Annotated in this window: 370 protein-coding genes, 7 tRNA genes, 1 pseudogene and 4 riboswitches (2 of these 382 cut by a window edge); of the genes and pseudogenes, 155 read left to right on the top strand and 223 right to left on the bottom strand. The window is 36.5% G+C overall.

Annotation, left to right across the window (positions count from 1 at the left end):
- From M4I44_RS08970 to mraZ, 4 genes are all read right to left on the bottom strand, one after another.
- Positions 1-1,687 carry the 5' portion of a penicillin-binding protein gene (locus tag M4I44_RS08970; protein WP_202703051.1) on the bottom strand. 323 nt of this gene lie to the left of the window's left edge, so only the first 1,687 of its 2,010 coding nucleotides appear in the window; its start codon is at positions 1,685-1,687; its stop codon lies beyond the left edge, outside the window.
- Complete coding sequence (locus tag M4I44_RS08965; RefSeq protein ID WP_017497023.1) at positions 1,678-2,025, bottom strand: FtsL-like putative cell division protein; 348 nt, start codon at positions 2,023-2,025, stop codon at positions 1,678-1,680. Before M4I44_RS08965 ends, M4I44_RS08970 begins: the two co-directional genes overlap by 10 nt.
- Positions 2,026-2,127: 102 nt before the next feature.
- Positions 2,128-3,036, bottom strand: coding sequence for a 16S rRNA (cytosine(1402)-N(4))-methyltransferase RsmH (gene rsmH, locus M4I44_RS08960; RefSeq protein ID WP_017497024.1), 909 nt, complete (start codon positions 3,034-3,036; stop codon positions 2,128-2,130).
- The gene (gene mraZ / locus M4I44_RS08955) at positions 3,011-3,484 is read right to left on the bottom strand and encodes a division/cell wall cluster transcriptional repressor MraZ (protein ID WP_017497025.1); all 474 of its coding nucleotides are present in this window, start codon (positions 3,482-3,484) and stop codon (positions 3,011-3,013) included. The genes rsmH and mraZ overlap by 26 nt, the downstream gene beginning before the upstream one ends.
- Before the next feature lie 377 nt (positions 3,485-3,861).
- Here mraZ and M4I44_RS08950 point away from each other — a divergent pair, with 377 nt between their 5' ends.
- Positions 3,862-4,626 carry an alpha/beta fold hydrolase gene (locus tag M4I44_RS08950; protein WP_017497026.1) on the top strand — a complete coding sequence of 255 codons (765 nt, stop codon included), beginning with the start codon at positions 3,862-3,864 and terminating at the stop codon, positions 4,624-4,626.
- 42 nt (positions 4,627-4,668) lie between these two features.
- On the top strand, positions 4,669-5,289 hold the full coding sequence (gene yihA, locus M4I44_RS08945; RefSeq protein ID WP_017497027.1) for a ribosome biogenesis GTP-binding protein YihA/YsxC: 621 nt from the start codon (positions 4,669-4,671) through the stop codon (positions 5,287-5,289).
- Between the two features lie 92 nt (positions 5,290-5,381).
- On the opposite strand, the gene gldC is transcribed toward yihA, so the two are convergent.
- Positions 5,382-5,717, bottom strand: a complete 336-nt coding sequence (gene gldC, locus M4I44_RS08940; protein WP_017497028.1) for a gliding motility protein GldC — start codon at positions 5,715-5,717, stop codon at positions 5,382-5,384.
- The gene (gene gldB / locus M4I44_RS08935; RefSeq protein ID WP_249967082.1) at positions 5,717-6,673 is read right to left on the bottom strand and encodes a gliding motility lipoprotein GldB; all 957 of its coding nucleotides are present in this window, start codon (positions 6,671-6,673) and stop codon (positions 5,717-5,719) included. The genes gldC and gldB overlap by 1 nt, the downstream gene beginning before the upstream one ends.
- 99 nt (positions 6,674-6,772) lie before the next feature.
- Between gldB and nadE the strand changes: the two genes are divergently transcribed.
- The gene (gene nadE / locus M4I44_RS08930; protein WP_249967081.1) at positions 6,773-7,579 is read left to right on the top strand and encodes an NAD(+) synthase; all 807 of its coding nucleotides are present in this window, start codon (positions 6,773-6,775) and stop codon (positions 7,577-7,579) included.
- Positions 7,580-7,672: 93 nt separating this feature from the next.
- Positions 7,673-8,302 carry a response regulator transcription factor gene (locus M4I44_RS08925; protein ID WP_017497031.1) on the top strand — a complete coding sequence of 210 codons (630 nt, stop codon included), beginning with the start codon at positions 7,673-7,675 and terminating at the stop codon, positions 8,300-8,302.
- Here M4I44_RS08925 and dnaG read toward each other — a convergent pair.
- From dnaG to rlmN, 6 genes are all read right to left on the bottom strand, one after another.
- Positions 8,299-10,362 (bottom strand): DNA primase, encoded by a 2,064-nt coding sequence (dnaG, locus tag M4I44_RS08920; RefSeq protein WP_070908710.1) that lies wholly within the window; start codon positions 10,360-10,362, stop codon positions 8,299-8,301. The two genes, M4I44_RS08925 and dnaG, sit on opposite strands and share 4 nt — an antisense overlap.
- A gap of 127 nt (positions 10,363-10,489) precedes the next feature.
- On the bottom strand, positions 10,490-11,545 hold the full coding sequence (locus tag M4I44_RS08915) for a hypothetical protein (protein WP_017497033.1): 1,056 nt from the start codon (positions 11,543-11,545) through the stop codon (positions 10,490-10,492).
- A gap of 213 nt (positions 11,546-11,758) precedes the next feature.
- Positions 11,759-12,493, bottom strand: coding sequence for a hypothetical protein (locus M4I44_RS08910; protein ID WP_249967080.1), 735 nt, complete (start codon positions 12,491-12,493; stop codon positions 11,759-11,761).
- Positions 12,480-13,040: an RNA polymerase sigma factor gene (locus M4I44_RS08905; RefSeq protein WP_017497035.1), complete on the bottom strand. Its 561-nt coding sequence runs from the start codon at positions 13,038-13,040 to the stop codon at positions 12,480-12,482. The genes M4I44_RS08910 and M4I44_RS08905 overlap by 14 nt, the downstream gene beginning before the upstream one ends.
- Before the next feature lie 200 nt (positions 13,041-13,240).
- Entirely contained in the window at positions 13,241-14,218 is a 978-nt protein-coding gene (locus M4I44_RS08900) for a polyprenyl synthetase family protein (protein WP_249967079.1), read from the bottom strand.
- 241 nt (positions 14,219-14,459) lie between these two features.
- The gene (gene rlmN, locus M4I44_RS08895; protein WP_017497037.1) at positions 14,460-15,503 is read right to left on the bottom strand and encodes a 23S rRNA (adenine(2503)-C(2))-methyltransferase RlmN; all 1,044 of its coding nucleotides are present in this window, start codon (positions 15,501-15,503) and stop codon (positions 14,460-14,462) included.
- A 209-nt stretch (positions 15,504-15,712) separates the two neighbouring features.
- On the opposite strand from rlmN, the gene M4I44_RS08890 reads away from it, so the two are divergent.
- From M4I44_RS08890 to M4I44_RS08880, 3 genes are all read left to right on the top strand, one after another.
- Positions 15,713-16,306 carry a YceI family protein gene (locus M4I44_RS08890; protein ID WP_017497038.1) on the top strand — a complete coding sequence of 198 codons (594 nt, stop codon included), beginning with the start codon at positions 15,713-15,715 and terminating at the stop codon, positions 16,304-16,306.
- A gap of 229 nt (positions 16,307-16,535) precedes the next feature.
- Entirely contained in the window at positions 16,536-16,868 is a 333-nt protein-coding gene (locus M4I44_RS08885) for a hypothetical protein (RefSeq protein ID WP_017497039.1), read from the top strand.
- A gap of 113 nt (positions 16,869-16,981) precedes the next feature.
- Positions 16,982-17,623, top strand: coding sequence for an O-methyltransferase (locus M4I44_RS08880; protein ID WP_017497040.1), 642 nt, complete (start codon positions 16,982-16,984; stop codon positions 17,621-17,623).
- Between the two features lie 269 nt (positions 17,624-17,892).
- On the opposite strand, the gene M4I44_RS08875 is transcribed toward M4I44_RS08880, so the two are convergent.
- From M4I44_RS08875 to M4I44_RS08845, 7 genes are all read right to left on the bottom strand, one after another.
- Complete coding sequence (locus tag M4I44_RS08875; RefSeq protein ID WP_070908705.1) at positions 17,893-18,456, bottom strand: phosphatase PAP2 family protein; 564 nt, start codon at positions 18,454-18,456, stop codon at positions 17,893-17,895.
- Between the two features lies 1 nt (position 18,457).
- Complete coding sequence (locus tag M4I44_RS08870) at positions 18,458-18,805, bottom strand: twin-arginine translocase TatA/TatE family subunit (protein ID WP_017497041.1); 348 nt, start codon at positions 18,803-18,805, stop codon at positions 18,458-18,460.
- A gap of 258 nt (positions 18,806-19,063) precedes the next feature.
- Positions 19,064-21,304 carry a M1 family metallopeptidase gene (locus M4I44_RS08865; protein WP_249967078.1) on the bottom strand — a complete coding sequence of 747 codons (2,241 nt, stop codon included), beginning with the start codon at positions 21,302-21,304 and terminating at the stop codon, positions 19,064-19,066.
- Between the two features lie 66 nt (positions 21,305-21,370).
- Positions 21,371-21,877 carry a DUF6702 family protein gene (locus tag M4I44_RS08860; protein ID WP_017497044.1) on the bottom strand — a complete coding sequence of 169 codons (507 nt, stop codon included), beginning with the start codon at positions 21,875-21,877 and terminating at the stop codon, positions 21,371-21,373.
- On the bottom strand, positions 21,877-22,626 hold the full coding sequence (locus M4I44_RS08855; protein WP_017497045.1) for a hypothetical protein: 750 nt from the start codon (positions 22,624-22,626) through the stop codon (positions 21,877-21,879). The genes M4I44_RS08860 and M4I44_RS08855 overlap by 1 nt, the downstream gene beginning before the upstream one ends.
- Positions 22,616-23,344 carry a carboxypeptidase-like regulatory domain-containing protein gene (locus M4I44_RS08850; protein WP_051041443.1) on the bottom strand — a complete coding sequence of 243 codons (729 nt, stop codon included), beginning with the start codon at positions 23,342-23,344 and terminating at the stop codon, positions 22,616-22,618. The genes M4I44_RS08855 and M4I44_RS08850 overlap by 11 nt, the downstream gene beginning before the upstream one ends.
- Complete coding sequence (locus M4I44_RS08845; protein ID WP_249967077.1) at positions 23,331-24,095, bottom strand: hypothetical protein; 765 nt, start codon at positions 24,093-24,095, stop codon at positions 23,331-23,333. The genes M4I44_RS08850 and M4I44_RS08845 overlap by 14 nt, the downstream gene beginning before the upstream one ends.
- A gap of 165 nt (positions 24,096-24,260) precedes the next feature.
- Between M4I44_RS08845 and pepE the strand changes: the two genes are divergently transcribed.
- Positions 24,261-24,968 carry a dipeptidase PepE gene (gene pepE / locus M4I44_RS08840; protein ID WP_249967076.1) on the top strand — a complete coding sequence of 236 codons (708 nt, stop codon included), beginning with the start codon at positions 24,261-24,263 and terminating at the stop codon, positions 24,966-24,968.
- Between the two features lie 133 nt (positions 24,969-25,101).
- On the opposite strand, the gene M4I44_RS08835 is transcribed toward pepE, so the two are convergent.
- From M4I44_RS08835 to M4I44_RS08825, 3 genes are all read right to left on the bottom strand, one after another.
- A tRNA-Gly gene (locus tag M4I44_RS08835) sits at positions 25,102-25,174 on the bottom strand.
- 107 nt (positions 25,175-25,281) lie between these two features.
- Positions 25,282-25,354: transfer RNA gene (locus M4I44_RS08830), tRNA-Gly, on the bottom strand.
- A gap of 106 nt (positions 25,355-25,460) precedes the next feature.
- Positions 25,461-25,533, bottom strand: a tRNA-Gly gene (locus tag M4I44_RS08825).
- Positions 25,534-26,143: 610 nt separating this feature from the next.
- On the opposite strand from M4I44_RS08825, the gene M4I44_RS08820 reads away from it, so the two are divergent.
- Positions 26,144-27,682: a murein L,D-transpeptidase gene (locus tag M4I44_RS08820; RefSeq protein WP_249967075.1), complete on the top strand. Its 1,539-nt coding sequence runs from the start codon at positions 26,144-26,146 to the stop codon at positions 27,680-27,682.
- Here M4I44_RS08820 and M4I44_RS08815 read toward each other — a convergent pair.
- Entirely contained in the window at positions 27,671-28,393 is a 723-nt protein-coding gene (locus M4I44_RS08815) for a murein L,D-transpeptidase catalytic domain family protein (RefSeq protein WP_249967074.1), read from the bottom strand. The genes M4I44_RS08820 and M4I44_RS08815 overlap by 12 nt on opposite strands.
- A 317-nt stretch (positions 28,394-28,710) precedes the next feature.
- On the opposite strand from M4I44_RS08815, the gene M4I44_RS08810 reads away from it, so the two are divergent.
- From M4I44_RS08810 to M4I44_RS08785, 6 genes are all read left to right on the top strand, one after another.
- The gene (locus M4I44_RS08810) at positions 28,711-31,137 is read left to right on the top strand and encodes a DUF5916 domain-containing protein (RefSeq protein WP_249967073.1); all 2,427 of its coding nucleotides are present in this window, start codon (positions 28,711-28,713) and stop codon (positions 31,135-31,137) included.
- A 139-nt stretch (positions 31,138-31,276) separates the two neighbouring features.
- Complete coding sequence (gene gpmI, locus M4I44_RS08805) at positions 31,277-32,794, top strand: 2,3-bisphosphoglycerate-independent phosphoglycerate mutase (RefSeq protein ID WP_249967072.1); 1,518 nt, start codon at positions 31,277-31,279, stop codon at positions 32,792-32,794.
- A gap of 203 nt (positions 32,795-32,997) precedes the next feature.
- Positions 32,998-33,669, top strand: coding sequence for a TetR/AcrR family transcriptional regulator (locus M4I44_RS08800; RefSeq protein WP_202701283.1), 672 nt, complete (start codon positions 32,998-33,000; stop codon positions 33,667-33,669).
- A 16-nt stretch (positions 33,670-33,685) separates the two neighbouring features.
- The gene (locus M4I44_RS08795) at positions 33,686-35,353 is read left to right on the top strand and encodes a peptidase domain-containing ABC transporter (protein WP_017497805.1); all 1,668 of its coding nucleotides are present in this window, start codon (positions 33,686-33,688) and stop codon (positions 35,351-35,353) included.
- A 3-nt stretch (positions 35,354-35,356) separates the two neighbouring features.
- Positions 35,357-36,703, top strand: coding sequence for an HlyD family secretion protein (locus tag M4I44_RS08790; protein ID WP_202701281.1), 1,347 nt, complete (start codon positions 35,357-35,359; stop codon positions 36,701-36,703).
- Positions 36,703-38,091 carry a TolC family protein gene (locus M4I44_RS08785; protein WP_229999955.1) on the top strand — a complete coding sequence of 463 codons (1,389 nt, stop codon included), beginning with the start codon at positions 36,703-36,705 and terminating at the stop codon, positions 38,089-38,091. Before M4I44_RS08790 ends, M4I44_RS08785 begins: the two co-directional genes overlap by 1 nt.
- Before the next feature lie 104 nt (positions 38,092-38,195).
- Here the strand turns inward: M4I44_RS08785 and M4I44_RS08780 are convergent, their stop codons facing one another.
- A complete protein-coding gene (locus tag M4I44_RS08780; protein ID WP_249967071.1) occupies positions 38,196-39,449 on the bottom strand; it encodes a DUF445 domain-containing protein in 1,254 nt (417 codons plus the stop codon).
- A 250-nt stretch (positions 39,450-39,699) separates the two neighbouring features.
- Between M4I44_RS08780 and map the strand changes: the two genes are divergently transcribed.
- The 7 genes from map (at position 39,700) to pruA (ending at position 48,427) form a co-directional block, all read left to right on the top strand.
- Entirely contained in the window at positions 39,700-40,518 is an 819-nt protein-coding gene (map, locus tag M4I44_RS08775) for a type I methionyl aminopeptidase (RefSeq protein WP_017497801.1), read from the top strand.
- Between the two features lie 72 nt (positions 40,519-40,590).
- Positions 40,591-40,995 carry a GxxExxY protein gene (locus M4I44_RS08770; protein ID WP_249967070.1) on the top strand — a complete coding sequence of 135 codons (405 nt, stop codon included), beginning with the start codon at positions 40,591-40,593 and terminating at the stop codon, positions 40,993-40,995.
- Between the two features lie 39 nt (positions 40,996-41,034).
- Entirely contained in the window at positions 41,035-41,808 is a 774-nt protein-coding gene (locus M4I44_RS08765; RefSeq protein WP_249967069.1) for a class I SAM-dependent methyltransferase, read from the top strand.
- Between the two features lie 121 nt (positions 41,809-41,929).
- Positions 41,930-44,836 carry a DEAD/DEAH box helicase gene (locus tag M4I44_RS08760; protein ID WP_249967068.1) on the top strand — a complete coding sequence of 969 codons (2,907 nt, stop codon included), beginning with the start codon at positions 41,930-41,932 and terminating at the stop codon, positions 44,834-44,836.
- Positions 44,837-44,918: 82 nt separating this feature from the next.
- The gene (locus tag M4I44_RS08755; protein ID WP_249967067.1) at positions 44,919-46,181 is read left to right on the top strand and encodes a DUF5103 domain-containing protein; all 1,263 of its coding nucleotides are present in this window, start codon (positions 44,919-44,921) and stop codon (positions 46,179-46,181) included.
- 79 nt (positions 46,182-46,260) lie between these two features.
- Positions 46,261-46,647 (top strand): Co2+/Mg2+ efflux protein ApaG, encoded by a 387-nt coding sequence (gene apaG / locus M4I44_RS08750; protein ID WP_041517556.1) that lies wholly within the window; start codon positions 46,261-46,263, stop codon positions 46,645-46,647.
- 154 nt (positions 46,648-46,801) lie between these two features.
- Entirely contained in the window at positions 46,802-48,427 is a 1,626-nt protein-coding gene (gene pruA / locus M4I44_RS08745; RefSeq protein ID WP_017497795.1) for an L-glutamate gamma-semialdehyde dehydrogenase, read from the top strand.
- Between the two features lie 129 nt (positions 48,428-48,556).
- Here pruA and M4I44_RS08740 read toward each other — a convergent pair whose 3' ends face one another.
- Both M4I44_RS08740 and M4I44_RS08735 read right to left on the bottom strand, forming a co-directional pair.
- Entirely contained in the window at positions 48,557-49,381 is an 825-nt protein-coding gene (locus M4I44_RS08740; protein ID WP_249967066.1) for a hypothetical protein, read from the bottom strand.
- Complete coding sequence (locus tag M4I44_RS08735) at positions 49,293-49,652, bottom strand: hypothetical protein (RefSeq protein WP_249967065.1); 360 nt, start codon at positions 49,650-49,652, stop codon at positions 49,293-49,295. Before M4I44_RS08735 ends, M4I44_RS08740 begins: the two co-directional genes overlap by 89 nt.
- Positions 49,653-49,960: 308 nt before the next feature.
- On the opposite strand from M4I44_RS08735, the gene M4I44_RS08730 reads away from it, so the two are divergent.
- On the top strand, positions 49,961-51,013 hold the full coding sequence (locus M4I44_RS08730; RefSeq protein ID WP_249967064.1) for a sensor histidine kinase: 1,053 nt from the start codon (positions 49,961-49,963) through the stop codon (positions 51,011-51,013).
- A 103-nt stretch (positions 51,014-51,116) separates the two neighbouring features.
- A complete protein-coding gene (locus M4I44_RS08725; RefSeq protein WP_017497792.1) occupies positions 51,117-51,821 on the top strand; it encodes a LytTR family DNA-binding domain-containing protein in 705 nt (234 codons plus the stop codon).
- Positions 51,822-51,860: 39 nt separating this feature from the next.
- Here the strand turns inward: M4I44_RS08725 and M4I44_RS08720 are convergent, their stop codons facing one another.
- From M4I44_RS08720 to M4I44_RS08710, 3 genes are all read right to left on the bottom strand, one after another.
- Positions 51,861-53,609: a CocE/NonD family hydrolase gene (locus tag M4I44_RS08720; RefSeq protein WP_249967063.1), complete on the bottom strand. Its 1,749-nt coding sequence runs from the start codon at positions 53,607-53,609 to the stop codon at positions 51,861-51,863.
- 200 nt (positions 53,610-53,809) lie between these two features.
- The gene (locus M4I44_RS08715) at positions 53,810-54,529 is read right to left on the bottom strand and encodes a LytTR family DNA-binding domain-containing protein (protein ID WP_249967062.1); all 720 of its coding nucleotides are present in this window, start codon (positions 54,527-54,529) and stop codon (positions 53,810-53,812) included.
- Positions 54,526-55,581, bottom strand: a complete 1,056-nt coding sequence (locus tag M4I44_RS08710; RefSeq protein ID WP_249967061.1) for a sensor histidine kinase — start codon at positions 55,579-55,581, stop codon at positions 54,526-54,528. Before M4I44_RS08710 ends, M4I44_RS08715 begins: the two co-directional genes overlap by 4 nt.
- 482 nt (positions 55,582-56,063) lie before the next feature.
- On the opposite strand from M4I44_RS08710, the gene M4I44_RS08705 reads away from it, so the two are divergent.
- Positions 56,064-56,795: a hypothetical protein gene (locus M4I44_RS08705; protein WP_249967060.1), complete on the top strand. Its 732-nt coding sequence runs from the start codon at positions 56,064-56,066 to the stop codon at positions 56,793-56,795.
- 84 nt (positions 56,796-56,879) lie between these two features.
- Here M4I44_RS08705 and rsmG read toward each other — a convergent pair whose 3' ends face one another.
- Positions 56,880-57,509, bottom strand: coding sequence for a 16S rRNA (guanine(527)-N(7))-methyltransferase RsmG (gene rsmG / locus M4I44_RS08700; RefSeq protein ID WP_017497786.1), 630 nt, complete (start codon positions 57,507-57,509; stop codon positions 56,880-56,882).
- A gap of 108 nt (positions 57,510-57,617) precedes the next feature.
- On the opposite strand from rsmG, the gene M4I44_RS08695 reads away from it, so the two are divergent.
- Positions 57,618-58,712, top strand: a complete 1,095-nt coding sequence (locus M4I44_RS08695; protein ID WP_017497785.1) for an acyl-CoA desaturase — start codon at positions 57,618-57,620, stop codon at positions 58,710-58,712.
- Between the two features lie 69 nt (positions 58,713-58,781).
- The gene (locus M4I44_RS08690) at positions 58,782-59,972 is read left to right on the top strand and encodes a pyridoxal phosphate-dependent aminotransferase (protein WP_017497784.1); all 1,191 of its coding nucleotides are present in this window, start codon (positions 58,782-58,784) and stop codon (positions 59,970-59,972) included.
- Between the two features lie 59 nt (positions 59,973-60,031).
- On the opposite strand, the gene M4I44_RS08685 is transcribed toward M4I44_RS08690, so the two are convergent.
- A complete protein-coding gene (locus M4I44_RS08685; RefSeq protein WP_249967059.1) occupies positions 60,032-61,090 on the bottom strand; it encodes a serine hydrolase in 1,059 nt (352 codons plus the stop codon).
- A 165-nt stretch (positions 61,091-61,255) separates the two neighbouring features.
- Here M4I44_RS08685 and M4I44_RS08680 point away from each other — a divergent pair, with 165 nt between their 5' ends.
- From M4I44_RS08680 to M4I44_RS08660, 5 genes are all read left to right on the top strand, one after another.
- Positions 61,256-61,801, top strand: coding sequence for a dihydrofolate reductase family protein (locus tag M4I44_RS08680; RefSeq protein WP_249967058.1), 546 nt, complete (start codon positions 61,256-61,258; stop codon positions 61,799-61,801).
- Positions 61,802-61,936: 135 nt separating this feature from the next.
- Positions 61,937-63,811 (top strand): U32 family peptidase, encoded by a 1,875-nt coding sequence (locus tag M4I44_RS08675; protein WP_249967057.1) that lies wholly within the window; start codon positions 61,937-61,939, stop codon positions 63,809-63,811.
- A gap of 384 nt (positions 63,812-64,195) precedes the next feature.
- Positions 64,196-65,356: a formate-dependent phosphoribosylglycinamide formyltransferase gene (gene purT / locus M4I44_RS08670; RefSeq protein WP_249967056.1), complete on the top strand. Its 1,161-nt coding sequence runs from the start codon at positions 64,196-64,198 to the stop codon at positions 65,354-65,356.
- Positions 65,357-65,359: 3 nt separating this feature from the next.
- Complete coding sequence (locus tag M4I44_RS08665; RefSeq protein ID WP_070908676.1) at positions 65,360-65,677, top strand: DUF6370 family protein; 318 nt, start codon at positions 65,360-65,362, stop codon at positions 65,675-65,677.
- On the top strand, positions 65,677-66,252 hold the full coding sequence (locus M4I44_RS08660) for a Crp/Fnr family transcriptional regulator (RefSeq protein ID WP_249967055.1): 576 nt from the start codon (positions 65,677-65,679) through the stop codon (positions 66,250-66,252). The genes M4I44_RS08665 and M4I44_RS08660 overlap by 1 nt, the downstream gene beginning before the upstream one ends.
- A 175-nt stretch (positions 66,253-66,427) precedes the next feature.
- On the opposite strand, the gene aceA is transcribed toward M4I44_RS08660, so the two are convergent.
- Together aceA and aceB are read right to left on the bottom strand one after the other, a co-directional pair.
- Positions 66,428-67,708 carry an isocitrate lyase gene (aceA, locus tag M4I44_RS08655; RefSeq protein ID WP_017497777.1) on the bottom strand — a complete coding sequence of 427 codons (1,281 nt, stop codon included), beginning with the start codon at positions 67,706-67,708 and terminating at the stop codon, positions 66,428-66,430.
- 120 nt (positions 67,709-67,828) lie between these two features.
- Complete coding sequence (gene aceB, locus M4I44_RS08650; RefSeq protein ID WP_249967054.1) at positions 67,829-69,430, bottom strand: malate synthase A; 1,602 nt, start codon at positions 69,428-69,430, stop codon at positions 67,829-67,831.
- Positions 69,431-69,627: 197 nt separating this feature from the next.
- Between aceB and M4I44_RS08645 the strand changes: the two genes are divergently transcribed.
- The 4 genes and pseudogenes from M4I44_RS08645 to M4I44_RS08630 all read left to right on the top strand — a co-directional run bounded on the left by M4I44_RS08645 (position 69,628) and on the right by M4I44_RS08630 (position 73,303).
- Positions 69,628-71,109 carry a helix-turn-helix domain-containing protein gene (locus M4I44_RS08645; RefSeq protein WP_249967053.1) on the top strand — a complete coding sequence of 494 codons (1,482 nt, stop codon included), beginning with the start codon at positions 69,628-69,630 and terminating at the stop codon, positions 71,107-71,109.
- Positions 71,110-71,392: 283 nt separating this feature from the next.
- Positions 71,393-72,108 (top strand): annotated as a pseudogene (locus M4I44_RS08640) (pirin family protein).
- Positions 72,109-72,281: 173 nt separating this feature from the next.
- Positions 72,282-72,512: a (4Fe-4S)-binding protein gene (locus M4I44_RS08635; protein ID WP_070908673.1), complete on the top strand. Its 231-nt coding sequence runs from the start codon at positions 72,282-72,284 to the stop codon at positions 72,510-72,512.
- 257 nt (positions 72,513-72,769) lie between these two features.
- Entirely contained in the window at positions 72,770-73,303 is a 534-nt protein-coding gene (locus tag M4I44_RS08630; protein WP_249967052.1) for a YceI family protein, read from the top strand.
- Between the two features lie 151 nt (positions 73,304-73,454).
- On the opposite strand, the gene M4I44_RS08625 is transcribed toward M4I44_RS08630, so the two are convergent.
- The gene (locus M4I44_RS08625; protein ID WP_017497771.1) at positions 73,455-74,315 is read right to left on the bottom strand and encodes a helix-turn-helix domain-containing protein; all 861 of its coding nucleotides are present in this window, start codon (positions 74,313-74,315) and stop codon (positions 73,455-73,457) included.
- Positions 74,316-74,500: 185 nt separating this feature from the next.
- On the opposite strand from M4I44_RS08625, the gene M4I44_RS08620 reads away from it, so the two are divergent.
- Together M4I44_RS08620 and fabD are read left to right on the top strand one after the other, a co-directional pair.
- The gene (locus M4I44_RS08620; protein WP_017497770.1) at positions 74,501-74,863 is read left to right on the top strand and encodes a hypothetical protein; all 363 of its coding nucleotides are present in this window, start codon (positions 74,501-74,503) and stop codon (positions 74,861-74,863) included.
- Between the two features lie 72 nt (positions 74,864-74,935).
- Positions 74,936-75,811 (top strand): ACP S-malonyltransferase, encoded by an 876-nt coding sequence (fabD, locus tag M4I44_RS08615; protein WP_249967051.1) that lies wholly within the window; start codon positions 74,936-74,938, stop codon positions 75,809-75,811.
- A 391-nt stretch (positions 75,812-76,202) separates the two neighbouring features.
- Here the strand turns inward: fabD and M4I44_RS08610 are convergent, their stop codons facing one another.
- The 3 genes from M4I44_RS08610 to M4I44_RS08600 all read right to left on the bottom strand — a co-directional run bounded on the left by M4I44_RS08610 (position 76,203) and on the right by M4I44_RS08600 (position 78,709).
- On the bottom strand, positions 76,203-76,400 hold the full coding sequence (locus tag M4I44_RS08610; protein ID WP_249967050.1) for a hypothetical protein: 198 nt from the start codon (positions 76,398-76,400) through the stop codon (positions 76,203-76,205).
- Positions 76,401-76,518: 118 nt separating this feature from the next.
- Complete coding sequence (gene galE, locus M4I44_RS08605; RefSeq protein ID WP_017497766.1) at positions 76,519-77,532, bottom strand: UDP-glucose 4-epimerase GalE; 1,014 nt, start codon at positions 77,530-77,532, stop codon at positions 76,519-76,521.
- A gap of 43 nt (positions 77,533-77,575) precedes the next feature.
- Entirely contained in the window at positions 77,576-78,709 is a 1,134-nt protein-coding gene (locus M4I44_RS08600) for a DegT/DnrJ/EryC1/StrS aminotransferase family protein (RefSeq protein ID WP_249967049.1), read from the bottom strand.
- Between the two features lie 135 nt (positions 78,710-78,844).
- On the opposite strand from M4I44_RS08600, the gene M4I44_RS08595 reads away from it, so the two are divergent.
- The gene (locus M4I44_RS08595; protein ID WP_249967048.1) at positions 78,845-80,074 is read left to right on the top strand and encodes a 3-deoxy-D-manno-octulosonic acid transferase; all 1,230 of its coding nucleotides are present in this window, start codon (positions 78,845-78,847) and stop codon (positions 80,072-80,074) included.
- Between the two features lie 349 nt (positions 80,075-80,423).
- A complete protein-coding gene (locus tag M4I44_RS08590; RefSeq protein WP_017497763.1) occupies positions 80,424-80,648 on the top strand; it encodes a hypothetical protein in 225 nt (74 codons plus the stop codon).
- Positions 80,649-80,824: 176 nt separating this feature from the next.
- On the opposite strand, the gene M4I44_RS08585 is transcribed toward M4I44_RS08590, so the two are convergent.
- The 4 genes from M4I44_RS08585 to mutS all read right to left on the bottom strand — a co-directional run bounded on the left by M4I44_RS08585 (position 80,825) and on the right by mutS (position 84,427).
- Positions 80,825-81,205, bottom strand: coding sequence for a hypothetical protein (locus M4I44_RS08585; protein WP_017497762.1), 381 nt, complete (start codon positions 81,203-81,205; stop codon positions 80,825-80,827).
- Positions 81,206-81,496: 291 nt separating this feature from the next.
- A tRNA-Leu gene (locus M4I44_RS08580) sits at positions 81,497-81,582 on the bottom strand.
- Between the two features lie 14 nt (positions 81,583-81,596).
- Positions 81,597-81,669: transfer RNA gene (locus M4I44_RS08575), tRNA-Gly, on the bottom strand.
- Positions 81,670-81,820: 151 nt separating this feature from the next.
- Positions 81,821-84,427 carry a DNA mismatch repair protein MutS gene (mutS, locus tag M4I44_RS08570; protein WP_017497761.1) on the bottom strand — a complete coding sequence of 869 codons (2,607 nt, stop codon included), beginning with the start codon at positions 84,425-84,427 and terminating at the stop codon, positions 81,821-81,823.
- 157 nt (positions 84,428-84,584) lie between these two features.
- Between mutS and M4I44_RS08565 the strand changes: the two genes are divergently transcribed.
- A complete protein-coding gene (locus M4I44_RS08565) occupies positions 84,585-85,007 on the top strand; it encodes a DUF1573 domain-containing protein (protein WP_017497760.1) in 423 nt (140 codons plus the stop codon).
- A 74-nt stretch (positions 85,008-85,081) separates the two neighbouring features.
- Entirely contained in the window at positions 85,082-85,618 is a 537-nt protein-coding gene (locus M4I44_RS08560; protein WP_249967047.1) for an RNA methyltransferase, read from the top strand.
- Between the two features lie 57 nt (positions 85,619-85,675).
- Here M4I44_RS08560 and folK read toward each other — a convergent pair whose 3' ends face one another.
- Positions 85,676-86,812 carry a 2-amino-4-hydroxy-6-hydroxymethyldihydropteridine diphosphokinase gene (folK, locus tag M4I44_RS08555; protein WP_249967046.1) on the bottom strand — a complete coding sequence of 379 codons (1,137 nt, stop codon included), beginning with the start codon at positions 86,810-86,812 and terminating at the stop codon, positions 85,676-85,678.
- Positions 86,813-86,870: 58 nt separating this feature from the next.
- Positions 86,871-88,058, bottom strand: coding sequence for a carboxypeptidase-like regulatory domain-containing protein (locus M4I44_RS08550; protein ID WP_249967045.1), 1,188 nt, complete (start codon positions 88,056-88,058; stop codon positions 86,871-86,873).
- 204 nt (positions 88,059-88,262) lie between these two features.
- Here M4I44_RS08550 and sppA point away from each other — a divergent pair, with 204 nt between their 5' ends.
- The 3 genes from sppA to M4I44_RS08535 all read left to right on the top strand — a co-directional run bounded on the left by sppA (position 88,263) and on the right by M4I44_RS08535 (position 93,750).
- On the top strand, positions 88,263-90,020 hold the full coding sequence (gene sppA, locus M4I44_RS08545; RefSeq protein WP_017497756.1) for a signal peptide peptidase SppA: 1,758 nt from the start codon (positions 88,263-88,265) through the stop codon (positions 90,018-90,020).
- A 13-nt stretch (positions 90,021-90,033) separates the two neighbouring features.
- Entirely contained in the window at positions 90,034-90,981 is a 948-nt protein-coding gene (locus M4I44_RS08540) for a S9 family peptidase (RefSeq protein ID WP_249967044.1), read from the top strand.
- Positions 90,982-91,155: 174 nt separating this feature from the next.
- The gene (locus tag M4I44_RS08535) at positions 91,156-93,750 is read left to right on the top strand and encodes an AsmA family protein (protein WP_249967043.1); all 2,595 of its coding nucleotides are present in this window, start codon (positions 91,156-91,158) and stop codon (positions 93,748-93,750) included.
- A gap of 50 nt (positions 93,751-93,800) precedes the next feature.
- Here M4I44_RS08535 and M4I44_RS08530 read toward each other — a convergent pair whose 3' ends face one another.
- Together M4I44_RS08530 and M4I44_RS08525 are read right to left on the bottom strand one after the other, a co-directional pair.
- Positions 93,801-94,880 carry a glycosyltransferase family 9 protein gene (locus M4I44_RS08530; protein ID WP_249967042.1) on the bottom strand — a complete coding sequence of 360 codons (1,080 nt, stop codon included), beginning with the start codon at positions 94,878-94,880 and terminating at the stop codon, positions 93,801-93,803.
- 242 nt (positions 94,881-95,122) lie between these two features.
- Positions 95,123-95,917 (bottom strand): DUF2797 domain-containing protein, encoded by a 795-nt coding sequence (locus tag M4I44_RS08525; RefSeq protein WP_249967041.1) that lies wholly within the window; start codon positions 95,915-95,917, stop codon positions 95,123-95,125.
- Positions 95,918-96,166: 249 nt separating this feature from the next.
- On the opposite strand from M4I44_RS08525, the gene M4I44_RS08520 reads away from it, so the two are divergent.
- Genes M4I44_RS08520 through M4I44_RS08505 form a run of 4 tightly spaced genes read left to right on the top strand, consistent with a single transcriptional unit; the run spans position 96,167 to position 99,195 of the window.
- Positions 96,167-97,675, top strand: coding sequence for a GH3 auxin-responsive promoter family protein (locus M4I44_RS08520; protein ID WP_249967040.1), 1,509 nt, complete (start codon positions 96,167-96,169; stop codon positions 97,673-97,675).
- Between the two features lie 39 nt (positions 97,676-97,714).
- Positions 97,715-98,320 carry a hypothetical protein gene (locus tag M4I44_RS08515; protein WP_249967039.1) on the top strand — a complete coding sequence of 202 codons (606 nt, stop codon included), beginning with the start codon at positions 97,715-97,717 and terminating at the stop codon, positions 98,318-98,320.
- Positions 98,317-98,907 carry a Zn-dependent protease gene (locus M4I44_RS08510; RefSeq protein WP_249967038.1) on the top strand — a complete coding sequence of 197 codons (591 nt, stop codon included), beginning with the start codon at positions 98,317-98,319 and terminating at the stop codon, positions 98,905-98,907. Before M4I44_RS08515 ends, M4I44_RS08510 begins: the two co-directional genes overlap by 4 nt.
- A 42-nt stretch (positions 98,908-98,949) precedes the next feature.
- Positions 98,950-99,195 (top strand): redox-active disulfide protein 2, encoded by a 246-nt coding sequence (locus M4I44_RS08505; protein ID WP_249967037.1) that lies wholly within the window; start codon positions 98,950-98,952, stop codon positions 99,193-99,195.
- 215 nt (positions 99,196-99,410) lie between these two features.
- Here M4I44_RS08505 and serB read toward each other — a convergent pair whose 3' ends face one another.
- The 6 genes from serB to M4I44_RS08475 form a co-directional block, all read right to left on the bottom strand.
- Positions 99,411-100,640 carry a phosphoserine phosphatase SerB gene (gene serB, locus M4I44_RS08500; protein WP_017497747.1) on the bottom strand — a complete coding sequence of 410 codons (1,230 nt, stop codon included), beginning with the start codon at positions 100,638-100,640 and terminating at the stop codon, positions 99,411-99,413.
- Positions 100,641-100,891: 251 nt separating this feature from the next.
- Entirely contained in the window at positions 100,892-101,332 is a 441-nt protein-coding gene (locus M4I44_RS08495) for a VOC family protein (protein ID WP_017497746.1), read from the bottom strand.
- Between the two features lie 31 nt (positions 101,333-101,363).
- Positions 101,364-101,801 carry an ATPase gene (locus tag M4I44_RS08490; protein ID WP_017497745.1) on the bottom strand — a complete coding sequence of 146 codons (438 nt, stop codon included), beginning with the start codon at positions 101,799-101,801 and terminating at the stop codon, positions 101,364-101,366.
- A gap of 1 nt (position 101,802) precedes the next feature.
- Positions 101,803-102,210 carry a VOC family protein gene (locus tag M4I44_RS08485; protein WP_017497744.1) on the bottom strand — a complete coding sequence of 136 codons (408 nt, stop codon included), beginning with the start codon at positions 102,208-102,210 and terminating at the stop codon, positions 101,803-101,805.
- A gap of 88 nt (positions 102,211-102,298) precedes the next feature.
- Positions 102,299-102,703: an SRPBCC family protein gene (locus M4I44_RS08480; RefSeq protein WP_017497743.1), complete on the bottom strand. Its 405-nt coding sequence runs from the start codon at positions 102,701-102,703 to the stop codon at positions 102,299-102,301.
- A 54-nt stretch (positions 102,704-102,757) separates the two neighbouring features.
- Complete coding sequence (locus M4I44_RS08475) at positions 102,758-103,162, bottom strand: SRPBCC domain-containing protein (RefSeq protein WP_249967036.1); 405 nt, start codon at positions 103,160-103,162, stop codon at positions 102,758-102,760.
- 169 nt (positions 103,163-103,331) lie between these two features.
- Between M4I44_RS08475 and M4I44_RS08470 the strand changes: the two genes are divergently transcribed.
- On the top strand, positions 103,332-104,297 hold the full coding sequence (locus M4I44_RS08470; protein WP_070905644.1) for a GlxA family transcriptional regulator: 966 nt from the start codon (positions 103,332-103,334) through the stop codon (positions 104,295-104,297).
- On the opposite strand, the gene M4I44_RS08465 is transcribed toward M4I44_RS08470, so the two are convergent.
- From M4I44_RS08465 to M4I44_RS08420, 10 genes are all read right to left on the bottom strand, one after another.
- Entirely contained in the window at positions 104,298-104,543 is a 246-nt protein-coding gene (locus tag M4I44_RS08465) for a hypothetical protein (protein WP_249967035.1), read from the bottom strand. It abuts the gene before it with no gap.
- Positions 104,544-104,667: 124 nt separating this feature from the next.
- Complete coding sequence (locus M4I44_RS08460; protein WP_249967034.1) at positions 104,668-105,129, bottom strand: hypothetical protein; 462 nt, start codon at positions 105,127-105,129, stop codon at positions 104,668-104,670.
- 53 nt (positions 105,130-105,182) lie between these two features.
- Complete coding sequence (locus M4I44_RS08455; RefSeq protein ID WP_017497738.1) at positions 105,183-105,659, bottom strand: hypothetical protein; 477 nt, start codon at positions 105,657-105,659, stop codon at positions 105,183-105,185.
- Positions 105,660-105,677: 18 nt separating this feature from the next.
- Positions 105,678-107,009, bottom strand: coding sequence for a hypothetical protein (locus M4I44_RS08450; RefSeq protein ID WP_249967033.1), 1,332 nt, complete (start codon positions 107,007-107,009; stop codon positions 105,678-105,680).
- Between the two features lie 137 nt (positions 107,010-107,146).
- Positions 107,147-108,379: an ATP-dependent Clp protease ATP-binding subunit ClpX gene (clpX, locus tag M4I44_RS08445; RefSeq protein WP_017497935.1), complete on the bottom strand. Its 1,233-nt coding sequence runs from the start codon at positions 108,377-108,379 to the stop codon at positions 107,147-107,149.
- A 202-nt stretch (positions 108,380-108,581) separates the two neighbouring features.
- Complete coding sequence (gene clpP / locus M4I44_RS08440) at positions 108,582-109,256, bottom strand: ATP-dependent Clp endopeptidase proteolytic subunit ClpP (RefSeq protein WP_017497934.1); 675 nt, start codon at positions 109,254-109,256, stop codon at positions 108,582-108,584.
- Between the two features lie 233 nt (positions 109,257-109,489).
- A complete protein-coding gene (locus M4I44_RS08435; protein WP_017497933.1) occupies positions 109,490-110,812 on the bottom strand; it encodes a trigger factor in 1,323 nt (440 codons plus the stop codon).
- A 118-nt stretch (positions 110,813-110,930) separates the two neighbouring features.
- Entirely contained in the window at positions 110,931-111,275 is a 345-nt protein-coding gene (locus M4I44_RS08430) for a phage holin family protein (RefSeq protein ID WP_017497932.1), read from the bottom strand.
- 39 nt (positions 111,276-111,314) lie between these two features.
- The gene (locus tag M4I44_RS08425; RefSeq protein WP_249967032.1) at positions 111,315-111,803 is read right to left on the bottom strand and encodes a YdcF family protein; all 489 of its coding nucleotides are present in this window, start codon (positions 111,801-111,803) and stop codon (positions 111,315-111,317) included.
- 39 nt (positions 111,804-111,842) lie between these two features.
- On the bottom strand, positions 111,843-112,607 hold the full coding sequence (locus M4I44_RS08420) for an alpha/beta fold hydrolase (RefSeq protein WP_249967031.1): 765 nt from the start codon (positions 112,605-112,607) through the stop codon (positions 111,843-111,845).
- Positions 112,608-112,805: 198 nt separating this feature from the next.
- On the opposite strand from M4I44_RS08420, the gene M4I44_RS08415 reads away from it, so the two are divergent.
- Positions 112,806-114,182 carry a hypothetical protein gene (locus M4I44_RS08415; RefSeq protein WP_249967030.1) on the top strand — a complete coding sequence of 459 codons (1,377 nt, stop codon included), beginning with the start codon at positions 112,806-112,808 and terminating at the stop codon, positions 114,180-114,182.
- A 60-nt stretch (positions 114,183-114,242) separates the two neighbouring features.
- Here the strand turns inward: M4I44_RS08415 and M4I44_RS08410 are convergent, their stop codons facing one another.
- From M4I44_RS08410 to M4I44_RS08395, 4 genes are all read right to left on the bottom strand, one after another.
- Positions 114,243-115,085 (bottom strand): DUF4249 domain-containing protein, encoded by an 843-nt coding sequence (locus M4I44_RS08410; protein WP_249967029.1) that lies wholly within the window; start codon positions 115,083-115,085, stop codon positions 114,243-114,245.
- A gap of 5 nt (positions 115,086-115,090) precedes the next feature.
- Positions 115,091-117,370 (bottom strand): TonB-dependent siderophore receptor, encoded by a 2,280-nt coding sequence (locus tag M4I44_RS08405; RefSeq protein WP_249967028.1) that lies wholly within the window; start codon positions 117,368-117,370, stop codon positions 115,091-115,093.
- Between the two features lie 80 nt (positions 117,371-117,450).
- Positions 117,451-118,314 carry a YhcG family protein gene (locus tag M4I44_RS08400; RefSeq protein ID WP_249967414.1) on the bottom strand — a complete coding sequence of 288 codons (864 nt, stop codon included), beginning with the start codon at positions 118,312-118,314 and terminating at the stop codon, positions 117,451-117,453.
- A gap of 158 nt (positions 118,315-118,472) precedes the next feature.
- The gene (locus M4I44_RS08395) at positions 118,473-119,186 is read right to left on the bottom strand and encodes a pyridoxine 5'-phosphate synthase (RefSeq protein ID WP_017497925.1); all 714 of its coding nucleotides are present in this window, start codon (positions 119,184-119,186) and stop codon (positions 118,473-118,475) included.
- Between the two features lie 116 nt (positions 119,187-119,302).
- On the opposite strand from M4I44_RS08395, the gene M4I44_RS08390 reads away from it, so the two are divergent.
- The 8 genes from M4I44_RS08390 to murI all read left to right on the top strand — a co-directional run bounded on the left by M4I44_RS08390 (position 119,303) and on the right by murI (position 128,042).
- The gene (locus M4I44_RS08390; RefSeq protein WP_249967027.1) at positions 119,303-119,962 is read left to right on the top strand and encodes a CBS domain-containing protein; all 660 of its coding nucleotides are present in this window, start codon (positions 119,303-119,305) and stop codon (positions 119,960-119,962) included.
- A gap of 95 nt (positions 119,963-120,057) precedes the next feature.
- Positions 120,058-120,945: an NAD kinase gene (locus M4I44_RS08385; protein WP_017497923.1), complete on the top strand. Its 888-nt coding sequence runs from the start codon at positions 120,058-120,060 to the stop codon at positions 120,943-120,945.
- Positions 120,946-121,118: 173 nt separating this feature from the next.
- Positions 121,119-121,808, top strand: coding sequence for a DUF6089 family protein (locus tag M4I44_RS08380; protein WP_017497922.1), 690 nt, complete (start codon positions 121,119-121,121; stop codon positions 121,806-121,808).
- A gap of 5 nt (positions 121,809-121,813) precedes the next feature.
- Positions 121,814-122,554 (top strand): isoprenyl transferase, encoded by a 741-nt coding sequence (locus tag M4I44_RS08375; RefSeq protein ID WP_249967026.1) that lies wholly within the window; start codon positions 121,814-121,816, stop codon positions 122,552-122,554.
- Complete coding sequence (locus M4I44_RS08370; protein ID WP_017497920.1) at positions 122,487-125,234, top strand: outer membrane protein assembly factor; 2,748 nt, start codon at positions 122,487-122,489, stop codon at positions 125,232-125,234. The genes M4I44_RS08375 and M4I44_RS08370 overlap by 68 nt, the downstream gene beginning before the upstream one ends.
- Before the next feature lie 44 nt (positions 125,235-125,278).
- Complete coding sequence (locus M4I44_RS08365; RefSeq protein ID WP_249967025.1) at positions 125,279-126,292, top strand: OmpH family outer membrane protein; 1,014 nt, start codon at positions 125,279-125,281, stop codon at positions 126,290-126,292.
- A gap of 15 nt (positions 126,293-126,307) precedes the next feature.
- Positions 126,308-126,811, top strand: coding sequence for an OmpH family outer membrane protein (locus M4I44_RS08360; RefSeq protein ID WP_017497918.1), 504 nt, complete (start codon positions 126,308-126,310; stop codon positions 126,809-126,811).
- A gap of 454 nt (positions 126,812-127,265) precedes the next feature.
- Positions 127,266-128,042 (top strand): glutamate racemase, encoded by a 777-nt coding sequence (murI, locus tag M4I44_RS08355; RefSeq protein ID WP_017497917.1) that lies wholly within the window; start codon positions 127,266-127,268, stop codon positions 128,040-128,042.
- A 4-nt stretch (positions 128,043-128,046) separates the two neighbouring features.
- Here the strand turns inward: murI and M4I44_RS08350 are convergent, their stop codons facing one another.
- A complete protein-coding gene (locus tag M4I44_RS08350; protein WP_249967024.1) occupies positions 128,047-129,282 on the bottom strand; it encodes an aromatic hydrocarbon degradation protein in 1,236 nt (411 codons plus the stop codon).
- On the bottom strand, positions 129,283-130,611 hold the full coding sequence (locus M4I44_RS08345) for a DUF4270 family protein (protein WP_157495900.1): 1,329 nt from the start codon (positions 130,609-130,611) through the stop codon (positions 129,283-129,285).
- A 440-nt stretch (positions 130,612-131,051) separates the two neighbouring features.
- Here M4I44_RS08345 and M4I44_RS08340 point away from each other — a divergent pair, with 440 nt between their 5' ends.
- The 5 genes from M4I44_RS08340 (at position 131,052) to M4I44_RS08320 (ending at position 134,339) form a co-directional block, all read left to right on the top strand.
- Complete coding sequence (locus M4I44_RS08340; RefSeq protein ID WP_017497913.1) at positions 131,052-132,056, top strand: kelch repeat-containing protein; 1,005 nt, start codon at positions 131,052-131,054, stop codon at positions 132,054-132,056.
- Positions 132,046-132,378, top strand: a complete 333-nt coding sequence (locus tag M4I44_RS08335) for a DUF4907 domain-containing protein (RefSeq protein ID WP_017497912.1) — start codon at positions 132,046-132,048, stop codon at positions 132,376-132,378. The genes M4I44_RS08340 and M4I44_RS08335 overlap by 11 nt, the downstream gene beginning before the upstream one ends.
- Positions 132,379-132,720 carry a hypothetical protein gene (locus M4I44_RS08330; protein ID WP_249967023.1) on the top strand — a complete coding sequence of 114 codons (342 nt, stop codon included), beginning with the start codon at positions 132,379-132,381 and terminating at the stop codon, positions 132,718-132,720.
- On the top strand, positions 132,720-133,484 hold the full coding sequence (locus M4I44_RS08325) for a sensor histidine kinase (RefSeq protein WP_249967022.1): 765 nt from the start codon (positions 132,720-132,722) through the stop codon (positions 133,482-133,484). The genes M4I44_RS08330 and M4I44_RS08325 overlap by 1 nt, the downstream gene beginning before the upstream one ends.
- A 138-nt stretch (positions 133,485-133,622) precedes the next feature.
- Positions 133,623-134,339 carry a LytTR family DNA-binding domain-containing protein gene (locus M4I44_RS08320; protein WP_026110134.1) on the top strand — a complete coding sequence of 239 codons (717 nt, stop codon included), beginning with the start codon at positions 133,623-133,625 and terminating at the stop codon, positions 134,337-134,339.
- 81 nt (positions 134,340-134,420) lie between these two features.
- Here M4I44_RS08320 and M4I44_RS08315 read toward each other — a convergent pair whose 3' ends face one another.
- Both M4I44_RS08315 and M4I44_RS08310 read right to left on the bottom strand, forming a co-directional pair.
- Positions 134,421-134,945: a gamma carbonic anhydrase family protein gene (locus M4I44_RS08315; protein ID WP_249967021.1), complete on the bottom strand. Its 525-nt coding sequence runs from the start codon at positions 134,943-134,945 to the stop codon at positions 134,421-134,423.
- A gap of 10 nt (positions 134,946-134,955) precedes the next feature.
- Positions 134,956-135,945, bottom strand: coding sequence for a type IX secretion system membrane protein PorP/SprF (locus M4I44_RS08310; protein WP_249967020.1), 990 nt, complete (start codon positions 135,943-135,945; stop codon positions 134,956-134,958).
- A 144-nt stretch (positions 135,946-136,089) separates the two neighbouring features.
- Between M4I44_RS08310 and M4I44_RS08305 the strand changes: the two genes are divergently transcribed.
- From M4I44_RS08305 to M4I44_RS08295, 3 genes are all read left to right on the top strand, one after another.
- Positions 136,090-136,989: a NifU N-terminal domain-containing protein gene (locus M4I44_RS08305; RefSeq protein ID WP_017497907.1), complete on the top strand. Its 900-nt coding sequence runs from the start codon at positions 136,090-136,092 to the stop codon at positions 136,987-136,989.
- A gap of 132 nt (positions 136,990-137,121) precedes the next feature.
- Complete coding sequence (locus M4I44_RS08300) at positions 137,122-137,559, top strand: YtxH domain-containing protein (RefSeq protein WP_249967019.1); 438 nt, start codon at positions 137,122-137,124, stop codon at positions 137,557-137,559.
- Between the two features lie 87 nt (positions 137,560-137,646).
- Entirely contained in the window at positions 137,647-138,459 is an 813-nt protein-coding gene (locus tag M4I44_RS08295) for a mechanosensitive ion channel family protein (RefSeq protein WP_035746896.1), read from the top strand.
- Positions 138,460-138,465: 6 nt separating this feature from the next.
- Here the strand turns inward: M4I44_RS08295 and tsaB are convergent, their stop codons facing one another.
- The 7 genes from tsaB to M4I44_RS08260 all read right to left on the bottom strand — a co-directional run bounded on the left by tsaB (position 138,466) and on the right by M4I44_RS08260 (position 146,296).
- Positions 138,466-139,140, bottom strand: a complete 675-nt coding sequence (tsaB, locus tag M4I44_RS08290; RefSeq protein ID WP_017497904.1) for a tRNA (adenosine(37)-N6)-threonylcarbamoyltransferase complex dimerization subunit type 1 TsaB — start codon at positions 139,138-139,140, stop codon at positions 138,466-138,468.
- 34 nt (positions 139,141-139,174) lie between these two features.
- Entirely contained in the window at positions 139,175-140,467 is a 1,293-nt protein-coding gene (locus tag M4I44_RS08285; RefSeq protein WP_249967018.1) for an efflux RND transporter periplasmic adaptor subunit, read from the bottom strand.
- A gap of 6 nt (positions 140,468-140,473) precedes the next feature.
- Positions 140,474-141,856, bottom strand: a complete 1,383-nt coding sequence (locus tag M4I44_RS08280; protein WP_249967017.1) for a TolC family protein — start codon at positions 141,854-141,856, stop codon at positions 140,474-140,476.
- A gap of 80 nt (positions 141,857-141,936) precedes the next feature.
- On the bottom strand, positions 141,937-143,049 hold the full coding sequence (locus tag M4I44_RS08275) for an efflux RND transporter periplasmic adaptor subunit (RefSeq protein ID WP_249967016.1): 1,113 nt from the start codon (positions 143,047-143,049) through the stop codon (positions 141,937-141,939).
- 40 nt (positions 143,050-143,089) lie between these two features.
- Positions 143,090-144,355, bottom strand: coding sequence for an ABC transporter permease (locus tag M4I44_RS08270; protein WP_070905613.1), 1,266 nt, complete (start codon positions 144,353-144,355; stop codon positions 143,090-143,092).
- A gap of 2 nt (positions 144,356-144,357) precedes the next feature.
- Entirely contained in the window at positions 144,358-145,602 is a 1,245-nt protein-coding gene (locus tag M4I44_RS08265) for an ABC transporter permease (protein WP_017497899.1), read from the bottom strand.
- The gene (locus M4I44_RS08260) at positions 145,595-146,296 is read right to left on the bottom strand and encodes an ABC transporter ATP-binding protein (protein ID WP_017497898.1); all 702 of its coding nucleotides are present in this window, start codon (positions 146,294-146,296) and stop codon (positions 145,595-145,597) included. Before M4I44_RS08260 ends, M4I44_RS08265 begins: the two co-directional genes overlap by 8 nt.
- Positions 146,297-146,475: 179 nt before the next feature.
- Between M4I44_RS08260 and M4I44_RS08255 the strand changes: the two genes are divergently transcribed.
- Positions 146,476-147,882: a DUF4403 family protein gene (locus M4I44_RS08255; protein WP_249967015.1), complete on the top strand. Its 1,407-nt coding sequence runs from the start codon at positions 146,476-146,478 to the stop codon at positions 147,880-147,882.
- Between the two features lie 71 nt (positions 147,883-147,953).
- On the opposite strand, the gene M4I44_RS08250 is transcribed toward M4I44_RS08255, so the two are convergent.
- From M4I44_RS08250 to M4I44_RS08065, 38 genes are all read right to left on the bottom strand, one after another.
- Positions 147,954-148,256, bottom strand: coding sequence for a hypothetical protein (locus M4I44_RS08250; RefSeq protein ID WP_017497896.1), 303 nt, complete (start codon positions 148,254-148,256; stop codon positions 147,954-147,956).
- A complete protein-coding gene (locus M4I44_RS08245) occupies positions 148,249-148,788 on the bottom strand; it encodes a DUF420 domain-containing protein (protein WP_017497895.1) in 540 nt (179 codons plus the stop codon). The genes M4I44_RS08250 and M4I44_RS08245 overlap by 8 nt, the downstream gene beginning before the upstream one ends.
- Positions 148,789-148,790: 2 nt before the next feature.
- Positions 148,791-149,480: an SCO family protein gene (locus M4I44_RS08240; RefSeq protein WP_249967014.1), complete on the bottom strand. Its 690-nt coding sequence runs from the start codon at positions 149,478-149,480 to the stop codon at positions 148,791-148,793.
- A gap of 10 nt (positions 149,481-149,490) precedes the next feature.
- Positions 149,491-150,132: a hypothetical protein gene (locus M4I44_RS08235; protein WP_017497893.1), complete on the bottom strand. Its 642-nt coding sequence runs from the start codon at positions 150,130-150,132 to the stop codon at positions 149,491-149,493.
- 78 nt (positions 150,133-150,210) lie between these two features.
- Entirely contained in the window at positions 150,211-150,561 is a 351-nt protein-coding gene (locus tag M4I44_RS08230; protein WP_017497892.1) for a cytochrome C oxidase subunit IV family protein, read from the bottom strand.
- An 18-nt stretch (positions 150,562-150,579) separates the two neighbouring features.
- Positions 150,580-151,566 carry a cytochrome c oxidase subunit 3 gene (locus tag M4I44_RS08225; protein ID WP_017497891.1) on the bottom strand — a complete coding sequence of 329 codons (987 nt, stop codon included), beginning with the start codon at positions 151,564-151,566 and terminating at the stop codon, positions 150,580-150,582.
- 42 nt (positions 151,567-151,608) lie between these two features.
- Entirely contained in the window at positions 151,609-152,208 is a 600-nt protein-coding gene (locus M4I44_RS08220; RefSeq protein WP_017497890.1) for a cytochrome c oxidase subunit 3, read from the bottom strand.
- Between the two features lie 2 nt (positions 152,209-152,210).
- On the bottom strand, positions 152,211-153,113 hold the full coding sequence (cyoE, locus tag M4I44_RS08215; protein WP_017497889.1) for a heme o synthase: 903 nt from the start codon (positions 153,111-153,113) through the stop codon (positions 152,211-152,213).
- Positions 153,114-153,272: 159 nt separating this feature from the next.
- Positions 153,273-155,396 (bottom strand): energy transducer TonB, encoded by a 2,124-nt coding sequence (locus tag M4I44_RS08210; protein WP_249967013.1) that lies wholly within the window; start codon positions 155,394-155,396, stop codon positions 153,273-153,275.
- Between the two features lie 18 nt (positions 155,397-155,414).
- Complete coding sequence (gene deoC, locus M4I44_RS08205; RefSeq protein ID WP_249967012.1) at positions 155,415-156,158, bottom strand: deoxyribose-phosphate aldolase; 744 nt, start codon at positions 156,156-156,158, stop codon at positions 155,415-155,417.
- Between the two features lie 371 nt (positions 156,159-156,529).
- Entirely contained in the window at positions 156,530-156,901 is a 372-nt protein-coding gene (locus tag M4I44_RS08200; protein ID WP_232424379.1) for a VanZ family protein, read from the bottom strand.
- A gap of 4 nt (positions 156,902-156,905) precedes the next feature.
- The gene (gcvH, locus tag M4I44_RS08195; protein WP_026110132.1) at positions 156,906-157,286 is read right to left on the bottom strand and encodes a glycine cleavage system protein GcvH; all 381 of its coding nucleotides are present in this window, start codon (positions 157,284-157,286) and stop codon (positions 156,906-156,908) included.
- A gap of 88 nt (positions 157,287-157,374) precedes the next feature.
- Positions 157,375-164,598, bottom strand: a complete 7,224-nt coding sequence (gene sprA / locus M4I44_RS08190; RefSeq protein WP_070905606.1) for a cell surface protein SprA — start codon at positions 164,596-164,598, stop codon at positions 157,375-157,377.
- A 24-nt stretch (positions 164,599-164,622) separates the two neighbouring features.
- Positions 164,623-165,204, bottom strand: coding sequence for a Holliday junction branch migration protein RuvA (gene ruvA / locus M4I44_RS08185; RefSeq protein WP_017497883.1), 582 nt, complete (start codon positions 165,202-165,204; stop codon positions 164,623-164,625).
- A gap of 77 nt (positions 165,205-165,281) precedes the next feature.
- The gene (locus M4I44_RS08180) at positions 165,282-167,573 is read right to left on the bottom strand and encodes an NADP-dependent malic enzyme (protein WP_089077338.1); all 2,292 of its coding nucleotides are present in this window, start codon (positions 167,571-167,573) and stop codon (positions 165,282-165,284) included.
- A gap of 159 nt (positions 167,574-167,732) precedes the next feature.
- Positions 167,733-168,158 (bottom strand): CBS domain-containing protein, encoded by a 426-nt coding sequence (locus M4I44_RS08175; protein ID WP_070905604.1) that lies wholly within the window; start codon positions 168,156-168,158, stop codon positions 167,733-167,735.
- 683 nt (positions 168,159-168,841) lie between these two features.
- Positions 168,842-170,782 (bottom strand): OmpA family protein, encoded by a 1,941-nt coding sequence (locus M4I44_RS08170; protein WP_249967011.1) that lies wholly within the window; start codon positions 170,780-170,782, stop codon positions 168,842-168,844.
- Between the two features lie 11 nt (positions 170,783-170,793).
- Positions 170,794-171,699, bottom strand: a complete 906-nt coding sequence (locus M4I44_RS08165) for a type IX secretion system membrane protein PorP/SprF (RefSeq protein WP_249967010.1) — start codon at positions 171,697-171,699, stop codon at positions 170,794-170,796.
- A 49-nt stretch (positions 171,700-171,748) separates the two neighbouring features.
- Positions 171,749-186,079, bottom strand: a complete 14,331-nt coding sequence (locus tag M4I44_RS08160) for an HYR domain-containing protein (protein WP_249967009.1) — start codon at positions 186,077-186,079, stop codon at positions 171,749-171,751.
- A 479-nt stretch (positions 186,080-186,558) separates the two neighbouring features.
- On the bottom strand, positions 186,559-199,530 hold the full coding sequence (locus M4I44_RS08155; protein ID WP_249967008.1) for a gliding motility-associated C-terminal domain-containing protein: 12,972 nt from the start codon (positions 199,528-199,530) through the stop codon (positions 186,559-186,561).
- A 271-nt stretch (positions 199,531-199,801) separates the two neighbouring features.
- Positions 199,802-200,728, bottom strand: coding sequence for a tRNA epoxyqueuosine(34) reductase QueG (gene queG / locus M4I44_RS08150; protein ID WP_017498169.1), 927 nt, complete (start codon positions 200,726-200,728; stop codon positions 199,802-199,804).
- Positions 200,725-202,071, bottom strand: a complete 1,347-nt coding sequence (locus M4I44_RS08145; RefSeq protein WP_249967007.1) for a cytochrome P450 — start codon at positions 202,069-202,071, stop codon at positions 200,725-200,727. Before M4I44_RS08145 ends, queG begins: the two co-directional genes overlap by 4 nt.
- 11 nt (positions 202,072-202,082) lie before the next feature.
- Entirely contained in the window at positions 202,083-203,105 is a 1,023-nt protein-coding gene (gene ruvB / locus M4I44_RS08140; RefSeq protein ID WP_017498167.1) for a Holliday junction branch migration DNA helicase RuvB, read from the bottom strand.
- A 193-nt stretch (positions 203,106-203,298) separates the two neighbouring features.
- Positions 203,299-203,868, bottom strand: coding sequence for a hypothetical protein (locus M4I44_RS08135; protein WP_017498166.1), 570 nt, complete (start codon positions 203,866-203,868; stop codon positions 203,299-203,301).
- Positions 203,855-204,349: an RNA polymerase sigma factor gene (locus tag M4I44_RS08130; protein WP_249967006.1), complete on the bottom strand. Its 495-nt coding sequence runs from the start codon at positions 204,347-204,349 to the stop codon at positions 203,855-203,857. The genes M4I44_RS08135 and M4I44_RS08130 overlap by 14 nt, the downstream gene beginning before the upstream one ends.
- Before the next feature lies 1 nt (position 204,350).
- Positions 204,351-205,187 carry an alpha/beta fold hydrolase gene (locus M4I44_RS08125; protein WP_249967005.1) on the bottom strand — a complete coding sequence of 279 codons (837 nt, stop codon included), beginning with the start codon at positions 205,185-205,187 and terminating at the stop codon, positions 204,351-204,353.
- A 155-nt stretch (positions 205,188-205,342) separates the two neighbouring features.
- Positions 205,343-206,773, bottom strand: coding sequence for an AcvB/VirJ family lysyl-phosphatidylglycerol hydrolase (locus tag M4I44_RS08120; protein ID WP_249967004.1), 1,431 nt, complete (start codon positions 206,771-206,773; stop codon positions 205,343-205,345).
- Positions 206,774-206,801: 28 nt separating this feature from the next.
- Positions 206,802-207,464 (bottom strand): DUF998 domain-containing protein, encoded by a 663-nt coding sequence (locus tag M4I44_RS08115; protein ID WP_249967003.1) that lies wholly within the window; start codon positions 207,462-207,464, stop codon positions 206,802-206,804.
- 8 nt (positions 207,465-207,472) lie between these two features.
- The gene (gene mprF / locus M4I44_RS08110; RefSeq protein WP_249967002.1) at positions 207,473-210,100 is read right to left on the bottom strand and encodes a bifunctional lysylphosphatidylglycerol flippase/synthetase MprF; all 2,628 of its coding nucleotides are present in this window, start codon (positions 210,098-210,100) and stop codon (positions 207,473-207,475) included.
- Positions 210,101-210,373: 273 nt separating this feature from the next.
- Positions 210,374-210,532: a hypothetical protein gene (locus M4I44_RS08105; RefSeq protein ID WP_157495913.1), complete on the bottom strand. Its 159-nt coding sequence runs from the start codon at positions 210,530-210,532 to the stop codon at positions 210,374-210,376.
- Between the two features lie 162 nt (positions 210,533-210,694).
- A complete protein-coding gene (locus tag M4I44_RS08100) occupies positions 210,695-212,497 on the bottom strand; it encodes a cbb3-type cytochrome c oxidase subunit I (RefSeq protein ID WP_017498159.1) in 1,803 nt (600 codons plus the stop codon).
- A gap of 31 nt (positions 212,498-212,528) precedes the next feature.
- Positions 212,529-213,725, bottom strand: a complete 1,197-nt coding sequence (locus M4I44_RS08095) for a cytochrome c oxidase subunit II (RefSeq protein WP_249967001.1) — start codon at positions 213,723-213,725, stop codon at positions 212,529-212,531.
- A gap of 19 nt (positions 213,726-213,744) precedes the next feature.
- Complete coding sequence (locus M4I44_RS08090; RefSeq protein WP_026110156.1) at positions 213,745-215,265, bottom strand: hypothetical protein; 1,521 nt, start codon at positions 215,263-215,265, stop codon at positions 213,745-213,747.
- Between the two features lie 27 nt (positions 215,266-215,292).
- A complete protein-coding gene (locus M4I44_RS08085; protein WP_026110155.1) occupies positions 215,293-215,838 on the bottom strand; it encodes a cytochrome c in 546 nt (181 codons plus the stop codon).
- An 8-nt stretch (positions 215,839-215,846) separates the two neighbouring features.
- Positions 215,847-216,371, bottom strand: a complete 525-nt coding sequence (locus M4I44_RS08080) for a DUF3341 domain-containing protein (protein ID WP_017498155.1) — start codon at positions 216,369-216,371, stop codon at positions 215,847-215,849.
- The gene (nrfD, locus tag M4I44_RS08075) at positions 216,364-217,767 is read right to left on the bottom strand and encodes an NrfD/PsrC family molybdoenzyme membrane anchor subunit (protein ID WP_017498154.1); all 1,404 of its coding nucleotides are present in this window, start codon (positions 217,765-217,767) and stop codon (positions 216,364-216,366) included. Before nrfD ends, M4I44_RS08080 begins: the two co-directional genes overlap by 8 nt.
- 33 nt (positions 217,768-217,800) lie before the next feature.
- Positions 217,801-220,860, bottom strand: coding sequence for a TAT-variant-translocated molybdopterin oxidoreductase (locus M4I44_RS08070; RefSeq protein WP_249967000.1), 3,060 nt, complete (start codon positions 220,858-220,860; stop codon positions 217,801-217,803).
- A 32-nt stretch (positions 220,861-220,892) separates the two neighbouring features.
- The gene (locus M4I44_RS08065) at positions 220,893-222,227 is read right to left on the bottom strand and encodes a c-type cytochrome (RefSeq protein ID WP_017498152.1); all 1,335 of its coding nucleotides are present in this window, start codon (positions 222,225-222,227) and stop codon (positions 220,893-220,895) included.
- A gap of 219 nt (positions 222,228-222,446) precedes the next feature.
- Between M4I44_RS08065 and M4I44_RS08060 the strand changes: the two genes are divergently transcribed.
- On the top strand, positions 222,447-222,836 hold the full coding sequence (locus M4I44_RS08060; protein WP_026110154.1) for an SPOR domain-containing protein: 390 nt from the start codon (positions 222,447-222,449) through the stop codon (positions 222,834-222,836).
- A 714-nt stretch (positions 222,837-223,550) separates the two neighbouring features.
- Here the strand turns inward: M4I44_RS08060 and M4I44_RS08055 are convergent.
- The 4 genes from M4I44_RS08055 to rimP all read right to left on the bottom strand — a co-directional run bounded on the left by M4I44_RS08055 (position 223,551) and on the right by rimP (position 228,875).
- On the bottom strand, positions 223,551-224,060 hold the full coding sequence (locus tag M4I44_RS08055; protein WP_249966999.1) for a DUF4920 domain-containing protein: 510 nt from the start codon (positions 224,058-224,060) through the stop codon (positions 223,551-223,553).
- 155 nt (positions 224,061-224,215) lie between these two features.
- Positions 224,216-227,095 carry a translation initiation factor IF-2 gene (gene infB, locus M4I44_RS08050; protein ID WP_017498148.1) on the bottom strand — a complete coding sequence of 960 codons (2,880 nt, stop codon included), beginning with the start codon at positions 227,093-227,095 and terminating at the stop codon, positions 224,216-224,218.
- 48 nt (positions 227,096-227,143) lie between these two features.
- Positions 227,144-228,397, bottom strand: a complete 1,254-nt coding sequence (gene nusA / locus M4I44_RS08045) for a transcription termination factor NusA (RefSeq protein ID WP_017498147.1) — start codon at positions 228,395-228,397, stop codon at positions 227,144-227,146.
- 13 nt (positions 228,398-228,410) lie between these two features.
- A complete protein-coding gene (gene rimP, locus M4I44_RS08040) occupies positions 228,411-228,875 on the bottom strand; it encodes a ribosome assembly cofactor RimP (protein WP_017498146.1) in 465 nt (154 codons plus the stop codon).
- Between the two features lie 177 nt (positions 228,876-229,052).
- On the opposite strand from rimP, the gene M4I44_RS08035 reads away from it, so the two are divergent.
- On the top strand, positions 229,053-229,877 hold the full coding sequence (locus M4I44_RS08035; RefSeq protein ID WP_249966998.1) for a universal stress protein: 825 nt from the start codon (positions 229,053-229,055) through the stop codon (positions 229,875-229,877).
- A gap of 48 nt (positions 229,878-229,925) precedes the next feature.
- Here the strand turns inward: M4I44_RS08035 and M4I44_RS08030 are convergent.
- The 3 genes from M4I44_RS08030 to M4I44_RS08020 form a co-directional block, all read right to left on the bottom strand.
- Positions 229,926-229,996 (bottom strand) — tRNA-Gln (locus M4I44_RS08030).
- A gap of 519 nt (positions 229,997-230,515) precedes the next feature.
- Positions 230,516-230,692: a hypothetical protein gene (locus tag M4I44_RS08025; RefSeq protein ID WP_017498143.1), complete on the bottom strand. Its 177-nt coding sequence runs from the start codon at positions 230,690-230,692 to the stop codon at positions 230,516-230,518.
- Positions 230,693-230,942: 250 nt separating this feature from the next.
- A tRNA-Gln gene (locus M4I44_RS08020) sits at positions 230,943-231,013 on the bottom strand.
- Positions 231,014-231,258: 245 nt separating this feature from the next.
- Between M4I44_RS08020 and M4I44_RS08015 the strand changes: the two genes are divergently transcribed.
- Positions 231,259-234,537: a DUF2723 domain-containing protein gene (locus tag M4I44_RS08015; RefSeq protein WP_249966997.1), complete on the top strand. Its 3,279-nt coding sequence runs from the start codon at positions 231,259-231,261 to the stop codon at positions 234,535-234,537.
- A 95-nt stretch (positions 234,538-234,632) separates the two neighbouring features.
- Positions 234,633-235,268 (top strand): polysaccharide deacetylase family protein, encoded by a 636-nt coding sequence (locus M4I44_RS08010; protein ID WP_017498140.1) that lies wholly within the window; start codon positions 234,633-234,635, stop codon positions 235,266-235,268.
- A 24-nt stretch (positions 235,269-235,292) separates the two neighbouring features.
- Here M4I44_RS08010 and M4I44_RS08005 read toward each other — a convergent pair whose 3' ends face one another.
- The 8 genes from M4I44_RS08005 to M4I44_RS07970 form a co-directional block, all read right to left on the bottom strand.
- Positions 235,293-235,595 (bottom strand): co-chaperone YbbN, encoded by a 303-nt coding sequence (locus M4I44_RS08005; RefSeq protein WP_017498139.1) that lies wholly within the window; start codon positions 235,593-235,595, stop codon positions 235,293-235,295.
- Between the two features lie 74 nt (positions 235,596-235,669).
- Positions 235,670-236,905 (bottom strand): metallophosphoesterase, encoded by a 1,236-nt coding sequence (locus M4I44_RS08000; protein WP_249966996.1) that lies wholly within the window; start codon positions 236,903-236,905, stop codon positions 235,670-235,672.
- A 178-nt stretch (positions 236,906-237,083) separates the two neighbouring features.
- Positions 237,084-237,269 (bottom strand): hypothetical protein, encoded by a 186-nt coding sequence (locus M4I44_RS07995; protein WP_026110152.1) that lies wholly within the window; start codon positions 237,267-237,269, stop codon positions 237,084-237,086.
- Between the two features lie 105 nt (positions 237,270-237,374).
- Positions 237,375-238,712 (bottom strand): cell wall metabolism sensor histidine kinase WalK, encoded by a 1,338-nt coding sequence (locus M4I44_RS07990; RefSeq protein ID WP_249966995.1) that lies wholly within the window; start codon positions 238,710-238,712, stop codon positions 237,375-237,377.
- 12 nt (positions 238,713-238,724) lie between these two features.
- Positions 238,725-239,399 (bottom strand): response regulator transcription factor, encoded by a 675-nt coding sequence (locus M4I44_RS07985; protein WP_249966994.1) that lies wholly within the window; start codon positions 239,397-239,399, stop codon positions 238,725-238,727.
- Positions 239,400-239,589: 190 nt separating this feature from the next.
- Positions 239,590-239,781: a hypothetical protein gene (locus M4I44_RS07980; protein WP_026110151.1), complete on the bottom strand. Its 192-nt coding sequence runs from the start codon at positions 239,779-239,781 to the stop codon at positions 239,590-239,592.
- 47 nt (positions 239,782-239,828) lie between these two features.
- A complete protein-coding gene (locus M4I44_RS07975) occupies positions 239,829-240,011 on the bottom strand; it encodes a hypothetical protein (RefSeq protein ID WP_249966993.1) in 183 nt (60 codons plus the stop codon).
- A 170-nt stretch (positions 240,012-240,181) separates the two neighbouring features.
- Positions 240,182-241,717 (bottom strand): DUF4394 domain-containing protein, encoded by a 1,536-nt coding sequence (locus tag M4I44_RS07970; protein ID WP_249966992.1) that lies wholly within the window; start codon positions 241,715-241,717, stop codon positions 240,182-240,184.
- Positions 241,718-241,898: 181 nt separating this feature from the next.
- Here M4I44_RS07970 and polA point away from each other — a divergent pair, with 181 nt between their 5' ends.
- Positions 241,899-244,742, top strand: coding sequence for a DNA polymerase I (polA, locus tag M4I44_RS07965; protein WP_249966991.1), 2,844 nt, complete (start codon positions 241,899-241,901; stop codon positions 244,740-244,742).
- Positions 244,743-244,765: 23 nt separating this feature from the next.
- On the top strand, positions 244,766-245,878 hold the full coding sequence (locus M4I44_RS07960; protein WP_249966990.1) for a hypothetical protein: 1,113 nt from the start codon (positions 244,766-244,768) through the stop codon (positions 245,876-245,878).
- A gap of 35 nt (positions 245,879-245,913) precedes the next feature.
- On the opposite strand, the gene M4I44_RS07955 is transcribed toward M4I44_RS07960, so the two are convergent.
- Positions 245,914-246,942, bottom strand: a complete 1,029-nt coding sequence (locus tag M4I44_RS07955) for a LacI family DNA-binding transcriptional regulator (protein ID WP_017497943.1) — start codon at positions 246,940-246,942, stop codon at positions 245,914-245,916.
- Positions 246,943-247,126: 184 nt separating this feature from the next.
- Here M4I44_RS07955 and M4I44_RS07950 point away from each other — a divergent pair, with 184 nt between their 5' ends.
- The 6 genes from M4I44_RS07950 (at position 247,127) to tsf (ending at position 251,859) form a co-directional block, all read left to right on the top strand.
- Positions 247,127-247,873, top strand: a complete 747-nt coding sequence (locus M4I44_RS07950; protein ID WP_017497944.1) for a ferritin-like domain-containing protein — start codon at positions 247,127-247,129, stop codon at positions 247,871-247,873.
- 26 nt (positions 247,874-247,899) lie between these two features.
- On the top strand, positions 247,900-248,712 hold the full coding sequence (locus M4I44_RS07945; RefSeq protein WP_017497945.1) for a ferritin-like domain-containing protein: 813 nt from the start codon (positions 247,900-247,902) through the stop codon (positions 248,710-248,712).
- A 195-nt stretch (positions 248,713-248,907) separates the two neighbouring features.
- Positions 248,908-249,363: a 50S ribosomal protein L13 gene (gene rplM, locus M4I44_RS07940; protein ID WP_017497946.1), complete on the top strand. Its 456-nt coding sequence runs from the start codon at positions 248,908-248,910 to the stop codon at positions 249,361-249,363.
- The gene (gene rpsI / locus M4I44_RS07935; protein WP_017497947.1) at positions 249,363-249,749 is read left to right on the top strand and encodes a 30S ribosomal protein S9; all 387 of its coding nucleotides are present in this window, start codon (positions 249,363-249,365) and stop codon (positions 249,747-249,749) included. The genes rplM and rpsI overlap by 1 nt, the downstream gene beginning before the upstream one ends.
- A gap of 241 nt (positions 249,750-249,990) precedes the next feature.
- Positions 249,991-250,758, top strand: a complete 768-nt coding sequence (gene rpsB / locus M4I44_RS07930) for a 30S ribosomal protein S2 (RefSeq protein WP_017497948.1) — start codon at positions 249,991-249,993, stop codon at positions 250,756-250,758.
- A 138-nt stretch (positions 250,759-250,896) separates the two neighbouring features.
- Entirely contained in the window at positions 250,897-251,859 is a 963-nt protein-coding gene (tsf, locus tag M4I44_RS07925) for a translation elongation factor Ts (protein WP_017497950.1), read from the top strand.
- A 224-nt stretch (positions 251,860-252,083) separates the two neighbouring features.
- Here the strand turns inward: tsf and M4I44_RS07920 are convergent, their stop codons facing one another.
- A complete protein-coding gene (locus M4I44_RS07920; protein ID WP_249966989.1) occupies positions 252,084-254,195 on the bottom strand; it encodes a M3 family metallopeptidase in 2,112 nt (703 codons plus the stop codon).
- Positions 254,196-254,365: 170 nt separating this feature from the next.
- Between M4I44_RS07920 and M4I44_RS07915 the strand changes: the two genes are divergently transcribed.
- From M4I44_RS07915 to M4I44_RS07865, 11 genes are all read left to right on the top strand, one after another.
- Positions 254,366-255,052, top strand: a complete 687-nt coding sequence (locus tag M4I44_RS07915) for a queuosine precursor transporter (RefSeq protein WP_017497952.1) — start codon at positions 254,366-254,368, stop codon at positions 255,050-255,052.
- Positions 255,042-255,611, top strand: coding sequence for a DNA-3-methyladenine glycosylase I (locus M4I44_RS07910; protein ID WP_017497953.1), 570 nt, complete (start codon positions 255,042-255,044; stop codon positions 255,609-255,611). The genes M4I44_RS07915 and M4I44_RS07910 overlap by 11 nt, the downstream gene beginning before the upstream one ends.
- Before the next feature lie 97 nt (positions 255,612-255,708).
- Positions 255,709-255,805: riboswitch (TPP riboswitch) on the top strand.
- A 64-nt stretch (positions 255,806-255,869) separates the two neighbouring features.
- Positions 255,870-256,076, top strand: a complete 207-nt coding sequence (gene thiS / locus M4I44_RS07905; protein WP_089076927.1) for a sulfur carrier protein ThiS — start codon at positions 255,870-255,872, stop codon at positions 256,074-256,076.
- 114 nt (positions 256,077-256,190) lie between these two features.
- Positions 256,191-258,014 carry a phosphomethylpyrimidine synthase ThiC gene (thiC, locus tag M4I44_RS07900; RefSeq protein ID WP_202702210.1) on the top strand — a complete coding sequence of 608 codons (1,824 nt, stop codon included), beginning with the start codon at positions 256,191-256,193 and terminating at the stop codon, positions 258,012-258,014.
- 21 nt (positions 258,015-258,035) lie between these two features.
- Positions 258,036-258,626: a thiamine phosphate synthase gene (locus M4I44_RS07895; protein ID WP_249966988.1), complete on the top strand. Its 591-nt coding sequence runs from the start codon at positions 258,036-258,038 to the stop codon at positions 258,624-258,626.
- Positions 258,593-259,348 (top strand): hydroxymethylpyrimidine/phosphomethylpyrimidine kinase, encoded by a 756-nt coding sequence (locus M4I44_RS07890; protein WP_249966987.1) that lies wholly within the window; start codon positions 258,593-258,595, stop codon positions 259,346-259,348. Before M4I44_RS07895 ends, M4I44_RS07890 begins: the two co-directional genes overlap by 34 nt.
- On the top strand, positions 259,338-259,976 hold the full coding sequence (locus M4I44_RS07885; protein WP_017497958.1) for a thiamine phosphate synthase: 639 nt from the start codon (positions 259,338-259,340) through the stop codon (positions 259,974-259,976). The genes M4I44_RS07890 and M4I44_RS07885 overlap by 11 nt, the downstream gene beginning before the upstream one ends.
- Complete coding sequence (locus tag M4I44_RS07880) at positions 259,957-260,733, top strand: thiazole synthase (protein WP_017497959.1); 777 nt, start codon at positions 259,957-259,959, stop codon at positions 260,731-260,733. Before M4I44_RS07885 ends, M4I44_RS07880 begins: the two co-directional genes overlap by 20 nt.
- A 147-nt stretch (positions 260,734-260,880) precedes the next feature.
- Positions 260,881-261,258 (top strand): GxxExxY protein, encoded by a 378-nt coding sequence (locus tag M4I44_RS07875; RefSeq protein WP_017497960.1) that lies wholly within the window; start codon positions 260,881-260,883, stop codon positions 261,256-261,258.
- Positions 261,259-261,297: 39 nt separating this feature from the next.
- The gene (gene thiH, locus M4I44_RS07870) at positions 261,298-262,419 is read left to right on the top strand and encodes a 2-iminoacetate synthase ThiH (RefSeq protein WP_249966986.1); all 1,122 of its coding nucleotides are present in this window, start codon (positions 261,298-261,300) and stop codon (positions 262,417-262,419) included.
- Between the two features lie 62 nt (positions 262,420-262,481).
- Positions 262,482-263,192 (top strand): HesA/MoeB/ThiF family protein, encoded by a 711-nt coding sequence (locus M4I44_RS07865; RefSeq protein WP_249966985.1) that lies wholly within the window; start codon positions 262,482-262,484, stop codon positions 263,190-263,192.
- On the opposite strand, the gene M4I44_RS07860 is transcribed toward M4I44_RS07865, so the two are convergent.
- The 4 genes from M4I44_RS07860 to M4I44_RS07845 form a co-directional block, all read right to left on the bottom strand.
- On the bottom strand, positions 263,189-263,983 hold the full coding sequence (locus tag M4I44_RS07860) for an MOSC domain-containing protein (protein ID WP_070905804.1): 795 nt from the start codon (positions 263,981-263,983) through the stop codon (positions 263,189-263,191). The genes M4I44_RS07865 and M4I44_RS07860 overlap by 4 nt on opposite strands.
- Before the next feature lies 1 nt (position 263,984).
- Entirely contained in the window at positions 263,985-264,623 is a 639-nt protein-coding gene (gene aat, locus M4I44_RS07855) for a leucyl/phenylalanyl-tRNA--protein transferase (RefSeq protein WP_017497964.1), read from the bottom strand.
- Between the two features lie 171 nt (positions 264,624-264,794).
- Complete coding sequence (locus tag M4I44_RS07850; protein ID WP_017497965.1) at positions 264,795-265,166, bottom strand: DUF3127 domain-containing protein; 372 nt, start codon at positions 265,164-265,166, stop codon at positions 264,795-264,797.
- Positions 265,167-265,197: 31 nt separating this feature from the next.
- Positions 265,198-266,073 carry a flavin reductase family protein gene (locus tag M4I44_RS07845; protein WP_017497966.1) on the bottom strand — a complete coding sequence of 292 codons (876 nt, stop codon included), beginning with the start codon at positions 266,071-266,073 and terminating at the stop codon, positions 265,198-265,200.
- A gap of 160 nt (positions 266,074-266,233) precedes the next feature.
- On the opposite strand from M4I44_RS07845, the gene M4I44_RS07840 reads away from it, so the two are divergent.
- Positions 266,234-267,385, top strand: coding sequence for a PAS domain-containing sensor histidine kinase (locus M4I44_RS07840; protein WP_249966984.1), 1,152 nt, complete (start codon positions 266,234-266,236; stop codon positions 267,383-267,385).
- A gap of 244 nt (positions 267,386-267,629) precedes the next feature.
- Here M4I44_RS07840 and M4I44_RS07835 read toward each other — a convergent pair whose 3' ends face one another.
- Together M4I44_RS07835 and greA are read right to left on the bottom strand one after the other, a co-directional pair.
- A complete protein-coding gene (locus M4I44_RS07835) occupies positions 267,630-268,019 on the bottom strand; it encodes an HIT family protein (RefSeq protein ID WP_017497968.1) in 390 nt (129 codons plus the stop codon).
- A 57-nt stretch (positions 268,020-268,076) separates the two neighbouring features.
- Entirely contained in the window at positions 268,077-268,553 is a 477-nt protein-coding gene (gene greA, locus M4I44_RS07830; RefSeq protein ID WP_017497969.1) for a transcription elongation factor GreA, read from the bottom strand.
- A gap of 156 nt (positions 268,554-268,709) precedes the next feature.
- Here greA and M4I44_RS07825 point away from each other — a divergent pair, with 156 nt between their 5' ends.
- Positions 268,710-269,123: a hypothetical protein gene (locus M4I44_RS07825; RefSeq protein ID WP_017497970.1), complete on the top strand. Its 414-nt coding sequence runs from the start codon at positions 268,710-268,712 to the stop codon at positions 269,121-269,123.
- A gap of 62 nt (positions 269,124-269,185) precedes the next feature.
- Here the strand turns inward: M4I44_RS07825 and M4I44_RS07820 are convergent, their stop codons facing one another.
- From M4I44_RS07820 to M4I44_RS07800, 5 genes are all read right to left on the bottom strand, one after another.
- Positions 269,186-271,375 (bottom strand): TonB-dependent receptor, encoded by a 2,190-nt coding sequence (locus M4I44_RS07820; RefSeq protein WP_249966983.1) that lies wholly within the window; start codon positions 271,373-271,375, stop codon positions 269,186-269,188.
- Between the two features lie 82 nt (positions 271,376-271,457).
- Positions 271,458-271,551: riboswitch (TPP riboswitch) on the bottom strand.
- A gap of 104 nt (positions 271,552-271,655) precedes the next feature.
- On the bottom strand, positions 271,656-272,060 hold the full coding sequence (arfB, locus tag M4I44_RS07815) for an alternative ribosome rescue aminoacyl-tRNA hydrolase ArfB (RefSeq protein ID WP_249966982.1): 405 nt from the start codon (positions 272,058-272,060) through the stop codon (positions 271,656-271,658).
- The gene (locus M4I44_RS07810; RefSeq protein ID WP_249966981.1) at positions 272,060-274,174 is read right to left on the bottom strand and encodes a DUF4301 family protein; all 2,115 of its coding nucleotides are present in this window, start codon (positions 274,172-274,174) and stop codon (positions 272,060-272,062) included. Before M4I44_RS07810 ends, arfB begins: the two co-directional genes overlap by 1 nt.
- Positions 274,135-274,758 (bottom strand): nicotinamide riboside transporter PnuC, encoded by a 624-nt coding sequence (gene pnuC, locus M4I44_RS07805; protein WP_017497974.1) that lies wholly within the window; start codon positions 274,756-274,758, stop codon positions 274,135-274,137. Before pnuC ends, M4I44_RS07810 begins: the two co-directional genes overlap by 40 nt.
- 33 nt (positions 274,759-274,791) lie before the next feature.
- Positions 274,792-275,520 (bottom strand): geranylgeranylglyceryl/heptaprenylglyceryl phosphate synthase, encoded by a 729-nt coding sequence (locus M4I44_RS07800; RefSeq protein ID WP_017497975.1) that lies wholly within the window; start codon positions 275,518-275,520, stop codon positions 274,792-274,794.
- Positions 275,521-275,601: 81 nt separating this feature from the next.
- Between M4I44_RS07800 and M4I44_RS07795 the strand changes: the two genes are divergently transcribed.
- From M4I44_RS07795 to M4I44_RS07785, 3 genes are all read left to right on the top strand, one after another.
- On the top strand, positions 275,602-276,198 hold the full coding sequence (locus M4I44_RS07795; RefSeq protein WP_249966980.1) for a Crp/Fnr family transcriptional regulator: 597 nt from the start codon (positions 275,602-275,604) through the stop codon (positions 276,196-276,198).
- An 81-nt stretch (positions 276,199-276,279) separates the two neighbouring features.
- A complete protein-coding gene (locus M4I44_RS07790) occupies positions 276,280-276,567 on the top strand; it encodes a hypothetical protein (protein ID WP_249966979.1) in 288 nt (95 codons plus the stop codon).
- Entirely contained in the window at positions 276,564-276,971 is a 408-nt protein-coding gene (locus tag M4I44_RS07785; RefSeq protein WP_249966978.1) for a group III truncated hemoglobin, read from the top strand. Before M4I44_RS07790 ends, M4I44_RS07785 begins: the two co-directional genes overlap by 4 nt.
- 90 nt (positions 276,972-277,061) lie before the next feature.
- Here the strand turns inward: M4I44_RS07785 and M4I44_RS07780 are convergent, their stop codons facing one another.
- The gene (locus M4I44_RS07780) at positions 277,062-277,712 is read right to left on the bottom strand and encodes a 4'-phosphopantetheinyl transferase superfamily protein (protein ID WP_017497979.1); all 651 of its coding nucleotides are present in this window, start codon (positions 277,710-277,712) and stop codon (positions 277,062-277,064) included.
- A gap of 317 nt (positions 277,713-278,029) precedes the next feature.
- Between M4I44_RS07780 and ahcY the strand changes: the two genes are divergently transcribed.
- Entirely contained in the window at positions 278,030-279,346 is a 1,317-nt protein-coding gene (ahcY, locus tag M4I44_RS07775; RefSeq protein WP_017497980.1) for an adenosylhomocysteinase, read from the top strand.
- Positions 279,347-279,591: 245 nt separating this feature from the next.
- The gene (locus M4I44_RS07770; protein ID WP_249966977.1) at positions 279,592-281,910 is read left to right on the top strand and encodes a patatin-like phospholipase family protein; all 2,319 of its coding nucleotides are present in this window, start codon (positions 279,592-279,594) and stop codon (positions 281,908-281,910) included.
- Between the two features lie 72 nt (positions 281,911-281,982).
- Here M4I44_RS07770 and M4I44_RS07765 read toward each other — a convergent pair whose 3' ends face one another.
- Entirely contained in the window at positions 281,983-283,824 is a 1,842-nt protein-coding gene (locus M4I44_RS07765; RefSeq protein WP_249966976.1) for a hypothetical protein, read from the bottom strand.
- 94 nt (positions 283,825-283,918) lie between these two features.
- Here M4I44_RS07765 and M4I44_RS07760 point away from each other — a divergent pair, with 94 nt between their 5' ends.
- The 7 genes from M4I44_RS07760 (at position 283,919) to M4I44_RS07730 (ending at position 288,705) form a co-directional block, all read left to right on the top strand.
- Complete coding sequence (locus M4I44_RS07760; protein WP_249966975.1) at positions 283,919-284,998, top strand: hypothetical protein; 1,080 nt, start codon at positions 283,919-283,921, stop codon at positions 284,996-284,998.
- Between the two features lie 41 nt (positions 284,999-285,039).
- Positions 285,040-285,372: a multidrug efflux SMR transporter gene (locus tag M4I44_RS07755; protein WP_017497984.1), complete on the top strand. Its 333-nt coding sequence runs from the start codon at positions 285,040-285,042 to the stop codon at positions 285,370-285,372.
- Positions 285,373-285,447: 75 nt separating this feature from the next.
- Positions 285,448-285,915 (top strand): GNAT family N-acetyltransferase, encoded by a 468-nt coding sequence (locus tag M4I44_RS07750; RefSeq protein WP_249966974.1) that lies wholly within the window; start codon positions 285,448-285,450, stop codon positions 285,913-285,915.
- Positions 285,916-286,042: 127 nt separating this feature from the next.
- Positions 286,043-286,888, top strand: a complete 846-nt coding sequence (locus tag M4I44_RS07745) for a methylated-DNA--[protein]-cysteine S-methyltransferase (RefSeq protein WP_017497986.1) — start codon at positions 286,043-286,045, stop codon at positions 286,886-286,888.
- 127 nt (positions 286,889-287,015) lie between these two features.
- A complete protein-coding gene (locus M4I44_RS07740) occupies positions 287,016-287,729 on the top strand; it encodes a 2OG-Fe(II) oxygenase (protein ID WP_249966973.1) in 714 nt (237 codons plus the stop codon).
- Between the two features lie 135 nt (positions 287,730-287,864).
- Entirely contained in the window at positions 287,865-288,110 is a 246-nt protein-coding gene (locus M4I44_RS07735) for an Ada metal-binding domain-containing protein (protein WP_249966972.1), read from the top strand.
- A complete protein-coding gene (locus tag M4I44_RS07730) occupies positions 288,097-288,705 on the top strand; it encodes an alpha-ketoglutarate-dependent dioxygenase AlkB (RefSeq protein ID WP_249966971.1) in 609 nt (202 codons plus the stop codon). Before M4I44_RS07735 ends, M4I44_RS07730 begins: the two co-directional genes overlap by 14 nt.
- A gap of 45 nt (positions 288,706-288,750) precedes the next feature.
- Here the strand turns inward: M4I44_RS07730 and M4I44_RS07725 are convergent, their stop codons facing one another.
- Both M4I44_RS07725 and M4I44_RS07720 read right to left on the bottom strand, forming a co-directional pair.
- Positions 288,751-289,071 (bottom strand): MmcQ/YjbR family DNA-binding protein, encoded by a 321-nt coding sequence (locus tag M4I44_RS07725; protein WP_017497990.1) that lies wholly within the window; start codon positions 289,069-289,071, stop codon positions 288,751-288,753.
- A 43-nt stretch (positions 289,072-289,114) separates the two neighbouring features.
- Positions 289,115-289,870, bottom strand: a complete 756-nt coding sequence (locus M4I44_RS07720) for an NUDIX domain-containing protein (protein WP_017497991.1) — start codon at positions 289,868-289,870, stop codon at positions 289,115-289,117.
- Between the two features lie 305 nt (positions 289,871-290,175).
- On the opposite strand from M4I44_RS07720, the gene M4I44_RS07715 reads away from it, so the two are divergent.
- Together M4I44_RS07715 and M4I44_RS07710 are read left to right on the top strand one after the other, a co-directional pair.
- Positions 290,176-290,433, top strand: a complete 258-nt coding sequence (locus M4I44_RS07715; protein ID WP_017497992.1) for a hypothetical protein — start codon at positions 290,176-290,178, stop codon at positions 290,431-290,433.
- A 315-nt stretch (positions 290,434-290,748) separates the two neighbouring features.
- The gene (locus M4I44_RS07710) at positions 290,749-292,770 is read left to right on the top strand and encodes a DUF3857 domain-containing protein (RefSeq protein ID WP_249966970.1); all 2,022 of its coding nucleotides are present in this window, start codon (positions 290,749-290,751) and stop codon (positions 292,768-292,770) included.
- 178 nt (positions 292,771-292,948) lie between these two features.
- Here M4I44_RS07710 and M4I44_RS07705 read toward each other — a convergent pair whose 3' ends face one another.
- The 8 genes from M4I44_RS07705 to M4I44_RS07670 form a co-directional block, all read right to left on the bottom strand.
- Positions 292,949-295,174 carry a glycoside hydrolase family 3 N-terminal domain-containing protein gene (locus tag M4I44_RS07705; RefSeq protein ID WP_249966969.1) on the bottom strand — a complete coding sequence of 742 codons (2,226 nt, stop codon included), beginning with the start codon at positions 295,172-295,174 and terminating at the stop codon, positions 292,949-292,951.
- Positions 295,175-295,176: 2 nt separating this feature from the next.
- Complete coding sequence (locus M4I44_RS07700) at positions 295,177-296,016, bottom strand: endonuclease/exonuclease/phosphatase family protein (protein ID WP_249966968.1); 840 nt, start codon at positions 296,014-296,016, stop codon at positions 295,177-295,179.
- 418 nt (positions 296,017-296,434) lie between these two features.
- Complete coding sequence (locus M4I44_RS07695; RefSeq protein ID WP_249966967.1) at positions 296,435-298,177, bottom strand: cellulase family glycosylhydrolase; 1,743 nt, start codon at positions 298,175-298,177, stop codon at positions 296,435-296,437.
- 410 nt (positions 298,178-298,587) lie between these two features.
- On the bottom strand, positions 298,588-300,852 hold the full coding sequence (locus tag M4I44_RS07690; protein ID WP_249966966.1) for a glycoside hydrolase family 3 N-terminal domain-containing protein: 2,265 nt from the start codon (positions 300,850-300,852) through the stop codon (positions 298,588-298,590).
- A 35-nt stretch (positions 300,853-300,887) separates the two neighbouring features.
- A complete protein-coding gene (locus M4I44_RS07685; protein WP_249966965.1) occupies positions 300,888-302,354 on the bottom strand; it encodes a glycoside hydrolase family 30 beta sandwich domain-containing protein in 1,467 nt (488 codons plus the stop codon).
- Between the two features lie 86 nt (positions 302,355-302,440).
- On the bottom strand, positions 302,441-303,901 hold the full coding sequence (locus tag M4I44_RS07680; RefSeq protein ID WP_249966964.1) for a glycoside hydrolase family 30 beta sandwich domain-containing protein: 1,461 nt from the start codon (positions 303,899-303,901) through the stop codon (positions 302,441-302,443).
- A gap of 137 nt (positions 303,902-304,038) precedes the next feature.
- Positions 304,039-305,586 (bottom strand): RagB/SusD family nutrient uptake outer membrane protein, encoded by a 1,548-nt coding sequence (locus M4I44_RS07675; protein WP_249966963.1) that lies wholly within the window; start codon positions 305,584-305,586, stop codon positions 304,039-304,041.
- Between the two features lie 18 nt (positions 305,587-305,604).
- Positions 305,605-308,736, bottom strand: coding sequence for a TonB-dependent receptor (locus tag M4I44_RS07670; RefSeq protein WP_017498001.1), 3,132 nt, complete (start codon positions 308,734-308,736; stop codon positions 305,605-305,607).
- 343 nt (positions 308,737-309,079) lie between these two features.
- On the opposite strand from M4I44_RS07670, the gene M4I44_RS07665 reads away from it, so the two are divergent.
- Positions 309,080-311,962, top strand: a complete 2,883-nt coding sequence (locus tag M4I44_RS07665; RefSeq protein ID WP_249966962.1) for a triple tyrosine motif-containing protein — start codon at positions 309,080-309,082, stop codon at positions 311,960-311,962.
- A gap of 36 nt (positions 311,963-311,998) precedes the next feature.
- Here the strand turns inward: M4I44_RS07665 and murF are convergent, their stop codons facing one another.
- Together murF and gldJ are read right to left on the bottom strand one after the other, a co-directional pair.
- Complete coding sequence (murF, locus tag M4I44_RS07660; RefSeq protein ID WP_249966961.1) at positions 311,999-313,285, bottom strand: UDP-N-acetylmuramoyl-tripeptide--D-alanyl-D-alanine ligase; 1,287 nt, start codon at positions 313,283-313,285, stop codon at positions 311,999-312,001.
- Between the two features lie 107 nt (positions 313,286-313,392).
- Entirely contained in the window at positions 313,393-315,081 is a 1,689-nt protein-coding gene (gene gldJ, locus M4I44_RS07655) for a gliding motility lipoprotein GldJ (RefSeq protein ID WP_249967413.1), read from the bottom strand.
- 213 nt (positions 315,082-315,294) lie between these two features.
- Between gldJ and porU the strand changes: the two genes are divergently transcribed.
- The 6 genes from porU to M4I44_RS07625 all read left to right on the top strand — a co-directional run bounded on the left by porU (position 315,295) and on the right by M4I44_RS07625 (position 325,840).
- Positions 315,295-319,134, top strand: coding sequence for a type IX secretion system sortase PorU (porU, locus tag M4I44_RS07650; protein ID WP_249966960.1), 3,840 nt, complete (start codon positions 315,295-315,297; stop codon positions 319,132-319,134).
- A gap of 41 nt (positions 319,135-319,175) precedes the next feature.
- Positions 319,176-320,384, top strand: a complete 1,209-nt coding sequence (porV, locus tag M4I44_RS07645; RefSeq protein ID WP_249966959.1) for a type IX secretion system outer membrane channel protein PorV — start codon at positions 319,176-319,178, stop codon at positions 320,382-320,384.
- 78 nt (positions 320,385-320,462) lie between these two features.
- Positions 320,463-320,945, top strand: a complete 483-nt coding sequence (gene cdd, locus M4I44_RS07640; protein WP_017497232.1) for a cytidine deaminase — start codon at positions 320,463-320,465, stop codon at positions 320,943-320,945.
- Between the two features lie 158 nt (positions 320,946-321,103).
- Positions 321,104-322,102 carry a pyruvate dehydrogenase (acetyl-transferring) E1 component subunit alpha gene (pdhA, locus tag M4I44_RS07635; protein ID WP_017497233.1) on the top strand — a complete coding sequence of 333 codons (999 nt, stop codon included), beginning with the start codon at positions 321,104-321,106 and terminating at the stop codon, positions 322,100-322,102.
- A 4-nt stretch (positions 322,103-322,106) separates the two neighbouring features.
- A complete protein-coding gene (locus M4I44_RS07630) occupies positions 322,107-323,759 on the top strand; it encodes a pyruvate dehydrogenase complex dihydrolipoamide acetyltransferase (protein WP_249966958.1) in 1,653 nt (550 codons plus the stop codon).
- Between the two features lie 233 nt (positions 323,760-323,992).
- Complete coding sequence (locus tag M4I44_RS07625) at positions 323,993-325,840, top strand: hydrolase/aminopeptidase (RefSeq protein WP_017497235.1); 1,848 nt, start codon at positions 323,993-323,995, stop codon at positions 325,838-325,840.
- Positions 325,841-325,924: 84 nt separating this feature from the next.
- On the opposite strand, the gene M4I44_RS07620 is transcribed toward M4I44_RS07625, so the two are convergent.
- Complete coding sequence (locus M4I44_RS07620) at positions 325,925-327,166, bottom strand: glycosyltransferase (RefSeq protein ID WP_249966957.1); 1,242 nt, start codon at positions 327,164-327,166, stop codon at positions 325,925-325,927.
- A gap of 115 nt (positions 327,167-327,281) precedes the next feature.
- Between M4I44_RS07620 and M4I44_RS07615 the strand changes: the two genes are divergently transcribed.
- From M4I44_RS07615 to M4I44_RS07600, 4 genes are all read left to right on the top strand, one after another.
- A complete protein-coding gene (locus M4I44_RS07615) occupies positions 327,282-327,863 on the top strand; it encodes a tRNA-(ms[2]io[6]A)-hydroxylase (RefSeq protein ID WP_017497237.1) in 582 nt (193 codons plus the stop codon).
- Between the two features lie 52 nt (positions 327,864-327,915).
- Positions 327,916-330,672 (top strand): AsmA-like C-terminal region-containing protein, encoded by a 2,757-nt coding sequence (locus M4I44_RS07610; protein WP_249966956.1) that lies wholly within the window; start codon positions 327,916-327,918, stop codon positions 330,670-330,672.
- Positions 330,673-330,757: 85 nt separating this feature from the next.
- Positions 330,758-331,570, top strand: a complete 813-nt coding sequence (locus M4I44_RS07605) for an AraC family transcriptional regulator (RefSeq protein ID WP_249966955.1) — start codon at positions 330,758-330,760, stop codon at positions 331,568-331,570.
- 75 nt (positions 331,571-331,645) lie between these two features.
- On the top strand, positions 331,646-333,322 hold the full coding sequence (locus tag M4I44_RS07600) for a serine hydrolase (RefSeq protein ID WP_249966954.1): 1,677 nt from the start codon (positions 331,646-331,648) through the stop codon (positions 333,320-333,322).
- A 276-nt stretch (positions 333,323-333,598) separates the two neighbouring features.
- Here M4I44_RS07600 and rpmA read toward each other — a convergent pair whose 3' ends face one another.
- Positions 333,599-333,859, bottom strand: a complete 261-nt coding sequence (rpmA, locus tag M4I44_RS07595) for a 50S ribosomal protein L27 (RefSeq protein ID WP_017497241.1) — start codon at positions 333,857-333,859, stop codon at positions 333,599-333,601.
- A 24-nt stretch (positions 333,860-333,883) separates the two neighbouring features.
- On the bottom strand, positions 333,884-334,318 hold the full coding sequence (gene rplU / locus M4I44_RS07590) for a 50S ribosomal protein L21 (RefSeq protein ID WP_070905843.1): 435 nt from the start codon (positions 334,316-334,318) through the stop codon (positions 333,884-333,886).
- Positions 334,319-334,591: 273 nt separating this feature from the next.
- On the opposite strand from rplU, the gene M4I44_RS07585 reads away from it, so the two are divergent.
- Entirely contained in the window at positions 334,592-335,914 is a 1,323-nt protein-coding gene (locus M4I44_RS07585) for a pitrilysin family protein (protein WP_017497243.1), read from the top strand.
- 11 nt (positions 335,915-335,925) lie between these two features.
- Entirely contained in the window at positions 335,926-337,974 is a 2,049-nt protein-coding gene (locus tag M4I44_RS07580; protein WP_249966953.1) for a pitrilysin family protein, read from the top strand.
- 295 nt (positions 337,975-338,269) lie between these two features.
- Here M4I44_RS07580 and M4I44_RS07575 read toward each other — a convergent pair whose 3' ends face one another.
- Both M4I44_RS07575 and M4I44_RS07570 read right to left on the bottom strand, forming a co-directional pair.
- Positions 338,270-338,503, bottom strand: a complete 234-nt coding sequence (locus M4I44_RS07575; RefSeq protein ID WP_202702531.1) for a hypothetical protein — start codon at positions 338,501-338,503, stop codon at positions 338,270-338,272.
- A 479-nt stretch (positions 338,504-338,982) separates the two neighbouring features.
- A complete protein-coding gene (locus M4I44_RS07570) occupies positions 338,983-339,849 on the bottom strand; it encodes a DMT family transporter (protein WP_249966952.1) in 867 nt (288 codons plus the stop codon).
- Between the two features lie 103 nt (positions 339,850-339,952).
- On the opposite strand from M4I44_RS07570, the gene M4I44_RS07565 reads away from it, so the two are divergent.
- Both M4I44_RS07565 and M4I44_RS07560 read left to right on the top strand, forming a co-directional pair.
- Entirely contained in the window at positions 339,953-340,330 is a 378-nt protein-coding gene (locus tag M4I44_RS07565; RefSeq protein ID WP_017497247.1) for a heavy-metal-associated domain-containing protein, read from the top strand.
- 119 nt (positions 340,331-340,449) lie between these two features.
- Complete coding sequence (locus tag M4I44_RS07560; RefSeq protein ID WP_249966951.1) at positions 340,450-340,911, top strand: VOC family protein; 462 nt, start codon at positions 340,450-340,452, stop codon at positions 340,909-340,911.
- 273 nt (positions 340,912-341,184) lie between these two features.
- On the opposite strand, the gene gldD is transcribed toward M4I44_RS07560, so the two are convergent.
- From gldD to mutY, 4 genes are read right to left on the bottom strand one after another with little or no spacing between them, the layout of a single operon-like run.
- Entirely contained in the window at positions 341,185-341,745 is a 561-nt protein-coding gene (gldD, locus tag M4I44_RS07555) for a gliding motility lipoprotein GldD (RefSeq protein WP_017497249.1), read from the bottom strand.
- 2 nt (positions 341,746-341,747) lie between these two features.
- The gene (locus tag M4I44_RS07550; protein WP_249966950.1) at positions 341,748-343,043 is read right to left on the bottom strand and encodes a gliding motility-associated protein GldE; all 1,296 of its coding nucleotides are present in this window, start codon (positions 343,041-343,043) and stop codon (positions 341,748-341,750) included.
- A 23-nt stretch (positions 343,044-343,066) separates the two neighbouring features.
- Positions 343,067-343,507, bottom strand: coding sequence for a single-stranded DNA-binding protein (locus M4I44_RS07545; protein WP_017497251.1), 441 nt, complete (start codon positions 343,505-343,507; stop codon positions 343,067-343,069).
- 37 nt (positions 343,508-343,544) lie between these two features.
- Positions 343,545-344,591 carry an A/G-specific adenine glycosylase gene (mutY, locus tag M4I44_RS07540; RefSeq protein WP_249966949.1) on the bottom strand — a complete coding sequence of 349 codons (1,047 nt, stop codon included), beginning with the start codon at positions 344,589-344,591 and terminating at the stop codon, positions 343,545-343,547.
- 140 nt (positions 344,592-344,731) lie between these two features.
- Here mutY and M4I44_RS07535 point away from each other — a divergent pair, with 140 nt between their 5' ends.
- Together M4I44_RS07535 and M4I44_RS07530 are read left to right on the top strand one after the other, a co-directional pair.
- Entirely contained in the window at positions 344,732-345,022 is a 291-nt protein-coding gene (locus tag M4I44_RS07535) for an HU family DNA-binding protein (protein ID WP_007805026.1), read from the top strand.
- 396 nt (positions 345,023-345,418) lie between these two features.
- Positions 345,419-346,963 carry a ribonuclease E/G gene (locus tag M4I44_RS07530; protein ID WP_017497253.1) on the top strand — a complete coding sequence of 515 codons (1,545 nt, stop codon included), beginning with the start codon at positions 345,419-345,421 and terminating at the stop codon, positions 346,961-346,963.
- Between the two features lie 179 nt (positions 346,964-347,142).
- Here M4I44_RS07530 and M4I44_RS07525 read toward each other — a convergent pair whose 3' ends face one another.
- The 6 genes from M4I44_RS07525 to M4I44_RS07500 form a co-directional block, all read right to left on the bottom strand.
- Entirely contained in the window at positions 347,143-347,715 is a 573-nt protein-coding gene (locus tag M4I44_RS07525; RefSeq protein WP_249966948.1) for a Crp/Fnr family transcriptional regulator, read from the bottom strand.
- A 43-nt stretch (positions 347,716-347,758) separates the two neighbouring features.
- The gene (locus M4I44_RS07520; protein WP_017497256.1) at positions 347,759-347,983 is read right to left on the bottom strand and encodes a DUF2798 domain-containing protein; all 225 of its coding nucleotides are present in this window, start codon (positions 347,981-347,983) and stop codon (positions 347,759-347,761) included.
- 114 nt (positions 347,984-348,097) lie between these two features.
- Positions 348,098-350,473 carry a penicillin-binding protein 1C gene (gene pbpC, locus M4I44_RS07515; RefSeq protein ID WP_249966947.1) on the bottom strand — a complete coding sequence of 792 codons (2,376 nt, stop codon included), beginning with the start codon at positions 350,471-350,473 and terminating at the stop codon, positions 348,098-348,100.
- A 285-nt stretch (positions 350,474-350,758) separates the two neighbouring features.
- Complete coding sequence (locus M4I44_RS07510) at positions 350,759-356,428, bottom strand: alpha-2-macroglobulin (protein ID WP_249966946.1); 5,670 nt, start codon at positions 356,426-356,428, stop codon at positions 350,759-350,761.
- Positions 356,429-356,695: 267 nt separating this feature from the next.
- A complete protein-coding gene (locus tag M4I44_RS07505) occupies positions 356,696-357,328 on the bottom strand; it encodes a hypothetical protein (RefSeq protein ID WP_249966945.1) in 633 nt (210 codons plus the stop codon).
- A gap of 12 nt (positions 357,329-357,340) precedes the next feature.
- The gene (locus M4I44_RS07500) at positions 357,341-357,784 is read right to left on the bottom strand and encodes a nucleoside deaminase (protein ID WP_017497260.1); all 444 of its coding nucleotides are present in this window, start codon (positions 357,782-357,784) and stop codon (positions 357,341-357,343) included.
- Between the two features lie 247 nt (positions 357,785-358,031).
- Between M4I44_RS07500 and M4I44_RS07495 the strand changes: the two genes are divergently transcribed.
- Both M4I44_RS07495 and M4I44_RS07490 read left to right on the top strand, forming a co-directional pair.
- Positions 358,032-359,819 carry a 1-deoxy-D-xylulose-5-phosphate synthase gene (locus tag M4I44_RS07495; RefSeq protein WP_249966944.1) on the top strand — a complete coding sequence of 596 codons (1,788 nt, stop codon included), beginning with the start codon at positions 358,032-358,034 and terminating at the stop codon, positions 359,817-359,819.
- A gap of 31 nt (positions 359,820-359,850) precedes the next feature.
- Positions 359,851-360,852: a DUF3078 domain-containing protein gene (locus M4I44_RS07490; protein WP_249966943.1), complete on the top strand. Its 1,002-nt coding sequence runs from the start codon at positions 359,851-359,853 to the stop codon at positions 360,850-360,852.
- Positions 360,853-360,947: 95 nt separating this feature from the next.
- On the opposite strand, the gene M4I44_RS07485 is transcribed toward M4I44_RS07490, so the two are convergent.
- Positions 360,948-362,294 (bottom strand): deoxyguanosinetriphosphate triphosphohydrolase, encoded by a 1,347-nt coding sequence (locus M4I44_RS07485; RefSeq protein ID WP_017497263.1) that lies wholly within the window; start codon positions 362,292-362,294, stop codon positions 360,948-360,950.
- A 261-nt stretch (positions 362,295-362,555) separates the two neighbouring features.
- Positions 362,556-363,017, bottom strand: coding sequence for an Lrp/AsnC family transcriptional regulator (locus tag M4I44_RS07480; protein WP_017497264.1), 462 nt, complete (start codon positions 363,015-363,017; stop codon positions 362,556-362,558).
- Between the two features lie 157 nt (positions 363,018-363,174).
- Here M4I44_RS07480 and metE point away from each other — a divergent pair, with 157 nt between their 5' ends.
- Positions 363,175-365,499 (top strand): 5-methyltetrahydropteroyltriglutamate--homocysteine S-methyltransferase, encoded by a 2,325-nt coding sequence (gene metE / locus M4I44_RS07475; protein WP_249966942.1) that lies wholly within the window; start codon positions 363,175-363,177, stop codon positions 365,497-365,499.
- Positions 365,500-365,793: 294 nt separating this feature from the next.
- On the opposite strand, the gene M4I44_RS07470 is transcribed toward metE, so the two are convergent.
- Positions 365,794-366,372, bottom strand: a complete 579-nt coding sequence (locus M4I44_RS07470) for an outer membrane beta-barrel protein (RefSeq protein ID WP_017497267.1) — start codon at positions 366,370-366,372, stop codon at positions 365,794-365,796.
- A 144-nt stretch (positions 366,373-366,516) separates the two neighbouring features.
- On the opposite strand from M4I44_RS07470, the gene gldA reads away from it, so the two are divergent.
- Complete coding sequence (gene gldA, locus M4I44_RS07465) at positions 366,517-367,413, top strand: gliding motility-associated ABC transporter ATP-binding subunit GldA (RefSeq protein WP_017497268.1); 897 nt, start codon at positions 366,517-366,519, stop codon at positions 367,411-367,413.
- 467 nt (positions 367,414-367,880) lie between these two features.
- The gene (locus M4I44_RS07460; protein ID WP_249966941.1) at positions 367,881-370,004 is read left to right on the top strand and encodes an outer membrane beta-barrel family protein; all 2,124 of its coding nucleotides are present in this window, start codon (positions 367,881-367,883) and stop codon (positions 370,002-370,004) included.
- 569 nt (positions 370,005-370,573) lie between these two features.
- Here M4I44_RS07460 and M4I44_RS07455 read toward each other — a convergent pair.
- From M4I44_RS07455 to M4I44_RS07370, 18 genes are all read right to left on the bottom strand, one after another.
- Entirely contained in the window at positions 370,574-371,731 is a 1,158-nt protein-coding gene (locus M4I44_RS07455) for a PepSY domain-containing protein (protein ID WP_249966940.1), read from the bottom strand.
- A gap of 91 nt (positions 371,732-371,822) precedes the next feature.
- Complete coding sequence (locus tag M4I44_RS07450) at positions 371,823-373,067, bottom strand: DUF4374 domain-containing protein (protein ID WP_017497271.1); 1,245 nt, start codon at positions 373,065-373,067, stop codon at positions 371,823-371,825.
- Positions 373,068-373,097: 30 nt separating this feature from the next.
- Positions 373,098-375,443: a TonB-dependent receptor plug domain-containing protein gene (locus M4I44_RS07445; RefSeq protein ID WP_249966939.1), complete on the bottom strand. Its 2,346-nt coding sequence runs from the start codon at positions 375,441-375,443 to the stop codon at positions 373,098-373,100.
- Positions 375,444-375,736: 293 nt separating this feature from the next.
- Entirely contained in the window at positions 375,737-377,146 is a 1,410-nt protein-coding gene (locus M4I44_RS07440; protein WP_249966938.1) for a pyridoxal-dependent decarboxylase, read from the bottom strand.
- A 127-nt stretch (positions 377,147-377,273) separates the two neighbouring features.
- Positions 377,274-378,497 (bottom strand): dicarboxylate/amino acid:cation symporter, encoded by a 1,224-nt coding sequence (locus M4I44_RS07435; protein ID WP_249966937.1) that lies wholly within the window; start codon positions 378,495-378,497, stop codon positions 377,274-377,276.
- Positions 378,498-378,664: 167 nt separating this feature from the next.
- The gene (locus M4I44_RS07430; protein ID WP_249966936.1) at positions 378,665-379,324 is read right to left on the bottom strand and encodes a class I SAM-dependent methyltransferase; all 660 of its coding nucleotides are present in this window, start codon (positions 379,322-379,324) and stop codon (positions 378,665-378,667) included.
- Between the two features lie 103 nt (positions 379,325-379,427).
- Positions 379,428-380,384 (bottom strand): methylenetetrahydrofolate reductase [NAD(P)H], encoded by a 957-nt coding sequence (gene metF, locus M4I44_RS07425; protein ID WP_017497276.1) that lies wholly within the window; start codon positions 380,382-380,384, stop codon positions 379,428-379,430.
- A 147-nt stretch (positions 380,385-380,531) separates the two neighbouring features.
- On the bottom strand, positions 380,532-383,207 hold the full coding sequence (metH, locus tag M4I44_RS07420; RefSeq protein WP_017497277.1) for a methionine synthase: 2,676 nt from the start codon (positions 383,205-383,207) through the stop codon (positions 380,532-380,534).
- Between the two features lie 130 nt (positions 383,208-383,337).
- Positions 383,338-383,769, bottom strand: a complete 432-nt coding sequence (locus M4I44_RS07415; protein WP_249966935.1) for a hypothetical protein — start codon at positions 383,767-383,769, stop codon at positions 383,338-383,340.
- A gap of 5 nt (positions 383,770-383,774) precedes the next feature.
- Positions 383,775-384,722, bottom strand: a complete 948-nt coding sequence (locus M4I44_RS07410) for a homocysteine S-methyltransferase family protein (RefSeq protein ID WP_249966934.1) — start codon at positions 384,720-384,722, stop codon at positions 383,775-383,777.
- Positions 384,723-385,019: 297 nt separating this feature from the next.
- A riboswitch (SAM riboswitch) is annotated at positions 385,020-385,134 on the bottom strand.
- A gap of 666 nt (positions 385,135-385,800) precedes the next feature.
- On the bottom strand, positions 385,801-386,853 hold the full coding sequence (locus M4I44_RS07405; RefSeq protein WP_017497280.1) for an NAD(P)/FAD-dependent oxidoreductase: 1,053 nt from the start codon (positions 386,851-386,853) through the stop codon (positions 385,801-385,803).
- Positions 386,854-387,041: 188 nt separating this feature from the next.
- The gene (locus M4I44_RS07400; protein WP_070905877.1) at positions 387,042-387,623 is read right to left on the bottom strand and encodes a bifunctional precorrin-2 dehydrogenase/sirohydrochlorin ferrochelatase; all 582 of its coding nucleotides are present in this window, start codon (positions 387,621-387,623) and stop codon (positions 387,042-387,044) included.
- Between the two features lie 129 nt (positions 387,624-387,752).
- Positions 387,753-388,526 carry a uroporphyrinogen-III C-methyltransferase gene (cobA, locus tag M4I44_RS07395; protein ID WP_017497282.1) on the bottom strand — a complete coding sequence of 258 codons (774 nt, stop codon included), beginning with the start codon at positions 388,524-388,526 and terminating at the stop codon, positions 387,753-387,755.
- Complete coding sequence (locus M4I44_RS07390; RefSeq protein ID WP_249966933.1) at positions 388,519-390,609, bottom strand: HEPN domain-containing protein; 2,091 nt, start codon at positions 390,607-390,609, stop codon at positions 388,519-388,521. The genes cobA and M4I44_RS07390 overlap by 8 nt, the downstream gene beginning before the upstream one ends.
- A gap of 131 nt (positions 390,610-390,740) precedes the next feature.
- Positions 390,741-391,985: a sulfate adenylyltransferase subunit 1 gene (locus tag M4I44_RS07385; protein WP_249966932.1), complete on the bottom strand. Its 1,245-nt coding sequence runs from the start codon at positions 391,983-391,985 to the stop codon at positions 390,741-390,743.
- Between the two features lie 134 nt (positions 391,986-392,119).
- Positions 392,120-393,019: a sulfate adenylyltransferase subunit CysD gene (gene cysD / locus M4I44_RS07380; RefSeq protein ID WP_249966931.1), complete on the bottom strand. Its 900-nt coding sequence runs from the start codon at positions 393,017-393,019 to the stop codon at positions 392,120-392,122.
- 298 nt (positions 393,020-393,317) lie between these two features.
- Positions 393,318-394,028, bottom strand: coding sequence for a phosphoadenylyl-sulfate reductase (locus tag M4I44_RS07375; protein ID WP_017497286.1), 711 nt, complete (start codon positions 394,026-394,028; stop codon positions 393,318-393,320).
- 27 nt (positions 394,029-394,055) lie between these two features.
- Entirely contained in the window at positions 394,056-394,958 is a 903-nt protein-coding gene (locus M4I44_RS07370; protein ID WP_249966930.1) for a sulfite exporter TauE/SafE family protein, read from the bottom strand.
- A 310-nt stretch (positions 394,959-395,268) separates the two neighbouring features.
- On the opposite strand from M4I44_RS07370, the gene M4I44_RS07365 reads away from it, so the two are divergent.
- Positions 395,269-396,051, top strand: a complete 783-nt coding sequence (locus M4I44_RS07365) for a sulfite exporter TauE/SafE family protein (RefSeq protein ID WP_017497287.1) — start codon at positions 395,269-395,271, stop codon at positions 396,049-396,051.
- Positions 396,052-396,159: 108 nt separating this feature from the next.
- On the opposite strand, the gene M4I44_RS07360 is transcribed toward M4I44_RS07365, so the two are convergent.
- The 11 genes from M4I44_RS07360 to M4I44_RS07310 all read right to left on the bottom strand — a co-directional run bounded on the left by M4I44_RS07360 (position 396,160) and on the right by M4I44_RS07310 (position 410,159).
- Positions 396,160-396,570, bottom strand: a complete 411-nt coding sequence (locus M4I44_RS07360) for an Rrf2 family transcriptional regulator (RefSeq protein WP_008466594.1) — start codon at positions 396,568-396,570, stop codon at positions 396,160-396,162.
- 198 nt (positions 396,571-396,768) lie between these two features.
- On the bottom strand, positions 396,769-397,302 hold the full coding sequence (locus tag M4I44_RS07355) for an alpha/beta hydrolase (RefSeq protein WP_249966929.1): 534 nt from the start codon (positions 397,300-397,302) through the stop codon (positions 396,769-396,771).
- Positions 397,303-397,370: 68 nt separating this feature from the next.
- Positions 397,371-398,543, bottom strand: a complete 1,173-nt coding sequence (locus M4I44_RS07350; RefSeq protein ID WP_070906559.1) for a PLP-dependent aspartate aminotransferase family protein — start codon at positions 398,541-398,543, stop codon at positions 397,371-397,373.
- A gap of 289 nt (positions 398,544-398,832) precedes the next feature.
- On the bottom strand, positions 398,833-399,261 hold the full coding sequence (locus tag M4I44_RS07345) for an OsmC family protein (RefSeq protein WP_017497290.1): 429 nt from the start codon (positions 399,259-399,261) through the stop codon (positions 398,833-398,835).
- A 225-nt stretch (positions 399,262-399,486) separates the two neighbouring features.
- Complete coding sequence (gene thrA / locus M4I44_RS07340; RefSeq protein WP_249966928.1) at positions 399,487-401,901, bottom strand: bifunctional aspartate kinase/homoserine dehydrogenase I; 2,415 nt, start codon at positions 401,899-401,901, stop codon at positions 399,487-399,489.
- A gap of 1 nt (position 401,902) precedes the next feature.
- A complete protein-coding gene (locus M4I44_RS07335; protein WP_249966927.1) occupies positions 401,903-402,886 on the bottom strand; it encodes an alpha/beta fold hydrolase in 984 nt (327 codons plus the stop codon).
- A gap of 77 nt (positions 402,887-402,963) precedes the next feature.
- Positions 402,964-403,072, bottom strand: a riboswitch (SAM riboswitch).
- A gap of 188 nt (positions 403,073-403,260) precedes the next feature.
- Positions 403,261-403,461, bottom strand: a complete 201-nt coding sequence (locus M4I44_RS07330) for a hypothetical protein (RefSeq protein WP_026110069.1) — start codon at positions 403,459-403,461, stop codon at positions 403,261-403,263.
- A gap of 602 nt (positions 403,462-404,063) precedes the next feature.
- Positions 404,064-405,152: an aspartokinase gene (locus tag M4I44_RS07325; RefSeq protein WP_017497295.1), complete on the bottom strand. Its 1,089-nt coding sequence runs from the start codon at positions 405,150-405,152 to the stop codon at positions 404,064-404,066.
- Positions 405,153-405,331: 179 nt separating this feature from the next.
- The gene (locus M4I44_RS07320; RefSeq protein WP_249966926.1) at positions 405,332-406,636 is read right to left on the bottom strand and encodes an O-acetylhomoserine aminocarboxypropyltransferase/cysteine synthase family protein; all 1,305 of its coding nucleotides are present in this window, start codon (positions 406,634-406,636) and stop codon (positions 405,332-405,334) included.
- Positions 406,637-406,706: 70 nt separating this feature from the next.
- Complete coding sequence (locus M4I44_RS07315) at positions 406,707-406,895, bottom strand: hypothetical protein (protein WP_017497297.1); 189 nt, start codon at positions 406,893-406,895, stop codon at positions 406,707-406,709.
- Positions 406,896-407,312: 417 nt separating this feature from the next.
- Complete coding sequence (locus M4I44_RS07310; protein WP_249966925.1) at positions 407,313-410,159, bottom strand: TonB-dependent siderophore receptor; 2,847 nt, start codon at positions 410,157-410,159, stop codon at positions 407,313-407,315.
- A 535-nt stretch (positions 410,160-410,694) separates the two neighbouring features.
- Here M4I44_RS07310 and metK point away from each other — a divergent pair.
- Positions 410,695-411,945 carry a methionine adenosyltransferase gene (gene metK / locus M4I44_RS07305; protein WP_017497299.1) on the top strand — a complete coding sequence of 417 codons (1,251 nt, stop codon included), beginning with the start codon at positions 410,695-410,697 and terminating at the stop codon, positions 411,943-411,945.
- A 374-nt stretch (positions 411,946-412,319) separates the two neighbouring features.
- Here metK and M4I44_RS22610 read toward each other — a convergent pair whose 3' ends face one another.
- Entirely contained in the window at positions 412,320-412,523 is a 204-nt protein-coding gene (locus M4I44_RS22610; protein WP_371922997.1) for a hypothetical protein, read from the bottom strand.
- 56 nt (positions 412,524-412,579) lie between these two features.
- Positions 412,580-413,785, bottom strand: coding sequence for a M28 family metallopeptidase (locus M4I44_RS22530; protein ID WP_371922996.1), 1,206 nt, complete (start codon positions 413,783-413,785; stop codon positions 412,580-412,582).
- 179 nt (positions 413,786-413,964) lie between these two features.
- Here M4I44_RS22530 and M4I44_RS07295 point away from each other — a divergent pair, with 179 nt between their 5' ends.
- The gene (locus M4I44_RS07295) at positions 413,965-415,731 is read left to right on the top strand and encodes a DUF4153 domain-containing protein (protein WP_249966924.1); all 1,767 of its coding nucleotides are present in this window, start codon (positions 413,965-413,967) and stop codon (positions 415,729-415,731) included.
- A 61-nt stretch (positions 415,732-415,792) separates the two neighbouring features.
- Here M4I44_RS07295 and M4I44_RS07290 read toward each other — a convergent pair whose 3' ends face one another.
- The 3 genes from M4I44_RS07290 to M4I44_RS07280 all read right to left on the bottom strand — a co-directional run bounded on the left by M4I44_RS07290 (position 415,793) and on the right by M4I44_RS07280 (position 421,743).
- Positions 415,793-418,033 carry a CDC27 family protein gene (locus M4I44_RS07290; protein ID WP_249966923.1) on the bottom strand — a complete coding sequence of 747 codons (2,241 nt, stop codon included), beginning with the start codon at positions 418,031-418,033 and terminating at the stop codon, positions 415,793-415,795.
- A gap of 91 nt (positions 418,034-418,124) precedes the next feature.
- The gene (locus M4I44_RS07285; RefSeq protein ID WP_249966922.1) at positions 418,125-420,812 is read right to left on the bottom strand and encodes a carboxypeptidase-like regulatory domain-containing protein; all 2,688 of its coding nucleotides are present in this window, start codon (positions 420,810-420,812) and stop codon (positions 418,125-418,127) included.
- Positions 420,813-420,843: 31 nt separating this feature from the next.
- Entirely contained in the window at positions 420,844-421,743 is a 900-nt protein-coding gene (locus M4I44_RS07280; protein ID WP_089076844.1) for a GLPGLI family protein, read from the bottom strand.
- Positions 421,744-421,966: 223 nt separating this feature from the next.
- On the opposite strand from M4I44_RS07280, the gene M4I44_RS07275 reads away from it, so the two are divergent.
- The 4 genes from M4I44_RS07275 to M4I44_RS07260 all read left to right on the top strand — a co-directional run bounded on the left by M4I44_RS07275 (position 421,967) and on the right by M4I44_RS07260 (position 424,246).
- Positions 421,967-422,785, top strand: coding sequence for a hypothetical protein (locus M4I44_RS07275; RefSeq protein ID WP_249966921.1), 819 nt, complete (start codon positions 421,967-421,969; stop codon positions 422,783-422,785).
- Positions 422,785-423,399, top strand: a complete 615-nt coding sequence (locus M4I44_RS07270) for a deoxynucleoside kinase (protein WP_017498354.1) — start codon at positions 422,785-422,787, stop codon at positions 423,397-423,399. Before M4I44_RS07275 ends, M4I44_RS07270 begins: the two co-directional genes overlap by 1 nt.
- Before the next feature lie 176 nt (positions 423,400-423,575).
- Entirely contained in the window at positions 423,576-423,872 is a 297-nt protein-coding gene (locus M4I44_RS07265) for a type II toxin-antitoxin system HigB family toxin (protein WP_249966920.1), read from the top strand.
- A gap of 5 nt (positions 423,873-423,877) precedes the next feature.
- Positions 423,878-424,246, top strand: a complete 369-nt coding sequence (locus M4I44_RS07260; RefSeq protein WP_070905897.1) for a type II toxin-antitoxin system HigA family antitoxin — start codon at positions 423,878-423,880, stop codon at positions 424,244-424,246.
- A gap of 79 nt (positions 424,247-424,325) precedes the next feature.
- On the opposite strand, the gene M4I44_RS07255 is transcribed toward M4I44_RS07260, so the two are convergent.
- The 6 genes from M4I44_RS07255 to M4I44_RS07230 all read right to left on the bottom strand — a co-directional run bounded on the left by M4I44_RS07255 (position 424,326) and on the right by M4I44_RS07230 (position 432,922).
- Positions 424,326-426,878, bottom strand: coding sequence for a sodium-translocating pyrophosphatase (locus M4I44_RS07255; RefSeq protein WP_017498355.1), 2,553 nt, complete (start codon positions 426,876-426,878; stop codon positions 424,326-424,328).
- Between the two features lie 122 nt (positions 426,879-427,000).
- Positions 427,001-427,531 carry an inorganic diphosphatase gene (locus M4I44_RS07250; RefSeq protein WP_017498356.1) on the bottom strand — a complete coding sequence of 177 codons (531 nt, stop codon included), beginning with the start codon at positions 427,529-427,531 and terminating at the stop codon, positions 427,001-427,003.
- Between the two features lie 110 nt (positions 427,532-427,641).
- Positions 427,642-428,241 carry a DNA-3-methyladenine glycosylase gene (locus tag M4I44_RS07245; protein WP_249966919.1) on the bottom strand — a complete coding sequence of 200 codons (600 nt, stop codon included), beginning with the start codon at positions 428,239-428,241 and terminating at the stop codon, positions 427,642-427,644.
- A gap of 47 nt (positions 428,242-428,288) precedes the next feature.
- The gene (locus tag M4I44_RS07240; protein ID WP_249966918.1) at positions 428,289-429,341 is read right to left on the bottom strand and encodes an acyltransferase; all 1,053 of its coding nucleotides are present in this window, start codon (positions 429,339-429,341) and stop codon (positions 428,289-428,291) included.
- Between the two features lie 34 nt (positions 429,342-429,375).
- Positions 429,376-431,877: a DUF5686 and carboxypeptidase-like regulatory domain-containing protein gene (locus tag M4I44_RS07235; protein ID WP_249966917.1), complete on the bottom strand. Its 2,502-nt coding sequence runs from the start codon at positions 431,875-431,877 to the stop codon at positions 429,376-429,378.
- 67 nt (positions 431,878-431,944) lie between these two features.
- Positions 431,945-432,922, bottom strand: coding sequence for a pyruvate dehydrogenase complex E1 component subunit beta (locus M4I44_RS07230; RefSeq protein ID WP_017498360.1), 978 nt, complete (start codon positions 432,920-432,922; stop codon positions 431,945-431,947).
- A 493-nt stretch (positions 432,923-433,415) separates the two neighbouring features.
- Between M4I44_RS07230 and M4I44_RS07225 the strand changes: the two genes are divergently transcribed.
- From M4I44_RS07225 to M4I44_RS07210, 4 genes are all read left to right on the top strand, one after another.
- On the top strand, positions 433,416-434,162 hold the full coding sequence (locus M4I44_RS07225) for an electron transfer flavoprotein subunit beta/FixA family protein (RefSeq protein ID WP_017498361.1): 747 nt from the start codon (positions 433,416-433,418) through the stop codon (positions 434,160-434,162).
- Positions 434,163-434,237: 75 nt separating this feature from the next.
- On the top strand, positions 434,238-435,206 hold the full coding sequence (locus tag M4I44_RS07220; protein WP_249966916.1) for an electron transfer flavoprotein subunit alpha/FixB family protein: 969 nt from the start codon (positions 434,238-434,240) through the stop codon (positions 435,204-435,206).
- Positions 435,207-435,371: 165 nt separating this feature from the next.
- Positions 435,372-435,995: a bifunctional nuclease family protein gene (locus M4I44_RS07215; protein ID WP_070905903.1), complete on the top strand. Its 624-nt coding sequence runs from the start codon at positions 435,372-435,374 to the stop codon at positions 435,993-435,995.
- Between the two features lie 114 nt (positions 435,996-436,109).
- Positions 436,110-436,961 (top strand): thymidylate synthase, encoded by an 852-nt coding sequence (locus M4I44_RS07210; protein ID WP_017498364.1) that lies wholly within the window; start codon positions 436,110-436,112, stop codon positions 436,959-436,961.
- A 39-nt stretch (positions 436,962-437,000) separates the two neighbouring features.
- Here the strand turns inward: M4I44_RS07210 and M4I44_RS07205 are convergent, their stop codons facing one another.
- A complete protein-coding gene (locus M4I44_RS07205; protein ID WP_249966915.1) occupies positions 437,001-437,297 on the bottom strand; it encodes an isoamylase early set domain-containing protein in 297 nt (98 codons plus the stop codon).
- A 236-nt stretch (positions 437,298-437,533) separates the two neighbouring features.
- On the opposite strand from M4I44_RS07205, the gene M4I44_RS07200 reads away from it, so the two are divergent.
- The 4 genes from M4I44_RS07200 (at position 437,534) to M4I44_RS07185 (ending at position 440,385) form a co-directional block, all read left to right on the top strand.
- Entirely contained in the window at positions 437,534-437,878 is a 345-nt protein-coding gene (locus M4I44_RS07200) for a 2TM domain-containing protein (protein WP_249966914.1), read from the top strand.
- A gap of 11 nt (positions 437,879-437,889) precedes the next feature.
- Positions 437,890-438,372, top strand: coding sequence for a dihydrofolate reductase (locus tag M4I44_RS07195; RefSeq protein WP_249966913.1), 483 nt, complete (start codon positions 437,890-437,892; stop codon positions 438,370-438,372).
- A gap of 569 nt (positions 438,373-438,941) precedes the next feature.
- Entirely contained in the window at positions 438,942-439,673 is a 732-nt protein-coding gene (gene ubiE / locus M4I44_RS07190; RefSeq protein WP_017498368.1) for a bifunctional demethylmenaquinone methyltransferase/2-methoxy-6-polyprenyl-1,4-benzoquinol methylase UbiE, read from the top strand.
- Between the two features lies 1 nt (position 439,674).
- On the top strand, positions 439,675-440,385 hold the full coding sequence (locus M4I44_RS07185) for a porin family protein (protein WP_026110181.1): 711 nt from the start codon (positions 439,675-439,677) through the stop codon (positions 440,383-440,385).
- Between the two features lie 9 nt (positions 440,386-440,394).
- Here M4I44_RS07185 and M4I44_RS07180 read toward each other — a convergent pair whose 3' ends face one another.
- Positions 440,395-441,123 (bottom strand): RNA methyltransferase, encoded by a 729-nt coding sequence (locus tag M4I44_RS07180; protein WP_017498370.1) that lies wholly within the window; start codon positions 441,121-441,123, stop codon positions 440,395-440,397.
- 37 nt (positions 441,124-441,160) lie between these two features.
- Here M4I44_RS07180 and M4I44_RS07175 point away from each other — a divergent pair, with 37 nt between their 5' ends.
- The 5 genes from M4I44_RS07175 (at position 441,161) to M4I44_RS07155 (ending at position 447,098) form a co-directional block, all read left to right on the top strand.
- Complete coding sequence (locus M4I44_RS07175; protein ID WP_249966912.1) at positions 441,161-443,722, top strand: BamA/TamA family outer membrane protein; 2,562 nt, start codon at positions 441,161-441,163, stop codon at positions 443,720-443,722.
- 58 nt (positions 443,723-443,780) lie between these two features.
- Positions 443,781-444,848 (top strand): class II fructose-bisphosphate aldolase, encoded by a 1,068-nt coding sequence (gene fbaA / locus M4I44_RS07170; protein WP_017498372.1) that lies wholly within the window; start codon positions 443,781-443,783, stop codon positions 444,846-444,848.
- A gap of 82 nt (positions 444,849-444,930) precedes the next feature.
- The gene (gene accD, locus M4I44_RS07165; RefSeq protein ID WP_017498373.1) at positions 444,931-445,785 is read left to right on the top strand and encodes an acetyl-CoA carboxylase, carboxyltransferase subunit beta; all 855 of its coding nucleotides are present in this window, start codon (positions 444,931-444,933) and stop codon (positions 445,783-445,785) included.
- Between the two features lie 488 nt (positions 445,786-446,273).
- On the top strand, positions 446,274-446,675 hold the full coding sequence (locus tag M4I44_RS07160; RefSeq protein WP_017498374.1) for a helix-turn-helix domain-containing protein: 402 nt from the start codon (positions 446,274-446,276) through the stop codon (positions 446,673-446,675).
- 54 nt (positions 446,676-446,729) lie between these two features.
- The gene (locus tag M4I44_RS07155) at positions 446,730-447,098 is read left to right on the top strand and encodes a DUF5004 domain-containing protein (protein ID WP_017498375.1); all 369 of its coding nucleotides are present in this window, start codon (positions 446,730-446,732) and stop codon (positions 447,096-447,098) included.
- 170 nt (positions 447,099-447,268) lie between these two features.
- Here the strand turns inward: M4I44_RS07155 and M4I44_RS07150 are convergent, their stop codons facing one another.
- Both M4I44_RS07150 and M4I44_RS07145 read right to left on the bottom strand, forming a co-directional pair.
- Positions 447,269-448,315, bottom strand: a complete 1,047-nt coding sequence (locus M4I44_RS07150; RefSeq protein ID WP_249966911.1) for an NAD(P)-dependent alcohol dehydrogenase — start codon at positions 448,313-448,315, stop codon at positions 447,269-447,271.
- Between the two features lie 96 nt (positions 448,316-448,411).
- On the bottom strand, positions 448,412-449,659 hold the full coding sequence (locus M4I44_RS07145; RefSeq protein ID WP_249966910.1) for an ABC transporter permease: 1,248 nt from the start codon (positions 449,657-449,659) through the stop codon (positions 448,412-448,414).
- A 166-nt stretch (positions 449,660-449,825) separates the two neighbouring features.
- Here M4I44_RS07145 and purH point away from each other — a divergent pair, with 166 nt between their 5' ends.
- The 6 genes from purH (at position 449,826) to rodA (ending at position 457,079) form a co-directional block, all read left to right on the top strand.
- Complete coding sequence (gene purH / locus M4I44_RS07140; protein ID WP_249966909.1) at positions 449,826-451,352, top strand: bifunctional phosphoribosylaminoimidazolecarboxamide formyltransferase/IMP cyclohydrolase; 1,527 nt, start codon at positions 449,826-449,828, stop codon at positions 451,350-451,352.
- A 54-nt stretch (positions 451,353-451,406) separates the two neighbouring features.
- Entirely contained in the window at positions 451,407-452,435 is a 1,029-nt protein-coding gene (locus M4I44_RS07135) for a rod shape-determining protein (protein WP_017498379.1), read from the top strand.
- Between the two features lie 108 nt (positions 452,436-452,543).
- Entirely contained in the window at positions 452,544-453,368 is an 825-nt protein-coding gene (gene mreC / locus M4I44_RS07130) for a rod shape-determining protein MreC (RefSeq protein ID WP_017498380.1), read from the top strand.
- Positions 453,361-453,867, top strand: coding sequence for a hypothetical protein (locus M4I44_RS07125; protein ID WP_026110182.1), 507 nt, complete (start codon positions 453,361-453,363; stop codon positions 453,865-453,867). The genes mreC and M4I44_RS07125 overlap by 8 nt, the downstream gene beginning before the upstream one ends.
- Complete coding sequence (gene mrdA / locus M4I44_RS07120; protein ID WP_017498382.1) at positions 453,864-455,828, top strand: penicillin-binding protein 2; 1,965 nt, start codon at positions 453,864-453,866, stop codon at positions 455,826-455,828. Before M4I44_RS07125 ends, mrdA begins: the two co-directional genes overlap by 4 nt.
- 15 nt (positions 455,829-455,843) lie before the next feature.
- Positions 455,844-457,079 carry a rod shape-determining protein RodA gene (gene rodA / locus M4I44_RS07115; RefSeq protein ID WP_070905914.1) on the top strand — a complete coding sequence of 412 codons (1,236 nt, stop codon included), beginning with the start codon at positions 455,844-455,846 and terminating at the stop codon, positions 457,077-457,079.
- Between the two features lie 210 nt (positions 457,080-457,289).
- Here rodA and M4I44_RS07110 read toward each other — a convergent pair whose 3' ends face one another.
- From M4I44_RS07110 to M4I44_RS07090, 5 genes are all read right to left on the bottom strand, one after another.
- Positions 457,290-457,970 carry a DedA family protein gene (locus tag M4I44_RS07110; RefSeq protein WP_017494825.1) on the bottom strand — a complete coding sequence of 227 codons (681 nt, stop codon included), beginning with the start codon at positions 457,968-457,970 and terminating at the stop codon, positions 457,290-457,292.
- A gap of 129 nt (positions 457,971-458,099) precedes the next feature.
- Positions 458,100-458,441 carry a heavy-metal-associated domain-containing protein gene (locus tag M4I44_RS07105; protein WP_017494824.1) on the bottom strand — a complete coding sequence of 114 codons (342 nt, stop codon included), beginning with the start codon at positions 458,439-458,441 and terminating at the stop codon, positions 458,100-458,102.
- A 159-nt stretch (positions 458,442-458,600) separates the two neighbouring features.
- On the bottom strand, positions 458,601-460,607 hold the full coding sequence (locus M4I44_RS07100) for a TonB-dependent siderophore receptor (RefSeq protein WP_249966908.1): 2,007 nt from the start codon (positions 460,605-460,607) through the stop codon (positions 458,601-458,603).
- Positions 460,608-460,719: 112 nt separating this feature from the next.
- Positions 460,720-461,115, bottom strand: a complete 396-nt coding sequence (locus tag M4I44_RS07095; RefSeq protein WP_229999629.1) for a hypothetical protein — start codon at positions 461,113-461,115, stop codon at positions 460,720-460,722.
- Between the two features lie 45 nt (positions 461,116-461,160).
- Positions 461,161-461,373 carry the final stretch of an exosortase F system-associated protein gene (locus M4I44_RS07090; protein WP_017494821.1) on the bottom strand. 234 nt of this gene lie beyond the right edge of the window, so 213 of the gene's 447 nt are visible here — the last part of the coding sequence; the start codon falls outside the window, past its right edge; the stop codon is at positions 461,161-461,163.

Below are 461,373 nucleotides of genomic sequence, written 5' to 3'. Positions count from 1 at the left end.
AATAATTGTTTTTTGATGTATTAGGCTTATGCACTACTACTATACAAGAATATTTAGGATGTTCAGCCGGAAAATACCCCACAAAAGAAGAGGCATAATACAAACCAGATTTTCCTTCTTTACCACCATAATTCACCTGCGCTGTTCCGGTTTTTCCTGCCATCGAAAAATCTTTCGAATACAGCTTGGAACCTGTTCCTTTTTTAACCACATTGAGCAATACTGCTCTCACTTTGTCGATGGTTTCCTGCGAACATATTTTCGGGTTGATCACTTCTACCTCAAACTTATTAATCGTTTTGTTCCATTCTTTAATTTCCGAAACAAACTGTGGCTTAACCATCACTCCATTGTTTGCAACGGCATTATAAAGCGCCAGTGTTTGCATTGGCGTAACCGAAACTCCGTAACCAAAAGCCATCCACGGAAGTGAAACTCCTGACCAATGTTTGTCTCCGGGTTGTGGAATATATGGCCTTCCTTCTCCTTTAAAATGCAATCCTAATGTTTTATTTAATCCGTACGAATTAATATGATTTACAAACTTTGACGGATTGCTTTTGTAATTGTCATACACAGCCTGAACCATTACGGTATTGGACGAAAGTTCGAAACCACGAGCCAGCGAAATTTTCCCGTAACCGCCTCTGTGCGAATCACGAACAGCACGTCCGTAATACCTCATTTCTCCTCCGTGACTGTCAAAAACGGTACTTGTATCAGCTACTTTATCTTCTAAAATTGCCATTAAATCGACCAATTTAAATGTCGATCCCGGCTCATGAGACTCGGCTATAGCGTAATTTGTAGTTTCATAGTACGATCCGTCTTCTGATCTTCCCAGATTTGAAATCGCTTTTACGTGCCCCGTTTCAGTCTCCATCACCACCACACAACCATGATCGGCTTCGTAATCTTCCAATTGCTTTAATAAAGCATGATGTGCAATATCCTGAATAAAAACATCAATGGTCGAAATCACATCATAACCGTCTACAGGATCTACTTCATTTAAATCCCGAATAGGCTTCCATTGTCCTTTTGCAATTTTTTGCTTTAAAATTTTTCCGTCTTTCCCGTTCAGATAACTTTTATAAGCCCATTCGATTCCTTTACCAACTTCGATTCCGGTTGCAGGGTCAATTCGATCGTAACCAATGGTTCGCTCTGCAATTTTTCCTATCGGATGCTTTCTAACGGTTTCCTGCTCAACAATTATCCCTCCTTTAAAAGCCCCCAGATTGAACAAAGGAAAACCTTTAATTTTTACATATTCGGTATAACTCAAATTGCGGGCAATCAGATAATAACGATTTTTATTGGCTCTGGCCTTTCTTAATTCCTGCTGATAATAACCTGCAGGTCTGTCTAAAACGGTAGCCAATGAATCGGATAATGCCTTTACGTATTTTTCAAAAGTCTCCGTTTTTGGCGCTTTAGCATCAAAACGAATTTCATAATTCGGAATCGATGTAGCCAATAAACTTCCGTCAGCCGAATAGATATTTCCTTTGTTTGCCGGAATTACAAAATTTCTAACGGTACGTTGTTTCGCCAGTTTTCTGTAATAATCTCCTTCTACCCATTGAATATTGGTTAACTTCACAACAATAGCAATTGCCATCACAAAGATGAAAACTGCTACGAGGTAAATTCTGTAGGATATATGTTTATCTTCTACTGCCATATTCTTTTAAAGAAACTTTTTTCTTCTTCTTTTTTTACTTCTATTTTAATCGGAGGAACTGTGGATGGAAAAATTTTCTTCTCCAGCATTTTATCCGATATCGTCGATTCCATTTTTAACTTCATTAACTCTGAACGGCGGTCTACAAATTCAGATCGCAATTCTTTTACTTCATTGTTCAATTTTGCGATTTCAAAAACCTTCTGTTCGTAACGCTGTGTATTGGCGATCATCAAAATGGCAAGCAGAATAATAAAAACAATGAAACGCCAGTTTTTTACTGCATCATCGTTGATCAGAAACCTTGCTTTTAATATATCAAATACACCACTTTTCATTTTTTCTACCTATATATTATAGTAATTTGTTTAATTGTTTAACCGTTGAGTCGTTTATTGTTTTATTTTCAAAGCCACAACTCACATTTCACATCTCACAAACTATATCTTCTCAGCAATTCTTAATTTAGCACTTCTTGCTCTGTTGTTGATTTTAATCTCAGCCTCATCCGGCACAATCAGTTTTCCTATCGTTTTAAACGGAACTGAAAAGTTTCCGTAAAAATCTCTTTCAGGCTCTCCTTCAAACATTCCGTTTTTGATGAATCTTTTTACCAGTCTGTCTTCTAAAGAATGGTAAGAGATTACAGAAAATCTTCCACCCGGATTTAAAATTTCTAACGACTGTTCGATAAACTCTTTCAAAACATCCATTTCCTGATTCACTTCAATTCTAATCGCCTGATAAATCTGAGCCAATATCTTGTTACGAACTCTTTCCGGTAAATATTTTGCCAGAACTTCTTTCAGTTCGTCTGTCGTTTTGATTGGATAACCTTGTCTAGCTTCTACAATTGTTCTTGCTAAAACCGGTGCGTTCTTCAACTCCCCATAATCAAAAAAAACACGACGTAAATCCTGTTCTTCATATTCGTTAACCACCCGATAAGCATTTAAATCATTTTTCTGACTCATCCGCATATCCAGTCCGGCATCAAATCTGGTTGAGAAACCTCTCTCCGGAACGTCAAACTGATGTGATGAAACACCCAGGTCAGCCAAAATTCCATCTACACTTTTAACACCATGAAAACGCAAAAACCTTTTTATGAATCTGAAATTCTCATTAATTAAGGTAAACCGTTCGTCCGGCAATGCATTTGCAAGCGCATCTTCGTCCTGATCAAAAGCAAATAATTTTCCGTTTGGCCCTAATCGTCTCAAAATTTCTTTTGAATGCCCCCCACCGCCAAACGTAACATCTACATAAATGCCGTCAGGTTTAATATTTAAACCATCAACTGTAGGATGAAGCAAAACCGGATTATGATATTCCATTGTCGTCGTCATTAATATTTCCCATTACTTCTTCGGCTAAATCTGCAAAATCCATATCTTCGCCGCTTATTGATTTTTCATATAAATCCTTATCCCAAATCTCCACAATATTAACCGCAGATGAAAAAACCACATCTTTAGAAATACCCGAAAAGGTCACCAAATCTTTCGGAACCAGTAATCGTCCCAATGCATCAATCTCTACCACTTTCACACCTGCAGTAAATCTTCGAATGAAATCATTGTTCTTTTTCACAAAGCGATTCAGCTTGTTGATTTTTTGCATCATCAGATCCCATTCACTCATTGGATACAATTCTAAACACTGTTGAAAAACCGAACGCTTCAAAACAAATCCGTTCTGAAGAGAGGAAGTCAATTGCTTTTTCAAAGGCGCAGGCAACATCAGCCTCCCTTTAGCATCGACTTTACACTCATATGTTCCAACAATTGTGTTCAAGAAAATTCATTAATATGTTATAGGACAAAAATATAAAAAATATTACCACATTTTACCACAATGTACCACTTTGTTAATAAGTTTAACCACTTACACCCCACTTTGCATAACCGATAGAATATCAATACATTAACTTATTATTAACGAATTATCAATAACACTAATCATTCAAAAAAATTAAGCGCTATTTTTCTTAAAAATTTAGCTATTCTGCCGATTTCTTAACATTAAAAAAATCGGCAAACAACACCACTTACACCTGATTTTTAACCACTTATAAATTATACTAAAATTATCTAGTTAAAAAACGACAGCAAAAATCCTTTTTTATTTATTAAACCCTATATTTGTCCAAATTGAAATTGGCATTAAATTAAATGGACAAACACTACAAAAAAGAAGGCAAATACAGCTATTATGAAGCTGGAGAAGGAACTCCTATCGTTATTTTACATGGCTTAATGGGAGGCCTTAGTAACTTTGATGCTGTAGCCGAATATTTTCCAACAAAAGGATACAAAGTTGTGATCCCGGATTTGCCAATCTATACTCAAAGCATTTTAAAAACAAACGTAAAAAGCTTTGCCAAGTATGTAAAAGACTTTATCACATTTAAAGGATTTGATCAGGTTATACTATTAGGCAACTCTTTAGGCGGCCACATTGCACTGTACCACACAAAGCTATATCCTGAAAAAGTTGCCGGACTGGTAATCACAGGAAGCTCAGGACTTTACGAAAGCGCAATGGGTGATAGCTATCCAAAAAGAGGCGATTACGAATACATCAAAAAGAAAGCTGAAGATGTTTTTTACGATCCTGCAATTGCTACACCAGAGCTTATTGACGAAGTCTACGCAACCGTTAATGACCGTATCAAACTAATCAAAACTTTGACGATTGCCAAAAGTGCTATTCGTCATAATATGGCCAAAGATTTACCAAAGATGACCACAGAAACCTGTATCATTTGGGGTAAAAATGATGCCGTTACTCCCCCAAATGTTGCCGAAGAATTTGATAAATTATTGCCTAATTCAACTTTGTACTGGATAGACAAATGTGGACACGCTGCTATGATGGAACATCCTCAGGAATTCAACAAAATCCTGGAAGAATGGCTCGTTAAAAAGAATTTATAGCATCTAACTTTCGACTTTTAGGAGGTTTTAAAAACAAAAAACATGAAAATTAATACCGCCGAATTCATTGTAAGTAATTCTGAAGTATCAAAATGCCCGAAGGATTTTTTACCGGAATATGCTTTTATCGGAAGATCAAACGTAGGTAAATCCTCTTTGATCAACATGCTTACTAATCATAAGAATTTAGCCAAAACATCAGGACGACCTGGAAAAACACAGTTAATCAATCATTTTAAGATTAATAACAATTGGTTTTTGGTCGATTTACCGGGTTATGGTTATGCAAAAGTATCTAAGAAAACCAAATCAGTTTTTCAGCAATTCATCACGGATTATTTTGAAACCCGAGAGCAATTAGTTTGCGCTTTTGTTTTAATTGACATTCGCCATGAAGCACAAAAAATTGACATTGAATTTATGTCATACATGGGAGAAAGCGAAATACCGTTTTGCATCATTTTCACCAAAGCGGATAAAATCAGTAAAGTAAAAATCGATTCTCACGTCGCAGCATACAAAAAACAAATGTTTGCCAATAACTGGTCTGAAATGCCTCAATACTTTGTAACTTCCTCTACTGAAGCTACAGGAAAAGAAGACCTTTTAGCCTATATTGATGAAGTAAATCAGGAGGTTTTTAAAAACAACTCAGAATTTTAAATTCCAATAAAAGGATACAAAAAAAATAAAAAATCCCAAATTCCAAGTTTTGCTATTGGAATTTGGGATTTTTTATATTGGAATCTTAACTACTATTTCGTCAACTCCAGTTTCTCTGCAAAATAATCACAAAAATCTTTCATGGTATCTGACATTTTTTCGTCGTCAGTGGCACGTTTAAAAGTATCCGCCATAGCCACCAAAGTCTGGTGAAAGAAAATTTTCATTTCGTCTACCGGCATATCTTTGGTCCACAAATCAATACGCATACTTTCTTTCGCTTTACTGTCCCAAATTGACAGCATAATTGCTTTTGCTTCTTCTGCTTCTACTCCACCGTCCTTTGCCGTCCATGATAATCTTTCCGGAACACGGTTTTCGTCTAATTCTATATTGAATTTAATTTCTGATTTTATTGTATTTGACATTATTTCTTAGGTTTATATTTTGACTTTTTAAAGATTACCTTTGCTTCTGTTTTTAATAATTCCGGCAAAGTTACGTTATTATTCTTCATATACGACCGTACAATTTGCCATCCTAACCAGGCGCCTATTCTTCCCGGAGAATCGTTGTCAATTTCTAAGTAGAATTTAGAAAACGGAGCAGGCACTATAAATCGGGTAGTTAATTTCGGATCATCACTGTACAGCATTTCGCTTTCAATAAAATAGCGCCACATATAGGCTTCATTTTCCTGACTCCATTTTATTTGTTCAGGTGTATAACCTATTTTTTCAGCATCGGTATAATTGGGCAACAACAAATCTTTCGCATACAATTGTTTCCCTTCAAAAATCATTTGAGAAACCAAGTTTTTATCCCGAAATGCCGGGATATTTCGATAAGCGAAACTCGAAACCACGTCGGGCATAATTTGTTTCTCTTCAAAATTTTGCTTTAGATAATTTGGGAATTCATAAAATTTATGATCTTTCCCCAAATACAATTCCAACGCTACAATTACCAGAGTGTCTGCATATATAGCCTTGGCATTATAATCCATTTCTCCAATTACAGTGATAACTTTTGGCGTTTTCGTTTTAGGGAAGTAATATTTTACATGCTGAAAAAGCGCATTGAATTCTTCACGTACAGGCTCAAAATTGCTGTATTTTTTCTGAACCTCAGTATAGACTTCTTTCCAGATCGGATCCTGCATTTTCTTAAGCCAGACATTATCATCATTTCCTGCCGGAAAAAAGAAAGGATACTGTTTTTTTACTTTAGCCAAATCCTCCGGTTTGGTCTCAAAAAACACCTTATCAAAACGCTCTACTTTAATGTCTACCGGAATTTCTTCTACTGCTTTTTCGACTTTGGTTTTCTGGTCACAAGACAAAAAAAACAAGCACAGAACCACTGCTAAGCGATATATTTTCATTTTATTTTAATTAGATTTGTGTTGCTCATATTTTAAACAAACTATGCTTAAAAATATTTGTGCAAATATACATCCCTGCATCTTAAATCTTGAACTATTATGGCTAAAAAAAGCACTATTCAGACAGAAAAAGTAAACGCCCACATTGTAGAGTGGTTAAAAAATTATGCAACCCGAGCAAAAGTTAATGGTTTTGTAATTGGTATTTCAGGCGGAGTTGACTCTGCAGTAACTTCTACCTTGTGTGCACAAACCGGCTTAACCGTTTTATGTGTTGAAATGCCCATTCATCAGGCTGCTAATCAGGTTTCAAGAGGAAGAGAGCATATTGAGCAGTTAAAGAAACGTTTTCCAAATGTTTCAAGCGTAGAAACGGATTTAACCGCCACTTTTGAAGCTTTCAAAAGCGCTGTACCACAAACGAATGATGAAGCAAAAGTAAATTTATCACTAGCCAATACACGTGCCCGTTTAAGAATGACTTCTTTATATTATTTAGCAGGAATTCATGGCTTGCTTGTAGCCGGAACAGGAAACAAGGTAGAAGATTTTGGAGTAGGTTTTTACACTAAATATGGAGACGGAGGCGTCGATTTAAGTCCAATTGCCGACTTAATGAAATCAGATGTATATGCTTTAGGGGCATTTTTAACAATTCCGGAGTCAATTTTAAGCGCAGCACCTACAGATGGATTATTTGGCGATAATCGCACTGATGAGGATCAATTAGGCGCCAGTTATGACGAACTTGAATGGGCAATGCTAGCTTCGGAGTCAGGAAATACGGGGGCTGACTTTAGTGAGAGAGAGAAAATTGTCTTCGAAATTTATAAACGTTTAAACACCAGCAACAAGCACAAAATGAATCCAATTCCGGTCTGCATTATACCAAAAACGTTAAAATAATACTTTTTAACATTTGTCTGCAATTAATTACAGAATTTATTTATTAATTTTACAGTTCCAAAAACATGAACAATTCTAAAAAAGGTAAAAATTATGATTAAAGTATGTCTTGCAGACAATCATCCTGTGACTCACTTTGGCGTTAAGTCTTATTTTAAAGACCACGATCAAATTTCAATTGTTGCCAACGTAGGCAATTTTTCAATGGTTAGAGATATCCTTCAGACGAAAGAAATCGATATCCTGATTCTAGACCTAGAACTGGAAGGACTTTCAAGTATCTTCGAAGTAAAATCCATCCTGAAGAATTTCCCAAAAACAAAAATTGTAATTTTTAGTGACCTCGCTGAACAAATGTATGCTCCAAATGCTATTAAAGCAGGAGTTTCCGGTTATGTACACAAAACAGAAAAACTTGAGACTTTAGGTATTTCTATTATTAAGGTACACGAAGGAAAAATTATCATCAACGAAACCGTACGTAAAAACATGGCCCTTATTGCTAAACAAAGCAAAAGCGAGCGTTTGTACAGAAAACTTTCAAATCGTGAGATCGAAGTTTTACGTTATTTAAGCGATGGTAAAAAGAACAATGAAATCTCTAAAATCTTAAACCTGAACGAAAAAACAATCAGTACTTACAAATTAAGATTATTGACTAAATTAAATGTTACTAATTTAGTTGACTTAGTAAACAAAGCTAAGACTTTAGAAATTATTTAATGGTATCGTGACATTACTCTTCCTAGTTTTTTCGCGAATGAATTAACTAATTTTGAGTAATCGACAACCATAGACAAAAGCTCTGTATTATCTGAATTATCAGGTTTTATAGAGCTTTTTAATTCATCAATGATTTTGCCTACCAAAAACCAACGCATTGACATAATCGTTTCAGTAACGTATTGTGCAATCGTTTCATGCTTCATTTTTGAAAAAATATTCTGTCCTTCCCAATCGTGAAGAGCCAATCTTTCATCTTCCATTAAAATATCCGTAACTTCCTGAGCAAAATCAGGCTGCAGGCGCATTAAATATTGTTCGAGACTGAATTTTTCATTCTGATTGTAAAACCCGATTAAGTCTGTAAAGATATCACGGAACAAATTATTAGAAAGTTCCACCTCATCTTCCTGCAAACTCAAATAAATACGCTGATAGACTTTATAATTTTTCATTTCAGAGACCATTATCACTTCGCCCTCTTCATTCGTTTTTAAAAGTACATCTTCGAACTCCTCCGTTTTATCACCATAAAGCAATAAAATCTCAATTACTTTTCGTTCTAAACGGTATAAAATATCAACTTTCTCTGCCGGCTCTTGTGCATACGATGGCTCTCCCGGATAATAATCCTCAGGCGGTCCTGTCCTTGGGTCTTCGGGATCACCTCCTGAATAACCGGTCTGTTTTGCAGGCTGATTCCTGTGCACTTCAAAGGGTCTTTGCTCCTGCTTTTGCTTTTTGCCTGCTTCTGCAAGATCTTTTTGAATTAATTGCGCCAGAGTACTCACCAATACCTGCTCTGAAATATCCATGATTCGGGCACATTCCTGAGTATAAATTTCGCGTTGGATACGATCCGGAATCTTCGAGATACTATTGACCATATCCCGAATTAAATCAGCCTTTTTTATAGGGTCGTTTTTCGCTTCTTTCATTAGGAGAGAGGCTTTAAACTGTATAAAATCTTTGCTGTTTTCTTCTAAATAAGCAACCAGATCATCGTGCGAATTTTTTCGTGCAAAACTGTCCGGATCTTCTCCATCGGGAAAAGCACAAACTCTTACATTCATTCCTTCTTCCAGAATCAAATCGATCCCGCGAACAGAAGCACGTAATCCTGCAGCATCTCCGTCAAATAAAACGGTTATATTTCTCGTTAATCGGTTGATCAGACGAATCTGGTCCGGTGTTAAAGCGGTTCCTGATGAAGCTACCACATTCTCGATTCCGGCCTGATGAAACTGAATTACATCCGTATAACCTTCAACCAGATAACAGTTGTTTTGTTTCGCAATAGCCTGTTTCGCCTGAAAAATTCCATAAAGCACTTTACTTTTATGGTAGATATCACTCTCAGGGGAGTTTAAGTATTTAGCAGCTTTTTTATCATTGGTTAGAATACGCCCTCCAAAACCCAAAACACGCCCGGACATGCTTTCTATGGGAAACATCACACGCCCCTTGAAACGGTCAAACGGACGGTCTTCTCTTGGAATGGTCAAACCGGTACTTTCCAGAAACTCCAATTTGTATCCTTTACCCAGAGCTTCTTTGGTAAGAGCATCCCAGGTTTCAGGTGAATATCCTAAACTAAATTTTTTAATGGTTTCATTGGTAAAACCTCTTTCTTTAAAATAAGAAAGTCCTATTGCTTTTCCTTCTTCTGAATTTAAAAGCGTTTTATTAAAATAGTCTTTCGCAAATTCCGAAACCAGATACATACTTTCGCGAACATCTGTCATTGCTTTTTCAGCATCAGTCTGTTCCGTTTCTTCAATCTCTATATTGTACTTTCTGGCCAGATATCGAATGGCTTCCGGATAGGTAAACTGTGAATGTTCGATCAGAAATTTAACTGAATTACCTCCTTTTCCCGTACTAAAATCTTTCCAGATTCCCTTTGCAGGCGAAACCATGAACGATGGAGAGCGTTCATCTGAGAACGGACTTAGTCCTTTAAAGTTACTTCCGGCTCGTTTTAAATTAACAAAATCACCAATAACCTCCTCTACTCGAGCAGCATCAAAAACAGCATCAATCGTACTTTGTGAAATCAAAACGTAAAATATTTATAAAATTTGAAGGATGTAAAATTACACAAATCCCCCATGAAATTGGGCAATTTTAAATAAAAAAAAGCACCTCTTTCGAAGCGCTCTTTCTACTAACTAATCAATTGTATTCTTAATTAAAATCAAATCTTAATCCCAATGAAATATTATTTTCTTTCACAGTATTATTCCTAAACAATGGGTTTAAATCGTATTTCAAATACAAACTCATTTCTTTATAACCAATGTAAGAACTCAATCCGTAAATAAAATTATCCACATTATAATCTCCTTTTATAGTTGTCTTATAATCTAAATCGTCCTGATCGTATTTTAGAATTTGTTTGGATTTTACATTGACCCCCGCATAACCTCCAATTCCAAAGCGAAAACTATCATGTGTTCTAAAGTACGTTTTTCCATTACTCACTTTTGGTCTTGAAAAATCAAACTCTAAATGAACTGGCACCGCGATGTACACATTTCTAAAACGGGATTCCTCTAAATGGATTGCATTGGTTTGCAATTCTGTCTGGTTTCCATTGACTACAAAATATTTATTATCTCTCGGGCGAATATTATTATACATTAAAGACAATCCGTATTTAGCGTGTAACAAATTATCGTTTTTCATTAACCTGGTGTTATAGGTAAATCCCCATTCGTAAAAATGCGATCCTGTAAACCTATATTTAGCATCCTGCAATTTACCATCAACCATCATATTATTCAAACCTGCTGCAAATACAAACTGTGATGTCGTTCTTCTTTCGCCGCGTATAGAATCTTTTCTTTTTTTATTATTGTCATTCCATTCTATGTCATTCCAATGAACAATCAAAGCACGCCCACTTTTATAATTTCCTTCCTTGATTTTTCCGTCTACTTTTTGCTGTACTAAATCATTTAACTCATTTTGCGCCAGTGTTACTTTTTCTTCAATAATAATCGCTCTGGCTTCTGCTAATTCTTTTTTACGCTTGTCTGCTTGTTCCTGAGTAATTTTCCCTTCAGACAACTGAACATTAATTGCTTCAATTTCTTCTTTCAAAGCTTCTTTTTCCTCTTTCGTAACTTTCTCTATTTTGTTGGCAATTTTTCTCGCTTTTGATTCAAAAGTTTCCTGTCCCATAACTTTACTTACAAATAAAAAGACAAGGATAACGAGGTGAATGGTAAAATTTTTCATGACTGTTTTTTTTTTTTTAAAATTTGATTGTTGATTGATGTTTTTTTCTAATTGTGAAATGTAAAATGTGAGATGTGAATGGCAAACAATTATTATTTATAATTGGGTTGAAAATTGGCACTAAAAGCCTGCCCGACTACTCTCGGAATTATTTTTTTGATCTTTAATTTTTGATTTTCTCCAACAGCACGTTCCTGATTGGAGTTGGAAACTTTATTCCTGCTGATTTCGATTAGCCAAAGCCACTTTTACCGTTTGGTAATTTTTATTAACTTTTGTAATTACCTTTTCACGAAACGACAACTCTAATTCGCCATCGACCTGTTGAAGTAAATCATTGGCATTAATTTTTACTTTTGATTTTGGCTTGACAGCATTCTCAGCGACGATTACTTTTTCAGCTGTTCCCAGCAACTGATCTATCGTTTCTTTTTCAGGATTTTTAGCCATTAAAGGCTGTGGATTGATTGATTGTTTTTCAGGATTGTTTTTGATGATGATTGAAGACTCCGCTATTGCATTGGATTTATTTGTAATGATTTTATTCGATTTTGATTCCTGATGCTCTTCTTGTTGAACTGACTTTTTAATTGCTTTTTCTTCTGAAACTGCTACAGCTTCTTCAACAGCTATATTGGTATCTAAAGCTGGCTGTACAACCGAATCTTTCTTTGCATCTTCCTTAACCACTATGATGTCTTTTAGTGTTACATCTGTATTTTTCTTTTGGTTAAAAAAGAACATTCCAACCAATAAAAAACCAACAACACTTGCAGCAACATATATCCATTTCTTTTTCCCGGCTTGTCGTGAACTAAGAGCAATAGTTTTCTTTTCTTCAGCAACGCTCAACATGGCATCCAATCGATCCCAGGCTTTATCACTTGGTTCAATTTTACGTTGATTTAGTTTTTCACGGAAATCCTTTTCAAAATTATTCGGTTCCATTATCTTGTTTTTTTAGACTATTAATTTGTGTTTGCAGCATTTTTCTGGCATGTGATAATTGCGATTTTGATGTTCCTTCGTTAATCCCTAACATCTTGGCAATTTCATTGTGTTTGTATCCTTCTATGGCGTATAAGTTAAAAACCATTCTGTAACCTTCCGGTAAAGCATCAATTAAGAACTGAATCTGATCGATCGAAAACTGACTGTCAATGGCATTGAAACTCTCTTCGATATAAATTTCTTCTTCACTAAACTTTACTTTTTTATGAACTCTTAAATACGAAATACATTCGTTCACCATAATCCGCCTGACCCAACCTTCAAAACTTCCTTTGTGCTCAAACCTGCTTAAATTGGTAAATACTTTCATAAAGGCAGTTATCATCACATCTTCGGCCAATTGAATGTCTTTTATATACTGTCGACAAACACTTAACATTTTTGAAGAAAACCGACTGTAAATTTGTTGTTGCGCCTGCCGATTATTCTCGACAGCCAACTTTATAATTTCGGTTTCTTCCTGATGTAAATGAATAATTTTCATTAATAAGCGGTTGGTTTTGGTTTAGTAACAGACTTCTATTAGCATAGACGCATAACGTTTTGAAATGGTTGCATGAGAATGGAAAAAAAATCAATAAAAAAATTACAAATTCCGAAAAAACACAATTAAAACATTCATTTACAACAAAGTAAATCAATTATCTAATTAACAAATTTTCTAATTATCTAATTTAAAAAAAACTATTTTTTTCTTTCAATAACGTAGTTTACCATTAAAACAAGGGCATCTTTAAACTCAGAATCTGAAAAATTATCCAGTAGCAAAAGTGCTTCCTGCTGAAATTGCACCATTTTTTGTTCGGCGTAAGCCAACCCATTATTGTTTTTTACAAATGCGATAACTTCTTTGACACGTTTTTTGTCTTTATTGTGGTTTTTGATGGAGTTTATCAACCACTTTTTTTCTTGCGGGGTACAAGTATTTAAAACATGAATTAAAGGCAAAGTCATTTTTTGCTCTTTAATATCGATTCCGGTTGGTTTACCGATAGCTTCTTCGCTGTAATCAAATAAATCATCTTTGATTTGAAAAGCCATTCCGATCAGCTCGCCAAATTTTCTCATGTTTTCGACCTGAGCATCATCTTCAATTACCGATTTTGCACCAAGTGCACAACAGGCTGCAATAAGCGTTGCTGTTTTCTTTCGGATGATTTCGTAATATACTTCTTCGGTGATGTCCAGTCTTCTTGCTTTCTCAATTTGAAGCAATTCGCCTTCGCTCATTTCGCGAACGGCTACAGAAATGATACGGAGTAAATCAAAATCACCATTATCGATAGAGAGTAACAGTCCTTTTGACAACAAATAGTCTCCTACCAAAACGGCAATCTTATTTTTCCAAAGCGCATTGATGGAGAAAAATCCGCGACGGCGATTGCTATCGTCTACCACGTCATCGTGTACTAAAGTAGCGGTATGAATAAGTTCGATTACAGAAGCTCCGCGATAGGTTCTTTCGTTTACAATACCTTCAGAAACCATTTTAGCGGTTAGAAAAACAAACATCGGACGCATTTGTTTTCCTTTTCGGTTTACGATATAATAGGTAATACGATTCAATAAAGCCACCTTTGAGGTCATCGATTCATGGAACTTTTTTTCAAAAAGTTCCATCTCGTTAAAGATGGGCTGTTTTATTTGAGAAGTAATATTCATTTCGATCCCAAATATACTATTTTAAATAAAAAAATACGATGTATTTTACATTAGTATATCAATAATTTAAATGCTAATGTAAAAAAACGGACCGAAAACTTTCTTCTGTCTCAATTTGAATTCGTTATCAACAAAAGTGTCCGCTCTCAGGCAATGCTCTATAAAAAATGCCTTGAAGAACAAGGCATCTTTAAAAATTTATTAAACTGTTTGTTTGCAGTACAAATCCGCAAAACATTATTTATCCTTCTTTATTAGCCAATTGTCCGCAGGCAGCATCAATATCCTTTCCTCTGCTTCGACGTACTTTTACCACTACTCCGATATTTTCCAATGCTTTTATATAAGCCAGAATTGATTCTTCTGAAGCTTGTTGAAACTCGCCATCATCGATTGGATTGTATTCAATTAAATTAACTTTACACGGAACATATTTACAAAACTTCACCAAAGCATCAATCGAAGCTTTGTCGTCATTGATTCCTTTCCAGACTACATATTCGTAAGAGATTTTACTTTTGGTTTTTCTGTACCAGTATTCCAAAGCTTCACGCAAGTCTTTTAACGGAAAATTTTTACTGAAAGGCATGATTCGTGCTCGTACATCATCAATAGCCGAGTGCAGAGAAACTGCCAGTTTGAATTTTACATCATCATCGGCCATTTTTTTTATCATCTTCGGAATTCCTGAAGTCGAAACCATAATACGTTTGGGCGACATCCCTAATCCTTCCGGCGAGGTAACCATATCAATAGCTTTGATGACGTTGTTGTAATTCATCAAAGGCTCACCCATTCCCATAAAAACAATATTCGAAAGCGGATGATTGTGATACAATCGACTCTCTTTGTCTATCGCAATAATCTGATCGTAGATTTCTCCCGGTTCCAGGTTTCGCATTCTTTTTAATCGTGAAGTGGCACAGAAATTACAATCCAGACTACACCCAACCTGACTTGAAACGCAGGCTGTTGTTCTGGTTTCTGTAGGAATCAATACGGACTCTACCACTAAACCATCATGCAGACGAACGGCATTTTTTACGGTTCCGTCACTGCTGCGCTGCATGGTATCTACCTTAATATGATTGATTACAAAATTTTCCTCCAGCATCGTACGAGTTGTTTTGGCAACATTGGTCATGTCTTCAAAACTGTGTGCTCCTTTACTCCATAACCATTCGTAGACTTGATTTCCGCGAAAGGCTTTGTCATTATTAGCGACAAAAAAATCGCGAAGCTGATCTTTTGTTAAGGCTCTTATATCTTTTTTCTCCATTTGCATGTTGCAAAGTTAATCACTTTTTAAAACATTTCTCAGAAAATGTATTTTCTCTCAATATATACGCTTTAAATAAAAACCTAACCATGATTTTTATCAGGTCTTTTGCTATTCGTTCGTAATAAATTTGACATAAGAAAAAGACAGTAACTCATTATCAAAAATCAACTGAACCGCAAACTGATCTTAAAATTTAACAAATACCTATACAAATGAAAACGATCCAATCTATTTTATTAGCAGCAGTACTGATGTTATCTTTACAAGTAAACTCACAAAAAAGATATAGTTTATCAAAATCAGCCTTTGAAGTTGCAGGAACTTCCAACATACACGATTGGACGATGAAATCTTCAGACGGAGTGGGAAGTGCTTTCTTAACTGTTACAGATTCGAAAATTACAGATATAAAAAACCTGACCGTTTCCTTATCAGCTGAGAGCTTAAAAAGCGGCAAAGGCAGCATGGACGATGTTGCTTATAAAGCTTTGGAAACCGATGACCATAAAAACATTAAATACGCTCTAAAATCTGCCGAAAAAGTAAACGAAAACACCTGGAATCTTATTGGAACTTACACTATAGCGGGTGTTAGTAAAGATTTTAAAACTCAGATAAGAGTAACAGCCTATAAAGACGGTACTTTTGCGCTGCAAGGCTCTAACCGAATGACTTTTAGTGATTTTGAAATGACCACCCCTTCAGCAGCACTTGGAGTTGTTAGGGCAGGGAAAGAATTAACAGTGATCTTCAACATCACTTTGACTGATTTTGCGAAAAATGATACTATATTAGTGATTAAATAACGATTTAAAAGCAGTGAAATAAAAGTATGAAACAATAAATACTTTTCTATTCTAAAAATGAATAAAAAAAATAGCTCAGCATTTCAAAACTCAAAACTTTGGCACGAGAATTGTCTTCCACTCAAAAGGAAAGTAATCTTACAAAGAGCTCAATCATTTTAAAATGTGTATCTTTATTTTTCAGCTTTATAACTTTTAAATTTAATCAATCTAAAAAAATCAATTTCTTATGAAAAAACAAATCTTAAGTCTGGCTGTTATCGCTTTATTAGCATTCGCTGTTCAATCTTGCGAAAAGAAGGAACCAAAACCTGCAGAGGAAGAACTAACTCTTGGAAACAAAGTTGACTCTTTAACTACCGATATTAAAGAAGTAAAAGATAGCGCAGTAAGCAAAACTGAAAGCGCTGCTGAAGATGTAAAAGAAGCTACCAAAAAAGCAGCAGAAGATGTAAAAGACGCTACTAAAAAAGGCGCTGAAAAAGTAGAAAATGCTGCTAAAGCTGCTAAAGACGGTACGGTAAAAACAGCTAAAGAAGTTAATGAGGCTTTGAAAAAATAGCCTCTTCACTTTATGAAACTAAAACCATTCGCTACAACGAATGGTTTTTTTATACCCAAAAAGGAGCCAGTATTTTTCGTATTTTTACATTCAAAATTAGAAGATACTACAAGATGCATTTTATTTCTCAAGAACTGGAAGATTATATCGAGCAACATTCTGAAAACGAACCGGAATTGTTGGCTAAACTAAATAAAGAAACGTACCAGAAAATATTATTGCCAAGAATGCTTAGCGGGCATTTTCAGGGTCGTGTTTTAAGCATGCTCTCCAAATTGATTCGCCCTGTGAACATTCTCGAAATTGGAACTTATACTGGTTATGCCGCTTTGTGTCTGTGTGAGGGAATGCAGGAAAACGGGCAGCTGCACACCATTGACATCAAAGAAGAATTAGTCGATTTTCAACGTAAATATTTTGATGCATCTCCTTGGGGAAAACAAATTTTCCAACATTTAGGAGAAGCTGTTGAAATCATTCCAACTTTGGACGTTAAATTTGACTTGGTTTTTATCGATGCCGATAAAGAAAATTATATCAATTATTGGGAAATGATCGTTCCGAAAATGAACAAAGGCGGTATTATCTTATCGGATAATGTTTTATGGAGTGGAAAAATACTGGAACCGGTTCATCCAAATGATGTTAGCACCAAAGTTCTTTTAGAATACAATTTACTCTTGAAAAACGACCCTAGAGTCGAAACGGTTTTATTACCTATTCGTGATGGATTAACGGTTAGCAGGATACTTTAAAGAGAGACTAAGATACTAAGATACTGAGGCGCTAAGGCTCTAAGTTTTCTCAAATAAAAACTTAGTATCTTAGAAACTCAGAACCTTTAAGCATGTTATTTGCCATTGTTTCATTGGGCTAAAGCCTTTTTCCTATTCAATTTCACCTCCAGCTGAAGCTGGAGACAATTGAACAAAGTAATTAAAAACTAAACAAATAAGGTTCTAAGTTTTCTCAAATAAAAACTTAGAACCTTAGTATCTTATCCCCTCAGGACCTTCAAAAAAACCTATCCTGGGAAGTATTGTGGTTTTAACCTGCGGTATACCAAATAAAGTAAGGATCCGAAAAGGGCTCCAAAGAAATAACCGGTTAAGATATCTCCCGGGTAGTGTAATCCTAAGTAAATTCGGCTATAAGCAAAGATTAAAGGCCATAGGAATATAAATCCCAAAAACTTAATACGACGTCTTAAAACGAAATATAAAAAGGTCGCTACCGCCATAGTGTTGGCTGCATGTCCGGAGAAAAAACTAAATGATTTTCGGGTTTGTACCACTCGAATAATAGTGTTGATATCAGGATTATTACATGGTCGTAGTCGCTGAACTGTGTATTTAACCAAATTGGTAACCTGATCTGTAAAAGTGATTAGCACGGCTATAAAAAGGATCACATACAAAGTTTGTTTTCCCCCTATTTTTTTGTACATCAAATAAAAAAACAACAGAAAAAGAGGTGTCCAATTTAACTGACTGGTAATAATCAACCAAAGTTTATCGTATGTTTCAGAACCTAAACCGTTAAGGTACACCAATAACTCGGTGTCTAATTTTTGTATTTTTTCAAGCATATTATCTTTGGCGTTTTACAGGTCCTGAGATTGAATCGATATCTTCTTTTACTTTGTCTATTTCTGTAGTAGTGTCTCCCAATAAATTAGCGGAGTCCCCCATCAGATTGCTTTTGGCGTCATTAATTTGTGCATTGATGTTACCCGTTATATCCGTAAGTGATCTGGAATCAAGACCATTGGCCTCAGCTCCTTTTTGAATTTCACTTTTAATATCATTAGTAGCATTTTTTAATTGCGCCATGGCCTTTCCCATTGTACGGGCAATTTCAGGCACTTTATCTGAACCAAAAAGCATTAGCACTATAAAAAGTATAAAAACTAATTCTCCTCCTCCTATACCAAACATATCTTTTATTTTTGTGTTCACAAAGATATTAAATTTTATAACGGACGGTTTTAAAATTTACTTAAAAAAAGGGAACTGCCTCAAAAGAATTACGCTCCGCTGGAGCTTCCTAAAACTGGGAAATTGTATTTGCTATAAACATTTTGCTCCGATGGAGCAATTTCAGAAAAAGAAAATAGTTCTTTTATGAAAGATTTCAATTTATAAAAAAAATAGGGCTGTCTCAAAAATGAGACAACCCTATTTTCAGGTTTATTTTTAATCAAATTTTGATTTTTCTTCTACTTTTGGCCAGCTATTGTTGGTAACATCAATATCGGCGGTCATTAATTTCGGATCTATCTGAATGCTCTTGATTGCTTTTTCGGTTGCATACACTTTTTTAGCCGTGTCGTTATTCTTTCTCCAGATCTGTGCCGGATACTGATAATTCTCTTTTGTTCCGTCTTCGTAAGTAATCTCAACCAAAATTGGCATGATCATTCCTCCCGGTTTACTAAACTCAACTTCATAGAAATATTTAGGTGATTTCAGACTTGCTTTTTCTTCTGCTGTAAAGGTTTGACTCACATAATCTGACAATAGTTTTACCTCTTCTACTTTTAGTGGTTTCTTAGTCGAAGCGTTTACCTCGGCATTATCACCGGCAACTAAATACACAAAAGGTCCTTTTTCAAATCCAAAACGTCCTTTTTTCACTTTAATGTCTTTGATATCTGCAGTTGGGGTTTCAGAAACATAGTATTGTTTTACCTCTTTGATTCCGATATCTACAAAATCTGTAGAATAAAACCATCCTCTGAAAAACCAATCTAAATCAACCGCCGAAGCGTCTTCCATCGTTCTAAAGAAATCTTCAGGAGTTGGGTGTTTAAATTTCCATCTGTTGGCATAGGTTTTAAAAGCATAGTCAAACAATTCTCTTCCCATTACGACTTCTCTCAGAATATTAAGACCTGTGGCCGGTTTTCCGTAAGCGTTATTCCCAAATTGATGAATGGTTTCAGAATTCGACATAATAGGCTCTAAAAACTTCTGATCTCCACTCATATACGGAACAATATTTTTCGCAGGTCCGCGTCTTGAAGGAAAGTTCGAATCCAGTTCCTGCTCTGCCATGTATTGTAAAAAGGAGTTTAAACCTTCATCCATCCAGCTCCATTGGCGTTCATCTGAGTTTACAATCATTGGAAAAAAGGTATGCCCCACTTCGTGAATTACCACACCGATCATTCCGTTTTTAACCTCTTTGCTGGTCACCCCATTTTCATCCGGACGACCATAATTCCAACAAATCATTGGATATTCCATCCCCTGATCTTCTGCCGAAACTGATACTGCTTTTGGATAAGGGTAATCAAAAGTATGTGCTGAATAGCTTTTTAAAGTATGCGCTACCACCATTGTGGAAGTTTCTCCCCATAGCGGATTTGATTCTTTCGGATAAACAGATTCGGCCATTACTACTCTGTTTCCAATTTTTACAGCCATTGCATCGTAAATGAATTTTCTTGAAGAAACAATTCCGAAGTCACGTACATTTTTAGCACTGAATCTCCAGGTTTTTTTCTTTTCCGAAAACCCTTTTTCCGCTGCTTCTGCCTCAGCTTGTGTTACAATTACAACTGGTTTATCAAATGATTTCTGAGCCTGTTCGTAACGTTTTACTTGTTCCGGCGTAAAAACTTCCGCTCTGTTGGTCAGTTCTCCGGTAGCATCAATGATGTGATCTGCAGGAACTGTAATGTTTACATCAAAATTACCGAAAGGCAATGCAAACTCTCCACTTCCCCAAAACTGCATGTTCTGCCAGCCTTCAACATCATTGTATACAGCCATTCTTGGGTAAAACTGAGCAATTACATATAATTTATTTCCGTCTTTATCAAATGATTCATAACCGGAACGTCCGCCACCTTCTTTTCTGTAGTTGTTAACATTGTACCACCATTTTATGGCCAATGAGATTTTTTCACCCGGTTTTAATGGTGTTGCCAAATTAATACGCATCATGGTTTCATTGATGGTATACGACATTGGGTTTCCTTTTATGTCTTTTACCTGTTCAATATTAAAACCGCGCTCTAAATCTTTTTTCAAATATTTACTTGAAAAACCATCTAAAGGCAAAACAGGGCTTATTTTTTCACTTTCCGCCAAAGAGGTTTGCGTTTTGGCTCTGGCCTGATTCTGATCTAACTGTATCCATAAATACTCCAGAACATCAGGAGAATTATTAGAATAGGTTATCACTTCAGACCCGTCTATTCTTGATTTTTTATCGTCTAATTCAATATCGATTTTATAATCGGCCTGTTGTTGGTAATACGCAGGCCCCGGTGCTCCCGAAGCAGTACGAAACATATTAGGAGTAGCCAGCAGATCATACATCTGGCTGAATTTGTTTGTATCGTACTTCCCTTGTTGCTTTGGAGCAACTGTTTTTTCCTGAGCGATAAGCATTGCAGGAAAAATCAACAATAATGAAAGTTTTTTCATAAAATAGTAATGGTAATTTTGTCAGGGTGTGAAAATAACAATTAAATCAATAATTTTATCGATTCTTTAGTACTTTAACAATTCTTTCCTGGAAGATTCGGTAAAGAGAACACTTTTCTTACTACCAAATGCCGTAATGTGCGTAATATTCTGTTGCTCAGCATTCCAATCTACTAAAATAGTATTAGAGATTTCAATCGTTTTAAATTTATCGATGTCTTTTATTCGCGAATAACAAACCAAAACATCACCGGCTTCTATCTCTTTAGACAAAAAGGTAATGGGTTTGGACTGACCGTTTATTTTAATGATAAAGTTTTCTGCAAGGTATTTCTTTAACAGCTCTACATCTGCTTCGGTTTCTTTATCGGTTCCTACGAATGTTTTCTTATGGTATTTTTTCTCCATACCATTATTAAGGTCATCAATAAAAATTCGGGAAGTAATCTGAATCATCTTTTTTTCGGCGGCATAATTGACCTGAAAAACACCCACATAAAACTTATGGAATGCGAAAGCAGAAAGTGATAAAAACAATATTCCTATTAAAGGATAGATTACCTTATTTTTCATTACTGAGAAACTTTCACTTTTTTAAATTCCTTATTTTTATTAACCAGGAAATCAATCAATTCAAATTTCTGGTCTGGACCAAGATGTTTTCTGGATTCCGGATCATTAGAACAATACAACAGAAACAATTCTATATCATCTTCTTTTAACCCCAAAGTACCGGTAAAAAAGTTCGGCTTGAAATTGGCTCTGGAATATTCAATAAAAGCAAGATCCGTAATAACTTCTTCCTTATCATCATCATCTTTAGAAAGCAGCTTTTTAACATCTTTAAAAATTCTGACAAAGTTCATACCGTATTTAATCGTCTGATCAGAGTACATTGTAATATTTTTGGCTGTAGACTGCTTATCATCTTCAAACTGCATGTCGACATATTGTTGTGAACCTCCGCCAAGTGATTTTACTTTTAGATCTTTATGTACCAAAACTTCTTTCAGCTCATTACTTATTAAATCTAATGGCACCGAAAGCAGAACTCCGGCACAGTCTTTTTCTGTCAGCACAATTTTTTTGGACTGAAACGCCAATCCCGTAAACAACAAGGTATCCTTAGGTTTTGCCATGATATCAAACAATCCGCCTGAACCAATAAAGGTTCTCACATTGGCATTTACATTCATCACAAAACCACTTTCAACGGCGAGCGATTTATTGGTAACTTGTCCGTGGATGGGTTTTCTTGAATTTTGTCCTAGTGTAATTTGACAAATCAGGCTTATAAGCAATAAGGTTAGGCTATTTTTCATTTTCGAGAATTATTAGATATTTTCTAGCTAGATCGGTTAACAAAAACATACTCATTGTTTTGTTTTTAGTATTCAAAGATACGGCAAAATCAGCATCATCCACACAATATAACTGAAATCCTTTAATGTCTGCTACTGGTATCCGTAATCTTTCTGTGTAATAATTTTCCTCAAAAAGATACTCCATTTTTCTAAAGAGCGCCTCTTTCTTCTCTACATTAACCTCTTTTTTAAGCATGGCTGTTCTTCCGGAAATCTTGTTAAGCAACTTGTCTACCGAGGTTGAAGTCGCAGTATACACTTTTCGTTCTGCAGGGGTATATTTTTTCTGTCCGTACGGAATTATCCCTAAATTCTCAGCTGTTATATTGGCATTTTCATTCACTACTACCTCTTTCAGCTCCACTTCTTTGGCTGTCATTTTAATCTGAAGCCTACCTGCATTCATATCGTCAGCCGTGATTCGTCTCTTATACCCTTCGAGATTTACTGCCGAAAACACTAAAACATCTCCTTCTTTTACTACAATTGAAAATCCTCCGTTTGCATCTGAAACAGCCGTTACCTGAGTTGTATTATTAATAATATTCACGGACTCAACTGACGTAGACTGCTCAAAAATCTGTCCCGAAATTTCTTTTGAAACCTTATTTTGTGCAAATCCTAACTGAACTAACAACAACAGCAGACTACTACTTATAAATCTATTTATTTTCACTTGCAATTATTTCTTTATACTTCACCGCTAATTCCGCCAACAAAAATTCTGTCGAAGTCTTATTTTTAGAATTTAAAACCACCGTAAAGCTATCATTATCTACGACGTAATATTCGAATCCTTTTACATATTCTAAAGGAATCTTCAATTGCTCTACAAAATGCTCCAGCGTAAACATTTTTTCTAACAGCTTCATAAAAGCCTCTTTTTTCTCTACCACTGCCTCTTTTTTAAGCATAGCTGTACGTCCAGAAAAATAATTCAACAGCGGATCGGCAGAAACAGAACCACCAACCATACCTCCGGCATTTGCCTTTGCATTTAGATCTGTCGCGGTACGCAATTTGCGCTCAGCTGCTGTATATGCCTTTTGTCCGCTTGGAATAATTCCCAAAGAAACAGCATTTACATTATTGTAATTTTTAACAACAACTTCCTGCAATTGATGCATTACTACATTAAGTTTTACAACAAAGTTGATATCTGAGAAATTTTCTGCCGTTAATACTACTCTGCTTTCTTTGAATTGTATCGAAGAAAAAACAAGCTCATCACCTGCTTTAGCACCAATAGAAAATGCACCTGAGGAATTGGTTGTTGTCATCCCCTCTGTCCGCGCATTGATCACATAAACCCCTTCGAGATCATTGACATTCGCACTAATTCGCCCGTTTAAAATGGTCTGGTCCTGAGCCTGAGACCAAGCGGTCTGCCCTAAAGCGAGAATCAGAAAACATACGAACCTGTGCATGACGACAAAATTTTAAAGATTTTCTTAAAGCTGTAAAAATATCTTAATGTTCTCCAAATTTAATACTAAGGAGTTGGTAAAAATATGTTAATTAAACCCCACAAAGAAGCATTCTAAAGAGAGTTTTTTAATACCTTTAACCGGTTCAACCTGAGTTTAAATTATATGAAAAGCATCATCATTGCCAGCACTTCTACTCTTCACGAAGGCAGCTATTTAGAGTATTTACTCCCTACTTTACAATCTCATTTTAAAGACTGCAAAAGCATTTTATTTATTCCGTTTGCCAGACCTGGAGGCATTTCGCATGACGATTACACTACAAAGGTTTCAGAAGCTTTTGCTTCGATCAATATCTCTGTTAAAGGAATTCACGAATTTGAAAATGCAACAGACGCCATAAAAAATGCGGAAGGAATATTTACCGGAGGCGGAAATACCTTTTTACTGGTTACACAGCTTTACAAGCACAATATTATGCAGCTTCTTTCTGAGACTGTAAAAAACGGAACTCCCTATTTAGGAACAAGTGCCGGAAGTAACATTTGTGGCCTTTCTATGCAAACCACTAACGATATGCCCATCATCTACCCTCCAAGTTTTCAAACCTTAGGACTGATTCCTTTTAACCTGAACCCACATTATCTGGATCCTGACTTACAATCTAAACATATGGGCGAAACAAGGGAAACCAGAATTAAGGAATTCCATGCTTTCAACGCAATCCCGGTTTTAGGCTTAAGAGAAGGCAGCTGGCTGGAAGTAAAAGGCGATACAATTACTTTAAAAGGAAACCTGCAGGCGCGTTTGTTCCTGCAAAACGAAACTCCGACAGAACTGGAGACAGGCAGCGATCTGAGCAATCTGAAATAAAAATTCAATCTTTTTAAATTCCAAATTCCAGTTTATCAATCAAATTTGGAATTTGGTTTTTTTTTACATGAATACGCTTGAATACAGGCAAAAACGAAAAAAGCCTCAAACATTTGTTTGAGGCTTTTTTAAGAGCGAAAGACGAGGCTCGAACTCGCGACAACCAGCTTGGAAGGCTGGAGCTCTACCAACTGAGCTACTTTCGCATTAACAGGGTGCAAATATAAAAAATTAAATCATTAAAAAAACAAATCTCAATAATTTTTTATTTTTACTAAAAAGACCGAAACAATTAAATCTCAGTTTTCTTTAGAGCGAAAGACGAGGCTCGAACTCGCGACAACCAGCTTGGAAGGCTGGAGCTCTACCAACTGAGCTACTTTCGCATTAACAGGGTGCAAATATAAAAAATTAAATCATTAAAAAAACAAAATTCAATAATTTTTTATTTTTGTTAAAAAAACCGAAACAATTAAATTTCGGTTTTTTTAGAGCGAAAGACGAGGCTCGAACTCGCGACAACCAGCTTGGAAGGCTGGAGCTCTACCAACTGAGCTACTTTCGCATTACTGTGGTGCAAATATAAGGCATAAGTTCAGTAAAATCTAAGCTTTTCGGCAAAAAAAATCAATAAAAAATCACATTTAACGATAACTTATTTAAAATTAAAAAGTTATAAAATCAATTATTTCTCATAAAATGGGGTTCGTATGAAAGAAACTACAGCAAAAGAAATCTATTCCAATTATCAATCCACCTTCGAAAGGAAAAATCAGCCGAAAGTTGTATCTTTGAAGGAGAAGCTTTAAAAACGACCTATTAAACGGGCTTATTTAAATAATGAAAAATTAATAAGAAATATTACATTATTTGAAAAAATCAGACCTATATTTGCCGAGAAAATCAAATTTAAATCCGGAAAATCTTTACAGAAAAGCTTCAAAAGAGTAAAGAATCTGAAAAGGCCGCAATCTAACGCAGCAAAACCTACTGCAGCACAGATAAAGCCAATTTGATTTAACATCAAAACGCTATCGTACATTTAGAAAAAGAACAATCTTCCATCCCCGGGTAATTTAGTTCGAATTAAAAACTGTAGCGCGTATTACTTTATATTTAAAAGAATATTGAATGAAGAATTTTTACTTTTTATTTATAATATGTTTATTCATTAGTTGCAAAAAAGAAGCACCAAAAGTTATTCCGGTGGTAAAAAAGCCGCCCCGGCTATTATACTTACTGATGAAAGAAAGGTTTCTATTGATACCGCTCTGATTGGTACCTTTAAAAGCGAAACACTTAAACTGTTCTACAACTCATCAGAGAACATGACCGTTTGGGGAAACCTGAAAAAAAGAACTTATGTTTTGTCGCAATTGTCCGATGCCGGGCAATTGGGTCTGGATCCTGAGGATTACAAAGCTTCGAAACTACAAAAATTCGAAAGTAAAATTAGTTCGTTAAGTGATTCTGATCTGGCAACCTACGATGTTTTACTGACTTATAATTTTGAAAAATACCTCAACCATCTTTACAAAGGAAAACTAGACCCCAAAAAACTATACACCGATTGGGATCTGGAAGAAAAAACATTTGACGTAAACAATGTCCTGATAAAAGCATTCAACAAAAACAAACTGGATAGCATTGTAGACGGCATTCAATCGAAGGCATCTCCTTACAAACAACTTTTAAAAGCACTGGAAATCATCAATACTTTTCCCGATGACGATATCCAACCTATTGAATCGGTTACCAAAATCACCTTAAATGATACTAACACCGCTTTGATCAACATCAAAAAAAGACTCTTGTTCTGGAAAGACATGACCGGAAAGGACAGTCTTACTTCTATTTATGACCACAAAACTTTCGAATCGGTTAAAAAATTTCAGGAAAGACATGGCTTAGCTGCTGATGGTGTTATCGGAGTTGGAACGATAAGTGCCCTGAATTTTTCTAAAGAGAAAAGAAAACATCAAATTATCGCCAACTTAGAACGCTGGAGATGGTATACTACTGATTTGGCCGAAGACTACTTTATTATCAACATTCCTGATTACAAATTAAATGTTGTTGAAAGTCAGGATACAACTCTGGTGCGTAATGTTGTCGTAGGAACAAGTAAGAGAAAAACCCCAATCATTACTTCAAAATTAAGAACGGTGGTTTTTAACCCAACCTGGACGGTACCGCCAACTATTTTAAAGGAAGATGTAGTTCCGGCAATGAAACGCAATCGAAATTATCTGGCGAATAAAAATATTACTATTTATGATACTGCCGGAAAGGAAGTCTCCCCTGCTGCCTGGAACGAAAATAAACCGGGAAATTACCGTTATGTACAGAGTCCGGGTTACAATAACGCTTTGGGATTAATGAAAATTTTATTTCCAAACAATCATAGTGTTTACCTGCACGATACGAACCATCGAAATAATTTCGGAAGAAACAACCGCTCTTTAAGTTCGGGTTGTGTGCGTGTAGAAAATCCGCTGGAACTGGCGGAACATATTTTGGGAGATTCAACAAATTGGTCTAAAGATAAAATTGACACCATCATCGCTTCCAAAAAAACAACCAGCATTCGAATCACAAAAAAATATGCCTTATACCAATGGTACTGGACGGCATGGAGCAAAAAAAATCAGCTCATTTTCAGAGCTGACATTTATAATCTGGATTCGGATTTGTACGCTAAATTAAGAAATTAGCCTCTCTTCCATCGTGAAACTTCTGGATGGATGATAGATATACAAAAGCGATTTGTCTTTTATGATCTCGATAATTTCATTAGTCAATCCCATTGGAATTGCCGGACATCCTTGGCTTCTTCCTAATCGTTTGTTGTTTCTGATAAACGATTCTGAAACATAATCAGCTCCATGCATGACAACTCCACGTTCGCGTGCATTGTCATTCACTCCATTCTCCAATCCGTCTAAGCGTAAGGAAATACCATGTTTACCTTTATATACTTCGCCCGTGGCATAAAATCCCAGGCTGCTTTTGAAAGAGGAATTGGCATTTGAAAAATTAGATGCAAATTCTTCTCCGGTATTTCTACCGTGAGCTACTAAAGAATTGAATAAAACAGTATTGGTAGCCAAGTCAATTACCCACAAACGTTTGGTGTTTGACGACAGGCTAAAATCGATAAGTGTCAGGATGTCTTTTTGGATTACGCCTCTTTCTTTCAACAAGTAAAACCCTTTTAAGGCTTCAGAGAAAGTTCTAAGCTCAGGTAGTGAAAAATGATTGGGATTTAAGGTATTGTAAATACTCTCAATTTTCGAATCAACTGTAAGCGTTTCTATTTTAGCAATAGTTTTTACAGCTGCTTTTTTAACTTCGGAGGTGTTGTTTGAATCTTTACCAAAAGATAACAGCAAAAACACCAGTAATGGATAAATCTTGTAAATCATTGAATTTCTTTAGGTTAAACAGAGGTTTGGGTTTGGCAAAAGTATAAAAAAAATATACCTGGCAAAATATAAGGCTGTAAATCAGCCCTTTTTTGGTGAAACTTTAACAGAATCAGCTTAACAAATTAGTATTTGGTTCAAAAAACAAATATTTTTGTAGGAGGTTTACTCAAGGATGAATAAAAAATTGATTTTTCGTACTTTTCTTGCAAAAAATACAGAAAAATCATTTATTTCAATTAAAACTGTAACATTTGAAAAAAAACAGGGTCTGTTAACCAAAGCGCAATATCCATTCTTCTATTTTTTAAAATACTATGAAAAAATTAGTTTTTATCAGCTTTCTCTTTTTTACTTTTTGGTGTCATGCCCAAAAGAAGACACTGCAGGCTGAACTGACTAAGGAAAACATTTTAATTGACGGAAAACTGGATGAACCTGCCTGGAAAAATGTTTCTCCTGCCACAGATTTTGTAATGTATCAGCCCGATAACGGTAAACCTATTCCCGACAGTCAAAAAACCGAAGTCAGGGTTTTGTACAATAATGATGCAATCTATATTGCCGCAACACTTCACGATGATCCTTCTAAAATTTTAAAAGAAATTTCGCAGCGTGATAATTTCGGAACTTCCGATATGTTTGGTGTTTTTATCAATGGCTTTAACGATGGCCAGCAAAATTTTCAGTTTTTTGTATCGGCAGCAGATGTACAGGGTGACTGCATCATGACAGATGCCAATGGCGAGGACTATTCCTGGGATGCGGTATGGCTCAGCAAAGCGGTGCTGAATGACAAAGGATGGGCCGTTGAAATCAAAATCCCCTATGCCGCCTTACGCTTTTCAGCCGCAGACAAACAAACCTGGGGCATTAATTTCTACAGGGAGATCAGACGGGAACGTAAAAAGTATACCTGGAATTTAATTGATACCAAAATTGGAACATTCACGCAGCAAAATGGTAATCTGGAAGGAATTGTCAATATAAAACCTCCTACCCGATTGTTTTTTATGCCTTACGCCTCTTATTATTTAAATGCTTCAGACAGTCAAAAAACATATGGAACACTGAAAGGCGGTATGGATATTAAGTACGGTATTAATGACGCTTTTACTCTTGACGCGATTCTGATTCCTGATTTTGGGCAAACGAAATACGACGATCAGATTTTGAATTTAGGTCCATTTGAACAGCAATTCAACGAAAACAGGGCCTTTTTTACAGAAGGAACTGATTTATTCAACAAGGGAGGTTTGTTTTATTCGAGAAGAATTGGAGGTAAGCCTTCTATAGACATCGCTTTAAATGACAATGAAAAAATAATTGAAGAAGTTCAAAATGTGAACCTCATCAACGCTTTAAAAATTTCAGGAAGAACCCAAAAAGGATTAGGAATCGGGATTTTAAATGCGGTTACCGAAAAAACGTTTGCCACGATAAAAGACACTCTTTCAGGCGATACAAGACGTGTGGTTGCTGAACCTCTAACCAATTATAATGTATTGATTTTAGATCAGCGCTTTCGCAAAAATTCTTCCGTGACTCTTATCAATACAAACGTTACCCGAAATGGACATTACAGGGATGCCAACGTAACGGCACTGGCCTGGGATTTAAGAACTAAAGCCAACACGTACAGCTTATCCGGTAATGTAAAATACAGTTTGATTAACGATACTGAAGACAAAAATGGTGTTTTCAGCACCATTCGTTTTGCCGAAACCAGCGGAAATTATCGCTATAGTATTGGCTCTGATTTTGTTTCTAAAAATTTCGATCCCAACGACATGGGGATTAATTTTTACACCAATTATTACAATCTTTACGGAAATGGTAACTACCGCATTCTAAACCCTACAAAGCTCTTTAATACTTTCAGAATTGATTATGATATGTATACCGAATTCAATAAAGAATCCGGAAAAGTACAGGATAATAAAGTGAGTGCAGAAGTCAATCTTTCTACTCTGAAAAACAATTTTTACGGTGCCGGAATTGATCTTTTTCCTCTAAATTCACATGATTATTACGAACCAAGAGCAGAAAACCGCTATGTCATCATTCCAAGAAAAATAGAAATCTGGGGAAGTGTTTCGACTAATTACAACAAGAAATTTGCTTTGGACTTAAATCCATTTATAATCTTTGCCGACGAAGCAGGAAGAATGGCCTATGGTGTTGATGTTGGACCTCGATACCGTTTTAGCGATAAGCTTTTACTAACCTATGCTTTTAGCTTTCTTCGAAGAAACAACAACAAAGGTTATATTGACGATTTTGACGATGATGATAATGACAACACTCCTGAAACGATCGTTTTTGCGAATCGAAATGTTATTACTTATTCGAACACTTTAAACGGAAAATATGCCATAAACAGTGCGATGACACTTAATCTGGCTGTAAGACAATATTGGTCTTATGCCGAAAATAAAGACATCCTTGAACTTCAGCAAAACGGAACTTTAACGTCTTATCCACAATACACCAAGAATAAAAACTCAAGCTTTTATTCCTGGAACACTGATTTATCGTATTCCTGGTGGTTTGCTCCGGGCAGTCAGCTTTCGGTTTTATATCGTAATAATGGTGTTAATTTTGAACGTATTATCAACAAAGACTTTAAACACAACATCACCGATTTACTGAACAATCAGGCCTTAAAACATATCTTTTCAGTAAGTGTGAAATATTTTATAGACTATAATGGGGTCAAAAATAAGATCAGAAGGAGAGCCTAGCGTGAATTAATTTTAAAATTTTTAGGGTTCTGCAACCAAATTAGTATTTTTTACTACGCTTCATTTTATTAAACATAATTGTCACCGCGCTTTTTTGTCGACTTTAGAAATGAATTATCTTTGTAAAAAACGAAAACTAATGAACAAGAAAGTAATCCTTATGATTTTAGACGGTTGGGGAAAATCTCCTGACCCTAAAGTATCTGCAATAGACAATGCAAATGTTCCTTTTATAAACAGCCTTTACAAAAATTACCCAAGCGCTCAGCTTCGTACTGACGGATTAAACGTTGGTTTGCCTGAAGGTCAGATGGGAAACAGTGAAGTGGGTCATATGAATCTTGGTGCCGGAAGAATTGTATATCAGGATTTAGCCAAAATAAACTTAGCCGTAGCACATCAAACACTTGCCAAAGAACAAGTCCTTATTGATGCTTTTACTTATGCTAAAGAAAACAATAAAAAAGTTCACTTTTTAGGGTTAGTTTCCGACGGAGGTGTTCACTCTCATACTTCACACTTACGAGGATTAATTGATGCTTCTCAGGAATACGGACTTGATAATGTTTTTGTTCATGCGTTTACAGACGGTCGTGATGTTGACCCTAAATCGGGAGCAAAATACATTCAGGATTTAGAAGAGCACATCAAAAATACTCCTGTAAAAATTGCTTCAATCATTGGGCGTTATTATGCAATGGATCGTGACAAACGATGGGAGCGTGTAAAACTTGCTTATGATTTAGTAGTAAACGGTATCGGAACTCCGTCTAAAAATGCGGTTTCAAGCATTCTTGACAGTTATGCACACGATGTAACCGATGAGTTTATCGCACCAATCGTAATGGTTGACGAGCAGGAAAAACCATTGGCAACCATCAGCCAGGATGATGTAGTTATCTTTTTCAACTTCAGAACCGACAGAGGCCGTGAACTTACAGAAGCGCTTTCGCAGCAAGACTTCCACGAGCAGAACATGCACAAATTAAACTTGTATTATGTAACGCTTACCAATTACGACGAAACGTATCAAAACGTAAAAGTCGTTTACAACAAAGATAATATTACTGAAACTCTGGGTGAGGTTTTAGAAAAAGCAGGTAAAAAACAAATTCGTATTGCCGAAACAGAGAAATATCCACACGTGACCTTTTTCTTTTCGGGAGGAAGAGAAACTCCATTTGAAGGAGAATCACGTATTTTAAGAAACTCTCCAAAAGTTGCCACTTACGATTTACAACCGGAAATGAGTGCCTATGAATTAAAAGACGCTTTGGTTCCTGAATTAAACAAAGGCGAAGTAGATTTTGTCTGTCTAAATTTTGCCAATGGTGACATGGTGGGGCATACCGGAATCATGAGTGCTGCAATTAAAGCCTGTGAAGCAGTAGATGCCTGCGTAAAAGAAGTAATCGAAGCGGCTCTTGCCAACGATTACACCACGATTGTTATTGCCGATCACGGAAATTGCGAAACGATGATTAACCCTGACGGAAGTCCAAATACAGCACATACCACCAATCCGGTACCGATTATTTTAGTCGATAAAGAATTGAAAAATATTCAGGATGGTGTTCTGGGTGACATAGCTCCTACTATTCTGGAATTAATGGGCGTGCCTCAGCCAAATGCGATGACTTGCCATTCGTTATTGTAGTATTTAGTTTTTAGTCACAGTTTTCAGTCCGAATCGCGATAGTACTAAATCCTAAAAATAAATAAACCCGACAGTTTTTTTTAAAATCTGTCGGGTTTCCTATTTTAAAACAGGACCGGGACTAAAAAAAACAAACATAAATAATAGTTAAAATTTCTTAATTAATAGCTTTACTATTATCTTTGCAAAAAAAATGTTTTTTCATGCAAATTATACTATCAAATATAAAAATGCAGATCAACGAAAAGATCTATGTAAAAGATCCGGAAACATCTGCGTTGGGAAAAAAAATAATTGAGCAGAGTATTCTTCTAATTGACGATATTGGTTTTGATAATTTTACATTTAAAAAGTTAGGTGAAAAAATAGGTTCAAACGAAAGTTCGATTTATCGTTATTTTGAGAACAAGCACAAACTACTGGTGTACCTGTCATCCTGGTACTGGAGCTGGATCGAGTATAAATTAGTTTTTAATACCACTAACATCACCGATAAAAAAGAAAAGCTTAAAAAAGCCATTACGATTGTAACCGAAAAAATATCTGACGATATTTATACAGATCATATTAATGAGTCTATTTTAAATAAGATTATAATTGCCGAGTTCACCAAAACACTTCACACAAAAGAAGTGGATCAGGAAAACAAAGAGGGCTTTTTCTTAATTTACAAAAGAATGATTAATCGAATTGTTGAGATTGTAAAAGAAGTAAATCCCGATTATCCATTTGCCAAATCACTGGTTTCAACCATTGTTGAAGGAAGTTTACATCAGCATTTTCTAACGGATCATTTGAAAACAATTACAGATTGTAATGAGACGGTTACGACAACTCAATTTTACCTAAACCTTGCAGAAAACGTTTTGCGCTAATTATAACAAAAACAGTATGACTCCTTTAAAAAGATTTTACCATTTACTTGAACTGGACAAAAAAGACATTTACCAAATTTTTTTCTATGCCATTTTTGCCGGATTAGTCAGTTTATCGCTTCCACTGGGAATTCAGGCCATCATTACTTTTATACAATCCGGAAGAGTTAGTGTTTCCTGGATTGTACTTATTATACTTGTAGTGGGTGGTGTGGCTCTTGTTGGAGTGCTTTCGTTTATGCAGCTGCGCATCACAGAGAATTTACAGCAAAAAATATTTGTTCGTGCTTCTTTTGAGTTTGCAGCCCGTCTGCCTAAAATAAAATCAGAAGAATTGTATGGCACTTACCCACCGGAACTAACGAACCGATTTTTTGATACCCTAACAATTCAAAAAGGAACTTCAAAATTATTAACCGATTTTTCTGCCGCTTTACTGCAGATTACTTTCGGAATTATTCTGTTGTCCTTATATCATCCCTATTTTATTGTGTTCGGACTTTTACTGTTCCTTCTTTTGTACTTTATTTTTAAATTTTCGTATAAATCAGGTTTAGAAACGAGTTTAAAAGAATCCAAATTCAAATACAAAGTGGCGGGATGGTTACAGGAAATGGCCCGTAATAACTTTAGTTTCCGTAATGAACTGAATTATGATTTTGCACTTCAAAAAAACAATTCGATCGTAGCGGGTTATCTGAATTACAGAGAGAAACACTTTAGCGTAATCAAAAAACAGTTTACCCAATTGATTATTTTCAAAGTTATTATTACCGCCAGTTTATTGTCTATCGGAGGGTATCTGGTACTAAGCCAGGAAATGAACATCGGACAGTTTGTTGCTGCTGAGATTATCATTTTACTTGTGATTACATCGGTAGAAAAAATCATTCTGGGACTTGAAAGCTTCTATGATGTTTTAACTTCTGTTGAAAAAATCGGACAGGTAACGGACTTAGCTTTAGAGGAAAACTCCGAGTCTGATTCTCTAAACGATCACTGTTACAACAGCATCTCTTTAGAAACAGAGAATTTAAAATTCAAATTCCCGGATTCTCCAACCAATGCCTTAGATTCTATTACGTTAAAAATCGATCAGGGTGAAAAAATTGTTATTGAAGGTGAAAACGGATCAGGAAAAACAACGCTTATTCGATTGCTATCAGGCTTATTAAGACAAAGTTCGGGAGCTTTTTACATCAACGACGATACTTTTAGAAAAATAAATCTGAAACAATACCGCTCACAAATTGGCAGCATCATTCACAACGAAACACCATTTGAGGGCACTATTTTAGAGAACATCACTTTTAATGATCCAATGATCAGTACCGAAGATTTGAAATGGGCACTGGACGGAGTTCAGCTTAGTCCGCTAATTAAACTATTACCTAAAGGCCTGAATACTCATATTCACCCGGAAGGAAAACAGTTATCATCTTCTAATGCTCAAAAAATCCTGTTGGCCAGAAGTATTATTCACAAGCCAAAAGTGCTCTTTTACGAAGATCCAACAGACACTATGGACGAAAAAGTGGCGAATGAAATCATAGATTTTATTACTTCGGATAAGAACAAATGGACGATTATCGTTTCTTCCAAAAATCCATATTGGAAAACCAAATCGACGCGAAAAATTACAATGCAAAACGGTCAAATTATACTGGATCAAAAAAAACAATAAGCCATGTTAAATATCTCTGACAATAAAACAAAATTACAGCCGCTTGATCGCTATGAGACTGTAAGAAACCTAAGCAACAGGCCACATTATAAAATTTTAAACCGAATTATAATCGCATCTTCCATACTAGGAATTATTGCACTTTTATTGCCGTGGACTCAGAATATTTCGGGTTCGGGAGCAGTAACCACTTTAAAACCCAACCAAAGGCCACAATCGATTCAGAGTGTGATTTCGGGACGTATTGAAAAATGGTACGTGCAGGAAGGTGACTTTGTTAAAAAAGGAGACACGATTCTGTTTATTTCTGAGATCAAGGAAGATTATATGGATCCTAATTTGGTTGAAAACACCAAAAATCAGGTCGATGCGAAGAAAAATTCCTTAGAATCTTATGGCGAAAAAGTAACCACACTTTCCGGTCAGATTCAGGCCATCGAAAACGAAAGAAAACTAAAACTGGAACAAGCCAGAAATAAAGTCAAACAATCGCTTTTAAAAATAAAAAGTGACAGTATCGATCTTGTAGCCGTAAAAACACAATTACGAATTGCCAATACACAGTACAATCGTTCGGTGCAATTAAACAAAGAAGGTTTGAAACCACTTACCGATGTCGAAGAAAAACGTCTGAAACTGCAAGATGTAGATGCTAAAATCATCACGCAGGAAAACAAATACCTCACCAGCAAAAATGAATACATCAATGCCAGAGTAGAGATTAACAGAATTACGGCGGAGTACGGTGAGAAAGTAGCCAAAGCAAGAAGTGACCAATTTACCACCCTGAGTAATAAATTTGATACGGAAGCACAGGTGAGCAAACTGGAGAATCAATATGCCAATTACAGTTTGCGTAATGGCATGTACTACATCAGAGCGGTACAGGACGGTTACATCAACCGCGCTTTGCAGGCAGGTTTAGGTGAAACGATTAAAGAAGGTACACCAATTGTAACGATAATGCCTTCTCATTATGATATCGCAGTAGAAACCTATATCAGCCCAATTGACCTCCCTTTGATCAGAAAAGGAGAAAAAGTACGCGTTTGGTTTGACGGATGGCCTACCATTGTGTTTTCAGGATGGCCGGACATGTCTTACGGAACTTTTGGAGGAACGGTGGTAGCCATAGAAAACTTTATCAGTGATAATGGTAAATACAGAATCTTAATTGCTCCGGACCCGGATGAGACGAAATGGCCAAAACAATTAAGTATTGGCTCCGGTGCTCAAACTATTGCCCTATTAGACACAGTGCCAATTTGGTTCGAAATCTGGAGAACCCTAAACGGATTCCCTCCTAATTATTATAAAAGTACCCAAAAAGTAACTAAAGAAAAAAAATAATGAAACCAATACTTATCGCTTTTCTTTTTCTGGGCTGTACCGTTTTTGGCCAGCAGCCCTTCTCAAAAGAACTCACCTACAATGAGTTTTTGGGGTATGTAAAAAAATACCATCCATTGGTTAAAAATGCCAATTTGGAAGTCAGCAAAGCACAAGCTAATCTGATGATGGCACGTGGTGGTTTTGACCCAAAAATTGAAGTTGATTTCAGTCAGAAAAAATTTAAAGACAAAGAATATTATTCGATTCTAAACAGCAGTTTTAAGATCCCGACCTGGTACGGAATTGAACTGAAAGCCGGATTCGACAATAACGAAGGGGTTTATCTGAATCCTGAAAATACTACTCCCAATCAGGGATTAACTTCTTTTGGGATCAGTGTTCCAATTGGACAGGGATTATTCATCAACCAAAGAATGGCAGATGTGCGAAAAGCTAAAATTCAGATCAAACTAAGTCAGGCTGAAAGAAAACTTCAGGCAGTTGGTATTTTGTATGATGCATCACTGGCTTATTTCAACTGGAAGAAAAACTTCGAGGAAATGAAACTTTATGAAATGTACAACAACAATGCTGAAATTCGTCTGAAAGGAATCAAATCGCTCATCGAACAGGGCGACAAGCCGGCAATAGACAGTATCGAAGCCGGAATTATTGTAAGAAACAGAGCCTTAAGCCTGGAAGATTCTAAATTAAAATTAACCAAAGCCAAACTCGAATTATCGAATTATATGTGGCTGGAGAATAATATCCCATTGGAAATTTCAGACGAGCTAGTACCGGAAACAGCACTTGAATCGACTTTACAAGAAACGCTGAAAACAAACGATCTACTGCAAGGCGATACCAATTTAGAAACACATCCGAAGCTGAATGCTCTGCAAAATAAAATAGACCTACTCAAGGTTGAAAAAGACCTGAAGCAAAACATGCTGTTGCCTAAAATAAACGTTGGGTATTCTTACTTATCTGATCCTAGATATATTGACAATTATAAATTTGACGATTACAAAGTTGGCTTAGAATTTTACTTCCCTTTGTTTCTTCGAAAAGAACGTGGAAGTCTGAAACTGGCCAAATACAAACTCCAGGAAAATGAATTTGCTCTTGCTCTGGAACGAACACAGCTGACCAACAAAATAAGTGCACAGAAAGTAGAAATCAATTCGCTGATCAGACAAAAGAAACTGGTAAAAAATTTAGTAGAAAATAATGCCGCGATGTTAACCTCAGAAGAACGATTGTTCTCTTTCGGAGAAAGCTCGTTATTTCTGATCAATACACGCGAAAACAATCTGGTTAGCGCAAAACTAGCCTCAATTGCTCTGGACAACCGATTTTACATCTCAAATTCAGAGTTGTTCAAAATCATGGCCAATCCGGATTAAAGTTTAAAATCTACTTTAACACATAGAAACATATTTCTTTTTGCGTTCTTTTTTGTGCATTCAATCTATGTCTCTATGTGTTAAATCGTTTTTTTGCTTACGGATTAAGCAAAATAATGATACGTCCACTCGACAGCATAAATTACAAGTCCAATGAGACCTCCTACCAAAGTTCCGTTGATTCGGATGTACTGCAGATCTTTTCCGATCTCCAGTTCTAATTTTTCCGAAACCTCCTTCCCGTCCCAGCTTTTCACGGTAGACGAAATCAAATCTCCAATTACTTTTTTATTGTTTAGCAGCATCGAAAGCAAATCGTTCTTGATGAAATTATTGATCTTATCGATCATAACGATATCTTCTTTTAATCCATTTCCGAACCCCTGAATCAAACCCGAAATATTTTTCTTAATTGACGATTCTTCACCCTTTTCCAAATCAGCTGAAATCGATCTTTTTATTTCATCCCAAATTCCGTTGACATAATCCTGAACCTCTTTTTTTCCGGCAAAATTCAAAATCATATTGTTGATCTTCTCCCGCATCTCTTCTGAATGCTTTACTTTGTCCAGAAAATTGTACACATACTCGTCTATCTTAATCCTGATGGCACTTCCGGGATGTTTGGCTTCGTTTAAAAAATCAGCAAGCCCATTAAAAACTCCCTCTGTAATACTTTTATCTGCCAAACCAAAACTTAAAAATGGTGTCGATGCTTTCACTTTTTTCCGAATCAGGTCTTTATTATTACTAAGTTCTGTACTCATCACATTCAGCACGTTGGTCAGCAGTTCCTCTTTCACATTTCCTTTTTGCAAAGGCTCTAACGCCAGTGCTACCCAATCTCCAAAGTTGATTGCTTCCAGTTTTTCTTTGAACTGAGTTTGAATAAATCGTTTGATATCTTCATCTTTTATCGTTTTTAAAACTCCCGGAATAATATTTAAAGCCACAACACTGGCAATTTTATTGGCATTCTCCTCCTGCGAAAGCCAATCAGCTGCTTTCGTAGCAAAATTAAATTCTTCGAGTTTTATTTCCAGTTTCTCCCGATTCAGAAATTCTTCCGAAACAAAATTCCCTAAATTTTCACCAATTTCATTTTTCTTAGTCGGAATAATGGCCGTGTGCCAAATCGGAATTCCTAACGGATGACGGAACAATGCCACCACTGCAAACCAGTCGGCGATACCGCCCACCATCGCCGCTTCACTAAAAGCCTGAAGCATCGGAATCTTAAAATAAACCGCTACTACAAACAAAAGCACTGCGATACCTAAGAGTCCCAATGCATTATTTTTCATCCGTTTCAGGGCTTTCTTCTTTACTATATTTTCATGATCTACAGACGTTTCCATAATTTAATTCATTTCAATGATTACTAATTTACGTTTTTTCTGTGAACCAATAACTCTTCATTAATTATCCGTTCGCCACGAATTCACGAATTTCTATTAGCAAACTTTACGCATAAATATTGATTCGTGAATTCGTGGCTAATTTTTAAACGCCTGTCATTCCTTTTAATTCGTGAATTCGTTGCGAAAAATTTTTAAATAAAAAGATAATATTAAAATTTGTACTTTTGCGAACTGAAAATCCGAAATTATGATTATTGTAAAATCACGTGAAGAAATCGAATTAATGCGCGAAAGTGCTTTGATCGTATCTAAAACATTGGGAATGATTGCTTCTGAAATTAAAGAAGGAGTAACTACATTATACCTGGACAAACTGGCTGAGGAATTTATCCGTGATCACGGTGCAGTTCCAAGCTTCTTAGGACTGTATGATTTCCCAAATTCACTTTGTATGAGTCCAAACTCTCAGGTTGTACACGGAATTCCGAACAATACACCTTTGAAAAACGGTGACGTTATTTCGGTAGATTGCGGTGCATTCAAAAATGGATATCACGGTGATCACGCCTATAGTTTCGAAATTGGAGAAGTTGCTCCTGAAGTTAAAAAACTTTTGAAAGTAACTAAAGAATCTCTTTACGTAGGAATCAGAGAATTTAAAGCCGGAAATCGTGTGGAAGATGTTGGAAATGCGATCCAGAAATATACAGAAGCTCACGGATACGGAGTAGTTCGCGAGTTGGTAGGGCACGGTTTAGGGCAGAAAATGCACGAAGAACCTGAAATGCCAAACTACGGAAAACGCGGTCGCGGAAAACTGTTTGTGGAAGGAATGGTTGTAGCGATCGAGCCTATGATCAATCTTGGAACCCGAAACATCAAACAACACAAAGACGGCTGGACCATTACTACCGCAGACGGAAAAGCAAGTGCTCATTTCGAACACGACGTTGCTTTAGTGGATGGTAAACCAGAAATCTTATCGACTTTTCAATACATCTATAAAGCGCTTGGAATCGAAAGCAATGAGGAAGATGAATTCCGAAAAGTGCCTTTAGTTTTGTAACAGTTATTCCGCAGAGATTCACAAAGATATACGCCAAGATTCACAAAATTATCTATTATAAGCCTTTGGAAGATGTATGAAGAAAACACCGAATCTCGCGAAAAATTAGATGCAATTAGCTATAAAATAATCGGACTTGCTATTGAAGTTCACAAACAGCTTGGGCCCGGTTTATTAGAATCAGCTTATCAGGAATGTTTGTACTATGAAATTGTAAATTCCGGTTTGATTGTCGAAAAGCAAAAAGCACTGCCCATAATCTATAAAGACATACAACTGGATCATGGCTATAGAATTGATTTATTAATTGAAAATAAAATTGTAATTGAATTAAAAACTGTTGAAGCTTTTACAGATGTACATGTTGCTCAAATCTTAACCTATTTAAAACTTGGCAATTACCCATTAGGCCTTCTTATTAATTTTCATTCAAAAATTTTAAAAAACAACATCAAAAGATTTTTAAACACTTTGTGAAGCTTTGCGCCTCCTTTGTGAAACTCTGTGAAACTACTCATGAAGAAACTTTTTAAACTCGTACTTAACACCATTCCCCGTCCAATATTAATTCGTTTAAGTTATGTGGCGCGTCCTGTTTTAGCTTTATCATTAAGAGGAAGCAAATTTACTGATCCGATTGACGGGAAAAGTTTTAGAAGTTTTTTGCCTTATGGATATGGGAAACAACGCAACAATGTGCTTTCGCCAAGTACACTTTCATTAGAGAGACACCGTTTGCTGTGGTTGTATTTAAACGATCAGACTGATTTTTTTACGGCACCTAAAAAAGTATTGCACTTTGCTCCGGAACAAGCTTTTTACAAAAGATTCCGCAAGCAGAAAAACTTGGATTACACGACAACCGATTTGTTCTCGCCTTTGGCAGATGTAAAAGCAGACATTTGTAATTTGCCTTTCAAAGACAATGAATATGATGTTATTTTATGCAACCACGTTTTAGAACATATTCCGGACGATACTAAAGCCATGCAGGAGTTATTTCGTGTTTTAAAACCGGGCGGAATGGCGATTCTTCAAATCCCGCAGGACTTATCCAGAGCGGTTACTTTTGCTGACGACACCATCACCGATCAAAAAGAACGTGCCAGAATATTTGGTCAGTACGACCACGTGCGTATTTATGGCCGTGATTATTTTGACAAGTTAAGAAGCATCGGTTTTATCGTTATCGAAGAAGACTATACTCATAAAATTGCTCCGGAACTGGTAGAAAAATATTGTCTGGCAAAAGGCGAAATCATTCCGCTTTGCTTCAAACAGGAAAACTAATTCTTTCACCATATAAGTGATACAAGTTCATTTAAAAAGAGTTTTCAAATTATTGATATTTTGAAAACTCTTTATTTTTTTGCCCAATCTCTAAATTATAAGCCAACCAAATCCCTAAATCTTGGAACCTACAAAATCATTTCAGTTCTGCTTTGACATCAGTTTTGAAAAAAACCTGAATACCTACCTCCCAACAGCTTATATCATTGAAAATACCGATGATATTAAATATCTGGACAAAAAAGCGAGTACAGATGTACTTCAAAGTTTTGGAGTTCTTTTTGAAAATTTAGATTCCAATACAAAAAAAATACTGACGGCTTGCGACTCTTTAAAACCTGATTTTATTTTCAAGAAATTCAGCGCTAAAATCAAATCGGCTAAAACAATTGCTGATTTACAAAAAGATTCCAAAATTGAATTTGCCATTCGTCAGCATTTAAAATTTAACCTAGAATCCTTTTACAATCTAATTGTAAAAGAACAATTTCCATTCTCTGCTAATATGAGTGCCGAAAAGGATTTTTATCGTTGGAGAGTCGATACAAATCCGTTAGAATTTGAACCTCAGATTCAATTTGACAAACACGCTGAAGGCATTACTTATACTCTATCTTTAAAAGAAGGCGAAACCACATTTTTACCAATGGATAAAAGTGTAGATATTCTTTTGGACGAACCAAGCTGGTTGATCATCGACAAAAAACTTGGACAGTTAAAAGAACTTAATTCTAAAAAACTACTGCCTTTTTTAAAGAAGAAATCAATCGAAATACCATCAAAACTAGTTGACAATTACTTTAAGAATTTCATTCCGGAAATAGCCAAAAAAATCGACATCGAATCTACCGGCTTTGACATTGAACTTCGTGACACCATTATCTCCTGCACGATTCAGCCTGTTTTTGATTTTTTTAAAAACTGTTATTACCTCAACCTTTTTTTTGACTATAACGGCTATTCGTTTGATGCGGGTAAAACTAAAAAAACACACTCTTTTGTTGATTTTAGTGTTGCCAACGAACCTAAAATTATTCAGTTCAAACGAAGCGCTGATGAGATTTCCTATACAGACAAATTACTCAGTCTTGGTTTAACAAAAATCAAAAATGAATTGTTTGGATTGAGTTCAGATGCCGAGACCTCTGATCCGTATGTCAATATTCAATTCATTATTGACCATAAAGAACCACTCGAAAGTCTGGGTTTTACCATTCAGAATCTCAAACTCGAAAGCAAACAAATCATCACCGAAAGCAACACGATTTCAATTGCAAAAGAAACGAAAGCCGATTGGTTCGACATTAAAATAATCATCACAATTGGTCCTTATAAAATCAATTTCAGTGAAATCATTCCAAACATAAAAAGCAAAGAAAGACTCTTTATGTTGCCTGACGGAAATTACTTTTTGATTCCGCTGGAATGGTTTAGCAAATACGGCTCTCTGGCAAAATTGGCAAAGACAGAAAACGGAACAGTTTTGTTGCGTAAAAGTAATTTTACTGCCTTAGACGGAATTTCAGAAATTGCCAATGATCCGGACCAGATTCATAAAGCTGAATTTACAGCTTCCGATTTACTAAAAGCAACCCTGAGACCGTATCAGATTGACGGTGTAAAATGGCTTTTGGGTCACTTTAATGCTAACCTCGGTGCGTGTCTGGCCGATGATATGGGACTTGGAAAAACGCTGCAGACTTTAGCGGTTTTAGTTGCGGTACAGGAGCAATTGGGCTTTACGACCAAAACGACCAATTTTGATTTATTCTCAAACGATACGACTATCGAAAGAGAACCTCTGAAGGCGTTGATCGTTCTCCCTTCTTCTTTGGTTTTTAACTGGTACAATGAAGCCGGAAAGTTTACGCCTCATTTTTCGAAAATGCAATATGTGGGTAATGACCGAAAATTACTGGCAAGCAGATTAAATTCAACCGATTTAATTTTTACGAGTTACAGCATTGTTCATCGGGATATTTCCATTTTAGAAAAATATGATTTCCGCTATTTAATTCTTGATGAGAGTCAATACATTAAAAACAAAGATTCTAAGATTTTTAAAGCCATCAATAAAATCAGCACGGGACATAAAATTGCTTTGAGTGGTACACCGATCGAAAATTCACTTGACGATTTATGGTCGCAGATGCAGTTTATCAATCCGGATATTTTGGGGAGCTATGCTTTTTTCATGGAGAATTTCAAAAATCCTATTGAGAAAAAACAGAACGAAGAAGTTTTAAATGAATTAAAAAACCTGATCCAGCCTTATATTTTAAGAAGAACCAAAGAACAGGTTTTAAAAGATTTACCTGAATTGACAGAGCAGGTTTATTACTGCAATATGGATGCTGAACAGGAAAAACTATACGAAAAAGAGAAATCAAAAGCACGTAACTTTTTACTGAAAACGGATGGATCAGGTCTTGATAAAATTAGCATTATCAACACTTTAATGAAGCTGAGACAACTGAGCAATCATCCCAAAATGGTCGATCAGGATTCTGAAGTAGATTCTGGAAAATACATTGCCGTTACGAATTACCTGAAAAACTTAGTCAAGGGAAAACAAAAAGTCATCATTTTTAGCTCCTTTGTGACCAATTTGAATTTTTATACGGATTGGTGTAAAGAAAACAAAATAGAATATTGCGAGATTACCGGTGAAACTCCGTCACAAAAAAGAGAACAGCAGGTAAAACGATTTCAGGAAAAAGAAAACCCTTTGTTATTCTTCATTTCCCTTAAGGCGGGTGGCGTTGGTCTGAACATTACCAAGGCTTCGTACGTCTTATTCCTTGATCCCTGGTGGAATCCTTTTGCAGAGAAACAGGGAGTGGGAAGAGCGCATCGTATCGGACAATTGAACAAAGTAAACGTAGTTCGTTTCATTTCAAAAAATACAGTCGAAGAAAAAATCATCAAATTACAGGAAAACAAAAAACTACTCTCGGATTCGCTTTTGGAAGAAAGTCATATCAGCGACGAAATTGAAGCAAATCTCGAATACCTGCTGGGTTCCTGATCAATTGTTTTCAAAACCTGTAAAACAGCATCTTATTAGGTTCTATAAAATTGTTATATTTACAATCTTACAACTTAATAAGATGCCAAAAAAATTATTTAGAAACCTCCTTATATTTTTCATTTTTGCTTCGGCTACTGCTCAGGAAGTACAAACTGAAGTAAATCCGCCTTACAATATTAAAACCGTCTCTTTTGTTCAGAACGGCAGTAATGTGATTCCAATCTTCGAATTAGGGGAAGCATTTCAATTTCAATTTGACGATTTATTTGGCAATGAAGCCAATTATTATTTTGAAGTGATACACTGCGATTACAACTGGAAACCGTCTGATATTCCAAAAACAGACTATATCATCGGTTTTGACAATCAGCGAATTACTGACTATTCGAATTCGTTTAATACACTTCAAATCTATTCGCATTACCGACTTCCTTTCCCGAATCAGTTTACCAGTCAATTGCGTCTTTCTGGCAATTATATGCTTCGTATTTTAAATGAGGACAAAGAAGTTGTACTGTCCAGAAAGTTTATCTTATACGAAAATCACTGTACTGTAGCGACTCAGGTAAAAAGAAGTCGGGATTTGTCTAACATAGAACACAAACAAAATCTGGATTTTAATATCAGCTCTAATGATATTGTTTTTCAGACTCCGTTGCAAAATGTAAAAGTGCTGCTGCTACAGAATGGCAACTTTAACACTTCTATTAAAAATATTGTGCCGCAATACACCATTGGGAATCAGCTGGTGTACAAATACGATAAAGAAACTCAGTTTTGGGGCGGTAATGAGTTTTTGTATTTTGAAAACAAAGACATACGTGCGGCTAGCACCAATGTAGCCAAAGTAGGAAGCAGTGGCGACATTTATAACTCTTATTTGTTTACCAATCTGGCAAGAGCCAATCAGATTTACTCGAACAATCAGGATGTAAACGGAAATTTCGTAGTGAAGAATATCAATGCTTCCAACAATGAAATCGAAGCTGACTATGCCTGGGTATATTTCAGCCTGTCGGCCCCAACTTTCAGAGCCTCGAATAAGGACATTTATATCTGCGGGATGTTCAACAATTACAGCCTGTCTCCGGAATATAAGATGGATTATAATTCAGAGAAAGGTATTTTTGAAAAAGCAATTGTGATCAAACAGGGTTTTACTGCTTTTCAATACACGGTTGCCGATAAAAAAGGAGTGATTGATTATGAAAATGCCATAGACGGAAACTTTTATCAGACTGAGAATGAATATACCATCCTGGTGTATTACAGAGAAAGTACAGATCGATACCAGAGAGTGATTGGCAAAGGAAATGCAAACTCGATAAACATCATAAATTAAAACATTGTTAAGGATTTAGGCAGAAAGATTTTTTTTCGTAGCTTTGCACCTATAACGCACACATATATACTACTTTAGTATGGTTTCTCAGATAACAAGAGGCATAAAAATATCTGTTTTGACTAGTTTTGAAGGTACTTACTTCAAGAACTATAAGATTCACTTTGCTTTTAGCTATGTCGTTACAATCGAAAATCACAGCAAAGATTCTGTTCAGTTAACTTCCCGTCACTGGGAAATTTTTGACTCTCTGAACGACCTCGAGATTGTTGACGGTGAAGGTGTTATTGGAAAAAAACCAGTTTTAAAACCCGGCGAAAATCACACTTATAGTTCAGGCTGTTTATTATCATCTCCTTATGGAGCGATGAAAGGTCATTTTAATATGATCAACTTTACCACTACCAAAACATTCAAAGTAATTGTTCCTACTTTCAGAATGTGTGCTCCTTTTGCTTTAAACTAAAAATTAGGTTTAAAACTCCCTTTTTTATCGTTATCTTAATCACAAATTTGACAAATTATTAATTTATCCTTTGTACTTTTGTGCAGCGTTAGATTATTCGTAACAATCAAATCGTCTAATTCTTAAATTGTCTAATTATCTAATTTTAAATAACATGCTAAAAGGATTCTTTCACGTGCCAAAAGCGGTAAACGAACCGGTAAAAGGATACGCACCTAACTCACCAGAAAAAGCAGCAGTTCAGGCAGCTTACACTACTTTATGGAACTCTAAAATCGACGTGCCGTTATACATCGGAAGCGAAGAAATCAGAACTGGAAATACAAGAACAATATCAGCTCCTCACGATCACAAACATATCGTAGGAACCTACCACTTAGCTGAAAAACAACATATCGAAAAAGCGATTGCCAACGCTCTTGAATCAAGAAAAGCATGGGCAAATATGGCATGGGAACAACGTGCTGCTATTTTCTTAAAAGCTGCTGAGCTTATTGCAGGACCATACAGAGCCCGTATTAATGCAGCAACAATGATCGGTCAGTCTAAAAATATTCATCAGGCAGAAATTGATGCTGCTTGTGAACTAATCGACTTTTTACGTTACAACGTAGAATTCATGACTCAGATTTACGGAGATCAGCCAAAATCAGATTCTTCTACGTGGAACCGTTTAGAATACAGACCTCTTGAAGGTTTTGTTTACGCTATTACTCCTTTCAACTTTACTGCTATTGCTGCAAATCTTCCTGCAAGTGCTGCTATGATGGGTAACGTTGTAGTTTGGAAACCAAGCGACAGTCAGGTTTTCTCTGCAAAAATCATTATCGATATTTTCAAAGAAGCAGGTGTTCCTGATGGCGTTATCAATGTTGTTTTTGGTGATGCTTTAATGATTACGGATACTGTTTTAGCAAGCCGTGATTTTGCAGGAGTTCACTTTACTGGATCAACTCATGTATTTAAAGACATCTGGGCTAAAATTGGTGCTAACATTCACCACTACAAAACATACCCTAGAATCGTTGGAGAAACTGGTGGTAAAGATTTTATCATTGCACACCCAAGCGCTAACGTAAAACAAGTGGCTACAGGAATTGCCCGTGGTGCATTTGAATTTCAGGGACAAAAATGTTCTGCAGCTTCAAGAGCTTATATCCCGCAAAGTTTATGGCCAGCTGTAAAAGAACAATTAGTTGCCGATGTAAAATCAATGAAAATGGGTTCTCCGGAAGATTTCGGAAACTTTATTACAGCGGTTATCCACGAAGGTTCTTTTGATAAATTAGCGAGCTACATCGACCAGGCTAAAAAAGACGCTGATGCTGAAATCATCGTTGGTGGAAACTACGATAAATCAGTTGGATACTTTATTGAGCCGACGGTTATCGTAACTACAAACCCGAAATATACTACGATGGAAACCGAATTATTCGGACCTGTAATCACGATTTATGTTTACGAAGATGCTAAATGGGAAGAGACTTTAGAATTAGTAGATACTACTTCTGAGTACGCTTTAACAGGAGCAGTATTTAGCCAGGATCGTTATGCAATTGAAGTAGCTACCGTAAAATTACAAAATGCTGCAGGTAACTTCTACATCAACGATAAACCAACAGGAGCCGTTGTAGGAATGCAGCCATTTGGTGGAGCAAGAGCTTCAGGAACTAACGATAAAGCGGGTTCTGCATTGAACTTATTGCGTTGGGCATCTCCTAGAACAATCAAAGAAACCTTTGTAACTCCTGAAGATTACAGATATCCTTTCTTAGGTTAATCATTTTTAGTTTCAAGTTTCAAAGTTTCAGGTTAGAAACTTTGTTAATATAAAAAAGCCAAATCTAAGTTTTTAGATTTGGCTTTTGTTTTGTTTAACCTATTGTTTTTTTTTATTTCTGGACAGGACTTATAATTTAAAACTGGAAATAGTATGAAAGCGATCTGCGCCTTTATTCTTTTCTCCCTCAAAAGTATCGTAATTTACAACTAACAATTTTCCTTTATAAACAATAGTCTCACAAGGATTATCTAATTGCCCGTCAGAACCGTCAGCATTATCATTTTCCCAAATTAAAGAAATCGTATTTGTATCTAAATTTAATTCGTGTACACTATTATTTTCATAATTGGCAATGAAAATAGAGTTTCGCTTTTTATCATAAAAAAAGCCATCGCAACATTTTAATTTATCCGAATCAAAAACAACTTTTTTAGATTTTACTTTTCCATCACTGTAGAATTCTATTTTAGTAATTACTCCATCACCAAAATTTCCTGCATATAGATTTCCCTTTTTATCAAAAGCAATTCCATCAATCCCAATGGTACTCTTGGTAACTTCAGGTTTTAAGATAAAAGTTGCAATCAGATAATTTTTCTTATTTGATGAATCCAGAGCAATCTTTTTCTTGTTTAATTCCTCTAACGAAAAACTATAAATTCCGCTTTCTCTTCGATTTTCAAATAAAGCATCTGTAATATAAATTCGGTTTTTAAACCATCTTACGGCTTCTCCAAAATTAAATCCTTCGGCTAAAACCTCAGCTTTTATTGGCTTTCCGTCTTTTACGATAATTCTTAGTAATCTGGAGAAATTCTCTTTCCCAGCAAAAAACTGATTGTCCATAATATATAGATTCCCATCAGGGCCAAACTCCATTCCCATCAGGGCCAAACTCCATTCCCATCGGATGTACTTTTTGTGTAACAGGATGTAATGGTAATTTGTCAAACCAGGTTATCGGTTTATCATTCTTATCGAAAGTTAAAATTTTACTGCCGTACTTTTCAAATGAAATTGCATTTGTAATCGAAAGAAATAAATTTCCTTTCTTATCAAGAGCCATTCCGTCCGGAGTTTGGCAAGTTTCGCCTAAGTCTGCAAACAAATCAGGCCTGATTACTTTAGAAGTCTCGTTGTATTTAATTTCTTGTTTTTTTTCCTGCGAAAATAAGTTTAAAGAACTTATTAAAATCAGAATACCAATTGTGTGTTTAATCATTTTTTTCATTTCGTTTTAGGTCCGTTTATTATTTCAAGGAGATTTTATTTCAACATGTTGCTTAGAAATAGAATCAATACAAGGATAAATTTGATCATAATTATTTTTAAGCGAATATAATTGCAAGAACTTCTGATAATTACAAGCGCAACTGAAAAGGCTGTTTTAGCAATCAAATAATGAATAATTCAATTCTGTTGTATTCGTATGCTGAAATGCTGTTATTGAGGGCAAAATCTCATTATTTATAGTCCTAAACAGAGCTTATTTTTATATTTTGTTATCTTGCTCCTATTTAAAATATGCTAATGAATTTCATCAAACAAATTGATTTAAAAAGAGCAGCACTTCATTGTTTTTACTGGATTTTCTTTTTATTTTTTTATTTTTCGAATAAAGCTGATAACGAAGATTCTTATGCTTTTCTATTTATATATTCCTGGAAAATTGTAGCACAGGCAGCTGTTGGGTATGGTCTGATTTATTGGATTATTCCTCAGACATTAAACAAAAAGAAATATTTACTTTTTACAGTTTCCGCATTAGGCTGGCTTTATTTCGTTTTTGCCCTTTTAATGATTTTAAAATTTTATTATCTCGAACCAAAATTCCCGGGTTTCTTTGATTACTGGCCTGGTCATAAAATGACCGTTATTGAAAGATTAACTTCGGTTAAATTGATGCTGAGAGAATTCTCATTCCTTACCTATCCTGTTATTATTTTAGGCTTTATAAGTTTTAACCGCAAACAACAACGGCTTTTAAAATTAGAAGAAGAAAAAAAATCAATGGAACTGAAGATCCTAAAAAATCAGCTGAATCCACATTTCCTCTTTAATACATTGAACAATCTCTACACTTTAACCTTAAAAAAAGATAATAAAGCACCGGAAGTTATCGCTAAATTATCTGAAATTTTAGATTTTGTTTTATATCGCTGTAACGAAGATTATGTATCGATCGAAAAAGAAATTGCATTAATTGAAAATTATATTGGTCTGGAAAAATTACGCTACAGCGAAAACAGACTGACTATTTCATTTACAAAAAACATTGAAGTGAGCAATAAGATATCTCCTTTAATTCTATTAACTTTTATCGAAAATGCCTTTAAACATGGTGTAATTAACGAAACTGAAAAAGCAATAATTTCTTTCCAATTAGAAAGCAAAAAACAACAAATCATTTTTAGCATTGACAACACAAAACCTAAAAACGATTTTGGTAAAACTTCGGATAAATCTAAAATTGGTTTAGTCAATGTTCGCAAACAATTGGATTTATTATATCCTAAAAAACATCAATTAGAAATTGAAGAAACGCAAATTACTTATGCTGTTAAACTTTACCTCAACATTTAATTTTAAGCTTACAAAATGAAAACTCCTAAGATTTTTTTAGAGCTATAACCAAAGCTTATTCAAAACCCATAAATTAGATTTTCTAAAAAATATTCTTTTTTTAATGAAATACAAATGCATCATCATTGACGACGAACCTTTGGCAAGAGAATTAATTGCTTCTCATTTAGTGAATTTTCAAAATTTCGAACTAATCGATTCTTTCGAAAACGCACTGAATGCTTATACTTTTTTAGAAACAAACACAGTCGATTTGATTTTTTTAGATATAGAAATGCCACTCTTAAAAGGCAATGAATTTTTAAAGAAATTAAAAAATCCGCCTAAGGTAATTTTCACAACGGCTTATCGGGAATATGCCATAGAAGGTTATGAACTTAATGTCATTGATTATCTCTTAAAACCTATCACTTTTGATCGTTTTTTTGTCTCGATAGAAAAATTCAAACAAGTACAGCCATTAAAAAAGGAAACAAAATCAGACTCTGAAAATCATGTTTTTGTAACCAGCGGAAGCAGAAATATTAAAATTGTATTTGATGAAATCTTATTTATTGAAAGCCTAAAAGACTATATTACCATTCATCTCGAAAACGGAAAATCACATCATATTAAGCAGAATATTTCTGTTTTTGAGAAACAATTAGATTCCAATTTTGTGCGTGTTCACCGTTCTTATATCATTCAGATCAAAAAACTAACCGCTTATTCTAAGAATGAAGTTGAAATAAATACAGTAGCAATACCAATAGGAAATAGCTACAAAGAAAATTGGTTACATCATTTAGATACCGCTTTACTGAAATAAAAGAATCCCAATCTTAAAACAAATAAGATTGGGATTTTTTTATTTCCAAATTGGAATCTGTACAAAACTATCATTATACCATTTGATTTTCAAAGGTTCTTTGGCATCTTTAATTGTTTCGCTGCTGACCTCCTTCCCCGTCCCATAATTCAATTCCGAAAAAGCATTTTTGTTTACATTCAAAGTAATCAACAATCTGCTTCCTTTGCTCAGTTGTTTACTCACCACACGAGTGTTTGAAAAAGGAATACTTTCTATTTTATTGGGCTGAAGCAAATTTCTTTTCGTAATATCCTTCGCATAACTTGCCCTTCCTATAAAATAAGACAGCTCAAAATATTTTCCGTCTGGCGTTACTTCAAACAAGGTAACTCCAATATCCATGTCTTTTTTATTGATGCTGGCCTTTATTTCTCCCAAAAATGCTCCATTTACCACTATCGGCTGACTAAAAGGTTCGCTTATAAAAACATACCCATTGGACGTATCTACTTCGTTATCAATAATGGGGTCAGGATAATAATCGTTATTAATGGTTTGTCGGTCTGCAAAATCAACTTCCTGCGGCAAATAACTTTTTTTAGCAGGTTTTGAGGCATTCAACGAGTAAAATTTTCCTTTCTCTACCGGATCATTGGTGAGATACAACGTTAGCAAACTATTACTCATTTTAGCAATAGACGGAGCACTTCTCCACTCATTAGCTCCCATCACCTCATAATTGACCCTGTCTTTTAAGATTGCCGGTTTGGGTTTGCCCTTCAAAATATAATCAAACCATTGATAGGTTATTTTATAGGTATTAATTAGAGCCACCTCATCCACTTTGTAACCATTCAGAACAGCATCACCCCCTACTTGCGCACCAAAATGACCGTACGGGCCAATGATTAAATAAGAATCGGCTTTCGGATTGTATTTCTCCAATTCTCTCAAATAATACAATCCTGAATTTTGAGAATCATTATAGTAACCATCAATGGCTAAAACCGGAATATTGATCTGAGAAAATTCTTTTCCGTATGGTGCCATTTTCTGCCAGTATTCGTCAAATGACGGGTGCTTGATCCACTTTTGAAAGGATTGGTTCGGACTGCCGTCAATGCTATCCATTTTTTTGTAAGCCACACCGGTTTCCCACCACTTAAACTGCATATTCCTGAAGCGCTGTCTGTCGTTTCCCGCAACCGTATCCAGATATTTGTTATTTCCAACGTAAAACGCCCATTCGTAATTAGGGTTTATAAAAACATTATTCTCCATCGGCAAACCCATTCCCGGTCTGGAAGCAACATACGGAACTATCGTTTTAAGTGCAGGGTGCATTTTTTTACACGCTGCCCATTGCGTAAACCCGTTATAACTTCCGCCATACATCCCGACACTTCCGTTGCACCACTCCTGTTTACTAATCCAGTCGATAACATCATAAGTGTCATTCGTCTCGTTTTCATAAGGCGTTATTTCATCAGGACTAAATCGTTTCCCGCGTGAATACGACATGACCCCTATATAATCCTTATCTGCCGCTGTTTTTAAAGATTTGAGATCTCTGCCTTTTTCTCTGGCATAAATGGTATGCTGATAGATAACCGGCTTGGGCGTTAAATCTCCTTTTTTCCGAACAACCATTGCTGATATGAAAGCACCATCTCTGGTTTTAATCATTACACTGTCCTGAATGTCATAAGCGCTTTCCAGATCTTTTGATCTTGTCACACTTGTCTGTTGTGCATAGGTGTTGATTACTGAAAAAATAAAAAACACCAATTTTAAAATTAGTCTCATTGAGTTATTTGATTTAAGTAGTTCTGTTGCAATTTTAAACGAATCAGTCATGTCAGATCTGGGTTTTATTTTTCCGGAATTTTAATCCAAAAACAACACACTGCGTCCCGCTGTTTTCAGTACCTCTAAAAACGGCTTCATTTGTATTACCTCTTCTTTTGCTATAGCGATTTAAAAAGAATGAGTTTTTCTTTTTTTAATTAAATCCCATTGAGATTTTTAAACTTCACGGCCTGACGGTTTGAAACTTCTAAGAGTTCTCCCGTTTTTAACTTTACTTCCAGTTTGCCACTAACGGTTCTGTTAACTTCCCGAATGTGATTAAGGTTTATAATTTCGGTTCTGTTTATTCTAAAAAAAACATTCACATCCAGCATTTCTTCCCATTGGCGGAGGGAACGTCTCTGAAGAGCTTTTTTATCCTGAAAAAAAAGTCTGGTGTAATTTTCAAGAGATTCGATCAGATAAATTTCATCCAGCTGAATAAAGAATCTTTTCTCTCCATCTTTAATGAAAATCTTACGGTCTTTTACTGCAACATCTCCCAAAGAATACTTTCCGGATAAAGTATTTCTTATTTTTTCAATTGCTTTTGCAAAACGTTCTTCCCTTATCGGTTTCATTAAATAATCTAAAGCATTTACTTCGAAAGCCCGCACAGCATATTCATTATAAGCCGTTGTAAAAAGTACTGCCGGTGCATTATCGAGAGATTCCAGTAAATCGAAACCGGATTTTTCAGGCATCTGAATGTCTAAAAAGATCAGATCCGGCATTTTGGCTTCAATCAGACTTTTGGCTTCATCAGCATTTCCTGCTTCTCCTACAAGAACAAAATCTTCATGCGGTTTTAGTGCCCTTTTTAGTTCTTCTCTGGACAAACGTTCATCGTCTACTATTATAACTTTTATCTTTCTCATTCTGATGGGAATAAAATAGCTGCCAAAACGATTTCGCTCTCCATTTCTTTAATTTCAAAAGAAGCTCTTCCTTTGTATTGCAACAGCAATCTCTCTTTCAGATTAGTCAATCCAATACCTGAAAAATCTTTAATCTTTTTATTAAGCTTCCCCGAATTTTGAACACTGATGTTTATAAAACTGTCCAACTGCTCTACCTTTACGGTAACAGCTCCTCCTTCTTTTCTTTTTTCAATTCCATGTTTTATGGCATTCTCCACCAGTGTCTGAATACTTAAAGGTAAAACTAAATGATCAGACAGATTGCTATCTACTTCAATTTGTACCTGTAGACGTTCTTCAAATCGTATTTTTTCCAACTCCAAATAATCCCTAACCAGACTGATTTCATCGCTTAAGGCTACTAAATTTCCTATATTATTATTTAAAGAATTCCGAAGCAAATCAGATAAAAGGTCAATCGCCCGTCGTGCCGAATGCGGATCTTCTAACACCAAAAATTTAATACTGTTCAGTGAATTAAAAAAGAAATGCGGATTAAGCTGTGTACTCAGATTATTCAATTGTGCTTCTTTTAATATAATAGACAATCTCGCATTTTCTTTTACGGTTTCAATCTCTAATCTTGAATAATGATACAAATGATAAGCCAGCACCCAAATAGACATTAGTCTGGTACCAGTAATAAAAACCTGCAACTGCGTGGATTGTAAAAACGAAATGAATGAAATTGATGTGCTTTTTAAAATAAATAGTCGCACAAGGTAAAGTTTCCCCACAATCAAAAGCATGTACAATACAGAAAGTATAAGAACACTCAACACCATTCTTGGAACCAATTTTTTCAGACTGAACTTATTCCAACCTCTTTTCAAAGCAAAATTTCTGTAAAGATGCGTTAATGAAATACCAATAAATACATCTAATACAAAATCAGCTATGCCAATTGTCCACATAAAACTACTGCCAAAAAAAGCCGAAACTCCCCAATACAAAGAGGTTGCCATCCATCCAATGAACTGAATTTTCCAATATGCAGATAATTTTACCATTATTCTCGAGCCAAAAATTGTTATGCTGTAGTAAAGATATTCCACTAACAGAGATTGAGCAAATAAAAGTACATAAGCGAAAGATAACTGTAGACAAATGACGTTCTTTCCTAAATTAACACATAAAACAGATAAAAACCGGATCTTAAATCAGACCAGGCTTTTATCTGTTTTTTTTAATTTCATAAAAAAAATGAGTAAACATGTTTTTACTTACAAAACAAACCAGCGATCAACAAAAAACATATGTTTTTTCTTTCATGTTTATTTAGAACAATTATAAATTAAAGCTTTGTCTTATCATGTTATTTATATGTCCTGACGTTACATTAAAAAAGAAAAACCCAACATAAATTTGCAGTATAACCTCAAGAAAAAACATAAATCTTAACCACAAAAAACCGAGAAATAAACTTCATAAACAATTACTATACAATCCAGTTTTAACAAAGGAATCAACTAAAAAAATCAACAATTGACTTATGAAAAGCTTGAAAAATGCTCCGCAGATTATTCTAAAATCAAAACATATTGGGCATCCAATTGATTTCAAATGGAATAAGAAGAAGATGGAAAAGTTCTTAGATCCTCTGGATGAATACAAAGAACTCGAAACTACATTGTTAAATATTAATCATAAAGCAACGGTAGGACTTAGTGCTGCTTTACTGGAGTGGATCTACTGGCGTTTTATAGGCCATAATACAAGTATCACTGATACCGAAAAACGCATCGAAGCACTTTGGTGCTCAATTAAAGATCCGGAGTTATCAAGTCCTTTATTATTTGACACTAATTTTGACATCCCGGCTTCAGGCCCTATAAACGGTCCATTATGGGTAGCACATATGACCGTGAGAATGATCGATGTAAGATATAGAAAAGGATCTTACTTTTTACAAAATGAAATTTTAGGACTGGTACTGCTTGCCCGTCATATAACGCCTAAGAAAAACGTTTTTGACAATTGGTTCAACAATACCATTATACAATTAACTTATTTGTATCCGTGTCCATATGCAAATGAAGATCTTGATGGAACGGATGAAAAGGTATACGATTCTCATAACGAATCTATAATTTGCCGCGATTTTTTCTTTAATCCTAAATTTCGATATACCATTATGGCATCAGAAAAAGCGGTGAATAAATACATCCAAAATTCAGATCAAAAAAGCAATCCGTTTCTTCAACTATCACAAAAAGTTTCCTAATTATGATGTACTAATACTATTTTAAATACAAAACCCAATAATGCTCTGAAAACAGACAAACATTATTGGGTTCTTTTATAGCTTCTAAACAGTGAACTTTAAAGGCAAATGAACCACTTTTTTAGTTTCAAAGAATTCATCTTCAAAAATAGTCGACAAATCATATAAAGTAGCTTTTGGAAAAGCTGCCAATTCTTCTGTTAAGTCTCCTCCTTTTAAATATAGAATTCCGTTTTTCAAAGTGTGTTTATGCTGCTTCTTTATTTTACCTTTTACCCACGAAACAAAATCTGGCATATTGGTTACGGCACGACTTACAATAAAATCAAAATCACCTTTTACCAATTCAGCACGCTTTTGTTCTGCTTTAACATTTTTCAATTCTAATGCGTCTACAACTCCCTGAACCACCTTAATTTTTTTTGCTATGACATCAATCAGATAAAAACGGGTTTCAGGAAAAAGAATGGCCAACGGAATTCCGGGAAAACCACCTCCGGTACCTACATCCAAAACTGTTGCCCCTGGTTCAAACTTCATAATTTTAGCAATTCCAAGCGAGTGCAAAATGTGTTTTGTATATAAGGCATCAATATCTTTTCTTGAAATAACATTGATTTTTTCATTCCAGTCGTGGTATAAAAAGTCTAACTTTTGAAATTGCTGGATTTGAAGTTCAGTCAAATCCGGAAAATATTTCAATATCTCATCCATTGCTCTAATTTTTTTAACAAAAGTAGTACTTTACGATTGAAATATTTAACTCAATTTTGCAAATTGAAAATTTATAATAATTACCTTTGAAACCTATTTAAAATAATTATGAATAACACTGCGCCTACATTTGCGAAGCAAGACAATCTGAAGTTCTTCAGAACGCTTAACTCACGAGTAAACAATTACTTCAAAGAGAACAATATTCAGAAAACAGGAAACTGGAAGCTGCATTTAAAAGCCATTATTCTTTTCGCCGTTTTTTTAACGCCCTATTTTTTAATATTAACGCTTAACATGCCTTTCTGGGCACAATTGCTCCTAAATATCCTTATGGGAGTTGGTATGGCCGGAATTGGTATGAATGTCATGCACGATGGAAATCACGGCTCGTACTCTTCTAAATCATGGATCAATAAAATCATGGGAGGAAGTATTTATGTCCTAGCCGGAAATGTTCACAACTGGCAGGTTCAGCATAACGTACTTCACCATACGTATACAAACATTCACGGTCATGATGAAGATCTGGATGCCGGAAGAATTATCCGCTTTACACAAAACGCAGAATGGCGTCGTTTTCATAAATTTCAACATTACTATTCTTTTTTCTTATATGGACTATTGACTTTCAATTGGGCCTTAACAACCGATTTCAAGCAAATGAAAGACTATATTAAAAGAAAATTATCTTACGGAGCGCCGCAAAGTCCGACCAAATTATGGACCGTTCTTGTGATCACAAAAATAATTTATATTTTAATCTGGATCGCTTTACCAATGATTTTGGGGGTAATATGGTGGAAAGTCGTGATCGGGTTTTTCGTAATGCATTACACAGCCGGATTAATTTTAAGTATCGTTTTTCAATTGGCACACGTAGTAGAAGAAACTTCAAATCCTGTTCCGAATGAAGACGGAGAAATAGAAAACACCTGGGCCATTCATCAGTTGTACACCACCGCTAATTTTGCTCCAAAAAACAAAGTTGTCAACTGGTTTACCGGAGGATTAAACCACCAGATCGAGCATCACATTTTTCCAAATATCAGTCATATTCACTACGGAAAAATTGCCGAAATCGTAAAACAAACGGCCATCGAATGCAACTTGCCTTATCATGAATTCAAAACGATGAGAGGAGCTGTATTAGCACATTACAGACACTTAAGAGATCTTGGAATAAAACCCGAGCTAGCATAAAATAAGAAACTATTAATCATTAACCGTCTTTAATTAAAGTTGAAATTAAAGACATTCAAAAATTTTATAATGAATCATATTCTTTCAGACAGAATCAACAACTTAGCGACATCACAAACTTTAGCAATGGCTGCTTTAGCACGCGAATTAAAAGCACAGGGAAAAGACATTATCAGTTTAAGTTTAGGAGAACCGGATTTCAATACGCCGGATTTCATTAAAGAAGCAGTTAAAAAAGCAGTAGACGAAAACTACAGTACTTATTCTCCGGTAGAAGGTTATTTAGAATTGAGAGAAGCAATCTGCAAAAAATTCAAAAGAGACAATGCATTAGAATACAAACCATCTCAAATTGTGGTTTCTACAGGTGCAAAACAATCTTTATACAATATTGCCCAAGTAATGTTAAACGATGGTGACGAAGTTATTTTACCGGCACCTTACTGGGTTTCTTACTTTGAAATCGTAAAACTTTCAGGCGGAGTTCCGGTTGAAGTTCCTACTTCTGTAGATACTGATTTCAAAATGACGCCTGAGCAATTAGAAGCTGCCATCACACCAAAAACAAAAATGATGTGGTTCTCTTCTCCTTGCAACCCATCCGGATCAGTATACAGCAGAGAAGAATTAACAGCGCTTGCAAAAGTGTTGGAAAAACATCCAAATATTTATGTAGTTTCAGACGAAATTTATGAGCACATCAATTTCTCAGGGACTTTCTGCAGCATCGGATCAATTCCTGGAATGTTAGAAAAAACGATCACTGTAAACGGAGTTGCAAAAGCATTTGCTATGACAGGATACAGAATTGGTTATATCGGAGCTCCTGAATTCATTGCAAAAGCCTGCGTAAAAATCCAGGGACAAGTAACTTCTGGTGCAAATTCTGTAGCACAACGTGCCACAATTACAGCTGTAGAAGCCGATCCAAGTGTATTAAACCACATGGTTCAGGCTTTCCATACTCGTAGAGATTTAGTTGTTGGATTGCTTAAAGAAATTCCAGGTGTAAAAATCAACGTTCCGGAAGGAGCTTTCTACGTTTTCCCTGATGTATCTTCTTTCTTCGGAAAAACATTAAGAGGAACCGAAATTAAAGATGCAAACGATGTTTCTATGTATTTATTGGCTGAGGCTAATGTAGCAACGGTAACAGGTGATGCTTTTGGAAACCCAAATTGTATCCGTTTCTCTTATGCTACAAGCGACGATATTTTAAAAGAAGCTTTGCGCAGAATCAAAGAAGCTTTGACTGCATAATGCCATACAAACAATAACCAAAAGGGTGTTTTCTTTCCGAAAACACCCTTTTTTTTTATCTAGTCGATTAAAAGCGAAGCGATCTCTTTTGTAATTGCAGTCGGCGAATTGCAATCGCAATTACTCAATCCTACTACATAAACCTGTTCTGTCGGTTCGTAAATCCCCATCGATTTAAATCCAAAAATGCTTCCACCATGCTCATACACCATTTTATTTTTTACTTTTTCTAAATGCCAGCCGTAGCCGTAATCTATATTCGTTTTGTTGTTCAACTGATAATTCGTAAAAGCTTTTACTGTGAAAGCAGGGCTCAATAAGGCATTACTCTTTACTGCATTTTGCCACTTCCATAAATCATCGACGTTTGACATAATCGATCCCGAAGCATACGGAATAGAGAAACTGATATAATTGGCATTACTAAAACCATTCCTGTCCCGATAACCGGAAGCCCTGTTTTTAATCATTTTATCATGGCTCGCGTAATAGGTATTTTCCATCCCTATTTTCTTAAAAATATGTTGCGTTACAAATTCTTCATACGTCTGACCTGACACAATTTCAATGATATATCCCAAAAGAACATAGCCGGAATTGCAATACTTATACTGTTCCCCGGGTTTAAAATCAACCGGTTCACTCTTAAAGAAATCAACTAATTCTTTTGGCGACAAATCTCGTCGGGCTATATCTTTTATAGCTTTCATACCGGTAAAATCTTTAATTCCGGAAGTATGTGTTAGCAAATGATGAACTGTTATTACATTACCGTTCGTTGGGTAATCGGGAATAAATTTCGTGATTTCGTCATCAAGTTTAAGCTTCCCCTGCTCTGCCAACATCAAAACAGCAACAGCCGTAAATTGCTTGGTCATCGACCCGATTTCAAAAACAGACTCGGGTTTCATTTGAACATTCATTTCTAAATTGGCCATTCCAAAAGCTTTTCGATACACTACTTTTCCTTTTTTAACCGCCAGAAAAACAGCCCCGGGATTTTCAGGTTTAAATTTAGCCGTTAACAAACCGTCTATTTTTGTTTCTAAATTCTGAGCAAAAACAAAAGAATGAAAAAATAGAAAGGAGACAATAAAAATTCTAAAAATTACTCTCATCTGATAATCTAATTAAGGGTTGATTCTTCTTTTGACGATATCACTCCACTTTAGGTTACAAAACAAAAAACAGTAGTTGTTCAAATTTTATAGTATCCTTTTTTCTAACGAGCATTATTTTTTAGATTATTTTTACAGTTACTCTTAACAGAAAAACATTCCCAAATGAAAAAAATAATTTTAGATCTGGCTGTAACTTTAGATGGTTTTATTGAAGGTCCCAACGGAGAAACAGATTGGTGCATCATGGATGATGATATGAATTTTGATGGATTCTTATCCAGTATAGACACCATTTTTTATGGCAGAGTGAGCTATGATATGTGGGGAAATTATCAACCCGATGAAAATGCAAGTCCTGCTGAAAAGTCATTTTGGAAAGCACTACATGCAAAAAACAAATATGTTTTTTCCAGTCAAAACAGAGAAGACGACAATGCCTCTTTTATCAATTCTGACATCGCAACTAAGGCAAACGAAATCAAAAAACAATCGGGAAAAGATATCTGGTTATATGGTGGAGCGAGCCTTATTAAAACTTTTATTCAATTCAATCTTATTGACACCTATAGAATATCAGTTCATCCAATAGCTCTGGGAAGCGGAAAACCACTATTTGAAGACTTAAAGGAAAGATTAGAATTAAAGTTACTGACCACCAATATTTTTAAATCGGGTGTAATACAACTTATTTACGAACCCGCTAAATAAAAACTTCATTTATCATCATTCCATATAACCTAACTATTTCAAAAAAAGTCACTTCAGCATTAGCAAACTCGAAATATTTATAAGAACTTTGCAAACTTTTTTCCGTGAATACCACAAAAGCCTAAAGTACTTAAAATGAAGAAGAAGATTGAAATATTAGCTCCTGCCAGAGATTTAATTGGAGGAATGGCAGCCATAAACAGTGGCGCCGATGCCGTTTATATTGGTGCACCACAATTTGGAGCACGTTCAAACGCCAACAATTCTATCGAAGATGTAGCCGCACTGGTACAATATGCACACCTGTTTAATGCACAGGTTTTTGTGGTTATGAATACCATTTTGTACGACAACGAACTCGAAACTTGCCGTTCAATGATCTGGGAATTGTACGACATTGGTGTTGATGCCCTGATTATTCAGGATATGGCAATCATGGAAATGGACTTACCTCCTATCGTACTTCACGCCAGTACACAAGCCAATAATCGTGATGCTGATAAAATTAAATTTCTTAAAGATGCCGGAATCAAACGTGTGGTTTTAGCCCGTGAATTGAACCTGCATCAAATTAAAACGATATACGACGAAGCTGATGTTGAATTAGAATTTTTCGTAACCGGTGCATTATGTGTATCCTTTAGCGGAAACTGTTACATGAGTGTAGCCAACGGAGAACGCAGCGCCAACCGTGGTTCTTGCGCACAAAACTGCCGTTTACCTTACAACTTAATCGACGGAAACGGAGAAACCCTAATCAGAAACAGTCACTTGCTTTCGATCAAAGATTTAGATATTTCAGATCAGATTCCGAATCTAATTGAAGCCGGAATCGTTTCTTTCAAAATCGAAGGCCGTTTAAAAGATGTCGTTTACGTTAAAAACAACGTTTCCTATTTACGTCAAAAACTAGACAGCTATTTAGAAGGCGCAGGAAGTGATAAGTATATGAAAGCATCATCAGGAACATGTACCTATACTTTTGATTCTTCTTTAAGCAGAACTTTCAATCGTGGTTATACGGATTATTTCGTAAACGAAAGACACAGCTCCATTGGTTCCTGGGAAAGCCCAAAATCAAAAGGTCAATATATTGGTAAATTAATCAGAACGGTTGGAAACGCTTACGAAATCGAAAATGGCGAATTACTAAACAACGGTGACGGACTTTGCTTCATCAATGAAAACAATGAAGCTGACGGAATCTATGTAAACAAAGCCGAAAACGGGAAAATTTACCCGAACGTTTTAAAAGAAGTAAAAGACGGAACTTTTATTTACAGAAATAATGACGCCGCTTTCATTAAAATTGTAGAAAGAGAAGACAGTGCCGTTCGTAAATTGAGCACCACTTTATTACTTACCGAAACAGAAAACGGTTTTGAACTAATCGCAACGGATGAAGATGGTAATGTAAGCACCGTTACTCTGGAACATGCAAAAGAGCAAACTAAAACGGGTGAATCGATCGAAGAGAACATTAAAACACAATTGGCAAAAACAGGTTTCACACCTTACACCGCCGATGAAATTAATATCATGTTTTCTCAAAACTGGTTCCTTCCTATTTCAAAAATCAACGAAATGCGAAGAACCGTTTACGATCAGCTGACTGAAATTCGTCTGGCCAATTACAAACGTGAAGAACACCAGTTAGTTAAAACATCACATCCTTATCCGGAAACTAAATTGGATTTCATGTACAATGTTTCCAACAAAACGGCCCGTAAATTCTACGAGCGTCATGGCGTTACCGAAATTGAAAAAGCATTCGAACTACAATGGGATCCGGGAAAATCTCGTGTGATGACCACTAAATATTGCATCAAATACGAATTGAAGAAATGTCCAATACACCAAAAAGATATAGCAGGTGTTAAGGTAAAAGAACCTCTGGTTTTAAAACAAGGCGAATTAGAATACAAACTAAAATTCAACTGCAAACCTTGTGAAATGGAAATCTGGGAAAAAGATGCAGAATTCGAAATAGAAGAAGATCATTTTCATTAGAATTTTAACCGCAAAGAGTGCAAAGATATACGCTAAGGTTCGCAAAGATTAATTAATCTTTGCGAACCTTTTCTTTTAACTGAACATCAAAAAAATTGCGTTCTTATCGTAATTCCTTGCGGATTTTGTAGTTAAATTCACCCGTTATTTCTCCGTTTTATCATTTAGGCATAAAAAGAAATCACACAAGAAACTCAATCCCAATTGTCGTCAATCTTTGTCGAATTACGAGTGTGACTTCTTCCTTCGATCGAAATGACAAACTACACGGTTACTTTATCTAAAAGACAAAAACTTAGCGCTCTTTGCGTAATTCTTTGCGAACTTTGTGGTTAAACTCTTTTTTCGCTACTTTTACTTCTCCAACAACACAATTAATCCAAAATGAAAATACTACTCCTTGGTTCGGGTGAACTGGGCAAAGAATTTGTCATTGCCGCTCAACGAATCGGACAAACTGTAATTGCTGTCGATAATTACGAAAATGCTCCGGCCATGCAGGTAGCACACAGCTTTGAAGTCATCAACATGCTCGACGGCGAAGCACTGGACCGAATCGTAGCCAAACACCAGCCCGACTTTATCGTTCCTGAAATAGAAGCTATCCGAACAGAACGTTTTTACGATTACGAAAAACAAGGCATTACCGTTGTTCCATCTGCGAAAGCAGCCAACTTTACCATGAATCGAAAAGCGATTCGCGATCTCGCTTCGAAAGAACTGGGATTAAAAACCGCAAAATACCAATATGCAACTTCGGCAGAAGAACTTCAAAAAGCCGTTCAGGAAGTTGGAATTCCCTGCGTAGTAAAACCTTTAATGTCTTCTTCCGGAAAAGGACAATCTACTATCAAAACGGAAGACGATATTGAAAAAGCCTGGCAATATGCCGTTGCAGGTTCACGTGGCGATGTCATCGAAGTTATCGTGGAAGCTTTTATAGATTTCAATTCTGAGATTACACTTTTAACCATTACTCAAAATAACAATCCAACACTTTTTTGCGCTCCAATTGGACACCGTCAGGAACGCGGGGATTATCAGGAGAGCTGGCAGCCTGCAAAAATTTCTGATGCAGATTTATATGAAGCGCAGGATATGGCCGAAAAAATTACCGAAGCTCTGGGAGGCGCAGGCCTTTTTGGTGTTGAATTTTTCTTAACCAACGAGGGTGTTTATTTCTCAGAACTATCCCCACGCCCACACGATACCGGAATGGTAACTCTTGCCGGAACACAAAATTTTAATGAATTCGAATTGCATTTGCGAGCTATTTTAAGCTTACCCATCTTCGAAATCACTCTTGAAAAAGCCGGTGCAAGTGCCGTGATACTGGCCTCAGAAGACTCAACAAATCCAACTTTTACCGGAATTGAAAAAGTAGCTGCCTTACCTAAAACTGATTTTAGAATTTTCGGAAAGCCAACTTCAAGACCTTACCGTCGAATGGGAGTTGTTTTAAGTCATGATACCCTAACAACACCAATCGACGAAATTACAGAACGTGCCAAAACAACTTCAAAACTAATAACCGTAAACTCTTAAAAAATGAAAAACGCATTATTTGCACTGTTCCTGCTTGCCGGAATTTCAACTCAGGCTCAGGATAAGAAAACAAATGAAAAACCTGTAATTGTAGAAACCGCTTGTGGCGAATGTCAATTTGGAATGAAAGGCAAAAGCTGTGATTTAGCCGTTCGTATTGACGGTAAAACGTATTTCGTAGACGGAACAACAATTGACGAGCACGGTGACGCACATGCGGAAGATGGCTTTTGCAATGCCGTTCGCAAAGCTTCAGTTATTGGAAAAATAGAGAATGATCGCTTTAAAGCAAGCTCTTTCACGCTGATAAAAGAAAAATAATGGCATTAATTCTTGAAAATATAGCCAAACACATTTCATTGACGCCTGAAGAGCAGGCTCATTTTTTATCCAAAACAGAAACCCATTTTTACAAGGCGAAAACCATTTTACTGAATGCCGGTGAAGTGTGTACCCATTCGTATTTTGTAAATTCGGGAATTCTAAGAAGCTTCGATATCAATGATAATATTGTCGAGCATGTTCTGGCATTTGCTTGTCAGGGCTGGTGGATGAGTGACATGTACAGCTATTTTTCACAGAAACCGGGAGAACTTTTTATAGAAGTCTTAGAAGATGCGGAAGTCGTTTCTTTATCCAAAGAAAATCAGGAGCAATTGTATCTCGATATTCCTAAATTAGAACGTTTTTTCAGAATTTTAATTGAAAATTCTCTGGTCGCCAATCAACAACGCTTAATGGATAATTTAAGTCTGACGGCAGAAGAACGCTTTGAAAAATTTTGTGCTAAATACGGCACGTTGGTTCATAAAGTACCTCAAAAGCAAATTGCTTCTTTTATTGGCGTCACACCTGAATTTTTCAGTAAAATGAAAGCCCGGCTTTTAAAAAAATAGCCACAAATTTCACAGATTAGAATGATTAAAAAAATGTTGCCACGAATTTTAATTCAATTCTTTCGCAAATTTAATTTGTGGAAATTCGTGGAATTCACGGCAGAAAAAAAACCTTTTAATCTGTGAAATCTGTGGCAAAAAAAACCAGTTCATATGAACTGGTTTTTCTTTTGAATTAAAACTGCTCAACCTCTGTTGAATGCTTCATTGCAGTAGTTGAAGACCTTCCTATCGTTACTGTATTTTGAACCGCATCAAAATAAGAAGTCCCTACAAAAGCCTGATGTTTTACTGCTCTGAATCCGTTTTGCTGCAAAGCAAATTCTCTTTCCTGCAATTCAGAATATCCTGCCATACCGCGTTCTTTATACGCTTTAGACAATTCGAACATACTGGTATTTAAAGCATGGAATCCTGCCAAAGTAATGAACTGAAATTTATACCCCATAGCCGCCAGATCTTCTCTGAAAGTTTCCATTTCTGCTACTGATAATTTTGCCGCCCAGTTGAAAGACGGAGAACAATTATAGGCCAACATTTTACCCGGAAACTCTTTTTTCATTGCGTCTGCAAACTTCTTGGCATAAACCAAATCAGGATTACTGGTTTCCATCCAGATCAAATCAGCATAAGGAGCGTAACTCAAACCTCTTGCAATTCCCTGATCGATTCCGCTGTTTACATAGAAAAAGCCTTCATTGGTCTTTTCTCCGGTAATAAATTTTGCATCTCTTGGATCTGCGTCGCTGGTTAGCAAATTAGCTGCATCAGCATCTGTTCTGGCAACAATTAATGTCGAAACTCCCATAACATCAGCAGCCAAACGAGCCGCAATCAGTTTATTGATCGCTTCCTGAGTAGGTACTAAAACCTTCCCGCCCAAATGCCCGCATTTTTTAGCAGAACTCAACTGATCTTCAAAATGAACACCAGAAGCACCCGCTTCAATCATCGATTTCATCAATTCGAAAGCGTTTAAATTTCCGCCAAAACCGGCTTCTGCATCGGCTACAATCGGAACCAAATAATCTTTTTTATCTTCAACCTGGTTTACCACCTGAATCTGATCAGCTCTCAACAAGGCACTATTAATTTTCTTTACCACCATCGGCACGCTATTTACCGGATAAAGCGATTGGTCAGGATACATTTCTCCTGCCAGATTTGCATCGGCAGCCACTTGCCAGCCACTCAAATAAATCGCTTCTAAACCAGCATCGACTTCCTGAATCGCCTGATTTCCTGTTAAAGCACCTAAACCAGCAACATAATCCTGACTTTTTAACTTTCTCCATAATTTCTCCGCCCCCATTTTAGCAATAGAATGCTCAATATGATAAGAGCCCTGAAGCGTAACCACCTCAGTAGCGGTATACGGACGTTCAACACCTTTCCATCTTGGGTTTGTGATCCAATCGTTAATCAATTCCTGAATTCTGTCTTCTGTTGTTTTCATAAAAATATAAGTTAAGTTGGTTAGTAAGTAAATAGTTTGCAGTCGCAGTTTACAGTTCTGACTGTGACTTGTAAAAGGTTTATTTTTCACGCAGATTTTTAATGATCAGCGCAACGTTTGTTATAAATATTTGTAACATGGAAGGGTTAAAAAATCAACGAAATCGGGATTTACAACCAGTCTTTCCAAAACTTTTTCCGCTAACGGGAATTGACGATTTTCGTAATTTTCCTCTCCCAGCTCGTCTTTAATTTTTTTGAATTCATCTAAAGCCAACTCATGATAATACGCCAGATTCAGTATTTGCCCGTTATCCAAAGTCACCTTATTCTGAAGCCACTGCCACAATTGCGATCTTGAAATCTCGGCCGTAGCAGCATCCTCCATCAGATTGTGCAAGGCTGCGGCGCCTTGTCCGTTCAGCCATGAAGCCAAATACAAAACCCCAACATTAATGTTTTTACGAACCCCATTTTCTGTTATAATTCCAATTGGCGGCTCTATCAAATCTGCTTCTGTTATTTTACGATATTCTTTTTTAACATGAATTTGATTGGGAGTTGGCATTCCGGCATCGAAAACATTTTTAGCCAGAGCAACCAAATCCGGATGCGCTACCCACGTTCCATCGTGACCATTCTTTACTTCACGTTCTTTATCGGTTTTTACCTTTGCGAAAGCAATTGCATTTGCCTCCTCATTATTTTTAATCGGAATTTGAGCGGCCATCCCTCCGATGGCATGAATACCTCGTTTATGACACCTTTGAATTACCAAATTCGAGTAAGCGTTCATAAAAGGCGAAGTCATATTAACCTGATCACGGTCCGGAACGATAAACTTGGAATGCTTGCGGAATTTTTTAATGTAAGAGAAAATATAATCCCAACGCCCACAATTCAATCCTACAATATGTTCCTTCAATTCAAAAATAATTTCGTCCAGCTGAAAACTTGCTGTGATGGTTTCAATCAAAACAGTAACCTTTATCGTCCCTCTTTCTAACTTCAAATAATCTTCGGTAAAATCGATTACGGTATTCCACCAGTTCGCTTCCAGATAATGTTCTAATTTTGGAATATAGAAATAAGGTCCTGAGTTATTTTCTAAAAGTCTCTTATGATTATGAAAAACATACAAACCAAAGTCTACCAAAGAACCTGAAACCGCATTCCCATCAATCGAAAGATGTTTCTCCGGTAAATGCAATCCACGTGGGCGCACGATCAATGTCGCAATCTTTTCATTTAAGTGATACGATTTATGCTTAATCAAATCGGTATAAGAGATCGTCTTGTTAACCGCATCAATCAAATTCACTTGTCCGTCCATTAAATTTTGCCAGGTCGGAGAAGTACTGTCTTCAAAATCCGCCATAAAAGTTTTCGCTCCTGAGTTCAACGCATTGATAATCATTTTGCGATCAACCGGTCCCGTAATCTCAACTCTACGATCCTGTAAATCTTTTGGAATTTCTCCTGCCACCCAATTACTTTCTCTGACGGTTTTGGTTTCTGAAGGAAAAGACGGCATGACTCCCTGATCAAAAGCGGTTTGTTTTTGTTCGCGTTGCAGTAACAATAATTTTCGTTGCGAATCGAATTTTCGATGCAGTTCGGTTATAAAAACAATTGCCTCTTCTGTCCAGATCTTTGGATAAGAAAGCTTCTTTTCGGCCAAAAACTCCATAGCCGTCTCGGTAATCTCTAATTGGTTTTTCATCGCTGTTGCTTTTGATTAGTTCTTCATTATTCGTCATTTTTTGCTAATAAAAGATCTTTTCTGTTATAACAATCTGACCGTTAATATTTTCTACACCACAATATTAGAAAAAAGTTTTTTACAAAACAAGCGAACGTTCGCTAAATTTACAAAAAACTTTTTTGGCGATTATTTTTAGATTACTTACATTTGATATTATGGATATCGAAAAAGACTATATAAAGCTGATTTTTGGGCTAAAACTCAAGCAAGTTCGTACTCAGAAAAACCTCTCTCTATTTGGTTTGGCGAAACTGACCAATCTTTCAAAATCGTATTTGAACGAGATTGAAAAAGGAAAGAAATATCCAAAAACAGATAAGATTTTGCTTTTATGCGAACATTTGGATGTTACTTACGACCAAATGGTTTCTTTAAAACTGGACAACAACCTCGCTCCGATTGGAGAAATCTTAAAATCAGGAATTTTAAAAGAGATTCCTCTGGAGCTTTTTGGCATCCAGGAGGCAGATTTAATTGATATTATTGCCAATGCCCCTGCCAAGGTCAATGCGTTTATCAGCACCATTATCGAAATTGCCCAGCATTACAATCTGAGCAGAGAGAGTTTTTTCCTGGCTGCCTTACGCTCGTATCAGGAGGCTCACAGTAATTATTTTGAAGATTTAGAAGAGAAGGTCATCGCTTTTTCTAAGTCCTTTCAAATTAATTTAGACTCTAAGATCACTATTAAAGAACTTGAAGCTATTCTTAAAGAGGAATTTGACTACACCATCAAAGAAATTGCCTTCACTGATCAGGAAGCCTTAGAAGATCTGCGTTCCATCTACGTACCAAAAAGCAAAACCCTCTTACTTTCAACAGAAATCGACGATCCGCAAAAGGCTTTTATTCTGGCCAAAGAAATCGCCTATAATTATCTGAACTTATCGGATCGTTTACTGACTTTCAGTTGGATCAAGTTCGAAAACTTCGACCAAGTATTGCATAATTTCTATGCCTCATACTTTGCAGGTGCTTTATTATTACCGAGACAATTGATTGTAGGTAAAATCAATGACTTTTTAAATAACGAAAAGCCAAATCCGGAAGAATTTGTAACGCTGATCGAAAGTTTTGAAGTTTCACCGGAATCTTTTTATCAAAGATTAACCAATTTACTCCCTAAAGATTTCCATCTGAAAAATTTATTCTTTTTAAGAATGTCGCATAAAATTGGCTCTGATTTTTACCAAATCAAAAAGGAATTACACATTACCAATCAACAAGAACCACATGCAAACGAAACCAACGAGCATTATTGCAGGAGATGGGTTTCGGTAAAAACCATAGACGAGGCCATCAAACAAAACAAACCACACTTTTTTGACGCACAGATTTCGAGTTATGTTCATAGCGGAAATGAATATCTGGTTTTTTCATCAGCCACAAAAGATCCTTTCATCAAAGACAACATAAGAAGTATTTCGGTTGGTATTTTAATCAATCCAACCATGAAAAAGAAATTCAAGTTCATCGAAGGAAAACCACTTGTCAAACGAATTGTAGGGGTCACCTGCGAAACCTGTGATGTAAAAGACTGCCTCGAAAGAGCCGCTCCTCCAATCGCATTGGAAAAGAAAAAACGCCACGAGAATACAGATGCTGTTGTGCAGCAGTTTATTTCACAATACAGCTAGTCTTTTTTTAGATTGTTAGACTTCTTAGATCGTTGGATTGTTGGATTATTGAATCCTTAGACTATTTAACTATTTGATTCTTAGAACATTCAGATCATAAACACGAAAATCAAGCCAATCTCAGTCGTCGCAAAACCCTCTGTACCTTTGCAACTCTGAGCCTTTGCATCTAAAAAGCTTAGCAACTCAGAACCTCAGCCCCTTTTCTTAATCTACATTAAGTGCTTTTCAGGCATGTTGATCGTAAATTTGTACTATAAAAAATAACAAAACAATTATCATCATGGAAAATATAGTAATACACAAAGCAGCAACAAGAGGAAATGCAAATCACGGATGGCTTAATGCCTATCACAGTTTTAGCTTTGCGAGCTGGTACAACCCGGAAAGAATTCAGTTTGGAGCGCTTCGCGTTCTGAACGACGATACTATTGCGGGCGGAATGGGTTTTGGAACTCATCCTCACGATAATATGGAAATCATTACCATTCCGTTAGAAGGTGATTTAGCACACAAAGACAGCATGGGGAACACCGAAATCATTAAAAATGGTGACATTCAGGTGATGAGTGCGGGAACTGGAATCCAACATAGTGAATTCAATCCAAATGCCGATCAGCAAACGAAGCTGTTACAAATCTGGTTGTTTCCTAACCAAAGAAATGTAACTCCGCGTTACCAACAAATCACTTTAGATGTTGCCGACAGACACAACAAACTGTCTCAGGTTTTATCTCCAAATGCTGATGATGAAGGAGTCTGGATCCACCAGGACGCTTGGTTTCATATGGGAAATTTCGATTCCGGAATCGCTACAACCTATAAACTAAAAAAGAAGGAAACGGGGTCTACGTTTTTATCTTAAAAGGAAATGTAACGATAAACGGGCAGGAATTGAACACTCGTGATGCTATGGGAATCTCTGATTTTGAAACTTTAAACATCAAAGCCAACACTGAGGCCGAATTCCTGCTGATGGAAGTTCCTATGAATTACTAATTTGTAAGATACCTCACATACACTTCAAAAGAAACGATAATCATACTGGATAACAGCATGTTATCGTTTCTTTTTTTTCTCAAATCACAAAAAAACCAAAAAGAAGTATTAAATTTATTAATAGAAAATTGGTCTGAATTTAAAACTAAAATTAACCGCTAAAATTTTCAATCATGAATCCAAATGACCTTACGAAAGAATATAGCAATGGAGAAGTAACCATTGTATGGCAGTCCGGAAAATGCATTCATTCTGCCAATTGTGTAAAAAACAATCCCGATGTTTTTCACCCAAAAGAAAAACCATGGATCATTCCTGAACGCTCTACAACAGAAAAAATTATTTCAACCATTCACAAATGTCCTTCAGGAGCATTGAGCTTTTACATGAATGACAAAAGCTGATTTTCTTTCCACAGATTACCTAGATTAAAAAGATTTTTTCTGAATTGAAACATACTAATCCATAAAAATCCTTTAATCCGTAGCAAAAAACTAAGACGCCTCCTTCTAACCAGGGATTCTCAAAGCAACAATTAAAGATGCGATACTCAAAAAGTCATCGCATTTTTTATTTCTTAATCTAGGTTAAGTCCCTTACGCTCACTACCACCGTAACTTTGTCCTATCAAAATGAAATTAATTATTTAAAAGATAAAATTATGGCAACTACAAAATGGTCAATTGATCCAACACATTCAGAAATTGGTTTTAAAGTTAAACATATGATGTTTACCAATGTTTCAGGTAAATTTGGAACTTACGATGCAACAATCAACACAGAAGGAGACAACTTCGAGAATGCAGCAATCGAATTTTCAGGAGATATCACTTCTATAGACACTGCAAATACAGATAGAGACAATCACCTAAGAAGTGGCGATTTCTTTGATGCTGAGAATCATCCAAAACTAACTTTCAAAGGTTCTTCTTTCAAAAAAATAAATGAAGGGAGCTATGAATTAACCGGAGATCTAAACATCAAAGGCATCTCAAAATCAGTGGCTTTTCCGGTAGAGTTTAGCGGAACTATGACTGATCCATGGGGTAACACAAAAGTCGGATTAAATATCGAAGGAAAAATAAACCGTAAAGATTGGGGACTCAACTGGAACTCAGCTCTTGAAACCGGTGGTGTTCTGGTTGGAGAAGAAGTTCGTTTGAACATTGAATTACAGTTTGCAAAACAAGCTTAATTCAATATCTCAGAATTTAATTGATTGGTTATTAAGCCCTGCATCTGCAGGGCTTTGTTTGTAGGGACGAGGCTTCGACTTCGCTCAGCCTGACATTTGTACTTTAAAGATATCAAATGTCAGGCTGAGCGAAGTCGAAGCCCCACTTTTTTTACTTCTTATTCCTAAATTCCGTTGGCGATAGTCCGGTTTGTTTTTTAAAGAATCTGGAGAAATACGAATAATCTTCGTAGCCTACTTTAAACGCTACTTCGTTAACCGCTAATTGTTTGTCAATCAACATTCTTTTAATTTCAAGAATCACTCGGTCCGTAATCACTTCTGTGGCCGTTTTTTGCAGAATTTCATTGCAGATACGGTTTAAATGTTTTAAAGTAATACTTAACTTTTCAGCATAAAAAGACGGTAATTTTTCTTGTTTGAAATAGTGCTCCAAAAGCATTTCAAACTTGTCAATTTTAATGTTATACGAATGCGCCTGATGCGAATAGGTTTCGTTGTATTTGCGGGCTATTTCAATATGAATACAATCCAGCAAATTCAACATTTTATCCAGTTGATATCGCCCCTCCTGAGTACTTTCCTGAATTAATAAGTCAAAATAAGGACGGATTTTAGTAATTCCTTTTTCTTCAAAAACCATTTCCGGCCGATTGTGAATCGAATGGTAAAAATTATATTCGTTGATCTTTTTCTGTCCGAAATATAAATTATACAATTCCTGCGAAAAAATAATCACAAAGCCCTCAACATCTTCAGATAAACTCCAATGATGCATTTGTCCGGGCTGCAGCACAAACAGGCTTCCTTTTTTGATTTCAAACTGATCAAAATCAACTTCGTGCTGTCCCGAGCCTTTCGTAAAAAACACCATCAAATACGAATCATGCCGGTGTGGTTCTTCTACAAAACTGTGACTTTTTAAATGCTCTTTGAAGGTATTGACATAAAAATCACGATGAATATCATTACAGCTAAAATTCTGAACACTATAAACCGGGTATTTTTTCATATAAGTAGAATTTATTTTTTACTGGTCATATATGCGATCGCCTAATCCTGTTTTTCGTTTACAAATTCGTTTAAGGTAGGCGATATCATAATAAATGTCTTTATTGTGCTATAAGTAGCGAAGATATAAAAAAGACTTTAATCCTGTTCTGAATTACCTTTGTATAAATAAAAAACAACAAGATCATGTCAAGTGCATTAACTCATATTTTAAGCAACGAATGTCCCATTTGTCATAAAGGAAAGGTTTTTACAGATAAAAATATTTTTTTCACTTTTGGCCTTCCAAAGATGAACGAATTTTGCAGTCACTGTAATTATAAGTTTCAAAAAGAGCCTGGTTATTTCTTTGGCGCTATGTATGTAAACTATGGATTAACAGTCGCTCAGGGAATTGCAACGTACTGTATCGCACAATTTTTCTTCGAAAAAAACTTCGATTTAAGAATCATTCCGATTATCGCTGTCGTCATTACCCTGCTGACTTCTTTCAATCTTCGATTTTCAAGATTAGCATGGATTTACATGTTTAAGGATTATACGAAGTAAAAAAATGCTACTTTTGCCTTTCAATTGAAACTAATTTTCAATTCAAAAAAATTCAATCTTTAAATTAGACAAATGAAAGCATACGTATTTCCGGGTCAGGGCGCACAATTTACAGGAATGGGCAAGGACTTATATGAAACATCGGCTTTAGCCAAAGAATTGTTCGAAAAAGCTAATGAAATTTTAGGTTTTAGAATTACAGATATCATGTTCGAAGGTACTGCCGAAGAACTAAAAGAAACTAAAGTTACACAGCCTGCGGTATTTTTACATTCCGTTATTTTAGCTAAAACTTTAGGAGACGATTTTAAACCAGAAATGGTTGCAGGACATTCTTTAGGAGAATTTTCAGCCTTGGTTGCCAACGGAACTTTGTCTTTTGAAGACGGTCTTAAATTAGTTTCTCAACGTGCTTTAGCTATGCAAAAAGCTTGTGAAATCACTCCATCAACAATGGCTGCGGTTTTAGGTTTAGCTGATAATATTGTAGAAGAAGTTTGTGCTTCTATTGACGGAATAGTTGTTGCGGCAAATTACAACTGTCCGGGACAATTGGTAATTTCTGGAGAAACTTCAGCTGTTGAAAAAGCTTGCGAAGCCATGAAAGCTGCCGGCGCAAAACGTGCTTTAATTTTACCTGTTGGAGGAGCATTTCACTCTCCGATGATGGAACCAGCAAGAGAAGAATTAGCTGCTGCAATTGAAGCCACTACATTCTCAACTCCTGTTTGTCCGGTTTACCAAAACGTAACCGCAAATGCTGTTTCGGATGCAAACGAAATCAAAAAGAACTTAATCATACAATTGACTGCTCCAGTAAAATGGACACAATCTGTTCAGCAAATGATCGCTGACGGCGCTACTTTATTCACTGAAGTTGGTCCGGGAAAAGTGTTAGCAGGTTTGATCAACAAAATTGACAAAGAAGCGATTACTGCGAATGCATAATTAGTATTTAGTCTCAGTAACAGTTTTCAGTTACTCACTCCATAAAAAAATCCTCATGAACAAGATTGTTTATGAGGATTTTGTTTTTTATAACCCTTTTGCTTCTGCACTGTAATTATTTACAATTCCGGTTATCAAATAATTTTGATTTCTTTTTTCAAAGAAGATATACCAGGTTGGTTTGGCATTGGGTTTGTAAAAAATATAATTTGAACCTAAATATTGGAGTAATTTTGATGTTTTCTTGTGAGGAAAACTCGAAATATCTGAAATAATAAAACAACTATCTTATCTACATAATTCTGAGCTGATTCAGGAAAACCAAAATACTCCTCTTTAAAAAGTGCAAAAACTAAATCATCAAAATAGTCAAGAACTTCTTTTTCAAAAATTACTTTTTCCACGGATAAGCTTGAATTCTCTTAAACATTTCAGCTTTAAATTCCTCTGAAGTCAGTCCTTTTGCAAACTCGGCATCAAAATCAAAAGTTTCCTGATCAATTCCTTTAAATTTAGATTTTTGAACTTCATATTCTACAGCAGGCTCTTCCACCTCGCTAGCTCTAACTTCTTCTTTTTTCTTTTGCATAATTCCTACAATTTATTCCTACAAATTTAAAAAATAAATTAAGCCAAAAACAAAAAGCCCAAATAATTTTTCAGATTATTTGGGATTTTTCTTATATTTTATTTTCGTCTGAAAAAAATTAAGAACGAACTTTCTGTTCCCATTTCCAGGCACTTGCCATGGCTTCGTCTAAGCTTAATTGGGCTTTCCAGCCTAAAACATTATTTGCTTTATCTGTATTTGCGTAAGCTTCTGTAATATCGCCTTCACGACGCGGCATAATTTTATAAGGTAATTTTTTATCGCTTACTTTTTCGAAACTATGAATCACTTCTAAAACCGAACTTCCTTTTCCGGTTCCTAGATTGAAAGTTTCTACTTTTTGTAAATTCTTTTTAGCCAACAAACGCTGTAAGGCAATTACGTGCGCTTTTGCCAAATCTACTACGTGAATATAATCACGAACTGCCGTACCATCAGGAGTTGGATAATCATCTCCAAAAACCGATAATTCCTGACGCAATCCTACACCTGTTTGCGTAATGAAAGGTACTAAATTTTGAGGAACACCAATTGGTAACTCGCCAATTTCAGTCGTTGCATGAGCTCCAACCGGGTTAAAATAACGCAGTAAAATTGCACTGATATTGGTTACTTTAGCGGTATCCGTAATAATTTCTTCTCCTATCTGTTTCGTATTTCCGTAAGGAGAAATCGCCGCCTGTACCGGAGCATCTTCAGTAATTGGCATTTTTTCGGCCTGACCATAAACGGTACAAGATGAGCTAAAAATAAAACTCGCTTCAGGTTTTTGCTGCAATTCCTGTAATAAATACACCAATGACGCAATGTTGTTTTCGTAATACAACAATGGATTTTCAACACTTTCACCAACTGCTTTTGAAGCCGCAAAATGAATTACTCCGGTAACATCGTTATGCTTTTTAAAAAATTCCCGAACCGACGCTTTTTCTCTTAAATCCAACTTTTCGAACAAAGGTGTTTTTCCTGTAATGGACGTAATCCCTTTTAAAACATCTTCTGTAGAATTGGAAAGGTTGTCAATAATGACTACTTCAAAACCTTCATTTTGCAATTCTACAACGGTGTGAGAACCAATAAATCCTAATCCTCCTGTTACTAATACTTTCATTTTGTGGTTATTTTGTGCTGTTGTTTATTTGGTTTAATCTTTATTATTTATTCAAAAATTCCAAAACAGAATCGGTTATAAATTTAATTTGCTCATCATCCAGTTCTGTATGCATTGGCAAAGCAATTACTTCCTTTACCAATTGGTTGGTCACTGGAAACTGCTCTTCTTTGTAACGAGAATCAGCATAAGCTTTTTGTGAATGCAAAGGAATCGGATAATAAATCGCACACGGAATTCCCTTATCCAATAAATACTGCATCAAAGCATTACGATCTGCATCAATAATTCTCAATACATATTGATGAAAAACATGATCATTTTGACTTGCATCAAATTCAGGTGTAATAATATGTGTATTTCCGGCAAAAGCTGCATTGTATTTTGTTGCCGCTAAACGGCGTGCTGCATTGTACTCGTCTAACAATGGTAATTTTGCATTCAGAACTCCGGCCTGAATACTATCCAAACGTGAATTCACTCCTACAACATCATGGTGGTAACGCTCGTACATTCCGTGATTTACGATCCCGCGAATGATGTGCGCTAGTTTATCATCGTTTGTAAAAATTGCTCCTCCATCTCCATAACAGCCTAAATTTTTAGACGGGAAAAATGAAGTTGCCGCTACATGACCAATTACTCCAACTTTGCTTTTTGCTCCTGATTTAGAAATATAATCTGCTCCAATTGCCTGCGCATTGTCTTCGATTACATATAAATTATGTTCGGCAGCAATTTCCATGATAGCATCCATGTTTGCTGCACGTCCAAATAAATGTACCGGAACAATTGCTTTTGTTTTTGGTGTAATTGCTTTTTTAAGCGCTTCAATATCGATGTTCATATTTACGACATCAACATCTACTAAAACCGGCGTCAATTGTAGCAAAGCAATTACCTCAACAGTAGCTGCAAAAGTAAAATCGGCCGTAATTACCTCATCGCCCGGTTTCAAATCTAATCCCATCATGGCAATTTGCAAAGCATCGGTTCCGTTTGCACACGGAATCACGTGTTTTGCTCCCAGATAGTCTTCCAGATTTTTTTGAAACTGGTGTACTAAAGGGCCATTTATGTAAGTATTGGTATCCAAGACCTCCTGAATAGAGGCATCAACTGTAGTTTTTATTTTTTCGTATTGACTTTTTAGGTCAACCATTTGAATTTTTTTCATTTTCAATATATTTTAAAATTAAAGACTTGCATTTCATTCAGCGTCTCTAAAAGGAGGAACAAAAATAGTTATTTAATACCTTCAAACCAATGAAAATAATCGAAAGAACCGTAATTTAGCCACAAAAACAAACAGATGCTTTTTCTCTATAATTTAGTTATTTCTATTGCTGGCTTTTTTCTGAAAATTGTAGCACTTTTTAGTCCGAAAATTAAGCTTTTTGTCGAAGGTCGTAAAAATGTTTTCACGATTCTTGAAGAAAAGATAAAGTCTTCAGATAAAACCATCTGGTTTCATTCGGCCTCGCTTGGCGAATACGAACAAGGCCTGCCGGTAATCGAAAAAATCAAAGAAAAATACCCTGCGCACAAAATCATCGTTACCTTTTTCTCTCCCTCAGGCTACGAAGTCCGAAAAAACAATACTACTGCAGCTGTTACACTGTACCTTCCACTGGACACCAAAAGCAACGCCAAGAAATTCTTAAAGCTTGCTCATCCTGAGTTGGCATTTTTCATAAAATATGAATTTTGGCTGAATTACTTAAATGAATTAGAGAAAAGCCAAACCCCGACCTATTTAATTTCCGGAATTTTCAGAGACAATCAGATGTTTTTTAAATGGTACGGCGGTTTTTACAGAAAAGCATTAAAAGCATTCACTTACTTTTTTGTTCAGAACGAAAATTCAAAAGAAAAAATAAAGAGTATCGGCTTTGACAATGTTATTGTTTCAGGAGACACTCGTTTTGATCGTGTAAATGCTATTTTAGAAAGAGACAACACTTTGGATTTTATCGAAAAATTCAAAAACAATACCCCAACCATCATTATAGGCAGCTCTTGGCCTAAAGATGAAGTATTATTAGCAGAATACATCAACCAGGCATCCGAAGATGTAAAATTCATCATTGCACCTCACAACATTAAGAGCGATCAGATCGCAAGCCTGAAAGCGCAAATTACTAAATCAACAATATTATTCTCTGAAAAAGAAAATGCAGATTTATCTAGTTACAATGTCTTTATTATAGACACTATTGGATTACTGACTAAAATTTACAGTTACGGGACAATTGCTTATGTTGGCGGCGGATTTGGAAATCCCGGAATCCATAATATATTAGAACCTGCTACTTTTGGAATTCCAATTGTAATTGGTCCCAACTACTCGAATTTTGCCGAAGCAGTTGAACTGGTCGCCCTTAAAGGATGCCTTGTCATCTCGAACAATCAGGAATTAAAGCAAACTCTTGATCGTTTGCTTCAGGACAAAGCGTTTTTAGAAGAAAAGAGTCAAATTTGCAAATCGTATATTCAGAACAATAAAGGAGCTACAAACAGCATCATGAATATCGTCGCGTAACCTTTTTATACGAATCGCACGTGATTCAGAAACAACATTACACACAAAAGGGCCTATTTAAGCTCTTTTGTTTTTTTTCAGCACTACCTAATATTCTAAAAAACACAAAACAAACTGCAACCAAGAGTGTAAAAACCCCCAATTCTCTTATTGAATCTTCAATAAAAAATAATTTAGACAAAATATACCATAATTTAACATATTATTATTAATTTGGCACATTGTTTGATAAATAAGATAATCGTGAGCAATGAAAATATTTTAAAAAAAAAATAAAAAAATATTTTACATATTAAAAAATTTATATCTTTGCCACGAATTAATAATTAACCTTTTATAATAAAGTAAGATGAAAAAAGTATTTTTAAGTTTAGCTGTTGTTGCTGTTTTAACTGTTGTATCTTGTAAAAAAGCTGACGCTGCAGCTACTGAAGCTGTAGATTCTACTGCTGTTGCTGTTGATTCTGCTGCTGCTGTAGTTGATTCTGCTGCTGCAACTGTTGATTCTGCTGCTGCAAAAGTTGACTCTGCTGCTGCAAAAGTTGAAGAAGCTGCTGCTCCTGCTAAAAAGTAATTCTAAATTACTCAAAAAAATAAAAAGCTATCTCTTTGCAGATAGCTTTTTTTTATGCCTTATAATCAACAAAACCACAACACACACTATAAAAAAAGACCTGATAAGTCTTCAAAACTCACCAGGCCTTTATACAATTACCAAAACCTAGAAAACAAAAGACACTCTTTTATTTCCTAATCCTCCACTTCCACTTCCTCACCCACAACTTCATCTTCAAAAATAGATTCACTTGAGGAAAAATCCAAAATCTCAGCTCTAGAAGCATAAGTCACAATTTCCTTGATTCCTTTCTGCAAAAGCAATTCCGTTGTGTATTTTCGACTTGTAGCAAAATGAAGCTCTCCCAACATCAATTTAAAAAAATACCTTCCCCCAGCTCCTTTAAACTTTAAAAACCGAGCTATCTCAATATTCACCTTAAACTTCTCGATATCTTCTTCGCACTCAAACCTCAATTCATAACTAAGACTCGTAAATATCACCTTGCCCTTTCTCGAAGTAAATACGAATTTATATTCATCATTAAAACGTTTACTAATTACAAAGGCACCCATATTATTATTTTAGATTTTAAATTTTAGATTATTGATTTCAGATTCTTAGATTCTTAGATTCTTAGATTCTTAGATTCTTAGATTCTTAGATTCTTAGATTCTTAGATTCTTAGATTCTTAGATTCTTAGATTCTTAGATTCTTAGATTCTTAGATTCTTAGATTCTTAGATTCTTAGATTCTTAGATTCTTAGATTCTTAGATTCTCTAAAATAAATCTGCTTCGCAGATTTATTTTAAAACTTCTGGATTTACACCATAAAAAAAGCCTCTTCAAAAGAAGAGGCTTTAGTACTCAGAGCGGGACTTGAACCCGCACGAACATTGCTGTTCACTGGATTTTAAGTCCAGCGTGTCTACCAATTTCACCATCCGAGCATTAGATGATATAGAGCGAAAAACGGGGCTCGAACCCGCGACCTCGACCTTGGCAAGGTCGCGCTCTACCAACTGAGCTATTTTCGCATTTCAAATTCTAATTAAGAACTGCAACACTTGATTTGTTCTGTATTGCGAGTGCAAATTTAGGACATTTATTCAATTACACAAGCGTTTTTTGAAAAAAAAATCTACTTATTTTATAACTTTCTGATAACCTAAACTTTAAATATGAAATTTATTTTCGTACTAACATTCTTTTAATCTCATTGAGTTTCATCAATGCTTCAACCGGTGTGATCGCATTAATATCAAGCCCCAAAATTTCTTCTTTTATCTCCTCCAGCAAAGGATCGTCTAAATTAAAGAAACTCATCTGCATTTCATCATTTTCAGACTTTACACCATTTAACGCTTCACTTGAGTGGTTTTTCTCCAGTTTTTTCAACATCTTTTGCGCTTTCAAAATTACAATCTGAGGCATTCCGGCCATTTTTGCTACATGAATTCCAAAACTATGAGCACTTCCTCCTTTTACCAGTTTACGAATAAAAAGCACGTTGTCTTTTAACTCTTTTACCGCAACATTATAATTTTGAATTCTTGGCAACGATTCTGTCATTTCATTCAATTCATGATAATGCGTTGCAAACAAAGTCTTAGGTCTTCCCGGGTGTTCGTGTAAAAATTCGGCAATCGCCCAAGCAATCGAAATCCCGTCATATGTACTGGTTCCTCTTCCAATTTCATCCAGAAGTACCAAACTGCGATCTGAGATGTTATTCAAAATAGAAGCGGTCTCATTCATCTCTACCATAAAAGTAGATTCTCCCATCGAAATATTATCCGAAGCACCTACTCTGGTAAAAATCTTATCTACAATTCCCATTCTTACACTATCAGCAGGAACAAAACTTCCCATTTGAGCCAACAATACAATTAAAGCCGTTTGTCTCAAAATAGCAGACTTACCGGACATGTTAGGACCTGTAATCATAATCAGCTGCTGCGTCTCTCTGTCTAAATAAACATCATTAGCAATATAAGGCGTTCCAACCGGTAATTGCTTTTCAATAACCGGATGACGTCCGTTTTTGATCTCTAACTCAAACGTTTCATCAATTTCAGGACATACATATTGATTCTCTATAGCCAATTGTGTAAACGAACACAAACAGTCCAGCTGTGCCACCAAATTAGCATTCATCTGTACTGGCTTGATATAAGTTCCAATCCAGATCACCAATTGCTCAAAAAGCTCTGTTTCTATCTTGTAAATCTTCTCTTCTGCTCCCAGAATTTTAGTTTCATACTCTTTTAATTCCTCGGTAATGTATCGCTCTGCATTAACCAGCGTCTGTTTACGAATCCACTCTTCAGGAACTTTATCTTTGTGTGTATTTCTAACTTCAATATAGTAACCAAAAACATTATTGAACGAGATCTTAAGCGAAGAAATTCCGGTACGCTCCGATTCTCTTTTTTCAATTCCCTCCAAATATTCTTTTCCGGAAGTAGAAATAGCACGCAAATCATCCAGCTCTTCACTGATTCCTTTTGCAATAGCATTTCCTTTAGCCACCGCGACAGGCGCATCCTGATTTAAAGTATTTTTAATCTTTTCTCTTAACAAATCACAGGCATGCAGACTATCTCCTATTACCTTCACCGCTTCCTGCGGACTTTCAAGTGCCAGGGTTTTAATTGGAATAATCGCATCCAACGATTCTTTCAGATATACAATCTCACGTGGCGAGACTTTTCCTGTTGCTATTTTAGAAATCAAACGCTCTAAATCTGAGATTTGCTTGATTTGATACTGGATACTTTGCAAAACCTCTGAATTGGCCCTTAAATAAGAAACCACATCATGACGGCTTTTTATTCTACCACTGTCTTTCAAAGGCAAAGCCAGCCAGCGTTTCAACAAACGCCCTCCCATTGGCGAAAGCGTTCTGTCAATCACATCCAGAAGCGTTACCGCATTTGGATTATAACTGTGATACAATTCTAAGTTTCTGATGGTAAAACGATCCATCCAGACATAAGCATCTTCGGCAATACGCTGAATCGCTGTAATATGCTGCACACGATTGTGCTGCGTTTCTGACAAGTAGTACAAAATTGCTCCGGAAGCAATAATTCCTTCTCTTAATTCTTCTACTCCAAAACCTTTTAAGGAAGAGGTCTGAAAGTGCTTCGTCAGCGTTTCCAGAGCATAATCTTCCTTATAAATCCAGTCTTCTAAATAAAAGCTATGAAAATCATCTCCAAAAGCATCTTTAAAGTCACTTTTATTTTGTTTCGGAACCAAAACCTCACTCGGGTTGAAGTTTTGCAGCAATTTGTCGATGTACTCTGCATTTCCCTGAGCCGTTAAAAACTCTCCTGTAGAAACATCCAGAAAGGAAACTCCGATATTTTTGTTAGCAAAATAAACTGATGCTAAAAAGTTATTTGATTTGGATTGTAAAACTTCGTCGTTTAAAGAAACTCCAGGAGTTACCAATTCAGTAACACCACGTTTTACAATAGTTTTAGTCATTTTTGGATCCTCTAGCTGATCACAGATCGCCACACGAAGTCCGGCTTTGACTAATTTTGGCAAATACGTATTGACAGAGTGATGCGGAAAACCGGCCAAAGCGGTTTCTGTATCAGAACCGGCGCCTCTTTTGGTTAATGTTATTCCCAGAATTTTTGAGGCCCTAATAGCATCTTCTCCAAAGGTTTCATAAAAGTCTCCTACTCTAAAAAGCAAACAGGCATCAGGATATTTTCTCTTGATTTCATTGTATTGTTTCATTAAAGGTGTCTCTTTAACCACTTTCTCTTTCGCTGCCAAATTATTGTATTTTAAATGAAAAAATTAAGACAGCGAATTTATGACATTTTGAAGGAATATCGAAGTAGTGCAAAAATTAAAATATTTTAAGCTTTTTTTAAGTTGAGATATAAGAATTTTACATAGATTTGTCTTAATTAAAAAAGACTCTAAAAAGATGAAAAAAATAATTTTAATCGCTATGTTAGCTGTAGTTGGAATTACAGCTTCTAATGCTCAAAGCAATAAAAAAGGAAAAATTGCCAAAGTAGAAGGTGCAGGAATGGCTTTCGAAACAGAAACCATTGATTATGGAACTATTGCTCATAATGCAGATGGGAAACGTGAATTTGTTTTTGTAAACAATGGAACTAAACCTCTTATCATCACAAACACAACTGGATCTTGCGGTTGTACAGTACCAACAACTCCAAAAGAGCCAATCGCTCCGGGTGCTAAAGGTATTATTGGTGTAAAATATGCTACTGACAGAGTTGGTGCTTTTACAAAAACTGTAACTGTAACTTCTAATGCTGAAGGACAACCAACAAAAGTACTTACTATTAAAGGTACTGTTTTACCAGATCCGGTAAAAAGCTAATCTAAAAAGTAAAATAGAATAATTCAAAAAGCTTCCTTAACTTTGGAAGCTTTTTTTATGACCTGAATAAACCTATGAGAAAACTTGAAAATAGCGAACTGGACCGTAAATCAATAGAGGATTTTAAAAAATCAGACAAAACTCCTTTGATTTTAGTTTTAGATGATATTCGCAGTCTGCACAATATTGGATCTGTGTTCAGGACCGCTGATGCATTTTTAATTGAAAAAATAATCCTGTGTGGTATTACCGCCACTCCACCCAATAAAGAAATTCACAAAACGGCTCTTGGCGCGACTGAGACTGTTGCATGGGAACATCACGAAAATGTATTGGAAGTAATCGAAAATCTTAAAAAAGAAAATGTACTGACGCTTGCCATCGAACAGGTGGAAAGCTCTATTTTCCTTCAGGATTTTAAAACGGAGAAAAATCAGAAGTATGCATTGGTTTTTGGTAATGAGGTTTACGGAGTTGCTCAGGAAGCAGTTGCTCTTTGTGATGGTTGTATCGAAATCCCACAATTAGGTACCAAACACTCTTTAAATATTGCCGTAAGCGCGGGAATTGTGGTTTGGGATTTATTTCAGAAATTAAACTGGCCGGAATAAACAATGTGTCAATTAGATAATTAGATAATGTGATAATTGCCCCCATTATCTAATTTTCTAATTAAAAATCTTCTTCTGAATTTCGTCCAAGATAAAAAGGTAATCTTTATGATTTTTCACGAAATCACGATCAGAAACATCAATAATCAGCACGTTTAAATCAGTTTGGGATTTAATATATTCTAAATAACCATTATTGATTTTATCCAGATAACCTGCCTCAATATTCTGTTCGTAGTTGCGTCCGCGTTTCTTGATGTTTTGCAGCAGCCTTTCAGAATTCTGATACAAATAAACATACAAATCCGGTTTTGGCATTTCTTTATAGATAATATCAAACAAGTTTCGATACAATCGATACTCGTCTTCGGCAAGGGTAATTTTAGCAAAAATCAAGGATTTAAAGATATGATAATCGGCTACAATAAAATCTTTAAACAAATCAAATTGTGCCAGATCATCTGATAACTGCTGATAACGGTCTGCCAGAAAAGACATTTCCAACGGAAAAGCGTACCTGTTCTGATCTTTGTAAAATTTTGGCAAAAAAGGATTATCGGCAAATCGCTCTAAAACCATTTTTGCATTAAAATCCTCCGCTATTTTTTGCACCAAAGTGGTTTTCCCTGCCCCAATATTTCCTTCAAAAGCAATGTAGTTGAAGTTCTCCAACGCAATTTCGCGTATCGGATTTTTCAATTCCTGAACTACTTCACAAACACTATCGTCTGGCGAGACTGCAATTAATTCTGTAATGGATTTTTGAAAAACAGGATGTTCCCAGTCTACACCTAAATCCTGCATAGGAAGCAAAACAAACTTTCTGTTTTGCATTAACGGATGTGGGATCTGCAATTTTTCGGACGCAATAATTTCATCATCATAAGTAATCAGATCAATATCGATAATTCGGGACTGATACCCTTGTTGCTCCGATCTGATTCGGCCTAGTTTTTTTTCTACTTTCAGAACCTGACTTAATACTTTTTGCGCCGATAAATAGGTATGCAAAACCAATGCACAATTATAAAAAGCATCACTCTCAAACCCCCAGGCAGGAGTTTCATACAGTTTTGAAACCCTGATTACAGTCCCCACTTCTTTATGTATCAAATCGATACACGTTTCGATGTTTGTTAACCTGTTTCCCTGATTGCTGCCTATTGATAAAACGATTTGATGCTGTGACTTCATAATTAATGCAAATTAACTAAAACTATTTTAGAATTAACTACATTATTTGATTCAAGAGTTAGAAGTTTCCAACTATTTCAAACTCTTTCTTGTTCTCTTTGTTTTCTGAAACCCTCTTCAAAAAAGCACTTAAATCGCTTGTTAAGGGGAGTTGGTTCTGGCTTTTCCAAAATTGTTCTGAGTAAGGAAATTTCACTTTAAAAATATCCTTATCCATCGACAAATTCGACTTTGCTTTTTCGGCAATAAAACTATTGGTTACAAAAAAATTGGTCGAATAATCGTAAAACGCTTTTATATTTTTTTCACTTACAAGTAATTCTACCCTAACATCCGATTTTGAATTATTCAAATAATATTTATTGGTGCTGGCACTCTTCTTATAATTTGAAGTGGTTTTAAAACTGGTGGTTCGATATTCTACTTTGTCCTTTTTTTGAAACGGTACTTTTTCTCCATTATCATAAAGATCAAAATAGGTTTCTACAATAGCATAGTCATTCTTATTAATTATAAAATAACCACTGGTTTTTTGTGCAATTGTATTTTCTGACTTTTTGATAAAACTAATTTTAAAAAAATCACCGGCTACATTTTTTTCCTTAGTAAGTTCGAAATCTTCCGTTTTGATAGAGATCATAGCATTTATGTCAAATAATTTTTCAAAACTCTGAAATTCGAAATACACAAAATCAGCCTTATCTTTTATTCCGACTTTCCTCATATTCAAAATCTCAACTTCACATTTATTGTCCGGTTGTGTTTTTGATTTAAAGATGCTTTTTCTCGATACTTTACCATAAATATCCTGTAATCTTTCCAATTCATCATTTCGTTTCAAGACACATCGCAAGAAGAAGTTTTCATTGTACGGTTCGAATATGTAATTCTCTTTCATTTTGGCATATACTTTTTTCATTATAGCCATTTCTTCTCCCACCACTACTTCATCAAGTTCAATGGTTTTACTTTGCAAAAAGATCGTATCCTGTTTGTTTATTTCGGCAAAGCTGAGTTTCAGATTTTCATATCCAATCAAACTAAAATTCAATTCATCCTGATCGGAAATAAAAGAAAAAACACCTTCCTCATTCGTTATTGAATTGTCCTTTTGATTGTAAATATTTACTTTTTCCAGAGGAAGCTTTGTCAGTTTATCAACGACCACTTTTTTAGTTTGCATTTTTTGAGCCCCGGCATAAAAGCCCAAGAAAAAAAGACTCCACAAAATTATTTTATCTTTCATATTTAAGTATTTGGTTTCCTCAAATATAAAATATTCCGAACTCAAACTATATTTATCTTACAAAATATCTTATCTTTAATTTAATGCGTTAAAAATGCAGAAGCCACAACCATTTCATCCAATTTGCTATTCGAATTAATTTGTTTTTAGATTACTTTTGTAACAAACCAACCTTTTTCGATACTTATTAAAAAAAATATACTTATGAAGTTTTTAGGAAATGTAATTGCCACTGTTATTGGTATTTTTGTATTTATTATCCTCTTCTTTTTTGGGGTCATTCTTATTGGAGCAATTTTTGGAGGAGACGACGCTGTTTCTGTGAAAAGTGATTCTGTTATTGAATTAAATTTAAAACAAATTCAAAACGATTATGCCGGAAAATATAAAGACCCGTGGGTAACTGTTTTTTCGGATAAAAAAGGCATCGGTTTAACAGATGTAATCAATGCTATTGAAGCGGCGAAAACTGATGATAACATTAAAGGAATCTCTATTTTAAATGATGAGTCTTCTTTAGGTCTGGCACAATACAAAGATTTGAGAAATGCGCTTGAAAGTTTCAAAAAATCAGGAAAGTTTGTTTGGGCCTATGCCAATACGTACTCTCAGAAAGAATATTATCTGAATTCTGTAGCCAATACTATTTATTTGAATCCTGCCGGAGATTTAGATTTTAAAGGTCTTTCGTCCGAGGTGATGTTCTTCAAAGATTTTCAGGAAAAATCGGGTATTCACATGGAAGTGATTCGCCACGGAAAATACAAAAGTGCCGTTGAACCTTTTCTGGAAAATAAAATGAGTGATGCCAACAGAGAACAGGTAACTGCTCTTTTAAACTCCATCTGGACTACGGTTACGACTGATATTTCAAAAAGCAGAAATATTCCGCTGCCGAAACTAAATGAAATCGCCAATGGATTACTGGCCAGAACTCCGGAAATGGCAAAAGCACAAAAACTGGTAGATGTTATTGCTTATGAAGATGTTTACCATAACGCGATTAAAAAAGCGCTAAAAGTAACGGGAGATGACGATTACAATAAAATTTCGATTTTAGATTACACTCAAAACAACATTACAACTGCCCTGACCAATACTGCTACTGATCAAATTGCTATAATTTATGCACAGGGTGAAATACAAGGCGGCGAAGGAGATGTTAATGTAATTGGTGAAGGTTCTATGCGACGTTCTTTACAGGAGGCGCGCAAAAATGAAGATGTAAAAGCAATCGTTCTGAGAATAGACAGTCCGGGAGGAAGTGCTTTAACTTCTGACCTGATCTGGAGAGAAATCGAGATAACCAAAAAAGTAAAACCGGTTGTGGTTTCTATGGGGAATTATGCCGCATCAGGCGGTTACTACATTGCCTGCAACGCCAACAAAATTTTTGCAGAAAGCAATACGATTACAGGTTCTATAGGTGTTTTTGGAGTACTGCCTAACTTCACTCCTTTAGCTCATAAATTAGGAATCAACACAGAGCAGGTAAAAACACATGAAAACTCTGCAAATTACAGTCCGTTTGTACCTGTTGACGAAAAATTTAAAGCCTTTACTTTAGAAGGAGTTGAGCATATTTACAAAACCTTTGTAACGCATGTTGCGGAAGGCCGAAAAATGACTTTTGCACAGGTAGATTCGATCGCACAAGGAAGAGTCTGGTCAGGAAGCGAGGCCTTAAAAATTGGATTAGTAGATCAGATTGGAGGTTTGAATGATGCTATTGCTGAAGCTGCAAAAATTGCAAAGATCAAAACGTACAGTACACAAAACTATCCTGAATACGAAAAAACATTCAATGACCTTCTTTCCAATCTGCCATTTGCACAATCAAAAGAAGCTTTTATCAAGGAAGAAATCGGAGAAGAAAATTATATGCTTATTGAGCAGGTAAAAAGACTTCAAAAACAAAAAGGAGTTCAGGCCATGCTTCCATTCGGAATAAACATTAAATAACTTCCTTTTAAAAATGAAGAATTTATTTGTCCTTGCTGCTATTCTGTTGCTGAATTTTGTGAATGCTCAGAATAAAACTGAAGTTGCTTTTACAGAAACTCCCATTGTTTTAAAAATCAACATCGATCAGCTTTTTGGTACGTTGACTACTCCGAATTTAGAAAAAAGGTACCCGGTAGCTTTACTAATTTCAGGTTCAGGGCCTACGGATCGCAACGGAAACAATCCGATGATGAAAAACAATTCTCTGAAAATGCTTGCGGAAGTGCTGGCAAAAAACGGAATTGCATCATTACGATACGACAAAAGAGGAATTGCAGAAAGTAAACCGGCTGCTATCTCAGAACAAACTCTTGTATTTGAGAATTACACCGAAGATGCCAAAAGCTGGATCAATCTGTTAAAACAAGACAGCCGTTTCTCTGAAGTAATTGTAATTGGTCACAGCGAAGGCTCTCTGATTGGAATGATTGCCGGAGCAAAAGCCAATAAGTTTATCTCAATTGCAGGTGCTGGAGAATCTGCCGACCAATTGATCAAATCGCAAATTGCTTCCAAACAAAACAAACAAGTAGAGGAATTAACCTTCCCGATTATTGATAGTCTGAAAAGCGGATTTACAGTAAAAAAAGTAGACCCAATGCTTAATGCTCTTTTCAGACCAAGCATTCAGCCGTATTTAATTTCCTGGTTCAAATACAATCCGCAAAACGAAATCAAAAAACTAAATGTTCCTATTTTGATCGTTCAGGGAAATCAGGATTTACAAGTGACCGTAAAAGATGCTGAACTCTTATCGAAGGCCAATAAAAATGCCGAACTCCTGATCGTGGATAAAATGAATCATGTCATGAAAATCATCGACGGAGATCATCAGGCCAACCTGGAAAGTTATAAAAATGAGAATCTGCCCATCTCAGAAATCATGGTCAATAAGATTATTTCTTTCATTAAAAAATAACCGGCAATCATAAAAACATTAAAAATCCGTTTGAACTTATATTCAGGCGGATTTTTGTTTGGGACAAACAGAAGTATATTCTTAGGTTTAACAAAAACTTTATTTATGAACTCCATCAAAAAAAACTATTTTTGCAGCAATCAGTTTGCAATTTAACCCCTCAAATTTATTTATATGGTAAAGAAAATTTTAAAAATAACAGCTATAGTTCTTGTAGTCCTTGTAGCGGCCTTATTTGCCATTCCGTATTTCTTTAAAGATCAAATAAAAGCTAAAATCTCAGAAGCTATCAACAAAAGTGTTGATGCCAAGGTAAGTTTTACAGATGCCGATTTAAGTTTGTTCAAAAACTTTCCAAATGCCACTGTGGGAATCGAAAAACTGGTAATCATCAATAAAGCTCCATTTGAAGGAGATACTTTGGTTTCATTAGGCGAGCTAAACTTAAAAATGAGTATTAAGGAACTTTTCAAAGGAAAAGAAGAGCCTTTAAACATACAGGGAATCAGTTCTACCAATGGTCTGGTGAATATTATTTTCAACAAAGACGGTGTTGGTAATTTTGATATTGCACTAAAAGATAAAGAAAAGGACGTGAAAGACGACAAAAGCAAACCGCTTTCACTGAAAATTCAAAATTATAAAATCGAAAATTTCACTTTCAGATACATCGATCAGGGATCTAAAATAAAAATGGTCATTGATAGTTTGAACCATGAAGGAACGGGTGATTTTACCAATTCAAAATTAGATTTAACAACAAAATCTGTTGCTAATGTTTCTTTGGATATGGATAAGATCAATTACATGAAAAATGTAAAACTGACTTTAGACGCTGTATTGGGAATTGACCTTGAAAAAAGCAAATATACCTTTAAAGAGAATAAAGCTTTAATCAATCAATTGCCTTTGGAATTTGACGGGTTTATTCAGATGGTGGATACCGGACAAATTTATGATCTGAAGTTTAAGACTCCCACTTCATCCTTTACGAATTTCTTAGGACTCATTCCTTCTGCTTATGCTTCAAGTCTGGACGGTGTAAAAACTACCGGAGATTTTACTGTAGCCGGTTTTGCTAAAGGTGAATTAACTGAAACTACTGTTCCTAAGTTTAATGTGGCAATTGCTTCTAACAATGCTTCGTTTCAATATCCAAACCTTCCAAAATCGGTTCAGAATATTGTAATTGACACGAAAATCATCAACGAAACGGGAATCCTGAACGATACTTATGTTAATCTGGATAAACTTTCCTTCCGAATCGATCAGGATGTTTTTAACGCCAAAGCTAATATCAAAAACATCACGCAAAACCCGATCGTGAACGCGGCCTTGAAAGGAACCATCAATCTGGCGAATCTTTCTAAAGCGTATCCAATTAAAATGGACAAACCTCTTGCCGGTGTTTTAAAAGCTGATGTGACTACACAATTTGATATGGCTTCTGTTGAAAAGAGCCAATACCAGAATATCAAAAATGCCGGAACCATGAGTCTGTCCGGATTTAAATATACAGACGAAAACAATAAATCGATGAACATCAGTACGGCATTGGTAGAGTTTAATCCGAGTACCATAAACCTGAAAAAATTTGACGCCACAACCGGAAAAAGTGATTTAAGCATTAACGGAGTGCTGGAAAATTTCTATGGTTTCATGTTCAAAAAACAAGAACTAAGAGGAAACTTCAATATGAGTTCAAATCAGCTGGCAGTGAATGATTTTATGACTTCAGGAACTCCTGCTACAGAAAAAGCAGCTGCAAAACCTACTGAAGCGATGAAGATTCCGGCGTTTTTAAATTGTACTTTAAATGCTAAAGCTACAACGGTTTTATATGACAATCTGAAACTAAAAGACGTTTCGGGACGATTAATCGTTAAGGACGAAAAAGCTACTTTAGAAAACTTTAAAACCTCTATTTTTGGGGGAACAATTGGCCTTAACGGAGCTGTTTCTACCAAAACAAAAGTGCCTACTTTTGATATGAATTTAGGTTTCAATCAGGTGGATATTGCGCAAACTTTTACGCAATTAGACATGATGAAAAAAATTGCTCCTTTGGCAGGAATCATCAACGGAAAATTAAATTCGACTATAAAATTAAACGGAAACTTAGACGACAAGGAATTGACTCCGGATCTAAAATCAATCTCGGGAGATCTTTTAGGACAACTGCTTTCAACTACTGTAAATTCTAAAAATTCAACCGTTATAAATGCCTTAACTTCTAACCTGAAATTTATTGATCCTAATAAAATAAACCTGAATGATATTAAAGCGGCTCTAACGTTTGATAACGGAAAAGTGAGCGTAAAACCATTTGACATCAAGTATCAGGACATTAAAATTACAATTGGCGGAACTCATGGTTTCGATCAAACGATGAACTATAATTTAAAATTAGACGTTCCGGCAAAATACTTAGGAAATGAAGCCAATGCCTTCCTTGCTAAAATGTCACCTTCAGATGCTGCAAAACTGCAAAACATTCCAATAAATGCTGTGCTTACAGGTAATTTTTCGCACCCAAAAGTATCAACGGATATGAAAAGTGCTGTGACCAGTCTGGCTTCGCAGGTTGCGAATCAGCAAAGAGACAAGCTGACTCAAAAAGGAACTTCGGCTCTTAATGATTTTATCAATAAAAACACGAAAGCTAAAGATACCACTAAAGCTGCTGCTACCGAAAAAGAGCAAAAAACTCAGGAGGTTACTAAAAAAGCCAGTGACTTAATCAATGGCTTGTTTAAGAAGAAAAACTAAACAAAAAAAAGGGTATCCGTAGATGCCCTTTTTTTTTTGTTTCTTATCATTTAAATTGCTTGTCCTATAGTATTAAGTTTTCCATTGTTCAGGATGGAGTTTATGATTTTTACATAATCCTTTTTAGTATGCAAATTAATATCTATTCCAATACTGCAATTGTCGTAAGGTTCATATTTTTTAAGGTTTGAAACCGAGAAAAGCCCAATCGTTGGAGTCTGAACGGCACTGGCTAAATGCATGATTCCGCTATCAGCACCAATAAACAAATCAGTATTAGCAATTACCGACCCTATTTCGCGAATATCTTTGCTGTAAAATGTAGGTGCCTGAAATGCAATTTGCGAAACATTTTCTACTGGTAGGATCTCGATAATATTATAGTCTTTATATTCCTCTTTAAGTTGCCCGTAAAAGTTCTCCCACCACTCTTCCGACAAGCATTTTGCTCCTGTCGCATACGTAAAAATACAGATGGTTCTTTTAGAATCAGGCACTAAGTCATTTAAAATTTTCTTTCCGTTAGCAATTTCAGCAGAAGATAGTTTAAGGTCAATCGGGGCTATTATTTTGTTGCTTTTTGCTAATCCAAGTTTCGTTAAATAATTTCGGAAGTTATAAACGGGATATTTCGCAATATGATCGTAGTCTTTTTTTACAAGTTGAGATTCATCATTTAAATCTCCGTAAAATTTATATTTAGCATTAGAGAATTGGACTGCTAAACGTCCTGAAGAAGAGTTTTGATCTACGTTGATCGCAACATCGTATTTTTGTGTTTTTATTGAAATCCAGACATTCAGGTATTCCAATAAGCTTTTGAACGGTTTTTTAGGCAAACCAATTACCTTATTGATGTTTTGATAATTTCCAAAAATTACCAGAGCTAAAGCTCCCTTAACAAACAAATCGACTTTACAATTTGGAAACATATCGTTGACTTCCTGAACCAGCGGCGTAATCAATAATAAGTTTCCGAGTCTGGCATTTGGCCTGCAAATCAGGACCCGCCTAATTTCTGTTTTATCCACTAAAACAATATGCTGCTCTGATCTTGGCTTTCCAATGTTCTTAGTGAGACGGTGCATTACGCTGCGCCTGACCACATTTATTCGTTTTAAAACACTCATCTTTATAATTCATTTATTAATTAAATATTTGTCCTTGGAAATTCAAAAAAAAACTTTCATTTCGCTTTTTGCTAAACTAGGTTCTCTTTAGATTTAAAATTAAAATCTTCTAATAAATAATTATTATAAAATTGTAATCAAATGTTTCAACATTCAAATTACAATTTTACTAAAACTGTATTATAAATATACTAAAATACTAATAAACAATTCCTTACAAAGCGCTTTTCTTCCTTTAAATGTTAAACTGCAATACTAACCACATAACCTTCCGAACCTCTTACATTAAAAACAGTTCCGTTCTCAAAGATTAAATATTGCCCTTTAATTCCGGTTAATTTCCCCTGAAATGACGGGGTTTTATCCAGATTCAGACTGGTTACTTTAGTCGGATAATTTAAAACCGGATACTGTAATTCATACAGATCATTTTTTTGGGTATAAAAATATTCCTGTACTTCTGCCGGAATCAAACTTTCTACTTTTGCCTTTTCAGCCAGCAGGTCGAAACTTTCACCTGTATTTTGAAGCATCTTTCTCCAGTTTGTTTTATCCGTATAATGGTCTTTTAATGCCACCTCAGTTATTCCGGCTAGATATCGGTTTGGAACCTCAACGATCGCAATAGCCTGGGTAGCTCCTTGGTCGATCCAACGCGTTGGAACCTGAGTTTTACGGGTTACCCCAACTTTTACTTCACTTGCCAAAGCCAGATATACAATATGAGGCTGAAGCTGTACTTTTTGTTCGTACTCCAAATCACGGTCTGCAATTCCTAAGTGTGCAGTACTGAGTTCCGGCCGCATGATCCAATCCCCAACAGCAGGGCTTGAGTAAAAACACTCATAACAAAATCCCTGACGGTAGATCTTTTTCTTCTTGTGGCAATTCAGACATTCAAACCCGACGAAATTAATCTCAATTTCTTTGTTCAGTAATTGATTCATGTTTAAAAAACTGTCTTCAAATACCAAATAATACTGAATTGGAGCTCCCATTTCAGTTTGCATTTTTGTAAGTACGCCTTGATATGTCATTAGAATTTAGATTGCAGATTGTATATTTTAGATTTGTCGGTCTGAATTCTGAATTTTAAGAGTTAAAATTCGACCGAACCGGAATGTTTAATAAAAATAGCATGTTATTTTTTACAAAAAAACACTATTTTTGATACAACGGCAAAGTTACTATTTGTCTTTCGATATTCAAATTTTAAGGTTCCTGATTTTACGCGAATTGTAAAATCTAAAATCTACAATCAGCAATCTAAAATATAAATTTCACCCATGCCCTTATCAATAATCAACTCTTTCGCTTCGTGGGTCCTAAAACAAAGGATACATCAGATAGAACTTTTTCTAAAATATCCGAATGAAGTTCAGGAGGAGCTGTTGCACAATTTGCTGACCGCTTCAGAAAATACTATTATAGGGAAACAGTATGATTTTGAATCGATTAATTCTTATCAGACTTTTGCTGAAAGGGTACCGATTGCTACTTATGAGGAGCTTCAGCCATTGATTGAACGTACCCGTCAGGGGGAACAAAATGTATTTTGGGAAACACCAATAAAATGGTTTGCTAAATCAAGCGGAACTACGAATGCCAAAAGTAAATTCATTCCTGTGAGTAATGAAGCTTTAGAAGATTGTCATTATAAAGGAAGTAAAGATTTACTTTGTCTGTACCTCAACAACAATGAGGATTCGGAATTGTTCCTTGGGAAAAGTCTCCGTCTGGGCGGAAGTTCTCAGATCTACGAGAACAATAATACGTTCTTTGGCGATTTATCTGCTATTCTGATTGAAAACATGCCGATCTGGGCTGAGTTTAGCAGTACTCCAAGCAGTAAAACTTCTTTGATGAGTGAATGGGAATCGAAAATTGCTGCGATTATAAATGAAACAAAAAACGAAAACGTAACCAGTTTTGCAGGCGTTCCGTCATGGATGCTGGTTTTAATGAATAAGGTTTTAGAAAATACAGGGAAAGAAAGTCTTCTGGATATCTGGCCTAATCTGGAAGTTTATTTCCATGGGGGGGTAAGTTTCTCACCTTATAAAGAGCAATACAAAAATATTTTACCAAGCAAAGATTTTAGGTATTACGAAATATACAATGCTTCTGAAGGCTTTTTTGCTATTCAGGATTTAAACAATTCAAGTGATTTATTGCTGATGCTGGATTATGGCATTTTCTATGAATTCATATCGATGGATACGTTTGGAACTCCAAATCAAAAAGTAATTCGTCTGGCTGATGTTGAGTTAAACAAAAACTATGCGATTGTCATTACAACCAACTCCGGCTTATGGCGTTATTTGATTGGAGATACGGTTCGTTTTACATCTTTAAACCCTTACAGAATCAGGGTAACAGGCAGAACGAAACATCATATTAATGTGTTCGGCGAAGAATTAATGGTCGAAAATACCGATCAGGCGATTGCCAAAGCCTGTCAGCTTACTCATACTGAAGTGATCGATTATACCGTGGCTCCTATTTTCATGCAGGACAAGGAAAAAGGTGCTCACGAATGGATGATCGAATTCAAGAAAAAACCTGCCGATGTGGGGCTTTTCCAAAAAGTACTGGATGACACTTTGCAAACTCTAAATTCTGATTACGAAGCCAAACGTCACAACAATATGACTTTAAATCCTTTAGTGATTAATGTGGCACGTGAAAACTTATTCTACGACTGGTTAAAAGAACGCGATAAATTAGGCGGACAGCATAAAATCCCAAGACTTTCCAATCAAAGGGATTATTTGGAGCAGTTGAAAGAGATGTAGTTGTACAAAAAACTTAATCAAAAACCACGTTAATCTAGAATGAAATTAATAGAAAAAATCCAGAATTTAATCCCGTTAGGTTATCTTTTTCTCGTCGTATTGGGAATTTTAAAAGAATGTGTTTTCTTTTTTCAATTGAAGATAAACATTCTGAAATATTCAACCATTATGGATATTCTCATCAGTCCCATTGCTGATTTAACCGCAAATCCAATTGTCTTATTCAGCTTAATTGTTTTCGCCACTATTATTTCCCTTTTTCTAAGTTTATGCTATAAGCATCGCAACAAAAGCTGGGCAAAAAAAATGATAGGAACAAATCTAAATGGGGAAAAATTCGCAGATGCTGAAATCAAAAACAAACTGAAACAAAAATTTTTAGTTTGCATTGGAGCCGGATTACTAAGTTTTTTTATTGGTTTAGGAATTGGCGAAGGCTATAAAACTGCAGAGAAGATTAGAACGAATAAATTGAAATACAAACAAAAAATCACCTTTAACACAGGAGAAACTGATGCCGTTTTTTTGATAGATGTCAATAGTGCTTATTATTTTTACCTGACTCCAAAAAGTAATGCGATCAAAGTTGCGCCTCTTGGATCCATTAAAAGTGTGGAGTTAACGAATTTAGGATCGGCGAAATGAGAAATTACATTTTAATTTTAATATTCTTTTTCATCTCCTGTACCCAAGAACAACATCCGAAAATAATTGTCCTTCAGCCTCTGGGGAGTTTCAAAACGGAGCAGGCAAAAAATGTTTACCATAAAATACAAACGATCAACCCTAATGTTGTTTTAAGAGCCAACATTCCTTTTCCGGAAAATGCATTTTACCGAGCCCGAAACAGATATCGGGCTGACAGTATTATCAAAACGATCAAAAACAATATTGGCACAGATTCTGTAATTGTAGGTTTATCAAACTGTGACATTAGTGTCACCAAGGGAAAAACAAAAGACTGGGGAGTTATGGGACTAGGCTATCATCCCGGAAAATCCTGTGTGGTCTCTGACTTTAGATTAAGCAAGCAAAATAAAAGTGCTCAATTTTACAAAGTGGTACTGCATGAATTGGGTCACACCGAAGGCTTGCCTCATTGTCCTGTAAAAACATGCTTAATGAGAGATGCTGAAGGAAAAAATCATCTGGACGAAGAAACTGATTTTTGTTTCAAATGTAAAAAACACTTAATTGGAAAAGGCTGGAAATTAAACAAATCTACAAGCTGATAACTTGCCATAAAACACCAAATTAACTAAAACCATAATAAAATGAAAAACGAAAAATTTAGCAAAATGACTACCGAAGAGCTGCTTAAAAGCCAACAAATATCAAAAACCGCTGCGTATGCATTTGCCGTAATCTTACTTTTATTATTCATTGTGAACATCTATCTTGTTTTTAAAAAAGGATTTAGTGCTTCTCAGATTGTCCCTATTGCTCTATTGCCTTTACTTCTTTTAAATTTCAAAACTTTAAAAGACATTAAAGAGGAATTGAAGTCCAGAGAAAAATAAGCCCCAATACTATCGCCGAATTGCATGAGGGATAGAAGTGGAAATCCTTTTGTGTCCGCCGCGGCGGACACAAAAGATTACAACGGATAGCCCGACCCACTTTTTCAGCGGGACATGCCCATAGCTTCGACTTCGCTCAGCCTGACTAAAATGAGCGAAATCAAAGTTCTTTTTAGCATTACAGGGCTTCTACTTCGCTCAGCCCGACACTAGATTTACATCATATCGATGTACCTGTCATGGTAGCCTAATAAATACAAAACTCCGTCAAGACCCAGACTTGAAATTGACGTTGCTGCATTTTCTTTTACTTTTGGTTTGGCATGAAAAGCGATTCCTAAACCTGCTAAATTGATCATTGGTAAATCATTGGCGCCATCTCCAACCGCAATGGTCTGGTTGATGTGAATTCCTTCTTTGTCGGCGATTGCTTTTAGGTATTCGGCTTTCTTTTGGCCGTCTACGATATCGCCTATATATTTTCCGGTAAGTTTACCGTCTTTTATCTCTAATTTATTGGCATGAACATAATCGATGCCCAATTCTTTTTGAAGATACTCTCCAAAATAGGTAAATCCTCCGGATAAAATTGCGGTTTTGTATCCATAATATTTCAGGGCTTTCATTAAGCGATGCGCTCCTTTTGTAATCGGTAAATTGACGGCTACATTCTGCAAAACATCTTCGCTCAATCCTTCGAGCAGTGCCATACGCTGTTTGAAACTTTCGTTGAAATCAATCTCGCCATTCATTGCTGATTCTGTGATGGCTCTAACCTGATCTCCTACTCCGTTCAGCTCGGCCAGTTCGTCGATCACTTCAGTCTGAATTAAAGTAGAGTCCATATCGAAGCAAACCAAACGTCTGTTTCGTCTGTAAATATTGTCTTCCTGAAAGGATATATCCACATTTAACGTTCTGGAAATTTCCATAAAACTTGCCGTCATGTCAATCTTGTTTACGATCTCTCCGGTCACGGACAATTGTATACAGGAACGAGGGTATTCTTCCAGATCTACAATAGAAGTTCTTCCTGTTAATCTTATAATAGAATCAATATTCAGATTTTGGGCTGACATTATTTTGGTTACGGCAGCCAATTGAGAAGCGGCTAGTTTTTCGCCCAAAATATTGATGATATAACGTTGTTTGGATTGTGATTTCACCCACTTTTCGTAATCCTCGATAGAAATTGGAATAAATTTTACTTTAATTTCTAATTCATAAGCCTTGAACAATAAATCTTTTAAAACGGGGCCGGAAGAGGAACCTGCCTGAATTTCGAATAAAATTCCCAGAGAAAGCGTATCATGAATATCGGCCTGACCAATATCTAAAATATTTGCATCGTAAGTTGCCAATACAGCGGTTAAACCTGCTGTTACTCCTATTTTATCATGTCCTGAAACTTTTAATAAAATAATCTCTTTATCTTCTGTTGCCATTTTATGTTTATTGATTTTACGAAGCGACAAAAATCGACAATCTAATGTTGATAAAAAAGGATATTGCTTGTTTTTTAAAGAGAAAAAGCACCTAATACTGTGCTTTTTGGAGTAATTTAACAATAATGTTCAGGGATTGGAATAACCTAACTTTTTCAATCTCTGAATTGTTTTTTTATCACAGATTTCAAGGATTAAAATGGTGAATCCCTGAAATCTTTTGTATGGTGATAAAATATAAGAAGTTGTTTTTAACCTGCCTGGTTTTCATCAAAGTTTACCATCCAGCTTACATCAAACTTATCTTTGAACATTCCAAAATAAGCTCCCCAAAAGGTTTTTGCCATTGGCATATAAACAGTTCCTCCTGCTGAAAGTCCGTTAAAAATACGGTCTCCTTCTGCTGCACTGTCCACATTTATGGAGATGGAGAAATTCCCTCCAAAAGTTACGTCTCCGGATTGCTCACTGCTATCACTTCCCATCAGAATGGTGTTTCCAATTGGCAATGAAACGTGCATGATTCGATTAGCATCTTTTTCAGATACCGGACCACATCCTTCTTCACCTGCCGGCATTTCATTAAATCTTCCAAGAAATGGAAATTCTCCTCCAAAAACGGATTGATAAAACAGAAATGCTTCTTCGCAATTTCCGTTAAAAATTAAATAAGGGTTTACTGCTGTTGCCATGATATTTGTTTTTTGTTTGTTATTTCTTTTTTTATTTTTCTGAGAGTTCTTTAGCGGTCTCCAGTCCTTTTGGGAATGCTTCCTTAAAATAATCGATGTATTTTTCGACTACATCTACCTGCGCTACCAAATCAGTAAATTCGTCATCGGCTGTTAATCGATACGTTTCCATGGCACCTGTCCACTTTTTGGTTTCTTCGTCAAGAGGCAATTCTTTAAAGTCTTTGATTTCGCCTATATGTTTAAAAGCCATATACTCGTTCGGAATTTTCGTTTCAATGACACTATTCATTCCTTCTCCGTTTGGAGACAAGAAATGTATTTTATCGCCCTGATTCCATTCACTTATGGCGTATGAACCTTCGCAAAAAGACCCCGTCCACTTCTTATACGTTTCCTCGTCCCATAAAACTGCCCAGACTTTTTGTACCGGGGCTTTAATTCTGATTTTAAATTCTAAAGTTTCCATACTATGATAGTTTACTAAAATCCATAAATAATATGTTCCAACGATGACCGTCTAGATCTGCAAAGCCACAGCCGTACATCCATCCCTGACTTTCTGACGGTGGAGCAAAAACAGTTCCTCCAGCTTCTTTAACTTTCTTTGCCAGTTCATCTACTTCAGCAGTACTTTCAGCATCAATCGAGATCAGAACTTCTGTACTTGTTTTCGTATCTGTCAGTTGATTATGAGAAAAACTGGCAAACAATTTTTCCTCAAAAAGCATTACTACAAATTTTCCTTCTCCAATCACCATACAAGTTGACTTTGGTGTGTCGTGTTCTTCATTAAAAGAGAATCCTATTTCCGAAAAAAAAGCCTTTGATTTTGCCACCTCTTTTACCGGCAAATTCAGCCAAATTTGTTTTGTCATTGTAACTCTTTTTAAAATTAAACTATCTCTGTGATGTCAATCAGTGCCTTTGTCACTTTGCTTCTTTGAACCTTTGAGCCTAAAAAAACTAATTACTTTCGGTATAACTTTTAAAATTATCCATGATGGCTTGCCAGCCTCCGCGCTGCATTTCTTCAGGGTTTTCTGTTTCGGGATCAAATTTTTCAATTACCTCAACTCCGCTTGGTGTTTCTTTAAAAGTAATTTCAACTTTTCTTCCATCTTCTAAAATGTATTCAATAGCTTTATTCTGCTCTACTACAGTGTACTCCCCTCCAAAATCAAAACTCATACTGCCGTCTTTTGCAGCCATAGTCGATGTAAATTTCCCTCCAACTCTCAGATCATTTTCAGCATGAGGTGTATGCCAGTCCGGAGAAGCAAAATTCCATTTTGTAATGTGTTCCGGTGCTGTCCAAAATTCCCAAACTTTGTCTACTGATGCATTAATCGTGTTTTGTACTGTTATCATTTTATTTCTTTTTTTAGTTATACTTTTAAAATTGGTTCTTGTTTCGTTTTTTATTTAATTACTTTCAACATACTCTTTAAAATGATCGATAACAGCCTGACACCATCGCAGCTGCATTTCTTTAGGATTTCCAGCTTCAGTTTGAAATTTTTCGGTAAGAATGACTTTATCACTACTTGCTTCAAAATGAACACTTCCGGTTCTGTTATCAGATAGTTGATACTCTATTTCTGAAAAAGTTTCTACCCTCGTATAAACTCCTTCAAAATCAAAAGTGGCAGTTCCGTCTTTCGCAGCCATCGTATATTTGAATTTTCCGCCAACTCGCAAATCATTTTCAACCTGAATAGTATGCCAATCTTCCGAAGGGAAATTCCACTTTACAATATGTTCTGGTGTTGTCCAAAACTCCCAGACTTTGTCTATGGCCTCCTTAATTATGTTTTGTACGGTTATCATTGTTTATTTACTAAAATCAAAGATGTTTCTTTATAAAATTACAAATTATTTAAAGCAAATTTAGTTTTTTAGCATTAGCTTTAAGTTACATTAAAAGTCATTTTTAGGGTCATTTAAGACAAAATACTTACTTTTGTAACCTATCATTTTTCCAAAAACCAATGCAATCATGACTAAGAAAGTAGGATTAATTGTTCCGCACGACTATAAATTACTAAGTATAGCAGCTATTTTAGAAGTTTTTGAAACCGCCAACAAACTTGCTAAAGAAGACGAAAAGCCTTTTGAGATTATGGTATTTCAATTGACAGAACAGATCAAAGAAGCAAATTTGTTCGGCTATAAAGTAAATCCGGTTGAAGATTCAACAACAATCCTTGAACTTATCCTGATTCCGGCTTTTACTACGGATAATATGAGCGAAATGATCGCAAAAAACAAAAACTTTATTCCATGGCTAAAAAAGCACCATCAATCCGGTGCCGAGCTGGCCAGTTTTTGTACGGGTGCCTTTTTATTTGCCGCATCCGGTTTGCTTAACGAAAAGTTGGCCACAACTCATGTCGATGCCTGCAGTGCTTTTACCAAAGCGTTCCCACTCGTAAAATTGAAACCCGAAGAAACTTTAACGGCCGACGGTAGTTTGTATACCAGCGGAGGCTCTACCTCAACGTTTCACCTGTTGATTCTTTTGGTTCAGAAATACTGTGGAAATGAGATTGCAGTTCAGATTGCAAAGATTTTTTCGATTGATTTAAACCGATACAAACAGAGTTATTTCAGCACCTTTAGACCCAATCATTTGCACAATGATGCCTTAGTTGCCATGCTGCAGCAAAAAATAGAAAGTCAATATCATACGATCGAAAAACTGGAAGAAATCACCAAAGACATTCCTACCAGTACCCGAAATATGACGCGACGTTTCAAACAGGTTACCGGCATCCCACCTATTGAATACCTGCAAAATATAAGAGTTGAAAGTTCAAAGAAATATCTGGAACAAACGCAACTTTCGATTTCTGAAATTATTGAGAAAACGGGCTATAATGATCCGAAAGCCTTTAGGAAAGTTTTTTATAAAATGGTAGGCATGAAACCTATTGAGTATCGGGAGAAGTTTAGGGTGCAGTAATTATTTCAGATTCCTTTTCAAAAGTTTTTCTGATGTGCTATTGTCCCAATGATAATGCTGCCTTCTCAATGAAGAATCAATTTTTACCGTTGACTGATACTGTTCCAACCAAACTTTTTCTTTGTCAACAGCAATAGATTTCTCCGTTTTTTCCTTTTCTTTCTTTTTTATTAAAAGCCAATGAGTGACCAACATAGGGAGCCCTAAAACAATTATAACAATGGCAAATTTTTTAATATCCTTCACACAAATCCATTTTTGCAAATGTAGGAAAAAAATTATAATAAATAAATTAACTTAGAAAGTTCTTTTCTTCGCAAAAAAACCTGTTCAGATTAACGAACAGGTTAAGAAACTTATAAATAAGAGTTTAATACGTTATAAACACCCCCTCATCTCCTTTAAGGATATAATCAAAAGAGAGTATTTTGCCATCTATTAAATAAAAATATTCAACTGGTTTATTTTTACTTATTAAAATAAAAATTTTATCAGTATCTCTAGAAAAAAAAACTTTATCATGCTTATAGTCTTTATAGCCTACCACATAAAAATCTTCTGAATTTAAGAGCACTTTTTTATCTTCTTTTATCTTTTTCAAATGTTTACTAAGTATCTCTATTCGGTCATCTAAAGAATACTTTACATCAGAGTTTACTGTTTCAAAACAGATAAAATTATCTGCAATAAATCTCGTCGATCTCTCTTCAAAAAAAACAGATTTCACAAAATTAGTTACCATGTCAGTCTCATTTATTTTATTCTGACATGCAATAGTCGGTGTTTTTAATAATAACACGACAACTAAAAACATACATTTATTTATTTTCATTTAGCAACCTCCTTTCTTTTTTGACGAAATTCTCTTTCTACAATATTACATTACTAAAAAACTATAAAAGTATAATCTTCGGAACCAGCTTTTTGGAACCCAAAAAAAGACACTATTTTATCTTTTTCGATTAAAAAATACTGAGGAGCACCATTCCTTAGATCAACTTTATAAATTTCCTTCCTTTTGTCTTCTACTAGATTTTTGAATTTAATTTTAGCAGTCTCAGGAAAAGAATTATAAGACGAGATAAAAAAATTATTTTCCATTATATCTTTTTTTAATAAAAAGAAATTTCCCTTTTCTTCATTAGCCAGATTACGAAAGTCCATCACCATATATACACCTTTCTTGCATTGATCTGCATCAGAACATTTAATATATCTAGCAACTATTTCTTCCGGATCAATATCATTAATATATAATGCTTTATAAAAATCTCTTATCAGCTTTATTTCATTATTCTCTTGACCATATGAATCTACCGAATAACCAAGAAACAGAACTAGTACTAAACTTAGACATTTCATTTGTTATAGTTTAAATTATCAATTACAATCTCCTTTTCTCTGTGGAGCATTGCTTTTAGTTGTCGTTTTTGTCGTATTTAGAAAATTACCATTTCTAACATCTTCGCCTAAATTCCCTGGAGATGTACCATTAAAAGTAAAACTAGAGGCCTTTGTTGAAGGAAGATTAATCCCTCCTAATTTACCAACAGCAATACCAAAATCAGTACAAGCATAACTATTCACATTGTATATTGAAGGAGGATTATTAGCATATTTAATTATAGAATTCAGCTGATCTGCCGAAATGGATTTGGTTATACTTAAATGGTATATTTCTTTACTATTATCTCTTAATTCCGAACTGTAATTTTTTCCTACCGCTACCATAGCGGTATTTGCCCCCGTCTCAGGGTAGAAACCATAACAGCGCACTATTCCATCCTGTTTAATCCCTATAAAAACATGTCCAACTTCATTTGGCCCTACTAATTCTCTTGTTCCCTCTTTTCCCTGTTGTATATATATGGTTAATTCAGCCGATTTAGACAAATCAAAACACTTATTCTCTTTTTTAGGATCGATTTTTGGTCCTGATGCGATAAGATTAATAGTCATAGAACCTGAGCTTCCATTTCCGCCCCCACCTCCCGGAGACTTCACATATCCCTTTGGACTATTACCTTTCGATCCTGATTTTAGACTGCCTCCATAAGAGCCTCCACCGCTTCCTCCACCACCATATTCTTGTTTATTTTCAGCTTTTTCTCTGCGAATGATCACTTCATCCAATTCAAAAGGATCTGAATCTGACTTAGCAGTCGATTTATTGAGGCGTTCTGACTCCTCCGAAGAGATTACCCTAAGTCCTGTTAGCGCTGCTGTCGTATTGGAGTTTTCAAATTTTGCCCCATTTACAAATCCCTTTTCTAAATCCCAGGCAATGATATACCCATTAAAGTTAACTAAATCCGCTGAAGTTTTTATTTTTTCTAAAGATTCTGATAAAGGGAGTATCTCATATAATGTAGCCGAAAATTCCTTTTTATTTTCTAAAGGGTATAAATACAATACTTTCTGTCCTATATAAGCATCACTCAGATTTTTATCTCTAACGGGAACTACAATTGCCTCAGACCCATTTTCAAAAGTTTCCGTGATTGCACTATCCCAATTATAAACCTGACTTTTAAACGACGAATCAATTTTTACTTTTGATTGATACTGTTCAAACCAAACCCTCGCTTGACTAACCTTAATAGATTGCTCTATTTTTTGTTCGCTTCCTGCTTCTTCTGAAACACAACGACCTGTTAGCACTGCAACTCCTAAAACCATTAAGAGGATTGCCATTTTTTTAATATTTTTCATACAAATACATTTTTATAAATATAAGAAAAATATTATAATAAATAATTAAAATTATAGGTTTTATTTTACAAAATAAAAAAACCTGTTCGTTAAGCCGAACAGGTTTTTTCTAAATTATTAAATCTTATTATAGAAACTTACGAAGCGATTTCCATACGTTTCAATAGATTTTTATTCAAAGTATGTTTTGCGTAATCTTTGTCGATACTTAAAACTTTATCATCTGAACTTGGCAATTCATACATCGCATCGGTTAAGATTGCTTCGCATAACGAACGCAATCCACGTGCTCCTAATTTGTACTCTAACGCTTTGTCTACAATAAAATCTAATGCCTCATCTGTAATGGTGAATTCAACTTCATCCATTAAGAATAATTTTTGGTATTGTTTTACCAAAGCATTTTTAGGCTGTGTCAAAATTGCACGCAGGGTTTCTTTGTCTAAAGGATCCATGTGCGTTAAAACTGGCAAACGCCCAATAATTTCAGGAATCAAACCGAAATCTTTAATATCTTTTGGAATGATGTATTGCAATAAATTGTCTTTATCGATATTGTCTACATTTTTAGAAGTCGAATATCCAACTGCCTGACGGTTCAAACGTTTAGAAATGATACGCTCAACACCATCAAAAGCACCTCCCGCAATAAACAGGATGTTTTGAGTATTTACTTCCACAAATTTCTGGTCCGGGTGTTTACGCCCTCCTTTTGGCGGTACGTTTACAATTGTTCCTTCAAGAAGTTTCAATAAAGCCTGTTGTACTCCTTCACCGGAAACGTCACGTGTAATAGACGGATTATCACTCTTACGGGCAATTTTGTCAATCTCGTCAATAAAAACGATTCCTCTTTCGGCTTTAGTTACATCATAATCGGCAGCTTGCAACAAACGTGTTAAAATACTTTCAACATCTTCTCCTACATAACCTGCCTCAGTAAGTACGGTCGCATCAACGATAGCCAAAGGAACATCTAACATTTTAGCAATTGTCTTTGCTACCAATGTTTTTCCTGTTCCGGTTTGTCCCACCATAATGATGTTACTTTTTTCAATCTCAACTTCATCGTCTAATTGCTGTTGCATTAAACGTTTGTAGTGATTGTAAACGGCAACCGACATTACTTTTTTGGTCTGATCCTGGCCAATAACATATTGATCTAAGAAAGCTCTGATTTCTTTCGGTTTCTTTAAAATTAAATCCCCAACAAGTTTTGCGCTTCCACTTGATTTTAATTCTTCTAATACAATTCCATGTGCCTGTTCGATACACTTATCACAGATATGTGCATTGATACCTGCAATCAATAAATTAGTTTCTGGCTTTTTTCTTCCACAAAACGAACATTCTAATACTACTTTTGCCATTCTTTATTTAAGTTACTAAGCTGCAAAGATACTAAGTTTTAAAGTTTTTCAACTAAAACTTTAAAACTTAGTATCTTTGCAGCTTAAGAGCCTGTTTAATTTTTAAACAGGCTCTAATATTTTTATTTTTTTATTTAAAAATTTAAATCACAAAGAACACCTAGAATCTTAGCGTCTTAGCAACTTAGAAGCTTTAAAAAAATTAGCTTCTTCTTAATACTTCATCAATCATTCCGTATTCTTTTGCTTCATCTGCAATCATCCAGTAATCACGCTCACTGTCTTTGTGTACTTTATCAAAAGTTTGTCCTGAATGTTGAGAAATAATATGATACAATTCATCTTTCAACTTCAACATTTCACGTAAGTTGATTTCCATATCTGTTGCAACTCCCTGAGCTCCCCCTGATGGCTGGTGAATCATCACTCTTGAATGTGGTAAAGCCGAACGTTTTCCCGCTGCTCCTGCACATAATAGTACTGCTCCCATAGAGGCTGCCATACCAGTACAAATTGTCGCTACATCCGGTTTGATATATTGCATGGTATCATAAATTCCTAATCCTGCATAAACACTTCCTCCAGGAGAATTCAGATAAATCTGAATGTCTTTTGAAGCATCAGCACTTTCTAAAAATAATAACTGTGCCTGAACAATGTTCGCGATCTGGTCGTCGATACCTGTTCCTAAAAAGATAATTCTGTCCATCATTAATCTGGAAAAAACATCTAATTGAGAAATATTCAACTGACGTTCTTCAATAATATATGGAGTCATATTCGTTGGGTTCATTGCCGCTATAATTTTGTCATAGTACATGGCATTTACTCCCTGGTGCTTTGTAGCAAATTTTTTGAATTCTTTACCGTAGTTCATATTTTTAGTTTAAAGTTTGAAAATCTAAAAGTCTTTAAGCGACTTAAGCAGGTAAAAACAAAGTTCGTACCTTTTTATACAATAATGTCAATTTGTCTTACTTTTTTGTTTCAGGTTTCAAGTTTCAGATTACTTAAAGTCCGTTTAAACGAAAACCGAAACAAAATAAACTTAAAACAAAAAGAGCGTCAGAAAAATCTCCTGACGCTCAAATATACTTATTTTTTTAGAAATTATTCTCCGTATGAAGCGGCAATAAATTCTTCGTAAGTTACTTCTTTTGTAGTTGGATTTGCTTTTTCTTTAAAGATTTCCAATAACTTCTCAGCTACTACCTGCTCAGAAAGTCTTTTCACTTCTTCCTGGTTTGATAAAACTCTTGCTACAATTGTCTGAACTTCTTCGTCAGAAGGATTTAACTGTCCAAATTGAGCCATTTGTTGTTTGATAGCGTTTGTTGTAAAAGCTTTCAAATCTTCAAAATTAATCTGGATGTTGCTTTGAGCTAAAGCTTTTCCTTCGATTAATTGAAAACGTAATCCTTTTTCAGATCTTGCGTATTCAACTTCAGCTTCTTCTGCAGAAAGTTTTTTCTCTCCAACAGTTTGCAACCATTTTTTAAGGAATTCAGCCGGTAAATCAAATTTTGTGCTTTCGATCAGGAAGTCCTGAACGTCTAACAATAATTTCTGATCTGCTTGCTGCGCGAATTGAGCTTCAGCATCTTCTTTAATTTTAGATTTCAAATCTTCTAAAGAAGCCACTTTTCCTTCACCAAAAAGTTTATCAAATAACTCTTGGTTCAATTCAGCCAATTCAGCTCCGTTGATAGCCTCGATAGTAAAGTTTACTTCGATATCTAAACCGTGAACATTATCATGACCTACTTTTAGGTAATCCATTAATTGGTGATCGTCTTCAAATAAACCTTTTGTGCTTACTGTTACAACATCTCCAACTTTTTTACCGATGAATTTATCTCCGGCGGCTTTGTTGAAAGTAGCTACAGCAATTGTAGTTGTATTGTTGATTCCGTTTTCTTCGTTAGCGAAAGTTCCAGTCAAATCTGAATCAGCTACTACCACTTCTTGTGGAATTGCTTTTCCGAATTGTTTTTGGATACGCTCTACCTGACCGTCGATTAATTTATCATCAGCAGTCACGATGTATTTTACGATATTGTTTTTAGCTTCTAAATCAATTTCGAAGTTTGGTACTAAACCAATTTCGTACTCGAATGTCAATTCTTCAGCATCCCAGTCAAAGTTTTCGTTTACTTTAGCTAGTGGAGTTCCTAAAAGATTTAATCTTTCAGCTTGAACAAAACGCTCTAAAGCCAAATCAACTACTTTTTTAACTTCTTCCTGCTTAATTGCTTTTCCGTATTGTTTTTCAACCAGGTCTTTAGGAACCTGTCCTTTTCTGAAACCTTTTACAGTAGCCAATGGCATTTTTTCGTTTATCCTTTTTGCTACCTGACCTTTATAATCCATGTGAACAACTGTCATTACAATTGTTTCATTCACAGCGTCTATTGCTACTCTTTTAATATCCATTTTCTTCTTTAATTTACATAATAAAATTGGGTCGCAAAATTATAAAATTTTTGCAACCCAACCAAGTTTTTAATCTATTGTATTTGAATACGTTTTAATCACGCTTTCTCTATTTGTTTTATTTATCGTCTCCTATAATTTTATAGGTGATGGACTGTAGAACAGACAATATAACACTAAAAAACAAGGCTGTCCAAAAGGAATCTACTTTAAAACCTCCGACAATATTTGTACAGAACAAAATAATGATTGCATTAATTACCAACAGAAACAAGCCTAAAGTAATCAGTGTAACCGGTAACGTCAAAATTACCAATATTGGTTTTATAAAAAGATTTAACAACCCCAAAACTACCGCAACAATTACCGCGGTGGTAAAACTGGCAACATGAACACCAGGTAAAAAGTGAGCAATTAACAAAACTAAACCTGCCGTAACAAGAAGTCTGAGTAGTAAATTCATAATGGTATGTTTTAAAAATTTATTTAAAAGTACTAAAATTTAATAATATAAACCTTTGCTCAAAATTGCATTGATTGCTTTTTTTTCATGCTCCAGTAATTTCTCCATTTCCTCTTCAGAAATATTATGTTTTACTCCGACATATTCCATCTGATCAAATCCTAAAATTTCATCAAAAATAAGTTTCACCCTTTCAAGATGATAATCAGACGTAATGACCACAACAGCATTTAAGTTGTGACTGAGTACTATCTTTTTTGATAAAACGGCATCTTCGACGGTATTGGCAGACAAGGCAGACTCCAGAAAATTTTCAGCGCTAAGTCCTTTTTCTTTTAAATATTTCATGGCATAATCTGCATGTGGAAGCGGCGCTGTATTAAAGTGCTCTCCAAAACCTCCTGTACAAATAATGCAATTGTACTTTGATTCAAAAATATCGAAACAATATTCTAACCTGTCCAAAGCTACTTGCCCCAAATCTCCTGTTTGTGAATTTGGGGATCCCAATACTATTAAAACTTTCATCTTTTAAACTAAATAAAATTAGTTATTTTAAATCAAAATTTACTCTTTCAAAAACCCTGCTGTCAGTTCAAAAAACATTTTTGGATTTTCGGCGTGAAGCCAGTGCCCTGCATTGGGAATGGTTTCAAATTTAGCTTTAGGGAAATGTTCGCGAATTGCATCAAAATCTGTATCTAAAATATAGCCGGAATTCCCTCCTCTTATAAACAAGGTATCTTTATCGAAAACTAAATCATCGGCCAGCGCTTTTCCGATAGCATCAAGATTATTATTAAAAACTTCCAGATTGAATCTGAAAGCCAGCTGTCCCGGTTCCTTCCAATATAAATTCTTCAATAAAAATTGCCTTGTACCAAAATCGGATACATATTGCGCAACAATTGCTTCAACATCGTTTCGGCTCGGTTTTACCGAAAAATCAACGGCATTTAATCCGGCTAAAATATCCTGATGGTGCTGTTTGTAAAATCGAGGACCAATATCGGCTACAATTAATTTATCGACTATTTCGGGATGCGTAGTAGCAAAAAGCATAGCTACTTTCCCTCCCATCGAATGTCCTAACAGCTCTATTTTATTTAACTGATTGGCCTGACAATATTCAAACACGTCTTGTACCATTGCCTCATAGGACCATTCGTCTGAATGAAAACTACGTCCGTGATTTCTTAAATCCAGAAGATGAACCTGAAACCCTGCATCGACATATTGACCTGCAAGTGTTTTCCAGTTGTCTGACATTCCTAAAAATCCGTGCATGATTACGAAAGGCTTTCCTTCTCCTTCTATTTTCGAATATAACATTTGTATTGGGTTTTAAAAACTGCCCACAAAGGTAAAAAAAGTTATGCATCAATTCTTAAACTAATTCCCCCTGACAAAGCTACTTTGTTTAAAAAACTTCGCGGCATTACGGCTTTCCGTAAAGAAAGCACAAATACAAACTGTAACTTGCGCCTTCAAAAATCAAAATAAAATTTTTATTTAATTTAAACCTCAACCATGATTAAAAAATTATTTTTAGTATCCTTAGTTGCTTCTCAACTTATGGTTTCCTGTTCTAGTGACGACAGCAAAGACGAACCTACAAAGGAACAAACTCTGGCAGAACAAATTGAAAATCTTAGCAAACAACCTTATTCAAAACTAACTCCGGCTGAACAAAAAGTAAAATTAGAGGCTGAAGCTAATGAGATGTTGGCTCAATTAGACAAATCAAAAAGTTCCGGTGCTATTGAAGCAATTCAAAACTTAGGCAGATTGTTAGGTCTTAGAGAGGTTGATATTTTCAACGGAAAAAGCGATAATGCAGTAGAAGACATTTTAAATGTTTCTGGTGTTTACGGTATTTATACCTGGGACAATACCGCAAAAAACTGGGTTAAAACAGCTTCTACAACTGAATTAAAGTTTGTTTTCCCTGCAAAAGCGTCACAAACAGTGAACAATGCAATATTCTCTGCTAAAAGTACTTCATCTGATATCAAAGTAAAAAATATCGACACTTACGGAAACTGGACTTACGACCCTGTAAAACAGCAATATATTCAAAATCCATCTGTATACGACTATTTCTTTTTACCAACATCTACAGATGCTACTTTAACAATCGATAATGCAACAACAGCTACTTTTACTCAAACTGCAAAGTACTCTAACAAAAAAGAAATCCCGGATGAGTTTGCTTACAAGATGACTTTAAACGATGGATATGCCTGGGAAATGAGTGGTAAAAAAGCGCTGGAAAGCAGCTCAAAAGCTACTTTTACTTTTAACGGAAAAACATTAGTTGATTTCAACGCCGGAAGTACAGCAAACATCGATGGTTTACTTGAAAATGACGAACTTGTTCAGTACAGAGGAAAAGCGAATGGTGTAATTAAATTAATGGACAATTTTATTATTGTTGCTAATATGGATTTGGCTACTGAAGCAGCTGATGATATCGCCTTAGATAAAAGTATTGTTCGCCCTGCTTATTTAACGGATAACACCAACCCTAAAAATGATTACAAAGCCTATTACACGGCCTTAAATGCATACGAGAAAAAATACTCTGAAGGTTTGGTTGCTCTTTTCAATAAAAACATAAAACTGATCTTAGTTTCTAAGAAAGACGGTACTAAAATAGCTGATATTATTAAACGTTCAGAAGCGAGAGGTAACTATACTTTCAATCTGCCTGTTTGGAATGAAAAAAACAAATACTGGTCATGGAATACTGCACAAGGTGAATCTTTTTCACAACCTTACATGGAAGAAATCTACTATCTAAAATTCAGTGACAACACTGAAGTAGAAATGAGTACTTATTTCTCAGAAGGTTTCACAGCACTTGAAACTAAATTCGAGAATTTCGTAAAAGCATTCAAAAGATAATTACTTTTAAAGCATAAACTTAAAGCCGTTTTGAAACTATTTTCAAAACGGCTTTATTTTTTACTGAGCCTTTACCCTAAAAGTACTTTGACCATATCCGGCCCAAATCCCTATTCCGCCTTTTATATTTGATTTCAAACTAGTGTTTGCAGGATAAATAGGGTTTCTGCTGTTTACAATTTCGTTTTGCCAACTGTTCCAAAAATCCAGAGCCTCTTTGTTCTGTGTTCTTAATTTTACGTGTATTAAATCTCCATCTACAAAATAAGGAGTGAACTTGGTTTTAGGGAAAAGCAAAACTCCTCTGTTAACTTGTACAGATACTGCCGAAACACTAAAGTTTTTATCATCTAAATTGCCATAAAATGCAGGTACAAAAACAGGTTCCTCTCCTTCTATTCTGGTTGCAATCTGATAATAATTTTTTTCGTTTAGTGGATCATCAAATTTCACAAAAACGTAACCAGTCGTATCAGTGTCAACTTTCTTTACATACTCTGCACTTTTTATGGCTACTGATTTTGGAATCTTGGTTGTCGCTTCAACCACGCGGTTTAAATACTCTATTTTCAATGAATATTCTTTCCCTGTCTCTCCTTTAAGAACTGAACCATAATACACAAATGGAGGCACTCTGTTTTTATCATTCTTAACCCTTAAAACTTCCGATGTCACACCATCTGAAATTGTAATTTTTGCGGAACGTATGACATGATTTAAGACATTAGTGGAATCAATTGTATTGGTAACCGAAATACTGCTCGATAGCAAAACCTGAGCATAATCGCCTTCTTCAATCCAGCCTTCGACTACAATTTTAGATTCTGCTTTTCGGTCGCCAAAATCATCCTTAGAACAACTTGCTATTATCAAAACTACCAGAAATAATATATATTTTTTCATCTTTTTTAAAATTTAAACCTCCAGCTCACAGAAGGCAATATGCGATACAAAACCTTTTCTTCCTGTTTTACAATTACACTGTTTTTATCTTTATTCTCTTTAACACTCAATACCACATAAATCGGATTTTTGATATTGAATGTATTGTAAATGGAGAAATTCAAAGCGCTTTCTTTTTTGTTTGTTTTTAAGAAAAAATAATTCACCGAAAGATCGGTTCGGATATAATTAGGCATTTGTGCATTGTTATAACCTGAATACTCTTTAACCGGATTATTATTGATGAAATACCAGGATGTTGGCATAGTAAAACGGTTTCCGGAACCAAACAGCTGTGTAACTCCGAAATTCCATTTAGCATTCAGATCATACATTCCGACAATTGACAGATTATGTCGTCTGTCGTATTTGGCAAAATAGGTTTTCCCGTTGTTGAGTTCCTCAAAATTTCGATCAGACCAACTCAATGTGTAACTCAGCCAGCCTGTAAACTTTCCATTGCTTTTACGAAGCATTACCTCCAATCCGTATGCTTTACCTTTTCCCGTCAACAAGTCGTTTTTGAATGTGGTAACCTCATTAAACTGTGTGATACCGTACGGATACTCCAGTAAACCTTTCATCGAACGGTAAAAACCTCCCAAAGAAGTACTGAAATTTTTCGAAATATTCTGATTAGAACCGATCGAAAACTCGTCTGACGATTGCGGTTTTATACCGTCTGAACTGGCAATCCAAAAATCAGTTGGAATCCCAACACTTGAAGTAGTTATCAGGCTCAGATATTGATATTGTCTGTTATAAGATCCATAAAAAGAATATTTTTCGTTTAACTGATAATTCAATAAAACTCTGGGCTGAAAATGCAAATAAGAATCACGGGAACCTGAAGTATAATAATTAACCCGAATACCCAATTCGGCACTTAAACGATCTGTAAATCTAGGCCTTACAGTCGTAAAAATAGCCGCCTCATTGGCATTGATTGTACTATTTTGAAAAGTATTATTAGCATCTGTCAAATTCTCGACATTCACTTTTTGAGGCTGTAAATTATGATGTACGTATTGTATTCCGGATTCTACAGGAACATTTTTTATCTGATATTTAAAAGCGTTATTAAATCCAAAATCTTTTACATACGACGAAACTCCAAACTCAATTGTAGCCTGTTCCATATTCAGCTCATTAGAATATTGGCTGAAATATAGTGCATTTGACATACTTACATTTGGCGAAATTGCAGTAATCAAAGTTGGTGAAATGGTGACATTACTCCACTTTAAACTGGTTTGCAAAGCAAGGTTTCCGTCTTTGATTTTCAATTCATCCCCGCTAACAAAAGCATCGACAGAAAGCAGGTTATTTTTAGAAAGCTGAGAGATAAAAGTTAGATTTCCGTCTGAGAAACCGTATTTCATATTCTGAACATCATTATTTTTTGAACCGGAACGCATTAATGGCGCAACAATTTCATCAATATATGTTTTCCTTCCTGAAATGTACAAGCCTGAGTTTTTACCAATAGGAGCGGTCAATGTAAGCTGTGAAGCTAAAATTCCAACATTTCCCTGAATCCCCAATTCCGAAGGTATTTTTTTATTCGGTATCAAGAGTGTCGTTGAACTCAAACGTCCTCCATATTTTGCATTCGAACTTGATTTATCAAACTCGACACCCTTTATATGATCGGTATTGTAAAAAGGAAAAATCCCCAGCAAGTGTGACATTCCATACACAGGAGCTCCATCGTACAAAATGGCATTATGCCCAGGATCTCCGCCTCTAACATACAAATATCCGTTTGCATCTCCTGAATTTTGCACTCCTGGTGTCAGCTGTAAAAGTTTTATAATATCAGTAGCTCCTAAAACAGTCGGAACTGAAGTCAATTCTTTTAAATTAAAGACTAATTTCCCGCCTGATAAAGTCGTTATTGGGCTTTTTTTATCATTGTTCACGATAACTTCTTTCAGATGAGAAACATCTTTATCCAGCACTATTGAAAGCACCGTATCTTTTTCGAAGTTAAGATTAATGATTTTCGTAAGATAACCCAATTGGTTGATTGCTATTTCTACAGGTCCCGGCGACAGCTGTTGCGAGAAATTACCAACAGAGTCAGACAACGTATAATACTGTTGGATCGCTGTTTTTAGAGAAATACTTGCTCCAACAAGATTCTCGTGTTCAGAAGATTTTAGATTTCCGTTTATACTGGCTTTAGATTGCGCAAATACATTGGAAAAACAGAATAAAAAAAGGAGGATAATTGGTTTTGGCACTTGATTTTAATAAGAAAAGTGCGAAAATAAACAATTATAAAGTGTTTTCTAAGAGTAATTATGGTTTTATTTTTATACGCTTAACTTTCAGAATCTAACTGAAATCGCTGAATATCATTCTCTATCAACGCTTTTAATTCCTCCTCTTTTGGCATGTATAGTAAATACTGGCTTGCAAAAACACTTTTCTTATCTGCTAAAACAGAATATTTCACTATCGTTTCATCTTTTTCAGAACACAATAGAATTCCAATCGTAGGCTGATCCGATTCGCTCTTCTTTAAATCATCATACATTCGGACATACATGTCAATCTGACCAATATCCTGATGAGATAGTAATCCGGTTTTTAAATCTATAATTACAAAACATTTTAAAATGTAATTGTAAAAAACCAAATCAATATAAAAATCAGACGTATCCGTAACAATATGCTGTTGTCTCGCTACAAATGCAAACCCTTTTCCAAACTCCAATAAAAATTGCTGTAAATGATCTATTATAGATGTTTCTAAGCTTCGCTCAGAATTTTTAGCTTCAGCTGACAATCCTAAGAATTCAAAAATATAAGGATCTTTTATTAAATTTTGAATAGTATCTGATTCTGCTTTGATACTTTTATGCTCTACAACACGTTCAAATGCTAATGAATTTATTTGCCTTTGAAGCGTCCTGCTGTTCCAGTTGTTCTGAATACTTTCGTTCAGATAATAATTTATTTTTTCCTCCGAAACCAATCGCGACAGTAGTCTATAATGTGTCCAATTCAATTCGTGACACAATGCGTCACGAATTGGAAAAACTTTGTAAAAAGCGCGCATATTTCTCAGATTACCATCATCAAACCCTTTTCCAAACTCAAGTGTGAGCTGATTAGCAAGATTCTTTAAAGTAGCTTTACCATAATCGGCGCGATTTTTCCCTCTTTGTTCGTCTTCAACAATTACTCTCCCAATTTCCCAACTAGGTTTCCAATAAAACAGAATTTGCCATTCTAAAGACTCGTTTACGAGACTGGAGAATAATTTCTTTTACTTCTGAAAACAACGGGGTCTGATTCGTGATCATTATCCAATTATTTAAGTTATCTAAACCTTAAAACTTACTTCAATTTATTCAGATACATGTTTACTACGTTATCCAAGCCCAGATAAAGAGCTTCTGAAATCAAAGCATGGCCAATAGACACTTCTAACAATCCCGGGATATTTTGTTTGAAGAACTGAATATTATCCAAACTTAAATCGTGACCTGCATTAATCCCTAAATCCAATTCATTAGCCAGTTTTGCCGCTTCAACATAAGGATCAATTCCGTTTTTATTCCCTAAACCGTATTGATGCGCAAAAGCTTCCGTATACAACTCAATACGATCTGTTCCTGTTTTTTTTGCTCCTTCTATAACTTCCAGCACCGGATCGACAAAAATCGAAGTTCTGATTCCGTTTCGTTGAAACTCCTGAATAACTTCCGTCAGATACGATTGATTGGCTACAGTATCCCAACCTGCAGACGAGGTAATCGCTCCAATTGCATCAGGAACCAGAGTCACCTGTGTTGGTTTACATTCTAAAACCAAATCGATAAAATTATGCTGAGGATTTCCTTCAATATTATATTCGGTATATACAATTGCTTTTAAATCGCGTGCATCCTGATAGCGAATATGACGTTCGTCCGGACGCGGATGGATTGTGATTCCCTGGCTTCCGAAATTCTGAATATCTGTCGCAACTTTTAATAAATCAGGAACATTTCCGCCGCGTGCATTTCGCAACGTTGCAATTTTATTGATATTTACACTTAACTTTGTCATATAAATAGATAATTAATTCTGGTAACACTATATTTGTTACGACAAAAATACAAAGTAAAACGTAGCGTTTTTTGCTATTTTTTGATTATTTTGCATGAAATATCTTCAATAGATTTATGACAGAAATTACAAACTATATCACCAATGATTTCAGAGCGATTGATAGTCAGGAAACGATAGCATCGGTTCAGGACTTTTTTGCTGATTTGAGTTTTTCGCATTTTCCGGTTTTGGAAAACGGAATTTTTATTGGAAGTATCGCCGCCGATGATGTCGAAACTTTTGATACAGACAAAAAAGCCACTGACTACAAATATACTCTGGAACGTTTTTTTGCCCGAAAATCTATGATTTGGCTTGACGTTCTTGAAGTATTTGCTAAAAATCATACCAATACAATCCCCGTTCTTGACGAAAACAACACCTACGTTGGTTATTATGAAATGGAGGACATCATGAAGTTTTTTCAGGAAACTCCATTTTTAAAAGAGCAAGGCGGTATTATGATCGTTCAAAAAGGACTTTTAGATTACTCCATGGGTCAGATTACTCAAATTATAGAAAGTAATAACGGTAAAATCCTCGGCTGTTTTGTCTCTGAAGCTGACTTAGAAAATGTTCAGATCACCATAAAAATTGGTGTAGGACCTATGAATGAAATCATCCAAACTTTTAGACGATACAATTACGAAATCATATCCGAACATCAGGAAGATGCTTATATCAATAGCTTAAAAGAACGTTCTGATTATCTGGACAAATACCTTAACATATAAATTATTAATGTGTCAATAAGCAAATTAGTTGATTAGATAATCTTCGCATTGACAAATTATCCGATTAACACATTGACAAATTATCTAATTAACGAATGAAAGTAGCCATTTACGGGCAGTATTATCAAAACAGTACAGGCCCCATTATTAAAGACATTTTTATTTTTTTCAATTCCAATAATGTCGAAATGGTAATTGAAGAAGACTTTCTGAAAATGCTCTACGAAAAAGAACTCGTTAAAAAGGAATACAAAACCTTTTCTTCTTCTACTTCGTTAGACGATAGTTATGAAATGCTCATTAGTATTGGTGGTGACGGAACTATTTTAAGAGCCGCAACTCTGGTTCGCAACTCAGGAATTCCAATACTAGGTATCAACGCCGGAAGATTAGGTTTTCTGGCAACAGTTCCCAGAGAAAGTATCGATAATTTTTTACAATACATCATCGACAAAAATTACACGATCTCCGAAAGAACTTTATTAAGCTTAACCTGTGATCCTAAAAATGAAGCCATCGAAGACGACTTAAACTTTGCAATGAATGAAGTCACCGTCAGCCGAAAAGACACCACGTCTATGATTACAGTTGAAACGTATTTAAACAACGAATACTTAAATTCATACTGGGCAGATGGTCTAATCATTTCAACACCAACCGGCTCGACTGGCTACTCCTTAAGTTGCGGTGGTCCTATTCTGACCCCAAATGTTGAGAGCTTAGTGATCACTCCTATTGCGCCGCACAATTTAAATGCAAGGCCATTGGTTATCCCGGACAATACCGAAATAAAACTTCGCGTTACCGGAAGAGAAGACCAGTATTTAGTTTCTTTAGATTCCAGAATCACCTCTGTAAAAAATGACTCCGTTCTAAAAATTAAAAAAACCGATTTCAAAATAAAAATGGTGGAAATACCGGGCGAAACTTTCCTGAAAACACTAAGGAAAAAACTGCTCTGGGGAGAAGACAAGAGAAATTAAGCGCTTTTCTGAATTACCACTATACGATAATACTACATTTTCCCGTTCTGCATATAGCGAATCATTACCAAATAGCTCAAAATCATATTGTAAATTGAAAAAAAAGCACATTTAGCTAAACAAACTTTGATTCGAATCGATAATTATTATATTTGCACGCAATTTTGAATTAAATGAAGAAAATTTTTAATTTATTGTTATGTTTTTTCCCCTTTATCACACTAAATGCTCAAATCAATGAGATTGGTGTTTTTTTAGGTGGAAGCAACTTTGTAGGAGATGTAGGCAAAACTACCTATATTGCACCGGAAAAACTGGCTTTTGGCGTCTTGTACAAATGGAATAAAAGTCCGCGTCACTCCTATCGTTTCTCGTATACACAATCAACCGTTACAGGAAACGATTTCGATTCATCTGAAACAGGAAGAAACAGAAGAGGCTATAGCTTTAAAAATAATGTAAAAGAACTTTCAGCGGGTCTGGAATTCAATTTTTTCGACTTTAATCTGCATGATTATCACAGAAAAATAACTCCGTATATCTTCTCCGGGCTTAACTTTTTTATGTACGACAAATTGTATCGCTTTACATCAAGTCCAACCGTAACACAATCTATAAGTTCAAGTTCGTTTGCCATACCTATTATATTAGGTATAAAATCAAACATAACTCCAAGTATTGTTCTGGGAGCTGAAGTTGGAGCACGATATACTTTTACAGATGCTATGGATTCCAGTAATCCAAATACAAAAAACACAAACATATTACAGTTTGGAAATTTAAATAATAATGATTGGTATGTCTTCTCTGGTATTACTTTAACTTATACATTTGGAGAAAAACCTTGCTATTGCGCAGAATAATAAAAATGAATTTACTAGAATCAATAGATAAAACAAATTTACCTCAACACCTGGCCATTATTATGGACGGGAATGGCCGTTGGGCAAAACAACAAGGTTTTTTAAGAGCATTTGGTCACGAAAACGGAACAAAATCTGTAAAAAACACCATAAAAACATGTGCCAAACTTGGTATTGAATACCTGACACTATACGCTTTTTCGACAGAAAACTGGAATCGTCCGAAACTGGAAGTCGAAGCACTGATGAAAATTTTGATCAATTCCTTAAAAAAAGAACTTGGAACCCTGCAGGAAAACAACATTAAACTTAATGCTATAGGGAACCTTGAAAAATTACCAAAATCAGCTCAAAAAGAGTTGTTGGATGTAATGGAAAAGACCAAAAATAATACCCGTCTGACCTTAACTTTAGCATTAAGTTACGGATCAAGAGAAGAATTGGTACAAGCCGCTAGAATCATCAGTGATAAAGTTAAAAATAATATAATTTCAATAGACTCTATTGACGATTCAATTATAAATGAGCATCTTTACACGCAAAATTTACCTGACGTAGATTTATTAATAAGAACAAGTGGAGAGCATAGAATAAGTAATTTTTTGCTATGGCAGATCGCCTATGCAGAACTATATTTTACTAATGTCTTATGGCCAGACTTTAAAGACCAAGATTTATATGAGGCTATTATTAGTTATCAAAAAAGAGAACGTAGATTTGGAAAAACCAGTGAACAAATTAAATAATTTTTTAGTGTTGCAAAAAAGAATACAAATAGTCTTTACCCTACTTCTTTTGGGTAGTTTTTCACAAATTAAAGCGCAGGAAAGAGTTCCTTTTGATCAGGGGAAAAAATATATTCTTGCCAAAGTTTCTGTTGTTGGTAAAATAAGCTTTAACGAACAAACAGTTGTTACTTTTTCCGGTCTTCAAAAAGGACAGGAAATTGCCGTTCCGGGTGAAGAAATTAGTGGGGCTATTAAAAAATTAGGCAAACTTGGCCTTTTTGACGAAATCTCTTTTTATGTTAACAAAATCGACAACGACAGTATCTATCTGGATCTGAACATTGTCGAACTCCCTAAATTAAACGAAGTTAAATTCGTTGGTATCAAAAAAAATAAAATCGAAGGGTTAATTAAGGACAATAATCTGACCAAAAACAAAATTGTCAACGAAAACTTAATCACGACAACTAAAAATTATATTGAAAATAAATATAAAAAGGAGGGATTTTACAACACTAAAGTTACCATTACCAATACTCCTGACAGTACTGCAGGCAATCATGTAAACATGCTTGTACGGGTAGATAAAGGAGACAAGGTCAAGATTAGCAGTATCGATTTCATCGGAAACAAACAGCTTAGCGGAAATCAGCTGCGAGCTGCTATGAAAGATACCAAACAAAAAAATGTACTCCGTATCTTAAAATCTTCTAAATTCATCCCTGAAAAATACAAAACTGACTTAGAAAAAGTCGTTGCTGCTTATAAAGAAAAAGGATATCGTGATGCCCGTATTATTTCTGATTCTGTTAAATACGACAAGAAAAAAAATATGCTGGCCATCAAAATTAATGTGGAAGAAGGAAACAAATACTACTTCGGAAACATTAAATTCTTAGGAAATACAGTCTATTCAGATCAATTATTAAACCGTTATTTAGGAATCAAAAAAGGGGAAACTTACAACGGTGTTTTACTGGAAAAACGTATTGCCGACAAGACAAAACCTGATGCTGAAGACATCACAAACTTATACCAAAATAATGGTTATTTATTCTCTAACATTAATGCTGTAGAGGTAAAAACAGTAAACGACACCATTGATTTTGAGATCAGAGTTACAGAAGGTCCTATCGCATACTTCAACAAAATATCGGTTGTAGGAAATGATAAAACAAACGATCACGTTATTTATCGTGAATTAAGAACTAAACCGGGAGAAAAATACAGCAAAGAACAGTTAGTTCGAACAATTCGTGAAATTGGACAATTAGGATTCTTTGATCCTGAAGCCATCGATCCAAAATTCAAAAATGTTGATGCTGCAGCAGGAACTGTTGACATTGAATACCACGTTGTAGAAAAAGGATCCAGCCAGGTAGAACTTCAGGGAGGTTATGGTGGTGGAGGTTTCATTGGAACCCTTGGATTATCATTCAACAACTTTTCAGCAAGAAACCTGTTCAATAAAGAATCTTATAAACCATTACCAATGGGTGACGGTCAAAAAGTAGCACTTCGTTTACAGGGAAGTACTTATTTCCAAACCTATAGTGTGTCATTTTCAGAACCATGGTTTGGAGGGAAAAAACCTGTACAATTTAGTTCTTCTATCTCATACAGTAAACAATTCCTAAACAATTTCGCGACCAGACGTGTAGATAAAAGCAAAAGTTTCAACATCCTGACTTTACAGGTTGGTTTAGCTAAAAGACTTACCGTGCCGGATGATTACTTCGTATTATCACAATCTGTAAGTTACCAACATTATGATTTGAACAATTATAACACAGGATTGTTTACCTTTGGTAACGGAGCGTCGAGAAACTTAGCGTATACTATTGGACTTTCCAGAAGTAATAAAGGGGTTAACCCAATATTCCCGACTTATGGTTCAGACTTTAGTATTTCAGCAAAAATAACTCCTCCATATTCATTGTTTAACGGAATTGATTACGGTGACCTACAAAATCAAAAAGAATATAAAACACAATATACAGGAGCTCCAAAATCTGGTGATGATGGCAAACCATTGAACACTGGAGATTACACTAAAACGGAAATCGTAAACGGAACACCAAGAGTTATAAGTGTTGGTTCTGATTACGCAAGTGCAGATGTTGACCAGGGGAAAGTCGATCAAAAAAGATACAATTGGCTGGAATATTATAAAATTAAGTTCAAAGGAGAGTGGTTTACCAAACTTTATGGTAAATTAGTACTACGTACGCTAACAGAGTTTGGATTCATGGGAGCCTACAATCAGTCGAGAGGCCTTGTGCCGTTTGAGCGTTTCTATTTAGGTGGAGACGGAATGGCAAACTACTCGATGGATGGTAGAGAAACGGTGCAGTTGAGAGGTTATGAAAACAACTCTTTAACTCCTGTAAATGCAAATGGAGAACAGATTGGAGCTACAATCTATAACAAATTCTCTATGGAGTTACGTTATCCGATTACATTAAAAGCTTCTGCATCGATTTATGCATTGGCGTTTTTAGAAGCTGGTTCATCATACCCAACTTTTAAAGCTTATAACCCATTTGATCTGAACCGTTCTGCGGGTGTTGGTTTACGTGTATTCATGCCGGCATTTGGATTATTGGGTATTGACTGGGGTTACGGTTTCGATCCTCAACCGGGAGAAACTAAGGCACATGGTAAAGAAATTCACTTTATCATTGGGCAACAATTCTAAAAAAAAACAATAGTTGGTTAAAAATTTTCAAATAAAGTAATGTTATGAGAAGACAATTTTTATTTATATTTTTAGCCCTGATTGTAGCAAATACAAGTCAGGCTCAAACAAGAACGACAAGGATTGGCTACATTGATATGGAATATATTTTGGAAAATGTTTCCGATTACAAAGAGGCTAAGGCTCAATTAGAGTTAAAGGCTCAAAAGTGGAAACAGGAAATAGAAACCAAAAAACTGGACATCAATAATCTTAAAGAAAGCCTTAAAGCCGAAAGAGCTTTACTGACAAAAGAGCTTATTGATGAGAAAGAAACCGAGATTAAATTTCTCGAAACTGAAATGATGGATTATCAACAAAAGCAATTTGGTGTCGATGGAAATCTAATGCATCAGAAAGCAGGTTTGGCAAAACCTATACAGGACCAGGTTTTTACTGCAGTTCAGGATATTGCCGAAGCAAAAAATTATGACTTTGTCTTTGACAAATCATCTGATTTAACCATGCTTTTTAGCAATAAGAAATTTGACATCAGCGATCAGGTAATTCGTATTTTAAACCGTACGGACAAACGAGAGCAACTGACTAAAAAACAATTAAAAGATCAGGAAGCCAAAGAAAAACTGGAAAATGCAATTGATGAAAATCCGGCAATGGCAGACCGACAAAAAGCTCTTGATGACAAAAAAGCCGCCAGAGCAAAACTAATTGAAGACAGAAGACTTGAGCAGGAAGCCAAGAAAAAAGAATACGAAGACAGAAGAAAAGCATTAGCCACTGAAAGGGATGCCAAAAAAAATGGCACGGTTTCTGAACCTGCCAAAACAGAGCCTGCTAAAACGGATGGTACAACAGCTAAACCTGCTACCACTGTTACGCCAACTGAAGGAACAGCACCGGCTCAGCCTGCTGTAAATAAAGCCGAAGAAAGACAAAAGCTTTACGAACAGCGCAAAAAAGAATTAGAAGACAGAAGAAAGAAAATTTTAGAAGAAAGAGAAGCGGCGAAAAAAGCAAAAGAAGCCGAAACACAAAAATCAAATACGACCAATAATTAATTAATATTTTTAAAAATGATGAAACAAATCAAAACTTTACTAATTGCTGCAATACTAGTTTTAGGAGCAAGTAACACGATGAACGCGCAAGCTAAGGTAGCTCACGTTGATGTTAGCGAGATTATGTCGAAAATGCCTGCAATGCTAGACGCTCAAAACCAACTGCAAAAATTAAGTGGTACATATGATGCTGAATACAAAAAAATGGTTGACGAATATCAAGTAAAAATCAAAAAATACGAAGGTGAAGCTGCAACTGTAACTGATGCTGTAAACGGAGAACGTTCTAAAGAAGTTCAAGACATGCAAAAAAGAATTGTTGACTACAGAGACAATGCTCAAAAAGAATTACAACAAAAAGAAACTGACATCGTAAAACCATTAATGGAAAAAGTAAAAGCTTCTATCCAAAAAGTTGGAAAAGCTAAAGGTTTCCAATACATTTTAGACGGTTCTACTTTATTATTAGCTGATGGTCCAAACATTACTGCTGATGTAAAAAAAGATTTAGGATTCTAATAAACGAATTCCTTACATAAAAAACGGTCCGTACGATTTAAAGTACGGACCGTTTTTTTATACATCTCACCGAAATAGGATAAATGCTTCTCTTTAGAGATCAGGCTTGTGCCCTTTCAGGGCTTTTACTATGATCATCCATATTCATAGTGCATTGCACTATACTGTTGCTGGGGCTCTTTCAGAGCAATGAGTTTCGAATAATTCAATCTGAAAGTCAAACCATAAACCAAATGCTTTTTAAAAAGGATTCTGAAAAACTTCTCTTTCAATCACTCCAATATCTAACTCCCCATCCACAAAAACATGGCGAACCTTGCCGAAATCTTTACGGTCTTTGCGGTAAAACCTTTACAATTCTACTCAAGTTAAAATGCCGTTAAAAAACAAAACATCCTACGATTTCCTTTCAATTGGGATATGCATTTATATCAAAAAACATTAAATTTGTCCTATGACAAACAACAATCCTATAGGCGTTTTTGATTCCGGTATTGGAGGAACTTCCATCTGGAACGCCATTCATGACCTGCTTCCTAACGAGAAGACTATTTATTTAGCCGATAGCAAAAATGCTCCTTACGGTCAAAGAACAAAAGAAGAGATTGTTGCTCTAAGTAAAAAAAATGTAGATTTTTTACTGGAACAAAACTGCAAACTAATTGTGGTTGCCTGTAATACTGCTACGACCAATGCGATTCGCGAACTTCGTGCTGATTATGATATTCCCTTTATCGGAATTGAACCGGCAATTAAACCGGCTGCCAACAATTCGAAAACGCAGGTTATTGGAATTTTGGCCACGCAAGGAACGCTGAACAGTGAACTGTTCAATAAAACTGCCGAAATGTTTCAGCATACCACTATTATTGAACAAGTAGGTCACGGGCTCGTTCAGCTTATTGAAGACGGGAACTTATATTCTCCGGAAATGACTCAGTTACTGGAATCCTATTTGCGACCTATGATTGAGGCCAATATCGATTATCTTGTTCTGGGATGCAGTCACTACCCCTACCTGATTCCGCAAATCAAAAAGATCCTTCCGGAACACATTCACATTATCGATTCAGGGGAAGCGGTTGCCAGACAAACGCAAAATATCCTGCGCGAAACTGTTGGTTTTACTGCTAATCCTAAAAGCGAACCCGTATTTTATGTCAATTCAAATCCCGAAGTTTTAAAATCAATTTTAGACCACAAATATCCTGTTATCGAGAAGGATTTTTAATTCTTTACTCAAATTTTCGCTTAACGAACCAAATTCCGTCTAAAGATAAATTAAGGGATATTTTATGATAATTTTCTTTGATCAGGTTATCCGAAACCCTTCCTCTTTGTCCGTAGGAATAGGAAATATTTAAAGACGAATAGGTATTTTCAAGAGGTAAATTAAGTCCTATTGAAATTGCGGCATTGTGGATTCTTTTACCATCAATTTCCAAATAACCGGTGTCAAAGTTTGCTCCGGCAGCATACTGAACTCTATCCCAATATTTACGGATATTTTTCCTTCCATTGTATGTAAATCCCAGGGCAAACCGATCCTGATTTACGAAATTGCCATACAATTCAGATTGATTGGTACTGCTCCACAAGCTTTTTTCATAATCCAGCGTCATGTTTAAGTTGTTCTTAAAACGTTTACTGATCCCGATACCCATTTCCAAAGGCATATAATAATCGTCTGTATCTGAAGCCACATCAGACTCTATAGTTGTCACAACATCATCGGCAATAGTTTGAACGGTTTGAACTTTGGATGCTTTAATCCGGGTCGGCACTTTAAATGTTGTCGCAACGGTAAGAGTAGAATCAACTTGGTACTGTGCCCCTAATGTTGCCCGAAGACCGTTGTAATGTGTCTTTTTCTGAATGCTTGTAATGGAATTCATAATTAAGAAGCTTCTGTTGTCTTTAGTATTTCCAAACAACACAGCTGCTGAAGCTCCAACAGACCATTTCTTACCAAATCGGTAGCCGTAAGACAAATCCAGATTGTTTAATCCTCCGGAACCAGTCGCCGTTAAATAGTAAAAATCCTGGCTGTTTTCGATAGGTAATTTTAAATTCGAGATTTTAAAAGCAGCACTCGAATAAGGGCGAATCGCAATACTAAATCCTGAATTCTTAGTAACCGGGAAGGCAAATGCCAAATGCGAAAACTGAAAATTATTGCGGCTTTCGCTTCTTGAACTGCTTTGATAAGTAGTCGAAATGGATTTTCCTCCAACATCAAACATAAAATGATTCTGTGGCAAATATCCCAGTGATGCCGGATTTAGATTGTTGATAAAAGAGGCAGAAGGCAAAGCAATTCCTGAAGATCCAATGGAAGGAATGTTTCCAAAATCAGAATCGTACACACTTCCTAAACCATACAGCGAGTAAGGAGAACTTGAAATGCTTTGAGAAAACGACGTTAGCGACATCAAAATGAAGCAGCTTAAACAGGCAATTTTACTTTTCATTTAATAAGAGATATAATAAATTTTAAGCTGGAGTTTATTGTTCAAATGTTTCTGATCGCCTAGAACAATCCGGTTAACTGTCTTAGAAATCCCGGGTAAAGAGAGAATAAGAGAAGATCTGGAACTAGATTGCTTCAGCATTTCTTTCTGCAGGAAATAACCAATCGGGACCGAGTATCCCACATTTTCATTGAATTCATCCTTCTTCTTGTTGAGAATACCAAATACGGCAGTTCCAGCCGAATTGACCAACGAAGTACTGATTCGGTTTAAATTATCGCTTACATAAACTTTTAAAGAATCTTCCAACGGATATTTTTCTGAGTACGTATTGTTTACCGGCTTTAAAAACAATTGCGCGTCTACAATTGCCCCGTTAGCCGAAATACGTTTCAATTGTTTGATGTTCGGGAAATCAATCCGACAGGCAACTCCGGTACCGGACTGAATAAATCCCTGACGATTGGTTAGTACGCTGGAAAGCTTACTATTCGGAGCGGGTAGATTTTGAATTAGGGTTCCTGTCTTATCTAACGAGATGGAATTAAATTGCTTTTGGGCGTCCGAAATCTTGAAATCCATGATATACGGAACTTCTTCAGTATTTGCCTGATATTTGGAATAATACAACCGTACTTTACTCGATGCAACATGAAAGCCAATAACGTTTGCCGAATTTGAAACAGAAGGAACCACAACAAGCCCTTTTAAATATTCACTAAAACTATCAAAATCTGTGATTTCTCTTTTTTTGAGTTTCTGAAAAAGAGCTGCCCCGAAAGTACTGCTCATCTTAATATTAATAGAATCTTTCCCGGCTGGTCTGGGTTTATACGAAATGCTCCCCAGGCTCTCATCACTATAATTTAAAACCGAATTATTATAGAAGTTTTTGTCATTAGTATTCGGCTTTACTTTCTCTGTTAAGCGATGAATATCAAATGTCTGAACTTTCGTGGTATCTCCGTAATAATATTTATCATATTTCAGAATCATCGAAATAGAATCAAAAACATAATTGGTGGATTCTGTATCAGATCCGTCATTTTTTAAAGAATAAGAATCGGAAGCCAACTGAAAATAACTGTTCGATTTTACTTTTCCATAAATAGGATCTTCATAACTTCCAATTAAAATACGGTTTTTCCCAGAAGTAATCAAAGAGTCAAAATTTATGGTAGACATCTCCACAGTCATGGTATCAATCAAAATAACTTTATTGCCTACAGCCAGATAATCAGATCCCACTACAAACTCACCCGCATCTGAGTCGGTTCCGCATGAAAACAGGGTCATTGCCAAAAATAACATTCCTATATACTTGTGCATATTCTAATTTTTTGAGCAAATATAAATGGCACTCTTTCGCGCCACATCATAACATATACCGTCATGCATTTTTACACTATAAACAGCCAAAAAATATCTATAACAGATCTACAGCATCAAATACCCCGTTCGGCTTTGAAATCGGCTGTTTAGTCTATCAAAAATCGCCATACATATATCTTCTTTTTTTTAAAACCACTAGCCTCCTACTTTTGAACCCATAAATAAGTAATGAAAATAAGGATGCTAATTCGTGCGGTTTTTTTGATTTCGTTTTTCAACAATATTCGTAACACTTTCAATCTGACCAATAGTTTCAACAGTAATTTTTATCATCTGGATGATGCAAAACAATCATAAAGCCTATGATTTTGATACCGGTAACAGCTATGTCTTAGGAATTGGCATCAAATACAAACAATAAATAAACTCAATACATTATGAATAATTTAAAAAAAGGAATACTATTCGTGACGCTGTTTTCAGGTCTCTTTTTTATAAGCTGTAGCAATGACAGCAGCGAGGAGCTAATAGGAAACTGGGTTAAAAAATCGGCATTCGACGGACCAGCAAGATCCAGTGCTACCAGTTTTGTCATTGGTGATTATGCTTATGTTGCAACAGGTTATACCGGAGATGTTTATCTGAAAGATTTATGGTCGTATAATTCAACGGGAGATTACTGGGAGCAAAAAGCGGATCTTCCGGGTATCGGAAGAAGTTCTGCCTCGGCTTTTGCCTTAAATCAAAAAGGATATCTTGGCTTGGGTTATGATGGAACTAATAAATTAAAAGATTTTTATCAGTACGATCCGAGCAGCAATACCTGGGCCCAAAAGACTGATTTTGCCGGAACAGGTCGCTACGCAGCGGTAGGTTTTCAGGCGGGTGGAAAAGCCTATTTTGGAACCGGTTATGATGGAAATTACCTAAAAGATTTCTATCAGTACAACGATCAAGCCAATAGCTGGACGCTTGTAAATGGTTTTAGCGGAAATAAAAGACGTAATGCCACTGCTTTTGTAATTGCCGATAAAGTTTATTTGGGAACGGGAATTAATAACGGAGTATATCAGGAGGATTTTTGGGAATTTGATCCCGCCACTGAGGCATGGACCAGAAAACGAGACATTGATAAAGATACCGAAGACGACAGCTCCTACAATGATGATTATGCCGTTGTTCGTTCAAATGCCTCTGCTTTTGCCATGAATGGTTTGGGCTATGTTGTGGGAGGAGATAATATCAAAACCATCTGGGAATATAACCCCACCACCGATTTATGGTCAGAAAAAACACCAATGGAAGGTGCAACCAGAACAGATGCCGTTGGCTTTGCCATCAACAATCGTGGCTTTTATATGCTGGGAAGAACGGGTTCAACCTATTTTGATGATGCGTGGGAATTTAAACCGTTAGAAGCACAAACAAGTAATGACAACTAAAATAAAAATACCGTTCTTCTGGAATAAAATCCGGAAGAATGTATTGCTTACGGCACTTATTTTACAATTTTTAGCCTGCGCGAAAAATGAAACTTTTAAAATCGAAGCCTTCAAAACTACGTCAGGTTGGGGTTATTCGATTGCTACAAAGAACAAAATCATTATCAAGCAGGCTATTATTCCCGTCATAAACGACTCTAAAAGTTTTGCCTCAGAAAGAGATGCTTTAAAAGTGGCACATTTAGTCGTTACCAGACTCGATCAAAATAGATCGCCAACAGTAACCAAAAATGATTTAATTTTATTAAAAATAAAATTATAGATGAAACTCGATACGATTAGAAATACAAGTTCAAACAAAATTTTACTGCACACTATCATCTGGGTTTTCTTTATTCTGACTTCATTAATTCAATTTTACGAAAGTCCGTTTAAGGTTAGCGCCGATTTTTATGTACAATGGAGCACAGGAATTGTTTTGTTTTATCTGAACTTTTTCTATCTGGTTCCTGTCTTGCTTTTGGAGAAAAAATACTGGCTTTATTTTGTATTTGTATTTGCCCTTATTTTACTTTTTATGATTATCAGAATCAATTATTTTATTCCTGATTTTAGTCAGGCAAGGCCTTTAAAAATTTACCGCCACCGGAAGATCTTAAGTTAATGTATAAAGGAACAAGAGTAAGGGCTGTTTTAGCAACAAGACAGCCTTTATTTTTTAAAATTGGCCCTTCGTTTTTCTATATTTTAATCATTACCATCAGCGCTATTATCAGAACGCTAACCGAATTTTACAACAATCAGCAAAACAAATTAATCGCCGAAACACACCGAACCAATACAGAGCTGATCTATCTGCGCAAACAAACCAATCCGCATTTTTTATTCAATTCATTAAATAGTATATATTCTCTGGCACACAAAAAATCAGATTTAGTTCCCGATGCCATCGTAACCTTATCAGAATTGATGCGCTATATGCTGTATGAAACGGATAACAAAACGGTCGATTTAGAAAAAGAAATCAATTACATCCAGAACTACATTGAATTGCAAAAACTCAGATTAAACAATATTGAAGACATCGTAATCAATGTTCATGGAGACACCAGAAACAAATTTATTGAGCCTTTATTATTGATTTCGTTTGTTGAAAATGCGTTCAAATACGGAACCGATTACAAAGGTGCCGCTCACGTAAAAATTAAGATATTCATTCTAAACAGCAGTCTGGATTTCTGGATTGAAAATACGATTGAAGACTATAGTAAAGATCCTGACAACTCAGGAATTGGGCTGGTCAACATTCAAAACCGACTGGATTTGCTTTATCCCAATGCGCATAAACTTGATATCACGCAAGACGACGAATTTTTTCGCGTGCATTTGAATTTGGAATTGGATAAAATTCAAACCGCGATAGATTAGACCTTTTTACCTAAGGTTACTTTACAATAAAAGCCGAAAAGTTCTTCTACGTATTTTTATGATAATTTTAAAACTTATTTTATTGGTTTAAAAGTACTTTTGACGCTAAACAAAACTTTAAAATTAAAACTTCAACAGATGAAATGTGTAATTATAGACGATGAACCTTTAGCAGTTGAATTACTGGAAGATTTTGTTCAAAAAGTAGATTCTCTCGAATTGATCCATACTTTTAACAATGCCATTGATGCTATTTCTTTCATCAATCAGAACAATGTTGATTTGATTTTTCTGGACATCCAGATGCCGCATTTCTCAGGAATTGATTTCTTAAATACGATCGAGAAAAAACCATTAGTTATTTTTACAACTGCTTTTTCTGATTATGCCGTTGAAGGTTTTAACCTCGGAGCAGTGGATTATTTGGTTAAACCCATTCCGTTTCACCGGTTTTTGAAATCGGTCGTGCGAGCACAACAAGTATTAAATCCGACCACAACGGTTCAGGCTATTTCAGAACACACTACCGCACCAGAACTGGAACAGGATTTTATGTTCGTAAGAGCGGAATACGAAAATGTAAAAATGAATTTCTCTGATATTCTATTTATTGAAGGACTAAAAGATTACGTAAAAATTTATACTATTGATAACAAATTTACTCTCACACTAATCAGTTTAATTAAGCTAGAAAATCTGCTTTCGAACAAAGGATTCTCCCGAATTCACCGCTCTTATATCATCAATATAAAACACGTGAAATCCATTCAGAAGAATAAAGTTTTGATTAGCGATAAACGCATTCCTATTAGTGAAAGTTATAAGACTTCTTTCTTCGAAAGAATCAACCTTTAGATTCAATTTCAAAAATCGAAATTCCAAATTCCAATATGTTGCGTAAAACTTTTGGAATTTGGAATTTGAAACTTCTAATATTTACAACGTTTCTTCATTTTTAAACCAGCCGGAATACATTACGTAATTGTTTGAAATACGCTCAATTTCTCCTGCAAAATCAGACTGATCAATGTCTTTTACTTTTTTAGCCGGGACACCTGCATAAATACTTCCCGAAGTTATGACCGTATTCTGAGTAACGACAGCACCGGCTGCAATAATCGAGTTGCTTTCAACCACACAGTTATCCATAACAATAGCGCCCATACCAATCAAAACATTATCGTGAATCGTGCAGCCGTGAACAATTGCATTGTGTCCTATGGAAACATTATTACCTATAATAGTAGGGTGTTTTTGATACGTACAATGGATGATGGCACCGTCCTGAATGTTCACCTTATTTCCAATAGTAATAAAGTTAACATCACCACGAATAACGGCATTGAACCAAACACTGCAGGAATCTCCAAAAGTCACATCACCCACAATGGTAGCATTTTCGGCCACATAGCAATCTTCTGGAATCAAAGGTGCTTTTCCGTTTACAGATTTAATCAGCATAATATTTTTTTTAATTAATGGCAGGACAATTACAGTCGTAACGTTCCTTTTTACAAAATAAATTAATTCCGAGGGTAATTTGGTGATAGCCACCTGTGTCAAATTTCACATCACCCGTAACCTGAGAATAGGTATAAGCAAACATGAAATTTTTATAGTTCACCCCAACGATTGGAGTAATATACTGTAGTTTTTGCGCAGCTACTCCACTATTAGTGCCGTACTGAGTACCATTAAAACCTTTTCGATAAGACAAGGCAGCCCACAGACTTCCAAAATCCATATTTTTATAGGCTTTAAGGTTTAAATCGATAGTTTTTTCTTTGGTTTTATCGAACACTTGAAACATTACGGAAGGTTCCCAGGTGATCTTACTTTTTTTCCCAAAAACATATCCTGCACTTAAAAGTAATTTTCTTAGATTATTACTTTCATATTCGGTGTACAATTCTCTTCTGGTTTCCAAAACGCCCTGAACTGTTGCATGGGCATAAAAATCAAGATAATTGTAGGACGCCCCGATATCAAGATTAAAATAAGAATCTTTTTGAATAGAGCCAAAGACGATAGGATCAAAAGTGGTTCCAAATTTAGTTTCATCCAATTGACTCTGAATCACTCCCCCGCTAATACCAAATGAAAGCTGATTTAAATCGAGTTCATCTCTGGAAAACAAGATATGATGCGCATAGGTAAGTTTTACCCCTTTTTGAGAATGATAACCGTTTTTATCATTAAAAATAATAATTCCGGCTCCTGACCGCTCTCCTATTCTGCCATTAAAAGTCAACGTTTGCAAAGACGGAGCATCCTCCTGTCCAAACCATTGTTTTCTCGCTGTCAGTCTTATCTTGGCACAATTCGCCGCTCCCGCCATCGACGGATGAATTAAGTAATAATTATCTGACAGATAATCAGAATAAACCGGTATCCCTTCTTGTGAATAAGAGTAGGCTGATACAATTAAAAAAAACAATAAAACTCTGATTCTAAATTTCATAGGAATAACATATTGATCATAAATTTAAGGCGCTACAAATTTAATAAGATTTATTGGAAAAGAGTCTTAATTCTTTTATTAAAAAATCGAATAGTAGGTATACGCAAAAAATAACTTTACTAAATTTGTAAAAAATTAAAAATCATGACAAAAATCACCATAAAAGAAACTCAAAATCCAACGATATTAAAGTTCGAATTCGAGGATTTCATCACTCAGAATCAAAGTTTCGAATTCAAAAATATTGACGAAGCACAAGCCTCTCCTTTAGCGCAGCAATTGTTCTATTTACCGTTTGTAAAAACAGTTTATATTTCAGGAAACTTTATCGCAATCGAAAGATATAGTATTGTAGAATGGGATGATGTGAAAGATGCGGTTGCGGAACAAATTACTTCATTTGTAGACAAGGGAGGCGTAATCATTAAAGTTGAAGAAACCCAAGCCAAAAAACAACCTATTACGGTTTATGGAGAAACCACTCCTAATCCTGCAGCTCTAAAATTTGTGGTGAGCAGAATGCTGACCAGAAACGCTGTTGAGTATAAAAACATCGATCAGACTGCTTCTTCTCCATTAGCCAAAGAATTATTCAAATTTCCTTATGTGAAAGAAGTTTTTATCGATGAAAACTACATTTCGGTAACCAAATACGACATCAATGACTGGCAGGAAATCACACTTGAAGTACGAACTTTTATCAAGCAATTTATTGAAAACGGAGGAACTGTTTTAGATGAAAGTCTAATTGAAGTGGCTACAAAAAATGACATTACAAAAGACGAAGCATTTGACAAACTGGATGTTACTTCACAGCAAATCATTAACATTCTTGAAGAATACGTAAAACCTGCAGTTGCTGCTGACGGTGGAAATATTGCTTTTGACTCTTATAATGAAGAGGATAAAACAGTAAAGGTAATTCTACAAGGAGCTTGTAGTGGCTGCCCATCCTCAACTTTTACTTTAAAAAGCGGAATCGAAAATATGCTAAAAAGCATGTTAAATGACGAAGCCATTAAAGTAGAGGCTGTAAACGCTTAATTTTTTTATCCTTTATAAAATACAGAAAGCGTCTGCCATTGGCAGGCGCTTTTTTAATTAAAACACATATCTCACTAATTATCAGTAAATTATTAATCAAATAACGTTGTACTATTTTAAAAATAGTTAATATTGTATTCTAAACCAATCAATATCAAGACTATGGGATTATCTTCATTCTTTAAGAACTTATTTGGCACAGCCAAAGATTCTGCTACTGATCTGGCACATCAGGCCGAAACCACTTTTGAACAAGCCAAAGAGGCCGCTGCTCCTTATATTGATAAAGCGGAAACCTTCGCCGAGGAAACTTTTACAAAAGCCAAAGAAGCATCAGAACCGCTGATTGAAACAGCAACGGATTATGCACATCAGGCGAAAGATATTGTTAGCGAATATGTCGAAAAAGCATCTGATTCTATAAACGATGTAATTGATTCAGTAAAAGAAAAAACCAGCGAACTAACTGGAGAAACTAAGGCAATTGTTTCAGAAACCGTAACTGATATTAGCGAAAAAACGGTTACTAAAGCAGATGATGTTATTGATGGGACAACCGACAAGGAATAAAACTCCTTTTTCTTATCCCGGGAATTATTTTTATATTTGCACAACTAATATACCTTCTCTTTGGGAAGGTTTTTTTATTCTAAAAATATGTACAATTCAGAACAGATTAGCAATTATGCTACTAAATTTATTAACGTATTAATTGATTATTCTCCAAAATTAATCTCGGCATTCATCATTTTATTTGTCGGAATCTATGCCATCCGATTAATCAGCAGAATCATCACAAAAATAATGATCCAAAGAAATCTGGATCCCACATTGACCCGATTCCTCTCTGACATTTTGATTTGGGCACTTCGAATTTTATTGTTTGTGACTTTTATTTCAAAATTGGGTATCGAAACATCATCCTTTGTTGCCATATTAGGAGCAATGGGTCTTGCCGTAGGTTTGTCTTTACAGGGCTCTCTATCTAATTTTGCAGGAGGAATGCTAATTATTGTATTCAAACCTTTCAAAGTAGGCGATACGATCGAGACCGCAGGAGGAGTTATTGCAACAGTTGTAGAAATTCAGATTTTTGTAACAAAGATGTTAACCGCTAACAATCAAACTGTTTTTGTTCCAAATGGAGCTTTATCAAACGGTACTATTATCAATTATTCAATGCAGGGAGAACGAAGAGCCGATTTGACTTTTGCTGTTTCGTATGATTCTGATATAAAAAAGGCAAAAGACATTCTTTTGAACGTTTTAAACAACAATCCAAAAGTACTTAAAAAACCTGCTCCTGAGGTTTTTGTAAAAAACTTAACCGCAAGTTCTGTAGAGTTTGCTGTACGTCCGTGGGCAAAAAACGCTAATTACGGAGCTGTTTTTTCTGAGACTTTAGAGAATTGTAAAGCAGCATTAGATGAAGCCGGAATTTCGGTTCAGCCGTATACTCTTCAAAAATAAAAAGTTTTATGCTTTTTTTGATGGAGGAGCCATCATAAAATCTTTTAAATAATAAGGTTCAAAATAAGCGACATCAACAGTGTCGCTTTTTTGATATTTATCATAACTGATTTTACTCATTGCAGCAGCCGAAGGATATTTGATCTCTTCTAAAAACACAAAATTTGATTGGGTTAAAACTGTTTTACATTTTTCGGCACAATCACCTACAAAATACACAGTCTCTGCATACCCCTTAAAAGAATCCTCCGTAATAATTTCAGCCTGAATGGTTCTTTCCACTTTTAAATCAGCTGTAAATACTTCGCTATACACTTCCATTCTTCTGGCATCCAGCATCGGAATAATTTTACCTTCGGAAACCTTAGCCTGTGAAGCTAATGTTTGCAAAGTATCAACTGCAATCAAAGGAATGTTTAAGGCAAAACACAATCCTTTAGCGGCCGAAACCCCAATACGCAGACCGGTATAAGACCCCGGTCCCTGACTCACTGCAACAGCCACTAAATCCTCAATCGCTACACCTGCTTCAGCAATTACCTCTTCGATAAAAACATGCAGTTTTTCAGCATGTGAATAACCTTCTTCGGCAATTTCCCTGCATATAATGGTTTCTCCGTTTTTAGCAATAGATACGGAGCAATTTTTGGTAGCGGTTTCAATATTGAGAATAAAAGACAATGTATGTAATTTTAAATTTTTATTAGGATGCAAATTATTTCTTAGAAGTATCTGCTTTTTTGAGTTTTACTTTATCTCCGGAATTCAAATCTTTAGAGACAGTGGTATAAGGCCCTGTGATGACAACATCTCCTGCTTTCAATCCTGACATTACTTCGATATTCGTATCGTCCTGTATACCGGTTTTAATAATTTTAATTTTGGCTTTGCTTCCTACTTTTACAAAAACGCACTCAAACTTTTTATCGCTTTTCGGAGCTGCTTTTTTGTCTTCGTTTGGATCTTCCACCTTAAAGTCTTTTACTGCGGCTGTATCAGATTTAACCACAACCGAACTGATTGGCACTGCCAAAACATTGTTTTTAGTTTTGGTACGAATATCAACCGTAGCCGTCATTCCGGGTCTGAAAGGAGAATAAGTACTTGGTTGCCCTTCCAGTAAATCCTGATAAGATTCTTTTAAGATACGTACCTTAACTTTAAAATTTGTTACCTGATCAGAAGTCAGTGCTGTACTGGCCGAATTAGAGATACTGGTTACAATACCTTTAAATTTCTTTTTCAGATAAGCGTCAACTTCAACGTTAGCTTCGTCACCAATTTTTACTTTAACGATGTCATTTTCGTTTACGTCAACTTCAACTTCCATATTGTTTAAGTTGGCTACACGCAAAAGTTCTGTTCCGGCCATTTGCTGCGTTCCTAAAACACGCTCTCCCAGCTCTACATTTAAAACCGAAATGGTTCCGTCAGCAGGAGCATAAATTAACGTACGCCCTAAGTTGTCTCTGGCCTCTGTAACCGATGCCGAAGCACTTTTAACATTGTAATATGCATTTTGCTTGGTGGCCTTGGCTACTTCGTAAGTCGAAATGGCCTTATCCCAATCTGATTTTGAAATTACTCCTTTTTCGTATAACGTTTTGTTACGGTCGTAATTTGCTTTTGCTTCATTAAAACTAGCCTCAGACTGCGTTAAACCGGCCTTAGTTCCTGACAGATTAGCCACAGAACGATCTAAACCGGAGGTGTACAAATCAGGATTTATTTTTACCAATAAATCTCCTTTTTTAACCACCTGGCCTTCTTTTACATTTAACGCAATAATTTCTCCCGAAACCATTGACGAAAGCTTCACTTCAATTTCAGGCTGGATTTTTCCGGTTGCCGAAACTGTTTCAACAATTGTTGAAGCTATTACTTTTGAAATTTCTACTTCTGTTCCTTCATCCTTATTCCCAATGACTCCTGCTTTCGAAAGACCAACTAAAACTGCTATAAGCACTACTGCGCCACCTACTAAAAGATAAATCGTTTTTTTAGACATAATAAATTATTTTGTAACAATTGGAACAATTGGAATTCCAAAGTAGAATTCTAATATTTTTATTTTAAATATGTAATCGTATTTTGTTCGGATCACATCGGACTGCGCATTTGTTAACAATGTTTGTGCCTGAGTAAAATCAAAAGAATTCATTAAACCTACATCATACTTTTCTTTCGCGTAGTTATAGGCCTGCTGTCTTGCTTCTAATGTTACGGTAGACGATTCGTAAGTATTTAAAGCTCCTTTCGCATTTGTAAAAGCGGTATAAACATTACGTTGCAAATCTAAACTTTTTTGCTCTAAATCTATTTTAGATTTTTCTAAACTTACTTTACTGCGCTCTACATTATTTCGAACTGAAAAACCATTAAAAATTGGCACATCTAAACGAAAACCAAAATTATGTCCTTTATTATCACTGAACTGTTTAAATATCGGATCCGGCCCTACAGAATAGGGTTTATTATTTTCATCCAGTCTGGTTCGGTCACTGTAACTCGCTCTGGTATCGAATCCATAAAATCCTCTTAATGTTGGCTGATAAGCTCCTTTTGCAATAGTAACACTTTTCTGTGCAATTTCAAGATTGGTTTGCGCCAGTTTTAGTTCAGTTCTTGTTTCTTTTGCTTTATTGTAAATCTCATCCGGAGTTTGAGCCATAATGTTATTTTCATCTTTTGCGTTAGTATCATCTACCACATCAAAATCTGTAAATTCTTTTAGTTGTAAAAGTTGGGCCAAACTCAATTTTGAGATTAAGAAATTATTTTCTGAAACGGTAATATTTTGTTTATCAGTTGCGACAGTTGCTTTTAAATCAAACAAATCACCTCTGGGAATAGTCCCGGCATTAACCATTTCTTCTGAACGAGCCAAACGTTTTTCATCAATCGTTAGCTGTTCTTGTTTTATTTTTAAATCTTCTTTATTCGAAAGGATCTGAAGGAAGGCATTGGCCACATTCAGTGAAATATCTTCCTGAATTTTCAGCAATTGATATTGTGAAGCTATGATGGCAAGTTTTGTTCTTCTATACGTATTTTGAATTTGCAAACCTTTATAAATATCGACTCCCGCACTTAAACCTACAGAAGAGTACTGCGTTGTTTGATTACGCAAAAGACCAGTTGTAAGATCCTGATTCAAACCAATGTTCCAGGAATGTGATGCATTACCACTTACTGACGGAAGATAACTTCCAAAGGCAGCCCTTTTGTCAATCGCTGCATTTTGAACATCCAGTTCTGACAACTTTATCGTAATATTATTTTCTAATGCATAACGAACACATTCTTCCAAAGTCCATTTCTTTGTTTGCGCCTGACCCGACAAGCCAAACCCGAATAACACTGCAAAAACCAGACTATTATATTTATTTATTTTCATATATTTTGAATGAAAGCATAGTAACCCTACTACGCAAATTTAACATTTTTTAAAAACCAAAAATTCTTTATTTGCTCAAATTACTTCTTTTCTTCACTGATCAAACCCTGATTCCAGATTTTAATTTTATCCGAAGCTTTGATTCCGCTTTTCACCTGAACGTAAATTCCGTCACTTACTCCTAAAACCAAATCTTTTCTTTGAAATTTCTGAGGACTAGTTTCAATCTCAACATAAGGCTTTTGTGTCTTTTTATTAAACTGTACCAGTGATTCTTTTATTGCCAGAACTTTATCTGCTTTTTCTAAGATAATTGAAGCGTTTGCACTCAAACCTGCTCTGATAAAAGTAGCATCTCTATTCACTAAAGCTGCTTTAATTTCAAACTGAATTGCTCCGTTTTCTACAACACCTTTAGGCGCAATATCGGTCAGAGCAGCTTCAAATTTTTTATTCTCGATCGCTCCAACGGTGATTTCAATTGGCATTTTTTCTTTGATTTTCCCTACTTCAGATTCATCAATTTTTCCAATAAAAATCATTCTTCCCACATCCGCTACGCTCGCAATAGTAGTTCCTTCATTAAAATTATTACTCTCAATAACCTGATTTCCTACTTTAACTGGAACTGCCAGTACCATTCCGTTTACTGTGGAACGGATTAACGTATTGGCATAATTCCCAAGTGAAGTTGTTGTTCCTGTTTTAACAATATCTAAACTTTGCTTTGCTGCCAGATAGTTTTGTTTGGCTTGTTTGTACGCTAATTGTGCTGCATCAAAATCATTTGCTGAAATTACGTCTTTATCGAACAATGTTTTTTGTCTTTGATATATTTTTTCCTGATTGTCTAAAGCAATTTTGGCAGTCTGTACCTGATTCTGGGTACTGCTTACATTAGAAACATTGGCGACAACTCTAATTTTGGCAATCATATCGCCGGCTTTAATTTTCTCTCCCGCTTTGATATACACTTCTTCGATAATCCCTGAGATGTTTGGTTTGATTAAGACCTCTTCATTAGGCTGAATATTACCGGTTGCAATGGTATTCTTGACGATAGTTTTAATCTCTGCTTTCTCCGTTTTAAATACAATTGGAGACTCTTGATTCTTAGCGTACAAGTAATACAGTGCGCCAAAGAAAACTATAGCAATAAAGATTAAAATGGTTACGGTTACTCCTTTTTTCATTGTGTTTTCAGTTTAATTCGATTATATTCTGATTGATAATTTATTCTGTTCGTAAAGCATCTACCGGCTTCACATTAATTGCGGTTTGTGCCGGAATAAACCCTGCCAGCAAACCTGATCCTACTAATATTATTAAAGCCACAAATACTACTCTCAAATCGACACTTGGATTTGCAAACATGGTATTACTATCCGGCGGCATTGAAGCTAATGCCATGTTTAAAATCGCGATAATTCCGGTCGCTACAGCAATACCCAACATTCCTGAAATAATGGTCAAAAATATAGACTCTGCTAAAATTTGTCCCCGAATAGCAGCTGGTGTCGCTCCTAAAGCTCTGCGGATACCTATTTCTTTGGTACGTTCTTTCACTACAATAAGCATGATATTTGAAATACCGATCACTCCTGAAATCAGCACTAAAGTCCCCACGAAATAAGCAATGATTTTTAAGATACTGAACAAACTCTGTACTTTGTTGAACTGCTCGTATAAATCAAAATTACCTACAGCACGCTCATCTGTTGGATTTATAGAATGCAGTCCTTTAATAATCTCGAGGATTTTTGGTTTTAAATCGGTAATAGACGTTTCATCTTTTGCAGTAAGTGCCATCCATCCCACTTTATCTCCGTAATTAAAAGCCTGTTGAAAAGTGGTAAATGGAATAAATATATTCTTTTGCTCCTGCTCTGCATTTCCTCCCTGTTGTTTTGAATTGTAAACTCCTACCACCATAAAATTGATTCCGTTGATTTTCACATAAGTTCCAATCGCTTCTTCCTCTTTTCCATAAAGTTCACTGATAACACCTTTACCTACCACGGCAACTTTTCGTCTTTCAAGGATGTCCTGCTGATTTACAAATCGCCCTTTAATAATATCCATCGGCTGCTGCTTGATCAGCTCCGGGTAATCTCCATAAATAGTAAATGCCGAAGTTTTAGTGCCTCGAACCACGTTATTAGTTCCATTAAAATCCCCCAGCTGATTTCGAGGCGACACATATAACAAATCCGGCAAAGCTGCTTTTAGCGCTCCAACATCACTGTTTCTAAAATCATAACGACGTGTTTTAGGCAAACCCTTGTAGGCTTTCGATGTGGTCTGACTCCACATAAACATGGTGTTTGTGGCAATTCCGTCAAAACCTTTCTTAACTCCGTTCTCTAAACCGTTTCCGGCAGCCAGCAATATCACCAAAATAAAGATACCCCAAAATACACCAAACGCCGTTAGCACCGTTCTGAAAACGTTAGCTGTTAAAGCCTGTAAAATCTCATCCCAATTATCTTTCTTAAACATAATTATTCGTCTCTAAGTGCTACAATAGGTCTAATTTTTGCCGCATGATAAGCCGGAAAAAATCCTGCCAGAGCACCTGCAAATATGAGCAGTGCCAGTGTAGTTAAAGCCACACTAAAATCGACTTCAGGATTTCTAAAATATTCGCTTTGTACCATCGGTCCAACAAATTCCAATAACGCTAAACTAGCCAGTAAGCCTGTAAATCCAGCAATAGTGGTTATGAAAATAGATTCATGAAGGATCATCGAAATGATGGAAAACGGAGAGGCTCCGAGTGCTTTTCGTATTCCAATTTCCTTTGTTCTTTCTTTTACAATAATCAACATGATATTACTTACCCCAACAACTCCCGCAATGATGGTACAAATACCTACCCACCAAAAGAACAATCTTATGTATAAGTTTAAGTCATAAAACTGTTTTGCATCTTTAACGGAATTGTAAACTCCAACTCCACTGTCATCATTCGGAGCAATTACATTTTTACTTTTCAAAAGGTCTTTTAAATCTTGTGTAAATTTTTCAGATTGCGCCAAAGCTTCATTGTAATCATTCGTTTTCTTTAATGTAAAAAACAGATTACTGATTTTATCCCCTCCGCCGTAAGCTCTCTGAACAGTAGTTTTAGGCAGATAAGCTCTGGTTTCTTCTCTCTCTCCTCCTGGATCAGTAAAAACTCCTACTACTTTAAAATTGATATTATTGATCGAAATTTCTTTTCCCAAAGGATCTTTGTCTTTAAACAAATCTGTTTTGACTTTCATTCCAATGCAAGCTACTTTTTCATTATTCGCCAAATCATTACTGTTTATGTATCTTCCCTGAACAACAGTAAGATTCTCGATTCCTGAATAATCCGGATCAACTCCTCTGTATTGATAACTTCCGGATTCTTTTCCATAGGCAAAGGTTCCTCCCCAATAATTTTGTGTTGCGGCCTTCAAGTCCAGTTTATCATTAAATTTCTGTACCGATTGTGAATAATCACTATTTCTAAACTGAATTTGTCTTCCCGGATTCAGCCCTTTATATTCTTTTGTTGTTGTTCCCGACCAAACCTCAATAATTCCGGCAGCATCACGTTCAAATTGTTTCTCAATTCCGTTTTGAAGTCCTTTACCTGCTCCAAGCAAAATCACCAAAATAAAAATCCCAGACGCTACAGAAACTCCGGTAAGAAATGTTCTCAATCGGTTTTTAGAGATTGCCTCAAATATTTCCTGCCAACGTTCAATATTAAACATAAGATGAAGCTCTAACTTGTTCTACCTTTTTATCATCGATAATTAATCCGTCTTTCAGGACCACATTTCTTTTGCACATTGCGGCAATATCAGGTTCGTGAGTTACGATCAGGATTGTTTTCCCTTCATCGTTAATCCCCTGAATCAGTTCCATAACCTCATAAGATGTTTTAGTGTCCAATGCTCCTGTTGGCTCATCTGCCAATAAAACTTTTGGATTCGAAGCCAAAGCTCTTGCAATGGCAACACGCTGTTTCTGGCCTCCTGAAAGTTCATTCGGTAAGTGATGAGAATGCGAACCAAGTCCTACTTTCTCTAAATATTTCATAGCGATATCGTAACGCTCCTTTCTCTTGATTCCCTGATAATACAAAGGCATTGCAACGTTATCGAGAGCGGTTTTATAATTGATCAGATTGAAAGACTGAAATACAAATCCTAAAAATTTATTGCGGTATTTAGACGCTATTGTTTCGTTTAACTTTTTGATTGGGGTTTTATCTAAAATATAACTACCGGAATCAGCCTCGTCCAAAATTCCTAAAATATTCAAAAGTGTTGATTTCCCAGAACCTGATGATCCCATAATTGCAACCAGCTCACCTTCTTCAATATTAAAATTAATTCCCTTTAACACGTGTAACTCCGAACTACCCATTTTATAGGATTTGTGCAAATCTTTGATCTCAATCATGGTGGTAATTGTTAAATTTTAAAACAATAATAACATTTTTCTTAACTTTTTTATGGTAAGAAAACGTTAATAATTATCCCTTCTTCTTTGAATAAGACTCACTTTCTTGCTAATTGTTACACATTTTTACAATAATATAATTGTTTTATTAATTTTGTCAGACTAAAAAAATCATACCGATGAAGTTTTCTTCCATTATCTCCTCATTCACATTATTTGCCGTACTAGCAGGCTGCTCTACAGCTCAAAAACTGGAAACCCTAAAACCGGAGCCTGATGACGCAAGTCCTTTAGTTTACGAAGCAAACCCCTCCTTTATCAATTTACCAATTACAGTAAAACTTAGCGATATTGAAAATCAGACCAATGCCCTTTTAAACGGGTTGATTTATGAAGACAATACGATCGACGACGACGATATCGAAATGAAAATATGGAAGCAGACTCCTATAAGAATCCAAAATGATCCAGCAAGCCCGGACAAAAAGATAAAAACAATTCTACCACTAAAAGCGACAATCAAATATCGTATTGGCACTAAGAAATTAGGCGTTGACCTATACGACACCAGAGAGTTTAATCTGAATGGCATAATTACACTTTCCAGTGAAGTGGCGCTGACAAATTGGAAATTAAACACTAAAACGGAGTTTAAATCATTAGACTGGAGCGAAAGTCCGACCATGCAGGTTTTTGGTAAAAACATGCCTATTACTTATCTGATAAACCCGGCTATTTCTATTTTTAAATCAAAAATTGAAAAGAAAATAGACGAGGCTATCGAAAAATCGATGGATTTTAAACCAAATGTTTTAACTGCTTTAGAGAAGATATGCACTCCCTTCCAACTGAGTGACACTTATGAAAGCTGGCTTAGAATTGTTCCTGTTGAAGTGTATTCAACCAATGCTAAATTAAAAAATGATCAGTTTTTACTGGACATGGGAATGAAATGCAACATGGAAACCATCGTAGGCAAACAACCCGAATCTAAATTCAGTGCCAATAAAATCATATTGAAACCTGTTGCTAAAATTCCTAATCAGATTTCAGCAAACATTGCTGCCATATCTACCTATGTTGATGCTTCAAAGATTATGACGAAGAATTTTGCAGGTCAGGAATTTGGTTCGGGCAGCAAAAAAGTGACGGTAAAAAATGTATCCATCTGGCATAAAAACGGAAAGATGGTTATTGCTCTTGATGTTTTAGGTTCTGTAAACGGAACACTTTATTTAAACGGATTTCCTCAATACAATCCTCAGACTAAAGAAATTTACTTTGAAAAACTGGATTACGTTTTAGATACCAAAAGCAGGTTAATGCGCACTGCAAGCTGGCTGGGGCAGGGTTATGTTTTAAGAAAAATGGAAGAGAGCTGTCGTTATTCGATACAACCCAATTTAGAGGAAGGCAAGAAAAACATGGCGGCTTATCTTAAAAACTATTCTCCAATGCCGGGTGTTTTTGTCAATGGAAAAATGGAAGACATTCAGTTTGATAAAATTCAGCTAACCAATCAGGCCATTATTGCTTTTATCAAAATAAACGGAACTGTGAATGTCTCGGTTAACGGTTTGAAATAATAACTAGGTAATGAGATAATTAGAAAATTAGATAATGAATGAATTGCCACATTATCTAATTTTCTAATTGACTAATTGTCTGACTTTTTCTTTTTTGACTGGTACATTCTGTATATCAGAACACCTATTACTGCCACCAGTAAATACGGAATAACCATTAAATATACGATTCCATTGTTTACTGCTTCTGCTTTTTTAACATTTGAATCTCCACCAAGCGCTGCACGACACATCGCACATTGCGCATTCGCGTTTAGAGAAAAGAGAATAGACGCCAGAATATAAAAGCATTTCGTTGACAAAAAATTCAAAAACCTACTTCTATTTACTTTTCTATTTTCTTTATTCTTTAATCTATTTTCCATTTTAAGCATAATAAGGAGAAATCATTAGGTAAACCACAACACCGGTAACCGCAACATACAACCAAAGCGGGAATGTTATTTTAGCAATTTTTTTATGTCGGTCAAAGCGTTTTGCCAATGCACGTACATACGTAATTAATACCAATGGAATAATGGCAATAGACAATAAAATATGAGTCACCAAAATAAAGAAATAGATATAACGAATTGCTCCTTCACCACCAAATTTAGTAGAATCAGAGGTCATGTGATACGCCACGTACATAACTAAAAAAGCTACCGAAAGTCCAATCGCTAAAGTCATTAAGCGTTCATGGAGCTTACGTTTTCCATTTTTAATGGCCAATACAGCCCAAACTAAAACTACAGCGGTAATACCATTTGTTGTTGCGTAAATTGGAGGCAGAAACGAAAGCGGTTCTACTTCAATCCCTAAGTCTTTCAATTTTACTCCAAATAAAATGGCAACCACAAGTGGAATTACAATTGAAACCGCAACAATAAACTTACTGAATTTTTTCTCTAATGAATGATCTTCCATTTCTATTCTTCTAATAATATTTTAATATCTTCCTGTATGTCTCTAACTCCTTTTTTATCTAATCCGTCATAATAGATATTTGGATTTCCGAATTCATCTTTTCTGCAACGAATATTTCCTTCTTTATCAATTAAAGCGAACAAACCTGAGTGTTCAAAACCACCGCTCACTTTTTCATTCTCTCCGGCATATAAATTGAATCCTTTATTAGACAATTCCATGATCGTATTTTTATCCCCCGTTAAGAAATTCCAGGTAGAAGATTTTACTCCTAATAACTTCGCATGTTCTTTTAAAACCTGTGGTGTATCATGTTTAGGATCGATTGTGATGGATACGATTCCAAAATTTGGATTTCCGAAAAAAGTCTTTTCGATCTCCAGCATGCTTAAATTCATTTTCGGGCAAATTGACGGGCAAGTGGTGAAGAAAAATTCTAACACATACACTTTTCCTTTGTAAGTATCATTCGAAACTTTAGCATTGTCCTGATTGGTTAATTCAAATTTCGGCGCTGGTCCAATTTTTATCAATTTACCATCAGATTTTGAAGTTTTCAATCCTACATTGTCCAGACGGTTTCCTTTTACAATGTCGCCGTTTTTAACTCTGTCAACAATTTTAGGAACGGCATAAATTCCAAAAATTAAAATGATAAACGAAATACCGATATATGATTTATTCTTAAACATGATAGAAAGATTAAAGTTGTTTAGTTGCGTTGTGATTCTTTTTTAGAGCAGCACGATATTCGTATAGAATGATTTTAAAATCATCCAGCATTTCATTGCTTAGCTCTGAAGGATGAAAAGTGTCATATCCTTCTTTATATTCAGCTGCATCTTTTCTTCCTCTAAGATTTCTTTCTTTATCGACGATAAAAACATTCGGAGTTCCAAGATTCTGATCTAATTTTCCTTTTAACTTTAACTGATTGTAAAATGTTTGAATTTCTTCCGGTGAAGCGAAGACGAAGTTCCAGCCTTTCACGTCTGTAAAAGGTTTAAGAGCATCTACTACTTTTTGCGCATCGGCTTCAGTTCCCAACGGGCAAAGTATTACAAACTGAAGATCTTCAAAACCGTTATAGCGTTTGTAAATTTTTTCATTTAAGTTAAAATAATTCCCGCGATTGCTTAAAATTTCAGATCCTGAAAAACCAAGAACCGTGATCTTTTTATCCAGCAAAACTTTCTTTCCGTTCAGGGATTTCCAATCACCGAAATCTTTAATTTTTGGTGTTATAACAGGAAGTGTAGTAAAGCTGTTAACCCCTGAAGCAAAAAACAAATAGGCTACAATTGGCAAAACAAAAAGAGCAAAAAGAACTATATTTTTTTTCATTATATCTGTACAAGTTATTGAGGTACAAAAATAAAAAAATCCCGATGTTATCGGGACTCTTTTCGAATTAATATCATGTTAAAAATTCCATTTAATGGTAGAATCTTTAAAAACCCCATAAATATAATGTCCTTCTGTTAACAGAATAAACAATAAATATAATACCAGGAAAATAACCGGTGCTACAACAGACCATCTAAGGCTGCTTTTTTCACCTTCCATGTGCATAAATGCCCATACTATATAATATGCTTTGAATATTGTAAGGATGTAAAAAATCCAGTTCAATAAATTCAAGCCAACAAAATGATTAAACTCTAATGATGCAGGTTTGTAGATACCTAAAATAACCTCTACTGTAGTTACTACTGATAGTAATGCAAAAACAAACCAGATTCTTTTTGTATTTGATACGTGCTCGTGTGACATAATAATTAAAATCTAAAATTAAACTAAGTAGAAAACTGTAAATACAAATACCCAAACTAAATCGACAAAGTGCCAGTATAAACCAACTTTCTCTACCATTTCGTAGCTTCTTCTTTTCTCATAAGTACCTAATAATACATTAAAGAAGATAATGATATTAATGATAACTCCTGAAAATACGTGGAATCCGTGGAATCCTGTGATGAAGAAAAAGAAATCAGCAAATAATTTATTTCCGTATTCGTTTCTAATCAAATTAGCACCTTCTACAACATATTTAGCACTTGCTAAACGAGCTTCAGACTCTTCTCTTGATAAAACTGTTTTTTTCTTTTTGTCTGTAAGATGTTCTGTTCTGATTAAAACTTCAGGATGAGCTTTAAAACCTGCCTGAATTTCTGCAACTGTATAGGTTGGCTGTGCCTGGGCATCTTCCATAAACCATGTTGAATGGCTTCTTGTTAAAGCTTCTCTTTGTTCCGGTAATTTAACCGCAAAATCAGCAAGAGCAACTCTTTTACCATCTTTATCAACAAACTGCAATAAACTTCCACCTGCTGTTTCAACTGCTCCATACTCTCCTTTAATGAAGTTTTTCCACTCCCAGGCCTGAGACCCCACGAAGATTAAACCTCCAATAATAGTTAAGAACATATAAATTGCAACCTTTGTTTTTTTCAATTGGTGACCTGCATCAACAGCCAAAACCATTGTTACAGATGAGAAAATCAAAATAAAAGTCATTAAGGCTACATAATACATTGGTGCCGCAACGCCATGCATAAAAGGAAAGTGAGTAAACACTTCATCAGCCAAAGGCCAGGTTTCAATAAATTTAAATCTTGAAAAACCATAAGCAGCAAGGAATCCAGAGAATGTTAAGGCATCTGATACGATAAAAAACCACATCATCATTTTACCATAACTTGCTCCTAATGGCTGGATCTCATGACCGCCTCCCCAAGTTTTTTCGTCGTTGTTTGCAGTAGTAACTGTCGCTCCCATAAAAGATATTCGTTAAAAAGTTCCCAAATTTACGTTTTTTTCTTATTTAAAGAAATATAAAAATAAAAATAAATACAACCATAATAAATCCAAAAAGTGCCAATACATCGCACCTAGTTCTATACCAAGAGTTTGAGTCGAATTGTATTTTTGTTTAAAATGATTATAAATTATAATTAAAAGTGAAATTAATCCTCCAGCCAAGTGTAACAAGTGTGTCACGGTTACTACATACAAAAATGTTGTAGTAATTGAGCTACCTTCTCCTGTAAAATAATACCCGCTTTCAACGATTTGTCCAAAACCTGCAAATTGCAGTACCACAAACAAAATCCCTAAAGCTAAAGTTCCCAAAAGTAAAGCTGTAGTAGCACTTCTATTGTCTTTCTGAATGGCTTTTTTAGCCAGGTAAAAAGTAACACTGCAAGCCAAAATAACTGCTGTACTATAATAAAATGCCGTTGGCAATTCAAAGTTTTTCAACCAGTCAGCTCTTGATTTACTTACCACAAAAGCACTTGTAAGTCCGGCAAACATCATGGTCATACTTACCATTGCAAACAAGAGGATAAGTTTTGCCGATTTGGCTTTCCTTAGCTTCTCTTCAGCTGCCGTTTCTGTTTTTGTCATTGTCATTTCCATAACTATCTTAAAAATTTATCTACTATAAATACGATTTGCAGTAACGAGATATACGAAACACTTACCAGCATTAAAGTTCTCGCTGCTTTTGGTGTTCTTAACTGATACAGACGTACTGCATAAAACAACATCCATAAACCTAACAAAAACACTAAAATTGCTGCTATTGGCGAGATAAACAATTGCCCTGTATATCCTAAAACCGGTAATAACGAAGCAACAATCAACCAAACTGTATATAAAATAACCTGCAAAGCGGTCCCTTTATCTTTTTTTCCTGTTGGCAACATGAAGATTCCGGCTTTCTCATAATCTTCATACAAAAACCAGCCAATTGCCCAAAAGTGAGGAAATTGCCAGAAAAACTGAATTAAAAACAGTGTTCCCGCTTCTATACCAAATTCTCCTGTAGCAGCAACCCAGCCTAACATGAAAGGAATTGCTCCCGGAAAAGCACCTACAAAAACAGACAATGAAGTTACCGTTTTCAAAGGGGTATAAATACTGGTGTATAAGAATATGGAGATTGCGGCAAACATAGCCGACTTAGCATTTATAGTATAAAGCAAGGCGATACCAATAATAGTAAGCAAACTTGCTACAAACAAAGCCATTTTTGGGGACATGCGTCCTGAAGGAACCGGGCGATTTTTGGTTCGGTCCATTAAAGCATCGATATCTTTTTCGATCACCTGATTAAATGCATTCGAAGCTCCAACCATGCAATATCCACCGATTGCTAAAACTGCCAAAACACTCCATTTAAAAGGATGTTCCTCATTAACTCCCAATAAATATCCGGCTACAGAAGAGAACAAAACACTGATTGCTAAACCAGCTTTGGTAATCTCTTTGAAATCGGTAAATATTGACTTTAGTGAAAATGTATTTTTAGTCGCGTTCAATACAGTAATTATTTGTATGTTTTTTTTGAGTGGTGCAAATGTACAAATTAGATTGTAGAATTTAGACCTATAAAATTAGATTTTTTTCAATAAAACCTTTACAAAATAAGGACTTGCAAATCTTTAACACTATTATATCAAAAAATCTTATTAAAAACACTAGTAATCAAAATACCAATTGAAGATATCGGAACGCAATCCGATAGAAAACCAGGTAGTACTTTGCTTAAAAGTTGTTGGTGTATTTTTCGTAGGATCAAAATTTCGATATAAAAAACTTCCGAACAGTTTCAGATTCGTCATCGGGTTTATCAGGTATCCTCCTTGTATATCTGCTATAAAAACGTTTGTTTTATTTCCTTGTCCTACTTTTACACCTTTATCATACGGTCGTTTCTCATCATAATTTTTATAAATGTTGCTTCCGTAATTAAAACTATCTTCAGCGGTATCAAAGTCTAAACCTCTTTTTCCAACGGTAAATTTCGCATCAGCAAAATAACGCCCTTTATGATAACGTCCGATTGCAACCAGTTCTGAAAAATTACCTCCCCATTGGTGCCCTATACTCTGATTGTTGTGTCCATAATTGGTAATCGCCGCACTGTGCGCATATACATACGGACGTACATGATTGTATTCTAGCTGCAGCAGCAAATCTTTCACTTCAAATGCATTGAAATATTTTGCCCCCAATTGGTATCCAAATTTATTTTTCCAGCTGCCGTCTCCGCTTTTCATATCTCCTAATGAAAATTCATCCAATAAAAACTGAGCATACAAATTAATATTATTGCTCCACTTGTATTTAGACGTTACTCCCAATAATGCATTTCCACTTCTTGATGACGATGCAAACTCGACAGAACGGTAGAAAATAATTGGATTCACAAAATTAATATCAAAACCTCTGTTGTTATTATCTGTCCAGACTACTGATTCAAAAAAACCTAAGTTCAGTTTGTTAGACACGTTCCAGCTTAAGTAATGATTGGCCATGAATTTTGTAGCATAAGTTCTCTCCAAGGTCACATCCGGACGAACATCTTTGAGCCACATGTAAGTATTCGTGTATTTTATTTTCCAAAAGGTCGTATTGATTTTAAAATACGGATACGGACTTGCTCCGTCACTTTCAAGCAATGAACGGTATCCATCACCAATAAAATTTCTTCCATAACCCAATTGCAGATCAAAAAATTTACTTGGCGCGTAGGTAATATTTGCTTCTGCTAAAGGAAAATCATAAGCATCTGTTTTAAATCGTTTCGCAATTCCCATTCCCGGAAGAATGGCCGGATTCCCTCCCGACGGTTTTAAAGTTTCGGCAAAATCATTATAATAACCTGCAAATCGTCCCTGACTTTCAAAAATAGTTGTGGTAAAATTGATTTGTTTTCCTAATCCTCCTCTGAAATTTAAGGCTCGTGTATTTACGTAGGTATAGGAAGCATCGAGATCCGAGGCTTTTCCCATTTGTAAATCCACGATAGGATTTAAGGACAGCCAATAATCTTCTCCCTGAATCTGAACCATATTTTCATTCCAGAATTTTCTCCCCAACCAAGTGGAAACATTTTTCTGAAGGGATTGATTTACTGCTTTTAAATTATAATATTTTGAAACTTCAGCATACGTATACGGCTTTGATGCGGTATGATTATTACTTCCCACCTGATTCATTGCTTTATCAAACTGCGCATAATAACTGTGTGAAAACGGAATATTCAAATGACTTTCAAATTCCGGATTGTTGTATTTTTTATACACAATACTATCCAGTTCTGTCATTGGTTTTTCGACAGGCTTTAAAATTTGGGCGGCAGCCAATGCTTCCTGAGCAATCTGATCGGCACTTTTTAAAGGAATATCGATCGAAATTGTGTATTTGGAATAAGTTGGTTTCCCGTTATAGGTAGAAGGTTTTATTTTTGGAAACTTCTTAAAAACACGCTTAGCTTCTTCTGATAACGCATCGTTTAACGCGTTTACATAAATTACTTTGAACTCGCCATTTGCATCTACTTCGAATAACACTTTTACTTCTCCTTTATAGTTGGCTTGCTTTAGATTTTCAGGCACCTGATAATTCTGAAATACAAAATCCTGCACTTCTTTATAAAAACAATTTTCAAGTTGTTTGGATTGAAGATTTTCACAGTTTGGAAAAACCGGAAACTGTTCGGCAGTGAAACCAGGTTTGATTGAAGTATTGTTACTTTCCTGCGAAAAAGCAAACAAAGCGGTTAAGGTTAAAATAAAAGACAGGGCAATCTTATTCACGTAAATTTAGGTTTTTATTTAATATTGATTTGAGGTATTCCCTCCATCCGCAATTGTTTTTGCAGCAGAGGTTCCGATTCGTTTTACACCTAATCGAATCATTTCTATGGCATCCTGATAAGACCGAACTCCTCCGGCAGCTTTAACTGGCAAAGGTGATGCGTTTTCCAGCATCATTATAATTGTTGGAAGGGTTGCTCCGTTTGGCAAATCGTTTTCAGTTTTATAAAATCCGGTGGACGACTTCACGAAAACCGATCCGTAGTTTTCTTCTTTAAAATGAGACATCACCACATTTTTAATCAATGCCGAAAGCTGAATGATCTGTGTATCATTTAAGGCGGCAACTTCAATAATCCATTTCACTGTTTTATTGCTTGCAAGACCAATTTGCGTTCCCACTAAAATCTCTTGTTTGACCAGATCAACATCCCCTTCTTTGAATGCCTTATAATTGCAAACAAAATCCAGATCATCTGCTCCGTCTTCGATTGCTTTGTTGGCTTCTTTTAATTTAGACTCTAAATCTGAGTCTCCATCAGGAAAGTCAATGACTGTACCTATAAGCAAAGTCGAATTAGCTTTATGAATCATTTCTTTTGCCAAAACCACCTGTTCGGGCCGAATCATGATGAGTTTAAATCCTTCGCGAATTGCCTCTTCAATAGCATTTTTAACCACAAGGGTACTTTCTGCTTCCGAAAGTCCAGCCTGAGAGGCTGTTTTTAAATACGTAGAGTCCAGATATTGCTTAACATTCATGATTTGTGCGTGTTCTGAGAATTCTGCAAAAATACATTTAAAATTAGAATGAATCACAAAGGCTGGGAAGATTTACGTAAAGTAGCCACGGGTTTCTTTTAAAACAAAGCAACATGAAAAATAATCTGACAATGTGCTATCATTAAACTAATAGATTTTTGAATGCAGAGTAACGATTGCTACTTTTTGATTTGATGTTTCTTAATGATACAATCGTCGGTTTTATAACATCTGAAATCAAAAATCGTTAATCTTTTTATCCATTTTTTCCGGACTAAATAACATTGCTCGCAAAGTCGCAAAGTTTTAACCAACCTTGAAAGCGTTAAGATTAGAGCACAAAAAAACCCACCGAAGTGGGTTTTATATTCTTAAATTTTATCGATTTGTTTTTTAAAAACTATCGCGGCAAAGATACCAAAAATAGCTCCAAGTGCATTGGCTAAAACATCTGTTACATCTGATGCTCGTGTAACCGTTAAAACACCTTGCAGAATTTCGATTGTAATTCCGAAAAAAACAGAAAATATAAATGAAATTAAATAGGCCTTGTAATCGTCTGGTGCTTTTCCTTTCAGCTCTTTTTTGAAAAACAAAATCCAGGAAATTGTAAATCCAAAATGAAAACAAAAATGGACAATCTTATCTATACTCGGAAAATTTACGGCCGGAATATTACTGGAATCTGTTAAACAAAAATAAGTAATGATTCCTGAGCAGATAATTGCCCAGATTAAAAGCAATTGTTTAGGCACCTATAAGTTCTTTATAAGCGTCAGCAGACAATAAAGAATCAATTTCTGATGCATCAGCAATTTTAATTTTAATCATCCATCCATCTCCGTAAGGATCAGAATTCACAGTTTCAGGCTCGCTTTCAAGATTTTCATTGAAAGCAATGATTTCTCCTGTTAATGGTAAAAACAAATCTGATACTGTCTTTACAGCTTCAACTGTTCCAAAAACCTCGTCTCTGTCAAGTTTTTGATCTAAAGTTTCTACTTCAACATACACGATATCCCCTAACTCTTTTTGTGCAAAATGAGTAATTCCTACTGTTGCAACATCTCCTTCGATGCTAACCCATTCGTGATCTTTTGTGTACTTTAAATTTGCTGGTATGCTCATAATAGTTGTGTGTTTGAAAATTGATAGTTTAATAATTGAGGCACAAATGTAATAATCTTCTAATAAAATCCTCTTTAGAAATTCAAAATTAATTCCCAAAATTATATCGAAGTGTAAATCCTGATCTAATATTCGTTAAAGGGAATGCTGTCGAGATTACCGCTTTCGAAAACGAATGATCGTAATAGAATATCGCGGTCAGGTTTTTACTGAATGCATAGTCTGCCGTAAGTTTTAACGACCATATATTTTGTCCTGCTGCTAATTGGTTGTTGTCATAATCTAAATAGCGCACTAAGGTTTCATTATTTCGATACGAAAAGTCACACTTAATATTGATATCACTTTTTATAATTCCCGTTGGAGAATCAGCAAGTCTTGATGAGAAAATTACATCTTTAAAACGATAGCCCAGACCTACAACATATTCCATTCCTTTTACTTCGGTCAATAAATTATTATCAAAACTCATAGACAAAGCTCTGTCTTTTTTAATCTCTGTCAATACACGTAATGAGCTTTTCAATTCAAAATCCATTCGGATTAACGGACTGAATTGCTCCACGAGGTTAATATTAGACATGATGGTTTTGTTAAAGAAATTGGTATTCACATCCTGTCCGTTAGGCTTCTCTATATAGTCAAAATTAGATCTGAACTGGTTGATGGTATACGATGCTCTATAATTATGCTGTAAAGAAAAACGCTTGAATTTGTCTTTAAAATATTTGTAACGCATTAAACCGTTGTACTTAATACTCCAGTTTGGAATTGGGAAGCTTCTGAAAATATCTGTCGAGCTGCTTGATGCACTACTTCCTGTATAAGCCGCTAAAAATGCAGGCAATAAAACCGCCTGATTGCTTTTGGTAAATCCTATCGGATACCCTTCATTAGCCGTATATACTTTATAATTAGGATCTGTAGGAGCCGGAATTGGGTTATTAGCATCTCCATATCTCGGAATTGGTGCTCCTGCACCATAACGCTCCTCTGCCAGACGGTTTGCTATAATCATACGGTTGTTTCTGAAATCATCGAATGCGGCAGACTCTGTTGCAGTGCTGGTCGAAAATGCTGTTTTTATAAGCACTGTTGAAATAGAGAACATCCCATAATTATAAGGTGACAAAGCCTTATAATCTAAATCTCCGGTCACATTATTTTTAACAACACTATACTGCTCTGAATTATTTTCAGAATAATTGCGATCCATGTTCAGATCAATTTTCAAATCAGGCAATAAGTCAATGTTCGCCGTTACTTTCAGGAGCTTATTGGTTACCTGAGTAAAACTTTGATTAAAATCCTGGTAAGAGGTTAACCATCCTCTTTTCGCCGCTTCAAAACGAATGTCATCCTGACTTCCGAAAACAAATCCTAAAGTAGGTCTCGATGTTCCGAAGAAACCAACACCCGGTGTATACCCCGGTAAAACGGTTCCACTATTCACGGTATAATTGACCTGAACGTTTTTTATACTGGTCAGAATACCAATCATGCCATCATAGAATGGACTGCTAGTAGTAGCCGGTTTTGCCGTATTTACAATTTTCTCTCCCGGTTTTGGCGGTGCAGCTGCTTTAGGTTTTGCTCCTGTTTTTGAACCTGGTGTTAATCCTAAATACTTGTACAACGTGTTCATATTAAGCGTTGTCGTAAATGTATTCGAATTGGCATTCTGAATAGTGTTTCCTAAATCAAACGTACTTCCGCTGACAGGATCCACATATTCAGATAATGCAGTCGAAGCACGCTGCCAGCTATAATCGGCGGTATACGAATAATTTGCTTTGATGAAGCTTAGTACCGGAATTTTATGAATTGGAATATCATAGTTCAACACTAACTGTTGTACGTGCTGATTTGGCGTTCCAATATCAAAATAATCGTCCCAGATATTAAAATCCTGTTTTGGTGTATTGTCATCATTTAGAAAATTCCTTACGATATTATTGGATGCAGCTGTATAGTTAATTTTTAAAGATTTCGTTAAATTGAAACCAAAACCGTACTGATAATTAAAGGCAAAGTTTCGTCTGTACAACGGATCAAGACCAATTCCTTGTACCTCCACTTCTCTAAATTGCTGACGGTTACTTTGTCTCAAAATATTTGTGTTAAAGGAAACATTTGAAGGCAAATAATTAAAATTAAAATCGCTCAGCATTTTCCAATACTCACTTTTCTTCATGAATTTAGTCTTCTTGAACGGAACCACTTCTTTTGGCTGGAAAGTGTACGCATAATTCACGGCACTATTCGATTGCTCGTCTACGTAATCTGCCACTTCATAATCGTGGCGTTCTACCTGATTGTACGATTGTGAAAAGGTGAAATTTTCAACGTCATAAACATGCGGTTTCTGTTCCGGTGCTCTGTCTTTTCTTACGCCGATAAAGTTGATACTTCTTCTTTTGGTATAGTCAACAGCTCTAGTTCTGATGTTTTCTTTCTCTGCCTCATCGGTCGTTTCTTTAATCAGCTGTTTTAATTTTATATCCTGATTGAACGGGTCGTATTCCGGTGTGATAACTTCTTCTCCAATTGCGTAATTAAATGGCAAATTGATTCCCCATCTGTGTGGTAATAATTTCCCTAAATTCAAATTGGTAACAATATTATACTGCTGTAGATCTTCACGGCTTCTCTCGTTTGCCCCTTGTTCTAAAGATCCAAAACCAATGGTACTCTTTTTACCGGTAGCCGATACGGTAGCAAAATCTGCCATATTGGTATCGATATTTAAAATTGCCGCCATACCGCCTTTGTTCTCCAGATCGGCCATTCGAAGTTCGTTGAACCAAATCTCTCCTTTAATGGTTTTATGATCTGCCCTACTCTTAACTCCCACCATCAATGTTCGGACTAAACCAAAATTAGGATTTCCTTTGATTCCTAATCTTAATCTGCCGTCTCCATCACCTCCGCCAACGCTTAGGTCGTCATCCGGATAGTAAATCCCGTTAACGTCTCTTTTATCAGAATTAATATCAACAGTCATCCCCTTAATTTTCATTCGGGTCAATAACTCCAGTGCTAAATCAATATTGTTCTCTTCCAGCCAAACCTGATCCGGACTTATGCTACAGGACCCTCCGGTTCTGGTCACTTTTAAAGGAACCTCGACCTGATAGAAGTTTTGTGTAAAGTCATTTCCAAAACGGATAAAACCTACCATTTCATCATCGAGTAACGTGTTTTCGTTTGGCAATGATTCAGCATGTAAAAACATTTTCAGTTTTTTGTACTGACGCATGTCTACACTTACATTCTTAAAAACCGCTCTTGAATCCTGATATTGTAATCCTGAACCGCTAACTCTAACCGCTAAGGCTTGCTCATTTTGATTGATAATGGTATTGTTATTATACAGCTGCTCTCTACGAACGCCCGGTGGCACCACGTAATTCACAGGACATTTTGTACCATTCTCCTGAATGTTTACTGCCGCAACATCAAACTCTGTTCCGTCGTCAGCCGGATTTGTATCGTTGGCATCAAGTGTACCGGTATATCTTCTCCATTCTCCTCTCACTAAATCCAAAGCTCCAAAACGAACAGTCATCTGATCACTAAAGCCGGTCATGAACATACGCATGAAACGAATCGATCTGAAATCTGTAATATTTCCAATCGTATTTTGCGGTTGAGCAACCGGAATTTTAAACTGTATCCATCTTGCTGTTGTTGTTGATCCGTTTGGCAATTCAACATTACTTACTTCACGAATGTCTGTAACGAAATTCTGCCCCACCTGCATTCCCGGTTTTACATCGATGCTATATTCATAATATGCATTGATGGTACTCATGGTGTTGTCACGGTTGATATCTTCAACATCCGGTAAAGTTGTTGATCCACGATTTGGGGAATCGATACTTACGGGAGAGTTTCCTTCTGTACCATTGTAATTTTTGTAGCGGTCTAAAACGCCTCCATCAGTATTCAGATAATAGGTATAATCGTCTCCGGCCGGATCTGTTTCTCCACCGTAATTTGTATATACTGAAGCTTCTTTCGAATTGGGTAAACCGTCTAAACCAACATCCTGATTGCTACGATTACCTGCATTATTATCGAAGGCATAAATTAAAGATTGTGATGCCGGAACGTCTCCCCAAAGCGGTCTAGGATTTACCATGATCTGATCCGGGCCTAATCCGTTTTCATATTGTTTTCTTCCGTCTTTTAAAACGTCTTCCGAGATTTCTCCTAAGTTGAAATAAATTTTTCCGGTATTACCAACTGCTGCTTCTCCATTACCTACATAAGGATCCATTACCCAAAACTGAATGTACTCGACATTCCCTTGTTCGAAGTTGGTCGAATTCAAAGCACGCATGATTCCTCCAAAATTAGAACTGGCGGGACTTGCACCAAAATTCGGATTGTTGTTATAAGGTCCGCGGTTAGAAGGATAATACGTTAAGTCCAGTGTATTCACTACCTGAATTTGTCCCTGAGCAATATCTGTATTTGGATATAATTCCCTGCTATAAATACGTCTCGTGGTATTTAATGACAAATCATCATTTGAAATACCCGATGGTTTTGAAGCGTAAAAGACAGGGTCGATAGTATACCAGGACAGTTTTGCACGTTTAAAGCCATATTCTAATGTAGTTGAATTGGCATTAAAAGTATTGTCATTGATAGAATTTACAAATGGTGTCGAAGCCAGACTCCACGCATACGCCGATCGCATGTCGATGGTAGACTGCGAACCTTCGAAGTCATCAATATAAATAGTTGCCTCACCTTCAAAATCACTGGCTTTTGGAGCATCCGGTTTTAAGAAAGCTACTTCTCCTCTTATCGAAAGATTGGAAGGAACATCTGTATCTATGTTTGGTAATTTGTTAACTAATCTGGTGAAGAAAGGAACTTCGGTAGAGTAATTCCCATTGAATCCAAAGATCGTATTGTTTACAGATTCCTGACCGTAACTTGATTTTTGAGTAAACGGTCTTTCGTTCATTTTCAAATAAGTTCCTCCTACAATAAATTTATCTGAGATTTTATGTTCAACATTGAAACCTATAAATCTTCGGGTCTGTTGTCCGAAAATTGAATTGTTCTCCAATGACACCTCAATTGGTGTATTGGAAGCCTGAAGCGAAGGATCTAAAATCTGAACACGTCCTAATTGGTAATCTACGCTATAATCGATCCCTTCCACCAGCCTTCTTCCGGCCGCCATAACAACAACAGATCCCTGCGGAACATTAAACGCTCCGATTGGAATACCATTGCTTCCTGATGATTTGTATTTTCCTCTTAGTAAAAATTTATTCTTATCACTGTCCTGCAAGGCTCCGGACTGTGTATTTCGGTACATGTTTCTGAACACATATCTTTTCTGATTGGCATTATAGGTAGTCGGATCGTCGTAGTTCTCACCCGAACCTGTATTTTGCAACTTTTTAAATAACAATTCTCCAAAAGGCTCTTTGGTACTAAAAATAATTCGAGCATTCTGAACGTCTACTGTAATTCCCGGAATGTAATCAAAGAAACCATCTCCTCCGGCTTGCGGATCATTGTTATAATTCAATCGGTCCAGATTAAACACATTCAATAAAGGGGTCAGCTCTACTTTGTTATCTGCGGTAGGATTTGCAGGGAATGTTGTTCCCGGTACCGGTGAAATATAATTGATTGGAGAAGGATCTGTATACAGTATGTTTAATCTGAAATCATCTTGTTTGATTTGATATGCCTGAGGAATTTGATACACGTTTTTCATCATCAGATTCCAAACCGGATTCTGAACGTTCGTCAAATTACTCTTCAGCATTTTTAACACTAAACTCTGAGTGATGATCGCTTTATTGGCATTGTTGTTTCCGGTCACTACGGTTCCGTCTACCCCGTCACTTCCAAACTCTCCGACCTGATACACTTTTCCTCCAACAGTGTACTCAAATGCTACTGCTAAAATTTCGTCATTGGCCAAACGCTGCTGTAAGGAAATGTATCCCAACTGCGGATTGAAAGTAAATTCGTTTGCGGTTAATTTCCTGGCGTTTTCTAACACAGAATAATCTGTTCCTTCGCTGGTATTCGCGTTATTAAATCCTGATTTTGCCGTTACGATTTCTCTAATATTAGAATTTAGGTAAGCTCCCGGTTTTCCAATAGTAGCCGGATCGTATTTATTGTTGGTGTTATTTGTTGGTGTATCGATAGGGTTATTAAAAAATCCGACAGGATTGCTTATCACCACCACCTGATTGTCCGGAACTCCCGTAACCTGTCCTTCTCCTAAATCCTGAAGTGCGATAATGTTACGTAAGTTATTGTTGTTGGTTGCTACCCTATTTTGTTTGTTGGTTACCCAAACTTCTATTCTGGTAACCTGAACACGGCTATCGATAAAAGGATAGCTTTTTAATGAAGCATCGTATTTATTTCTGAAATACTGAGATAAGAAGAAATGTCGGTCATTATCGTAATCCAGCGCATACAAATCAAAGTTCTGTACGGTACCGCCACCTTCTGCAACTATACTCTTGGTTTGCGACTTCTGTTCTGAGAAAACTCCGGTAACGGTTGTCTTACCAAATTGCAAGACTGTTTTAACCCCGAACAAACTTTGAGCACCTCGAATAAGGGTACTGTTTAATGGCATGCTCACGTTACCTACTTCCACTTTCTGAACAATATCATCTTCTGAAGGTGTGTAGGCAAGTTTAAATAAATTTTGAAAGGCAAAAGTAGACTGGGTATCATAATTAGCATTTACCTCTAATCTGGTTCCTACTTTCCCCAGCAAACTCATACTGATTCGCTGATCGAAATCAAAAGTAAGGCTGGATCTGTTTCTTGGTGAAAAAGCCGGATTATCCTGTTTGGTATACCGAATCCCCAAGTCCATTTCTACTGAACCTGTTGGCTTTACGTCTATGGTATTACTTCCAAAGATACTTTCGAAAAGTCCTGAATTGATATAATATCGCGGTAGTAAATTCTTTTTGGCGGCCTCACTTCCTGATTTTTTACCATCAATAGCATCTGATTTTTTTCTGAAATAATCTCTTCTGGATTCTTTCAAAACTAAATCTTCGTATTCTTTTGGGGTTAATACAATTGGATAATTGATATTAAAACCGTCTACCGAACTGGTGTAAATGTAGCGATCGGTTATGGGATCATACCGATAGGCTGAAAGTATGCTTGGCGGATTTCCTATTTCTACTTTACCAACGGAGAATTGTGTTTTAGTTGTATCTTGAACTGTTGGGTTTACTTGCGCACGCAAAACATTACCGCAAAATAAAAACAGTAAAAAAATACAAATTTTACGCATACTCTTGGTTTAAATAAATTGGTTTTATAGGCTTTTTAGTGCTTTCTTGATAATGGTTTCTACGGTAGCTTCCGGGTCTTCTTTTACGATTTTCTCCACTACTTTTTCAGAAGTTTTACGAACAAAACCTAAAACCTCCAAAGCAGATAACGCTTCATCTCGATTTGTATTGTTCTGTACGATAGAAACTTCGTCCAAATCGTACAATTTTAACACTTTTTCTTTTAAATCTAGTATAACTCTTTGTGCTGTTTTGTTCCCAATTCCTTTTATGGACTGGATTATACCTACGTCTCCTGAGGCGATAGCATTGATAATTTGTCTTGGCTCTATGGATGACAACATGGTTCTGGCAATGTTTGCACCAATTCCTGAAACCGACAATAACATTCTGAATATTTCGCGTTCTGATTTTTCTACAAAACCAAATAATGTATGCGCATCTTCTTTAATTTGAAGATGCGTATACAATTTTATATTTTCTACATTGGGAATTAATGAAAAGGTATGTAAAGAGATGTTTACCTGATAACCTACTCCGCCACACTCAATGATGACTTCTGTTGGATTTTTCTCTACTAATTTCCCCTGTAAATGTGCTATCATAGTATAATTTATTAAGGTCAAATATAACAAAAATGCATTAAAAATACGACATTATTATTTGACCTTAATTATTTCTACTATTTCGCTAATTTAATCTTTTTACTTTCTTTTTCCTGAGCGTCAATAACTGCAATTGCAGCCATATTTACCATTTCTTCAACGCTTGCTCCTAATTGAAAAATGTGAACCGGTTTACCCATTCCCATCATAATTGGTCCAATAGAATTTACTTTGTAAAGTTCTTTTAGCAATTTATAAGTAATGTTAGCCGAATCTAAATTAGGAAAAATCAAGGTATTCACTTTTTTACCTGCTAATTTCGAGAAAGGGAATTTTTCTGCAAGCATTTCCTGATTCAAAGCAAAATCTGCCTGAATTTCTCCATCAACAATCATTTCAGGATGGTTTTTATGCAAATACGCTACTGCTTCTCTAACCTTTGAAGCACTAGGACTTGTTGAAGACCCGAAGTTTGAATACGAAACCATTGCAATAACTGGCTCTACACCAAACATTTTAGCCGTTTTAGCCGTCATGATCGCAATGTTGATCAAATCTTCTGTTGAAGGATTGATGTTGATTGCTGTGTCTGACAAGAACATTGGTCCACGAGAAGTCAACATCATATTGGCTGTAGCTACTAATGAAGCTCCCGGTGCTTTTTCAATCAATTGTAACATTGGTTTCACAACAGTCGGATAACTTCTTGTATGACCTGTTACCAAAGCATCTGCTTCTCCTTCGTTCACCATCATCGCAGCAAAATAGTTTCTTTCGCGCATGAATTTTTGTGAATCTAATAACGAAACTCCTCTTCTTCCTCTTGTTTCCCAATATGAATTAGCAAATCGGTTACGTCTTCCTTCTTCTTCATTGGTTTTAGGATCAATAATCTCAAGTTCAGCATCAAAACCTAATTCTTCCTTAAGTTCTAAAATGACTTCTTTGTTTCCTAATAAAATTGGATAACCAATTCCGTCTTCGTGTACAATCTGTGCTGCTTTAAGTACGTTTAACTGATCTGCTTCTGCAAAAACAATTCTTTTTGGACTTACTTTAGCACGGTTGGTAATCAAACGTACCATTTTATTGTCGTTCCCCATACGCTCGCGAAGCACATCTTCGTATGCAGCCCAGTCTGTAATAGGATTTTTTGCTACTCCGGATTCCATTGCTGCTCTTGCAACTGCAGGTGCAACCACGGTAATCAATCTAGGATCAAATGGTTTAGGAATGATATACTCTTGTCCGAAACCTAATTTTGTTGCTCCGTATGCTACGTTAACCTGCTCCGGTACCGGCTCTTTTGCCAAAATAGCTAATGCTTTTACAGCAGCCATTTTCATCGCTTCGTTAATTTTTGTAGCACGTACGTCTAATGCTCCTCTAAAAATATAGGGAAATCCAAGAACGTTATTTACCTGATTAGGAAAATCTGAACGTCCCGTAGCCATAATAATATCTTTACGAGTTTCTGTTGCTAAGTTATAATCGATTTCCGGATTTGGATTTGCCATTGCAAAAACAATTGGATTCTCGTTCATTGTCAATAACATCTCAGGTGACAAAATACCTCCTGAAGATAATCCGATGAAAACATCTGCTCCTTTCACTGCTTCTGCTAAATCAATTTTAGCTCCGTCAACTGCATATTTCAACTGCAATTCTGATAGTGAAGAATTATCTTTTGTTAAAAGTCCCTTACTGTTAAACATCTTGATGTTCTTAACCTGAACTCCTAACAAAACATATAAATCAGTACAAGCAATCGCTGCAGAACCTGCACCCGAAACTACGACTTTTACATCTTCTGCTTTTTTTCCTGCTAATTCAAGGGCATTAATTAAAGCTGCTGACGAGATAATTGCAGTACCGTGCTGGTCGTCGTGCATTACCGGAATGTCTAATTCTTCTACCAATCGTCTTTCAATTTCGAAAGATTCCGGTGCTTTAATGTCTTCCAGATTTATCCCTCCAAAAGTTGGAGCAATATTTTTTACGGTCTGAATGAATTCTTCGATATCTTTTGTACCGATTTCGATATCAAAAACATCAATATCAGAGAATATTTTAAACAACAATCCTTTTCCTTCCATTACTGGCTTAGAAGCCTCTGGACCAATGTCCCCAAGTCCTAAAACTGCTGTACCGTTTGAGATCACGGCAACTAAATTTCCTTTTGCTGTATATTTGTAAACGTCTTCTACGTTTGCTGCAATGTCTAAACATGGCTCTGCAACTCCTGGCGAATAAGCCAAAGATAAATCCCTTTGGGTTGCATATTTTTTTGTTGGAACTACCTGAATTTTTCCTGGAGTTGGTTCTGAATGGTACAGTAACGCTTCTCTTCTTTTACTCTCTTTGTTCATTTATTTTTAGCTTTTATTCTAGCTTACAAAGATATAAGTCTTGTTTTAAAATGGCCTATTTTTAGTGCTTTCTTTTCCTAAAAATAAAATTCGGAGCGAAAAAAAATAGCCCAAATTAATTTGGACTATTTTTTTGATATGTTTTATTTTTTGCTTGTTTTATTGCGAAATATAGGAGTTTAAATGATTAATAGTATCTTTCTGAATTTCTATAATGGCCTTAACTACATCACTTATAGATATAATTCCTACTACAATTCCATCTTCCAGAACCGGTAAATGTCTGATTCTTTTGGTACTCATTAGCTCCATACAATCTTCAATCTTATTTGAAAGTTTTACCGAGAAAATATTGCTTTCCATAATTTCATGCACAAAAGTTTCTTTTGATGATTTATCTTTCAAAACAATTTTTCGAGCATAATCCCTCTCAGACAATATCCCTTTTAAATCGGAACCATCAATAACCAGAATGGCACCTATGTTTTTCTCTCCCATTACCTTTAAGGCTTCATAAACCGTTGTGGTTGAAAGAACTGAATAAACATTTTTCCCTTTTGCGTTTAATATTTGTTCTACCGTCATAGCTGAAAAATTTTAGATTTATAAAGTTAGAAAAAAATGCAGACACACGACAATGAAAAACGTTTTTTTAAAACCATAAAACATTCATTTTAAGTAAAATAACTAATATTTTGTGTTTTATAAATTTTAGTTTAAAGAAAGGAATGAATTTTAGGACTTTTTTGCGAATTATATTACGTAAGGGATGTTTTTTACTCGCAGAGACGCTAAGGCGCAAAGTTTTTTATTGTTGGCTGCTGCTGTCAATGTGTGTTTTACGCATCGTTTTGTCCTTGCGATGAAGGAAACTTGAGCAATAACGACTGACGAAGTAAATACATTCGAAACTCTATTCTTGATATCGTCAATCTTTGTCGAATTACTAGTGTGATCCCTCGTTCCTCGGGATGACAAGATTGTGAATAGAAACTGCTTCAATCTTTGTCGAATTACTAATGTGATCCCTCGTTCCTCGGGATGACAAGATTGCGAATAAAATCTGCTTCAATCTTTGTCGAATTACTAGTGTGATCCCTCGTTCCTCGGGATGACAAGATTGCGAATAAAATCTGCTTCAATCTTTGTCGAATTACTAGTATGATCCCTCGTTCCTCGGGATGATAAGATTGCGAATAATTTGATAACAACAACAAAAAAGCCCTTTTCTACAATTTAGAAAAGGGCTTTAAACTATTACTTTTTATTTACAAATTGGTGATTACAAATTCGCTTCTTCGGTTGCGTTCGTGTTCTTCATCGGTACATTTTACACCATCAGAACATTGGTTTACCAATTGAGTTTCGCCGTATCCTTTTGCAGTTAATCGGGCTGGGTCTACTCCTTTTTGAATCAGCCAGTTTCGGGTAGATTTGGCTCTCTTTTCGGATAAAACCTGATTGTACTGCTGGGTTTGTCGGCTGTCTGTATGGGAACGGATATCCAATTTTAAGGCTGGGTATTGTTTTAGAATTTCGACAATTTTCTCTAACTGATAAGCGGATTCCTTTTTAATAGTGGCTTTGTCAAGATCAAAATAAATGATCGGAATATCGAGTGTTTTTGCCAGATCTGTTCCCACTTCAATGGGTTTAATTCTTTTTTCCAGCTGAATCAATAAAGTCGTTTTTCCGGAATTTCTTTTAATTACTACCGGTACTTCCTTACTCTCATAATCTGTTTTCGACGTTCGTACGAAATAGTTTTTTCCACATTTTACATTCGGAAAAATATAATTTCCATTGTTGTCAGTGATGACTTCTGCAACGGGTTGGAAATTTTCATCAAACAATGCCACATTCGCATTTGAAAGTATAACATTGGTTTCTGAATCGGTGACAGTACCTGTTAATTGTTGTTCGCAATTTAGTTTTCGTCTTTCGGTAAATCGATAAACATCGTCAAATCCATGTCCCTTATCTCTGTTGGAAGAAAAAAATCCGTTTCTGTCTTTACTATTGATTATAAAAGCAAAATCGTCCTGCGGACTGTTAATTGGTTCTCCAATATTTTGTATTTCTTCAAAACTGCCCTGATCCTTTATTTTTGTCACAAATACATCAAGTCCGCCCAATCCCGGTCTTCCGTCTGTTGCGAAATAAAGTTCGTTATCTTCAGAAATAAAAGGAAATGTTTCTCGTCCTTCAGTATTGATTGCTGCTCCCAAATTTTGAGGTTTTCCAAAGGTTCCATCTTCCTTTATGGTTACTTTAAACAAGTCGGATTGTCCTAAAGTTCCCGGCATATCTGAAGCAAAATAGAGCGTTTTTTCGTCTACACTTAAGGCGGGATGCGCTACACTATACTGATCACTGTTAAATGGAAGTGCTTCGATATTTTTCCATTCTCCTTCTACTAAATTTGCTTTGTACAACTTTAATAAGGTGACTTTGTTCTCGTCTCTGCCTCTTTTACCGTTTAAGAAATTGTTTCTTGTAAAGTACATTGTTCGGCCGTCTTTTGTAAAAACGGGTGTCGATTCGTTGAATTTTGTATTTACTTTCTTCTGAAAACGCTGCGGTGTTCCTAAACTTCCATCCGGTAACAATTCGGCGGTGTATAAATTGGTAAAGGATCGGTTGGTCCACTTGAAATTTTTCTTTGCGACTCCGCCAGTATCTCGTGCAGATGTAAAAACTAGCTTATTATCAAAAATAGTACTCCCATAATCTGAATACTTAGAGTTTATTCCGGCATCGGCAATTTCAAATCGTCCTGAATTTGCTTTTATCTCGTTCAAATAATTTTTATTGGATTCGAATAAGATCCCTCTTTTATCTGTTGCCTGTTTTTGATTGAATTTTTCTAAGATTACATCTGCTTTAGCGTAATTCCCAGAAGCTTTAAGACATTGTGCGTATCGGTACAAATACTCAGGCTCTTGTTCTTTGTTCATGGAAAATAATTCATCGTACCATTTTAAAGCTTTTACCAATTCTCCATTAAAATAATAGGAATTCCCCAGACGCTGGAACATTTTTTCGTCTTTGTATCCTTTTTCAGCTACATTTTCATAGATTTTTATAGCATCAATATAGGCGTACTTCTCGTATTTGGTATCGGCATACTTTATACTGCCGGTTTGTGCAATTGCATTAAATAAGAGGAATAAAAAGGATATGGTATAGTGTAGTTTTTGGCTTTTCATGTAGGGCTTTTTTAGAAGAATCTTGGTGAGGTAATTCTATTGTAATTATTAAGAAACTCAAAACGCAGGAAGACTTCATGTGACCCCGAATTGTATCTTCTTAAATTAGTAGTTTCATGATCGTAACCATAACCCACATATAAACCATCTGTAATCTGAAAACCTGCCATTGCGCTAACCGACGCGCTCCAGCGATAAGCCAGTCCGATTACAAACTTATCATTGAACATAAAATTCCCTGAAACATCAACCTGTAAAGGGGCTCCCTGAACCATCTTGGTCAACAATGCCGGTTTGAATTTGATGTAATAATCCAGATCAAAAACGTAACCTGCCATTAAATAATAATTGATTTTATCCTTAAAAATAGCGGTATCATCATCATTGAATCGATTGGTTTCGATAAAATTCGGAATTGATAATCCTAAATATGCTTTGTCAGAATGCCAATAAACCCCGGCTCCAATATTGGGTGTGATTCGATTGTTTAAATTCTGAAACTGCGGGTCTCCCTGATTTTCAGGATTCAATTTATTTACATCCAGATTAAAAAGATTTGCTGTGGCTTTTATTCCAAAGGAAAGTTTAAAGATTTCTGAGGTTGGAACACTATACGACAAATCGGCTGATAAAGTGTTCTCGTTGGTTGGACCAATTTTATCGTTTACCAAAGAAACTCCCAATCCTAAATTGCTGTTGTTTAAAGGTGTATTTATAGCAAAGGTGCTGGTTTCGGGCGCTCCGTCCAGTCCGACCCATTGTGTACGGTACAGTCCGAAAACACTTAGCGCACCACGGGAACCCGCATAAGCCGGATTTATTGCCATGGTATTATACATGTATTGTGTGTATTGCGCATCTTGCTGCGCCGAACACACCACTGTAAAAAACAGGAACATTACAATTATCTTTTTCATTTGAATGGCTTTTAAGAAGCGGCCCGGGATTACCAAGCCGCCATAGTTTTTACTTGTTGATATATAAATAACCTGATTGTTCATGCGAATTAGATTCGTTGTCTTTGTACTTTAAGATGTAGAAGTAAGTTCCTACCGGTAATCCTTCGGATTGTTTTATAGTAGTACGTCCTTCTGAGAAACCTTTAAAAACACGATCTTCATTATTGTAGTTGTCTTTTTCGAAAACCAGAACTCCCCAACGATTGTATATTTCAACTGTATTGCTAGGATAACATTCTAAGCCCTGAATATAGAATCTGCTGTTTTTGTCATCTCCATTTGGTGAAAACGCATTAAAGACTTTTATAACACAACCGGTTAAAGGCAATACGGTAGGTTTATCTTCCAAAATACTTTCGTCATCTGAAATATCATCTACAACAACTCCTTTATCACTTCGTCCCTGAACGCTTGCCTGATTGCTTACGCTACCTTTATTGATATCACTTTGCGTGATTTTATAAATGGCTTTAAAGTTATATTCGTCAGATTCGTTTACACCTAAATCAATTGCCTGTCCTGAAACGACAACTCCCGGTAAAGGATCTGAAATGGTGATTCCTTTTAATGGAACGTTTCCGGTATTGGTTACTTTAAATCTGTACGTAATGGTTTCGCCTGCATTTGCAAATCCGCTTCCGTTTTCGTCATTAAATACTGCTGTTTTAATTACTGCAATAGCAGGAACTTCAACAAAAACAGTTAATGTCGCGGTACCACAATTGGTTGGATGGGCCTTTTCACAAAGTTGATAGTTTAAGGCATAAGTTCCACCCGGTGTGTTTGGTTTCACATTTACGGTTCCATCTGAATTAAACTCAAAATAAGGGTTTTTCGACAAATCGGTAAATACAACTTCCGAAGGATTAATTGGTAAACCTTTCAGTAAATCATTGTTGAAAACATTTATGAATTCAAGAGAACCATTTATACCGTCTACATTTACAATTCCATCATTTGTAACTACAATTTTCACTAAAGGTATCGGAGGATCCGGGTCTACTACATTAATTACCGTAATCTTCGCCACTGCCTGACTGCAATTAGACGGATTTAAAGCTTCACAAATTTGATACGTTAATTCATAAGTTCCAGAAGGGGTTCCGGATTTTACTTCAATTCTACCATCAGATTTTAAAGTTAAATTCGGATTTGGCACAATCGTCGTTAAAATAACGCTTGAAGGAGTCAGTAATACTCCGTTTAAAGTATCATTCTGAAAAATACTTGTTGGAGAACTTTGTCCTTTACTACTGTCAACAGTTCCGGCATTATCATTATTCGCTTTTATAACCGCTCCTGTTACCGGAACATAACTTTTTACAGTAGAACAATTCGTAGGATTCAGATATTCACAAATACTGTATTCAACTTCGTATCTTCCTATCGGTGTTCCGGCTTTTACCGTTACCGTTCCGTCCGCATTTAAAGTCAATCCTGTTGGAACATTTATTGCTTTTAAGATTACTCCTCCAACACTATTTTTAATTACTGCCGGATTTCCATTCAAAGTATCATTAGTAATCAATGAAGCTGTAGTTCCGCCAATACTTCCGTTTATCGAAAGGGTTTCTTCTGTCACTGCATTAATCACGGCTTTTCCAACTTCAACAGTGGCCGTAGCTGTTGCACAGTTGGCAGGGGTTGCTCCTTCTTCACAGATTTCATAGGTGATTTGGTAAGTTCCTGTTACAGTGTTTGGATCTAAAGTTAGTACTCCGTTGGCATCAATGCTCAATGGTCCTGTTTTGATTGGGGTTACATTGGTATTGGCGGCGGTTACCGGCTGGCCGTTTAAGGTGTCGTTTATCGTTACGTTTCCAACTGTAGTGGCCGTTGTTGTACCTGGTGTTTGAACTGGATAGCTGTTATCAACGTTGGCTACGATTGGGTTTTTAACTTCAACGGTGGCCGTAGCGGTAGCACAGTTCGCAGGGGTTGCTCCTTCTTCACAGATTTCATAAATGATTTGGTAGGTTCCTGTTACTGTATTTGGATCTAAAGTCAATACTCCGTTGGCGTCAATGCTCAATGGTCCTGTTTTGATTGGGGTTACATTGGTATTGGCGGCGGTTACCGGCTGTCCGTTTAGGTTATCGTTGATTGTTACGTTTCCAATTGTAGTGGCCGTTGTTGTACCCGGTGTTTGAACTGGGTAGCTGTTGTCAACGTTGGCTACGATTGGGTTTTTAACTTCAACAGTTGCAGTAGCTGTAGCACAGTTGGCAGGGGTTGCTCCTTCTTCACAGATTTCATAGGTGATTTGGTAGGTTCCTGTTACTGTGTTTGGATCTAAAGTTAGTACTCCGTTGGCGTCAATGCTCAATGGACCTGTTTTGATTGGGGTTACATTGGTATTGGCTGCGGTTACCGGCTGTCCGTTTAAGGTATCGTTGATTGTTACGTTTCCAACTGTAGTGGCCGTTGTTGTACCCGGTGTTTGTACTGGGTAGCTGTTGTCAACGTTGGCTACGATTGGGTTTTTAACTTCAACGGTGGCCGTAGCAGTAGTACAGTTAGCAGGGGTTGCTCCTTCTTCACAGATTTCATAAGTGATTTGGTAAGCTCCTGTTACTGTGTTTGGATCTAAAGTTAGTACTCCGTTGGCGTCAATGCTCAATGGTCCTGTTTTAATTGGGGTTACATTGGTATTGGCGGCGGTTACCGGCTGTCCGTTTAGGGTGTCGTTTGTTGTTACGTTTCCAACTGTGGTTGCCGTTGTTGTACCCGGTGTTTGAACTGGGTAGCTGTTGTCAACGTTGGCTACGATTGGGTTTTTAACTTCAACAGTGGCCGTAGCGGTAGTACAATTGGCAGGCGTCGCACCGTCTTCACAGATTTCATAAGTGATTTGGTAAGTTCCTGTTACAGTGTTTGGATCTAAGGTCAATACTCCGTTAGCGTCAATGCTCAATGGACCTGTTTTGATTGGGGTTACATTGGTATTGGCGGCGGTTATCGGCTGGCCGTTTAGGGTGTCGTTTGCTGTTACGTTTCCAATTGTGGTGGCTGTTGTTGTACCCGGTGTTTGTACTGGGTAGGTATTGTCAACGTTGGCTACGATTGGGTTTTTAACTTCAACAGTGGCCGTAGCTGTAGCACAGTTGGCAGGGGTTGCTCCTTCTTCACAGATTTCATAAGTGATTTGGTAGGTTCCTGTTACAGTGTTTGGATCTAAAGTCAATACTCCGTTGGCGTCAATGCTCAATGGTCCTGTTTTGATTGGGGTTACATTGGTATTGGCGGCGGTTACCGGCTGGCCGTTTAGGGTGTCGTTTGCTGTTACGTTTCCAATTGTAGTTGCCGTTGTTGTACCTGGTGTTTGAACTGGGTAGCTGTTGTCAACGTTGGCTACAATTGGGTTTTTAACTTCAACAGTTGCAGTAGCTGTAGCACAGTTCGCAGGGGTTGCTCCTTCTTCACAGATTTCGTATGTGATTTGGTAGGTTCCTGTTACGGTGTTTGGATCTAAAGCCAATACTCCGTTGGCGTCAATGCTCAATGGTCCTGTTTTGATTGGGGTTACATTGGTATTGGCTGCGGTTACCGGCTGTCCGTTTAAGGTATCGTTGATCGTTACGTTTCCAACTGTGGTTGCTGTTGTTGTACCCGGTGTTTGAACTGGGTAGGTATTGTCAACGTTGGCTACGATTGGGTTTTGCACAATAATAGTAACTGTAGCTGTTGCACAGTTTGCTGTTGGATTTGCAACCTCACAAATTTGATAATCAAAAGTGTAAGTTCCCGTTGGCGTATTTGGCTGAACTGTAACGGCTCCTGTATTAGTATCAAAACTTAAATTTGAAGGTAAAGTTGTAGTCGAAGTAATTATAACTTCATTAGCCACTACATTTTTACAGTTCAGAGAGTCATTATCCAGAACACTTGGAACTGCAATTCCACCCAGAACTCCATTAAAGGATGTTACACGATCTTCAATAGCTTTGATTGGTCCAATTACTTTCACCGTCTGCGTACAAGTCTGCGTATTACCAGCAGCATCAGTAGCTGTCCACGTTACCGTAGTGGTTCCGATTGGGAAGCTTGATGGTGCATTGTTAGTAACGGTTACTGTTCCTGAGCAGTTATCGCTTGTAGTTGGAGTGCCTAAAACAACGCCGGTTGCAGTGCATGAATTAGCATCGGCTACAGCAGTAACATTTGAAGGACAAGTAATTGTTGGTTTTTGTGTATCGTTTACTGTTACCGTTTGCGTACACGTCTGAGTATTTCCTGCAGCATCAGTAGCTGTCCACGTTACCGTAGTGGTTCCGATTGGGAAGCTTGATGGTGCGTCGTTAGTTACCGTTACTGTTCCTGAGCAGTTATCGCTTGTAGTTGGAGTGCCTAAAACAACGCCGGTTGCAGTGCATGAATTAGCATCGGCTACAGCAGTAACATTCGCAGGACAAGTAATTGTTGGTTTTTGAGTATCATTTACTGTTACCGTTTGCGTACAAGTCTGAGTATTTCCGGCAGCATCAGTAGCCGTCCACGTTACCGTAGTGGTTCCGATTGGGAAGCTTGATGGTGCATTGTTCGTAACCGTTACTGTTCCTGAACAGTTATCGCTTGTCGTTGGAGTGCCTAAAACAACGCCGGTCGCTGTACATGAATTAGCATCGGCTACAACAGTAACATTTGAAGGACAAGTGATGGTTGGTTTTTGAGTATCGTTTACTGTTACCGTTTGCGTACAAGTCTGAGTATTACCTGCAGCATCGGTAGCTGTCCAGGTTACCGTAGTGGTTCCGATTGGGAAGCTTGATGGTGCGTCGTTAGTAACGGTTACTGTTCCTGAACAATTGTCTGAAGTCACTGGAGTGCCTAAAACAACTCCGGTTGCGGTACATGAATTAGCATCAGCTACAGCAGTAACATTCGCAGGACAAGTGATTGTTGGTTTCTGCGTATCGTTTACTGTTACGGTTTGCGTACAAGTCTGAGTATTACCTGCAGCATCAGTAGCCGTCCACGTTACCGTAGTGGTTCCGATTGGGAAGCTTGATGGTGCGTCGTTAGTTACCGTTACTGTTCCTGAGCAGTTATCGCTTGTAGTTGGAGTGCCTAAAACAACGCCGGTTGCAGTGCATGAATTAGCATCGGCTACAGCAGTAACATTCGCAGGACAAGTAATTGTTGGTTTTTGAGTATCATTTACTGTTACCGTTTGCGTACAAGTCTGAGTATTACCTGCAGCATCAGTAGCCGTCCACGTTACCGTAGTGATTCCGATTGGGAAGCTTGATGGTGCGTCGTTAGTCACCGTTACTGTTCCTGAACAATTGTCTGAAGTCACTGGAGTGCCTAAAACAACTCCGGTTGCTGTACATGCATTAGCATCGGCTACAGCAGTAACATTCGCAGGACAAGTGATTGTTGGTTTTTGAGTATCATTTACTGTTACCGTTTGCGTACAAGTCTGAGTATTTCCTGCAGCATCAGTAGCTGTCCACGTTACCGTAGTGGTTCCGATTGGGAAGCTTGATGGTGCGTCGTTAGTTACCGTTACTGTTCCTGAGCAGTTATCGCTTGTAGTTGGAGTGCCTAAAACAACGCCGGTTGCAGTGCATGAATTAGCATCGGCTACAGCAGTAACATTCGCTGGACAAGTGATTGTTGGTTTTTGAGTATCGTTTACTGTTACCGTTTGCGTACATGTCTGAGTGTTACCAGCAGCATCAGTAGCTGTCCACGTTACCGTAGTGATTCCGATTGGGAAGCTTGATGGTGCGTCGTTAGTTACCGTTACTGTTCCTGAACAATTGTCTGAAGTCACTGGAGTGCCTAAAACAACTCCGGTTGCTGTACATGAATTAGCATCGGCTACAGCAGTTACATTTGAAGGACAAGTAATTGTTGGTTTTTGCGTATCCTTTACTGTTACCGTTTGCGTACAAGTCTGAGTATTACCAGCAGCATCGGTAGCCGTCCAGGTTACCGTAGTGATTCCGATTGGGAAGCTTGATGGTGCGTCGTTAGTTACCGTTACTGTTCCTGAGCAGTTATCGCTTGTCGTTGGAGTGCCTAAAACAACTCCGGTTGCAGCGCATGAATTAGCATCGGCTACAGCAGTAACATTTGAAGGACAAGTAATTGTTGGTTTCTGTGTATCGTTTACTGTTACGGTTTGCGTACAAGTCTGAGTATTACCTGCAGCATCAGTAGCTGTCCAGGTTACCGTAGTGGTTCCGATTGGGAAGCTTGATGGTGCGTCGTTAGTTACCGTTACAGTTCCTGAGCAATTGTCTGAAGTCACTGGTGTTCCTAAAACAACTCCGGTTGCTGTACATGAATTAGCATCGGCTACAGCTGTTACATTCGCAGGACAAGTGATTGTTGGTTTTTGAGTATCGTTTACTGTTACGGTTTGCGTACACGTCTGAGTATTACCTGCAGCATCAGTAGCTGTCCACGTTACCGTAGTGGTTCCGATTGGGAAGCTTGATGGTGCGTCGTTAGTTACCGTTACTGTTCCTGAGCAATTGTCTGAAGCCACTGGAGTGCCTAAAACAACTCCGGTTGCTGTACATGAATTAACATCGGCTACAGCAGTAACATTCGCAGGACAAGTAATTGTTGGTTTTTGAGTATCGTTTACTGTTACCGTTTGCGTACAAGTTTGAGTATTACCAGCAGCATCAGTAGCCGTCCACGTTACCGTAGTGATTCCGATTGGGAAGCTTGATGGCGCGTCGTTAGTTACCGTTACTGCTCCTGAGCAGTTATCGCTTGTAGTTGGTGTTCCTAAAACAACGCCGGTTGCTGTACATGAATTAGCATCGGCTACAGCAGTAACATTTGAAGGACAAGTGATTGTTGGTTTTTCAGTGTCACTCATCGTTACGGTTCTGGTAGCTGTTGCATTAGCACAACCTCCTGTTCCTGTTACCGTATAAGTGATCGTAGCGGTTCCAGTTGCTTTTCCTGTAACTACTCCTGAAGCATCAACAGTAGCAATTGCGGTATCACTGCTTGACCAGCTTCCGCCTGTAGTTCCGTTTGATGTGAATGTAGTCGTTCCCGCAACACAAATAGTTTGATTTCCTGATAAAGTCCCTGCATTTGGTGCAGCGGTTACCGTTACAGTTCTCGTTGAAGTTGCATTGGCACAACCTCCTGTTCCTGTTACGGTGTAGGTGATTGTTGCAATTCCAGCTGAAACTCCAGTAATAGCACCTGTTGAGTTATTTACTGTTGCAATTGCGGTATCACTGCTTGACCAGCTTCCGCCTGTAGTTCCATTTGATGTGAATGTTGTCGTTCCGGCAACACAAATAGTTTGAGTGCCTGATAATGTACCAGCATTTGGTGCAGCGGTTACCGTTACCGTTCTCGTTGAAGTTGCATTAGCACAACCTCCTGTTCCTGTTACGGTGTAGGTGATCGTTGCAGTTCCGGCTGAAACTCCGGTAATAACGCCAGAAGCATCAACTGTAGCAACTCCCGTTGCACTGCTTGACCAGCTTCCACCTGTAGTTCCGTTTGACGTGAATGTTGTCGTTCCGGCAACACAAATGGTTTGAGTTCCTGATAATATACCAGCATTTGGTGCAGCGGTTACCGTTACCGTTCTCGTTGCAGTTGCATTGGCACAACCTCCTGTTCCTGTTACCGTGTAGGTGATCGTTGCAGTTCCGGCTGAAACTCCGGTGATAACACCTGTTGAGTTATTTACTGTTGCAATTGCGGTATCACTGCTTGACCAGCTTCCGCCTGTAGTTCCGTTTGATGTGAATGTAGTCGTTCCCGCAACACAGATATTTTGATTCCCTGATAATGTACCAGCATTTGGTGCAGCAGTTACCGTTACCGTTCTCGTTGCAGTTGCATTGGCACAACCTCCTGTTCCTGTTACAGTATAAGTAATCGTTGCCGTTCCGGCTGAAACTCCGGTGATAACGCCTGTTGAGTTATTTACTGTTGCAATTGCAGTATCACTGCTTGACCAGCTTCCGCCTGTAGTTCCATTTGATGTGAATGTTGTCGTTCCCGCAACACAAATAGTTTGAGTTCCTGATAATGTACCGGCATTTGGTGCAGCGGTTACCGTTACCGTTCTCGTTACAGTTGCATTGGCACAGCCTCCTGTTCCTGTTACGGTGTAGGTGATCGTTGCAGTTCCGGCTGAAACTCCTGTGATAGCACCTGTTGAATTATTTACTGTTGCAATTGCGGTATCACTGCTTGACCAGCTTCCGCCCGTTGTTCCGTTTGATGTAAATGTTGTCGTTCCGGCAACACAGATCGTTTGATTCCCTGATAAAGTCCCTGCATTTGGTGCAGCAGTTACCGTTACCGTTCTCGTTGCAGTTGCATTGGCACAACCTCCTGTTCCTGTTACGGTATAAGTAATCGTTGCAGTTCCGGCTGAAACTCCGGTAACAACGCCTGTTGAGCTATTTACTGTAGCAACTCCCGTTGCATTGCTTGACCAGCTTCCGCCTGTAGTTCCGTTTGAAGTGAATGTTGTCGTTCCGGCAACACAAATAGTTTGATTCCCTGATAATGTACCTGCATTTGGTGCAGCAGTTACCGTTACCGTTCTCGTTGAAGTTGCATTGGCACAACCTCCTGTTCCTGTTACAGTATAAGTGATCGTAGCAGTTCCGGCTGAAACTCCGGTAACAACGCCAGAAGCATCAACTGTAGCAACTCCCGTTGCACTGCTTGACCAGCTTCCGCCCGTATTTCCATTTGATGTGAATGTAGTCGTTCCGGCAACACAAATCGTTTGAATTCCTGATAATGTACCAGCATTTGGCGCAGCGGTTACCGTTACCGTTCTCGTTGCAGTTGCATTGGCACAACCTCCTGTTCCTGTTACAGTGTAGGTGATCGTTGCAGTTCCGGCTGAAACTCCGGTAACAACGCCTGTTGAGCTATTTACTGTTGCAACTCCCGTTGCACTGCTTGACCAGCTTCCTCCTGTATTTCCATTTGATGTAAATGTTGTCGTTCCGGCAACACAGATAGTTTGATTCCCTGATAATGTACCAGCATTTGGTGCAGCAGTTACCGTTACCGTTCTCGTTGCAGTTGCATTAGCACAACCTCCTGTTCCTGTTACGGTGTAGGTGATCGTTGCAGTTCCGGCTGAAACTCCGGTAATAACGCCAGAAGCATCAACTGTAGCAACTCCCGTTGCACTGCTTGACCAGCTTCCACCTGTAGTTCCGTTTGACGTGAATGTAGTCGTTCCCGCAACACAGATAGTTTGATTCCCTGATAATGTACCAGCATTTGGTGCAGCAGTTACCGTTACCGTTCTCGTTGAAGTTGCATTAGCACAACCTCCTGTTCCTGTTACGGTGTAGGTGATCGTTGCAGTTCCGGCTGAAACTCCGGTGATAACACCTGTTGAGTTATTTACTGTTGCAATTGCGGTATCACTGCTTGACCAGCTTCCCCCTGTAGTTCCGTTTGATGTGAATGTAGTCGTTCCCGCAACACAGATAGTTTGATTCCCTGATAATGTACCAGCATTTGGTGCAGCAGTTACCGTTACCGTTCTCGTTGAAGTTGCATTAGCACAACCTCCTGTTCCTGTTACGGTGTAGGTGATCGTTGCAGTTCCGGCTGAAACTCCGGTGATAACACCTGTTGAGTTATTTACTGTTGCAATTGCGGTATCACTGCTTGACCAGCTTCCGCCTGTAGTTCCGTTTGACGTGAATGTTGTCGTTCCGGCAACACAAATGGTTTGAGTTCCTGATAATGTACCAGCATTTGGTGCAGCGGTTACCGTTACCGTTCTCGTTGCAGTTGCATTGGCACAACCTCCTGTTCCTGTTACCGTGTAGGTGATCGTTGCAGTTCCGGCTGAAACTCCGGTGATAACACCTGTTGAGTTATTTACTGTTGCAATTGCGGTATCACTGCTTGACCAGCTTCCCCCTGTAGTTCCGTTTGATGTGAATGTAGTCGTTCCCGCAACACAGATATTTTGATTCCCTGATAATGTACCAGCATTTGGTGCAGCAGTTACCGTTACCGTTCTCGTTGCAGTTGCATTGGCGCAACCTCCTGTTCCTGTTACGGTGTAGGTGATCGTTGCAGTTCCGGCTGAAACTCCGGTGATAACACCTGTTGAGTTATTTACTGTTGCAATTGCGGTATCACTGCTTGACCAGCTTCCACCTGTAGTTCCATTTGATGTGAATGTAGTCGTTCCAGCAACACAAATAGTTTGAGTTCCTGATAATGTACCTGCATTTGGTGCAGCGGTTACCGTTACCGTTCTCGTTACAGTTGCATTAGCACAACCTCCTGTTCCTGTTACGGTATAAGTGATTGTTGCAGTTCCGGCTGAAACTCCGGTGATAACGCCAGAAGCATCAACTGTAGCAACTCCCGTTGCACTGCTTGACCAGCTTCCGCCTGTAGTTCCGTTTGATGTGAATGTAGTCGTTCCCGCAACACAGATATTTTGATTCCCTGATAAGGTACCAGCATTTGGTGCAGCAGTTACCGTTACCGTTCTCGTTGCAGTTGCATTGGCACAACCTCCTGTTCCTGTTACGGTGTAGGTGATTGTTGCAGTTCCGGCTGAAACTCCAGTGATAACACCTGTTGAGTTATTTACTGTTGCAATTGCGGTATCACTGCTTGACCAGCTTCCGCCTATAGTTCCGTTGGATGTGAATGTAGTCGTTCCGGCAACACAAATCGTTTGAGTTCCTGATAATGTACCGGCATTTGGTCCAGCGGTTACCGTTACCGTTCTCGTTGCAGTTGCATTGGAACAACCTCCTGTTCCTGTTACAGTATAAGTGATTGTAGCGGTTCCGGCTGAAACTCCGGTAACAACGCCTGTTGAGCTATTTACTGTAGCAACTCCCGTTGCACTGCTTGACCAGCTTCCGCCCGTATTTCCATTTGATGTGAATGTAGTCGTTCCGGCAACACAAATAGTTTGATTCCCTGATAATGTACCGGCATTTGATGCAGTAGTAATCGTTACAATTCCATTTATTGTCGCTGCCGTACAAGGTGCTGTATGACCAACTGTTGTTATCGTATAAGTACCACTCGCAGTTGGTGTTCCAGAAATCGTGATTGTTTTTGCACTGGAATCAACAGAAGCTGATAAACCAGCCGGCAAGTTTGAGGCAACAGCATTGGTTGCGCTTCCACCAAAAGTATAAATCGTGCTAGGAATAGCTGTTCCGTTACAAATTGTCGGGTTTTGTGTACCACTGGTAAATACAATCGTAGAAGCTGTGTTTACAACTGCTGCAACTGCAACTCTTGATGCCGAAGTACAACCTTCTGGTGAAGTAGCCTCTACATAATAAGTTGTGGTAGTTGATAAACTTGGTGTAGTATAACTCGCTCCTGTTTTTAATGATGTACCGCCTGTTGAAGCCGCATACCAGTTAATAGTTGCTCCTGCCGATGCTGTTGCATTTAATGTTAATGTTCCTGCACCACATCTGGAGTCTTGTGTTGTTGAATCTATTGTTGGTCTTGTATTTATTGTTGCTACAACTGCCGTTCTTGTTCCTGTAGTACACCCATTTCCTGTAGCATCTACATAATAAGTGGTAGTTGTTGATAAATTTGGTGTGATAAAACTCGTTCCGGTCGCTAATGATGTACCACCGGTCGCAGCAGCATACCAATTAATAGTTCCTGAAGAAGCTGTAGCGCCTAATGTTACTGATCCTGCATCACATCGCGAAGCAGGTGTTGTTGTTGTTATTGTTGGTATTGCATTGATCACAAAATTTGTAGCAGTTCTACAGCTTCCAAGTCCCGGACAAGCTGCATAATATGTTGTGGTCCCCGGCGTATTTGTATTGGTCAAACCTGAGCCCGCAACACCTACAGGATTAAAAGAAGAACCTGTAAATATTGGTGTTAAACTTACAGACGATGTGTACCATTGTATAGTCCCCGAATTTGAACATGTAGAAGTAGCCGTTAATGCCCCGCTACCTCCTTGACAAATAGAAACTCCTGTCGTTGTTGGTGCTCCAGCAACCGGATTGATTGTCATACTTGCAGTCGGAGCCGAAGTACATCCCTGAGCATTAGTTGTAGTCAATACATAGCTGTTCGGTACTAAACCGGAGAAAACACCTGATGTATTATTTACTGGCGCCGTTACCGGATTTGTTCCTCTTAGAGTATAACTTATTCCCGCTCCCGGAGCAGGAGTGTTTACTGTTATTGTTCCTGTTGGTGTAAAACAATTCCCTTGTGTTACAGTAGCTGTTGGGGTTGCCGGCAACGCCAAAATTGTAATATCATCTACCGTTTCTGCACTACCTTTAAAGTTTGTACCGGGAACATTTGCCTGACTGGCTCCTTCATAGGTTTTATTAGCAGAACCATAAGCATTTGTAAATGCTGTTATTCTTCTATTCGGATTAGCGGTTGTACGTGTTGGATCAAGATACAAAGCCTGCGCACTAGAACTGTAAGTTCCTGCCGCCATAGATGCCGCTACTTTTCCTGTTAAGGTTATCGTAACCACTCCATTTTGTGCAATATTAAAGCCTCCAAATACAGGATTACCTGCCGTAGCAGTGTTTGTTAATACACCTGAAGGTCCTGTTGCTTCTGCTGAATAAGTCGCTGTAGCGGAGTCGAACTCGATGCCTGTTGGAAAAAGAAAATCTAAAAATACTCCTGCAGCATTCCCTACTCCTGTATTTTTGATCTGAATTTCATAAGAAACTTTTTCTCCAATCGAATTACAGGCTGATGCAGTTGAAAGTGCTTTTACTTTTGTTTCTAAAACAGGGAAACAATTAGAATTTACCTGCAAATTTGGCGGTACATCCTGTGCTGTAAAAGTTGACGCACTACCTGCTGTTCCATCTACCGCACCATTTCTAATTCCCGCACCGGCATTAGACCTTCCTGAGCTACCTCCAACTACAGTAGTAGTTAAGGTTACAGTACCGGTAAGGTTGTGTCTGATTATTCCACCACCACCACCACCACCAGGTCCGTGTGAATTATTATTATCATTTTCAGTATTTCCTCCTGCTCCTCCTGCTGCTTCTATTCTGATCGTAGCGGTACTACTATTTGAGATATTCAATAATACTGTTCCTCCGGCACCACCACCACCTGCTCCATCGGGTGAGCCTGAAAAAGCACCTGGTGCTCCTTTTCCTCCATTGGCATAAATGTTACCTGTTCCCTGAACGGTACCTGCATTAATAAGAATTATGGCACCACCGACACCACCTTTAACACCTGTTGAGGCATTATTGGCATCTCCGGCACCACCACCACCTCCCATAACTAATCTTGGAAAGGCAGTTGCAGTAAGATAAGATCTGAAACCCGGTCTTCCTCCTCCTGTTAATGGAAGAACATCACCGCCTCCACCTTGCCATCCGGCACCACCTAAGCCACCGAATCCGCCATTACCTCCACCTCCACCTCCGGAGTTGTGGTCATTACCACCTCCACCAGCGTTAGCAGGGGCTCCTCTTCCTGCAGATCCTCCAGGCATTCCTTCTACTCCATTATCAACCTGATTAAATCCATCCCACATATAACGGGGTGTTCCGGCTATTCCTTCTCCTTTTCCTGAAATTGTATTATTACTTGATAATCCCACATAAGTTGTAGAATTATTAAGATTAGATACTGCTATAGGGCTATAACCTCCTCTAAAACCGCGGGCATTTCCATCAATAGAAAATCCGGCAAAATTGAATGTACCGGAAACATTAAAAGCAATAACTCCTCCTGCAACACCATTAAAAGGAGGTGTTGTTATAGAAGAAGTAAGGGTTAAATTGGAATATTGAGGTACTCTTACAATCTGAAAAGTTCTTTTTCCTCTTGTCGTTGTAGCATCTGCATTATAAAAACTATTCAGGGTTCCACCATTGGCACCCGTTCCTTTAAACGTTAAATTCCCACCAGTCAGTGGGACATTATTAGTTGCGATAACATATTCAAAAACTCCGGTGTTACCCAAAGATGTAAATCCGGTACCTCCTAAAGCATCAGGACCGCTATTTGACGTTCCGGAACCATAACTTGTTGTATTCGTATAATCTATCGTAGCATCCTGCATTTGAATAATCAAAATCAGATCTCCTACTGATATCGCAGTTGTTCCGAAATTATTAGAATACTGATCTGTGGGAGGTACTCCTCCTAAAACTATCGATTGAGTTCCTGCATTCAGTGTTATATTTCCCGAAATAGGAAAATAAGTATTTACAGAACTTGATACGGTAACAGGTCCATCTCCTCCAGGTGTTCCACAAACTTGTGAAAAAGCAGGTAATGACACTAGTCCAAAGAACAAAACAAAAAAGATTTGTTTTAAAAAATTAAACTTGCTAAAAGTAAAGTTATACATAAACAATGGGGAATTTAGAAATGGAAATATCAGATGCTGAGAAAACAACCGTGGTATTCAGCACACAAAACAGATACGATAAAATAATGGAAATGGTTTTTTGAAGTCTTAGAAAGTGCTTTTTAAAAGCTTTATCAAAAAAGGGCAGCGTTTGGACCATAGGTATTATAGGTTCAAGACACAAAATGTCTTTCGGTTAAATTAGTAGTTTTTGGAGCCGCGAAAATATGCAATCAACTGGCTATCAGCTATATTTTTCGATAAACTACTCAGATTAACGATGAATGACGTTTTTCAACAGACCATAATACACTTTTGACTACAAAAAAAATGACTATTTGATAACGAAGTGGTAAAAATTGGCAGGCATATTGTACATATATTACTGTTTTAAAGAATATAGTGACAAAAAATCAATAAAAAAAGCGCAACAATGTTGCGCTTTTTTTATTTAATTATCTGAAAAACAATATTTTACATTATCTTGAGAAATATAAATACCCCATTAAACTTATCGGCTCATTTAAATACGTTTTATACGTAATCACGTAAAAATAAGTACCAACCGGTAATCCTTTTTGTTTATTGACTGTTGCTCTTCCTTCTGAAATTCCTGTAAAGACAACGGAGGTATTATTATACCCATGAGCATCATAAACCAGAACTCCCCAACGGTCATAAATTTCTACATATACATCAGGATAACATTCAACCCCATCGATTTTGAAAACTTCATTCATCCCGTCACCATTAGGTGAAAATGCATTGTGAACTGTAATTTTACAAGCGTCTATTGGAAGTACGGTAGGATTGTCTCCTAAAAGAGAGTTTCCGTCAGACAAGTCTTTTGCAATTTGCCCGTCCGGGCTGACGGCACTCACCTCAGCCTGATTTACGACAGATCCTGCCTCAAGATCAGCAGCAGTTAAAACATAGGTTCCAACAAAATTATTAGAATTTGTCTCACCTTGTTTTAAAATCACCGGATCACCGGTAATAGTTACGCCTGGTTTAGGATCTTTAACTACAACATTTACGAGTATAATATTTCCGGTATTGGTTATGCTAAAGCGATACGTAACTGTTTCCCCTACCTCAGCATATCCATTTTTGTTTTCATCGTTAAAAGTAGCCGTTTTGATAAGTGCAATAGAAGGTTTAAGGCTTAAATTAACAACCGTTGGATCATCATCACCGGTTAAAGTTGGGTCATCACTATCGGAGATATCGGTAACCGGATTTCCCTGAGGGTCATCTCCAATTGCAAGTGCCGAATTGATTACTACTCCTTTGGCAACATCTGCAATATTTACGGTATACGATGCTGTTGCTGTTCCTGTTGCACCCGGTGCGAGTACATTAGGAGAAACAGCAATGGTTGTCGCTGTTAACATCGGATCTGTTACAACCAAATTGGTGAGTACTACATTTCCGGTATTCTTAACTGTAAAACTGTAATTGATGATTGAACCTACTCCTCCATTTCCGGTTAATTTCCCGCCTTTTATTAAAGTTAGTTCTTTATGTTGCGGCACCGGAGTAATTGTAGGATCATTAGGTCCAATTAAGGTAAGATCGTTACTGTCTGACAAATCCTGAATGGCTGATCCACTGGTCGGCTGTGCTGTAACCAAAGCCTGATTTTCGACATAGCCCAGATTAATATCTGCCTGAGTCAACACATAAGTTCCTTTATAACTTGTTGTATTGGATTGCCCCACTCCCAATACTGCGATTGGTGTGCCTGTAATGTTTGCCTTTGGATCGGTTACCACCACATTGGTTAAATCCAGAGTCCCGGTATTGGTAATAACGAAGGAATAACGAATTTGCTCTCCCGGCTGTGCATACCCATCACCATTGGAATCAACGAAAACACCTTGTTTAAGCAATTGAATAGAAGGTTGTGCTACCGTTATTTTGATAACTGCTTCATCGCAATTTGACGGATTTAATTTATCACAAATTTTATATACAATAGAATATACTCCCGCAGCTGTACCCGCAGGAACATCTACAGCACCAGTAAGAATATTTAAAACAGGAACTGCAGCTCCGTTTATGGAGTTTGCTGCGGTAATAAGCGTACTATTAATATTGGTCTGCAGAATTGTTGTTCCGTTTAGAGTATCGTTGGCGTACGCATTTAAAACATTACTTGCTCCGGTTAATCCATTAATATTGTCAGCGGCATCATCATTCGCAACAATTGTCGGAACAGCTACTACAATAGTAATAATGGCATCGTCGCAATTCGTTGGGTTTAATTTGTCGCAGATTCTATATCTAATCTGATAAGTTCCCACCGGTGTACCTGCCGGAATGCTAACAAAACCAGTCGCCAGATCTAAAACAGGAACCAGTCCACCATTTATAGAAGTTGCCCCACTGATTATTGTTGGGTTAATTAAACTCACATCTGTTAGAAGAACTCCGTTGTACGTATCATTGTTTGTAAAAGCATTCAGTACATTATTTATTCCTGATAAGCCGTTTGCGTTTGTGATGGTATCATCTTCCGCAACTATCGGAGGTGCGTTTACAATTATGATAATCGTTGCCTGATCACAATTCGTCGGATTTAGTTTTTCGCAAATTTGATATTGAATGAAATAAGTCCCTGCAGAGGTTCCTGGCGGTACATCGACATTTCCTGTAGCGGTATTCAATACCGGAACAATTCCGTTTGTTGATGTTGGCGGTGGTGTAGTATTCAAAACACTGATATTAACCAGGGTGGCTTGTGCTGTTACTCCGTTAAGGCTATCATTGGTTAGAACATTTACTACATTGTTTGCACCAACATAGCCGTTAATAGTATTGGCAAAATCATTATTAGCATCAATAATTGGGGCAATAACATTTACGGTTATATCTGCCTCACTGCAATTTGACGGATTTAGTTTTTCGCAAATACGATAATGAATAACGTAAATTCCTGCTGAAGTTCCTGCCGGTACATCGACATTTCCTGTCGCTGTATTCAATACCGGAACCGGGTTACCGGAAACATATCCTGCCGGAGTGGTGGTACTTACAGATGTAATATTAATGTTAACCAATTGAATATCCGAACCGTTCAGTCTGTCATTTGTAATGGCATTTATGATGTTCGTTCCGCCTGTATAACCATTAATCGTACCTGCGTTATCTGCATTAGCGATGATCGTTGGCGCTATAACCACAATAGTTATAGTTGCGGTATCAAAATTAGCTGGATTTAAGTTCTCACTCAAACGATATTGAATGGTGTAAGTTCCTGCTGCGGTTCCTGTTGGTACATTTACATTTCCGTTTGAAGGATTTAGAACTGGTACCGCTCCGCCATTAATTGGTGTTGCCGGAACTACATTACTGATGGTTACCTGAGAAGGAATAACGGCCGCTCCGTTTAGAGTATCATTTGATAAAGCATTCACTACATTCGTTGCTCCTGTAAATCCATTAATATTGGCTGCGGAATCATTCACTGCATCAATTTGTGGTCCCACTACATTGATAAATACGGAAGCATTATCACAATTCAGCGGATTTATTTTCTCGCAAATATGGTATTTAATTTCATAATCGCCTGCCGGAGTTCCAGCCGGAATACTTACAAATCCGGTTAGCGGTTCTAATACCGGAACCGGGCCTCCGTTTATTGGTGTTGCGGCAGCATCAACGGTAATATTAACTTTTGAGATGTTAGCAGCAGTTCCGTTAAGGGTGTCATTCAATAAAACATCAATTGCATTGTTAGTCGTTACATATCCGTTTATATTAGCAATTGTATCATCATTGGCTACAATTAACGGAGCCGAAACCTCAACAGTTATAAAAGCAAAATCATTATTAGACAAGTTCAGCTTTTCATTCAGCTGATACCCAATCAGGTAAATTCCTGCTGCAGTTCCCGGTGGTACACTTACGTTTCCTGTTATCGCGTTTAGTACCGGAACCAAACCTCCGTTAATAGGTGTAGCAGGTATAATATTAGTAATCGTTACTTCCGAAGGAATTACAGCCAAACCATTTAAGGTATCGTTGTTTAAAGCATTTAACGCATTCGGATCTCCAACAAACCCATTAATTGGTGCAAAATTAGCATCATCTACAGCATCAATTGGTGCCGGAACAACCATGATGGTAACCACGGCCTGATCACAATTCGTCGGATTTAGATTCTCACAGATTTTATATACAAATTTATATTCTCCTGCCGGTGTCCCCGGAGGAACGTCTACTAAACCGGTAACGCTGTCAAGTGTCGGAACCGGACCTCCATTTATAGCCGCTGGAGTTGATATAACGGTTGTCGTAATATCCGGAAGGTCCAGCATGCCTCCGTTCAGTAAGTCGTTATCATAAATATTGATGATATCATCTGCTCCTTCATAACCATTTACATTTAAAACCGTATCGTCAATAGCCTCAATAATTGGTACAACTACATTAATAATTACAGTCGCATCATCGCAATTACCCGGATTAAGGTCTTCGCAGATCTGATACTTTATTTGATATTGCCCGGCCGGAGTTCCCGGTGGAACAGTCACAAAACCTGTCGAAACATCCAATTCCGGAACGGGAGCTCCTGGAACTTTAGGCTGTGCAGGGGTTAAAATGGATGGGGTTAATAAATTGGCCAAATTGATATTAATGACTTGCCCGTCAAAAGTATCAGCGCCTGCTGCATTGGTATAAACATTAATCACATCTACCCCGCCTTCGTAACCGTTTATATTATTTACCTGATCGTCATTTACAATTAGCGGAGCAGCTTTTACGACCACTGCAATACTAGCGTTTGCACAATTGGTTGGGTTTAATTTTTCGCAAATGGTATACGTGATAAAATAAGTATTGGCCGGAGTTCCTGCAGGAATGCTAATACTTCCAGTAGCAGAACTAAAGACAGGCACATTGGCACCAGGATACAAAGGTGTAGCGGCTATATTTTGTGTTATTGTTATTTCATCAAAATTTGCTGCTGTAATTGGAACTCCGTTTAAACTATCATTGGTTAAAGCGTTTGCGGCGTTCATTTGCCCTAAATAGCCATTTATATTTTCTACTTTATCATCATTTGCTACAATTAATGCATTTCCAACGGGAACTAAAATAAATGCGGTATCACAATTTGTAGGTGCTCCAATTTCGCAAATCTTATATTCGATTTCATATAGCCCTTTTACAGTTCCCGGCGGGACATTTACATTTCCGGTGGTAATATCCAGATACGGAACTGTTGTAACTAAAGGGTCAATCGGCAAGGCCGGATTTACTACAGAAAGTGTCACATTAGATAATGTTGCCTGTGCACTCGCCAATCTGTCATTGGTCAGGGCATTGATTACATTGTTAGCTCCCGTGTATCCGTTTACGAGATACTTAACAATATCGATTTTGGCATCAATTCCGGCAGTGGTTACACTAATTACCTCTGTTGCTGTTGAACAATTTTTAAAATTTGAAGGATCTGACGGATTTCCCGGGTTTACAATTTCACAGATCGTATAAGTTAAGGTATAATCTCCCGCTGGTGTTCCCGGTGCCACAGAAATGGTTCTGGATAGCGGATTAAAATCATACGTCAAGTAACTCGAAATAGAGTTTATGGTCACATTAACCGATGAAGGATTCAAGATAACTCCGTTTATGGTATCACTGTCTAATATAGAATGTGGTGCGGTACTTCCACCTGTGTCTCCGGAGATGGCTGTAAAGTTTTCAGGAACCGCACAAATTCTGTTAAAAATAGTAAAGGTCGTTCCGGATGAGATACAAGTATTCAGCCCTACACGTCTGACATAAATGGTTACACTTCCGGAAGGTAAACCTGTAAAAACGTTGCTGGCCTGAAAGGTTGTTCCATCACTGCTGTATTCATATCCTGTTCCCAGATCCGGATTCGTGATGTTAACGGTCCCTGTAGCAGTGGTACAGGAAGGTTGTTCTGTTACCAAACCAACCGGAGCAGCAGGCAGATCAAAAACCTTTAAAGTTACCTGATTGGAAAGGGTACGACAACCGGACTCTGCCTGAGAAATGTTCACTCTGAAATATCGGTTTCCTGCTGTAGCGTAAGCCGGTGTTGTATAAGAGGCTGTTGTACCACCAACTCCGTCTGTTACATCTGTATAAGGTCCTGCCAAAGCAGCGGCACTTTGCCATTGATACAATATTGGGCTTCCGGAAATATTTCCTGCTGCCACAACGGTAAAAGTATGAGTCTCATTAATACAGGCTTCCCCATCTTTTGGTTGTGTACTGATTATTGGAATCTCAAAAACATCTACTTTCGCCGGATTAGAATTTATAGTTCCGCATCCAACACCTGAATCTGTCACGCGCAATCTGTAATACGCATCGGCATTTACAAAACCGGTCGTATAAGTTGTTGTATTAGCTCCCGAACCGTCCGTTACGTTTGCCCATCCTGTTGTTCCATCCAAGGATTTTTGCCACTGATAGGTAAAGTTTCCGGAACCATTTTGCGCGCTGGATGTCATAGTAAATACGCCTCCTTCACAAATGTTTCCGCCCACAGGCTGTACTGCTATCGTTGGATCCGGAATAACAGTTGCTACTACAACATTGGTAATAAGAGTACAGTTTGGATTTGACGAAGTGATTACACAGCGATAATAAGTTGTAACTGAAAGTGGTCCTGTCAAATAATTCGGATTTTGTGCTCTGATTTCTCCGGTAATATTAGCCCAGCCATTAACCCCGTCAGAAGAACGCTGCCATTGATAGGTAAACGAAGCCGACCCATTATTAGCAGAAGCCGCTGTTGACATCAATACTGTTCCTCCCACACAAACGGTATTCGGATTAACAGGCTGAGTCGTAATACTTGGAATAATTACTGAAGCAATACTCGATAGAATTGGTATACATCCCTGGGTAGGATCAGAAATGGCCACCTGATAAAAAGTAGTCACCGTTAAGTTTGGACTCGTATAAGATGCCGAATTTGCGCCCGCAATATCAGTAAACGGACCCGCTAAAGCAGCAGAGCTTTTCCATTGGTACGCATAATTTCCGGAACCTCCTGCCACTACTACATTTAAAGTTGCATTTGAACCGCTGCAGATGTTTGTTTTAAATACCGGTTGTGTCACTATGGTAATGGCCGATAAAACCGTTACGGTCGCTACGTTTGAAGTAATGGTATTACATCCGCTTCCGCTAGCCGAAACATCTACTTTATAATAAGTCGTTTGTGTTAAAGCGGGAGTTGCATAAGTTGCTGCCGTTGCACCACCTATGGCTGTAAAAGTAGAATTGTTTGTACTGCTGTACCATTGATAAGTTAAGGCCGGAGTTCCATTCGCTCCTGTTACCGATAAAGTATGATTTCCTCCCGAACAAATTGTCGCTCCTGTTGGCTGAACGGTAATGGACGGATCCGGAACCACTGTTGCTGTAACGGTATTGGAGGTTAAGGTACAATTGGTCGTCGATGAGGTCACCAAACATCTGAATTGTGTAGTTCCATTTAATATATCTGAAGTAAAATTAGCCGTAGTTGCCGTTGTGTTGGTTTCATTCACAAAACCTGAACCCGAATTACTTTGCCATTGATAACTAAGTGATCCTGTACCTCCGTTTAATGAAGCCGAAATACTGATGTTTACAATTCCTCCTACACATATAGCCACTGGAGTTACTGGCTGGGTAGTGATGGTTGTCACAAATACCGGTACTGCATTCGAATAAACTTCGCAGCCATTAGGCGTTTGTGTCACTCTGACTCTGTAATAAAAAGTAGACGTTAATGCTCCGGTGGTGTAAGAGGCTGTTGTGGCACCGCTTCCTCCTGTTGTATTGGCCCAGCCTGTTGTACCGTTTGCCGATCTTTCCCATTGATAAATCAAAGCTCCTCCCAAAGGATCTCCCGAAGCTGCGACTGTCATGGTATGTGTCGCACCGGAACAGATTGTATTTCCCACAGGCTGCTGGTTTACAACCGGATCAGGAATTACATCTACTAATACACTATTGGAAGATACCAGACCACAACCGTTTCCGCTAGCCGAAACATCCACACGATAATAAGTATCTTGTGTTAATGCCGGAGTGGTATAAGTACTGGAAGTTGCACCGGATATTTGCGCAAAACTTATATTATCCGAACTGCTGTACCATTGATAATTTAAAGATGGAGTTCCGCCTGTTCCTGTAACTGATAAGGTAAATGCTCCACCTGAGCAGACAATTCCGCCTGTTGGCTGAACTGATATGGCAGGATCAGTGACTACAGTTGCTGTAACCGTATTTGAAGTCAGTATACAATTGGTTGTTGATGAAGTTATCAGACATCTGAACTGAGTGGTAACATTTAAAACATCAGACGTAAAATTAGCGGTTGTTGCTGTCCCATTGGTTTCATTTACAAAACCTGCCCCTGAATTACTTTGCCATTGATAACTTAATGCTCCTGCTCCTCCGTCTAAAGTTGCAGCAATAGTCATGCTTACAATTCCGCCTACGCAAATAGCTGCCGGAGTTGCAGGTTGTGTTGTAATGCGCGCAACATTAACCAATGCCGGATTTGAAAAGGTTTCACAGCCGCTTCCCGATTGTGTAATTTGTGCTCTAAAATACAAATTCGATGTTAAGGCTGCTGTAGTATACGTTGCAGTATTGGCTCCGCTTCCTCCTGAAACATTGGTCCAGCCCGAAGTTCCATTCACTGAACTTTGCCATTGATAAACAATCGTTCCTGCAGCTGTATTGGTAGTTGTCGCAGCGACCGTCATCGTATGGGTGTTTCCTGAACAAATTGTACTTCCTGTTGGCTGAGTGGTGACAACAGGGTCTGCAATAATGGTGAGTTTCGCCGCATTACTTGTAACCTGTGTACAAGTACTCGAGACAATTACTCTATAATAATAATCTCCACTTGTTAAAGCATTATTAGTGGAAAAAGAAGCATTCGTTTGTCCTGAAATAGTAGCCCAGCCCGTTACTCCATTGGCAGAAGTTTGCCATTGATAAGTATAAGGTGCTATGCTTCCGGTTGGAGTAGCGGTAAAAGTTGTAGTACCTCCTTCGCAAATGGTGGTGTCACTTGTTAATGCCGGAAGAACTAAGTCAGAAGGTCGTATTATATTGACTTCATCTGCGTAAGAATTACAAGAACCATTACTGATTGTCCATTTTAACCGTGTTGTTCCTACTGATATATTCGTTACTGTAGTATTAAAAGCATTAGCATTGGTAATTACTGCCGTACCTCCGGGATTTGTTACAAAAGTCCAGACACCTGTTCCCGTTACCGGATTGTTTCCATTTAAGGTTGCGGTTCCGATATTACAAATCGTCTGATCGACTCCTGCATTTGCTAAAGGCGGCAATGCATTTACGGTAACTGAAACAGTACTGGAACTTGATGCACACCCTCCGCTTGTAATCGTCCATCTAAAAACATAATTACCTGCCTGTGTTCCCAGAACAGTTGTTGTTGGCGAAGTGGCATCTGTAAAACCTACTGTTACCGGCCCAGAAACTTGTGTCCATAAACCTGTTCCTATTATTGGTGTATTTGCTGCCAGAGTAAGTGTTTGAAATTCACAGATACTAATTGGAGTTCCCGCATTTGAAGTGGATGGCAGAGGATTAACCGTTAAAGTCATCTCATCAAAAAATTGACAGCTAAGATTTGTCGAAGTCCATCTCAAAACATAAGTTCCCGAGGCACCTGGTGTAAATGTAGAAGTCGGACTCGAAGCATCAGAAAAAATTCCTGCCGGTCCACTGGTTTTTGACCATTGTCCCGTGCCAACAGTAATGACATTGGCGGCTAAAGTTGCACTATCAGATTCACAAATCGTCTGATCAGGTCCGGCATTAGGAACTGTTAAATCTGCAGTCACCGTAATTTGAACCGAATCTGTTGTAGACGGACAAAGCGCTCCATTGCTAACGGTCCAGCTAAAAACATATACCCCTCCTGTTTGTGTCAGATTGCTAACCGTTGTAGTAGGCATAATATCTGAACTAAATACCGCTGTAGTTGGTCCGGAAACCTGAGCCCATTTTCCCACTCCTGCCAGTGGTGGAATTGCCGTTAAATCTGTCACAGATCCGCAAATACTTTGATCACCACCCGCAATTGCCGGTGAAGGCGGTTCTGAATTCTCAATCCTAATCTGGTCCGATTCACTACAGGTTCCTGAACTAACGGTCCAGTTAAACACATAAAAGCCATAACCCGGATTTATAAACATCGTATTAGGATCGGTATCATTTACAAAAGATCCTGTTCCCGGGCCGAATAATACCGTCCATTTTCCTGTTGTTCCGGGATCAGGTGTCGAAGCTGCCAACTGAAATCCTCCTGCACCTACATCGCAAAATTCCTGATTAGGCCCCGCATTTGGAGGTGTTGTAATCTGACCGTTTACCGTTACCTGAATATCATCTGACGTTTCAGGACAAAGGCCTTGTGCCGCAATAGTATATCGAAACACGTAAACACCCGGTATTAAATTGGTTACCGCTGCGCTATTGTTACTGGTTGTTGTAATGGTTGGTGCTCCTGCTCCTCCGGAAACATAAGTCCAGGTTCCTGTACTGTTGGGATTACCCGTTAGATATAAAGGTCCCTCTAAGCAGGTGGCATAATCAGACCCCGCAGCTGCAACTTCCGTTACTTTTACGGTCATCTGATCTTGATTTGTCGGACAATTTATTCCTGTAGAAGTCGTCCATTCTAAAATATATTCTCCCGTTATAAGTCCGGATAAAGTTGAATTGGCAGCTCTTGCATCTGAAAACACAGGCGAATTTGGTCCGCTGACTAACGACCATATTCCATTGCCAATCACCGGAGGAGTCGCTCCGAGAGTAACCGAATTTTGATTACAAACCGTTTGATCAGGTCCTGCGATTGCCGGTGAAGGACCTTCATCAACATTAAGCTGTACCGTAGCTGATGTACTCGCACAGAATCCTCGTGAAATGGTCCATTTGAACACCCATGAACCTGGAGTTAGTCCTGTGATTGTAGTAGTGGGACTAGTCGGATTTGTAATAACAGGTCCGTCTCCTCCACTAACCAATTCCCATAGACCGCTTTCTCCGGAAGCTGGTGCATTTCCCGTTACTGTTGTAGTATTGGCACATAGTCTTTGACCAGGACCTGCCTGAGCTACAGTAATATCAGGTGCTATAGTTACACCCACACTATCTTCACCATCGGCACAGCCCACATTACTAACGGTCCATTTGAAAGTATAATCTCCGTCACTTAATCCTGTTACCGTAGTATTATATTGCGTTGGATTTGTAATGGTTACTGGTGTTCCCGTTGTTTGAGTCCAAAGACCAGTTCCGGGAGCAGGATCATTTCCGTTTAAGGTAATCGTGCTGGTACCCGTTGGAAAACATTGAGCAGCTCCTGCATCGGCATCTGCTCCTTCTGTTCCATTGGTAACAACATCAACTGTATCTGCCGACGTACCGCAGCCGTTTGCAATAGTCCAGGTAAAAGTATAAGTTGTATTGGCAGCCAATCCGCTTACTTTGGTATTCGGATCACCCGGATCGCTAATAATTACTCCGGCACTAGGAGAAACTGTCCAGGTACCATTTTCGCTATTCTGTATGGCATTTCCCTGTAATTGAACTTTTGCCCCAAAACAAACTGCCTGATCAGGTCCGGCATTAGCATCTGTAGGGGCGACACTAGATACCAAAACCTCAGAAGTGCTTTGAGATACTTCACAGGCTTCTCCACCGGAAATGGTCCATCTAAATTTATATGCTCCGTTAATTAAGGGAGACACTGTTGTAGTAGGGCTATTGACATCAGAAAAAGTCACACTACTGGGTCCCGAAATCTGTGACCATTTTCCTTTCCCCCGAACGACCAGATTTCCCGCCAATGTTCCGGAAGTTGAATTACAAGGTACTATCTGCATCGTTCCCGCACTCGAGGTGGTAGGAGTTGCAGATACCACCAATGTCACATTATCATAAACGGTTTCACACTGACTCCCCTGATTTGGCGCTTTAATTAACCGAACAACATAAGTTCCTGAAAAAGTCAATTGACTAATCGTAAGACTGTTTCCTGAAAAATTCACCGGAGCTGTCGGGAATGAAGGATAAGGCGGATTCAGAATGGGATTGATACTTGGTCCTGATACGATCTGCCAGCTCATTTGTCCATTACCTGTAAAAGTTACCGGAATTATAGCCTCAGAATCATTACAGCCCAGAACCTGATCCGGACCTCCTGAAATGGATATTATATCTTCTAAGACTACCACATAATTAGCCGTCGTCACACAATTTGTTACGCTATTAGTCAGTGTGTACAAAAAAGTATAGGTTCCTAATGTGGTCATTCCTGACACTGCTGTGGCCGGAGAAGTCGGATTTTGAATTACTGCTGTTGGGCCTCCGGTTTGTGTCCACTGCACACTTTCATTTACGTATCTGGGTATTGTTCCCTGAAGGATTGTTGAGGTTCGTCCGTCACAAAAAAAAGCTGTAGAACCACTAACATTAGTAACATCGGCTGTTGGCGGCGGAACTACTACCGTCACTTCATCCACTCCATTGACACAGGTTCCGGCAACTGTCCATCTAAAAACATAGGTGCCTTCAAGCAGGCCTGTTACGGTTGTATTGTTTTGATTGGCATTCGTAAAAGTTGGAATACTTGGTCCTGAAACAACTGTCCAGGTACCTTGCTGCTGTCCCGGTGTATTTCCGCCAAAACTCCCATTAAGAGTAACGGTCTGAGTAGCAGAATAACAGTTTGAAAGCGTGATGTCAGATCCTGCAGTAACAGGCATTCTTCCGCCCAAGCTTGAGATAACTACGTCATCAGTTGAAGTACAGGATGCATTTGTTATGGTCCATCTTAGCGTAGTCGAACCGGAACTATTTCCGGAAACGGTAATAGTACTAGTGGGAGAATTTGGATTGTTAATTGTAACTCCGGCACTATTATTTCCTACAATACTCCAGGTTCCTGTTTCTGTTCCTCCAACTGTATTTCCGTTAAGTGGATATGTCCCCTGACAATAGGTTTGATCCGGCCCTGCATTTGCAGCTGTAAGTGGCGAAACCGTCACTACAACATCATCAAATATGGTTGAATCGTCACCACATTTAGCCGTTAATCTAAAAGTATAACTATTTCCGGGAACCGCTCCCTTAATTAAGGTCTGCAATGCGTTCGGATCATCGATTTGTACCGCTGGCCCTCCTATCTGACTCCATTTCGGAGCATCCATAAAATTAGTCCCCGGTGCCGTATTGGCTGTCCCCAGTAAATAAAACTGATCTGGTGGTAAAGCTGTTGCTCCACCCGGACAAATTGTTCTGTCTGCATTTGCATTTACAGTACAATTCTGCGAAAAAGTATAAACGGGAAGTACAAATAAAAAAAAGAAAAGCGTTTTATTTAGTCCTTTATGTAATTTATCAGAGTAATTTAATTTCATAAATTTAAATTTTTGAATTAAAAACAAAGAAATAACAGTAAAAACGTTGGGGCGGCTTAACACAAATTTAATAAAAAAAAGCTTATCAAGTCAATAAATGCATTGATTATTAAGTAGTTACAAAATAAAAGCAATTAAAAAAACACAACTTACTAATTATCAATAAATTACACGTGTTTAAGGATTTTATTTGTATGAAAAAATTAAATAAGAGCTCCTAAAATCATTAAAAAACCAAAAAAACAAGACAAACTACATCCTGTTTTTAGTTTTATTCAAGAAAGAGAATATTGCGTTTTAAGCCATCAAATTTGGTTCTTTTGATAGGGGAATTTTTAAAAACTAACCGAAAAGTTTCTTCGGTAATTTCAATCCAATCCTTTTTAGAAAAGGAAAGCAGTTCCGGATTGGGATTGAATAAAGGTTCGGAATGCGGCTTTGAGAATCGATTCCACGGACAAACATCCTGACAGGTATCACAGCCAAACATCCATTCATCAAACTTTCCCTTCATTTCATGAGGTATGTTTTCTTTGAGTTCGATCGTGTAATACGAGATGCATTTGCTGCCGTCGACTACATGAGGAGCCACTATTGCCTGTGTGGGACAGGCATCAATACAAGCAGTACATGATCCGCAATGATCTGTTGTAGCGTGGTCGTACTCTAAATCTAAATCCAGAATAAGTTCGGCAATGAAATAAAAAGATCCTACTTTTTGAGTCAGCAGGTTACCGCTTTTACCAATCCAGCCCAGTCCGCTTTTTGCTGCCCAGGCCCGATCTAAAACGGGTGCCGAATCTACAAAAGCACGACCTGATACTTCTCCTATATTTTCCTGAATCGAGTGTAAAAATTCTTTTAATTTTTCTTTAATCACAAAATGATAATCCTGACCGTAGGCATATTTCGAAATTTTAAAACTTTCGTCGGTCTGGGTTTCTGTTGGGTAATAATTTAGTAAAAGCGACACTACACTCTTGGCATCATCTACTAATAAAGTAGGATCCAGACGTTTGTCAAAATAATTCTCCATATACCCCATCTGCCCATGATGGTTGTTGTTTAACCATTTTTCAAGACGCGGTGCCTCCTCTTCCAGAAATCCAGCTTTGGATATTCCACAAGAAAGAAAACCAAGCCTCTTGGCTTCAGCTTTTATAAATTTTGAATAGGTCTCTTTAGAATTGATTGTCATCTTTTAGAGAATAAAACTTCTATTCCAACAGGTTTTAAAGTAATTAACGGATTGAATTGAACAATATCAGTCTCCGATTTAATTACGTATTTTTTAACAACATGAGCCACAGTAAGGCACATTTCATAGATCGCAAATCCCGCTCCGATACACATTCTTGGTCCGGCTCCAAAAGGATAAAAATATTGCATCGAGTGTTTCTTTTGTTCCCCAAGAAAACGTTCCGGGATAAACTCTTCGGGATTTTCCCAGTATTTAGGATTTCGATGCAACTCATAAAAAGAAACTCCAATTAAAGTTCCTTTTTTTAAATGATACGGTCCAATAGTATCGTCTTCAACATTTTGCCGGTCTGTAATCCAGGCTGGCGGATACAGGCGCATCGCTTCATTGATAACGGCATTCAAATAGGTCATCTTCTGCAATTGTTCTACTACATTCTCTGTTTGTGCTTCGATTTCCAGAATTTCATCTAATACTTTCTGCTGTATCTCCGGATTTCTTCCCAAAAGGTATAGTGTAAAAGTTAAGGCATTGGCACTGGTTTCATGTCCGGCAATAAAAAGAATTTTAATTTCATCGATCAGTTGTTTGACTGACATTCCTTCACCGGTATCTTCGTAACGTGTTTCTAAAAGCAGCTGAAGCAAATCGTTTACGGGCTCTCCCGAAGTGGTTCGCTCGTCGATAATTTCCTGAATGATTCGGTTGTTCTCTTCGGCCAGTTCCAAATGTTTTGCCACCTGACCACTCACCGAAAACCACCATGCTTTATGGGGAAGCCGAATTTCTTTGATCAAAAAATTCTGAACTTCTTCGATGATGTATTTGATACGATTTAATTTCTCTTCCGAAATCGAAAGGTGAAACAGTGACTTCGCCACTACATTAAATGCGAGCTGGCTCATAACAGGAAACAGATCAATGTACTTTTCTTCCTCCAATTCCTTTAATTCTGAAACGATTGTCTCATTCATATTCTCAACCAGCTGATTCATTTTCTGCTTGTGAAACGCGGGCTGAATGAGTCGTCTTTGTTTCAGCCAAAAATCACCGTCAACGGTCAAAAGTCCTTTTCCCAAGTATTTTGAAAGATAAACGGACTGAAATTTAGATTTGTGATAGTTCCTTTGATTTTTCTGTAAAATATGTTGGGCAATCTCATTATCACGCGATAAAATCAAGTGTTTCGAACGTCCTATCTGAAGCGAAAAAGAATCCCCAAACTGATCAAAATATCTTTTATGATAAGGAATAGGGTTTCTACGCACTCCTTCGGCATCTAAAAAAAACCTTACGATCGAAAGCTTGTTCGGGTACTTGTATTTTTTATTTTCAGACATGTTTAACAGGATTAAAACAATCCGCCCTGAATGTTGGTATTTATTTTCCCTAAATGTTTGTAGGCCTTATCCGTAACCTCACGTCCGCGTGGTGTACGCATAATAAAACCTTCCTGAATCAAAAAGGGTTCGTAAACTTCTTCAATAGTTTCACTGCTTTCTGATACAGCAGTTGCCAAAGTCGAAAGTCCTACGGGGCCACCTTTGAATTTATTAATAATGGTCAGTAAAATTTTATTATCCATTTCATCCAATCCATGCGCGTCTACATTTAGTGCTTTTAAGGCATAACGCGCAATTTCGATGTCGATGGTTCCATTTCCTTTTATTTGTGCAAAATCGCGAACTCTTCTCAATAATGCATTGGCAATACGAGGTGTCCCACGACTTCTACCGGCTATTTCGATCGCGGCATCCAATGAAATTGGCATTTTAAGTATAGAAGAACTTCTTTCTACAATGGTGGTCAAAAGTTCAGTAGTGTAGTATTGCAAACGGGATGAGATTCCGAAACGAGCTCTCATCGGAGCTGTCAATAACCCGGAACGCGTTGTAGCTCCTATCAGCGTAAAAGGATTCAGATTGATTTGTACCGTTCTGGCATTTGGTCCGGATTCAATCATAATATCGATTTTGAAATCCTCCATAGCCGAGTACAAATACTCTTCGACAATAGGGCTCAAACGGTGAATCTCATCAATGAATAAAACGTCTCTTTCGTCAAGATTGGTCAATAAACCTGCCAAATCTCCCGGTTTGTCCAAAACAGGACCTGAAGTAATTTTGATTCCCACTTCAAGCTCATTGGCCAGAATGTTCGCCAAAGTAGTTTTACCCAATCCCGGAGGTCCGTGAAAAAGAGCGTGATCAAGTGCTTCACCACGCTGATTGGCGGCAGCAACGAAAATCTTTAGGTTCTCTAAAACCTGATCTTGTCCTGCAAAATCATCAAATGACAGTGGACGCAATCTTTTTTCAAGATCTAATTCTTCCGGATTGTACCCTTTTGTAGTGGGATCTAAGTTTTCATTCATTTTACAAAGATAGACAAAGAAATTAGTTTGTAAAACAGTTCTATTTCAAATAACAAATTCCAAGTTTCAAGTTTCAAGTTTCAGGTTTCAAGTTTCAGGTTTCAGGTTTCAGGTTTCAAGTTCTAAATCATTCCTTTGCCGGACTAATGACGAACACCTCTTCGTTATCCGCCATTTGAATTCCGATACTCTTTTAGGAAATGTTTTTTAAGAAGTCTAAGAGCTTTACTTCCCTCTTAATGATTCTTACCAGCATTACTCCAAAAAACAGTAAAAAACCAAATCCGCTAACAAGGATATAGAGATAAAACCCTTTGGAGAAATTTTCTTTAAAAACGGGCAAAAGCAATGTAAATCCGGCGATATAAGTCAGGTAAATTATGGGCGTAAAAATGTAATGTATTTTTTTTCTCCATTGATAAAACCGGTGAGCCTGCTTGCTGTATTCGATTAAAGGAACGTCTGTTTTTAAATTCTCAAATTTTCTTGCGCTCCTCCACTCCAGAGCGATACGAACCACCAGCATGGTAATCATAATTCCCAATCCGAAACTGAATACAGTTTGTTTATAGGCTCCCACCCAAATGTAATAGGCGATGAGTATGATTGCCGTCAGACTCAGAATTATTCTGGTCCAAAGATGATTGCGTTTTATTTTTTTAGTATGTGCTTCTGCCTTTTCAATGACATCGTTGGCGGCTGGTTTTATATTGGATGCTGCTTGCTGATCCCAAATGTTTTGTAAATCTTCAAATGTTTTCATTTTGTACACATTGCGTTAAACTTTTTTTAATTCGATGAATTCTAACCCGAAGTGTTTCTTCAGTGATTCCGATTACTTCTGATATCTCGGGATATTCAATACCATCTAAGATCATCAGAACGATCATTTTATTGGTTTCTTCGAGCTTTTGTATGCACTGATACATTTGCTGAAGCTGTTCTTCTTTTTCATCAGAATAGGTTTCCGAAGCAACCTTAGGCAGTATATCAGTTCTGATTTCTTTTCTCACAGATGATTTTCGCAAATAAAGAAGACAGGTATTAACGGTGATCCTGTAAATCCAGGTACTGATGCTCGATTCATTCCGAAAGGTATCTAAATGCTCCCAAACCTTGATGAAAACTTCCTGAACTGCATCAGAAGCCAATGCAATATCTCCACAAAAATAACCTTTGCACAAACGAAACACTTTATTATAATGTTTGTTATAGATCTCGTTAAATTGTTCTTTTTTATTCACCTTAACGTATTTCTGATTTTACTTTTTCCATGAACCACTCCGGTTGATCGTACATTACAAAATGTGCCGAATTTGCTGCATAATAAATTTTAACCGACGGCAGATTTTCATATTGCGCTTTATAAGTATTTTGTACGGTAGCAAGATCGGGATTTGTCGCCGCTAAAATTACTACCGGGATTTTAATTTTGGCAATTTCTTTACGCAAATCTAAATTAAGCATATCGATATAACCGTACACATAGGTTTTCCTGTCGGCCACACTCATCCATTCGTTGATTGTTTTTTGCTTTTCTTTGTTGAGACACATATAAGACGTTGCCTGAGAATTCATCGCATTGAAAGCTTTTTGATCCATTCCCAGCATCATTTTGCTTTGCGGATTGTCATAAGGAATGACTTCTCCTTTGTAGTTCGGAATCATTAAAGCTGCACTTGCAGGTAAAGCGTCCACAAGAATTACTTTTTTGAACAGATTAGTTTCTTCGGCAGCCAGCCACAAACTTAGAGTTCCTCCTAAACTGTGCCCCATTAATGTGGCTTTCTTTAGCTTTTTGGTCTTTACATACGAGACAACCTGGTTTTTTATTGTAGACAACCAAGGGCCTTCAATTGGAGGAACATTTCCAAACCCGGCAAAAGTAAAAATGTGGCATTCGTAATTTTTAGAAAGTTCGGCTACAGTTTCGTTCCACACTTCTCCTGTACAGCCAAAACCCGGAAATAATAAAACAGGTGCTCCTTTTCCTTTTACGTCGACCTTAAAAGCGGTTTGCGAAAAAACAGATTTTGAAATAAGAAGCATTAATGCGATCAGTAAAATTGATTTAGTTTTCATAATGTTATTTTTTAAAGTTTCTCTTTTGATGCAGTGCTATACTATTTGTTACCTCAAAAAATACTTTTTTTTAAAAATAAATTAGAATCCCATAATCTGCGGTACTTCACGCATACTTTTGTTACGCAAAAAGACGGAACATGCAGCTATTTTAGTTATTTAATCTCTTTCAGAATACTCTCTGCTATTTTATTATAATCATTATTGTAGTGATGTGATCCGGGCAAAGCAATAGTTTTGATTCCGGCTTCTGAGAAACGATTGCGGGCTGCAGCGTCTTCTTCATCTCCAAAAAAACAAATTGGATTATAGGACTTGATTTTTTTTATTTCGGAAATCACATCAAAAGTGTCCTTCGAACTTTCCAGACTCAGCATGTCTGCAATATGAATTTCAAAATCAGCTTTTACATCCGGAGACAACAAATACAATCCTTTTAATTTTTCTTTCAGGGATTCCGGAAAATTACCTGCTACAAACGGAATTACAGAAGCACCAAATGAATAACCGGCAAGTATAAATGTTTTTCGATTCCATTGCTGTAAATAATGTTCAACTGCTTTAGCAATTGCATTTGAAGTCTCGACAGGAGTTTTGGCATTCCAAAAATATTTCTGGGAATCCAATCCTATTACGGCAATTCCTTTCTCTGCCAAAGTTTCCCCGACAGATTGATCAAAACTTGTCCATCCTCCATCACCTGAAATTAAAAAAGCGACAGGCAAAGATTCCTCTTTACTTTTTGTCGGAATTAAGATTAAAGGCATTTCAAAAGGCAAAGGTGCAAGGTGCTGTTCTTTCAGCAAAAGGTTTTGTTCTGATTTTTGTTGACTATAATTCGGGGTGTTCAAGATCTCCCTGAAGGCAGCTGTGAATTGTGGCAGCCAGTTTTTAGTAACAGAAAAACCATGTCCCACTTTTGGCAGTGTGATTAGTTTTCCCTGCTTCATGCCTTCCATGTATTTTTGGGTGTCGGCATAATTACAAACCTGATCGGTGATTCCTTGCAAGACGATAAAAGGAGCCGATAATTTTTCGGTTTTTTCCAGAAAATAAGCTTTTCCTTCTTTCAAAACATGTGAAGTTAATCCGGAACCATCACATAAAGTCCTGTCCGTTTCTATATCGGGACAAAACCCTAAAGCAATGGCTCCGCCAAAAGTATTCGCGGGAGCCTGAGCCAGCATACCGTAGATCAGGGTTGCTCCCGAAGAATATCCAGCCAATATTGGCTTTAGATATTGCTTCATCTTTATCTTTTTTTGCAACATCAGACTAAGCTCTTCAAAGTCCCCAGCAGGATAATAACATTTGGATTTTTCTTTTTTGATTTCCTTAAAATAATGCTGAATATCAATCCCCGCAACCACAGCTCCCTGGTCAACAATGTTTTTAGCCATATCGACGACACCGCTGTTCCATCCGCCATCACCTGACACAAACAAAACAACCGCTGTTGGTGTTATTTTAGGCTTGTATATCATGATTTTTCCAAATGCTCCAACCCTTAAAGTATCTGTTGTTACGGCATAAACATTAGTCCCAAAAATAAAAACCGACAGAAGAAGTGTTACGACTTTATTCATCTTGATTGTTTTTTAACATTACGAAATCTTAAATTATAGTTTTCCTATTATACATTATGACTGAAATTGCAATAAAATAAACATACATATTCAACAGAAAAAGCCTTTGCCATAATCCTTTGCATGAAGCAATTAAATCACCTGCCTCAGAAGGTAAACGAATCCCAAAGCACAACAGAGTAATACCGCCAATGATAAAAATGATCCATGAAAAACAGTAAAACCCGGGATTGTCTTCTTTTGAAATCACGCTACACATTACTAAAGGCAACAATACTGCAGCAATGATTCCGATACCTCCTGCAATATCATGTAAAAGAAATGAGAAAGTCCTTTTACCGTTTATGATATCCGCTTTAAACAAACCGGAGCCTATCCCTTCTCCAAATCCATACATCATAATCAACAAAGAAGCAAGTTTTACAAATCGCCTGTCTTTATCAAAGGCTTTTCTGAAAAAGACTCCAAAAAAAATAAATACGATTCCAATTAAAATCCACCAGGCAGAAATTAATTTGGATACCGGACTAATAGTTGCTCCCAAAGAACTAATGGTGTTCTGCAGCTGACTATACCCCTGATAGCACCTTCCTAAGACAAACAGCACTATAAAATCAGAAATACAGGTAATTATACAGATCACTGCTGCCGCTCTAACCCAATTAAATGGTACTGTTTTCCCGGCCTTCATCTTCTTAATTATGATTTTACGACTTTATTTAAAACTAAGGGGGCCTGTAGCAAATCATAATCATGCGTATACACTAAGTATTTATTGTACCAAACCGGAGAAAATTTTTCTTTAAAATCACGCAATCCTTTATAATGTGAAAAATACTTAATCCTTTCATAAGCAAACTTCATTGACTTTTCCGGAAAGGTGTCCGGGTCTTCAATTCCACTCATAGCAGCTAATCCTAAATTGACTGACGTACAGCCCTGAGTTTTCAAATAAGCAAAAAGTTCCAAAAGGATAAAATCGATGATCCCATTTGGTGCATCATTGGTTTTCCGAATCAAATCGTATGTTCCTTCTCCTTTAGCATAATCCGGAATCACATTTAAAAAAGCCACGATTTTCTCTTCAGCATTTTCAACTGTTATGATGGTTTGCTGTTTGAGTTCTTCCCAATCAAATTTACCTTGCGAAAAAACTATTTCAGTTCTTCCGGTACCTGCAAGCCATTCATCACTTACCGCTTTAACTTTTTGCAGTAATCCATCCTTTACCGGTGCCGTATGAATGGTAGTCTTAAAACCCTTTTCTTTGACTTTGCTTATCGCATTACGCAATGATTTTTTGGCACCTCCTTCCATCGTAAATACCGATAAATCCACAACAGCTTCCTGTCCTATAAACAGATTCTTTTTGTGTAATGAGGCAAAGAGTGCTAAATTTTCTTCAGGAACACGATAATAAATACTTCGCAAGCCATTCTCATAACAATACTCGTCAAACTCGACAATACACTGTTTAAATTCATCCTCCGACGCTGCTACGGGGTTTTCTAAAACCACCGCAAAACTATCCCCCACACGATAAGCTAAAAAAGACTTTTTACTTTTCGCTATAAAAATATTTTTATCGTCATACGTTTTAAAATAGTCTAAAGCAGAAGTTCCATACAGAGTCCGAAGATCTTTAGCAGATAAAAAATCATCTTCTACTGCTTCCTTTTTTATGGTGTAGGGACGGATTAAGGCAAAGATCAAAAAGCCTATGGATAAAAAACCACTAATGTTGATGGAAAGTAAAAAGCGCCTTGCAAATCTGTCAAGAGGAACCAAATCAGAGCTCCCCACCAAAAAGTAATTCTGAAAGCCATATCTAATAGATTGCTGCCAATGAAAATCGATACCAAAATGTTTCTTATCCAAAAAATAGAATCCCAGAATGCTGTATATTAAAACAGCAGCCATAGTGATTAAAACTGTTTTTAATCCGATACTCTGCAGATGCGCATTGCTCTTGATATAATATTCTTTTCTGGTAATAATTAAACTGATAAAAACAATCAGAGCGATTACTGCTTCTTCATAATCAATCGCCTTTGTGAGGTGTCCGATCACAGAAATACCACTTAAGAAAATGGCAGACCACCATGCATTTCGCAAACCTTTGAGCATAAATGTCGCATTTACCAACATGAATAAACCTGCGGTTATCACAAAATCATTTGATGCTTTAATAGCCGAGACGGGAATGATGTTTCTCAGAATGTGCAATCGTTCTGAAATTGCCGGGGTTAATACGGACACTATGTTTATTAATCCCAAAACAAAAAGTAAAAACGAAGGCACCACCCGCATCAATAAGGTATTCGCATTAAACAAAAAGAGGAATGCACCTGCAACTAATGGAATCCAAAATTCGAAGAAACGATACAAAAAAGTGATAGCTATAGCACTAACATTATCAAACCCGAATTGTATTAATATAAAACTCATTGAGATTTCTATAGCCCCTAACCCTCTCAAAAAAGGAGAAACGATTAAAAAAATAACCGAAACAATGTACCCTATCACAGCCGCAGGCAACGACGGTTCAAATCCCAAAGCAATCATCGCAATATACAAATGAGCTATTCCGGCAAACTCGATGAGTACAGAATAAAAAACAACCTGCAGAAATTTCTTTTTTAAGATTCTGTTTTGCTGCAAATCATCCAAAAAGACAACTGCTGAAGGAAGAAGTTTTATAATGAGACGGTACAGAGACCCTTTTTTTAATATCGAATCATAAATCAGAAAAACAAACAAAGCTAAGATCACAACCGCTCCCAAGGCATATCCTTCACCAGATCCCGCAGTTCCCTCAAATAAAGAGTAAATTAACGCCGGTATTGCTACAATAATAACCGAGAGTATCCCGACAAAACCATAAACTACAGAAGCAAAATGAATTTGAGTTTGTTTTACACCGCTCTTTTCGATGGATTTTGTAAAAAAAGCTAAAGAAGAAATTCCACCCGCTGGCAAAAAAACGCTTACAAAATTTCGTTTGAGAAATAAAATAATGGCCTGTTTAAAAGATATACCGCTTTGAACAGCTTTAAAAGAGGCAAAATACATTAACGCCTGAAGTGATACATATAAGAAAGCAAGAGCTATTCCGCACGAAACCCAAAAAAAGCTAGCATTGGTAATTACAGTATTAACTTCTACTAATTCCGAACGTTCGTGTTTGATAAACCAGATTCCGATTCCAATAAAAAAAATAGTAAATACAAACTGCCTGATAATTTTATCATTCTCACGTAAATAAGAGACTCCCTTTCTGTCTTTAAAAAAACTAAAAATTGTATTGGAAATCACTTGTGTCTTCATATTATCAGCGAATAATTTACTTATGAAAAATGAAACCTGTTTCTATATAAATATACAATAATTATCTATTTGTCAATTATTTAGTTGGCTATTTTTCTCACTTTTACAAACCATATTAAACTAAGGGTAATTATGACTACAGCCAATTAACTTTTCGGATCAAGAACAAAAGTTGGGGAGAAAAAGGATGAAAGCCTAAAAACTACGAGCATAGTGCGAAGCCCTATAAATTTGATTAAGGTGTAGAATTACCCTGAAAGGGCAAAAGCAATTTTAAACTCCAACAAATCCCATTAAAAAAAATAACATTCTTAAAGAATCTCGCACAAGATATGCCGGGTGCTTTTCTTTGCGATCACGCTTTTGCCCTTTCAGGGCATAACCCATAATTGCCATCATCATTCCTAGTGCTGCGTACGATGCTTTTGCCATAGCTCCTTCAAAGCAAATCCAAATTTCAATAGTACTCCTGTCACAATTGAAATTTGGATTCAAATCTTTTCCTACGCAAATGAAATAAGCGATTCACATTCTAAACGCGCGGCTTATAGAAACAAAAAAGACTGTCTTTACAGACAGTCTTTTAAAGTATTTTTAGTGGTGTAAAACTTCTTCACCTTCTTTCATCGGTACATTTTGCGGTACAAAATCTACATCGTGATTCGGGTTACTGTAGTCATACGGCCAACGGTATACGTGAGGAATTTCACCTGGCCAGTTACCGTGGATATGTTCTACAGGAGTAGTCCACTCTAATGTTGTTGATTTCCATGGATTCTGAACCGCTTTCTTACCGTAGAAAATACTAACGAAGAAGTTGTATAAGAATACTAATTGGAACGCACCTCCTACAAGAGCGAATGTTGTAATTAAAACATTCACATTTTGTAAATCATCAAATAATGGGAAGTTTGTGTTTGTATAATAACGTCTTGGTAAACCAGCTAATCCGATAAAGTGCATTGGGAAGAATACTCCATAAGCACAAACTGCCGTTACCCAAAAGTGAATGTAACCTAAGTTTTTATTTAACATTCTACCGTACATTTTAGGGAACCAGTGGTAAATACCAGCAAACATTCCGTAAAGTGCAGAGATACCCATTACTAAGTGAAAGTGAGCAATTACGAAGTAAGTATCGTGAACGTTAATATCTAAAGTACTGTCTCCTAAAATGATTCCTGTTAAACCTCCAGTGATGAAAGTAGAAACCATTCCGATAGAGAATAACATTGCAGGGTTGAATTGTAAGTTACCTTTCCATAAAGTTGTGATCCAGTTGAACGCTTTTACAGCAGATGGAATTGCAATCAATAAAGTTGTGAAAGTAAATACAGATCCTAAGAAAGGATTCATACCTGAAATAAACATATGGTGACCCCAAACAATTGTAGATAAGAATGCAATTGCAAGAACTGACATAATCATCGCTCTGTAACCAAAGATTGGTTTACGAGAGTTTGTAGCCATAATTTCAGAAACAAGACCCATCGCTGGTAAAATTACGATGTAAACCTCAGGGTGTCCTAAAAACCAGAATAAGTGTTCGAACAATACAGGAGAACCACCTTGGTAGTGTAAAACCTCTCCGGCAATATAGATATCAGATAAGAAGAATGAAGTACCAAAACTTCTGTCAAAGATCAATAATAAAGCAGCTGACAATAATACAGGGAACGAAATAACACCAATGATAGCTGTTACGAAAAATGTCCAGATTGTCAATGGAAGTCTTGTCATAGACATTCCTTTTGTTCTAAGGTTGATAACCGTTACAATGTAGTTCAAAGATCCCATTAAAGAAGATGCAATAAAGATAGCCATTGAAACTAACCATAAAGTCATACCTGTTCCAGAACCTGGGATTGCTTGTGGTAAAGCACTTAATGGTGGGTAAATTGTCCAACCTGCAGATGCTGGTCCAGCTTCAACAAATAAGGAACATAACATTACTACAGCAGATAAGAAGAACAACCAGTATGAAATCATATTCATAAATCCGGAAGCCATATCTCGCGCTCCAATTTGAAGTGGAATCAATAAGTTACTAAAGGTTCCGCTCAAACCGGCCGTCAGTACAAAGAATACCATGATGGTACCGTGAATGGTAACCAAAGCCAGATAAATATCATTTGCCATTACACCATCAGGTGCAAATTTATCTCCTAATAAAACATTAAAAATTTTAAAAGACTCTTCTGGCCAAGCCAATTGCATTCTGAAAAGCAACGACATTGCAATACCAATTACTCCCATTACAATACCTGTAAGTAAGTATTGCTTAGCAATCATTTTGTGATCAATACTAAAGATATATTTAGTAATGAACGTGTCTTTATGATGATGTTCGTGCTCGTGATCGTGTCCGTGATCGTGACCGTGCGCTTCTGCTGACATATATGTGTACTTTAAATTTTCTTAATAAATATTATCTCATAGCCACTTTAGCTACAACTGCCTTAACTGTATCGATAACTGCTTTCACAGTGTCTTTAGCAGTACTATCTGTGCTTGCTTTTGCTTCTTCACCAGCCTTCTTTTCAGCATCTGCAGCAGCGGCAGCTTTAATATCCTGAGCTAATGTAGTTTTTTCGCTTAACCATTTTTTATAATCTTCCGGAGTATCAACAACTACTTTCATTTGCATGTTGTAGTGAGAAGCTCCACAAATTTTATTACATAATAATAAATAGTCAAATGTATAAGGATCTAAAGCTGTTCCACCTTTAGCCACTAACTCAACGCTTTTTTCAGCTCTAAGTTTGTTGATGTGTGCAACTTTCTCCACCATAAACGGTAACTCTCTGTATTCAGAAGTTGTGTAAGTTGGAATAAAAGCAAATTCAGTAACCATTCCAGGAACGCAGTTCATCTGTGCTCTAAAGTGAGGCATGTAAGCTGAGTGTAATACGTCTTGAGAACGCATTTTGAAATGTACTTTTTTACCTTTTGGAATATGCAATTCACTAACTACGATATCATCCTGAGCATTAGGATCAGACATGTCTACTCCTAAAGTATTTACACCTTCAATTAAACGAACGTTTGCTTTTCCTAAAACATTGTCCTGACCAGCATATCTTGCCGTCCATTTAAATTGTTGAGCGTATAATTCAATTTCTATTACGTCTTCGTCTTTATCAACAAACATAATGTTGTTCCAAGCGTACAATCCGTAAAGAATTAAACAAGCTAAAACTACAGATGGAATAATACTCCAAATTGCTTCTAATTTATTACTATCAGCAAAGAATAAAGCTTTTTTATCTTTATGTCCTCTGTTTTTAAAAGAGAACCAGTATAATAATCCTTGTGTAATAACCTGAACTGTGAATATTAATACCCATGTAATGTTCATTAAGTTATCTACTAAAAGCCCGTGCTCTGAAGCCGGTGTATGAAGTGCTAAATTACCCCATTTCAATAAACCGTAAATCGTAAAGATATAAATGAAAGCTAAGAAGCCAAACATGATATACCCCTGAACATTATTATCATTATCGGATGCCACTTGCGAATCGTCCGAAGAAGAGGATCCCACTTGCGTAAGATCGAATATCTTGGTCAATTGCCACAATGCAACTGCTAATAAAACTAAAACTATAATTACCAACAAACTTGTCATCTGTTTACTTCTTTAAATATTAATAATGAAAATGTTTACTTTCTTCAATGAAAGGATTTCTTTTTGCTAACAAAGGAGCTTTAGTTAATGCAGTAAATACAACAAAAATAAATAAACCTAAGAAGAAAAGAATAGATGCAATTTCAGAAACTCCAATAAACCATTTATCTCCAACTGTAGCAGGCATAATCATATTAAAGAAATCAACATAGTGTCCTAACAAGATCACTACACCAGCCATTACAATAACCCAGTTAAGACGTTTGAAGTCTGTATTGATCAATATTAATAATGGGAACAAAAAGTTCATAACTACAGCTCCAAAAAATGGCAAGTTGTATAATTGAATTCTAGTTACGAAATAAGTAACCTCTTCCGGAATGTTTGCGTACCAGATCAACATGAATTGTGAGAACCATAAGTATGTCCAGAATACACTGATACCAAACATAAATTTAGCTAAATCGTGAATGTGACTTGTATTTACATATTCTAAATATCCTTTAGATTTTAAGTAAATAGTAACCAATGCTATTGTAGTAATACCGCTTACAAAGAAAGAAGCAAAAACATACCATGCAAATAAAGTACTAAACCAGTGTGGGTCAAATGACATAATCCAATCCCACGCCATGATAGACTCAGAAACAATAAAGAATACTAAGAATCCCGCAGAGATTTTGAAGTTCTTTTTGTAGTAAAGATCATCATTAGCTTCGTCTTGAGCTAAACAATTTTTTCTGGAATAGTGACGGTAAATGTTCCATCCTAATAAAAAGATTGCTGCTCTAACGATCCAGAAAGGAAAGTTTAAATAACCTGATTTTCCAGCAATGATTGCATCGTAGTTTGCATGTTTTGGATCTGTAACTCCTTCTCCTAACCATACAAATATGTGATTAAAATGCAATCCGCAAAGTACCAGAATAATAAAGAATATTACAGAACCAGCTGGTAAGTAAGCTGTGATTCCCTGCATTACTCTGAATAAAACCGGAGACCATCCTGCCTGAGCCACTTGTTGAATAGCATAAAAAGCTAATACTCCCATAGAAAGCAACAAGAAGAAAATAGAGGCAACATATAATGCTGACCAAGGCTTGTTTTGCAATTGGTGTAATACGTGTTCTAAATGTTTTTCATGTTCACCTGCGGCATCAACTTTCGCATGCTCACCACCTTCGTGTGAATCATGTGAAACTTTTGCAGCTTCATGAGAAACTGCTGGAGTTTCTGCGTGCGCTGCACCTTTAAGTGAATCATGTGAAGCTTCTGCTGTATCATGAGAAGCTGCCGGAGCTTCTGCATGTGCAGCACCTTCATGTGAAGCTTCTGTAGCTTCATGACCTGCAGTTTCATGAGAAGCCTCTGCAGCTTCACCATGTGCAGCTCCATGAGAACCATGAGCATCTGCAGCTAGTATTTTTTCAACTTCTTGAATATCTTTAGGTGCATTTAAAAAACCATACCCAATCCCTAATAGGCCAAGAACCATTAGGACGATAGAAAAAGTTTTTAATTTACTTGAAAATGTATACATATCTATTACGATCAGTTTGTTCAACAATTATAATTGGCTTTTTAGTTTTAGAACATAGTCAGCAACTAACCAACGTTCGTGGGCACTTAATTGATTTGCATGTGAACCCATTGCATTTAAACCATAAGTCTCAACGTGAAAGATACTTCCTTCAGTGATAACTCTGTCTTTATAGCTAGGTACTCCAAGAAATTTTTCTCTTTCAACCAATTTACCTTTACCGTTTCCAGTTGCACCATGGCAGCTGATACAGTAAATTTCGAAAAGTTCTTTTCCTTTTTCAGAACTTTTTTCAGCTTCAGTCAAAGGTGATTTTAAATTTGCTTTCGCTAATTCATAACCAGCAGTTGAATTCTCATACTCATAAGGTTCAAAACCTCTATTGATAGTTCCTTCTACAGGAAGCTGTCCTTCTTTTCCTCCTTTAAATATTTTTGCTTCTGTATATGGCTCGTAAGCAACAGATTCATACATATTTGGGAAATACTGATAGTTTGGTGCCGAATTATTGTGGCAAGATGAAACTAAAATAGTTATACCAACTAAAAGTGTTATTTTATATATCCTTTTCATAGCTACAATTAATTCTTTTCGATTACTTTAACTTCAACAGCTCCTGTTCCTTCGAAAAAAGAAACTAATTCTGCTTCGTTATCATTTACAGCAACTTCCATTAAAAAATGGTCGTCTGTTGTTCTTACATCAGGATTTTCAGCTTGTTTGAATGGCCACAATCTACTTCTCATGTAAAAAGTGATCACCATTAAGTGGGCAGCAAAAAATACAGTCATCTCAAACATAATTGGCACAAAAGAAGGCATATTCTGAATGAAACTAAAACTTGGTTTTCCACCAATATCCTGAGGCCAGTCATGAATCATGATATAACTCATCATGAATGTTGCAACAGAAATACCAACACATCCGTATAAAAATGCACAAATTGCTAATCTTGTTGGTGCTAAGCCCATAGCTTTATCCAATCCGTGAACTGGGAATGGAGTAAAAACCTCTTCAATATGATGATGAGCAGCTCTGGTTTTCTTTACTGCATCCATCAAAATATCATCGTCATTATAAATGGCGTATATTACTTTATTACTCATGGTGTGAATCTTTATTTGCTGCTCTTTCTCTAATATAATTATCTCCTGTTCCTTTCAAAATTGTTTTCACCTCCGCCTGAGCAATTACAGGGAATGTTCTGGAGTATAATAAAAACAATACGAAGAAGAAACCAATTGTTCCGATGAAAATTCCAATATCAACGAATGTTGGTGAGAACATTGTCCAAGAAGATGGAAGGTAATCTCTATGTAAAGAAGTAACAATAATTACGAATCTTTCAAACCACATTCCGATGTTTACTACAATCGAAATAATGAAGGAGAACATGATACTTGTTCTTAGTTTTTTGAACCACATGAACTGTGGAGAGAAAACGTTACAAGTCATCATCGACCAATATGCCCACCAGTAAGGTCCGGTAGCTCTGTTTAAGAACGCATATTGCTCATACTCTACACCTGAATACCAAGCTACGAATAACTCCGTGATGTAAGCAACACCTACGATAGAACCCGTGATCATGATAATGATGTTCATCAACTCGATATGTTGTAGTGTAATGTAAGCTTCAAGGTTAGAAACTTTTCTCATAACGATCAACAAGGTGTTAACCATTGCAAATCCTGAGAATACCGCTCCTGCAACGAAGTAAGGAGGGAAAATCGTGGTATGCCATCCTGGTATTACAGAAGTAGCAAAGTCCATCGATACAATGGTGTGTACAGAAAGTACAAGTGGAGTAGCTAAACCTGCAAGTACTAAAGATACTTCTTCAAAACGCTGCCAGTCTTTTGCTCTACCGCTCCATCCAAAACTTAGGATAGAATATACTCTTTTATTGAAAGGTGTTATTGCTCTATCACGTAGCATTGCAAAGTCAGGCAATAAACCAGTCCACCAGAAAACTAATGATACCGAAAGATACGTTGAAATTGCAAATACGTCCCAAAGTAATGGCGAGTTAAAGTTTACCCATAAAGATCCAAATTGATTTGGAATAGGTAAAACCCAGTAAGCCAACCATGGACGACCCATGTGAATAATTGGAAATAAACCTGCCTGAACTACTGAGAAGATAGTCATCGCTTCAGCAGAACGGTTAATAGCCATTCTCCAACGTTGACGGAAAAGTAATAATACCGCAGAAATTAATGTTCCGGCGTGACCAATACCAACCCACCAAACGAAGTTCGTGATATCCCAAGCCCAACCAACTGTTTTATTTAATCCCCATGTTCCGATACCTGTAGATACAGTGTAAATTATACAACCTAATCCCCAAAGGAAGGCTATTAATGCGATTGAAAATACAATCCACCATTGTTTGTTTGCAGGCCCCTCAACAGGTGCAGCTACATCTACTGTTACATCGTGATAAGATTTATCACCTATAACTAAAGGTTTTCTAATGGGTGCTTCGTAGTGAGACGACATAATCCTTTATATTGTTTCTAATTAATAATTTTACTAAGTATTTCTAACTTTTACATGATAGAAAACGTTCGGTTTTGTACCAACATGCTCTAATAAATGATACATTCTTTCGCTTTCTGCTAACTTAGCAACTTCGCTTTCTTTATCATTTACATCTCCAAACACCATAGCTCCAGAAGAACAAGCTGCAGAACAAGCGCAAGCATTGTTGAATTCATCTTTCGCCACAACTCTTCCTTCACGTTTTGCCTGAAGAATAACAGCTTGTGTACTTTGAATACAGAATGAACATTTTTCCATAACTCCACGAGAACGAACGTTTACGTCTGGGTTTAATACCATACGACCTAAATCATCATTCATGTGATAGTCGAATTCACTGTTTTTGTTGTACAAGAACCAGTTGAAACGACGTACTTTGTATGGACAGTTGTTTGCACAGTAACGAGTACCAACACATCTGTTGTATGCCATGTGGTTTTGACCTTGACGACCGTGAGATGTTGCTGCAACCGGACAAACTGTTTCACAAGGAGCGTGGTTACAGTGTTGACACATTACTGGTTGGAATGCAACCTGTGGATTGTCTCCTGGTTTTTCCATTTCATTAAATGTAGATAATGAACTTGATAAACCTGCAATTCCTTCTTTTCTTTCGTTATCACCTTCAAAAGTGCTTTCAGAAGAATAGTATCTGTCGATACGTAACCAGTGCATATCACGGCTTCTTCTTACCTCTGCTTTACCAACAACAGGAACGTTGTTCTCAGCATGACAAGCAATAACACAAGCTCCACATCCTGTACAAGCATTTAAGTCGATAGAAAGGTTAAAGTGATGTCCTGTAGAACGATCAAATGATTCCCATAAATCTACTGTTGTAGCTTTAACTTCCTGGTGATCTAAAGATACCATTGGCTGTGGATTCCAATGTTCAGCATTTTCTTTGTTAAATACATCAAGGGTAGTTTCTTTAATGATATCTCCTCTACCCATTAATGTTTTTTGTCCCTGAACACAAGCAAACTCATGCTCTCCATTTGCTTTCGCAATAGAAACAGACTGAACACTATTGAAATTTTTATATAAAGCGTAAGCATTTAAACCTACCTGCATTTCTTCTTTTAACGCTGCCTTACGACCGTAACCAACTGCTAAACCAACTGTACCAACAGCTTGTCCTGGCTGAACAATTACCGGTACATTTTCTAATTTAGCCCCGTCAGCAGTAGTAATAGTAGCATAACTTCCGTTCAAACCACCGTTAGCAACGATTTCATTTGACAATCCTAATTTTTTAGCATCAGCATTAGAAACAGTAACATAGTTATCCCATGAAACTCTGGTAATTGGATCCGGGAACTCTTGTAACCAAGGGTTATTAGCATGTTGTCCATCTCCTAATCCGGTTTTAGTATATAATACTAATTCGAAATCACCAGCAGCTTTAGATTTTGCAAGTGCATTTGCAGCAGTAGCTGCATCAACAGCACCTCCAGATAATGCAGCAGATCCAACCACTGCAACACCATCATGTAATACTTTGTTCCAAGAAGATCCTGCAGTAAATGCTGAAGAATTAGCTTTTAAATAATCATAAAAAGTACCTCCGGCACCATTTAATGACAATAAAACATCCTGAAATTGTTTGGTATTAAAAATAGGGCGAATCGTTGGTTGCGTTAAGCTATAAGTTCCGCTTGTTATTTCTACATCTCCCCAAGACTCTAAATAATGAGGAGCCGGAGCAGCAACAGTAACAATTGAAGCAGTTTCATCTTCTTTTAATGAAAAAGCAACAGATGTTTTAACTTTTTTCAATCCTGAAACAAAAGCAGCAGAATCAGCTAAAGTGTAAGCAGGATTAACTCCACTCATAATTAAAGTATGAACACTTCCAGCATTCAGATCTTTAATTAATTGAGAAACAACAGCATTAGATCCTTTTCTAATTTGTCTTGCTCCTGCAGTAGTATAAGCTTCACTCGCCAAAATTTGGTTGATAGCTAAAACTAATAACTGAGCGTTTTTATCTTCGATTCCGGAAACCAGAACCCCTTTAGATCCGGCAGCTTTTAATTGCTGAGCAGCTTTCACTACTTCAGCTTTATAAGCAGCATCTAAAGTAACAGGAACAGAAGCACCTGCAATAATGTTATATATTTGAACTAAAGCCTGTTTTTGTACAGCACTAGTCATTGGAACACGCTTATCAGCAGCAGCTCCGGATAATGTCATATTTGATTCGAATTGGAAATGACGGGACATTTTTCCGTTTTGCGGAATACGTCCTTTTGCATATCCACTATCGTACCCACCACCTTGCCAGTCTCCTAAGAAATCAGCACCAACAGATACAATTAAATTAGATTTTGAAAAATCGTAATCAACTAAAGCTCTTTGACCGTAAACAGCCTGAAAAGCATCTAAAGCCTCAGATGAAGAAACTGCATCATAAACAACATGCTTAGCATTTGGATTTTTAGCAATAAATTCAGCGATTAATTTTTCAGTAGATGGACTTGCAAGTGTATTTGTTAATAATACAACCTGTTGGTTTTTAGCTTTTGCTTCAGCTAAACTTGATTTAATTTTTAAATCAACAGCTGACCAAGAAGTTTGTTTACCATCTACTTTTGGCTCTTTTAAACGAGCGCTATCATACAATCCTAAGATAGATGCGTGAATTCTCGCATTGGCTGCAAATTTAGCACCAGCGATTGCATTGTTTTCAATTTTAATTGGACGACCCTCACGAGTTTTTACCAAAAGATTAGCAAAATCAAAACCATCAAATACAGTAGTTGCATAATAATCTGCAACACCAGGAATGATTTGCTCTGGTTGTAAAACATAAGGGATAGACTTGTGCACAGGACCTTCACATGCAGCAAGTGTAACTGCCGCAGTACTAAATCCTACGTACTTTAAAAAGTCACGACGTGAAGTTCCAGATGAAGCTAAAGCATCTGCATTCCCTAAGAATTCATCTGTAGGAATCTCTTCAACAAACTCGTTATTTCTAAGCGCCTCAACAATAGAACTATTTTCTAGTTCTTCAACACTTTTCCAGTATTTTTTGTTTGATGACATTGTATATAAATATTAAAATCTTAATAATTCGATTAATAGTGGCATTTACCGCATTCTAAACCTCCCATTTGCGCTGCAGTTAATTTCTCTACACCGTATTTTTTAGAAAGTTCAGCATGAATTTTATCATAGTAGGCATTTCCTTCCATCTTAACATCAGTTTTTCTATGGCAATCAACACACCATCCCATTGTTAATTTAGAGTATTGCTTCATGATTTCAAATTCTTCCACAGGACCGTGACAAGTTTGACATTCGATACCTCCAACAGTAACGTGTTGAGAGTGGTTGAAGTAAACAAAATCAGGTAAGTTGTGAATACGAACCCATTTTACTGGCTGCGTTTTTCCGGTATAAGCTTGTTTTGCCTTATCCCAACCAACTGCATCATATAATTTTTGGATCTGAGCGTCGTAAAATGCTTTGCTGTACTCAGGAGTAGCAGTAGTTTCAGCAACTTCAGAGATGTTTTTATGACAGTTCATACAAACATTCAAAGATGGAATACCAGCAGTCTTACTTACACGAGCAGCAGAGTGACAATATTTACAATTGATTTCGTTATCACCAGCGTGAATTTTATGAGAATAATGAATTGGCTGAATTGGCTCATAATTTTGATCCACACCAACTTGCATTAAGTATCCGTACACAAAATATCCACTTGCCAATAGCAAGAATATTGCAGTAACTAATACCAAGAACTGGTTTCTAGCGAACGCTTTCCAGATAGGAGTCGTAGCTTCTTTAGGAGCAACTACAATTCCGTTATTACTAGCTACTTTAGTCAATACTTTGTTCACCATGAACAACATCACAACCAATATAGCCATTACAAGTGCAAGTGCACCTAAAATAATATTGTTTGAAATACCACCACCGTCAACATTAGTTCCCGGAGGAGTTGCAGCCCCACCAGCAGCAACAGCTGGCTCAGCTTTTACTTCAGAAGTATACGCGATAATATTATCAATATCTCCTGTTGATAATTGAGGAAAAGAAGTCATTACTGACTTGTTGTTTTCTTCAAAAAGTTTTACTGCTACAGGATCACCTGACTTAATCATGTCAGAACTGTTGTGAACCCATTTGTAGATCCAAGCAATATCATGCTTTCCAGCAACTCCCCTTAAAGCAGGACCCGTTGATTTGGCATCTAATTTGTGACATGCAGCGCAATTTGCATTAAAAAGTTCTTTCCCTTTTACCGGATCACCACCAGCAGTTGCAGCCGGAGCGGCAGCAGCTTCAGTCGCCGCAGGAGCAGCTGGATCTTGAGCAAATGAAGTTAGGGAGAAAAGCAGCGTTAGCGATAAGCTAAGCAGCAATTTTCTTGAGATCGAATTATGGTTACCCACCTTTTTCATATAGTATAATAATTATCTACTAATTTTTGGTATGATTTTTTCTGTAGTAAATCAACAAAAAACTAATACCTTCTTTTAAAACTTGCACAAAAATACGACTTATGTGTTATTCTCAAAACCTTAAAATAGTCTTAAATATCAATTTATATCAATTCTAAATAATATCAAATTTTCGCATACAAATTTTAAATACTATTTTTGTTCAAAAACCACCACATTATGAGAATTTTAACCCCATCCAAAAGAGTTTTCTTCACGCTAACAATGATCACTTTAGCTTACAACATTCAAGCTCAGGATCAAAATTTAACACTAAATCAAGATCCAAAATTTGAGCAATTATTGAATGACAAACGCAAAATTAACACATCAATAAGTACAAACGATACCTATAAAATTCAAATCTTCAGCGGCAAAAGCGAAGAAGCAAAGAAAACGTTATCGGATTTCAAAAGAGAATACAGCAACATCGATGGAACCATAATTTTCAACACTCCAAACTACAAGGTAATTGTTGGAAATTTCAAGACCAGAATAGAGGCGGAAAGAAACCTGGCAGACATCAAAAAGAGACACAAAAATGTTTTTCTATTAAAGCCAGGAAAGTAAACTCTTCATTAAAATAGAACAATCAAAAAAAGGGCAGCTTCAAAACGAAGCTGCCCTTTTTTTCATAACTTATTCTGATCCTAAAACACAACCTTCCACATCCTCTTATCTTTCTCTCCAAACCTTACTCAAACAACCCTACACCAGTCGCCAGCCAACACCTAAGATCACACCATACAGACAAGACTCTCAACAACATCAATATGCATACTCATGACGAATTCAAATGATTTCACCCCATGCGGAAAAGATAATTTTCCATCACTTAAAGCTCTCAGAAAGCAAATCCAATCATTCCACTTTAACACTTTCTTGTATATTCCAAATCAAATCTAAAAACTCGAGATACCGATACAAACAGACGAGTCAACAACATTAAACGATTTAACACACCCTCATCACACAAATAACCTTCCATCAATTATCCATATTTCGCAATTTACCCCCCCTATACCCTTGTTTCATTTTACAAACTGAAACAAAATATTACTCGGACTCAAAAAAACATCCCCAGACCTGAAACAATTATTAAGCAACTTATTCTTTCAAACAACAAACAACCTTACCCCTATTCAGTCCGACTCTCTACTTCCACAAACACCCTCTTCTTCCAATCACCCAAACAAAACAAACTCTTTTTTACTCCAACAAAAAAGTCCCGGCAAAAGCCAGGACTCTAAAACATAAATATTGAGCAGTAAATCAAAAATGCATTTAATTCACCACCTTAATTCCATCTGCCATAAATCGAATTTCTTCTTTCGGCTTGTTGATCGCATCAATTTCAGCTTTTGATTTTTTAGCATCTTTAGCATAATGTTTCAACTCATCGACAGAGGTGATTTTCTTCTCGGCCGTACCTTCCAAAACAACATTCTTACCTTTTAATGCTGTTGGCACAAAAAAAGCATAGTCCTTCATTTTCACAAAGAAGGAAGACCCATCTTCAGTTTTAACAGTAACCCAACATCCTTTCTTCGGACAAACATCGGTCACGATTCCTTTCACCGATATATTTTCAGCCTTATTAGTCGTTTTTAAGTCGCTTTTCAACTTCTCAACCGTGATCGCTTTGCTTTCTGAAATTTTCGAAACATCGGCACCGTAATGATCTCCCACTACAGCATTTCCTGCCGGAGGAGCACTCTTTTCAACTGCTTCCTGTGAAAAAGACACTGAAGAAAAACTCGCACAAAGAACGATTGCATATATAAATTTTCTCATAATTAAATATTTTTTAATCAAAAATAGCATTAAAATTGAAATAAACGAAAATATTAATCACACCTCATTTTTTTAAACACCATAAACTTCGTTTATATATTCTCACAAAAAAAGTCCCAACTCTCGTTGGGACTTTTGAATATCAATATTGACTATTATTTCAATTTCTTTTTGATTGCTACTTCGTGGTAAGCCTCAATAACATCTCTTTCTTCGATATCATTGTAACCTTTGATCTGAATACCACAATCGTACCCTTTAGTAACTTCTTTAACATCATCTTTGAAACGTTTCAATGCCACAAGTTCACCTGTGTGCACCACTACTCCATCTCTGATCACTCTAATTTTAGAAGATCTCATAATCTTACCGTCCATCACCATACAACCAGCGATTGAACCTACTTTAGAAATTTTGAAAATCTCACGAATTTCAGCAGTTCCTAAAATTTCTTCTTTCATCTCAGGAGCTAACATTCCTTCCATTGCATCTTTTAAGTCATCGATTGCAGCATAGATAATAGAATAGTAACGGATATCGATTTCTTCTTTATCAGCAAGCTGTCTCGCATTTCCTGCAGGACGAACATTAAATCCGATAATGATCGCATCAGATGCAGAAGCCAACATAACGTCAGTTTCAGTAATTGCTCCAACACCTTTATGAATGATATTAATTTGAATTTCTTCTGTAGACAATTTAGAGAATGAATCTGATAATGCTTCAACAGATCCATCAACGTCTCCCTTAAGGATTACGTTCAATTCTTTAAACTGACCAAGAGCGATACGACGTCCAATCTCATCCAATGTAATATGACGCTGTGTACGTACTGATTGTTCACGCATTAATTGAGAACGTTTAGATGCAATTTGTTTCGCTTCTTTTTCGTCTTCAAAAACGTTAAACTTATCACCGGCAGTTGCAGCTCCGTCAAGACCTAAAACAGATACCGGAGTTGAAGGCCCTGCTTCTTTAACAATATGTCCGCGTTCATCATGCATGGCTTTAATTTTACCATGATGCTTACCTGCCAACATATAATCTCCAATTTTTAAAGTTCCGTGTTGAACTAAAATAGTAGAAACATATCCTTTTCCTTTATCTAAGAACGCCTCAACAACAGTTCCCTGTGCTGCTTTATTTGGATTTGATTTTAAATCTAAGATTTCAGCTTCCAATAAAACTTTCTCTAACAATTCTTTCACTCCTAATCCTGTTTTAGCAGAGATATCGTGCGATTGAATTTTTCCACCCCAATCTTCAACAAGTAAATTCATACCTGCCAGTCTTTCTTTAATCTTATCCGGATTAGCATTTGGCTTATCCACTTTATTGATTGCAAAAATAATTGGAACACCCGCAGCTTGTGCGTGAGAGATCGCCTCTTTGGTTTGTGGCATGATATCATCATCCGCCGCAATTACAATGATAGCAATATCGGTAACCTGAGCTCCACGTGCACGCATCGCGGTAAACGCCTCGTGACCCGGAGTATCTAAGAATGCTATTTTCTGACCGTTATCTAAAGTTACTCCGTAAGCTCCAATGTGCTGTGTAATACCTCCAGACTCTCCGGCAATAACATTTTCTTTACGGATATAATCCAATAAAGAGGTTTTACCGTGATCGACGTGACCCATTACTGTAACAATTGGCGCTCTCACCACTAAGTCTTCTTCTTTATCTTCAACTACCTCAATAGCTTCTTCGATATCAACCGTGATAAACTCTACTTCGTAACCAAACTCATCCGCTACAATTGTTAGAGTTTCAGCATCCAGACGTTGGTTCATGGTAACCATGATACCAAGTGACATACACGTTCCAATTACTTTTGTAATCGGCACATCCATCATGATTGCAATTTCACCTACCGTAACGAACTCTGTAACTTTAATTGTTTTACTTCCTTCGTCAAGCGCTCTTTGCTCATCATCTGATTTCTGACGGTGCGTTTCTCTTTTATCTCTTCTGTATTTAGCCGCTTTAGATTTTCCACCTTTACCCTGAAGTTTTTCAAGAGTCTCTCTAATTTGGTTTTTTACTTCCTCTTCAGTCGGCTCCACTTTTGCTACAATTGCAGGACGGTTTCCTTTAACAAAACCTGGTCTCGCACTTCTGTTCGCATTAAAACCTCCTCCACCAGTATTTGGTGTAATTTTATTAGGGTTTGGAGTTCCCGGCGCATTACCTGTTGCAGGTTTTGGCGCCCCCGGAGTTCCCGGTTTAGGAGCGATTCTTTTACGCTTATTTTTATTAGCGTTATTTCCGGCTCCCGGAGCTCCTGGTTTATTAGGAGTTATCTTTGGATCTTCTTTCTTTTTCTTAGGCTTATTGAATTGAGACAAGTCAATTGTCTGCCCGGTAAGAGTAGTTCCAGATAATTTTTGATATTGTGTAGTAATTATTTCCTCAGCAGTGTTAGGATCAGTTGAAACAACCGGTTCCTGCGCTACTTTTGGAGACTCTACTTTTACTTCTTTCTTCTCTGTAATAATAGGTTTTTCTACCTTTTTCTCTTCAGAAACTACAGGAGCAACTACCGGCTCTGGCTGTACAATTTCTTTTTGAACAGGTTTTTCTGGTTGAGTTGGAGTAACAACTGCTTTTGGCTCTTCGGTTTTAGCCGGTTCCTCAGTAGTAGTAGAAACAATTGCAGGTTTCTTCGGGTTTAAATCAATTTTACCTACTTGAACAGGCCCTGTTACAACTGCTCTCGCTTTTATAACCTCCTGTTGTTTTTGGCGCTCTTCGTCTTGTCTGCGTTTGTCCTCAATTTCTTTCTCACGTTCAACACGTAATGCTTCTTTCTCTTTTCTTTTCTCTTCTCCTACCTCTTTAGAAGCTTCCTTATTCCCCTTATCGCCCGCAAATTGGCTTTGTAGGATATTAAATTCGCTATCAGAAATTTTCGCATTTGGATTTGCATCAATAGCAATACCCTTATCTTTTAGATAATCAACAGCTCTTTCTAACGAAATATTTAATTCCCTTAAAACCTTGTTTATTCTTATTACTCTCTCTTCAGACATATAACCTTTTTATTATTACCTTTTTCGTTGTGTTGTTAGAGCAGACAACTAACTGTCAAACTCCTCTTTTAGTATTTTCATAACATCAAGAATAGTTTCCTCTTCTAAATCTGTTCTTCTTACTAAATCTTCTACTTCTTGCTTCAGAATACTTTTTGCTGTATCCAAACCAATTTTAGCAAATTCTTCAATTACCCAGCCCTCGATTTCATCTGAGAATTCTGTTAATTCAACATCATCCTCATCTGCCGTTGCTCCTGCAACATCTCCTTCACGAATAACATCTAATTCGTAACCTGTTAACTGACCTGCTAATTTAATATTGTGACCTCCTCTACCAATTGCTTTAGAAACTTCTTCTAATTTCAAGAAAACTTCAGCTCTTTTGTTTTCTTCGTCGATTTTAATAGACGAAACTTTTGCAGGGCTTAAAGCTCTTGTAATAAACAATTGAATATTGTTTGTATAATTAATTACATCGATATTCTCGTTTCCTAACTCACGAACGATTCCGTGAATACGAGATCCTTTCATCCCTACACAAGCTCCAACTGGATCAATTCTATCATCATAAGAATCTACCGCTACTTTTGCTTTTTCTCCAGGAATACGCACTACATTTTTAACTGTAATCAAACCGTCGAATACCTCAGGAATTTCCTGTTCAAACAATTTCTCCAAAAACTTCTCAGAAGTTCTGGACATAATGATTTGAGGTTTGTTTCCTTTTAATTCAACGCTTTCAATAATTCCACGTACATTATCTCCTTTACGGAAAAAGTCAGACGGAATTTGTTTTTCTTTTGGAAGTACAATTTCATTTCCTTCATCATCGACCAAAATTACAACTCTTGGACGTACGTGGTGCACTTCGGCAGTATAAATATCACCGATAATATCTTTAAATTGCTTGTAAAGATTTGTATTATCGTGTTCGTGAATTTTAGATATTAAGTTTTGACGCAAAGCTAAAATAGCTCTTCTTCCTAAATCAATCAATTTTACCTCTTCAGAAACCTCTTCACCGATTTCAAAGTCAGCTTCAATCATTCTTGCTTCTGTCAAAGTAATCTCTTCGTTTTCAAAATCCAGATCTTCATCAGCAACAATTACTCTTCTTCTCCAGATCTCCATATCTCCTTTATCAGGATTTATAATGATGTCAAAGTTATCATCAGAACCGTATTTTTTCTTTAATGCATTTCTAAACACGTCCTCTAAAATTGCCATAAGCGTTACACGATCAATAAGTTTATTATCTTTAAACTCTGAGAATGAATCGATTAATGCTAAATTTTCCATGCGAATTCTTTAATTAAAATGTTACTGTAACAATTGCCTCTTTAATTTCTGTATAAGGTATTTGTTGCTCTTTTTGAACTGTTTCTTTTCCTTTTCCTACTTTTTTCGGTTCTCTTGCTTTCCAAGACAAAATTATAAAAACATCGTTAGCTTCCACCAATTCTGCCTCAATTTTTTCAGTATTTGTAGTAACAATCAACGTTCTACCAATATTTTTAATGTATTGTCTTGTCATTTTCAAAGGCGACCCTACTCCAACAGATGCTACTTCAAGCGAAAAATCCTGCTCTTCACGATCCAGATTATTCTCGATTGCACGACTAATGTCAATACAATCCTGCAGCGCCACTCCATTATCACCATCTAAACCAACACTAATCTTAAAAGAGTCTGACACAGCCAGATCAATCAAAAAGATCGATGGCTTCTCCAGAAGAGCTTCTGTAATTAATCCGTTTACTTTTTCTTTAAATGTCATAATTTTATAAAAAGAGGGGACACTTAGTCCCCTCATTATTTAGATTTTAATAAATAACGGTGCAAATATAGTGTTTTTTTTATAAATCAAAATAAATAGATTAACCTAAAAATATTTCTTATCTTTATAATAGCATCAAAACGATCGATTTTTTAACTATTCAAGCCCTAAAACACCATGAAACGAATCCTAGTACCTACCGATTTCTCCGAACATGCAGAGGACGCTTTAAAAGTCGCCTCTCAAATTGCAAAGAAAAACAATTCTGAGATAATCATTTTACACATGCTCGAATTACCCAGCCAAATGAACGATGCTGTTCTAGGAGGCGCAAGCATCCCCGAGACAATGCTTTTCATGAAAAAAGCCAACGAAATGCTGGATCAGGTTTCATCAAGACCTTATCTGGACGGAATTCCGATTACGGAAATTGTAAAAATAGACAAACCCATTCATGGCATTACTCAGGTAAGTAAAGAATATGAAATCGATTTAATCGTAATGGGATCACACGGATCATCCGGCATAGAAGAACTATTAATAGGGTCAAATACCGAAAAAGTAGTTCGAAATTCTGAAATCCCAGTTTTAGTAATCAAAAAAGACACTACAAATTTCAATGCCTCTACTATTGTTTTCGCCTCAGACTTCTCAGAAGAAGCCAAAGAACCCTTCAAAAAATTCCTGAAATTCACGAAGGCTTTTGACTCAAAAATACACCTGGTCACCATCTGCACCCCTAACAGCTTCAAACCAACTCATGAATTACAAAAAACAATAGATGCCTTTGTAACCGAATTTAACCTGACCCATTACTCTGCTCATATTTACAATGACACCAACATCGAAAAAGGAATCATCAACTTCTCCAACAGCATCAATGCCGATATTATAGGAATGTGTACACACGGAAGAACTGGCTTTGCTCATTTTTTCAACGGCAGTATCAGCGAAGGACTTGTAAATCATGCCATCAGACCGGTACTTACTTTTAAAATTTAAAAAAAATAAACGCATAAAAAAAGCCTCTCGATTGAGAGGCTTTTTACGTTGGTCTACTAGGACTCGAACCTAGAAAGACTGCACCAAAAACAGTTGTGTTACCATTACACCATAGACCAGCAGTGCTGTTAAGCGAGTGCAAATTTAAACCTTTTTTTAGTTTACACAAACTTTTTCTCAACAAAAATATCAATATTTCAGAATTAATAAATCGTAACCCCCCAGCCTTCCTACCCTCAAACCGTTTTCCCAACCCTAAAACACCACACAAACCTCACAAAACCAGTTATTAATTCCAAAAAAAACGAAGCACAAATTTTTTGATTTTTTTTTTACACACTCCAGTATTTTTTTTTCTCAGCAGATACCGCATTTGAACAACACCCATTCATAAAGACCGAAAATCAAGAAAATCACAAATGGAATTTCAGAAACTTCAACCACATTACTCCTTGTTCTGAGAAGCACATATAACACCTGAAACACTATTAACAAAACAACAAACACCCACTTTAAAACACCATAAAAACAAAAAAAAAAAAAAAAAAGAGAAAGTTTCACAACGCAAAACTTCCTCTTTTTATTTTCAAACATTTTTGAACTTAAAAATTCAACAACGTTTCTTTTTTTTCACAAAACTAGACAAGTACGGCAAGTAATTGCTGAACAGTTACACCTAGAATTCGTGCTACCTCCCATATTGTCTTACCCTCATTCAGCAAGGCTAAAGCATCACTCAAAAGGCCTCCGCCTTTTACTTGTTTCATTTGAGTAGAATCCAACTCTGTAAAATTCATTTCTTTAATAGTTTTCATAATTTTAATTTTTTAGAATTATTAATTAGCTATAACAAAAAACTTATTCTACCATCAAATATACACAAAAAAACTTACAAACAACAATCAGTATGTACTAAATATTCTATTTTTAAACCTAAACACACTTAACCAACCACTATCTCGTCAACACAAAAAAAATTAAAATCTATTAAATCCCTAACAAAATCTTATATTAACCGAAACATCAGCGCATAAAAAAAGCCTCTCGATTGAGAGGCTTCTTATGTTGGTCTACTAGGACTCGAACCTAGAAAGACTGCACCAAAAACAGTTGTGTTACCATTACACCATAGACCAGCAGTGCGGTTAAGCGAGTGCAAATTTAGAGCTTTATTTAGTTTGTGCAAACTTTTTGAGCAAAAAAAATCATTTTTTACTGTTTTTTTCTCTTCAAAATCGCTAGCAAATCCACAAGTATTTCACAAACAACACCTTAATACAACCAAATACTTTTATAGATTTTTTTGTTAATGCTCGTTTCTTTAAACAAAAAAACATTTTCTTTGTAGGATATAAAAAATACGAAATTTTAACACCTAAATATGGCACAATTCAATTTCAATAAATGGAATACTATTATTGGTTGGTTTGCATTTGCAATCGCTTTAATTACTTATACATTAACTGTTGAACCTACGATGAGTTTTTGGGACTGTGGAGAATATATAGCTACAGCCGCTAAACTGGAAGTAGGACACCCTCCCGGAGCTCCTTTATTTCAAATGATGGGGGCTTTTTTCGCGATGTTTGCGACAGATGCACAACATGTAGCGGTAATGGTTAATATGATGTCGGTTTTTTCAAGCGCCTTTACCATTCTATTTATGTTTTGGTCTTCTTCTATGATTTTGAAAAAAATTGTAGCACGTTTTGCCGAAATCGACCAAAACAATTCAATTGTTATTTTAGGAAGTTCTTTTGTTGGAGCTCTTACCTACACTTTCTCAGACAGTTTTTGGTTTAATGCTGTTGAGGCAGAAGTTTACGCGATGGCCTCCCTTTTAATCGCCTTGCTTTTCTGGCTTGGTTTACGCTGGGAACAGGACATGGACAAACCAAAAGGAAACAAATGGTTATTGATCATTTCTCTTGTTATCGGACTATCGTTTGGAGTTCACTTTATGGCTTTGTTAACCATTCCTTCTATTGGTTTTCTGTACTACTTTAAACATTACGAAAAAGTTACCATCAAAAACTTTCTTATTGCCAATGTTGTTGTAATTGGTGTTCTTCTCTTTATCTTCAAATTGCTTTTACCTTTAACAATGGAAGCCTTTGCTGATACTGAAGTTTTTATGGTAAACAGCTTTGGATTACCATTTAACTCGGGAACGATTTTCGTAACACTGCTTCTAATTGCCTTCTTCTATTTTGGATTAAAATATACCAAACAAAAAGGATTGATTTTTTACAACACTATTATTCTTTGTGTTCTTTTTATATTTATTGGATTCTCTACCTGGATCATGCTGCCTGTACGTGCCAATGCCAACACCGTAATCAACGAAAACAAACCTTCGGATGCCGCGGAAGTACTGGCGTACTACAATCGTGAACAATATGGAGTAAATCCTCTTTTTTACGGACCTCAGTACACGGAGTATTTCGCAGGTCTTGATGCAAAAAATCCTTATTCAGACAAAGCACCTAACTACGAAAGAGATTACAAAACAGGTAAATACATCATTACCAATAATTTCAAAAACGCTCAGCAAAACTCTGACGATAACCAAAAAACAATTCTTCCTAGAATGTGGAGTACCGAAATGGGGCACATTCAGAACTATATCAACTTTACAACTCCGCCTAACTTCAGAATAAACCCTAATTATGACTACGAGCAGGATTTAGGAAAATACGGAATTGACGCCAGTCAGTTAACTGAAGAAGAATACAACAAAGCTACAGCTCAATTGCGAAATGAAGTTGAAAAAACAATTTCAGAATTCAGAAAAGCTTACGCGCAAAAACAAATTGATAACGAAGGTTATGTGAAATTCTTAAAAAGCTATGGTGATTACCTGATTATCGAAAAACCATCTGCTGTAGACAATTTCAGTTTCATGTTTGAATACCAATTCGGATATATGTACTGGAGATATTTAATGTGGAACTTCGTTGGACGTCAGAGTGATGTTCAGGGAAAATACGATAATATTGACGGAAACTGGATTAGCGGAATCAAGGCCCTTGACTCTTTACACCTTGGCTCACAAGACAATTTACCTTCTGATGTTACCAACAATAAAGGAAGAAATGTGTATTACTTCCTGCCATTTATTCTTGGACTTATCGGATTAATGTACCATGCCAACAAGGACTTAAAAAGTTTTTATGTACTATTAGCTCTATTCTTATTTACCGGAATTGCTTTAAAAATATACCTGAACGAAAGACCTTTTGAGCCTCGTGAAAGAGATTATGCATTAGTAGGATCATTTTATGTGTTTGCCATCTGGATTGGTTTTGGTGTTTATTCACTTTACGAAAGCATCCAAAAATATATCGCTCCTAAAATTGCCGGTCCGGTTATTATTGCTGCAAGTTTATTGGCCGCACCTGTTTTAATGGCTTCTCAAAACTGGGACGATCATGACAGGTCCGGAAGATATACTGCAGTGGCAATGGCAAAAGCATACCTAAATTCGTGCGATAAAGATGCTATTTTATTTACCATTGGAGACAATGACACCTTCCCGCTTTGGTATGCTCAGGAAATTGAAGGCATCAGAACCGATGTTAAAATCGTAAACACCAGCTTATTTATGACCGATTGGTACATTGATCAAATGAAAGCGAAAGCTTACGAATCTGATCCGTTACCAATATCCTTCACCCATGATGAATATGTGGGGGACAAATTGGATTATGTAGCTCACATCCCTAAAATTGAAACACGCTGGAACATTAAAGATTTTATTGATTTTATTAAAAATCCTAAATCAACTGTAGGCTTACAAAACGGACAAACGATCCATTTCTATCCTACGAACAAAATCAGAGTTCCTATTGACAAAAATGTGATTATTAAAAATAAAGTAGTTAATCCAAAATACAACGACTCTATTGTTCCTTATATGGATATCGACATCAAAGGAAGTGCTTTATACAAAAATCGCTTAATGATGCTTGACATTCTAGCCAACAATAACTGGAAAAGACCTATTTATTTTAGCGGAGGAGCTTTTGACGATGAAGATTACTTATGGTTGAAAAACTATTTGCAATTGGACGGAATGGTTTACAAATTAGTCCCTATTAAAAATGTACCTTCAAAAGACGGAGGACCTATGGATATGGGGCAAATGGATGCTGATAAATCGTACGATATTGTAATGAAATGGGACTGGGGCAATAGCAATGGTAATATTTATCACGATCCTGAAACCAGAAGAAACAGTATCACATACCGTACGAATTTATCCCGTTTAATGGATCAGTTAATTGCCGAAGGCAAAACAGATAAAGCCAAAAAAGTGATCGAACTGGCAATGACAAAAATGCCGGTAGACAAATTTGGTTATTACTCTTTAGTAGAACCTTTTGCAGGAGGATATTACAAAGTGGGAGAAACTGCCAAAGCGCATGATTTATTAAACCAACTGGTACAGAAATACAAAGAAGAACTAAACTATTATGCCACTCTGACTCCTGGTGATCAAACTGACTTAGCGATTGACATCATTACTGACATCGAACGTTACAGAAGTCTATTACAAGTGATGAAAGAAAACAACGATCTTACTTTCTACGAAAAGCACAAAGTAACGTTTAATACTTATGTAAATGTTTTCGAACGTTTTGGAAGAGAAAAAGAATAATAAGATACGAAAAACATAGCAATTAAAAAAATGCAGCGCCGCTTGATTAGTAGCGCTGCATTTTTTAATTTTACATATCTGTAAACCAAAACAAAATGAGCTTTTATTGGGTAAAAACAAATTCATTCATAAAAAAGGTGTTTTCTAAATATTGTTGGGACATTCCAAACAACGAAAAGAAAATATACCTCACCTTTGATGATGGCCCAACTCCCGAGATTACAGACTGGGTCCTGTCTGAATTGAAAAAGTTTGATGCAAAAGCCACTTTCTTCTGTATTGGGAAAAACATAAAAGCTAACCTTTCTTTGTTTGAAAAACTAATCAAAGAAGGACATTCTATTGGCAACCATACCATGAACCACGTTAATGGCTGGAAAAGCCATACCGATGATTATATTAAAAATGTACAAAATTGTGCCGCTGTTCTGGAAGAGGAAAAAACATGCAACCTTATCTTTCGTCCTCCTTATGGAAAGATCAAAAAGGCACAATCTAAAATTCTTCGAAAATTAGGATATAAAATCATCATGTGGGACGTTTTAAGCGCTGATTTCGACCAGAGCATCACACCTGAGAAATGTCTTGAAAACGTAACAAAAAATGTAAAATCAGGAAGCGTTATTGTATTTCACGACAGCATAAAAGCCTCGCCAAATTTAAAATTTGCCTTGCCTAAAACCTTACACTTTTTAAAAGAAAATGGGTATACATTTGATATTATTCACTAAATAATATCCTTAAGAAGTAGTATTCTATAAATTAAATCGTTCCTGAACAATTCCTATAATTGTATTCGCATCCAGTTCGCCGGATTGTCTCCAAATCATCTGTCCTTCTTTATAAATCATTAAAGTAGGAAGTCCCTTAATACGCAGTGCTTCTGCTAATTCCTGATTTTTATCTACATCAATTTTGATCACCTTGGCTTTATCGCCAAGTGCAGCCGCAACATCCTTAATTACAGGATGCATTGATACAGATGATTCGTTCCAATCGGTGTAAAAATCAATCAACACTGGAACTTGAGCATTTATAAGTTCTCCAAATTTTGACATAAAACCAAAAATTTAATTCTTTTTTAATCTTTTAAAAAGAGGTAATTATATACAAATGTAGCATTTTTAACGAATTAAGCCACATTGTTCCCCTTTTTTAGTTCAATCACGGTTATTTCGGGCATAATCCCTACACGCCCCGGATATGCGTGAAAACCAAATCCACGATTTACATAAACATAACGACTTACATTTTCATATAAGCCTGCCCATTGTTTATAAATATACTGAGCCAGACTCCATTTAAAATAACCCGGAATTTCTATTCCAAATTGCATGCCATGTGTGTGACCTGACAAGGTTAAATGAAAATTTTTCGGATGATCTTTAATTACGTATTCCCAGTGTGTCGGGTCATGGCTCATCACCACTTTAAAATCGCCCTGAGACACATTCTGAGAGGCTTTATCTATATCTCCGTACTTCGCAAAATTCTTCCCCCAGTTTTCTACACCAATCAGTGCAATTTTGTCTTCTCCTTTTTGAATGTATCGGTGCTCGTTTAACAGAAGCTCGAATCCAATTTGCCCATAAAGGCTTTTAATTTCTTCAAAATTTTCCTTTTTATCCTTTTCGGAAGGCCAGGTTACATATTCGCCATAGTCATGATTACCTAAAACAGAAAACTTCCCGTATTTATAGTTTTTTATTCTCTTAAAAGTCTCCAACCACGGATGCATTTCTTTAGCATGTGTATTGACAATATCTCCTGTAAACAAAATCAAATCGGCTTCCTGAGCATTAATCAGATCAATAGCATAGTTTATTTTATCCGGATTGTCAAAACTTCCGCTGTGAACGTCTGATATCTGAGTAATTTTAAAACCATCAAAAGCATCCGGAAGATCCGGAAAAAAGACAGTTTGCTTGATTACCTTAAAATTGTATTTCCCTTCAAATATTCCATAAATCAAGGAAAGAAAAGGAACTGCTGCCAATCCTAAGGCAATCTGACTGATAAATTTTCTCCTCTCGGGCATCATTTCCTTTTTTGGAACATTATACACGAAGTAATTGACGATGCTTGCTCCTATTCTAAAAATATCCTCACCAAACATAAAAAGCGTAAGAACAATTTTTGGCACATAAACCAACAACATTAATCCTGTTGTAAACATAAATTGTTTCGTTTGTCCAACAGACCGGTCAATTTGCGAAAAAGAATAAATGATAAAAATTAGAATTAGTAAACTTATAACCTGATAACTAATCAAAACCCATCTTAACTTGATTAAGGCCCGAAACGCCTGGTAAGAATAGTACTCAATAAACAATAGAAGAGCACAAAGAATTAGAAACTTAAGGATCATTATTTTTAGTTTTAAGCAAAGTAACAAAGAATGAAAATCTTATGGCTTTTTATTATCAAAAATTTAACGCTGTTAATGACAAAAAGCTGACAGATTACTCTATCAGCTTTTTTTCTACCAAATTTTTAAAACCTTTTAAAATCCACAACATGTGTTTACCGAAGTAAACTATACCTTTTTATTTTTGTGTTTTTGCTGCTTCCGGTTTAGCGGCTGCTTCTTTTTTCGCTTTTTTATCTGCTTTTTTCTCTTTTTTAGGAGCTTTTGCTTCTTTTACAGGGGCTGATTTTGCTGGAGTTGTTTGAGCGTTCACCATAGCAACTGTTCCTAAAACAGCTACTGCTAACATTACTAATTTTCTCATGATTTTAGTTTTATGATTATTATTATCTTCATTTATTATACCCCAAAGATATTCTCACAAAATGAAGATAAAATGAAGATTAGGCCTGTCTGAAAAAATTAACTTTTAATTATGTTTTTGCTCTCCGGGAAACAATAATGTAAAGGTGGTTCCTTTATCAATCTCAGACGTGACCTTAATTTCAATATGATGAAAAGAAGCAATACTCTCTGCAATAGCAAGCCCTAACCCCTGCCCTTCCTGATCTGAACTAAGTCTGGCAAATCTGTTGAATATATGTTCTATTTGAAAATCATTCATCCCAACACCGGAATCGGCAATAGAAATAAAATAGTTATGGTCCTGAAAACCATCCGTAACACTTATGCTGCCCTGAGGTTTATTGTATTTTATGGCATTGGTAACCAAATTATAAATAAGAATATGAATCAGCGTTTTGTTTCCTGTAAAAGCATAATGATGGTTCATTTTATTCCAAAACTGAATTTCTCTGTCGTCGATACGATCCTGTAAGTCTTCCTGCAAATCGGTAACCATTTCATGAAAATTTATATTCTCGTTGGCTTCATATTGATTGTTTTCGATTCTGGAAATCAACAATAAATTATTAATGATTTTTTTGAGCATATCCAATGTTTTCAATGCTCCTGCAATTTTATCAATGGCATTATCATCTAAAGATTCATTTTGCAATAAGTTCTCAAACTTACTTTTGAGCAATGCAATTGGCGTTAGCAGCTCGTGGGAAACATTTGATATGAACTGTTTTTCCTTTTTAAAAAGCTCCGCAATACGATCCATCATTTGGTTTAAAACAGAATCGAGTTCTCTAAAATCATGAGACCTGACTTTGATTGGAGTATGATCAAAAGCTTCAGGTTCATTGACCCGCCTTATCTTGGTATCAATAATTTTATAAAAAGGCTTTAATAAGTATTCGATATAAAAAGTATCTGCCAAAAAAGTAATCAATAATATCACCACAAAAACGATAATAATAAAAAATCGAATGATAAAAGTAAGGTCTTTTACTTCTCCCAAACTGCTTCCAATTTCGAGCTGGTATCCCTGATTTCCGAAGGTAAAATGATACTGCAAGATTCTGTATTCGTTTTCTTCTCCTTCAATAATTCGGTAATCATTACTAAAAACAGGTTTTTTCTGATCGTGTTTTAGAGAAGATTTTGAGAGCACCAAAAACTCGCTGTGAAGCGTTGAAAACTGTGAATAGGTTTCGGTCGAATCACCTGAATTTTCAATAAAGTCATCGATTTCATTCTGATTCAGATGTTCAATAAACTTCTGCTTCTTTTCGAGCAGCCCGTTATTGATATGTCTGTACACCACATTTTCTACCAAAATAGGCAGCATCAGCCATAAAATAAAAATAACCAACAGTCTTGTCAGCGCATTAAAAATAGCCAATTGATGTTTTATCTTCACAACCTGTATTATTTATTCGTTTATACGATATCCTACATTTCTAACGGTTTCAAACCAATCAATTTCTGTATGCTTGTCTAATTTTTTTCGAAGATTTCTAACATGGACATCAATAAAATTAGAGTCGGAATTGACTTCCAGAATGTCTCCCCAAATATGTTCTGTCAATTGCAGCCTCGTAATGACTCTGTTTTTATTAAGGACTAAATACTGAAAAATATCAAATTCCTTTTTGGTCAGATTAATGGGCGCTTCATTATAACTGACCTTATAATCCTGAAGCTGCAATAAAAAACCATGAATGCTTAAATTATTCAAAGTAAAACCGTGCATCCTGCGAATAACCGCAAACAATCGCGCACTAAGCTCTGTGAGAGCAAACGGTTTGGTCAGATAATCATCGGCCCCCAGATGCAAGCCATTTACCCTGTCATCCAGTTCTCCACGGGCTGTAAGTACAATAACGGCCATTTTCGATTTCGTTTTGCGAACTGTTTTCAGTACTTCAAATCCATCTCCGTCAGGCAGACCAAGGTCCAGCAGCATAGCATCATAATCATTACTGTTTACCTCCTCCAGAGCATCACTGCAATTGTGAACTATTTTACAGATGTAGCCTGCATTACACAGAAAATCATAAACTTCTGCCGCAAGTTCTTTCGTATCTTCAACAATCAAAATATTCATAATTCAACTTTTAAACGCAACTAAATTTAAGCAATTATAAAAAGCATTGTTGCGCATTATTAAAAAAATTAACGAATAAAAAAAAGCCAGTAAATTTCTTTACCGGCTCTCTTCAACCGCATTCTCATAATCATTACTTCTGTTTTGCCTCGTATACAATTCTTCGTAAGCAAAACGAAAACAATTTTCCCTACTTCATTTTAGTTGTTTCTGCTTTTGGAGCTTCGCTTTTTTGCGATTTCATTTTTTTATCGGCTTTGTTTTTGTGATGTTTAGTTGCTTTCACTTCTTTTGCAGGAGCTGTTTGTGCCGGAGCTGTTTGTGCGCTAACCATTACACTTGTTCCTAAAACTGCCACGAGTAACATTACTAGATTTTTCATAACTTTTAATTTAAATTGATTTATCTTTTTTTTTTGCTTTTATAGTCTTATTTTTTTGCTTTTGGAGCTGCCGTTTTTGCTGATTTTACTTTTTTATCCGCTTTGTGTTTAGGATGTTTGGTTGCTTTTACTTCTTTGACCGGAGTCGTTTTAATATTTTTAGCCGGAAATGCATGTACCATAACACTGGTTCCTAAAACTGCTACTAATAACATCAATAAATTTCTCATGATTTCTACATTTTTATATTAATACCTTTTATTTTACAGATCAAATTTACCCTCGTAATATGAAGACAAAATGAAGAAATCATGCCCTATTAAAATTTTAACTTTAATTTATAAAAAAAGCGACCGGAATATCCTGTCGCTTTATCGCATGTTTATTTAATTCTGTCTTTTTAAAAGCCCAATCCTAAAGTCATCGAAGTAACTGCCGGAGAAAAATCAACTGTTTTTGTTGCTGTACCGGTAGTTAGGTTAATCTTATAAACAGACTGCACACCACTAACTGTTAATACTGCAAAGGCTTCATTACTGTTACCTCCTATGTCAAAACCATTCATTCCTGTGGCTGTCACTCCAAGACTACCTACTAATACTAAAGTTCCGTTGTTTGGAGGATTTTGCAGATATAAACTATTAGTACCGGAATCGATAACAAATAACTGTGTAGTCGAAGCTTGTGCAAAATTATTCGTGTAAGCGGCAGCTGTAACGGATGGTGTCCCCGGATTAAGACTGAGATCTGTAGCAGCAACAACCCCTGTATCCGGATGCAGTCGGAGATTTTGTCCTGTGTTGCTTACCACACGTATTCTGTCAACCGTTGGATTAAAATCAAAACCAAAATTTTGTCCGGACAATGTTGGCGACAATCCAGCACCAACAGCGGTGACTTGTCCGTTTGAAGAATTAATCGTTAAAAGTCTGCTTTGATTGGTCAGGGCATAAAGCGCTCCGTTTGCTGGCCTGAAATCCAAACCAACTACCTGCTCACTTGAATTCATCCCCATAAGAGCAACTGAATTTGAAGTTCCTGTAACCGGATTAAATCGATACAAAATGTTTGTTTCGGAAGTTGCGAAGGCGATAGGTTTTGTTTTAAAGGCTACTTCAACAATTTGTTGTGTAAAAACCCCGACCCAGGTCGCTTCTCCATTCGTTAAATTAATTGTATATAATCTTGATTGGCTATTTTTATTGTTTACTGCTATTCCCAAATTCGAATCGGGCTGTATGTCAAAACCTCCAACTCCCGAAAAATCAACTTTTAAGCTCCCTACTTCCTGAAGAGCTCCATCATTTGGGGGGTTTTGCAGGTACAATTTATCCGTAGCATAATCAATATCGAAAAGCTGTGTCGTCGTACTTCCTGAAAGACTATTGGTATAAGCAATCGCTCCTACCTGAGCATTCGCTACCCCGTTAATATTTCCGTCGGTTGCAGCTACAGTTCCGAGTTCGGGATGCAATCTCAGATTTTTTCCGTTATTAGACACCAGACGTACCCTGTCAACCGTGGGGTTAAAATCTATAGAAGACGATGTTCCTTCAATTGCCGGAGAGAAAGATGCTGTCCCTAAAGGTGTCGCCAATCCCGAACTTTCATTTATGGTATATAATCTGCTGGTAGAGCCTAATCCATATAATTGGCCTGTAGCAGGTCTGTAGTCAATACTAATGATATTCTCGCCTGATTGTAATCCTGTTATCGAATAAGAACGAACAGGAGTTTTTAAATCTTTGGCATTAAAGTAAAAAACTTTATTATCATTGCTTAATGCGGTGAAGTCTACCGGTGGGGCAGTACTAGGCATTGGTTCTGGTTCTGGCTGTGGAATTGGAGTTCTGTCGTCATCATTAGAACATGCACCTAAAAATGACATTAATCCCATCAAAAAAAGTGATCTTGGTGTAAATAAATTTTCTCTCATAACGCATTGTTTTTTATTTACTTACGACAAAAAAAATCTTTTGGTTTGCAATTTTTCAAAGTTTTCAGAAAATAGTTATCAAATCTTCCGGTATTTCTGAAAAACAAATAACAAAGCATTTTCTTCCCTAATATTATAGTGATATTCGTAACTTTGAAAATTGAATTGATAAATTGTACTTATGTCGTCACAAAAACGCCTTTTTCTACTTGATGCTTACGCTTTAATATTTCGTGGCTATTACGCCTTCATAAAAAATCCAAGGATTAACTCTAAAGGAATGGATACATCGGCGATCATGGGATTCATGAATTCGCTTTTAGATGTTATCAAACGTGAAAAACCGGATCATCTGGCGGTAGCTTTTGATAAAGGCGGAAGCGCATTGCGTAACGAAATATTCCCGGAATACAAAGCCAATCGTGATGTAACACCGGAAGCCATAAAAATTGCGGTTCCTTATATATGTGAATTATTAAAAGCCATGCACATTCCGATTATCGAAGAGTCAGGTTTTGAAGCCGATGATTTAATTGGAACTATCGCTAAACAAGCAGAAAAACAGAATTATAAAGTTTTTATGGTAACTCCGGATAAGGATTTTGCCCAATTGGTTTCTGAGAATATCTTCATGTACAAGCCTGCCCGTATGGGGAATGGGATTGAGATTTGGGGAGTTCCTGAAGTTTTAGCCAAATTTGAAATCGAACGTCCGGAACAGGTGATCGATTTTCTTGGTATGATGGGTGACGCTGCCGATAATATTCCGGGACTTCCGGGAGTTGGTGAGGTAACTGCCAAAAAGCTTCTTAAGGAATTTGGAACAATGGAAAACCTATTAGCGAATACAGACAAGCTGAAAGGAAAAATGAAGGAGAATATTGAGGCCAATAAAGAGAAAGGATTGTTATCTAAAAAACTGGCTACCATTTTATTAGATTGTCCGGTAACTTTTGATGAAAACGATTATGAATTAACACGCCCTGATATTGAAAAAACCGAAGCTATTTTTCAGGAATTGGAATTCAGACGAATGGCGGAACAATTCGATAATTTGTTTAAAACAGGAGGCGAGAATGAAACAGCTTCAGCTCCGGTTTCTGATGCTAAATTGTATAAAAAACCACAGCCTAAAAACGAAGATCAGTTTGATCTCTTTGGAGGAGGCTCTACCGAAGAACATACAGAAGCAACCCGAACTTCTTTTTACAATACTTTAGAAAATACCCCTCACTCCTATCAGGCGATTCAGGGGGATTTGGGAATAAAATTGCTTTTACAGAACCTGCAAAACCAGACTGCTGTTTGTTTTGATACCGAAACTACCGGTTTAGATGCTTTGCACGCCGAATTGGTTGGTATTGCATTCTCTTACGAAAAAGGAAAAGCTTTTTATGTTCCGTTTCCGGAAAGTCAGGAAGAAGCTCAGGTTTTAATTGAAAAGTTCAGACCTTTCTTTGAGAATGAAAACATCGAAAAAATAGGTCAGAATTTAAAATACGATTTAAAAATTCTTTCTAATTATGACATAACTGTAAAAGGAAAACTTTTTGACACCATGATTGCGCACTATCTGATCAATCCGGATATGCGTCATAACATGGATATCTTATCGGAAACTTATCTGAAATATGCTCCAAAACCAATTGAGGAATTGATTGGAAAAAAAGGAAAAAATCAAATTTCAATGCGCGATGTAGCCCTTGAAGACATTAAGGAATATGCCGCCGAAGATGCTGATATCACTTTACAGCTGAAAGAAATTTTCACTACAGAATTAGACAAAACCGAAACGAAGAAATTATTTGACGAAATTGAGATTCCGCTAGTAAGCGTTTTAGCAGCCATGGAAACGGAAGGAATTCGTCTGGATGTTGAATTCTTAAAGGCGATGTCAAAAGAAATGGATGTTGAAATCAAATCATTAGAACAAAAGATATACGAAACTGCAGGAGAGAAATTCAACCTGGCTTCTCCTAAACAGCTGGGCGACATTTTGTTTGACAAACTTAAAATTGGCGGAGCAAAGCAGAAGAAAACCAAAACCGGTCAGTATGCAACCGGCGAGGAAGTTTTAACTTATTTGGCCAACGACAATCCAATTGTAAAAGAAATTCTGGATTGGCGTCAAATGGTGAAATTACAAAGCACTTACATTCTGGCTTTACCGGAACAGGTGGACAAAAAGACACAGCGTGTTCATACCGATTATATGCAGACTGTTGCCGCAACAGGACGTTTGAGTTCTAACAATCCAAATTTACAAAACATCCCGATTCGTACCGAAAGAGGGCGTCAGATTCGTAAAGCTTTTGTCGCACGCGATGAAAACTATACTTTAATCTCTGCCGATTACTCGCAGATAGAATTAAGAATTATTGCCGCTTTAAGCGGAGAAGAAAATATGATTGCCGCTTTTAAAAACGGAGAAGACATTCACAGAGCAACCGCAGCCAAAGTTTTTGATGTGCCTTTGGATGAAGTTTCCCGCGAACAAAGAAGCAATGCCAAAACGGTTAACTTTGGAATTATCTATGGGGTTTCTGCTTTTGGACTGAGCAATCAGACTTCTTTATCCCGCAGTGAAAGTGCCGCTTTGATCGAAGCGTACTACAAAACATATCCAAGACTGAAATCTTATATTTCTGAACAAATTGAATTTGCGCGCGAAAAAGGATATGTGCAGACCATTTTAGGCCGTCGTCGTTATTTGAAAGACATCAACTCGGCAAATGCAGTGGTTAGAAGTGCCGCTGAACGAAATGCTGTAAATGCACCAATTCAGGGAAGTGCTGCCGATGTGATCAAAATCGCGATGATCAACATTCATAAAAAACTAAAAGACGAAAACTGGAAATCTAAAATGCTGCTTCAGGTGCATGATGAGCTTGTGTTTGATGTTCACAATGATGAACTCGAAAAAATTCAGCCTATGATCAAACACGAAATGGAAAACGCCTTTACGATGGCAGTTCCTTTGGAGGTTGAACTTGGAATGGGTAAAGACTGGCTCGCTGCACATTAATAATTTTAGATTTCAGTATTTTTATGAAAAAATATGCTTTGCTGTTTTTTGTCCTTTATACTATGATTGCTTTTGGTCAGGAGACTTACTATCTTGAAGGTACCTTAGCCAAAAGCAAAATCTATATGAAAATTGACGTTTATAAAAACGACAAAGAGACGAGCTTAAATGCTATTTACTTTTATCAAAATTCATTAAAAGACATTAAACTGGAAGGAAACTTAAAAAACAATCTTTTTACTTTCTATTTTAAGCCAAACGATGTAATAACTGAAAAGTTCTATTTAAAAAAATTAGCTAATAATAATTTTGAAGGATCCTGGTACAATGCTAAAGGGGTACAATTTCCGGTAAAAATTCAACCTATAAATTTTTCAGGCTACAAAGCGAATCTCGACAAATATTATGCTGACGACAAATTAAATTATGTAAAGTATAAATTTTTAGAGTTCAAGAAACTGAAAACTACCAACTATAACAACAAGGAATTTGTATGGTATTCTGAAAAACACTGTGATTCGGAATTTTTCAGGGCAGGAAATAACTTTTCAGAAAAAAACAAGTCAATACTAAATCCGATTCTCGAAAAAATACACATTCAAAACACTTTAGACCAGCTCAATTGTTCTTCGTCTTTTGAATATAGTGAAGGAAAAGGAATAGAAGGAAATACTGCCGTAACTTTTTTAAATTCGAATTTACTGGGCTTTCAAATTTCAAGCTCTTACTATTGCGGTGGTGCTCATCCTGACTGGGGAAGCAGAGGTTATCTGATTGATTTAAACAATGGAAAGGATTACGGAATTGACGACATACTGGCTTTTGACAAAAGCGTTACAACAGAAGAACAAAGCAATTTTTCGAATTTTTCTAAATATCGCTCTGATTTTTTCGCTCCGAAATTATTACGCACAATTACTTCAGAATATCATTTTGAAAAACCAAAAGATGATAGTGATCCCTGCGATTATACCAATGAAGAATATTGGGATTTTCCTTCCTGGAATTACACCGAAAAAGGCATTGAATTTACCCCAATTTTTGCAAGAGTCGACCGATCTTGCGAAGAGTCTTTTTTAATTCCTTTTGAGAAATTAAGAAAATACAAAAATCCTAAATTCCCTTATACCTTATAAAAAAACATCCGCCATGGCGGATGTTTTTTTTATGCTTATTTCTTTCTTGTTGACTCTCGTTCTTTCAGTTTTGTTTTGATGACGATTGTTTCATAATCTGATGTTTCTTCTTCAGATTCCTCCTCTAAACGTTTGATTAACTGCCTGGCTGCGACCTCGCCTATTTCTACTCCATGCTGGCTTACTGTTGTTAAACTTGGCGACAAACGTCTTGAAGCTAAAATTCCATCGGCAAAACCAATAATTGAAATATCTTCGGGAACCTTATATCCTTTTTTCAGACTTACGCGTAAAGCGGCCACTGAATCATTTTCATCCAAAGCAAAAATCGCATCAATTTTATGTTCGAAAATGGCGTCAATTTTAGCTTTCATATCTTCTTCAGAATCGGTACGAAGAATTATATTTTCGTTTACCGGAATATTATTGTCTGCTAATGCTTTTAAGTAACCGTCGGCTCTTAATTTTCCAACACTCAAATTATCTACTGATGAAATCAAAGCAATATTTTTACATCCTAAATCAATTAAATGCTGTGTTGAATTTAAAGCAGAATCAAAATCGTCAACTATTACTTTGTCACATTCTACTCCGTCAGCGATTCTGTCAAACATCACAATTGGTGTTCCATCAGCGATGATCGCCGAAAAATGACCATAATCTTCCAATTTTTGCGCTTCTTCAGATACTGACAATATAAATCCGTCAATTGTTCCGTTGCTTAACATTTCAAGCGTATGAACTTCTTTTTCCAGAGATTCGTTCGAAATACAAGTAATTACATTATATCCTTTTTTATCGGCTACTTTTTCGATACCACTAAAAACCTTTGCAAAAAAGGAGTTAAGTATATTAGGTATAATTACACCTATTGTTTTGGTTTTACGATTCTTTAAATTCAAACCAATAACATTCGGTTTATAATTTTTGAGTTTGGCATACTCCTTAATCTTCACCTTTGTTTGCTCACTGATCTCCGGGCTATCATTCAATGCCTTAGAAACAGTCGATACAGAAACACCGAGTTCCTTCGCAATTTGCTTTAGAGTTGCTTTAGCTTTCATTTAAAAATAAATTTTATGTAATTAATACAAATATAGTAGAATTACCTAAAATAAAACAAAAAACACGTTATCCTATTTAAAATTTCAGAGTGTTTTTTAAAATTAACTTCTTTTTCAAAACCGCAAGCCTTAAAATTTCGTTAATACCTGAATACATGCTTTTAACCTTTTAAAATCCTTGATTATGAAAAACGAAGTTAAAATTCATGAAGTTGACCCTTCATTGAACAACAGAAGGAGCTTTCTTAAGCTCAGCGGCCTTACATTAGTTGGCGCAGGCCTTCTTATGGCTGGGTGCAGCGATAATGACAATGACGACGATATGGAAGACACTACGCTGCCCGGAATCAGAAATGGAGTTTTTGATTTAGGATCCGGTGATTTTGGAGTACTGACCTATGCGTATGCTCTGGAACAGCTGGAAGCCGATTTTTATACTAAAGTCGTAAACTCAACAAGCTTTAATGTCACTTTTAATCCTATCGAACGCCAGGTATTAACAGATTTGTATCATCATGAAGTAATTCACAGGGATTTTTTCAAGGCCGCTTTAACCGGAGCGCTTCCTGACCCAAGTTCACAACTGCTTCCCTCCTTGGCTTTTAATTATGGCTCTTTAAATTTCAACAGCCGCACTGAGGTTCTTGCTACAGCAAAAGCTCTTGAAGATACCGGAGTTGCTGCTTATAACGGAGCAGGAAAACTAATTAAAAGTGCTGATTATTTACTTTTAGCCGGAAAAATTGTTTCGGTAGAAGCCAGACACGCCTCAGCTATCAGAAGCTTAATCAATCCTAACTCTAAGGATTTTGCCGGCGATGATATTGTAAACGCAAGCACCGGTTTGGATGTTGCTCAGGATCCTTCAAAAATTCTACCAATTGCAGGAGGCTTCATTACTACAAAATTCACAGCCAAATATTTACCTTAATCTTAACAAGCTAAAACATAGAAATTATGAATATTTTAAAATTTATAGAAACGTTTACTGATGATAGCTTGATGAGAAGCACTGGTTCAAGAAGAGACAGTTTTAATCAGTTTGGAAGTATTGGAAAAACATTAGCCTATGCATCAATCCCTTTCGGATTATCTGCAATGGCCAATAAAGCATTAGCAAAAGACATTACCGCAACTCCTGCAACTCCGATTGGAGCGCTACAATTTGCCTTAACTTTAGAATATCTGGAAAACGAATTTTATGCTATGGCATTAGATTCTGGTGTAATTCCGGCATCAGAAAATGGAGGAAGAGATCGAAAAGTTTTTGAACAAATAGCAGCCCACGAGTCTGATCACGTTAAGTTTTTGATTGCGGGACTGGGCGGGCCAGCAAGTGCAAACTTTGTTGCTAAACCTACTTTTGACTTTACCGTTGGAGGAGCTTTTGATCCGTTTCATGACTACCCAACCTTTTTAGCATTAGCACAAGCCTTTGAAGATACAGGCGTTAGAGCCTACAAAGGTCAGGCAGCAAATTTAATCACTACACCGGATTTATTAACTGCCGCATTACAAATTCACTCAGTAGAAGCCCGTCATGCTTCTGAAGTACGACGCTTAAGAGGACTAAAAGGATGGATTTCTAACAGTGAAAGAGGTGCAGGAATGCCCGCCGCAACACAAGCTGTCTATGATGGCGAAGGCGTTACTGTACAGGCAGGATTCAACACCGCAGCTGCTTTTGGAGCTGCTGCAGGATCAGAAGCTTATGATGAGCCGCTTACCACACAACAGGTCGTTGATATTGCAAATATATTTATTGTTTAGTACAAAACAATTCTAAATATTGAACCATCTTTACACTACTTGTGAAGGTGGTTTTTTTTTATGGTTTAAAATCGAAAACTGATGTCCTGATTTTCAGCAGATAAAATATTCTTTTCAGGTATTTGGTTTTAAAATAATTAATTGTACTTTTGCATCCCCTTTATTGGGGATGGAATGTTTAATTAAAATAATATTATGGACGCATTAAGCTACAAAACGGTTTCAGCTAACAAAGCCACTGTAACTAAAGAGTGGATTGTTGTTGACGCTGAAGGTCATAACTTAGGACGTCTTGCTTCAAAGGTTGCAATGATCTTAAGAGGTAAGTACAAACCAAGTTACACACCGCACGTTGACTGTGGAGATAACGTAATTGTTATCAACTCAGAAAAAATTAACCTTACAGGTACAAAAATGAATGACAAAATTTACATGCGTCATACAGGTTACCCAGGAGGACAAAGAACTTTAACTGCTAAAGTATTGCAATCTAAGAATCCTGCATTATTAGTAGAAAAAGCTGTAAAAGGAATGTTACCTAAAAACAAATTAGGAGCTGAACTTTTTAGAAATCTAAATGTTGTTGTAGGTGCTGAGCATACTCACGGAGCTCAAAAACCTAGAACTGTTAACCTAAACGATCTTAAGTAATGGGAGTTATTCACAAAATCGGTAGAAGAAAAACCGCTGTTGCACGTGTATATGTTTCTGAAGGAACAGGAAAAATCACTGTAAACAAAAAAGAATTCGCAACTTACTTTCCAACTGCAACTTTACAATACAAAGTTTTACAACCATTATCTATGACAGAAAATGCTAGTAACTTTGATGTAAAAGTAAACGTTTACGGAGGTGGTTCAACTGGTCAGGCAGAAGCTGTAAGAATGGCATTAGCACGTGTAATGTGTGAAGTGAACATCGAAAACAGAGCTATCTTGAAACCAGAAGGTTTATTAACAAGAGATCCAAGAATGGTTGAACGTAAGAAATTCGGTCAGAAGAAAGCTCGTAAGAGATTCCAATTCTCTAAACGTTAATATTACCTGTCTTGTACATTTGGTACAGGACACTATCAATTATTTATTGAAATTAAAAAACACAGTTGTTGTTGCTCTCCTATCGAGGTAGGAAATAGTTTAGCATCTAAATGGGTTAAGCGATTATAAAGATTGAAAGATTAAAAAGATTAAAAGATTGAAAAATCTAAAAATCTAAAATCTAAAATCTAAAATCCAAAAAGACACATTGCTAATCAACAGAACGTAAACTAGTACAAAAATGGCAAACAAAATAGAAGTAAAAGAATTACTAGAAGCAGGTGTTCACTTCGGACACATGACTAGAAAATGGGATCCAAACATGGCTCCTTACATTTATATGGAGCGTAATGGTATTCACATTATCAATCTATATAAAACTGCAGCTAAAATTGAAGAAGCTAACGAAGCTTTGAAAAAAATCGCTGCATCAGGTAGAAAAATCTTATTCGTAGCTACCAAAAAACAAGCAAAAGACATCGTTGCTGATAAAGCAAAAGCTGCAAACATGCCTTACATCACTGAAAGATGGCCAGGTGGAATGCTAACTAACTTCGTAACTATCAGAAAGGCAGTTAAAAAAATGTCTTCTATCGATAAAATGAAGAAAGATGGTACTTTCATGACGTTATCTAAAAAAGAGCGTTTGCAAGTTGATCGTTTACGTGCTAAATTAGAGAAAAACTTAGGTTCAATCGCTGATATGTCTAGACTACCTGCAGCATTGTTCGTAGTAGATATCAAAGCTGAACATATCGCAATAAAAGAAGCACAAAAATTAAACATTCCAGTTTTCGCAATGGTTGATACGAATTCTGACCCAAGAGAGGTTGATTACGTAATTCCAGCAAATGATGATGCTTCTAAATCAATTGACAAAATTTTATCTTTAGTGACTACTGCAGTAATCGAAGGTCTTTCTGACAGAGGTTCCGAAAAAGAAGTTGAAGTAGCTGAAGAAGCTGCTCCTGCTGCTGAGGCTGAGGCTGCTCCTGCAACTGAAGAATAAATCAAATTTTAAATTCCAAATTTTAAATTCCAAATTCCAAATACAAAATTAAAAACGTTATGTTGATAATTTAATAAAATTGGAGTTTGGGATTTAGAAGATGGAATTTTTACTTTTAACATTAAAATTCAAAATATTATGGCAACAATTACTGCTGCAGACGTAAATAAATTAAGACAATCTACAGGTGCCGGAATGATGGACTGTAAAAAAGCTTTAGTTGAAGCTGAAGGAGATTTCGATAAAGCTATACAAATCCTTAGAGAAAAAGGACAAAAAGTTGCTGCTAACCGTTCTGACCGTGAGTCTTCTGAAGGAGCTGCTGTTTCTTTTATCAATGCAGACAACACTAAAGGAGCTATCATCACTTTAAACTGTGAAACTGACTTCGTAGGTAAAAATGAAGCTTTCGTAACTTTAGCTAAAGATTTAGTTGAAAAAGCGATCAACTTCTCTTCTAAAGAAGAATTTTTAGCTTCAGATTTCAATGGAATTACTGTTGCTGAAAAATTAATTGAGCAAACTGGTGTTATCGGTGAGAAAATCGAAATCGGTGGTTTTGAAATCTTAGAAGGTGCTTTCGTTGGATCTTATGTTCACGTTAACAAAATTGCTGCTTTAACAGCTATTTCTGCTCCAATCGCTAACGCTGAGACTTTAACAAAAGACGTATCTATGCAAGTTGCCTCTATGGGAGCTGACACATTATCTTACAAAGATTTTGATCCTGCTTTCGTTGAATCTGAACTTGCTGCTCGTATTGCTGTAATCGAAAAAGACAATGAAGAAGCAAAACGTTTAGGAAAAACTTTAAAAAATGTTCCTAAATACATCTCTTTCTCTCAATTAACTGAAGAAGTTATCAAACAAGCAGAAGAAGATGCTAAAGCTGAATTAAAAGCTGAAGGTAAACCAGAACAAATTTGGGATAAAATTATTCCTGGAAAAATTCAACGTTTCATTTCTGACAACACTACTTTAGATCAAGAAAAAGCATTACTAGATCAAAACTTCATCAAAGATGACAGTAAAAAAGTTGGTGATTACGTTAAAGGATTCAACGTTGAGATCACAGGTTTCAAAAGAGTTACTTTAGGTTAATATATTATTTCAATATTTAAAAAGCCCGAATATTAATTTATTCGGGCTTTTTTATGTAATGTCTATTTGCGGAAATGTCAGATGTAAAATGTGAAGAAATTAAAATCGTAACTTTAAAGGATAGTACCTCGAATCTATTTCATCTTCAGAGCAACTCGATTATTTCGTAAATCTCAAGTTTTCTGCTAATTCCATCTCACATTTTACATCTCGCATCTAACTATTTATTTCTTGATCGGAAAATTTCTGGCTCTCATCAAAGCATCTGATTTCGGAGCTCTTCCTCTAAAGTTTTCATACGCTTTCTCTTGATCAATCGTGTTTCCAACACTAAAAACACTTTCGTAAAGACGTTTTGCTACTGCTTTGTCATATGCCCCTTTTCCTTCTGTAAAAGCTTCCCAGGCATCAGCATTGATCACGTCTGCCCATAAATAACTGTAATATCCTGCTGAATAACCATCTCCTGAAAAGATATGTCCAAATTGTGGAATTCTATGACGCATTACAATTTCTGACGGCATATGAAGTGCATCTAAAGTCTCTTTCTCAAATTTATGAGGATCAATAGTAGTGGTTGCCAAATGAAGCTTCATATCAATCAAAGAGCTCGAAATGGTTTCTACAGTTGAAAAACCTTCACCGAAATTAGCCGCTCTTTCAATTCTGTCAACCAAAGCCTTTGGTAATGGCTCGCCCGTTTTGTAATGTAATGCAAACTTGTTTAATACTTCCGGAGTCGCTAACCAATGCTCTAATAATTGAGATGGGAACTCAACATAATCACGAGCTACAGAAGTTCCTGCTAAACTTGGGTAGGTTACATTTGAACACAATCCGTGAAGTGCGTGTCCAAACTCATGAAACAAAGTTGAAGCATCTTCCCAGGAGATTAAAATAGGCTCGTTTGGAGCTCCTTTTACAAAGTTACAGTTGTTAGACACAATCGTCAACACCTCTCCATCCATTCGCTCCTGATTGCGATAGGCATTCATCCAGGCTCCTGAACGCTTGCCTGCACGTGCATAAGGGTCAAAATACCATAAACCAACCGTTTTACCTGTCAATTTATTACTTACTTCCCAAACACGAACGTCAGGATGATAAACCGGCACATCTGTGATTTGTTTAAAATTCAAATTAAACAATTCGCCCGCTACCCAAAACATTCCTTCTCTTAATTTTTCTAACTGTAAATACGGTTTAACTTCATTCTGATCTAAATCGTACTTCGCTTTTCTAACTTTTTCAGCATAATAACGGTAATCCCATGGCTGAATTTTGAATTTACCTCCTTCTGCATCTACGATCTTTTGCATTTCTGCTACATCTTCACGCACTTTTTCAACTGCAGGTTCCCATACTGAAAGCATTAAATCTAAAGTTTTCTGAGGATCCTTTGCCATTTTGTTCGATAAACTCCAATGAGCAAAAGTAGGGAAACCTAATAATTTAGCTTTTTGCGTTCGTAATTCTAAAATAGAAACCAATGTCGAATTGTTATCATTCGCATTTCCATTATCACCACGTTTTACAAAAATATCAAATGCTTTTTCCCTTAAATCTCTACGTGTAGAAAAAGTCAGGAATGGCTCAATTGAAGAACGTGTATTGGCAATACAGCCCAAAACATTTAGTTTTCTGTCTTTGGCCTCAGCAATAGCCGCTTTCTTAACCTCTTCAGGTAGTCCGTCAAAATCACTTTCTGTTTTTAACTCCACGTATTGATTTTGCTCTTCTGCTAATAAATTTTGACTAAAACGCGTAAAAAGCGTCGCCAACTCTTTATTTATTGCAGCCACTTTCTCTTTATCCCCTTCATTTAACTTTGCTCCCTGACGAACAAAATTTGTATAATACAACCAGATCAAACGCTGCTGTTCTTTGGTTAGTTTTTTACTCTCTTTAGCATTATAGAGCGTTTCAATTCTTGTAAAGAGTTTTTTATTCTGATTGATTTTATCACTAAACTCAGAGAACTTAGGAGACATTTCTCTGTCAATAGCGCTAAATTCCGGACTGCTCAAGTTAGATCTGTAAATTCCGTAAACAGTAGAAATTCTGTCCATTGTTTCCCCTGAACGCTCCATAGCGGCAATCGTATTATCAAAAGTTGGCGCTTTTGGATTGTTAGCAATAGCCTCTATTTGGTTTAGTTTTTCCTGAATTGCAAATTCAATTGCCGGTTTAAACTGTGAAACCTTGTACTCATTAAAAGCAGGGACACCGCCATAGGGACCTGTCCATTTTTGAACCAGCGGATTGTCCGGAATGGTCTGTGCGTTCGCCGCAAATAAGGTTGTTCCCATGAGAAAAATTGTCATTAATTTTTTCATTATCGTTGATTTATTTTAAAATAGGTTATGGTTCCAAATGTAACTAAAAATCAGTATTCATTTGGAAATTTTAACTTTGGAATCCTCTAAAAACTACCCTTTAATTTAAATATTCCGCTAAAAAGTTATAGAGAAATAGTTTAAATTTGAAACATCATTAACCGAACCACATGTTTAAAACCCGTAGAGAAATTGTTTTTGTAATTCTGGCTGGCATCTTTATAACCAATGCTGTTGTAGCCGAACTTATTGGAGGAAAATTAATCCAGATTGGACCATTTGTCATGAGCATTGGTATTTTACCCTGGCCGATCGTCTTTCTAACAACCGATTTAATCAATGAATATTTTGGTGAAAAAGGAGTCAAAAAACTATCCTTTATAACAGCCTGTCTAATTGCTTATGCTTTTCTGATCTTATTTATGGCTATCGTGATACCCGCCGCCAAAGGAATCAGTCCTGTTAATGACGAACAATTTAAGGCAGTTTTTGGACAAAGTATGTGGATCATCGTAGGTAGTTTAATTGCCTTCATGGCTTCTCAGTTGATTGATGTCTGGATCTTCTGGTTTTTCAAAAGACGTACCGGAGAGCGAAAAATATGGCTCAGAACCACAGGATCAACTGTAATCTCACAATTGTTCGATTCTTTTATTGTACTTGGAATTGCCTTTTGGTTACCCGGAAAAATTGATTTCGACACTTTTATTTCATCAGGATTAACAGGCTACATTTTCAAACTATCCGTAGCTGTTTTACTGACACCGGCAATTTATGCAGGACATCATTTGATAAAAAAATACTTAGACAAAGATCCTGCTCACGAAAAATCCAAACATACAGACAATGGAGAATAAAAATCTAGTACGCTGCGGCTGGTGTTCTTCCAGCGATTTATATAAAAAATACCACGACGAAGAATGGGGTGTTGCCATTTATGATGACCCTTCTATATTCGAATTTTTAATTCTGGAAACTTTTCAGGCAGGTTTAAGCTGGATTACCATTTTAAATAAAAGAGAAAATTTCAGAGCCGCTTTTGATCATTTCGATTATAAAAAAATAGCCCAATATCCCGAAGAAAAAATAGAGTCTTTGCTACAGGATACAGGAATTGTTCGCAACAAACTTAAAATTCGTGCTACTGTTTCAAACGCACAGGCATTCCTGAAAGTACAGGAAGAATTTGGCACTTTCTCCGACTATATTTGGAAATTTGTCAACGGAAAACCGATCGACAACAATCCAAAAACATTAAAAGACGTCCCTGCTACTACTCCAATTTCGGACGAAATTAGTAAAGATTTAAAAAAAAGAGGCTTCAAGTTTGTCGGATCAACCGTGATTTACGCTCATATGCAGGCTACCGGTATGGTTAATGATCATGTTGAGGACTGCTGGACGAGAAAGAAATAGTTTATAGTTTTCAGTCTCAGTTTTCAGTTTTTCAAAAACCTGAAACTTGAAACCTGAAACTTTTTTCAGCTCTCCAATAAAAATTTATTACATTTGCTTCACACTTTAGGGGTGTCTACAACTTGTAGGCTGAGATTTTACCCTCTGAACCTGATCTAGCTCACACTAGCGTAGGGAAAAGTAAGATGACTTCTGCGCGCATTTCTATGCGCGATTGTAGCCATTCCTAAAGTATAACTACATACTAAACTTAAAGGAATGGAACTAAAAATCAACCAACAAATCAAAAAATTCGATGCTGAATCGTTAAGCATTCAGTCATTGCTCGATCTCGAAATTCCCAACAAACAAAACGGAATTGCCGTTGCTCTCAACAATACTGTTGTTCCAAAATCCAACTGGAACGAACAACTTGTATCCGAAACTGACGAAATTCTAATTATTTCTGCTACTCAGGGAGGTTAAAATTCCAATTGTCAAGCAAGAAGTAGGCCTACTGCCTTGCCCCTCTGCAATCGACAATTACATTTCACATCTTACATTTTACATTTTACATCTCACAAAATACAACTACAAGCTATGACTACAGAAGAACAAATTTCCAGAACCCCGTTTCCTAATTCTAAAAAAGTTTACATCAACGGAGAAATACACCCCATCAAAGTCGCCATGCGCGAGATACATCTTAGCGACACCAAACTTTCAAATGGCGGAATTGAAAAAAATCCTCCCGTAACGGTTTATGATACCTCAGGTCCCTATACCGATCCTAATATTGAAATCGATATTAGAAAAGGTCTTCCAAGACTAAGAGAACAATGGATTTTAGACCGAAATGATGTCGAAATTCTAAATGAAATCACTTCCGATTACGGACAAAGCCGATTACGCGATGAGAGTTTAAATCATCTTCGATTTGAATATTTACATCAGCCTAAAAGAGCTAAAAAGGGTGCTAATGTTTCACAATTATATTACGCCAAACAAGGCATTATCACTCCTGAAATGGAATATATTGCTATTCGTGAGAACCAACGAATAGAACTTTTAAACGAACAAACCAAAGCGATGCAATGTCAGCACGGTGGTCATAGTTTTGGAGCCAATACCCCAAAGAGTAAAATCACTCCCGAATTTGTTCGCAGCGAAGTAGCTTGCGGAAGAGCCATTATCCCCAACAACATTAATCATCCTGAAAGCGAGCCTATGATCGTTGGTCGCAACTTTCTGGTTAAGATAAACGCTAACATTGGCAATAGCGCTGTGACTTCGAGTATTGAAGAAGAAGTAGAGAAAGCAGTCTGGGCTTGCCGTTGGGGTGCAGACACGATTATGGACTTATCAACAGGTAAAAACATTCACGAAACCCGAGAGTGGATTATCCGTAACTCCCCTGTTCCAATTGGTACGGTTCCGATTTATCAGGCTTTAGAAAAAGTAAAAGGAATTGCCGAAGATTTAACCTGGGAAGTTTTTCGTGACACTTTAATTGAACAAGCTGAGCAAGGCGTTTCTTATTTTACGATTCATGCCGGAGTACTGTTACGTTATATTCATTTGACTGCCGATCGTGTTACCGGAATTGTTTCGCGTGGCGGATCTATCATGGCCAAATGGTGCTTGTTTCATCATAAAGAAAACTTTTTGTACACTCATTTTGAGGAAATCTGCGAAATCATGAAACAATATGACGTGGCTTTTTCTCTTGGAGATGGTTTACGTCCGGGTTCTATTGCAGATGCTAACGATGCAGCTCAATTTGCAGAGCTAGAGACTCTGGGAGAATTAACAAAAATTGCCTGGAAACACGATGTTCAGGTTTTCATTGAAGGTCCAGGTCACGTTCCGATGCACATGATTAAAGAAAATATGGACAAACAACTGGAACATTGTCATGAAGCTCCTTTTTATACTTTAGGCCCACTAACGACGGACATTGCACCAGGTTATGATCACATTACCTCTGCTATTGGAGCGGCGATGATTGGTTGGTATGGCTGTGCGATGTTGTGTTATGTTACTCCAAAGGAACATCTTGGTTTACCTAACAAAAAAGATGTGAAAGACGGTGTAATCACCTATAAAATCTCCGCACATGCTGCCGATCTTGCCAAAGGTCACCCGGGAGCACAATACCGCGACAATGCTTTAAGCAAAGCCCGTTTTGAATTCCGTTGGGAAGATCAGTTCAATTTAGCCCTTGATCCGGATACGGCCAGAGAGTTTCACGATGAAACCCTTCCTGCCGATGGTGCAAAAGTCGCTCACTTTTGTTCGATGTGCGGCCCTAAATTCTGCTCCATGAAGATCTCTCAGGAAATTCGTGATGTAGCCGCGGCCGAAAAAGGCATGCAGGAGAAATCAGAAGAATTTATTGAACAGGGGAAAGAGATTTATATTTAATGTAGTTAGTGAAGAAAATATATGATCGTAATTACCAATCCTTCCCCAATTAAAAATGAAACACATATCGTTCATACTCTATTTGAAGAAGGATTGGCTTTACTTCATATTCGGAAGCCTGATTTTTCTGAAATTGAAATGGCTCGATTCATTCAGCAGATAAAACCTGAATATCGAAGCCATTTAGTCTTACACAGTCATCACGTTTTGGCGGAACACTTTGGAATTACTAAGATTCATTTTTCAGAAAGGGAAAGGAAAAATAATTTTTCAATTGACTCAGATCAAAAGGCATTTTCGACAGCAACCCATTCAATTGAAGATTTCAATTCCTTATCATCTGCATTCAACTATGCTTTCTTAAGTCCTGTATTTAAAAGTATTTCCAAAGAAGATTATCATCCAAAGACAAACCTGTTTGAAGCTTTAAACTCAAGAACAAATCACAAAACTAAAGTTATCGCTTTAGGAGGAATTGATGCTAAAAACATCCAAAAGACACTCGAAAATGGTTTTGATGATGTCGCTCTTTTAGGAAGTATTTGGAAAAATGAAAACCCTATAAAACAATTCAAATTATGTCAGCAAATCGTCCAATCGCACTTTCAATAGCAGGTTTTGATCCTTCTGGTGGCGCTGGTGTTTTAGCAGATGTCAAAACATTTGAGCAGCATCACGTTACTGGATTTGGCATTTTAACCGCCAATACCATTCAAACGGAAGATCAATTTGTTGAAATTCAATGGACTGATTTGAGTTTTGTGATTCGTTCTATTGAAACCTTTTTTGAGCGTTATAAAATCAGTACTGTCAAAATTGGAATTGTTCCTTCTTTGAATTATCTGAACCACATTCTTTCGACCATAAAAAGAATATCCTCAAACACTTTAATTGTCTGGGATCCGGTTTTAAAATCGTCTACCCAATTTGAATTTATGAGTATTGAAGATCGTTTGGAATTAAATCATACGTTGTCAAAAATTGATTTAATTACGCCTAATTATAACGAAATTGAAATATTGTTTCCGGGTTTTATCGCCAACCAACTTGAATCTCAGAATAAAATCCCAACAAACATTTTATTAAAAGGCGGACATCATCCTTCGGCAACCGGAACTGATCGTTTGTTCCTGAAAGACGAAATCATCGATCTTCTGCCCTCTGATAAAAAATGCTTCGCAAAACATGGCTCAGGCTGCATATTATCAGCCGCAATCGCCGCAAATCTTGCACGGAATCAATCTTTGGAAGAAGCTTGCAGGAATGCGAAAACCTACATAGAAAAATACCTGAATTCCACTCCAACCTTAATCGGACATCATTATGTATCATAAATTGCAATATATCTCGCAGGGAAAAACAATAGAAGAACAGCTGTATAATATCCATGAGGCTTTAGATGCCGGATGCGATTGGGTGCAGCTCCGTTTTAAAAATCAAACTGAAAAAGACACTTTTACTCTGGCGGAAGCAGTAAAATTTTTATGTGAAGAGTATCTCGCGAATTTTATTGTAAACGACAACCTATATCTCGCTCAGCAAATCGCCGCAGACGGAGTTCATCTCGGACTATCGGACATGAAAATTGACGAAGCAAGGGCAATACTTGGAAATACCAAAATCATAGGAGCAACAGCCAACACTTATGAAGACATTGAAAATCATATCAAAAACGGCTGCGACTATATTGGTCTGGGTCCCTTTCGTTTTACAACAACCAAAGAAAAACTAAGTCCAATTCTGGGATTGTCAGGTTATTTTAGAATTATTCAAGAGTTAAAACGCAATAAACTGGAGATTCCTGTTTATGCCATTGGAGGAATCACTCTGAACGATGTCGCTCCTTTAATGGAAACCGGGATTCATGGAATTGCGATCTCCGGAATGCTTACAGAAAGTAATCAAAAAGAAAAACTCATTCAACAATTAAACGAAAAGTTATATGCAAACGTCATTGTTTAACATAGGAGACAAAACCTTAACCTCCCGTCTATTTTTAGGAACAGGAAAATTTGGTTCGAATCTGGAAATGGAGAATGCTATTTTGGCATCAGAAAGTGAGTTGGTCACTGTAGCACTGAAACGTATCGATCTCGAAACCGAAACTGATGCTATTTTGACGCACTTAAATCATCCAAACATTCATTTATTACCCAATACATCGGGAGCACGAAACGCCAAAGAGGCCGTTTTCGCTGCACAATTAGCGAGAGAAGCATTAGAAACGAATTGGCTGAAACTTGAAATTCATCCGGATCCGAAATATCTGATGCCCGATCCGATAGAAACTTTAAAAGCGACAGAGGAGCTCGCTAAACTTGGTTTTTTTATCCTGCCGTACATCCATGCCGATCCCGTTTTATGCAAACATCTTGAAAGTGCCGGAACAACCGCTGTTATGCCCCTAGGTTCCCCGATTGGAAGTAATAAGGGTTTAAAAACGATTGATTTTTTAGAGATTATTATCGAACAAAGTAATGTTCCCGTAATCGTCGATGCCGGAATTGGGTCTCCGTCTGATGCTGCAAAAGCAATGGAAATGGGTGCAGATGCTGTTTTGGTTAATACTGCAATTGCGGTTGCAGGAAATCCAAAACTAATGGCAGAAGCCTTTAAAGAGGCTGTCATTGCAGGCCGAAAAGCCTTTGAAGCTAAAATTGCTCCTCAACAGAATTATGCTGTGGCTTCGAGTCCTTTGACCTCTTTTTTATATGAGTAGTTTTTAATCTCTCGCAGATTTGGCAGATTAAGCAGATTGTTTTTGTCCCATTTTAATTCAGATAAATCTGCTCAATCTGCCAAATCTGCGAGAAAATATTTTATAAAAAGTAGGAAATTTCATTAAATTTGATCTAAAACTACTATTATGTCGGAAAATGAAATTTCATATCGAGTTCGAGGAGCTATTTTTACAGTATATAACACTCTAGGTCCGGGATTGTTGGAATCAGTTTACGAAAGTGCTTTATATTATCAATTAAATAAGGATGGACTAAATACTATCAAACAAATTAATCTACCCGTTAAATATGATAATGTAGAATTAGATATCACTTTTCGATTGGATTTATTGGTTGAAAACAAAGTAATTGTTGAATTAAAATCTGTTGATGAATTAAAATCCATTCACTTTAAACAATTAAATACTTATTTAAAATTAACAGATAAAAAGCTGGGACTATTGGTCAACTTTAATTGTATAAATATCCTAGATAACATACATCGAGTCGTAAACAAAATCTAACCTATCCACAAAAATCTGCGTGAAACAAAACACAATCCAATGAAAACATTCAAATCGGTTTTTGAGAATTATGATTGGAATACTATTCAATCTAAAATATATCAAACCACATCAAAAGATGTAGAACACTCTTTGTTTAAAGCCAAACGAAATCTTGATGATTTTTTAGTTTTGATTTCTCCTGTTGCACAAAATTATCTGGAGCAAATGGCACAAAAATGCCATGAAATTACCAAAAAACGTTTTGGCAAAACCATACAAATGTATGCTCCTTTATATCTCAGCAACGAATGCCAAAACATCTGCACGTATTGCGGATTTAGTTTAGACAATAAAATCAAACGAAAAACCCTTTCTGATGCTGAGATAAAAATTGAAGTAGAAGCTTTAAAAGAGATTGGTTTTGACCATGTTTTATTGGTGACCGGTGAAGCGAATTATACCGTAAACATTAATTACTTCCTAAATGCAATTGCCTTAATACGAAAAGAATTCTCCATTATTTCTGTGGAAGTCCAGCCGCTTTCAACCGAAGATTATGAACGTTTGCATCAGGCTGGTGTTTATTCTGTTTTGGTATATCAGGAGACCTACCATCAGGAAGTATATAAAAAATATCATACGAAAGGAAAAAAATCTAATTTCGATTACAGACTGGAAACTCCCGATCGTATTGGTACAGCCGGAATTCATAAAATGGGATTGGGGGTTTTACTGGGGCTGGAAGACTGGCGAACCGACAGCTTTTTTAATGCGTTACATCTGGATTATCTTCAAAAAAAATATTGGCAGACTAAATATTCTGTTTCCTTTCCGAGACTCCGCCCGGCAGAAGGCATTATTGAACCAAATTTTATTATGGACGATAAAGATCTGACACAACTCATTTGCGCCTATCGCTTATGGAATGAGGATTTGGAAATTTCAATCTCGACACGTGAGAATGAGAAATTCAGAAACAATATTATCCCTATCGGTGTGACCAGTATGAGTGCGGGCTCTAAAACCAATCCCGGTGGTTATGTTGTTGATCCGCAATCTCTGGAGCAATTCGAAATCAGCGACGAACGTTCTGCCAAAGAAATTGCACAAATTATAACAAATTCGGGCTATGAACCTGTCTGGAAAGACTGGGACAAAAGTTTTAGTCAACAAATTTAAAGTTTCAGGTTCCAGGTTTCACAAACCACATTTCACATTTTACAAATCACAATTCACAATAAATGAGTATCATACAGGAATTTCTACGTTACAACAGACAAACCATTCTTCCCGAAATAGGTGACGAAGGTCAGGAGAAACTCAAAAAAGCGAGAGTTTTAGTAATTGGTGCCGGAGGTTTAGGGTGTCCCATTTTACAATATATCGCCACAGCGGGAGTCGGTTACATTGGCATTATGGATTTTGATACTATCGAAATCCACAATCTGCACAGACAAATTTTATATACCGAAAAAAAACTTGGTAAACTTAAAGCTGTTGTTGCAAAAGAAGTTGTTTCTGAACTTAATCCATTAATAAAAGTCGAAGCCATAGTCGAAAAATTAACTCCGGAAAATGCCAGACAGGTTATTACGCAATACGATATTGTGGTCGATGGTTCGGATAATTTTACAACACGCTATTTGGTTAACGATACCTGTGTGGCGCTGCAAAAAACTTTGGTCTACGGTAGTATCTTAAAGTTTGAAGGACAAATTGCCGTTTTTAACCATAAGGGCAGTAAAAATTTACGCGATTTATTTCCCGAGATGCCGGATCCGAAGGATGTTCCGAATTGCAATCTCAATGGTGTTTTAGGAACATTGCCCGGAATTATTGGTACGATGATGGCGCATGAAACGCTCAAAATAATTCTGGAATTACCAACTTTAAACAATGAGTTAGTACTTTTTAATACGATAAACTGGAACTTTATGAAACTTAACTTTTAAAAAACAATCGCGTCTCCAACACTGATAAGTCCCGAATTCAGACTTACAATATTGGTTCCGAATAAAACAGAATTATTTACATTACGATATTTACTTAAAGTCTTCAAAGGTTCTTTTTTTACAATGCCTTTTTGCGGATCATTATTTACCATAATACATCTTCCGCAGGGTTTTATATTTCTAAATCGAACTTCTCCAATTTTAAAAGTAACAAAATCATCTTCTTCATGAGCCTTTTGGCTGCTGATTACAATATTAGGACGGAAGCGCAAAATGGTAATTTTTTCTTCCAGTTTTTCATTTAGATAATCCAAACTTTCGGTTCCGATCATTAAATACGGATAACCGTCGGCCAAACTTACATTAAAGGTTTCTTTTAGCTTTGAACTTTCGTGTTTACGATCTCCGTTTCTAATAATTTTAACCAGTTTACATTCAAAACCCAAATGTTCACTAAACCAGATCGAAGTGCTTTTATTGACCTCAACGACATCACTGTCATCCTCCCACACTTTAACGGCAATGGACTGACTCAAATGTTCTTCGATTAAAAAATCATGCTTCTGGTCTTTAAAAGTAATGCTGATTTTACCTTTCGAAATCTGAGGATAAAACTGACTCATCAGAGGATATTCTCTTTGTGTCAGCATCTTGTTTTCAGCATCAACAAGCATCCATCTGCGGTCGTTCTCAAACCCCATTTCTTCGGCATAGGCACTTTGACAGCTTACTCCTGCCAGACTTTTTACAGGATAGATATAAAGCTCTTTTACAATATAAACTGCACTCATTTTATTCCTTTTTTAAAATAGATATAAACGCTTCTCGATCAATCTCACGACAGCCTAAACTCTCTAAATGCGAATTATAAACCTGACAATCCAGGAGTTGGTAGTTCCCTTCTTTTAAATAATTTACCAAAGCTATGAAAGCTACTTTTGATGCATTCGATACTTTCGAAAACATACTTTCACCACAAAAAACATGACCCAAATCGATCCCATACAAACCTCCAACCAGATTCTCGTCCTGCCAAACCTCGACAGATTTTGCGATTCCCTGCTCATTAAGTTTACAATAGGCATCAATCATTTCGTTTGAAATCCAGGTTCCGTCTTGTCCTTCCCGTTTTATTTTTTGACAATTCGAAATCACCTCTCTAAAATTTTTATTAAAAGTAACCGTGAATTGTTTCCTATTCAAAACATTACGCATGCTTTTTGACACAATCAATTCCTCTAAAAACAAAACCATTCTGGGATCCGGCGACCACCAAAGAATAGGCTCTCCTTCATTAAACCAAGGAAAAATCCCGCTTTGATATGCCAATTTCAGTCTTTCCGGATCTAAGTCTCCGCCAATGGCAAGAATTCCTTCTTCATCGGCTTCTGAAACGGGTGGAAAGAACAAATCGTTAAATACGTAATACATTTAAAAAAAATCAATTATAAAATTCCAAATTCCAAGATTGTATTTCAACCTTTCCTCTTTCAGAGTTGACAAACGACTGCACTAAATTTCCATACAAAAACAAATTCCAAATCCCAATTACACATTTTATGAATTGGAATTTGGAATTAATTTTTTGAAGTTTAAACTTTCTTAGAACGGTAAATCGTCCGGTTCGTCTTCGTTTAAATTAGTTGCAGGTGCAAAAGCTTCTGCAGCTGGCATTGGAGGCGTTTGTCCAGGACCTTCCGGTGCCAGTCTTTCGATTCTCCAACCTTGAATACTATTGAAATATCTTGTTTCTCCTTGTGGATTAACCCATTCTCTTCCTCTTAAATTGATAGAAACTTTTACTGCCTCACCTTGTTTGTAGCTACTTAATAAATCGCATTTATCTTGCGTAAATTCGATCAAAATATGCTGTGGATATTGCTCATCTGTGGTAACAACCAACTCTCTTTTTTTGAATGCAGCACTAACTTGTTGCTCTGGGTTCACCACTTTTACTTTACCTGTAACTTCCATCTTCTTTCTATATTAATTATTGTTTCTATTCTTATTGCTTTGCTAAAAGTACTTTCCAGGCCGATGAAATATCATCTTTATTGAGATATTTTTTGGCTTCCAAATGTACTTTTTCGAGATCGTCTGAGCTTAAAACTCCTTTTACCGAAAAATTTTCTTTCACAAATATACTAACTTCTTCTGTGGTAGGCAAGGCTTCAATGTTCCCTAATTTCCCAAGATCATTCCCATCAAAAACAGGACTTTCTTTAATAAAATCAGGAATTACATCTACTCCTACCCCAAGAGTTGTCAAGGGTTTAGGCACTTCAAAAAGCCCCTGATTCGATCGGGAATACCAATTACTGCCCAATCTTGAAACCAGATCTATTTTATGCTGATCAATGGCTCCGTTTTCATCTAAAACAGCTTCGCTGATATGAAGCTTAACCACTTCACAAAGAATCAGATTTCCTGCACCTCCCTGATCTCCCAACGGAATAATCTGAGTAACTTTACATTCAAACTGTACCGGAGACTCTTTTACACGATAAGGCTTTACAAAATCGGACGGAACTTGTGTCAATCCGGCCTTTATAAATTCATTTACACCATCTCCATATTCTGTACTGGCTAATGATGTTTGTTGTACCAAATCATAATTCACAACATTTATAACTACTTCACGGGTTTCTTCGGCGTTAATTAAAGTGTGTTTTATGGTATTGTCGCGTACACGTCGTGCTGGTGAAAAAACCAAAATTGGCGGATTGGCACTGAACACATTAAAGAAACTAAAAGGGGACAAATTGGGTATTCCCTTAGCACTAATTGTACTAGCAAATGCAATTGGCCTAGGTCCCACGGCACTTTGTAAATAGCCTTGCAATTTGGCCGTTGGTATTTCTTTTGGATCAATACTAATCATATTTTTCTTTTTAAAGGAATCTCATTTCCGTAGCTACAAAAATAGAAAAATCGTTTAATCCAAAGAAATAGTTTCGGACTTTAAAACAAAAAAATCTTTATCGTTACGCAAAATATTAAATGTGTATATTTCGTTATATTTATACCACAAAAAAATAGTTATGTCTTTTTCCGAGAGAAGAAATACAACCCGTTGGATCATTATTACCATTTCCTTTTTAATCATTTCCCTGATTCTCTGGAACACTTATACTTTTTTCCAAATCTTTAAAAATGAAGAACGCTTAAAGATGAATCTTTGGGCCAATGCACAAAAGACACTGGTCAATGCAGATGAAAATACAGATTTAGATTTACCGCTTGAAATCATCAACAACAATACTTCGGTTCCTGTTATGCTTACTATGTACGACAAGGTCATTAGTTCTGTGAATGTTCCGGAAGAAGTCCTGCAAAATAACGAAAGTACCTTATCTTATCTCAAAAATCTGAAAAATGAGAATGAGCCCATCGTTATTGAATATGCGCCCGGAAAACATCAGGAACTGTACTATGGTAATTCGGCATTAATTAATAAACTGAAATATTATCCCATCGCCTTATTGCTGATTATCTTTTTGTTTGGGGCTTTGATTTATAACTTTTACAGAAGCACCAAAATGGCTACCCAAAATAAACTCTGGGCAGGAATGGCAAAAGAAACGGCACATCAAATCGGAACACCTTTATCTTCCTTAATTGGCTGGGTAGAGATTTTAAAAACAGAAGACATCGATTCGACTATAACTTTTGAAATTGAAAAAGATATTGAACGTTTACAGACTATCACAGACCGTTTTTCTAAAATTGGGTCGGTTCCTGTTTTAGAGGAGAGAGATATTGTTACCGAAACTTTGAATACTTACCAATATTTACAATCGCGTTTTTCGAAACAGGTTACTTTCTCTTATCGGGTACCTCAACAAAGTATATCGGCACTGATAAATCCAACGCTGCACAGCTGGACTATTGAAAATTTAGTAAAGAATGCTATTGATGCGATGAAAGGAAAAGGAACGCTGGACCTTCAAATTGAAGAAGATGCACATCATGTAAAAATTAATGTAAAAGACTCCGGAACGGGAATTTCTAAAAAACAGTTCAAAACTATTTTCGAACCCGGTTTTACAACCAAAAAACGCGGCTGGGGACTTGGACTTTCTTTAACCAAAAGGATCGTTGAAGAATATCATGGCGGAAAGATAAAAGTTTTACAATCTGAAATTGGAAAAGGAACTACTTTTCAGATTTCATTAAACAAAAAAGTGCCGTAAAAGACTTCGACTTCGCTCAGTCTGACGTGGTGTTTTATAGATTCATCGGATTTCGTTAAACAAAAAAGTGTAGCAAAATTTTACTTTTACTACACTTTATCTTTTTATTTCGACTGTCAAATCGAGCGGAGTCGAGATTTTTTATGCCTGAAACGAGAGACTTCGACTTCGCTCAGTCTGACATTTCGGCTTCGCTCAGTCTTGCGTTTCGACTTGGCTCAGTTGGACAGTTTGTTTTGTTTGTTTATAAATTAGCCTGAATATCTTTGGCCAAAACCTCAAATTCTTCTTTAGAAAGTGAAACTTTATTTTGAAAACGCATTTCATCCATTTCGTTTAACGGAATCAAATGTACGTGTGCGTGAGGCACTTCAAGTCCAACAACTGCCACTCCAACTCTTTTGCAAGGAACCGTTTTTTCCAGTGCTGCTGCAATTTTCTTAGAAAACTTCATTAATCCTAAATACAACTCCTCTTCCATATCAAAAATCTTGTCGATTTCTTGTTTCGGAATACAAAGTGTATGTCCTTTTGCATTTGGGTTTACATCTAAAAAAGCCAGATAATTATCATCCTCAGCAATTTTATAAGCAGGAATTTCTCCGTTTACAATTTTGGTAAATATTGATGGCATTATTTCTTTGTTTATTGGGTGAATCGTCTAATCGATTTAACGATTAAACACAAAAAATTAGTCTCTGGTGATTTCAAGAATTTCAAATTTCAAAACTCCATTTGGAACAGTAATTTCAGCTACTTCTCCAACCGATTTCCCGAGTAACCCTTTTCCGATAGGAGACGTTACAGAGATTTTTCCTGTTTTTAAATCTGCTTCACTTTCAGCAACAAGTGTATATTTCATTTCCATTCCATTGCTTTGATTCTTAATTTTAACATTAGAAAGAACCAATGCTTTCGAAACATCCAGTTGTGATTCGTCAATTAATCTTGCATTAGAATACACTTCTTCCAGTTTAGCAATTCTCATTTCTAATAAACCTTGCGCTTCTTTTGCTGCATCATACTCCGCATTTTCAGACAAATCTCCTTTATCTCTTGCTTCTGCTATATCTTGAGATGCCTTTGGACGCATTACACTTTTTAAATGCTCCAACTCATCTTTTAATTTTTTTAATCCTTCTGCTGTATAATAAGATACTTTACTCATAACTTCGTCGTTTATATAAATACAAAAAATCCCATCGGGACGGGATTTCTTAATTACAAATATACTATTATTTTTAATAGTACATAATTATATGTTAATCATATAGAATTCAAATGTAAATAATTTATTTTTGTTTCACTAATTCTTATTAAAATAATGAAAAAATTCTGGTACTTAATCCTCTTTGTTTCTGTACTTTTCTCGTGTAGTGAAAATAGTAGACGCGACAAAAACCCTTACATTCCTAGTTATGCAGTTAACCTGTCTATTGATACTAATCTGCCTGCTTATTCCAATCTTAAATTTGTAAGTAATGGCGTGATTATTCCAAATTACGGAGCAAAAGGAATTATCATTTTTAATACCGGAAGTGGTTACAATGCGTTTGATGCCGCCTGTCCAAATCAGCCCATAACTTCCTGCACCGCCATGACAATTGACGGCATAAATGCGGTTTGTTCGTGCGATAAAACAGCTTATAGTTTATTTACCGGATTGGGAGGTAAAGATTACCCACTAAAACAATATCGCGTAGAATTTACCGGAACGATAATTCACGTTTACAATTAAAAAAAAGCCTGAAAAAATAACTTTTCAGGCTTTTTACATTTTACGTTTGATTTCTTACTTTTTTAGAATTTCAATGTCAATCCAGCTAAGAAATTAATTCCTGCCTGAGGATAGTAGTAAGGATAAACATCCCACATTGCTCCGTTTGAAACATATTTTTTATCCAGAAAATTATTCACCAGACCAGTAATCAAAATTGACTTGAATACTGATTTTGGCTTGATTTCATACGACACATTTAAATCATTTACGAAATAGTCTGCCAATTTTGCTGCCGGCAATTCAATATTGTTCATGTATTGTTCTCCTACAAACTTTTGCAATAACGAAATGTGCAGATTTTGGATCGGACTATATACAATAATATTTCCTGCAATAACTGATGGTGAATAAGCGATATCGGTTGTTCCGTAATGTGTTCCTTCAACAGCTAAATCAATATTTTTATTACTGCTTAAAGTAAAATTCGGTCTAAGGATAAACTTTTCAGAAAGTTGTATTGTAGCATCAACTTCTAAACCTAAGCGGTAGCTTTTCTCCGTGTTAGCACGAATTGGAGCTCCAACATCGTCCAATCTTCCAGTCAAAATCAACTGATCTTTGTAAGCCATGTAATAAACATTCGAATTCAACTGAAATTTATCTGAATTGAATCTCCAGCCCAGTTCAAAATCATTTAGTTTTTCAGGTTTTACATTTCCGCCTTCATAATCGGTTCTGTTAGGCTCGCGATTGGCTCTTGCATATGAAAAATAAAGAGTGTTTTTTGAATTGATTGCGTAATTTAAACCTGCTTTCGGATTAAAGAAATTAAAACTGTCATCAACCAATCCTGTATCTTTTCCGTTAGCTTTGTACGTTACATTTCTATATTGCAAATCGCCATAAAAACTAAGTTTTTCTGTTAACTGATAATTGGCTTTCACGAAGATATTTCCATCTGTTTTGGTTGAAAAATCATCATAGTAATGATCTCCCGGCAGGGCCTGAGAAGAATTTCTGGCCCAGATTACTTTACCAAAATGAGCTCCCTCATATTTATTCCAGCCACCACCTACGATTACGTCTAATTTCTCTTCTTTATATTTTACAGAAAAAGTGGCACCATAAAAATCGTTGTCTAACCATTTCTGACGAATTAAATCAGTTCCCGGAACTAATTCTCCAAGGTCATTTTCTACCATTTTAGTAGGCTGAATCGGCCCATACCCTTTAATTGGCTCATTATATTTGAAGTTTTCGTAGTATCCTTGTCCTTTAGTGTAATGAAAAGCTAAGTTGCTGCTCCATTTATCAGAAATGGATTCACTCCAATGCAATTGATAATGGTTTTGTTTATAATTATCGGTTTCATTATCGTAAAAATGAACATTTCCTGCTTCATCTTTATATTTTCCGGCTGAATTATAAGTACGGTCTGAATTTAGTTTTTCAGCATCAATTCCGTTCCAGGACTGGTATGTTCTTTCGGTTCCACCAAAAACCAGCGCCTTAATTAAAGTTGTTTTACCAATATAAGTTCCCTGAAGAAAATACGATTTTAAATCAGAACTTGCACGATCTACATATCCATCTGATTTAATGGTAGACAAACGCCCTGCCAGCTCAAAATGATCGTTCAGTAAGCCTGTACTGAATTTTACGGTATTTTTATTTGAATTGAAGCTTCCATAAGAACTTGAAATTTCTCCCGTTGCTTTCGTAGCATAATTATCAGTCAGCATATTCAAACTCGCTCCAAAAGCAGAGGAACCATTAGTAGAGGTTCCAACACCCCTTTGCAATTGTAAACTCTCAACGGAAGAAGCAAAATCAGGCATATTTACCCAAAAGGTTCCCTGACTTTCAGCATCATTATAAGGAATTCCGTTAATGGTCACGTTTACTCTTGTAGCATCACTACCACGCACCCTGATCCCGGTGTATCCTATACCTCCTCCTGCATCAGAAGTAGTCACCACCGATGGCAAATAATTCATTAAAATTGGAATATCCTGTCCCAGATTTCTAAATTTAATATCCTTTTTATCAAGATTACTAAAACTTACCGGAGTTTTAGCAGTAACACGAACTGCCGAAACTAAAACATCATCCAGTTTATTGACTTTTGTAGAATCCTGCTGTTGTGCAAAAGAAAATTGAGAAAAGAAAATAGAAAAAAGAAGTAAGAAAATAGATTTGGTTCTGCTCGACTTTTGAATCTTAGAACCTTTGTGACTTAGTACCTTAGTACTTAAAAAAAAAGTTTTCATCCGTAAAAAATTTACGAATAAAAGGGGGAATTATTCTTTTTGTTAAATTAATAAATGTTTCACGACAAAGTATAGTGTATTCGCTAAAATTGTCGTCTTTCCCTTAGCGACATTACTCGCTCAGGTTCTTTGGGTATGATCTCAGCTCGTTATTTAGAGCACCCCTTTGAGACGATGCAAATGTAATGTTAAAAAATCCAATTTTCAAATTCCAAATTCCAAATTTTGACAATGAAATCTAAACGCCATAATTGGAATTTGAAATTTAAAAAGTTGGTATTTAATCTAAATTAAGTTTCTTTCTGGATTGTTTTATTTCAGAGACACTCTTTTTATCCTTGATTCGTTTTTTAATTACCGATTTCGGAATTTTAGTGGCTTTACGAACTTTAGGAACATGCAATCCTTTTTTAATTACTTCTAAGAATCGTTTTATGACAATATCTTTGTTTTTAAGCTGACTTCTGTCTTCATCACAATTTAAAATCAAGATATTTTCTGTGGTTAAACGGCCTCCGATATTGTTTTGCAAAAGCAGTTTTTCTTCTTCAGATAAAGCCTGAGACACATTTAAATCAAAAGTCAACACCACTTTTGATGACACTTTGTTTACATTTTGTCCGCCCGCACCACTGCTTCGTACGGCTTTAAAACTTAATTCTGATATGATTTTTTCGATATCCATTATTGTGGCTGATGTGCAGCTTTTAATAAATCGTTTACTGTTTTCACCGGATTAAAGGTAATTAATGGTACTGCCACAAAAATAGTAAGCCAATTGGCCATTGCTCCGTTCCAGAGTCCCGGAAGTTCGTAACTCTTTACTAATTTGCCATCCACACTTTTTTCGACAATAAAACCAGTCTTTTGATCTACAAATTGCAATAAATCAAACTTCTCATTTTTGTAATTTTTGATTCCGCATACTAAATCAACAGGATTAAAATGAGTTGCCGAAGCCAGGATTTCCTGTTGTCTTTTATTTGTAAGATCTATTTGCGAAGCCTCTACAATCTGCAATGAAACTGATCCTTTAGAGCTCATTACCCAAAATGGACCACCTCCGGGCTCTCCTTCATTTTTCACCATTCCGCAAACACGAATTGGCCTGTCTAATAAGCTTTTTATCTTACTGATTTTATTTTCAAAAGTAAATTTACTATAGTCACTATTCAACTCAACATTAAGTTTTTTTGATAAAAAGACAACGATTTCTTCAAGATCTTTCTCTAGTATCTCTCCTTTTTCAATTGCATTTAAATAACCAAAAACTTTTTGCTGTATTTTAATTAAAGTCCCTGCTAATGCTTTTTTATATAATGCAATCTGATCCATATGATTTTGAATTACATTGTCAATGTTTTTGACAAAAATAACATCCGCATCAAGTTCATTTAAATTCTCAATTAGCGCTCCATGACCTCCGGGTCTAAAAACTAATTTATTATTCTTATCCCGAATTGGGCTATTTTTAGCATCTACACAAATCGAATCGGTACTTTTATTTTGATAGGAATAGGAGATATCTATTTTAACTCCTGAATCTTTCTCTATTTTTTCTTTAAGAACCTTAATCTGATTCTCAAACAAACTTTGATGGGCTTCTGAAACGGTAAAATGCAAATTCGAAATCTGATTCGAAGAAGCATAGTGGACACATTCGTTTAAATGTTCTTCAATTGGATTTGCAATATGTCTTTTATATTGATGAAAAGGTAAAACTGCCTTTGGCTTATTTGCAAAATCAAAGTGATCAACAGACAACAATGTTTTTATAAAATAATAATTTTTATGATCACGGTCAAGCGCTTCAAAATCCGGATAGATTTCTTTTAACTTTTTATCAACCGCTTTAAAAAACGCAAACTTCTCCATAGCCACTATAAAAATAGATAGCTCTTTGTCATTTTTACGATTGATATAAGCGTTGATAGTTTCTTTTTGAATGTCAAAATCGTTCAGAAAAGCGCTTAAAAATTTAAACATTCTGCTGGCTGCACCCGAAGCCGGAACAAACTTTTTCAATTTGATTTCTGATTTTTGAAGATCAAAAAAGGCTGCTTTCTCTTCAAATTCTGCTTCTGACAAACTTAATATACCACTGGAAATTGTAGCCGGACTAACCAAATTAGATTTGTTTATTCCGTTTTTAAAAATTTGCAGCTGCTGTAAAATCTTTTCAAAAGAAATTCCATGTTCGTATATCTGAACAAAATCTTCAGATGAAATACCGTGCTGTTTTGCGACAGCTAATTGCTCTATGATCGCTATCGCTTTATTCAAACGACTTTCTTTATCTCCGGAAAGGGTAATAAAAGGTTTTTTAGTATCAATAAGAGTCTGTTTGAAAACTGAAAATACTGTTTCACGACCTTTAGGAGTATCTCTAATGTCATCTTTTTCCCAAGGAACATCAATATCAGTCAGGAAAAATAAATCGTATTCATGCTCTAATGCTGCTTCATTTAAAAGCGGGTCACAAAATCCATAATACATTTCAGAAAAAACCTTTGTCACCATTAAATTGGTATCACAAAACAGATACTTTCTGGACAAAGCCAGCTTTTGATTTTCAAGAGCTACTTGCCCGTATGCAATAGGCATCATATCATCGGCTACACAAATGTGCTGGTTTTCTTCCCATTTTTCCTGCAAATAATCGCGTGCGAACTCAGGAACCCATTCGGTTTCATAATATTCAGCAAGTTGTTTTGCCAAGGTAGTTTTTCCTGTACTTTCAGGACCAAATAAAGCAATTTTTATGATAGCTGTTTTTTGCTGTCTAAGATTTTTCTCCATTCTAAATAAGCTGAAATAGCCAAAATTGTAAAAATTAAATACTGAAGTGACAACATCCCTAAACCACGATAAGCGTAAAGGGGCACCACAATAATATCACCAATGATCCAAAGCGTCCAGTTCTCGATCTTTTTCTTCGCCATGTACCACATTCCTGCAAAAAATATTCCAGATGAAATCATATCGACATAATTGTCGTTTCTAATTTCGTAATCAAAGTATTTATAGATGCCGAAAACTACAAAAACAGTTATAAAAAACAATACTATTCCAATTATTTTTTCATTGGCATTTGTTCGTGTTATAGGCAAATTGTCTTCAACCGTTCCTCCTTTGGCCCATACATACCATCCATATATACTCATAATCGAAAAATATCCATTGATGATCATATCTCCGATATAACCCGCGACATATAACAGATAAACCGAAATAACGGTGGCAATCAAACCGGTTGGATACACCCAGATATTTTCTTTTTTCGCAAACCACACACTCAAAATCCCACAGATAAAAACTAAAAACTCCAAGGCAATATGCCATAAGGGAGTATTTTTATAACTGTCCAGAAAAAAATCAATCATAATTGAGCAGGTTTGTTTAAGTTGGATTTTTATTTATGATTCAAAAAAATGGCTGTCGTTTTCAAAAGCAGTTCCGATAACTACTAAATCAGCACCGGCATTATAAGCCTTTTGAATTCCATGCAAATCTACAATTCCTCCACCAACAATTATAGGAATCTCAACATTTTGAGCAATTAGCTGTATCATCTCTAACGGAACTGCTTTTTTTGCACCGCTTCCCGCCTCCAGATAAATCAATTGGTTTCCTAACATTTCTCCTGCCTGCGCTGTTGCCAGCACCAGATCAAAGTTATCCCTTTCCAGTGGTTTTGTTTTACTTACACGGGCTACGGCAGTTTCATTGCCGCTTTCAATCAGAATATAACCTGTCGAAATAACTTCCAAATTTGTCTTTTTTAAAATTGGAGCTGCCTGAACCTGATACTCTATTAAATAATCGGGATTTCGGCCTGATAATAAAGATAAGAACAAAATCGCATCTGCCTGAGGTGAAATCTGCGAAGGATCACCCGGAAATATAACAACGGGTAAATTGGTTTCTTGTTTTAATTTTGATATTAAATCTTCTAAAATTGTTGCCTGCACAATACTTCCTCCTACAAAAATATGTGTGGCGGGAGATTGATTTATTTTAAGCAATAAATGATCTAAATTTTCCCAAACAATCTTATCGGGATCTAACAGAATAGCCAGTAATTTTTGCCCATTCCTTTTAGCTTCCAAAATTTCTTGCCGAATAGTGAGTAATTTTTGTCTCATAGTGGGCGTAAAAGTAAAAGTTTTTTGATGTAGAAGAACTATTTTGAATGAATTATATTTGTGTTATAGTTAAACAAAATTATGATTGCAATTGATCTGTTGGTGAAATATGGTGCTTTGAGAAAGTCTTTCGCTAAAAATGAAATCATTTTTAAAGAAAACAATCTGCCAGCATACTATTATCAGATTGTTTCCGGAGAAGTGAAAATGAGTAATTATAACGATGACGGACGTGAATTTATTCAGGGTATTTTTTACAAGGAACAGCCTTTTGGAGAACCTCCTTTATTTTTAAATCAAAAATATCCGGCAAATGCCATTGCTGTTGAAGATTCGGAAATTCTTCTTCTTGACAGAAATAGTTTCATGAAACTGCTGGGGGAGAATCCGGACATCAGTCTTAAAATAATCGAAAATCTGGCGCAGCGACTGTACTATAAATCGGTTATGGCGGCAGAAATGTCTACTCAGGAGCCGGAGCATCGGATTTTAAAATTAATCGATCATGGAATTGTCTATTTCAATTTTAAAAAAGACGCAAATGGCCACCTCATCAATTTTACAAGACAGCAGATTGGAGACCTAACAGGTTTACGTGTCGAAACGGTCATCAGAACGATAAAAACTCTGGAGAAAAAAGGTCTTTTAAAAATTATAAACAGAAAAGTATACCGATAAAATAGTTCAGTTTATATGATTTAAATCATAAAATACAACCCTATAGTGCCTGTACCTTTGTAGTATAAAAATCTCAATATCATGACACTATATCAAACAACATTCGAAAATTTCAATAAAAACTATATGGGTTCTGCGGCTATGGCTGTAATTGGTCAAAGCTGTTTAGGTGGTGCTGCGGCCATGTATGTTTTGGCTAACGGAACGTCAATACCACAAATGATACAACTTGCCATTATTGTTTTGGCCTGTGTCTTTGCCAATACTTCTATATTAGCACAAATGAAGCACAAAACGGTTTTTAATTTTATTATTGCAAGTGCACTTTTAAGTATGTTTTTTATCCTTTTAAATAGTTTTATACTGTGAGAAAACAAATAGAAAATAGAGAAGATGTCGAATTTTTAGTACATCAGTTTTATGCTAAAATAAGAGCCGATGAAGAAATCGGCTTTTATTTCAATTCTATGATTAAAGATTGGGATGCGCATTTAGAGAAGCTCACCGATTTTTGGGAAACTAACTTATTTGCCATAAGAAAATATAATGGTAATCCGATTGCTGTGCACAATGAAGTCGATTCGCATTTTGAAGGAAGAATCACCTCCAATGAGTTTGGAATCTGGCTGAATCATTGGTTTCAGACTTTAGAAGAACATTTTGAAGGCGAAAATGCCGAAACGTTAAAACGACGTGCCCGTAAAATGGGAACTTTTTTGTTTCTGAGTATGTTTGAAAATCGAAAGAAAACAGCAGAACCTAGTGCTGAATAAATTGCTTTTTTTGTGATTACGAGACTCGAGCGAAATGACAAAATCAAACCTTGGAATTTGGAATTTCTTTATTGGAATTTTACTTCAACTTTATTTATCAAAAGCATAAACCAAAGTAAAGTTCTGCCCGGAAGTATTTGATTTAATTTCTTTATAGTACACGTCAAAATTTACTGCAAGATCATTAAAATGAAGACTGGCTTCGGTCTGATTTTTATCTAACGAAAATGCATCTACACTAATATGATCTTTAAAACTGATTCCTTTTTCGTTTCTGATCTTAAAAATAGCTTCTTTGGCTCCCCAAATTACTGTCAGTTCCCTGATGTAATCGGGAGTATTTTGAGTGTTTAAATAACTGTTTTCGGTCTCTACAAATTTGTCGGCTATTCGAAGGATTTTGTCGCGTTGCAGCTCCATGTCGATTCCTACTGTTTTATCACTAATTATAATCGCTGCAAAATCATGTGAATGTGTGATGGAGATATGATTTTCGCAATTGAAATAGGGCTTCCCAAATTCGTCGTAGTGCAAGTCCTGATCTGTAAAACCCATTTCCTGGATCAGCATACGAACGCTCAAAAAGGCGCGTTGATGCATTACAGATTTCATCCCGTTCAGCCTCAACTGTGTTTTCTCTTTTAAAAGTACATTGCTCACTAACTCCTCAAATGATTCTGTTATGTGCCAAACTAAGATTTTAGTCGTTTCGTTGAATTGTATGGTTTCAAATAAAGGCATTCTTTTTTAATTATGAGTTATGAGTTGTTAGCTATGAGTTGTTTTTCTGATTTGAAAACGAAATTTCTTATTTAACGTCTCGTCTTATAGCCCTGATGGGAACGGCATCCTTTTGCAGCGGGGTTCGCTGCAAAAGATATAGTGGACAGCAGGATTAGCTTCTTATTTCAACTACGCTCCATATAACAGCTATAGTAATCAACTAATATTCTAAAGATTAAGAAATTAAACATTTCACAATTCTGACAGAAAGTAGTCTAAATTAAAAACCTATTCCGTAAATTTGCAAAAATTTTACAATTACAAATATACTATAAATGAGTACTACAACTACGCCTTTTGTGGCTTTCAAAGTAAAAGACATCTCTCTAGCGGCTTGGGGAAGAAAAGAAATTGAATTGGCTGAAGCTGAAATGCCAGGTTTAATGGCGCTTCGTGCTGAATATAAAGACGAACAACCTTTAAAAGGTGCTCGTATTGCTGGATGTTTGCACATGACGATTCAAACTGCTGTTTTGATCGAAACTTTAATTGCTCTTGGTGCTGAAGTTACCTGGTCTTCTTGTAACATTTTCTCCACTCAGGATCAGGCTGCTGCTGCTATTGCTGCTGCAGGAATTCAGGTTTATGCCTGGAAAGGTCTTGATGAGCAATCATTTGACTGGTGTATTGAGCAAACTTTATTCTTTGGTGAAGACAGAAAACCATTGAACATGATCCTTGATGATGGTGGAGATTTAACAAACATGGTTATTGACCGTTTCCCTGAATTGGTTCCTGGAATTAAAGGTTTATCTGAAGAAACTACTACTGGTGTTCACAGACTTTACGAAAGAGTAAAAGCCGGAACTTTACCAATGCCTGCAATTAACATTAACGACTCTGTTACTAAATCTAAATTTGATAACAAATACGGATGTAAAGAATCTGCTGTTGATGCTGTTCGTCGTGCAACTGACTTAATGTTGGCTGGAAAAAGAGTTGTAGTTTGTGGATATGGTGATGTTGGAAAAGGAACTGCTGCTTCTTTCAGAGGTGCAGGATCTATTGTAACTGTTACTGAAATTGATCCAATTTGTGCTTTACAAGCTGCAATGGACGGTTATGAAGTTAAAAAATTAAACACTGTAATTGCTAATGCTGATATCATCATTACTACTACAGGAAATAAAGATATCGTTCTTGGAGAGCACTTCGAGCAAATGAAAGATAAAACTGTTGTTTGTAACATCGGACACTTCGATAACGAAATCGATATGGCTTGGTTGAACAAAAACCACGGTGCTTCTAAAATCGAAATCAAACCACAAGTTGACAAATATACTATCGCCGGAAAAGACATCATCATTTTGGCTGAAGGTCGTTTAGTAAACCTAGGTTGTGCTACAGGTCACCCAAGTTTTGTAATGAGTAACTCATTCACCAACCAGACTTTGGCTCAAATCGAATTATGGAACAACAGTGCTGCTTACAACAATGACGTTTATATGTTACCAAAACATTTAGATGAAAAAGTTGCGGCCCTACACTTAGCTAAATTAGGAGTTGAATTGGAAGTTCTTCGCGAAGACCAAGCTGCTTACATTGGTGTTGAAGTTCAAGGTCCATTCAAACCAGAATACTACAGATACTAAATAATTTTAGATTGAAGATTTCTGATTTTAGATTCCTTCAATTATATCTTTCAAATCCGACAGGTTTTTAAAAACCTGTCGGATTTTGTTTTTAATGGCTTTTCAGAAATAAATCGTAGGTCTATTTCTAAAAAGAAAAAGTTTTCTATCAAAAAAAAGCTTTTTTCAGAATAACTTTTTAATTTTAAGAATTCAAATAGAATTCAATTAAGTCACTACTTCTCAACTACACAAACGCCGTGCTCTTGAAAAAAAAATCTTGTTTATTGGTATTCTTGTTTTTATTATGTCTTCCTCACATACTATTTTCTCAGGAAAAGAAACCTAAAGTCGTTTTAGTATTAAGTGGTGGCGGAGCAAAGGGAATTGCACATATTCCGCTTTTGCAAAAACTGGACTCCCTACACATTGTGCCTGATCTTATTGTTGGAAATAGCATGGGAAGTATCATTGGCGGTTTATATGCCATGGGATATTCCGGCGATAGCATCGAAAAAATCACTAAGAATATTTATTGGGATAAACTCCTTGGCGGAGGTCAGTCATTACGATCGGTAAGTGCCGAAGAAAAAAGAGAATTCCAAAGATACTTGGTCGGAATAGGGATTAAAGATGGAAAACTCAATAGCGTTGGTTCCCTTTTAAATGATCAAAACCTGAGAGAATCACTTTCTGAGTTGACTTTTCCTGTATATAATGTTAAAGATTTTGACAGCCTCCCGATACCTTTTAGAGCTATGGCTACTGACTTAGTTGAAGGCAAAGAAGTTATTTTAAGCAAAGGCAGTTTAGCTTACGCCATGCGAGCCAGCATGTCTTTGCCCGCTATTTTCAAACCAGTGCCTTACGAAAAAACCATGTTAGTTGACGGAGGAGTATTAAATAATTTTCCAACTGATGTGGCCAAAAAAATGGGTGCCGATATTATTATTGGCAGTGATGTAGGTGGAGGAATGCAGCCAATGGGGAAACTGAACAATATTATGATGATATTAATGCAGACGAGTATGTTTCCGAGTAATGTTAAAAACCCGGCAAACCGTGATCTGTGTACCATATTAGTCGATCACATGCCCAACCTGCGTTTCTCGACGGCTGACTTTGCAGCTAGTAACGAAATCTACAAAGACGGTAAAATAGCGGCAAATAAAAATCTTCCGGCTTTAATTGCTTTATCGGAAAAGTTAAAGGGATTTACGCAACGAACGCACAAATTGCCCTATATGCCTAAAGAATTTGTTCTTGACACCATAATTTACAAGAAAATAAGTCCTGAAAATCTCCCTCTGGTAGTGGGAAGAGCAAATCTTAAACCCCATGTAAAATATACCTCCAAAGATTTAATTTCAGGTATCAACAGAGCTATGGGTACGAATCTTTTTGATGAAATTGGATATAGCTATTTCATCAAAGATGGCGATAAACCCGGACTTACATTATTTGGATCTGAGCGTGCTAAAAACCAGCTAAACACCTCTGTACACTATGATACTTACAGAGGTGTTGGTGTTATTTTTAACTACACCGCCAGAAACGTCCTTGCCGATGCCTCCCGTCTTTTGGTTACTGCCGATATAGCAGAACAACCAAAAGGCAGAATCAATTTTCAGAAAAATTTTGGAGGACGCAGAGAATGGTGGTGGGGTACGGAACTTTACGGAGCTTTCTTAAAACAGGAAATTTACCTTAATGGCAAAGCCTCAGATAATATCCTTTATAATACATTTGAATTCAACAATGAGGTAAACAGAAATTTAAATTCGCTGAAAAGCTATTTTGGTTTTGGTTTAAACTATCACTACACCTACTTCAAACCAAAATATGACCGGGAATACAATCCGAACGCAGTTTCACTAAACAACTACAGCTCTAATAACATCGAATTCAACATGCATTATTCCTATAATGATATGGATAAAGTTTTCTTTGCTACAAACGGAACCATTATAAAATCAAATATAACGCGATCACTCCTTAGCAATGTCAACGCCTCCATTTCCGCCCCAGATGTCCTGCGTCTTTCAGGCTCAACAAATAATTATACGAAATTTGGCTTAAGCTTTGAAAAGAGGTTGCCCTTAAAAAAGAAAATTACAGGAATCGTAGGATTTGATGCTTGTTTTATTTTTCAAGATCAGCTCAAAAACAATCAAATTTCGTTTTTCGATTTTGGTTATGCAACAAGATATTTTCTAGGTGGTATTATCCCAAGTTCCGGCAGTAATCGCTTTTCATTCCCGGGTTTGCATGAAGACGAACTCAATGTTACACAATATATGGGGCTTAAACTCGCCTCGCAAATAAATATTACCGGAAAAATCTATCTGACCCCTCATGTTAATATTGCTTCTGTAGGTTTTGACAGTTTTGGTAATTTCATCGACCACGCCTTTAAACCAAAAGGAAATTGGGATCATAATTTCGAAACCAGCCTTGTACTATCCGGAGGAGCTGCTATTTCCTATCAGTCTATTTTAGGCCCAATTCACTTTGATACTTCATGGATCAATAATATCGACAAAGTCCGATTGTTTTTCAGTGTCGGATTGTCGCTTAATCCGTAGAAAAAATTAAAAAATAGCTTTCAAACCCGACAGGTTTTAAAAACCTGTCGGGTTTAGTTTTTGTAATGCTTCCTATTCATATACAAATATTCTCTCAACAAAATTAGCCTCTTGTTTTTCTGAACTTAACCTTCCCTCAAAAAACATTTCGGTCCAGTTTTTTTGATTATCGATTTTAAGATACTCTAATTTTGTATCCAACTTAATTTTTCCATCTCCTAAAAAGGAATCTGAACTTGATTCTTCAATTCTTCTATTATCGGAGTTGTATTTTCTATAAATTACCATTTCATCCAGATACACCGAATCCTCTTTATTATTCTTCGAATGTTCTTCTATAAGATTCCCTCTTTCATCATACACGAATACATCTTCAGACTCTGTAACTTTGGTTTCTCCATCTTGATAATCATAAGAAAAGCTTGTTTTTATAACTTGATTTTTATCGTATTTATATTTCACCAAACTTCTTAAAGTATCATTATCCGAAAAATAACTTTTCTCTTCTACTAATTTTTTTTCAGGTCCGTAACTGTAAATTGTTCTTCCGGTAATCTTTTCATCATCATCGTAACCTATTGATTCTATCTTTTGTTTTAAGCTATTATATTTGTTCTCCGGATAATCAGACTTTTTAGGAAATATTTTATCTTCAACAAACTCCCCATTAGCATTCTTTTTATAAGTGGTATAATTTTGCATTTTACCTTTTACATACTTGCCGTTCTTTTTTGTTGCATAGTAAACGTTCTCTGTGTATTCTTTAATGTTTCCGAATAGTTTCTCATTCCAATCTGCAGATAATTGTGGAGCATTGTAATCTTCTGTCCTCATTTTTTTAGGCTCAGGCTCTTTCAGATTCGGAATCATCTCAAAAGACCTGTCTATACCATAAACAGGCTCATAAAGAACGAAATCATTTTTAATTGGCGCAATAGTCTGAATAAAGATGTACTTCCTTTTTTCATTTATCACCTCATCAATAATAAATGTTTTTTTAAATTCTTCAAAACTCATCGTAGGGTTGGCTTTAAAAGTCTCAAAAACATGTTTACTTATATTACCTCTTATATCACTAAGACCAGCCCTTTCATCATTGATTTTTTTATTTTTCTTCTTTAGTTCTGCCATTTCCTTGTCACTGTATGTAACCAATACATTGCCCGACTCATCGTAATTCACCAAGTGTATCTTGTTTTCCCGATCACTATTCTGATCAACTGCCTCTATCAAAATCACATTGTTTATGACATCTACTAACTTGTATTCGTTATTATTCAGCTTAAACGTACTTCCTATATCCTTTTGAGAAAGCTTTACCTGAGAATAATCTGTAATGAATTTAATATTGTAAACCACACTTCCTTTAATTTCATCAAGTTCGTTGTTGTTTTTAAAATTTATGGCATTGTTGATCTGATCCTGCTTCCGCAACGTAGTAAAATTCAAATTAATCTCTTTTCCGTTCTTGTATTTGTACAAAAACTCTATTCCAAAAGAAGTCCCACCGACATGCTGAATTTCAATCAACTCTTTTTTCGAATTAAACAGCTTACTGGTTACGGGGTGAAAATCTACAATAGTAGGTTCATCATTTTCTTTAAAATAAGAAGGAAAACGGGAATTAAACAAGAGATCATATCCATAAGTAGATTTCTCCAATTTCAACACTCCTCGTGCGATAATTGTATCTATTGAAGAGTTGATTACTTCAGCAGATTGAATTGCTTTCTTTTGAATTTCATCCATTTTTCTATTTACTTTTTTAAACGGAAAATTAGGAGTCTTAAAAATTTCTTTATTTATGTTATAAGTCATTTCATAAATCATGTCTTTCTCCTCTTTACTTGGTTGCTTTTTCTGAGAAAACACTGAAAGACTAAAGCTTATCAAAATCAAAACAATTCTATTCATCTATTTTTTCTCGAAAAGTACTGCTTTTCCTCCCAAATGTCCAAGGTCTATTTTTAGAAAATGTTATTCTTATCTTTACTGGAAATTTGTCTTTATGAAACGATTTCTAGTTTTTTGCCTGTACTTCTTTACTAATTGTGTTATACTCGCACAAAACAAAGATATCTGGATTTCATTTTGGGATAAAGACACCACACATATTGGATTTAAAGACGCAAACGGAACGATCAAAATAACGCCAAAGTTTATGGGGTTCACTACTGCCCGTAAATTCGATAAAATTATTGCTGTAACAGAAGAGATAAATGGCGGCTGGAAAAGCTACTATTTAACTAAATCCGGCAAAATAGTGGGACGTGATAGTTTATACATTTTTGACAATGGCCCGGATTGCGAAAATGAAGGTTACATTAGATTTACAGACCGAAAAACAGATAAAACCGGAATGTTTAATAGTGAAGGCAAAATTGCAATTCCTGCCGATTATAGTGTTTTATCAAAAGTTCAAAACGGAATGATTGTAGCCTTAAAAGGTGCCCTAAAAAAACAGGACGGTGAACATTTTTTCTGGACGGGTGGAGAAAGATATCTTATAGACCTTAACAACAAAGTCTTAATTGAGGATTTCAAAGACAGTACTGATCTTAACTTTTATTCTTTACAAAAATCAAAAGCCCCTAATAAAGAAGAAACAAGAGAGAATTTTGCCGGCGTTGACGGTGAGTATTATTCTTTTATTAATTATGATAAGAAATTTAGGTTGTGGTTAAAAAACAATTTGCTTTCTGATTTATCCAAAGAAAATTTAATGAAGATCTCCTTTGACAAAATCACTTATTGGAAAGAACCAATTGGATGGAAAAGCGAATCAAAGACAAAATTTATTGAAGATAATTATGCTCTTTTAAAATCAAAACTGCAACAGCTTAAGACTTCCGGAACAGATTATTTCGTTTCGTCTGATGGGTTGAATCCTTTTATTTTTGAAACGAGCGAATATAATACGTACTTTAATAATTGTAATGAGCCTAAAGAATGGATGTATCCTGTTAAAAACATAGTTATTAATTCAAGTAATAAAACTGATTTCAAACAGGATCATTTTGAATTTCTTCGAACCGAAAAGGGTTACAAGCTCATAAGTGTTTCCGTCGCAAAAGACGATCTCAAATAAAGTTCTTCTTTTAATAAAGCTATCTTTGTAAAAAACGTGATATGAAAAACTTTTTCTTTTTAGGCATTGCTATAATCTTTGAAATCATTGCTACTTCGGCCCTAAAAAAATCTGAAGAATTTACCCGACTAATCCCAAGTATTATTACCATTTTGGGGTATTTTGCCGCTTTCTATTTTTTAAGTTTTGCCATCAGAACCATTCCGGTCGGAATTGCTTATGCCATCTGGTCGGGAGTTGGGATTGTACTGATCACGATTATCGGCGCTGTTTTCTTCAAACAAATCCCCGATTTACCAGCGATAATTGGATTAACATTGATTATGGCAGGTGTTATTGTCATTAATGTTTTTTCTAAAACTACAGCGCATTAAGGTATTTTAAATCAATCATTGATACTATCAAATGATATTATAAAAACACTCCTTACACTATAAATCAAAAATTTAATGAATTTCAGAAAAGCAACAATTTCAGACTTAGCGGAAATGCAGCAATTGTATACCGAAACCATACAATCGGTTTGTAAGAGCGATTACAATCCTGCACAAATTGAGGCTTGGACTTATGGTGTTCATAATACCGAGCGTTGGTTAGACGTTATTCAAACACAATTTGTTTTGCTGGCCATCATTGCAACTAAAATTGTTGGTTTTGGCACTTTAAAAGACGGAGATTATATTGATTTCTTTTATATCCACAAAGACTATCAAAGACAAGGAATCGCCGATAAGCTCTTAACCGAATTAGAACTTGAAGCCAAAAGACAACATTCAAAAATCATAACATCAGACATCAGCATTACTGCCAAACCTTTTTTCGAGAAGAACGGTTTTACCGCAAAAGTCAAACAACGAAATGTAAGATTGGGTGTCGAACTGATTAATTATAAAATGGAGAAAGAATTGCAGCTTTAATTGTTTCAAGTTTCAAGTTTCGGCAGAACATGAAACCTGAAACTTGAAACAAACTATTACTTCCGCAAGTTTCGGATTTTATACCCGCAAAAACGTGTCGATATTTGCCTTATAAAATGAAACGAAAATGAACACACAGGAAAACATTAATTATAATCGAATTGCTGAAGCGATTGATTATATCAAAGCCAATTTTAAAGCGCAGCCTAATCTTGATGAAGTTGCCGAAAAAGTGCATTTAAGTCCTTTTCACTTTCAACGTTTGTTTACTGAATGGGCAGGCACAAGTCCGAAGAAGTTTTTGCAATACATAAGTGTTGAACATGCCAAGAAGATACTTCAGGAAGACCATCAGGCTACTTTATTTGATGCTGCATTTGACACCGGTCTTTCGGGAACCAGCCGTTTGCATGACTTGTTTGTGAACATCGAAGGTATGACACCAGCCGAATATAAAAATGGGGGAAAGAACTTAGAAATTAACTTCAGTTTTGCCGAAAGTCCGTTTGGAAATATCATTGTGGCTTCAACACTTAAAGGAGTTTGTTTTATGGCTTTTGCCGAAAATGAAGGAATGGGTTTTGAGAATTTAAAACAGAAATTCCCCAACGCCACATTCTCCAGAAAGCTGGATCTGATACAACAAAATGCACTGTTTATTTTTCAAAATGACTGGAGCAAATTATCCGAAATTAAACTACATTTAAAAGGTACTAATTTTCAATTGAAAGTTTGGGAAACTCTTTTAAAAATCCCATTGGGACAGCTTTCTACGTATGGTTCAATCGCACAGCAAATTGAGAAGCCCAATGCTTCCCGTGCCGTTGGTACCGCTATCGGAAGTAACCCAGTCGCTTTTTTAATTCCCTGCCATCGTGTGATTCAATCCACCGGAACCTTTGGTGGATATATGTGGGGAAACACCCGTAAAACGGCCATTATTGGATGGGAAGGCGCACAGATAAATCCATAATTTTCTGCCACAAATTCACGAATTATTTTTTAAAATCTTTGCCGGCAAAATTGCTATAATCCGGGAATCACTTCGTCCGTTCGCTATCGCTCGGGTCGTGGCCTAAAAACCTCAACTTAAAATCATTATGCAAAACATATCCTCAAAAATTGCTTCCCTTCATTGGGACAGCATTAGCGAATCTATGCACGAAAACGGATTCGCCATTATTCCAAATCTGTTAGATAACGAACAATGTGAAGCTCTAAAAGCCGATTATTCAAAGTCTGAATTATATCGAAAAACGGTCGTCATGGAACGCTACCGTTTTGGTTTAGGGGAGTACAAATACTTCACTTATCCCTTACCCGATCTGATTCAGAACATTCGTACTTCTATTTACCCTAAACTCGCTCCTATCGCAAACGCCTGGATGAAAGCACTTCATATTCAGACCGTTTTTCCGGATACGCATCAGGAATTACTGGAACAATGCCATGCCAATCATCAATTAAAGGCAACTGTTTTAATCTTAAAATATGGTAAAAGCGGTTTCAATACGCTGCATCAGGATTTGTACGGAGATGTTTATTTTCCAATTCAGATTGTTCTTTTCCTGAACGAACCCGATGAAGATTTTACAGGCGGAGAATTTGTACTGACACAGCAAACACCTCGGGCGCAATCCAAAGCTATTGTACTGAAACCTAAAAAAGGAGACGTTTTAGTTTTTACCACCAATTTCAGACCTGTGAAAGGTACAAAAGGATATTATCGGGTCAATATGAAACATGGTGTAAGCGAGATTCATTCTGGCGAACGACATACGTTGGGAATTATTTTTCACGACGCTCTTTCATAATTTTATCTCTCGCAAAGTTACGAAGTCGCAAAAGCAATTACTTACCTTTACGTTTTAAGTTTTCTTCCTTGTTTCTTCAATAAAGACAAAGACTTTAAGTTTTTGTGACTTTGCGAGAAATTTATCTTTAAAAAAATGATTAAACATAATCAAATTCAAGATTCAGATCTTCGAAGTAAAATTAAAAATGAAGAAATTTGCTTTGGTGGAAACCGAAAACTAAAAATCTACGGAACGCTAAAATGCAAATCCGGGAAAAGAATGAAACGCGAAAACAGGGTTTTCTTTTCAACCGAGGACGAAGCCAAAGAAAACAATTTTCGGCCTTGTGGACATTGTATGAAAAATGAATATCAAAACTGGAAAAATGGACTTATTTAATCCGCATACAGACGAAACAACGAATCTGCTTCCTAAAGACGGAACGGTTAATTATTACGGAAAGTTGTTTTCCAGAGAGGACTCCAATCATTATTTGGAAGTCCTTTTAAATACCATTGAATGGAAAAATGATGAAGCTGTTATCTTTGGTAAATTGATTTTAACCAAACGGAAAGTGGCCTGGTATGGTGATTCAGGTTTTGAATATACGTATTCCAATACCACCAAAAAAGCGCTTACATGGACTCCGGAATTACTGGAACTAAAAGCTGTGATGGAAGAAAAAACGGGAGAGACATTTAATTCCTGTTTGCTCAATTTATATCATTCTGGTGAGGAAGGAATGGCCTGGCACAGTGATGCTGAAAAAGATTTAAAAAAGAACGGTGCCATTGCCTCCGTTAGCTTTGGCGCTGAACGAAAATTTGCCTTCAAACACAAGGAAACCAAAGAAACTGTTTCTTTAATTTTAGAACACGGAAGTTTACTGGTTATGAAAGATGCTACCCAAACGAATTGGCTGCATCGTTTACCTCCCACAAAAACGACTTCAAAACCAAGAGTAAATCTGACGTTCAGAACTATTGTAACTTAACAGTACATTCTCACTTCTCACTTCTCACTTCTCACTTCTCACTTCTCACTTTTTTTTAAAAGCTACATTTTGATAAGAAAGAATCAAAGCGTCTTCAAACATTTCCGGCCTTACTTTTGAAAGCTCTACAACCGTCCAGCCTTGTTTGCCCCACTTATTGGGAACCGGATAAAAAATCAATTCACTTGAAGCGCAAAAAACGGACTGATCGATTTCGTTCAATTTTAAAACGGCTGTATTGTTCTTTTCATCAAAAGTGGCGAATATTTTTTTGTTGATGCGAAAAGAGGTCTTCTCAAAATGAGGTTCTTCTGTGGCGTCCGGAAATGACAACGCAAGGCTTCTAAATGTTTCTATTGCAATCATATTTAACTCGTCTTTTAAGATCTCACTGCTTAAAACCTGTTTTTCACCATCCCTGATTCAGTCCGTTTTTAAGGACCTCTTTGTATTTATCTGTATCAAAAGTATATAGGTTTGGGGCTTTGTGAGCCACATTGCTTTTCTTTTCGTCCAGTTTATTCAGAATTCCGATATTGGTGATTTTACGCAGAAAGTTTCGTCTGTCTAATTTTCGATCTAAAATCGTTTCATACAGCTTTTGCAGCTGTGGAATTGTAAATTTTTCGGGTAACAAATTGTAACCCACCGGCATTAAATTCAACTCGATCCTAAGAGTATTCAGGGCTTTATCCAGAATTTCTCTATGATCCAGGATAAGTTCAGGAACTTCTTTGTGATCGATCCATTCTATAATTTCCTGACTGTTTTCTTTTTGCGGAACTGCTTTTAAAAAATCAATTAAGGCATAATATCCAATGGTTATAAAACGCTGAGTAAGCCATTTTCCGTCTTCTTTGGAAATATTATAGTGATCCAGTACAGCATTCCCAAAATGCAGATCGTTTCGTTTGACGCGGCCAAAAGTCGCAAACTGTCTTAAAAAAATACCCTGCATTCCGGTACGTTCCTTTAAAACGGTTACGGCTGCGGTGTCAATATCTTCCTCAATGGGTATAAATCCTCCGGGTAAGGACCATTTTTCATCAAATGGAGTTTTAATGAGTAAAACTTTTAGCTGATTGTCATGAAATCCAAAAATGACACAGTCAATTGAAAGTCCGGGCTGGTAATTTTCGCTATTTTCTATTATCTTTTTTGGCATTCAACGTTTCTTAAATCAGCATGCTGTTCTTTAATATACCTGCAATTTAATGCATTTTTATAAATCAGAAACATTTTTGCAAAAAATGAGCTTCTGTTTTGATAAGAATTCTTCTAAAAAACTCCCGGTACAACTATCACAATTTTTACTTAAAATGAAAATCGAATTAAAAAAATAATTACATTGCGTCATAATAACACATTTGAAAAACGATTTGTTATTTTTCCAACAAAAACACACTGTAAATCAGCATACTATTTACAGTTTTTAATCCAACATGAACGTAGAATTTTAATGCCGGAGATATGATTACCAATCCGTTAAAAGACATAAATAAAAAAATCAGAAATAAAATCTGGACTTCTTTCGGGTTTGTTTCTAAGACTTATCTTCTTGAAGCTTCTTTAAAATATAGTGAAGAGCAGGAAAGAATCTTCAATGAAATGATTGTTGAAACGGAATCCAAAAATAAAAAAGCAAAAAGCGAAGCTTATGACAAGGCGTTATATGCTTCTTACAAAGGAATTGGTGTAATGGATTTTATCAACACTGTTTTAAAATAATTTTCATTCAATTATTTGATCCTTTAAGTTCAATACAAAAATTTCCTTATTTTATTCTTCGCAACAAAAACGGAGCGCATTATACCTTAATTTCTCTTATTATTTTTGGAATTCATTTTCCTAATTTCCTTAATTCTTTCAGACCTTTTTTAAATTATTTAAGGTGAAATTTCTTCAAAATCAAATAATAAATTTATTTATTGTAAGAAAACTGAACTTATCCTAATAATACATTCGGTCCCTTTAGATATAGACAAAAAGCTATATTTTTGTTATAAACCGAAGATTTTACCTACTTCAATTAAAAGCCTTATTATGGAACAAGATATACAGTCAGAAATTTACAAAATTCAAAAGCCTGAACCGTGGGCTAGTGACCTTAATGACAACCAGCTTATAGATTATATCAAAGAATCTGAATTCTCTCAAAAACAAGCAGACGAGGGACGTGACTATTGTTATTTTTTAGATAAAATTTATTATACCAATGATAACGAAAACAGCGAATATGCCTGTGTGGCCTATACCTTAAATGAGCCTGCCAATTTGGAGAAAGCTTCTGCTGTGGATGTTGTGTTGGAAGAAAGTGAAACTTATGTGATACACCGAATCAGTGTTTTAAGAGATGGTGTTTTAGTCGACAAAATTCCCGATACTAAAGTTAAAATACTGGACAGCGAAAACCAAAGCGGTGGCGGTGTTTTAAGCAGTAACAAAAAGATTAATATTACGATAAAGGATCTTCGTTTGTATGATATTTTGATTATGGAAGATTCCAGAATTAAAATATTTACCGAGCGTGATTTTCTACGCAAAGAATTCGCCAGATATGTTTGGGTAGGTCCTGACAGTTACTGGGCGTACGGAAAGTACAAATTCACTTTTATAAACGATCGCGAAAAGGCAGTTGCTTACAAAAAATCGTTCTTTAGAGATGAAGACGGAAATGTGCTGGAACCACAGACCGCTTATTTGCAAAAGGGAGAAAAATATGTAAGAGAAGAAGAGAATTACATCAATTTTGTAGATTCAAACCGTGAGGTTTCTTCGTTTATAGATTTTACCACGGCTGCCGATTGGAAAGAATTATCCAATTACATCTCTCCTATTTATGAGACCATTTTCGAAAAATCTTCTTTGGCAGAATTTGCTCCCGAACTGGTTGAAAAACTGGATAAAATAGGTTCTAAAGACGATCAGTTGCAATTTGCGATAGAATATGTTCAAAACCATATCAATTATATTTACAATGCCGATGAAATGAATGGCCACAAGCCGCAGGAGCCTGCTGTAACGTTTACTAATAAACAGGGCGACTGCAAGGCTAAATCGGTTTTACTAAAAGTTATTTTAGATTATATTGGTATTGATTCTTCGATTATTCTGGTCAATTTCGGTACTGATTTTTATATCAAACATTACTTACCGTCGTTACTGACTTTTAATCACGTAATTGTAAAGATCAATTACAAGGGTGAAAGCTACTTTGTTGATGCCACATTGCGTGATGAATTTGGACTGATTGAAAATCGTGGTTTTATTTTCTTCCTGCATTATCTGGAAGTGAAGCCTAATTTGGAATTACAACATAAACCTCCTCATCGTTTCCCTTATTATGCGCTTGATGAAAAATCAGAACTTGTTGCGGAGAACAATGTTGGTAAACTGAAACTAACGACCGTATACAAAGGAAATCGCGCCAACAGCATGCGAAGGTATTTCAAAAACACCAACAAAAGAGAGATTATTGACAGCTGGAACAATTTCTTTTTTTATACCTTAAATTATACGAATGACAGAAACGGAACTGATCTTCGAAAGATTTTTAAAGATGCCGCAATTGAAATTGTCAGTGATGATAAAAAACTGAATGAGTTTAAAATTGAATATCAGACCACTATTGAAAACCCTTATTTCTCAGACGGGAAAAACAATCGTTTCCTGATGTATTTTGACTCCAATATTGTGAAAAACAGAGCAAGGGATTTTATGCATAAAGACATCTCTTTCTGGCACAATTTTGACAATGAGCGATATGAAATCACTCTTGTAACGGATCAAAAAATTGATGTTAGCGAGAAGTTTACGATACAGGAAAGTACGATCAACAATGCTTACTTTGATTATGTGAGCCGTAAAAAGATCAACAAAAACGGAGGAACTATTTACATCGACTATAAACCGCTGATTAACTTAGAAATTCCTGAAGAGGATTTTGAAGATTTCAGGGAGGCCCATAACGAGGTAGCCGACAGTAATTTTGGAATTGGAGTCGACATTATAGAAGATGGTCTATTGAACAAGCTGAAATTCAATTTCAAAAAATTAGTAAAATAATCATCCAAAAAGGAGGTTAATTGTAGCCTACTGTCTCAACACAAATTACACGAATTTGCACAAATTTTACTCCGTTAACCTTGTTTGTGGAATTAATTACACCAACAAATTAGTGACAATTCGTGCAATTCGTGTTATTTTTATAACAGTAATCTATATTTCTGTTTGGTTAAAAAGGTTAAAGCAATTCAAAATCTGCTTTTAATTTGAGGTCAGCTGATGAAGCTCCGATCATGACTTCAAAATCTCCCGGTTCTGCTGTCCATTCTAATTTATTATTGTAGAACGAAAGTTTCTCTTTGTCAATAGTAAACTCAATTGTTTTAGATTCTCCTGCATTTAGTTTTACTTTTTGAAAATCTCTCAATTCTAAAACGGGTCTTACCACCGATCCGAATTTGTCTTTTAAATACAATTGCACCACTTCTTCTCCTGCTACTTTTCCAACATTTGATAATTGAAAAGAAACTTTAATAGTTTCGTTGCTTTTCATTTTTACTGCTGACAATTTCAAATCGGAATAATTGAATTTGGTATAACTCAACCCGTATCCAAAAGGAAATTTAGGAGAGTTTTTCAGATCAATGTAGGCCGAAACATAGTTTTTGGCATCTTCATCTTTAGCAGGTCTTCCGGTACTGAAATGATTGTAATAAATTGGGATCTGCCCCACCTCTCTCGGGAAGGTCATGGGCAATTTCCCTGATGGATTGTAATCTCCAAACAAAACATCGGCGATAGCATTACCCGCTTCAGTTCCCAACCACCAGGTGTAAACAATTGCCGGAACATGATCTGCTGTCCAGTTAAATATAAGAGGTCTTCCTGCGTTTACCAGAACTATTACCGGTTTTCCTGTTGCCTGAATCGCTTTTACCAAATCTTCCTGAACACCCGGCAAATGAAGATCGCTTCGACTTTTTGCTTCACCGCTCATGTCACGTCTTTCACCAATACTCAAAATCACCACATCTGCCTGTTGAGCCGTTGCCACTGCTTCTGCAAAACCGCCTTTGTTATCTCCGTCTACTTCACAGCCTTTGGCATAAAGCAGTTTTGTGTTTTTGCCCACTTTGTTCTGCAATCCATCCCATTGTGAGACGATCCATTTATTGTAATCAACCTCGGGTAATTCTACGGACCAAAATCCCATATTTTCTTTGTACTCTTTCACCATTGGACCAATGAATGCAATTGTTTTCAGATTTTTAGACAGCGGTAATGTTTCGTTGTCGTTCTTTAATAAAACTATACTTTTCTTAGCTACTTCAAGAGCTGCCTTTCTGTTTTCAGGGTTGTTTAAAGCTTTATCGGCTCTTTTTTGATCTGAATATCGGTAAGGATCATCAAATAAACCCAATTCATATTTCTTGCGTAAAATACGTTTCACGGCATCATCAATCAGGTCTACAGGTACTTTGCCTTCTTTCACTAATTCTGCCAAATGATATCGGTACGCATTACTTTCCATGTCCATATCACTTCCCGCTGTAATCGCTGCAAGTGCTGCAGCCTTTAAATCTTTAGAATATCCGTGTGCTACCATTTCCCCAATCGATCCCCAGTCTGAAACTACGAATCCCTGAAAGTTCCATTTTCCTTTTAAGATATCACGCTGCAAATGCACATTTGCGGTAGCCGGAATTCCGTTTAAGTCGTTAAAAGAATTCATAAAAGTCGCTGCGCCGGCATCTAGAGCTGCTTTAAAAGGAGGCAGATAGGTTTCTAAAAGCATGCGTTCGCTCATATCTACCGAGTTGTAATCTCTGCCACCCACAGCTGCGCCATAAGCTGCAAAATGTTTTACGCAGGCCATAACCGAGTTCAGATCTCCGAGTTTATTTCCCTGAAAACCTTTAACTCTGGCATAGGCAATTTTAGAACCCAGCCAGGTATCTTCTCCCGCGCCTTCCATCACTCTCCCCCAACGCGGATCACGGCCAATGTCGACCATTGGAGCAAATGTCCAGTGAATCCCACTTGCTGAAGCCTCTGTAGCTGCAACCCTTGCCGCCAATTCAATAGCTGCTAAGTCCCAACTCGCTGCTTCGGCTAACGGAATTGGAAAAGTCGTTTTGTACCCATGGATGACATCCTGACCAAATAACAGGGGGATTTTTAAACGGGACTGCATGGCCAGTTCCTGATATTGTCGGGTGTATTTTGTTCCGGTTACGTTTAACATCGAACCTATTAATCCTGCCTTAATCTCGGCTTGTTTGTTTGCGTTTATGGTAATAGGCCCCGTTGCTGCATTGTCACCCGTATACTGATTTAGCTGACCGATTTTTTCCTCAAGAGTCATTTTTTTCAACAGAGCATTTACTTTCTGATCTATTGTTTCTTGCTGAGCGATCGCAAAAAGCGATACCATCAACAAGGTAAATGTGGTTATTTTTTTCATAATTAATTTATTTGGATCAAAACAGGCAAATGATCGGATGGATATTTTAAATCTTTTGAATCACTTAAGACTGCATGTTTTTGAATTTTTAATCCGCTATTTTTTGATACAAAAATATAATCCAGTAACAAATTCACTGGTTCATTGTGTTTGAATTCGTTAAAGGTTCCCAAAGGACCAAAAGGTTTTTCTATCGAAATATCCCTGGTATCGTCCATCATCTTTTTTATCTCTACAATTTGTTTCGTGTCCGGTACTGAATTGAAGTCTCCCATTAAAAACACGGGGTGATTTTTAGTGTTTATTTCTTTTATTTTTGAGAGAACTAACTCGACTCCTTTTACTCGGGCTATCTCTCCAACATGATCCAGGTGAAGGTTAAAAACCCAAAACATTTTTTTTGTTTTTAAATCTTTAAACAATCCGTAAGTACAAACTCTGTTACAGGCAGCATCCCAGCCCCTTGATACTTTTTCCGGTGTTTCTGACAGCCAAAATGTGTTCGTATGTTCTACCTGAAAACGGTCTTTTTTATAGTAAATCGTACAGGCTTCTCCGCTTCCTTTTTCTTCTCTGCCTATCCCAAATTTATGGTACTCCGGTAAGGCCGAAGCAATCTCAGCCACCTGATTAGGCAACGCCTCCTGAATTCCAAGAATATCGGGACTGTAAAATCTGATTTGAGAATTAAAAAAGTCTTTCCGGTTTGGCCAGGCATTTTCTCCGTCAGAAGCAACATCTAAACGAATATTATACGTCATCATTTTTACAGTCTGAGCATAAAATGAAGTACTGACAAAAATCAGAAACATTACGAGAGCAATTGTATTTGTCTTTTTCATAATAAAAAAATTGAATTCGTAAAGCTACCATTTCATTAGCCCTAAAGAAAAATATAAGCTTCAAAATAATGTTAATTTAACCCGTTGCATCTATTTAAACACATAGAAAGTTTGCAGTCGCAGTTTTCAGCCACATTTCACATTTCACACATCTATTTTTTCTCGCAGATCTCGCAGATTTTTTTAAATCCTTTAATCTGTATCGGTTACTTAAATTCATAGATTGCAGTCGCATTTCACATCTAACATTTCATATTTCACGCATCTATTTTTTCTCGCAGATCTCGCAGATTATGCAGATTTTTTTTTAATCCTTTTAATCTGTGGCGGTTATCTAAACACATAGGTGCTGCACGCATAAAAAAGACATTTCACTTCATTTAAATACCTATTCTCTTCTAAATACCTCTTTAAGCCTTTATTTTTTCTGTTCTGAAAAATCTAAGTAATTCAGGTTGAAACCTCCTTTTTCGAAAACAACTTTAATTTTTTGCGTTCCGGCATTTAATATCACTCCGGACAGTACAACCGTTTTCCATTTGTCATTTCCTCCCGTTGCAGGTAATGTAACGATCGGGGATCTTTTTCCATTTTCTGCTTCGAGGTGTATTTTCCCTTCTGAATTTTCAGCCGAATATCGAATTGCTACTTTGTATGTATTTTGCTTCTTTACTTCAGCTGTAAACTGTAACCATTCTCCATCCTCAATAAATGAAACCTGATATCCGTTTGATCCGGCATCTTTGCAGGGTAAAATATCAACGCCATCATTTCGCATTGTATTTCCTTTGTTCCACTCGTCAAATTTTCCGGTTTCGACTCTGTAGTTTATAAAATCTTTGTCTGAATAAGCCTTATCATTTGTTCCTAAATCATACTCTGTTGCTGCAATTTTTCCGGGAATCAAATGTCGTTTATAAGGTTTGGTATCGTTGGTCTGCACTTGTCTGAACATGGCATCGATCACGTCCGGTTTTACGGTTACGTTTTCCATTTTGTAATTGTCGGCGATTTTCATTAAAGTTTTTTTAGCAAAATCAGACTTTGGTTTCTCTCCGCCGTCTTTCCAGTACTTTAATAAAACATCGTATTCGGGAATCTTTGTAACGGAGGTCACTCCCGCAATATTCTCGATTTTTTTCATGGGCCAGAATGCCCAGCCTATATTGTTGTTTTCGACCAATGTCAATGCCTCTTTGAACCATACGTTCGAATTTTCTCCGCTTTCACCCAACCAGATCGGCACATTGTATTGTGTTCTGTAGTCCAGCATTTTCTGAATGGAGGCTGTGGTATTGTAGTTCCAGTATTTGTGAAAACTCAAAGCCATATTCTCATCCCATAAAGGAAAAATTCCGTTGTAATTGTTTCCCCAGCAGTTTCCTTCAATAAAAATCAAATGGTTGGTATCGACTTCCCGAATGGCTTTTGTAACCCGAACCATCAGATCTCTTAAAGGACCGTTTGAGTTTTCATCACAGCCATTTTTATTGGTTCCGGTAAAATTCCAATTAGGTTCGTTGATAATGTCATAGGCTCCAATCCACGGATTGTCTCTGTAACGTGAAGCCAGTTTTTTCCATAAGGCAATCATTTTTTTCTGATTGGCTTCGCTCTCCCACAAGGAGGGTTTTGTGGTATCATAATCCGAAATTGCGGCATCATTGCCCTGACCTCCGGGAGCGGCATGCAAGTCTAAAATCAGATACATTTTATTTTCGGCACACCATTTCAGCAAATTATCAGTCATGGTAAAGCCTTCTTCAATCCAGGAGATTTCATCCTTTTTTTCGGCTTCGATTGGTGGTGTGTATAAATTGTAATGCATCGGCAAGCGGATCGAATTGAATCCCCAGGCGGCTAATGAATCTACATCTCTTTTGGTGATTCCGTTTGCTTTGTAGGCAGCGTAAAATTCTTTGGTTGCTTCTTCTCCAATAACATCCTGAATCTTCTGCCTGATAACATACTGTGGACTTGCGAAAGGTTGTGTCTGTAACATATAGCCTTCCTGAACCATCCAGCCTCCTGTTCCGAGACCTCTTAAAATGATATTCTTTCCGGTTCCGTCTACAATTTTTTGTCCGTCTCTATGTAAAAAACCCTGAGCGAAAGCGGCAAAGGAAAGTAGTAACGGTAGGGTAATAATTATTTTTTTCATGTCTCTATAATATGAAATAGCTAATTTTCTTTTGACATTCAAACACCAAATATCTTTGCGGAAATAACGATGTTTATTTTCTTTGCTTTAACCCGTGAGGTGAAATTGAACAAACTTTAATTTTAACACATTAGCAGAAGCATAGACTTTCTTGCTTTAAAAAACTATGTATCTATATGTTGAATATTTTTTCACTCGCAGATCTCGCAGATTCTGCAGATTTAATAATCTTCTTAATCCTTTCAATCTGTCGTTATTGTTCTTAAACACTTAGGTAGTACTACCCCAAAAAAGAAGACAAAATAGAAATATTTCTTTCATATAGTTATTTGCTTTTTGACTAGTGAAACGCCTTTTTTAAGTCTATAAAGACTATGACTCTATGTGTTAAAACAATTTCCCGCAACGGGTTACTGTAATAAAAAGTCCTTTTTAAGATTTGCGATCTGAATCGTAAAAGTTCCTTTTTCGGAAATCCATTTCAGGTCTTCGTTTACGAATTGCAAATCTTTTTGGTTTAAAGTAAATTTTACCGTTTTGGTTTCGTTAGGCTCTAAACTAATCTTTTCGAATCTTTTTAGTGCTTTTACCTCAGGAGTTATAGAAGCATAATTATCTGACAGGTACAATAAAACCGATTCTTTTCCGGCTCTTTTTCCGGAATTGGTAACATCAACTGTTATTTTTACTTCATCTGTATTCGTAATTTCTGCTTTGTCGATTTTTAAATTCAAATACGTAAAGGTGGTATAAGATAATCCTGTTCCAAATTCAAACTGAGGGGAATAACTTTTCTCGTATTTAGCATCATTATTTTGTTCTTCATCTGCTAAACTTTCTGTATGTTTTCTGTTGTATTTTTCTAATGAATTAGGGTATCTCGGATAGTTGTAAGGCAATCTTCCACTTGGATTTACCTCTCCGTACAGTATATCAACCAATGCTCTTCCTCCTTCATTTCCCGGCAAATAACATTGCACAACGGCGCTCGTTTTATCCTCAAAATCACTGATTAATCTTGGTCTTCCTTCGTTTAAAACCAGAATAATTGGTTTGTTTACTTTGGCTAAGGCGAGGGCTAATTTTACCTGAGATTTACTCATATAAAGATTACTGATATCTCCCGGAGTTTCGGTGTAGTTTTTCTCTCCCAGACACAATACAATTTTCGATGCCTTTTGAGCCAGTTCAACCGCTTTTTGAATTTCGGCATCATCTTCTTTTTCAATATCTGCTCCGGCGGTATAGAGTACATTCTCTTTTCCTAATTTAGCCTGAAAAGCTTCCAGAATGGTTAATTTGTCAGCAGCGTAAGTATCTGCATTTTCACCCTGCCAGGTGTACGACCAGCCTCCATTCAGGTTTTTCATGCTGTTTGCCGTTGCTCCGGTTACCAGGATTTTTTCCTCTTTATTTAAAGGTAAAACGGCATCGTTATTTTTTAACAATGTAATGGATTCCGCAGCCGTTTTATAAGCTTCCTGAATGTGTTCGGCTGAACCAAATTTTGGATAATCCTTTAGATTCGCAACTGTATTCTGAAACAGGTTTAACTCGAATTTCATTCTCAGAATTCTGGTTACTGCATCATCAATACGGGACATTGGCACTTCTCCTTTTTGAACTAAATCTACAAGATCTGTGTAAAAAGTAAATTCTTCGGGTACCATGCTCATGTCTATTCCGGCCATAACCGCGATACGAACCGCATCTCTTTTGGTTGCTGCAATTTTATGTCTGGTGTTCAAATAAATAATATCCTTCCAATCGGTTACTACTACTCCTTCAAAACCTAATTCTTTTTTAAGAATGTCCGTAATCAGATGTTTGCTCGAATGCACCGGAGTTCCGTTGATTTCTCCGGAACTTACCATTACGCTTTTTGCTCCGGCTTTTATAGCAGCCTGATATATGGTTAAATCATATTGTCTTAGAATTCGCTCGGGAATAATACTTGGTGTTCTGTCTTTTCCTGTTGTGGTGCTGCCATAACCAATATAATGTTTCATACAGGAGGCAACGCTATATTTTGATCCTACATTGCTTCCTTCAAAACCATCTACCAAAGCGACGGCCATTTTGGAAGACAAATAGGCATCTTCTCCAAAGGATTCCCACATTCTGGACCAGGCCGGGTTTCTCGGAAAATCTAAATCCGGAGAGAATACCCATGGAATGGAGGAAGCTCTGGTTTCATAAGCCGAAATTTCAGCTCCGCGTTTTACCAGCTCTGTATTAAAGGTTGCCGCCAGACCTATTTGTTGTGGAAATAAGGTGGCTCCGGCGGTATAACTCGCTCCGTGTATGGCATCTATACCATACAATACCGGAATTTTAAGTCTCGATTTGTTGGCTTCATTGGTAATGGCGGTCATGGTCTCCTGCCATCTCTGAAGCGTTGGTGCTCCCGGATTAGGTACATTTAGAATGGAACCGATATGGTACTCCTGAATTCCTTTTTTTAGTTTGGCGGCATCAAAATAACCCGGTTTTTGAGCATCTTCAAAAACAGTGACTGTAATTTGTGTCATTTGCCCTATTTTTTCTTCCAATGTCATCTTTGATAACAACTCTGAGACCTTGGCATCTATTGCTGCTCTCGTTTTCCTGGCTTCCTGACTCCATACTGCTCCACAAAAAAATAGAGCAACTACTATAAACTTCGTGTTTTTCATTGTATTTCTTTAAATTAATATGCTGCTAAAAGAGGCTAATACACTAACGTTTGCATGGCATGAGCCGGTATAGTAAACGTTTTTCTCACCGCATTGATTACTATTTCGTATACCACTGCTTTGTCTGACGGATTCATTACAACGGTGGCAATTTTTCCGTTTGTATTTAGAAAAGAAGTGCTTAATACACTTTTGTCGTTTATTACATTTCTAATTCTTTTCGCTCCCGGTTGGATGAATTTTGAAAAATGTCCAATATAATAGTACATCGGTGTGTAGATCAGTTCATCTTTTGTGGTGTCGGCATGAATTGGGGCAAAACAAAAATTACCAACATGATTGGGGCCTCCGTTTTGATCCAGCAAAATGTTCCAGTCCGTCCAGCCTGTCGTTCCGTTGTTAAAATCATGGATCATATTGATTCCGTATCGTTCGGCATTTCCCCAAAACTGGAATTTCGAAGCGTCAAATTTTTCGATACAGCCTTCGGTAAACAGCAGATTTTTACTTGGAAAAGCTTCATGCACTTTCCCCACGGATTCAAATTTCGGACTGCCTCCGTTCCAGGTTTCGTACCAATGGAATCCAATTCCCCAGGCGTATTTGGAAACTTCGGGATCAGAAAAAACTAAATTAGCTCTTTTTTCGAGCATCTCTCCGCGGTTGTGGTCCCAAATGATGATCTTTTTAGATCCCAATCCTGCTTTTTCTAAAGTAGGTCCCAGAAAATTTTTCAGAAAATCTCTTTCGGCTTCCGGGGTGTAAATGCAAGATTCCCATCTCTGACTTGCCATTGGTTCGTTTTGAATCGTCAGTCCCCAGACCGGAATTCCTTCTTTTTCGTATGCCTTTATAAATTTAGCATAATAATTGGCCCATGATTGTGCAAACTCCGGCAATAAAACACCGCCGTGCAAAATATCGTTATTGTTTTTCATGAAAGCCGGAGGACTCCACGGACTAACAAATAAAGTTAATTTCCCACCGGCCGTTGCAATTGCCTTTTTGAGTAATGGGATTCGGTATTTTTTATCGTGATCAATAGTAAAGGTTTTTAGCTCTTTGTCGCCTTCTTGAATATAAGTATAACTTTCGCTGCTAAAATCACAGCTATGCATATTGGTTCTGGCCAAAGAATACCCTATTCCTTTATTTTTATCATAGTAAGCGTTTAGAAATTCCTGTTGCTTTTTGGATGACAGTTTAGCAAAAACTTCTGCACTGGCATCGGTAATGGCTCCTCCGATTCCTAAAAAAGTCTGATCAGTTTTTGAAGGATCAATCGCAATTGAAACCGTTGATTTTGTTTGCTGTGAAGCTGAATTTAAAATGAAATTATTGGATAATGACAATCTTAATTTGGTGTTTTCGGCAGTAGTATATACTTGTATTTTTGGGTTTGATTTAAATGAGGGTGCTGCAGACTGTGCTCCAACTTTTGAAGAAGAAACGAATTGCAGCACTAGCAATGGGGCGATTAAAACTCTATTTATGGCTTTCATGGTACACTCAAAACGATTTCATTATTATTAAAAAGCAAGGGGCGAAACGGACGAATCAGATTGCCCCTCTAACTAACTCCAAAATTTTAATAGACCAGCGTTTGTATCGCGTGTGCAGGAATTTTTACAATGGTCTGTTCTGTTGCAATAATAAAATTATAGGTAATAGCATTGTCGGTATTGTTCATCACTACGGTTGCCATTTTTCCGTCAGTATTCAAAAAAGAGGTACTTGACAAATAACTGCGGCTTACCGAAGTACTTACACGAACGGCATTCGGACGAATGAATTTTGAAAAATGCCCGATATAATAATACGACGGGGTATAAATGAGTTCCCCTGTAGTGGTATCTGCATGTATGGGTGCGAAGCAAAAATTGCCTACGTGGTTCGGTCCTCCAAATTGGTCCAAAAGTATGTTCCAGTCTGTCCAGCCCACGGTTCCGTTATTAAAATCATTGATCATAGAAGTGCCGTATCGTTCTGCGTTGGGCCAGAATTGGTATTTTGCAGCGTCAAATTTCTCGACACAGCCTTCTGTAAAAATGAGTTTTTTGTCCGGATATGCTTCATGTACTCTTGCAACATTGTCAAACATCGGCTGAGCTCCTGTCCAGGTTTCGTACCAATGAAAACCCATTCCCCAAACATATTTGGAAGCTTCCGGGTCTGAGAAAATAACATTGGCTCTCTGTACCATTAAATCACGATTGTGATCCCAGGCAATAATTTTCACCTTCCCTAAACCTTCTTTTTTTAAAGTTGGTCCAAGGTAATTCTTCAGGAAATCTCTTTCCTGCTCAGCGGTGTACAAACAGGATTCCCAGGTTTGGGTGGCCATGGGTTCGTTCTGAACGGATGTTGCCCAAATTGGAATTCCTTCTTTTTCGTATGCTTTTATAAATTTTGCATAGAAGTTTGCCCACGGTTGATAAAATTCCGGAAGTAATGTTCCTCCTTTGAGCACATTCTTATTGCTTTTCATAAAAGCATTAGGTGACCACGGAGTAGCATAAGTAATCATTTTTCCGCCAGCCTTTTTTAGGACCGCTTTAATCATGGGTAAACGGTATTTGCGGTCATGATCAATCGAAAATGTTTTTAAATCTTTGTCGCCTTCTTCGATATAAGAATAACTTCCGCTGCTAAAATCAGAACTTTGAATAGTTGTTCTTAGCAATGAATATCCGATTCCTTTTTGGGTATCGTAGTAGGCATTTAAAAATTCTGTCTGTTTTTCTTTTGATAATTGGGCAAAAATTTCGGCACTTGCATCTGTAATGGCACCGCCAATGCCCAGAAAACTCTGGAAACGTTTGGATGGTTCAACAAAAACGGACAACTCTGTTTCTATAGGCTGTCTGGATGCGGTAAAATTTAAATGATCTGTTGGTGTTAATCTTAATTGTGTATTCGCTGCTGTGGTATAAACCGTTATTTTTTTATTGGTAGTGGTAAATTTTTGTTGCTGTTTTTGGTTTTTCTGTTGTGGAAAAACAGATAAAGAAAAACATAAACAAGTAATAATATAGCCAATCTTTCTCATTGAGTATGTTTTAATAATTGAGACTTTGATCAAATTTCTTAGTCAAATGATTTCCGGTTTGATTTAAAAATAGCCCATAATCATTATGAGAATGGGCTATTTACAACCAACCTTAAACTTAAACTTAACTTACTTCATTATTGTGGATATCCCTGATTTTGAACCATCTTAGTGTTATTGAATTCACTATATGGAATTGGGAATGCTTCATTTTTATTGGCCTGAAATCCTTTGAAAGCAAGTTTGGCAGCAGCCTGACCTGTTCTCACCAAATCAAACCAACGATGACCTTCACCTGCAAGTTCTAATCTTCTTTCGGCTAAAATAGCCGGAATAGAAACCGGTACCGGTGTTAATCCGGCTCTTAATCTAACAGCATCTAGTAGTGCCTGAGCTCTTGCTCCTGTTCCTCCTAAAGCTTCAGCCTCTAATAAATAAGTATCTGCCAAACGAATAACGTAGGTATTGATTCCAAAATTTAAGAAAGGGTTACTTGCTTTGATATCGGCATTAACCGGTGCATATTTAATAAAATGATATCCGGTCTCCTGATAACTGTCTTTGTAAGTAATCAAAGTGTTTGGATCTTTATCCGGATCTCCGGTAGCTCTTGCAGTCTTTGCATCAAAAATAGTAGACGCGAAACGTGGATCGCTTTTCATTGCATTTGCCAGATCTGCGGTAACAACACAAAAACCCCATCCATTAATATAATCTGGTAAAAGTGCTGCTTTTCCATATTTTGTTCTGGAATAATCTCTGATTCCCATCAGCTGAGCGGCAACGTTACCTTCGTCATCACCTCTTTCAAAATTCCCCCAATCTGCATTGGATTTATCGGTATAGGTAATTTCAAAGATAGATTCCGAATTGAATTTTTTGGTATGATCCCATAAAGAAGCGAAAGTATCCATCAGCTTATAGCCAAAACTACTTGTTCCTCCGGGAGTTCCGTTTACTTTTGCCAATTCAACCGCCGCCTGTGGCTTTTTGTTATCGTATAAATATACCTTTCCTAAAAGTGCTGTTGCAGCTCCTTTAGAGAATCTTCCCAACTCAGGTGCAGGTATGGTCATTGGCAAATCAGGAATTGCTTCGTTTAAATCTTTTTCAATTTGTGCATAAACCTCGTCCGGTTTAGCCTGCATAACTAAAGGAATTTCGTTTTTCGTTAGTGGTTTCAGAATCAAAGGAATATTCTTAAACATTCTCACCAGATCAAAATAATAATAAGCACGTAACGCTTTTACTTCTGCGGCAAATCTTGCTTTCTTAGCGGCATCCATAGGAACATCCGGAAGTTTTACCAGCATGACGTTACATCTTGCTACGCCTTTGTAATAATCTGCCCAAATTGCCGGTGGAATATTAGCCGGACTAACAGAATAGTTCGATGCCACCTGTAGTCCAGGCTGATCGTCTGAACCACCCCCACCTGCATAGAAGTCATCAGATGCAGAGTTTAAGAATAATAAGGGCGCATTTTCCATTGCTCCTGCAAACTTCCCTAGTTTATCGTATGCTGCTACCAGACCTGAATAAGCCTCGGTTTCGTTTCTGTAAAAATTATCTTCCAGTACTACTCCATCTCCCTTTACCTCCAATTTTTCATCGGTATCGCACGATCCAAGTGTAAGTAACACCCCAAAAGCGAATAATGATTGTTTAAAACTTATAAGTTTCATAATATCTTTTTTTTAAATTTAAAATTGCAAATTAACTCCTAACATATACGATTTTGCCTGAGGGTAATATCCTCTGTCAACACCCTGTACGTTGTTCATTCCGGCTGTAGTAGGACCTCCAATTTCAGGATCATAACCTGTATATTTGGTAATCGTCCATAAATTTTCTCCTGTTACATACAATCTTACTTTTTGCAATGAGATACTTTCTATCCATTCTTTTGGAAATGAATATCCAAGTTGGATTGTTTTGAATCGGAAGAAATCTCCTTTTTGCAAATTGAAATCTGATGGATTCGTAAAGTTTTTGTTGGAATCATCAGTAGTGACTCTCGGATAACTGTTTGTTGATCCCGGTCCTGTCCAGCGTCCCATAACTTCTGTTTGATAATTTGCTGTAGAAATATCAAGTCTTCTCAATCCCTGATAGATCATATTTCCTCCCGCACCCTGACCGAAAACTAACATATCGAATCCTTTGTATGCTAAATTCATAGTAAATCCATACGTGAATTTAGGCAATGAAGTTCCTAAGAAAGTTCTGTCGTTAGCTCCAATTACGCCGTCTCCATCCAAATCCTGCCAACGGAAATCTCCCGGTTTAGCATTAGGCTGAATTACTTTTCCTGCCGCATTTTTATAAGAATCAATATCGGCCTGAGTCTGGAAAATACCATTTGTTTTAAATCCGTAGAAGGAGTTATACGCATGACCAACTTCCGTTCTGTTGATTTCATAAGAACTGGATTGTACCGTTTCGTCTCCAACTAAGAAATTAACTCCTTTGTCTATATAAGTAATTTCATTTTTGATGTAAGAGAAGTTTCCATTAACAGACAGGTTCAATTCTCCAATTTTCTTACGGTAGCCTAATTCAATATCTACACCGCGGTTTTCCATATCTGCTAAGTTTGCATAAGTATTACCTGTGGCTCCAACATAACCCGGAATCGGTACTTTCATTAAGATACCTTCTGTTTTTTTGTTGAAAAGGTCCACACTTAAATTGAAGTCATGCAATAAAGTAGTTTCGAAACCAATGTTAAGTTGTTTGGTTTCTTCCCATTTCAAATCAGGGTTTGGAATCGCATTTGGACTTTGTCCGTTAACAATTACCCCACCGATAGTGTAGTTTCTTTGAATTCCAACTGTAGAAATGTATAAGAAATCAGGAGAGGAATCATTACCCGTAACTCCATAACCTCCTCTTATTTTTAAAGTATTCACGATTTTATTTTCTCCCCAGAAATTTTCTTTGGAAGGAACCCAGCCTAAAGATACTGACGGGAAAGTTCCGTATTTATGATTTGGTCCAAAGCGTGTAGAACCATCACGACGAAGAATCCCGGTAAAAATATATTTTTCTTTGTAATCGTAGTTTAATCTGGAAAACAAGGACTCCACTCTGTGTTCTAAAGCTTGTGCATTGTAAGCGTTTGCTATTTTATCAGAAATTGGAATGTCAACATTAAAAGAAGCTTCGGCATGTGTCGTAGCCGGTACACCTCTGTAGGTGATATCATTACCGGAAGTAATATTATCGACATAAGTACCTTTTCCAATTAAAATACCGAAATGATGATTTCCAATTTTCTTATCGTAGTTTAGAGTGTTCTCCCAGTTCCAACTGAAAGATTTTTTGTACGATCGGAACAATTCATTTACATCTTTTTTGGTAGCTCCGTTTAAGTAATAAACCGGTGTAAAGTTATCTGAACCGTAATAGGCTAATTTTCCACCTGCAGTAGATTTGAATTTTAATCCGGGTAAAATTTCTGCTTCGGCAAAAATGTTTCCAACAAAATTATCTGCAAAATCATTATTACCTAATCTTGTTTGCGTATACGCTAATGGATTTGAAGTTTCCTGCGTTACAATTGTCGAGATACCGTAGTAATTTCCGTTTGCATCTCTAAGCGCATTTTTGTTCTCGTACGGAGTACCTGCCCCGGTTGCGGCACCCGGTGCAACAAGTACCGGTGTTAACGGATCTAAGTTTATGGCTGACGACAAAGGTCCTCCAAACTCATCATTGGTATTTCCTACACCAATTGTTTTTTCGTGAGAATATCCTAAAGTCTGACCAATTTTAATGTATTTCCCTAATTTATGGTTAGAGTTCAAACGGATGTTTTTTCTGTTGTAATTAGAAATATCAGAGTTTACAATACCTTCCTGATCTGTTAATCCAAAAGACATGTAAAAAGTTGACGTATCGTTACCACCGCTAAAACTTAGCTCATGAGAAGAACGTTGTGCATGATTATTAAAAATTACATTCTGCCAGTCTGTTCCGTTTCCAACATTAGCAGGAACGGTGTATCTATTCGGAGTTCCGCCATTTACGTTAGCTTCATTCATAATAGTTACGTACTGATTAGCATCTAGTAAATCTAATTTTTTAGCTGCCTGAGATGTTCCTGCAAAACCGGTATAGCTTACCGATATTTTACCTGCTTTACCTTTTTTTGTAGTTACAAGAATAACTCCGGCAGCGGCACGAGAACCATAAATAGCTCCTGAAGCGCCATCTTTAAGTACCTCGATAGACTCGATATCAGACTGGTTTAGGTAACCAATACCTCCATTATCAACGATTACACCATCTACAACCCATAAAGGATCATTATTGTTTAATGTAGTAAAACCTCGAATACGTATGGTCGAAGCTGATCCCGGTTGTCCTGCATTTGCTGCAATAGAAACTCCGGAAACTCTTCCTTGTAGCGCTTGTTCTACCCTTGTTATAGGAAGACTCTCTAAATCTTTTGCCTTAACACTGGATATAGAACCTGTAACGACACTTTTCTTTTGTGTGCCGTATCCTACTACTACAACTTCATTTAGGGCCTGAGATTCCGCTTTTAACTTAACATCAATTTTAGTTCTTCCGTTTACAGCTTCCTGTACTGTATTATAACCTACGAAACTAATTGTTAAAGTGCCGTTTGCAGGAACATTGATCTGAAATTTTCCATCGAAATCAGATGCTGTCGCCTTATTTGTGCCTTTTATTAAAATAGACGCACCCGGAACTGGCATTCCATTTTCATCATTTATGATTCCGCTTACTGTAACATCCTGCGCCATTGTGACAACTGAAAACAACAGAAACGAAAAACAAAAAATAAGTAATTTTGTTAATTTCATTTTTCTAAAAATTTTGGTTAATTAATTAGTAATTCGATGCAATAATAAATTTAAAATTTCAGTATGTGTAATTAAAATTCATTACAAAAACACATCAACCTATAAATTCACACCTTACAAAAACACATCAAATTATGAATAATTTATTGATTTTTAGGATTTTAAAAATCATTTTATACTGTTATAGAATTGTTAACTAAATAAAATAAACACTACATTTACTAAAAATGAATTATTTTCGATTTTATGGAAAAATTCTACAGAAAAACACAATATTCCGATTGCATTAATCCAAAAAAAGAGGATTACAAAACATTACTAATAAAAACACTGATCTAAAATTATGAAATTCGCAAATGCATCTATTTCGATTTTTATCCTTTTTATACTGCCTTTTACTCTTTTTTCCCAAGTAAAAAACATTGGATTACCCGCAATCAAAAACTATAAGCGATCCGATTATAAAGGAGGCACTCAAAATTGGAATATTGATCAGGATAAAAATGGCAATATCTACTTCGCAAACAATAACGGCTTAATACAGTTTGACGGATCAACCTGGAACAAATATCCGCTTCCCAACAATACTGCTATCAGAAGCTTAAAAATAGACGGCCAGTCCGGCAGAATATATGTTGGCGGGAATAATGAATTTGGTTATTTTAAGAGTGATGCAAAAGGCAGATTACAATACCATTCCCTTTCTGCGCTAATTAGTAAAAAAGACAGCAGAAATATTAACCTGATCTGGAGAATACATCTTTATAAAGGAGAAGTTGTATTTCAATCTTTCACCAAGGTCTTCTTTTACAAAAACAATAAATTGCGTCTTATCAATGCCCCGAGAAGGTTTCAATTTTCGTTTCTTATAAAAGAACACCTATATTTTCAGGATAAAGTTCTGGGTATTTTAGAATACAAGAACCAGAAACTAAGTCCTTTAAAAGGAACCACTGCTTTAAACGACAAAGAGATCTGGGCGATGTTTCCGCTACCCAACAACAAATTACTTTTTGCAACCTTAGAAAAAGGACTTTTTACTTATGACTATAATAGCATTACCCCCTGGGAAACCGAAGCAAATAGTTTTATCAAAAAGAACACCTCTTTGGGTGGAGCAATTATCGGAAACAAATTCATCGTACTCAATTCGGTTCTCAATGGCGCAGTCATTTGCGACCTGAATGGAAAAATCCTTCAGCATCTAAACCGACAAAAAGGACTCCAAAACAACACGGTCCTGACCTCTTTTGTTGATAATAAGAATAATCTATGGCTAGGACTGGATAACGGAATCGCCTTTATAAACCAAAACTCTCCTTTTACCTTTTTTGACTATAGTTATAATATAGGTACTGTTTATGCATCTGTAATTTTCAACAAAAACCTATATGTTGCTACCAATCAGGGTTTATTTTATCATTCCTGGAACGCCCCTTTTAAAGACGAACCATTCAACCGCGTCGAGGGTACCATTGCACAAGCCTGGAACATTCAGGTCATCAACAATACACTTTTGTGTGCAAGCAATAGCGGCGCCTTGGTAATTGACCAAAACAGAGTGTCAAAAACACTGGACAATAAAGGTTATTTCGGCTTCAAAACCATTCCAGATCACCCCGGTTACATTATTGGCGAGAGTTACAGTGGTTTTTCTATCTTTAAAAACTCAGCAAACGAAATCAGTTATATCAATCAGGTTGAGGGATTTGACGAGACGACCAATACATTTGAAATCGAGCTTGACAACAATTATTTATGGCTAAAAAAGGATCCTTATCTGTATCAGATGAGATTGTCTGAGGATTTAAAAAGATTTGACCTTGTAAAAAAACACGCTCACATTTCAACAACGAAAAAGGGAATAGGAAGTCTTCAATTGATCAACAACAAAGTTTACTTTCAAACCAAAAATCACTTTTACAGATACAGTGACGAACAGGAAGACTTTTTTGAGGACAAAAAGGTAACCGCTTTATTCGAAAAAATTCCGACTGTAAACACTATAATAGAAGACAAATACAACAATTTATGGTATTCCTACAATGAATCACTTGGCGTTTTAATAAAAGGTTCCAATGGAAAATACATCCGCACAGAAGCTCCATTTTCTAATTTAACAGGTAATCTGGTAAACAAATATATTTCGGTCAATACAATCGATCCGGAGAACATTTTTATAGGACTAACTGATGGACTTGCACATTATGATTCTCAAATTTCAAATAAATTCATCACAAAACCTAAGGTCTTTTTTGAAAGTTTCTCCTCTACCAACGATACTATTATGACAGGTAATCTTGAAAAACCACTAACAGACCTTTTAATTCCTTATCAATCCAATCATGTCAAATTTACGTTCTCATCTCCTACTTTCGAAAATCAGGAAAATGTAACCTATTCCTACAAATTAGAACCATTTGAAGAAAACTGGCGCAATTGGTCGACCACTTCTATAAAAGAATACACCAATCTGAGAGAAGGCAAGTACACCATGAAAATTAAAGCAAAAAACAGCTACGGCAGAGAGTCTGATGTGTCTGAAATCATTTTTACCATCTCACCTCCCTGGTACAGACATTTCCTGGCCTATCTGACCTACTTTTTATTACTTCTGGCAGGAATTTATATTGTTTCAAACAGAATTAAACTCAAAATCAGGAAAAACAAATATTATGAAACGATAGAGCAAAGAAAACTGTATCTTGAAAAAGAATCAAAAATAAAGCAAAAACAATATGAGCTGGCAAAAGAAATTGAAAGACTAAAAAATGACAAACTGCAGATAAAAATCCTCGCCAAAGACAAAGAACTGGTGAGCAATTCCCTGCAGGTTGTAAAGAAAAACAAAGTCTTAAATGGAATCATTCACAAACTAAAAGAAATCGACAACGATGCTCTCGACGAATCGACAAAATTTCAGGTGAGTAAACTAAATAAAAGCATTGTAAAAGAGGTCAACACAGACAAGAGCTGGAAAGACCTTGAAAAGCACATCAAAAACGTACATTTTGAATTCTTAAAACGCTTAAAAGAAAAATACCCAACAATTTCTCCGCGCGAACTGGATTTATCCACTTATTTACTAATGAATATGTCTACTAAAGAAATAGCCGAAATTATGAATATTTCGACAGGCGGAGTCGAATTGGCGCGCTACCGACTCCGGAAAAAACTAGGTTTAAACAAAAAAGAAAACCTGATTGGATTTCTGATGAGCATCTAAAAACAAAAAAGGCATTCTGTAGAGAATGCCTTTTTATTAGTTTATAAATTCCAATGTTCGTTCCAAAGCCATACCTCTGGATCCTTTTATCAGAATCGTATTTTCTTTAAAATGTATCGTCTTCAAAAACTCCGCAAAAGCATCAAAAGTTTCAAAAAACTGAAGTTTGTCGCCGGCCACTTTTGTTTCGTAAAAATACTTCCCAATCAAATAACAAACCGATTGATTTTGATCGGACAATGAATCTACAATTTGTTTGTGTTCCTGCAGGCTTTCGTCGCCAAGTTCAAACATATCACCTAAGATCATGACCTTATTCGAATTTTCCAATTGCAGGAAATTAGTAATAGCCACGGCCATACTACTTGGATTGGCATTATAGGCATCCAGAATAATTTCATTCGATCCCTTCTTTAATAATTGAGATCTGTTGTTCTCCGGTATGTAATTTTCGATTGCCTGTTTTACCGCCTTATCTTCAACTTTAAAATAAGCTCCCATTGCTACAGCCGCATTGATATTATTTGCGTTGTAAAGCCCAATTAAATGTGATTCTACGCTAAAATTATCGTACCCGATCACCACAAATGGATTGGCCTGAATACTATTGATTTTCAGATTTGCCTGAGCATTATTCACTCCAAAAGTAAAAGATTCAATTCCGGCTGATTTTTCAATCTGGATTGGATCTTCGAGGTTTACAAAAGCAATCTTATTGTTTTTCGCCAGATATTGGTACATCTCGCTTTTACCAATAATTACTCCTTCAACACCGCCAAAACCTTCTAAATGTGCTTTTCCGAAATTGGTAATATAGCCAAAATCAGGCTGAGCAATCTCACACAAGAACGCTATTTCTTTCTTGTGATTTGCTCCCATTTCAACGATTCCGATTTCTGTATCTTTTGTAAAAGACAACAAAGTCAGCGGAACCCCAATATGATTATTTAAGTTCCCAACAGTTGCTTTGGTTTTAAACTTCTGAGATAAAACTACATTGATCAATTCCTTGGTAGTTGTTTTTCCGTTACTTCCTGTTAAAGCAATAATGGGAAGTTTCAAATATGCTCTGTGATACTTTGCCAGTTCCTGCAATGTTTCTAAGCTGTTTTCTACCAAAATTGTTCTGTCGTCAATAGCATAAGCGGCATTGTCAATAACCACAAACAAGGCTCCCAATTCTATCGCCTGCGAAGCAAACGTATTCGCATCAAAGTTTTCTCCTTTTATAGCAAAAAACATAGAATCTTTTTCAATTTTCCTCGTATCAATTGAAACTGATTTACATTTTAAAAACAAATTATGAAGGTCCTGAATATTCATTTATAAAAAATTTTACATATTAAAAATAAGCAATAAAAAAATTCCAAATTCCAAAAGCTGAGTAAATCAGTTGGAATTTGGAATTTTTTTATTGAATTTTCTAGAATTTAGTTTCTAGGTGATTTTCTTTTCTCAGATTTAGCACCTACTCTAGACATTGCACATCTAAATCCGATGTAATCAGTTGCCATATCCTGAGGGAAATATCTTCTTTGACCCGGATCCAACCAATAAGCTCTGTCTCTCCAAGAACCTCCTTTGTAAACTCTTACATTATCATCGATTAATGTTGTACGTTTACTTGAGTTATCATATTTCTTAACCATCTGACCTAAACTATCTGTTGTGATATTGTGTTTAGGTGAGTTGTACATCGCCTGATCTGCTTTTGATCCTGATTCAGAATCTCCGAAATCAAAATATTTAGAAGATTGCTTGTCTCCGTCTCTGTAGTTGATGTTATTACTTGTATCGAAGTTAGTTCTTAAGTAAGTTTCATTTTCATCAACAGGAACCTGAGCAATTTCTCCAGGTAAATTTGTTGCTACTTTTTTACCGTTACTTAATGTTTTGTATTGAATATTATCTTTAGTAATAATTTCAATTTTACCATCTTTCCCGATTTTGTTTTTAGCATATTGATTTCCTCTAAAGTAGTTGAAATCATTTGCTTCGTTATCGATAATAGGTCTGTAAACGTCAGCAACCCATTCGGCAACGTTTCCTGCCATATCATACAATCCAAAATCGTTAGGAGCGTAACTTTTTACAGAGTTTGTAATATCTGCACCATCATCAGACCAACCTGCAATTCCACCGTAATCACCGTTTCCTTGTTTGAAGTTAGCCAATTGATCTCCTTTGTTTTTACGTTTTGAAGAACGTGTGTAATCACCAGACCAAGGATATTTCTTTTGTCCTTTATAGATATTGTATTCTCTTTGTCCAACATCGGCAGCAGCAGCATATTCCCACTCCGCTTCGGTAGGAAGTCTGTATTCCGGCAAAATAAGTCCTGAAGAACGTTGTGCATATACATTTTTCTCTTCCTGAACAACACCGTCTTTACCTGCTTTAGGTTTTTTTCTTCCGCTAGGGTTTTTCTTCAATACAAGCTCTTCATTACCTCCGTAAGTTGTACTTGGAGAAGCAACATAACCTTCTGTATTAAATAAACTTTCAGCACTAACATCCTGAGTTTTTGCTCCTCTTTTAAGGTAACCGTTTTTCTCTAAAACTGCTTCGTTCACACGATCAGTTCTCCATTTAGCAAATTCAACAGCCTGAATCCAATTTACACCTACTACCGGGTAGTTTGCGTAAGATGGGTGTCTTAAGTAGTTGTTTGTCATCGTTTCGTTGTATCCTAAACGATTTCTCCATACTAAAGTATCAGGAGATGCTCCTTCGTAAATATTCTTGTAATTTTCTTCTGTTGGTGGGAAAACTTTCTTTAACCATTCCAGGTACTCTAAGTACATACCGTTCGTAACTTCAGTTTCATCCATATAGAATGACTGAACGTGTTGTTGAGTTGGTGTGTTATTCCAATCGTGCATAACATCATCTTGTACTTTACCCATCGTAAATGTACCTCCCTCAACAAAAACTAAACCAGGACCAGCCTGTTGTTTTTTTCCTGCATTTCTGGCAGCAGTTCCATTCTGACTGTCTACGTCCCAACCAGTTGCCCTGGAGGCATGACTGGAACTCGATTTTTTGCTACAACTAGCCGTGCCTAACATCAATACCATTGACATCATTAATTGCAAGACTACAATTTTGTTTACTTTCATACTCATTCTTAGGTGATAAATTTAGGTGCTGCAATATAATAATTAACATTTAATTGGCAACATCTGTTCTAATAATTTTATTTCGCTGTTTTTTACCAGAAAATAACCTATTGTTACGAACGCAAAAATATACTTTTTATTATTTACTGTAACATGAAATACTATATTTTTACCTACTAAAATATTTTTAATTAAAAACCGTTTTATTCGCTAATGAAACAAGTCCTCATCTTATATCTTTTTCTCCTTCCATTTATCTCGTTTTCCCAGATAAATGGTGACTTTACGTTAGATTGGCAAAACAAAAAGGAGATGAGTTTTGGCGACTCAAAATTAAAAATACCGTATTTTTCCGGAAACAGTTTTCGGTATGATACTACTAAAAAAAGCATAATATTACTGCTCAATCTGACCGAATCCGGTTATTCAAACTACAATTCGATTCAAATTTTCAATGTAGTTTACGAATCCGTTTCAACTGCCGATCTGGGTGACCTTTCGCTCGAGAATATCCCTGAAAAACCAAATGAGACTCTTAAAACAACTACCTCAAGAGACCTAAAGCAGGTATTTTTATCATTATCTCCTATTGTAAAAGAAGGAAACAGCTTCAAACGAATCCGTTCTTTTTCTTACAAAAAAACGACTGATAGCGCTGCAAAAAACAACAACACTTCTTCCTTTCAAAAAGCAAATACGATTTACAATTCTGTATTAGCCACGGGAGACTGGTATCGTTTTTACATTGAAAAATCGGGCGTCTACAAAATCTCGAGATCTTTCCTTCAAAGCCTGGGATTTGACCCCGGAAAAACAGACCCGAGGAGAATCAAAATTTATGGAAATGGAGGAAAAATGCTTCCTCTTGCCAACAACACGTATTATCCGGAAGATCTGGCAGAAAATGCGATTCAGATCGTTGGCGAAACAGACGGCGTATTCAACAACGAAGATTATATTCTTTTTTATGGTGAAGGCGTTGAAAACTGGAACACAGAAAGCCAGACTAACCTGAACTTGTACGATACCAAATCCTATTATTACATTACCACTACAGGTGGTGATGGAAAACGAATCGCTTCTCTAAATCAACCCACCGGCAACAGCACTTTAGAGCTCAATACTTTCGACGATTATCAATTTCATGAAATCGACAAAATAAACATTGCCCATCTGGGGCGTCAGTGGTGCGGAGAATCTTTTGACATTACTCAGGAACAGGAATTCAGCTTTAACTTTCCCAACATCGACACTTCAGTACCTGTAAAAATAGAACTCAAAGCAGCCTCAGCAGCCTATACTCCTACCTCGTTTACCATTTCTGCCAACGGACAAAATATAGGCAATCTTAATTTTCAAGCCTTGGCACTAAATTCTGATATCAAATATTACAATCAGGAATTACCATCCAACGCAGCCTTTACCGGAGCCGAAAATGTAAAAATAAAACTCACCTACAACAATAATGGTGTTCCGGGATCAAAAGGATATCTTGACTTCATCAATCTGACTGCCAAAAGAAAACTTCTGGGCATCGGAAAACAATTTAAATTTCAATACAATTTAGCAGGTTCAACTCCCGGAATAGCCAATTACACCATCGGAAATGCTGCGGCTATTTCTCAAATTTGGGACGTTACAGATCCCACTAACACCTTAAAAATAGAAAATAACAACCAGGCTAACTTAAGCTTTAAGGCATCATTGGGTGAAATCAGAACATACATCGCCCTTGACCCTGCCGATTATTACGCTCCTTTAAAAGAAAGCCAACCTAAAGTCGCGAACCAAAATTTAAAAGGAACACTTTTCAGGAATGCTCAAAACAGTTTTCAAGATATCGACTATATAATTGTGACGCCAAAAAACCTTGTTTCTCAAGCTGAAAAACTAGCCACTTTCCACCGGATAAATTCTAATTTAAATGTAAAAGTAATTCCGCTGGAAAACATCTATCAGGAATTCTCTTCAGGAAAGCAAGACGTGGCCGCCATTAGAAACTGCATTCGATACCTCTACAATAATGCCTCAACTTCCGAGAAAAGACTTAAATATGTAAATCTGTTCGGAGACGCCTCATTTGATTACAAAGACCGAATTACAAACAATACCAACATTGTACCTGTATATCAGTCCGTCATCAGTAACTCTACCGGAGAAGCCTCATTTGCCTCAGATGATTTTTACGGACTTATGGATGCCAATGAAGGTGTTGTCGTTTTCCCTTTTGGAGGAATTGATATCGCAGTAGGCAGAATGTTAATTTCAGACAATGCTCAGGCAGCAGAAATGGTTAACAAAGTTTTAGAATACCACGACCAAAAATCATTTGGAAACTGGCGCAACAATATTGTCATGGTAAGCGATGACTCTGACCGAAGCTCAGACGCAAGCTTACAATCACGCCAGAATACCCTAGCCGATGCAATCTCTACCCAAAAACCATTTTTAAATGTAGAAAAGATTTTCCTCGACGCCTACACCCAGGAAGCTTCCGCAGGAGGATCGAGATACCCGAAGGCAAGAACCGATATATTTAATGCTTTTGAAAAAGGCGCTTTAGTCTTTAACTATCTTGGACATGGTGGCGAAGACGGTCTCGCAGCCGAAAGAATCTGGGAAAAATCAGACGGTCAAAACCTGAACAATCAATACAAATATCCCTTATTCATTACGATAACCTGCGAATTTTCGAGATTTGATGACCCAACAAGACCAACCGCAGGAGAATATACTTTTTGGAATCCAAAAGGAGGCGCCATCTCCATGTTAACCACCATTCGCGCCATAGGACAATACAATGCAGAAAACTTCAATGACAACCTGAACAAAAACCTGTTTTCATACGGATCTAACCAATACACGAGCATCGCCGAAGCGCTTCGAATTTCTAAAAATGAAAATCCAAGCTCATCCAGCAATGTCATTTTTTACATTGGCGACCCTGCTTTGATGCTTGCTATTCCGAAACCAAAAATTAATTTAACAAAAATAAATGACATTGCGATTTCTCAGCCTATTCCAGATTTCAAATCTTTGTCAAAAATTAAAATCACAGGAGAAATAACCGACGAAAACAATACGCTGTTAAGCAATTACAATGGCGAACTGGCAACTGCCATCTTTGACAAGCTAATCACTACCAGCACCCTAAATAATGATGGATATAGCCCTGCAATGTCATTCAAAATACTGGGAGAAACTATTTTTAGAGGAAATGCTTCGGTAACCAACGGTCAGTTTGAATTCAGCTTTGTTGTACCCCGAGACATCCGTATTCCTGTTGATTATGCCCGAATCAGTTTTTACGCCAGAAAAAACCAAACACTTGAAAATCAATCAGGTTACAACACCAATATAAAAATTGGAGGAATAAATGAAAATGCTCCACAGGACAATATAAGTCCAAAAGTGAAGTTATATATGAACGATGAAACTTTTGTATCGGGAGGAATTACAAATGAATCGCCCTTTTTACTGGCGTTTCTTGAAGATGAAAATGGAATCAATACAGCAAGCGGAATCGGGCATGATATTACAGCAGTGCTGGATGGCGATGTAAGCAATCCTTTTGTTCTAAATGATTATTATCAGACAAAACTTGACGATTACACCAATGGAAATTTACGTTTTCCGTTGCGAAATCTTGCTGCCGGAATGCACACGATAACATTTACAGCATGGGACGTTTACAACAATCCTGTAACTAGTGAAATACAATTTATAGTTGTTGGAAATGAATCGCTGACCCTAACACACGTTCTTAATTATCCTAACCCATTTTCAACCTATACGCAATTTTGGTTTTCACACAACAGACCTTATGAACCTCTGGATGTGCAAGTTCAGGTCATGACTATAACAGGAAAAGTAGTCTGGACAAAAAACCAAATCGTCACCACAGAAGGTTTCTTATCGAGAGACATAACCTGGGACGGGAAAGATGATTTTGGCGATCGAATCGGGAAAGGCGTATACATTTACAAACTCACTGTCAAATCTAATTTAACAAATAAAAAAGCAGAAAAATACGAAAAGCTTGTCATTTTATAATATTCTATATATTTGTATCACCAACACCATACCTAACATAAATGAAAAAAATATCGCTTCTATTAATTTGCCTTTTAATTATTCCGTACGCAAAAGCTCAAAACATTGAACGCCCTATTACTACAGGAGTACCTTTTTTACTAGTCGCAGCCGACGCAAGAGCTGCAGGTTTAGCCGATCAGGGGGTCGCTACATCAGCCGACGCTTATTCACAACAATGGAACCCTGCGAAATATGCTTTCTCAGTAGACAAGCAAGGATTCTCTATCAGCTACACCCCTTATTTGACAGACTTAGCCAATGATATTTCATTAGGCCAGGCAACCTATTACAACAAAATTAACGAACGAAGTGCCTTTGCAGGAAGCTTCCGTTATTTTGGCTTTGGGGATATTGAACTAAGAACAACCGGAGACCCAAATGAAGCCGCAAGAATCGTTTCTCCAAATGAGTTTGCCTTAGACGGTTCTTACTCTTTGAAATTAAGCGAGAAATTCTCAATGGCAGTAGCTGCAAGATACATTCGTTCTAATCTGAAAATTGCTTCTGAAGAAGTCGACGCGTCAGCTTCAGGCTCTTTCGCTGTAGACGTTGCCGGATTCTACCAATCAGAAGAAATTGCTTATGCTGATTTTAACGGAAGATGGAGAGGTGGTTTCAACCTGCAAAATCTTGGACCAAAAATAAGTTACGATAACGACAATATCAGTTCCAACTTTTTACCGGCAAACCTTAGATTAGGAGGAGGTTTTGACTTTATCTTAGACGATTACAACAAACTAGGCCTTAGCGTTGAATTTACCAAACTTTTAGTTCCAACTCCTCCGGGACCGGGAACTCCTGTAGATGCAAATGGCGACGGTGATTTTACAGATCCGGGAGACATTTCTCAGTCGCAAGCTGACGCAGCAAAATACAAAACCTACAAAGACATTGGCTGGGTATCCGGAATTTTTAAATCTTTCGGAGATGCTCCGGGTGGTTTCAGTGAAGAATTAAAAGAAATCACTTATAGTGTAGGTGCAGAATATATGTATCAGGATGCTTTTGCCATACGAGCAGGATATTTTCATGAAAGTCCTGTAAAAGGAGCCAGACAATTCTTCTCTTTAGGAGCAGGATTCAAATACAATGTAGTAAAAGTTGACGTTTCGTATTTATTTTCAACATCAAAAGTTAAAAATCCGTTAGAAAATACACTTCGTTTTTCTTTAACCTTTAACTTTGGCGACAAATACGAAGTATATTAAAACCTGAAAATAAAAAATTAATAACAATCCAAATTCCTGTTTCTTCAGGAATTTGGATTTTTTTTCCCTTAAACAGAAATGAAAGAAATAAGCATTACATCATCCTTCAACATTTATAACAACCTTGAAGAACTCCCAAAAGACATTCAGGAGTTAATGAGTCAGGCGGTCGAAGTTCGCAAAAAAGCCTATGCGCCCTATTCTCAATTTCGGGTTGGAGCTGCTTTACTTTTAGACAATGGAAAAATAGTGGTAGGATCTAATCAGGAAAATGCAGCATATCCTTCAGGATTATGTGCTGAACGCGTTGCCATTTATCATGCCGGAAGTGTATACCCGGAAGCCAAAATTCTAAAAATGGCTATTACAGCAGCTTCAGACACTAATCAGACCACAGCACCTATTCCGCCTTGTGGATCTTGTCGTCAATCTATTGCAGAATATGAGATCAGACAGGACACCCCTATTGAAATCTTTTTTATGGGAGAAATCGGCGAAGTTTACAAATCGGCATCTCTAAAAAATTTACTCCCGTTTATGTTTGATAAAAAGTTCTTGTAAAAAAAAGCCAAAAAGTAGCTTTTAAATTTTACTTCTTACTAGGAATGTCTTATTTTTGCATCCCGACCTTTCGGGCGCAAATTTGTGGGAGGAAACTATTTTGCGTTACAGGCAACAATTGATAACACAAACAAACTTTAGCAAAAGAAAGAATTCAGATGAAAGAAGTTACAAAAGAGGTATATTTAAAGTGGTACGAAGACATGCTACTTTGGAGGAAGTTTGAAGATAAACTTGCAGCATTATACATTCAACAAAAAGTTAGAGGTTTTCTACACCTATATAATGGTCAGGAAGCTGTATTAGCAGGAGCTTTACACGCTATGGACCTGACCAAAGACAAAATGATTACTGCTTACAGAAACCACGTACAGCCAATTGGTATGGGAGTTGATCCTAGAAACGTAATGGCAGAACTTTTAGGAAAAGCAACCGGTACCTCTAAAGGTATGGGAGGTTCTATGCACATTTTCTCTAAAGAACACCGTTTTTACGGAGGACACGGAATCGTAGGTGGACAAATTCCTGTTGGAGCTGGTTTAGCTTTTGCTGATAAATATTTCAACACTGGCGGAGTTACTATGACCTATTTTGGTGATGGAGCTGCGAGACAAGGTTCTTTACACGAAGCTTTCAACATGGCAATGTTATGGAAATTACCGGTTGTATTTATCGTTGAAAACAACGGTTATGCGATGGGAACTTCTGTTGAAAGAACAGCAAACCACACCGACATCTGGAAACTTGGTTTAGGATACGAAATGCCTTGCGGACCTGTTGACGGAATGAACCCGGTAAAAGTTGCCGAAGCAATGACAGAAGCAATCGACAGAGCACGTCGTGGTGACGGACCAACTTTCCTTGAAATGAAAACGTACCGTTACAGAGGACACTCTATGTCTGACGCACAATTGTACCGTTCTAAAGAAGAGGTAGAAGAATACAAAAAAATTGACCCTATTACTCAGGTTTTAGATGTAATTATGGATCAAAAATACGCTACAGAAGAAGAAATCGAAGTAATCGACCAAAGAGTAAAAGATCTGGTTGAAGAATGTGTTAAATTCGCTGAAGAATCTCCATATCCTGAATTACAACAATTGTATGATGTAGTATACGCACAAGAAGACTATCCATTCACACCTCATAAACTATAAATCAATGGCAACAATTATTACAATGCCTCGTTTGAGCGATACTATGACGGAAGGAACGGTAGCGACTTGGCTTAAAAAAGTAGGCGACAAAATTAGCGAAGGAGATATCTTAGCTGAGATTGAAACAGACAAAGCAACAATGGAATTTGAGTCTTTCAACGAAGGAACTCTTTTACATATCGGAATACCAGCGGGAGAAACTGCTCCTGTTGACTCTTTATTAGCCATCATTGGAAACGAAGGAGAAGACATTTCTGCTCTTTTAGCCGGTGGTGGTGCTGCTCCTGCTGCAGAAGCAGCAAAAGCGGAAGCTGCCCCTGCTGCAGAAACTAAAACAGAAACTGCTGCTCCTGCAAAAGCAGCAACTGAATTACCAAAAGGTGTTGTAGTGGTTACTATGCCACGTTTGAGCGACACAATGACTGAAGGAACAGTAGCTACCTGGTTGAAAAAAGTAGGTGATGCTGTTGCTGAAGGAGATATCTTAGCAGAAATTGAAACAGACAAAGCTACTATGGAGTTTGAGTCTTTCAATGCTGGTACCTTATTATACATTGGAATTCAGGAAGGAAATACAGCTCCTGTTGACAGCTTATTAGCGATCATCGGACCTGCCGGAACTGATGTTTCGGGAATTTCCGCAAACTATACTGCCGGAGGTGCTGTAAGCGCTCCTGCAACTGAAGAAACTAAAGCTGCTCCTGCTGCTGAAAAAGCAACAGAAACGGTAGCCGAAACTTCAAACGGAGGAAGAATTCTAGCTTCGCCATTAGCGAAGAAAATTGCTTCTGACAAAGGAATTTCATTAAATCAGGTTAAAGGTTCGGGAGAAAACGGACGTATCGTGAAAAGCGATATCGAGAACTTTACTCCTGCTGCACAAACACCTGCTGCGGCTACTGCAACTACAACTTCTGCTGCTAAACCACAAGAAGCTGTACCTGCTGCACCAAAAGTATTTGTTCCTGCCGGAGAAGTTTTCACAGAAGAGATCAAAAACTCTCAAATGCGTAAAATTATCGCAAAACGTTTGGCAGAATCTTTATTTACAGCACCTCACTACAACTTAGTGATCGAAGTAAGCATGGACGAAGCTATGGGAGCAAGAGCAACAATCAATACGGTTCCGGATACAAAAGTATCTTTTAACGATATGGTAATTAAAGCTTGTGCTTTAGCCTTGAAAAAACATCCAAAAATCAACTCTCAGTGGAAAGAAGATGCAATCATCATCAACCACCACGTAAACATTGGTGTTGCTGTAGCAGTTGAAGACGGATTAGTAGTTCCTGTATTGAAATTTACAGACGCTATGAGTTTATCTCAAATTGGCGCAAGCGTAAGAGATCTTGCCGGAAGAGCGAAAAACAAAAAACTGGGACCACAAGAAATGGAAGGAAGTACTTTTACCGTTTCTAACCTTGGAATGTTTGGTATCACTGAATTCAATTCAATCATCAACCAGCCAAACTCTGCAATCCTTTCTGTAGGAGCAATTGTAGAAAAACCGGTAGTGAAAAATGGTCAGATTGTAGTTGGAAACACCATGATGCTTTCATTAGCATGTGACCACAGAACAATCGACGGCGCAACCGGAGCTCAGTTTTTACAAACATTAAAACAATACATCGAAAGCCCGGTGACCATGTTAGCATAATTTTTATGCCCATGTCCGCCTAAGCAAAGTCGAACATTTGTCTGAGTAAAATCGAAGACCTCGTCTAAGCAAATCCAAATGTCCGTCTGAGCGAAGTCGAATGTCCGTCTGAGCAAAGCCGAATGTCCGTCTGAGCGAAGTCGAAGACACCCTCATAATAAAATCCCGTCCCGAAGTTTTTCGGGACGGGATTTTTTGTTTAATTTTCATCCTCAAATCCAAAACATATAAAAATGAAGAAAATAACTCTTGTAGCTTTATTCTTAGCAGCTCTTGCCTGCCAGAAAAAAGAACAAACTGAAAAAAATACAGCCGTCATTGACGAACACAGCTATTCTAAGCCGGAATTAGCCGTCGTTAAACATCTTGATCTCGATATCAAAGTAGATTTTGACACACAAACCATTACCGGAAAAGCGTCGTGGCAAATTGACAACATTAGCAAAGGAAACGAAATCATCTTCGACGAAAACACCCTTAACATTACCAAAGTAACCTTAGGAGACGAAGAAAAAGAAACAAAATTCAAACTTGGTACCGACGTAGAATTTCACGGAAAACCACTTCACATTACCATCGAACCCAACACTACTAAAGTTAACATTTACTACAGCACTACCAAAGACGCAGTGGCACTACAATGGTTAACTCCGGAACAAACAGCAGACAAAAAGAAACCATTTCTTTTCTCTCAGGGCGAAAGTGTTTGGTCCCGTACCTGGATTCCATGCCAGGACTCACCGGGCATTCGTTTTACATACAATGCAAAAGTTACGGTTCCAAAAGATTTAATAGCCTTAATGAGCGCTGTTAATCCGCAAAAGAAAAATGACACCGGAATTTACACCTTCAAACAAGACAAAGCAATTCCTTCTTATCTAATGGCTATCGCTGTTGGAGATCTTGAATTTCAATCTATCGACAAAAGAACCGGAGTTTATGCAGAACCTTCTTTGCTGAAAAAAGCAGCATGGGAATTTGCCGAATTAGGCAACATGGTTGGCGCTGCCGAAAAACTATACGGACCATACCGTTGGGGACGTTACGACGTACTGGTTTTACCTCCAAGCTTTCCTTATGGCGGAATGGAAAACCCAAACTTAACTTTCCTTACTCCGGGCGTTATTGCCGGAGATCGCTCTCTAACAAGTCTTTTAGCACATGAATTAGGACATAGCTGGAGCGGAAATTTAGTAACCAACGCCACCTGGGATGATATTTGGTTAAACGAAGGATTTACGACTTATGTAGAACACAGAATTGGAGAAGCTATCTTTGGAAAGAAAGAATTTGAAATGCAAAACGTTATCACAAACAAAGAATTAGTCGATAATGTAGCTGAATACGGAGACACCAATCCGGATACGAGATTGAAAGTTAGTCTTACCGGAAGAAATCCGGACGATGGTATCAGCATGATTCCTTACGTAAAAGGGTATGCCTTTTTAAGAGTTATCGAGAATGCTGTTGGTCGTGAAAAATTCGATCCGTTTATTAAAAACTATTTCGACTCACATGCTTTCCAATCGATCACAACGGAAGACTTCGTAAAATACATTAACGAAAACCTTATTAAAGGCGACAAGGCTCTGGCAGATAAAATAAAACTAGACGAATGGATTTACAAACCGGGAATTCCGTCAAACATCCTTCCGGTAAGTTCTCCTGACTTTGATGCGATTGATAAAATCCAAAAAACATGGAGAGAAACAGGTGTGACAGGTCTAAGCAAAAAAATTACAACAACTGCCGAAAAACAGCATTTTATAGATCATCTTCCAGCTGACATTACAGTAAAAGAGATGGAAGCTATCGACAAAGAATTCAACTTTACAAAAGGCGGTAATTTCATCATCAAACGTCAGTGGTTTGTTCAGGCCATTGAACATCAATACAAAGCAGCCAATCCTGCTATTGAGCAATTTCTAATCGGAATAAGCCGAACCGGATCGGTAATGATGTTATACAAAGAAATGGTTAAAACTCCTGAAGGAAAAGTGTGGGCTAAACAGATTTTCGAAAAAGCAAAATCAGGTTACCATGCGACAACTATTCAGGCTGTTGAAGGCATTTTGAAATAGTATCCAGTATTCAGTTTGCAGTCTCAGTTTTCAGTCCCGGTTACTGAAAACTGAGACTGAGAGCTGTAAACTGCGACTAAATACTTACTTATTCTTCGCTTCAATCCACTTTGACATGTACATGGTACTTTTATAAGCATGATGCTGCAATAAACTGCCCATAAAATTATGCAGACGATGACTTGTAGAATCCATTAACAACGAATTTACCACAGACATAAATCCATCTGAGTATTTATCTTTCAAATAACACTCGTTGATAATTACAATTCCCTTTTTCTGAGCCTCGTACCAAAGATTCTCATCCTGATAAAGTCTAATTGCTTTCTTAGCAAATTCAGCTGCATCATCTTCTATAAAACCATTCCAGGGCAAATTAGCATGCATCGCTTCAGAACCAATTGCAGTAGTCACACTTGGCGTTCCGCATTGCATAGCTTCCAACAATTTCCCTTTTAAACCTGCTCCAAAACGAATTGGCGCCAGTACAACTCTTGCATTTTTCACGATTTCGACAGCATCCACTGCCCTTCCCATGATATAAAATCCATTCTTAGGCTGATGTATTTGCAATACTTTTTGCGACGGATAAGCGCCGTAAATTTCCAAAACAGCCGCAGGGAAATCTTTTTTGATCAAAGGCCAAATTACTTCTCTTAAATACTGAACCGTATTCCAATTGGGCTCATGAAAGAAATTCCCAATAAAAACAAACTTATTCCTTTCTTCAAATGATGGCAATTTCAAAAGGTCATCTTCAGACATCGAATCTGTCAAAAAAGGAAGATACAAAAGCAAATCGGCACTGATTCTGAACTTGTCTTTTAGAACATCCATTTCAAACGTCGAAATAATCAAAGACAAATCACATCTTAAAATACTGGCAATTTCTCGTTTTGCTACTTCTTCAGAAAAAAGATCTGTCACTTCAAACTTTCGATTTTCTTTAAAAGCCTTTTGTCTGGCAGCGCGTAAACAATGCAAGTCTTCGGTATCGAGAATCCGAATCGCTTCAGGACAGTTTTCCGCCACTCTCCATCCAAATTGCTCTTCGATCATAAAACGATCAAAAAGGACAACTTGTGGATTTAGTTCCTTTACAAAATCATCAAAACTGGCCGAATTGAGCTCAATGCTTTTTTTCGCTACTCCAAACTCAGACAAATCAACCATAAAATCACTGTCTAATGCCGCACTGACAAATGTGATGTCAAATTTATTCTGTTTAAAAATAGAAATTAACTGCATCATTCTTCCTCCGGCAGCAGACGAATTTGGTTCGGGCCAGACAGAACCGATAATTAAAAGTTTTTTCACTTGATTCATTTACATTCCATTCAAGCTACAAAATAATGCTTTTTTGAGCGTATTCACATGGAATTTCCTGTTTTTTGGTCATAAAAATGAGTAATTTTGCACAATACAAATTTCGGAATCAATTATGTTAGGATTAAAATTAGCCACAGACCCACGCTGGGTAAATATAGTAGAATCAAATATCGAAGAGATTTTGACGGATCATGCGTGGTGCGAGCAAAAAGCAGCTTCAAATGCCATCAGCTTAGTGACTTACAATTCTGAACTGGAAGAATTAGTTACCGAAATGCTTGTAATCGCCAGAGAAGAGCTCGAGCACTTACAAATGGTGCACGATATTATCAAAAAAAGAGGCTTGACCTTAGGGCGTGAACGAAAAGATCACTATGTAAATGAGCTTTTTAAATTTATGAAAAAAGACGGAAGCCGCAGAGACGCTCTTTGCGACCGCCTATTGTTTTCGGCTATGATTGAAGCCAGAAGCTGTGAGCGTTTTAAAGTACTTTCTGAAAACATAAAAGACGAAGAACTGGCTAAATTCTATCGTGATTTAATGATTTCTGAAGCCGGTCATTATACTACATTTTTAGGTTTTGCACGAAAATATACCGACAATATCGATATTGATAAACGCTGGAAAGAATGGATTGAATTTGAAGGCTCAATTATTACCAACTACGGAAAAAGCGAAACCGTACACGGATAATATTCTTTTAAACTCGATTTTCATTTTTTACCTATAAATACCACAACTTGTTATGTCTACAAATAAAATAAAGACCATTTTACTAAAAACGGCCAAATACCTTGGGATTACCTTTGTTGTCATTATAGGACTACTATTCCTTACTCCCATTATTTTTGAAGATCAAATCAAGGAACAAATTAAAAAAACCGCTAACGAAAAGCTGAGTGCAGAATTGAATTACTCTGATGTTTCGGTTTCGTTTTTTCAACATTTCCCTTCGCTTACTTTAACTTTAAGCGATTTACACCTTAACGGATCGGCACCTTATACAAAAGAAAAATTCATCACCGCGAAAGAAGTTTCGTTTGGGATCAATGTAGCCAGTCTGGTTTTCAGCAAAGAGGTAAAAATCGATCAGATTTATTTATCAGATTCCTTTATTAATGTAAAAGTAAACGAAGAAGGAGAAGCCAATTACAATATTTACAAGTCAAATTCTCAGACCGAAACTCCTAAAGACAGTACCGAAACCGCTTTAAAACTGGAACGGATTGAAATTTTAAACAGTAAAATTGTTTACGATGACAAATCAACCAAAATCCATTTTGATGCGTTCGGATTTGATTATTTAGGAAAAGGCGATCTAAACAAAGCTGTTTTTGATTTGTATTCGAAAGCGAAAATTGAAAAATTGAATATTGTTTATGAAAATGAACCTTATTTAATGAATAAAAAAGTGAACGCTGATTTGATTACAAAAGTCAACGTCAACTCCCTGTCCTTTTATTTCCAACAGAATAACCTTAAAATAAATGATCTTGTGGTCGACTTTATAGGGAAATTCGACTTCCTGAAAGACGGTTATAATATGGATTTTGTGATCAAATCAGACAACAGTGATTTACACGATGTTTTTACCGCCTTCCCTCCAAAATACATTACCTGGCTGTCGAAAACAGAATTAAAAGGAAATACCAACCTGCTTTTAACCTTAAAAGGAGACTATATTGCCGCACAGAACATTGCACCGGATCTTAATCTGGATGTGAAAATAGACAGCGGATTTGTCAATTATAACAAAAGTGCTTTTCCGGTTTCCAATTTAAATTTAGAGATCAAAACAAAAGTTCCGTCTTTAAATCCGGATCTGCTAATTGTCGATGCCAAAAATCTGTCTTTAAACATCAAGCAGGATTATCTGAAATCAAAATTTTACGTAAAAGGCATAAAAACCCCGGATATTAACGCCGATTTTAAGGCCAAAATTGATCTTGGAAAATTAATGTCGGCACTTGGAATTCCGAATATTGTTTTAAAAGGAAATCTGGCAGGAGACGTAAAAGCTAACGGAAAATTTGATTTAAAAAACAAACTTCTTCCCGTTACCAACGGAACTATTGACTTGGTTAACGGTTACCTAAAAACACCTTATTACCCAAATCCGATCACAGACATCACCATCAAATCTAAGATTGAGAACCCTAAAGGGACTTTTGATGATTTAAAAATAAACCTAAAACCTGCTCAGTTTACTTTTGAAGGAAAACCTGTTTTCGTAGAAGCCGATCTTAGCAATTTTAATGATTTGGCTTACAACATCAAAGCCAAAGGAGAACTGGACGTAAACAAAATCTACAAAGTTTTCTCTCAGCAAGGACTTGATCTGGACGGTTTCGTAAAAGCCGATTTGGTTTTAAAAGGAAAACAAAGCGATGCCGAGAAAGGAAATTACCGCAAGCTGTACAACAAAGGAACACTTGAACTTAGAAATATTGGAATAACTTCTGAATATCTTCCGAAGAAATTCATCATCAAAGAAGGTATTTTCAAAATCAATCAAGATAAAATGTCCTTCAATAACTTTTTGGCTGCCTACGGTCAATCTGATTTCAGGTTAAATGGTTACCTGCAGAACGTTTTCAACTATGCTACTACCAATACCGGTGTTTTAAAAGGCTCTTTTAAATCGACTTCACGATATATCAATGTGGACGAATTTATGTCAAGTACCACAACAAATACTGCTGCTACAGCAACCACGACAGAGACCAAGCCTCAAACTCAGCCAGCTCAAACCGGTGTAATTATAATTCCTGCCAATTTGAATCTGCAGTTTACGGCCAACGCTCAAAAAGTAAATTTTGACAAATTGAATCTTTTAAATGCTGTTGGAAATCTAAGCATGAACAAAGGTAAACTGAACATGCAGAATACCGGTTTCAATCTAATTGGCTGTGATGTTAGCATGAATGCCAATTATCAGGCAATAACCCCTAAAAAGGCCAATTTTGACTATGCGATTAAAGCCTCTGACTTTGACATCAAAAAAGCCTATAACGAAATTGAAGTCTTTAGAAAAATGGCAAGCGCTGCCGAAAAAGCACAAGGAATTGTTTCTTTAGATTACCAATTAAAAGGACGTTTAAACAGCAATATGTCTCCGGTTTATCCATCGCTTGCAGGTGGAGGAACACTTTCAATAAAAGATGTAAAAGTTCGCGGATTAAAAATGTTTAGCGCGGTAAGCAAACAAACCAATACAGAGTCAATTAAAAATCCGGATCTTTCGAAGGTAGATATTAAAACTACCATCAAAAACAACATCATGACGGTAGAACGTTTTAAGTTTAAATTTGCAGGCTTCCGACCAAGAATCGAAGGTACCACAAGTCTGGACGGAAAACTAAACCTAAAAATGCGTCTGGGTCTTCCTCCGTTAGGAATTTTTGGAATTCCGTTAACCATTACCGGAACTCAGGATAATCCAAAAATAAAAGTGGGAAGAAAATCTCAAAATTTAGAAGAAACAAAAGATACCGAAGAATAAAATCAGAAAACCTGTTCATTATGAGCAGGTTTTTTGTTTTAAATCAAATTATATTTATAGTTTTGAATAGCAATGCAACGTACTCATGAAACAATCTAAAAAAGGAGAGTTTTACGGCCAGACCAACAAAACGATTTCTCTTGAAGGAATAACGTTGACTGATACCGTATACACACACCCTACAGTAGACTGGCATTATCATGAGCATGCTTACTTCACTTTTATCCTGCAGGGAAATGTAATTGAAGGAAACAAAAAAGAGGTTTACAATTGCGCTCCCGGAAGCCTCTTGTTTCATAACTGGCAAGAACCACACTACAACATTAAACCGGAAGGCTTTACCAGAGGTTTTCATCTTGAAATTGAAAAAAAATGGTTTGACGACCTCACCTTAAACAGCAACAACCTGCAAGGAAGCACAACTGTCCTAAACCCCGACATCAAACTGTTGATGTATAAAATTTTCAGAGCGACCAAAATTGATGATTTTCACTTTGACCTTTCTACACAAACCCTGTTAATTGAAATCTTATCCAAACTAAATGGTGATTTTGAATCCATCAAACATAAAAATCCTAAATGGGTTACAATGATTGATGAAATCCTTCACGATCAGCTTACCGAAACCATTACACTTGATTATTTATCTAAAACACTAGGCATCCACCCTATTCATCTTTCAAGAGATTTTTCAAAGTATTTTCATTGCAATCTGGGAGAGTACATACGAAAATTAAAAGTAGAAAAAGCACTCTCGCTCATCGCCCTTCAAAGCAAATCCTTAACCGAAATCGCATACGAATGCGGCTTCTCTGACCAGAGCCACCTAACCAGATCCTTTAGAGAAATAAACGGCCTGAATCCTTCCGAACACAAAAAAATACTGTTCCAAAAATAAGTCAGATGTTAATCCTGTACAATTTTTAGAATTTATTGCAGACTAACTTTGCCTTTCAATCTTACAATCAATCAAATGACAAAACACTTTCTCTTACTTGCCTTACTATTTTGCAATGGCATAATTTCGGCACAAAACAATAATCTGTTCAAACCCGATGAGATTACAACCGAACTGCATAAAAACAACATTGGTAAAGTTACTTTTATGAAGGGCAACATTCCTCTGGAGCAGTATAAAGAATCTGATATTCTGAAATCTTTTGAGCTAACCTACAAATCCGATTTGAATATCAGAGTTTTCATGAACAACTCTGTCATCAATTACCTGCACCAATTGAATCCTGAATTATCCGCAGATCAACTTCTAACAACCGGAAATCTTCAGTTTGCCTTTTACATCGACAATAAACTGCTCTACACCGAAAATCTTAACTACGGATGCAGTTTTGGATCAGCAGGCAGTAAAAACACTTCAACAACCTTTAGAGTTCCTTTAACCAGTACAAAAAAAGAAGACTGGTGGTCTATTTATTTGTGGGAAAGATTCAAACTTAATGGCGGAGAAAAAGCCCTAACCAACGGCAAGCACAAACTAAAAATAGAAATTCGTCCTTACCTTAAATCCGATAAAAATAATGAGATTAAAACTGGCGATTTAATTGCAAAAGGAGAAGTTCAGCTTATCTTAAAAGCTCCGAAACTAACAGCCAAACAAATCGAAGTTCAGCCTATCCAGCCTAACAGCGACTGGGAAGTTTCGAATTTTGCTTTTGACAAGAAGAAAATTGAAAAACTCAATGCTGCTATTGCCAGCTACAATTTGAAGGAAATCACAAGTATCGTTGTCGTCTACGATAAAAAACTACTGTTTGAAGAATATTTTAATGATGCTAACCGAAACACATTACACGACACCCGATCGGCAGGAAAATCTTTTGCATCAACCTTGGCCGGAATTGCCATAAACGACGGCTATCTTAAAAACGAAAATCAGACATTAGACCAATTCTATGATTTAAAGAGTTTTGCAAATTACAACTCCAAAAAAGACAACGTAAAAATAAAAGACTTACTCACCATGAGTGCTGCTTTTGAAGGATCCGATCAAAATAGCGATTCCCCCGGGAACGAAGAAAACATGTACCCTAGCGATAATTGGGTGAAATTTACTTTAGACTTACCTATGGACAAATCCAAAACCAATGGCGGTCAATGGGATTATTTTACAGCCGGTGTCGTTTTATTGGGCGACATCATTCACAAATCTGTTCCCGGAGGATTAGAAAAATATGCCGATGAAAAACTTTTTAAGCCTTTAAACATCACCCACTATCAATGGCAATATACGCCTCAAAAAGTAGCGAATACTGCAGGAAGCCTTCAAATGACTTCTCTGGATTACGCAAAATATGCACAGTTGTATCAAAATAACGGTCTCTGGAAGGACAAACAAATCTTAACTGCCGATTGGATTCAAAAAACCCTTACGCACCAAATTCAGATTCCGGAAAGACAAAATGAATTCTATGGCTACTTATTCTGGAACAAAACTTTCTCTTTTAAAAACACTCCTTACGAAACCTATTATTGCGCCGGTAATGGAGGGAATGAGTTTATGATTTTCAAAAATCTTCCGCTTGTAGTAATCATTACCTCAAAAGCATACAACAAACCTTATGGGCACGCACAAGCCGATACCATTGTACAAGATTATATTTTACCAGCAATACTATCAAATAAACAAAAGTAGCGCCCCCTAAAACATAGATCCCGAGTCCGGCTGAGCGAGGGCTTCGACTTCGCTCAGCCGGACATCGGGATATCAATTGCATGATGTCAATTATAGATCTTAGATTAAAATTCAAAACCTGAAACGTGAAACTTTAAACTTGAAACTTTGAACTTGAAACTTTGAACTTGAAACTTTGAACTTGAAACCTGAAACCTGAAACTTAACCTTTCATCATCCCACAAAAAAACCCGTTCACCAAAGATGAACGGGTTTTTGTAATAAGTAATCTAATGATTATGCTTCGAATGGAAGGATAGATACATAAGATTTGTTATCTTTTTTCTTTTGGAACTTAACAACTCCTGCTACTCTTGCGTGTAGTGTGTGATCTTTACTGATGTAAACATTTTCACCTGGATTGTGTTTTGAACCTCTTTGTCTAACGATGATGTTCCCAGCAATAGCAGCTTGACCACCAAAAATCTTAACGCCTAGACGTTTTGATTCTGATTCTCTACCATTCTTCGAACTACCGACACCTTTCTTGTGAGCCATGACGTATGAGTTTAAATATTGTTATTATTCTTTAGTAGCTTCTTTTTTTGCTTTTGGAGCTGCTTTTTTTGCTTTTGGAGCTTCTGCTTCAGCAGATACTTCTTCAGCTACAACCGCTTTTTTAGCTGCTGCTTTTTTAGTTCCACCAGCTGCAGTAATACCTTCAATTACAATTTGAGTAAGATATTGTCTGTGACCATTTCTCTTTTTGTATCCTTTTCTTCTTTTCTTTTTGAAAACGATAACTTTGTCTCCTTTTAAGTGTTGTAACACTTTAGCTTCTACTGAAGCACCTTCTATAGCTGGGGCGCCTAAAGTTACATTTCCGTTATCGTCTAATAAAAGAACTTTGTCAAAAGAAACTTTTGAACCTTCTTCGTTAGCCAAACGGTGAACATAAACCTTTAAGTCTTTGCTTACTTTAAATTGTTGCCCTGCTATCTCTACGATTGCATACATACCAAATTGATTTATTGATTTTTAAGGTTGCAAATATACAACTAATAATTTACTGTGCAATCCCTTATTCTAAAAATATTTATTTCTGCTTTATAACTGTTTTTCAAGACGTTTCTTCATTCCAAAAAAGCTATTTAGAAGTAAAATACTGTTAAAATTTAATCATTTCATCCCTATTTCCCTAAATGCTAATTAAAAAAAACTATTTTTGGTGTAACGATAATCAACTCTTGACTACCTATTTATTAGGTAAATATAAATTTATTAATCTTTATGAAAAATTCAATCATTATGTTAAGTGCGGCACTAATGCTCGGCGGAGTGGCTCATGCTCAAAAGGTAGCTTTTGAAGAATACAATTTAGACAACGGAATGCACGTAATTTTGCATAATGATCCTTCTGCTCCGGTTGTGATTACCTCGGTTATGTACCATGTAGGATCAAAAGACGAACGTCCGGACCGAACGGGTTTTGCACATTTCTTTGAACATTTATTATTTGAAGGAACTAAAAATATCAAACGCGGCGAATGGATGAAGATTGTTACTGCTAATGGAGGTGTAAACAACGCCAACACTACTGACGACAGAACCTATTACTACGAAGTTTTACCTTCAAACAACTTAGAACTTGGCTTATGGATGGAATCGGAAAGATTAATGCATCCGATTATCAATAAAATTGGAGTTGACACTCAAAATGAAGTGGTTAAAGAAGAAAAAAGACTCCGTTATGACAATCAGCCTTACGGAAACATCTTGCCGGTTGTAAAAGAAAACATGTTCAAAAAACATCCGTACCGCTGGACCACTATTGGCTCCATGAAGGATCTGGATGCCGCAACTCTTGAAGAATTTCAGGCTTTTAATAAAAAATTCTACACCCCAAACAATGCCGTTTTAGTGGTGGCAGGTGACTTTGACAAAGCCAAAACAAAAGAATGGATTCAGAAATATTTTGCTCCAATTCCAAAAGGAGAAGAATTAAAAAAACAAACTTATGTAGAAGAACCGATCAATCAGACTATAAAAGCCACTTACGAAGATCCGAACATTCAGATTCCAATGGTAGTTGCTTCATACAGAACACCATCGATGAAAACCAGAGATGCGAGAGTTCTGGATTTGATTTCTTCTTACTTAAGTGATGGAAAAAGCTCTAAACTGTACAAAAAAATTGTAGACGACAAAAAAATGGCGCTTCAGATTGGAGCAGTAGGATTTAGTCAGGAAGATTATGGAATGTACATATTATATGGTTTACCAATGGCTCCTAACACAACAGCAGACATCTTAAAAGAAATGGACGAAGAAATTGTAAAAATTCAAACGGACTTAATTTCTGAAAAAGATTATCAAAAATTACAAAACAAATTCGATAATAATTTTGTGAATGCCAATTCGACAGTAGAAGGAATCGCAGAAAATCTGGCTTCTTTCTATCTGCTTTACGGAGATGTTAATTTGATAAATACCGAGATCGACCTTTATCACTCTATCACCAGAGAAGAGATCAGAGAAGTAGCAAAAAAATACCTAAACCCTAACCAGCGTTTAATTTTAGACTATATTCCTTCAACTAAAGCTCAAAACTAAGTCATCGAATCATGAAAAAAATACATACATTTTTAATCCTTTTATTCCTAACTGGAATTATGCAAGCACAAGACCGCCCACAACCAAAACCAGGCAATTCTCCTGTAGTCAACATCAAAAAGCCGCAAACTTTTGTTTTGGCGAACGGGATGAAAGTTTTGGTGGTTGAAAATCATAAATTACCAAGAGTAAGCTTTACTCTAACCCTTGATAACGCTCCTTTTGCAGAAGGAAACAAAAAAGGGGTTGACGAATTAACAAGCGCCTTAATTGGTAACGGAACTAAAAAAATAACGAAAGAAGCTTTTAACGAAGAAATCGACTTTTACGGAGCAAATATTAATTTTTCTTCATCAGGAGCTTCCGGAAGTTCACTTTCTAAATATTCTGGACGTGTTCTGGAGCTTTTAGCTGAAGGAGCTTTACAACCCAATTTCACACAATCAGAATTTGATAAAGAAAAAGCAAAATTAATCGAAGGACTTAAAGCCGACGAGAAAAGTGTTCCGGCAATTGCCAGCAGAGTTGTTGACGTTTTAGCGTTTGGAAAAAACCATCCATCCGGAGAATATCTTTCAGAAGCAACAGTAAAAAATGTGACTCTTGCTGATGTTCAGTCTAATTATGCGACCTATTTTGTTCCTGAAAATGCTTATTTGGTAATCATAGGTGATGTTAAATTTAAAGAAACGAAAGCTGCTGTAGAAAAACTTTTTAGCGGATGGAAAAAACAGGCTACGCCAAAAAACACCTATCCGGCTCCTGAAAATGCTGCTAAACTTCAAATTGATTTTGTTGACGTTCCAAATGCTGTTCAATCTGAAATTTCATTGGTGAATACGGTGAATTTGAGAATGAGCGATCCTGATTTCTTCCCTGCTGTGATTGCAAATCAAATTTTAGGTGGTGATTTCAACAGTTACCTGAACATGAATTTACGTGAAAAACACGGTTGGACGTATGGCGCAAGATCAAGTATCGAAGGAGGAAAATATGTAACTAAATTCAAAGCTTCTTCTGCCGTTAGAAATACGGTTACGGATAGCGCAGTGGTAGAATTTGTAAAAGAAATCAAAAGAATCAGAACTGAAAAAGTTTCTGAAGATATTTTAAAAAATGTAAAAGCGGGATATATTGGACGTTTTGTAATGCAGGTTGAAAAACCACAAACTGTTGCACGATATGCTTTAAACATTGAAACAGAAAAACTTCCTGCCGATTTCTACGAAAAATACATTCAAACCATCAACAGTGTTACTGCCGATGATGTTTATCGTGTTGCCAACAAATATTTCATGCTGGACAATATGCGAATCGTAATTGCCGGAAAGGGATCTGATGTGCTAACAGGTTTAGAGAAACTTCAAATTCCGATTTTCTACTTCGATAAATACGGAAATCCTGTTGAAAAACCAGTAACTAAAAAAGAAGTTCCAGCCGGAATTACTGCCAAAACTGTTTTCGAAAACTACCTTAAAGCAATTGGTGGAGAAAAAGTAGTTGCAACCGTAAAAACACTTTCGATGACAGGATCTACTACTATTCCTCAAGCTCCTTCCCCATTGACTTTTACTTCTAAATTAGATTCAAAAGGAAAAATGATGGTATCTCTTGCGATGGGACCAATGAATTTAATGAAACAGGTTGTAAATGATAAAGGCGCTTATATCGAGCAACAAGGACAGCGCAAAAACCTTGAAGGAAATGATCTTGCCGAAATGAAAGCCAGCGCTGCTCCGTTTGAAGAGCTTCAACTTGTAAAAAGAACCGACTTAAAAGTAGAAAGTATCGAACCAATAAACGGTAAAGATGCCTACGCTATCAAAGACGGTAAAACAACTTATTTCTATGACGTTGCATCAGGATTGAAACTTGCCGAAGCAAAAGTTCGTGAACAAGGCGGAAAATCAGCAACGCAAATTACCAACTTCAACGATTATAAAGACGTAAAAGGAGTTAAAATCCCTTTCAATATCGTTCAGAATGTAGGTTTTGAGTTAGATATTAAAATGTCTGATATCAAGATCAACGAAGGAGTTTCTGAGGCAGATTTCTTGTAAGATACTGAGATGCTAAGATACTGAGATGCTAAGATACTAAGGTGCTAAGATTTTTTTGAGGCTTAGTCAGAGTTTAAAACTTTGACTAAGCCTTTTCTTTTTTTACCAAACAGAGCGAAGTCGAAGCTTTGTCAAACTGAGTCAAAACAAAGCTTTGTCAGACCAAACGAAGTCAAAGCTTTGTCCGGCTGAGCGAAGTCGAAGCCCCCCATTCCAATTGGTGCGCCCTTCGACTCCGCTCAGGGCGACAAAACAAAAAGAAGGCTGTCAGTTACGACAGCCTTTCTAATTTTAATCATTCAACCTCTAAATAAGGACTTAAAATTTCTGCTAATTCATTCAGCCAGTAAAAGCCATTTTCAAGGCTTGTTTTGTCTGTTTCAAATGTTTCACATTCTCTCATCATACTTAAGGCAAGCAGATAATTTACTTTTCGAATGGTCTTTGCCATAAATTCAGGATCTACCGATTTGTTGAAGAAATCAATCAACTTCAATTCTGTTTCTTTCGAAAGGGTGTTTGTACTCATAATTTAGAACAGTTAGGAAATTAGGAAGCCCGCACACTTTAGGTGTCCTACGCTGTTCAAAGCGTTGCGATTGTTTCCAATATCGCCACCATATTGCACGGGCAAAGTTTTTTTCGTAAATCATAATTAGAACAGTTAGGAATTCAAAGATACCTAAATTCAATTAAATAAGTACGAATTTTCTTTAATAAATTAAATATTAACCCGTATGACTTAGCTGTCCTACGCAGTTAAGAACGCGTTGCGGCTGTTTCCAATACCACCAGCATACCATACGGATATAAGTTTTTTCGATGTCCCTCCAGCTTCAAAACGACAAACTTAACAAAAATATTCAGATGAAAATAATTGTCCTAGCCCCGATAGAAGTGGAAATCCTTTTGTGGCGGGGTTCGCCACAAAAGATTGGAACGAATAACGGGATTAGCTCCTGAAAGAAAATTTGATCAAAAACCAAAATGGCACTTCATACCGGAAATCTACTTTTTAGCCGATAAATACACACCTATTAAAATTATAAAAGCACCAAAAAACTGAATTGGTGTAAGCATTTCGTTATCCAAAAGCCCCCAGAAAAATGCCACGATTGGAATTAAATACGTTACCGAAGTTGCAAATACAGGTGATGAAATTTGGATTAATTTAAAAAACAAAACATTCGCAATTCCAGTTCCAAGAACCCCTAAAATCATAACAAACAAAATAGAATGCTGTGTAACTTCAAGGCTTATTCTTTGCGGAAAATCGGTCGTACTCAGAATAAGCAAAGCCGGAATAAGTAATACCGCAAAATTTCCGGTTGTGATGCTGAGCGAATTTAAATCGGATAAGTATTTTTTAATCAGATTGACATTTATTGCATAACTAAGCGTTGCGATAACCACCAGAATCACATAATAGTAATTTTGCCCCGGATGCGAAGATGCTCCGCTTAAAACCAGCAATAAACACCCCACCAAACCAATAAAAACACCTAATACCTGTCTTTTTTGAAATTGAATTCCAAAAATAAGTATCCCTAAAACCAAGGTGTTTAAAGGGGTAAGCGAGTTCATAATGGCTACGATTGAACTGTCAACTTCAGTTTCGGCAATGGCAAAAAGAAAAGCCGGTATAAAAGTTCCGAAGAAAGACGTTATGGCGACAAATTTCCATTGACGGCGGGAGATCTTCTTCAAACTTCTGAACCCAACAATCAATAAAAATAAAGCTGCAAAAATAATCCGGAACGAACCTACCTGAACCGCTGTGAGTCCAACCAAACCTCTTTTGATAAGAATAAAAGAACTTCCCCAGATTAGTGAAAGCACCAATAAATAGGCCCACTTTAATTGTTTTGCATCCATAAAACATATTTTAGTGCAAATTTGTAATAATTTTACGAATTGACCTCTTCCTTTTTACTAATTTTGCAAAGAACATTTTTTCGCAAATTAAAATCTTAAAAATATGAAATTTACAAGAATCATAGCTTCGATTGCTATTGCAGGTTTAGTACTGGTAAGCTGCAAAAAAGAAGAAGATAAAAACCTGGCTAACATAAAAAATATAGAATCAGCTCCAAAAGAACACAAAGCAATTGCTGCTGAAAATGTACAGACTTCAAGTTTTAAAATCGAAGGAATGACTTGTGCAATGGGATGTGCCAAAACAATCGAAAAAGAATTATCGAATCTTGACGGTGTAGAAAAAGCAACGGTTGATTTTGAGAAAAAAACAGCTACTGTTGTATTTGACAAAACGGTTCAAAATCAGGAAAATTTAACCAAGACAGTTCAGGCAACCGGAGACGGCAAAACCTATAAAGTTTTAGATATTAAATCGTAATTTGACGATTGTTCAGTTTTAAAAAGACTGACAAAAAAATAAATATTTAAACAGTAGTAAACTCAGGCTTGCTGCTGTTTTTTTTTATGAATCATCTTTCAATACAGCCCTAAAAAACAATGGAACTTAAATTTAGCCACATAGACATCTTAGTTAACGATCTGCAATCGGCATGCGACTATTATGCGAAAATCCTCGGAGCAGAGATCTCAAAAAAATTCACCTGGGAGAGAGATGAGTTACACGTTGTATATGCCGTTGTAAGAATTGGCCAGGAACGGTTTATGCTGGTACAGCCTTTTTCCGGCAATCTAAAAAATTTATTGGAGACAAAAGGCGAAGGAACAATTTATCGTCACTGCTATTCCACTCCCGATATCGAAGCCGCTTTTGATGAATTGGTACAATCAGGTGTGCAGCCGGAGGACGAGAACGGAAATGCACTGTCACGAGAAAGCCTTAACTCTCCAAGTGGCGTTAGAATTATATGGCTTCCGAAACGTTTTGGAGAATTCTCGATTGAAATTCTCGAAGAAGAAGGACTTCAACAATTTATGAATGATGCTTTTTCTGCTTCCTGAGTTTGTGGAAAATAAAATTCGGAATCCATATCGTGTAAATCTGCTTTTGCCCCTTCAGGTCAATACTTACCTTTAATTTATTTCATAGCGCGTTGCGCCATGCTATTGCTGAGGCTCTTTCAGAGCGATGGACTTCGATATTTACGCTTACTACTTGTCCCCTACAGGTTCTTTCGGATTGATGCAAAATTTAATTCTTTAAAAACCTTAAAAATAAAATGCCCCCAAATAGTATTTAACTTTTTGAGGGCAGTATAAAATTGAGTGTATCTTTTATTTCCACTTTAATGTTTCCATCAGTCTTTGCATATCATTTCTGATGTAACTCGCAGCCGGCATAACCGAATCAAAGTTAGGCTTCGCATAAAAATAAACCGATCCTGTTATAAAGTGTTTTGTACTGTCTGTAACATAAAATTGTGAGTTTGTAGCGGCATTTCCGTCTACGCGGTAAAACATTCCGTAAACCTTTTTTTGAGGGTTTAAATAGGGCTGTTCTAAAATATCGTCTGCCTTAATAACATGCTCGTAGGTTAACTTTTGAGCATCTTTGAGCAATTTCACTATATCTCCCTGTACAGGCTTATAAGTAAGGTAAATTGTAGCTTTCATTTTTGGATAGGTAATTGCAAATCCGCAATTTTTCTCTCCTTTGATTACGGCCGCTTCATTCATTTCAAAAGTAAAAGGGCAATTGTTTTCAAAACCCACATATTTGGCTTCAGGATAGTCCAAACGAAGGAAACCGGCAGGTTTTGGCACTACATCATCTTTACAACTTAAAACAGTCAATGCCAGTAAAATTGTTGCTAGTGAAATGGTCTTTTTTAGCATTCTTAATCTATTGTTACTTTTATTTGTTTTACACGTTTCTTATCAACTGTTTCTATCGTAAAAACACAGTTTTCGAACGCTATTTTTTGATCTTTTTTAGGGAAATTACCCAAAATCTCTAAAATGAATCCGGCCAATGTCTCGGCTTCACCTTTATGCGATTCAAAGATTTCTTCATTAACCGCTACGATTCTGTAAAAATCTTTGAGATTAATTTTTCCTTCAAAAAGAAAATTCTTTTCATCTATCTGAGAGAAATTCAGATTCTCGTCGTCAAACTCATCACTAATATCCCCTACAATCTCCTCAATAACGTCTTCCAGAGAAACTAATCCTGACGTTCCGCCATATTCATCCACCACTATCGCCAAATGGCTTTTAAGGCTCTGAAAATCCTTCAATAAATTATCCAGCTTCTTGTTCTCCGGAACAAAAAATGCTTTTCTGATTAAAGAGGTCCAGTCAAATTCTTCCTTATCAATATGCGGCAACAAATCCTTGACAAACAAAACGCCTTCTATCTGGTCTATATTGTCACGATACACCGGAATTCTCGAAAAACCTTTTTCTATTATTTTAGGACAAATCCCGGAAAAAGGTTCTGACATTTCTAAAGCAAAAATATCAATTCTCGGGCTCATTACCTGCTTGGTATCAGTATTACCAAAAGACACGATCCCTTCCAGTATTTTTTGCTCTTCTGTTGACGTACCTTCTGAATCTGTCAATTCCAAGGCTTGTGAAAGTTGATTTACAGAGAAATTATTCTTCTGCTTCCCTAATTTCTGATGCAAATATAATGTAACACTTCGCATCGGCAAACTGATTGGCGTGAGTAATTTATCTAATACAGCCAATGGATAGGCGGTACGTTTTGCAAATTTTATATTGTTACGGCTGGCATAAACTTTAGGGAGTACTTCTCCGAACAACAAAATTAGCGAAGTAACCAGAACAATCTCGAGAATAAACTTGAGAGCCGGAGACTCTATGGCTCCAAAAATATTCTGACCTATAAAGGAAAACAGAATAACTGTTGCGATATTAAAAAGATTATTGGCAACTAATAAGGTTGCGAGAAGTTTCTTAGGCCTATCTAAAAGTCTGGAGATAATTTTTCCTTTTGAATGATTCTCCTGCAAGGTGTCGTCGATATCTTTTTGAGACAAAGAGAAAAGTGCCACTTCGGCACCTGACACTATCGCTGATAAAAACAGCAAAATAAATATTCCGACAAAGCCAATTATCAAATTGATGTCTACTGTCGTATTAAGAAACAAACTGGGCTCCGGGTCCAAATTAAAAAGAATTAGTTATACATTCAAAAAGGCAGATCGTTTATAGGTAAGCCTTCATTTGCTGCGTCAAAGTTAGTGTTTTTTGGCGACTCACTGTCCTGATTAGGTTTATGATTTCCGGTTTCTTTTTTGGTATTCAAGAAAGTAAACTCAGTCACCTGAATTTCTGTGGTATATTTTGTAGTACCGTCTTCAGCTTGCCATTGACGTGATTTTATACGTCCTTCAATAAATATCTTGTCTCCTTTCGACAAATATTTTTCGCAAATTTCGGCCGCTTTATTGCGCACAACTAAATTATGCCATTCAGTTGAAGTAATTTTTTCATTGGTCGTTTTATTGATATAAACTTCGTTTGTAGCCAATTGAAAACGCCCGATGCAGTTTCCTCCCTCAAAATAATGCATTTTTACATCATCGCCTAAATGGCCGATTAACATCACTTTATTTAATGTTCCGTTCATAGTTTGTTAGTGGTATTTATCCCAAAGATACATTATTTTAGCAAATTATTTCCTGCTTTTCCAGAAAATTGTGAATCACAATTGGAAAAGGAAAAACATTTAATTCGCTGGCTTTCAAGCCATTTTCTATTAAACCCTCAATTTTAACCTTCCAGAACTGTATGTGCAGATGTTGGTGCGAAAGTTTATGAATAACAGTACTTTCTGGATAATCTTCTATACCTATAATTGTATACGATGTAAAAACAGTGTCTGTGACTGCTTTCAAAACTACATCAAAGTCTACGATTTTATCTGTTTCCAAAAGCGGAAACTCATACAGATTGTGCCAGATTCCTTTTGCCGTTCTTTTCTGAAGTATGGTATTTCCTAAAGCGTCTTCTACAATGAGATAATTAAAGAAACGATTAGTTACCTTAATTTTCTTAGACTTAAGCGGCAAAACGGCTACCTTTTTCTTCTGTAATGCTGCACAGCTATCATTAAAGTCACAAACCGCACAATCAGGACTTTTAGGCACACATTGCAAAGCTCCGAACTCCATTATCGCCTGATTAAAAATAGCAGGGTTCTCCTTTGGCATTAATTCATAAGCCAGTTCGGTAAACTCTTTTTTAGTTGCAGGCGAAGCAATATCAGACTCAATATCAAAATAACGAGAAAGCACTCTAAATACATTTCCATCCACTACAGGAACAGTCTCATTATAAGAAAAGGAGGCAATTGCTGCAGCCGTGTATTCTCCAACACCCTTTAATTTTAAAAGTTCTTTATAGTTAGGAGGAAAAACACCGTTGAGCTCATTGGCAACATATTGAGCTGTTTTATGCAAATTTCGGGCACGTGAATAATAGCCTAATCCCTGCCAAAGTTTCAAAACCTGTTCTTCTGAAGCATTTGCTAAATCAAATACAGTAGGAAATTCCTTCGTAAAAGCAAAAAAGTAGGGTGTTCCTTGCGCAACTCGAGTCTGTTGCAACATAATTTCTGAGAGCCAAATATGGTATGGATTGGTCGTTTTACGCCATGGCAAATCACGTTTGTTTTGTAAATACCATTTTATCAACACGTTAGAAAAATTCATTGCAAAATACTTAGAATACAAAAGTAAATGTTTATGTAATTAAAATTTAACGATTTAGCTTGATTAATTATTTTTTTAATTCTTATATTTGCAAACTCAAAAAAATAGTACACCATTTATAAAATAAAATAGGAAAGAAAATGACGAAAGCAGATATCGTAGCGAAAATTTCGGAGAAACTAGGTCTTGAAAAAGGAGATGTTCAAGCAACAGTTGAAACTTTTATGGAAGAAGTTAAAACTTCACTAGAAACTGGAGACAATGTTTACCTAAGAGGTTTTGGAAGTTTTATTGTAAAAACAAGAGCTGAAAAAACTGGTAGAAACATTTCTAAGAACACCACTATCAAAATTCCAGCACACAATATTCCTGCGTTTAAACCTGCAAAAGTTTTTGTAGAAGGAGTAAAAACAAATAACGAAGCAAAGTAATACTATTAATTAATTATAAAATCGACACGATATGCCAAGTGGTAAAAAAAGAAAGAGACATAAGGTAGCTACTCACAAACGTAAAAAAAGAGCGAGAGCTAACCGTCACAAGAAGAAAAAGTAGTTTTAAACTACTTTTTTCTTTTTAAACGTTCATTGAAATTGAAAAAAGACGAAAGAGAAAAGAAAATAGAATATAGACGTAAAAATCTATCTTCTGTACTCTGTTCTCTATTAATCTTCTTTTCCCCGGGTTCAATACCTGTTAAAAATATTGTTTAATCCATCCTTACAATTAGGCCTTAAGCTATAAGCTTTAAGCTTTAAGCAATTTATTTTGCTTACTGCCTACTGCCTACTGCCTATTGCTAGAAAGTTCGGATAAAAATTTACAGTGTGAATAAAGAATTAATCATTAGATCTAGTTCTGAAGCCGTAGATTTTGCCTTATTAAAAGATGGAAAACTAATTGAATTACACAAAGAAGAAGAGAAAAGCAACTTTCAGGTTGGTGATATTTTTATTGCTAAAATCCGAAAACCAGTTGCCGGACTTAATGCTGCTTTTGTAAATGTAGGCTTCGAAAAAGACGCTTTTTTACATTATCATGACTTAGGTCCAAACTTAGCTTCCCAACTGAAATTCATAAAACTTGTAAGCGCAGGTAAAATAAAAGATTTCTCCCTAAAAACCTTTCAGTTTGAAAAAGAGATTGACAAAGATGGCATCATTACTGATATTTTAAGTGCCAATCAATCTGTTTTAGTTCAAGTTGTAAAAGAACCTATATCGACCAAAGGCCCAAGGATAAGCGCTGAGCTTTCACTGGCAGGAAGATTTATTGTTCTCGTTCCGTTTTCTGACCGTGTTTCTATTTCTCAAAAAATAGAAGACAAAAAAGAAAAGGATCGCCTAAAAAAACTTGTTCTATCGATCAAACCTAAAGGATTTGGTGTTATTGTTCGCACAGTAGCCGAAGGCAAAAACGTAGCCGAATTAGAAAAAGATTTGCAGAACCTGCTTGGCAGATGGACTGCAATGTGTAAAAAATTACCAACTGCTCATCATCCCTCAAAAGTATTAGGAGAACTCAACAGAGCTTCTTCAATATTAAGAGACGTTTTCAACGATACCTTTAGTGGTATTCAAATAGATGATGAAGAGTTGTACCATCAAACGAAGGAATATCTGCAAGAAATTGCCCCTTCAAAACAATCGATTGTTAAGTTTTATCAATCAAATGACACTCCAATTTTTGAGAAATACAATATAGAGAGACAAATCAAAACTTCTTTTGGAAGAACCGTCTCCATGAGTAAAGGTGCTTATCTTATTATCGAACATACTGAAGCTCTTCACGTTATAGACGTAAATAGCGGAAATCGTTCGAATAAAGCAACCAACCAGGAAGACACTGCCATGGAAGTGAATATGATTGCCGCTGCCGAAATTGCCAGACAACTTCGTTTGCGTGATATGGGCGGAATAATCGTAGTTGATTTTATCGATATGTCTAATCCAGAAAACAGGAAGGTTTTGTTCGACTTCTTGCGAGAAGAAATGAGCGACGATAAAGCAAAGCATAAAATCTTGCCGCCTAGTAAATTTGGTTTAGTTCAGATTACGAGACAACGCGTAAGACCAGAAGTTAATATTAAAACCAGAGAAGAAGATCCAAACAATGAACATGGCGAAATTGAAGCGCCAATTTTAATCATTGATAAAATCTCATCTGATTTAGATAGAATTCTAAAAACCCACAAAAAAGTCGTGCTTAATGTACATCCGTTTGTGGCTGCATACCTCAGTAAAGGTTTTCCATCATTACGTTCAAAATGGTTTTTTGAACATAAGAAATGGGTGAAAATCATACCTCGTGACGCTTACACGTACTTAGAATACCATTTCTATGATAAAAAAGGAAATGTTATTTCAGAATAAAAAAACAAAAACCGCCTTTCGAAAGACTGGCGGTTTTTTTGTGCGCTTTTTTACGTATTCCCAAAAAAAACATTTTGGATACGACAGTCAGCCTGAGCGGAGTCGAAGGCTTCCTCACCAAAAAAAAGGGCTTCGACTTCGCTCAGCCGGACACGTATACGCAATAATCTTGTAAAAATTTAGTAACGCTTAGATTTTAGCCTACTTAATGTTTCTTGTGAAATATTAAGGTAAGTTGCTACTATTCGATTGGATAAACGCTGAATAATTTGAGGATTTATACTCATTAGCTGTTTGTATCTTTCTGTTGCATCAAGAGTAAGGAAAGACATAAGTCTGTTGGTATTATTTACATATGCTTTTTCTAAATAATAACGATAGAACTTCTCCCAGGCCGGAATAACTTCCAATAGATAATAAAAATCGCTACTCGAAATGTATAGCAGTTCCGTTGACTCTAACGCCTGAATAAATTCTAAAGACGGCTCGTTTGAAATAAAGCTGCACAATGCTGTTGCAAAATTATTTTCGAACGCTAAATATCGTGTTGCTTCCTGACCATCTTCAGTAATAAAATAGATTCGCAAACAACCGGAACCAACAAAAAAACTTCGTTGGTTGGTTTGCCCATGAGCCACTAATAGTTCATTCTTTTCTGCAGTTGAAGATTTAAAGTAAGAAAGAATTACAACCAGCTCTTCCTCGGTAACCGTTATAATACTTTTGATATAATTTGCGAGCTGCTCTTTCATTTCTTAATTTCTTCTAATTGTAAACCTAAAAACACACTACAGATTAGGATCCTGCAGTTGTCTTTTCTGCTAGTTTTCTGGCATTTGGAATAATGATAAAGGCTGCAATATAGGCAACCGGCAGCATCACACTCCAAGCTTTCAGAAACTTTAAAAACCAATCTTCCCCAAATCCATAATTCCGCATTAACCCTACAAATGCCATAATCAATGTCATTGGAATTACAACAAACAATGTGTTGATGTACTTAAAATACTTTTTGTTCATTTTAAAATTTATTTAATATTAATTGAACACAAAGATGTATAAACCCAAAAGTATAAAGTTTGATATAAATCAAAAAACACTTTTCAAACCAGAATTAGATTCTTTATAAAAATCTTATTCCCTCACAATCTCAATTTTCCGTCTGATTTCATTGCCGGAAGCATCTACTACTGTGATATAATGCGTTCCCGAAGTTGGCGCAACCGGTAATTCGTGAAACGTTTTTGTGGTGGCTTTATAAACGTCATCTATGTACCAAAAAAGCTCTTTCTCTCTTTCGGAATAGGCTACTTTTAAAATCACGGGTTGAACCTTGCTATTAAAATCTTTGGTTAAATAAATTTTACCGTTGGTTTTGGGATAGATAAAATCCATTGTTGTGGTTTGTGTACCCTGACAACCTTCTTTAAACGGAGGCAAAGGCAAGTACTCAATATGCTGGCTCTTGTAATACCATGCCATAACCGGTGGTAAAACAAACCAGTTTTTTGTCACAATATTATCAATACTCTCACAACTGCTGTTTACCTGAAATTGTCCGGTTGTATCGAGATGAACCGTTTTGTGATACGGACAAACACTAGTCGATTTCCCTTTTTTTGGAACCCATTGCTTTATTTTCGGACAGCCGTCTTTAGCCAAATAGCCGCTTAAACGACAAACCTCAACTTCTGCTAAATCTTTATAAGGCGTTTGAAACCATCTTTGTCTTGGCAGTAAATTAAAAACATCAAATAAAATCGGTGCCGCACTTGTAACTCCTGTTAAAGTAGGCCTGCCCTCACCTGTTGCATTCCCAACCCAGATTCCTACTACATATCTTGAATTTGTACCAATTGCCCAAGCATCGCGATTACCAAAACTGGTTCCGGTTTTCCACGCAATTTTAAGAGAGCTATCGTAAAACTTCCAGGCTTCGTCTCCTTCCGGCCTGTTGACCTCTTCCATGGCATTGTAAGCTGCCCAAATTGATCCGGCACCTAAGATGTTCTTCTGATCACTTTCTGAGCCAAAATCGGGTTCAAAATTGCTCTTATAATTTAATTCCGTAAATTCATTCGTTCGGTATTGTGCCTGATTCTTAACATAATAATTTAATGTGGAAGACAGATTTGCATACGTTCGGCATAAATCCCACAAATTGCTTTCGGCCCCTCCTAAAATAAGTGACAATCCGTAATGATCGGGTGTTTTATTGATATCCTTCAATTTAAATTTTTGCAATTCCTCATAAAATTTATTCACGCCAAACTCCTGCAGCATTAAAACCGACGGGATATTGAGGGAACGTGACAAAGCCCGGTGTGCCGGAACCGCTCCGTCAAAAGTCAGATTGAAGTTTTGCGGAGTGTAACCTGCAATCTGCGTTGGAATATCGGCAACTAAAGTATTCGGCAGTAATTCACCATCGTCCAGCATTCCGGCATATAAAAGAGGCTTCAAGATACTCCCGGTACTTCTGGGTGCATCAATAATGTCAACATCTTTTTGGTGATCTTTATCGGTTGGCGCATTCCCCACGTAACTGATTACATTTCGATTGGAAACATCAATGACCAGAATAGCCAGATTGTGCACTTCATTCTGCTTGTATTGATTGTAATAGTATCTGGCAATTTGATTGACTCTGTTTTGCAGCGCATAATCAATCGTAGTCTTTACTCTTGTTCCTTCCTGATCTTTAGAGGCTCTTTGCAATAAATGAGGGGCTATCTGAGGCAAATCATACGGTTTTTGAGGCAAAGGTTCTTCAATGGCAAGTTCATACGTTTGCTGATCAATTACGCCTTCTTTATGCAGTTTAAGAAGAAGTCGGTTTCGCTTGTTTAATAATTTGATTTGATTTTTTCCGGGATAGATTAGACTCGGCGCATTAGGTAAAACTGCCAGTGTAGCATTTTCTGCCCACGACAATTGATTGGACTGCACGCCAAAATAACGCCACGAAGCCATTTCGAGCCCGACAACATTTCCGCCAAACGGAGCATGGGCCGCATACAACTCGAGAATTTCATCTTTAGAATATCCCAATTCCAATCGCGTAGCGAGAATCATTTCGATCAATTTTTCAAAATAGGTTCTTCCTTTTCCTTTTCGGGACAATCGGATGACTTGTTGTGTCAGTGTGCTTCCGCCTCGAACTACTTTTCCAGCTTTTTGGTTTTGTTTGATGGCATTTACCATCGCAACCGGATTAAAACCGGGGTGTTTATAGAAATACTCGTCTTCAAAATAAACAATACATTTCTTGAATTTATCCGGTACACTGTCCTGCGCCGGAAAACGCCATTGCCCGTCAGGAGCAATTTTAGCTCCTAACAGTTCTCCTTCTTTACTTTCGATAACCGTTGAGTACGGCTCTTTAAACAATGTTCGGGGAATGGAGAAATAATAAATCAGCAAGAGCACAAATGCAATTGCTGATTTTATTTTATTCTTTTTAATCCAGTTTATAATGCGTTGTGAAAACGCGATAAGTTTATTTTTCAACGTAATATTTATTTAACCGCGAAGTCGCTACGTTATTCGCTAAGTCCGCAATGTTTTTTTGCTCGCAGATTTGGCAGATTATATTTTACTTGCCTGATCTGTAAAATCTGCGTGAAACTATATTTTACTACAAAATACGCAAAGTTTATTAGCCACAGATTGTACAGATTAACACCGATTTTTTTGCCACGAATTCTCGAATTAATTTATAATAATTTAGATTCGAGAATTGCTTTGTCTCTCTGCTATCGCACGAATCGTGGCGAAAAATCCATAACCAATAATTTATTTCACAACCTCAACCCAGAATCCTTTTGTTCTGGCCAGGAAGGTGTTGTCGTACATCGCTTCGCACTGCAATCCCGGTAAATAATAATTCCCTAAATAGGATGCATTTAACAAAATTCTGAATACTTTGGTCTCTCTGGATTTCATTCCAAAATAGAAGTTGGTTCTGTCGTCGCGAATATCAATATAGTCTGCAATATTATTGGTTGCGTCACCGTAGTCTGTGAAACGGGTATTTACGATTTCAAATCCTGAAGGCAAGATTTGTGACAGTGCCACATTCTGAATGCTTTCATTTCTTTGGTTTCTAACCGTAACTTCTGCAACAAATTCAGTTCCCTGACTGATTTTCGAAACATTAATAACACTTCCTTTTCTATTTTTGAAAACAATATTCGCAGAAACATCACTCTGAATCGCATTTTCCTGTCCGATTGGTAATATTCCGGTATTTAAAACTCTAACGTAAACTGTGTTATTTTTAAGATTCTTCAGGACAACACTATTGGCACCCGTCTGAACTGTTAAACTTCTGTCGGCAATTGTTTTTTGCGTATTTATAGTTTCGCCTTTTCCATTTTTGCTGAATTGAAGATTAATTCCTTTAGGTCCGTTGCTCGCAGCAAATTTAGACATAGCATACAGGCAATAAGCAGTTGTTTGTGTGCTCATCCATTGATTGGTCGACATTTCTTTAGCCAGTTTAGAAGCCATAGTGAATGCTTTTTGGTTTTGTCCTAAAAGCAGCATCGTTTCTAAAGCCATCGCTCTGTTTCTCTCGCTTGATCCATAATAGTAATAATTGTACTCGCTGGACTCGTTGTCAATACTGGTGCGTAATAATAAATTTTGTCCTGCCGATTTTTGTCCGGCTAAAACATAAGCAGCAGCCAGACGAAGCCTACTTTCGTTTGAAATGCCTTTTGTTTCGCGCAATCTGTTCATCGAAGACAAATCGGCATTGCCTGCCAGCGCCAGCGTATACAATCGGTAAGCCTGAGCAAGATCATTACCGTATTTAGGTTCAAAACGCCATTGTTTGGCTTCTCTTTGCTGATAAGAAATCCATTTTGATTTGAAGTTAATCGGTAAAACATACCCTTTTTTCTCTGCTTCAATCAGGAAATGTCCGGCATAAGAAGACCCCCAATCATCGGCAGTGGTACTTCCCTGCCAATACGTTAAACCACCTGATGGCAATTGAAAACTTCCTAACTTGCTAATTCCGGCCGTTATATTCTTTTGAATGATTCCTTTTCGGGTATTATCCAAATCAACAATATCGCTTAAAAACAACTGTGGAAAAACAGACGAAGTGGTTTGCTCGACACAGCCATGCGGATACTGAATGAGGTATTGCAGTCTTCCATTAAGATTGATGGTTGGCATTGAGGAAACTTCCAGTCTGGCTTTATTGCTTCCGGAAACTCCAAAAGTTTTCCAGGTAATGGTTTTGGTACTATTTGGAGGTAAAACAACATCCGTATACGTATTTGTAACCGGATTAGGATTGGTCATATCAATTTCTACATCATATACTGATTTCTCTTTTCCTGATGTCGCAATTACCTGCACTTTTCCAATTCCGGTAGCAGAACCTACTACCAGATTAAAGTAGGCCATTTTTTCGTCAGGTTGGGCAAAACTCAGACTTTGAGCAGCACTTCCCATTACTTTTAATCCACCGCTTGTTCTAAGCTGAATCGTTACCTTCTTAATATTCTTTTCGGTAGCAAAAACGGTTACCGGAATAGTTACTTTTTCTGAAGGCGATATTTTTCGAGGTAATGAAGCCAATACCATCAACGGACTTTTAACCGGTGTTGCTTTTTCAACACTTCCGTAGGCACTTGTATTCGCATCACCAGCAACGACCATCGTACGAACGGAACCTATGTATTTAGGCAGTTTTAGCTGATGTGCTTTCGTTTGACCTTTTTCTAATTTGAATGGTCCGTAGTACAACACTACTGGTTTAAATCGGTTGGCTTTTTTGGCTTTACCGCCACCTAAATCCTGATCTCCACCAATACTGAAGATTTGATTTATTTTTCCTCCGTATGCTCCGATCACATCATCATAAATATCCCAGGTTTTAACTCCTAAGGCTTCACGAACATAAAAACTGTCCCAGGCATTTGGTGTTTTAAAACGGGTTAAATCTAAAAGTCCTTCATCTACAACTGCAATAGTGTACGTCATTTCTTTTCCGGTTTTCTCTCCCACTTTTACGGTAAAAGTCTGCTCCGGTTTTAAAACATCCGGCATGGAGAGGGTCGGCGCCAGAATGGTGTTTTTATCCACCACTTCTATCGGAACGATTCCATACATACGAATAGGTGAATCGTTTTTAGTTGAAGCGTGTGGCTGCAAGAGTGTGATGTTAAAATATACATTTGGTGCCATTGCTGCTGTAATCGGAATTTCGACTTTAGTTTCTCCCTGTTTTGTTTTGGCCCAGATGGTCTGCACCACTTTTGAACCGTTTTCGATCGAAATCAAAGCGCGGCCTCCTTCACTGGAAGGAAAAGATATCTGTGCTTTTTCGCCTACAGCATAATTTTTCTTATCGGTAGAGAATACCAGCATATTGGCTGTAGATGCATCTCTGTTACGGGTTTTTCCGGACCAGATTGGCCAGTCAATATTTACGGTTAAAGCAGTTGCGTGTCCGTCTGTGTGATCGGCAACACGTATCAAATAGCGTCCCCATTCTTCATCGGTTAAAGAAAACTGAATACTTCCTTTTCCGCTGGAATCTGTATTGATCACAAAAGATTTATAAGAAGTGGTCGCATCTGATGAGTTATAATTTGAAAGGTTATCACTGGAAGCGTCCCACCACCAGCGCCAATCTACTTTATACACTTTTACCTCGAGATTTCTCACTGATTTTGGCCTTCCATTTTCATCCACGGTAACAATATCAAAACGGTTGTTTGTTCTGGTTTCCAACATTCCATATTTGTTAGGTTCCGGTGCTTTTATCCCAACATAAGTTTTGTAGGGTGAATAAGTCGTCGAAATAACATCCGTACTAAAATCACCTCCTTCTTCATATACTTTTGTGATGAAGGCGGCACGCAACATACCGGGAGCCTGCCCTTGTAGTTTTGGATGGATATCAACCGATGCTTTTCCGTTCTCATTTAATTTTCCGGAGAAAATATTAATTTCTTCTGAACTAAACTGACGCACCAAATCGTCAAAATTAAACTTCTCATATCCTTTAAATGTAGTCGTCTGCTGCGAAAATTTTGCCTGCATTTCTACATTCAGATTTTTTGCAATGGCACCATGAAGCCAGGTCACTTCAAGTGTACTGGTATTTGGATAAGAGGATGATAATGTTTTTCTGGAGAAATTATTCTTAATTTTTAAACGATTCGGTTTAATCGTTTCGATTTTAATGCTTTTGTAAAACTTGGCACCACCCACACTTATCATTGCTTCCCAATTTCCCGTTGGCGCGTCGGCACTAGTTGGAACGATAAAACTGTAATGATTCAGGTCGTTTGTTTTCTGAATTGTCTGATACGTTGTTTTACCATTCGGATCGTTTAATCTAAATTTAATCGGGTGTGATTTTGGAAGTTTATTCGACGCATCGTTTAAGATAAAGGACAAATACACGTTATCTCCCGGACGCCAAACACCACGCTCACCGTAGATAAATCCTTTTAAGCCTTTTTGCAAAGTTTCACCCGCAACATCAAAATTACTTACCGATAACGAATAACCGTCATCCAACTTCACATAAGTAGACTGATCTCCTAAAGTAACAATAGCAAAGTAGGCAAACTTATTGAGTTGAAACGCAGCAATTCCTTCGCTGCTTGTTGCAGCAGTTGCAATTTTCTGCTGTTGAAAGGTGTACAGATCCACTCTCGCATTTGAAACCGGCTCTGTGGTTACGATATTATTGACTGCAAAGAGATATGATTTATTTTCGCCTCTTTTGGCTATAACCCCTAAATCAGTTGCTAAGATATTTGTCGCAATTCTGGCATTATAGTAGTACGATCCTGTACAAGGATCCTGACTTTCTCTCCAGTCGTAATCGTCATAATAGTAATCGTCGTATGAATTGCTACTGTAGTTCACATCATTTTCATCTACTTCCTCCTCCTCTTCCTCCGAACTCTCTTCGGAGGTTTCACATTTATAAAGCGAATATTTCTTTTTGTAAACAAATTCCACACGGTAAATTGCCCCTGGTTCCGGCGTAATGATTTTAGATAAATCGAGAGCAAAGGTGTTCCACTTAGCCGGATTTATCAGTTTGCTTTCGACTAAATTCAGTGTGGTTTTGGCAATGGGTTGCGCCACTTTCTTGAGATTCTGACTTCCGTTCAGTTCATTATACTGCAAAAACTGAAGAATATTGTTCTTGTAAATTTTATACACCTTTACATCAACCGCACTTAGATTAACTGCTTCAAAATTCAATTTCAGGTTGTTTGAACTTGGCAGAATCGTTCCGTTTTTAACGAATCGAACGTTAGGTTTTATTTGGTCAAAATTGATTTTCTCGGTATAATTGGCGTCCATCTTTTTGCCGTACTGACTTTCAATTCCCTGAAAAACTTCGAGTAACAATTCTCCCGATAAAACTGGTTCCGGTTCCTGAGTCTCTTCCTCGTTCTGAACCACTACCACAGCACTACTATCCGTAACAACTGCCGCAGAATCAACTACAACTGCTGACGAATCAACTGCTAAATCTGTACTTTCTTCTGCCACTGCCGGAACTTCTTTTTTCTCCGGGGCTGTATTGCTAAAATATACTTTCAGGACATTCCCCTGAGTCGAAAATTTTAAATTGTTTGTATTCTGAATAGAGACCAATCCTTTAAAATCCTGCCCTTTTTCTAAAGGTTCCGAGAAATTAATTAAAAGGGACTGATTGTTCCCTTCCGGAATATCTACTTTTACAATTTTAAATTCGTTCACACCTGTAATTGGATAATCCAATTGCCCTTTCTGCTCAATATCAAAATCACTTCCGTCGTATGCAATTTCCAGATTCGAAGCTTCTAAAAACCGCTGAATACTATCAATTTTGAAACGGAACTCTTTAGCTGTTCCCGTTTGTTTTTCAAATTTAATTTTAACCTCTTTCCCGTTCTGATTGGCTGTAACTAACTTTTTAGCTGTTTCAACATCCATATTATCAGCCGTTTTTAAAACGCAGTTCAGATACTGGTAATCTTTACTATACGATTGAATATCCTCCGTATTAATAGTAAAATCCTGTTTGATGGTTTTAACGGTAAAGTTGAACTTTGAAAGTTCCTTCTCTTTTTCCTTTGGAATGGTGATCAGCTTATCTAAATTTAAAGTCACCTGATATTCTGTTCCTGCTTCCAGTTTTTTCTCCGGAATAAAAGCAATCGTATTGGTGGAGAGTGCTACTACTTTTCCGTGTACATTTGGCGAGATATCAAATAAATCGTCGTCTAATTCCTGATTCACTTTCCATTCTTTTTTATCAAAAGCCAAAACAACTCTAATATCAGATTCCGAAGAGACGATACCTCCCGTAAAACTAACAATGTATTCTTTGAATAATGAAAAATCGGAATTGAAATCGGCTGCTGATTTGCGGCCACAGGATTGAAAAATAAAAAACGTACAAAACACGAGAAATAGTCCTTTTACTTTCACTTTTATTTAGAATTACAGGTTTACGAATTTGGAAATTGACAGTGTACTTTAGCTTCTACCGCTATGTAAATAAACTAGTGGTTTGTCAATTATATTGCATAAATATAATGTATTTTTCTAAATCTTTTATGAGGAAAATTCTCCAAGGTAAAATATTTAAATGCTCTTAAGGGCAAAAATGATTTACAGCATTCTCAGAGACTATTTCGGGTTAATTCTTTCCTTTTTTGTTACTTCAGGAAGTCCTCTTTTTAAACTATCCCCTTTTTACAATTCTGTTCCAAGTCCGGACAATGCTTTGTCCAATGCAACAAAATGTTCTTTTGTGTCTGCGGCATAAAACAGTTGATTCCCTGCCTGCACTATGACTACATCATCATCATAATTACCATAAAAATTTATTCCTCCAAGCCATTGTTTAAAAGAGAATCCTTTATTTCTGAAGTTTGCACGAACGAAATTCAATTCATCTTCTTCCAATTCATAAAATGTATTACCAGGGAACTTTAAAGCAAAACCTGCCTGAAGAAAAGCCATTGCAGTAAAAAAATCACTTAACGTTTCCGTTTCCAGATTCCAGTCTTTCTCGTCTTCGCTCATGTATACCGGTGGATCAGATTTTGACAAATCCTCTTTATGAATCCCCCAAACGCAAGCCTTTTGATTTTCAGAATAAAATATCAAATAATCATTGTGTTTATAATATTGAAAACGCTCCGGTACGATTAATAAATCCTGTGTATGGTTTAGGTTTTGAATTTTACCCAATTCCGCATAATAATCAACAAATACCTGCGGAAGTGCTCCAAAGATACTTTTAACTACCTCCATTTCACTATCTGCAAAACCATTAGATTCAGTGATGTGATATAGTTTTTTTATGGTTGAGAAATTGGTCATGATTTACAGCAATTATTTCCTTCTCTCTACAAAAAAGCGTTTCATTAAATCCGCAGCTTCATTGGCCATCACTCCGGAAACCACAGTTGTTTTTGGGTGTAACTGGGTTCCCATGGTCATGAAACCCCGATGTTCATCGCGAGCACCAAAAACAATTTTTGAAATCTGACTCCAATACAAAGCCCCAGCACACATTTGGCAAGGTTCGAGGGTAACATATAACGTACAGTCTTTGAGGTATTTTCCACCTAAGAAATTGGCTGCAGCGGTTATCGCCTGCATTTCTGCATGAGCCGTAACGTCATTTAATAATTCGGTCAGATTATGGCTTCTTGCAATAATTTTATCGGCAACTACAATGATTGCTCCAACAGGAATTTCGCCTTTTTCAAAAGCCATTTCAGCTTCCTGCAAAGCTTTTTTCATAAAATACTCGTCGGTGAAGGGATTTATCATAAGTGCAAAAATAGTTTTTTTGAAATAATTTCCCCTGAGTTAAAGTCAAGAAAGCGTTAATCAAAACTTAGCTTTTTCCATAGAAGTTAGTTCAATAAAATTAATCGCCTCATCAATAGCGATTTTTTGAGGCAATTAACGTTATTAATTGCCTCATTTCTATAAAACTCCCCTATTTAAAGTTCGTGCTAAACATTCAAAAAACAATAATTAAATTTAAAACCGTAAATTTGCTTTTTACCTTACAATGAAAAGCAACTTACTCTCCAACATATACAATCCCGCTGATTTACGCTTATTAACTGAAGCGCAGCTTTCTCAGGTTGCACAGGAATTACGCGATTTTATTATTGATGTTGTTTCGGTTAAAGAAGGGCATTTAGGCTCCAGTCTGGGTGTAATCGAATTGACCATTGCACTTCATTATGTGTTTAATACTCCTGACGATTTATTGGTTTGGGATGTTGGACATCAGGCTTACGGACATAAAATCCTAACCGAAAGAAGGGAAATTTTTCATACGAACAGACAGCTTGAAGGTATTTCCGGTTTTCCTAAAAGAAGCGAAAGTGTTTATGACACCTTTGGTGTAGGGCATTCCTCCACTTCTATTTCGGCGGCACTTGGAATGGCCATTGCTTCAAAAATTAAAGGCGATTTCGACAAACAGCATATAGCCGTAATTGGTGATGCGTCGATTGCTTCAGGAATGGCTTTTGAAGGTTTAAATCATGCCGGGGTTACAGATGCTAATCTTTTGGTGATTCTAAACGATAATGCTATCGGGATTGACCCAAGCGTAGGGGCTTTAAAAAAATATTTAACAGCTGTTAAAAACGGGAAAAATCCGAAACAGAATAACATCATCAAGTCGTTAAACTTCGATTATTCGGGACCAATTGACGGTCATGATCTTCCTGCCTTAATCAAAGAACTCAATCGTTTAAAGAAGATAAAAGGGCCTAAATTTCTACATATTGTAACCACAAAAGGAAAAGGTTTACAGCAGGCAGAAGAAAATCAGGTAAAATATCATGCTCCGGGAAAATTTGATGCTTCAACCGGAGAACTTTATTCTAAATCAGAAGAAAATTTACCTCCTAAATATCAGGATGTTTTTGGTCTGACGATCTTAGATTTAGCCAAAAAGAACGAAAAAATCATCGGAATTACTCCGGCAATGCCATCCGGAAGTTCTCTTAAATTTATGATGGATGAGATTCCCGAACGCGCTTTTGACGTGGGAATAGCCGAACAGCATGCGGTAACACTTGCTGCAGGAATGGTTACGCAGGGAATGACGGTCTACTGCAATATTTATTCGACTTTTTTACAGCGTGCTTACGATCAGGTCATTCACGATGTTGCACTGCAAAACTTACCCGTTATCTTTTGTCTGGATCGTGCAGGCTTGGTAGGCGAAGACGGTGCGACACATCATGGTGTTTTTGACATTGCTTATTTGCGTGCGATTCCGAACCTAATTATTTACGCTCCCCTCAACGAAATTGCCTTACAGAACATTTTATATACGGCACAATTGGGATTAAATCATCCCATCGCCATTCGATATCCAAGAGGCCGCGGCGTTATATCAAATTGGGAAGTAGAAAATTTCGGACATTATAAAAAAATTGAAATTGGCCCCGCAACCTGCTTAAAAAAGGGAACAAAAACAGCCGTTTTGTCTACCGGAACAATTGGAAATAATGTGATCGAAGCAATAAACGAATCTCACAATTCCGCAACCATTGCTCACTACGATTTTCCTTTCATTAAACCACTAGACACCAATACCTTAATAGATGTTTTCACAAGTTTTGGGAAGATAATTACGGTCGAAGACGGTACTGTAAACGGTGGTTTTGGAAGCGCCATTTTAGAGTTTGCAGCCTCACATAATTTCAAAAATACCATCGAAGTTTTGGGTATTCCGGACACGTTTATAGAGCATGGAACGGTTAATCAGTTACAACAATTGTGTAAAATTGACGTTAAAAGTTTAATAAATCTTTTTTCAAACGATACAAAATAATTATTTTGCGCTGTCAAAAAATAAAATCACAATGAAATTATTGCGTTCTACCCTTTTGCTTTTGCTGCTTTTGTGTACTTCAAATAACTTTGCTCAAATTATACAAACGACTTTGGATCCTGGCGAATTACCTGCACCTCCATCAAACTGGACCAAAAAAAATCAACTGGGCTTTGACATTTCCGAAATTGCTTTTGTGAACTGGAGTGCGGGGGGAACAAGCTCGATCTCCGGACTTTTTAAAGGTGAATTTAACCGAACTTATATTAGAGGAAATCACAAATGGGCCAATGAACTTATTATAAAGTACGGTCTAAACCAGCAAGACGGTACTGAACTCCGAAAAACTGATGATGCTTTTCTATTCAATTCGACTTACGGCTTTAGAAAAGATACGATCTCAAATTGGTACTACTCGGCCAAATTTAATTTCAATACTCAATTTACTGACGGATACAATTATCCTAACAAAGATGTTGCGATCTCCAGACCTTTTGCACCAGCTTATGTCTTCCTTGGAGCCGGAGCTGAAAATTCAGATAAAAAGAAAAACCGAACCTTATATTTCTCTCCAATAACCTTAAAAACCACTTTGGTTCTGGATCAGGCTTTAGCAAATCAAGGATCTTTTGGTGTGCGAAAAGCGACTTACATAGTAGATCCAATGGATCCGAATTCTAAAATTTTAGTTGAAAACGGGCAGAAGGTAAAAGCCGAATTTGGTATTCTGCTTACCGGATACATGAAAACCGAGATTTACAAAAACATCTTCTACGAAAACCGATTGAGTTTGTATACCGATTATCTAAACAAATTTGGAAACGTTGACGTAGATTATGATACCCGTCTGGACCTTGTAGTAAATGCTTATGTAAAAGCAAATATTGGCGTACACCTGGTGTACGATGATGATATCAAAACCAAAAAAGACTTTTGGGATCCTGCTACCGGAGCGACTTCGCAAGTTAACAACGGACCAAGAGCCCAGCTAAGACAAGTCTTAGGCGTGGGTCTCGTATATGCTTTTCAATAAAATATTAAAACGTTGGAGTAATTCATTTTAACGCATAGAATCTATGTTTCTATGTGCTAAATTTTCTTGTCAATTACACTCTACAACTTAGTGTGTTATTTATTTTTTCTGCCATTTATGGTTTCAAACAACTCCAGTGCATTCCCGTCTGTTAGCAAAGAAACGTAATGACAGATATGCAACAAACGTTCGTATAAATTGGTTTTCTCTAAGTGATGTTTTTCAGGCAGCATTTTCAAAAGCAGTTTATCGTAGTTTGAAGCAGTTCCTTCGTATTTGTTGTTGAAAGCAGTTATAAATTTATCCAACAGGGTTTGAATAATCTGATAGCCTACAATTTCTTTTTCAACGACCTCACGGCTTTGGTAGATTTTATCAACACTTAGTTTGATAATATCATCCATTTGCGCTTTGTATTTACTCTTATCTGTTAAAGCAAAAGGAAATTTCCCGGCCAAAATAGCTTCTTCGTTTTCAACAAAAACATTTACAGCGTCATTTATCAATGTTCCGATAGCCAAGGCACGTAAATAACTAATTCGGTCTTCTTTTGTTGTTAAAGTCTTGTATTTGGCTACTCCTATGTTATCTTTCACCAGTTTGATTAAGTATTCTAAGGCATAATCTTCTGAGACCAATCCCAGATTTATACCGTCTTCAAAGTCAATAATGGTATAGCAGATATCATCGGCTGCTTCCACCAAATAGGCCAAAGGATGTCTTTCGAAACCAATATCGTCTCCTGTTTTATTGACAATCATGCCCATATCCTTAGCAACTTCTTCAAAAAAAGATTTGTCGCTCTGAAAGAAACCGTATTTTTTGTCAGCGATATTTTGGGTAGGCTTTTTAGGCAAACTTTCTTTCGGATATTTCATAAAAGCGCCAAGGGTAGCATAGGAAATTCGAAGTCCTCCCTCAATTCCCGGACGACTTGCCGTAAGCACCGAAAATCCATTGGCATTTCCCTCGAAATCAATTAAATCCTGCCATTGTTTTGGAGTTAACTGGTCTTTGTATTTTAAACCGTTTCCGATCGAAAAATACTCTCCAATTGCTTTTTCTCCTGAATGTCCAAAGGGAGGGTTTCCTATATCATGCGCCAGAGAAGCCGCAGCTACTATAGCTCCAAAATCGTTCATATGATACCCGTGAACTTCTTTTAGATGAGGATATTTTTCGATGATTTTTTTTCCAACCAAACGCCCTAGTGAACGTCCAACTACCGAAACTTCTAAACTGTGTGTCAATCTGGTATGCACAAAATCGGTTTTCGAAAGCGGAATAACTTGTGTCTTATCCTGTAAAGAGCGAAATGCCGCCGAAAAGATTATTCTGTCATAATCAACTTCAAAACCCAAGCGGGTATCGTCCTGTTCTACACGTAATCTTTTGCTGGTATCGCCTTGGCGTTTGAGTGATAAAAGTTGTTCCCAGTTCATTTTCAAATTTAGGTTTCAGATTTTAGATTTTAGATTTTAGATTTTAGATTTTCCGATCTAACGTCAAAAATACGTTTTATTTTAGGATTTAATAGAATAAAAGAGGCCACAGATTAATTTGATTTAAAAGATTAAATACTTTATTCGCCACGAATTCACGAATTAATCTAAACGAAATAATTAGGGGAATCTGTGGCAAAAAATCCAACAATCAATTTAAAAAAAATCTGTAAAATCTGTGGCAAAACCAAACCACCAGCATCAAAACTCCAGCGCAGTACTGTGTTTGATTTCTCCCATTACAAAAATACTGTTAGTATTACCGATGTTTTCAATCGTTGACAATTTGTTCATTACAAAATCCTGGTAACTGGCCATGTCCTGAACCAGAATCTTGAGCATAAAATCATAATCACCGGCGATATTATAACATTCTATAATTTCGGGAAGAGCTACAATATCTTTTACAAAATTGCTCCCTACATTTCTGGCATGTTCTTTTAAACGCACATTACAAAAAACCGTCATTCCGCGATTCATCTTTTTCTTGTCCAGCAACGCTACATATTTAGTGATATATCCGTCACGTTCTAGTCTTTTTATACGCTCATAAACGGGAGTTACGGTTAAAAATAATTTACTGGCGAGGTCTTTTGTATTGATGTTAGAGTTTTCCTGCAGGTATTTCAGGATCAATAAATCGGTTTTATCTAAGTCTTCCATAGTTTTTTTTACGGCTAAAGTTATTCTTACAATAAATAATCAGTAATATAATCTTTAAAACATCCTTTTTAAAACACATTTTACTGAAATAATCTTCAAATATAAGTTATAAAAACCAATACAATACATTTGTACCGTAAAAAATACTGAATCAAAAATGAAAACAAACAACTTAGGATACCCAAGAATTGGTAGCAACAGAGAACTAAAAAAAGCCAGTGAGTTGTACTGGGCAGGGAAAATTTCTGCAGATGAATTAATCGAAACCGGAAAAGACATTCGTCGAAAAAACTGGCAGTTACAAGCTGAAGCCGGAGTAGATTTGATTCCGTCTAATGATTTTTCGTTTTATGATCAGGTTTTGGATCTAACGCTTACGGTTGGTGCAATTCCGGAACGTTACCACGAGCTGGCAAAAACAAATACTTCAATCGATTTGTATTTTGCTATGGCAAGAGGTGCACAAAAAGACGGTCAGGATGTTGTAGCTATGGAAATGACCAAATGGTTCGATACCAACTACCATTATATTGTTCCTGAGTTCACAAAAAATCAAAAATTTGAATTGTTTTCGGAGAAGATTATCAATGAATTTAAGGAAGCAAATGCCTTGCAGATTGCTACAAAACCTGTACTAATCGGACCTGTTTCTTATTTGCTTTTAGGAAAAGAAAAAGAAGAAGGTTTTCACCGCATTGATCTTATCGACAAACTGCTTCCTGTGTATTTTGAGATTTTCGAAAAACTACAAGAAGAAGGTGCTGAGTATATTCAGCTCGACGAACCTTTCCTGGCGTTAAACTTAACAGATAAGGAAAGAAGCACCTTCACAAAAGTATACAATGAAATCCACCAAAATTTCCCTAAAATTAAAATCGTTCTGGCGAACTATTTTGATTGTTTTGGAGAAAATCTTGCTACAGCACTAGCTCTTCCGGTGGATACTTTTCATCTGGATTTAGTGCGCTGTCCTTCTCAATTAGATGATATTTTAGAATCAGGTCAATTAGCTCCTACCGCGAATCTTTCCTTAGGTGTGATTGACGGAAGAAACATCTGGAAAAATGATTTCAGAAATTCTCTGGAACTAATCAAAAAAGCTACTGCTGCTTTGGGAGAAAACAGAATTCTGGTTGCCCCATCCTGCTCGTTAATTCACAGTCCGTGTGATTTAGATTTAGAAACCAATGATGCAACACTGACTCCTGAAATCAAACAATGGCTTGCTTTTGCCAAACAAAAAATCAATGAAGTCGTTTTGTTGAAACAATTCGCTTCTAATGAAATTGACGTTAAAAACTCTATTGATTATGAACAAAATGTGATTGCCAACAACAACCGTAAAACATCAGCATTAATTCATAATGACGACGTAAAAACGCGTGTTGCCGGAATTACGACTTCGGATGACCAACGTAAAAGCACTTTTGCTGTTCGAAGAAAAAGTCAGATTGAAGCTTTAAACCTGCCTTTATTCCCGACCACCACCATTGGATCTTTTCCTCAAACTGCTGAAGTGAGAAGCTGGAGAGCGAAATTTAAAAAAGGAGAATTAACAACAGAACAATACAACGATTTAATCGAAAAAGAAACTGAAGCTACGATTCGTTTTCAGGAAGAAACAGGAATTGACGTTCTGGTTCACGGAGAATTTGAGCGTAATGACATGGTGGAATACTTTGGAGAACAATTGTCCGGTTTTACTTTTACCAAAAATGGCTGGGTACAGAGTTACGGAAGTCGTTGCGTGAAACCTCCCGTTATTTACGGCGATGTTTCAAGACCAAACCCTATGACGGTAAAATGGTCGCAATACGCACAATCTCTGACGCCAAAATGGGTAAAAGGAATGCTTACCGGACCGGTTACTATTTTGCAATGGTCTTTTGTACGTAACGATCAGCCTCGTTCTGTGACCTGTACGCAGATTGCTTTAGCCATTCGTGATGAAGTTGTTGATCTGGAAAAAGCCGGAATCAAAATCATTCAGATTGATGAGCCTGCCATTCGCGAAGGTCTTCCTTTACGAAAAGAGGAATGGGCCAATTACCTGGATTGGGCTGTAAAAGCATTCCGTATTTCTGCAAGTGGTGTTAACGACGACACGCAAATTCACACCCACATGTGTTACAGCGAATTCAACGATATTATCCAAAACATTGCCGATATGGATGCCGACGTGATCACGATTGAATGCTCGCGCTCGCAAATGGAACTTTTAGATGCTTTTGCCAACTTTAAATATCCAAACGAAATTGGACCGGGAGTTTACGACATTCACTCTCCACGTGTCCCTTCAAGTACCGAAATGGTTCATTTGTTAGAAAAAGCAGCTGCGGTTATTCCTGCGGATCAATTGTGGGTAAATCCTGATTGCGGCTTAAAAACCCGTCATTGGGACGAAACCAAAAAGGCTTTGATCGAGATGGTTAACGCAGCCCAGGAAATGAGAGCAGCAGTTGAAAACACCGCTACTTTTTAATTTTATTTGAATATATTTTGTTTTTTTAGTGCCAACTGGCGAAGCCGAAACTCTTGTAGTTTTGATTTTTTTCGACTTCGCTATGGTTGGCATTTTTTTTTAGCAGCAGAAGATTTTTTCTCAAAAGACCTTCAGTCCCGCTATCCGTTATATCTTTTATGGCGAACCCCGCCACAAAAGGATATCACTTCTATCGGGGCTAAACAACAAATTTTAATTTTCATAAGATAGTCCGTAAACAAAAAAAGCACCCGCCGTGGCGGATGCTTTTCTGAAATTGAATACTATTTAAGATTAGAAGTTTTTAGAAACTCCAATGTTAAATGTTCTACCAAAATTAAAATTGAAGTTTTTAACTTCTGGTCCATTGTTATCATAGTTTAAAGTGTTGTACCCTAAACCACCAATGTTAAAGTTTAAACCAAAACCTTTTTTCATGTCGATGAAAAGAGCTGGTGTAATACCAATGTACATACCGTCAGCTTTAGCAGTTGAAGTCATTGGTCCAGTGTACGTTTTGTCTTTTGCACTTTGAAAACCTGTTCCTAATTCAGCGAAGAAAGCGAAAGTTTGGTTTAATGGCATAGTGTAACGTAAAAATGCACCTAATTTAGTAGTGTTGTTTTTCACTTCATTTACTCCTTGCTCAGTTTTGCTAGAACCAAAAGAAGCCTCACCCCCTACAGTCCAGTTGTCGTGAAATTGGTAACCTACTTTTGGAGAAAAATCAAATTCATTCGTTTTAACCTCATTGTTTCCTAAAGTTCTGGTTTGAGAAGTGTAACCAATACCACCACCAACTAAGATTGTTCCTTTTTGTGCGTTTGCAAAGCTAACCATAGCTAATGCAAGAACCACCAACATTTTTTTCATTATAAATTATTTTAAATTTGATATCCCTTTAACAAGAACGATGCCGTAACGACTGGCTTTTATATTTTTTTTATGATTTCTTTAAAAGATAAAAATGTAGTAATCGAGCGTATTTCTGTTTACTTTTGTAGCAAATAAAAAGTCATGTCGATAGCAGTAAACAACATATCAAAAAGTTACGGAACCCAAAAAGCGCTAAATGAAATTTCATTCTCTATTGAAAAAGGAGAAATCGTCGGATTTTTGGGTCCAAACGGCGCAGGAAAATCTACATTAATGAAAATTTTGACGACCTATTTACTGGCAGATAATGGCTCAGCCCTTGTAAACGGTCATGATGTCATGACGGACGCAAAGGGAGTTCAACGTTCTATTGGCTATTTACCGGAACATAATCCGTTGTATCTGGATTTGTATGTTCGTGAATATTTGGCTTTTAATGCCGATGTTTATCAGGTTCCGAAATCAAGAATTGAAGAAGTCATACAACTGACAGGACTGTCAGGTGAAAGTCATAAAAAAATAGGACAGCTCTCTAAAGGATACCGCCAGCGTGTGGGACTTGCCAATGCTTTATTGCACAATCCGGAGGTTTTAATTCTGGACGAACCCACTACCGGACTGGACCCTAACCAGTTAATGGAAATTCGAAATGTGATCAAAAATGTAGGGAAAGATAAAACCGTTTTTCTGTCTACTCATATCATGCAGGAAGTCGAAGCCATCTGCGATCGTGTCATTATTATTGACAAAGGACAAATTGTTGCCGACAAAAAATTAGACCACCTAGTATCTGAAAATGCAGAGCAAGTGATCGAAGTCGAATTTGATTATCAGGTAGAAGAACAGCTTTTGGCTAAACTTAAAAATATTACGGCCTACAAGAACACACACGATATGACTTGGGAACTAACTTTTGTTTCTGAAAAAGACATGCGTCCGGCTATTTTTGATTTTGCCAATGAAAATGGTTTAAAAACATTACAACTGAACCAGAAAAATAAAAATCTCGAAGCCGTTTTCAGAGAAATTACAAAGTAGGGATTCCAACCTTACTTCATTTTAAAATAAAAACCAATTTGTTCTATTATAGAATAAGTTGGTTTTTCTGCTTTTATTCCTCTCCTCATTTTCCATTTTCTTAAACTCTGTGAAGTCTTGTTTTCACAGGCATTTTTCTCAAATTTTCAATATTTCCCCAGATTTTATACTTTTCCTTCAAAACAGGAACCCTTCAATATCAATGCTTTACATTATTTGTCGTAAATTTTAACTATATTTATTTAGACTTATTATAAATAGTGTTATATTTGACAACTGAAACTTCAAATAATCACTCATGTTTTCAATACTCCTTCCTATAAAAGCCTCGATATATAAGCTCTCAAACCGATTGACACTTCTTCAAAATACACTTTCTGATAAACTCGAACAGCTCGTACTGCAATAGCATACAGCTTCTGTACCTAAAATCAAAAATTACTTTACCCCCATCATTCCAAAATACCATGAAGAATATTATAACATCTATTGTACTTGCCTTTTCAGTCTACGGATATTCGCAGACAGAAAAAGGAAGAGACAGCATTGTCGAAACTTCGATTAATGCTTTAGATGAAATTGTAATCACAAAAAAGAAGGTTTTATATACTCAGAAATCAGATCGACTGGTTTTTAATGTAGAAAACAGCATTGTTTCTGAAGGCGGCACTGCTTTAGATGTTTTATCCCGTGCTCCGGGCGTTGTCGTTTCTCAGGACGGCGAATTATCGATCCGTGGACAACAAGGTGTCGGAGTGATGATTAATGGCAAGTTAACACAGCTTTCACAAAAGGAACTCGCGAATTATTTAAAGTCAACTACCTCATCCAATATCAAACAAATTGAAGTGATTACGAATCCTTCTTCTAAATATGATGCGACCGGTAAAGCCGGAATTATTAATATTATTTTAAAGAAACCTAATGCGGGCGGACTTAAAGGAACGGTATTCACCAATTATGGAAGAGCCCGTAAGAACAGAACCAATTCCGGTGTTAACTTAAGTTACAACAAAGATAAATTTGGCGTTTACGGAAACTACAGTTACACCTTTAGAGGTGAGGAAGAACGTAAAGAATTCGATCAGATTCAATATACTGACAACACACGCCAGACTATTTCAACAAAAAACCATCAGACCTCGGTTACAGACGAACCGCTGACTTCTAATAATTTTAAAATTGGAACTACCTATGAAGTTTCTCCTAAAACGAATTTAGAAGTGTATGTTGATGCCAAACTGGGGCGTTACGAAAACATCGCTAACGGTAGAAATACATTACTAAATGCTTCAAATCAGGTGCAATTTGATGCTTTGACCTTCAACGACAGTAAAGAAAAGTGGAATGATTATACGTATGGCTTTTCTGGAGTTCATAAATTCAATACCGAGGGCAAAAACATGTCTTTTGATTTAGAGTATGAAACGTCAAAATTCAGATCGAATCAGTTTCAGAGTGCAAAAAATACAGATCCTGCTATTGTTGCTAACATTAATGACCGCAGGGGTTTTATTCCGTCGCAATTGAGTGTTTTTACAGGAAAATTTGATTTTGTCAATCCGTTAAAGGAAAAGCAGTCTATCGAATGGGGCGCTAAAGCCAGCGTTAAAAACAATGACAATCCATCGGTTTACGAGTATTACGACAATAATCAATGGATCGTTGATGCTAACTCCACCAATCATTTTGAGTACAAAGAACAAATTTATGCTGCCTATGCCAATTACAAATACCAACTGGAAAATTTAAATATTCAGGGAGGGTTAAGAACGGAATATACTGCCATTGAGATACTACAAAAAACCTTAAATGAAACTCATAAAGACGATTATTTAAAATGGTTTCCAAGTGTTTCTTTGAAATATGAGCTAAGCAACGACCATTCTTTGCACGCCTCCTACAGTAAAAGAATCAACAGACCGAGTCAGTTTGATTTGAATCCGTTTCGTTTTTACGATGATTCTTTTAATTACTCACAGGGAAATCCAAATTTGGTTCCGGAGATTACTCATTCGACAGAAATTGGATACGCCTGGAAAAGTGCTTTTATGGCTTCGTTGTATTTCAGTAAAACCAAAGATGTTTTTACAGAGGTTTACGATTACAATCCCGCCAACAACACTACTGTAACTTCCCAAATTAACGTGAGCAAATCCTTTAATTATGGTGCAAATATTACCAACACAGCCGAAATTTACAAATGGTGGTCGGTGAATACGCTATTCAACATTTTCGAAAATAAGTTCATGGGAAATGTAGTGAATACGGATAAAATTGATCCTATTGTTACTTTAAATCTAAGTGTACAGAACTCCTTTACGATCAGCGAGAGCCTAAAAGCTGAAGTTAACGCACAATATCAATCCAAATCGAATCTTGGTATTTATGAAAGAGATGCTTTTTTTGATTTTAGTATTGGAATCTCGAAACAGGTACTGGCAAAGAAAGGAAGTATCAAATTTAATATTACGGACATTTTTAATACCAATAATTTTCACATCAATTCAGTCATAGCTCAAACGAGCATCAATAAAAGATATGATCTGGACAACCGTATTGCTACTATAGCGTTTACGTACAGAATTTAATATTTGGATCTTTAGTTTCCTTGTTTTTGTTTTTTTTTTGAATGAAAGAGCCTGTTTGTAGTTAGCAGGCTCTTTTTGTTTTTGGGGTTAACCGCAAAGCAAGTATAGTATTTTTGCTCGCAGAGACGCAAAGGTTAATTTACTGGTGCTTAACATCTTGCTGAGATTATTTATCCTGCAGTATACTGCCACAAGTAAAAAAGTCTTGAGGTTGCGGGATCAACCGCAAAGCTGACATAGTGTTTTTTTGCTCGCAAAGACACAGAGACGCAAAGTTTAATTTTCTGGCGCTTAACATCTTGCTGAGATTATTTATCCTGTAGCACACTGCCACAAGTAAAAAGACCTTGAAAACGATATTGAAAACTTCGTCAGACTGAGCGAAGTCGAAGTCCCCCCAAAAAAAGTGGTCCTGCATACAAAAAATTGACTTCGCTTTGCCTGACGTGTCAAACTGAGCGAAGCCGAAGTCCCACAAAGCAAGAAAAAAGTCTTTTGAGGAATTTTTACTTCGCACAAAAGACTTTAAGGAAACTAACTAATACAAAACTGCTAAAATCAAATCAACACTAAGCTTTTGATTTTTGCTTTTTCTTTCTGCCCCACCAGATGTAAAATCCGGTAATTGGCAAACTGGCGCAGATTAAACTGCCGATGAAATAAATTATTTTGGTCGACAATCCTCCTATTGCACCAATATGAAGGCTGTAATTGGATCGCATCAACCAATCTGAAAAACGTTCATTACCAATATATTTTTCTGATTTTGGAAGTAATTCAAGCGTTTTGGAGTCAAAATACAGATCTCTCCAAATGCCTTTGTACATGTCCGTACAGGCGTAAAAATCTTCTTTCGGATCATCGGGAAAATGAATGATAACCGCTTCTTTGTTTTCTTTGGCAATTTCTGTCCGAACCTTTTTCCAAATAAAATCGACAGCAGTCAGTTTGTCTAATTGCTCTTTGGACAAGGGCTCTTTTTTAACCAAAACTGTCTGCTCTTTTGCCTCTGCCCATCCTCCACTAATCCAGTAAGTACTTTCCCTTAGCCAATGAAAACTCATTAACAATCCGGTAAAAGAAATCAACAATGCCAAAATGAGCACATAAAAACCCATTACATTGTGCAAATCATAATTGAGGCGTTTGAACTTAGCCTTCCACTTTATTTTAAAACTGCTGTTAACGGTTGTTTTGTTCCACTTTTTCGGAAACCACAATAGTAGTCCGCTAATCAATAAAAAGAAGAAAATAAAGGTTGCCCAGGCGGTTATCTGTGCTCCAATATCCCGCTCCAGCCAAAGATTCCGATGTCCCTCATCGATTATGTGAAAGAAATCTTCATGATCAACCATCCCGGTAATTTTACCGTTATAGGGGTTTACATAAATCAACGAATCCGATTCGATATCGACTTTAACTGATTTGTCTAAACCATTATACCAGAAACCATGAATTTCTTTGTTGGGCAGTACTTTTTGAACTGCTGCATAAATTTGAGAAGGGGGCAATAAGTGCTCAGGACTTTGAGCCTCAACATTGAGCCAGGGAGAGGTAAACTCTTTGATTTCTTGTTCAAAAACCAAAATACAACCTGTAATTGCCATGATAAATACAATTATTCCGGAAGCGAGTCCCAGCCATAAGTGCAGCCAGGCATTGATTTTACTAAAGCGTGATTTTCCTTTATTGGGCGGTTTACCTGTGCGGTTTTTAATAATATTCATTAAAATAGTAATTTGAAACTAAGACAAAATTTATAAATAAAACGGTTTGAGGATTTTTAGTAATCCTCAAACCGCTTAAAACTGTGGTAATTTAATAGGTAAGTTTACCAATTGAAGGCAAATAAAGACCTTCTTTAATAAGTGCACCCGCTTTTGCAGTACCGGTTGCAATATCAATTTGGTACACACGAGCCTGATCGCCTGTTACAAAACTTTTGTATGCTTTTCCGTTCTCTACAAACATACTTCCCAACCCGAAGAATTCATCTCCGCCATGATCCGGCAATCCTGTAACTGCTAAGATTGTTTTGGCAGATAAATCCAATATTGCCGATTTGAAAATTGTTTTTGTATTAAGGAAGCTGTACACAGAATTGGCAGCATCAACTTCGGTAGGGATATAAGAGATGAAAACTTTCTCTCCTCCTAAAGGATAAGCGGCAAGAACTTTACCTTTTAATGTACTTGACTGAAGATCGAAAAAGTAACCCGGGTCAAACTTGGCATCGCCTTTTCTAACACGTAAAACTCCTGATGAAACACCCGTAACCGGATAACCTCCTGCACGTGCATTAGACGAGAACGTATAAATATCCCCTGATTCTGTCTGAACAATTCCGGTATTGGTATAATAAAGACCAATTGCAGTTGTTCTGGCATCTTTTATGGTGCTTACATATTCTAAAGAAGGATATTTGTACACTCTCATAGTTGCATCAGATGATAGTACTTTATTGGTTCCGTCGCTTACATCTTTGGTATACACCGGAACAAAAAGCTTATCTCCTGAAACTGCCGCTCCTGTTGGCCAGTATAATATTTTTTTATTGGCCGGATTCACACTAAAATCATTGAACTTACGGGCATCGATAGAAACGGTAGCAGGGTTGTAAATCATCAATTCGTAATCAGATGAACTACCGTCCCAGGTAGCGCCAATATTGATCAGTTTTTTATCATCTGTATAACCTACAGCATAAGATGACTCGAAAGAAATCTTATCTCCCGCCCCCAGTTTTCCGGAATTGTTCAGACGAAACGATACCGACCCTTCGTCTTCTGTACTTAAGGCAAAAAATGTATTGTTCACAGGAAAACAACTTCCTCCCTGCTCAATTCCAACTCCTTTTGCACTAATTTCTCCGGTCATTAACTGATCAGTAGAATTAAAATCTAATATATACTGTGTATAATCGGCCAGCCAATAAGATGCTACATATTTAGTTCCGTTTACAGTTGGTGTTTCATCTTTAGAGGAATCATCACTGCTGCATGAAAAGATAGAGCATGACAGAAAAGCCAATGCAAAGCATTTTGCGAATTTGTTTACAAACATGATTATTATTATTTAGGATTATTATTTAAATTACTGTAGAAAGTATCTGAACTTCACTGAAAAAGCGCGCCCCGGTTTTTGAACCTTAAAATAGTCGTACACCTTTATATCGGTAATATTTCTACACTCGAAAGCCAAATTGTATTTGCCGTTTAAAAAAGAATAGGCAACCATAGCATTCTGAGTAAATTGTTCCGGAATAGCTTTTTTGGTTTCCAGACTTCCCAGTACCGGCCAGGTTAGATAAAAAGCATCTATATAATTGGCACTTACATTTAAAGAAAGTCTATCGTCCTGATGTCTGATGTTTTTAAAGTTAAAAGTCAGATCAGCGTTTCCGTAGAAGATTGGAACGTTAGGCAATTGTGCGTCATACAAGGCATCAGGACTGGTTGTTCCTGCTTTATATTTGTTTTTGTTAAGGCTCTTTTGATACGTTCCGTTTACTTCAAAATTTATTAAGTCTTTGTAGCCGTATCTAAAAACACCGTCAATACCTGTTATTTGCACGTTTTGAAGATTTTCAAAAACCGTTTTGTCTCCCTCCTGCTTTTCTCTGATAAAATCTTTTGCTTCTCTGTAAATGATACTCGTCTCAACATTAAAATGATTTTTGCTGTTGTGAGTATTAAAAGCCAGTCCCAGATTCGCGTTATCACTACTCTCAGGTCTTAATCCAATATTGCTGTTTACAGTAAGTCCGTCACCCAGCATTTCTGTAGCAGAAGGCAAACGATACGCATGCTCATAAGAACCTTTAATTTGAAATTTATCTGTCAAATGGTATGCTGAAGTAGCGCCATAACCATAATTTGTTGATGAAGAAGATTGCGTTATGTTATGGGCGATCATTTGAGTTGCTAAATCAAACATTTTACCAAAACCTGAAATAGCCAGTCGATTATCGAGACCGCTAAAATTATAACTTAAACCCAGAATATTTTTATCAATAGTAGGTTCTCCCAGTTGTACAACTTTTAAATACTCGTTTGTTTCTTTACGTTTGTAGCCCAAATAAGAGTAATTTACCGCTAACGAATGCTGCTCATTTAACTGGTATTTTAAGTTTGTTGTTACCTGTGCATTAGTCTCGTCGTAAACGTATATGGTTTTGTTCCCTAATTCGCCTTTATCATTGGCTCCTGCAAATTGTCTGTATATATAATTCCCTGTCCAGTCATACACTCGCGAAGAAGTATCTATCGAGCGGTTGTTTACTAAAGCATAAGTGGAGTTAATACTTAAAGACAATCCTTTAGTAAAAAGATCACTTTTTTTGAATTTCAAAGAGGTAATAAAACTTTGACTATCTGTAAAAGCCTGCCCTACTACTTTTTGCATTGTTCTTCCCTGCTGAATTTCTTTTTTATTGCCTGCAACGGCAAAACCAACAAGCAGATAATCGGCAAAACTCTTGTTTTTAAATCCTGCTTCTGCCATTATAGTTCCTGATTTATAGGCATCATGAAAATGCTTGTATTTTTGTTCCGGTAAAAACTTCGAGGTATTTTTATCCACCACACTTACATCTACCTTATAATCATTGTCGGCATAATTTGCAAAAGCGTTAATATTGGCAATAAAACCATCACGACCGGAGAATCTCGTATTTATTGCTGCTCTGTGGGTGTTAAACGATCCATAACTATAAGAAGCATCAATGTAACGGTTTACATTTTTATTGGTTACAATATTAACAGCTCCCCCAAGTGCATCCGCTCCTAACTCAATAGGAACAACACCTTTGTACACATCTATTCTCTCAGCCATGTTTACCGGAATATTATTCAGCGTAAGAGCTGAACCATAACTGTCCATAGGTACACCGTCCAAAAAGAATTTAACCTGATTCCCGGAGAAACCATTCAGTGAAAAATTAAAAGCCGATCCCAATCCTCCATATTCCCGAATGCGGACTCCTGTGGTTTTATTCAACACCTGATTTAAATCGGCTGACGTATTGTAGGTTTTCTTTAAATCTATGGCTGTAATATTATACGCCTGTTCTCGTACTCTTTGAACTTTGGACTTTCCCGTTACTGCAACTTCGTTTAAAGCTGCCATATCTTCTTCCATCGTAATATTCTGAGCAGGCTTTCCTCCCAGCTTTAGAAAAATCGCCGTTTCTGTGGTTTTATAACCCACATGTGTAACCAGCAAAACATAATTTCCCGGCTTGGCACTAATTTTATACTCCCCTTTATTATTCGTCAGTGTACTGTACTCTGTTCCTTTTAAAGCTACCGAAACTCCTTCGGCAGTTTTCCCAAGATGATTAACAATAACTCCTGTTAAATTTACTTTGTCCTTTTGTGAATACCCTTGAAGTGAAATAAAAAAAATGGCGATCAAGAGCATTAATCTACTTATTTGCATCTAATAAATTTTGGTTTGAAAATTAAATTAGCAACAAAATTAGGCTCTCAAAAGGTTTTTTCCAAGTTATTTTTAATTATTCTAAATAAGAATAGTAATTAACTTTTAAACAAAAGAAAACATAACAAACAGGGCAATCCTTAAAGAATAATTAAATTTTACTTAATCTTTCCTTAAGAAATCATGAGGCGAAAATTAAAAAATCCAGACTGACCGCTCTTCAAATTTTCAAAAAAGGGCAAAAAAAAGCCCGATTAGCATCTAATCGGGCTTTAAAAATTTAGACTATCGAATTAAAAATCCAATTCAGAAAGGGTCTCTTTTATCTCTTCGATAATTATTTTGATATCATTTTCAGTAGTGCGCCAATTGACAAAAGACGCTCTGATTCCTTTTCGGTTTTGATAAACCGTTGGCGTCATAAACACCTTTCCTGTGTCATTTAAATGCGTCAAAAACGTACTTACATGCTCCTGATTATGGTCTCCTTTTAATGTGAAACAAACGTTATTTAGTCGGATTGGAGCCAACAGTTCGAAGTTCTCGTCTTCGATAAGGGCATTTGCAAAATGCAGTGCCAATGCCGTACTTTTCTCTATGATGTCTTTAAATCCTTCTTTTCCGTAAGCCAATAAAGAAAACCAAACCGGTAAGGCTCTTAATCGGCGTGAATTTTCAGGCAATACGTTCAGGTAGTTAAAATTCTCCAGAGGATTCCCTAAATAAGGTGCATTAGAATTTTGGAACGTCTCGATTTGCAATCCAACATGTTCTTTTTTAATTAAATAAAAAGCACTTTCATAAGGTACGTTTAACCATTTGTGACAATCAATTGTAATACTGTCCGCACCTTCCCAGCCTTCTGTAAGATGTTTGAATTTTTCAGAAACCGCAGCAAAACCACCAAAAGCGGCATCAATATGCCACCAGAAATTGTATTTTTCTCTAAGTTTTGCAATAGCCGCAAAATCATCAAAATCGGCTGTATTAACAGTTCCTGCACTCGAAATCAGGATAAACGGCTCTCCGTTTAAACTTTCTATATTCTTCTGAAGGTCATCGATATCAATAGCTTCTCTATTACCTTCTGCGGTTTTAAGTACCGTATAATTGTTACTTCCAATCCCCAGCATCGATAATGTTTTTATGGATGACGAATGAGGTGTTGCAGTTAAGATAGGTATGGACCCGGAAACTCCGTTTTTAGCAAAATCTTTTCCTGACTGAGCACCAATCCACTGTCTTGCCACCCCTAAACAGGTAAAATTTGACATGGTTGCTCCAGTCACAAATCCCCCTAAAAAAGATTCTGGAAGCCCTAATAACTGTCGCAATAAATGAATAGTCTCAAACTCGATTAGGGCCGATGTCCCTCCCTGCGCTTTTACCGCCTGAGTATTCTGATCGTATACGGTAGACAACCAGTCGCCCACAATAGAAGCTGGCGTTGATCCTCCGGTTACAAAACCTAAATACCTTGGCCCCGGAGAAGCTACCATCAATGGTGCCAGTCTCTCCTTAAATTCTTCCAAAGCTCCTAATGATCCTAACCCAGTTTCGTTTAGTACTCGAGTTGGATCAATTGTGTTTTTACTGGAAGTTGGAACGTTTTCAAGATTGTCCAAAAACGCTATTCCGTGCTGTTTTGCTTTTTCCAGAATGTTTTCAAGATCGTTCAGATCATTTTGAAGTATTGAATTCATTGTAAACTACTTTTTTATGCTTCGCTGTAAGACTTCCTTGCTGCTAAAAATTAGCACACGGATTTTACAGGTTAAGCAGATTAACGCTGATTTTAGTATTAGATTTATTTGCTTTGGAAGACTAAAGCTACCACTTCGTTTTTTCGGAAAACCTCGAGACCACCATCGAACAAATGAGATCCCCATTGACATTTAGCAAAGTCGCTATCGGGTCGACGAGAGTTCCTAAAATCATGGCAACCGGCAGAGCTTGTTCCATTGGCAGTCCGTAAACTGTGATGGCCAGAACTTCTCCGATATAACCTCCATTTGGAATTCCTCCTTCTACAATTGAAACGATTACGGTAATTCCGAGCGCTAAAAGTATGGTCGAAGGTGCCGTGAAATCTTTTCCAAACATGGCAAAAAGAACGGTTATTTTTAGGATAGAGGACATACTCGAACCGTCTTTATGCAAGGGCGCTCCAAGCGGAATGACCAAATTGCGAACGTGCTTAGGAATGTTCATCTTCTCAGCGGCTTCCAGATTCGCAGGGATGGTGGCAATACTGCTGCAAGTTCCAACCGCAGTTAAAGCCGGTGTGATGTTATTGCTCCAAAATACCACAAAAGCTCTTTTCCCTCCGGCCACTAAGGCGTACAAACTGAAAAACACAAAGAAATAAAATATACAGGCCGCATAATAAACCCCTAAAGGCTTGGCATAAACGCCAAACAATTGCGGACCAAAAACTCCAACCTGATAGGCAAAATAAGCCCCCAAACCAATTGGAGCCAATTTCATAATGAGGTTCAAAAGCTGCTTCATGACTTCGTTACCTGAATCCAGAAAACTTCTGAAAGCGCTTCCTTTTTCTCCGGATTGCAGACTCGCAAAACCAATTAAAAAAGAAAAGATAATAAGCGCCAGCATGCTTTTTCGGGACAGTAATTCAAAGAAATCATTAACAGTAACCAGCTGTGCTATTTGCTCACCAATACTTCCTGATTGGATGTTTTCTATCGGGACTTTAGATAATATAATATTCTGATGGATTGGAAAAAGATATACTGCCAAAATCATTACAATTGCCGAAATTAAAATGGTGCTTAAAAAAACCAAAACCATGATTACAAACAGTTTTCCTAATTTCTCTGTTCTTTCCAGACTGGCGATTGAAGACGCAATGGTAAAGAAAATTAAAGGGATAATAGCCGTAAAGAGCAGGTTGAGGAAAATATCTCCCAATGGTTTTATGACCTCAACTTTTTCTTTGAAAACTAATCCTAAAATACTTCCAAGCAGGATTCCACCTAAAAGCAATAGAATACTGCTGTAACTTTTTAGAAAATCGATCTTTTTAATCTCCATAATTTTAAAGGATTATATTCAGAAATAGCAACATAAAATAAAGTCAATTAAATTACTCAAAAAATAAGTACTAAAATTAACTGTACAATTTTTTAATTCCAAAGAGTCAAATTACTCCGAAATCTATGAAAATATGCAAAAAAAATACTGTGAAGAAGATCAGGAGATCAACGTTTCCCTAATACCAAAGTAGTAAAAGCTCTGTCTACCAACTCCCCCATTTTACTTTTTACTTTTTCAGTCAGCGTTTCTTTATGCACGACTTGAAAAGCTGTTTTTTCAATCAAACTTTCCGCTTTTTCAGTACTGTAAAGATTGAATTCGAACTGAGTAAAAGGAAGCTGTTTCATAAAACTTTCTTCGGCAAAGGTGATGCAAAAAGTACCCTCCGGTTTTAAAACTCTGTAAATTTCTGAGAGTAACTTCTCTGGTTCCTGCCAAAAGTAAATGGTGTTTACCGTGAATATTTTATCAAAAGAGGCTTCTTCAAATGGAATATCGGTTCCGTTATAAAGAGAAAAGTGGGCCTGTTTTTTAGCTACAAAAGCGGCATTAATTTGCTGTGCTTCCTGACACATTAACTCCGACATTTCAAGTCCATAGTAAGTCAGATCCTCCGCTTGCTCTAGTACATACTCTAAATGTCCGGCATTTCCGTGACCTAATTCTAAAATTGTATTTCCCGATATTACGTGGAGATTTTGAACGGAATGGCACGTCATATTGATGTTGGTTTCATGCATCATATTCGCCATTTCAATTCCTTTTTCTCCTGTAGGATGCTTTAGCTGAGAGGCTATTGCCTGTAATTCTTCTTTTTTCATCATCTTTAAAATAAATTCAAAATTAGTCCTAAAAAGTAATTATCGGTAAAATTTTGTCATTTCGACTCTCCCTTAGGTCGAAATGACAAACTATATGCTTAAACTCTTAAAAAATCTGACTTGCAATCTGGCGGATATTCTCTGATTTTCCCATTGAATAATAATGTAAAACAGGAACTCCGGCAGCTTTTAATTCTAATGATTGCTGAATGGCCCACTCGATTCCGACTTGCTTGATTTCGGCATTGTTTTTACATTTATCTACAGCATCAATTAAATCCTCCGGCAAATCGATTCTGAAAATCTGTGGTAAAATCTGTAAATGTCGTTGAACCGCAATTGGCTTGATTCCCGGAATAATCGGAATTGTGATACCAATTTCTCTTGCTTTTTCTACAAAGGCAAAATATTTAGCATTATCAAAAAACATTTGGGTCACCACATAATCGGCTCCCGCATCTACTTTCTCTTTCAGTCTTTTTAGATCAGATTGTAAGGAAGGAGATTCCAAATGTTTTTCCGGATAACCCGCAACACCTATACAAAAATCGGCCTTATTATCAGCGTCCATTAATTCATGAAGGTATTTTCCGCTATTTAAGTCGTTGATCTGACGCACCAAATCAATAGCGTAACTATTCCCACCGGCTTTTGGTACAAAAGATTGTTCGTCTTTCATAGCATCCCCACGAAGTGCCATTACATTATTGATTCCTAAATACTGACAATCTACCAGCATGTATTCGGTTTCTTCCTGCGTAAATCCTCCACAAAGCAAATGTGGTACCGTATCAACATTGTATTTATGTTTTATAGAAGCACAAATTCCAAGCGTTCCCGGACGCATACGCGTTAGCTTTTTATCCAACAGTCCGTTTCCTTTATCAATATAGATATATTCTTCACGCGAAGTGGTGACATCAATAAATGGCGGTTTAAATTCCATCAACGGATCAATATTATCATACAATTCCTGAATGCTCTTCCCTTTTTGAGGCGGAATAAGTTCAAACGAGAATAATGTATTTCCTTTCGCGTTTTCTATATGTTCTGTTACTTTCATTTTTTAATTATGAGTTATGAATTATGAGTTTTGAAAAAATGGTGTAAAAAATCTGAATCAAAAAACATAAATCAAATATTGGTTGTTTCAAGTTTCAGGTTTCAGGTTGCCGTAGAAAACCTGAAACTTGAAACCTGAAACTTTTAGTTAATCTGCTATATTAGGGTTCAACCATTTCATTGCATAGTCGGTTGAAACATTGCGTCGTTTGGCATAGTCGACTACCTGATCCTCTTTTATTTTCCCAAGTCCGAAATATTTACTTTCCGGATTTCCAAAATAATATCCTGAAACGGATGAAGCCGGCCACATCGCCATGCTTTCAGTTAATGTTACCCCTATTTCTTTTTCTACATTTAAAAGTTTCCAGATTGTTGGTTTCTCCAAATGGTCAGGACATGCCGGATAACCCGGAGCAGGACGGATTCCTTTGTACTCTTCAGAAATCATTTCTTCGTTAGTCAAACTCTCATCTGATGAATATCCCCAGATTTCTTTACGTATTTTTTCATGAAGGTATTCAGCGAAAGCCTCGGCAAAACGATCCGCTAATGCTTTCACCATAATCGAATTGTAATCGTCCAGATCTTTTTCAAATTCAGCTGCCCATTCATCAACACCAAAACCAGTTGTTACACAAAATGCTCCCATATAATCCACTTTCCCGCTTTCTTTCGGAGCGATAAAATCGGCTAATGCAATATTGGGTGCGCCTTTTGTTTTTTGCGATTGCTGGCGTAAAGTCAAAAATGTCTGTAACGGTTTTCCGTTTTCATCTGTCAATTCGATATCATCATCATTGATCTGATTGGCCGGAAATATTCCGTAAATTCCTTTTGCAGATAGTTTTTTCTCTGCTAAAATTACTTTCAGCATCGCCTGCGCATCTGCAAAAACAGAAGTCGCCTCTTTCCCTACAACCTCATCTGTTAAAATTGCCGGATATTTACCAAACAATTCCCAGGTTCTGAAAAACGGTGTCCAGTCAATATACGGAACCAAAACATCTAATTCTACTTCAACAATCTGCTCTCCAATTATATTGGGTTTCACCGGATTGAAATTTTCCCAATCCAATTGTAATTTGTTTTTACGCGCGTCTTCAATGCTTAAGAAATTCTTATCTCTCGAACGATTCAAAAATGTTTCTCTAAAAGAATCGTACTCTGCACGAATATCGCTTGCATATATTTTACGGTTATGATCTAACAGATTTCCGGCAACGGTAACGGCTCTCGAAGCATCGTTTACGTGAATAACCGTTTCTCTGTATTGCGGTGCAATTTTCACGGCGGTATGCGCCCTTGAAGTGGTTGCTCCACCAATCATAATCGGAATTTTAATTCCTTGTTTGTCTAATTCTTTAGCCAAATACACCATTTCGTCAAGCGAAGGCGTAATCAATCCGCTTAGGCCAATGATATCTACATTGTGTTCTATCGCAGCAGCAATAATCTTCTCCGGAGGCACCATAACACCAAGATCTACAATCTCGTAATTGTTACAGGCCAAAACCACCGAAACAATGTTTTTACCAATATCGTGAACGTCTCCTTTTACAGTAGCCATCAGGATTTTTCCGTTTCCTTGCTTGTCTCCGGCCTGTTTACTGGCTTCGATATAAGGCAATAAATAGGCTACGGCTTTTTTCATTACACGTGCTGATTTTACTACCTGTGGAAGGAACATTTTTCCGCTTCCGAACAAATCTCCCACAACATTCATTCCGGTCATCAAATTGATTTCGATAACTTCAATGGGTTTTGTAGCAGCCAAACGTGCTTCTTCTACATCTTCTTCAATAAAAGCATCCACACCTTTAACCAGTGAGTGCGTAATACGCTCCTGAACGGTTCCCAAACGCCATTCCTGAACCGCTTTTTCATCGGATTTTACTTCTCCTTTTACGTTCTCGGCAAAATCTAAAAGTCGTTCCGTTGCATCGTCACGTCTGTCCAGAATCACATCTTCAACATGTTCCAGTAAATCTTTTGGGATGTCATCGTAAATCGAAAGCATTTCCGGATTCACGATTCCCATAGTCATTCCGTTCTTGATTGCATGGTACAAAAATACCGAGTGCATCGCTTCACGAACGGTATCATTTCCTCTAAAAGAAAACGAAACGTTACTTACCCCACCACTAATATGTGCATGTGGCAAATTATCACGAACCCATTTTGTTCCTCTGAAGAAATCCAGAGCATTCAAACGATGTTCTTCCATTCCGGTCGCAACCGGGAAAATATTCAAATCAAAAATGATATCCTGAGGCGGAAAATCAACTTTGTTGACTAATATATCATAGGAACGCTGACAAATTTCCACTCTTCGGTCGTAGTTATCAGCCTGACCTACTTCATCAAAAGCCATAATAATGGCTGCCGCTCCATAACGCTTGATTAATTTGGCGTGATGAATAAAGGCTTCTTCTCCTTCTTTTAATGAAATCGAGTTTACAACACTTTTTCCCTGTACTACTTTAAGACCCGCTTCAATGATTTCCCATTTCGAGCTGTCGATCATAATAGGCACTCTCGAGATGTCCGGTTCTGATGCAATTAAATTCAAAAATTTAGTCATTGCCTGAACGCCATCAAGCATTCCCTCATCCATATTAATATCGATGATTTGCGCCCCTCCTTCTACCTGTTGTCTTGCAATATCAAGTGCCTCGTCATATTTCTCTTCCTTGATTAAACGCAGGAATTTTCTTGAACCGGTAACGTTTGTACGTTCTCCAACGTTAACAAAAACACTGGTAGGTGTAATAATTAACGGTTCTAATCCTGATAATACAAGGTCTCTTCTATTTTCTGTCATTTTCTTTAAGTTACTGAGAGTCTAAGATGCTTAGAGTCTAAGTTTTTTATTCTATTTTCTTTTCTGCAAGGTTTTTAAAAACTTGTAGGTATATTCGTTTGTTACCGATATGTTGTTCCTAACGGAACATTTACTTCCATTTTGATTTTTCTATGTATTTGCAGGTTACACCTGCATCATATATATAATATTTAGTTTTTACAAAGCCAGCTTTAACAAGCGAAAGTGAATCCGGTTTTAATTCTTCTTCCAATACTATATAGTTTTCTTCTGGATTATTTAAGTCATATTTTACCTTGTAAAACTTATTAACAAGATCATAATCTCTACTTAAAACCGCGGACAAAATTTTTCTATCTGAATAGAAATAATACTTTAAATAATCTCTTTTCCCTTCATGTTCAATTCTAGTTGTAAATCCAATAGTTTCTCCTTTAAAAGTCTTTCCATACTTTTCAGATTCATCAGCATTTTTACGACTAAAAAGAATCATTAGCATTATTGCTATTATAAAACCAGCTGCTGCCAAATAATTTACTTTCGCATCATTTCTTTCACCCATAATGATTAAGTCAAGACAGGCGCCACTCTGGGCTTATAATCCTTCGCCACCTCAGCAATTAATCGAATATGATCCGGAGTTGTTCCGCAACAGCCTCCAATAATATTGATTAAGTTATCGTCTAAATATTCTTTGATTAAGGCTTGTGTCTGTTCCGGAGTTTCATCGTATTGTCCGAAAGCATTTGGCAATCCTGCATTTGGATGTGCCGAAACATTAAACTGTGTATGCTGCGATAATGTTTTCAGGTATGGTTTTAGCAAATCGGCCCCTAAAGCACAATTAAATCCTACACTCAATAACGGAATATGTGATACTGAAATCAGAAATGCTTCAACCGTCTGTCCTGAAAGTGTTCTTCCTGAAGCGTCTGTAATGGTTCCTGAAACCATGATTGGAATATCCAGATTGCGTTCTTCTTTGACCTCTTCGATAGCAAAAAGTGCTGCTTTTGCATTTAAGGTGTCGAAAATCGTTTCTACTAATAATAGATCACATCCACCATCCATTAAGGCTTCTGCCTGTTGTTTGTAGGCAATTCGCAAATCATCAAACGTTACAGCTCTGTACCCTGGGTCGTTTACGTCCGGTGACATACTTGCCGTACGGTTTGTTGGTCCGATAGAACCTGCTACGAAACGTGGTTTGCCCGGATTTTTAGCGGTGAATTCATCCGCTACTTCACGGGCAATTTTCGCCGATTCATAGTTCAGTTCATAAACCAAATCTTCCAGGAAATAGTCGGCCATACCGATCGTAGTTCCTGAAAAAGTATTGGTTTCTACGATGTCTGCACCAGCTTCAAAATAAGCAGCGTGAACATCGCGGATTGCTTGTGGTTGTGTTATGGATAGTAAATCGTTGTTTCCTTTTAACGGATGCGGAAAATCTTTGAAACGCTCTCCTCTAAAGTCTTCTTCCGAGAAATTATAGCGCTGCAACATCGTTCCCATTGCTCCGTCAAGGATTAGGATATTTTTTTTATTGCTTCCTGAATTGTTATTGACATATCTTTATTCTTTTAGCCACTAAGACACTGAGGTTCTGAGCTGCTAAGTTTTTTATTAATTCTATTTTCACTTTAAATCCAACAGTTTAAAAAAAGCTGTCAGATCTAAAAAGTTTGTAACAAAAAGCGGGAAAGATTAAGCACAAAAAAATGCGTTAATGATTCGCTCATGATACTGAATTCAGTAAAATAATATTGTAAGGTTGTCAGGAAAAGTTTGAGAAATACGTGTAATGTATTTGTGTTATCTATCTTGAATACAAAGATGTTGTATTAAGTAGAATGTAGCACCTTCTTTATGATAAAGGGTTGCTAAGGTTTCATTGGGTCTTTCCCTCCGCCTTTCGTGATAACTTTCAATAATTTTAAGAACAGTGCAAAGTAAAGACATAGTCTCAACAATTGCAAGTGTTTTTTAAAGTTTCTGAGATGCTAAGGTTCTGAGGTTCTAAGTTTCTTTTTTTAAGAGGCTAAGAAGCTGAGATGCTAAGTTTGAAATTACTTTGTGCTTTTCTACTATTTTACCAAATGTCTTTAAGCTCCAACAGAGCAACATTGTCATTCTGGTTTTTAATTATATGCCGCCCCGTTGGGGCTTTTTTACAAACACCATCAATTCTATAAATTATGGTATCCCTACGGGATTTAACAAAAAGTTTAAAATAGTTTAGCTCCAGAGGAGCATAATATTTATAACAAAACTATCTCCATACACATAAAAGCTCCAACGGAGCGGCATTGTATTTCCCTTGCCGACATTATATACCGCCCCGCTGGGGCTTTTTATTCAAACACCGTTAATTCTATAAATATGGAATCCCGCTGGGATTAAAAAAAACTCAGGCTAAAAGTTTTAACTTTCTATATAAAAATCTTAGCGCCTTAGAACCTCAGTACCTCAGCACCTCAAAATATACGGCATCTCTACGGGATTTAACAAAAAAAGCCCAAACTAAAAGTTTGAGCTTTCTCTATATAAAAATCTTAGAACCTTAGCACCTCAGTACCTCAGCCCCTTAGAATTAAACTATCGCCTTAACAACTGCTTTTGGAGCTTCTTTACGAGTTCCGTCGAAACCATCTACACCTGAAACAGTAGTATATTTCAAAACGTATTTTTTACCCGGATTGATGATTTGATAAGCTGCCTGACACATTAAAGTAGCTTCGTGGAATCCACAAAGAATCAGTTTTAATTTTCCTGGGTAAGTGTTTACGTCTCCAATAGCGAAGATTCCCGGAATATTAGTTTGGTAATCTAACGCATTATTTACTTTAATGGCATTTTTCTCGATTTCTAATCCCCAGTCTCCGATTGGTCCTAATTTAGGTGTTAATCCGAAAAGCGGAATAAAATAGTCTGTTTCGATTTTACGGTGTGCTCCGTTTTCTTCGATATCTAATGATTCAACGTGCTCAGCACCATTGATTCCGATTACTTCTGCCGGTGTGATTAATTTAATTTTTCCGGCTGTCTTCAATTCCTGTACTTTTTCTACAGAATCTAAAGCTCCTCTAAATTCATTTCTACGGTGAATTAAAGTAACTTCTGAAGCTACATTCGCTAAAAAGATACTCCAGTCTAGGGCTGAATCTCCTCCTCCGGCGATTACAACCTTTTTGTTTCTGAATTTCTCCGGATTTTTAATGAAGTATTTAACTCCTTTATCCTCATAAAACTCGATATCTTCAATAAGTGGTTTACGTGGCTCAAAACTTCCCAAACCTCCTGCAATAGCGATAACCGGTGCGTGAAATTTAGTTCCCTTATTTGAAGTTACAATAAAACTTCCGTCTTCTTGTTTCTCAATCGTTTCTGCACGCTCTCCTAACGTAAAACCAGGCTCAAATTGTTTGATTTGCTCCATCAGTCCGTCGATTAAATCTCCTGCCAATACTTCAGGGAATCCAGGAATATCATAAATAGGTTTTTTGGGATACAATTCCGAAAGTTGCCCTCCCGCTTGTGGTAAAGCATCTAAAATATGACATTTTAATTTTAATAATCCTGCCTCGAAAACGGCAAATAATCCTGTTGGGCCTGCTCCAATTATAAGTATATCTGTTTTAATCATTATGTTGTTGTTTATAATCATTCTTAATAATGCAAAGGAACGAATAATTTATTCTAATTTCAATGATTTTTGTCATTGATTTCCTTGCGGAATTTTTTACTCTTTATTTTTTATTGAAACGGTTATTTCGTTCGTCCATCGGGTTAAAACCCGACGCTACAATATGAACCGTTCTTTCGAAACTATTACTATTCCTTATTTTTCAATGAAGCTGTGATCTCGTTCATTCTTTTCACTTTCTCTTCAAAATTACCTTTCAATGTCTTTCGATATTCATTGAGGTTTTCTACCATTTTATTTATATCCTCCGGAATTACCTCTTCAAAAAACTCACGAAGTCTTTTAGCTGTTGTTGGCGATTTTCCGTTGGTCGAAATGGCAATTTTCACATTGCCTTTGGTTACAATTCCACCTAAATAATAATCACATAAATCCGGTGTGTCTGCAATATTGCAAATCAAGTAACGCTTTCGGGATAATTCGTATACCTTTTTATTGACTTTTAAATCATCGGTACAGGCAATTACCATGTGGCGTTTTTTGAGCATTTTCTTTTTGAACTTCGATTTTGTCAATGTAATCGAAGGATGTTTCTCGGCCAAAACCTTTATTTCTAAATGAAAATTTGGCGCTACCACCTCAACATTTGCATTAGGGCTCGACTTTAATAAAAAAGAGAGCTTTTCTAATCCTACATTTCCTCCGCCAACAATAAGAACATTTAGATTGTGAAGCTTCAGGAATACTGGATATAATTCGTTTTGTTCCATTTTAATTCAATTTCATCCAATCAAAATTAGATGATTTTTTGCTTTCATCAGGTTAAAAACCCAATTTTATACCAAGGCATTTTACGGACTGAAAATCAAGATTATGTAAAGAATCATTTTTACTGCACTTTATCTCACCATTTCTTTGGAAAGAAATTCTTCGTAAAATCCTTTTAGTTTATTGCTTTCGCGAACAACTTCTCCAAGAACAATAATTGCCGGCGAACTCAGTTTCTTTTCTTTTACAATTTCCAGAATTGAATTTACGGTTCCTACACCTACTTTTTCATCGGGCATTGTTCCATTTTGAATGATCGCAACGGGCAAATTTCCTTTGTTTTCTTTTTGAAACAAATCAATAATCTGAGGCAATTTGTGCATCCCCATCAAAATTACAACTGTTGCGGATGACTGTGCAGCCAAAGCAACGTCTGAAGATAATTTCCTATCAGAAGTTGTACCTGTAATGGCCCAAAAACTTTCGGAGACACCTCTTTTGGTGATTGATATGCCTTGGCTTGCCGGAACTGCCACTACCGAAGATATTCCGGGAACCACGAACGTCTCGATTCCAAAACTTTCGATGAATTCAATTTCTTCACTTCCACGTCCAAAAATAAACGGATCACCACCTTTTAAACGGACTACATTTCCGTAGGTCAAAGCATTATCCACAATCAATTGATTGATCTGATCCTGCGTATAAGCATGATTGCCTATTTTTTTTCCAACAAAAATCCGAATCGCATTTTTAGGAGCGTGTGCTAATATCTCTTCATTGGCCAATGCATCGTACAAAACCACATTCGCTCCAGCAAGTGCTTTTACAGCTTTCAGCGTAAGCAAATCCGGATCACCGGGACCCGCACCAACTAAAGTTACTTTTGGTTTGATATTAAGCATTTTCTAATTGTTGAGCTCTATATTTTTCTATCGTATCAAAAAATGCAATTCCTTCCTGAATGTATTGTTTCGCAAATGCTTCTGAAGGTTGTATTGCATTGATTTGATACACTAATTCTCTAAATGATGTTGCCAGTTCAATTTTACCGGTTGCAATAAAAACAGTGTCAAACAAATCAACGATTCCTGCATGATTGTTTGTTTTTTCGTTCTCAGAAAGCAATAAAGCTTTTGCACCATTTACAAATCCGGCGTAAGCATGGTAAATAGCATCCGACCATTTATTTTCGTCGAAAGATTCCTGTGCGTATGTTAATTTGTCTTTGGCTTCTAACAATAACGTCGCCACCAAATCAATTACCACTCCGGCACATTCTCCTACTCCAACTGCTTTTACATAATTATCTGCATTACCCCAATCTACGAAATCAGCTTCTGTTAGATTGGTTACATCAGCGTAAGGCTTTAAGATTTCATAGAAATACTTCTCGCCTTTTGTATCATAATAATCCAAAAACTTTTGTCCGCTTCCATTAGCATCAAAATCATTTAAGATCGTACGCAACGCATCCGGACCTCTACGACTAGGTACTTTAATTACTTTATCGGCAAAACGACCTGCTCCGTTTCCTAATCTTCCTCCGCCTAACAGAACCTGTAAAGCCGGAGCTACCAATTTTCCGGAATTGATTGACATTCCCTGAAAACCAATTGCCGACATATTATGTTGTCCACAAGCATTCATACAACCACTAATTTTGATTTCAATTTCGCGGTTGTTCAAATATTGAGGATATTCGGCACTTAATACTTTTTCTAATTCTTCTGCAATTCCGGTACTACTTGCAATCCCCAAATTGCAAGTATCTGTACCCGGACAAGCTGTAATATCTGCCGTTGAATTATATCCTAAATGAACAAAGTTCAGTTTAGCCAATTCCTGATAGAAGAAAGGTAAATTCGCTTCTTTCACATGACGTATTACAATATTCTGACGCAATGAAAAACGAAGTTCATTTGCGGCGTAATTTTTAATTAAATCGGCTAATAATCGGGCTTTATCGGTGTAAAAATCTCCCAATAAAACTTTGATTCCAATAGCGTAATAACCTTCCTGCTTTTGAGCAATTACATTTGATTTTTTCCAGGCTTCGTATGCTGCCTGATCTTCAATGGTAACTTGTGGCACTTCTAATAACGGTTCCGGAATTGGTCCGTCAAAAGCTGTGGTATCAATTTCGTACGTTTCAAAAGCGATTGCTTTTTTCTCTTTTTCAACCAAATCAAGGAAAACATCTCTTCCCATTTCTTTGATCAGGAATTTCATACGAGCTTTCATTCTCTTAGCACGTTCACCGTATCGATCAAAAATACGAACGATTCCTTCTGCTGTTGGAATGATCTGATTTGCCGGAACGAATTCGGAAAGTAATTCGGCATGAGCAGGTTGAGAACCTAAACCTCCACCAAACATAATTTTGAAACCACGCTCACCATTTACAATTTTTGGAATAAATCCTAAGTCATGTAAATAACTCAAAGCAGTATCTTCATCAGAGGACGAGAACGAAATTTTGAATTTACGTCCCATTTCCTGACAGATAGGATTTCTTAAAAGATATTGAAAAAGGGCGTGTGCATAAGGCGAAACGTCAAACGGTTCGTTTACATCCACACCTGCCAATTCACTTCCTGTAATGTTTCGAACAGTGTTACCACAAGCTTCACGCAAAGTAACATCGTCTTTGGCCAGATTTGCCCAAAGTTCCGGAGTTCTGTCCAGACTTACATAGTGAATCTGAATGTCCTGACGTGTTGTAATGTGCAAACGTCCTGTAGAATATTCATCAGAAACTTTTGTAATACGGATCAATTGTTCGCTGGTCACTTTACCATAAGGCAGTTTAATACGAATCATCTGAACACCTTCCTGGCGTTGTCCATAGATTCCGCGTGCTAAACGAAGACTACGAAAACGCTCATCATCAATTTTTCCTCCACGGAACAAATGAATCTTTTTTTCTAACTCGATAATCTCTTTCTGAACTACCGGATTTTCTATTTCTGTTCTAAAACTTTCCATTTTCTTTCTCTTGCTTTAGGCTTTTTTTTTAGCTTTAAGCTTTAGGCTATATGCCATAAGCTTTTTAAAATACCTTGTTATACATTTTTCGCTTAAAGCTTACAGCATATAGCCTAAAGCTTATAGCAGGTTTACCTAATGAATCCTACTCCTGCTGTTGTATTCGTTGCGGTATCAATTAAGATGAATGCACCGTTTGATTTATTGTCATTATAAGCGTCAAAATATAACGGCTTACTTAATTTAATGCTTACTTCTCCTATCTCGTTAATTGCTAACTGTGATGCCGGTGTTGTTCCTGAGTAATCTGTTGCAATTGTATTTTTAATACTTTCTACTTTTGCCAAAACCGAATTGGTGTTGTGCTGAACGATATATTTTGTACCCGGAACCAGTTTTTTACTGTCCATCCAGCAAACTGTTGTGTGTATTTCTTTTTCAATTTTTGGAAGTTCTGACGATTTTACAATCATATCACCTCTTGTCACATTGATATCATTTTCTAATTCGATGGTGATCGAAGAACCTGCAACGGCTTCATCAAATTGTTTGTCGAAAAAGTGAATTTTTGAAACTTTTGATTCTGTCAATGAAGGAAGTACTGTTACAGCATCTCCTACTTTTATCGAGTTTCCATATAATTTCCCTGCATAACCTCTAAAATCATGGTATTCTTCTGTCTTTGGACGAATAACCGTTTGAACCGGAAAACGTGCTTTTCCTGGCTCGTAAACATCATGAGAATGCAATCCTTCTAAGTGCTCCAACACCGTTTGTCCATCGTACCACTTCATGTTTTCTGATTTGTCTACAACATTTCCTCCATTGATGGCACTCAACGGAATGTAACTTACGTTTTGTTCTTTGAAAGTACTTTTGGCATTTAAAGCTTGGAAATCGGCTTTGATTTTATTGAAAACTTCTTCTGAATAATCAACTAAATCCATTTTATTGATCGCCACAATTACCTCTTTTACTCTCAATAAATTATTGATAAAAAAGTGACGGTACGTTTGTTCGATTACGCCTTTTCTCGCATCAATTAAGATAATGGAAACCTGAGAAGTCGAAGCTCCCGTTACCATGTTTCTGGTATATTCTACGTGACCCGGAGTATCGGCGATAATGTAACTTTTCTTTGCAGTCGAGAAATAAATATGAGCCACATCAATTGTGATTCCTTGTTCTCTCTCCGCTACTAATCCGTCAGTTGCCAGTGAAAAATCAAGATAATCGTATCCTTTTTGCTTGCTGCTTTTCTCGATTGCTTCAATTTTATCTGTCGTCAATGATTTTGTATCGTACAGTAATCTTCCGATCAAAGTACTTTTTCCGTCATCTACACTTCCTGCTGTTGCTATTTTTAAAACGTCCATTCTATGTTATTTTGTTTCAGGTTTAAAAATTTAGTTTCAGGTTTCAAGTTGATTTCCTTTGAACTAAAATTTCAAGCTGTATGTTTTTTTGTTTTCTTGATTCTACTTTTTAATTATCAATTGTCAATTATCAATTAAAAATACCCTTGTTGTTTTCTCTTTTCCATTGCGGCTTCAGAACGTTTGTCGTCAATTCTGGCTCCTCTTTCAGAAATCGTAGAGCTTCTGATTTCTCCTACCACTTCTTCGATGGTTGCTGCATAAGATTCAACAGCTGCTGTACAGCTCATATCTCCAACGGTTCTAAAACGAACAATTCTTTCTTCGATTTGTTCGTCTTCTTCCTGGTACACAAAAGGAGAATGTGACCAGATCAAACCGTCTCTCAAAAAAACTTTTCTTTTATGTGAGAAATAAATAGATGGAATTTCGATATGTTCTTTCTCGATATAACTCCATACATCTAATTCTGTCCAGTTTGAAATTGGGAAAACACGAACGTTTTGACCATTCTCTATTTTTCCGTTCAAAATGTCAAATAATTCCGGACGTTGGTTTTTTTCATCCCATTGACCAAAATCGTCACGAACTGAAAAAATACGTTCTTTCGCTCTTGCTTTCTCCTCATCACGACGTGCTCCTCCGATACAGGCATCAAACTTAAATTCTTCAATTGCATCTAAAAGTGTGGTCGTTTGTAAACTGTTTCTACTGGAATATTTACCGGTTTCTTCTACCACTTTTCCTTCGTCGATAGCATCCTGAACATTACGTACGATTAATTCTAACTCTAACTCTTCTACAAGTTTATCTCTGAAAGCAATAGTCTCCGGAAAATTATGTCCGGTATCAACATGCAAAAGAGGAAACGGGATTTTGGCAGGGAAGAATGCTTTTTGTGCCAAACGTACTAATGTTATCGAATCTTTTCCTCCGGAAAAAAGTAAAACCGGTTTATCAAACTGTGAAATTACTTCTCTGAAAATATATATTGCTTCGCTCTCTAAAGCGTTTGTTTTTAATACTGAACTCATTTTGTTTTTTTGTTTCAAGTTTAAAGTTTCAGGTTGTTGTTTATTGTGAGTTTCCTAAAACTTTCTACTATTATTCTTTACTTTCTTTACTCTCCATCGGGTTAAACTCCGACGATATATTCTAAATCTTCTTCTTCCATTCCCATCGGATTAAAACCCGACGCTACAATATGGATCGTTCCTTCGTCTTCATCGGGTTGAAACCCGACGCTACAATATGGGGCGTTCCTTCGGAACTCAAAAATCTATATTCTTTATTCTTTAATCTATTCTCTTGCCTCTAGCTTCTTTCTTCTACCTACTCTTTCTTAGCGCTATGCAATCCGCATTCTTTATGACTGGATTCCCACCACCATCTTCCGGCTCTGATGTCTTCGCCCGGAAAAATTGCTCTCGTGCAGGGTGCGCATCCGATGCTTACAAAACCTTGTTTGTGCAAAGCATTTTGAGGAACATTGTTTTCAGACAAATAAGTTTCAACCTCTTCTAATGTCCATTTCAGCAAGGGGTTGAACTTTATAATTTCAAAACCTCCGTCGTATTCAAACAATTGTAAGTCGTTTCTATTCTCCGACTGCTCTGCTCTTAAACCTGTAATCCAGACCGAATTTCCTGCCAATGCTTTTCGCAATGGAACTACTTTTCGAATAAAACAGCATTCTTTTCTGTTCTCAACCGAATCATAAAAACTATTCGGGCCTTTTGATTGAAGTAAACTCTCTACGGCTGCTGCTTCCGGGAAATAAACCTCAATTGGCTTTTTGTATTTTTTTAATGTTTTATGAAAAACGTCATACGTTTCCTGAAATAACCTTCCGGTATCTAGTGTAAAAATGGCTATATCCTGATTGCTTTTTGCTATGAAATCAGTGATAACCTGATCTTCCTGTCCAAAAGATGTCGAAAAAATTACTTTCCCCGGGTATTCATTTGCTAAGAAAGCTAAGGTTTCATCCAGTGAAAAATCTTTCGTTTTATCTAATAATGATTGTATAATAGTCGCACTCATATTCTCTCTCTTTCCTTCTAAAAAATATTACAATAATTTAGATAATGTTTTTAAACTTAATACTATAATTAAAATACCAACCGCAATCATCATTGGTTTTCTTTTGATTTTATTTAAAAGATAAGCTCCCAATGGTGCTGCAATTACACCTCCTAAAATCAAACCGATGATAACCTGCCAGCCATGGATTCCACCAAAAAGCATAAAGGTTATACCGCTTGCGAATGAAATTGCAAATTCTGCTGCGTTTACAGAACCTATAGTGTATCTCGGGTTTCTTCCTCTTCCTAATAAGGTTGAAGTCACAATAGGACCCCAGCCTCCGCCTCCAACTGAGTCCATAAAACCTCCAAAGATGGCCAGAAATCCTAATTTTTTAGTTTTCTTTTTGATGATCTTTTTAACTAAAGCTTTTCTAATAATTATAATAGCCAGAACAATCATATAAACTGCAATAAAAGGCTTTATAATATCTCCATTAATCACATCCGATAGTAAATAAGCTCCCATTATTGAACCTAAAACCCCTGGAATTAATAAATGTTTGACCAATTTTTTATTGATATTTCCAAATCGGTGGTGAGAAAGCGCCGATGCTCCCGTGGTAAACATTTCAGAAACGTGAACCGCTGTACTGCTAATAACCGGCGGAACTCCGTATGCTAATAAAAATGATGTAGAAGTTGCTCCATATCCCATTCCTAAAGTTCCGTCTACCAATTGTGCAAAAACACCAATTGCAAAAAATACTAAAAATTCCTGATTAAAACCGTCAACAAATGCATTCCATGAAAATTCCGCATGATGATTGTAGATCAAAGTCGTCAACAAACCTATCAGTAAAACTGCCGGTACCAAAACCCACAATCTTTCTTTAATTGTGACGTCAGCCTTAATTGCTGCGGTATTTATTTTAAGTTCCTTTTCCATTCCTGTGATTTGTTTTAGCTTTAAAATCTATTACCCTATCGGGTTAGTAGATTGAATGGCAAAATTACTACTTATTTCTAAATATCAAAACAATATTTGATTTTTTTACATCCTCTTTATTTTAATAGTAACGAAAAGGAATCCATAACAATTTCCATCAATCGTTAAACGGCGCAAAAAAACATATCAAACTGTGCTACAGAACTATAACAGTAAAAATTTCATCCTTTTTTAAATAGCGCTTTTAAAGTCTACCACATCTATAGGATAATTATAAAAATGTTGTTATTTTTACGGCAAATATTTATCCATGGATTTCCAAATAGGTCTTATAATTGCAGGTTTAGCAGTAGGTTTTATAGTGGGGTTAACAGGTGTTGGAGGCGGTTCTTTGATGACTCCAATTTTGTTGTGGTTTGGTATACCACCAACAACAGCAGTTGGAACAGATTTACTTTATGCTGCTTTTACTAAAGCCGGAGGGGTGTTCGTTCACAACAAAAAAGGCAATATCAATTGGAAAATCACGGGCTGGCTGACTCTCGGAAGTGTTCCTGCCGCTTTGATTACTTTATGGATTCTGAGCAGTATCAAAACCGACATTGAAACTATAAATCATGTTATCAAATACAGTTTAGGCTGGGCATTGTTATTTACTTCGGTTGCTATTATCTTTAAAAAGAAACTTTTAGAATTCTCTCAAAAACATGCCGGAGATAAATTTCACAGCGAAAGTACCACTCAAAACACACTAACTATTGCTATAGGTGTTCTATTAGGCGCTACTGTAACTCTAACTTCAATTGGTGCAGGTGCTTTAGGAACTGTCACTTTATTTTTTCTTTATCCGTTATTGCCAACCCCTCGTTTAGTCGGGACTGAAATTGCACATGCCGTTCCCTTGACATTAGTTGCCGGAATCGGACACGCTTCAATGGGAAATTTAGATCTTGTCTTATTAGGACAATTATTGATGGGCTCACTTCCAGGAATTTATATGGGAAGTATGCTGAGTGGAAAAGTTCCGGATCAATTCCTTAGAAATGCGATTGCTGTAATGCTTTTTATGGCAGGATATAAATTAATTTTCTAAACGTATTCCTATTCTTTAAAATATAATCTGAATCTAAAAAGAAAAGACCATTTCATTAAACTATTGAAATGGTCTTTTTTATATGAAATCTCAGAATGGAGAATCTGATTAAAATGCAATATCTGCTAACGAGTTACTCTCCAGAATTTTAAGTGTATTATCTCTCACTTCGGTCATTAATCGGCGTGCAGCACAGGTAGATTCATCATCACAATCATCACATCTTTCGTAAAAATTATGACTGGCACAAGGCAACAATGCAATTGGCCCTTCCAGAATACGATAGACTTTGGCCATACTGATATCTTTAGGATCCTTTATCAGATAATAACCTCCGCCCTTTCCTTTTTTAGCTCCCAGAAATCCTGAGTTCCTAAGCAGCAGCAAAATACTTTCTAAAAATTTAATCGAAATATGTTCACTTTTCGCAATTTCAGCAATTTGTACCGGCTCATTGTTTTCACGTCTGGCCAGGTAAGTTAAAGCTTTAATTCCGTATTTTGTTTTCTTTGAAAGCACTTTTTATATATTTTAATTGCTGATTGCTCATTTTAGGCTTTTAACCCAAAACAACAATCGTCTTGTTTTCCTGCCACAAAAATAAACTTTTTAAATGAGAATAGTAACAGAACTAAATTTTAAATTCTACTAAATTAGTATAGTTTAAATAAAACCCAATAAAAAAGGCCTATAACTGTTTTTTTCAGTTAAAGGCCGTCATCTTAATAAAGTTTTCAAAATATCATTGCAAACTAAGTACACATTATTTTCCGTTATATACAGTTGATGATTATGGTTCTCAATAATTTCATTCCTTATATTCAGATCAAAAAACCATTGTGGGTTTGGTCTGTTTGGATCTTCTTCTCCAAAGTATAATTTTATACCACAATTTGGAACTTCAGCTTCATATCTTAATCTTGTTGACGAAACAGCAAACAGATAGGTAGTATTTAATCCCTGCAAAGAAGCTTTCCAGGCAATTGTTCCTCCAATGCTAAATCCTAAAACAACTATTTTTTCCGTCTCTAATTGAAGTAATTTTTGGACTGCACAATCAATACCGCCGTTTAAAAATTGATTATGAATATCGCTTTCAATAAGGTCATCAGAATTAATATCAGCCAATTCCAGAACATCATAATACTGAATTTCGAATTCAGACCTTAATAATTCTGAATAAATTTTTATCCACTCCGGATCTTTACCTCCAAATAAATCCGATAAAATAAGTAATCTTGGCTTTATCATAGTGTAAAGATAAGATTTTAGATATCAGCATAAAATCTAATATCTAAAATCAGAAATCTAAAATTATTTTAAGAAAGCGCCTGTTTCAAATCAGCAATTACATCTTCTACGGTTTCTAAGCCTACAGAAACACGAACAAGACCTTGTGTAATTCCGACTGCCAATTGATCTTCTTCAGACAGCTTACTGTGTGTTGTTGAAGCAGGATGCGTCACAATCGATCTCGTATCGCCAATATTTGCAGATAACGAGCAAAGTTTTATTTTATCTAAAAATTTCCTTCCTGCTTCAATTCCGCCTTTAATTTCAAAAGCGATAATATTTCCACCCAATTTCATTTGCTTTTTGGCAATTTCATATTGTGGATGTGACTTCAAAAACGGATATTTTACACTATTCACATTTGGATGTGCCTCTAAAAACTCTGCTACTTTTAAAGCATTTTCGCAGTGTTTTTCAACGCGAACGGCCAATGTCTCTAAACTTTTTGACAAAACCCATGCATTAAACGGAGACAAAGCTGGTCCTGTATTTCTCGAGAACAAGTAAATCTGTCTGATTAAATCTTCGCTTCCGACAGTAACTCCGCCCAAAACTCTTCCCTGACCGTCAATTAATTTGGTTGCTGAATGTACTACCAAATGTGCTCCAAACTTTATAGGTTGTTGAAGGTAAGGCGTGGCAAAACAGTTATCGATAATTAAAATCAGGTTGTGTTTTTTAGCAAGATCCCCTAACAATTGTAAATCGATCACATCAACACCCGGATTTGTAGGCGACTCTGCGTATAAAATTTTTGTATTCGGTTTAATGAATCCTTCAATGGTTTCCGGCTTGCTAATATCAAAATAAGAAGTTTCGATATTCCATTTTGGAAAATACGTCATAAATAAAGCATGCGTCGAGCCAAAAACACTGCTCGCAGACACTATATGGTCTCCTGAATTTAATAATGCTGCAAAAGTAGAATATACCGCTGCCATTCCGGTTGCAAAAGCATAACCCGCCTCTGCGCCTTCCATTTTACAAATTTTGTCCACAAACTCTGTGGTATTCGGATTGCTGAAACGGCTGTAAATGTTTCTTTCTTTTTCTTCTGTAAAAGAAGCTCTCATGTCTTCGGCATCTTCAAATACAAAACTTGATGATAAGTATAATGGCACCGAATGCTCTAGATACTGACTTCTTTCTAATTGTGTCCTAATGGCTTGTGTTTCAAAACCAAATTCTTCTGTGTTCATTTTTTTTGTTTTTCTTGTTTCAAGTTTCAAGTTTTCAGCATTGTTTAAAACAAAAACTTAAAATTTAAACGGTATAACGTTATTAATTAATCTTCATTTTGAAAATTATCTAATTCTCAAATTGGCTAAAACACGAATTGCACTAATTAGCACTAATTCGCTTTTTTTATAAAATTTCACAAAGATTCACAAAGCCAAACACAGCGTTTCGCCAGAAGTTTAATGTGAATTTTTATTGTATAAAAATGGCCCAAAAATTATCTAATTATCAAATTGACTAATTATCCAATTACTTTAATTCTTCGTTGTTCAGAACCACTTTATATTTTATGGTAGCTGTAGGCTCAATTGTTTTAGAAACCGAGCAATATTTCTCAAAAGAAAGCTGGGCTGCACGTTGTGCTTTTTCAGGGTTAATGTCTCCTTCTAAATAAAAAACCACATTGATTTCCTTAAAAGGTTTTGCTTCACCTACCTGCACACGCTCTCCTTCTACCTCAGCGTTAAAGGAAGTGATTTCCTGACGTTGTTTTTTTAAGATCGAAATCATATCAATGGCACTGCATCCCGCGACCCCCATCAATACTAATTCCATTGGACTTGGACCTAAATCACTTCCGCCAAATTCGGCTCTGCTGTCAACATCCACTACATGACCACGTTCGTTTTTAAGTTTAAAATGAAACGCGTCATTTACTCTGTTCAAAGTTACTTTCATTGTGTTGTTATTTTTTTTTTACTTTTTATTCTTTGTAATCTTGTTATTTCGACTTAAGGAGACTCGAGCGATAGCGAACAGACGAAGTAAATCACATTAGATTGTTGACAAAGATTAGAATTTTTCGTTGCGGAGTTCCTGGTGTGATTTCTCCCTTCGGTCGAAATGACAAACTGGACCTATAAATCTGCAATCTCAAATCTGCAATCTCAAATCTCAAATTCCTTACCCTTTATCTGACAATCTCAAAATATCACCAAATACTCCTCTCGCTGTTACAGCAGAGCCTGCACCTGCTCCCTGGATTACGATTGGACGGTCTCCGTAAGACTCTGTATAAATCTCAAAGAAAGAATCAGATCCTTTTAATCCGCCCAAAGCGGTGTCAGAAGGTACCGAAACCAGCTTTACTTCCAAAATTCCTTTGTCGTTTTGCAAATCTCCCGACAATTCACCAATGTATCTCAATACATGATTTGGCTTTTGATCGGCTTTTATTTTTTCATAAATCGGATCGAATTCTTTCAATTTCGTTAAGAAATCACCAACGTTTCCTTCACGTAAATGTTCCGGAATTAAATTCTGAATCGAGATTTCTTCAAATTCATTCTGCAAGTCTAATTCTCTTGCCAGAATCAATAATTTTCTTCCCACATCATTTCCGCATAAATCCTCACGAGGGTCCGGTTCTGTGTATCCGTTATCAATCGCTTCCTGCAAAATCTCACTAAACGGAGCGTCTTTTGCCGAAAAATTATTGAATAAATAACTCAATGTTCCGGAGAATACTCCTTTTATTTTGGTGATATTTTCTCCTGAAAGGTGTAATAATTTAATCGTATCAATTAATGGCAATCCGGCACCAACATTGGTTTCGTACAAATAATTCTTCTGATTTTCGGCTAAAGATTTTCTCAATTCTTTATAAAAACCATAACTTAGTGTATTGGCTACTTTATTAGAAGAGATCAAATCGAAACTGCTCTCCACCAGCGGAATATAATTCTCCACAAATTTTGCACTGGCGGTATTATCAATCGCAATCAGGTTTTCTAAATGATGTTGATTCGCATAAGCAATAATATCCTGAATAGTATAGGCAAGTCCTTCCTTTTCAATATCTGTTTTCCAGTTCGAACTTACTCCGTTTTTATCTAAAAGTACTTTTTTGGAATTGGCAATTGCAAAAACATTCAGTCTCACATCTTTTCTTTTCTCGATAGCGTCAGTCGATTCTAAAATCTGATTGATTAAAGTTCCTCCCACTAATCCATGACCAATAATGGCAATATTGATTTTTTTAGAAACTCCGAAAATCTCTCCGTGAATTACGTTTAAGGCTTTATGCAGTTCTGATTTTTTAACAACCAAACTCACGTTTTTACCCGTAACGGTGTTATTGAACAAAATCGGAACAATTTTATTTTTAATTAATGCCGTGTAGGGTTTATGAAAAGTACTCAAATCCTGACCGATAATCGAAATTACCGAAACATTATCGGTTACGGTAATTTGATTTACATCTTTGGAATAAAAGTCATTTTCGAATTCTTTTTCTAATTCAACCATTGCCAATGTAGCTTTGTCGGTCGCCACCACAAGACCAATCCCACGCTCTGAAGAACCTTGCGAAATAATACTCACACTGATATTGTGATCGCCCATTACTTTAAAAATTCGGGCATCTACACCTGCTTTCCCAAGTAATCCGCGGCCTTCCAGATTCACCAGAGACACATTCTCTAAAACAGAAAGCGTTTTAATTCCTTCTTTAGCTGAATCAGAGGTAATTAAAGTCCCGCGATTTTCATGATTGAAGGTATTTAAAATACGAAGCGGGATATTTTTTTCCAGCAACGGAATGATTGTTTTCGCATGTAAAATGGTAGCACCAAAATTGGCTAATTCATTTGCCTCATTGAACGACAGGAATTCGATTTTTTTCGCATCGGCAACCAAATCAGGATTTGCTGTATAAATTCCGTCAACATGTGTAAAGTTTTGCAATTCTTCGGCATTTAAGTAATTCGCAATTAGCGATGCTGTATAATTACTGCCATTTCTGCCTAAAGTAGTGGTATCGTTATTATTGTTAGACCCAATAAAACCGGTCACGATGTTAACCGTTGAACCGTTGTGTTCTTTAAAATAATTGATCACATTTTTCTTAGAAAGCTGTTCCAAAGGCTGTGCATCACCAAATTTAGAATCGGTTTTCAACAATTCTCTTGAATCGACAAAATTTGCCGGAACTCCTTTTCCGATTAGAATAGCTGTCAGCAATTTAGCCGAAAGTAATTCTCCTTTTGATAAAATCTGATCTTTAATTTTATTGCTGTAATCACCAATCAGGCTTACTCCTTCAAAAAGTTTCTCGAGCACATTAAATTCTTCAGATAAATCGACCTGAGGATAATCTGAAATCTGATACGCTTTAAAATTCTCAAATAACGGTTTATAATTACCGTTTTTAGCAGCAATTTTTAAAATGTATTCTAACTCGTCTGTTGCATTTCCGCGGGCCGAAACCACAACAGCTATTTTTTCATTCTGCTGTACTTTATCCGTAATAATTGAAACTACTTTATTAAGTCCTTCTCCGTTTGATAACGATTTACCGCCAAATTTTAATATTTTCATTTTATTTTTCTATTGTTTCTGCCTTAAAAATATCGGCAAGTAAATGATCTAATTGTTTGTACTCGATTAAAAAAGCGTCATGTCCGTGAACCGAATCTATTTCGCTGTAAAAAACATTGTCTTTGAACTTTTTTAATTCCTGATAAGTCTCCCGATTTTCTTTGGGTATAAAAAACAAATCTGAATTGATTCCGATAATATGAATCGCAGCGTCTGTTTGAGATAACAAGGTCTCGAAATCCTCTCTGTTTCTGGTGATGTCTATGGTTTTAAGCAATTGGTTCATGAGTTTATATGAAGCCAATTGATATCTTTTCTGTAGTTTTTCACCATGATGTGCCAACCAGCTTTCGATATTAAAAACAGGACGGTTGGTATTGATGGTACGTTGAAATTTCTCTTTGAATGATTCCGGAGACCTGTAACACAACATAGCATGAATTCTGGCATCTTCTATAGGTTTTGAAGAATTGTTCAAAATTTGCTCTTGTAAGTAGCAATTGGCGATCATCCAGTCGGTCGACTTCCAATCTGTTGCAATGGGAATTAGGTTTTGAGTAATATGGGGTTCTAATGCAAGAATTTCCCAGGCGATGCCACCACCAACAGAACCTCCGATAATGGTATGCAGTTGGTGAATATTTAAAAGCTCCAGGCCTTTAATAAAAATGCGGGCAATATCTCTGGTAGTGAAATCCTGATAGTTTTCGATGATAAAGGAATCATTTCCGTTTCCGGGCACATTAAAAGCCAGTACGGTAAATTTATGGGTATCGATTGTTTTCTCTTCCCCAATAAGGTCATTCCACCAGCCGTTTATTCCGGTGACCTCTGCATTCCCTGTCAAAGCATGGTTAACGAGAACAATAGGCGCGCTATACAATGGTAAACCGGAAAGTGTAAAACTTAAGGGCAATGATGAGTAGGACACACCACTTTCGGTGATGAATTCCTGAATTATAATGGGACTTGGTATATTTTCCAATTTCAAATCTTTTTAATTTTGATTTGTATGTGGAAATATCAGAAAGAAAGTCTAGAGTGAAACCAGAAAATTTCTTGTTGTTATCTTTCCACGTTTGGGCGTGGTAGAATGCAGCACCTTCTTCGATTTAACGAAGGGTTGCTAAGGATTCATCGGGTCTAATCCCTCGTCCTTTCTTTATAACATTTCAATACGTTTTTGAACTTAAAGGTGCAAATTAACTACTAATTTCTCAAACAAACAAATTTTATCGAAACTGATTCCTCAATTTCTTAAACATAATTCAAACAAAAACTAGTGTACGCAAAAAATTACCGAACAATTTGCCCAGTAAAATTAAGCAGGTTTCCCTCTATTTTATGATGCTTTTAGATTTAAATAAAAAGCGTTTCATTTTCTTTTGAATACATCAAAAACAATAATGAATCCGGATTTTTTTTCTCCGCTTTTTTATTTGTTTCAGTCACCCCGAATCTTGAATCGGTCAATTCATTTGTTGGCGGTGCATTGTTTCTTTTAGCTCTAATGTTTTTCAATGTTGAAAAAGTCTTTGTTAGGTAGTTTATTGTGCTCATGACATTTAAGTTTATGTTAGTTTGCGTGTTATTATCTTTATTTTATGTTTATTTCTTTGTTATCGTAACCAAATGGAATAAAAAAACCCTTTTGGATTTTTAATACCAAAAGGGTTCAAGTTTTTTACAACTTATATATACTTTTAGTATCAACAGACGCATACACAAATACGTGCGACGTTAAACATCTTGTTCATCTGTAGGGACTTATTCATCTGGGACTTAATTGCTATTTTAAAAAATTCTTGCATTTTTTCTATTTTAATAAACTTCTTTAAACTTTAGAAATATTTCTATTTTACTCTTCTTTTAATCAACAGAGTACAAAACTTTTGCCTCAATCGATGTAACTTTCATTCAGAATACTAAATTATTTCTTCTTTAGCTTTGAAGTCTTACAAATTTGCGAATATTTTATCAATTATGCAAGTGAGTCCCAATAAATTAATCCCAAAAAACGTTAAAAAGCGACCTTTTTAGGTTAAAAAACATCTTACAAAATTAACATATGAACATTCAAAAGATAAATCTTACAAAAAATAACTTAAAAACTTTCCTGTTTCATTATATCAAAGAACAACTTACTAGTATTTCGAAACCACTTACAACCAGACTGCTTCTTTATTTTTGATCTTTTCGGCTACTTTTAAAATATCTGTAATTACACCCCTTGAAATGGCTTGCTTACAGGCCGAAGCACTTTGAATCACAATTGGAACAGCTGCATACGATTGTGTATAAATTTCGAAAATGGTATCTGATCCTTTCAACTGACCTATTGCTGAGGTAATGGGTTCTGAAACCAGTTTAACTTCTAATGTATTTTTTACAACATCAAATTCTCCCACGTATCGGAGTACATGATCATCTGCCTGACTAATTTTAGCAATCTTAAACGATCGATCGATTGCTTCTTTATTCAGAATGCCGTTTTGCTCCAGATGCTCTTCATTAATAAGGGAATTAATTTTTATATCTGACAGCTCAAAATCTTTTCCAATTTCTCTCGTGAGAATCAGTAATTTTCTGGCTGTATCATTTCCGGATAAATCCTCTTTAAAGGTGGAACGCATTAAACCGAGTAAACTTGCATCTTTTAATAAAGAAGAGAAGGTTGTTTCTTCGGCAGCAAAGCGATTAAAAACATAACTCAGATTATCTGAAAAAACACCACGAATTTTTGTGATTTTTTCGCCTGAATAATACAAGTCTCTCAAAGTTTGTAAAACCGGAAATCCGGTATCTACTGAGGTTTCATATAAAAACTCTTTGTCGTACTTTTTAAGGTTTGACCTGATCTCTTTGTATAAATCAATCGGTAACGTGTTGGCTTTTTTATTTACCGCTACAATATTAAACCCGTTTTCGATCAATGTATTGTAGTGATGTATTAATTCATCGCTCGCAGTGGCATCTACAGCGATTAAATTTTCAAATTCATTTTCTTTGGCAAATTCAATAATATCCTGGACCTTAAAAGGAACGGCCAATTCCAGAAAATTGGTTTCCCAAGCATATCCTACGCCTTCTTTCTCGAAAAAAGCTACAGTTGAATTGGTGATAATTGGAAAGTGAAAATCGATATTCTTACTTTTGAGAAAAAACTCCTGACTTTCAATAATTTGATTGATCAAAGTACTCCCTATATTTCCAATTCCAAAAAGGATGATATTTATTTTAAGCTTTGACATAATTTTACTTTTTAATTTTTTAAACCTTATAACTATTTTAAGTACACTGTAGCACTCTACATTAAACCTCAACACCTATAAGGTTTAAAACTTTTATACTGATTTGCTTTTTATAAAAAATCACCTCTAGCAGAACTCACGCTGCTAAAGGCAATTTTTCAAACAAAAAACAAAAAAACCTAGTTTTTATTAATGCTGTATTGTGACTCGGTCACGCTTGCAAAAACAGTTTGCAAGTCAGCAATTAAATCTTCTATATCTTCCAGTCCAACGGAAAGTCGAACCAGATCTTTTGAAACTCCCGTTTCTAATTGTTCGGCATCAGACAATTGCTGATGCGTTGTACTTGCAGGATGAATAATTAATGACTTGGTATCACCAATGTTCGCCAGAAGCGAGAAAAGTTTGGTTTCATCTACCACTTTTTTGGCTGCTTCAAAACCTCCTTTTAATCCAAAGGTAACGACACCACTTTGCCCTTTTGGCAAGTACTGCTGTGACAGGTCATAATATTTATTGGTTTTTAAGCCTGGATAATTCACCCAGGCTACTTCTTCCTGTTTTTCTAGCCAGGAAGCCAAAGCCAAAGCATTTTCGCTGTGTTTTTGAATTCGGATTGGCAGAGTTTCTAATCCCTGAATGATCTGGAAAGCATTAAACGGACTCAAAGCTGCTCCAAAATCACGTAAGCCTTCGATTCTTGCTTTAGCAATTAAAGCAGCATTTCCTAAAGCTTCGTGATACACTAAGCCATGATATCCCGGTGAAGGTTCTGTGAACTCAGGAAATTTACCATTCGCCCAGTCAAAAGTTCCGGCGTCGATAATGGCTCCTCCTAATGAGGTTCCGTTTCCTGAAATATATTTGGTAAGGGAGTGAATGACAATGTCTGCTCCGTAAGCAATCGGATTTAATAAATAAGGAGTAGCTACTGTGTTGTCTACAATAAAAGGGACTTTAAATTTTTTAGCCTCGACTGCAATCGCTTTCAGATCGAGCACATCTAATTTTGGGTTCCCTAAAGATTCAACAAAAAATGCCCGTGTGTTTTCTTTGGCAGCTTTAGTGAAATTTTCGGGTTTTGAAGGATCTACAAAGGTAGTTGTGATCCCTAAACGCGGTAAAGTTACACTCAATAAATTATACGTTCCTCCGTACAAACTATTAGAAGCCACAATATGATCTCCTGCTTTTAGCAAAGTCAATAAAGATGTGGAAATTGCAGAGGCTCCTGAGGCTGTAACTACTGCCCCAATTCCACCTTCAAGCGCCGCAAGACGTTGTTCCAAAACATCATTTGTAGGGTTATTTAATCGGGTGTAAATGAATCCGGCTTCAGCAAGACCAAATAAATTGGCTGCATGATCTGAATTGTTAAAAACATACGATGATGTCTGGTAAATTGGAACTGCTCTGGTTCCTGCATTTTTAGTAACATCGTGTCCTGCGTGTAGTGCGTTTGTGGCAAATTTTTGTGTGCTCATGATTTCTTAGTTTTAGGTATTGTTTATAGCTTTTGGTTTATTCTTTAATTATTACAGTCGTTTTTACATCTCAAATAAAAAGATCTTCTTCTTCATGCAGGTACATTTGGAAAAGCAGAGAATTTGATTCACTCGAATAAAGCTCTCCTTTTATTTTAACTGCATTCACTTTTCTATTTTTAACTGCAGCTGCAAATCGTTTATAATCGGTTTTCAATCTGTATAAAATCTCTCTTACTATAATATGTAGTGTTTTCATAATACTTGTTTTAGTTTCGGAATTAAAAAAGCCCTTTCGGATGGCGACCAAAAGGGCTTATAGTTCTAACTATAACAAAGATTTACTCTTTCACTTTTGGTAACAGCAATTTGGGATGCACATTTGCATCATCTCACAACACATAATCATACTATTTGCTATTGTTTTCATTTTTATTTTATTTAAAATTAATTGTCTTTTTTAATTCGACTAATTCTATAGAGTAAATGTAATAAGTATTTTCCTAACTACCAAATTAAATATCAATATTTAATGTAAAATTTTTATTACTCCCTGTAAATGCAGGTATTATAGTCATAAAAAAATAAAAAACAGCCACAGATTAAGGGATTAACATGATTATCAGATCAACGTAAATCCGTTTAATCCTTATAATCTGTGGCCAATATTATGGTCTTAGAACTTAAAACTCAATCTGGCAAAACCAAATCTTCCGTTTAATCCAAATTGTGATACTGCTCTGGAATAAGCAAACTGATTGGCGTTGCTTAAATCTGTACTTGGCGCAGGCGACAAGGTTGGCGTTGTATTGGTAAAGGCAGGTGTTGCAGGATTATTTCGGTCCGGATAAACATCACCTATATTATTGAAACCAACTGTGAATCTGAATTTCTCGTTAATCTGATATCCAAAAGACAAATCGGTAACCAATTTAGCGCTGTATTCAGGATGTTCGTAAACAGAAGATGATCCGTCTAAATTTACATCAGTCGCTCCCGGATCTGTCACTGCTCCGAAATAACTGTTTCTTAAATAAATGTCCAGTTTTTTGATACTAAACGTAGTCATCAAATTGGCTTTCAATTTTGGAATGGCTTCTTCTAAATAAATTCGGCTTGACTCCGGAAAGAATGAATATTTAAAAGGCTCTCCACCTGCATTGATGATCGATTGAGGAACATTTAATTCTCCTACCCTTTTGGTGGTATTGTAGCTCAATGCAAAATCATTTCTGATCGTGAAATCCGGAATAACATTGTATTTATGCGAAATTACAACATCAATACCTTTCGTTTCAGAGTTGATTCCGTTGGTCCAGAACGAAGCTCTTTCCACACCTTTTAAATCAAAGGCCTGTTGAAATAAAGTTAAGGCATCTTTTTGTTCCGGCGATGTTGCTCCATTTATCTGTGCATCTGTTGGTCTTGCATACTGCCCGGTTAATACTACTCTGTCGTCGATTCTGGTAAAATAAGCATCTGTTGCAATGGTAATGTTTGCTTCAGGAATCTTGAATGTAAATCCGGTACTGATACTTTTTGATTTCTCCGCTTTTAAGTTTTCAACCCCAATACTTTTGGCTGCTTGTGAATCATTTGTAAAGTAACCCACCTGATAAGGAGAACCGTTTATGAACTGAGTTGAACTGCTTTCAAAATATTTTTGCTGTAGTGAAGGAGCTCTAAAACCTGTTTGTCCTGAAATCCTCCAGTTGATATTGTCTGTTAATTTCAAAAGAGACGCCAATTTAAAGGTAACAGTACTTCCAAAATCAGAATAGTTCTCGTAACGCGCTGCTCCGTTTAGAAGCCAGTTTTCTGTTGCATTTAATTCTAAATCTACATAAGCCGCACCACTTTTTCTGTCCTTAACTTTAGCATCTGAAGGCTGAAATCCTGAGAATCCTTGTGCTCCGGCTCCACGCTTATTCCCGAAAAAGTCGGTTACGATTAAAGGTGAATTGCTTGGTAAAATTCCAGGAACCAAATTTCCGTTGGTATCATACAATCCGTAAGAAGCTTCTTCTCCCTGTTGAATCTGATAATTTTCATATCTGAATTCTCCACCAAAGGCAACGTTCAGGCCGTTTAAAACATCGTACTTTTTACTTAAATCCAAGTTGGTTGTACTTTGCAAAAACGAAACTTTACCAGCATAAAAACTCGAAGCCGAATTGGTTCCCAAAGTAGCATTAATAGTATTGTTCACATCATATTTAAAAGAGTTTGTCCCGAGGTTTGTACTGATATCGGTGTCAAAACCGAATAATTCTGTTGTAGCTCCAACTGCTGCAGAAGCATCTAAGATTGAAGATTCTATTTCCGGTAAAAATCCATTTTGATATACCTGTGTAAAAGTTCCTGAACCGTTTGGAAGTCTGTTAAAAGCATACGATCTACCATTTCTATAAGACAAACCTCCAAATGAATATAGAGATGTTGTTTCTGTTAACGGATACTTTGTATTGTAATATAATTGTCCCGATGCTAATTCAGACTGGCCTACACTCATATTATAGTCGCTTCTTTCCTGACCTCTGTATGCCAACTCATTGTTGGTTACATCAAAATTCAAAGCTGTCTGCATTTGTGCAATAGTACCTGCCGAAGCAATAGCATTTTGCTGTGCCGGTGTAAAATAACCCACCTGTGGCGCATACTGTTTCAGCGAATTCAAAATTTGCGCTGAATTTGAAGTATTATTAATATTACTGAAAAATGAATTAATATTCACACCGTTCTGAGCTGCTCTGTTCTCGACAGCATTGTAGGCATTAAAAATTGCGTTGCTTCTAATTCCCGCACGGCTTGTTGCCTGTCTGGTCACAGCGCTACCGGTAACATTCAGGAAGCTCCCTGCTTTACCCAAAGAAGTTCCGTAATTTAAATCAACTTGTAGATTTTGACCATCGGCTCCTCCTTTAAAATTATTCGATCCCGAAGATAAGTTGGTACCATATTGTATATCTCCTGAAAGATAATTGGCATTCTTTTTCAGTACGATATTAATAACTCCCGCAATCGCATCCGAACCGTACTGAGCCGCTGCACCGTCACGCAAAACCTCTATTCTTTCAATAGCAAATGAAGGTATAGCATTTAAATCTGTTCCTACAGATCCTCTTCCCGGTGAACCGTTAATGTTGACTAATGAACTTGTATGTCTTCGTTTTCCGTTTACCAAAATCAAAACCTGATCCGGCCCTAAACCTCTTAACTGTGCCGGATCAACGTGGTCTGTCGCATCTGCTGTAGAAGTTGCGTTACTGGTAAAAGAAGGCGCCACATAATTTAAAATTTGGGTTACGCTGGTTTGCGGTGCTCCTTTTGTTATTTCTGAAATATTAAAAACATCAACCGGAACCGGTACATCTGTTTTTACTCTGTTTTTGCTGCGCGACCCTACAATGGTCACTTCGGTCAATTCATTATTTTTTAAACTGTCCTGTTCTTTTTTATTCTCCTGCGCATAAATGCCCGAAAAGGTCAAAAGACTTAAAGCTACTACTACATTCTTTTTCATTACTTTTTTCTGGTTTTATATTGTTTTCTGACTTAAAAAGTGATTTACAATCCGGTTTCTTTTTGGAACAAAAAAAACCCCTGCGAGCGGCAGAGGTTCTATATGTATATTTCTTAAAAAAAACTACAACAGTGTCTCTGCGGAAGGCTCCGGCATCATACATGACATATTGCAAATCGTTAATTTCATTTTTTGTTTTATTTTGATGGGGCAAATTTGCGAACTATTTTTTAATCGACCAAACAAAAACCAAAATAATTTCTATTACCCTATCAAAATAGTATGATATGTTAAATTTCTGCTTCTAAAATCAAAAAAATGAAAAGTTTAATTTGCAAATCAAAATGGTTTTATACCTTTGCACGCGAATACAAGAGGAAAAATTTGAACTGATTGCAACCTCTTCATAATGAAACGGTTCGTTATGGGTACTGAAACATAGATTTCGGTAGTAAAAAATGCTAAAGCAGAATTTCTCCTTTAGCCCTTTTTAGCAATTATTTTTTCTCGCTTAATTTTAATTTAATACATTATTATGGCTTATTTATTTACGTCAGAATCTGTTAGTGAAGGGCATCCAGACAAAGTTGCAGATCAAATTTCGGATGCATTAATTGATAACTTTTTGGCATTTGATGCTGACTCAAAAGTAGCTTGTGAAACACTGGTTACGACTGGTCAGGTAATTTTAGCTGGTGAAGTAAAATCGAATACTTATCTTGATGTGCAGCAAATTGCTCGCGAAGTAATCCGTAAAATTGGATATACTAAAAGCGAATATATGTTTGAGGCTAATTCTTGCGGGATTCTTTCAGCAATTCATGAGCAATCAGCAGATATTAATCAAGGAGTTGACAGAGCTAAGCCGGAAGAGCAAGGTGCTGGAGACCAAGGAATGATGTTTGGTTATGCAACTAACGAAACTGAAAACTTCATGCCATTGGCACTTGATTTGTCTCATAAATTATTACAAGAGTTAGCTATTTTAAGACGTGAAAATAAGGAGATCACTTATTTACGTCCTGATGCAAAATCACAGGTAACTCTAGAGTACAGTGACGATAATAAACCAACTCGTATTGATGCAATTGTAATCTCAACTCAACACGATGATTTTGATGAAGAAGCGGCAATGCTTGCTAAAATCAAAAAAGATATTATCGAAATTTTGATTCCAAGAATCATTGCTAAAAATCCAGCTCACGCGCATTTATTCAATGATAAAATCAACTACCACATTAATCCAACTGGGAAATTCGTTATTGGAGGACCTCACGGAGATACTGGTTTGACAGGAAGAAAAATTATTGTGGATACTTACGGTGGAAAAGGTGCTCACGGTGGTGGTGCATTCTCAGGAAAGGATCCAAGTAAAGTAGACAGAAGTGCGGCTTATGCAACACGTCATATCGCTAAAAACTTAGTAGCAGCAGGTATTGCTGATGAGATTTTAGTACAGGTTTCTTACGCAATTGGAGTTGCTGAGCCAATGGGTATTTTTATTGATACTTACGGAACTTCTAAAGTAAACTTAACAAACGGTGAAATCGCTAAGAAAGTAGAAGCTATCTTTGATATGCGTCCTTACTTTATCGAGCAGCGTTTGAAATTGAGAAACCCTATTTACAGTGAAACTGCTGCTTACGGACACATGGGACGTAAACCGGAAACTGTAACTAAAACTTTCTCTGCTCCAGGTGGAAACGAAAAAACAGTTACTGTGGAATTGTTTACTTGGGAAAAACTTGATTTTGTTGATAAAGTAAAAGCCGAGTTTGGATTGTAGATTTTAGATCATCAGACTAAATAGATTATTAGACAATAACTATTTATTCTTAAACATAAAAAAACCGATTTCTAAAAATAGAAATCGGTTTTTTTATGTTTTAATAGCTGACAACTTGTATCACTCGACAAAATCAACATTTCATCTCAACACAGATGAAACGGATTTACTTCGTAAAAACGCGGACAAAAACGGATTTAATATTTGAAAACTATCGAATTAGTTGATAATAAAAAAGGCTTTCTGAAATTTCAGAAAGCCTTTTTTAAGTTCTTTTCTAGTTAAAAATCAAGAAAAAATCCGTTTTTATCCGCGTTTTCGCAATAGCGAATCCGCGTCATCCGCGTCTAAAATTCAAAGCAAACCACTATTCCCTATCGTTCTAATTGTACGTTGGGTAATGTTTTAGGACGACCTGCATCATTCGATAAAATCCAGCCTGTGCGATACATCCATTCGGTCATTTTGTGCAATTTTACAAAATCAATGTTTTCAAACTCATCCATTGGTGTATGATATTGACTGTGCAAAACACTGGTATAAAAAACAGATGGGATTCCTCTTCTTGCATAAGGCAAATGGTCGGAACGGAAATAAAAATACTCCGGATGTTCCGGTCTGTCCCAAAGTTTGTCTAAATCAAATTTAGGACCTTCATCGTTTGCCTTTTAGCAATAGCGACTAAATCTGAAGAATTTTCATGAGGAGAACTGGAGCCCAATAGCGCCGCCTGATTGACGTTGTTTCTTCCGATCATATCTCCGTTTAATACGGCAACAATATCTTTTTCAGGAACTGTAGTATGCGAAGCATACCATCTTGAACCTAATAATCCTCTTTCTTCTGAACCATGAAACACAAATAAAGAAGTTCTTTTACCCGGTTGCTTTTTATAAGCTCTTGCAATCGCCAGCATAGCCACACAGGTACTGGCATTATCATCGGCTCCGTTGTAAATAGAGTCCTGTCCGTATTTTTGTCTTACCCCGTCGTGATCCTGATGTCCGCTAAAAAGAACATATTCGTTTTTCAGTTTAGGATCTGTTCCTTCAATTTTACCTACAACATTCACCGAAGGATATTTATAAGTTTCTGAAATCACTTCAGTTGATAAAAGATCTTTAGTGTTTTTTAGGTATTCTAACTGATCGTTGTGAACCCAAAAAACTGGCATTGTAGCACCAATTTTATCCCGAAAACCTTCAATTCCATAAATTCCTCTTGTCATTTGTGGTTCCACCTGAGACCAGCTCTGTTCTGCTAACTCATCAGCAACCATAATCAGAGCTGTTGCGCCCTTTTTTACCACAAGATCATAATATTTGTTTCGAACCAAACCCGGGTAACGTCTGTCGAATAACGAAATATCATCTGCTATTCCTTCTTTGGAAGCTAATAATACAACTGCCTTTCCTTTTACATCCGCTTTTTCAATTGCTTCTTTTGTGGCTGCACCTAAATAAACCAATGGAGCATCTACTTTAATATTGGTCGTTTCTGCTACCAGAACATCTTTCCACAGTTTATATTCTTTTTGACCAATTTTAAATTTTGTATTGGGTGTTACCTGATGCCTGTACAAATCAAAAAACTGAAAATAAGTTCCATCATCACCTGCCGGAGTCATTCCGGCTTCTTTGGCCTTATTGGCGAGCCACATCGATACTTTTAATTCATCTAAAGTTCCAGCTTCACGACCGTTAAAATGATCTCCGGCCATCTGGTACATATCGGTTTTTAAATCTTTATCTGTAATTGCTGAAACTAAAGGTTTCTTAACTGCCTGCGAAAAAACTACTCCTCCGTAAGCAATCAAAACGAGCATCATTTTATTTTTCATACGTTTAAATTTAGTATTCCAAACTTAGTGATTTAAAGAGAATAAAAAGCGGCTCAGGCTCTTAAACATTACCGAAATGCAAAATCGGCAAAATGGCAGTATTCTTTTTTTAGCATTACTATTTTTATTTGTTTATCTCTTACATTTTACCTTCCTTAGTACAAAATAACTGATAAAAAATGAGTAAACTCCCATCGTTACAGAACGTCCTGAACGCAACACTGAAAACCGTTACTCGGTTTCCTTTAGAAATACTAACCGCCATTCTAGGAACTGTCTTTGCTATAATTCTTAGCGAAGGAAATTACAACAGTCCCAACAAAGAGTTCTATGAAAAAGCTTTAATGAGTTGCTCTTTGAGTCTCGTTTTATTTCTCTCTGTCAGTTTGTTTTTTTTGGCTTCGAAAAAAAGTAATCTCCTGCGTTTTGCCATTAGTATTGGCTTAGGAAGTCTTGTTTTTCTCTTTGTCAATACTTTTCACAAGTACACTACAGATGTCGAAATACAACAGTTTATGGTTCTGAATATTGTATTTCATTTATTGGTTTCATTTGCCGGTTTCCTGCCAAGAGCTTACAATCAGGATGAGTTTTGGGAATTCAACAAACAGCTTTTCCTGAGAATTTTAACGGCAGGTTTATATAGTATTGTGCTTTATTCCGGTCTGGCATTGGCTATTTTAGCGATTGACAAGCTTTTTAATATTGACTTTTACGATCGCATTTACATGCATGTCTTTTTTGTGATTGCCGGGATTTTTAATACCACTTTCTTTTTAAGTGGTGTTCCGGATACTAACAATAGTCAGACTCCTTTGGTTCTGAATTACCCAAAAGGACTTAAAAACTTCACCCAATTTGTGTTGCTGCCCTTAATCAGTCTTTATTTGGTGATTTTAATCTGTTATGAAGCAAAAATTCTGCTGACACTTTCACTGCCTGTCGGTTGGGTTTCCTATCTCGTTTTAGTGTTTGCTATTTTCGGAATCCTGTCTTTTTTATTGGTTCACCCTATTGCTTCCGAAACGGGAAATCTTTGGATGCGAACTTTTAACCGATGGTTTTATTTTTTATTAATTCCATTATTAGTATTGCTTTTTTGGGCCATTTTATACCGAATCAATCTGTATGGTTTTACACATGAACGCTATTATGTACTGCTAATGTCGGTATGGTTATCCCTTGTTGTGGGGTATTTTCTCATTCAAAAGCATCCTAAAATAAAGTTCATCCCGATAAGTTTATGTCTCGCAGGCTTGTTTTCTATAGCCGGACCACAAAGCGCCAATTCGATTTCGAAATACAGTCAGCTGGCCCGTTTTGAAAGTTATATGCAAAATAAAACCACTAAAAAACTGAGTTTTGACCAACAACAAGACCTTAGCAGTATTGTTTCTTTTTTAGAGCGCAATTATGGGGTTGAAATTATGGTTCCGTATGCCAAAACCAAGCTGGAAGCACTGCTTAAAAAAGACAAAAACCCAAGTGAATACAAAATTATGGAAGCTTTGGGGTACGAATATCTGTCCGAATACGCCCGTGAAGAAAAAGTCAATGATTCGTTTTACTTTTATTACCAACAAAACGAGGTGCTGAACATTCACGGATATGACTTTTCGGTTGACCTTTCCAGTGACAACCCTTATGAATGTCATGATTGTGTAAAAATTGAAAATAAAAGCTATTCTCTTACCTCTACGGTAGAAGATTACGGATTAAATTTAGAGATTAACAAGGAAAGCATTCCATTAAAAATTACTGATTTTATTAATGCAAGTCCTGATTTCAGACGAGATCACGATTATGATAAAAAAATAACTCAGGAGGTGCAAACTTCAAAATATAAAATTCTGATTACGTACCTCAGCGCCAATGGCAAAATTAAAGACAATAAAAAAACCGTAAATCGTTATATGATAAATGTACTTGTACAAATTAAAAAATAAAAAAATACCCCGACAGTTCCTGAAAACTGTCGGGGGTATTACTTTACGAAACACTTCTATTTTAATATGTTCCGTTTTGCATTTTTGTTAATGTCTCTCTGATTTCAGCTGCTGTCTGCTCTTCAACCTCACTGCTCAGATATTTAGCTGCCAAAATTTGCGTCTCGATTGCTTTGTTTTTTTGTCCGTCTTTATAATACAACTGCGCCAGGGTATCCAAATAATAAGGATTGTTCTTTGTAACGGCAAGGCTATACTCAGACCATCCTATTGCTGATTTTAAAAAATCGGTATTTCCTGGTTTTGATACTACTGTCCATGCTGCTGAATTACACAGGTTAGAATGGTATTCTTTAAACCAGTTCCAACCATTGAAACCATATTCAGAATCAGTCCCCAATGAACCAAACATTTGATCCAGTCTTTCGATTACATTTCCTTTATCTCCCAGATTTGTATTAAAATAAGCATTGAATTCCTTCAAATAAGCTCCATTAGAGCCATCGTTTTCAGCTGTTTCTGCTAAATAAGCTAAATAATTCTGATAGGTTTCAAAGTTTCCTTTTCCGGCCGCAATTAGTTTTTTGTAGATCGAGATTGTTTTGTCTTGGTTACCTGCAGCGGAAGCTTCATTTGCCGCGATATTCTTGTTTTGCTGTAAAGCGCTCGAAATTTCCTGGTTTAGACTTCCTATACTGTGTTTCTCTCCTTCTTTTTCATTGTATACTAAACGCTCCGCATCAATAGCATCATAATGTTTGATTAAATAATCAATCGAAAGAAAATCAGTATCGTTTAAAACTTTATCTACTTTTGAAATTTGTCTCGAGAATCCCTGATTTTTGATTTCTTTCAAAATTGTCTCTACCAAATACAGATTAGGTTTTGTATCTTTTTGATGCAGTTCTATTAATTTTTTCCACGCTTGTGTTGCCTCTTTTATGTCCAGCTTGGTACTGGCATACTTAAAATCTCCCTCATTAGGTTCATTGGTTTGAGCATACGTTACATCATAACTCCCAAAATCATAAGACACTACTGATTTTCGGAATGCGGAAATTAAATCTCCATCCGTTGCCTTTTTATTTTTTAACGCTTTACCAAGTGAAGAGAAAGTATCCACGCTTCTTAATTCTCTCGCAAAATCCGAATAAACATCAAAAAGTGCTTCTTTTTCCGACAATGTAGATTTTGCACTTGCTAAAACGTCCCCATTCTCATTTAAGACAATCAAACTTTTATCATCTGTAATTTTAATTGACTTTAGCCATTTTTTATCATTGGCATTGGCCAGATAAAAATTAAAAGAATCATTTTCTGCGTCATAAGCAGTAGCCATATGAACGCCCAAAAGGGATTCCTGTTTTTGAATAAAAGTATCAAAATCCTTTTTTGCGGAAGGGTTTTTAGTGTCAACTGCCACAACCAGGAATTTAGTTTTATCGGCTGCAGTTGCCGCAAGAGCACTTTTAAGATTGTCCTGAATTTTGAATTTAAAATCATAAATTTCAGGAACATATGCAGAATCAACAACTGCAGTAGCGGCAGAATCAACTGTCATTTCAAAATCTGCATCCACCACAGGATCTTTCCCCGGATAAGTCCAGTTAGGAATGTTCAGACTCTCCATAGGGGTAACTTTTACTTCTTTGGCTTCCGGCTTCTGTTCTTTTTCATTTACAAAAGTCAGCGGGTTCTTTCCTCCCTTATCTGAAATTCGGAGTTGATTGGTCTTCTTATCCCAAAGACCGGAAATTTTTAAATCACCCTCAGTAAGCGAATTGTATTTAATGGTTACTTCGGCAACATCCTTTGGCAGAGCATACTTGTAAAGTTTAGTTTCGGTATCATAACCTTCTAAAGCTAAATATAAAAAATCACATCTATCAATATCAAATGCCGTATCTGCATCCTTCCATTCCGGATCTGTTTCAATCTTGATATCAGAAAGTTTTTTATACTGAATTGCTTCACTTCCTTTTTGTGTTCCTACATAAAAGGGATAAAAAGAGGGATCTACAAACTTTATTTTAATTTTTTTTGCCTTTTTATCGTTTTTAAAGGCAAGATCAAAACCTTCTTCAACACTTTTATTTTGAGAGAATAGTAATGAATCTCCCTTTACACTGTAATCACCGAAATACAATATAAATTCGTACTTACCATTCTCTAATAAATTTAATTTGACTTTTTGCCCTCGGTTCGTCGAAAAATAAGTTCCTTTTTCAACAGTTTTTGTTTGAGAAAAAGAAGAAAAAACGAAACAAAAAAACATTAAGAAACTACATGTAAAATTGCGCATGTCTAAAATTTTGGTTGTTAATATCGCGCGCAAAGATACCGTATTGTAATTGAAATCGAGTACTAAAAATATAACATTTGTACTTAAAATACTATAAATTATATTTCATTGAAAAGATGATGTAACGAGGCTGTACCGTGTATTGTGAAACCCGGGTAGAGAACTGTGAGAAGCTGTCATCATTGAGGTACTTTGTATTTAAGAGGTTCGTCGCTGCGATTTTATACTCCCATTTGCTGTCCTTTTTTTGATAAATTAAACTGGCACTTAAAAAATCATATTCGTTGTCCACTGTTTTGTCAGCGTTGTAATAATGGTAAAATTCATATTCCGAAACAAACGAGAAACTTTTCAGGAAATAATAATCCAATCGGGCAAAAGGCTTATCGGTATAAAACGTTGAACCGCTATATTTATTAATTAGAGCATTGTATCCAAATTCTATATTGGGAAAGTTTTTATAATTTGTTGAAGCTCTAACAGTATAACTTTGACTAAAACTCTCCGTTGTTGCCAGAATATTGTTCTGAATATTATTGAATTTTGACCAATTGAAAGTTGCATTGGCAGAAGCTTTATAATTTTTCAGGAAAGAACGTCCGTAATTCCCCATTCCGGTAAAAGTTTCATCAGCCAGGTTCGAGTTATAAGGTGATGAAGACTGGTTTATCCCTTCAAAATTTGCTTTCGTTTTAATGGCATCTACTTTTTTAGTGTAGGTTGCATTGGCAAAAATATTCTCGAAATTGAACATATTATATTTGAAATAACGCAAAGAGTGTACCTGCGATGTTGCATTCTCCAGATAACGGTTTCCTCTGAACAAACTACTGTAATCGGACAAAACGTAGCCCGAAGCCAACTGATTGATATCGGTGAAATCGTTAGATAAAGAGAAATTATAGGTGAGCGTTTCTGATTTTTTAATTTGATACAAGGCAAAAAAATCAGGCAATACTTTCATAAAGTTTTGCGAAAAGTCGGTTCCTGATTGTGTGTTTTTCATGTTGTAAGTATGCACACTGACTCCAGGGGTCAATGTAAATTTACCTGCCAGGATTTTATAGTGAAATCCCACAAATGCATCATTAAAATTGTACTGTACCTGATTGTTATTCGTGGGATCATTCAGATCATTTTTAGTTCCATTGTCCAAAATCTGAAAAATATGAGAATTAAAATCCTGATACGAAAATGTATTTCCGAGTGTAATATTGATGTTGCTTTTTGGCGTGACCATATAATAGTAATCCAATTTAGCATCGACTTTATTGGTTTTTACGAACCGCTCCTGGTTCAGGTCATTTCTGTTTTGTCCGGAAGTATAACCGGCCAGATCAAAGGGCTGCGTACGTAAATTGGCATTGTAAAACGGATTTTCATCCTGATACAAATGCTGCATTTCGAAAGCAAAGATGTTTTTGTCGCTCTGAGTGTAATACAAACTCAAATCCTGATTTACCGAAGTTGGATCTTGTCTTTTATTGGTCAAAATAGTTTCCAAAGCCGAAATGTTACTCACAACCGATTCACGTAGCAAATTACCATCTTCATTTTGTTTGGATAATTTGGTTAAGATATCGTAATCAAACTGGAATTTTTCGTTGGGTTTATAACTCGAACTGAGCTTAAAAAGTCCCAAATTATTTTTTTGATGCGTTAATTCGTCCCTTTTTTGTTCGTTTCCGGAATCTAAAATAGTTGTTTTCGATTTGGTTTCGAGATCAGTTTTCGAAGTAGATAATATCCCAAAACCGCTGATGTTCCACTTTTTTGTAATCGTATAAGCAAAGTTTGTTGCCCCAAATTTCGTTTCAATTTCTTTGGCACGATTGTTTCTCAAAATCGAAATTCCCAAATCATTAGACGAAACATTAAAGTTGCTTCCTCCTTTTTTCATCATGTTTTTAAATCCTCCTGTGAACTTAAAATAATCCTGTGCCGTAAGTGGCAACTCCCCAATATTATTAAAATTGGTAATCAGATTAATGCTGTATTCCGGACTGTAGTAAAACAATTTCGGGTTAATGATATAACGGCTGTCAAGTTCTGCAACGCCAATTCCGGCGGTCACATCGCCAAACCAAAAGTTCTTTTTACCTTCCTTAAGTTTGATATTCATCGCCACATTGTCCTGATCATTCTCCAAACCTTTTAGTGCTTTGACTTCATTATAATTTCTCAGAACCTGAATTTTATCAATAGCATCCGCCGGAATATTTTTAACCCCAAGTTTCGTGTCCCCATCAAAAAAGTCTTTTCCTTCGACCATTAATTTACTGACTTTTTTGCCTTCAACTTCAATCTCTCCATCGGCATTTACCTCAACACCCGGCAGTTTTTTCAATACATCTTCCAGCTTTTTTTCGGTTCCGGATTTAAAAGAATCGGCATTGTAAACGATCGTATCACCTTTAATCGACACCGGCATTTCACGAACAATCTCAACACCTTCTAATTCAATTCCGGCATCGTCCATAACAATATTCTGTGCGATGTTAGCCGTTTGAGTTGAAATCGCAATTTCTTTTGATTTCATCCCGAGGTAACTTATTTTGATGGAATAGGAAGTGTTAGGCTTCAATGTCAGCTGAAACTTCCCTTTGTCATTGGTAATTCCGTACGAATCCATAGCTTTTGTAACTGTGTTAACCGCCATCACATTGGCCATTTCCAATGGATTCTTTTTTCCGTCCTGAATAAAACCATCAAAACGTACGGTTTGGGCAACACAAAGAGACGTCATTAATAAAATAACGAAGACAAGTATATTTTTCATTGGAAAAAAACTAAAGGTGATGTGCTATAAATTAACGTCTTATCAATACAGGGCCGCCGCCAGGACCGCCTTCGCGACCACGGTTCATTTCTCTCAATTCTTCCATTTTCTTAATAACCGTTTCGTCATAGTCCTTCTGCGAAATCACTTTCCCTTTTTTGGAAGGTTTGATTTCAATTTTATCTTTTGCATTCAATACAATTTTAGAACATAGAATAGTAGTTCTTCCATCATTTACTTCAAGAATTAAACCCGGTAATCCCCAATAATTCTCAGGTCCCTGATTTACCGGAATTTCCGGCGAATACCAGGCAGTTATAATAATCTCTTTGGGCATTTCGAAATTATCTGCAAAATTGGTCTTCGTTTCTCCGGAAGCCTTCCCGCTATCGTCTTTTTTCTCCTCTTTGTTTTTAGGTCTGAGATTCCTAAAATCTGTTTTGCTGGCTTCTTTTACTGCTGTAGCTTTGTAGCAAGTGTACCCTCCAATTTGTTTCGTTTCAGATTCCATTTTCCAGTTTAGCTTCGGCAGGGAATCTATTACCAGAAATTCTTTACCCATAAATTCCTTATCTACCGTATAGGTTTTGGCTTTGACATCTTTGTAAAAAGTTCCGCCGCCACCCATAAACGAATTTACCATCACGCGCATTCCTCCTCCTTGTTGCCCTGGAGTTTCGAGCTTTTCTTCTTCCTTATAAATAGAAGCCGATTTATCAAAATTCAGAACAAATGTTTTCTCGAGCATTTTCTTCATTCGTTCTTCCATGTTCTTTTGCATTTCGGGTGTAATTTCACGATTCGCACGTATTTCTCCCATTTTTGGAGCCTGTGTTTTCGATTCGTAAACGGCCATTCCCTGAAAATCTTTCTGAGCCTGCATCTGTGTGATTACAAGCATCAACGACATATAATAGAGTGCTTTTTTCATTGTGTTAGCTTTTAAAGTGAATTTGGTCTAATAAACTTATACTCAAATGTATTGTTTATTTTAAAATACAGAAAATTAAATAGATCAACTCCCTTAAGATATAGACAAAATCAATTATTTATCAGACCATTACAATTTCAAAAGTGGTAAAATCTAAATATCAGCGTTTTGCGCCATTTCTACTGTAGTTTTTTGTAATTTGGCTCTTAGAAACGTAAACATTATGAACAGAGCGACACATCCTTTTCTTTTATCCTTTCTTTTTGTGATCTGTTCGTTCCCTACTGTGTTTTCGCAAAGCCTAAAAATAAAAGCGGTCCAAGTCTCTCAGTTTGCTAATAAAGTTGACCAATTTTTAGGGTATGATTCGTTTGGATATTACTATCAAATTAAAAATAATGTCTTCTCCAAAATCAAAGAAAAAGAGGTTTTCGAATATAAAAATGTTTCTCTCGGAACGATCACGAAAGTCGATTTACAGAATCCGCTTAAAATAGTTTTGTTTTACGAAGACTTCAATACGGTGGTTTTACTCGACAATCAGCTGAATAAAATTACTGAAATTAATTTTTCGTTTAGCAACACCCCAATTATCGTTTCGGCAATTGGAATGTCAGCGCAAAATCAATTGTGGATTTACAATTCTTTAAATCAGCAAATTGGTCTTTTTGATTATCTGAATAATGAATATAAAACGGTTTCTACACCATTAACAGAACCTATAAAATATTACCTGACCGATTTCAATACTTTTTATTGGATTGACAAAAAAAACAATTGGTTCTCGTGTACCATTTTCGGCAAAATAACGGCTTTGGGCAAAATCCCCGATTATGACGCTGTCGAAATTATGAACCATCATCAATATCTTTTCAGCAAGGCTAATTTGTTGTATTTTAAAGACATTACAAGTTCGGACTCCAATGCATTTTCTGAAATTGAGATTTTAGAAAAATCCTTCGACAAATTCTATTACAAAGACCAAATTTTATCTATTTTTACAGCTAAAGAAATCACAAATTATAAAATCGTAACACCGTAATGCACATAGCGATAGCAGGAAATATAGGAGCCGGAAAAACTACTTTAACTAAATTGTTGGCGAAACATTTTAAATGGGAGCCTCATTACGAAGATGTAGTTGACAATCCGTATTTAGATGATTTTTACCATCAAATGGAGCGTTGGTCGTTCAATCTTCAGATTTACTTTCTAAACAGTCGTTTCCGTCAGATATTACAAATTCGCGAAAGCGGAAAGAAAATTATTCAGGACAGAACCATTTATGAAGATGCTCATATTTTTGCTCCCAACCTATATTCTATGGGATTAATGACAAGTCGTGACTTCGAAAATTACACTTCTCTTTTTGAATTAATGGAGTCATTAGTAAAAGCTCCTGATTTGTTAATTTACCTGAGAAGTTCTATCCCAAATCTGGTAGGACAGATTCACAAACGCGGACGTGATTACGAAAATTCTATTTCAATTGACTATTTAAGCCGTCTGAACGAAAGATACGAAGCATGGATTCAAACCTATACTAAAGGGAAATTATTGATTATTGATGTTGACAATATTAATTTTGTAGATAATCCGGAAGACTTAGGAAACATCATTAACAGAATTGATGCTGAATTAAACGGACTGTTCTAGAAACACGAATTTCACAAATTTACACTAATGAAAATGCCTCTAAATGTTTAGAGGCATTTTTTGTTATTTAAAGTTTTAATATTTTTTTTATTTGTAAATAATAACCTACTTTTATTTCGTTTCTTAAAAAACATTTCCCGAATTGGGAAAAAACACTTATCTTTGCCTAATCAATTATGAGAATAATAGCAAAAAGAACCTTGCAAAATTTTTGGGAATGTTTCCCAAATGCAAAACAACAGTTATTATCATGGTATCAAATCTTTGATAAAAATAATTTTGATAATTCAAATGCAATAAAAGCAATCTTCGGTTCTGCAGATTTTGTTGGCCATAATAAAGTCGTTTTTAATATTTGTGGAAATCATTATCGCTTAATTGTAAAAATTAATTATGAAACTCAAATTGTCTACATTCTATTTGTGGGTACCCACCGTGATTATGACAAACTTGACGATATTAAAAACTTATAAGTAATATGGAAATACGACCTATTAAAACGGAACACGATTATGATCTTGCTTTAGAACGTGTAAATGCTATTTTTGATGCCAAACCCAATACGGATGAAGGTGATGAATTAGATATCTTGGTTACACTCATAGAAAAATACGAACAAATAAATTATCCCATTTCGGAACCTGACCCAATTGAAGCCATTAAATTTATGATGGAACAAAATGGAATTACAGACGCCGATTTAGGGGTTATTTTAAACAGTCGCTCAAGAGTATCCGAAATTTTTAAACGAAAAAGAGCCCTAACCTTAAACCAAATCAGGATTTTAACAGAAGCGCTTCATATTCCGGCTTCAACCTTAATTAAAGAATATGCTTTAAATCCATAAAAAAATGCCTCTAAATATTTAGAGGCTTTTTTTGTTATTTTCCTAACAGGTTTTGAAAACCTGCTGACAGATTACTAAATTATTTCACAGCTTCAATTTTGGCTTTTACTTCGGCTTCTGTTCCTTCAAAAACTTCTGTAGTGGTTTTACCATTTTCGGTTTTGGTTACAGTTCCCACTGTGACCCCATTAACTGTAGACAGGTTTACTTCTACTCTTTTTTTACTGTATTTGGTAGTATCAAAACAATCTGTTTTTTGATGAACGTATTTTCCGTTAGCATCATAATGCGCCAGACATTTTGCTGTTTCTTCGGCAGAACATCCTTTTTCTTTGCACATTTTGGCACATTCTTCTTTAGTCATTTTCGAAAAATCTCCACATTTAGAATCTCCTCCAAGGTGGATTTCCATTTTTTTACAACAGGAACCTTTTTCCATCATTCCTGAAGACGAATGTCCTTCTCCTAAAATAGGTGCAATTACCAAACCAATCAAACAAGTTAGTTTAATCAGGATATTCATAGAAGGCCCTGAAGTATCTTTAAACGGATCTCCAACGGTATCTCCGGTTACTGCTGCTTTGTGTGCGTCAGAACCTTTATAAGTCATTTCACCGTTGATTAAAACTCCGGCTTCAAATGATTTTTTCGCATTGTCCCAGGCACCACCGGCATTATTTTGAAAAACTGCCCAAAGTACTCCGGAAACCGTTACTCCTGCCATATATCCTCCTAACATCTCAGCAATTAACTGATTGTTGTCTGCATAAACCAGTTTACCTAAAAGCACGATTGCAATTGGAAAACCAATCGTTAAAATCCCCGGCAGCATCATTTCGCGTAAAGCGGCTTTCGTTGAGATTTCAACGCATTTACCATATTCAGGTTTTCCGGTTCCTTCCATAATTCCCGGAATCTCTTTAAACTGTCGACGTACTTCATATACCATATCCATAGCCGCTTTTCCAACGGAATTCATCGCTAATGCTGAGAAAACAACAGGAATCATTCCCCCCACAAACAACATGGCTAAAACCGGTGCTTTAAAAATATTGATACCATCAATTCCGGTAAAAGTTACATAAGCTGCAAATAATGCCAAAGACGTTAAAGCTGCTGAGGCAATAGCAAAACCTTTTCCGGTTGCAGCGGTAGTATTTCCTACTGAATCTAAAATATCGGTTCTGGTGCGAACTTCTTTAGGTAATTCACTCATTTCGGCAATTCCTCCGGCATTATCTGAAATTGGCCCAAAAGCATCGATCGCCAATTGCATCGCTGTTGTAGCCATCATTGCAGAAGCCGCTAAAGCAACTCCGTAAAATCCTGCCAAAGCATAAGAAATCCAAATGGCTACTGCAAACAATAAAACGGTTGGAAAAGTCGAAATCATTCCGGTTGCCAAACCTGCAATTACATTTGTTCCGGCGCCTGTTGATGACTTTTGTACAATGGCTAAAACCGGTTTTGTACCTAATCCTGTATAATATTCCGTAACAGATGAAATTGCTCCACCCACTACTAAACCTACTAAAGTGGCATAGAAAACTCGCATAGAAGAAATCTGCTGCGATCCTTCTCCGAAGAATTCCATTGTCATTACTTCCGGTAACATGTGCTGCACTAAAAAGAAACAGGCAATAGCTGTAAGAACAATAGAAACCCAGTTTCCTATATTTAATGCTTTTTGCACCTGCGCTTCTTTGGCGTTATCATCTGTTATTTTTACCAGTGTAGTTCCGATAATCGAGAATAAAATCCCAAAACCGGCAATTGCCATTGGAAGCAAAATTGGTCCGATTCCGCCAAAAGCATCCTGAATATTGCCTCCCATGTCTTTAATCACGTAGTTTCCTAAAACCATTGCGGCAAGAACTGTCGCGACATACGACCCAAACAAATCGGCTCCCATACCGGCAACGTCACCTACATTATCCCCAACATTATCAGCAATTGTAGCCGGATTACGAGGGTCATCTTCCGGAATTCCGGCTTCTACTTTACCTACTAAATCGGCACCAACATCGGCAGCTTTGGTGTAAATTCCACCACCTACTCTGGCAAATAAAGCAATAGATTCGGCACCAAGTGAAAAACCTGCCAGTGTTTCCAGAACAACTGTCATCGTTTCGGTATCTTTCCATACGCCTCCTGACAAAATATTAAAGAAGATAATAAAGAACCCGGTAAGTCCTAACACTGCCAAACCTGCAACACCAAGTCCCATTACGGTTCCTCCGCCAAACGAAACTTTCAAAGCCTGCGGTAAACTCGTACGGGCAGCCTGTGTGGTTCTAACATTCGTTTTTGTCGCTATTTTCATCCCGATATTACCGGCATAAGCTGAAAATAAGGCTCCAAATATAAAAGCGACTACTATTAATAAATGCGTTTTAACTCCCGGAATAAAAGTAATTCCGGCCAATGCAATACTGGCAATAATTACAAAAATGGTCAATAATTTATATTCTGCTTTTAAAAAGGCGAGGGCTCCCTCGTAAATGTGTTCTGAAATCTCTTTCATCTTTCCGTCGCCCGCATCTTGTTTTAAAACCCAAGCCCTTTTTATTCCCATGAAAAGTAATCCTAAAATTGCCATAACGATTGGCAAATAAATCATAAATGCATTCATAATCTAGTAATGGTTTTTTGGTTAATAGTTAAAAGTCAATAAACTAACTCAAACGAATTTAAACAAAAAAGCAATACTCCTGACGGTAGTATTGCTTTTTTTATAATTGGGCGGCTTATAAATTATTTAATGCTAAATAATCCTTCCGGTTTGTTTTCAATATCATCAAAACGTTTTGTACACTCTGCAATAATAGCATAAGCTTCGTTTACGTCTCCCCATCCTTCTACGTCTACTTTTTTGTTTTCAAGATCTTTGTATACCTGGAAGAAGTGCTCGATTTCTTTTACTAAGTGTCCGTTGATATCAGAAAGATCATTTAATGAATTCCAGATTGGGTCAGAAACTGGTACACAAATAATTTTTTCGTCTGGTCCTTTATCATCTGCCATGTGGAAAACACCAATTGGTTTTACTTCCATAACACATCCAGGGAAAGTTGGTTCGTTTACTAAAACCAATACATCAAGAGGGTCACCATCAAGAGCTAAAGTTTCCGGAATAAATCCGTAATCAGCCGGGTACATCATTGAAGAGAATAACATTCTGTCGAAACGCATTCTTTTAATTTCAAAATCGTACTCGTATTTATTTCTGCTTCCTCTTGGTATTTCGATCAACACATCGAAAGTTGTTAGTTTGTCTGCGGTCATTTTTGTTTTTTATTGTTTCTATAATTTCGACTGCAAAAGTAACTAAAGAATCCCTTTTTACAATAAAAAACTGCATTTATCTATGTACTTTTCTTTTAAAAAACAGGGAGTTAATACGTAATCTTTCTATTTCTTTTGTTTAGATAATAATGCCAAAGTAAATAGGTGGCATAAGACCGATACGGACTCCATTGTTCCGCGTGAATTTCCATTTCCTTTTTGTCGTGAATATCCAATAATTCTTTAATGGTGTTGACAACTGCAATATCTCCCAACGGAATCAAATCAGGTTCCTGAAGACAGAACATGAGATAGATATCAATCGTCCAGTTTCCAATTCCTTTCAGCTTAATAAGCTCTTCCCGAACTTCTTTTGCCGATTTTGTGGCCAGACTTTCGATGTCCAGTTCTTTACTCAAAACGGCTTCTGCCAATATCTTAATGTATTTCGTCTTTTGACGGCTCACTCCTAAATTTCGAAACTCTTCATCCGATAACTCCACCATATTTTCAGGACTGCAGGTCGTATAGGCTTTTATCTTTAAAAACGTTGCTTTCGCCGAATCTATCGAAACTTGTTGCTCTAAAATAAGCAATACCAAAGTCGCAAAACCTTGCGGTCGTCTTGGAATCGGCGGCAATCCGTATTTGTCTATAATATCCAGAAAAACAGGGTTTCTGGCAGATAGGAAATCAATAGCATCCTGCATAACTTTGTTTTAAGAATACTCAAAATTAAACAAAATTACTGCAATAATTATCCCGAAATGTATTGTCCATAAGGAAGTTTATTCACCGCATAAATAATAAAAGAAGAAAGGAACAAACACAATAGCGTTGTAATAGGAATAGCCAAAACCGGATTTATAAAATCATAATCGATCCCTGAAGACACCAGAAACCGCAAAACCAAAATATGAACCAGATAAATACCGTAGCTGTATTTATTGATGAAATTAATAATCCGAATGAGGGTTGGATTTGAAATTTTTGAATTTTTGAAGAAAATAAACAATCCAATAGAGACCAGCATCACATTAAAAGTCAGGTAACCATAAAAATATTCATTAAAACGATCTTCTGATATCGATAAAAAATAAGTTCCGAAAATTGTAATAATAGCTCCAAAAGAAAGCAAGAGTACAGAAATTCGTTTCAATCTTCGGGCATCATATTGAAATGACTTGACCGACAAATAATAACCTAAAACCAGATATCCTAAAAAGCCTGTAAAGTAGGTCAGATCAACATTGATTCTGAACTTAGAAAAAATGGGCTGATTGATCATTAGAGCAAAAATCCAAATGGCCAGAAAATACAATATCTCTTTTTCATTAGCATTCTGAATCCACTTGCTGAGAATCGGGATAAAAAGATAAATCCCAATTACCATATAAATGTACCATAAATGAAAGGAACTCCCTCCGATAATAAGTGTAATGGCACGCTTAAAAATATCGACAAATGCTTTTTCAGATTCTAACAAAAATTCGCTTCTAACGGTTAGCAGAACATAAAAAAGACTCCAGAATAAGAAAGGTAAAATAATTCTCGAGAACTTTTTTCTCAAAAAATCATTCAGTTCGTATTTTTTGTTCAGCATTAATGCTCCGGTAAGCATCAAAAAAACTGGTACACAAAAACGGACAAGACCGTCGTAAACATTACCTGTCCACCAGGTAAAATTGGATATATGACCGTACTGATAGAGAATATCACAGGCTACATGCACTACGATCACGCTGATGGTGGCTAAAACTCTGAGATTATTTGTCCAATTTAGATTCTTACTTTCTATAGTTATACTCATAGAAACTAAATTAAGAAAAAATCTGACAATTTATCTAAAAATAAAAACCAAATGAACCTTTTATCGCAAATTTGCTTGCATCCGGCATATTGAGGTAATTCCCTCTCCATGAGAAGTCAAGACGGAATACTTTGAATATATTTCCAATTCCGGCATTGTATTCCCAATACACATTTTCGGGTGCATTATAAGGTAAGCCCGAAGCATTAATGGCACGATTAGCATCCGAAATAGTTCCGTGTACTGCTCTGATTCCTACAAATTCTCTCCAGTTTAATTTTCTCATAAAAGGAATCCTTGCAAACAGCCTTCCGCCAAAATCATGATTCCATTGTAAAGTAGTATACTGATCAGTTACAAACTCATAGAAATTTAAATTACTGAAGGTATTCTCGATAGTAAAATAAGTCTGGTTTCCTGGTATTACACTCATTAATCCCAGTGGAATTGTACCAAAGGTTTTTCCGGTTTCAATGATAATATTGGATCTTCCTAACGGGCCAATAATAATAGGTTGTTTATAAAACAATTGGACTTTCTGGTAGGCGAAATCACTGTTTAAAACCCCTTTTAAACCATAACTAAAGTTCACAAAGAAATGACTGAACGGACTGTCAACAATATTACGCTCTACTCCAAAACCAATAGTCTTACGATTCGGCATAAACTCAAACTGAATGTTCGCCTCTGACTGCGTTACTTTATTGGCTATAACACCAGCCGGATTCGCAGCAGTTGGCAAAGTAGTATAATAGTCTAAACTAAAAGTAGGGGAAGCCGATTCTAAAGTTCTATAGGAAACTCCGGCCTGAACAACAAAATTCTTAAGAGGCTCCATTTCAAGGGAAACATTGCTCAGATTTATGTTCGTCAGTTTTCCATTACTTCCTGTGGTAAATAAGGCGGAAGAAGCAAAACTTCGTCCTAAAATATCGTTCGTAGTCGTTAAACTAGCACCAATTTGTTCGATATCGCGCCTGTTTCCTCCGGAGATAATGACACGGTTTTTCTTGTCCACCATCCATTTTCCGGAAACTCCGTATTTGAATTTATTATCGTCAAAACCATATGCCGTATAGGCTTGTATACGCCAAGGGTCATTCGGACCAAAATAAGTCCTTCCTCCTGCACGCAATCGCAATCCTTCAACTTCATTATAGCCGAATGTTGAAAAGATAGGTCCAAAATCGAAATTCTTAAACTCGACATAACCACTTCCCAGAATAGAAACTAAACTATAGAGTTGCTTGAATCTTTTAACAGTTTGCAGCGTGTCGAGCATTTTATAAATACCCGCTTCATCTTTATTGAGTTTTTCAAAACGGTTTTCATTCCAAAACTCATCCGATTTCGTATAGACAGAATTATCAATAAAATTAACTTCCTTCTTATAAAAACTTTCCGGTTTCTGAAGATTGAATTTATGATCTTTATACAATGTGGTTCGCTTTCCGTAAACCCCTTTTGATTTTTCCTTTTTGTTCAAAGCAAAATCAGACATCATATAATCACGGGTCAGAAGAAATACAGAATCATTCTCTACCTCAAATTCCTGTTCGATATAAATGTCTTTTACCCAGTTAATATTGGCACTTTTAGTAACGGCCATATTAATTTTTTTAATCGCAAAAGTGGTATCGTTTACCCAAAAATCCCCTTTAAAAGTCAGTTCATTTTTACGTCTTGGATAAAAAACAATATTATAACACCATTTTTTGTCAACATAAGCACTGTCTTTTAAAACATAATTGTAGACGTCAATTCCGGTTCTGGAAAGCGGACTTGTAAAGCTCTTATCGAAAAATTTAAGGTGATTGTCGTAAATATTATAATCAGAGTACAGGTCTTTTACAAAAGACAAAATCTGCTGATTACCATTGAACCCTGAAGTTTTATTTCCGGTCAGATTCTCCTTTGTTTTCTTTAATTTATTATCTCCGTATACATCATAAAGAGATTCACTAATAAAAATCGGCAGATACGTTTTTCCGGTAACTTCTGATGTGTCAACATGCTGGAACACAAACTCCATTCCTTTGAAGAGTTTATTCTTCATAAAAGCACTATCAATCGTGTTCATGTCAAACTCGACTTTTTCATACTTCTGCATTTGATACTGACTGAATTGGTACAGTCCGTTCTTGCGTTTACGTTCCCAGATTTTTCTCAGAATATCCAGTGCAGGATTGTTTTTCTTAGAGGTTTTTCCGGTAAAGATAACCACTTCATTCAGTGCTTCAGCTTCACTTAAAACTATTTTGAAATCATAGTTTACCGCTTTTTCCAACGTAACTTCCCGATCAGAGAATCCCGCTGAACTCACCACTAAGGTAGTATACGTATTAGGCGATTCGAGATAAAAACGTCCGTCTTCATTCGAAACGATTCCCGTATTCGACCCTTTAAAAACAACATTTGCAAACGGAATCGGCTGATTCGATTTGTCTAAAACAATTCCACTCACTTTAGTTTGTGCAGCAACGCCACCCACTAGTGCGAGTACAAAAAATAAGCTGAGTAAAATTATTCTTTTCATAATCCTGCAAAAAAAAACTTCATCAATTAACATGACTGATGAAGTTTTATAAGTATCGTTTAATTTACTATTTGTACATTACTTTCTTTACTGCTTTTACTACATCACCAGCGTTTGGCAACCAATCTTTTAGTAAAACAGGAGAATATGGTGCAGGTGCATCGGCAGTCGTAATACGCTGAATTGGCGCATCAAGAAAATCGAATGCTTGTTCCTGAACGATATAAGTAATCTCAGATGAAATACTTGCAAATGGCCAAGCTTCTTCTAAAACTACTAAACGGTTTGTTTTTCTTACAGAAGCAAGAATAGTCTCTTTATCCATTGGACGAACTGTTCTTAAATCGATAATCTCACAAGAGATTCCTTCTTTAGCCAATTCATCAGCAGCGATAAAAGCTTCTTTGATAATTTTACCAAAAGAAACAATTGTAACATCTTTTCCTTCACGTTTAACATCGGCAACTCCTAATGGAATTGTATATTCTCCGTCCGGCACCTCACCTTTGTCACCATACATTTGCTCAGATTCCATAAAAATCACCGGATCATTATCACGAATAGCAGATTTCAAAAGTCCTTTTGCATCGTAAGGAGTTGAAGGTACCACAACTTTAAGTCCCGGAGTATTAGCAAACCAGTTTTCTAAAGCTTGAGAGTGAGTCGCTCCTAATTGACCTGCAGAAGCAGTTGGTCCGCGAAAAACGATAGGCACATTAAATTGTCCACCTGTCATTTGACGCATTTTAGCAGCATTATTTATAATTTGATCAATACCTACTAAACAGAAGTTGAAAGTCATATACTCAACAATAGGACGACAGCCATTCATTGCTGATCCTACTGCAATTCCTGTAAAACCAAGCTCAGCAATTGGAGTATCGATTACTCTTTTTTCACCAAACTCAGCAAGCATTCCTTTTGAAGCTTTGTAAGCTCCGTTGTATTCTGCAACTTCTTCGCCCATTAAATATATGGATTCATCGTGACGCATTTCTTCGCTCATCGCTTCACAAATGGCCTCTCTAAATTGTATTGTTCTCATATTTATATTGTATGTTGAATTTTCTGAAGAGCAAAAATAAATATTTTAAATCACTTAAAAGCAAAAATTGAATTTAAAATCACACGAACTTCCGACTCTCCTGCGCTTTTAACTTTTTAAAATTTGTTGTGATAATTACGAAATCGATGTAATTAACGCTTTATCACTTAAAAACTTTTTTTCAGCCCAACTTCCCACTCTAACATTAGGCTTCACTTCAGTAAAATTCTTACTAACTAACGTAACAATCGAAATTATAGTATAAGTCGACGACAAATTTAACAATACGAGCAACCCCTGTTTTGCAAAATCCCTAAGAATCAGGAAACATCAATGCATTATCAATATTCAATAACGACGAACGGCTTTTCTTATTCCGTAATCTGCGAAAACGTAATAGTTTTTAAAAAATATTATGCATGCATAGTATATTATTTCAATTTTAATTTCTAAATTTGTGGAAGCGTTTTATAATTTATCAAAATATATACTTATGAAAATATTAGTTTGCATCAGCCATGTGCCTGATACTACTTCAAAAATTAACTTCTCCAATGGTGACTCAGAATTCGATACCAATGGTGTTCAATATGTAATTAATCCTAATGACGAGTTTGGTCTTACACGTGCAATCTGGTTTCAGGAGCAGCAAGGTGCAACAGTAACTGTTGTAAATGTTGGAGGACCTGATACTGAGCCTACTTTACGTAAAGCTTTGGCAATTGGTGCAAACGAAGCAATTCGTGTAAATGCTAACCCAACTGATGGTTTTTTTGTTGCAAAGCAATTGGCTGAAGTAATTAAAAATGGTGGTTATGATCTGGTAATTGCCGGAAAAGAATCTTTAGATTATAATGGTGGAATGGTTCCTGGAATGATTGCAGGAATTTTAGGTTCTAACTTTTTAAATTCTTGTACTTCGATCACTGTTGAAGGCAGTAATGTAAAAGCAGTTCGTGAAATTGATGGTGGAAAAGAAACTGTAAGCACTACTTTACCTTTAATCATTGGTGGTCAAAAAGGTCTTGTTGAAGAAAAAGACTTACGTATTCCAAACATGAGAGGAATCATGACAGCAAGAACAAAAGCTTTAACTATTCTGGAACCAGTTGATGCTCCGGTAAACACAAAAGCGGTAAAATTTGAAAAACCAGCTCCTAAATCAGCAGTAAAACTAGTTTCTCCTGATAATTTAGATGAATTAATCAATTTATTACACAACGAGGCTAAAGTAATCTAGTAATCAGTATTCAGTTGCAGTTTTCATTTTACATCAACTTGAAACCTGAAACTTTAAACTTCTAAACAAAAAATTATGTCAATATTAATATATGCAGAATCTGCAGAAGGAAAATTTAAAAAAGTTGCTTTCGAACTAGCTTCTTACGCTAAAAAAGTAGCTGAAACTTTAGGAACAACTGTTACCGCTTTAACCATAAACATTAGTGATGTTAGCGAATTATCAAAATACGGAGTTGATAAAGTTTTAAAAGTAAACAACGATAAATTAGCTGGTTTTACTGCTAAGGCTTATGCCGATGTGATCAAACAAGCCGCTGAAAAAGAAGCTACAAAAGTAGTTTTACTTTCTTCTACAACAGATAGTATTTACCTTTCTTCATTAGTAGCTGTAGCTTTAAACGCTGGTTTCGCTTCAAATGTAGTTGGATTACCAGTTAGCACTTCTCCTTTTCAGGTAAAAAGAAATGCTTTCTCTAACAAAGCTTTCAATATTACTGAAATCACTACAGATGTAAAAGTTCTTGGTCTTGCTAAAAACTCTTACGGAATTTTCGAAAGTGCTGGATCTGCAACTGAAGAAGATTTCAACCCAACAATTGGAGACAACGATTTTGGAGTAAAAGTAGAATCTGTAGAAAAAGTAACCGGAAAAGTTTCTATCGCTGATGCTGATATCGTAGTTTCAGGCGGACGCGGATTAAAAGGCCCTGAAAACTGGGGATTAGTTGAAGACCTTGCTGCTGTATTAGGCGCAGCAACAGCTTGTTCTAAACCAGTTTCAGACTTAGGATGGAGACCTCACAGCGAGCACGTTGGACAAACCGGAAAACCGGTTGCCACTAATTTATACATTGCAATAGGAATTTCAGGTGCTATTCAGCACATTGCAGGTATCAACTCATCAAAAGTAAAAGTTGTAATCAACAACGACCCTGAGGCTCCTTTCTTTAAAGTAGCTGATTACGGAGTTGTTGGAGATGCTTTTGAAATTGTTCCGCAATTAATTGAGAAATTAAAAGCTTTTAAAGCACAGCATTCTTAATTTAAAAATTCTCTTTAAAAATATAGCTACCTAAAAACAAGATAATCGTATCTTTGTTTTAGGTAGCTTTTTTGTTCCATATTTTTTGATTAAAATTGCACCTTTATTTTTCAATCAAAAAAAGTATCAAAATGAGGCAATAATTGCCCTTTTTTATCCATATATATGAGTCTAGTAAAATTATCCATAAAAGGAATTTCATACAGTCAAACTCAAAATGGCGCTTATGCCTTAATTTTGAATGAAGTTGATGGCGAAAGAAAATTGCCTATCGTTATTGGTGCTTTTGAAGCACAATCGATTGCTATTGCTCTGGAAAAAGAAATTAAACCTCCGCGTCCGTTAACGCACGATTTGTTCAGAAACTTTGCTGAGCGATTTGATATAGTCGTAAAACAAGTAATTATTCACAAACTTGTGGATGGTGTTTTTTATTCCAGTTTGATCTGCGAAAGAGACAAAATTGAAGAAATTATAGACGCCAGAACTTCTGATGCCATTGCATTGGCTTTGCGATTTAATGCTCCTATTTTTACTTACAAAAACATTCTGGACAAAGCGGGAATTTACTTAAAATCGAATACCGCAGAAACCGATCAGGGATCTCAGGAAATCGATGACGTACTTTCGAATCCGGAAACTTTTGGACGTGAAGAGGAAAGCAATCAATCCGGAGATATTTATTCCAAACATAGCTTGCAGGAACTAAACGAACTTTTAGACCAGGCAGTTTCTCAGGAAGATTACGAAAAAGCAGCTAAAATTCGAGACGAAATTTCGAGAAGATGATTTTAAGGCTGTAAGCCGTAAGCTTTAGGCTATAAGCTTAAAGCAAAAACATAAAAAACAAGCTTAGAGCATTAGGGAAAAACCTAAAACTCAAAGCCTAAAGCTTAAAGCAGCATGAAACAATACTTAGATCTGGTACGACACGTTTTAGACAACGGCTGCCAAAAAGGAGACAGAACAGGAACGGGAACCAAAAGTGTTTTTGGCTACCAAATGCGATTTGATTTAAGTGAAGGTTTCCCAATGGTTACCACCAAAAAACTACACCTAAAATCAATTATATATGAATTGCTTTGGTTCTTAAAAGGAGACACCAACGTAAAATACCTTCAGGAAAACGGTGTAAAAATTTGGGATGCTTGGGCAGACTCTAATGGCGATTTAGGCCCTGTTTACGGACATCAATGGCGTAATTGGAACAGCGAAGAAATTGATCAAATCTCTGAATTAATTACCGAGCTAAAAACAAATCCAAACAGTCGAAGAATGCTGGTTTCAGCATGGAATCCTTCGGTCTTGCCGGATACTAAAAAATCATTTGAAGAGAATGTAGCCAACAACAAAGCAGCTTTACCTCCTTGCCATGCTTTCTTTCAATTTTATGTCACAAGTCCTGACACCGAAAAAGGAGAAACAAAAGGAAAACTATCCTGCCAACTGTACCAGCGAAGTGCCGATATATTTTTGGGAGTTCCTTTTAACATCGCTTCTTACGCTTTATTAACCCTGATGATTGCACAGGTTTGCGACTTGGAACCGGGAGAATTCATTCACACATTTGGAGACGCACACATTTACAACAATCATTTTGAGCAATTAGAACTACAACTTACACGTGAACCAAAACCATTACCTAAGATGGTTTTAAATCCGGAGATTAAAAACATTTTCGACTTTGATTACAATGACTTCACGCTTTTAGATTATGAACCGCATGCCGGTATAAAAGGAAGTGTTGCTGTATAAAACATAAAAAAATCCGCTTAAAATTTTAAGCGGATTTTTTTATACTACCAGAACGCTGTTTTCGCTTCCAGCATAATCATTCCACTTATACGAATCCGCCTCAGGATCGTTTTCATACACTCCGTCGACTACATATTTAAATTCGTAAATCGTGTCTTTCACCAAATCATAAGTAGCTTTAAAAGTTCCATTTTTCAATTTACTTAAAATTCCTTCCTCGGGATTCCAATTGTTAAAATCCCCAACAACTGCCGCCGAATTTGCATCTTTTGCATCTATCGTAAAGGTGACTTTACACACCGGCCTTGTTTTTACAAACTGTTTCTTCAAAGACATAACTATTTAATTTTTAGATTCATAGACTAAATTACATAAATTCATCTGAACTCCCTGTACCCCTACAATCGTTTTGTGATTATATCAAAAACACTTAGTATTTTTTTTACTTTCCACAAATAAAACCATGTAAAATTTTGAATTTCAAAGCATTAAATCACTTTAAGAGAAATATTCCCCGATCTAAATGGGTCATTACAAAATAAATTCTAACTTTATGACCTCATTTATATCTTATGGAAAAGGAAGTACACGAACAATACGAGTATGCCAGAAGAAGAATCAGACAAAAGAAGGTCCTTTATTTTCATTTTGTACTTTTTATTCTAGGAAGTTTATTTTTATTTATCGCCAATCGATTCTTTGGTCTCGGAGCCACCAGCGGACAAGATTGGTGTATTTGGGCCATAACAATCTGGCTTTTTATCTTTATTCTGCATTTTATAAAAGTATACATCACAGATCGGTTCATGAACAAAAAATGGGAAAGAGAACAAATTGATCGGCTTGTTGCTTTGCAACAAAAGAGAATTAGTCAGTTAGAATCTAAAGTAAATGAAGATTCTGAAAATAAAATTTAGTTTAGAATGCCATGATTATAATGATAGCGGCTGTTGCCGAAAATAACGCACTGGGAAAGAACAATGATTTAGTTTGGCATTTACCAAATGATTTTAAAAGATTTAAATCGCTTACTACCAACCATCATATTATTATGGGAAGAAAAACCTTTGAAAGCTTCCCTAAACCTTTACCAAACAGAGTACACGTTGTAATAACACGTCAAAATGATTATCAACCGGAAGGCTGTATTGTTGTTGATTCTATCGAAAAAGCGATAGCCGTATGTCCTGAAAACGAAGACTCCTATATTATTGGAGGCGGTGAAATCTACAATCTTGGTTTGCCCTATACCGATATTATTGAAGTTACCAAAGTTCATCATACTTTTGAAGCAGATACTTTCTTTCCTATAATCAATGAAACAGAATGGCAGCTTGTAGAATCAGAAGAAAACTTTAAAGACGAAAAACATCTTTACGATTATACTTATAAAACGTATATCAGAAAATAAAAAAACATCCTCTTTTGGAGGATGTTTTTCAAAAATGATTGATCTTCTAAATGGACTCACTCAGGAAATAGTTTTGATAAAATAACAAATATTAAGAATAACATTTGAAATAATTGAATAACACTGTTTGTTGAGATATAATCTCAAGGGACGCCTTTAACAACAAATACCACTAAGATATTAAAGGCAAATTTCCAAAAACAAATTTAATCCTAAGAACGTATTTCACACTTTTAAAAAATAGAGTATTGACCCCAAAGCAACACTTCTTTAACTTCTTTCCTGACAAACTTAAGCACAAGTGCAAAAATAATACTCAGTTACTTTAAGCCATTTGTAACGATCAATCTTTTAAACTTCATCATTATTACTATGACAAAAGTGCATATAAATCCATCGTTCCACAATACCCACTTTTAGTGATTTTTTCAAAGTAACCATTTTTGGTGATGCTAAAAAATTTGACATTCAACATCAATTAAACCCTTACTTTTAAAACATTTAAAGCACAAAATAAAAAACCCAATACAGTTAAGACAGATTGTATTATATTTGCGTAAATTAAAATAATGTCTGAAAAAATAACTCCATATAAAGACTCTTCTTTAGGTAAAAAAGAGCAAGTTGCCCAAATGTTTGACAACATCTCCGGTAACTATGATAATTTAAATCGTGTGATCTCATTTGGAATTGACACCAAGTGGCGAAAAAAAGTACTCAAAATTGTTTCGGATACAAAACCAAAAATCATTCTTGATATTGCAACCGGAACCGGTGATCTTGCCATATTAATGTCGCAGACCAATGCTGAAAAAATTATCGGTTTAGATATTTCGGCTGGTATGCTTGAAGTGGGAAAGAAAAAAGTTCAGGCAAAAGGATTATCCAATACTATAGATTTAGTTTTGGGAGATTCTGAGAAAATTCCTTTTGAAGACAATTATTTCGATGCTATAACGGTTGGATTTGGCGTTCGAAATTTCGAAAACCTGGAAAAAGGATTTGCGGAAATTCTAAGGGTTTTAAAACCAAATGGAGTTTTTGTAATTCTGGAAACCTCTGTTCCTGACAAAACACCATACAAACAAGGCTATAAATTTTACAGCAAAAACATCCTTCCCATTATTGGAAAACTCTTTTCTAAAGACAATTCAGCCTATGGTTATTTATCTGAATCTGCTGCAGTTTTTCCTTACGGAGAAGCTCTGAACAATATTTTAAGAAAAATTGGGTTTATAGATGTTGTAGCAATGCCTCAAACTTTTGGTGTTGCAACCATTTATTCTGCCTCTAAAAAATAGTATGAAAAAAATTGTAGTCTTACTTCTATTAGTCTTATCGACGCAAGGATATTCGCAATTTGCTAAAAGCATGTTCAGCAAAGATCCTATCATTAATCTTGAAAACTGGCAAAAACAACGCCTGTATTTCGGTTATTACCTTGGGTTTAACAGTTTTGACTTTAAGTTTGACTACAAATCTCCTGGTCCTGATGTTCAGACAAAAAAGACTACCGGTTTTAATGTTGGTGTTGTAGCCGATTTAAGATTACAGGAATACATTAATCTTCGTTTTGAACCGGGATTGTACTATACCAAACGTGACTTGTATTACCCTAATTTGCCTTTGCAAAAAGACTATCTTAGAGAAGTAAACAGTACGTATATCCACTTTCCTTTACTCTTAAAATTCTCGGCATTGCGTACCGGAAACATTCGTCCTTATTTAGTTGGCGGAATGTCTTCGACACTTAACCTATCCAGCAATGCTAAATCAAAAGACGACAACTTCGAAGGAAAATTCAGAGTAAAACAATGGACTGCCGCTTATGAGCTAGGTTTTGGAATAGACATTTTCTCTGAATATTTTATCTTCTCTCCTTCTATTCGAGGAATGTTTGGAATTTCAGACGAATTAATTCGTGATAATCCGGCAAACGGACCTAGCCCTTGGACTGACAATATTGATTCTATGAAATCAAGAGCTATTTTAATAAATTTTACTTTTCATTAAAACAAATACTTAACTATTTCGTTTAAATTCACTAAGAATAATTGCTGTTGCGGTAGCTACATTTAAACTTTCTGTTTTTTGCAGCTCTCCAAATCTTGGAATGGTAAGTCGGCTTGTAACCATTTTTTCAATTTCCGATGAAATCCCATTGGCTTCATTGCCCATGATAATGATTCCATCCTGAGGAAGATCGGTTTTATAGATGTTTTCGCCGTCCATAAAAGTTCCAAATACAGCTAATTTTGTTTGAGCTATAAACGTTTCGAGATCAACATAATTAACATTTACTCTGGTAATAGAACCCATGGTAGCCTGCACCACCTTTGGATTGTAAATATCGACGGTTTCTTTTGAACAAACAATTTGCTTGATCCCAAACCAGTCACAAAGGCGCAAAATGGTTCCTAAATTTCCAGGATCACGAATATCGTCTAAAGCTAAAATTAAGCCCGAATCGATTATTTTATTTTCGGCAGGAATTTTAAAAACAGCCAAACAGGAATTAGGAGTAGATAAAGCACTTATTTTTTTAAGTTCCTGCTCATAAATTAAAGTTCGCTTTGAAGAATGAACCTCTTCAAAATCATTTAGAGTCGTGTATAAATGCTCTAGTTCAAAATTGGATTGCAACAATTCTTGAATTACTTTTACTCCCTCGGCGAAAAACAATTGATTTGCAAAACGTTGCTTTTTTTGATGTAACCCTGAGATAAGCTTTATTTGGTTTTTACTAACCATAAAATAATGTACTTTTGAATTAAATATTTAAGAACACTTGAAAAAGAATTCCACAAAAATAATAGCATTTATCCTAATAGCAATATTTATTTGCGCTTGTAATGCTGTAAAAAGAGTTCCTGATGGAAAAAACCTTCTTGTTAAAAATACTATTCTTGTAAATGGCAAGTCAACTAACGACGAAACTGCTTTCAATCAAATGTACCAAAAACCGAATGGTACCCTATTAGGATATCGTCTTCGTCTGAATTTATATAACCTTGCCAATTTAAATCCGGATTCAACCTATAAAGCTAAATTCAAAAACAATCCGGGTTTGTACGAACGCCAGTCGAAACTTTTATCTGCAAAACAAGTTGATCGTCTGGGACAATCCTTTTTGTACAAAGGTATTCATGAATTTCTGAAAAGCACCGGTGAAGCTCCGGTAATTATTGATACTGCAAAAACAAAGAAAACACTCCTTCGTCTAAAATATTATTATTTCAACAGTGGTTATTTTAAAGTTGCAACAGATTATAATATTGACAGTGTTGGAAGAAAAAAAGCCAAGATAAACTACAATATTACAACCGGACCTGCTTATACTTTAGACACTATCAAAACGAAAATAATGACTCCTGCATTAGACTCGTTATACAAAGTTAATCCTGACCCTTCGGTTTTAAAATCAGGAAAACAATATAAAACCGTAGATTTTGAAGAAGAAAAAAATCGCCTTACGACCTACTTCAGAAACCACGGAGCCTATTATTTTCAGCCTACTTATGTGACTTTTGATATTGATACTATTGGCAAAAAAGACAAAGCCAATGTAACTTTGATTGTAAACAACAATAACATCCAGGGAAGAGATTCAAGCAGAACAGAACCTTTCAAACTGTACAAAATTAGTGATGTCAACATCTACACTGATTATTCTGCAACAAATGCAAAAAATAAAATCACAGACAGCACCACCTACAACAACTTTAATCTATACAGTTATAAAAAACTAAAATACAGACCACGAGCCATTACCGATGCGGTTTTTATCACTAAGGGAAGTACTTTTTCAGACACCAGAACTACTCTTTCCTCAAGATATCTGAACAATCTGAAAATTTTCAATTATCCGTCTATTCAGTATACAGTCGACAAACGCGACTCAACTGCGCAGTCCTTAATTGCTAATGTCTATCTTACTCCAAGAAAAAAATACAGCTTTGGAGCTACTTTTGACGTTACACATTCTAACATTCAGGATTTTGGTATTGGAGCAAGTATTTCCGAAACTATTCGTAACGTTTTTAACAGAGCCGAAACTTTGGAAATCTCTACTCGATTAAATTTAGGGTCATCCAGAGATATGGCGAACCCCAACAACAATTTCTTCAACGTTTCTGAATATGGTCTCGATTTGAAACTAAATTTCCCAAGAATCTTACTGCCTTTTGGAACAGAAAAAATTATTCCAAAAAGAATGATTCCTTCCACCAGCGTTGCTGCAGGTTTCTCTAAACAAAGAAATATTGGACTGGACAAAGAAAATTTCACAGGAGGAATCGCTTACAACTGGTCTCCTAAACGAGGGAATACGGCAAAACTTGAACTCCTTAATGCACAATTCGTACGAAATTTAAATCCGGATAACTACTTTAACGTTTATAGAACATCTTATAGAGAATTAAACAATATTGGTACGATATACAATAAAAATGAGGATTATTATAACAGTCCGGACGATCGAAACCTAAGCATTCCCAAAGGAACTACAGGGTTTACCAATGATGTATTGTCCCCCAACTCTACTTTAGTCCTTCCAGATCAGGACTATAAAGATGTAAAAAGCATTGAAGAAAGAAGAATTCGTCTAACCGAGAATGACTTTATTCTGGCCACAAGCTATACTTTTACCAAAACCACAAAAAAAGATCTTGCCGATAATACATTCTATCAGTTTAAAACCAAAATAGAATCAGCCGGTACTTTGCTATCAGCTATTTCAAACATTGGGAATTTTCAAAAAAATGACAAAGGCAATTATGAAATTTTTAATCTGGAATATTCAGAATACATCAAAACTGAATTTGATTATATCAAACACTGGGATTTTGGAAAAGAAAAAGTACTGGCCGTAAGAACCTTTTTCGGAATTGCGGTTCCATTTGGAAATTCAAATTATATCCCGTTTTCACGAAGTTATTATGCAGGAGGTTCAAACGACAACCGCGCATGGCAGCCCTATTCTTTGGGTCCCGGAAGCACAAATGCCGCAAATGATTTCAACGAGGCCAATATGAAAATAGCAATGAGTGCCGAACTTCGTTTTAAAATTTTTGGTGCCGTTAAAGGAGCCATCTTTGCAGACGCCGGAAATATCTGGAATGTGCTCGATAATGTGATTGATGAGAAAGCAAAATTCTCTGGCGTAAACGATTTAGCTGAAATTGCACTGGGTACAGGATTTGGTTTACGCTACGATTTAAGCTTTTTTGTTATCCGTTTAGATATGGGCTTTAAGACCTATAACCCAGCACATGAGAAGGGAGATCGCTGGTTTAAAGAATACAATTTTGGGCACTCGGTTTTAAATTTTGGAATAAATTATCCATTCTAATGCTAATTAATTCTTATTTTTGCAACCTAAAAACTAAAAACAACTAAAAAAAATTACAATGGCACACAATATTAAACCGGGAGTAGCTACAGGAGATCAGGTTCAGGAGATCTTTAATTATGCGAAAGAAAAAGGATTTGCATTACCTGCAGTAAATGTTACTGGTTCAAGCACAATCAATGGAGTTCTTGAAACTGCAGCAAAATTAAATGCACCGGTTATCATTCAATTTTCAAACGGAGGAGCACAATTTAACGCTGGAAAAGGATTATCTAATGCAGGTGAAAAAGCAGCAATCGCTGGTGGAATCGCCGGAGCAAAACATATTCATACTTTGGCAGAAGCTTACGGAGCAACTGTAATTCTTCATACTGACCACTGTGCAAAAAAATTATTACCTTGGATTGATGGTTTATTAGATGCTTCTGAAAAACATTTTGCAGAAACAGGAAAACCATTATACAGTTCTCACATGATTGACTTATCTGAGGAGCCAATCGAAGAAAACATCGAAATCTGCAAAGAATATTTGGCAAGAATGAGCAAAATGGGAATGACATTAGAAATCGAACTTGGTATTACAGGTGGTGAAGAAGATGGTGTTGACAACTCTGACGTTGACAGTTCAAAATTATACACTCAGCCAGAAGAAGTTGCTTATGCTTATGAAGAATTATCTAAAATAAGCCCTAAATTTACAATTGCTGCTGCTTTTGGAAACGTTCACGGTGTTTACAAACCAGGAAACGTAAAATTGACTCCAAAAATCTTAAAAAATTCTCAGGATTTCGTTCAAAACAAATTCAACACGGGTCATAATCCGGTAGATTTTGTTTTCCACGGAGGTTCAGGTTCTACACTTGAAGAAATCAGAGAAGCAATTGGATACGGAGTAATCAAAATGAATATCGATACCGATTTACAATTTGCATATACAGAAGGAATTCGTGATTATATGGTTAAAAACATTGACTATTTAAAAACTCAAATTGGTAACCCGGAAGGTGCTGATGTTCCGAACAAAAAATATTATGACCCAAGAAAATGGGTACGTGAAAGCGAAGTAACGTTCAATACAAGACTTGAGCAAGCTTTTGCAGACTTGAATAACGTAAATACATTATAATAAAAAAGTTGAAAGTTTCAGGTTTCAAGTTTCAGGTTTCGCAACTTGAAACCTGAAACCTGAAACAAAAAAAATACTCAATATGGCTTGGTTTAAAAGACAGGAAAAAGGGATTACGACCGCTACAGAAGATAAGATGGACGTTCCGAAAGGATTGTGGTACAAATCTCCAACAGGAAAAATTATTGATGCTGACGAATTAGCCCGAAACTTATTTGTAAGCCCTGAAGATGATTTTCATGTTCGAATTGGAAGCGCAACCTATTTTGAAATTTTATTTGACAATAATGAGTTTGTTGAATTAGATAAAAACATGACTTCTAAAGATCCTCTGCATTTTGTGGATACAAAAAAATATGCAGAACGACTGAAAGACGTTATGGAAAAAACCCATCTGAAAGACGCTGTGCGTACCGGAGTGGGAAAATCTAAAGGAAAAGAACTTGTAATTTGTTGTATGGATTTTGCCTTTATCGGTGGATCTATGGGAGCTGTTGTAGGTGAAAAAATTGCCAGAGGTATTGATCACGCTATCAAAAACAAACTGCCTTTTGTAATGATTTCTAAATCTGGTGGAGCTCGTATGATGGAAGCTGCTTATTCTTTAATGCAATTAGCAAAAACATCTGTGAAATTAGCGCAATTAGCAGAAGCTAAATTACCTTACATCTCTCTTTGTACAGATCCAACAACCGGAGGAACAACTGCATCATACGCTATGTTAGGAGATATCAACATTTCTGAGCCAGGCGCATTGATTGGTTTCGCTGGTCCGCGTGTAGTTCGTGACACCACCGGAAAAGATTTACCGGAAGGTTTCCAAACTGCTGAGTTCTTATTAGAGCACGGTTTCCTTGACTTTATCACGCCAAGAAAAGAATTGAAAGACAAAATCAACTTGTACATCGATTTGATTCAGAATAACGATATTAGATAGTTTTTAAACTTCTAAATCATACCAAATCCCAAGAAATTGCTTCTTGGGATTTTTTTATTTTTATAACCAACAAAATATACCGTTCCTCCGGAACTCACCGATGTATAATTGACCATATTCAACGGAATGAATTCCGTTGCTACCGATATTTCATTCCTACGGAATTTTTATCGATGTACCCAAACCAATCCTAACTTCGACGCGATAAACTACCGACGTTTCATTCCTGCGGAATTTTTATCAGTGTGTAACTTCAACATGATAAATCATATTCTTATCAATATTTCATTTTTACGGAATTTTCTTAACTAACAATTTTAATAGCAACTAATTAATACTTGTCTGAAAAATTGTATTTTTGCTCTACATACATCAATCTATTATAATAGCTTTAACCCAAACGAACTATTAAAAATGTATCTCACAATAATTGATGTGTTTTTTACCAAATGCCATTTTTATTAAAGCTTTATAAATATCTTTGAATTATGAGTACAGCAACAAAACCAAATCACATAGGACGAAAAATTAGTCGTATTCGTGAACTTAAAGACATGAAGCAGGAAGCTTTGGCTCAGGCTTTAGGAACCTCCCAGCAAACCGTATCCACAATAGAGAATAGCGAAACCATAGATGATGCAAAACTTGCAGAAGTAGCAAAAGCACTTGGCGTAAGTGTTGAGGCTATAAAAAACTTTAACGAAGAAAACATGATCAGTTATTTTAATAATTTTTACGATAATAGCACTAGCAATGGCGTAAATGGAATATTCAGTCCAAGCCATTGTTCCTTTAATCCAATAGACAAAGTAGTGGAACTTTTTGAGCGTTTAGTCCAAGCTGAAAAAGAAAAAGTTGAGTATTTAGAAAAATTACTGAAAGAAAAATAAGCCCTTTCAAAAATATATTTGTTCCTCAAAATCTAACTTTAAAACCATATTCTTATGAAAAAGATTGTTTTTCTAGCACTAATTACGTTAGCTTCACTTTCCATTCAGGCACAAACGTCAAAAGAACTTATTGGAAAATGGCAACTGATAAGACTTACCAAAAACGGGAAAGAAAAAGATATAAAAGAAAAATTCAAGAGTGATCAGGTATTTCAGGTTTTCCAGGAAGATCAAAAATTTACAGGAATTGTGGGAGACAAAAACACCAACGGCAAATGGAAACTTTCAAAAAAGAACGATGTTTTAACCGTTACTGTTAATTTAATTCCTGTAAAATTCCAGATTGATTACTTCGATAGCAAAAAGCGAGTTATTACTAACGATCAGATAGGAACGCTAGAATACAAAAAAGTAGACAACTAATATCTTAAAAACTGAAAGTCTTTAGACATTAAGGAATACTAAAATTTATACCAAATCTTCAAAATAAAAAACTCTTCGAGCCTTGCGTTTAAATCTTAACCGCAAGGCTCGCAAAGTTTACAGAAAGAAAAAAACCTTTGAACCTTTGCCTCTCTGAACCTTAAAAAAAACTACTTCAAAGAAGCCATATCAATTACAAAACGATACTTCACATCGCTTTTATTCATTCGGTCGTAAGCCTCATTAATATACCCCATATCGATAATCTCAACATCTGAAGTAATATTATGCTCGGCGCAGTAATCCAGCATTTCCTGAGTTTCTCTGATTCCTCCAATCAAGCTCCCAATAATGCTTCTTCTTTTCATGATTAAAGTAAAAACAGGAATTTCGGCAGGTGCCGGCGGAGCGCCTACTACGATCATGGTTCCGTTTGTCGTTAACAAATTCAGATAGGCATTATGATCGTGTTTGGCAGAAACTGTATTCAGAATAAAATCGAAACTATTGGCAAGCGATTCCATTGTTTCCGGATTTGAGGTTAAAGCAAAATGATGTGCGCCTAACTTTTTAGCATCGGCTTCTTTTGAAGGAGAGTGGCTTAACATTGTAACTTCGGCACCAAAAGAAACTGCGAATTTCACAGCCATATGACCTAATCCCCCAAGCCCTAAAACTCCAACTTTATGCCCTTTACCTACTTTTAAATAACGCAAAGGCGAATAAGTTGTAATTCCGGCGCATAATAACGGAGCAACTCCTTTGATATCGAGTTTTTCAGAAACGTGAAGCGTATAACTTTCATCTACAATAATACTGGTTGAATATCCTCCCTTGGTCGGAATATCCGTTCCTCTCTCTACACCATTGTAAGTTCCGGTCATTCCTTCATCACAAAATTGCTCTTCGCCGGATTGACAGCTTGGACAGACTCTGCAGGAATCTACAAAGCACCCCACTCCTGCCAGCTCTCCAATTTTAAACTTAGAAACTTCGCTTCCAACAGCAACAATTCGGCCTACAATTTCGTGACCGGGAACTAAAGGGTAATTTACGGGCCCCCAATCCCCTTTTGCGGTATGAATATCGGAATGGCATACACCACTGTACAAAATTTCTATCTGAACCTGATGGACACCTACTTCTTTTCTTTCAAACGTGTAGGGTTTTAACGGATTAACAGCATCATAGGCTGCATAAGCTTTAACTGGTATCATCGTATCGCTTTTTAAGTTAGGGTATTAAAATTACGATAAAATTCAACAGCTGAGCTAAAATAATAACGGTTAAAAATTGATTTTTTAGCAGAATGCCTACATCCCGGTTCGAATGGCTTCAACCGGATCCAGATTTGCAGCGGAGATTGCCGGCAATATTCCCGAAATTAAACCGATAAATGCGGCGAGAGTGGTTCCTAAAATTATATTCCCGAAACTAAGAACAAATTCAAAATCAAGGACTTTTGTTAAGACCAGTGCAATTCCCCAAACCATCACCAAACCTATTATTCCACCAATAACAGAAAGAATTACTGCTTCAAACAAAAACTGAAATAAAATAAATCGGTTTTTAGCGCCCAGTGATTTCTGAATTCCGATTAAATTGGTTCTTTCTTTTACAGATACAAACATAATATTGGCAATTCCAAAACCACCTACCAAAAGAGAAAATCCACTGATAATCCATCCCACAACATTCATCTGTCCTAAAATTCCATCTATAAAATCGGTAAATCCGGAAAGTACATTAATAAAGAAATTATCTATTTCTCCGGCTTTCATACCACGAATAGCTCTTATTTTTTGTGCCACCTGTGCCTTATAAGCATCCATATCTATCCCTTTTACAGGCTTCACAACAATTACAGGTGTCATGGCATCACTATCACCATACATTCGGCGTAAAAAATTAGCCGGCAAATAAACCGATGTATCATTACTGTCTCCAAAAAAACCTGCTCCTTGTTTTGCAATTACACCAATTACATTAAAACGTTGTCCGTACAAACGGATACTTTTCCCAATGGGATCACTTGTACCGAAAAGCCCTTCAGCAATTTCGTAACCCAAAACAATAACAGCCGCACCGGAATTCGACTCAGATTCGGTATAAAATCTCCCTTTATCAAAACTTACCCCTTCAATATTTACAATTTCATTCGACGAAGGAATAATATTTACATCACTTACGGTTTTTGAATCGTATTTTAAACTTTCGTGTTTCACAAAAAGCTGATACGCCACCTGATCCGTATTGGTCAATGAATTTTTCAGCCCTACATACTCATCATATTTCACATTTGGAAACTGATCTCTTTTCCATTGTGGAATTTCAGAAGGTCCAAAACTAAACTTCATTAAATAAATTGTATTTTTATCTAAGCTACTCAAATCTTTAGAAATTTTACGATCTAAAGAATCGACCGCCGCCAAAACAGCAATAATCGAAAAAATTCCGATCGTAACCCCTAATAACGACAACAACGTTCGCAGTTTATTATTTCGCAGCGCATTTACGGCAAAACCCAAACTTTCTTTTAATAATCTTAGATAAACAAGCATATAGTCGTATTTTTCAATAAAGTAAAATTCAATAATTTAAAATCAAAAACCTAATAAAAGTTAACTTACTCATCAGTAGATTTTTTTAGCATAATGTTACATTAATTTTCTTTAAAATAATATATAAAAAAACTACTTTTGCAGTCTCAAAAATCATAACTACACGATGAGCACAACTAAAACAATACAATCGGCATTAATCTCTGTTTTTTCAAAAGACGGTTTAGAGCCAATCGTTAGAAAATTACACGAACAAAACGTAACACTTTACTCGACCGGAGGAACCGAAGATTTCATAAAAAACCTTGGTATTCCTGTTGTTCCTGTTGAAGACATTACTTCTTTCCCTGAAATTCTTGGAGGAAGAGTAAAAACACTTCACCCGAAAATCTTTGGTGGAATTTTGAACCGTCAGGATAACGAAAGTGACGTTCAGCAGATGAAAGAATTTGATATTCCTCAGATTGATTTAGTAATCGTTGATTTGTATCCGTTCGAAAAAACAGTTGCCTCAGGTGCAAGTGAGCAGGATATTATTGAAAAAATTGACATTGGCGGAATTTCTTTGATCCGTGCCGGTGCAAAAAATTTCAAAGACACTGTAATTGTTGCTTCGGTAAACGAATACAGCCTGCTTTTAGATTTGATTACAGCGCAAAATGGAGCCACTACTCTTGAAAACAGAAGATTACTGGCTACCAAAGCATTCCACGTATCCTCTCACTACGACGGAGCTATTTTTAACTATTTCAACACTGACGAAACCATTTACAAAGAAAGTATTGCAGATGGTCAGGTTTTAAGATACGGTGAAAACCCTCATCAAAAAGGATTCTTCTTTGGCGATTTTGATGCTATGTTCAAAAAAGTTCACGGAAAAGAATTATCATACAACAACTTATTAGATGTTGATGCTGCAGTAAACTTAATTAATGAGTTCAAAACTGACGGCCCAACATTTGCCATTTTAAAACACAATAACGCTTGTGGTTTAGCTTCTAGAAAAACAATTAGTGAGGCTTATTTAGCAGCGCTGGCTTGTGATCCAACATCTGCTTTTGGTGGAGTTTTGATTGCAAATACTAAAATTGATGTTGCAACAGCAGAAGAAATCAATAAATTGTTCTGTGAAGTAGTAATCGCTCCAAGTTATGACGAAGAGGCAATTACAATACTACAAGAAAAGAAAAACAGAATCATTTTAATTCAAAATGAAGTTGAATTACCAACAAGACAAGTAAGAACATGTCTTAACGGATTGTTAATTCAGGACAGAAATAATATTACAGATACTAAAGAGCATTTAAAAACCGTTACTATTACTGAGCCTACAGCTGAAGAAATAGAAGATTTGATATTTGCTTCAAAAATTTGTAAAAACACCAAATCAAATACAATCGTATTTGCTAAAAACGGAACATTAATTTCGTCAGGAACAGGTCAGACTTCAAGAGTTGACGCTTTAGTTCAGGCAGTTGACAAAGCAAAAGCTTTTGGATTTGATTTAACCGGTGCTTCGATGGCAAGTGATGCATTTTTTCCATTTCCGGATTGTGTAGAATTAGCCAAAAAAGCAGGAATAACTGCTGTTATTCAGCCAGGAGGCTCAATAAAAGACGAATTAAGCATAAATTATTGCAATGAAAACAATCTTGCAATGGTATTTACGGGAACACGTCATTTTAAACATTAATTTGTTTAACTTTGTTCAAAATAATTTATAACATTTTAAACCCCTAAAAAACTTATGGGATTTTTTGATTTCATGACCGAGGATATTGCGATAGACCTTGGTACCGCAAACACTTTAATCATACATAATGATAAAGTTGTTATTGATAGTCCATCGATCGTTGCACGTGATAGAATATCAGGCAAAATCATTGCTGTTGGTAAGGAAGCCAATATGATGCAAGGTAAAACGCATGAAAACATCAAGACCATAAGGCCTTTGAAAGACGGTGTAATTGCTGATTTTGATGCTTCGGAAAAGATGATCAACATGTTTATCAAAAGTATTCCGGCATTAAAAAAACGCATGTTCACTCCGGCTTTAAGAATGGTGGTTTGTATTCCATCCGGTATTACCGAAGTGGAGATGAGAGCGGTAAAAGAATCTTGTGAGAGAGTAAACGGAAAAGAAGTTTACTTAATTCACGAACCAATGGCAGCAGCAATTGGTATTGGTATCGATATCATGCAGCCAAAAGGAAACATGATTGTTGATATTGGAGGTGGTACTACAGAAATTGCCGTTATCGCACTAGGTGGAATTGTGTGTGACAAATCTGTAAAAATTGCAGGTGACGTTTTCACAAATGATATTGTTTATTACATGCGTACGCAACACAACCTTTTTGTTGGAGAAAGTACTGCAGAGAAAATAAAAATTCAAATTGGTGCCGCAATCGAAGATTTAGACGGACCACCGGAAGATATGTCTGTTCAGGGTAGAGACTTACTTACAGGGAAACCAAAACAAGTAGATGTTTCTTACCGTGAAATTGCAAAAGCACTTGACAAATCGATTCAGCGTATTGAAGATGCGGTAATGGAAACATTATCTCAGACTCCGCCGGAATTAGCAGCCGATATTTACAACACAGGTATCTATTTAGCTGGTGGTGGATCGATGTTAAGAGGTCTTGACAAACGTATTTCGCAAAAAACAGATTTACCAGTTTATATTGCTGAAGACCCATTAAGAGCTGTTGTTCGTGGAACCGGAATGGCACTTAAAAACATTACAAAGTTCAAAAGTATCTTAATCAAATAAGATCCATAATAACAATCAATATATTTTCTCGGAGCCAAATTTAAACATTTGGCTCTGATTAAATTTGAAACCAAAAGCATATCCTGAAACAAAATAACCACACAAGAAATGCAGCAAATTTTTAATTTCATTATAAGAAACAGTAATCGATTGCTGTTTTTGCTGCTTTTAGGTATTTCGTTGGCACTCACAGTTCAGTCTCATTCTTACCACAGAAGCAAAATAATCAGTTCGGCCAATTTTCTAAGCGGAGGTGTTTATGAAAGAATCAATCGCGTAAATGAATATTTGAATTTAAGAACTGAAAATGACGAACTTGTACTTGAAAACGCAAGATTAAAAAGTCTATTATTCAACAAACAAGACACCACAAAACTACCTTTGGCAGACAGTGTAAAAGGAGTTAAACCTGCGGATATTATTGTTTCAAAAGTAATTCACAACTCCTATAACACACATGAAAATTTCATCACGCTTAACTCAGGGGCAAACGATGGCGTTAAACCAGATATGGGGGTAATCAATAGCTTAGGAATTATTGGTATTATTGATGACACATCACCAAGATATGCGACTGTCGTAAGTATTTTGAATACAAAATCTCAAATCAATGCCAAGATTAAAAAGTCAAATCATTTTGGATCATTGACCTGGGACGGTAAAAGCACCGGATTTGCACAGTTAAAAGATGTTCCGAGATTAGCTTCCATCAGAAAAGGTGACACCATCGTAACCGGAGGACAATCGGTAATTTTCCCTGAAGGAATCAACATTGGAACGGTTGACAAGATCTATATTGAGAAAAACACAAGTTACTACGTTATAAATGTTAAACTGTTTAACGATATGACCAACTTGGGACACGTATACATCATCAAGAGCAAGGACAGAGAAGAACTTATTAATTTAGAAAACAAGGAGAAAAATGAATAGCGCTTTGTTACTCAATATTTTTCGATTTATTATGTTACTAGCAATTCAGGTTGTTATTTTCAATAATATGAATTTTTTAGGGTACATAAGTCCCTTCCCATATATCTTGTACATTATTTTGTATCCGGTAAACAGCAACCGAACAGGTTTGATTGTTTCGAGTTTTTTACTTGGAATTATCATGGATATGTTTTGTAATTCGGGAGGAATTCATGCAGCAGCCTGTCTTGTACTGGCTTATTACAGGCCTTATATTTTTAAATTCTCGTTTGGACTTAGTTATGAATATCAAACTATTAAACTGAATGATTCCTTAACTCCCGAACGATTTTCATTTATTTTAGTTTCTGTTGTATTACACCACATCGTGTTATTTATTCTCGAAGCTTTTCAGTTCAAATTTATTCTGGATGTTTTGCTCCGAACTTTATTTAGTTCGATCTTTACCATAATCACCTCAATTATCATAATTTACCTTATTAAGCCTAATAAACGATGAGAAAAGTTTTGCTGCCCTCTTTAATTATTATTGCAGCATCCTTGCTAGTGATCAGGATCTTTTATTTGCAGATTATCGATGATTCGTTTAAGTTAAAATCCGAAAATAATGCCATAAAGAAAAAGTATGACTATCCGGAAAGAGGTTATATTTATGATCGACATGGAAAATTATTGGTTGCCAATCAGGCTTCTTATGACATCATGGTGATTCCGAGAGAAATCAAAGAAGACCTTAATATTCCTGAATTCTGTGCTTTATTAAACATTACCAGAGAAGAGTACGATAAAAGAATTGCTAAGGCCAAGGTATACAGTCCAAGACTGCCTTCAGTATTTTTAGCACAGCTGAACAAAAATGAATTCGCCGCTTTTCAGGAAAAAATTCGAAAATATGAAGGCTTTTATTTTCAAAAGCGTTCTCTTCGTGACTATGAAGTAGATTACGGTGCCAACATCTTTGGCTTTATCACACAGGTAAACGAACGACAAATTGCCAAAAACCCTTACTACAATAGTGGAGATTTAATTGGAAAGCAAGGTGTTGAAGAAAGCTACGAAGACATCCTTAGAGGTATTAAAGGTGTAAAATACATTCAGAAAGACAAATACAATAGAGAAATTGGCTCTTACAAAGAGGGTAGATACGATACTATCGCCGTAGCGGGAGAAGACATCAACTTAACAATTGATGCCGAGCTTCAAAAATACGGAGAAGAGTTAATGATCAATAAAAGAGGAGGAATTGTCGCTATCGAACCTAAAAGTGGGGAGATTTTGGCATTAGTAACCGCTCCTTCTTATGATCCCGGAATTTTAGTTGGAAGACAACGATCTAAAAATTACACCCTTTTATATCACGATTCGATTGCAAAACCATTATACGATAGAGGCCTTTTAGCAGAGTACCCTCCCGGTTCTCCGTTTAAAATTCTTACCGGTCTGGTTGCTTTACAGGAAGGTGTTATCAACGAGCAGACCACTTTTATGTGCCACCATGGTTTTAGCTATGGTAGAGGTCGTTTTATGAAATGCCACGGTTTTGGCCCTCATCAATTACACAATGGGATTTACAATTCCTGTAATACCTATTTTGCACAATCTTACATGCTAACCATTAACAAGTATAACAATCCTGCTAAGGCAGTAGATGTATGGAGCGATCACATTAAAAGTTTCGGCTTGGGACAATTTATGGGCTATGACCTTCCAACAGGTAAGAGAGGAAATATCCCAACATCAAAAACATATAAAAGAATTTATCCTAACGGAGGCTGGAGAAGTACAACCATCGTATCAAATGCTATTGGTCAGGGAGAAGTTTTAATGACTCCAATCCAACTAGCCAATATGATGGCAACTGTCGCCAATCAGGGATACTATTATACCCCTCACATCATTAAAAAGATCGAAGGAAAGAAAATTGATGCAAAATTCACCACTAAACATGTTACCACAATTGACCAAAAATATTTCCCGCCAGTCATAAGCGGTTTGTTTGATGTGTATAACAAAGGAACAGCTTACGCCCTTAGGGTAGAAGGCATTGATATTTGTGGAAAAACAGGTACTGCAGAAAATTTTGCAAAAATTAACGGCAAAAGAACACAGCTTAAAGATCACTCTATATTTGTGGCTTTTGCACCAAAGGATAATCCAAAAATTGCAATTGCAATTATGATTGAAAATGGAGGGTTCGGAGCAACAGTTGCGGGGCCGATTGCCAGTTTAATGATCGAAAAATATCTGAGACATAAAATCACCAGGACCGATTTAGAAACAAGGGTTTTAAACAAAAGCTTAGCCAGCGAATATGCAAAACTGGGCGGTATGAACGAAGCCAGTGCCATTGAATCTACACCAAAAGATTCTACTTTAAAAGCTAAAATTGTTCCCGTTAAACCGGTGACACCTAAAGCAGAAGTTAAAAAAACAGTATCAGACACCACTAAAAAGAACTAACAAAGATTATTTCAAATGAAAAATCAAAGTGTAAAAAATAACATTGACTGGATAAGCGTTTTTATCTACATTTCGTTGGTGATATTAGGGTGGCTGAACATCTATTCTTCCTCTTTATTATCAACCGAAGGAACTTACCAAAAGCAACTAATCTTTATCGGATGCACTATTCCTCTGATTTTTGTGGTGCTTTTTGTAGATGGAAAGTTCTACGAGAAATATGCGACTATTATTTTTGGCGTTTCACTGCTGTCCTTAGCCGGTTTATTCCTATTCGGAAAAACTATTGCCGGGCAAAGATGTTGGTACGCTATTGGCAGCTTCACTTTGCAGCCGTCTGAGTTTGCCAAAGCAGCCACTTCATTGGCATTGGCCAAATATTTAAGTGACACACAAATCAACCTAAAAGACACTAACAGGCAGCTTCAGGCTTTGGCTATTGTATTTTCACCTGTATTATTAATTTTACCTCAACCCGATCCGGGAAGTGCTTTAATTTATAGTATTTTCATTATTGTTTTGTATAGAGAAGGGCTACCATCCTGGTACGTATGGACTGGATTCATTACCATTCTATTATTTGTATTAACACTCGTTCTGGAACCTTATGTAGTTATTTTAATTGCCTTAGGAGTTTTAACGATCATACATTTCAAAGGCAGGGTGGTTGATAGAAATATTATCTTAAGCGGTATTCTTTTGGCTGTTATGTCTGCTTTTGTTTTCTCTGTAGATTATGTTTTCGATAATGTTTTTAAACAGCACCACCGTGACCGTTTTAATATCTTATTAGGAAAAAGTGTTGACATGAAAGGTATTGGATACAACACTAATCAATCTGAAATTGCTATTGGATCCGGGGGATGGATTGGAAAAGGTTTCCTTGAAGGAACTCAAACCAAAGGAGGATTCGTTCCTGAACAACACACCGATTACATCTTCACAACCGTTGGTGAAGAATGGGGTTTTGCAGGATCTCTAGTGGTAATCTTGCTTTTTGCCGGTTTATTTCTGAGAGTTATTTATCTGGCTGAAAGACAAAAAACAAAATTCAGCAGGGTATACGGGTATTGTGTTGCCGGAATTTTGTTTATACACTTCTTTGTTAACATTGCCATGGTTATTGGAATTTTCCCAACAATTGGGGTTCCTTTGCCTTTCTTTTCTTATGGAGGTTCCGGACTCTGGGGATTCACAATTTTACTGTTTATCTTCTTAAAAATGGATGCCAATAAGGTAAATGAATGGTAGTTTTCTTAAAGGTGCTAAGCTTCTGAGGTGCTAAGATGCTAAGTTTTTTTAGTTCATAGGCTCAATGATTTCTGGAGTTGATATTTAAGTAGCATTTCATTTCTCACATCTTATTACGACTCGCATTTTACATTTCACAAAAGAAAAACATATAACATAAAAAAGCCCGAAACTTAATTGCTTCGGACTTTTTTATAGATTTTATTTGAATTATATCTTTTCGCTTGGTCTCTTTTTAAAGAGTTTTATCAATACAGGGAATGTAGATATGATTACAATTATAATAATGATGTATTCGATGTGATGTTTTAAATCTATTCCTTCTTTCAAAAACACTCCATACAGGTAGTGTCCAGCGAAGATCAGTATAAACGACCATAAGAAAGAACTTAGAACATTAAAGAACATAAATTTCTTTTTATCCATAGAAACTATTCCTGCCACAATAGGCGCGAATGTTCTGAAAATTGGAAGAAAACGTGCGTAGATAATTGCTTTTCCACCGTATTTCTCAAAGAAGTCTTTTGATTGCAATAAATATTTTTTCTTGAACCAAAAAGAGTCTTCTTTTTTAAACAAATAATAACCGCTTTTGGCACCAAACCAATATCCGGTCATATTTCCTAAAACTCCCATTATAGCAACCAGAGTCGAAAGTATAAATACATTAAGAAAATCTGTTGGTATATCAACAACATTCTGCATTAAGTCACGACTGTAAATACCTGCTAAGAAAAGTAAACTGTCTCCCGGGAGAAAAAATCCTGCAAAAAGTCCTGTTTCAGCAAAAACTATAAAGAGAACAATAAATAAACCAATTTGAACCCCTCCAATGCTTAATGTTATATAAAATTCAGGGTTGATTAATTGAGTCCAATCAAAATTATTCATAAATGCGCTTGGTTATATTTATAAGGTGGTGAAATTAACAATAATTTGCTTCAACCACAATTAAAAGCCATATTTTAAAGATAAATTAACTATTAAAAGCCCGGATACAAACCCGGGCTCTTTTGTTTTTTATTCTCTTACATATTTACAGCAGGAATGTAGATTATCATAATCAGCATCCGTAGCTTTAACCTCTTTAGTATCATGTCCTACCTTAGCGATAACGGCATTTAAATCTGCCGTAGATGATTTTTCTTCGTTCAAAATCACCGCAAGCTGATGCGTGTTAATATCCCAAACCGCCGATTTTACACCCGGAACACTAAAAGCTGCTTTTTCAATACGCTTTTTGCATTGCTCACAAGTACCGTTTACCTCAGTTGTATACTTTAAATTTTTATTCTTTTTAGTTTGAGCCTGAGCTGAAAATCCTAAAAAAGTTATTAGTGCAATTAAAATTATTCTGTTCATCTTGTTTATTATTTAATGTTATTTTTTTTATGTTATATGTGAAATGTAAAATGTGAGATGTTTTTATGTGAGATGTTTCTATGTGAGATGTAAGATGATTGAATAAAACCTTCCCGTTCCCACTCCCTCGCTTCACATTTTACACTTCACATTTTACCTCTATTTTATCTTAAAACGCAATCCCGCGTAATACATCTGTCCAAAAATAGGAGCATACGCAACAGAAGCATCAAAATTAGGACCAAATGGATCTGAAGCTCCTAAAATGGCTTTTTGCTGTTTGTAATTTCCGATATTCTCCCCTCCTACATATACTTCAAAAACAGAAGAAAAAATTCGCGTTACCTGAACATTCATCACCGCGTACGAAGGCGAAAAATCAGGGAATTGATCCGCAACAGGATTTGACGCTGTATAAGGCAATTGTTGTTTTCCTGACCAGTTAAAAGTATAATCAAATTTCCATTGCTTACCATCATTGACTTGGGTTTCGTATTCCAAATTCCCCAGAAAACGATGCTTCGCCTGTAAAGGTCGCTGAAAAGTTCCTCGCAGATAATCCGTTTGAATGTCGTAATACTTGTAAGCTGTTCTTAAATTCAGATTATGAATCAATTCGAAATTAAACTCTGCCTGAAAGCTATTGGCAAACGAACTTCCTTTTAAATTATAAAACAAAACATCCTGCGGACTCTGCATCAAATCAACAACGGCCTGATTTTGAAAATCGGTACGATAGAAATCAAATCCTACTTCTGCGTTTTTATTAAAAAGACGGAATTTCTGAGAAAAACTCACTCCATAATTCCATGCGATTTCCGGATTCAATCCATAAATTTTCCCACCTTGATCTAAAATTGAAAACGTTCTGGAACTCGCAAAAAGCTGTTGATTTTCGGCAAAAATATTAGCGGAACGTTTCCCTCTTCCTGCCGAAACACGAAGCACTCCATTTTTCCATGGATTGTATCTCATGTGCAGACGCGGCGTAACAAAAACACCCAATCGATTGTGATTGTCTACCCTACCTCCTAAAATCAAACTAAAATTATCGGTATTATCATAAGTGTATTCGAAAAATGCTCCCACAGAATTATCGATTCGACTGTAATCGTTTGCGTTTACAAACTCCTGATACTGATCATAAGCAAAATTTAAACCCGTAGAGAACTTATGCTTTGTATTGTTAATAATCGAATTGAAAATTAAATTTGAATAATAACTATTTTGTCTGATATCATAAAGATTCAGACCAAAGTAAGAGTTTTGATTATGGGTATTAAAAGCATTCTGAAAACCGATACTTTGATACGGCATATCTTTAAAGACATATCCAATTTTTGTAGAAACATCAAAACGTTCTGTGTTGATTTCTGAACCCCAGTGATTTTTTGTTCCGCGATCTGCATCCTTATCAAAATCAAGTTCTCCGGTCTGTTTTTTATCATTCATATACCTGAAATTGATAAAACTTACTAAACCGCTATCAGGATTGTAATATTGGTAACGGTTCAAAACATTAATCTGTTTTCCCAACGGATTATCCAAAAAACCGTCGTCGTTCATATCGTTCTTTGCTACACGCGCATTCCCATGAACAAACAAACTTGTCGCCCATTTATCCGACAGTTTTCTATTAAAATGGGTATTCAGCTCAAAACGGGCATCTGTAGAGCCATAAGCATTTAAGAAAAACGGAATGTCGTTTAATGGTTTTAAAAGTTCCGTATTAATCTGTCCGGAAATGCTCTCATAACCATTGATAACACTCCCCGCTCCTTTTGTAATCTGAACACTTTCGATCCATGTTCCCGGGGTAAACGATAATCCGTAAGCTTGTGAAGCTCCGCGTACAGAAGGAAGATTCTCTTCGGTGATTAATAAATAAGGGCTTGTTAAGCCAAGCATCTTAATTTGTTTGGTTCCGGTTAAAGCATCCGAAAAATTCACATCAATCGAAGGATTTGTTTCGAAACTCTCGGCCAGGTTACAGCAGGCTGCTTTTAATAACTCCTTGCTGGTGATAACAGTAGTATTGGAGGTAAGCGTATAGGATTTTTTTATTCCTTTTTGCTTTTTTGTGATTTTTACTTCCTGCAGATCTTCTTGCGAAAACGCGGACACGGATAGCAAAAATACCACAAAAAGCAGTATACTTTTTTGCATAAAAAAATGATTTAATGTTAAATAGAAGGCTGTTTCTATAAAATCTCTTCAAAAGGAGAAATAAACAAACAGCATAGCGCAAGCCAAAATGGCCTGGATCTAAACATTAAAATCAGGAATAAAAAATATACTGGTGATACAACTTAAATAAAGGAGGCGCATTGGCATCAGAATAATACGAAATAACCTGATTGCTTTTGAAATTTGCAATTCCAAGGAAAGCAATCGGTTGATATTCCTGAACTGCCATAGGAAAGGCAAACTGAAAGAAGAAAAACTTTAAAGTAGCATCATCTGATTTCTTTTCAAAATGAACTACTTTGTCTTTACAGCAAGATGATTTTTTTTCAGAGGTTCCGCAACAATTCTTTTCCGGAGCTGCTGCTGTTGTATTCAATGAAACCGAAGCAATCTCTCCGCCACAATAGTGCACATCAAAAGCAAACCCAATATTGGAGACCAATAACAGGAAGGCCAAAAATAATCCGGTACACTTTTTTAGTTTCATACTGCAAAATTATTTAAAAGACTCCAGAAAAGACTGAATAAAGTATTATTTTTTTAAATTTTGCTGCTGATAATAGAATGCAGGAATAAATAACAACACAAATATGGGCTGAATGATGAACCTTCGCACATAAAAAAGAAGCCAGTTTCCTTCTGCAAAACATTCAAGAACGACAAAAAACATCCCCAAAAGTATCACCGCAAAAAACACATACAGAAACAAGCTAAACTGAAGCATATCCCGATCCTGAAACAAAAC

Source organism: Flavobacterium sp. B183, assembly GCF_023539155.1.
Lineage (GTDB): Bacteria > Bacteroidota > Bacteroidia > Flavobacteriales > Flavobacteriaceae > Flavobacterium > Flavobacterium tructae.
This window is presented reverse-complemented; position numbering and strand designations above follow the sequence as displayed.

What these genes read in the sequence shown, in the direction of transcription:
- M4I44_RS08965 (WP_017497023.1), bottom strand. Translation starts at nt 2,025, where the DNA reads ATGAAAAGTGGTGTATTTGATATATTAAAAGCAAGGTTTCTGATCAAC.
- rsmH (WP_017497024.1), bottom strand. Translation starts at nt 3,036, where the DNA reads ATGACGACGACAATGGAATATCATAATCCGGTTTTGCTTCATCCTACA.
- M4I44_RS08950 (WP_017497026.1), top strand. Translation starts at nt 3,862, where the DNA reads ATGGACAAACACTACAAAAAAGAAGGCAAATACAGCTATTATGAAGCT.
- yihA (WP_017497027.1), top strand. Translation starts at nt 4,669, where the DNA reads ATGAAAATTAATACCGCCGAATTCATTGTAAGTAATTCTGAAGTATCA.
- gldC (WP_017497028.1), bottom strand. Translation starts at nt 5,717, where the DNA reads ATGTCAAATACAATAAAATCAGAAATTAAATTCAATATAGAATTAGAC.
- gldB (WP_249967082.1), bottom strand. Translation starts at nt 6,673, where the DNA reads ATGAAAATATATCGCTTAGCAGTGGTTCTGTGCTTGTTTTTTTTGTCT.
- nadE (WP_249967081.1), top strand. Translation starts at nt 6,773, where the DNA reads ATGGCTAAAAAAAGCACTATTCAGACAGAAAAAGTAAACGCCCACATT.
- M4I44_RS08925 (WP_017497031.1), top strand. Translation starts at nt 7,673, where the DNA reads ATGATTAAAGTATGTCTTGCAGACAATCATCCTGTGACTCACTTTGGC.
- M4I44_RS08915 (WP_017497033.1), bottom strand. Translation starts at nt 11,545, where the DNA reads ATGAAAAATTTTACCATTCACCTCGTTATCCTTGTCTTTTTATTTGTA.
- M4I44_RS08910 (WP_249967080.1), bottom strand. Translation starts at nt 12,493, where the DNA reads ATGGAACCGAATAATTTTGAAAAGGATTTCCGTGAAAAACTAAATCAA.
- M4I44_RS08905 (WP_017497035.1), bottom strand. Translation starts at nt 13,040, where the DNA reads ATGAAAATTATTCATTTACATCAGGAAGAAACCGAAATTATAAAGTTG.
- M4I44_RS08900 (WP_249967079.1), bottom strand. Translation starts at nt 14,218, where the DNA reads ATGAATATTACTTCTCAAATAAAACAGCCCATCTTTAACGAGATGGAA.
- rlmN (WP_017497037.1), bottom strand. Translation starts at nt 15,503, where the DNA reads ATGCAAATGGAGAAAAAAGATATAAGAGCCTTAACAAAAGATCAGCTT.
- M4I44_RS08890 (WP_017497038.1), top strand. Translation starts at nt 15,713, where the DNA reads ATGAAAACGATCCAATCTATTTTATTAGCAGCAGTACTGATGTTATCT.
- M4I44_RS08885 (WP_017497039.1), top strand. Translation starts at nt 16,536, where the DNA reads ATGAAAAAACAAATCTTAAGTCTGGCTGTTATCGCTTTATTAGCATTC.
- M4I44_RS08880 (WP_017497040.1), top strand. Translation starts at nt 16,982, where the DNA reads ATGCATTTTATTTCTCAAGAACTGGAAGATTATATCGAGCAACATTCT.
- M4I44_RS08875 (WP_070908705.1), bottom strand. Translation starts at nt 18,456, where the DNA reads ATGCTTGAAAAAATACAAAAATTAGACACCGAGTTATTGGTGTACCTT.
- M4I44_RS08870 (WP_017497041.1), bottom strand. Translation starts at nt 18,805, where the DNA reads ATGTTTGGTATAGGAGGAGGAGAATTAGTTTTTATACTTTTTATAGTG.
- M4I44_RS08865 (WP_249967078.1), bottom strand. Translation starts at nt 21,304, where the DNA reads ATGAAAAAACTTTCATTATTGTTGATTTTTCCTGCAATGCTTATCGCT.
- M4I44_RS08860 (WP_017497044.1), bottom strand. Translation starts at nt 21,877, where the DNA reads ATGAAAAATAAGGTAATCTATCCTTTAATAGGAATATTGTTTTTATCA.
- M4I44_RS08855 (WP_017497045.1), bottom strand. Translation starts at nt 22,626, where the DNA reads ATGAAAAATAGCCTAACCTTATTGCTTATAAGCCTGATTTGTCAAATT.
- M4I44_RS08845 (WP_249967077.1), bottom strand. Translation starts at nt 24,095, where the DNA reads ATGCACAGGTTCGTATGTTTTCTGATTCTCGCTTTAGGGCAGACCGCT.
- pepE (WP_249967076.1), top strand. Translation starts at nt 24,261, where the DNA reads ATGAAAAGCATCATCATTGCCAGCACTTCTACTCTTCACGAAGGCAGC.
- M4I44_RS08815 (WP_249967074.1), bottom strand. Translation starts at nt 28,393, where the DNA reads ATGATTTACAAGATTTATCCATTACTGGTGTTTTTGCTGTTATCTTTT.
- M4I44_RS08810 (WP_249967073.1), top strand. Translation starts at nt 28,711, where the DNA reads ATGAAAAAATTAGTTTTTATCAGCTTTCTCTTTTTTACTTTTTGGTGT.
- gpmI (WP_249967072.1), top strand. Translation starts at nt 31,277, where the DNA reads ATGAACAAGAAAGTAATCCTTATGATTTTAGACGGTTGGGGAAAATCT.
- M4I44_RS08800 (WP_202701283.1), top strand. Translation starts at nt 32,998, where the DNA reads ATGCAAATTATACTATCAAATATAAAAATGCAGATCAACGAAAAGATC.
- M4I44_RS08795 (WP_017497805.1), top strand. Translation starts at nt 33,686, where the DNA reads ATGACTCCTTTAAAAAGATTTTACCATTTACTTGAACTGGACAAAAAA.
- M4I44_RS08790 (WP_202701281.1), top strand. Translation starts at nt 35,357, where the DNA reads ATGTTAAATATCTCTGACAATAAAACAAAATTACAGCCGCTTGATCGC.
- M4I44_RS08785 (WP_229999955.1), top strand. Translation starts at nt 36,703, where the DNA reads ATGAAACCAATACTTATCGCTTTTCTTTTTCTGGGCTGTACCGTTTTT.
- M4I44_RS08780 (WP_249967071.1), bottom strand. Translation starts at nt 39,449, where the DNA reads ATGGAAACGTCTGTAGATCATGAAAATATAGTAAAGAAGAAAGCCCTG.
- map (WP_017497801.1), top strand. Translation starts at nt 39,700, where the DNA reads ATGATTATTGTAAAATCACGTGAAGAAATCGAATTAATGCGCGAAAGT.
- M4I44_RS08770 (WP_249967070.1), top strand. Translation starts at nt 40,591, where the DNA reads ATGTATGAAGAAAACACCGAATCTCGCGAAAAATTAGATGCAATTAGC.
- M4I44_RS08765 (WP_249967069.1), top strand. Translation starts at nt 41,035, where the DNA reads ATGAAGAAACTTTTTAAACTCGTACTTAACACCATTCCCCGTCCAATA.
- M4I44_RS08755 (WP_249967067.1), top strand. Translation starts at nt 44,919, where the DNA reads ATGCCAAAAAAATTATTTAGAAACCTCCTTATATTTTTCATTTTTGCT.
- apaG (WP_041517556.1), top strand. Translation starts at nt 46,261, where the DNA reads ATGGTTTCTCAGATAACAAGAGGCATAAAAATATCTGTTTTGACTAGT.
- pruA (WP_017497795.1), top strand. Translation starts at nt 46,802, where the DNA reads ATGCTAAAAGGATTCTTTCACGTGCCAAAAGCGGTAAACGAACCGGTA.
- M4I44_RS08735 (WP_249967065.1), bottom strand. Translation starts at nt 49,652, where the DNA reads ATGATTAAACACACAATTGGTATTCTGATTTTAATAAGTTCTTTAAAC.
- M4I44_RS08730 (WP_249967064.1), top strand. Translation starts at nt 49,961, where the DNA reads ATGAATTTCATCAAACAAATTGATTTAAAAAGAGCAGCACTTCATTGT.
- M4I44_RS08725 (WP_017497792.1), top strand. Translation starts at nt 51,117, where the DNA reads ATGAAATACAAATGCATCATCATTGACGACGAACCTTTGGCAAGAGAA.
- M4I44_RS08720 (WP_249967063.1), bottom strand. Translation starts at nt 53,609, where the DNA reads ATGAGACTAATTTTAAAATTGGTGTTTTTTATTTTTTCAGTAATCAAC.
- M4I44_RS08715 (WP_249967062.1), bottom strand. Translation starts at nt 54,529, where the DNA reads ATGAGAAAGATAAAAGTTATAATAGTAGACGATGAACGTTTGTCCAGA.
- M4I44_RS08710 (WP_249967061.1), bottom strand. Translation starts at nt 55,581, where the DNA reads ATGGTAAAATTATCTGCATATTGGAAAATTCAGTTCATTGGATGGATG.
- M4I44_RS08705 (WP_249967060.1), top strand. Translation starts at nt 56,064, where the DNA reads ATGAAAAGCTTGAAAAATGCTCCGCAGATTATTCTAAAATCAAAACAT.
- rsmG (WP_017497786.1), bottom strand. Translation starts at nt 57,509, where the DNA reads ATGGATGAGATATTGAAATATTTTCCGGATTTGACTGAACTTCAAATC.
- M4I44_RS08695 (WP_017497785.1), top strand. Translation starts at nt 57,618, where the DNA reads ATGAATAACACTGCGCCTACATTTGCGAAGCAAGACAATCTGAAGTTC.
- M4I44_RS08690 (WP_017497784.1), top strand. Translation starts at nt 58,782, where the DNA reads ATGAATCATATTCTTTCAGACAGAATCAACAACTTAGCGACATCACAA.
- M4I44_RS08685 (WP_249967059.1), bottom strand. Translation starts at nt 61,090, where the DNA reads ATGAGAGTAATTTTTAGAATTTTTATTGTCTCCTTTCTATTTTTTCAT.
- M4I44_RS08680 (WP_249967058.1), top strand. Translation starts at nt 61,256, where the DNA reads ATGAAAAAAATAATTTTAGATCTGGCTGTAACTTTAGATGGTTTTATT.
- M4I44_RS08675 (WP_249967057.1), top strand. Translation starts at nt 61,937, where the DNA reads ATGAAGAAGAAGATTGAAATATTAGCTCCTGCCAGAGATTTAATTGGA.
- purT (WP_249967056.1), top strand. Translation starts at nt 64,196, where the DNA reads ATGAAAATACTACTCCTTGGTTCGGGTGAACTGGGCAAAGAATTTGTC.
- M4I44_RS08665 (WP_070908676.1), top strand. Translation starts at nt 65,360, where the DNA reads ATGAAAAACGCATTATTTGCACTGTTCCTGCTTGCCGGAATTTCAACT.
- M4I44_RS08660 (WP_249967055.1), top strand. Translation starts at nt 65,677, where the DNA reads ATGGCATTAATTCTTGAAAATATAGCCAAACACATTTCATTGACGCCT.
- aceA (WP_017497777.1), bottom strand. Translation starts at nt 67,708, where the DNA reads ATGAAAACAACAGAAGACAGAATTCAGGAATTGATTAACGATTGGATC.
- aceB (WP_249967054.1), bottom strand. Translation starts at nt 69,430, where the DNA reads ATGAAAAACCAATTAGAGATTACCGAGACGGCTATGGAGTTTTTGGCC.
- M4I44_RS08645 (WP_249967053.1), top strand. Translation starts at nt 69,628, where the DNA reads ATGGATATCGAAAAAGACTATATAAAGCTGATTTTTGGGCTAAAACTC.
- M4I44_RS08635 (WP_070908673.1), top strand. Translation starts at nt 72,282, where the DNA reads ATGAATCCAAATGACCTTACGAAAGAATATAGCAATGGAGAAGTAACC.
- M4I44_RS08630 (WP_249967052.1), top strand. Translation starts at nt 72,770, where the DNA reads ATGGCAACTACAAAATGGTCAATTGATCCAACACATTCAGAAATTGGT.
- M4I44_RS08625 (WP_017497771.1), bottom strand. Translation starts at nt 74,315, where the DNA reads ATGAAAAAATACCCGGTTTATAGTGTTCAGAATTTTAGCTGTAATGAT.
- M4I44_RS08620 (WP_017497770.1), top strand. Translation starts at nt 74,501, where the DNA reads ATGTCAAGTGCATTAACTCATATTTTAAGCAACGAATGTCCCATTTGT.
- fabD (WP_249967051.1), top strand. Translation starts at nt 74,936, where the DNA reads ATGAAAGCATACGTATTTCCGGGTCAGGGCGCACAATTTACAGGAATG.
- M4I44_RS08610 (WP_249967050.1), bottom strand. Translation starts at nt 76,400, where the DNA reads ATGCAAAAGAAAAAAGAAGAAGTTAGAGCTAGCGAGGTGGAAGAGCCT.
- galE (WP_017497766.1), bottom strand. Translation starts at nt 77,532, where the DNA reads ATGAAAGTATTAGTAACAGGAGGATTAGGATTTATTGGTTCTCACACC.
- M4I44_RS08600 (WP_249967049.1), bottom strand. Translation starts at nt 78,709, where the DNA reads ATGAAAAAAATTCAAATGGTTGACCTAAAAAGTCAATACGAAAAAATA.
- M4I44_RS08595 (WP_249967048.1), top strand. Translation starts at nt 78,845, where the DNA reads ATGCTTTTTCTCTATAATTTAGTTATTTCTATTGCTGGCTTTTTTCTG.
- M4I44_RS08590 (WP_017497763.1), top strand. Translation starts at nt 80,424, where the DNA reads ATGAAAAAAGTATTTTTAAGTTTAGCTGTTGTTGCTGTTTTAACTGTT.
- M4I44_RS08585 (WP_017497762.1), bottom strand. Translation starts at nt 81,205, where the DNA reads ATGGGTGCCTTTGTAATTAGTAAACGTTTTAATGATGAATATAAATTC.
- M4I44_RS08565 (WP_017497760.1), top strand. Translation starts at nt 84,585, where the DNA reads ATGAAAAAAATAATTTTAATCGCTATGTTAGCTGTAGTTGGAATTACA.
- M4I44_RS08560 (WP_249967047.1), top strand. Translation starts at nt 85,082, where the DNA reads ATGAGAAAACTTGAAAATAGCGAACTGGACCGTAAATCAATAGAGGAT.
- folK (WP_249967046.1), bottom strand. Translation starts at nt 86,812, where the DNA reads ATGAAGTCACAGCATCAAATCGTTTTATCAATAGGCAGCAATCAGGGA.
- M4I44_RS08550 (WP_249967045.1), bottom strand. Translation starts at nt 88,058, where the DNA reads ATGAAAGATAAAATAATTTTGTGGAGTCTTTTTTTCTTGGGCTTTTAT.
- sppA (WP_017497756.1), top strand. Translation starts at nt 88,263, where the DNA reads ATGAAGTTTTTAGGAAATGTAATTGCCACTGTTATTGGTATTTTTGTA.
- M4I44_RS08540 (WP_249967044.1), top strand. Translation starts at nt 90,034, where the DNA reads ATGAAGAATTTATTTGTCCTTGCTGCTATTCTGTTGCTGAATTTTGTG.
- M4I44_RS08535 (WP_249967043.1), top strand. Translation starts at nt 91,156, where the DNA reads ATGGTAAAGAAAATTTTAAAAATAACAGCTATAGTTCTTGTAGTCCTT.
- M4I44_RS08530 (WP_249967042.1), bottom strand. Translation starts at nt 94,880, where the DNA reads ATGAGTGTTTTAAAACGAATAAATGTGGTCAGGCGCAGCGTAATGCAC.
- M4I44_RS08525 (WP_249967041.1), bottom strand. Translation starts at nt 95,917, where the DNA reads ATGACATATCAAGGCGTACTTACAAAAATGCAAACTGAAATGGGAGCT.
- M4I44_RS08520 (WP_249967040.1), top strand. Translation starts at nt 96,167, where the DNA reads ATGCCCTTATCAATAATCAACTCTTTCGCTTCGTGGGTCCTAAAACAA.
- M4I44_RS08515 (WP_249967039.1), top strand. Translation starts at nt 97,715, where the DNA reads ATGAAATTAATAGAAAAAATCCAGAATTTAATCCCGTTAGGTTATCTT.
- M4I44_RS08510 (WP_249967038.1), top strand. Translation starts at nt 98,317, where the DNA reads ATGAGAAATTACATTTTAATTTTAATATTCTTTTTCATCTCCTGTACC.
- M4I44_RS08505 (WP_249967037.1), top strand. Translation starts at nt 98,950, where the DNA reads ATGAAAAACGAAAAATTTAGCAAAATGACTACCGAAGAGCTGCTTAAA.
- serB (WP_017497747.1), bottom strand. Translation starts at nt 100,640, where the DNA reads ATGGCAACAGAAGATAAAGAGATTATTTTATTAAAAGTTTCAGGACAT.
- M4I44_RS08495 (WP_017497746.1), bottom strand. Translation starts at nt 101,332, where the DNA reads ATGGCAACAGCAGTAAACCCTTATTTAATTTTTAACGGAAATTGCGAA.
- M4I44_RS08490 (WP_017497745.1), bottom strand. Translation starts at nt 101,801, where the DNA reads ATGGAAACTTTAGAATTTAAAATCAGAATTAAAGCCCCGGTACAAAAA.
- M4I44_RS08485 (WP_017497744.1), bottom strand. Translation starts at nt 102,210, where the DNA reads ATGACAAAACAAATTTGGCTGAATTTGCCGGTAAAAGAGGTGGCAAAA.
- M4I44_RS08480 (WP_017497743.1), bottom strand. Translation starts at nt 102,703, where the DNA reads ATGATAACAGTACAAAACACGATTAATGCATCAGTAGACAAAGTTTGG.
- M4I44_RS08475 (WP_249967036.1), bottom strand. Translation starts at nt 103,162, where the DNA reads ATGATAACCGTACAAAACATAATTAAGGAGGCCATAGACAAAGTCTGG.
- M4I44_RS08470 (WP_070905644.1), top strand. Translation starts at nt 103,332, where the DNA reads ATGACTAAGAAAGTAGGATTAATTGTTCCGCACGACTATAAATTACTA.
- M4I44_RS08460 (WP_249967034.1), bottom strand. Translation starts at nt 105,129, where the DNA reads ATGAAAATAAATAAATGTATGTTTTTAGTTGTCGTGTTATTATTAAAA.
- M4I44_RS08455 (WP_017497738.1), bottom strand. Translation starts at nt 105,659, where the DNA reads ATGAAATGTCTAAGTTTAGTACTAGTTCTGTTTCTTGGTTATTCGGTA.
- M4I44_RS08450 (WP_249967033.1), bottom strand. Translation starts at nt 107,009, where the DNA reads ATGAAAAATATTAAAAAAATGGCAATCCTCTTAATGGTTTTAGGAGTT.
- clpX (WP_017497935.1), bottom strand. Translation starts at nt 108,379, where the DNA reads ATGGCAAAAGTAGTATTAGAATGTTCGTTTTGTGGAAGAAAAAAGCCA.
- clpP (WP_017497934.1), bottom strand. Translation starts at nt 109,256, where the DNA reads ATGAACTACGGTAAAGAATTCAAAAAATTTGCTACAAAGCACCAGGGA.
- M4I44_RS08435 (WP_017497933.1), bottom strand. Translation starts at nt 110,812, where the DNA reads ATGGATATTAAAAGAGTAGCAATAGACGCTGTGAATGAAACAATTGTA.
- M4I44_RS08430 (WP_017497932.1), bottom strand. Translation starts at nt 111,275, where the DNA reads ATGAATTTACTACTCAGACTTCTTGTTACGGCAGGTTTAGTTTTGTTA.
- M4I44_RS08425 (WP_249967032.1), bottom strand. Translation starts at nt 111,803, where the DNA reads ATGAAAGTTTTAATAGTATTGGGATCCCCAAATTCACAAACAGGAGAT.
- M4I44_RS08420 (WP_249967031.1), bottom strand. Translation starts at nt 112,607, where the DNA reads ATGTTATATTCGAAAATAGAAGGAGAAGGAAAGCCTTTCGTAATCATG.
- M4I44_RS08415 (WP_249967030.1), top strand. Translation starts at nt 112,806, where the DNA reads ATGATTAAAAAATTATTTTTAGTATCCTTAGTTGCTTCTCAACTTATG.
- M4I44_RS08410 (WP_249967029.1), bottom strand. Translation starts at nt 115,085, where the DNA reads ATGAAAAAATATATATTATTTCTGGTAGTTTTGATAATAGCAAGTTGT.
- M4I44_RS08395 (WP_017497925.1), bottom strand. Translation starts at nt 119,186, where the DNA reads ATGACAAAGTTAAGTGTAAATATCAATAAAATTGCAACGTTGCGAAAT.
- M4I44_RS08390 (WP_249967027.1), top strand. Translation starts at nt 119,303, where the DNA reads ATGACAGAAATTACAAACTATATCACCAATGATTTCAGAGCGATTGAT.
- M4I44_RS08385 (WP_017497923.1), top strand. Translation starts at nt 120,058, where the DNA reads ATGAAAGTAGCCATTTACGGGCAGTATTATCAAAACAGTACAGGCCCC.
- M4I44_RS08380 (WP_017497922.1), top strand. Translation starts at nt 121,119, where the DNA reads ATGAAGAAAATTTTTAATTTATTGTTATGTTTTTTCCCCTTTATCACA.
- M4I44_RS08375 (WP_249967026.1), top strand. Translation starts at nt 121,814, where the DNA reads ATGAATTTACTAGAATCAATAGATAAAACAAATTTACCTCAACACCTG.
- M4I44_RS08370 (WP_017497920.1), top strand. Translation starts at nt 122,487, where the DNA reads ATGAGGCTATTATTAGTTATCAAAAAAGAGAACGTAGATTTGGAAAAA.
- M4I44_RS08365 (WP_249967025.1), top strand. Translation starts at nt 125,279, where the DNA reads ATGAGAAGACAATTTTTATTTATATTTTTAGCCCTGATTGTAGCAAAT.
- M4I44_RS08360 (WP_017497918.1), top strand. Translation starts at nt 126,308, where the DNA reads ATGATGAAACAAATCAAAACTTTACTAATTGCTGCAATACTAGTTTTA.
- murI (WP_017497917.1), top strand. Translation starts at nt 127,266, where the DNA reads ATGACAAACAACAATCCTATAGGCGTTTTTGATTCCGGTATTGGAGGA.
- M4I44_RS08350 (WP_249967024.1), bottom strand. Translation starts at nt 129,282, where the DNA reads ATGAAAAGTAAAATTGCCTGTTTAAGCTGCTTCATTTTGATGTCGCTA.
- M4I44_RS08345 (WP_157495900.1), bottom strand. Translation starts at nt 130,611, where the DNA reads ATGCACAAGTATATAGGAATGTTATTTTTGGCAATGACCCTGTTTTCA.
- M4I44_RS08340 (WP_017497913.1), top strand. Translation starts at nt 131,052, where the DNA reads ATGAATAATTTAAAAAAAGGAATACTATTCGTGACGCTGTTTTCAGGT.
- M4I44_RS08335 (WP_017497912.1), top strand. Translation starts at nt 132,046, where the DNA reads ATGACAACTAAAATAAAAATACCGTTCTTCTGGAATAAAATCCGGAAG.
- M4I44_RS08330 (WP_249967023.1), top strand. Translation starts at nt 132,379, where the DNA reads ATGAAACTCGATACGATTAGAAATACAAGTTCAAACAAAATTTTACTG.
- M4I44_RS08325 (WP_249967022.1), top strand. Translation starts at nt 132,720, where the DNA reads ATGTATAAAGGAACAAGAGTAAGGGCTGTTTTAGCAACAAGACAGCCT.
- M4I44_RS08320 (WP_026110134.1), top strand. Translation starts at nt 133,623, where the DNA reads ATGAAATGTGTAATTATAGACGATGAACCTTTAGCAGTTGAATTACTG.
- M4I44_RS08315 (WP_249967021.1), bottom strand. Translation starts at nt 134,945, where the DNA reads ATGCTGATTAAATCTGTAAACGGAAAAGCACCTTTGATTCCAGAAGAT.
- M4I44_RS08310 (WP_249967020.1), bottom strand. Translation starts at nt 135,945, where the DNA reads ATGAAATTTAGAATCAGAGTTTTATTGTTTTTTTTAATTGTATCAGCC.
- M4I44_RS08305 (WP_017497907.1), top strand. Translation starts at nt 136,090, where the DNA reads ATGACAAAAATCACCATAAAAGAAACTCAAAATCCAACGATATTAAAG.
- M4I44_RS08295 (WP_035746896.1), top strand. Translation starts at nt 137,647, where the DNA reads ATGTACAATTCAGAACAGATTAGCAATTATGCTACTAAATTTATTAAC.
- M4I44_RS08285 (WP_249967018.1), bottom strand. Translation starts at nt 140,467, where the DNA reads ATGTCTAAAAAAACGATTTATCTTTTAGTAGGTGGCGCAGTAGTGCTT.
- M4I44_RS08280 (WP_249967017.1), bottom strand. Translation starts at nt 141,856, where the DNA reads ATGAAAATAAATAAATATAATAGTCTGGTTTTTGCAGTGTTATTCGGG.
- M4I44_RS08275 (WP_249967016.1), bottom strand. Translation starts at nt 143,049, where the DNA reads ATGAAAAAAGGAGTAACCGTAACCATTTTAATCTTTATTGCTATAGTT.
- M4I44_RS08270 (WP_070905613.1), bottom strand. Translation starts at nt 144,355, where the DNA reads ATGTTTAAGAAAGATAATTGGGATGAGATTTTACAGGCTTTAACAGCT.
- M4I44_RS08265 (WP_017497899.1), bottom strand. Translation starts at nt 145,602, where the DNA reads ATGTTTAATATTGAACGTTGGCAGGAAATATTTGAGGCAATCTCTAAA.
- M4I44_RS08260 (WP_017497898.1), bottom strand. Translation starts at nt 146,296, where the DNA reads ATGATTGAGATCAAAGATTTGCACAAATCCTATAAAATGGGTAGTTCG.
- M4I44_RS08255 (WP_249967015.1), top strand. Translation starts at nt 146,476, where the DNA reads ATGAAGTTTTCTTCCATTATCTCCTCATTCACATTATTTGCCGTACTA.
- M4I44_RS08250 (WP_017497896.1), bottom strand. Translation starts at nt 148,256, where the DNA reads ATGCTTAAAATGGAAAATAGATTAAAGAATAAAGAAAATAGAAAAGTA.
- M4I44_RS08245 (WP_017497895.1), bottom strand. Translation starts at nt 148,788, where the DNA reads ATGGAAGATCATTCATTAGAGAAAAAATTCAGTAAGTTTATTGTTGCG.
- M4I44_RS08240 (WP_249967014.1), bottom strand. Translation starts at nt 149,480, where the DNA reads ATGTTTAAGAATAAATCATATATCGGTATTTCGTTTATCATTTTAATT.
- M4I44_RS08235 (WP_017497893.1), bottom strand. Translation starts at nt 150,132, where the DNA reads ATGAAAAAAAATATAGTTCTTTTTGCTCTTTTTGTTTTGCCAATTGTA.
- M4I44_RS08230 (WP_017497892.1), bottom strand. Translation starts at nt 150,561, where the DNA reads ATGTCACACGAGCACGTATCAAATACAAAAAGAATCTGGTTTGTTTTT.
- M4I44_RS08225 (WP_017497891.1), bottom strand. Translation starts at nt 151,566, where the DNA reads ATGGGAGCGACAGTTACTACTGCAAACAACGACGAAAAAACTTGGGGA.
- M4I44_RS08220 (WP_017497890.1), bottom strand. Translation starts at nt 152,208, where the DNA reads ATGGAAATGACAATGACAAAAACAGAAACGGCAGCTGAAGAGAAGCTA.
- deoC (WP_249967012.1), bottom strand. Translation starts at nt 156,158, where the DNA reads ATGAATGTTAAGCAATATCTGGACTCTACGTATTTAAAAACAGCCTCT.
- gcvH (WP_026110132.1), bottom strand. Translation starts at nt 157,286, where the DNA reads ATGAGCATACCAGCAAATTTAAAGTACACAAAAGATCACGAATGGGTT.
- sprA (WP_070905606.1), bottom strand. Translation starts at nt 164,598, where the DNA reads ATGCGTAAAATTTGTATTTTTTTACTGTTTTTATTTTGCGGTAATGTT.
- ruvA (WP_017497883.1), bottom strand. Translation starts at nt 165,204, where the DNA reads ATGATAGCACATTTACAGGGGAAATTAGTAGAGAAAAATCCAACAGAA.
- M4I44_RS08180 (WP_089077338.1), bottom strand. Translation starts at nt 167,573, where the DNA reads ATGAACAAAGAGAGTAAAAGAAGAGAAGCGTTACTGTACCATTCAGAA.
- M4I44_RS08175 (WP_070905604.1), bottom strand. Translation starts at nt 168,158, where the DNA reads ATGACGGTAGAACAAATATTAAACGCAAAAGGGAAAAATGTTTATTCA.
- M4I44_RS08170 (WP_249967011.1), bottom strand. Translation starts at nt 170,782, where the DNA reads ATGAAAAGCCAAAAACTACACTATACCATATCCTTTTTATTCCTCTTA.
- M4I44_RS08165 (WP_249967010.1), bottom strand. Translation starts at nt 171,699, where the DNA reads ATGAAAAAGATAATTGTAATGTTCCTGTTTTTTACAGTGGTGTGTTCG.
- M4I44_RS08160 (WP_249967009.1), bottom strand. Translation starts at nt 186,079, where the DNA reads ATGTATAACTTTACTTTTAGCAAGTTTAATTTTTTAAAACAAATCTTT.
- M4I44_RS08155 (WP_249967008.1), bottom strand. Translation starts at nt 199,530, where the DNA reads ATGAAATTAAATTACTCTGATAAATTACATAAAGGACTAAATAAAACG.
- queG (WP_017498169.1), bottom strand. Translation starts at nt 200,728, where the DNA reads ATGACAATCAATTCTAAAGAGACCTATTCAAAATTTATAAAAGCTGAA.
- M4I44_RS08145 (WP_249967007.1), bottom strand. Translation starts at nt 202,071, where the DNA reads ATGTCTGAAAATAAAAAATACAAGTACCCGAACAAGCTTTCGATCGTA.
- ruvB (WP_017498167.1), bottom strand. Translation starts at nt 203,105, where the DNA reads ATGAATGAAAACTTAGATCCCACTACAAAAGGGTACAATCCGGAAGAA.
- M4I44_RS08135 (WP_017498166.1), bottom strand. Translation starts at nt 203,868, where the DNA reads ATGAAAACATTTGAAGATTTACAAAACATTTGGGATCAGCAAGCAGCA.
- M4I44_RS08125 (WP_249967005.1), bottom strand. Translation starts at nt 205,187, where the DNA reads ATGAAAACTAAATCAATTTTACTGATCGCATTAATGCTTCTTATTTCA.
- M4I44_RS08120 (WP_249967004.1), bottom strand. Translation starts at nt 206,773, where the DNA reads ATGAATAAAGTCGTAACACTTCTTCTGTCGGTTTTTATTTTTGGGACT.
- M4I44_RS08115 (WP_249967003.1), bottom strand. Translation starts at nt 207,464, where the DNA reads ATGAAGGCCGGGAAAACAGTACCATTTAATTGGGTTAGAGCGGCAGCA.
- mprF (WP_249967002.1), bottom strand. Translation starts at nt 210,100, where the DNA reads ATGAAGACACAAGTGATTTCCAATACAATTTTTAGTTTTTTTAAAGAC.
- M4I44_RS08105 (WP_157495913.1), bottom strand. Translation starts at nt 210,532, where the DNA reads ATGGCAAAAGCATCGTACGCAGCACTAGGAATGATGATGGCAATTATG.
- M4I44_RS08100 (WP_017498159.1), bottom strand. Translation starts at nt 212,497, where the DNA reads ATGTCAGCAGAAGCGCACGGTCACGATCACGGACACGATCACGAGCAC.
- M4I44_RS08095 (WP_249967001.1), bottom strand. Translation starts at nt 213,725, where the DNA reads ATGACAAGTTTGTTGGTAATTATAGTTTTAGTTTTATTAGCAGTTGCA.
- M4I44_RS08090 (WP_026110156.1), bottom strand. Translation starts at nt 215,265, where the DNA reads ATGTATACATTTTCAAGTAAATTAAAAACTTTTTCTATCGTCCTAATG.
- M4I44_RS08085 (WP_026110155.1), bottom strand. Translation starts at nt 215,838, where the DNA reads ATGAAAAGGATATATAAAATAACACTTTTAGTTGGTATAACTATTTTA.
- M4I44_RS08080 (WP_017498155.1), bottom strand. Translation starts at nt 216,371, where the DNA reads ATGAGTAATAAAGTAATATACGCCATTTATAATGACGATGATATTTTG.
- nrfD (WP_017498154.1), bottom strand. Translation starts at nt 217,767, where the DNA reads ATGTCGTCTCACTACGAAGCACCCATTAGAAAACCTTTAGTTATAGGT.
- M4I44_RS08070 (WP_249967000.1), bottom strand. Translation starts at nt 220,860, where the DNA reads ATGTCATCAAACAAAAAATACTGGAAAAGTGTTGAAGAACTAGAAAAT.
- M4I44_RS08065 (WP_017498152.1), bottom strand. Translation starts at nt 222,227, where the DNA reads ATGAAAAAGGTGGGTAACCATAATTCGATCTCAAGAAAATTGCTGCTT.
- M4I44_RS08060 (WP_026110154.1), top strand. Translation starts at nt 222,447, where the DNA reads ATGAGAATTTTAACCCCATCCAAAAGAGTTTTCTTCACGCTAACAATG.
- M4I44_RS08055 (WP_249966999.1), bottom strand. Translation starts at nt 224,060, where the DNA reads ATGAGAAAATTTATATATGCAATCGTTCTTTGTGCGAGTTTTTCTTCA.
- infB (WP_017498148.1), bottom strand. Translation starts at nt 227,095, where the DNA reads ATGTCTGAAGAGAGAGTAATAAGAATAAACAAGGTTTTAAGGGAATTA.
- nusA (WP_017498147.1), bottom strand. Translation starts at nt 228,397, where the DNA reads ATGGAAAATTTAGCATTAATCGATTCATTCTCAGAGTTTAAAGATAAT.
- rimP (WP_017498146.1), bottom strand. Translation starts at nt 228,875, where the DNA reads ATGACATTTAAAGAAAAAGTAAACGGATTAATTACAGAAGCTCTTCTG.
- M4I44_RS08035 (WP_249966998.1), top strand. Translation starts at nt 229,053, where the DNA reads ATGAAACGAATCCTAGTACCTACCGATTTCTCCGAACATGCAGAGGAC.
- M4I44_RS08025 (WP_017498143.1), bottom strand. Translation starts at nt 230,692, where the DNA reads ATGAAAACTATTAAAGAAATGAATTTTACAGAGTTGGATTCTACTCAA.
- M4I44_RS08015 (WP_249966997.1), top strand. Translation starts at nt 231,259, where the DNA reads ATGGCACAATTCAATTTCAATAAATGGAATACTATTATTGGTTGGTTT.
- M4I44_RS08010 (WP_017498140.1), top strand. Translation starts at nt 234,633, where the DNA reads ATGAGCTTTTATTGGGTAAAAACAAATTCATTCATAAAAAAGGTGTTT.
- M4I44_RS08005 (WP_017498139.1), bottom strand. Translation starts at nt 235,595, where the DNA reads ATGTCAAAATTTGGAGAACTTATAAATGCTCAAGTTCCAGTGTTGATT.
- M4I44_RS08000 (WP_249966996.1), bottom strand. Translation starts at nt 236,905, where the DNA reads ATGATCCTTAAGTTTCTAATTCTTTGTGCTCTTCTATTGTTTATTGAG.
- M4I44_RS07995 (WP_026110152.1), bottom strand. Translation starts at nt 237,269, where the DNA reads ATGAGAAAATTAGTAATGTTAGCAGTAGCTGTTTTAGGAACAGTTGCT.
- M4I44_RS07985 (WP_249966994.1), bottom strand. Translation starts at nt 239,399, where the DNA reads ATGAATATTTTGATTGTTGAAGATACGAAAGAACTTGCGGCAGAAGTT.
- M4I44_RS07980 (WP_026110151.1), bottom strand. Translation starts at nt 239,781, where the DNA reads ATGAAAAATCTAGTAATGTTACTCGTGGCAGTTTTAGGAACAAGTGTA.
- M4I44_RS07975 (WP_249966993.1), bottom strand. Translation starts at nt 240,011, where the DNA reads ATGAGAAATTTATTGATGTTATTAGTAGCAGTTTTAGGAACCAGTGTT.
- M4I44_RS07970 (WP_249966992.1), bottom strand. Translation starts at nt 241,717, where the DNA reads ATGAGAGAAAATTTATTTACACCAAGATCACTTTTTTTGATGGGATTA.
- polA (WP_249966991.1), top strand. Translation starts at nt 241,899, where the DNA reads ATGTCGTCACAAAAACGCCTTTTTCTACTTGATGCTTACGCTTTAATA.
- M4I44_RS07960 (WP_249966990.1), top strand. Translation starts at nt 244,766, where the DNA reads ATGAAAAAATATGCTTTGCTGTTTTTTGTCCTTTATACTATGATTGCT.
- M4I44_RS07955 (WP_017497943.1), bottom strand. Translation starts at nt 246,942, where the DNA reads ATGAAAGCTAAAGCAACTCTAAAGCAAATTGCGAAGGAACTCGGTGTT.
- M4I44_RS07950 (WP_017497944.1), top strand. Translation starts at nt 247,127, where the DNA reads ATGAAAAACGAAGTTAAAATTCATGAAGTTGACCCTTCATTGAACAAC.
- M4I44_RS07945 (WP_017497945.1), top strand. Translation starts at nt 247,900, where the DNA reads ATGAATATTTTAAAATTTATAGAAACGTTTACTGATGATAGCTTGATG.
- rplM (WP_017497946.1), top strand. Translation starts at nt 248,908, where the DNA reads ATGGACGCATTAAGCTACAAAACGGTTTCAGCTAACAAAGCCACTGTA.
- rpsI (WP_017497947.1), top strand. Translation starts at nt 249,363, where the DNA reads ATGGGAGTTATTCACAAAATCGGTAGAAGAAAAACCGCTGTTGCACGT.
- rpsB (WP_017497948.1), top strand. Translation starts at nt 249,991, where the DNA reads ATGGCAAACAAAATAGAAGTAAAAGAATTACTAGAAGCAGGTGTTCAC.
- tsf (WP_017497950.1), top strand. Translation starts at nt 250,897, where the DNA reads ATGGCAACAATTACTGCTGCAGACGTAAATAAATTAAGACAATCTACA.
- M4I44_RS07920 (WP_249966989.1), bottom strand. Translation starts at nt 254,195, where the DNA reads ATGAAAAAATTAATGACAATTTTTCTCATGGGAACAACCTTATTTGCG.
- M4I44_RS07915 (WP_017497952.1), top strand. Translation starts at nt 254,366, where the DNA reads ATGTTTAAAACCCGTAGAGAAATTGTTTTTGTAATTCTGGCTGGCATC.
- M4I44_RS07910 (WP_017497953.1), top strand. Translation starts at nt 255,042, where the DNA reads ATGGAGAATAAAAATCTAGTACGCTGCGGCTGGTGTTCTTCCAGCGAT.
- thiS (WP_089076927.1), top strand. Translation starts at nt 255,870, where the DNA reads ATGGAACTAAAAATCAACCAACAAATCAAAAAATTCGATGCTGAATCG.
- thiC (WP_202702210.1), top strand. Translation starts at nt 256,191, where the DNA reads ATGACTACAGAAGAACAAATTTCCAGAACCCCGTTTCCTAATTCTAAA.
- M4I44_RS07895 (WP_249966988.1), top strand. Translation starts at nt 258,036, where the DNA reads ATGATCGTAATTACCAATCCTTCCCCAATTAAAAATGAAACACATATC.
- M4I44_RS07890 (WP_249966987.1), top strand. Translation starts at nt 258,593, where the DNA reads ATGTCAGCAAATCGTCCAATCGCACTTTCAATAGCAGGTTTTGATCCT.
- M4I44_RS07885 (WP_017497958.1), top strand. Translation starts at nt 259,338, where the DNA reads ATGTATCATAAATTGCAATATATCTCGCAGGGAAAAACAATAGAAGAA.
- M4I44_RS07880 (WP_017497959.1), top strand. Translation starts at nt 259,957, where the DNA reads ATGCAAACGTCATTGTTTAACATAGGAGACAAAACCTTAACCTCCCGT.
- M4I44_RS07875 (WP_017497960.1), top strand. Translation starts at nt 260,881, where the DNA reads ATGTCGGAAAATGAAATTTCATATCGAGTTCGAGGAGCTATTTTTACA.
- thiH (WP_249966986.1), top strand. Translation starts at nt 261,298, where the DNA reads ATGAAAACATTCAAATCGGTTTTTGAGAATTATGATTGGAATACTATT.
- M4I44_RS07865 (WP_249966985.1), top strand. Translation starts at nt 262,482, where the DNA reads ATGAGTATCATACAGGAATTTCTACGTTACAACAGACAAACCATTCTT.
- M4I44_RS07860 (WP_070905804.1), bottom strand. Translation starts at nt 263,983, where the DNA reads ATGAGTGCAGTTTATATTGTAAAAGAGCTTTATATCTATCCTGTAAAA.
- aat (WP_017497964.1), bottom strand. Translation starts at nt 264,623, where the DNA reads ATGTATTACGTATTTAACGATTTGTTCTTTCCACCCGTTTCAGAAGCC.
- M4I44_RS07850 (WP_017497965.1), bottom strand. Translation starts at nt 265,166, where the DNA reads ATGGAAGTTACAGGTAAAGTAAAAGTGGTGAACCCAGAGCAACAAGTT.
- M4I44_RS07845 (WP_017497966.1), bottom strand. Translation starts at nt 266,073, where the DNA reads ATGATTAGTATTGATCCAAAAGAAATACCAACGGCCAAATTGCAAGGC.
- M4I44_RS07840 (WP_249966984.1), top strand. Translation starts at nt 266,234, where the DNA reads ATGTCTTTTTCCGAGAGAAGAAATACAACCCGTTGGATCATTATTACC.
- M4I44_RS07835 (WP_017497968.1), bottom strand. Translation starts at nt 268,019, where the DNA reads ATGCCATCAATATTTACCAAAATTGTAAACGGAGAAATTCCTGCTTAT.
- greA (WP_017497969.1), bottom strand. Translation starts at nt 268,553, where the DNA reads ATGAGTAAAGTATCTTATTATACAGCAGAAGGATTAAAAAAATTAAAA.
- M4I44_RS07825 (WP_017497970.1), top strand. Translation starts at nt 268,710, where the DNA reads ATGAAAAAATTCTGGTACTTAATCCTCTTTGTTTCTGTACTTTTCTCG.
- M4I44_RS07820 (WP_249966983.1), bottom strand. Translation starts at nt 271,375, where the DNA reads ATGAAAACTTTTTTTTTAAGTACTAAGGTACTAAGTCACAAAGGTTCT.
- arfB (WP_249966982.1), bottom strand. Translation starts at nt 272,060, where the DNA reads ATGGATATCGAAAAAATCATATCAGAATTAAGTTTTAAAGCCGTACGA.
- M4I44_RS07810 (WP_249966981.1), bottom strand. Translation starts at nt 274,174, where the DNA reads ATGGAGAAAAATCTTAGACAGCAAAAAACAGCTATCATAAAAATTGCT.
- pnuC (WP_017497974.1), bottom strand. Translation starts at nt 274,758, where the DNA reads ATGATTGATTTTTTTCTGGACAGTTATAAAAATACTCCCTTATGGCAT.
- M4I44_RS07800 (WP_017497975.1), bottom strand. Translation starts at nt 275,520, where the DNA reads ATGAGACAAAAATTACTCACTATTCGGCAAGAAATTTTGGAAGCTAAA.
- M4I44_RS07795 (WP_249966980.1), top strand. Translation starts at nt 275,602, where the DNA reads ATGATTGCAATTGATCTGTTGGTGAAATATGGTGCTTTGAGAAAGTCT.
- M4I44_RS07790 (WP_249966979.1), top strand. Translation starts at nt 276,280, where the DNA reads ATGACACTATATCAAACAACATTCGAAAATTTCAATAAAAACTATATG.
- M4I44_RS07780 (WP_017497979.1), bottom strand. Translation starts at nt 277,712, where the DNA reads ATGCCTTTATTTGAAACCATACAATTCAACGAAACGACTAAAATCTTA.
- ahcY (WP_017497980.1), top strand. Translation starts at nt 278,030, where the DNA reads ATGAGTACTACAACTACGCCTTTTGTGGCTTTCAAAGTAAAAGACATC.
- M4I44_RS07765 (WP_249966976.1), bottom strand. Translation starts at nt 283,824, where the DNA reads ATGAATAGAATTGTTTTGATTTTGATAAGCTTTAGTCTTTCAGTGTTT.
- M4I44_RS07760 (WP_249966975.1), top strand. Translation starts at nt 283,919, where the DNA reads ATGAAACGATTTCTAGTTTTTTGCCTGTACTTCTTTACTAATTGTGTT.
- M4I44_RS07755 (WP_017497984.1), top strand. Translation starts at nt 285,040, where the DNA reads ATGAAAAACTTTTTCTTTTTAGGCATTGCTATAATCTTTGAAATCATT.
- M4I44_RS07750 (WP_249966974.1), top strand. Translation starts at nt 285,448, where the DNA reads ATGAATTTCAGAAAAGCAACAATTTCAGACTTAGCGGAAATGCAGCAA.
- M4I44_RS07745 (WP_017497986.1), top strand. Translation starts at nt 286,043, where the DNA reads ATGAACACACAGGAAAACATTAATTATAATCGAATTGCTGAAGCGATT.
- M4I44_RS07740 (WP_249966973.1), top strand. Translation starts at nt 287,016, where the DNA reads ATGCAAAACATATCCTCAAAAATTGCTTCCCTTCATTGGGACAGCATT.
- M4I44_RS07735 (WP_249966972.1), top strand. Translation starts at nt 287,865, where the DNA reads ATGATTAAACATAATCAAATTCAAGATTCAGATCTTCGAAGTAAAATT.
- M4I44_RS07730 (WP_249966971.1), top strand. Translation starts at nt 288,097, where the DNA reads ATGGACTTATTTAATCCGCATACAGACGAAACAACGAATCTGCTTCCT.
- M4I44_RS07725 (WP_017497990.1), bottom strand. Translation starts at nt 289,071, where the DNA reads ATGATTGCAATAGAAACATTTAGAAGCCTTGCGTTGTCATTTCCGGAC.
- M4I44_RS07720 (WP_017497991.1), bottom strand. Translation starts at nt 289,870, where the DNA reads ATGCCAAAAAAGATAATAGAAAATAGCGAAAATTACCAGCCCGGACTT.
- M4I44_RS07715 (WP_017497992.1), top strand. Translation starts at nt 290,176, where the DNA reads ATGATTACCAATCCGTTAAAAGACATAAATAAAAAAATCAGAAATAAA.
- M4I44_RS07710 (WP_249966970.1), top strand. Translation starts at nt 290,749, where the DNA reads ATGGAACAAGATATACAGTCAGAAATTTACAAAATTCAAAAGCCTGAA.
- M4I44_RS07705 (WP_249966969.1), bottom strand. Translation starts at nt 295,174, where the DNA reads ATGAAAAAAATAACCACATTTACCTTGTTGATGGTATCGCTTTTTGCG.
- M4I44_RS07700 (WP_249966968.1), bottom strand. Translation starts at nt 296,016, where the DNA reads ATGAAAAAGACAAATACAATTGCTCTCGTAATGTTTCTGATTTTTGTC.
- M4I44_RS07695 (WP_249966967.1), bottom strand. Translation starts at nt 298,177, where the DNA reads ATGAAAAAAATAATTATTACCCTACCGTTACTACTTTCCTTTGCCGCT.
- M4I44_RS07690 (WP_249966966.1), bottom strand. Translation starts at nt 300,852, where the DNA reads ATGAAAAACACGAAGTTTATAGTAGTTGCTCTATTTTTTTGTGGAGCA.
- M4I44_RS07685 (WP_249966965.1), bottom strand. Translation starts at nt 302,354, where the DNA reads ATGAAAGCCATAAATAGAGTTTTAATCGCCCCATTGCTAGTGCTGCAA.
- M4I44_RS07680 (WP_249966964.1), bottom strand. Translation starts at nt 303,901, where the DNA reads ATGAGAAAGATTGGCTATATTATTACTTGTTTATGTTTTTCTTTATCT.
- M4I44_RS07675 (WP_249966963.1), bottom strand. Translation starts at nt 305,586, where the DNA reads ATGAAACTTATAAGTTTTAAACAATCATTATTCGCTTTTGGGGTGTTA.
- M4I44_RS07670 (WP_017498001.1), bottom strand. Translation starts at nt 308,736, where the DNA reads ATGAAATTAACAAAATTACTTATTTTTTGTTTTTCGTTTCTGTTGTTT.
- M4I44_RS07665 (WP_249966962.1), top strand. Translation starts at nt 309,080, where the DNA reads ATGAAATTCGCAAATGCATCTATTTCGATTTTTATCCTTTTTATACTG.
- murF (WP_249966961.1), bottom strand. Translation starts at nt 313,285, where the DNA reads ATGAATATTCAGGACCTTCATAATTTGTTTTTAAAATGTAAATCAGTT.
- gldJ (WP_249967413.1), bottom strand. Translation starts at nt 315,081, where the DNA reads ATGAAAGTAAACAAAATTGTAGTCTTGCAATTAATGATGTCAATGGTA.
- porU (WP_249966960.1), top strand. Translation starts at nt 315,295, where the DNA reads ATGAAACAAGTCCTCATCTTATATCTTTTTCTCCTTCCATTTATCTCG.
- porV (WP_249966959.1), top strand. Translation starts at nt 319,176, where the DNA reads ATGAAAAAAATATCGCTTCTATTAATTTGCCTTTTAATTATTCCGTAC.
- cdd (WP_017497232.1), top strand. Translation starts at nt 320,463, where the DNA reads ATGAAAGAAATAAGCATTACATCATCCTTCAACATTTATAACAACCTT.
- pdhA (WP_017497233.1), top strand. Translation starts at nt 321,104, where the DNA reads ATGAAAGAAGTTACAAAAGAGGTATATTTAAAGTGGTACGAAGACATG.
- M4I44_RS07630 (WP_249966958.1), top strand. Translation starts at nt 322,107, where the DNA reads ATGGCAACAATTATTACAATGCCTCGTTTGAGCGATACTATGACGGAA.
- M4I44_RS07625 (WP_017497235.1), top strand. Translation starts at nt 323,993, where the DNA reads ATGAAGAAAATAACTCTTGTAGCTTTATTCTTAGCAGCTCTTGCCTGC.
- M4I44_RS07620 (WP_249966957.1), bottom strand. Translation starts at nt 327,166, where the DNA reads ATGAATCAAGTGAAAAAACTTTTAATTATCGGTTCTGTCTGGCCCGAA.
- M4I44_RS07615 (WP_017497237.1), top strand. Translation starts at nt 327,282, where the DNA reads ATGTTAGGATTAAAATTAGCCACAGACCCACGCTGGGTAAATATAGTA.
- M4I44_RS07610 (WP_249966956.1), top strand. Translation starts at nt 327,916, where the DNA reads ATGTCTACAAATAAAATAAAGACCATTTTACTAAAAACGGCCAAATAC.
- M4I44_RS07605 (WP_249966955.1), top strand. Translation starts at nt 330,758, where the DNA reads ATGAAACAATCTAAAAAAGGAGAGTTTTACGGCCAGACCAACAAAACG.
- M4I44_RS07600 (WP_249966954.1), top strand. Translation starts at nt 331,646, where the DNA reads ATGACAAAACACTTTCTCTTACTTGCCTTACTATTTTGCAATGGCATA.
- rpmA (WP_017497241.1), bottom strand. Translation starts at nt 333,859, where the DNA reads ATGGCTCACAAGAAAGGTGTCGGTAGTTCGAAGAATGGTAGAGAATCA.
- rplU (WP_070905843.1), bottom strand. Translation starts at nt 334,318, where the DNA reads ATGTATGCAATCGTAGAGATAGCAGGGCAACAATTTAAAGTAAGCAAA.
- M4I44_RS07585 (WP_017497243.1), top strand. Translation starts at nt 334,592, where the DNA reads ATGAAAAATTCAATCATTATGTTAAGTGCGGCACTAATGCTCGGCGGA.
- M4I44_RS07580 (WP_249966953.1), top strand. Translation starts at nt 335,926, where the DNA reads ATGAAAAAAATACATACATTTTTAATCCTTTTATTCCTAACTGGAATT.
- M4I44_RS07575 (WP_202702531.1), bottom strand. Translation starts at nt 338,503, where the DNA reads ATGAGTACAAACACCCTTTCGAAAGAAACAGAATTGAAGTTGATTGAT.
- M4I44_RS07570 (WP_249966952.1), bottom strand. Translation starts at nt 339,849, where the DNA reads ATGGATGCAAAACAATTAAAGTGGGCCTATTTATTGGTGCTTTCACTA.
- M4I44_RS07565 (WP_017497247.1), top strand. Translation starts at nt 339,953, where the DNA reads ATGAAATTTACAAGAATCATAGCTTCGATTGCTATTGCAGGTTTAGTA.
- M4I44_RS07560 (WP_249966951.1), top strand. Translation starts at nt 340,450, where the DNA reads ATGGAACTTAAATTTAGCCACATAGACATCTTAGTTAACGATCTGCAA.
- gldD (WP_017497249.1), bottom strand. Translation starts at nt 341,745, where the DNA reads ATGCTAAAAAAGACCATTTCACTAGCAACAATTTTACTGGCATTGACT.
- M4I44_RS07545 (WP_017497251.1), bottom strand. Translation starts at nt 343,507, where the DNA reads ATGAACGGAACATTAAATAAAGTGATGTTAATCGGCCATTTAGGCGAT.
- mutY (WP_249966949.1), bottom strand. Translation starts at nt 344,591, where the DNA reads ATGAATTTTTCTAACGTGTTGATAAAATGGTATTTACAAAACAAACGT.
- M4I44_RS07535 (WP_007805026.1), top strand. Translation starts at nt 344,732, where the DNA reads ATGACGAAAGCAGATATCGTAGCGAAAATTTCGGAGAAACTAGGTCTT.
- M4I44_RS07525 (WP_249966948.1), bottom strand. Translation starts at nt 347,715, where the DNA reads ATGAAAGAGCAGCTCGCAAATTATATCAAAAGTATTATAACGGTTACC.
- M4I44_RS07520 (WP_017497256.1), bottom strand. Translation starts at nt 347,983, where the DNA reads ATGAACAAAAAGTATTTTAAGTACATCAACACATTGTTTGTTGTAATT.
- M4I44_RS07505 (WP_249966945.1), bottom strand. Translation starts at nt 357,328, where the DNA reads ATGACCAATTTCTCAACCATAAAAAAACTATATCACATCACTGAATCT.
- M4I44_RS07500 (WP_017497260.1), bottom strand. Translation starts at nt 357,784, where the DNA reads ATGATAAATCCCTTCACCGACGAGTATTTTATGAAAAAAGCTTTGCAG.
- M4I44_RS07495 (WP_249966944.1), top strand. Translation starts at nt 358,032, where the DNA reads ATGAAAAGCAACTTACTCTCCAACATATACAATCCCGCTGATTTACGC.
- M4I44_RS07490 (WP_249966943.1), top strand. Translation starts at nt 359,851, where the DNA reads ATGAAATTATTGCGTTCTACCCTTTTGCTTTTGCTGCTTTTGTGTACT.
- M4I44_RS07485 (WP_017497263.1), bottom strand. Translation starts at nt 362,294, where the DNA reads ATGAACTGGGAACAACTTTTATCACTCAAACGCCAAGGCGATACCAGC.
- M4I44_RS07480 (WP_017497264.1), bottom strand. Translation starts at nt 363,017, where the DNA reads ATGGAAGACTTAGATAAAACCGATTTATTGATCCTGAAATACCTGCAG.
- metE (WP_249966942.1), top strand. Translation starts at nt 363,175, where the DNA reads ATGAAAACAAACAACTTAGGATACCCAAGAATTGGTAGCAACAGAGAA.
- M4I44_RS07470 (WP_017497267.1), bottom strand. Translation starts at nt 366,372, where the DNA reads ATGAAAAAAATGTTGGTGGTTCTTGCATTAGCTATGGTTAGCTTTGCA.
- gldA (WP_017497268.1), top strand. Translation starts at nt 366,517, where the DNA reads ATGTCGATAGCAGTAAACAACATATCAAAAAGTTACGGAACCCAAAAA.
- M4I44_RS07460 (WP_249966941.1), top strand. Translation starts at nt 367,881, where the DNA reads ATGAAGAATATTATAACATCTATTGTACTTGCCTTTTCAGTCTACGGA.
- M4I44_RS07455 (WP_249966940.1), bottom strand. Translation starts at nt 371,731, where the DNA reads ATGAATATTATTAAAAACCGCACAGGTAAACCGCCCAATAAAGGAAAA.
- M4I44_RS07450 (WP_017497271.1), bottom strand. Translation starts at nt 373,067, where the DNA reads ATGTTTGTAAACAAATTCGCAAAATGCTTTGCATTGGCTTTTCTGTCA.
- M4I44_RS07445 (WP_249966939.1), bottom strand. Translation starts at nt 375,443, where the DNA reads ATGCAAATAAGTAGATTAATGCTCTTGATCGCCATTTTTTTTATTTCA.
- M4I44_RS07440 (WP_249966938.1), bottom strand. Translation starts at nt 377,146, where the DNA reads ATGAATTCAATACTTCAAAATGATCTGAACGATCTTGAAAACATTCTG.
- M4I44_RS07435 (WP_249966937.1), bottom strand. Translation starts at nt 378,497, where the DNA reads ATGGAGATTAAAAAGATCGATTTTCTAAAAAGTTACAGCAGTATTCTA.
- M4I44_RS07430 (WP_249966936.1), bottom strand. Translation starts at nt 379,324, where the DNA reads ATGATGAAAAAAGAAGAATTACAGGCAATAGCCTCTCAGCTAAAGCAT.
- metF (WP_017497276.1), bottom strand. Translation starts at nt 380,384, where the DNA reads ATGAAAGTAACAGAACATATAGAAAACGCGAAAGGAAATACATTATTC.
- metH (WP_017497277.1), bottom strand. Translation starts at nt 383,207, where the DNA reads ATGACAGAAAATAGAAGAGACCTTGTATTATCAGGATTAGAACCGTTA.
- M4I44_RS07415 (WP_249966935.1), bottom strand. Translation starts at nt 383,769, where the DNA reads ATGGGTGAAAGAAATGATGCGAAAGTAAATTATTTGGCAGCAGCTGGT.
- M4I44_RS07410 (WP_249966934.1), bottom strand. Translation starts at nt 384,722, where the DNA reads ATGGGAACGATGTTGCAGCGCTATAATTTCTCGGAAGAAGACTTTAGA.
- M4I44_RS07405 (WP_017497280.1), bottom strand. Translation starts at nt 386,853, where the DNA reads ATGATTAAAACAGATATACTTATAATTGGAGCAGGCCCAACAGGATTA.
- M4I44_RS07400 (WP_070905877.1), bottom strand. Translation starts at nt 387,623, where the DNA reads ATGGAACAAAACGAATTATATCCAGTATTCCTGAAGCTTCACAATCTA.
- cobA (WP_017497282.1), bottom strand. Translation starts at nt 388,526, where the DNA reads ATGCTTAATATCAAACCAAAAGTAACTTTAGTTGGTGCGGGTCCCGGT.
- M4I44_RS07390 (WP_249966933.1), bottom strand. Translation starts at nt 390,609, where the DNA reads ATGGAAAGTTTTAGAACAGAAATAGAAAATCCGGTAGTTCAGAAAGAG.
- M4I44_RS07385 (WP_249966932.1), bottom strand. Translation starts at nt 391,985, where the DNA reads ATGGACGTTTTAAAAATAGCAACAGCAGGAAGTGTAGATGACGGAAAA.
- cysD (WP_249966931.1), bottom strand. Translation starts at nt 393,019, where the DNA reads ATGAGTTCAGTATTAAAAACAAACGCTTTAGAGAGCGAAGCAATATAT.
- M4I44_RS07375 (WP_017497286.1), bottom strand. Translation starts at nt 394,028, where the DNA reads ATGAGTGCGACTATTATACAATCATTATTAGATAAAACGAAAGATTTT.
- M4I44_RS07370 (WP_249966930.1), bottom strand. Translation starts at nt 394,958, where the DNA reads ATGGAAAAGGAACTTAAAATAAATACCGCAGCAATTAAGGCTGACGTC.
- M4I44_RS07365 (WP_017497287.1), top strand. Translation starts at nt 395,269, where the DNA reads ATGGATTTCCAAATAGGTCTTATAATTGCAGGTTTAGCAGTAGGTTTT.
- M4I44_RS07355 (WP_249966929.1), bottom strand. Translation starts at nt 397,302, where the DNA reads ATGATAAAGCCAAGATTACTTATTTTATCGGATTTATTTGGAGGTAAA.
- M4I44_RS07350 (WP_070906559.1), bottom strand. Translation starts at nt 398,543, where the DNA reads ATGAACACAGAAGAATTTGGTTTTGAAACACAAGCCATTAGGACACAA.
- M4I44_RS07345 (WP_017497290.1), bottom strand. Translation starts at nt 399,261, where the DNA reads ATGAAAGTAACTTTGAACAGAGTAAATGACGCGTTTCATTTTAAACTT.
- thrA (WP_249966928.1), bottom strand. Translation starts at nt 401,901, where the DNA reads ATGAAAATATTAAAATTTGGCGGTAAATCGTTATCAAACGGAGAAGGA.
- M4I44_RS07330 (WP_026110069.1), bottom strand. Translation starts at nt 403,461, where the DNA reads ATGAGCACAATAAACTACCTAACAAAGACTTTTTCAACATTGAAAAAC.
- M4I44_RS07325 (WP_017497295.1), bottom strand. Translation starts at nt 405,152, where the DNA reads ATGTCAAAGCTTAAAATAAATATCATCCTTTTTGGAATTGGAAATATA.
- M4I44_RS07320 (WP_249966926.1), bottom strand. Translation starts at nt 406,636, where the DNA reads ATGAGCACACAAAAATTTGCCACAAACGCACTACACGCAGGACACGAT.
- M4I44_RS07315 (WP_017497297.1), bottom strand. Translation starts at nt 406,895, where the DNA reads ATGAAAACACTACATATTATAGTAAGAGAGATTTTATACAGATTGAAA.
- M4I44_RS07310 (WP_249966925.1), bottom strand. Translation starts at nt 410,159, where the DNA reads ATGAAAAAGAATGTAGTAGTAGCTTTAAGTCTTTTGACCTTTTCGGGC.
- metK (WP_017497299.1), top strand. Translation starts at nt 410,695, where the DNA reads ATGGCTTATTTATTTACGTCAGAATCTGTTAGTGAAGGGCATCCAGAC.
- M4I44_RS22530 (WP_371922996.1), bottom strand. Translation starts at nt 413,785, where the DNA reads ATGAAAAATAAAATGATGCTCGTTTTGATTGCTTACGGAGGAGTAGTT.
- M4I44_RS07295 (WP_249966924.1), top strand. Translation starts at nt 413,965, where the DNA reads ATGAGTAAACTCCCATCGTTACAGAACGTCCTGAACGCAACACTGAAA.
- M4I44_RS07290 (WP_249966923.1), bottom strand. Translation starts at nt 418,033, where the DNA reads ATGCGCAATTTTACATGTAGTTTCTTAATGTTTTTTTGTTTCGTTTTT.
- M4I44_RS07285 (WP_249966922.1), bottom strand. Translation starts at nt 420,812, where the DNA reads ATGAAAAATATACTTGTCTTCGTTATTTTATTAATGACGTCTCTTTGT.
- M4I44_RS07280 (WP_089076844.1), bottom strand. Translation starts at nt 421,743, where the DNA reads ATGAAAAAAGCACTCTATTATATGTCGTTGATGCTTGTAATCACACAG.
- M4I44_RS07275 (WP_249966921.1), top strand. Translation starts at nt 421,967, where the DNA reads ATGAACAGAGCGACACATCCTTTTCTTTTATCCTTTCTTTTTGTGATC.
- M4I44_RS07270 (WP_017498354.1), top strand. Translation starts at nt 422,785, where the DNA reads ATGCACATAGCGATAGCAGGAAATATAGGAGCCGGAAAAACTACTTTA.
- M4I44_RS07265 (WP_249966920.1), top strand. Translation starts at nt 423,576, where the DNA reads ATGAGAATAATAGCAAAAAGAACCTTGCAAAATTTTTGGGAATGTTTC.
- M4I44_RS07260 (WP_070905897.1), top strand. Translation starts at nt 423,878, where the DNA reads ATGGAAATACGACCTATTAAAACGGAACACGATTATGATCTTGCTTTA.
- M4I44_RS07255 (WP_017498355.1), bottom strand. Translation starts at nt 426,878, where the DNA reads ATGAATGCATTTATGATTTATTTGCCAATCGTTATGGCAATTTTAGGA.
- M4I44_RS07250 (WP_017498356.1), bottom strand. Translation starts at nt 427,531, where the DNA reads ATGACCGCAGACAAACTAACAACTTTCGATGTGTTGATCGAAATACCA.
- M4I44_RS07245 (WP_249966919.1), bottom strand. Translation starts at nt 428,241, where the DNA reads ATGCAGGATGCTATTGATTTCCTATCTGCCAGAAACCCTGTTTTTCTG.
- M4I44_RS07240 (WP_249966918.1), bottom strand. Translation starts at nt 429,341, where the DNA reads ATGAGTATAACTATAGAAAGTAAGAATCTAAATTGGACAAATAATCTC.
- M4I44_RS07235 (WP_249966917.1), bottom strand. Translation starts at nt 431,877, where the DNA reads ATGAAAAGAATAATTTTACTCAGCTTATTTTTTGTACTCGCACTAGTG.
- M4I44_RS07230 (WP_017498360.1), bottom strand. Translation starts at nt 432,922, where the DNA reads ATGAGAACAATACAATTTAGAGAGGCCATTTGTGAAGCGATGAGCGAA.
- M4I44_RS07225 (WP_017498361.1), top strand. Translation starts at nt 433,416, where the DNA reads ATGAAAATATTAGTTTGCATCAGCCATGTGCCTGATACTACTTCAAAA.
- M4I44_RS07220 (WP_249966916.1), top strand. Translation starts at nt 434,238, where the DNA reads ATGTCAATATTAATATATGCAGAATCTGCAGAAGGAAAATTTAAAAAA.
- M4I44_RS07215 (WP_070905903.1), top strand. Translation starts at nt 435,372, where the DNA reads ATGAGTCTAGTAAAATTATCCATAAAAGGAATTTCATACAGTCAAACT.
- M4I44_RS07210 (WP_017498364.1), top strand. Translation starts at nt 436,110, where the DNA reads ATGAAACAATACTTAGATCTGGTACGACACGTTTTAGACAACGGCTGC.
- M4I44_RS07205 (WP_249966915.1), bottom strand. Translation starts at nt 437,297, where the DNA reads ATGTCTTTGAAGAAACAGTTTGTAAAAACAAGGCCGGTGTGTAAAGTC.
- M4I44_RS07200 (WP_249966914.1), top strand. Translation starts at nt 437,534, where the DNA reads ATGGAAAAGGAAGTACACGAACAATACGAGTATGCCAGAAGAAGAATC.
- M4I44_RS07195 (WP_249966913.1), top strand. Translation starts at nt 437,890, where the DNA reads ATGATTATAATGATAGCGGCTGTTGCCGAAAATAACGCACTGGGAAAG.
- ubiE (WP_017498368.1), top strand. Translation starts at nt 438,942, where the DNA reads ATGTCTGAAAAAATAACTCCATATAAAGACTCTTCTTTAGGTAAAAAA.
- M4I44_RS07185 (WP_026110181.1), top strand. Translation starts at nt 439,675, where the DNA reads ATGAAAAAAATTGTAGTCTTACTTCTATTAGTCTTATCGACGCAAGGA.
- M4I44_RS07180 (WP_017498370.1), bottom strand. Translation starts at nt 441,123, where the DNA reads ATGGTTAGTAAAAACCAAATAAAGCTTATCTCAGGGTTACATCAAAAA.
- fbaA (WP_017498372.1), top strand. Translation starts at nt 443,781, where the DNA reads ATGGCACACAATATTAAACCGGGAGTAGCTACAGGAGATCAGGTTCAG.
- accD (WP_017498373.1), top strand. Translation starts at nt 444,931, where the DNA reads ATGGCTTGGTTTAAAAGACAGGAAAAAGGGATTACGACCGCTACAGAA.
- M4I44_RS07160 (WP_017498374.1), top strand. Translation starts at nt 446,274, where the DNA reads ATGAGTACAGCAACAAAACCAAATCACATAGGACGAAAAATTAGTCGT.
- M4I44_RS07155 (WP_017498375.1), top strand. Translation starts at nt 446,730, where the DNA reads ATGAAAAAGATTGTTTTTCTAGCACTAATTACGTTAGCTTCACTTTCC.
- M4I44_RS07150 (WP_249966911.1), bottom strand. Translation starts at nt 448,315, where the DNA reads ATGATACCAGTTAAAGCTTATGCAGCCTATGATGCTGTTAATCCGTTA.
- M4I44_RS07145 (WP_249966910.1), bottom strand. Translation starts at nt 449,659, where the DNA reads ATGCTTGTTTATCTAAGATTATTAAAAGAAAGTTTGGGTTTTGCCGTA.
- purH (WP_249966909.1), top strand. Translation starts at nt 449,826, where the DNA reads ATGAGCACAACTAAAACAATACAATCGGCATTAATCTCTGTTTTTTCA.
- M4I44_RS07135 (WP_017498379.1), top strand. Translation starts at nt 451,407, where the DNA reads ATGGGATTTTTTGATTTCATGACCGAGGATATTGCGATAGACCTTGGT.
- mreC (WP_017498380.1), top strand. Translation starts at nt 452,544, where the DNA reads ATGCAGCAAATTTTTAATTTCATTATAAGAAACAGTAATCGATTGCTG.
- M4I44_RS07125 (WP_026110182.1), top strand. Translation starts at nt 453,361, where the DNA reads ATGAATAGCGCTTTGTTACTCAATATTTTTCGATTTATTATGTTACTA.
- mrdA (WP_017498382.1), top strand. Translation starts at nt 453,864, where the DNA reads ATGAGAAAAGTTTTGCTGCCCTCTTTAATTATTATTGCAGCATCCTTG.
- rodA (WP_070905914.1), top strand. Translation starts at nt 455,844, where the DNA reads ATGAAAAATCAAAGTGTAAAAAATAACATTGACTGGATAAGCGTTTTT.
- M4I44_RS07110 (WP_017494825.1), bottom strand. Translation starts at nt 457,970, where the DNA reads ATGAATAATTTTGATTGGACTCAATTAATCAACCCTGAATTTTATATA.
- M4I44_RS07105 (WP_017494824.1), bottom strand. Translation starts at nt 458,441, where the DNA reads ATGAACAGAATAATTTTAATTGCACTAATAACTTTTTTAGGATTTTCA.
- M4I44_RS07100 (WP_249966908.1), bottom strand. Translation starts at nt 460,607, where the DNA reads ATGCAAAAAAGTATACTGCTTTTTGTGGTATTTTTGCTATCCGTGTCC.
- M4I44_RS07095 (WP_229999629.1), bottom strand. Translation starts at nt 461,115, where the DNA reads ATGAAACTAAAAAAGTGTACCGGATTATTTTTGGCCTTCCTGTTATTG.